Origin of the sequence: Pelobacter seleniigenes DSM 18267 (genome assembly GCF_000711225.1) — a bacterium.
Lineage (GTDB): Bacteria > Desulfobacterota > Desulfuromonadia > Desulfuromonadales > Geopsychrobacteraceae > Seleniibacterium > Seleniibacterium seleniigenes.
Window position 1 is genome coordinate 1 of sequence record NZ_JOMG01000005.1, and the last position, 461,373, is coordinate 461,373.

The following is a 461,373-nucleotide window of genomic DNA, read 5'->3' on the forward strand; positions in this document are numbered from 1 at the left end:
GGATGATGGCTGGACATTACGCTCAGTTGCTTTCAGCTTGGTTCTTTTTCCAATATCTAAATAAGCCTGTAGTTGCAGCCATTCCAGCTTTAACTCTTCAGCGAGGGTTGTTGTTTTATGAAGTTTTTAGTACAGGGTTTAAGGTTGTGGCGTTATGTGCTGGGCTCATTTATTTTAAAAATGATTTGATTGCTTTAGCGCTATTTTCTTCTTTTGGAGTTATCTCTTATGTTTGTTTGATCCTTTGGGTTCTTTCTTGTAGTAAAAAGATTTAATTTTAGTAGCGTGGAACAAAGATATGAAATTTTATAGGCAGGTTGATAAAACTCATTACGAATTTCATGAATATGTTAATAAGCCTCGATGGAATAGTATTTGGCATCAGATTGATGAAGTTATATCTTTAAAACCAAATAAAGTTCTTGAGGTCGGTGTTGGATCTGGAATATTTAAATCTGTTATTTCATTATTTGGTATAGTTATTGAGACTATTGATATAGATAAAGACTTAAATCCTGATTATATTGGATCTGTCATAAGCATGCCTTTTAATGATGATAGTTATGATATTGTTTGTGCATTTCAGGTTCTTGAACATTTGCCTTATGCTGATGCAATCAGAGCATTTCACGAAATTTCAAGAGTTAGTAAAAGGTATATAGTGCTAAGTATTCCAGATTTTAATAAAGTTTGGAGGTATCAACTTTATATTCCCAAGTTAGGTGAAATTGACTTTTTTATTCCGAGGCCTTCTTTTTTTAGAAAAATTCATCGGTTTGATGGCGAACATTACTGGGAAATAGGGAAGAAACAGTTTTCTCTCAGAAGGATTGTCGATGATTTTTCATTTTCTGAATGGAAATTGCTTAAAACGTATCGAGTTAGAGAAAATCCTTATCACCGATTTTTTATTTATGAAAGGATTTAGGGCTGATGTAGGATTATTTCGTCACTCTTAATTTTCTACTTATGAACATATATTTTTCAGTAATCGTTCCCGTCTATAACAAAGTGTCAACTATTTCTCGATGTTTAAAATCTGTACTGGAACAAAGTTATCAAGATTTTGAGTTAATAATAGTCGATGATGCTTCAACTGATGGAAGTAGAGAGAAAATCCAGAGTATAAATGATCAGCGGATACGGCGATTATATCGAGACGTTCCTGGTCCTGGAGGGTATGCAGCGCGTAACTACGGAATCCAGAAAGCACGAGGTTCTTGGATTTGTTTTCTTGATGCAGATGATGAATGGTGTAAAAATCATTTGTATGAAGTTCATGATTTAACGGTTCGTTACTCGACAGATTTGGTTTCGACGAGTTGGTTTGATTCTTGGGGGGCTATTGTAAAAAAATGTGCTTTTGCTGCGAAATATAAAAAAAAGAAAGAGTTGGTCATTAATTTTGATCAATTTCTTTTGCTCTCGTCCCGTGGGCGGTCTCCCGTTCATACAAATGTAATCGCTATTAGGAGAGGTTTTCTGAGTGAAAAGGACGAATTCCCAAGTGGTATCTATAATCGTGGAGGCGATGTTATGACTTGGGCAAAACTTATTTCTAAAGCCGATAAGATTGTTTGTACCTCATTGGTTACTTCTTATTACCATCGTAATGATTCAATGGTCACTAAAATTACTCATCCTCAGGTTGAGAATAACCCAATATTTCATTTTTGTAGGAAAAAGTTGACAAAGGCCTCTGACGTTAAAAAGAAGATTAATCTTAAAAAATTTTCAAATTACCATATTTTTCATGGCTTAATTTACTGTATTTCAATAGGTGAATTAACGGTTGAAAAATGTAATTATTATTATTTTACCGGCAACCCGGTTCGATATCTTCTTTTATTGGTTTATGCTTTTTTCCCGAGCTCTATTCAAAAAAAAATCTGGCATTTTTACCAAAGGATAAAATGAAAATCTTAATTGTTTCTCAGGAATATCCTCCTATGCTTGGAGGAGCTGGTATGGTTGCCAGACAGAATGCAGAGTCTCTAGCGGGCAGAGGTCATCAGGTCACCGTTTTGACCAGGATTGCTGGGAGCTGCTTGGAAAAAAGCCACCAAATAAATATAGTTGGTGTCCCTGGAGGCAGTAAGTTTTGGGTGTTGTTTTTCGCTTTGAAATTACGTTTAATGGATCTTGGAAAGTTTGATACTATCATTATTAATGATGTCGGAGCTGCATTGGTCTTTTCTCTGTCTTTCTTTGGGGAAAATATTCATTCTCGGTGCTTTGTCTATTTTCATGGATCTGAGTGCAATAAGTTCTTTATAAAACCATCTATATTTTTCAAGATTTTCTATCTAAGAAAAAAATACAAAAAATTCCTATCACAGTGTCATAAAATAATTTCTGTTAGTTATTTTTTAAAAAATGAGATAGTTAGATATCTTCCTTCCGATTTTGATATACAGAAAATAAAGGTTGTCTCTAATGGAGTAGATCATTCCATGTTCAGGCCAACACTGTCAGACGTTCGCAGTGACCTGGGAATTCCTCGCTCCACAATTTTACTATTTTCTGTTGGGCGTATTGTTAAAGAAAAAGGCTTTTTCGTCATGCTGGACCTTTTTGAAAAATTGTCTCAAGGTCCCAATCGGTTCTTTTGGATTGTTGCTGGAAATGGCCCAGATCTAGAAACACTGAAAGTTCAAGCAGCACAGGGAAATGTTTCTGATAATATTCGATTTTTAGGACCTGTGGCTCGGGACGAGTTACCTCGTTATTATTCTGCAGCTGATTTGTTTTGGTTACTTTCATCAAGGGAAGCTTTTTCTTTGGTGTCTATAGAGGCTCAAATGTGTGGGTGTCCCGTTTTGTGCCTTGGAGGCCACGGTATGAGCGAGACAATTCTCAGTAGAGATAGTGGTTTTGTTGTCGATAATGCTTCGTTGGCACTCGATGTTCTAGCTCAACTTAGGTTTAAAGAGTTAAATAGAAAGAAAATCAGGACTTCTGCAAAAAGATTTTCTGTAGAGAGACAAATTGATATGCTGGAAAGTGTCCTTTTTTCTTAATTAATCCATGAAAAAGATTTTGTACATAGTGTCAACTCTGCGCAGATCTGGGCCAACTCAACAGCTGTATAACTTATTGCGGTTCAGCGAGAGGGGCTTATTTAGCCCATTAATTTTGACCCTATCTCCAGAACCTGGCGACAGCTTTCAGCAGATGTTTTTGGAGCTAGGTACTCGTATTGAATCATTAGGTTTGAGGAGGGCTGAAGGCCTATTTTTTACTGGGGCACAGTTGCGTAGAAGAATTGATCAATTCAATCCGGATTTAATACACTCTCAAGGATTCAGAGCCGATTTATTGTTAGCACGAGCCAGATTACCTATCCCTTGGCTACTGACTTGTCGCAATGACCCTTATGTAGACTACTCTGGTATGTATGGATTGATTCTTGGGCGACTGATGGCCTTTAGGCATTTGTCTGCTATGAAGAGGTGCTCTCATGTGGTCGCCTGCTCGAAGACAATAGCAAATTGTCTCCATGGTAGAGGAATTAGATCGACAGCTATACCAAATGGAGTTCAATTACTGTCGCCATCCGGACAAATCTTTCTCCGGAATGGGGGATTAAAACCACCTGTGTTTCTCTCAATGGGCTCTCTTATTCCACGAAAAAATATGGAATTGCTCGTTAAGGCATTTGTTCAGTTCTCTAACTTCAATTCTGGAACCTTATTGATTTTAGGAGATGGGCGTAATATGGAAAAGCTCAAATCCATAGCTAGTACTAGTACAAGTGTTATTTTTGCCGGACAGGTCGATAATGTGGTTGAATACCTAAGTAAGGCCGATTATTTTGTTTCGTCTTCTTTTTCAGAAGGTTTGCCAAATAGTGTTCTTGAAGCTCTTTCCGCTGGTCTGCCTGCTATTTTGTCGGATATCCCCTCGCATCGAGAAATCGCACAAGAGTGTCCTGAGGCATGTAAACTTTTTAAATTGAATAATGGAATGGATGAGCTTGTGTCAATTTTTTCTAAAGCTTCAACTATTTTCTCTGGTGTTTCAAGAGTGGGTATATCTCGGTCTGTTGAGAAAACGTTTTCGGCCCAGAGTATGTCTGAAAATTATCAACAAGAATACTTGAGGATCATAAATCTTAGATGAATTCAAATTTTAGCTTATTTGAGAGATTCCTTGCTAGGGGGCTGGGACACTTCCCTTTTCTTAAAAGAATCACTAAGGCTGTCTACTCGAGAGTTATTTATTTATTGTACATGAGTAGTAAATGCAGCTCTTCTTTAGGCCCTGCTTGTCAAGTCTTAAATGATGATCTGGAGAACTTTTTTGGATATTATGATAAATCCCCTGTTAATAGCATTGGCTCCGTGATTTGTTGCCGGTCTCCATATGATACCCGCCAAATTCCATCTAAGAATCAATTAATATTTCTTAGCGTTTATTTAGAAAATGAAATTGCCCCTTGTCTTAATATTCCATTAAATGCTTATAATTGGCAGCAAGGTGCACGCGCTCAATGGATATCAAATGACAACTTCATTTTTAACAAATATGACGATATTGACAACAGGTATATTGCGATTGTTTATTCTGTAAAAACTGGATCTGAGGTTAAAAGATTTGAACTGCCTGTTCAGGATGCTTTTAGGTCTGATTATTTTTTGTCAATAAACTATTCACGTGTCATGAGTGTTCGTCCCGATTACGGTTACCGTAATTTAGAAGGTCTAGCATCAGAACAGCTTCATAATTTAGAAGATGATGGTATCTGGAGAGTTGATTACGATACCGGTCGTATAAAATTAATTAAAACATTAGAGAGTATATGTCAGATAAAAAAACAAAAATTATTTCCCGAGTGCTTTCACGAAATTAATCACATTATGATTTCTCCAAATGGGCAATCCGCCATTTTTATACATCGTTACTATTATAAAAAACGTCGATTTGATAGGCTTTTTCTCTTGGACGTTAAGTCTGAGAAATTGAAGCTGTTAGCAGACAATGAGATGGTTAGTCATTGTTGCTGGGTAGATACTAAAACGATTTTTGGTTATTTACGAGGCCCTGGGGGCTTGGATGGTTATTGGTTAATTGACTGTGTGACTGGCGAATTTAAGCGTTTCTTAAATCATTTTCTGGACAGGTTTGGGGATGGACATCCTCATTGTTGTGGAAATAAATTTGTTACTGATTCCTATCCCGATAAGTCGCGGATGCAACATTTGTTTTTAGGTAATCTGAAAACAGGTGAGGTGACCGAGTTGGGACGCTATAAGCATGGCTTCGACTTTTCAGGGGAGTGCCGTTGCGACCTTCATCCCCGCCTTTCTCCGGATGGGAAAAGAGTGTACTTTGATTCTGTTTTCAGTGGCAAACGGCAATTATACTATCAGGATATCTCAGGATGAAATTTTCTGTATTGATGTCTGTCTACTCAGGAGATTCCCCCTGTTTTTTTGACCTATCAATAGAGAGTATATGGTCCAAGCAGATAGCCACCCCTGAAGAAATTGTTATTGTTAAAGACGGATTCTTGCCCGAAGATCTTGAATCAGTGCTTCTTAAATGGAAATCGATTATTGGTGAAAAGCTCAATTTAGTAAGCATTAGCCGAAATGAGGGGCTGGGAAAAGCTTTGAATATAGGGCTTACTCAATGTAAGCATGAATTAGTCGCCAGAATGGATGCAGATGATGTCGCTGTGGCGGAGCGATTTTTGTTGCAGCTTGAATGGTTTTCTCAAAACAGCTCTCTTGATGTTGTTGGAAGTAATGCGTGGGAAATTGATAATTCTGGGCGAATCCAAAGAATAAGGGAAATGCCAACTGATCACAATGATATCATCAAAACCCTTTGGGCATGCCCCCTTCTGCATCCGACCGTAATGTTTAAAAAGGAAAAAATTATCAGTGCGGGGAATTACAATCCTTCGTTGAGACGAAGGCAGGATTATGAACTTTGGTTTCGTTGTGCTGAAATGGGATATCGTTTTGCCAATATCCCTCAGCCTCTCCTGAAGTATCGGTTTGATAGGGACGGTCATAATAAGCAGACCCCTGGGACAGCTTGGCAGCAAGGGATTATCGGTTATCGTGGTTGTGAATCTGTAGCAAAATCTCTGAATGTGCAAGTGCCTATTCTTAATAAATATGCTTGTTTTGTTCCTTTTTTTAGATCTCTACTCCCCAGGAGACTTCAAAATTTTATGTATGACAAATTGAGCCCATTTGATCCCCGCTCTAGGACCCGTCTGGATTGATGAAAATTTTAGTTACAGCTGGAGGAGGTTTTGTCGGCTCAAGCTTACTTAAGTCTTTGAGGGGTGTTTCCACGCTAGATGTGAAGGGACTCGTTCGCCGTAAAAGTGCTTTTTCTCCACGTCTAATGAATATTACCCAAATTGATGATCTTATAAACGGGCTGTCGCTCTCGTTTTTATCTGGATTTGATCTTGTCATTCACAATGCTGCCTGTGTTCACCAAATGAAGTCAGTTGCGGACTTAGCTAAATATCGTGAAGAAAATACCGTGACAACTCTGAATTTGGCTAGGCAGGCCGCCGCCGCTGGTGTGAAACGGTTTATTTTCCTCAGCACTATCAAAGTCATTGGTGAAGAGTCTCCTACTGGGCGGCCTTATTCTGAGGAAACGGTTGTAAACCCTCAAGATGCTTACGCCATCTCCAAATACGAAGCAGAACAGGGTTTATGGGATATAGCACGTTCAACAGAGTTGGACGTTGTTATTATCCGTCTGCCCCTGGTTTATGGCCCGGGAGTAAAAGCTAACTTTTTACGCATGCTGCAATGGGCCGATAAAGGTGTTCTGCTACCATTTGGGGCTATCCACAATAAGCGCAGCTTGATTGGGCTTGAAAATCTAAATGACTTTATCCTAACCTGCCTGACACATCCTGCTGCAGCAAACCAGCTTTTTCTGGTGTCTGATAACCACGATCTTTCAACATCGGAGTTGGTGGGGTTTTTGGCTGGGTATCTCGGTCGTTCCAGTCGCCAAATTTCCTTGCCTCCTTCGATACTTTCACTGCTTTCCCTTTTATTGGGTAAAAGAGATGAGTTCAGCCGCTTGTGCGGTTCTTTACAGGTCGATATCTCAAAAGCGAAAACATTGCTCGGCTGGGAGCCTCCGCTGACAGTTGCAGCCGGTCTTCAAAAAACAGCAGAGTGGTATATTGAGAACAAGCGCAAAGGGTTTCGCCTGTGATTTTTCTGCTTTGTTTTATGCTAGGTTCTGTTGGTTCCTACTTGGTGAGCCGGTACGCGCATTGTCTGAATTTGATCGATGTCCCTTCTGCACGTAGTTCCCATCACACCCCGATTGCAAAAGGCGGCGGAATCGGTTTGCTTCTTGCTTTTATTCTGGTTTCCATTCTTTACAATGCTCCCGGTTATTTTTGGCTGCCCGCGGCCGGTTTGTCTCTGCTTAGTTTGCAAAATGATCGGTCGGAACTTAGTACCAAGGTGCGATTGTTTGCGCAATTTCTAGCTGGCATGGTTCTGTTGTTTGGTTCTTATGTGAGGGGAGGGGATGGCTTTGGAGAGCTGTTTCTATTGTTGTCCGCAATTTATCTTCCCTACTTGGTTGGTACTGCTAATTTCTATAATTTTATGGATGGCATAAACGGAATCGCTGGCGTTGTTGGCATATCCAGCTTCAGCCTGTTGGGGGTTTATCAATATGAGTCAGTTTTTGGTTGGGTTTCTACTCTCTGCTTCGCCATGGTAGCTGCGTGCGCCGGGTTTTTGCCTTTTAATGTGCCCGCTGCAAAGGTGTTCATGGGAGATGTCGGGAGTATTTTATTGGGGTATTCATTTGCGGCAATTGTTGTGCTAACTACCGCGACGGCTATTGATTTTGTTGTTATGTCTAGCTTCATGTTGTTTTTTTACCTGGATGAGCTGACTTCGATGTGGTTTAGGTTGAAACGTAAACAAAGCCTGCTTCGTCCTCATCGTAGCCATTTTTACCAGGTGCTTGCCAACGAAGCCGGAATTGCTCACTGGAAAATATCCCTTGGCTATGGAATTGCGCAATTCATCGCCGGAGCGGCTATTTTATGGCTGGGGCAGTTTGGATTTGTCTGGCCTTGTGTTGCTATAGCGTGTATTTCTTTCACCTATGTCAAGTGTGACTTGTTGGTCAGGAAAAAATTTCAACGGAGCTGATGAGGCGTAGACGAAGTTGTTTCAGGAGTGGCTGTAAATGAAGGAAAAAGTGCTGCGTTATCGATTTACGCTGATTTTTTTTATGACTGCGTTATTGACCATGGCAGCATTGTTTTTGGCCTATTCTATCCGCTTTGATTTTGATATTCCTCTGCCGTTTTGGTTTCGATTCGAGACCCTTCTTCCTGTGGTCATTCTGATAAAGCTACCTTTGTTCTGGCACTTTGGTTGCTTCAAGGGGTGGTGGCGTTATGTGTCCATGCCCGATCTTGTGCAAATATTCAAAGCCAATGTCATTGGGACCTGTCTTTTTGTTATCTATGCAGTGTTAATGTATCGCCTTGATGGTATTCCACGATCGGTCCTTTTTTTGGATGGATTGATCTGTTTTGTGCTTATCGGCGGTGTGAGGTTCCTGACTCGGGCAGTACGAGAGCAGTATTTTCCCGTTTTGAAATTCAGCGATTTACAGAAAAAAAAGCGTGTTCTTATCTTTGGAGCCGGACATGCCGGGCAAATGATCGCCAGAGAAATTCAATCTAATCCTGAGCTTGGTTTAGGGATCGTTGGTTTTATAGACAATGACCCCTTTAAACAGAAAACAACATTTTTGGGGTGTCCGGTCCTGGGCGGGCATGCTGATGTCGCTACCATTGTACAAGATCGTCAAATCGAGCAAATCATTATCGCAATTCCTTCCGCTAGCGGCAGGACAATTCAAGAAATTGTTAGGTTATGTCGGCAAACTTCGGCAGATTTCAAGATACTGCCAGGAGTTGGTGAACTCATCAATGGTCGGGTTTCGGTGCTTCAGGCGAGGGATGTTGATCTTGAAGATTTGCTTGGGAGGGCGCCTATCAGGCTTGATGAACATGAAATCAGTCATTACTTGCATTCCAAAAGGGTGTTGATTTCAGGTGCGGGAGGAAGCATTGGTAGTGAGATCTGTCGACAGGTTTTGCGTTTTCATCCAGCAGAGCTGGTTTTGGTGGATATTGCAGAAACCGCAACTTTTAACATAGATAGAGAGTTGGCCCAAACCGCGGGCAATGTATCTGTCAGGCCGATTGTCGGTAGTGTTTGTGATCGCAGTTTAATGGAGGAAGTTTTTGCAGATTTAAAGCCCCAGGTTGTTTTTCATGCTGCTGCCTATAAGCATGTGCCGTTGATGGAAAGTAATCCATGCGAGGCTTTGCGTAATAATATCAACGGAACATGTGTTCTTGGTGATATGTCTGATAGGTATGCTGTTGAAAAATTTGTCATGATTTCTACAGACAAGGCCGTTCGTCCCAGCAGTATCATGGGAGTGAGTAAGAGAATTGCGGAGCTTTATGTGCAGGCACTGGATGCCAGAAGTAAAACCAGCTATGTGACTACGCGGTTTGGGAATGTCCTGGGGAGTAACGGTAGCGTTATCCCTATTTTTAAAGAACAGATTGCCAAGGGGGGCGTGGTGACTGTCACCCATCCCGAGGTGTCGCGGTTTTTTATGACGATTCCGGAGGCCTCACAATTGGTTCTGCAGGCGGGGAGCATGGGGCATGGGGGCGAAATATACCTGTTTGATATGGGGGAGCCTATTAAGATTGTAACTCTTGCAGAAGAGTTAATTCGCCTCAGCGGCTTCAAGCCTTATGAAGATATCGAAATTGTGTTTACCGGTCTTAGGCCTGGGGAAAAACTGCATGAAGAATTGCTGCTTGCTGATGAGGGCGTCTTGCCAACCCAGCACGTAAAAATACAAATAGCAAACTCTGTGTCCCGACCTTATGAGGAATTGAAAGACAAGATCGAGTCACTTGTGGATGAATGCTCGGGCCTGCATTTTAGTGCTTTGCAAGATAGATTGTCAGCTATTGTCCCGGAATACGCTGCCCCTGTGGGCCTTCACGTTAGTTGCGGCAATCAAATGAATCGTGCAGGGGCCTGAAAAAAGAATTGGATACTTTCAATAAAAAAGGTTGAAAAAAATTAAGAATTCTGTATATTCTTGAAATGATATTGGAAAATGTCATTCTGACTAAATGAAAAGTTGCGAAAAGAGAGGCTTTTGGTGAGGCTTTTTGATTATTATGTATTTTTTGGAGGAGCCTTTATCTTAGGGGGGGCTATTGGTTCTTTCCTGAATGTCTGTATTTTTCGTATTCCTGAAAAGAAATCCATCATTTACCCGCCGTCGTCCTGTCCTGCCTGTGGGCAGAGGATTTCCTGGTATCAGAATATTCCGATTCTAAGTTATCTTTTTTTGCGTGGTCGGTGTGGTTTTTGCCATAAACCTATTTCGTTACGCTACCCCGCCATTGAGTTTCTGTCGGGCGGGTTGTTTGTGCTGACCCTTTATTATTTTCGTTTGACTCCAGCCACACTTGTTTATTGGTTGTTCGTGTCGGCACTCGTTGTCATCTCATTCATTGATCTCGACCATCAGATCATCCCTGATGTTATCAGCCTGCCTGGAATTGTCGTCGGTTTTATCTGCTCATTCTTTATTCCCTGGGTTTCCTGGCTTGATTCATTGTTGGGGATTGTTCTTGGGGGAGGGGTATTGCTGACGATCGCCTGGTTGTATGAATTGCTGACTAAAAGAGAAGGTATGGGAGGAGGGGATATCAAGCTTCTTGCCATGCTCGGGGCGTTTCTTGGCTGGAAGGCCATTCTGCCGATTGTTTTTGTAGCGTCTTTAATTGGGACATTAGTTGGGGTTCCATTGATGTTGGTACAAAAAGGGAATAGCCGTTTGGCAATTCCTTTCGGACCATTTTTAGCGCTATCGGCGCTGGTTAATTTGTTTTGGGGACCCCGCCTTATTCATTGGTACTTGGGATTGATGGTGCACTGATATTGTTTTCTTTGGTAACGATTTATTGGTTTTAACTTAAAGATCTTGACAATGATGTTCATTGACCTATAATTATGCACAATTTGAATATATGTGCATAATGAGGTCAATTGGATGCAACAAAATCATGTCAGGGAAATTCGTGAATCTTTGCTAATGAGCAAAGCTGAGTTGGCTCGAAAAGCCGATGTTTCGCCATTAACTATCACCAGAATTGAACGCGGCTGTCCCTGTCGTATGGAGACGATGCGCAAAATCATCCTGGCATTGGGGTTTCAGCTGGCTGATAGGGGTAAGGTGTTTCCGGAATAGTTGATTCAAGATGGTTTCTTCAGGATCTTGTTTTGATTGCTACTTTGGGCTCTCTTCGGACTGGATAAGGCATGTTCGCTTCGAAAAAAGAAATTATTGGTATTGATGTAGGCTCCAGCGCGGTCAAGATAGTTCGGCTTCGTCCTTCCCGCGGTTCTTATCACCTTGAGAATATCGGGATCCTACCTCTGAGTCCTGAGGCCATTGTCGATAATACGATCATGGATTCGGCTGCCATCATCGATGCTATCCAGAATTTGTTGACATCGATGAAAATCAAAACCAAGCGGATTGCAACATCAGTGTCCGGTCATTCTGTGATCATCCGTAAGATATCTCTTCCGCTGATGACGGAAGATGAACTGGATGCTTCTATTCAGTGGGAAGCCGAACAGTATATCCCTTTCGATATTTCTGAGGTTAATATCGATTTTCAGATTCTTGGCCCGGATGAGAAGGACCCTTCGCAGATGAACGTTATGCTGGTCGCCGCCAAAAAAGATTTTGTTGACGACTACCTAGCGGTTTTTACGGAGGCTGGTCTTGAACCGATGGTCATGGATATTGACTGTTTCGCGGTCGAAAACATGTTCGATTTTAACTATGGCTTTGTCGAAGGTGAAGTTGTTGCCCTTATTGACCTTGGGGCGGCAGCGACCAGCGTGAATGTTTTGAAAGGGGAGGTTTCCGTTTTTACCCGGGACATCCAGGCAGGCGGAAATTTGCTCAGCCAGGAGCTGCAAAAACGCTTGGGCATTAGTAGTGACGAAGCTGAGCAGGCCAAACTAGGCCGGCGTGACTTCGGAGATGTTGAAGAAGAAACAATTGATGAGATTTTAAATGATGCCATTGAAAACCTCATCCAGGAAGTGCAGCGTTCCCTCGACTTTTTTTCTGCGACCTCGAGCGAAGAAAGAATCTCTAAAGTGTACTTGACCGGTGGAGTTTCCGGATCGAATAAGGTTCTGGAGACTTTGGAGGAGCGCCTTGGCATACCCATCGAAAGGGTGAACCCGTTCCGAAACTTGACGATTAATCAGAAGGAATTTGACGCGGAATACCTCGAAGCTATCGGACCGATGTTTTCGGTTGCAACGGGCCTGGCAATGAGGAAGGTGGGTGACAAATGATTCGTATTAACCTGCTCCCGGTTAGAGCTGCGCAGAAAAAGGAACGACTTCGTATCCAGTTGTCAATCTTCTTTTTGTGTATCCTTTTGGTCTGCATTGGCTGCGGTGCATTGTATGTCCAAAAAATGACGGCGATCAATGGCGTTGAGGCGGATATCGCGAATATTGACAGGCAAAATAAAGACCTTCAGAAGCAGATTGGCCAAGTGAAGGATTATGAACAGAAAAAAGCCGATCTGGAAAAAAAACTGGCAGTACTGAAAAGCCTGAAAGCCGGCAAAACAGGGCCTGTACACTTGCTTGATCAATTAAGTGCGTCATTACCAGATAACCTCTGGCTGACCAAATTTACGGAAAAGGGTGGAAGGATTAATCTTTCCGGTGTCGCAGATAATGAAAAGACCGTTGCGGTCTTTATGAGAAACCTGGAATCTTCACCTTACTATAAAAAGGTTGAATTGTCAGTGACTGAGCAGACTAAAGTTGGTGACGATAAAATGCAAAAGTTTAGTTTGGATAGCGACATTGAAGCACCTCCATCTAAATAATATGGGATGTTAAGCAATGAATGCACGCGTCGAAAAAATATTGAATTTGCCTGCCTACCAGCGGTTTTTATTGCTTTTGGTTGTTATGGCGCTGTTTGCGGCAGTCTTCTACTTTATGTTTTATCAACAGCAGATTGAGCAATATGACCGCTTGCTCCAGAAGCAGCAAGCGGAGCAGGTCAAGCTGGATAAAAATAGGAAAATTGCACGTAACCTGTCGGTGTATCGTGCCGAATACGAAAAAATGCAAGTGAAGCTCGATGAGGCGCTTGGTGAGTTGCCTTTGGAGAAGGAAATACCGAATCTTTTGACTGGAATTGGCAATCTGGCAAAAGAAAAAGGTTTGGAAATCGTCCGATTTAAGCCCGAAAATGAAGTGCCGAAGGATTTCTATGCTGAAGTTCCTGTTGATTTAAAACTAGCAGGTTCATTCCATCAGGCTGCAGCATTTTTTGATGCTGTCAGCAAGATGGAACGAATTGTTAATATTCAAGGTTTAAGCTTAGATAGGCCCAAAGAAGTTGACGGCAGGACTTCATTGGCTATTGATTGTAAGGCCGTCACCTTCCGTTTTGTTGAGCAGGCTCCACCTGCTAAGAATGGCAAAAAGAAAGGCGGTAAAAGGAAATGAAGTCGAGTTTCTTTGGGGTAAGATCGCTTTTTTTAACGCTGACGATTTTATTGGTGTTGTCAGGTCTTCTTTGGGCTCAGGAACCTACTGTTAAGCAAAACGAAACTCAGACGACTGATATCGAAAAAGATGCTCCTGCAGAGCGTCCTTTTGTTTACAGTCCTCAAGGGCGGCGTGACCCGTTTGAGCCGCTACTTCCAAAAGAACCTCTTGTTGGAGAAGTAGTTAAGAAAACTCGACCGGAAAAGGTTAAAGGACCACTTGAAAAATTTGAACTCAAACAATTTCGGCTGATCGCAATTATGATTGTCAAGGGAACGCCTCGGGCCATGGTCAAAGCTCCTGATGGAAAGAGTTACATGGTTAAGGTACACGACTATATTGGGATGAATGGTGGTGTTGTTAAAGATATTCAGACAAAAGTCGTTGATATTGATCAATCGGGAATGCGGATCGAGAAAAGCCCTGACCGGATTGTCGTTGAAGAGGCCGGGGTTGATAGCGTCACCGGTAAGGAAGTTAAGGAAGATAGCTACATCGTGATGTAGATGTTGAGAATGGTCTGTATTGATTCAGGTCGTTATGCGAGTGACTTTTTAGGGGAATGAATATGAGAAGAAGCGTTGTGCTCCTCAGTACATTATTAATGATCTTTTCCGTTGCGCCGACTGCGCAGATTTTTGCGGCCGATTCTTTTTCCATCGCAGCAGTGAGTGAAAAAAGAGTTGTTTTGTCGGCGACAACAGGGATAGAACAAGTACGATATTTTACCCTGGATTCTCCCAAAAGGCTCGTTGTTGACCTTTATGGCGTTACTCCCGGAGAACATGCCGATACGGTAGCCCTGAGCGACGGATTCAAACAACTGCGGGTGGGACCGTTGGATAATAAAACCCGTTTTGTTTTTGATGTGGATGGCTCAGAATTTCCTACCTTTAATGTAAAGGTTGAGCCTGACCATGTTGTCGTGACTTGGGAACCGTCCCAAAAGACAACAGCCGCCGCTCTAGCGGCCCCTGTCATGAAGGGCAGTGCCAAAATAGTTTCTATTGACTTCGACTCTGAAAAAGGGCAGTCAAAATTAAACATTGTTGTTGATGGTACGGCTACTGCGACAGAACTCACCCGAGATGGCGATAAGATTCAGTTTTCTCTGAAAAATACCACATTGCCGAGAGCCCTACGACGCGAATTTGATACCCTTGCTTTCCCTAGTGCCATTTATTCAGCGACCCCTTACCTGGTAAACAATGGCGGAGTGCCGGCTGTCCGTTTTGTAGTCCAGCTGAAAGCTGATCAACCTTATCGTCTGGAAAAAGAAGCGACTGGTTATGCATTCATTGTCGATAATGGTCCCTATGACCAGGCAACTCCCCCTGTTACCGGCATCTTGCCGGTTCCGGCTAAAGGTGAGATAGATACAACAAGTGCTTCCACGCCAACCTCTTCCCCCGCTTATGAGGCTGCCGCTCCGCAACCCTCCCAGCAGGGTGTGATCATTACCAAAGAGCTGGCCGGTAAAGAGAAAAAGACCTACACCGGTGCAAAAACTTCTTTGGTATTCGATAATGCAGATGTCAGGGATATCTTACGGCTGATTGCAGAGATCAGTAATCTTAACATCATCGCTTCTGATGAAGTGAAAGGTAACATCACATTACGCTTAATTGATGTCCCCTGGGACCAGGCTCTGGACTTGATCCTTGACGTGAGCGGTTTGGGAATGATCCGTGAAGGGAATGTTGTTCGGGTTTTGCCCAAAGATACAATTCGTTCCATGAAGGAAGCTGAATTGACCGCTGCCAATTCCCAAGAAAAACTTGAGCCCCTAGCAACTGAGGTGGTGACAGTCAGTTATGCTGATTTAGGCGCTGTTGCCGGGCCGGTCAAAGAAATTTTGAGTGCCCGAGGAAACCTTACCCCCGATAGCCGCAATAAATATTTGATTATCACCGATGTCCCACAGCGTATTGCAAAAGCCAAGGAACTGATTTCCATTCTGGATACTCCTGAGCGGCAAGTCATGATTGAGGCTCGTATTGTCGAAGTCAGTTCATCATATAGCAGAGACCTTGGCATTAACTGGGGGATTGATTACAGTTCCCCCGGTTCAAAAATTGAAAATGCGGGTGTTGGTATTGGTGGTGATTTCCTTATCGATCTTCCCGATGGTGCGGGATCTGTTGGGGAAGATGCAGGTCTTGCTGCAGGAATAACTTTCGGTGAAATTGGAATTAATAAGCTGGTGCTTGATTTGCGGATCTCTGCGTTGGAGGCCAATGGCAAGGCAAAAATTGTCTCATTGCCGAAAGTCACGACATTGAATGGCGAAACTGCTAAAATCAGCCAGGGGACCAGTATCCCTTATCAGACAACGAGTGATGGCGGAACAACAACTGAGTTTGTTAATGCTGAGTTGAAACTTGAAGTGACTCCGGTCATCAATCCTGATGACAGCATCATTATGCAAATTGTCACCACCAATGATTCTCCTTCCATCACCAGTGGAGCAACAGCACCGAGTATTGATACCAAACAGGCAGAAACAAAAGTTCTTGTTCATGATGGGGAAACGACAGTTATCGGCGGTATTTTTGTCGAAAATAATTCTGACAACGAAACCGGCACCCCTTGGTTGATGGAACTGCCCATTTTAGGCCATCTTTTTAAATCAACGAGTAAAAAAAGCAGTAAATCTGAATTGCTGGTATTTATTACTCCCCGGATTTTGAAAGATAAATAGATGTGACTTTCATCTTTTAAAAGGGCAGGGAGACCTGCCCTTTTTTTTTCAGCGAGTTAATGATGGTTGAAATTATCAAAGTCCCTTTGGCTGACAGGACCTATCCTATTCTGATTGGCACCGATATCCTCAGATCTCTTGGCGAAGAGCTGGCTGCAATAGGCTTTCCTCACAAAGTTGCGGTTATCTCAAATCCTACTGTTTCCAGTCTGTATGGTGCTCAGGTTAAGTCCTCACTCGAACACAGTGGCTTTTCGGTTCTGGAATATGATGTTCCTGATGGCGAAGAGTATAAAAATTTCCAAACACTTCAATCCATTTATGATGTGTTGGTTGGCAATGGCTTTGATCGCGGATCTGGCATAATTGCTCTCGGGGGAGGTGTCATCGGGGATATGGCTGGTTTTGCCGCAGCAACGTTTTTGCGTGGAATCCGCTATGCCCAAATTCCAACTACCCTGTTAGCCCAGGTTGACAGCTCAGTCGGTGGAAAAACCGCAGTTAATCATCCTTTGGGGAAAAACTTGATTGGGGCTTTCTTTCAACCGGACTTGGTATTGATTGATGCCGGGACCCTCAATACCCTTGATCCAAGAGACGTTGCGGCAGGTCTGGCTGAGGTTGTGAAGTATGGTGTGATTAGAGACGCTGATTTTTTCAATTGGCTTGAGGATCATGTCGCCGATTTGCTGGATAAAAATCCGAATGCTTTGATCTATGCCGTTAAAAAAGCTTGTCAGATTAAAGCGGATATTGTTGAGGTTGATGAAAAAGAGGGCTCAGTCCGGGCATTTCTGAACTATGGGCACACATTCGGTCATGCGGTGGAAAGTCTTTCCGGATATGGGCAATGGAAACATGGTGAAGCAGTTGCCATCGGGATGATCGTTGCTGCCAGGATTTCCTGCCGGATGGGGCTTTGTCACCAAAATGATGTTGATCGTTTGACGCGATTACTGCAGACTCTAGGTCTCCCTGTTTCCGCACCTGTTTTTTCTCTCGAGGACTACCTTGCAGTGATGCAGAGGGATAAAAAAGTCCGTAATGGGAAATTATCATTGGTTCTCAATTGTGGACTGGGCGACGCCGTGCTTAAACAGGTTTCTGATCTAAAAGAAATATTCTCTGCTGCCTTGTCATCTTGAAGAGGTCATTATGGTCCAAAACAATCAGCAAAGTACAATGTTGGGTAAGATTGCCGCGTATACAGAAATACTCATCAAGGATCCAGGTTCGACTATTTTTGTATCGTTGGCGGAAACCTACAGGAAAATGGGTCTTTTCGACGATGCGTTGCAAATCTTAAGTAGAGGATTTGAAAAACACTCTGACTTTTCCCCCGCTTTTATCGTTTTGGGAAGAATTTACTGTCAGCAAGGAGAATTTGAGAAGTCTGTAGAGGCGTTTGCCAAAGCTCTGGAGTTTGACCCTGATAACCTTTCTGGCCTGGTCGGTTTTGCCAGGGTGCGAATTTTACGTGAGGAGTCTAAGGATGCGCGTCGGTTGCTTTTGCAAGCCAGGGCGTTAAGTCCGGCTGATCCTATCATCAATAAGCTTTTGCTCTCATTGCCACCCGTTTCATCCAACCTGAATGCAGAGATTGAGCAAGAGCCTGCAGAAAAATCGACTTCGGCTGGTTCGTCCCCGTTAATTTCGGCTACTCTTGCGGAATTGTACCTCAAGCAAGGCTTAGCTGACGAAGCGGTCCGTATTTATCGTGAGCTTTCTGCTCTTTCGCCGGAAGATTTATCTTTGCGGCGTAAGATTAAAGAGCTCGAAGCTTTCTCTGTGACGGCCTCCTCGGAAATCGTTGCCGATTCGGAAGTTTCCGATTTGACAGTTACTCATCTTAGCGACGATGCAGGGGAAACTGCTTCTGAGGTGATGAGTGACAGTGAATTTAATCAGTTGAATGATTTTGCATCTGAGCCGACTGATCGGGACTCCTTTGTGCTTGAGACCCTGAACCGGTGGCTTGACAATATCGGGCAAAGGAGAAGGAATGTTTAAAGCTATTTTAAAGGACATTGTGACCGGTTGTTCGGGTGGTGTTGGTGCTATTTTGATGGGTTTTGACGGAATCTCCATTGATCAGTACCTTGGCGAAGATAATTCGGTTGATTTAAACTTGGTTGGGATTGAATATTCCAATATCGCTAAGGAAGTTCGACGGGCGGCAGAGATTCTCAATGTTGGGACTTTGAGCGAAGTTTCAATTAAGACAGAACGGTTCTATATCATCATCCAAGTTGTTACAGACGAATATTTTGTTGGCTTGATTGTGGATCGATCGGGTAATTATGGCCAGGGACGTTACTTGCTGATGCGTGAGGTGCCCCGACTACGGATTGATCTGGAATAGACGGTTTTATTTATCCCACTTTTTCTTGTAATGTTAAAGAGTTGGCGGTTTCTGACAGGGGACTTGAGGCTGCTTTTGCTACGCTGCAGGTCAGTTCTTTCGGTCAGCCAGGCGTGTCACCGCTTTCAGTGATTTTTATTCCGATATAGTATCAAACAGGACGGAGCGTGAACCAAAATCGACTTCTTCTTATCCGGAATCTTCAGCAGTCCGAGAGACTTTCCGCCATAATTATATTTGGGTTAACCAATATACGCTATCTGTCTGGATTCACCGGTACCGATGGCGTTCTTCTTTTTATAGGCGATGAGACGGTTTTTCTGACCGATTCACGTTATATCACCCAGGCCCAGACGCAAGTGACAGCGGATAGGATAATCTGTTACAAAAACAAGCTGCAAGCAATCGCCGATGAATTGGTTTCCTTTGGGGACGTGCGCGTTGGCTTTGATGCTGAAGCGGTCTGTGTAGCCGTTTTTGACGAATTACGAGGTTTGTGCGGTAAGCAAATTCACTGGCTCCCTTTGAAAGAACAGTTACGACCGTTACGAGGAAAAAAAGATAGCCGTGAACTTGCTTGTTTAAGAGCCGCTGCACAAATAAACCACGACGCTTTTCAAAAAATCCTTCCGCTTATAAGACCTGGTGTCAGTGAAAAGCAGCTTGCTCTGGAGCTCGAAATTTCTCTCAAGCGTTTGGGCGGGGAAGCGAATGCATTTGATTTTATTGTTGCTTCAGGAAAGCGGGGAGCCTTACCGCATGGCGTCGCCAGCGATAAATTCCTGACGGCGGGTGAATTGATCACGATCGATTTCGGGACATGTGTAGATGGCTATTATTCAGATGAAACAGTAACCTTGGCTGTTGGGGAGGTTTCAGGAAAGCTTCGACAAATTTTTGATATTGTGTTAGAAGCTCATGACCTTGCTTTGGCTGCTATTCAGCCAGGTCTACAGATGAAAGAGCTGGACGCTGTGGCTCGAGGCTATATTGCCAAAATGGGTTACGGCGACTACTTTGGCCATGGTCTTGGACATGGGGTCGGTTTGGAAATTCACGAATACCCGACCGTTTCGTCTCGATCGGCTGACCTTTTGGCAGAAGGAATGGTTATTACTATTGAGCCGGGAATTTATATTCCTGAGCTTGGTGGAGTTCGAATCGAAGATACTGTTGTGGTCACTGCCAACGGATATCAATCATTGACTTCTATTGCTAAACACTACAGCGTACTGAACGCTGAGTAGGGATATTGAAAGTGAGAATCAATTATTAATTTCAGAATCCCACGTTTTGATTTGTTAACCCTTATACTTAGTTACGATTTGAAAAATTTTTCAGGAGGAAAAAATGGAACTGAAAGATCTTAAAGGCTTAATAAAACTGATTACCGAGACCGATATTACTGAGTTTGATCTTGAGAATGACGAAGAAAAAATTCACATCAAACGGGGCTCCGAAAAAGAGATTATTCAAATGACGGCACCAGCTGCTGTTGTTCAACCCGCTCCCGTTGTTGCGGCCAGTGCTCCTGCCGCGGTTGCTCCAACGACTGTTGATTCAGCTCCCCAACAAAGCAAATATGATGCAATCCCTTCGCCGATTGTCGGGTCTTTTTATCGTAAACCGTCTCCGGACGCAGAACCCTTTTGTAAAGTCGGGGACATCGTTGATGCCGGGCAGGTGCTTTGCTTGGTCGAAGCCATGAAATTGTTCAACGAAATTGAGGCTGAATTTAAATGTAAAATTATTGAGGTTGTTAAGGAAGACGGCGCTCCGGTGGAATATGGCGAAACTTTATTCCTGGTTGAAAAGCTTTGAGGTGAAGCCTCAGCAGCTTCGCTGGTTTGTTGAACAAAGTTTAGATCTTAAAAGATTACTTCCATTGGGAGTTTAAGGACCATGTTTCATAAAATACTGATCGCTAATCGTGGTGAAATCGCACTGCGAGTTATTCGTGCCTGTAAGGAAATGGGAATTAAAACGGTGGCTGTCCATTCCGTCGCCGACTACGAAGCGCTTCACGTTAGTTTGGCTGATGAGAGTATTTGTATTGGGCCGACACCGAGTGCTGACAGTTATCTCAACATGAAAGCGATTATCAGTGCTGCTGAAATTGCCGATGCAGACGCGATTCATCCGGGCTATGGTTTTCTTTCTGAAAATGCAGAATTCGCTGAGATTTGTGAGCAGTGCGGGATTACTTTTATCGGACCTACTGCGGATAATATGCGCCGAATGGGCGACAAGATTACGGCTCGTCAAACAGTCACTGAAGCCGGAGTCCCGATTTTGCCCGGGACTAATGAAAGCATTGAAACCATAGAAGAAGCTCAAAAAATTGCTGAAGAAATCGGTTATCCTGTGATCATAAAAGCCTCGGCTGGCGGCGGCGGACGCGGGATGAAAATCGTCCATTCGCCTGCGTCTCTGGCAAATGCTCTTGCCACTGCGAGAACGGAAGCCCAGTCGGGGTTCGGTCGAGCCGACGTTTATATCGAAAAATTCTGCGAGCATCCAAGACACGTCGAAATTCAGATTCTTGGCGACAAGCACGGCAATGTCATTCATCTGGGGGAACGTGATTGCTCCATTCAGCGGCGGCATCAGAAACTGATTGAAGAAGCGCCGTGCCCGGTCATTACTCAGGAACAGCGCGAGCGGATGGGGGCCTGCGCCGTTGCTGCTGCCAAGGCGGTCAACTACAGCAGTGCCGGGACGGTTGAATATCTGCTCGATTCTGACGGCAGTTTTTATTTCATGGAGATGAACACCCGGGTGCAGGTTGAGCATCCGGTGACCGAAATGATTACCGGCGTTGATATCATTAAAGAGCAGATTCGCTCGGCCGCTGGAATTCCCCTGCGCTATCGTCAGGAAGATATCAAAATCACCGGGCATGCCATTGAATGCAGGATTAATGCAGAAGATCCGGTTAAATTTACTCCCTTCCCGGGTAAAATAACGGGTTACCATACCCCGGGAGGCATGGGTGTCCGGGTCGAAAGTGCAATGTACGATCAATATACCGTACTGCCACACTATGACTCCATGATCGGTAAATTAATTGTCCATGCTGAAACGCGTGATGAAGCGATTCGCAGGATGTCCTGTGCCTTGGACGAGTACATTATCGAAGGGATTAAGACGACCATTCCTTTTCATCAGAAAATGATGAATAACAAGGATTTTATCGATGGTCACTTTGATACCAATTTTCTTGAGCGCGTCAAAGTTTAAGGTCATCCTGTTAAGTTGCTGAGGAGAACGGGTAGGGGATATACCGTTCTCCTCAGTGTTTTATCTAACTTGACAGATGATTCTCAACGATTCTGCAGGAATTGCCTGACCGATTTCTATGAATGATACTTCGGAACTAACCCTGGGATATATCTCCTACCTGAACTGTGTTCCTTTTTTTTATGGATTGAAGGATTGTGGTTTCAAAGGCCGGCTGGTGCCGGGGGTTCCCTCAGAACTTAACCGTATGCTGCAAACTGGCGAGTTGGACATCAGCCCTTCTTCATCGTTTGAATATGCTTTGAACTTTGAAGACTACCTGCTGCTGCCCAATTTCTCCATTTCCTCCTTTGGCCCCGTCGGGAGTGTTTTTCTTTTCAGCCCTTGTCCCCCTGAGCAGTTGTCTGGGAGGACCATTGCCATCACCGGAGAATCAGCCACTTCAATTAATCTGCTGAGGGTTTTGTTGCTGGAATATTACGACCTCCAACAGGTTGACGATTATGTTCCCGTTGAGGATGTCGAAACCGCAATCAGACAAGGTCGCCCTGGGTTGTTGATTGGTGATCGCGCCATGAAACAGGCAAAAAATCTTCCTGCCGGTGTTTTAAGTTATGATCTGGGGGATCTTTGGTACAAGAAGACCGGCTTGCCCTTTGTGTTTGCCCTCTGGATATTGCGGCGGAGCAGTGCCCGGGAAAAAGCATGTTGTTTTACAGCATTGATCAGGCAGCTCGAAACCTCATTAGAACAAGCCTTGAACGATTTGCCTGGGCTGGCCAGAAATATCGGCGGTGAACACTCTGTTGCAGAATATGTTAGCTATTGGCAGGGGATGGATTTTTTCCTGACCTCCAACCACCTGGCTGGTTTATCTCTTTATTTTTCCCTCTGTCACAAACATAACCTACTCGCCAAGCCCCCTGGAATCTCCTTTTTTTCTCCTTCCTGAAAAAATTTACATTAAAATAATCTATTTGTTTTGGATATTATAATTTTTCCTGCTATAAGTATAAAAATTTGTAGATTTGTAAATCTTTATTTATTAGAATGTGTAAAAAAATAATGGGAAATGTAAACCGAAGGGAGGGTTTTTGTGGCTAAAGTCATCAAACTGGTTATCTTTTTATTTGTCCTTGTCCTCAGTGGTTGTGGAACCCAGGGTAGTTCAGACTCAAGTCCGTCTGACACCCCCACTGATCCTGGCACAACGGAGCCATCGGTAGTTAGTGCAATTATAATTTCAACCGACTCTTCTACGATCGGGACTGGAGAGAAAGCTTCGATTGCTGTGAGGCTTTTGGATAGTAGTGGTGAGGTTGTTACTGGTTCCAAGTCTGTTGTGTTTTCATTGGATAATCCGACTCTTGCTTCAATTCCTTCCCCGGCCACGACATCCAGTGGGCTTTTGACCCGGACTTTGACTGCGGGCAGTACCGAAGGGACAGTCAAGGTGACGGCTTCGGTAGATAGTGCCTCCGCTTCAGTTACTATTCAGATTTCTGACCAATTAACGGCGGCATCAATATCTTTAGCTGCGTCGCCAAGTTCTATTACAGTGGGTGGCACATCGGTTGTAAGCGCTACCGTTCTTGATGGTAATGGCGATCCCATGGTTGATGGGACCACGGTTAATTTTTCTGTAAACAATTCCAGCCTTGGTAGCATTGTTCCTTCCGCAGATATTTCCGGTGGAGAGGGTGTGGCCCAGGCTACATTCTCAGCTGGGACAAGTACTGCGGGAACGGCAATAATTACTGCTTCATCCGGTGTTGTCTCAGGACAGGCGGCAATCTCTGTTGCCGGTGCTGCGGCAGGGAGTATTGAGTTTGTCTCTGCTGAGCCTCAGGTTGTGGTTATTAAAGGGTCTGGGGGCACCGAGACTTCAACGATTACCTTCCATGTCAAGGACTCCAACGGGAACCTTGTAGCTAGCAGCGAAAATGTTTTGCTTGAACTATCTGGACCCAATGGCGGTGAATACATTGGCCCGGTTTCTGGTGTCACGTCCCTTGAAGTTGGCACTGAAAGTGGAGTTGTTACAACGACATTGCACAGCGGTACAATTCCTGGGACTGTAACGATTACGGCTACGGTAGAAGGTTCCTCTTTGAAAACATCAAGTGGGGTTATTGCTATCGGTGGTGGCGTTCCTTCAGAAGGACATTTCTCATTATCGACTTCAACACTCAATCTCGAAGGCCTGAACTATGATGGCGTGACAGCAGATATTGATGTCCGACTTGCTGATCGTTACGGCAATTATAATGTTTTAGAAGGAACTTCAGTATCTTTTTACAGCGAGTGTGGTGCCATTGATCGAGCAGTTAATCTTGATGCCGAAGGGCAAGGGACGGTTAGCTTCAGGACACAGCAGCCGTTTCCCCAGAACGTTGCATCTTCCGTGCTTGATAATGCGATTGCAGATGATTATTTTGATCTGCTTGGTATCTTGATTGACGATACCAATAATCCTCGTGATGGTTTATGCACCATTGTGGCAGTGGTCGATGGTGAAGAAGAATTTACTGATGCCAATGCCGATGGCTTGTATAATTCCGGTGAAACTTTTGATGATACTTATGACGACGTTCATTTGGATAAGGATGATGATCCGCTGAATATTCCTTATGGAGGAGTAAGTCCTGGTTATCCCTACGATTCTACCTTTGAGGATCTTATTGTCGATAGGAACCAAAATGGAACTTTTGATGGAATGAATAATGTTTGGGACAGCAATAAGAGAATTTCTCATCAGATTAAATTGCTGTTCACCGGGGTTCCTTCCGTTAGCCTTGGAGATTCTTCCGGTGATCCTATAACTGGCGCCGATACGATTTCAGTGCCGGATGGTGGTAGCCAGCTAATTCACTTCTCGTTGCATGACATTAATTATAACCCACCTATCGCTGGTACTAAAATTACTGTTTCTTCTGAGGTAGGTGTCCTGACCGGGACAAAAAATTACACTTATGTCGATACTAGCGTCCCCGGAGCACCTATTTTTGCGGTTACAATATCCGATTCAAAGCCTGGGGATTCCGATCCTGCTGATGTCGGTGTATTGGAGTTTTCTTGGACCTGGAAAGGGACAGATTATTCTTATTCCGTACTTGTCAGTGTTGACTAATTTGTCTGAATGTCTATAATGTCGCGGTCTGCTAGGAAGCCTTAGCAGACCGCTTTTTGTTTGAAGAGCCCGGGTGGCGGAATTGGTAGACGCAAGGGACTTAAAATCCCTCGGCATTCGTGCTGTACGAGTTCAAGTCTCGTCCCGGGTACCATAATAAAGAACAGGGATTTCAGATGGTTATGTTGCTTATCTGGGGTCCCTGTTTTGTTTTTCCCTTCATGGAGATTTGTCTTTTTAGGAAGCTGGGTGTCCCAGGGTTGTCCCAAAATAGTTCATTATCTTTTAAATTTATTCAGAATTAATCATCATTGTTGTCCCTTCGTCGTCCCTGGATGTTTTGATAGGCACTGAGTGGTTTTTAAAAATGCCTTTTTAGGGGGTCTCCCAGCTCCTGGTTGCTTTCCCCCGTGTGGATGGCTTGCTTTGATAGCTAACCATGCCTCGCAGTTGGTCAAGAATTTTTTTGCATCGCGAGGAATGGCTATCATCGAATTTATCTCCCTTTGAATTGCAATAATTCCCTCCTTGTCCTCAATGGGGGCGCTATCTTCAATTATCCCTTCAATAAGCTGTCGCCAGTGATAAGGATTTTTGTTTTTTTCATCTCGCACGTATTTGAATGTTAAAGGGTATATTTTCTCAAGCGCTTTCATTTGGGAGAGGGAAGGAGGGTTTTTTCTATCATCAAAGATCTTTTTAACGGTCTTAATGCTTGCGCCAGTTGTTTTTGCAATATTTTCAATATCTACAATCTCCTCATTTTTGATATCTAACTCCATAGCAATTTTCATTATGTCTATTTCTTTAATCTCTGAAATTCCAATTAGAACTTTTTGAATATTTGACTGGAAAATTGACTGTAGTTCAGGATTTTTTTTGATTTCTTTATTTGAATTTTGTCTTATGTTTATGTAGGAAGAGGTGAAATATTTTAAATGACGCCTTGATTGTTGATATTCCTTTGTTTGTGGGGTGTGAATATGACACAAATTAGATTTTTTAGATAATGGATATCTATTATCTGTTGGTGTCAATCTCCAACAATATTTACAAAATACCGGGTAGTCCCAAGTTTTATTTTTCGATGATTTTCTTATATAATTATTGCTGTCAGAACTAATAATTCTTTTTATGATAATTTCAGTATTTCGAAGAGCTTCAGCTATAGGGGTACTATTTCTATATTTTTCGACACATGCCTTTGATATTCCGCGAGCTACTTTGTCTAAGTCATATGAACTGGCTACAGCTTTGTATTGATCTGTATATCCATAAATAAAAATCATATTATATGTAAATGGAACTTTTACAGAGAAGCGGGTTGTCTCTATATTCTGATTCGTTCCCCAGATTGCATGACTTGGAGGGAATGTCCTTGTTAGGTCACGGCAAATAGCACGCCACGTAGTGATTCGATTCATGGTTGGATCCTGAATCTGAATTTTTTTACATGTTTTTCTAATAGCTTTTTCTGCTTCTGATATCAATTCTTGGTCCATTTCCTTGCCCCACTTCTTTACCGCTTAAGATGTCCAAATCGACATATTTTAGTACCGAAATATCATTAAGAATAGCTCTAACTGTAAGAAAATAATAAAGAATAATCTAGTGAATAATTTCTTCAATTTTCAAATTTCAGGATGACTCTTAATGTAATGACCTGAACGCAATTGACCTGAAACGGAAAAATATTAATTACGAGGATCGAAATTGTGGAAAAGCTCATTTGGGATATTAAAGAATTGGCCAAGGCGCTAGGCCGGACTCCAAGTAGTATCAGGGCTGATTTAGCACGACGTAATTGGTCTCGGACTCCACCTCCAATAAAGTTAGCAGGGTCTTTAGCTTGGAGGCCTCAGGATGTATTGAACTGGCTTGAAGAGGCGGCAAGGGTGTCTGGTGCGTTGATAGAGCCCTCTGTTGACGCGGAAAAAAGGATGGTTACAAGGCGTCGCCGCGGGCGCCCTACAAAAGCTGAGCAACTTCGACAACAGCAGAGACAGAATTAAAGCTCTTTTATCAATGTTTGACACTGTCCAACATAACTCGACTAAAGAGCTCCTAAGTCCTGCTGTCCTCAAAATTATCCAAGCAGCAGCAGCTTTTGATGTAGAGACAGCAAAAGAAGCAGGTGCCTTAGGTTACATGGCAAAAGCCATGGTACAGGCAACTATCCCGCATAGTAAGCCTAACACGGCCTACTTCGAGCGCGAAAACGGAATTTATACCCTGACAATGAGTGCTCCTAGCAAAATTGGATTGCCCTACGGAACAAAGCCTCGATTGCTTTTATTGTGGCTGACTACTCAAGCAGTAAAAACCAAGAAGCGTACATTGGTGTTGGGGGACTCACTATCGGAATTTATGAACAAACTTGGACTAGCTCCAACAGGCGGTCGCTGTGGAAGTATTACCCATCTTAAAGAACAAATGAAACGTCTCTTTGCTTGTTCGATAACTTGTACGAGAGATGATGGCAGTGGATGGGCTGTAAATAATATCCAGATTGCTTCGGAAGCAAATTTTTGGTGGAACCCTCAAGAGCCAGATCAGGCAGGGGTATGGGACTCGACAATTACTTTAAATGAAGATTTTTTTGAGAGTTTGATAAGTGAAGCGGTGCCAATCGACATGCGTTTAGTTGGGTTGATCCAGGGCTCTCCAATGGCAATAGATGTTTATGTATGGCTAACCTATCGATTAGCCCACTTGAAGAAAACAACTTTTATACCCTGGCCTCTACTCCATGCTCAGTTTGGTAGCCAAATCGTAAGGAGAGACAATTTTCAGCGCAATTTCCGGGAGGCACTTCATCGAGCTTGCGTTCTATATCCGGAGGCAAAAGTTGAACCGACAAAAGCAGGCCTGACGCTTAGACCGTCCCGGCGGCATATAGCTTGTTGATATTAGGTGTTGATGCAGCACGTTATCCACGCATAAACAGTAGGGGCAATTGACGGATTGTTACGCATAAACGGTAGGTAGAAATGGTTTTTTTGCGCATAAACGGTAGGGAGGACTCCCCGCAAAGCCGCACCAGTACTGGGCTAGGCGGGGGGCTCCTGTAGTTATTACCTATAGTTATAATCTATCCTGTAGTAGGAGCACTCTACCTGTGGATATCTCTGATTTTGGTAACGACTGTGATTTCTGCAGGAGTGCAGCTCTTCCTTTTGTAGAATTTGTTGTTTTTGTTGGTAGCGAGCCATGTTTTCCGTCAGACGGAAAACGACTCGCTTCCTAGCGCACTTTGTTTGCTGGAAGAAAAGGCCAGTCATGGGTAGACCCCCTAAAACAGCATCGAAAGTAAAGAAGCACCGAATTACTGTTCGATTAAGTGATACCGAATTAGTTGATCTCTTCAAGAAAGCTGAAAGAGTCAGATTGTCTCCTTCCTCTTTCTTGCGGAATGCCGGTCTGAATCAAAAGCTTCCTTTGCCGATTCCGGAAATCAATCTGAAGACATATCAGGAGTTGAGCCGGATCGGAAATAATCTCAATCAATTTCTTCGGTATTTTCATCGATGGCAAACTGCCGCTGTTCCTTCCGGAACATTGGAGGAGCTTGCTGAATATCTCCTTAAAGTGCGTCAGGAGCTCCGTGGACGATGATTGGCAAGCAGATTAAAGGTAAGGGCTTCCTAGGAGTTTTGAATTACGTTCTAGACCAGGCAAAAGGCTATCGCATCGGCGGCAACATGGACGGGCAAACTCCCAAAGAGCTTTCGAAAGAATTTTCGGAGTCGAAGAAGCTGAATCCGGATCTAGCCAAGCCGGTTTATCACGTGAGTTTGTCGCTATCTCCTGGGGAGAAGTTGAACGATTTTGAGTGGAGCGAAGTCGCGAACCGATACATGGCCGAGATGGGTTTCGAATTTTCGCAATTTGTTGCCGTTCGGCATACCGATAAAGATCATGACCATTTGCACATCGTCGGAAGTCGAATCGGTTTGGATGGGATGACGGTATCTGACAGCCAAAATTATCGTAGAAGTGAAGCGGTCATTCGAGGAATCGAAAAAGATTATGGTCTACAAAGGGTTGCTCCAAGCCGTGAGGTTGGCAGGAAGGGTATTACCTCTGGCGAACTCCGGAAGGCAATAAAGGAGCAGCAGCCAAGCATTAAAATGCGGATGCAAGGCAAGCTTGATGCTTGCATAAAGCGTAGTTTGACAATGAGTGACTTCGCTAAAAATGTCAGGGCTCAGGGAATTGAAGTTATCCCCAATATGGCGAGTACTGGCAGGGTAACAGGCCTGAGTTTTTCGCTCGAAGGCGAAATTATGAAAGGCAGTGACCTCGGGAAATCGTACACGTTTGGAGGCCTCCAAAAACGTGGAATCGATTATCACATAGAGCGCGATCGCGACGTGCTCAGTGGGAAAAATGAAAATGTGAGAGTAAGTCCTGCAAGGGAGCTGCGGATAGGTGAATCCGTCCGTGGGAAAATTAAGGGGGTTGTCTCTGATGGTCAAAGGCAATTTTTACACGTTTCGTCCGGGAAGGAGCAGATATTGGCTCCGGTCCAAGAGCTGAAAATGCCACTGCAGAAACTAAAAAGCTTGGCCGGTAAAGAGATAACGTTGACTAGTGGACGTGTCGGGATACGGCTGCGGCTGAAAGAGCTGGAGCATGACCGCTAGAACTCTCAGGATGAAGTTGGAGGTGGTTTGATGAGTTTGAGGGATAAGGTCGATCAATTAACCAAAAATACAGCACAGGCGGAAATAATCTGCCTAGAAGGCGAGGGGAAGGCTTCCGAGGTGCCTGGCTCTGTGGTGAATCCGGAAGAGGTCGCAGAAATTGTGGCTACAACAAAAAAATTGGAAAATGTTCTCTTTGAATTTTCTGCCTTTTCAGAACAGCTAAAAGCCGAGAAGCAGCAAAATATCGCTCTTCGGAAAGACGTTGAAGCTCAGCGAATGGAGGTCGGCACAATGCTGGCTGGGCTTGATGAACAGATAAAAAAGCTGCCAGGGACAATCAATAAATCTGTGTCGGAGAGTTTGAATCATACGGTTGAGGTAGTAGGGAAAAAAGTGAGTGATCGACTAAATAATTGCTTTGGTCAGTCGCAAACGATTTTCAGGGCCGCAGCAGAGACAGCAATGGAGTCGGCCGAATGGATGTACCACGCCAGAAAATACCTGAACTGGAAGGCGATTTTACTGAACCTCTTGGTTTATCCGTTGTTTGCAATTTCGGTGATTTGCTTGTTTCTGGGCGTTTGGCCATGGCAGCTGCGGAATGTTGCTGATCAAGAACAGCTTGCTAGCTATGGCAGGGTCTACCTGGCAATTTATCCGCGGCTGTCGAATGAAGCCAAAAAGGAATTTAAGTATCACGTCGAAAATTTGAAGAGCAATGCTGAGTTGTCTCCGATTGCTCCCAAAAAGTAGCCATATAGGAGGGCATTAAGATTATGGGCAGTTTACATATTGAAAATATAAATTTGCTGAAATGGGTCATGAATTTGAGGGAGTACGGTTATGCAAATCCTTTGCATACCGTAGATGATGCAATCCATTTTTTGGATGAGGTCTCCAGGAAGCAATGCAGGAAAGGACTTGCCGGCGATATCCTGAATCGAGCGCTTGAACGAGAAGTCAATGGGGGGATTGTAGACGATGCATTGCAGATCGATACTGGGGCATTACTTGACTGGTGCCGAAGACTTGAAGATCGTAATAGCCTGCAAGCATTATCCGAACTTGAAAAAGGAATCGTCTTTTTGGAGGAGATGATTGGCCCCAATGTAAAGGAGACCCTTGTTTACGATATGTTGAATAGGGCTGCTGAGCGGTTGAGTCTTGATGATCTGGGCATTGAGGGGCGGCCTGCTGTAAATGCTGAAGCTGCTTACGATCTTATCAACGTAGCGGGAGGGGTGTCACAATGAAGACTGAGAGAATCATTCAGGTGATCAGAGAAGGGATCTCCTCTTTAAAGAAATTATTTTTTTCCATTTTCCTTCTATTCGCTTTTGCATTGCCGTCGTATTCGTCAGGAATTCCGGTTGTTGATATCGCCGGACTTGCTCAGGCTGTTCTTGGGTATGTTCAGCAGTTTATGAGTTACAGCCAACAGATAACCCAAGTTGCAAACCAAATAAAACAGTTATCAAACGATGCAAAGAACCTTTCATCTATGAATCCGGCTCAGGCCCAATCATTACTATATCAGTTGCAGAATTCTTTGAGACAGCTGGAACAGATCCAGACCGAGACTAGAGGAATCTCGATGGACTACAGCAAAGCCCAAGACGAGTTTGATTTGCTTTATCCAGATTTTGAAGATGCTTCGGGTCAGACTGCGGCGGATTACGCACAAAAGGCCAGGGAGTGGAACCAACAAACAATAAATGCAACTGCTGATGCAGTGAAGGCGCAGGGGTTAATTTCGAATAATGAACAAGACCAAGAATCTTTAGCTGCATTAATTCAAGCGTCCCAGAATGCTTCAGGAGCGTTGCAAGCGGCACAAGCAGGCAATCAAATTGCGTCTATGACAACTCAGCAAATATTACAGCTGCAGCAGACTATGGCAATAAGTCAAAGAGCGCAAACCTCTTATATCGCTGAGCAGGCGGCGAAAGAAGCGGCAAGCGCAAAACAAAGAGATAAATTTTTCAAAAAACCAAAAGATGAACATCAGCCTGATGTCAATCTTCATATCTTTCGGTAGGGGGAAACAATGACACCGGATGTCGGTATTCTTACCAAAATTATGGCAGATTTCGCTGCTGCTATGAGCTTAGGCATTGGTTTTCTCAGTGGCGAAGCTCGTTGGTTGCTCGGTTCCATGATTACAATGGATGTCGTTCTTTTTTTTAGTTTTTATGCGCTGAAAGGTTCATTGGATGTTGAGGGGCCCTTTAAAAGGCTGTTGAAATATGGATTTTTTATCTATGTTATTTCGGAATTTAGGTACTTAACTGACGTTATCCTAAGTTCATTTGTAAAAATTGGTATCATTGGCGGGGGATATAAAATGACTGAAGCCATTATTTCGAATCCATCGAAATTGGTTAGTGTCGGATTCGATGTTGCCGAGCCCATATTTAATAATTTGGCTAATTTTTCTGGGCTTAGCGCTGTCGCTAATGCCGTACCGATTTTTTTCTCTTTAATTGCTGCGTTGATCATCATCATATCTTTCGGTGTGATAGGCATTCAAGTTTTAGTGACTTATGTTGAATTCTATGTTTTTGCAATTCTGGCATTTGTCTTGATCCCATTTGGTGTTTTTAAGAAAACTGCATTTCTCGGTGAAAAGGCATTAGGCGGCGTGGTCAGTTACGGGATAAAGCTGGCAGTTCTGACTTTATTTGCCTCAATTGCTGTTCCAATGGCTTCAAAATGGACCTTGCCTCCAGAACCAACAATGTACGACGGTTTTTATGCAGCGCTTGGGGCCTTAGGCCTAGCTGTTTTGGCATGGCAGGCTCCAAATGGTATATCGTCAATGCTAGGCGGTTCCCCTGTCCTCTCTGCAGGTTCGGTGACTGGTATGGCCGCATCTACAGCAATGGCGGGAGTAGGCGCGGGAATGGGTGCAAAAGCTCTTGCTGGAGGCGCTGTCAAAGGGAGTAGTACTGCTTTGGATATGACGAGAAAGGCCGCAGCGGCGGGAATGAGTGGAGCTGGTGCAGTTGCCACCGCTGCAAGTAGGGGAGGTATGAGTGGCGCTGCAAGCTTTGTAACAAGATCAGCTATGAACTCGGCTGTGGCAGGTCCCTCTAACCGGGGAGCAGCCAAAGTTCATGGTGCTTTTAATTTAGGTGGAGGAACTTCTGGAGCTGGCGGTGGCTCAACTCTTAGGCCTGTTGATAATTCAACGCCGCCGAACCCAGCGGGGAAAGGTTCTACTGTAGAAAGGTCGTCCTCACCACGCCTGAGTGGAGGCGTTAATAGAATGGCCGCTGTCAGTGCTATCAAATCTGCTATCCCGAATGAAGCAGGTGGCGGAGGGGGAACCGGTGTGCCTTTGAGTAGTGACGATTAAGCCAGTTAAAAACGCAAATGTATGGGCAGGGTTGCCCACAGGCTCGACCGGCGACGTGCTCGCGGATCGGCGGCTCTCCGTTCGGCCTATGGACAATCCTGCCGGTTGTAGATTCCATGAATTTTTGAGGTCGTGGGTCAATATTCTCAAGGTTGAATGGTGTTGAGATCCAGGGGATTGGCACTAAAGGGTTCCCCGTTTAGTCTTTTTGTAACTCTCAGTGAGAATAAAAATCTATTCGTCCGGCTTTAGCCGGGGCAAGGCGTAAGCCCTTGTCAAGATTCAAATACAAAGGATAGAGATGAGTGGGGGGATTGACTTAATAGTTCCAATAAAGTAAATTTAAGACTCGTTAGGATGGTATTGCGCTACCAATTTAAAAAGAAAAAGTCCCAGCATACTAACCCCCTCCTGTATGTTCTGGGGCTTTTTCTTTTTCATACATCAATAAAGCAAAGCCGTGTCGGTCCGCAAGGATCGTGACGGTTTTGCTTTATTCAAACATCGCCCAAGGAAACGGATTGAGGATAGCCAGAAATCACCGGCTATGCTGAGTCCGTTTTTGCCTTGTGGCCGGGCCGGTCTTTTCTGCCGGCGCGGCCATGCCCGTTCAAAGCTATCCATAAGGAAATGACCGCGAGGTCATAGGCGCGGCCCTGGTCCTGGAGCAACCAGCGTGAGCGCAGAGGGAAAAGCGCGGCAACGTGAGCCGCTGGCCTTTTCCCGCTTGCTTCAGGTCCAGGAGATGCCGGGCCGTTTCCTTGTGGGTAGCTTTGAGCCTGTTTCTTGGCGGTCCTGGCCGGAAGGCCTGCGCGGATCATCGCGCGGGGTTCCGGACAGAAAAAAGCCCCTGCAGGGGCGGAAGTGATTGAAGGCCTTTGATTGGTCCTGGCCGGGTTGTCGGCGCGATCGGCGCGGTCATGTCCCTGGGGAGAAAACCGCATCCTCGATGCACAGCAAAGAGGATCCCGTTTTCAGGTGGTGGCCGTGGCCGCCGATCCAGCTCTTGACCTGGTTAACGGTTTTCGCCCTGACCGCTTCCCCGCGCGGATTTCTGCCCGGTGAGCGGCCAGCAAAAAAAAGCTCCTGCAGGAGCAGGAGCGGCGGTTTAAGGGGGCGTTATGGTGACTGTCGGTTATTTTGGTTCAAAAAATGTTCAGTGAACCCAGTCCTCCAAATCCAGGCCGCTTACCCTCGAAAACTCTCGTGTATTATTCGTAACCAAACGACACCCCGCAGCGATAGCATGACCGGCTATGGCCGTGTCGTTGTTCCCTATAGGAGTTCCCTTAGCCATGAGTTGCCTTTTGACCTCTGTAGCCGCATCTACAGCCGCCCGATCCCAAGGAAGAATTTCGTCAACTCTCCTAAGAAATTCAGCAACCAAGACAGCGTGTTTTGGAGAGGCTTTTTTACCGAGCACACCAAATTGCATTTCTTGGTAGGTAATCGCAGAAATAACAATTCTGTGCTGTTGCTCAACAACTGATTGAAGCTTTTCAAGCACCGAAATGGGATTTTCTCTCATAATGAAAGAACAGATACAGGTATCCAGCATGTAATCAATTCTCTTCTTCAAAATTGAACCTTCTCTCATCCGTTATGACGTCTTCCCGCTCGACCATAAAATCACTATCAGCCTTTTCAACATTTGCAAAGGACAGCCAATCCGGGCGGACCGGACGCAAGATTATCACGTCACCATCTCTGATGATCTCCAATTCATTGACTCCTTGGTACTCCATATCCTTTGGCAAACGGACGGCCTGATTTTTCCCATTTTTGAATATTGATACCGTTCTCATTGCTACCCCCTTGTCATATGTTTAGCCTATGCAAAGAATACCTTTATTTTTTGCATATGTCAAGCATAGGCAGGGACGCTTCCACGCGCAGATCATCGCGCGGGATTCCGGCCAGAAAAAAGCCCCTGCAGGGGCGGAAATGATTGAAGGCTTTTGATAGATCCTGGCCGGGTTGTCGGCGCGATCGGCGCGGTCATGTCCCTGGGGAGAAAACGGGATCCTCGATGCGCAGCAAAGAGGATCCTGTTTTCAGGTGGTGGCCGTGCCCGCCGATCCATCTCTTGACCTGGTTAATCGCTTTCGCCCTGGATGCTTCCCCGCGCGGATCTCTGCCCGGGGGTCCGAGCGGCCAGCAAAAAAAAGCGCCTGCAGGAGCAGGAGCGGCGGTTTAAGGGGGCGTTGCGGGGGAAAGCCGCAGAGGGGGTAGGGGAGAACGGCGCAGCCGATCCCCTCGCTTTAGTTATTTTTTGTTTTTACCTCTTTGATCTTTTTTTAGGGAATTGTCTGGAAGACAGAGAGCTTTAATATTTTTTATGGTAATTTCATCCATTAACCCTATTTCCTTCAGTCCCTTTGCTGTTTCCATAATGTTATCTGCAATTGATTTTCTCATTTTTTTACCTCTATAAATTCTTTATTTTTAATGGCTTACTGGATTTCTTGATCCGTATAATTGACAATGATTTTAGCACGCTCTTTGAAAGACCTTGGGTCTTTTCTTTCCCCTGGCAGCTCTGCTAGGCTCGGGTTAAAAAAAACAATTGTGGGCTGATATTGAACCGCTTTGACAGTTTTGTGATATGGGCCTTGGTCAAACTCTTTGATCCGCTCAGAATCTGGGAAACAAGTGATTTGCCCCCTATTTCTTCCTTCAGGTCTGAATAGGTTAAACCGTACTGGTCAATCAAAACTCTCAAGGTCGATATGCCAGGATCAATCGCGTCAACTTCCCGCTCAAACCGCTGAATACTTTCGAAGCTGTTTTCATAGCCCTTGATGGCATCGGCTACAATGTCAATGAGATGAAGCAACGGTTCTCCATCCCGATCCTCGGCTTTCATCATGAGCTGCTCAAGCAGATCCAGGGCGAATTTATAATCATCCTCCGTCTTGATTTCGAGGGCATGTTGAGTTTTTTCAAAAAACGACAAAAACGAATCCTCTATTTGCATTACCGATTCAGTGTTCATTTTTAGGCCCTCGTTCTGTTATTTGGGAGCCTTGGCCCCTGGTAAAGTTTGAGCGGCAACATCAAAGGTAAAAGAACCATGAAAAGGCTTTCCTTCTTTGTTGGCAATCAGCTTAGATTTGTTGACGATCAGAGCATCCGCAAAATCAGCTTCTTTTCCCTTAACCGGTTTTGCATTTCGATAGTCAGTCAGGGCCAGCCAAACAGCCTGACCATCTTCAAACCGGATATTCGGTTCCTGGAACAATGATTGAAGAACTGTCACCAGTTCCGTTTTTTTGAGCTGGTATTTTTTCCCGCGTAGTGTCCAGACCGTTTCAACGAGGACAACATCAGTCACTAAAACCGTCTGCTGGCCCGAAATTAAATTGACCGCCTTTTTAAACTGTTCGGCATCATCTTCAAGCAGGTATCGCAACAAGACATTGGTGTCGATGGCGATCATTGCAGGGCGCTCTCCAAGGATTCTTCATCGGTTATAGTGGGGTTTCCGAGGACGTGCTTTAAGAGACCCCTAGCGGCTCCCTGTTTCTTTTTTACAATGGTCAGCTGACCATGCGCTACAAAGCTTTCCACTTCATCCCCTGGCTTAATTCCCAGGGCTTCACACTGACTTACTGGCAAGGTGATTTGTCTTTTTGCGCTGACTCTTGGCATAACAGCTCCTTTACTTTTTTTATATAGTAAGGATATTGAAAACTTTACTTATTGTCAAATAGTAAAGGTTTCCTCGTCCAACCCCTATCTTCTCTTTGCCATCAGTCTCCCCGTGTAGCCGGACAGCAGGCCGATCATACCCCCTGCGGGGATGGAAGCGACGGTTTAAGGGGCGTTGCTGGGTAAAGCCGTGAGGGGCAGGGGAGAACAGCGCTGCCCCTCAGAGCTAAGAAAAATTTTCTTTTCCCTCGCCGGTTTTGCTTGATTTGATATCATGATATGATACAATATCATATCAATGAAACGATACTATATCAAAAGGAGAAATTATGCAGCCGGTGGCAACAATCGAAACAGTAGCTCGGGCCTGTGAACAACTTAAAAGAGACGGCCAGAAAGTCACTGGCCGGGCGGTCCTCGCGATTACCGGGGGAAGTCTAGGCACCGTGCTAACCCTCATCAAAGAATGGCGTGAATCCGGAGAACAAACGTTGGCGCCGCTGCCGGAAGAAATGCCCAATGACCTGCAAACGGCTATCCTTAGAGCTTTAGGGCAGGCTCAAGCTCAAGCAGCCGAAGAATTAAAGCTTGAGGTCGAAGCGGCCAAGGATCGAGAAACGGAAGTCCTGGACCTTTATGCGGATGCTGAAACGACAATCAAGCAATTGACAGAAGAATTGAAAGCCAGCCAGGACCGTGTTTTGGCCCTGGAGCAAGAAGCGGAAAAGACAGCAGGAATAACGACGGAAAAGCTTGACGCTTTAATAAGGCGGGTAGGGGAGCTGGAAATCGAACGGCTGCAACTAATTGCAGCCGGGGAGGCTGCAAGGATCGAAGCAGCAAGGGCTCAGGTCAATATTGAACGAGCCGACCAAGCCACCACAAAATGTGAAGAGAGGGTTATGGTTCTTGAGCAGATGTTAGCCCAGACCGAAGCCGGACGAACAGCAGCAGAAAAATGCGCTGCTCTGGCCGAACAAAAAACTGATAGCCAAGCAGAGACTATTGCAGAACTGAGAAGCGCGATTGCAGAACTGAAAGCGAGGAAAAACAGGCAACCAAGGCATGAATAGGGCAGAAGGGTTCCCCGTTTAGTCTTTTTTCTCTATTGCAAACCAGGGTTGTCAACGCCTTCAGTCCATCACCCTCCTGGGTGTTGGATTCCGCATCCCAAAGTTGTTCAATTTGAGCTAAAGCCGTCTTGTTGTCTTCTGCTGTTTTAGATGGCACATAGATGAACGCCGCTATAGAGGGGCCTGTAAAGAATATTGTGTAAATGGCCCGCCGGTCAGAGTAGCGGCATCCGCTCCCAATTGTTCCGCCAGGATTTGCCGATAGTCGGATGACTGGCGTTCCATTTCTCCTCGAACAGTTCCAAGTGATACTCGGCCTCTTCGATGGTAGGCGCGGTCAGATCTGCAGCGACTTCCTTCCGCTGTTTCCAAGACACGTAGTTCAAACTGTGCCGGACCATGTGGACGATACAGTACTGAACTTGGGTGTCCGGGAAAACAGTTTCAATCACCTCAGGAAAACCTTTGAGCCCATCGACGCAGGCAACAAAGATATCCTTGATGCCACGGTTCTTCAGTTCGGTCACAACCTGCAACCAGAACTTGGCTCCTTCGGTCTCGGTGGTCCACATGCCTAGAAGTTCCTTCAGGCCGTCCAGATTCACGCCGACAGCCAGATAAACTGCCTTGTTGATGACGCGGTTGTCCTGCCGAACTTTGACACGGATAGCATCGAGGTAGGCGATCGGCCAGACTTCATCGAGCGGCCGATTTTGCCAAAGGATGATCTCCTCTTGGACCGCCTTGGTCTCCTGTGAAACCAGCGTCGGTGAAATATCGACACCGTACATCTCTTCCAAGTGAGCCTGAATGTCGCGGGTGGTCATGCCACGGGCGTACAGGGTGATGATCTCATCATCGAACCCGGTGAACCGGCTCTGCCCCTTTGGTAAGATGACTGGCTCAAAGCTGGAATCACGGTCACGAGGCACAGCGATATCAAGTTCGCCAAACTCATCCTTGATCTTTTTCTGGTAGCTGCCATTGCGGCTGTTGCCAGCCGTATTGGTCGATGGAGCGTTTTTCCCGTAGCCGAGATGTTCCGTCCTCTCGGTCTGCATCGCTCGCTCCAGCAGTTGCTTGGTCAGTTGTTTCAGCAGCCCGGTTTCCCCGATGAGGTCTTCAGGATTTTTATAATCCTTCATCAAAGAACCGAGCAGGTCGTCCGGTATGGTCATCAGTGGTTCCTCCACTGGTTACGGGTTGTAACCGACTGAGACCATTTAAACAAAGTTTTTTTCACCCTCCTATAGAGTAGAAAAGCTGCGGTCCCGCTTGGGTCCGTGGCTAGCTGTGGTATTTGGCTTCGTTGACTCCGCCGGGCTTGCCGTTTTAGTTGTTCAGCCATTCTTGCAAGCAATGTATCCCAACTGGATGGATTGGTTTGCTGGTCTAGCTGCATTCGCGTTTATCTCATTCGTGGTTTGGGTTCTGGCTTTGTTTATATCGATCACTCACAAGATACGAGCAGAGTGATCCATTGGTTTCATGGCTTAGTAATGTCTTTGAGTAACGTTTTTGAGTACCGTTTTTGAGTAACGTTTTTGAGTAACGTTTTTGAGTAACGTTTTTGAGTAACGTTTTTGAGTAACGTTTTTGAGTAACGTTTTTGAGTACCGTTTTTGAGTAACGTTTTTGAGTAACGTTTTTGAGTAACGTTTTTGAGTAACGTTTTTGAGTACCGTTTTTGAGTACCGTTTTTGAGTACCGTTTTTGAGTACCGTTTTCGAGTACCGTTTTCGAGTACCGTTTTTGAGTACCGTTTTTGAGTACCGTTTTTGAGTACCGTTTTTGAGTACCGTTTTTGAGTACCGTTTTTGAGTACCGTTTTTGAGTACCGTTTTCGAGTAACGTTTTCGAATACAGTTTTCGAGTAACGTTTTTGAGTAACGTTTTTGAGTAACGTTTTTGAGTAACGTTTTTGAGTGATACGTTTAAAGTTCTATATTGAGTTAAATTAAGATCGAGATGGGATCGATGGGTCCTTGATAAGTAATATTTTAGTTTTCCTTAAAATATTCGTTCCTGTATTTTTTTTCTTGACCTTGTCGTATGGTAGCCGTATTCTCTGACATAGAGAATGAAAGGGTTTACTTTTGTGAGGAGCGAATTATGGCATTCGAAAAATTTACCAAAACTGGACGAGGGGCAAAACCTGTTGTTTCCATTTGGAAAAAAGGTCAACTTGGTTTTAATCAGGGTGCCGTTGAATCATTCGATTTAGAAAATAAAGGATATGTCATTTTATATTTTGACCCTGATGAGAAAAAAATCGGTTTTGAATTTACCAATGACGAAACTGCTGAGGGGGCTTTAAAATTTAAGGTTCGAAAAACTGGCGCGTCGATTGGTGCAAAATATTTTTTAGACTATTACCATGTTGATTATGAAAGGATGTCAGCGGCTGGTACAAAATATGGTTTGAAGTTTGATGAGAAAGCAGGCCTGTATATCGTAGATTTGAATCCAGGAAACGAGGCCAAAGATGATGGTTGATTAGCTAATTAAAAAAGCGGGTGCCCCTCTCAGAAAGCGGCACCCGCTATACAGCTGGCCGGATGGAGTTTCCGACCCTACGTTACCTCTATTCTATATGACTCCCTCCGGCCTTGCAAGATGAAACTATCTTCAAGACTAGAAGGGAGGCGCCTATGCACCCACCATGATGATTCCGTTTGTGACAAATTATAAGATGAAGAAAATACCAATAATTCTTAAACAAACGGAGAAAGTTTATGTCTTACCATTATAACGTAAAAAGAAGTATTGCAAAAACTGGAAGGGGTTTTTCACTTGAAGTTATTGAAGTTGTTTGGCAGAAAGGAAGGATCGTTTCGGGCTACGATGCTAGGTTATATCGGAAGGACTGCTGTGGAGCATGGATGCAACGCAATGAATACGGTAACACAGGCTCACGGTATGGTTGGGAAGTTGACCATATCCTTCCCGTCTCAAAAGGCGGATCTGACGATCTTTCAAATCTACAGCCACTTCAGTGGGAAAATAATAGAGGGAAGGGGGATAATTATCCCAATTGGGCCTGTACGCTTTCGGCGTGATGAGCTCATGTAACTTTTTTGTAAGTATGTATACGCCCGCTCGAACAGGAGCGGGCGTTTTTTTAACTACTTAAATAACTAGTTTTTTGCATTCAGCTTCAAAACCAGTCTCAAGAGGGCTTTTTCCTTCTTAGATTAAATACCCCTCAGTTCTTATTTGATTTTCACTGTGGGTATAAAAGTTATTATCCTTATTGCTAGCTAAGTTTTTTCGCCAGATCGCTAGCCCTCAAATGTGTATATCTTGAAAGCATCGAGAGGCTTTTATGGCCGGTTATGGTGGCAATTTCCATCATGTCTAGGCGACCAGTTTCAAAGAGTCTTGATGTTGCTTCGTGGCGTAAGTCATGGAATCTTAGGTCTTTTAATTCTCCGCGTTTGACAGTCACTCTCATTCGGTCAGTGATCTGGTTTTTGGTCAGGTTGAAAATCGTTCCATCAGGGGTGTGCGGTATGCCCTGTAGTATTGCGATTGCGGCGCGGCTCAATGGAACAGTTCGAGCGCTACCGTTTTTGGTTTTAGGCAGGTGGGCAGTTTTATTTTTAAGGTCGACTTGTTTCCAAGTAAGGCAGGCAATCTCTTCGCGACGCATGGCCGTTTCCAAGGCGAAACAAATAATTGGTTTGAGATCGTCGTGAGCCGCTTTCAAGAGCCTTTCCTCTTCTCCCTCCTCAAGTCGCCTGGCTCTTGCACTTGATGCCGTTGAGGGTCTTTCTACTGCCTTGACTGGATTGCTCAAACTTTCAAGGCTCCATTTCTGGATAGCAAACTTGTAAAGGCGGGAGAGTAGGGCAAGGTCTAGGCGAATTGTGTTGGCGGCAATGCCTTCTTGTTCTCGTTGACGGATGTAGGAATAAATATCTTTTGATCGTAGGTTGGCGAGTGGGGTTTTGCTCCATCTGGAACGCTCCAGAATGGCTTCTAACCGATTTTCTTCTCTTCTAGCATCACTGAGCTTTGGAAGGTAGTCGTAGATTAAGGAATCGGCTGCTTCTCGGATAGTGATTGTCTTGCTGGCAGTAATGTCCTCAAGGAAAACACCGGCTTCAATATCTGCTTCAGTTTTTCTGGCCCAGCGTTCAGCATCCTCTTTTCGATGAAAGGATCGGGAAGCTGATTGGCCGAGTCTCCGAACCTTGGCCTGCCATTTGTCGCCACGTTTGTTGATGGTTGCCATATTCTCTCCATTTGTCCCGTGAGTGTCCCAAATGCAGATATATTTTATTTGATATGTTTGTAAAATCAAGTTAAAATAGTAAGATATGGATTTTTAAACTGAGAAATAATAGGGACTTAAAATCCCTCGGCATTCGTGCTGTACGAGTTCAAGTCTCGTCCCGGGTACCATAATGAAAACGGCTACTTAGCTTTATTGTTGAGTGGCCGTTTTTTGTTGGTTTCTTTGGCTCAGGTAGACTTTCAGGTTACCTGAGTGTGTCAGTTTTCCAGCTTTCAGGCGCTTTCCAGACATTGGGGGCCTTCGTGGCTGGCGTTGTTCACGAAGGGGAAAGTATCGAAATTTCCTATTTCAAATGATAAGAACAGACTATCCAGGCTCCATTAATCTGTGCAACGAGTAATACTTCCGCTGCTTTTTCTTTGTGCTCCATTTTTGTTTCAAAATATACCAACATATATTCACCGTCAGGCAAACCAGGATAGGTGGAGATTGACTTGACAGCTTTAAGTTTGCGTTGCAGGGCTGTTCCCAGAACTTCTCGTGTTCGTTCTGTTTCAGATATCCATTGGTCTTCGGGGGACGTCAAATGCAAAAGTTTGGATCCGCTTTGGTACGCAGCCTGATAGTTTTGGGCATCAATGGTTGTCGAAAAGGTCTCAGCAATGGCAATCGCTTGGGATGAGAAGGTCTCAGCTGAGCATGTAAAGTTAAGCAGACAGGAAAGACATAGTGTAATAATAATAACAATTTTTGATGTGCGTATCATGATACCCCCCAAGGTTCTTTAATATTGATTTGTCTATATTATAGCTATGGCATCTGACAAAAATGTGAATTGATCAAATTGGATACTTTTCCGGTGGGGTATGTGTATCAAATTTGTTGGGTTTGGCTTTCTGGTGGATTATCCCTCAAGCACTAAGTTGGCCGTCAGGGAGAGTAGAGCAGAGTAAAAAGATCAGCGGTTGTGCTCAACTGGTTAAAATCGTCAGCCATAAGGAAAGGGACAATGCTGAAAAAAGGGTTGAGGCGGAAATAGCGGTAACTGCCAGCCCGCTGTCGGCGTTCATCTGGCGGGCTAGGACATAGGCCACTGTTGCTGTCGGCGTCCCCAGAAGGATCATGGCCGGTAAATAGTCTGCCGGAGCGATTCCCAACAGGGTGAAGAGGCCCAGGCCGAGCGCAGGCAGAAATACCAATTTGGTCATGGATGCAACTATGATTGCTGTTTTATGATTCCAGATAGTACGGAATGAAAGGGAGGCGCCGATTAGTAGCAGGGCGGCCGGAGGGGCCAGGTGGCCGAGCATGCTCAATGTTCTGTTGATGACATCAGGGATGGGGATTTGCAGGCCGGAGACAAAAATTGCCAGCATGCTGGTAACAATGACCGGGTTTTGCAGCAGTTTTGCAAAAATCGTCGACTTCTGCACACCTCTAACTGTGGAAAACGATTGCAGGACACTGACGGACATAATGTTTTGCAGAATCATCAGAAATCCTGAGATAATCCCTGCCTGGGCCAGACCGATATCGCCAAGAAAATAGAAAGCGACAGGCAGTCCGATATAGCCAAGGTTGCCGTGACAGGACGATTGCACAATCACCCCTGCTTTAGCAGGGGGCACTCGGCCGGTTTTACAGAGCAACCAGCCTGTTAAATAAAAGGATAAGGCAGACCCTAACGTGATCAGCATGACTGTAACGTTGAATCCCTGTGCCAAGGGGAAGTTGGAAATAGCCCGAAACAGAAAGGCCGGTATGGCGAAATAATAAACCAGGCGATTCAGGTGGGACTGGACCTCTTCAGGTAGAAAACCGGTTCTGGCTGCCACCCAGCCCAAGGCCAGGATAATGAAAATTGGCGCGATTGTTATCAGTGTCTGCATAATAAAGAGATGCCCTGTCTGCTGCTAATGGAGGATAAATATTAAAACGGATATCAAGATCATGCTGATGGCCGTGGTGTACGAGATGATACTGGCAGCAAATTCCTTGTCGAGCCCTTCCATGGATGCGTAGATCAAGGTATTCATCGCCGATGGGCTGACCGCCATGATAAGTGTGATCGTTTTATTAACTCCGCTGAGGCCGAAAACAGAGACCAGAAGGTAGCCGAATATCAGTCCGCCGAGCATGCGGATCAGGATAACCGTCAGCAATGGTCCTGGTTTGACAATCCGCGGGCTAAAATATATTCCCAACGAGAGCATGATTAAGGGAGTCGTCATCCCGCCCATAATTTTTAGCAATTCCTGGCCAGCCGACGGAATTTTCAGCCCACTCAAGTTGATCATTACCGCGACGGACAACGCCAGAAGCGGGGGGGATAAAAGGAACTTTTTATACAGATTGGTCTGTGTTTTTCCTGACGAACCGTAACGGCAGGCCAGATAATATGCAAAGGAAAAAGCGATGATCGCATTTCCAAAATCGAACAGATATGCGATCGCCATGCCTTTTTCACCATACATAACATAGACGAATGGGTAGACGAAAGAACCGTTGAGGATAATTGAACCGATTAGAAAGACCCCCAAAGACGCTGGTTTGAGGCGAAAGAAGCGGCAGGTCAAGCTGGCGCAGGTAAAACTGAGCAAGAACATCCCAATGGCCAACAGAGGGAGCGAAATCAATTCCAGAGTCAGAGGCACTCTGGAAATAGATAGCAAGACCACGGCCGGTAGAACCAGGTAAAAGAACAGCTTCAGGAACAGATCGGCATTTTCCTTGGTCAGGAATCCGAGCCTTTTGCTGGCAAAGCCCATCCCAAAAATTAAAAACAGTGGCAATATGTTATTTGCGATATCCATTTTATTGAGCCAATTTTTCGGGCGGTGACGCTGTCCTGCCCGTATCTATAATTTTAATAAAGGTTTTTGCCAGGTTCGGATCGATGGCATTGGTAAATGAAACCGGCCCTTGTTCTTTGTGTCTTACCTTGATGTTCCCCAACTGCCTACGAGACTATTCGCTGGGACTTTTTGTTTCCGGTTCTGACCGTGGTTACCAGAAACACGCCCAAAAAAATCAGCCCACCGCCAAACAGATGAAACATCTGCAAGCGCTCCCCGAGTAAGGATACCGAGATCAGGGTTGTGAAAACCGGAATCAGGTATTGCGATATGGCGACTTCATTGGCGGAAACATGTGCTAGCGCGCGATTCCAGAAGCTGTAGGCCAGCACCGAAGGAAAGATGTTCAGGGCCAAAATCCCCAGGATGTGGGACGGTTCGATTCTTTGTATCCAGCTGAGCCCGATCAGGCTGTTTTCGATGATGACCAGAGGCAGAGTTAAAATAACGCCGCTGCACATCATTGCCGTGAAGATCACCCTGGCAGGCATCGCCGTGGCTTTTTGTTTGTATAGAACAGTATGAATTGCCCAGAAACAGATGCTTCCCAGCATGAACAGATCACCGATATTGACCTGCAGGCTGAGAATGCTCAACAGTCGGCCTTTAAAAATAATCGTCACCACCCCAATCAAGGAGAGGAAAAAGCCCAAAGCTTGTTTCCTGCTGATGGGGTAGCGATACATCAGATAGCCGGCAAGGGCAATCAGTACCGGGTTGAAGGCATTGATAAACGAGGTATTGATGGTTGAAGTAAAACTGACAGCCTCATATACACAGATCGAATTGATGGCATAGCCGGATAGCCCCAGGCCGATAAGTAACGGTATATTTTTCTTGATCAGCTCGATATTGTTTTTAACCGAACCCCAGTTTAAAGTCAGGAAAACCGCTGCTGGAAGCAGCCATCTGAAAAAACTGATAGTGACCGGCGGCATAACCCCTGACACAAGCTTGCCGATAATGAAATTCAGACTCCAGAACAGATTTGTGAATCCGAGGAGAATATATGGGAGAAGATTGCGCCGTTCGGCGTCGTTAGAATCGGAAGTCATGCTTGTTTACCGTCACTGGTTTTGGCAGTATTTCTGCCTTGGAATTATTCTTGCCGGGATTGATAACGTTTCCAACCTTTATTTTGGCAGGGCTTTAGGAAGAGTGGCATCTTCCCCCTCGGAAAAATATCATTGTCTCGGTTTGGCTGATCTTGCAATTGCCCACCGCCGAGTTGAACAAACCCGAAAGAGAATATTCCGCTTGGTTAGCCTTTCTCTGCTTTAGTCGTCCCCGGAAGCTTTGATTTGTTTACCTGGTAGGGATTATGTGAATTCAGGTCTGATCGGCGTCCAGGTGTCGACCAGTCTGACCTTGGAGGTGAGCAATTGCACGGAATGAGGCAGGCCCCCTGGGACTGCTACGGTATCACCAGTGCTCAGATGACATGATTTTTCACCAATAAAGAAAATGACTTCTCCCTCGGCGACATAGACGATCTGGTCCTGGGGGTGCGAATGGTGGGGCTCGGGGTTATTCCAGGGACCATCGGTAAAATCCCAAACGGCCATCATCAGGTTATCTGTATGGATGATTCGACGCGTTTTGGCCGGTGAGAGCTGAGTCAGTTTGCCATCGGTTATTTTATTTGTATTCATTCTTGGGTTCCCCTTGCGCTGTTGGTATTTGTGGCCTTGTCATGCTTCTGGTAATACGGAATTTGTCATAACCGCTAGCTGAGCAGGATAAATAAGCGGCGGAAATTGTTTTTGTTCTCATTTATAAAAAATTGTTAAATCGGTTACTGGGCTTGAGATTGCAGGTATTTTTATAATGAATTTATATTCTAATATGAAAGATGATGTTAACTATAGTAGGATAGGATTTTCCAGAATTTGTGTCAATTGATATTCTGGGGCCATATCTGGAAGCGGTCCCATTATTACAGGTATATTTATGCAGAGCAGAAAAGAACCGAAATTAGTCAACACTCTGGCGACGGCAATGAGCATTCTTGAATGTTTCAGCACCCGGGAAGCTGAGTTGCCCTTGGCCCGGATATGCGAAAAAACCGGGCTTTATAAAAGCAGAGTGCACAGGTTGTGCAGCACCTTGCTGGCGCTGGGCTATCTGGTCAGGGCTTCCGGTTGCAATTATCGGCTGGGTCCGAAATTGATGGTCCTTGGTAGGGCTTACGAAAAGACCAATACTTTACGCTCTATTACCGTGCCAATCATGCATCAGCTTTCGCAGCAGACGGGATTGTCATCGACCCTGTATGTCATTGACGGCTTCCGCAGTATCTGCCTGGCGCGGGAAATGGGCCCGTCGAGCTTGGTTTATGCGATTAATGAAGGGGACTGTGAAGATCTCTATACCACTGCGGCCGGCAGAATCCTTCTGGCCCATGCCGAGGCCGATTTTGTTGAGGCTGTTCTTGGACGAGCCAGACCGGTTCGCTTTACGCCGTCCACCCTGGTTCAGGTTGAGCAGATCCGAAGAGAGCTTGAAGTGATAAAAGGGCAGGGGTATGCACAAAATCAGCAGGAGCGTGAATTTGGTATTTCCGCGATTGCCGCACCGATCTTTGATCACCAAAATAAGGTGATAGCCTCTTTGGCCGTGGCCGGCTCGGCTCATCGCTTTTCGGAGAATACTTTTGCTGAGTTGGCTCAGCCCTTGTTTGAAGCAACCAAGCAGATATCCTTCAGATTGGGACAGTCGAACAACGTATAAGCCGCTATGTCCCAGGGCGGGTATAAAAAGACGCTGGGCAGGTTTCTGCACAGCGTCTTTTCAGCTGACATCGGGATAGGAATAATACCCGCCCGAAGGTTAATTCAACCGGTTCGCTAGTGAAGCAGGTTGGGCAAGAAGGTGATGATTGCCGGGAAGAAGGTGAAAACCATTAACGTTGCAATCAAGGCAAGCAGGTATGGAAACGATGCCCTCATCACCCGCTCCAGCGGGACTTTGGTGATGGCGCTGGCCACAAACAGGTCAAGTCCAACCGGCGGAGTAATGCAGCCGATGGCCAGGTTGATGACCATTAATACACCGAACCCCAGCGGATCAATCCCCAGTCGGATAGCGACCGGCAGGAAAATCGGCGTCAAAATAACCACCGCTGCAGATGCGTTGATAACCGTGCCGATTGCAAGAAGCAGCACGTTCATCATCAGCAGGAAGACGATCGGTGATGAAGTCAGGGAAACAACCCAGGCGCCGATATGATGGGGAATCTGCAGGCTGGTCATCATCCAACCGAAAACCTTGGCGGCACCGACGATAAACATGATCAGGGTGGTCCCGATGACCGCCTTGAAAATAATCTCCGGGAAATCCTTGATCTTCAATTCCTTGTAGATGAAAAGCCCGACAAAGATCCCATAGACAGCAGCAACTGCAGCGGCTTCGGTGGGAGTGAAAATGCCTCCGTAGATGCCACCAATGATGATCACCGGAGTCATGAGTGCCCAGAATGATTCTTTAAATGTGGTGAAGAACTTTGCGAAGGAAAATTTACCATCAGCAGGAATCTTCTCTTTTTTGGCAATGCCCCAACTGACGATACACATGACCACGCCCATGAGAATCCCGGGAATCAGTCCGCCGATAAACAGATCGCCGATGGAGATTCCAGCAATGACGCCATAAACGACCAGGGTGATAGAGGGGGGGATGACAATCCCGACGGTGCCGCCGGCAGCGACAACCCCAGTGGCAAGGGCTCGGCGGTAGCCTTTCGCTTCCATCTGATCGACCATGGTTGAGCCGAGCGCTGCGGTTGTCGCTGCCGAAGAACCGGAGATTGCGGCAAAAAACATACCCGCCACACAGACTGCCTGGGCCAGGCCACCGGTAAAGGAGCCGACAATCGCCTGAGAAAAGTTGACCAGCCGGGAAGTGACCCCACCTGCGGACATGAACGCGCCAGCCAGCATAAAGAAGGGAACCGCCATGAAAGAGAAGGAGTCAATCCCCGAGTACATGATCTGGGAGACCATGACCAGGGGCATGTGCATTGATGTTATCAGGATAAGGGAGACCGACAACGCCAGAGCAAAAGCGACCGGGACTCCTATCATGGTCATACCGAAAAAAGATCCGAGCAAAGCGAGTTCCATGGCGTTATCCCTTCTGACTTGGTGCGGAGGACGAGGTGAATATTTTCATCGGTTCGTCACTCCGCCAGCGTACGCTGATTGCTTTGAAAATTCTGATCGAGTCCTTAATCAGATAAAGGAGCATCAGAAATCCGCTGAACGGAATGACGGCATAAATCCAGCTCATGGAGATCCCCAGACCAGGCGCTGTCTGAAAGGTCATGGTCGAGGTCATTTTGCCGCCTTGGACAATGAGCAGGAGGATAAACAGATAGCTGCAGATATTGATAAAAATTTCCAGCAAGAACCCGAAGGCGGTGTCTTTAAAATGTTCCGGCAGCATCTGTACGGCCAAATGGCCGCTTTCGCCCATAATCAGGGCCGAGCCAAGGAACACCACCCAGACAAACAGGAAGCGGGCTGTTTCTTCAGACCATTCATAGGAATGGCCGAAAAGATAGCGGGTGATAACCTGAAAAAAAATGATCAAAAGCATGACCATCATTGACGATACTGAAATCCAGTAAAGGACGGATCGCACGCCGTTCAGTAATTTTTCCATTGTTTGTTCTCTTTCCGTCAAGGTGTCTTTATCGCAATATTGCGCCTTGGTTTTAAGCAGCTGCCGTTTGATCGGGTTTGTTGTTCATGGAAGACTGAAATGAGGCGCAGCGGATCTGCTCCACTGCACCCCAACGGATCCGATTCAGTCGGCCAATGCTTCAATTTTGTCAAGATTGTCCTGACCGACCTTGTCGGCAAACATTTTGATGACAGGCTTGGTAGCGGCCTTGAAGGGGGCCCGGTCAACTTCAGTCACTTTGATTTTGCCGGAAGCCTTGATCTTGTCCCAATATTCCTTGTCCTGCTCTGCAGCGATTTTTCGCTGCCAGTCGATGGCTTCTTTTGCTGCAGACCGGATGATCTCACGCTGTTGCTCGTTGAGCCGGTTCCAGGTGATCATGGACATGATCAGCGGCTCGGGAGAGTAGGAATGAGCGGTGAGGGACGCATATTTCTGGACTTCGAAAAACCGTTTGGTCCAGATATGGGCGCTTGGGTTCTCCTGCCCATCCACGGTGCCCTGCTGCATGGCGCTGTACAACTCGCCGAAAGCCATCGGTGTCGGAGATGCTCCCAGGGCTTTCATCATTTCGATATAGACTTTATTGTTCATGACCCGGATTTTGAGGTCGGCCATATCTGCGGGGGTTTTGACTTCACGGACATTGTTGGTCAGGTGGCGGATACCGTTTTCCATATAACCCAGCAATTTAATGCCCTTGGGTTCAAGGCCCTTACCGATGTCCATGCCGACGGTGTCCAGGGATTTATAGGCATGGTTGCGATCTTTAAAGAGGAACGGCAGGTCAAAAATTGAGATCTGCGGTTGGAATTGACCAAGTACGGCCGTGCCGACCAGGGCCATATCGATGCCCCCGTAGACCATGCTTTCCACCAGGTCCTTTTGCCCGCCCAACTGAGAAGATGGGAACACCTGAACTTCAATCGCACCATTGGATTTTTCGGCAACGAGTTTGGCAAAATAATCTGCGCCTTTGCCATAGGGATGAACCGGTTCTGCGATATGCCCCAGTTTAAGGACGACATCCGCGGCGAAGGAAGTGCCGGACAGAGTGAGCACCAGCAGTGCCATGAAGATTAACCTGATCGTTCTTTTCATTACATCTTCTCCCTTTGAAATGATGATATACATATTCACGGCAAGGCCGTGGCAGTGACGGAAAGAAGCTTTGATAAAAAGTGATGCTAAGGTTGAAACAGTGTTAGAAAACTGCTGTTGCGAAGGTTAGGCCCTGGCACACAATCCTGTAAATATTTGAGGGATAAAAAGCTTTTATTCTTTTGTGCTGATTGTGCTCTTTGTGCTCACGCAATAAAATTCGTGCAGATGAGATGGCCCCTGTAGTGTGTTCAGGGAGGAGAAATTGGGGTTTTGGTCAAGTCGAGGCGGGTGATCTAATGGCAGGTACAGATCCGGCTGCCTCCTCAAAAACCGTGGAGGCAGCCGGGCTGGGGCTGGTGGAATACCCTGATCAGTCAGTACTGACGTGGGATACTTTTTTGCCCGGAGAATAGATATCCAAGATGTTCCAGTGTCCGGTGGTCGGAACAGGGTTATTGATCATACGGACATCAATCACTGTCGGCTTGTTGGAGGCGATCGCTTTTTCCAGGGCCGGCTTGAATTCAGCTGCCGACTGGATGCTGATTCCCTCAACACCATAAGCTTTGGCGATTGCTGCGAAATCCGTCGGTTCCGGGAAAATGGTTCCAAAAGTTGTTCCATAATGGGCTTTTTCCAGGCCGGCGATGGTCCCGAAGGCGTTATTGTTCATAACCACCCAAACGACAGGGATTTTTTCATAGGCTGCGGTGGCGAGCACTGCAGGATTCTGGCCGAATCCGCCGTCACCGATCAGGGCAATGACGACTTTATCCGGGCAGGCGAGTTTTGCACCCAGGGCGGCCGGGGCACCGAAACCCATGGTTGCATAGCCACCGGGGATCTGAATGCTACCCGGCGTATAGATGGGGAACTGTTGGCCGACGCCGTTTTTGTTCCAGCCGACGTCAGTGGTAATAATTGCGTCGCGGGGCAGGACCGCCCGCACGTCCGCGAGAATGCGTTCCGGCATCATCGGGTAGGCGTCGCTTTGCTCCATGGTACTGTTACTGCTTTTGAATTCCGCGCGGTAATTAGCGATTTCCTGCTTCAGCTCAGGACGTTGAATCCCTTGCGGGTAGAGCTGCTTGGCGACTTTGGTCAAAACCTTCAGGGCTTGTTTCAGATCTGCAACCGCACCGATTTCAACCGGATAGTTGCGGCCGATCTCGCTACTGTCGATATCGATATGAATCAGTTTTGAAGTCCCGGGAATATCAAATGTGAACTCCGGATACCAAGAGCTGCAGTCCGCCTCTTTAAAGCGGGTTCCCAGGCCCAGGATATAATCGGCGGTACGGCAGGAATCGTTGATATACTGGGTTCCCCAGAAGCCGCTCATGCCGAGGGTGAAAGGATGGTCGTCGGGCAACGCGCCTTTGCCCATCAGGCTGTGGGCCACCGGGATATTGGTATGGTCAACGAAGGCCTGCAGTTCTTCTGCTGCATCAGCCAGAATAATACCGCCGCCGACGTAGAGCAGCGGTTTCTTGGCTTCAACCATTCTGGTCACGATCTCTTTGGCGACATCTTCATCCAACGAAGGTTTGGACAAGTTGCGGGTGTTTTTCTTGACACGAGCAAAACGTTCAACCTCAACTTCTTTGGAAAAAATATCCATCGGCACATCAATAGCGACCGGTCCGGGCTGGCCGCTCTCTGCAAGTTGGAAGGCTTTTTCGAGGATTTCCGGGAACAGTTCCGGGCTTTCCACCCGCCAGACCCGCTTACAGAAGGGGCGGTACATTTCCGATTGGGCGCCATCGGCATGCAGGTTAACTTCCTGGTGGGGGTGCTTCCCATAATAGTGGGATGGAATGTCACCAATGATCACCACCATCGGAATACAGTCGAGAGCTGCGTTGGCAACGCCGGTTGCTGCATTGGACATGCCTGGCCCCAAATGGCTCAGGACCACAGAGGTGGTCTTTTTGGCGCGGGCGTAGCCGTCTGCTGCGTGGGCGGCAATTTGTTCATGTCGGGTATTGACGAAATGGACCGAGCTCTTTTCCAGGGCCGAAAGTAAGGCAATGTTTGTATGTCCGCAGAGCCCGAAGACGTATTCAACGCCTCTGTCTTCAAGGTAGCTGACAACTTGGTGTGCGATAAGATCTTTCACGATAACCTCCTTATGTCGAGCTTGCTGTTTAGTCCTATTTAGAAGGATAGAATTATGATAAATAGGATATTTGTAACTCTTCTTCATGTCAACAGATATTTATAAAAAAAGCCCTTTGAGAAGTGTCAAAGGGCTTGGTGAGCTTTTTCGCGACCGGGGAAGCAGTCCTTGTGGCAGGGATTAAAAGCCGAAAAACCGAGGAATGCCGAGGACGGTCACCGGAATAAAGGTAATAATTATCAATGCGATCAATTCAACTAAAAACAGAGGCAGAATCTGCCGGGTGAGCCTACCCAGGCCGACATTGGCGATGGAATCGGCGACAAACAAGCATAACCCCATAGGAGGGGTAATCAGACCGATCATCAGGTTGAAAACGACCAGAATACCAAAATGGGTCGGGTCGACGCCCATTGAAACCGCAATAGGATGGAGAATAGGTACCAACACCAGCATTGCCGCGATACCTTCGAGAAACAGGCCGACGACCAGGAACAGAATCATGGTGCTGACCAGGAACATCCATTTGGCACTCATGAACTCCATGGCGAAGTCAGTGATCATGTTGGGAATACGATTATAGGTCATTAACCAGTTAGCAGCCGAGACAGCGCCGATAACGACCATGATCACCGAGCTGTCACGCATGGACCGAGCAAAGATCGCCGGCAGGTCTTTTATTTTCAATTCACGGAAGATAAAAATTCCAACCACAAGCGCATAAGCGACGGCAAAGCTCGCTGCTTCGGTCGGAGTGACAACGCCGATCAGGATGCTGCCAACAATAAAGATTGGCATCAGCAGAGGGATGATTCCCTGCAGCAGAATATTGATCTTGGACGCTTTGCTTCTGAATGGTTCGGGTTTTTCAAAGTGTCCAGCAAACACCATAACGTAGATCGACAGGAGGACGGCAAGGAGCAGGCCGGGTCCGATACCCCCAAGAAACAGACCGGGAACCGAAACACCGGTCACCGTCAGGGCGTAGATGATGACCGGAATGCTCGGCGGAATGATTGGACCGATTACGGAAGATGCTGCGGTGATAGCTGCAGCAAAATCTCGCGGATAGCCGCGTTTTTCCATCTCCGGGATAAAGACCCTGCCGAGGGCCGAAGTATCCGCAACCGCGGAACCGGAGAGACCGGCAAACACAACCGAGGCCCAGATATTGACCATGGCCAGCCCGGCGCGGAAGCGTCCGACCAGGACTGTGGTAAAGGCTATAATTCGGCTGGTGATACCTGACTCATTCATCAGTTCACCGGCAAGAATGAAGAGCGGAATAGCCAATAACGGGAAGGACTTCATTCCTCCATACATTTGGGTGGCGACGAGGCGGAGTGCATAAGGAAAATCACCAACCGCCATGAAATAGAACAACGCGGCAAGGATTGCAAAAGCTACGGGTAGGCCGACGATAAGGCCGGCCAAAAGGATGATATAGACCACGTTCTATCCCTCCTCCTGGCGAGGGGACGGCTCTTCAATAATGCGCCCCAACAATTTGAGCGTTGCCGCTATCGTCAACATGATCCCGCCAAGGATCATGGCCGCCTGGTACGGGTAGAAATGCCCAAGCCAGATCATCCAGTCATAGCCGGTCGCCGTTTGCAGATCTTTCGCCAGATTGATCATTCCAGAGGATTCCATGCTGCCACGTTTGAGAACGAATTGCCATCCTGACCAGGCGAGCAGACTGCCGATGACGACCATGGCGGCGTCTACCAAAAGGAAGAGCCATTTGGTCATTAAGGGCGGCAAAAAGCCGACCAGGATCGTGAAGCGGACATGTCGATCCTGCATATAGGCATATGCGGCACCGAACATAAACCCGTAGACAGCAATGTAAATAGGTAATTCTTCGCCCCACTCAACGGATTTGCCGATCATGTAACGGCGCACGGAGTTGATAAAAATAATAATAAAAACCGCAAACATGGAGATTGATGCACCACCGGCAAAAAGGCCGGTGAAAAGATGAGAGATTCGTTGGACGGTTGTCCGGTACATGAGTTCCGCCTTTTTAAAAATGATCGGCATTTCGCCCTGTGCTCCGGGATGCTTTCGTAAACCTGGTCAGGCGAGAACATTATTTGTCCCGGCCTGACCAGCTATGGTAGTCCTGTGCTATTCGGATTCTTGAGCTTCTTTGACCGCTGCATCAAGTTTGTCGATCCACCCAGCTTCAGAACCCAGCTCACCACGCAGCCATTTGACAACCGTTGGTTGCGCCGCGTCTTTGAACTGCTTCAGTTCTGCTGCAGTTGGCGAGTAAACTTGCATTCCTTCTGCGGCAACCTTGGTAACCCCCTCGGCGGTATTAAACTCCTGAATAGCGCGGCCCATGAGACCTGCCATGCGGGCAGCCTTCTTGAGCAGGGCCTGTTCTTTTTTGGTCAGGGATTGGAAGAATTCGTCATTGATCAGGATAAAATCGGCTCCGTAGACATGGCCGTCCAGGGTCATGTACTTCTGCAGTTTGTGCAGGTTGTTGTTGTAGATGACACCGACCGGATTTTCCTGGCCGTCGACAACCCCGGTTGCCAGAGCATTGGGAAGTTCTGACCAGGCGATTGGAGTGGGCTCGCCGCCCAGGCCTTTGACCATTTCGATGTAGAGCGGAATCGGTTGGACCCGGAATTTCAAACCTTTCATGTCTGCGGGCGTTCTGATCTCACGTTTATTATTGGTGAAGTTGCGGAAACCGGTTTCTCCATAAGCTAAGGTGCGCAGTCCTGATTTTTTAAGGCAGTATTCAGCCAATTCTTTGCCGAATGGTCCGTCAAGCACATCCCAGGCGACTGGGGCTGAAGGGAAGGTATAGGGAATGTTGAGAACATCCGCGACTTTGCAAACTTTGGCCATGGCTCCGGAGACCATCACCATTTGTGTTGTTCCCTCTTGAGCCTGTTGAACCAGGGAATTCTCATCACCGAGGGCCTTAGCCGGGAAAAGCTCAACTTTCATGTCGCTTTCACCCTCCACAACGGCTTTGAAAATTGTCGCAGCAGCACCTTTTTTGGATGTTTGCCATTCGGCCGGATCAACGTGGGCAAACTTGATAGTTGGAGCGGCCAATGCAGACATCGAAAAGAAAAACAGTCCGACAAGTGTCAATCCTAGAATTCTTTTGGTCATATTGATCTCCTTTATGCAGTGATTGGGATATCCATGCTTTAATACATGAATATGATTGCATTACGTCGAATTCTAAAGCATTAGGCACCGTTGTCTAGCGGTAAATAAAAAAGTTTTTGGCGAGTGATTTTTATCCTATTAAAAAGGACCTATTGATATTCACTAGGATATTTTGTTGCAGGGCTGTTGTCAAACGTTTTTTTAATGAGGTCGCTTGTTTGTTGGTAAAGGTAGATGATCAAAGTAGTGATTTTTTTTCTTGATTCTCTGACCTCCGCCAGCCTGAACTCAATCGTTTGTGCATTGATCAATAAAACAATATTACTGATAGCTCTTTCAGGAAGAAAAATGGTTGCCTCTGGTTCTGGCAGGGAGAACAAAAATTGACGGTTCTGTTGCTGCGAGACCCACGGTTGCAGAGGCTATTTTGTCTTTGGCAGGTTTAAGGCCAACAATCGAGAGGATAGATCAAGGTTGCGAGCAGTCGGGAACTGCTTATGGGATCAGCTATTCGGCAATGATCTCGGTTGGTTTGATAGCGCAGCCGGGTTTGCTCAATTTAAGAGTGGCCAAGGTTGTTGCCAAGTTCAACAGCCCCTTTTCGGAGTTGATGACGGGTTTTTCTTCCCCCTTGAGCCCTCGGAAGAAATGTTCAAGTTGAACGATAAATGGTGCAGCGTATGGTACGGACTCCGTGGTTTTGAGCAGGGGTTCCCACCGGCCTTTTGTTTGTTCCGTGCGGGTGCGTCCAGAGCTCTCTGCTCGGGAAGGAAGGGGCTGCCCGGGTTCCGAAAAAACGGTAGTAATCCTGGCTGGGCCAGAAGTAATCGGGGTTTCCCTGGATGCCAGTACTTAGGGCCATGGTGATGGGGGCGTATCGGAAAATGATATGATCAAAACCTGTCTGCTGCCCCGTTAAGAGCGCCAGCCCACACTGAAGTAGGAATCCGGCTTCAGCAGTACCCAGAGTATGGGAATGCTAACAGGCTGTCCTAGCGTCCCGCTTTGCACGATCTCGCGAGCTCTCTTGACTAACGGGAAGTGTCGGCGATGGTAACCGACGAGAAGCTTGATGCCATTCATCCTTGACGGGTTTGACCAGTTTTTGGGCCAGCACATGGATACCCCGCTCAGTTGATGCCGATTGACGCATGGAGCCGGTTCGGAGTTGCATCAATAACTCCTGCCGGCTCCGTTTGCTTTATTATCTCTTTGTAGTTGGTAAAAAAGGAAGTCCCCACTATTTGGCCAGGTTTTTTCATAGAGCACCCAGTTTACCGTAGCTGATCTTCTGCTCAGCAACTAACTGGTGGTTGACAAAGTCTATCCCTGGCCTTTTTCAAGCTCGGTGGAGAAAAGTGCTGTTTTCTCCATTGCACAAAATCAATGACTTACAAGGTCGTCATTGATTTTGATCGCCTGTCCGTGGGCTCAATAGGCTGTTTTCCAACCGTCTGTAACGACCATTTCAACAATCCAATTTAAACAGAGGCTGGGGATTTTGCAAAACGGTGATCCTGCAGATACTGTTTGGCACTTTCAATACATCTGCGCGCATGCTCTTCATAGCCGAGTTCTTTGACTCTTTTGCTGTTCGGCAGTTCAATCGAAAAGGGAACCTGTGGAATGGCGCTGAAGATGGAGTCAAAATCGATACATCCTTCGCCGATATACAGGCGTTCATCGCGAGCGATGCGAATCTTTCCTTCTTTGGTTTCAGGGACCGTTGCCACGGAGTCGCACAGATGTAGGAAGTGGAACCATTCGCGGGGTATTTTCGTCAAGTCTTCCGGGGTTAACTCGGAAAAATGAAAATAGAGTGTATCCAATAGCAGCCCGCAGTTTGAACATCCTGCGCTACGAATAATGTCCGTTGCTTCCTGTAGTGAGGTAATGCTGGAGAATGATGGGAACTCCAGTTCGACCGTCAGTCCAAAAGGTTTGGCGAGTTCACAGATCTGGGCATACCGCTCTACCATGAAGTTCCGGCCCTCCGGTGCGATATTCCAGGCACTGGAGATAACATGCCGGGCTCCCAATTCTGCGGCAAGCTCCATGGCCGGGACATACTCCTGAGGATCCTTATCAGGTAAAATGCGCGCCAGTTCAAGATCGAGAAAGCGTACCCCGGTGTCGTGCAGCGCGGTTTTGGTCTCCTTGACCATCTGCTTATCTTGGGGAAGGAATGCGCGTTCTCCCGGTACGCCCATGGGAATCAGCCGTAAGCTGACGTAGTCATAACCGGTTCGGGCCGCTATATAGGTCATTTCAGCCGGTGAGCATTCAATGACGGTTAAATGAGCTAACGAAAATTCTTGTTTCATATTTATTCTCCCGAATTCAGTCGGCATGCAGCAGCATCAGAGGCGCTGATACCGTAAATCCTGCTGGGTTTGTCGGGTAATGTTCTCAAACAAGGTTTTCGCCGGCACCCAAGAGCTCTTGGATGTCGGCGAAGCCTCTATTCGAAGACCAGGGATTGATCATTATAAAATTCGCCGAACAGTTCCTGATCCGAAGGGCGATCCTCGGGAATCGGCCGGCTGACCCAGGTCACGTTCATATAGTGTTTCAAGTGCACGTTCTCGTTGGTGATGTTGCCGCCCCAAACACCACACCCCATGGAAGAAGTCATCGGCATACCGTTGGTCAAGGACCCGGAGTTGGCCTTGGATTGCGGCTGGCGCACCATGATCCGGCTGACCGGCATGGCCAGAGCATGCATGTGAATGTGCTCGTCGTTAAAGCTGTAGATTCCACAAGAGTGGCCGCGCCCACCGACTTTGTAGATTTCCTGAAGACGCTTAATCGCCTTGTCATAGGTTCCGCTATATTTGAAAACACCGATGATCGGCGCCATCTTCTCTTTGCACCAGGGATATTCAGGACCGATGTTGTCCTCTTCGCAAAGCAGCATGCAACGGTCTTCCGGAATCCTGAAGCCGGCTTTCTCGGCAATCGACTGGGCGGAGCAGGCAATGGTGTCGATGGTCCGGTGCAATTCATCATCCCACAACACTTTGGTCAGTTTGGCTTTCTCTTCAGCGCTGCACAGATAACCACCTTCAGCCTGCAGGGCTTCAAGCATAGCGGCGTAGACACTGTCGTGAATCATCAGGTTACCGTCGGCAGAGCAGCCCGAGCCGTAGTCGGCGGTTTTACTCAGCCGTACATTCAGGGCCGCGGTCTTGATGTCCTGCGCCGTGGTTTCATCGAAACACATGGTGGCGTTACCGGCGCCAACCCCGTAGGCAGGTTTGCCGGAGCTGTAGGCGGCCTTGACCATGGCCGGACCGCCAGTGGCGATGGACAGGTCGGCCTGGCTCATCAGGTACTGCGAAGATGGAATGCTCGGCTGGTCGATACACAGGAACAGGTCTTCCGGCAGGCCAACCTTTTTCAGGGCGGCGCGCATCACGGCGATGGTCTCGAAGGTGGTTTGCTTGCTGCGTGGGTGCGGCGCAAAGATCGTGGCATTGCGGGCTTTCAGTGAATAGAGCCCGTTGGTCGGCGGGGTCAGCGCCGGGTTGGTGGTCGGAATCAGGCAAGCGACCACGCCAACCGGCTTGCCATACTTAACGATCCCTTTTTCCGGAATTTCTTCGATAATGCCGACACTCTTCTCCCGCAGGCAGTCGCGCAGGATGCCGATGATTTTGGCCCGTTTGTAGGGGCGCCCGGCACGGTCACCGAGACCGCTTTCATCGACCCCCATTTGGGCCAGACGGGTAAAGGTCTTTTCGTTGGCGGCGGCCCAGGCAACAGCCTGAACGGCACGGTCAACGGTTTCCTGATCAAGGTTTTCAATCTGGGCCTGCGCTGCACGGGCCCGGACGAACAGCTCATCAACTTTTTGCTTTTCTTCTGCGGTAAGAACTTTAGGTGCTTTGGCCATGTTTTTTCTCCTGGTGAGATTTTTGAATGCTCACGCAACGGTCATGAATAAATTCTAGCGCTTGGCGAGAAGGTCGGCAGCAGCGATGATCCCGAGTTTGTAGGTGGTGACGCCGAAGCCGCAGATCTGTCCAGCAACAACGCTGGAAAAGACGGAAATATGGCGAAACGGTTCACGGGCATGCACATTGGACATGTGGGTTTCGATAATGGGACCTTTATCCTTAAAGATGCCCAGAGCATCCAGGATGCCATAGCTGTAATGGGTCCAGGCCCCAGCATTGATCACAATGGCCTCAACGTCACCGGAGTAGGCATCGTGAATTTTTAATGCCATTTCCCCCTCGATGTCGGTCTGGAAACACTCCAGGTCGTGACCAAGTTCCCTGGCCCATGCGGTTGCCTGATCCTCAATTTCTTGCAGGGTCACGGTTCCATAATACTTTGGATCACGCTTGCCGAACATTGCGTGGTTGATCCCATGCATTAACAGGAGTTTCGCCATTATTTCCTCCGTCGGAATATTAAAAAAATAATCCTAATCAATAGAATTGAATTGTGATAAATAGAATAAAATGGTTGTCGATGGGTGTCAACGCTTTTTGTCTTAAATCCTAGCCAGAGTGATGTTTTGCTGCGATAGTTTTATTTGGTAGGTTGTAATACTGCTAAGAGGTCGGCCGAAACCGATTTCCTACACAAGGCTGGTCGATGGCGGTTGTGGGTGATTTGCGCTCGTTGCCATCAGGAAAGGGTTCTTCGCAATTAGTCTATTAGACTGACTTTGTGCGACGTATCGCTGTAAACCTCAGCGCAATAAAACATCGCTCGTTGCCAATCTGAAAACCTGATGAATGCCTCACCAGAGTTTCCGGGTAGCTGCTCTATAGGGGAAATATTACAGTAAAGGCGAACAGTGGGAAAAGTTGCACGATGTATAGGGCGGCTCTGAAAAGCAGGAACTTGATAGACGTCATTTTCTCCTGAGGACAGAAATAGCCGCAGGGCTTATCAGATAAGCCCTGCGGCTATTAGCAGGCTGTTGAAAAATTGCCTGTCGAGCCTATAGCCATGCGATCAAAATCAATGACGGTCCTGTAAGACATTGATTTTGTAAGATGGTGAGAATCGCACTTTTCTCCAACAAGCTTGAAAAAGGCCAGGGAGAGTCTTTTTCAATAACCTTTTAGAATTGAGCTGAAATCAGTTTCTGACTTTAGCAATTGCCGCGTTGAATGCATCAACAACGTCTTGGCCGACTTTCGGCGTATTCTTTTCGTAAACCGGTTTTGCGGCCTCGCGAATTTTTGCCATTTCGGCAGGTGCGATTTCATTGACTTCCATTTTGGTTTTAATGAATGCAAGAGATTTGGCCATTTGCGCACGGTTGACCTGCCGCTGGTAGAGCTTTGCTTCCTTCTCCGCATCAACGATAATTTGCTGTTCGTCAGCTGTCAATTTGTCCCAGGTTTTCTTACTGACCAGAGATGATTGTGGAGAGTAAATGTGCTTCGTGAAAGAAAAGTATTTTTGTACTTCAAAGAGACTTGCAAACTGGACATTCGTCACTGGGTTTTCCTGGCCATCGACAACGTGCTGTTCAAGCGCTGTGTAAACCTCCGGCCAGGGCAGCGGAACCGTGTTGCAGCCCAACTCGTTGAACGTATCGATAAAGACCGGAGATTGAAGAACGCGCAGCTTGATCCCGGAGAAATCTTCAAGTTTGGTGATCGGGCGGACATTGTTGGTCATGTTCCTGAAGCCAAGCTCCCAATAGCCGAGACCGACCAGACCTTTTTCTGGCAGTTTGGCGAACATCATTTTGCCGAAATCGCCATCGACAATGGCGTCCGCTTCTGCTTCGTTGTTGAACATGAAGGGGAAGTCAAAGATACCGAAAGCCGGAACAAGGCCGACCAGAAGACCTGCATTCAGAACCGTGAAATCAATTGTGCCTCCCTGCAGGGCAGATACGGTTTGCAGATCGCCTCCCAACATTCCGCTTGGAAATAACTGCACGGTCATTTTGCCGTTACTCTTCTCTTTGACCAACTCGGCAAATTTGACAGCGCCTTGTCCCTGCGGGTGCTCTTTGGTGTTCTGAAAGGCAAATTTAAATTTGTGTTTGTTGATATCGGCTGCCCATGCTGTTCCGGAAGTGACGGTCCAGGCGACAATGACTGCAAAAACCAAGAGTTTGACCAGTAAATTGTTTTTCATTGACTTCTCCGTGCTGAAATTAGGAACGAAAATGTTGTGTTCATCGATAAACAACTTCTGCTTTTGGTAGTGCGACTGTTTGAATACCTCCTTTAGGCTGTACGATTAACAATTCTGAAAGCTGGTTTCGGCCGGTTTTCTCCGCTTTGCCTTGTGGGACAATAGCTTACATGCCGCCGAACCACTCCGCAGGAACGGTAACGAGACCCGGGAAAATAATGATTAAAAGCAGGGCGAGGAGCTCTGCGAGGATAAAGGGCCAAATCCCCTTGACGAGATCGTCCATGCTAACTTTTCCAACCCCAGCAACGACATTGAGGACAGTGCCAACCGGCGGGGTGATCAGACCGATGGAGGTGTTGATGATAAACAGAACCCCAAAATAAATCGGGTTGATGCCCGCTTTGACGATAATCGGCATCAGCACCGGAGTCAAAATCAGGATGGACGGGGTCATATCCATGCAGGTGCCGACGGCAACGATAAGCAGCATGATGACGGACAACAGCAGGAATTTATGCTCGAGGAATGGACCGAGCATTTTTACGACCTGCCCGGGAACATCACCAACAGTGATCATCCAGGAAGATACCAATGCTGCACCAACCAGGAAAATAACCACTGAGGTGGTTTTGGCGGCGGTGACAAAGACATCGTAAAGCTGATTGAATTTCAGCTCCTTATAAATAAAGAGGGCGACAAAAAGGGCATAGACTGCGACGACAACCGCTGCTTCGGTCGGGGTGAAAATTCCGAATTTAAGACCGAAGATAATGATGAACGGCAGCAGCAGCGCCCAAAAACTATCCAGCACGGCGTGGAGGATTTCCTTACCGGATTTACGCGGTGCCGGCTCCACATTGTCTTTGCGACAGGTCAGCCACCAGGCAATGCAAAGGAACAGCGCCATTAGAATACCGGGAACGATTCCGGCCATAAATAATTTTGAAATGGACAACTCGCTGGCAACACCGAACACGATAAACCCGATACTTGGCGGGATAACCGGCGCGATGATGCCGCCTGAGGCGATCAGGCCGCAGGAACGCTCCTTGCTGTGGCCGGCGCGGACCATCATGGGGACCAGCAGTGAGGCCAGGGCTGCTGCGTCGGCGACTGCGGAACCGGACAGGGCTGCCAGCAGGACCGAAGCAAGGATGGCGACGAAGCCGAGTCCGCCGCGGACATGGCCGACCAGGGTGATGGCAACATTAACGATCCGTTTGGACAGCCCACCGACATTCATGACTTCGCCGGCGAGCAGGAAAAAAGGCACGGCCAACAATGGGAAGCTGTCTGCGCCATGAATCAGATTCTGGGCAACAATCTGGGCATCGAAAAAGTCCAGATGGATCATTAACACGATTCCACAGGCAAGCAGGGCAAATGCGATCGGGGTGCCGATGGCCAGTGTTGAGAAGAGGGTTCCTAAAAATATACCGATAACCACAGCTGATATCCTCCGTGTCTCTGGTTAAAATCTAACTATTGGCCAGTTCTGCATCGAGTTTTTCGCTATCAATGGACTCATCCGATTCAACGACGCCGATCAGTTGGTCATCCCTCAAACGGCCGGAAAGAAGCGCGAAGATATCGTACAGAATGATGGGGATGGCTGTGCCGCCGAAGACAATGCCAACCCCATAGAAAAGGGTTTTGGGTGCTCCAGAGGCAGCCGCTTTGACGCCGATGTTGAGGATGGTCTGCTCCCAACTGCCCGAGAGGATCAGCCAACTGGCATAGAGCATGATCAGCTGGGTGAGCATAAAACAAATTTTGCGGCCGAGAACCGGGAGTCGTTTGACAATTGTATCGACACCGAGGTGGCCATGTTCGCGAAGAGTGACCAGAGCGCCAAGAAAAACCATCCAGACGAAAAACCAGCGGGAGATTTCTTCTGATACCGTGATGCCGGTGTTAAACGCATACCGGAGAAAGACATTTCCGAATACCATCACCAGCATGGCCGCCATGCAGAAAACGATGATGACTTTCAGGAGGCTGAAATAACCTTCGACAATTCGACTGATGACTTTGAATATTCCTGTTTGCATTGTACTGCCTCGCCTGGATATTTTGGGTTTCCTTCAAATTGGCTCGCCCCGGACAAGAGTCAACCAGCGGTTGCGGGAGGTGATCCGGTCAGGTGTTGGATTACTCTGTAACGGAAAAAATGGCGAACATATGTGGGTTGGTTTATTGCTGTCGGGTTCGTCCTTTGGATTGAATTTAGTTAAAGCAGAACTACGTTATATAATTATTTTTATTTTGTCCTATTTGGTGAAATTTGATATCGGAAGCTAGAATATATAGGCACTGGTTCGCTGTCAATCCTCTTTTGAAATTAATTTTAAAAGGGAGAATGATTTGGTTTAGACAGAGATGTGACGGCATGTTGAAAATCGAAGCTATATATACGAAATAACTTTATTTTATTCAAAAAAATAGTTTTCTATTGCATTTGGTTTAAGAGCAGAATAACCTAACAAGCGATAATTATACCTATTAAATAGGATGGAGGCAAAGATGAAAGCAGCTGTTATCAAAAAGGCAGGTCATATTCAGATAGAAAATGTCGCAGCACCGGTTCCGGGGGTTGGAGAGATCCGTGTTGCAGTCCGACTTGGCGGAATTTGCGGGTCGGATAATTCCATGTTTCATGGCAAGTTGCCTGCTCCCTTTCCTTTGATTCCCGGACATGAAGCCATTGGGACAGTGGAGTCCATGGGGGAGCAGGTCAGCGGCTTCAAAGTCGGTCAGCGTGTTACTGTGCACCCGAACTATTTTTGTGGGGAATGTGACCTGTGTAAACAGGGATTGACCAATATCTGCCGTTCAAAAATCAGGTTGGGCGTTGATATTAACGGGGTTTTCGCTGATTTTGTGGTGGTGCCGGCCAAGGCTCTCTATCCTGTCCCGGACGATCTTGCTGATGAGGTCGCGGTGTTGGCAGAGCCGCTGGCGGTTAGCCTGCATGGGGTCAAGCAGGGCAATATTGCCAGTACGGACAACGTTTTGATTTTCGGTGCCGGGGTGGTGGGGCAGCTGGCATTGCAGTTGGCTTTGCAGCACACTGCAAACGTTACCAACTGTGACCTGGTTGCTTCCCGCTTGGAGCTTGCTCGAAAGATGGGAGCCAAAAAGGTCATCAGTGATCCTGAAGAGCTTGCGTCCTGCCAGGGCTCTTTCGATGTGGTTTTTGAAACCAGCGGCGCCCCTTCCGGCCTCGAGCAGTGTATCAATCTGGCTGCACCAGGGGGAAGAATTGTTTTGCTGGGGCTGCCTGGCCAGAGTTACCCGGTCCCGACCGTGTCCATTGTCCGCAAGGAATTGACCATTAAAGGCTCCATGATATACACCACCGAAATTCCCGAAAGTCTTGAGTTGCTCGCCAAGGGTGTCATCAATACTCGGGCGTTGGTTTCCAATGTGATTAAGTTGGAGGACTTGCAGGCAACCCTAGAGGGGTTCTCCGCTCCGGAACGGATGAAAACCCTGGTGAAAATTTCCTAGTTTTTCTTTTAATGTTGTTTCGAGTTTTTTGCTGAAAACAGCTGAATGTCTGAATATAAATAGCTATAGGATGGACTGATGAATGACCAGATGACGGGAATCGAGATACTGTTGGAAGATGAAACGTTGAGGGACGGCCTGCAAGTTGAAAGTCGGATTTTTTCATTAGAGGAAAAGCTGGCTATCTATGATCTGCTTGCACAGGCTGGGATAAAACGCATTCAGGTGGGCTCTTTTGTCCATCCCAAGCGCGTTCCGCAGATGGCTGACACGGACCAATTTATCCGTGAGATTATTCGTCGGAATCCCGACGGCCCGCTCCTGTCGGCACTTATTCTGAATGGTAAAGGGCTGGAGCGTGCTCTCGACTCTGGCGTTAAACATGTCAGCATGTCGGTGTCGGTGAGCAACACCCACAGCCAGAAGAATGCCGGGAAGTCTGCTCCTGAAGCTCTGGAGGCCATGACCGAACTGATTCAGCAGGCCGCGCAGGCAGGGTTGACGGTTCGGGCTGGCCTGCAGTGCGCCTTTGGTTGTGCTTATGAAGGTGCCATTGCAGAAAAAGATGTTTTGGCTGCTGCTGAAAAACTTGCTCATTCCGGCGCTGCCGAACTCAACCTGGCGGATTCTACCGGTATGGCCAGTCCGATGAGTATCCAGAGTTTGGTCTGCCAAGTTCGCGATCTAGTGCCGGATATGAGTTTGTCCCTTCATCTTCATGATACTCGGGGCATGGGCATGGCCAATATGTATGCCGGCTACCGTGCTGGTGTGAAAACGTTTGATGTTTGTACCGGCGGGCTGGGAGGTTGCCCTTTTATTCGTGGTGCGGCCGGTAATGTCCCCACCGAGGATGCCGTTAATATGTTTTCTTCGGTCGGTGCAAGTACTGGTATCGATATGGTAAAACTTTGTGCTATTGTTGGCATTTTAGAGAAAAGCTTGGATAAAAAACTACCGGGGAGAATGGCGACGGTCATTCGCTCAAGTTGTTAAGCTGAATTTTTTCATAAAATGTGAGGGATGATGGCAAAAGTAGCGGAAAAAAAAGCGGCGGCTGTACCTTTGGTTGATGCAGTACTGAAGGCCTTGGAAATTCTGGATTGCTTCAATACCCATGAAACTGAACTGTCGCTAAATCAACTCTGTGAAAAAACAGGTCTTTATAAAAGCCGTGTGCACAGGCTCTGCGGGACGTTGATTACTTCCGGTTACTTGGTGCGTACCTCAAGGACTAATTATCGTTTAGGCCCTAAATTAATGGTGCTGGGTAAGGTTTACGAAAAAAGTAACTCTCTGCGTTCCATTGCCGCGCCTTTTATGAAGAAGCTCACCCAAGATACCGGTGAGTCGACGGCGCTGTTTGTTGTCGACGGCATGAAAAGTATCTGTATGGCTCGGGAAATGGGTTCGTCGCGGCTGGTTTATTCCATCAATGAGGGGGACTATATGGAATTGACCCCCACGGCTGCGGGCAGGGTGTTGCTGGCTTACGCCGATACTAATTTCGTCCAGCGGGTGCTGAGTAAAAATAAGCAGACCCGCTTTACCGAAAACACCAAAGTGGATACCGAGGAAATTCTGGCCGAGCTTGAGCGGATCAGGCGGGAAGGTTACGGGATCAATAATCAGGAACGGGAAGAGGGAATCGCTGCCATAGCTGCCCCGGTTTTTGATTTTGAAAATAATGTGCCTGCCGCTTTGGCGGTTGTGGGTCCGGCTCACCGTTTTAAGGAAAAGCACATCCAGGACCTACTTGATAAATTGCTGATTGCCGCCCGCGAGATGTCCCGTTTGATGGGGGAATCCTGATCTTTCAGCGTTTGGTTCGTGTCTGAACGGCGGACTGTTTCGTACTATCCCTTAACCTTTTGCATGGCGGCGATGACAGCCGAATCTGCGACTTCTTCGGTGCGGAACAGGTCGCCGATTTCTCTGATCAGGATGTAACGGAGGATTCCCGCCTTCTTTTTCTTATCGCTGCGCATGGCCATCAGGATCTGTTCCGCTTCGAGCTGGCGTGGGATCCGGGTCGGTAGCTGCGCAGACGCCAGCACCTTTTCAATCCGCTCTTTGATGTTCGGTGAGCAGTAGCCCAAAGTGGAAGAAAGTTCAGCAGCGATCACCATGCCGATGGCTACGGCTTCGCCGTGGCTGATTTGGTGGCTGCTGAGCCGTTCGATTGCGTTTGCAAAGGTGTGGCCGAAGTTCAGCAGGGCTCTGCGTCCCCGGTCATAGGGGTCTTCCTGGATGATATTGATTTTGACCTGGATCGCCTGCGCAACCAGCGCTTGTAGTTCCGAAGCGTCCTGCAGTCCGCCGTCAGCAGGTTTCCAGTTGCCGGATTCAATCTTTTCCAACAGTTCCTCGTCGGCAATCAGGCTGTGCTTGATCACTTCCGCCATTCCTGAGTTAAAAGCGCGCGGAGAAAGGCTCTGTAGTGTTGCAACATCGGCAATGACGGTTTTCGGCTGTTTGAAGGCCCCGATCAGGTTTTTCCCCTGCGGCAGGTCGACCCCTGTTTTGCCGCCGATGCTGGTATCGACCATGGCCAGCAGGCTGGTCGGGCACTGCACGCAATCAACCCCACGCATAAAGGTCGCAGCGATAAAGCCGCCGAGCTCACTGATCACTGTCCCGCCCAGCGCGATAATCGTACCGCTGCGATCAAAATCCGCATCGAGCAATTGCTCGTAAATGTTTTGTGCCGTGGCCAGGGTTTTGTGTTGGCGACCGGGAGGGACGGTGATGACCGTGTCGATCATGCCGCAGCTGCCGGCGTAGAGGGGCGCTACCGACTGGTCGGTAATAATTGCCGCCGGACCGTTGATTTTAGCCAGGCTGGAAACAAAGGGCAGGATACCGCTGCCGACGATAAATTCGTAGTCCAGGGTCGGCGCTGAAATTTCCAGGCGCAGATCGTGCTTCCCCTGCACAAATTCCGATAGTTCCTCTGCAATTTCAGCAGGATGCTTTTCCGAAGTCGTGAATTGCGAAAAGCGTTTGTAGCCTTTCTCGCGCTGTTGCATCAGTTCGACAATATGCTCAAGCGGGTTTGCTCCTTGCAGCAGCGGCCGGACATTGGAATCATTGGCAACCCGCTGGAGAATCTCCTCAGGGGTGGCGACCAGGCAGAACACTCGTCCGGTTTTACTCAAAGCAGCGGCATTGGCCGGATCGAGCATCATCCGTCCGCCGGTAGAGATGACCAGGCCATCCCGATCTGCCAGCTGCTGGGCGAGTTCGGACTCTTTGCGGCGAAAAGCCGCTTCGCCTTCAACGCGAAAATATTCTGCAATCGAACAGCCGATCTGTTTTTCGATATAATGGTCGGTATCGACAAATTCATAACCCAGCTGTCGGGCCATAAGTCGACCGACGGTGGTTTTGCCGGTTCCCATAAACCCGGTCAGGATAATATTGGGTTTTGCCATGATTTTTCTCTACATGTCGATTGAAAAGAATTTAAGAAATTATTGGTTTGTCGTTGCTTGCCGACAGGAAACGGGTTGACCTGGAAAACATAGGTAAAAGTTACTGACCTGTCAAGAATTTGCCGGTTATTTTGCCATGATATAGCGGGGATATAATATTTCGATCAGTAAAACTAATTCCCTTGGCTTGGCCCCGCCTTTCTGTCATAATCTCGCTCTTTTGGGTAAAACATTTTATTTATAGAAGGTTTAACAGATGTCAGAGAAGTTAAGAAATATAGCAATCATTGCTCACGTTGATCATGGTAAGACCACCTTGGTTGATGCCATGTTAATTCAATCCGGCGTGTATCGGGAAAATCAGGCTATAACCGAGCGGGTAATGGACAGTAACGATCTTGAAAAAGAGCGCGGGATTACCATCCTCTCCAAGAACCTGTCCGTTCAGCACGGTGACCTCAAAATCAATATTGTTGATACCCCCGGCCACGCCGACTTCGGCGGCGAGGTCGAGCGGATTCTCAAGATGGTCGATTCCGTTCTGTTGCTGGTGGATGCTTTTGACGGACCGATGCCGCAGACCCGGTTTGTGCTCAAGAAATCGCTTGACCTCGGTTTGAAACCGATCGTGGTCATTAACAAAATCGACCGGCCGGGAGCGCGTCCGGAAGAAGTGGTCAATATGGTTTTTGACCTCTTCTGCGAACTGAACGCCAACGAAGATCAGCTTGATTTCCCGATCGTCTACGCCAGTGCCAAAAATGGCATCGCCAAGCGGGAGTTGGAGGATGAATCGGATAACCTTGAACCGTTGTTCGAGGTGATTGGCGAGCGTGTCGATCCGCCCAGTGGCGATCCAAACGCGCCGTTCCAACTGCTGGTGACCAGCATCGCCTATAATAAGTTCATCGGTCGGATCTCAACCGGGAAGATTTTCAACGGCACCGTCTCGGCAGGGGAAACCGTTGCCCATATCAATCGTGATGGCACCGTCAAGCACGGCCGGATCACCAAACTGCTCGGTTATCAGGGGCTGCAACAGGTTGAGATCGAATCCGCTTCGGCGGGGGACATTGTCACCATTGCCGGATTTGAGGAGTTGAGCATCGGCGAGACTCTGGCTGACCAGGAGAATCCACAGCCACTGCCTTATGTGGCCATTGATGAACCGACCCTGTCGATGAATTTTGTGGTCAGTAATTCTCCGTTTGCCGGCCGGGAAGGGAAATACGTCACTTCGCGCAACATCCGTGATCGATTGATGAAGGAATTGCGCACCAACGTCTCCTTGCGGGTCGAGGAAACGGACAATACCGACACCTTCAAGGTGTCCGGGCGGGGCGAACTGCATTTGTCCATCCTGATCGAGAATATGCGTCGGGAAGGGTTTGAAATGTCTGTCTCCAAGCCTGAGGTTATCTTTCGCGAAATTGACGGTCAGTTATGTGAGCCGATGGAGTATCTGGCCATTGATGTTCCGGAGGAATATCAGGGCACCGTCATTGAAAAACTCGGTACTCGTAAAGCCGAGATGACCTCCATGCAGACCATGGAAGGGACCAACCGGCTTGAATTTATCATTCCCGCCCGAGGTTTGATCGGTTTCAGGACGGAATTTTTGACCGACACCCGCGGTACCGGCGTCATGAACCACACCTTTCATGAATATGCGCCCTACAAGGGACCGATCAGTGGGCGCAAGAACGGGGTCCTGGTTGCCATGGAATCCGGGGAGACCGTAGCTTACGCGCTGTTCGGACTGCAGGATCGGGGAATTCTCTTCCTGGGGGCAGGGGTCGAAGTCTATGAAGGAATGATTATCGGTCAGCACGCCAAAGAAAATGACCTGGTCGTGAACGCCTGTAAAGGGAAGAAGCTCACCAACGTGCGTGCTTCCGGTAGTGATGAGGCGGTGCGCCTGGTGACTCCGCGCAACCTTTCCCTGGAGCAGGCTCTCGAATATATCAATGATGATGAACTCGTTGAAATTACGCCGAAATCCATCCGCTTGCGGAAACGTTATCTGGATGCCAACGAACGCAAGAAAATGGAAAAGAAAGCCAAGTAAAAAATCCTGGGAGTGGCTGCTAGGCATCTACTCCCAGACGCTTGATTTTTTCCACCAAGGTCGTGCGGTTGATATTGAGTAACTCAGCCGCACGGGCTTTCACCCCGTGCCCTAGATCCAACGCCTGAACAATCAGTTCCCGTTCAATATCCGCGATGACCTGATTCATATCGATGCCATTTGCGGTTATCTTCGGTGTGATCGTCAGCTCCTGACTCTGAAACTTGCCGATATCCGAAGGCAGATCGCTACAACCGATTTCGGTGCTGTCGGTCAGTGCGACTGTCCGTTCGATAATATTTTCCATTTCCCTGACATTGCCGGGCCAATCATAGGCTTCCATGGCCCTAAGCGCATCCACACCGATGCCGATCAGCGGGCGGTTCATTTCTTTGCAGATCTTCTCCATAAAATAACGTGCTAGTTGAGGAATGTCGCCGCGGCGCTCTTTTAAGGGGGGCAGGTGGATGGGAATGACATTGAGACGATAATACAGGTCCTCCCGGAAGCGTCCTTCTTTGACTTTTAACTGCAGGTCGACATTGGTGGCCGAAATCAGGCGAACATCCAGGTGGATTTTGCGACTTGAGCCGATTCGTTCTATCTCATGCTCCTGCAGTACCCGCAGCAGTTTCATCTGCAAATGTAGTGGCATGTCACCGATCTCATCCAAAAAAATCGTACCGCCGTTGGCAACTTCAAATTTGCCCGGTTTGTCGGCGACGGCACTGGTGAAGGCACCCTTGACATGTCCAAACAACTCCGACTCGAGCAGATCTTCAGGAATCGCTCCACAGTTGATGGCAATAAAAGGTTTGTCCTTGCGGGAACTGTTGTAGTGAATCGCTTTGGCGACCAGTTCTTTGCCGGTCCCGGATGCTCCCAGCACCAGGATCGTTGAATCGGTTCCGGCAATTTTTTCCATCCGTTCAAAGACCAGTTGCATGGCCTGACTGGTGCCAATGATATTATCAAAACGGTAGCGCCCGTGAAGTTGCTGACGCAGGTATTGGTTTTCCAGAACCAGCCGGCTCTTTTCCAGTGCTTTGGCGACTTGAATCTTCAAACGCTCAAAGTTAAACGGCTTGGTGATATAGTCGAGCGCTCCTTCCTTCATGGCTTCGACCGCTGTCTCTGCGGAGGCGTTGCCGGTAATAAGGATGACACAGGTTTCGGGAGAATCTTCTTTGACCTGTTTGAGAATATCGATGCCGCTGACCCCGGGGAGCAGCAAGTCGCTGATGATGAGGTCAAAGGGATGTGTTCTCAGGAGGGATAATGCCTTTTCTCCGGAGTGGCAACTTTCAACACTGTAGCCGGCTTTGCTCAACAACAGTGAAAGGGCCTTGCAACTGTCCGGCTCGTCATCAATCAGTAGGATTTGAGATTTGTTCGGCATGGCGGCTCCCTGGCAGGCGTCATTTGTTTGACGTCAGCCTAGCACGGCCATAAAAATGGAACAACAGGAATCGGTGAACCGACTGGAGCTGGCGGCGTTAAAGATATTGAAAAAAATTAAATAAGATTATATTTTAAAGACTTGCTGACCGGATAATGAGTGGGAAATGTTGACTATTTCATCTCAGTTGTATTTGTCGAACTCCTCCCAGCCCCTTTCGCGGAGTGATGATGGTGATCTGAAGGGGACTGATCACACGCAGAACTCTGCGGTCAGCCAGGCTAACGATCCTGCGCTCGCTCATATCGAACCCGGTCAGCAGACCACCCGACCTGATGGCAGCCGTAAAGATTCCCTTGAGCTCAGTGCCGAAGCTGAAGAAATCCGCCAGTTGCAGTTTCGTGACCATGAAGTCCGCGCCCATGAAGCGGCTCATGCGGCTACCGGTGGTGCTTATGCCGGATCCCCGCAATACCAATACCAGCAGGGGCCGGACGGTAAAGCCTATGCTACCGACGGAGAGGTTAGTATCGACATGTCTCCGGTCAGCAGCGATCCTGAGGCGACTTTGGATAAGGCTGAACAGATCCGCGCGGCAGCTCTGGCTCCGGCCCAACCGAGCGGGCAGGACCTCAAAGTGGCCCAGAAGGCCCAGGCCATGGCCAGTAAGGCAAAAATCGAACTGGCCCAACAGCAGTCCGAGGAGTTGTCCGCTGCTGCCAACCAGGACACGGCTTCCACCCCTTTGGCTGCAGACTCCCATTCGCTCGGCAATGACTCGTCACCAACAGTGCCCAACAGTTTCACCGGGATCGCCCGACTCAGTATCTACTCCTGATTTTTTAACCTTTCTTTGCAGGATCGGTCGGCACGTCCGGTTCTGTTTTCTTTCTTACCTGGTTTTCTTTTTGGCCTGGTTTTATGGCATATTGTTGGAAAAATAAAACGTTATTCTATATTGACATTTGTCCTATATTTCTGCTTTTATCGCAATGTGTTTGATGCAAATATATGAAATTTAAGAATAAAATTAAATATCAGTAAAAATATTTAGGCATCTCAAAAAATATCAAATTTGTAATCATTCAGGTCTCTTGGAGGAAAATAAAACATGGCTAAGCGGAATTTTAAAAAAATCATGGCTGCCAATCGCGGCGAGATCGCCATCCGGATCTTTCGCGCCTGTACCGAACTCGGCATTGCGACTGTTGCCATTTATTCGGAGCAGGATCGGCTTTCCCTGCATCGTTATAAGGCTGATGAGGCTTATCAGGTCGGAGCCGGCAAGGGACCCATCGAAGCCTACCTGGGCATCGACGAGATTATTGACCTGGCGCGGAAGAAAAATGTCGATGCCATTCATCCGGGGTATGGCTTTTTATCGGAAAACGCCGATTTTGCAGAGGCCTGCGAACGGGCGGGAATCGCCTTTATCGGGCCGACTCCCGAGGCCCAACGCCAGCTGGGCAATAAACTCTCCGGCCGGGAGGTCGCCATCGCCGCCGGAGTGCCAATTGTTCCCGGTACCGACAGCCCGGTAAGTACCGAGGAGGAAGCGCTGATCTTTGCCAAGGCCACTGGCTATCCCATCATTGTCAAGGCCAGCGCCGGTGGCGGCGGTCGGGGAATGCGGGTGGTCTATAATCAGAAGGAACTGCTGGAAGGTTTGAAGAGCGCAGCGTCGGAAGCCAAAGCTGCGTTCGGCGATGCAACGGTCTTTCTGGAAAAATATATCGAAAATCCGAAGCATGTCGAGGTTCAGGTTCTCGGCGATCAATACGGCAACCTGGTGCATTTCTATGAACGGGACTGCTCCATCCAGCGGCGCCATCAAAAGGTGATCGAAATGGCGCCTTCTCTCTATCTGAGTAAGAAGAAGCGAGAAGAGCTCTGCGCTTATGCCTTGAAAATGGCGGCTGCGGTCAATTACAGCAATGCCGGCACTATCGAATTTCTTATGGACCATGAGCAGAATTTCTATTTTATTGAAGTCAATCCACGGATCCAGGTTGAGCATACCGTGACTGAACTGGTTACCATGCGCAATCTGGTGCAGATGCAGATCAGGGTTGCTGAAGGATATAAATTGACCGATCCGGAGATCGGCATCAAGAGCCAGAAAGAGATTGAGCTGCGCGGCTATGCGATTCAGTCGCGGGTCACCACCGAAGACCCGGCCAATAATTTTGCGCCGGATTTCGGCATCATTAAAGCCTACCGCACCGCTGCCGGCTTCGGCGTGCGGCTGGATGCCGCGGCCGGGTATGCCGGAGCCCAGATTACCCCCTATTACGATTCGTTGCTGGTGAAGATTTCCACCTGGGGATTGACCTTCGCTGATGCTGCGCGAACCATGCATCGTTCGCTGCAGGAATTCCGGATCCGCGGGGTGAAGACCAATATCGGCTTCCTGGAAAAAGTCATGACGCACCCGGTTTTCCTGGCCGGAAACTGTGATACTTCGTTTCTGGAAAAGCACCCGGAGGTGTTTGACCTGCGTGCCAAAAAAGACCGGGCCAACAAAATTCTCAGTTACATCGGCCATATTTCCGTGAACGGCTATCCCGGCATTGCCCCGGCCAAGGCGCTGCGCTATGCCGAACTGCGCGAACCGGAGATTCCGGAAATTGCCTATGGCCGGCAACATCCGCGGGGGACCAGGGATATCCTGCGTGAAAAAGGGCCGGCCGGACTGGCCGCCTGGGCGCGCGCACAGAAGCATCTGCTGATCACCGATACCACCATGCGTGACGCCCATCAGTCGCTGGTGGCGACCCGCTTCCGGACCTTTGACCTGGACCGGATCGCCGAAGCCACCGCCCACCTGGGCGGCGGACTGTTCTCCTTGGAGATGTGGGGAGGCGCGACCTTTGATGTGGCGATGCGTTTTTTGCGGGAAGATCCCTGGGAGCGTCTTGATCGGTTGCGGTCCAAGGTGCCGAACATTCTTTTTCAGATGCTGCTGCGCGGTTCCAATGCGGTCGGTTACACCAATTATCCCGATAATGTCGTCCAGGAGTTTGTCACTCAGGCGGCGCGGAGTGGAATCGATATCTTTCGGGTGTTCGATTCCCTGAACTGGACCAAGGGGATGCAGGTGGCCATGGAAGCGGTTCGTAAAAACGAGGCGATCTGTGAAGCGGCCATCTGCTACACCGGCGATATCCTCGATCCGAAGCGGGACAAATACCCCCTCGCATACTATGTCGGCATGGCCAAGGAGTTGGAGAAGATGGGCGCACATATCCTGGCGATCAAGGATATGGCCGGGCTGGTCAAGCCGTTTGCCGCGGAAAAGCTGGTCAAGGCGCTGAAAAACGAAATCGGTCTGCCGATCCATTTGCACACCCATGATACCTCGAGTAATGGCGGCGCCATGTACTTGCAGGCCGCCCAGGCCGGTTGCGATATCGTGGACGTGGCCCTGTCATCGGTTTCGGGACTGACTGCCCAGCCGAACATGAACGCCCTGCTTGCCGCTCTGCAGGGGACGATCTGGGATCCCAAGATGGATTTGGACGGGCTGCAGAAATTGGCCAATTATTGGGAAACCTGCCGCAGTTATTATGCGCCATTCGAGTCTGAACTGCGTAGCGGGACCGCTCAGGTCTATTTTCATGAGATCCCGGGCGGGCAGTATTCCAACTATAAACCCCAGGTGGAAGGCCTGGGCCTGGGACATCGTTGGGAAGAGTGCAAGCTGATGTATCGCAAGGTCAACGATATGTTCGGGGATCTGGTCAAGGTGACTCCGTCGTCAAAGATTGTCGGCGACATGGCCATGTTTATGGTGCAGAACAACCTGGAACCGGACGATGTTTATCAGCGTGGTCACGAATTGACCTTTCCCCAAGGGGTGATCGACTTTTTCAAGGGAATGATCGGCCAGCCATATGGTGGCTTCCCGGAAGAACTCCAGAAAATCATCCTCAAAGCGGAGCGACCACTGACCTGCCGTCCCGGTGAATTGCTGGAACCTGTTGATTTTGAATTGAAGCAGGTTGAACTGGAGAAAAAGCTCGGTCATCAGGTCTCCCGCAGGGATACTCTGTCCGCGGTGCTGTATCCTGGGGTTTTTGAGGAGTTCGATCGGTTCCGTCAGGATCACAGCGATACCTCGTTTTTGCCGACCCCGGTCTTTTTCTACGGCCTTGATATCGCTGACGAGGTGACCATCGATATTGAAGCGGGCAAAACCCTGATCGTTAAGCTGAATGCTATCGGGCGCGTTCGCGAGGACGGGACCAGACATATCTATTTCGAACTTAACGGAGAACCGCGCAGTGCCACCGTGACGGATCTGGCCGTGGTGGTGGATGAAACCAGCCATGTTAAGGCAGATCCGGCCAATGGACATGAGATAGGGGCGCCCATGCCGGGGAGGATTTTCAAGCTCATGGTTCAGGTCGGCGACCAGGTTTCTGCCGGCGATGTCGTGGTCGTGACCGAAGCGATGAAGATGGAAACCAATGTCAAGGCGACGAAATCAGGTACGGTCAGGGAATTGATGTTCAGCGAAGGAGCCCAGATTGAGCAAGGAGACCTGCTGGCGATTCTGGATTAAACTGCAAAGCGGCTGGGCTGGATGGGGAGAGTGGCTCAGCCGCGGTAGTAGTCTGCGATATAGTTTTCCAGCATTGTCCGGATGGTTTTGCTGTCCGCTTTTTCGAGGATGTCGCCCGCCAGGGTCTCTGCCGCCTTGCTGTCGATCCGGCTGATAAACCTTTTCAGCTGCGGGATATACGGGGCGGACAGGCTGAACTCATGAATGCCGATGCCGATCAGGGCGAGCAGACAGGCGGGGTCGGTTGCCATCTCCCCGCACACACAGATGTCAATGCCATTGTCTCGGGCCGCTTTGGAGATCCCTTCCAGTGACAGGAGTACGGCCGGGTGCAGTGGATCGTAGTAGCTCTCGACCCGCGGATTGGAGCGATCGGCGGCAAGCAGATATTGAATCAGGTCATTGGTACCAAGAGCGAAGAAGTCCATCTCTTTGGCCAGATGGTGGGCCAGGCGGACCGCAGCCGGAACTTCGATCATTGCCCCCAGGGGGACGTGCTCGGGGATACGGATCCCTTCCTGCTGCAACTTGGCCCTGGCTGCGCTGACAATCTCTTTGCAGGCAACGATCTCTTCCATATTTGAAATCATCGGGAAGAGTAATTTAACCGGTCCGTGCATGGCGGCCATGAGAATGGCTTCGATCTGGGTCTGGAAAATTTCTTTATTGTCCAGGCTGACCCGGACGGAGCGCCAGCCCATAAAAGGGTTGTCTTCCCGGGGATGGGTGAAGTAGGGCAACGCCTTATCCCCGCCGATGTCCAGGGTGCGGATGGTGACCGGCAGCCCGTCGAATTCTTCAACCACTTTTTTGTACAATTGGTACTGGGTCTTGCGATTGGGAAAATTGCTGCGTGCCATGTAGGGGAATTCGGTCCGATAGAGACCAACTCCCTCCGCACCGTTCTTTTTAGCGACACCGACATCGCTGACCAGGCCGATATTGGCGCGCAGGTTGATGCGGATGCCATCGCTGGTGGTTGCCAGGACATCGCGCAGTTCACTGAGTTTTTCCTGCTCTTGCAGGCGGTCTTGTTCCAGGCGGAGATATTCATCGACAACCGCAACCGAGGGATTCTGGTAAACATGACCGGTGTTGGCGTCAAGAATCAGGTTGGCGTCGGGTTGAATTCTCGCCACCGCCCCCTTGACACCGATCAAAGCCGGTATCCCCAGTGCTTTAGCCATAATAACTGAGTGGGAGTTGGCTTCGTTGGATTCGATGATCATGCCCTGGATCATGTGATGATCCAGTACGGCCATGTCCGAGGGGAGCAGCTTTTTGGCCACCAGGATCCCGGCATGGTTCAGGTGCAGCCCTTCCGGGTTTCTGCCGATCAGGTTGGCCAGCAGGCGACGGCCGATATCCTCCATGTCCGCAGCGCGCTCGCGCAAATAGGGGTCTTCCATCTGATTGAAAGCCTCAAGGTAGCTGCTGATGACTTTCTTCAGCGCATAGGGTGCGCTGTGGCGTTCCTCAATGAGCTTGTAGAGTTTCTCTATGAAGCCGCGGTCTTCAAGGATCATCAAATGCGTGTGGAAGATTGCAGCATCCTCCTGGGTCAGCTGATCCGCGACTCTTTTTTCCAGATACAGAGTCTGTATCCGGGTTTGGCGTAAAGCCTCGTCGAGGCGCTTCTGTTCGGCCTGAGGATCGATATTGCACTCATCAAAGATGTCGGCAAAGCCGAACTGTTGATCGACGACATTGGCCGGACCGCTGACCACCCCGGGATAGGCGGCCTGTCCTTGGAGGACATCACTTTGCAGCAGGTCTTCTGCTGCCGGGGACTGCTGGAGAGGTTCTGTCGGGAGCGGACGCTTGAACTTATGGATAGCGTCCAGCAGTCGGGCATTGACAACAATGGAGGCAACCTGAAAGGCAATCGTTGTTAACGTGGCGAGTTCTTCCTCGGAAAAAATGTGGGCCTTGCGGGTTTGAATGACCAGCACGCCGATGGAGTAGTTCCGATCAAATAACGGGATGCCGACAAAGGTATGGAATTGCTCCTCGCCGGTTTCAGAAAAATAACGATAATGGGGGTGATTCTGTGGCTCCTGAATAGCAAGGACCCGTTGTTCCTCGGCGGTTTTTCCGGTCAGGCCTTCGCCTATTTTCAGACTGACTTTGCCGATAGCGCCCTGATCAAGGCCGCGGGTTGCACGCAGAGTGAGGGTTTCCTTGTCCTCTTCCAGCAGATAGAGGGAACAGACGTCGGATTGGGCACGCTGGGCGACCAGGTCAACAATGTTGGCAATGGTTTCGTTCAGATCGTGGGATTGCAGGATCAGTGCGCTGATATCCTGCAGGGTACTCAACCCCAGCGTCAAATCTTTGTTCGGAGTGCTGTTTTGGGAATTCATCTAAGTCGGGACCATTTGTTATTCAGTTGATTTCTTGCTTGGGGGGAGCCCCATATTCGGGCATCAAGAACTTATTTTAGCTCAACCGACTTGGCATTGCGAACGAAAACATAAAAAAACACCGCCAAGGGGAGAGAGGAGCCTCGGCGGTGAAATAGGGATGTTTGAGATCCGTTCGGGCGGGAACGGGTACACCCTGTTACATGGGCTCTATATTAAGCAGCTATTGTGCCAAACTTGAGAGGCCTTCCTGTTTATTCTGTAACTGTCCAAAAAATGGAAGAATTATAATGTTTCCGATCTTTTGCTATGGAGACGAGACATATTATGTGAGCCACGAAGTGTGCCGGCTGTGGCACGAATGTGCGGCACATGTGTCGTTTGTGGCTCAGCTCTGGCGGCGAAAAAGGGTCGGATCAATCCCGCTGCGGTCGAGCATCCGATAAAATGTCCGCCGTGGGATGTCCGCCAGTTTTGCGGCCGCCGACACATTGCCTCCGGTTTGTTTTAAAAACTGGATGGCGAGATCCTTTTCCACTTTCTCAAATTGATCATTCCTTTGCTGACGCAGGCTGTTGGAGACCTCTTTGGGCCCTTCCTGCGGGCTGTCCTGAGCCAGGTTGGCAAAGGCCATGGGGAGCTGGTCCAGGTGAATACTGTTGTCGTGGGACAGGACAATGGCCCGCTCAATGATATTCTGCAGCTCGCGGATATTGCCTGGCCAGGGATAGCGTTCAAGGGCTCTCCTGGCGTATTCGTCAATGCTGTGGACATTTTTATTCAGCCGCTTCGCCGAAGTGTTCAGGAAATGATCAACCAGTTGCGGTATTGAGGAACTGCGATTTCGCAACGGTGGCAAGGTGATGGTAAAAACATTGAGGCGATAGAACAGATCTTCCCGGAACCAACCATTGCTGACACCTTCTTCAAGCTGGCGGTTGGTTGCGGCGATGACCCGGACGTCGACCTTGATGATATTGTTGCTGCCGACCGGTTTGATCTCGCCGTTGTCGAGGACCCGTAACAGTTCGGCTTGTAGTTTGGGAGTAATGTCGCCGATTTCATCGAGGAAAATGGTTCCCCCGTCTGCCGTTTCAAAGAGGCCTTTTTTGTCGGTGATGGCTCCGGTAAAGGAGCCTTTCATGTGGCCGAACAGCTCACTCTCCAGCAGATTGTCAGTCAGAGTGGTGCAGTTGACCGTCACCATCGGTTTGTCGGCGCGCTGGCTCGCTTCGTGAATGGCTCGGGCAGTCAACTCCTTGCCAGTACCGCTTTCACCGCGGATCAACACCGTGGTCGGGGTCGGACCGACCTGTTGAATCATGTGCAGGACCCCTTGGGTGTGTTGGTCATTGCCGATGATGCGGGTGTTGCCGTATTCCTGGTCAAGAGCGCGCCGCGCCAGTTCGTACTTCTGTTCCAGCTGTGAGCGGTCCTTTTCCAGACGATGGATAGAGTAGGGCAGGCACATACGGATATCTGCCAGGCCCTGATAGACAGCCACGGCATGTTCCCGACAGGTCGGGTAGCCGCAGCTGCCGCAATTCAGTTCATCCTGCTCTTCAAATTTGTCGGTCTCCAGCAGGATGCGTTTGATGGTCTCCCCGCTGGGGCGCTCCGGCTGGCGTGATTTGTTGGCAAAAACCCGGTCCAGTTTGAGATTTGGAGATTCCTGTAGATAGTGCGGAGCGGTATCGTAACTGATCTCCTGCTGCTGGTATTCGATGATCAGATTTCTTTTGGAGAATGAAGTCAGGCGATTGGTCCGGGCCGGGCCGCAAATGCAGCCCCCTTTGCAGAAGCGGACATCGACATAGCGCGGTGATATCCGCCCGGCAGCCAGGTCGCGAATGATCTCCAGGCTGTTTTCCTCGCCAACCGTTGAAATATAGTGAGGATTAAGGCCGTTGTTTTCGATTCCGAAATTGTTGAACGGGCCGCCGATAATCGAAAAGCTGCGGCCGATACTGGTTGGGCGCCCCGACATCGGGGTCCTTTTGAGCCGCTGCGGGTCAATCTTTTGGCGTTTGAACATGACGTTCAGCTCACTATAGGTCAGCACGGTATCGATGGCTCCGGTAACCGGTTCAGCGGTCACCTCAAATTTGCCACCGATGCACGAACTGATATAGACCACCCGAACCCGGCTGCCGCGGCTGGCTTTGATGAAGCGGCCGATGGCGATCATCGGGGAGACCACCGGAACCAGGTATTTCAACAGTTGGGGGTAGTGGCGTTCGACCAGGTCGACGATGGTTGGGCAATGGCTTGACAGAAGAGGCTGGCCCGGGTTTGCGGCGATAGCTTTGCGGTATTCTCCGGAGATCAACTCGACGCCGGCGGACCCTTCAAGGACTTCGTCGAAGCCGAGCTGTTTTAGCGCCGTGACCATTCTTTCCGGATGGAGGTCGTGGAAAAAAGCCGCAAAAGAACAGCCGAGAACTGCGACGGTCGGATCGTTGCTGTGCAGATGGTCTTCCGTTTCCTTGGTGGCATCAATGATGACCTTGGCCTTTTGCGAACAGCTTTGCACGCATTTGCCACAGCCGATACAGCGATGGGTGATGATCTCGGCGCAATCTTCAAAGATCCCGATGGCCTTGGTCGGGCAGTTGCGGACACAGGCGTAGCAGATTCGGCAGCGTTCACGAATGGTGGAAATCGGGCCGTTGACTTCTTTTAAGGTCATGCTGATTCTCCGGACAGATGAATTCTGTGCCGGATCGTGCCATTTGTGGCACAATGTGTCAAGCTGGCTTTTGCCGAAATCCTCTCAGCTGATTCGAAAGCGGCCGACCTGCTCATGAAAATGGCAGGCGGACAGGTGGTTGGGACCAATCTCGGTCAACGGTGGGGATTGTTGTTGACAGATCATCTGGGCATAGGGGCAGCGCGGGTGAAAATAACAGCCGCTCGGGGGGTGCACCGGAGAGGGGATTTCCCCGCTCAGCGCGGCCGGGCGGGGGTGGCCAGGATCCGGAACCGGTACGGCATTGAGCAGCGCCTCGGTATATGGGTGGCGAGGCTTGAGATACAGCTCGTCTGCATTTGCCAGTTCGACAATCCGCCCCAGATACATGACGGCGATGCGGTCGCTGACATGCTCGATGACCGCCAGGTCATGGGCGATAAACAGGTAGCTCAGGCCGTGTTCGTTCTTAATCTCCTGCAGCAGATTCAGAATCTGCGCCTGCACCGATAAGTCGAGGGCGGAGACCGCTTCGTCGGCAATGATAAGGTCGGGTTCAACGGCCAGGGCTCTGGCGATACCGACCCGTTGGCGCTGGCCACCGGAAAATTCATGGGGATAGCGATGCTCATGCTGGGCGGAAAGGCCGACTTTTTCGAGCAGTTCAATGACTTTTTCCCTGATCTGCCGGGGTGGAGCCAGGCGATGAATCTGCAATGGTTCGCTGAGGATCGCACCGACAGTCATGCGCGGATTCAGAGAAGAGAAGGGATCCTGAAAAATCATCTGCAGTCGTCGCCGGTAAGGGCGCAGTCGTCGTTCCGGAAGCTTGGTTAGATCCTCCCCAGCAAACAGCACCTCGCCCTGATCAGCCCTGAGCAGTTGCAGGATCAGTTTCCCGGTGGTGGATTTGCCGCAGCCCGACTCGCCGACCAAACCCAGGGTTTCACCCTTTTCCAATCCGAAGGAGATATCATCAACGGCTACCAGTTGACCTTTTGTCCTGCCCAGCGGGTCGGAGACGGAGAAGCTTTTGCGCAGATTTTTGACTTCAAGTAAGGGCATGAGCTTAATACCTCCAGCATCTGACCCGGTGGCCCGGTTTGATTTCCTGCAACTGTGGCACCTCGCTACCGCAGGGAGCGCAAGGGCATGGGCAACGTTCGATAAACAGGCAGCCGTCGTGCTGTTTTTTCAGATCTGGAACCTGCCCTTTGATAGTGGGCAGGCTCTGTTTGCGGTCCAGGCGGGGGACACAGTTGAGTAGCCCTTGGGTATACGGATGCAGCGGTTCGGCAAAGATCGTGGCAACGGGGCCGGATTCGACGATTTGCCCGGCATACATGACGGCGATGTTTTCTGCGTTGCCGGCGACCACACCCAGATCATGACTGATCAACAGGGTGGCCATTTGCCGTTGCTGTTTCAAGTCGAGCAAGAGATCCATGATCTGGGCCTGAATGGTGACGTCCAGGGCGGTCGTCGGTTCGTCGGCGATCAGCAGCTTGGGATCGCAGGCCAGGGCCATGGCGATCATGACGCGCTGGCGCTGCCCGCCGGATAACTGATGAGGGTATTCCTGCAGCCGTCGTCCTGTGTCGCTGATGCCAACCTGTTGTAACAGGCTGTCGGCTTCGCAGAGAGCGTCTTTTGCTGGCAGCCCTTTATGCAGAATGAGCACTTCGGCGATCTGGTCGCCGATGCGCAGGACCGGATTGAGGGAGGTCATCGGTTCCTGGAAAATCATGGCGATGTCATTGCCGCGGATGCGGCGCATTTCGACCTCGGGCAGGCGCAGCAGGTTGTGGTTGTCAAGGAGGATCTCCCCACCGACAATTTTGCCGGGCTCGGGCAGCAGGCGCAGCAGTGACAACGCGGTCATCGATTTACCACAGCCTGACTCGCCGACCAGGGCCAGTGTTTCGCCCGGATTGATGCTGAATGACACATCGTCGACAGCTTTGAGTAGTCCGTTGCGAGTGAAAAAATAGCTTTGCAGGTTGTTCACGACCAGACGTGCCGGCATATGGATAAATGTCCTTCCGGAAAAATTGCTATATAGCCAATTGTCTATTCAATTGTGTACACTGTGCTGAATCAATGGTCAAGAGGAGCGCGTTAACTGCTGTTGCCCGAGTGGTTGCCGGTGAATCAGGATGCCGTGCCGGGTGGGCAGGTTTTACAAAAATATCCGAAGAGGTTGAGGTTGCAAAATAGTGAAAGAAAAGATGGTTTCATGAACAGGTCCTATGTCGATCTGCATGTCCATTCGACCTGTTCCGACGGTTATCTGACACCGGAGGAAGTCATTGCGGCGGCGGCCCGTTGCGGTCTGGCCGCTATTGCGCTGGCCGATCATGACAATATCGATGGGGTAGCGCGCGCCATGCAGGCCGGCACTGCGTGCGGGGTTGAAGTTTTAACCGCGGTTGAGCTGTCGACCCAGTGGTTCGAATTCTCCGACATGCATTTGCTGGGGTATGGCTTTGACCTGGAGGACCCTTATCTGGCCAGGGCGCTGGCCGAATTTCAGTCTTTCCGACTGAACCGGAATCTGCAGATTGTCGAACGGGTCAATGAAAAATTACGCGTTGAAAATCGTCAGCCTCTTGATCCGGAGCGGGTCCGTCTTCTTGCCGGCGGGAGCATCGGTCGTCCGCATATCGCCCAAGCCCTGCGCGAAGCAGGGGTTGTTGATGGGAATGAGCAGGCTTTCGAACGTTATCTGGTCCCCTGTAATGTCCCTAAACGGTATTTTCCTGCCGATGAAGCCATCAACCTGATTCATGGTTGCGGCGGGATCGTCGTGCTGGCTCACCCTCCCTATGTGACGCGAGAACGAAGAGGTTTGGAACGGCTGGTGGCTGACCTGGTTCAACAGGGACTTGATGGTATCGAAGCATATAATAACGGTTCCGGTCTGGAAGAGACTGATCATTTGATCAAGCTGGCCCGGCAGCACGGCCTGGTCGTCACCGGCGGCTCGGATTTTCATGGCGACCCGGGTTCTCAGGTACGCATCGGCCGCGGGGTGCGCGGGATTCGCGTCCCTTATTCCTGTGTCACGGAAGTCCGTGCCTGTCTGGACAGTCGCAGTAAGCTGGTCGAGAACAGATAGCGGGCTGACTGCTCAGCTTTCGGTCAGCAGTCCTTCCAGGTCGGGGTCCGTTTTTCAAGAAAAGCCTGCATCCCTTCCTTCTGATCATGAGTGGCAAAGCACAGGGCAAACAGCTCGGCCTCGTAATGAAATGCTTTATCGATGGTCATTTCCATGCCGTTATCGACCGCCTGCTTGATCAGGCGGACGGCGGACTGCGATTTGCCGGCGATCTTCTGCGCCATGGCCCAGGCGCTATCGAGGAGTTGTTCCGCCGGAACCACCTGGTTGACCAGTCCGAGTTCTTTCGCTTCAGTCGCGCAGAGCATGTCTCCAGTCAGCATCAGTTCTTTCGCCTTGCCTTTACCCACCAGCCGCGGCAACCGTTGGGTTCCGCCCCAGCCGGGAATGATTCCCAGCTTGACTTCCGGTTGCCCCAGCTTGGCGCCCTCGGCCGCAATCCTGATGTCGCAGGCCAGGGCGAGTTCGCAACCGGCGCCAAGAGCATAGCCATTGATTGCGGCGATAAAGATTTTTTGGCCGAATTCGATAGCGTTGAAAAGTTGCTGTGCTTTGCGGACGACTTCCCTGGCTTCCAGTGGCCCCAGCGGCTGCATAGCCGCAATATCGCCCCCAGCGACAAAAGCTTTTGCTCCGGCCCCGGTGATAATGACAACTTTTACCGCGGGGTCTGCCTGCAATTCTGCGACCTGTTCGGCTAATTCGCTCAGAATCGCGGGGCTCAGGGAGTTGAGGGTTTGCGGTTGGTTGATGGTAAGAGTGGTGATGCCGTCTTTGCTGCTGACCAGCAGGTGTTGGCTGCTCATCGGGACAAACCTCCGCTTTTTGCCGCGAGCTGCGCCGCGGGCAGTCAGTTCACAGAATTTAATGAGGGTTGAGCCTCAGCTTTCACCTTAAGGGCACGGATGCGCAAAAGGTGCGCATCCGTTACTTGCTGCTGGTCGCATGCGGCCGGCTAGATGGCCTGGAAACGTTTGATGACCTGGGGGATCCGGTCTGTATCGATATTTCCGAAGGCCAGGCGCAAATAACCTTCAAGCCCGGGGCCAAAAGCTTCGCCGGGCAAGCAGATCAGGTGGTGCTGTTCCGCCAGTCGTTTGGTCGCCTGCCGGCCGGTGAGATCTTTCCAGGGGTGTCTGATCCAGGCGAAGAAGGATCCGCTGGCGGCGAGTTCAAACTCAAGGCCGGCGGCCAGGAACTGCTTCTTGAAGCTGTCGTGGCGCGCCTTCATCATCCTGCAGTTGTCCGCGACCCAGGCGTCCAGGTTGCGACAGCCGTACTGGAGGGCCAGCTGGGCCGGCCGGGACTGGCAGACCACCATGCTGTCCTGCAGTTTCAGGGCCTGTTCGACGACCGCTGCAGCGGCAAGCAGCGCCCCGCAGCGCAGACCGGTCAGGGCGAAGGTTTTGCCAAATGAGGCCAGGTGAATGAAGTGCTGCGACCAATCGGCTCTGGTCAACAGGTTGTGGGGCTGCTGGCCGACAAAAGCGTTGTAGGTTTCATCGAGGATCAGGGTGACGTTATGGGCGGCGGCAAGCTCGAACAATTGCTCAATCCCGGCGGCCGGCACCACCGCGCCAGTGGGATTACTCGGCGTGACCAGCAGGATAGCCCTGGTTTTCGAGGTTATCAGGCGGGCGATGGTTGCCAGCTCGGGTTGCCCCTGACTGGCGGGCTGGAACGGGGCGAACACGGCTTTGATGCCGAGGGATTGCAGCGCCATGAGGTGGTCAAAATAAGCGGGCAGCTGGACAATGACCTCATCGCCGGGACGGCACAGGCTGACGATGGCCAGCCAGAAGGCCTGGCTGGCACCGATGGTCAGACAGAGCTGGGCCGGGTCCGGAGTGCTCTGGTAATGCCGTCCATACCAGCGAGCCACCTCGGCACGGACTTCCGGCAGCCCCTCGTCAGGGCTGTATTTGAAGGTTAGCGGATCTTCCAGGCAACCCTGCAGGTATTTGATAAGCTCGGCCGGAGGTGCATAGCTGGGGATCGCCTGGCAAAGATCGAGAAGCGGCTTTTCTGCAGTAAACTGCCTGTTTTCAATCCACTTTTTGACCTCTGTAATCGGTGGCGGCTGGACCTGTATGACTTGCGGCGAGATTTTCATGGCATCAGGCCCGACGAATAATTTCAACCAGAAGTTCGCTGACTTTGACCATGTCGTCAACGGCGACCTGTTCATTGACGGTATGGACTTTGTTCATACCGCAGCCGACGATGACCATTTCGATGCCATGGCTGTTGAAAATGTTGGCGTCGGAGCCACCGCCGGCGGAGTGGATCGCCTGCGGGCGGCCGAGGCTGGTGCCGGCTTCTTTGATCAGCTTGATGATACCGGCGTCCTCAGCAACGCTCATGGAAGGATAATCTTCATGCAGCTCCATGGCCATTGAGGCTTGAATGTCAGCTGCTTCCATCTGGCTGGAGGCCTGCAAGACCTCTTCTTCGACAATGCGAATGATCTGCTCGGTCAGCTCTCGTAATTTTTCAGGATTGTGGCTGCGGACCTCGCCGAGCAGGTTGACGGTCTTGGGGATAATGTTGATGGCCTGCCCGCCGTTGAACAGGCCGATATTGGCGGTGGTCTCCTGATCGATGCGGCCCAGGGGCATTTTGGCGACGGCCCGGGCAGCAATCTGGATAGCAGAAATTCCCTGCTCGGGACAGATTCCGGCGTGCGCCTCACGGCCGAAAATATCGATTTTGAAACGATTGGCGGCCGGAGCCCGATTGATAACGAGATCCGTTCCACTGGTGTCCATGGCGATGCCGCGTTTTCCTTTAAGCTTGCTGAATACCAGGTTCTTGGCACCCAGTAAACCCTGTTCCTCACAGATGGTGATGACCAGCTCAAGGGGGACATGGGGTATCTTCTGCTCGCGAAGAACCTCAATCGCTTCAATGATTTCGGTTAGGCCGGCCTTGTCATCAGAGCCGAGAATGGTATCCCCGGCGCTGGTGAAGATACCGTCTTTAAGCACCGGTTGGACATTTTCCGCCGGAGTCACGGTATCCATATGACCGGACAGGATCAGCGGCTCGCCACTCTTGCTGCCGGGAATCCGGGCGATCAGGTTGTTGGCAGTGCTGCCGATGACAGCACCGGCCTCATCATATTCAATTTCGGCTCCCAGGGCGGTTAAGCGTTGTTCCAGGTATGCAGCGATCTCCGCCTCTGCAAAAGAAGGGCTGTCGATAGCGGCTTGTTTGCTGAATTCATCACATATGCGTTGTCTGTTTATCATTGCTTGGTGTCCTTGTCTTTTTTGGTTGGTTTGCTTATGTTATCCGGCCGTTATTCATCTGGCAAATAAATTGGCTGACAGCCTGAAAAAAACCACCAGCCGATTGACCGAAGGAGTGTTTTTGAGTTGTGTGATCACTGGCGAAGATCGCTACTGGACTCAATCCGGTTCAACTGTTATAATGCTCAAATTAAATAGTTTGACCTAAGTTTATTTTAATAAAAACCTGCTATGGGACAGCTTCATGGGAATTAATCAGGATTTTCATCCGCCGCTTAGCGCAAGTCAACCACACAAGCGCAAGAGCAAGGCCAGGCATCTGTTGTTGCTGGGCGCCCTGATTGTTGTTGCTGCACTGATTATCTTTTTTAACAATGCCACCAATTCCGGCCTGGAAGCTCGGGAAACCCCCTTTGCCGAGACTGTGTCGGTGCCACCCCCGCCGGTGGCCGAACCCGTGAGCCAGCCAGTTGCACCTGAACCGGTCATCGCAGAGATAAGAAGGATTGTGCCTGCGGGATCATCCATCACTGCTCTGCTGGGTGACTATTTCACTCCCCAGGAAATTTATCAGCTCAATCAGCTGAGTCGCGATGTTTTTCCATTTACCCGCATCTGCGCCGGTCAGCCTTACTGCATTACCACCCGAGACGGAGAGTTTCGCAAGTTCGTCTACGAAATCGATGAGAATGAGCAACTGATCATCAGCCGCGATGACGACCAAGTGTCGCTGGAAACCCAGCCGATCGTTTATGACGTCACGACTGAACTGATTGAGGGGACGATCTCTTCCAGCCTGTTTGACGCGGTTGCGGCAATCAACGAAGATCCCAAGCTGGCCTTTATGCTGTCCGATATTTTTCAGTGGGACATCGATTTTATTCTCGATATCCGTGCCGGCGACCGTTTTCAGGCGTTGGTGGAAAAACGTTTCCGGGACGGGCAACCGGCCGGGTATGGCCATATCTTGGCCGCTGAATTTGTTAACCAGGGGCAGGTGTTCAGAGCGGTTCGTTTTAAAAACGGTGAGCAGTCGGCTTCTTATTACAATGAAGATGGTGAAAATGTTCGCAAGGCGTTTCTCCGGGCACCCCTTTCATTTACCCGGATCTCCTCCGGCTATACCATGAAGCGTTTTCATCCCATTACCAAAACCTGGAAAGCCCACCCTGCCATCGACTATGTGGCCCCGGTTGGAACACCGATCAAGACGGTTGGCGAGGGGAGTATTTCCCGGATCGGTTATAACCGCGCCAACGGCAACTTTATCGAGGTGCGGCACAGCAACGGCTATCGTTCGATCTATCTGCATATGAAAGGTTTTGCCCGTGGCATGACCAAGAACAAGCGCGTTGCCCAGGGGCAGGTCATCGGTTACCTCGGCGGTACCGGGATGGCAACGGGGCCCCATCTCTGCTTTCGGATGCGTCACAATGGCGCGCCGGTCAATCCGAGTCGTCTGAAAGTTCCCGCCGCCAAGTCGATCAGCAAGGCAAACCTGGCCGCTTTTCAAGCGGTCGCACAGCCGCTCCTGGCTCAATTGGACACACATCTGCCCCATCACGACCAAGTGGCTAAGCTTGACCTTTCCCCGTCCACCTCAACGACGGGTTCGAGGGAATGACCGGCTGGCATGGCCGGTGACTGCATGATAATCTGAGCAGCGGTCAAATCCGGGCAGAACACATTCTGCCTGAAATTCTTATAAATAATATTGGCGGATGAGAACTGGGCATCAGGCCTATACGGGACGCCTTCTGCGGCAGATTATTTCCTGGCGGTCTGGTCCCAAAAGTACTGCCGGTTATTGATAAAGGGATCGCAGTCGTCTATGGTCAAGATTTTTTTGCCACTGATCAATGTGATTTTCGGGTTCCTTTACAGCGCATGATTGACCTCAAAGACTGGTGTAGGATTCATTTTTTGTTATGCTTTTCTGAACGTTATCGTAAATGAAAAGTTGGGAGTCTATTGTATGAAGACAGTGTATGTTCCACCACGGCAGCCGACCGGTGGAAAAAACTCGGTGATTGATATCTCGAAAAAGGCGCGCCAAAAACTGCGCGCCAGGCGTTATGCCGAAGCCAAGGAGCTGTTCCGAACCGGACTTGATATGGAGCCGGAAAATCCTTACCTGCTCTCGGGAATGGGTGATGCCTGCCGGGAAACCGAGGATTTTGCCGAAGCTGAGCGCTGTTATCAGGCCCTGCTCGAACTGGACGAGAAAAACCTATTTGCCCTGCGCGGCCTTGGTGATGTGTACAAGAAGTTGAATCGTCATCAGGACGCAATCAAGCTGTGGGAGCGTTATCTCGCTCTCCGGCCGCAGGATAAGCACGTCATGACCAGGATCGCGGACAGCTGTAAAGTGCTGGCTCTGTTCGAGCGCGCCGAACAGGCTTATCAGCAGATTCTGAAAATCGCCCCCAGTGATCGCTTTGCCCTGACCGGTCTGGCCGATCTGCTGCACCGGATGGGACAGGATGCTGAGGCCATTGCTACCTACGAAAAGGTTCTTAAATTCGATGAGAATGAGCTGCACATCCTGACGATAATTGGCAAGCTCTGTTGGCGGGTCTCCGATTTTGAAAAGGCGGAAACCTATTTTCGACGGGCACTGGCGGTTGATCCCCAAAATCCTTACGCTTTATATGGGCTTGGTAACTGCTACCGCTGGTACCGTGACTATGAAAAAGCGATTGAGATCTGGGAGAAGATTCTTGCCTGCTCGGAAGGAACCCAAACCCTGCATACCCGGATGGGCGATGCCTTTTTCAATCTCAACAGGCTTGCCGAGGCGGAGGTCTCTTACCGCAAAGCACTTGATTTCGGGCATGATGCCTTTGCGATGGCGGGACTGGTTTGCCTGCTCAGCGTGCGCAGAGAACTGGTCCGGGCAGGTCATTATTTTAATCTGTTGATTGAACAGGCCCATAATCCCGTGGATCAGTTCGATACTCTGATTAAACGATTTATCCGGTCCAGCCAGACCGAAGATATGCTGGTGCTGCTCAATCATCTGCTCGACACCGGTCAGGTCGCCGAGCCCTTGCTGCAGGTGATCAAAAACCAGCTGAATCAATCGATTTGAACACCGGCAGCGGTAGCCCCGGGGTCAATGGTACGGCCTCATGAATTATCTGGCCCATCTTTTTTTTTCCGATGCCAATGGTCTTGCCTGGGCAGGCTCTCTCATGGGTGATTTCCATAAAGGCAGCGACTTCAACGGGCTGCCGGATGAACTGGTTCGGCATCTGAAATTGCATCGATATATTGACGGTCTGACCAGGGTTGACGACGATTTTCAGACCAGCCGGCGGCGTCTTGACCCGGCCTTCCGCTATGCGCGCAGCGTTCTGGTCGATGTTTTTTACGATCATATCCTGGCCTGCCGGTGGGACAGCTATGCGCAACAACCACTGGCTGATTTTGCCAGCCAGGTGTATCGCGGACTTGAGGATTGCTATCATTTGCTCAGCCCCGGTTTGCAGCAACAGCTGCCGCGGATGATCAAGGACGATTGGCTGAGTTCCTATCGGCGGACCGATATCGTTGCCAGGGTGCTTGGCAGACTGGAGCAGCGGCTCGGCGGCAAGATTCCCCTGGCTTCCGGCTATGCCCAGCTTGGGCTCTGGCGACCGCAGTTGGAAGCTGACTTCGAGGCGTTCATGACCACGACCGACCGCCGGGTCAGGCACTGGAAAGATCGTCACTGAACACGCAGGGCTGGTTAAATGTTGATCAGGAGGGACAATGGGGAGAGCTGCCTGGGCCAGGATTATCCCGTTTGCAGTCTTTATGGGGTTTATCGCGGTAGAACAGGGCTGCCGCTGGCTGATCAATCATCAGCTGGTGCGCCTGAGTGAAACCGATCTTCTCTATCTTTATCCATGCAAAGCGCTCTGTGTCGGTGTCCTGCTCTTTTGGTTCCGGCGGGACTATTCTGAATTAAAGCCGGCCGATCTGAAAAAACTGTCTCACACCATGGCCAGTGTCGGTCTGGGACTGCTGGTTTTTGCCCTATGGATTCATATGGATTGGACTTTTGGCCAGGTCGTGCCCGAGACCGGATTCAATCCTGATCGGGTTGATGGACAGCTGCTGAAAAATGTTCTGATTCTGTTTCGGCTTTGCGGTGCGGCCTTGGTGGTTCCGATCATGGAAGAACTGTTCTGGCGCTCGTTCCTGTTGCGCTATATCATCAAGCCTGATTTCATTCAGGTTCCCCTGGGCACCTTCACCTGGGCGTCATTTCTGATTGGCGCTGTTCTTTTCGGTCTGGAGCATCATCTGATCATCGCTGGCATCATGGCCGGAGCGGCTTACAGCCTGCTGCTCTATTGGACGAAAAGCCTCTCTCAATGTATTGTCGCTCATGCGGTGACTAATCTGGCCTTGGGGCTTTATGTTTTGTCAACCAAGGCCTGGCAATTCTGGTAAGCTATCGCGGTTGGGATGCGTGTTAAAAGGAGTTCAGTATGAACATGAAACCAGCGGGAGCGGGGAAGAGCAGTTTTGATCTGCTGGCCGGGAATAAGGCATTTGACTTGATGGCGATCAAGGTTGGTTCCAGTTTTCTTGATCTGGCCTGTGGCTTTGGCCGCTACAGTCTGTTTGCGGCCGATCTGGTCGGGCCGAGCGGGCAGGTCCATGCCCTCGATCTTTGGGAAGAGGGGATTCTGCAATTACAGCAGCAGGCCGCGCAGGAACAGAAGGCGAACATTACGGCCCTGGTTGGTGATATTGCCGGTATCCCGTTGTCAGCGGCTTCCGTCGATTGTGCGCTGCTGGCCACTGCGTTGCATGACGTTGCGCAGCCGCAACGGGCGGCCGTGATTAGGGGGGTGCACCGGGTGTTGAAACCCGGGGCGCACTTCTGTGTGATTGAATTCAAGCGGCGGCAGGACGGCCCCGGACCGCCCTTGGCCATCCGCCTCGCTCCTGCGGATGTGGAAACCCTGGTCCTGCCGGCAGGGTTTGAGACTGTTGCCAGTGAATCAGTGGGGGAGGCCCTGTATCTGCTCAAATTTCGAAAAAAAACCTAATGAGCGTTCGGCTGAGGCACCTCCTGGCAGGGATGCGCCTCAGCCGAACGGCCAAAAGTGCTCTGATCTCTGTTCTGCTCATTTTCAACCTGAGCAGGCGCCATTTACCCGATGGAAGCTGGCAGCGGCCAATCGGTTTCATAGCCGGGCGGGTAGAAATTTTCTTTGCAGCGGTTGAAGTAGCCGTACTGAATCCGGGGGATTTCCCGCTTGATCCGGTCCAGCATGGTTTTCATGCCGATCCCTTGCCCCTCGGCGCCCATGGCGCGCCAGTACATTAACGGATCGATACTCAGATTGCGCATCTGAATCAGATCGATACCGATCTCTTCGATGACTTCCTGCAGGCGCTCAACTTCGTCTTCGCGGTCGCTGATGCCTGGAAAGACCAGGTAGTTCAGCATGGTGAACATGCCGTGCTGCTTGGCACGGCGCGCGGATTCCATGACATCGCTGAAACGGTAGTGGCGGGGGCGGTAGTAGGCGTTGTAAAAGCGCTCCTGGACTGAGTTGAGGGAAATCCGGATCGAATCGACTCCGGCCTTGGCCAGCTTGTCAATAGCATCCGGTATGGAGGCATTGGAGTTGAAGTTGATGGTTCCGCGGGTGGTCTGTCGGCGCATTTCCCGGACCGCGGCGGCAATGGTATCGGTCTGCAGGATCGGATCTCCTTCACAGCCCTGGCCGAAGGAGACAATGGCATTCTCCGCGTGCTGCAAGTGCGGAACTGCAACCTGGCAAATTTCTTCGACCGTCGGTACAAAATCCAGCCGATCCTGGCTGGACTGACAGGCTTTGGGTTCTTCTTGATAGGAAATGCAGCCCAGGCACTGGGCGTTGCAGGCCGGTGAGGTGGGCAGGGGCGCTTCCCAGCGACCGAAAAACAGATTTTTTGCGGCAAAGCAATGGTAATCGAGGGCGCAGCGCGACAGTTGCACCACCAGTCGATTCTCCTGCTGCTCGGCAACCCGGCGGCGTACCAGCGGATCCAGCAACCGATCGTCAAAGTATTGCGGTTCCCATTGACGATTACGGTCGACCCGGACCGCGGCCACGTAAAAGCGCTCTTCTTCGACACACCAGCCGACCGCGGTATAGGACCAGAGGGTGAGTTCAACCTTTTTTTGGGTATAGTCTGCCGCGGGCAGAAGAGTGCGGGTGAAGGCTGGCGTGACAAAGGCTGAAACCGCCTGGACAGGACCGCCGCCCCAGCTTTTCGGTAACGCGGTCAAGGTTTTCCGCTCGCCGCTGCGGCGATCAAAACCGATCGGTGGAGTATCGGGAATGGTGAACAGGCGGCTGCCTTCCGGGAGGGGAATCAGTTCGTCTGCTTGCGGGCGGCAACAACTGGTTCCGTTCATTCCCGCCATTAGCAGTTCGGGGTATTCAAAGACTTCACCGGTGGCGTCAGCGACAACGGTCAGAAATGTTTTTGTTCGGCTCATTGACGTTTATCCTTTCATGTCGGCGGAGAATATCATAACCGCTGCAGCGCGACAATTTCTCATTGACAGCGGCGAAGGGCCGGGTATTCTGCGCACATGAAAATCCTTTTGACGACCCTGCACAGCAAATATGTCCATGCCAGCCTCGCGCTGCCTTATTTAAAGGCCTATTGCCAGGATATCTGTCCGGATATGGCGATCCGCGAATATTCTGTCAACGAGCCAAAAGAGGTGGTTCTGGCACAAATGATGAGCCTTCACCCCGAGGTGATTTGCTTCTCTGTATATCTGTGGAATCGTTGTGCCACCCTGGACCTGGCGGCCTGCGTCCGGCGCATCGACCCCGCTATCAAAATTGTCCTGGGGGGCCCGGAAGTCTCTTTTGAGGAGGATAGCTTTTTCGACCGATTTGAGGTGGATGCCATTATTCGCGGGGAAGGGGAGATCCCGCTGCGCCATCTGCTTGCTGCCTGGCAAAATGATCGGCTACCTGCTGCGTTTCCGGGACTGCAGTTGCCTGCAGTTCAAAATCCTGCCGATACCAGTCTGCTTGCATCCCTGGATGCTATCCCCTCTCCGTTTCAGGCCGGTCTGGTTGATTTGAGCAAAGGGCTGGTCTATTTTGAGAGCAGTCGCGGTTGCCCCTATTCCTGCAGCTTCTGTATGAGTTCACTGGATGAGCGGGTGCGGTCATTTTCTATGGAGCGGATCCAGGTCGATTTGCTGCTGTTGCTGCAGAGCCGGGTCGCCCTGATCAAATTTGTCGACCGGACTTTTAACTATGATCCGGCCCGGGCCTATCAGCTGTTTTCTTTTATCCTGGCCAATAATATCGCCAGCCAATTTCATTTTGAAATCGGTGCCCATCTGCTTGATGAACAAACATTGCGGCTGCTGGAGCAGGTTCCTCAGGGGGTGTTTCAGTTTGAGATCGGTGTCCAATCGACTCTGCCGGAAACCCTGCAGTTGGTCAGACGGCAGGCCTCGCTGGATAAGCTGGAGCAGAACATTCGCCGCCTCAAGCAGCGGACCGCAGTCCATGTGCATCTCGATCTGATTGCGGGGCTGCCAGGTGAAAGCTACCGACAGTTTCTGCACTCGGTCGATCGGACCTGCGCCCTCGGCCCCGATCACCTGCAGTTGGAACCAGTCAAGTTGTTACCGGGAGCACCGCTACGCGCCCAGGCGAAGACCTGGGGCATCCGCTTCGATCCGCAGCCGCCTTATACGATCCTGGCGGCGGACTCCATCTCTTTCGACGAGTTGGAACGGATCCGGGGGATCGGCCGCCTGCTGGATCTGGTCGTGAACAGCGGGCGCTTTCAGCACAGTCTGAACGGTCTGCAGGCTCTGGGTTTGTCGGTTTCAGCGGTTCTTGAAGGGCTTGACCGGTTCTGGCGGGACAATGATCTTTACCGGCAAGGGCGTTCTTTACGGGCGCTCTATTTTGAAATCGATGGTTATCTGAAAAAGAACTTCTCAGGACTGGAACTGATGCGGTTGCGGGAATCCCTGGGGCGGGATTTTGCCAGCCATGAGCGGGTGGTCAGTGGCTCGGCCCCGGATTTTTTCGACGTCAAGCTGACCGCTGCGGAAGCTGCTGCGGTTAAGCAATGTCTCAAAGCAGAGTTGGATCGCCTCGAACGCCAGGGGAAAATCCAATATTTTGCCGCTGCGTTTCAACATCTGCCGGATTATCCCGCCGGCCGGACTCTTCTGCTGTTTCTTTATCACAGCAAAACCGCAAGCGGCCTGGACGTGAAGGAACTTGCGGTGCGCTGATTCCTGAACGGTCTGACCGCCGGACAGGTCCACGACCTGTCCGGCGTCTTTTTTGCTGCTGCTACTTCTTGGCGCCGCAGGCCACTTCCACCCGGCGGTTGAGGGCTCTTCCTGCGGCCGTGTCATTGCTTGCTACCGGTTTGTCTTCGCCGAATCCGCGGGCGGTCATGCGCACGGCGGGGATGGCGAATTTCTCGATCAAGCGGTTTTTGACCGCTGTGGCCCGCTGAACAGACAGTTTCTGGTTGTATTCCGCGGCACCGCTGCTGTCCGTGTGGCCGTCGATATAAACCATATTGCCCGGATATTCGTTGATACACTGGGCGGCTTTGGCAATTTCTCCGTCATATTCAGGTCCGACCTTGCTGCTGTCATGACCGAAGTTGATCCTCAGGGTCAGAGTGGTCGGGCAGCCATGCGTATCGACGGAAACCCCGGCTGGGGTATCGGGGCACTGGTCAAGATAATCGAAAACCCCGTCCTTATCGCTGTCCAGGGGACATCCATCGGCATCGACCGGAGCGCCGGCCGGAGTTCCCGGACATTTATCCAGGTAGTCGTACACGCCGTCCCCATCAGTATCCAGCGGGCATCCGTTGCGATCAACCGCGACCCCGGCGGGAGTTCCCGGGCATTTGTCGAGCTGGTCATAGACCCCGTCCTTATCGCTGTCCAGGGGGCAGCCGTTCATATCAACCGGGGTTCCGGCGGGAGTTCCCGGGCATTTGTCAAGGTAGTCGTAGACCCCGTCTTTATCACTGTCAAGCGGACAGCCGTTATTGTCGACGGCAACGCCGACCGGAGTGTTCGGGCAGCGGTCGATGTTATCAAATACGCCGTCGCCGTCACTGTCGACCGGAACGGCCGCAGGTTTGGGTTCCGGAGCACTGATCGGCTCGGCTTTGGGAGCCGGACGACCAAGCTGAAAGGTGAGCCCCACCGAGTACTGCAAGCTGTTGTCTGGCTCGGGGAAATCCAACAGGTGGCGAACATCGGCGCGCAGGGCGATGAGATCGTCAAGAATAAAATATTTCACCCCGATACCGTAATCGATCAACAGGTGTTCGCGGCTGCTGCCGTTATCCGGATCCGAAGTTATCGCCCCCAGACCGGCTGCCAGATAGGGGACCAGTTTCCCCTTGGGCCAGAGGTGATACAGGCCGTCCAGGCGATAGGTTTCAATAGTCGAGTCCGGTGCCGAGGAAGGATCGCCATCGGCATTTGTACGGGTGTAGACGGCTTCCAGTGACCAATTCTCGGTCAGGTTGTAACCGAGACCAAGCCCCCAGAAGTCGCTGTCATCCAGCGGCAGGTTTCCCTCGAATAAATGGCCGCCATAAAAAGGCGTCAGGGTGAATGCATTGGGCAGGTTTGCCGCCTGGGCGGTTAACCCAAGGCCACAGCACAAAGCGATAAGGAACAGAATTTTTTTTAGCATATTGCAGTCCTCCTTGATGGAATCACGGGATTTTCTCGAAAGGAAATAAAACTCAGGCCGACATTCTCATTAGAATATCAGCCTGAGTCTTATATTCAAGGCCTGCAATCGAATCAGCCTTCTTTATTTTGTTCTTTGCGGATATTGTGGGGTCTCCGGCGACCCGCGCAGCAACTACTTTAGCCAGAGGAAACATTCCGCGGCTTCGACCTGATCAAGGGCATCCGCGTCGCTGAAGAAATCCTGCCATAACTCTAGACAGAACTCGCAGAAAAACAGACATTGAGGGTTAAGCTCGGCAACGGTCGCATGCAGGTTGCGAGCAAAACTTTCCCACCTGGAATCATCAGTGACAGTCATTGCCGCGAGGTCGGCAAGGCAATTTTTATCTAGCGGGTTTGCGGCAAAGGGTTCCCCGAGCAGACGCTGGGCAACGGCGGTCATGAAAATGCCGGACAGGGTCAGTTGCTGAGCCTCTTCGTCTGCAGGGTCGGGGAGAGTGAAGGGGAGGGCTGTCGTGAACAGAAGCTCCAGCGCTTCGACCTGGGTGAGGCGACGGTCCACCAGCTCAAGGTCCTTGATTGAGGTCAGCTTCTGCAGCTGGCTTGGTGTTTCTGCTCCGGGAGCGCGATAAAACAGCGCTGGTTGTTCGAGCAGCGAGTCGATAAACAACAATTCCGGGTAATCCACAAACGGATAGATCGGGCCTTTTGCCAGGGTTTGCGCTCTGGCCTGGCGTTTTTTGATCAGGCTATGGCCTAACTGGAACAGGTGCAGCAGGTAAGTACTGTGGATGATCTGCTCGGCTTTACCGATATCGTTTCCGGCCAGATATTCCAGGGCCAGATTGAGGGTGTCATAGATACCCTGAACCGCTTGTGCTACGTCTTGAGGCGAGGCCAGGTCGGCCCGGTCGGCGCTCATTTTGCGGTTGGTCAGATGCATCAGTTCGCAAGCTGTTTCATGATCAATGCCAGCCGCAAGGATGTCTGCCAGCAGATGCTCGGGTTGGGCCTGGACCAACAAGGCAAGCGGGTTCTGCAGATCCTCCGCTTCCAGGGCAAAGTTGCTTTTTCCTCCCGGAACAAAGCTTTCCGGGTCAAGATAGCCGTAAATACTCCGGGCTTCCTGGTGGGGAATGATACCGAGGTCCAACAGGCGATTGTTGCGGGCCTGATAAATCTCTTCTTCCAGGGCAGTGAGATTTTCGCTACGGATCATTTCCATCAGCAGCAGATAGCTTTCCTGTTCCCGGTCCTGCCAGAGTTTCAGCATGGCACCGATGATTTTTGCGGCATCTTCACTGTGGTAATCAATGTCGTAAAGGGATTCCAGGCGCCTGGCGTTGTCAGCATCATCATCGTCGTAGGCTTCGATGCCGCGAATGATGGTCAAATGTTTTTTCAGGAACAGGGCCAGTACCTCAGGTTCGATTTGGCGGACCAACTGGCAGAGTTTTTCTTCACCGCATTGAGCCAGCAACTCCAGCCAACGGAGGGAGAGGACCGGACTCAACATGTCTCCATCCCAGCAGTCCAGGTCGAGCAGCAGGGTGATCTGTTCTGGACTGCTCAGGGCAAGGAGTTCCAGGGAATCTGTTGCACCAAGCAGATTGACCGTCAGATAGAGTTCCTGGGGATGAAGCAGGGGGACCAGGCGTTCGGCTTTTTGCGAATTGAGCAGCAGGTCGTATTTTTGTTTGCCCTGGGCGTTTCTGATCAGTGCCAATTGTTCCCGCGGTGTCAGGGCAGCGTATTCTGTGGGAGATATTTCCCTTTCTCCCTGGCGTAATACGGTGAGATGTCCCACCCGGCGTTCCGGGGGTAGTATTATCTTTGTCATATCTCGACTCCCTGTCAAAAATTGGTTCAAAAGGCCGCTACTTTAAAGCAGGGGCCGGAATTGTGCAATCATCATTAGCAGGATCAGAGCTCTCCTGATTTCAATGGTGGCACCGGGTGAGCGGTTTTACTTCATTTTCAGCACGGTAGTTGTTAACCTGATGCCGAAGAATTGTCATCCGTTAGCAAATGGTGCCCCTCGATACCATCTGATGATACCAATTGGGGTTGTTGATCGACGATAGAGGCTCCGGTGCGCAAGCTGTTTAACCGTTTTTCCATAAAAACCAAACTCTCACTGCTGGTCCTGACCATCTGTACTGTGCTGCTGGTGGTGATCAGCAGCGTCCTGTTGGTGACTGAATTTTACGCGCGCCAGGTCGCCTTGAAACAGAATATCAGAATCCTGGCAACTTCGTTGACCGAACAGCTCTGGCGACCACTATTACTGGAAAAATATGCTGAGGCCGAAACCTTGCTCGGGTCGTTGAATCGGCAGCGGAATATTCAGGCCGCCTACCTGTTCGACCGTACGGGGATCCCGGTGGCTGAATATCTGTCATACGATCGAAGTCGTATCACCATCCCGGCGCTTGAGAGGGATTTCTCTCAAAAAGGACAAGGTCAAGCAGGGACACTCCCTGTGGTTCAGGAAAAACTGTATTTAAAAGCGCATTACTTCAGTTCTTTTACACCGGTTAATTTCGATGGTCGCCAGATCGGAACCCTCTATCTGTTAAGCGATCTCGACAGCTTTTATGCCGGCCTTGGAGCCATCATCGGTGGGGTCTGCTGCGCTTTTGTGTTGTTGGGCTGTTTCTCCTGGATCTTGGCCGGCCTGCTCCAAAAGCCGGTCTCCGATCCGTTGCTGCGCCTGGCCACGCTGATGAAGCAGATTTCCCAGGAAAAAGATTATTCGGTCAGGGCCTTTGTGACCAGCCAGGATGAAATTGGGGCTCTGGTCAAGGGGTTCAACGGTATGCTGGCGCAGATTGAAAGGCATCAGCGGCAACTGAACCATCATCGGCAGAACCTTGAAAAAACGGTGGCTGCCCGAACTGCTGAGCTGCAGTTCGCCCTGGGCGAACTTGAGATCGCCCGGAACCAGGCTGACGCAGCTAACGCCGCCAAATCGGACTTCCTTTCGCGGATGACTCATGAACTCAGGACTCCATTGATCGGAGTGCTGGGCATGAATGAATTGCTGACCCGGACCAGCCTGACCGAACAGCAGAAGATGCTGGTTGATACAGTGCAAAGCTCCGGCGAGGAGCTGCTACGCTTGATCAGTGATGTTCTCGATTTCTCCCGTATTGAAGCCGGAAAAATGAATCTCCAGCCGGTTCCTGTCGAGCTGTTTCGCATCATTGAGAGCATTGTTGAACTACTCGCCCCTCAGGCGCGGGAAAAAAACATTACTCTGGCTTGCCAGATCCCCCTCGATTCCACCTGGCGGGTCAAAGTCGATGAGGTAAGGATGAGGCAGATCCTCATGAACCTCATCGGCAATGCCCTTAAATTCACTCGGCAAGGTTCCGTCATTGTCACCCTTTCCTGCCGAGAGCTGTCCGGTGGGGAAGGGGTCTTTACGATAGAGGTTGAGGACACTGGCTGCGGCATGGATGAGACCGCCTCCCGGCAGATCTTTGACGTTTTTTATCAGGCTGAAAACTCGGATACGCGGGCCAATAAAGGCGCCGGGCTGGGCCTGGCTATTGTCAAACAGCTGGTTGATTTAATGGCAGGACGCATAGAATTTTCTTCCACACCGGGCAAGGGCACTCTGTTCCGGGTTACTGTGCAATTGCCGTTGTTGGAAAAAGTTGATTTCAGACTGCCGGATGAGGCCATTGCTACGCCGCTCTTGCTCTGTGCCGAACCACGCGCTGACTTTAATATCCTACGCAGCTATCTCGATCAGCTGGGCTGTCGGTCGGTGGTGGCTGAAAATGCCGCTGATGTTTTCTATCAACTCAGTTCAGCCAGGCGTCGTGGCGAGTCTTTCCAACTGCTGTTGGTCGGGCAAATGGTTTGTCTGCCTGATGGCCGGCCGCTGTTTCAGGCCTTGCGGGAGGATGAATACAATCATGATTTGCGGCGTATTGTGATTTGGAACGATCACAGCCGGGTCGTTCCCATGCTCTCGGGCGAGACCCGTTTGAGCGGGCCACTGACATGGTCCGGTCTGGTCGATGCCATCCGGCAGAGTCATCATCAGCTGCATCTTGTAACGGGTAAGAAGCAACCCGAGGTTACGGCGGAGCAGGTGTCGACAGAAAGTGCTCCGCGCATCATGGTCGTCAGTTCCAACATTCCCAGCCGTGAGCTGCTGCGTCTACAGTTGTCCAGGGTCGGTTTTGCGGCGGATGTTGCCGGGAATGTAAATCTTCTGGGCGAACTGCAATCTTATGTCATGGTTATTTACGATCTGCCTCATTTGAACGAAGGTGACCTCCTGCAATTTTTGGCCGACCTTAAGGAACCAAGGCCCCTGACCGTTGTGCTGGCAGAGAAAGGCCTGCCGCCCGCAATGTCTTCCCACGTCGATGAATGCCTGCTTAAGCCGTTTGACATGGCTTCTCTTGAGCGGATCCTGGCGCCGTTGCAAAAGGCCGCTACCGCGGGAGATGACGGAGAAAGGGGCCATTGATGAAAATCAGTAAGCTGGTTGTATTATTTCTGGCCCTGGCCGGGCTGCTGGGGGCGGTGCTGGTTGCTGTCTGGTATTGGCCGACGCGTTTTTCTCAGGAAGAGCTGAGTCTGACCTTTGTTAAGGCCGCACCGATGTCGGGAGGAGGTTCCCAACTGACCCTGGATTTGACTGGCACGGGTTTTGATCGGGAAACCTCTGTTAATCTGTTGGTGAGCATTGATAACAACCAGGCGGTGGTCGGCTCTTTTCCTTTGCCCGGGATTTTTAACGAAAGCCTTGTTTATGGCCACATGCTTTATCTGGGCAGCAATAACGATGGACTCAAAGTTCTTGATTTAAGCAATCCCAGACAACCGCGACTGCTTGGCGACTATTTGGCGGGGCGCCGAGTGGTCCATATCAACCGGTCCGGAGAGCTGATGTTTGTCGCCCATGGCAAGCTCGGTGTATCGGTCATGAAAATCCAGCCGGATGGGTTGCTGACGCATGCAGCGGATATCCCGACCAGGCATATCATTACCAAGACCATCTATCGGGACGGTTTGCTCTATGCAGCTGCCGGAGATGACGGCCTGCTGGTGTTCGATGTGACGCAATTATCCCATATCCATTTGGTTAAACAGATGGCCGCAGGCGAGTTTATTACCGATCTGGCGATGTCCGGGGATTTTCTTTTTCTGGTGTCGCCACACCTGAGCGGGCTGAAAATTATCGATCTCAGGACTCCTGAACGGACGAAAGTCATGCCGACTTTCCCGCTGGCGGAAACCCCCAGGCAGATCACGTTCATGAACGATCTGCTGTATGTTGCGACCTCGCACGGTATTTCGGTTTTTGCTGTCGAGTCAGCAGGGCGATTGGTCTTTAAGCAGCATCTGACGGACTTCGTTTCTGCCGAAAAACTTTTTTTCGGCAACCAGCGGGTCTATATCTCTGATAGCTCTTCAGCTGTACGTATTCTGGATTTGCCACGGGGGCGGTTGTCCGATGGTTATCTGTTTGCAAGCGAGATTCGCTCAATTGCCGAGTCTGGTGACTATTTATATGTGGTCGGATCAAATACCGGCATTCTGATTGTTGAAAGTAAGGCGCTGATTCAAAAAAGCTCTGTCAAGTTGATTGATACTCCAGGCGACGCCCACGATATTCTGGTCCGTGATGGGGTGATGTATGTAGCCGATGGGCGCAGAGGCGTTGCGCTGACCGAACTCGCAGCTGCGGGCAAGGCATTGCATGGGTTCAGCTCCTTCTGGGGGCAGGCGCTGCTTGCCAAAGGTGATCTGCTGTTTGTCGCCCACGGTAAACAGGGGATCGGCGTGTACGATCTTTCCCGGCCCCGCTCGCCTGTTGCCATTGGGCGGTGGCCAACGCTGCCGGCGCGACAACTGGCCATGGTTGGCCGGTATCTGGTGGTTGCCAACGGAATCGATGGTCTGAGCTGTATCGATTATGCAGATATCGAGGCCCTTTTGGTGCGCGATTCTCTCTCCGATCTGCAGCCTCTGCAAATCTATTCGAGCGGCAGTCTGCTTTACGTCACCACCAAAAATAAAGGCTTGGCCATCTTCGAGTTGTCCACGGACGGACATTTCATGCTCCTCAGTACGCTGAATCTGCCGTTTCCAATGAATTATTTCGATCTGCCGGCAGGCATCGAGGTTGCCGCTGGTATCGCCTATATCGCGGACGGCCGTTCCGGGTTACTGGTGGTCGATGTCAGCCAGCCGGGCAAGCCGGAAATTTTGGCCTCGATGGCCCTGCCGGGCGAAAGCAAAGGGCTACTGGTCAGCGGTGGCATGGCCTATGTGATCAGTGGGCAGTACGGCGTGACGGTCGTCGATATTCAACGTCCGGCCAAGCCACGGGTCGTGGGGAGGTATAAAGTAGCGGGACTGTCCCGCAGGCTGGCCCAGGACAATGGTTACCTCTATTTGACGCGCAGTAAGGGCGGAGTTCTGGTGGTTCCTCTACCGGTCCCGGCTGAGAAGATTGAGTTGATCTCAAATGAGCATCTGCGCGCCAGCTTTCCCGCGCCGACGGTCCCGGGCGCATATGATCTGCAGGTCGGTCGCAGAGCCGAGTTGGTTATTGAACAGGGGTATTTGGATTATCCGTGACCTGTCAATTAAAAACGCAGGTCGATTCCAGCCCAGATCTGTCTACCAAGTTCGTATTCGTAGCCGTAACGACCGGATTGATACGATCTTTTTAACTTTTTATCAAACACATTGAAAATATCGAGCGAAAAAACGCATGCGTAGCTTTGGTAGGGAACTTCCCAACTGATCTTCCAGTCGAAGGTCACCGCACTGTGGGTGATTTTTTTTTCATAGATATAAGGGTCGGTCTGATCAGGGTTGACTTCACTCGGCTTGGTTGCTCCGGTATTATTCAACCGCCAGTATCTGCCGCGATATTTCGTCGTGTTTGTCAGTGTGACTCCATAGGGCAAACGGACACTGTAGATTAGATTGGCCACCATCGGACGGTTGAAATCCAGCCGAGGGATTTCATATTTGTAGAGCTCTTTGCCGTCGTACCAGATGGTCTCGGACAATTCCTGGTACGAAAATGAGACGTCATAATCCTCGTTGGTCGTGGTGGTCTGTTGCCAGGTTGCATTGATTTCAAAGAAATGGCGATTCCAGGAGCGCTGCCAGGCAAGCTGATAGCTTTCATGCTCCGATCGTCCGGAATTGATCAGCAGATAAATATCGGGTTCAGCTCCCGGTGTTGAAACTCTTTCCCGAGCAAATTCATGTTTGCTGATTTTTTTTATGTATTGGGCTTTCAGTTCACCACCGAACAGTTTCTGGATGATGCCTGCCGTGGTTTCATCGGTGTAAGGGGTGTCAACATGATCGACGTCATAGGTAAAAGGTGTCGATGAGCTCCAGTCGGAATCACTGTTACCGGCAGTGGTACGGAGCTGGTTTTCGGTAACGATCGCGCCATAAAGAGCCTGGGTCAGCAGGGTTCCACTGTAATAGCGGTTTTGGCCGGCGAACAGGATGGTGTCGCCAGTACCGAAGAGGTTGAGGGCAGTTGACAGCCTGGGCGCAATGTTTAAGTTCTCAGTGAAATTATCGTAGGAGGCCCTGACCCCGGGGAACAGTTCCAGGCGCCGCCAGGCCATTGAATCCTGCAGATAAAGAGCGCCATCAACAACTGTCTGCACACTGTGTGTCTGCTTATAGGCGGTGCGGCGGCTCAAATACTGTTCTCCATCGATACAGGCCGGGTCGTCGGCAGCGCAAACAATGCTGGCGTCGACCACGGGAGAATAGTATGAGTAGCTGGTTTGCCGGCGTTTATAGTATTGCCGAGAATAGGTCGTATCGAAGCCGGTTTTGATCTGGTGACTGATGGAACCGGTATTGATCGTTGCAAAGGCGTAAGAAAGTTTGAGGCTTTGTTCCCTTTGGCCTGATTCGATGTCGCCGAGGCCTCCTTCGCGGCCACCCTCCCAGTCGATGCTCTCAGTTTGGGTACTCCAAAAATATCTGTTTTGCGGTGAGGTTCGTGATAGTTGATGATCGGAATGGCCAATGTTCAAGAGCAATGTGCCGCTGCTGAAATCCTTTTCATATTCCAATCCGAGCAGATAATTATTTGTTTCTAGCGTATATTCGCTGTCTTTCAGTTCGCCCAGAAAATAATCCGCGCTGGTCGGTGAATACAACCCGGTCAGGGTCAGGTGACTGTTGTCGGGAAGGTAATGATCTGCTTTAACCAGGAAATTTTCTCTTTTCCGTGACGTAACAATGGTTTTCCCCAGGTTGGATAAAGGAATCTTTGAATAAATCTGCTGGTAGCTTGAGAGTATCCCGGTATCATTGTTCAGTGGCGTGTTCAGGACCAGGCCAAAGTCCTGCTTGGAAAATTTTGGTTGATAGCGACCGTTATCCGAATGGTAGAATTTATCTTTGTCCAGTGGGTGAATATGGAAATTTGTCCACCGGTCATTGGTGGTTCGATAGCTGATTTGGCCCCAAGAATCAGGTGTGGGGTCAAGGGTTCGAGAATTGACCTGTCCACCGGTAAACCCACCGAATTCAGCTGGAATATTGCTGTTATAGACGGTGACCTGTTCGATAAGCCGGGGGCTGAGAAATTGCATTTGAGGATGGCCGGGCAGTTTGTTGGCATCGGCCATGGCGTCACTGGCCGGATCCAGCGCGCTGTTGTTGTCGATGCCATCGATCGTATAATTATTTTCGTAATAGCGGCTGCCGGAGATAGACACCGGAGGTGGAAAAATTTCACCGCCGGCATAGGATGAATTAACGTCTTCGCTGTACTGAATGCCCGGGACAATGCCGATCAATTCATTGATACTGCCGTTACGCTGCGGCAGGCGTTCGATCAGTTCCTTGTCCAGGATTACCGTTCCGGTCGTCGGAGCCACGCGCTCGGCTTCAACCACAACCTGTGGCATAACGGTGAGTAAATCAGCTTGATTGTTCGATGGTTGTTGATTTGCAGCGAGGGTATTTTGTGATAATAGAAGCACGCCCAGCAGAATGTTGCTGAGGCAAAGAGGCAACGGGCATCTCAAAAATCGCAATCTCATTTGTTGATTAACATGGCATTTAATGATTGAATTTCATCAATTTTGACATTGGAAATAAAGTATCAGCAAAGTTACAAGACAGGCAAGATTTAATTTGTTTGGTTCTGAACTGTTGAATATGCTTGAATAGCCGCTATGGATTTAGCTGGAATTAGACATTTCATTATTTTTATCCTGATTTCGGTGGGGCTGCATTGCAGCGGCCTGTTGCTCAACAGGACTTTTGAGTCACAGCAATTACTGACCCAACAGATTGGCGTGATTCTGTTAAGTGGAACCCGGGAGGGGTTTTACCCGGCTCCGGAAATAAAAGCGCAGGCAGCGTCGGCGAGGCAGAACCCCTTGCCAGCGGTCAGCAAAAAAGACCTGGTCGCGGCAGCCGGCTCGGTAAAAAAACCTCAAAAAAGTTCTCCGCGTGAGGATATGATCACTGCGGCTGTCAAGCCCGCTTTACCGACCGAGGTTGCCCGACCGCTCATGACGCCAGCGCAAAGGTCGCGACCTGAACCTGTTGCGGCACCGATTCAAAACTCCGCCAAGTCGGTTGGCGTGACCAGCGCGGCAGAGGTTACCAAGGTCGTATCCCTGGTTCCGTCCCTAGTTGACAGGGCGGGCAAGACTGACGCAAAACAGTCTGCTGAAGCGCTTTCCCCTGCGGGGGCTACCTTGCGGCAAGAGACCAGGGCAAATGGTTTCGGTGGAAACCAGGCCCTTGCTCAGCTGGCGGTTCCTCTTTATGCCGGCAATCCCAAGCCTGAATACCCTAAAATAGCCCGCTTGAGAGGGTGGGAGGGGACGGTTCGCCTTGATGTCGTAGTCCGCAAAGACGGGCGGGTAGGGAAGGTGGAATTGGCTGATTCGAGCGGGTTTAGAGCTCTTGATCAAGTTGCTCTGAAAACCGTTTACCGCTGGCGGTTCAAGCCCGCAATGAGTTCGGGCGCACCGGTTGAAAGTATGGTGCAGGTTCCGGTGCGATTTGTGCTCAATGCCCAACCCTGATTGCATTGAGGTCTGGGCCGATAGTTTTGCTTCGGCAAAGAATTTGTTCGGGGCGAGCCATTTGAAATGTTAAAGGAATTCGGTATGAATGAGACGACAAGAATAAAAAGTACTTTGCAGGTCATCGAAAGCAGCACTGAAGCGCTTCGATCGTTTGCCGGCAGGACTGAAATTGATCTTGACGAAATTACTGATGCCTATGCCGCTGCGAAACGTCTTGAACAGGCCTGCGCTGAAGTCAAAACCGGTTCATTTCGAGTGATCGGTGAACGCATCAGGGCGTTATTGCGGCATCATATCGAGAGCAGCGGTTATCCCACCAACCTCGAGCGGGAAGTTATTGCCTTGGCTGCCGACTGGCTTGGGCAACTGGCGGTCCTGTGCCGGGAAAACCTGCCGGAGCCGAAAGCTCTGGTTGGGGAGTTGCTCTATACTTTTGACCTTGTTGAAAGTTCTCATGATGCCACTGACCTCGAGCGTTTGTACGCAGCCGGGCGCGCGGCGCAAAACCATGATCCTTTTCAGGATGATCCTGAGTTCAGCTGTGCTGGCACCAGAGCGCATGTGGTAAAGGATATTTTTGCCGATGATCCTGGCTTCGGGATTGAATTTGACTTATTGCAACGCACCATGAACGGGGTGCCGCTTCAGACCTTGTCGGTTGCTGACCCCTTTGCCGAGGACCCGATGCTGGAAGGGAGTGCTGCAGAGCGGCAAATCATGCTTGAGAAAGAGCTGACAAAAAAATTGCCGATTGATATTTTTTCCGAAGATCCGGCACCTGAAATTGACTAAACAGGGTGCCTCGGAATGCCGCCGATTCGGTCCAGATTGCTCACCCTTGAGGGGTTTGTCTTTCGACCGGACTAATTTAGAAAAAAACGGATAAATTTTATTTGCAAATCTCGCAAGCGCATGCTAGAAACGCAGCCTACTTCGGCTGGAAGCTTTTTGTCAAAAAGACGTCTATGCGCCAGTAGCTCAGTTGGATAGAGCAACGGACTTCTAATCCGTAGGCCGAGGGTTCGAATCCTTCCTGGCGCGCCATTTTTTGAATTGACAAGGCGTTTTTGTTTCCGTAACATGGCCGGGTTTTTCTGGTGGGTGTAGCTCAGTTGGTAGAGCACTGGATTGTGGCTCCAGATGTCGAGGGTTCAAGCCCCTTCACTCACCCCATTTAAAATGTACTATGCTCACCTTCCACGCTCAGTTAGCCCGTCAGACCGGGTGGGTATGGGGGGTGAGCATTGTTGCTTGTGGGTCATTTGCGAGAGTGGCGGAATTGGTAGACGCGCTGGTCTTAGGAACCAGTGTCTTTCGACGTGGGGGTTCGAGTCCCCCCTCTCGCACCACCTGAAGAGGCGCAGCACCCATTGGGGTTGTGTCACCAACGCAATCATTTAACCGCAGTTGTTCGATGCTTCCATCGTCAAAAATAGAAATAGGAAGGAAAAATAATGAATGTCAGGGTTGAAGAGCTGAGCTCAATTAAGAAAAAGCTGTTTATCGAAGTTCCGGAAGAGGTTGTTGCGACCGAACTGAACAATGCCTATAAGAAACTTGCCAAGACCGCAAATATCAAAGGGTTTCGTAAGGGCAAGGTGCCAAGGGCAATTCTTGAGCAGCACTATGGGCCAAAGGCTCAGTATGACGCAGTCGGCTCCCTGATAAACAACAGTCTTTATAAAGCGCTGGTTGAAAACAAGATAGAGGCGGTCTCCCAGCCGCAAGTTGTCGAATCCGGACTGATCGAGAAAGGCCAGCCTTTCAGTTACGAGGCTGAAGTTGAAGTTCGCCCTGATGTGGTTGCTAAAGACTATAAGGGGCTTGAGCTGGAAAAAGAGAAATTTTCTTTCGATGAGTCGGTCGTCGATGAGCAACTGCAACGGATGGCTGATTCCCGGGTGCAACTGGAAGTCTCCAGCCGGAAAAAAGCCCGTGAGGGAGATACGGTCATTATCGATTTTGAAGGCTTCATCGATGGGACTGCCTTCGCCAACGGGGCTGCCAAAGACTATCAGCTGGAGTTGGGTTCCAATAGCTTTATCCCCGGCTTCGAAGACCAGGTGGTCGGGATGAAGCGGGAACAGGAAAAAGATATCGAGGTCACATTCCCGGAGAGCTACGGGGCAAAAGATCTTGCTGGAAAACCAGCCGTTTTCAAGGTTGTACTGAAAGAGATCAAGGAAAAGATTGTTCCTAAAATCGATGATGATTTTGCCAAAGAGCTTGATGCGGAAAACCTTGCTGAGCTGAAAGAGCGCATTAAAAGCGACTCCATTGCACAGGAAAAACGCAGAATTGAGGGGCAACTGCAGGAAGATTTTATTACTGCCCTGATCGACAAGAACTCCTTCGATGTTCCGGAAGGGATGATCAGCAATCAGTTGATGTATATGAAGGATGATTTTTCTCAGCGCTTGCGTGCCCAGGGGATGACTCTGGAAATGCTGGGCATGAATGATGAGACTTTTGCTCAGAGCTATCGCGAAACAGCTATTAAACAGATCAAGGCTGAATTGTTGCTGGATGCGATTGCCAAACAGGAAGAGCTGAAAGTTGAAGACGAAGATCTGACCAAAAAAATGCAAGAGTTTGCTGACGAAAGCAATACTCCGCTGGAGCAGATTCAAAAATATTTCGAGAACGAGCAAGCCAAGGCTGGCCTTCGGTCTCAGCTGATGCGGGAAAACGTTTCCGCATTTGTGCTGGGAGAAGCTAAGATTACTGAAGTGGAGCCGAAACAGCCTGAAGCTGAATCGAACGAAGCGGACAATACCGAAGAAGAGGAGTCCTGATCATGAGCCTGGTGCCGATGGTTGTCGAAGATAGTGGTCGCGGGGAACGTGCCTATGATATCTACTCGCGGCTGCTCAAGGATCGGATTATCTTTCTGGGTGGTGCAATCGAAGATCATATGGCCAATCTGATCATTGCACAAATGCTGTTTCTTGAATCAGAGGATCCCGATCGGGATATCCACCTCTATGTCAATTCCCCCGGTGGGGTGGTTACGGCCGGCATGGCGATCTACGATACCATGCAATACCTCAAAGCGCCGGTCTCGACAATTTGTGTCGGCCAGGCCGCCAGCATGGGGGCCGTGCTGCTCGCTGCAGGAGCTCCTGGGAAACGTTACGCATTGCCCAACGCAAGGATCATGATTCATCAACCCCTGGGAGGCTTTCAGGGGCAGGCAACAGATATCAATATCCATGCGCAGGAAATATTGCGCATGCGTGAGACCCTGAATGGGATACTGGCAAAGCACACCGGACAGAAACTTGAAAAGATCGGGACCGATACGGAACGTGATTTTTTCATGGATAGCGCAACCGCATGCAGTTATGGTATCATCGATTCGATCGTAGAAAGAAAAAGCTAGGCTGTGGGTGAGCGGGCAACTGCTGCCCACGAATCGGTCTCCGGATCGGACGCTAGGTTTGCGGAGTCAATCGAATCAAATCAGCAAGTTGTAAGGTTCTGCCCGGAGAAGTTCAGGGGGGACTCGGCAGGTTGGTTTGGTTCTGGTCGAGTTAGCCTCTTGATTCCGGTCAGGGGACGAAATAATTGTATGGCGGAGGTGTTATAGGTGAGTCCCAAGGATGAAAACAGCCAGTTGACTTGTTCATTTTGCGGGAAATCGCAGGATGAGGTTAAAAAGCTGATTGCCGGGCCGACTGTTTATATCTGTGATGAATGTATCGAGCTGTGTAACGATATCATTGATGAAGAAGCGCGCTTGGATCAGGCGTCAGGGTCCGAGTTTAAACAATTGCCCAAACCTGCCGAAATCAAGGATATCCTTGATGAATATGTTGTCGGTCAGGAACGGGCCAAAAAAATTCTTTCCGTTGCCGTCTACAACCACTACAAGCGGGTCGAGTTTTCCGAAAAGAACGACGATATTGAAATACAAAAAAGTAACATCCTGCTGCTGGGGCCAACCGGTAGCGGTAAAACCTTGTTGGCCCAGACTCTGGCCAAGGTTCTTGATGTTCCTTTTACCATCGCTGATGCCACCAATCTGACCGAGGCCGGGTATGTTGGCGAAGATGTCGAGAATATCATCCTGAGCCTGTTGCAGGCTGCTGATTATGATCTCGAAAAGGCGCAAAAAGGGATTATCTACATCGACGAGGTTGATAAAATCGCCCGGAAATCGGAGTCGCCTTCGATTACCCGTGACGTGTCCGGGGAAGGGGTGCAACAGGCTCTGCTGAAAATTATCGAAGGGACAACGGCCAGTGTGCCACCCAAAGGCGGTCGCAAACATCCGCAGCAGGAATTTTTGAAGGTTGATACCACTAATATTCTTTTTATCTGTGGTGGCGCGTTTTCGGGACTGGAGAAAATCATCAGCAAGCGGATCGGTTCCAAGGCCATGGGCTTTGGTGCTGAAGTCCGTTCTCTCAAGGAAGAAGATCTGGGCCAGTTGCTCGGTAAGATCCAGCCGACAGACCTGCTCAAATATGGTCTGATTCCTGAATTTGTCGGACGGATTCCGGTCATTGCCACGTTGAACGAACTGGACGAACAGGCTCTTATTCAAATTCTGCGCGAGCCGAAAAATGCCCTGATGAAACAGTATCAGCGTCTTTTTGAGATGGAAAAGGTGCATCTCAAATTCACAGACGGGGCACTGATCGCCGTTGCCAAAGAGGCCTTGCGGCGTAAAACCGGTGCGCGAGGATTACGCTCCATCCTTGAAAATGCCATGCTTGAGGTTATGTACGATATCCCTTCTCAGGATCGGGTCAAGGAAGTGGTCCTCAACGAAGATGTCATTACCAAAGGGGTCAGGCCGATTGTTCTTTACGATGTTGCTGAAAGTGCCTAATTCCATTTGAATTTATAGGATATAACCAGGAGTACGGTCCTTTGTCTGACTGTACTCCTTTTCAATTTTTCAGGCTTGTTTTATGTCACAACCAGATCAAGAATTGACCGCCCGGGGTAAACGTACCCTGCCGTTGTTGCCTTTGCGGGATATTGTCATCTTTCCGTACATGGTCGCGCCGTTGTTTGTGGGCCGTGCACATTCCATCGGTGCTCTCGAAAAGGCTTCAGAAGATGACAAAATGATCTTTTTGACCAGTCAGAAAGATCCCAAGATCGACGATCCGGAGTTGGATGATCTGTTTCTGGTCGGCACGGTCGGGAAAGTTGTTCAGCTGCTGAAACTCCCCGATGGGACGGTGAAGGTTCTTGTCGAAGGCTGCTGGCGGGGGCGCATCTGTGAATTCAGGCGTACCGAGCAGTTGATTGAGACCGATATCGAGCCGCTTGAGGAAGAGATCTCTGATCCCGTTGAGTTGCCGGCCGTGATGCGCGCCATTGCCACCACCTTTGAAACCTATGTCGGCCTGAGCAAAAAGCTGCCGACTGAAGTCAGCGCAACGATTGCCGGGATTGATGAACCCTCGCGACTGGCGGATACGGTTGCCGGGCATTTGCAGGTTCCACTTTCCGATAAGCAGGATATGCTCGAGCTGGTGGATCCGATGCGGCGGCTGGAGCATATTCTCGCTCTGCTCGAGCAGGAGATCGAAATCCTGCAGGTCGAAAGTCGGATTCGCAGCCGGGTCAAGAGCCAGATGGAGCGCAGTCAGAAAGAATATTACCTGAACGAACAGATGCGGGCTATTCAGAAAGAGCTTGGCGAACAGGACGAGTTCAAACAGGAGATTCTTCAGTTTGAGGAGCAGATCAAGAAGAAGCGCATGTCCCGGGAAGCCACCGAGAAGGCTTATGCTGAGATTCGCAAACTGAAAATGATGTCACCCATGTCGGCGGAAGCCACCGTTGTCCGCAACTATGTCGAATGGTTGCTGTCGTTGCCCTGGCAAAAAGGGACCAAGGATCGCTATGACCTGGTGAAAGCCGAGGAAATTCTCGAAGCAGATCATTACGGGTTGAACAAGGTCAAAGAGCGGGTTCTGGAATACCTTGCCGTGCAGGCCCTGGTCAAGCAGATCAAGGGGCCGATCCTCTGCCTGGTCGGTCCGCCGGGGGTTGGCAAAACCTCTTTGGGACAATCGATTGCCAAAGCACTGCAACGTAAGTTTATCCGCATCTCCCTCGGGGGAGTTCGGGATGAAGCTGAGATCCGCGGGCATCGGCGGACCTATATTGGCGCCATGCCTGGCAAAATCATCCAGAGTCTGAAAAAAGCAGGGGTTAAAAATCCGGTCTTTATGCTCGATGAAATTGATAAGATGAGCACGGATTTCCGTGGTGATCCTTCTTCAGCGTTACTGGAAGTGCTGGATCCGGAGCAGAACAACAGTTTTGCCGATCACTTCCTGGATGTCGATTATGATCTGTCTCAGGTGCTGTTTGTCGCTACGGCAAACGATCTTCATGCCATTCCCAGACCGTTGCATGACCGCCTTGAGGTGATCCGGATCGCCGGTTATTCGGAAGAAGAAAAACTTCATATTGCCCGCCGCTACCTGGTGAAAAAGCAGGTCGATGTTCATGGGCTTACGCTGGAGCAGGTGCAGTTTTCCGATCAGGCGTTGCTGGAGATTATTCGCCGCTATACCCGCGAGGCCGGCGTTCGCGAGCTTGATCGCAATATTGCGGCGGTGCTAAGAAAACTGGCCAAACGGGTTCTGCTGGAAGGGAAGGATAAAACATTCAAAGTTGGTCGATCTCAGGTTCAGAAATTTCTCGGAGTGCCGCTGTTCCAATATGGCATGCGTGAGCAGGAAGATCAGCTCGGGGTGGCAACCGGGCTGGCCTGGACCGAAACTGGCGGCGAATTGCTCTCTATTGAGGTGACCAGTCTGCCCGGGCAAGGCAAGTTGACCATCACCGGTCACCTCGGTGATGTTATGCAGGAATCAGCGCAGGCGGCTCTGAGCTATGTCAGGTCGCGTTGGCAGGAACTCGGTCTGGAGCATGATTTTTACTCCAAACGTGATCTGCATATTCATGTTCCTGAGGGGGCGGTCCCTAAAGACGGGCCCTCGGCCGGGATCACCATGGCCACAGCCCTGGCGTCTGCGCTGACCGGTAAACCGATTCGCAAGGATCTGGCCATGACCGGTGAAGTGACCTTACGGGGAAGGGTCCTGGGGATTGGCGGTCTTAAGGAGAAGCTCCTGGCTGCCCGTAGAGGTGGGATTACCCTGGTTGTTATCCCTGCGGAAAATAAAAAAGATTTGCCGGAACTGTCCGCGGATCTGTTAAAAGCCCTGACGATAAAAACAGTAGACCATATGGATCAAGTCCTTGATATGGCTTTGATCCAGAGTCATGATGCAAAGGGTCGCGCGGAGCAGAAATGACCTCCCTGAGGACTGTCAAAGCCAGGAAAACTGGGAAAATCAGGGAAAAACATCTTGACAGTTTTTTCGGAAACCTGATATATGTTATCGCGTTTTCACATGTCTTAATTACTTAAACAATTCTAGGAGGTATGCTGTGACTAAAGCGGATCTGGTCAATGCAATGGCAGAAAAGGCGGGGCTGAGCAAAACTGATGCAGAAGGTGCATTGAAAGCATTTACCGAAGCAATCACTGATGCACTTAAAGCTGGGGAAAAAGTTGCTCTGGTGGGTTTCGGCACATTCAGTGTTGGCGAGCGCGCTGCTCGTACCGGTAAGAATCCTCAGACTGGTGAGCAGATTCAAATCGCAGCAGCCAAAGTTCCCAAGTTCAAAGCCGGTAAAGCTCTGAAAGACTCCGTTAACTGATTGATCGCAGCATATCGTGAATAAGAAATATCGGAAGTAGGAAGTCTCAAGCTGTCCCTCTTCGTAAGTTTAAGACACTTGGCACTTCCTATTTCTATCTGTGGGGCTGTAGTAGAGTCGGTTACAACGCCGGCCTGTCACGCCGGAGGTCGCGGGTTCAAGTCCCGTCAGCCCCGCCATTTTATATCCAGGGCGAATAGCTCAGCTGGGAGAGCGCCTGCCTTACAAGCAGGATGTCGGGGGTTCGAGCCCCTCTTCGCCCACCAAATTCAGGGGCTGTAGTAGAGTCGGTTACAACGCCGGCCTGTCACGCCGGAGGTCGCGGGTTCAAGTCCCGTCAGCCCCGCCATAAATTCAAAAAAGGCTTACTTCTTCCAGAAGTAAGCCTTTTTTATGGATTTAATTTTAGCGCTATCCAAGCCCCTTCTGAAAGGGGTGGGTCATTGCAGCTGGGCGGACAACTCGCGGTACGCTGCTGCCGGGTCCGCGCTGGCCATGAGTGCGGAAATGACGGCAATCCCGTGTGCCCCGGCTTGTTTGATTGCCGGAATCTTGGAGGCCTTGACTCCGCCCAGAGCATAGGTTGGCAGATTCAAGGTTTGGCAGGTCTCTCGTAGCTTTGCTAGCCCGACGGGAGCACCATAGGCGGCTTTTGATGGCGTGGCATAGACCGGACCGAAGGTGATAAAATCGGCATCGCCTGCAACGGCAGCTGTTATCTCCCGAGTATTGTGGGTGGAGACTCCGATCAGAGCGTTTTGACCCAGAATCTGTCTGGCCACCGCAATCGGTAAGGAATGGCCTCCCAAGTGGACACCGTCCGCCTTCACCGCAAGGGCAAGGTCGATCCGGTCGTTGAGCAACAGCAAACAATCGCGCTTTCGGCAGAGTCCGCTCAGTTCCAGAGCCAGCGGGTAGAGTTCCGCTGCTGTGAGATCTTTCTCCCGGAGCTGGATCATGCCAACCCCGAGCCGCATCAGTTCGTCCAGCACTGCCAAAAAATCATTTCCTGAGCTGAGCTGGTGGCGATCAGTGATCAGGTAGAGAGGGGGAAGCTGCACCTTCTTCATGGTTTATCCTTAACCGACCTGATTGAGGAACGCTGGATCCCAGTCTTTCCACACCGCTTCGTATCCTCTTGCTTTAAGATAGAGCTCCAGTTCTTGCGGGGAGCGTTCGTCATTGATGGAAAATTGCTCGGCTTCGTGATCCTGATCGCCGTACCCGCCTGGAGCGGTGCTGGAACCGGCGCTCATCTGCGTAATGCCGAGGGGGAGCAGGTTGTTCCTCAGTGAGGTGCTTTCGCGGGTTGAGAGCACAAGCCCCGCATCGGGGATGAACAGGCGCATAGCGCAGATAAATTGGGTCAACTGGCGATCGCTGATCACTGTCCTCGGTTGAAAACCACCTTCCGCGGGGCGTAACCGGGGGAAGGAAATTGTGACTTGCGTACGCCAGAATTTGCGGGCCAGGTAAAGGGCATGCAGGCCGGTATAAAACACGTCAGCCAGCCCTTCGCTCAGGCCGAGCAGCGCGCCGACCCCAATTCGCCTGAAACCGGCCCGACCGGCTCTTTCCGGGGCGTCAATACGAAACCTGAAGTCGCTCTTCGGGCCGTAGGGATGTAACTGGCGATAAAGGTCGGCCCGATATGTCTCCTGATACAGGGTCAGTCCGTCCACCCCGACCCTGACCATGCGGCGATAGCCGTTCTCTTCCATGGGGAAGACTTCAATGGACAGGGAGCCGGAATAGGGCTTGATGACTTTGATGGCGCTCTCAAGGTAATCGATGCCGGCGCTTTCCGGGGCTTCGCCGGTTAACAGCAGTAAGTGACGAAAACCTTTTTCGTGCAATAGCTGTGCTTCCCGTTCGATTTCCGGGCGGGACAGAGTTTTACGCAGCAGGTGGTTGTCGGCGCTGAAACCGCAGTATTTGCAGCCATTATGACATTCGTTGGAGAGGTAAATGGGGGCGTACATGAGGATGGTGCGCCCGAACCGCTGTGAAGTGAGTCGATGAGCACGCTGGGCCATGAGTTCCAGTTGTGCATCATTGACCTGTGGAGAGATCAGGCTGCACAAATCCTCCGGGCTGAGCCTTGGTTTGGCGAGGATGCGGTCGATTTCAGCAACCCTGGCCGACTCGATCCGGTTTTTGATGTCTGCTTCAGGGTAATGTTGCAGCTGTTCCAGAAAGCTCATGACTCACTCCTTAAAAAACCGGTCAGCGGACTGGACGCCTGGGCTTTCTGCCTTTGTTGACCAAGTCCGGCCAAGAAACCTTCGCGGCCGGCTTCGACCCCTTTGCGGAAAGCCCGCGCCATGGCTGCCGGGTCCGGAGTGTCGGCCAGAGCGGTGTTGACGAGGACCGCGTCGGCTCCCAGTTCCATGGCGGCTGCGGCGTGGCTGGGGGCACCTAGCCCGGCATCGACAACCACTGGGATATTCGCCTGTTCGATAATAATGGCGATATGATCACGGGTCTGCAGGCCTTTATTGGTGCCGATTGGGGCACCCAGGGGCATGACTGTGGCTGTGCCTGCTTCCTCAAGGCGTTTGGCCAGAACCGGATCGGCGGGCATGTAAGGAAGGACCACAAACCCCTCTTTGACCAGAATTTCAGCCGCTTTCAGAGTCTCCACCGGATCCGGCAGCAGGTAATATGGATCCGGGGTGATTTCCAGTTTGATCCAAGGCTCGCAGCCTGCGGCCCGGGCCAGCCGCGCCAGGCGGATTGCTTCTTCCGCATCGCGCGCGCCACTGGTGTTCGGCAGCAGCAGGTAGCGGCTGCGGTCAATGTGGCTGAGCAATGAATCATCGGGGCGGTCGATATCGACCCGACGTAAAGCGACGGTCACGATTTCGCAACCGGAATTTTCCATGGCATCCACCATGGCTTGATTTGAGGAGAATTTTCCGGTGCCAACCATCAAGCGCGATTGAAACGCGCGTCCGGCAATAATAAGAGAGTCCATCTGGTTTTCCTGTGAGTTAAGGTGGGGTTATCCTCCGCCAACAAACTGAACGATTTCCAGCATGTCGCCGGTCTTCAAAAGGATCCGGCTGAACTGGTCCTGGGCTAGAATGTGACGGTTCAATTCAACGACGACGTGAGCCGGAGCAAGTCCCAGGTCCTCCAATAATTGTTGGATGGTGAGATCTTCCCGGGTGACCCGTTCACGGCCGTTGACGGTAATGGTCATATTGATTACTCCTCGGTTTCCGGGGATTGATTCAGCAGTAAGCGCACGATGGCGTTGGCCTGGTGGTGAGCAACGATGCCGACCCTGGGGGCCATCAATCCGCAGCCTGGTCGGGCTGCGGCACTGCCATCACCGCATAGATAAAAATTATCCGTCATTTTACGGGTTTTTATGTTGTTGGCCGGGCCGAACCCGGCCATCCCCGAAGCAGCAACCAACGGTTTGCCCGGCAGGGTCTGCAGGAAACAGCTGACCAGAAAGGCCTTCTGATCCGCAGCATCAAACGCCTCGGCAAGCACATCGACTGACGCATACACGGTCCTTAGATTTGAGCTGGAAATTTTGACATTGTGGGCAGCAACGCGGGTCCAAGGATTAATTCGTCGCAGGTTGTCGCGCAGCGCTTCGACTTTGGGCATGCCGATCTGATCGATGAAATACTGTTGGCGATTGAGGTTGGAGGGTTCGACTACATCGTAGTCTGCAATGATCAGCTGACCGACTCCGACCCGGGCGAGGGCAACGGCTACCTGGGAGCCAAGACCGCCGACCCCGGCAATGCCGACACAACTGCTTTTCAAGCGCTGGTGGACTCCCGGGGTGTGGCGGGCTGCCAAGAGCTGTTCCAGGTCATCGGCTGATGGCTGTTCGCCCCGGCGGATAAGGCTGATGTGGTCCTCCGCCTGTAACAAACGATCCGCTGAGAGAGGATAGCCGTTTAGAATAACGATATCGGCGTCCGGTTTCAGTTGCCGCTGCAATTGGAAGAGGGTGGTGCCGGGTGGAATCTCCAGGGGGGTTTCGTTATAAAAAATACGCATCTTCGATCAAATAAAAAAGGTCACCGCAAAGCGGCGACCGATGATATAGATCGGATTATTTTGCCGCTTCCCTACGCCGGTATCAACCGGATCAGGTTCCAAGGGTTGTTCTGCCCGTTGCAGAACTCTCAGTTTCGTAACACCCCTAGCGAATATGCTTAGAACCTAGCAGGCTGGTTGAGACAAAGTCAATAAGGATTCGCCATGGGCATAAACTTTAGCGGACATATTGATCTTTTGACTTCGTTTCGCGTAGGATGGCGGATTCCGTAAAGGTATTATCTTGAAGAACGAAAGGAACCGTAGTCATGTCGATTTCTGAACGCTACCGGCAGATTTTTGAAGAAATAGAACGAAAAGCCGATCAGCTTTACAATTCTTTGCCCGAAGACACGGCCAAGGCCCTGAGACAGGTAGATCTTGCCGCCGAGGAGATGCAGGATTGGGTAGAGTCTGTCGGGGAGATTCCCCGCGTGCAGTTGGAAACAAAACTTTCGCCGGTGTTGCTGAAAGCACATGGATGTCTGGACCGGGCTCGGGTTCTGCTGGAAAATGCTGACCATCAGAACGCTGCAGCAGAGGTCTGGGAGCTGGAGCAATTGATTTATCGCTTGCTTAATGATTTATGCTGAAATTGATACATCCTCAGGCTCTGCTGGCTGCTGAAAACAGCTTTCGGAGCATGAAGGAGAAGGCTTTCCCTTTGAAAGGCTGACTTATGGAGAAGAACAAGAAGCAAGAAGTTAAATTGGAAATTCAGATTGAAGACGATGTTGCCAACGGCCAGTATATCAACCTGGCGGTGGTCAATCATAATGACAGCGAGTTTGTCATCGACTGCATCTATGTTCAACCACAGGCACCCAAGGCACGAGTTCAATCGCGACTGATCCTGTCGCCGCGGCATGCCAAGCGCCTGCTGCTGGCCTTACAGAACAACATTGAGACCTATGAAAAACGCTTCGGGCGCATTGAACTGCTCGGCCCCGGGCTTGAAGCCTCCGAGCATAAGCCCATACACTGATGCCGGTAGGGAGGGAGCCATGCGCTGGCGGGGGTTGGTTTTAATTGTAATTGGCTGCTTGGTTTGGAGCCTTCCTCTGCCGGTTTTGTCTGCTGAGCCGCTGGTTGTCGCTGATTTCAGTGCTGATCTCAACTCCTGGGACGCCAAGGTCTTTAAAGCTGGCAATCACTATGAAATACAGACCAACGCGGACGGCAACCGGGTTTTGCACGTGCTCAGTCACAACAGCGCCACGGGACTAATCCGGAAAATTGAGTTCGATCTTCATCAATACCCCGTTCTGAGCTGGCGCTGGAAGATCAGCCATACTCTTGAAAAAGGGGATGCACACCGGAAGGCAGGTGATGATTACGCAGCCCGGATCTATGTCATCTTTCCGCACTGGATCAAGCCGCTGACCAGAACCATCAACTATATTTGGGCAAATCGTTTGCCGGTTAACGAGGCGATCCCGAACCGCTATTTTTCGCGGGCCATGATGCTTGCTGTCGAATCAGGAGATCCCAAGGCCGGGCAGTGGGTTACCGAACAGCGCAACCTGCTTGACGATTATCGTCGGCTATTCGGCGAGGAGCCATCCCTCGCCGGGGGGATTGCCATCATGACCGATACCGACAATACCGGCGAAAGCGTCGAGGCCTGGTACGACGATATCGTTCTTCATCCGGCTGATTGAGCAACGGCATTTAGGCACCCACGGGGATGGATTCTCTCTAGGATCTTGCCGCCAATCTTGAGCAGGCATTGAGCAACATTTCTTCGGTGGTCTCCCAGTCAACGCATTTGTCGGTTACCGATACCCCATACTGCAGTTGCTTCAAGTCCTCAGGTATGCTCTGGTTGCCGGCGTTCAGGTTGCTTTCGATCATGACTCCGGTAATGGAGCCAGGCTTTTCAATCAACTGGCCGATGACATTGTCCAGAACTTCCTTCTGCCGGTTGTGATCTTTACAGGAATTGGCGTGGCTGCAATCGACCATGATTGCTGTCGGCAGTTTGCTCTCCGTCAGCATCGCGCCGGTTTTTTCGATGTCTTCCGGGAAATAGTTGGGTGCATCGTTGCCTCCGCGCAGGACGATATGCACATCCGGATTACCTGAGGTTTGCACGATTGATGAGCGGCCTTCATTGTTGATGCCTAAAAAGCTGTGTGGGCGGCAGGCTGCGGACATGGCATCCATGGCGACTTTGAGGTTGCCGTCAGTGCCGTTTTTGAAACCGACTGGAAAGGACAGACCGCTGGCCATCTCTCGGTGGGTCTGCGACTCGGTGGTTCTGGCGCCGATGGCGCCCCAGCTGATGATATCCGACAGGTACTCGGGCGTGATCGGGTCCAGCATTTCACTGGCGACGGGAAGATCCAGTTCGGTCATGGCGCAGAACAGCTGCCTGGCCACCCCCAGGCCTTTCGATATCTGATGGGTTCCGTCCAGGTCAGGGTCGTTGATCAAACCTTTCCAGCCGATAGTCGTGCGTGGTTTTTCGAAATAAACCCGCATAATAACGAATATTTGCTCCTTCACCTTCTTGGCCAGGCCAGCCAGACGGGTGGCATATTCAAGGGCGGCTTTGGGATCATGAATTGAGCAGGGGCCGACTACGGCCATCAGGCGAGGGTCTTCGCCGCGCAGGATCGCTTTGATCGCGGTGCGGCTGTCGCTGACAAATTTTGCTCCGGCAAGGGATAGCGGAAAGACCTGCTTTAATTCAGCCGGGGCAATGATTGGGCTGATATCGAGAACATTGAGATTGTTGGTCTGAACCATGGCGGATCCTTTTTCTATCGCTAGTTAAGTGGACTCTGTATAATCGGCTTGATCGGTACGGGGAGTCGATTTTCGATGCTGCCAGGTAATAAAATCCCTGCCAGAATTTAGCTGTTTTTCCAGTTTAAGTCAAAGTTCAAGGCAGGTTTTGCCGAATCGTTGACAGTAGGGCCCTATTCGTTATAGAAACGGTCAATTATAGGTCATTTATACAACCAGAAAGGTCATTTTGATTATGAATGTATTGATCGTCGCCATTGCCAGAATCCTGGACCTGGCATTTAATATCTACATCTTTATCGTCATTGCCCGCGCCCTTGTCTCCTGGGTCAATCCCGATCCGTATAACCCGATTGTGCGTTTTTTACATAATGCGACAGATCCGGTGCTTTATCGCATCCGCCGCTTATTGCCATTTTTGCAGGTTGGAGGCATCGACTTGTCGCCCATGGCATTGCTGATTCTGCTATCGGTCTGTCAGCAGGTTCTGGCGACGTTTCTCTATCGGCTGGCAGCATATTAAGCCAAAGCGTTTAAGGATTCAGGCATGCGGATAACTCCGATCGAAGTGCAGCAGCAGCGGTTTAAGTCGCGGCTGTTCGGTTATGATACGGCCGAGGTCGATCATTTTCTGGAATTGCTCGCTGAGGAACTGGAGCGGCTCTATAAACAGAACAATGAGCTCAAGGAAAGCCTGGCCAAAACCGCTGATGCCCTGGAACAGATGCGTGGGCGGGAGCGCTCATTGCAGGAGACTCTGGTAACGGCTCAGCAAATGACCGAGGAGATGAAGAACAATGCGCGCAGAGAAGGGGATATCGTTCTTGCTGAGGCGCATATCGAGGCGGAGAGGATCATTCGCAATGCCAATGAGCAGCGCCTGAATCTGCTGAGTGAGATCCAGGATATCAAACGCCAGAAGGTTTCCTTTGAGGTCGGTTTGAGGGCTTTGATTGAAAACCATCTGCACCTGCTGAATATGGATATGCTGCCGATTGAAGAACAGGAGCAACGCCGTCTGCTGCAGACCCGTTTCAGTCCGGAAGAGATTGACGACTCCATTGATGGTTCTCTGGACCCCTGATGAACGCATCCTGGTTTCAGCCGCATGCCGAAGGGGTTGTGGTCAACATTCTGGTTCAGCCGCGGGCCAGCCGCAATGAGCTGGTCGGACTCCAGGGCGACTGTCTTAAAATCCGCCTGACCTCGCCGCCCGTGGAAGGGGCCGCCAATAAAAGCTGCCGTGATTTCCTGGCCAAACTTCTGGGGGTTGGCAAAGGACGGGTCGCTCTTGTGGCCGGGCAAAAATCGCGGCAAAAGAGGTTTTTAATTCTCGATGTTGATTCAGCACTCGTCCGCGCGGTGATCGAACCGATTCTGGCACATGCTTCTTGACAGAGATTTAGCTATTTTATTAACATAAATGATTGTTCGGGATCATTTTTAGGAGGATTAAGTCATGCCCTTGTACGAATATCAGTGTACTGATTGCGGAGCTCGTTTTGAGGTCCGGCAAAAGTTTTCCGACGCTCCGGTGGAGACCTGTCGGGAGTGTGGTGGAACGGTTAAAAAACAAATTTCGCAAAGTGCCTTTGCCCTGAAGGGCGGCGGTTGGTACGATCAGGGTTATTCCCAGAAGGGTACCTGTCCGTCTGCTGCCGGAGGCGGGGGCGAAGCCTGTGCGTCCTGTCCGAAGGCCGTCAATAGTTAGTCATTCAAGTTCGACCCATTGATTCAATCCCCGCCGGGAGAAAATTCCGGCGGGGATTTTTTTATGCCGCTCCGCGCATTTTGGCGATCTTGGCGACTTTACAAACCCAGGTTGCTTTCGTATAGTCTGAACTTTATGGCCTTTTCTATGGGCCGTGTCGATAGCAATGAACAAACAGCAGGAATTTCAGGAGGATGAAGTGGCAAAAATTATTGACGGCAAAGCGATCGCAGCCGATATGCGACAGGAGATTGCCGATGATACCCGCTCGTTGATTGAGCAGGGCGTGACCCCAGGACTGGCCGTGGTGTTGGTCGGGGAAGATCCCGCCAGCCGTGTCTATGTCTCAATGAAAGAAAAAGCTTGTGCCGCAGCAGGGATTTTTTCTGTTGAGCATAAATTGCCGGCAACGACCAGTGAGGTCGAGCTGCTGAATTTGATCGCACAGTTGAATGGCGACGAGCGGATCGACGGGATCCTGGTTCAGCTGCCTTTACCGGATCATATTGATGAGGGCAAAGTGTTGGAAGCGATCTCACCGGCCAAAGATGTCGACGGATTTCATCCCTATAATGTCGGGCGCTTGGTAACCGGCAACCCGCTCTTTCAGCCTTGTACGCCCTATGGCGTCATGAAAATGCTCGAACGGACCGGTGTCGAACTGAAAGGGAAAGAAGTCGTGGTCGTCGGCCGGTCCAATATTGTCGGAAAACCGGTTGCCCTGATGTGTCTGGCTGAGCATGCGACAGTGACAATCTGCCATTCGCGGACTGTTGACCTGGCGCAAAAAGTCGCTGCTGCCGATGTCGTCATCGCTGCGGTCGGCAGGCCGGAGATGATCAAAGGAGAGTGGATCAAGCCTGGTGCCGTGGTCATCGATGTCGGGGTTAATCGGGTTGGTGACAAAAAACTGGTTGGGGATGTTGAATTTGCCGCCGCTTGTGAGCGGGCCGCAGCGATCACTCCGGTTCCCGGCGGCGTCGGTCCTATGACCATTACCATGTTGCTCTATAACACTGTCGAAAGTGCCAAACGGCGGGTTGCCCGCTAATCAGGTGGGGTAAAAACCGCGGGGTCTCCACCCCTGAAAAGCAACGGTTCAAAGATTCGGTTAATTTTTGCCCCTGCCGCCCTGAACCTTCCTGGCACTTTCGACAGACAGTTGAAAGGACGGGTCTGCATGATTGTCAGCGCTCCCAAAGATCGTCAGCGGTTGAAAGAGTTGCTGCGCCCCGATGACCGGGTTTTTCTGATCGGTTGCGGTTCTTGTGCCACGGTGTGCAAGATCGGAGGAGAGGAAGAGGTCTTCGCCTTTCAGGAATGGTTGGAGACGCAGGGGCATGAGGTGACCGGGAGCATGGTCCTGAACGAAGCCTGCCACATCATGCGGGCGGCGCGTGAGCTGCGTCGTTTTCACGGGCAGGTGGAGGAGGCGGATGTGTTACTGGTGTTAGCTTGCGGCGCCGGTGCTCAATCAATATCGGACTGTACTGATAAAGTCGTCTTAACCGGAGTTGATCCGATGTTTCTCGGCAATGTGCGCCGCTATGGGCAGTTTGAAGAGAAATGTTCTTTGTGCGGGGATTGTCTTCTCAACGAAAGCGCCGGGATCTGCCCGGTGACAACCTGTGCCAAAGGCCTTTTGAACGGCCCCTGTGGGGGCATGGCGGACGGGCAGTGCGAAACCGATCACGATCGGGAGTGCGCTTGGGTGCGTATTTATCAACGTTTGCAAGGCCGTGAGCAAACCATTTTCAGCTTGGTGGTCCCTCCGAAAGACTGGAGCCGAAAGTTTAAACCGGGCCAGCACCAACTGCGCAAAACTCCCTCGGCAGGGGGAGACGAATGAGCCGACTTGGCACAAAATTACAGGTCGGCGAGTTCGTCATTACTGCTGAACTCGCACCGCCGAAAGGGGCGGATCCTGAGGCGATCCTGCGCAAGGCTGAGGCCCTGGAAAGGGTCGATGCAGTCAATCTGACGGACAATCAGGGTGCCCGTATGCGGATGGCTCCTCTGGCGCTGGCGCGAATTCTTCTGGAGCGCGGTCATGAACCGGTGCTGCAGGTGACCTGCCGGGACCGCAATCGCATCGCCTTGCAAGCCGATCTGCTCGGTGCTGCAGCGCTCGGCATTGAAAATCTGCTGGTCCTGTCTGGTGATCATCCCCGTTTCGGCGACCATCCCGGCGCCCGACCGGTGTTTGACCTTGATTCCGTCCAGTTGCTCCGTGGTATTCAGCAGCTGCAGTCCGGAATAGACATGGGCGGCAGCCGTTTGCAATCAGCACCGCACTTTTTTGTCGGTGCCTCTGCGGCGCCTGCTGCACAGCCCATGGAACCGGCCCTGTTGAAAATCGTTAAGAAAATTTCCTGCGGGGCGCAATTTTTTCAGACTCAGGCCGTATTCGAACATAATCAGCTTGAAAAATTTATGGGATTTCTGGCAAATTATCGCGTCCCGGTGATCCTCGGGGTGGTCCTGATTAAGAATGTCAAGGTTGGCGAATTTTTGAACAGGCACATTCCTGGTATACAGGTGCCGCCCGATCTGTTAAAACGCCTTGAGGTGGCATCCGATCCGTTGGCCGAAGGGGTGAGTTTTGCTCGCGAGGCGGTCTTTTGGGCGCGTCAGTTTTGCCAAGGAGTCCATCTGATGACATTCGGTCGCGAGGATTTGATTCCGGCAATATTGGCCGACTAAATGTAGTGCGGCCGAGAGGTTTCCAACGGGTCTTTGACCGTTAGCTGTTTTTGAACTGTTGCGTCGGCATGGCCGCCGGCGGGCGACAACATTGTCCCAGGCCTGACAAAATGACCGACAAGGAGCCTGTGTATGAAAAAAACACCGCTCAACGAGTTGCACCATCACCTTGGTGCCCGTATGGTAGAGTTTGGCGGATGGGAAATGCCGGTACAGTATAGCGGGGTCATTGCCGAACATCTGGCGGTACGCCAGGCCGCAGGACTGTTCGATGTCTCTCATATGGGGGAGATTGAGGTCAGTGGCCCGCAGGCGTTCGAGTTTTTGCAGTATGCCACCACCAATGACCTGAGCAAGCTGGTTGACGGGCAGGTCCAGTATACCGCACTCTGTTACCGGGATGGCGGGGTTGTTGATGATCTGACCCTCTATCGCAAAGGAGCGGAGAGTTTTCTTCTCTGTGTCAATGCCGCCAATACCGATAAGGATTTTTCCTGGCTGCAGAGCTTGCAAGCTGACAGCGGGATAGGGGATGTGGTCTTGGTCGACAATAGCCGGGATTATGCCCAACTGGCACTGCAGGGGCCGGCGGCGGAAAAAATTCTGCAGCAGCTCACAGATATCAAGTTGAGCGCGCTCAAATATTATCATTTTGTGCAGGGGCAGGTCGCGGGTCTGGAGATGCTTGTTTCACGGACCGGCTATACCGGTGAGGATGGCTTTGAGCTGTACTGCGCTGCCGACGATGGGGTGCAGCTATGGCAGGCTTTGAGCGCTGCCGGGCAATCGGCAGGATTGGTACCGGTCGGTTTGGGCGCGCGCGATACCCTACGGCTGGAAAAGGGCTATGCCTTGTATGGCCATGAGATCAACGCGGAGATCCTTCCTCTTGAGGCCCGGCTGGGTTGGATAACCAAACTGGATAAAGGGGATTTCTGCGGTCGAAATGCTTTGCAAAAGGCCAAGGATGTCGGATTGAAGCGGCAACTGGTTGCTTTAGCCCTGACCGAGAATGGGGTGCCGCGGGATGGTTATCCGGTGTTTTGCCGGGATCGTCAGGTTGGCTATGTGACCAGTGGGACTATGTCGCCAAGTTTGAAAAAAGGTATTGCGCTGGCCCTGATTGAGACCGCCGTTGCCGAGTCGACAGAACCTTTGTCCATCGGTATTCGAAAAAAGACAGTCACAACAACGAGGACGGCCTTGCCGTTTGTCTAAACCAAAACAACTGCCCTGAGAGGGCCTCTTTTTACTTTTGAGGAGGATGTGATGGATTTTCCTGATGATTTGAAGTACACGGAAGAACACGAATGGGTCCTGGTCGAAGATGATATCGTAACCATCGGGATAACAGACTTTGCCCAGGAACAGCTTGGTGATGTGGTCTTTGTCGAACTGCCTGAAGTCGGCGATGATCTGGAAGCTGGGAAAAGTTTTGGCGTTGTCGAATCAGTCAAGGCCGTTTCCGATATTTATGCGCCAGTCAGTGGGGAGGTCGTCGAAATTAATGATGAACTCCCTAACGAACCGGAGATCATCAATAGCTCTCCTTACGATGATGGCTGGCTAGTCAGGCTGAAGCTGACCGATCCGGGTGAACTGGACGATCTCATGGACGCCGATGCCTACCAGGAATTTATCGAGCAAGAATAGAGACAAGGCGCCTGTTTAACGGGCGCTTTTTGTTTAATAGTTAATCCATTACCTTAAGGGGTGGCCATGCGTTACCTTCCTCATACCGATGCCGAGATCCAAAATATGCTGGATACTATCGGGGTCGGCTCAATCGATGAACTGTTTTCCGGTATTCCGCAGAACTGTCGACTTCAGCGTGACTTGAATCTGCCGGCCGCAAAATCAGAAGCGGAAGCGATGGCGCTGCTGAGGACGCTGGCTGCCAAAAATGCCTGCTCGGACCAGTGGGATACGTTCCTCGGTGGCGGGGCCTACAATCATTTCAGTCCGGCCGTGGTTGATCATCTGGTGAGCCGGAGTGAGTTCTATACTGCCTATACTCCGTATCAGCCGGAAATAAGCCAAGGCACCTTGCAGGCGATATTCGAATTCCAGACCATGATCTGCCAATTGACCGGGATGGATGTGGCCAATGCCTCTATGTATGACGGCGCTTCGGCTTGTGCTGAGGCCGTGCTGCTGGCTGTCCGGACCGGGCGGAAAAGGCATCGGATCCTGCTTTCCGGGGCGCTTAACCCGCAGTATCGACAAACTGTCGCAACCTATTGCCAGTACCTTGATGTGGAACTGGTCCAGGTTCCGGTGGCCGCTGGTCATACCGATCTGAAAGCACTGGAGTCGATGGTCGATGACAGCGTGGCCGCCGTTGTCGCAGGATATCCTAACTATTTCGGACAGATCGAAGACCTTGCTGCGATCGCGAAGGTGACTGCCGCTGCCGGCGCACGGCTTATCGCCGCCGTCGCGGAACCGCTCGCGTTGGCCCTGTTTAAATCTCCCGGCGAACTTGGTGCCGATGTAGTGGTCGGTGAAGGACAAAGTTTCGGGATACCCCTTTCTTACGGTGGTCCGGGGATTGGTTTTTTTGCCGTTAAAAACAGAGATATGCGAGCTTTGCCCGGCCGGCTGGTTGGCGAGACCGTCGACCTGGATGGCAAGCGCGGTTTTGTTCTGACCCTGGCGACCCGGGAGCAGCATATCCGTCGGGAAAAGGCCACCTCGAATATCTGTTCCAATCAGGGGATGTGCACCCTGATGGTGGGTATTTATCTGGCCCTGCACGGCAAGCAGGGGTTACGCAAGCTGGCTCAGGTGAATTATGCCAAGGCGGCCTATGCCAAGTCCCAGATCGCCGCGCTTGACGGCTTCGAAATCGCTTTTGCTGGGGAGCACTTCAATGAATTTGTCGTGCTCTGCCCGGAACCGGTTGCGGCATTGAAAACTCGCCTGGAGCAGGAACAAATCCTGGCCGGGATTGCCTTGGGCCGGGATTTTCCCGAACTGCCCAACGGATTGCTGGTTTGTGTGACGGAACAGAACAGCCGTGAGCAGATTGATCGTCTGGTCAATGCTCTGGCAGGAGGTCAGGCATGATGAATACTGATGGGCGCGGTCTGGTTCTTGATGAAAAACTGCTCTTTGAGCAGTCCCAGCCCGATCGAATCGGCTACAGCATCTCCGAGCTTGATGTTCCTTCCGCAACTCCGCAGGAAAATTTGCTCAGGGATGAGATTGAGGGTTTCCCGGAGCTGTCGGAAGTCGATGTCGTCCGCCATTATACCCGGCTTTCCAGTTGGAATTACGGCGTTGACAGCGGTTTTTATCCCCTTGGCAGTTGTACCATGAAATACAATCCCAAAGTCAACGAAGCCGCTGCCCGGTTGCCCGGGTTTGCCGGAATCCACCCCCAGACTCCGGAAGCTTTGAATCAGGGGGCCTTGGAGCTGATGTATCAGCTTCAGCAGGCGCTCGGTGAAGTCTCCGGCTTCCCCTGCCTCACCTTGCAACCGGCTGCCGGAGCCCAGGGCGAATTCACCGGTATGCTGATGATTCGAGCCTGGCATGAGGCCAATGGCCAAAAGCGCCATAAGGTCATTATTCCAGACACTGCCCATGGGACCAATCCGGCCTCGGCCGCCTTGTGCGGCTTCGAAGTGGTCACCGTGGCGACCGACGGCATGCTCAGCAAGGAAGCCGTGGCTGCTGTGTTGGATGATGAGGTCGCTGCGCTGATGGTGACCAATCCGAATACGTTGGGGCTGTTTGAAAAGGATATTCGGGAGATTTGCGAACTGGTCCATGCCCATGGCGGTCTGGTCTATTGTGACGGCGCCAACCTCAACGCCTTGATGGGGATCAGCCGCCCCGGGGATATCGGCATCGATGTCATGCATTTCAACCTGCATAAAACCTTTTCCACGCCGCATGGTGGCGGCGGGCCGGGTGCCGGGCCGGTGGGCGTGGTGGAAAAACTGGAACCGTTTTTGCCTTGTCCGGTCATCGTTAAGGATCAGGAACAGTATAAATTCGATTATGAACGGCCGCAGTCCGTTGGCCGGGTGCAGTCGTTCTACGGCCACTTCGGTATTCTGGTCCGGGCCTACAGCTATATCCTGGCCATGGGCGGGGAAGGGCTGAAGCGTGCAACCCAGTTGGCTGTCCTCAATGCCAATTATATTCGTGCCCGCCTCGAAGGTGTCTATGACCTGCCGAACCCGCAGCGGTCATTGCATGAGGTGGTTTTTTCCGAAGCTGCCCTCGGGAATGGCTGTCATACCCTGGATGTTGCCAAACGCCTGATCGATTACGGGTATCATCCACCGACCATTTATTTTCCCCTGGTGGTGCGGGGGGCGCTGATGATTGAGCCGACGGAAACCGAGAGCAAGCAGATCATAGATGAATTCTGTGAGGCCATGCTGGCGATTGCCCGGGAAGCGGAGCAGGAACCGGAAAAACTGCGCAATGCTCCGACCAGGGCCCGGGTCAGGCGGCTTGATGAAGCAGCCGCGGCGCGAAAACCGAAATTACGCTGGATGTAGCAAGTTTGCATTGTTGAAGATTAAAGGCCGGGGACAGTGTAATGTCCCCGGCAGGGTTTGCAAAGTCCTCGGGGATGGGCTTTCCAGCCATTTTAGTCGTGCCCTTCCTCGTTAACCCCTCTCCCGGCGCTTGCCTTTACTGATGCGTGCCGGGAATCCGGTTTCAGCCAAGGGAAAGACCAAAGTTATGTTTCGATATGCGTATACCCTTTGTGGGATCCTGCTTGCGACTCTGCTCACCACCCTGTCTTATTTTTTCAATCTGGACCTGTTTGACCGGTTCGCCCATTTGCTGAAACAGCTGGAACATCTGGAGATCGATGAAATCCTGGTCGCTCTGGTCATCATTCTGCTGTTTTTTCAGATCGATGTGTTCCGCAAACGCCATGAAACCGCAGTGGAAAAGGAAAAGGTGAAGATTTACCGGGCAATGTTGTTCGGGATGCACCATATCCTGAATAATTTTTTACAGCAGATGCAGTTATTTAAATGGACTGCTGAAAAAACGCCCGGTTTTGATCCTGACGTCCTCAAGCTTTATGATCAGGTGATCGCGGAGACCACTCAGCAGATTCAAGCCATTGGTAATGTCGGTAAAATCGATGACGAAGATATTCGGCAATCGGTGTTGCCCAAATAGATTGAGTCACTCGACGGAAGTGGGGAGGAATGGGCGGATTGTTTTGCTCAGCGCCCGTAAATAAAGCGCCCGGTCAGGTTGTAGCTGAAATAGGCCCTGATTTTCAGCTGTTCATGTGGATAATAACGGGATAGCGGTCCAAACGGAGCTGCCCGGTAAATCGCCTGGATTGCCTCGTAATCAAGCAGGTCTGAACCGCTGGTCTGCTTCAGGTCGACATCGAGTAGTTCTCCTTCCTTGTTGACGATAATCAGCAACTCAAGGGTTCCCTGTTCTTCTTTTCTAAGAGCTTCAGCCGGGTAATTCCAGACCCGTTCGACCCGATCATGGAAGCGGCGGAAAAAAGAAACCAGCAGGTCGTTTTGCAGATTCAGCCATACCGTATCGCCGATTTCCACATCATCCCGCTGTTTCATCCGGTTGCGCTGGCCAAGTTTGCCTGCAGCGATTTTCCCAAGGGTATCGGCGTCCGGGAGTAATTGCTCGGGCGATAAGTTCGGGACGGTCGGCGGCAATGGTTTCGGCACGCCGGCTTCTTGAGCAGGTTCATTTTGGGTTGACGGTACGAGCGGCTCAGGGGCAGGGGGCAGCTGCGGCTGAGGTGGTGCCTGGTCCGCTTTCAATCGTGGAATCCCCGAACTGGAGGGGCGGCTTCCGGTCACCGGCGCTGACGGTTTGGCCGGCTGCGGGGGGCGGACGGTATGCCGTTGCGGCAGCGGCGGCTTGACCGTGGTCTCGTCCCGGACATCATCGGCTAACGGAGCCTGCTCTTTGATGACCTGTTGGTCGCGATCTGCCCGCTCCGCCTTTTTAGGCGGAGGCGTCAGTATTGGAGTAGGAGGGCTGAAAGGGACCTGATCAAGTTCGTATCCCTCAAGCTTAGGTTTTTTTTCGTTGCGAGGAATGTCGACCAGGCGCACAATTGTCGGTTGATGCTGCTTGATTTGGACATCGTCGGTTGTTTGAATCAATGGCAGCATCAGGACAACCAGCACATGCAGGACCAGAGAAACCAGCAGACAAATGATAAGCAGGTGAGAGCGTATTGAGCTGCGCGACCTGGAAGAGTTGAAATCGTTCATAGGCAGATGATTATAGCCGGAGTTGTCGGCAACGGCCAGTTCCATTCGCGTTTGCCGGGAAAAATGATTGACCCTTGCTTTTTCAATTGGGTATAACGATACGCTGTGGTTAGTAATATACTCAATAAATTTCAGATAATTCTATAGGAGGAACGTATGCACCTTGTAGAGCAGATTAAAGCAAAAGCCCGCGCCAACAAACAGACGGTCGTGTTGCCGGAAGGCTATGACGACCGGATGATTCAGGCTGCGGCGCTGATTGTCGCTGATAACCTTGCCGATGTCGTATTGCTCGGCAATCAGGATGCCCTTAAAGCCAAGGCCGCTGAGCTGGGCGTGGTTCTGGACGGGGTTACCCTGGTGGATCCCAAGTCTTCTGAACTGCTTGCTGGTTACGCTGATGAACTGGTTGAGATCCGCAAGAAGAAAGGCCTCAGCCGCGAAGAGGCTCTGGCTTTGTTGACGGCTGATGACAACCTCTTTTTCGGCGCCATGATGGTCCGTAAAGGAGCTGCCGGCGGGGCTGTGGCCGGCGCTTTCAATACCACCGGGGATGTTTTGCGGGCCGCTTTTCAGGTGGTTGGCACCGCTCCCGGTATGAAAACGGTCTCTTCGGTCTTCCTGATGGTGACCAATACCCCTGAATTTGGTGAAAACGGGGTCATGTGTTTTGCAGACTGTGCCGTCAATCCCAATCCCGATGCCCAGGCCCTGGCTGAAATCGCCGTCAGCACTGCTGCCAGCTGCAAAAGTTTCCTCGGCGCCGAGGCTCGTGTGGCCATGCTCAGCTTTTCGACCAAGGGCAGCGCCAGCCATGATGATTGCAACAAAGTGATTCAAGCCCTGGACATCGCCCGCAAGCTTGCTCCGGAACTGGCCATCGACGGTGAGCTGCAGGCTGATGCCGCCCTGATTCCGAGTGTTGCCAACAAAAAAGCACCGGGTTCGTCTGTCGCTGGCAAAGCCAACACTTTTGTTTTCCCGGATCTGGATGCCGGTAATATCGGTTACAAACTGGTGCAGCGGTTCGCCGGAGCGGAAGCTGTCGGTCCGATTATTCAGGGGCTTGCAAAACCGGTGAATGACCTGTCCCGCGGGTGCTCGGTTGAGGACATCGTCAGTGTAGCCGCAATCACCGCAGTTCAGGCCCAAGGCTGATTTTTACGGCATACAGCAGAGAGGGTCGACCGCTGAGCAGTCATGATCCAGCTATTTAACGTTACCAAAAGATATTCCAGCGACTCGGTCGCGATCAAGGATCTTTCTTTGCAGATCCCCAAGGGGGATTTTGTCTACGTTACCGGAGCGTCCGGAGCGGGGAAAACAACCTTTCTCCGGATGCTCTACGCTGCTGAAAAACCGACCCGCGGTCAAATTCTCATCGACCGGCAGAACGTCACCCGCATCCGTAGTCATCAGATCCCTTACCTGCGCCGAAAGATAGGCGTGGTCTTTCAGGATTTCAAACTGCTGCAGAGTCGGACCGTGTATGAAAATGTTGCTTTTGCCCTGGAAGCTCAGGGGAAGAAGCGCTTTGAAGTCAGTAAAAAAGTTTATCAGGCTCTCAAAGAAGTCGGTTTGGAACATCGCCTCCAACGCAAACCGCTGGAATTATCCGGCGGTGAACAGCAGCGCATCGCCATTGCCAGGGCGCTGGTCGTCGATCCCCTGATCCTCCTTGCCGACGAACCGAGCGGCAACCTCGATAAAGCGGTCACCCTGGAAATTATGGAACTGTTCAAACGGGCCAACGCCCGCGGAACAACCGTGTTGCTGGCCACTCATGATCATGATCTCAATCGGCGTTTTCCGCGGCGGGTGATTACTCTGGAAGAGGGAAAACTGATTGGCGATCAGCAGCCTCTTCAGATATAATCCGCACTGTCTTATCTCAGTAGCAGCTTGTCATAAACGCGGAGACTGAACAGGCTTCTTTCCGGACGGAACAACTCGGTTGGTGGTTTTGAACCTGGCTCCAGAATATTCATCAAGATTCACCCGGAGGACCCGGTAGTGCTGGAAAGAATACGCTATTTCATATTCAGGGCTCTGCGCAATATGCGGCAGTGGCCCTTTCTGTGCACGGCATCGATCCTGACCATGGCGGTTGCCCTAGCAACGGTCGGTAGTTTTTTCCTGGTTGTTGTTAATGTGGAGCAACTTGCAACCCGCTGGACCAAGGAGATTCAGGTCATCGCTTATCTGAAGGCGCCGCCGGCAACAGCGGAGCTGCCCGAACTCATCAAGAAAATCAAAACCTTTCCTGAAGTCACTACGGTCGCCTATGTCTCTCCCGCGGAGGCCATGACAAGGTTCCGGGAGCGCCTTGGCGACGAATCCGGTTTACTGGACGGCATCAGCGATAATGTCCTGCCGGCATCCTTTGAGATAGGGGTGCAGCAGGAGTATCGCACCCAACAGGGAGTCAGTCAGTTTGTTGAGAAACTCGAGAATACCTTGAATCTCGATGACCTGCGTTATGGTCAGAAATGGCTGGAACGCTTTACCAGTTTTGTGCAGATGTTGCGATTTGTCGGCATTGTGCTGGGTGGATTCCTGCTTCTTGCCGCCCTGTTCATCGTCTCCAATACAATTAAACTGACCCTCTATGCGCGCCGCGACGAACTGGAAATCATGGCCCTGGTCGGCGCCACCATGCGTTTTATCAAGGTGCCCTTCATGCTCGAAGGAGCCATTCAGGGATTTTTGGGTGGCCTGCTGTCCCTGCTTTTTCTGGCGCTCTCTTTCTCCTTTATCATTGCCCGCAGTTTAAATTCCTTTTGGTTGACACCTGCCGATTTCGAGCTACTGTTTCTCAGCTTTAGTCAGCAGTTGACTCTGGTTTTGTCGGGAGTTCTCCTTGGGACCCTGGGCAGCCTGTCATCGTTGCGGCGCTTTGTACGTCTTTGAGCGGATTCAAAATGCGCTGTCTGGTTATCTTTATCTTTCTGTTTTTAGCTGCCGCGGTTATCGTCGACGCTGCGGACCTGGACGAAAATCGTCTCCAGCTTGACAAGATTAAATCCAGAATAGAACAGGCGCAGAAAGCTCTGGACAAAAAGAGCCGCACAGAACTTGATCTTAGTCGCGAACTGGCTTTGCTTAAAAAGAACCTGGATCGTATTGAGCAACGAATTGTCCAGCTGAGAAAAGAACAGGCCGCTCTATCTAAAAAAGCGCAAAACCAGCAAGCCAAGATCAACGCCAGCCAGCAGGTGGTCAGAACCAGCCGGCACAATCTGGAAAAACGATTGGTTGCGCTTTATAAAGAAGGGGATGCCGGGGCATTGAAAATCCTTTTTTCAGCCGATTCGCCGACGGAAATGGTTCAGCAATATCATTATTTGACCCTGGTGTTGCAAGAGGATGTTGCCTTGCTGGATGATTATCGTTCGGCGTTGGAGAATGAACGCCAGCAATTAGCCCACCTCGAAGCTCTTGAAAAGAGTAAGGCCGTGCTGTTGGCCAAAGAACAGGAACAAAAGAAGGTGGCTGATGAGGCCAGGCAGTTGCAGGCGCAGCTGCTCGGGCAGGCCCGCGCCGACAAACAGCAACTCAGCAGTGAACTGGCCGCGCTTAAGGATAGAGAACGGCGACTGAAGCAATTGGTTGAGCAACTTGAGAGCCGTGAGCGGGAAACAGCACCTCCACCATCGGCCGGAGTCGGCGCCGGTAGTTTTGCCGTTGGCCAGGGCAAGCTTGGTTGGCCGGTTAATGGGCGGGTCATCATCGGGTTCGGTACCCAGAAAGACAGCAAGCTTGGGACCTTTTATGAAAGTAACGGTATTGAAATAGCCGTTAGTCCAGGCACACCCATTCATGCAGTGGCGACCGGCAAAGTGGTCTTTGCGGATTATTTCAAAGGCTATGGAAATTTGTATATTCTCAGTCATCCGGGGGGGTATCATACCCTGTATGCTCAGACCGATCGGATGCAGAAGAAGCTTGGGGACCATGTCGCTGCTGGTGACCTCCTTGGCTATAGCGGGTTGGCCGGTCGGGAGAGCATCTATTTCGAAATACGTTCCAAAGGGTCGCCGGTTAATCCGCTGACTTGGTTGAAAAAAAGATAAAGGTCAATAGTTTGCAGTTTGCCACCAATTTATTTTCGACCTTGAAAAGGAAGTGAAGTAAATGAAAAAGAATTTCATGGTGAAGGCCATCCCGGTCCTGCTGTTGCTGTTAGTGCTTGGTTGGGGCAGCAATTCAGCCTGGGCAAATGACCAGGAAGATTATCAGAACCTGGAAATCTTTACCGATGTTCTGTCTTTGATCCGGAACAGTTATGTCGATGAGATCGATACCAAGCAGCTGGTTTATGGCGCGATTCGGGGCATGCTGGAAACCTTGGATCCTCATAGCAGCTTCCTGACGCCGGACATGTTTGAAGAAATGCAGGCCGATACCCATGGCGAATTCGGTGGATTGGGATTGGAGATCACGATCAGAGATCAGCGTTTACAGGTGGTTTCTCCGATTGAGGGGACGCCGGCTTTCGTAGCGGGGATCAAGGCCGGAGACCAGATCATTGCAATTGATGGACAGCCGACCCAGGATATGGAGATCATGGAGGCGGTCGGCCTGCTGCGGGGACCCAGCGGCAGCGCCGTTGAGATTACCATTGCTCGCCCCGGCGAAAAGGAGCCCCTGCATTTTTCCATCAAGCGTGCCATTATCCAGGTGGAAAGTGTCAAAAGCCGTGCGGTTAACGGTCATTACGGCTACGCACGGATCTCGCAATTTCAGGATCGGACGGTGGACGAGCTGAAAACGCAGCTGGAGCAGCTTCGCCAGGACGCCCCGGGTGGCGCCCTGCCGGGTTTGATTCTTGATTTGCGGAATAACCCAGGCGGTCTGCTTGAGCAGGCGGTTGCGGTCAGCGACCTGTTCCTGAACAAGGGGCTGATCGTTTATACGGAAGGCCGGGAGGCCGAATCCCAGTTCGAATTCAGTGCCCATGCCGCTGGAACAGAGCCTGATTATCCCCTCATCGTCCTCATCAATGGCGGTAGCGCCAGTGCCTCCGAGATTGTTGCCGGAGCGTTGCAGGATCATAGCCGTGCGATCATCCTGGGGGAACAGAGCTTTGGTAAAGGATCGGTGCAGACGATTATTCCGCTCAGCGATAAATCCGGTCTACGGCTGACAACGGCCCGCTACTTTACCCCATCCGGAAGGTCGATTCAGGCCTTGGGGATTACTCCGGATATTGTGGTTCCAGACCTGCCTGTAACGCCGCCCGAGCAGAGTGAACCCGGCCTGCGTGAAGCGGATCTGCAGAATCACTTCCAGCCGGCCGTCAAACCGGCTGGGCAACCGGAGAACGATTCTGCCGAGGTAAAGAGTAGCCCGGAAGAAAAAGGTGATTACCAGTTGCAACGGGCTCTTGATCTTCTCAAAGGCCTGGAAATCCTGCAGCGGGGCAAAGCCGCAGCCTGATGATAAAACAGATGATAGTGAATTTGAATCCAGCCTTGGTTTGATGAGATATGGCACCTAAAAAAACAGCAGCACGGAAAAGAAAAACAGCGCGTAAAAAAACACCTAAAAAAGAGTTCAGCCAACCGCTACGGATTCTGTTTGCCAGTGTTTTTCTGCTGGCCTTTGTGGCAATTTGTCTGGCCCTGCTGGTCGGCCTCAGGGAAAAATACCTAGCTAAACCGACCTTGGTCTATGAGGAGCCGGTGCATAAGGTCGAAAGTCAGCAGCCCGCTACTTATCAGGATGTCTACAAATTGGTTGAAAACCAACTTTTGAACGGCCCTCATTCCATGGGCTGGCAGAAACTGCCGGACGAGGCCGGGGTGCAGGTGCGCAAAATATTCGGGGATTTTCCTTCAGCCTTTTTCCTGGCTGAATTGAACTCGCATATCGATCACGCCGGCGGAGCTGCTCGATTGGCGGTTGATCCCGACAACGGTACGATCCGGCTATTCTGGCAGGATATATTGAAGCTGGAATTGCGCTATCGGGTTCCCGCGCCGGTGGCTGTGTCGCAGCGGGGCCGGATCGCGATTATTATGGATGATATGGGCGGCTCTACTGGAAAAGCCAAAAAGCTTCTCGAGATTGATCTGCCGGTCACTCCGGCGATTCTACCCGGATCGAGTCGGGCCGTTTCTACGGCAGCCTTATTGAAAGAAGCGGGGCGCGAATTTATGATCCATATGCCGATGCAGCCACTCAGCTATCCGCAGACCAATCCGGGGAATAATGCCCTGCTAGTTGATCAGTCCCCGGAGCAGATTCGTCGTATTGTCAGATCCTATATCGAGGAACTACCCGGCGCAGTGGGTGGCAACAATCACATGGGATCCCGCTTCACGGAAGAGACCGGACCGATGCGCACCGTTCTGGAGGAGTTGAAACAACACGGGTTTTTCTTCATTGACAGCCGAACCATCGGCAATTCGGTGGCCTTTACGGAGGCGCGTAAGATGGGCCTGAAAACGGCGACACGCAATATTTTTCTGGATAATGAAGAGAATGTTCCTTATATCCGCGAGCAAATCCGCAAAATGGTGAGCCTGGCCGGTAATAATCGTGAAATTATCGCAATTTGCCACCCTTATAAAGAGACCTTTGAAGCTCTACGTCAAGAATTACCCTGGCTGAAACAGCAGGCTATCGAATTTGTTCCCGCATCCCAGCTTGTCCATGCCTATTGAGAGGTAGCGCTTATTGTTCTTCGGAGCGTCGTGCCAGATTGGTTTGAGCCGTTGTGAACATGGCCAACAAGTCGTGATAAGCGGACTGCTCGAGGCATTGCAGCGGCTCAGCTCCGCAGCGATACGCCAAAATAAGCTCTTCCGCCGGATTCTCCAGATCGTTTTGTTCCCCCAGGCTGAAAAGTTGCGACAGCCCGGGTTTCCCGCGGCGCTGAAAGAATCCTGGGTCCTTTAAGGTGATTCTACGTTCCGACAGAATTTTTCCCCGATGATCCAATCGATAGATACTGGCCCGTCTGGTGTCCTCTGGTTGGCGTTGCAGGCGCAGCAACAGGCTCGCTGTCTCATCGGCCCCGACCAGAAGTTCTTTAAGCAGGGGTTGTTGATCTCTGCCGCTTAATTCCGGATAGCAATCCTGAATCAGCAGCTTTATAAAACAGTCATCCTCAATGTAACCGCTGGCCGTTCCGGTGTTGTTTTGGAAATACCAGGCATGGGGCCAAACACTGTCACTGGGCAGGGGGGTGTCGCAGCAGGGGCAGCAGGGATGAAGGTTTTTGAGGCGACGCTGCAATGCTTCCTGCTGTATTTGGGCCTGTTCAAACAGGTTATTCGAGACTTCATTCAGCCGTAACGGACCCTGTTCAAGATAATCCAGATACACCTGGCGGGCCAAGTGAGTCAGTTGCAGGTGCACTTCCGTTGACCGCGCATGGGTCATGACCGGGAATATCTTGCCGGACGGATTGGTGGCCAGGGACTCGACTTTCGGGCTTTTGGCCACATAACCTTCAAAACAACGATAGCCCCGATTGATGGCATAAGCTTTCAACAGTTGATATGAATTGCGAAACGGCCCGTCGAAACGAATCCTGGTGTCGATCAGGCAGGGAAGAATTTTTAAGAGCGCTTTCGGGCGCTTATAGGCGATCAGGAACTCCGCCAGATGGCGGCAGTTTTCCAGGGACGGCGCGTCCTTGATCGGAACAATGATCCGGTCAGCGGCATACAGGGCGTTGCGAGTGAAAATATCCAGGGTCGGACTGGTGTCGATAATCACCAGGCCGCTTAAACTGCTGCGGCTCATGGCCTGAGCCAATTGATCGACGGAATCAACCGCATATTCCGGCTCTTGCAGGTTTTCGCAGGAAGGGATGTAGTAGATTCCGTATTGACCGAGGGAACTGAGCATCCCTGGATCCTGGGCGGAAAAAATTTTGCCGACATGATGAGTGCTGTCCGGCTTGGTGATCCGGAACATGCGATCAATGGTGAAATGATTATCGAAACTGAACAGGGTAATCGGCAGGTCCTCCACCAGTCCCTGCAAATAAATAGCAAGGTTGGTGGCCAGGGTAGTTTTGCCAACACCGCCTTTTTCGCTTGCAATAACAATGATATAGGGTCGCGCCATGAAGTCTCCGCGGTGGATTGGGGAGGTTCTGCCCGGGTGTGTTTGAACAACGGTGGTATGATATCGCCTGACCGGCAGGAAGATTTCGCCACCGCCTGCAAACTTAGTGGTTATAGGAGATTCTTTGTAAGCTGTCAATCCTGAGCCCTGCCGGTTATACTGATGTGTCACGGAGAAGGAAAGGTGAGCATCGCATGGATAAGAGTACAATCGTTCCGGTTTCCGCATTGGTCGAGCTGCTGCGCGAACTGGTTGAAGATAATTTTGTGAACGTCCTGGTCAAAGGGGAGTTGAGCAATTTTTCCCGGCCGTCTTCCGGCCACTGTTATTTCACGCTGAAGGATGACCGAGCCCAGCTACGTTGTGCCATGTTCCGTAGTCATGCGCGAACCCTGGCCTTTCAGCCTGAAGAAGGGATGGCGGTTATCTGCCGGGGGCGTGTATCGGTCTATCCGCAGCGTGGCGATCTGCAGCTGATTATTGAAGAAATGCTGCCGGAAGGGATCGGCAGTCTGCAACTCGCTTTTGAACAGCTTAAGGAAAAACTGCAAAAAGAAGGCCTGTTTGCGACCGAACGTAAAAGACCCTTGCCGGCTTTTCCAGCCAGAATCGGAATTGTCACCTCTCCGACCGGCGCTGCAATTCGTGACATTCTGAATGTCTTGAAGCGCCGGTCGGCCGGCCTTACAGTCCTGTTGCGGCCGGTCAGGGTTCAGGGGGACGGAGCCGCCGCAGAAATCGCGGCAGCAATTGCCGACCTCAATCAGGAGGGCAGCAGTGACGTCCTGATCGTTGGCAGGGGTGGCGGCTCGCGGGAAGATTTGTGGGCTTTTAACGAAGAAGTTGTCGCCCGCGCCTTAGCTGCTTCGAAAATTCCGGTGATCTCTGCGGTCGGTCATGAGGTGGATTTTTCCATCGCCGACATGGTGGCGGACCTGCGTGCACCGACGCCGAGCGCTGCGGCGGAGCTGGTCGTGCAGAATCGACTCGAACTCGAGCGTCATCTCGACCAGTTAACCATGCGCCTGGCAGGGCAGATGAAATCCCGAATCGCTTTGCTGGAGAGCCGCTTGAGCGGTCTCAAAAAACGCTTGCGGGCGCCGCTGGATTTATTGCGTATGCAAGCGCTCAGACAAAAGCAGGCCTCAGAACGCCTGGTTCAGGCCATGGAGCGGAAGCTGCTGCTGCATGATAATGAACTTTCTTCTTTGTGTGCAAAATTGAACGCACTGTCGCCCTTGGCTGTGCTTGGGCGCGGCTATGCCATTGTGCGTCATCCCCGCACCGATTCGATTGTCGTCAATGCCGCTCAGGTTACGGCCGGGGACTCGTTGCAGATCATGCTGGCGCAGGGGCGGATCGAGGCACAGGTCACAGCGACCGCTGACCAGGAGGAAGAATAAATATTATCTTAATGACTTGACGGCGGCGGTAACTGCTGTCGATAATCACATCATTTAAAGTTAAGGATAAAAACAATATGGCGACTACCAAAAGCTTCGAAAGTTCATTGCGTAAGCTTGAAGACTCCGTCGAACAACTGGAATCAGGGGAGCTTTCCCTGGATCAGGCGCTGAAAGTCTTTTCCAACGGTGTCAAGCAGGCCGAATCCTGCCGGCAAGCGCTGCGGGATGTGGAACTCAAAGTTGAAAAACTGCTTAAGCAGGAAGATGGTAGCTGGGACCGGGAAGCCTTTGATGATGCCTGAGACATGGACTCTTAAAACCTATCTTGAAGAGCGCAATCGCCTGATCGAATCGGCGTTGGATCGTTACCTGCCCGGCACCGATATGCTGCCGGCGAGTCTTCATGAAGCCATGCGCTACTCGGTTTTTGCCGGCGGGAAGAGAATTCGACCGGTTTTATTACTGGCCGCCTGCGAAGCGGTCGGAGGGACTATCGAACCGGCCCTGCCGGCGGCCTGTGCCATTGAGATGATCCATTGCTACTCGCTGATCCACGACGACCTGCCTGCCATGGACGACGATGACCTGCGACGCGGCAAACCGACCAACCACAAGGTGTTCGGGGAAGCGAAGGCGATTCTGGCGGGGGACGGACTGTTGACCGAGGCCTTTATCTTGCTCTCCAATCCTGAACTGCAGGTGGGAATCCGATCGGAGGACAGGCTGGAAATTATCCATCTGCTGGCCAAAAGCTCCGGCTCACGTGGCATGGTTGGCGGCCAGGTGGTGGACATGGATTCGGAAAGCAGACAGATTGACCTGCCGACCCTGGAATATATTCACACCCATAAAACAGGAGCGCTGATCCTGGCGGCCATTGACATGGGGGCTGTTCTTGGTGGAGCATCAAAAGAGCAGCGGAATGCACTGAGGGCTTATGGCGAAGCAGCCGGACTGGCCTTCCAGGTGGCAGATGATATTCTTGATATCGTTGCCGACCAGGAATCCCTTGGTAAGGATGTCGGCAGTGATGTCCAGCGCGGAAAAGCCACCTATCCGGCATTACTCGGGTTGACCGGCGCGCGGGAACGGGCGATTGAGTTGCGGGAGATGGCTCTGGCCGCGTTACAGCCCTTTGGAGACAGGGCGCGGCCGTTGCGGGAGATTGCTGCTTATATTGTGGATCGCACCTCCTGAGCCACGGGCTGTTAACCGGCAAAAACGTGGGCGCGGATGTCTTTCGTCGGGTTTTGTGATCAGCCCGGCACTGAGTACGGAACGGACTTGTTCGATGTTGCGTGGTGGCCGCGCCGCTGCAGGATGTCAGGTTCTCCCTGGCGCTTACCCGGATGGCGGGAATGTTATTGATGGTGATTCTTATTTCTGGAGATAAATATTGTGGATAGCCTCCTTGCACAGATCAAATCGCCGGCCGATCTGAAGCGGCTTGAGAAGAAACAACTTCCGCAGCTGGCAGAGGAGCTTCGCGAGCGGATTGTTGCTACTGTTGCGACCAACGGCGGTCATCTGGGCAGCTCTCTCGGTGTTGTTGAACTGACCATCGCATTGCATCGCGTCTTTGATTCACCACAGGATAAAATCGTCTGGGATGTCGGCCATCAGGCTTATGCGCATAAATTATTGACCGGGCGCCAGGAACAATTCCCGACTTTACGGCAGCTTGATGGGCTTAGCGGCTTCCCCAAACGTAATGAAAGCGAACATGACTGCTTCGATGTCGGCCATTCCAGTACTTCGATTTCTGCTGCGCTTGGCATGGCTGCCGCCCGGGATATTCAGGGCCGGGATAATAAGGTCGTCGCCGTCATCGGTGATGGCTCCCTGACTGCGGGCATGGCCTTTGAAGCTCTTAACCATGCAGGGGGACTAAAGGAAAAGCTGGTCGTCATTCTCAATGACAACGAAATGTCCATCTCGCGTAATGTCGGTGCTTTGTCCTCGTTCCTCAGCCGGAAAATGACGTCGGATGCGTTCCTGCGTTTTAAGAAGGAAACGGAGCAACTCCTCGGATATGTCCCGCGGATCGGCCGTGATCTGGTGAATATCGCCAAGCGCGCGGAAGAGTCCCTGAAAGGGTTCATGACCCCGGGGATGCTGTTTGAAGGATTCGGGTTTGATTATTTCGGCCCGCTTGACGGGCACAATATCGAAGAATTGGCAGAAACCTTGCGCAATGTCGCGCAGATCAAAGGGCCGGTGTTATTGCATGTCCTGACCAAAAAAGGCAAAGGCTATCAGCCAGCCGAGCAGAACCCGCGCAAGTTCCATGGCGTTGGACCATTTGATTCTCTGACCGGTGAAGTCTGCGGCAACAAGGGCGTTCCCGCCGCTAAAAGCTATACGGCTGTGTTTGGGGAGACCCTGATCGATCTGGCCGGTGCCGATCAGCGCCTTGTGGCGGTTACCGCGGCCATGGCCGAGGGAACTGGATTAACCAAATTTGCGGAAAAGTTTCCGGACCGCTTTTTCGATGTCGGGATTGCCGAACAACATGCCGTCACTTTTGCTGCCGGTCTGGCCAGCCAGGGACTGCGGCCATTAGTCGCCATTTATTCAACCTTTATGCAGCGCTCCTATGATCAGGTCCTGCATGATGTTTGCCTGCAAAATCTGCCGGTAACCCTGGCCATGGATAGAGGTGGGCTGGTCGGTGCTGACGGGCCGACCCATCATGGCGTTTTTGACCTGTCCTTTCTCCGCCACCTGCCTAACATGACTCTTGCCGTTCCCAGGGATGAGGCTGAGTTGCAGCGAATCATGCTGACCGCGGCAATGGCGCCAGGACCGTTTGCCTACCGATATCCGCGTGGCAGTGGCGTCGGTGTCCCTTTGCTGCAAACCATTGAACCTGTGCCCATAGGGAAGGGGGAGCTGCTCCGGGAAGGGGGGGACGGAGTTCTCATAGCGGTTGGAAGCATGGTGCAGGAAGCCTTGATGGCTGCTGAACGTCTGCGTGCTCAAGGGGTGGAAATTGCCGTTGTTGACGGCCGTTTTGTCAAACCTTTGGATCGCGAGCTGATCATTGCCCAAGCCGAACATGCTCCTTTTGTCATGACCGTTGAAGAGAACGCGTTGCAGGGTGGTTTCGGTTCCGCAGTTCTCGAGTTGTTGGCCGATAGTGGACTGTCTGTCCCGGTGATCAGGGTTGGCATCCCGGATCAGTTTGTGGAACAGGGAACCCAGTCCGAATTGCGGGCGTTGCTGGGGCTGAATGTGGATGGATTGATCGACAAGATTCGTTCGGTTATGCAATGCCAGAGTAAAAAGGTGCTACTCGGTTAGTTGACCGCTTTCAGGCTGATGACTTTCGATACTTCCGCGGGCAGCCTGTGCTGCCCCGGGCAACACTTGGTTGTTTTGAAGAGCCTTCTTTGCAGGTTGTTGGTGAAATCGGTCTTGAGTTTGATTTGATGCCCACAACGATAGGCTTTTTCCCTTTTTTTTACAGATCATCAATTCGCTGCATGAGATTCTCCGGTGCTGTGGGAAGATGATTCCTGCATCCAGCAACCAGTTTTTCTGCTGGCATTCATTTGTCCGCACTTTTCTTTTGGACTCCTTGTTGTCACCTCCCATGCTTTGTTTGGCTGTGCCCCATTTTTCCAGAATAGATTAATTTTTATCCGAATGGCATCTGTGCGTGACATTTTTGTTAAATTATTTTATACGAGTCCGAAGAGTAGTCAGGAAGGAGTTTTTTTATGGCACGAAAGGTTTTTATCGCGGCGACCGGCATGAACTGCGGTAAGACGACAACCAGTTTGTCTCTGATGCACAGAGCTCGGAAAAAGTACCCGCGTGTCGGCTTTGTTAAACCGATCGGGCCGAAGCCCATTGCCTATAACGGCCAGATTGTCGATAAAGATGCCGTGCTGATGGCTCGTTATTTCAATAAATTGGATGATTTGCACCTGATGTCGCCATTGGTGCTGAAGCAGGGCGATACCCGGCGGATTCTGGAAGGCGAGATAGACAGGGAGCTGCTTATCCAGCAGATGTTTGACGCCATAGCGGAGCTTGATGCCAAAAATGATTTTTTGATCATTGAAGGCGCCGGGCATACCGGGGTTGGCTCGGTCCTGGGCTGTAATAACGCCAGGATCGCCAAGGAGACGGATTCGACCGTTCTCATGGTGACCGGTGGCGGTTTGGGCAACGTGGTTGATAACGCTCAGATGAACATGGCCCTGTTTCAGAAGGAAAAGGCCAGAGTCAATGCCATCCTGGTCAACAAAATTATCCCGGCCAAACGTGAACAGACGCTGAAATATCTGGAGATCGCTTTTGCTGCAGAGCGGATCAAAGTCATTGGCGGGTTCAATTATCAGCCGATCCTGGCCAACCCGACCATGCGCAGGATTGCCGATTTGCTGGATGTTGAACTGCGTGCCACGGAGGAAGAAGCGCAGCGGATTGTCCACACGGTCCAGATCGGGGCGGCCTCTGCACAGCGAGTCGTTGAAATTCTTGAAGATTCGACCCTTATCGTGGTCAATGTCAGTCGGGATGAGTTGCTGGTCACTCTGGCCAACTTATATCAATTGGCCGAATATCGTAAGAAGATTGCCGGGATCGTTATCCCCGGGTTGGGGAAAATCAGTACCATTACCCACAAAATTCTGGTGAGCAGTGGGGTACCGTATATGCTTGCGGGACGGACCTCTTCCACGGTTTTTGAAATGATCCGCGATGATGTCTCCAAATTAACGGTTCAGGACACCCATAAAATTGACCTGATTACTGAACTTGCTGACGAGCAGCTTGATTTTGACACTATTGATGCATTGCTTGAATGACCTTTGCCGGAGAAGCCTATGTTGATTAAAGTGCGTTTCAAAGATGGTCGCATCGATCTGGTTCCTTCGCGAAAGCTGGACGAATTGATCGTCATGAGTGAGATCGAAAAATTTGAACGCGCTTCAGGCTGGGTGGTTCTTGGAGAAGATCCGGTTCGCAGTACCCTGCGTGGTGATTATCATGGTCCGGAGCGGCGGCGGACCCTCAAAAGAAAATAACCGATAGCTCAGTGATCGCAGAACTCTGGCTTTAGGCAGGCCTTGCCGTGAATAGATGGGAGTTTCAGGGCACTGGGGAATCGATGTTTCAACTCATTGATTTTTAAATATAAATAGTAGCCCCCCTTTGTTTTTATGGACATGTGCTGTTATTATTGAATAGATAGAAATGGAGGTGCCGACATGAATGAAATATCAGTTGTGTATCAGGATGGTATGATGGATATGGTGACCACCCAAGTCTTGCAAGATTTGATTGAAAACAATGAAATTATAAAATTTCAGCGTGCCGACGGTTGGGTCTATCCTGGCATTGATCCGGTTCGGCGTCAGGCTCATTCCGGCTATAGCGGCCCTGAACGCCGCCAGCCGGTCTTTGCTGATGCCTGAACCCTGGGACCAGTCCTCTGTGGCATTGCTGGACAGCCTGTGTCTGGTTTGGGCTCTGGCAAAGAAAGATTATGTTAGCCGCAGTAGGCGGATGCGGTGGCAGTATTGGCAAACAAAGGCCTGGCTCCTTGGATTCAGGCCTTTGTTTGTATAAAAACAGCGCCCCGGTCATGGATGCAGATTGGTGACCAGGCTCCGATATCTTTTGAGCAGTTGGAGAATTTCGGTTCGATTGTCGTGGCCGATGCGCAACAGCAGCTTCTGTCCGGCCGACCGGTTTTCCAACGCGGGATCTGCATACGTGTAGAGAACAACCGGCTGTTCCAGCAGGATCGGATCCGCAGGATTGGGGATGTCAAGCAGGTGATCAAGAACGAAAACAAGGCGGTCGTTGAAATACGCATTATGATAGCCAAGTTCCTCGTAAGCTTGCTGAAATAACGGGTAAAAATGCACATAGACCCTGACGGCAAGCTCCGGATTTATCGCTTTGAACAGGTCGACATATGGGGTATATCGTCGGTTGTTGCGACTGCTGGTCTGTGGTGCCTCCGGGGTGCCGGCAACAATGAATTTTCCTTTTGGCGGCCGGATCGGCAGATGGATTCTGGGCAGCTTTTTCTCCGGCAGGTTGTCGATGGTGGCGACCAGCTTCTGAATGAAATTATCCATCAGCACCAGTCGCAGGGAACTTTCCTCAGCCACCAGACTATGCATTGCCTGTTCGATGCTTTGATCACTCTCCTGGACCTTGGGCAAGGCCTCCGGCAGAGCCGGTGCGGCTTGGCCGTTCGGCGTCGATGGCACGATTGTCTCAGGGGATGCGGCAGGGTTTACGGCCGATTGCTCGGGGACCGGATAATGAACAATCGGTTTTTTTACCGGTTCCTGAACCGGAGCCGGTTTGGGTGTCGTTATCTGTTCTTCAGGCACGGAGTTGTTACGCAGATAGATAGCAATCCCGAGTGCAACAATAAGAATCAAAAGAACGAGGATCAGCAGGTTAATTCTTTTCATCGAACACACTCCTTATGAAATAATCTGTCCATTATGAACAGTTTGTGCAATGATTTCCAGATTTAAACAAGGTTGCCGCATCTTTCCCGAGTGATTTTTCCATGAAAGCCATTGAGATTGAACTGAACCGTCATCGCCCCCTTGACTCCGCATCGCGGCGCCTGTTTCACGGCAGGGGACATTGCTTTCCCGGGTTTGAAGATCTGGTTATCGATTGGTTTGCTCCGGTCGTTTTGGTGGTTTTATACCAGCCCAGGTCAGAACCGTTCCTGACCGATCTGGTTGATCTGCTCACTGCCCTGAGCCCCACTGTTGCAACGGTGCTGGTGCAGCAGCGCTACCTTCCAGGTGCCCCGAGCCGAGTGCTCTACGGCAGCCTGCCGGAGCAGGTCTGGGCCAGAGAGTGTGAGCTGTCCTTTAAACTTCGCTTGGGATCAGCCCAAAATATAGGTTTTTTTCCTGATATGGCCGTGGGACGGTCCTATGTCCGGGAGTTGGCCCATGGGAAAAAAATCTTAAATCTGTTTGCATATACCTGCAGTTTTTCAGTGGCTGCTATCGCCGGCGCTGCGGATCAGGTCGTTAATCTTGATATGAACCGCGGCGCCCTTGAATTGGGCCGGCAGAATCATTTGGCCAACGGGTTAGATCTGCGCAAGGCGAGTTTTCTGGCCTTGGAACTTTTTCGCAGCTTCAGCCGGCTGAAAAAAAGCGCTCCTTTTGATCTGATCATTTGTGATCCCCCGGCCGCACAAGGCCGGAATTTTCAGGCCCACCGCGATCGGCCGAAATTATTGCGCAAGCTGCCATCATTGCTGGCACCAGGGGGAGAGATGCTGGCTTGTCGGAGCACCCCGGATCTTGGCGCCGGTTATCTGGAAGATTTATTTAACGACCTCTGCCCGACGGCGCAGCTGATCAAAAGATTGTTGCCGGGACCCGATTTCCCCGAGTGTGACAGTGACAAAGGATTGATGCTGCTGCACTACCGGTTCCCTCGCAGTTGACAGAAGCCGTGAATTGGCTATTGATTCTTTTTTTTCACTGGTTATACTGAAGTCTGTTACAGAGTGAATTATCAGCAGAATGCCTGATCAAGGCATCCTGTTAATGATTTTCAACCTGGAGCAAGAGGACATCGCCGATTTAATCAACATCATTTTGAAACAAGGGCGTTTCCGGTTGAAAAATAGAAAGGAGCCAGTTAAATGCCAGTTGTAACTGTTCGGACCGTCGAGGGAATCAGTGCTGAAAAGAAAGAACAACTTATGGATAGAATTACCCTGGCTTTGAAGGAAGTCCTCGGTAAGAACCCAGAAGCAACCCATGTTATCATTGAGGAAATTCCCCCGGAAAACTGGGGTATTCGCGGGAAGACAATCGCGTCCATCCAGTCCGGTAAATAAAGTTAAGCAAGTCACCGAAAACAAAAAAACGGTCGTCACTCATGACGGCCGTTTTTTTTATGTTGGGAGTTGTTTGAGTCGCTATTTGCAGTCTATGTTGTCACCGAAGATGGCCCTGATGATTCTGATGGCTTCTGGACAGGTGACTTGATAAAAAACCTCGACACCTTCACGGCGCCCGGTAATGATATCTTTGTTTTTTAAGAGTGCCAGATGTTGGGATACCGTAGCCTGGGGTAACGCGAGGCATTCCCAGATTTTTTTTACATTACAGGATTGGGACATGAGGCCGGCTACAATTTTCAGGCGAATCGGGTGGCCGAGGACCTTAAGAATTTCCGATTCCCGGTCAAAGTCCATGTCTGTATCAAATGGCAATTTTGCAGTAGACTCTAGCATTTTATTTATCTCCCACGATATTTTGAATATATGGATATTAGTGGCAAGAAATATTTTCGTCAAGAATTAAGATTAACATCTGGTCGTATTTGTTTATTCGATACGCTTTTATTAAAATACAAGGCTTGCTAACAGGGTTTTGATCAGGATTAAATAAATGAAGAGAGTCCTTTGGGTCGTTTTGTTGTTTGTCTGCCTGTCGGGTCATTCGTTGTATGCCAAAGATCTTGCAGTTGCTCCCTTAAGCGATACGAATCATCCGGTGTTGGCCCTGGTTGGAGAACATTTGTCTTACGACATTTCGTTTCTCTGGTTTGACCACCTGGCAGAGGGATCTATCGAACTTTCCAAAGGGGATAAACCAGGAACTTTTCTGGTGGTGATGCAGGCCAGAACTCTCGGCGTCGCGGCTTTTTTTACCCGCGACCGGGTTGAAAGATATGAGACCCTCATGGAGATTTCCCCGCAAGGTTATTTGCGACCGCTATGGCACAGCTCGCATACGATTCGGGGCAGCAAAGACAATCGAAAAGAAAAAACGACCAAGTTGATTTTCGATTATGCTACCGGGAAGGTCCGCTATCAAAAGCAAAAAAACGGTAAGGTTTATGCCGAACAGATATTTGACCTGGAAAAGGGGAAGCCGGAATTTGATATTCTGACAGCCCTTTACAATCTACGCCTTGGCCTTTTCGGTCCGCTCAGCATGAGGCAAATAGCGATTCCAACCTTTCATCGGCAAGGCCCCCAGGATATTATTGTCGAACCATTAACCGGTCTGAACCGGGAGGACGCGCAGTTTTTTTCCAAGGATCCGATTCAATGCAGAATTCTGGTTGATCCGTCGGTTTTTGGAACCAAGGGGCGCGATATCTTTGCCAGTTTCGATGCTGCCATGAGACCCCGCAGGGGGATCATCAAAAATGTTATCGGCCTCGGTGATGTCCGCGGAACGCTCCGCTCTAATTGAGGTTGGGGCAACGGTTCGCTATCCTATTCAATAGCAGCACCAATGAGCCTGCATCGGTCAGGGCTCTTTTGTTTCAGGAGGAATAATTAACATGTCTGCCCAGGAAAAAATATATGTCATCGGCCATCGAAACCCCGATTCCGATTCGATCTGCAGTGCCATTGCCTATGCGGAATTAAGGCGCCGACAGGGGATGGCAGGGGTGCGTGCCGCCCGGGCCGGAAACATCAACCAGCAGACTCAGTTTGTGCTTGATCTTCTGAACAGCGAGGTGCCGGTGCTCCTTTCCGATGTTCACCCCCGAGTGAAGGATGTGGTCACTGAAGCGGTCGTTTCGATTCACGAAGCGGAGCCGATGTCCAGAGCTATTGAACTCTATCATGAAAATCGGATTCGTTTGCTGCCGGTGGTCGATGATGCGGGAGCAGCCAAGGGCTTGTTGTTGCTGAAAAGTATGACTGAATTTTTCCTGGTACCGACCGATCCGGACAAAATGCGCCGTGTCTCCGCCTCGCTGAACTCCATTCAGCGTTGTCTTAATGCCCAGGCCTTGCATTTACAGGATGCTGACCGGGTCGATGATTTCAATCTGTTTGTCGGCGCCAGGCGCGAAACCAGTTTCAGGCGCTGGGTCGCGGAGATCGCTCCGGAAAAAACAATTATTATCACCGGGGATCGGCCGGGGATCCAGCGTTTTGCCGTTGATGCAGGGGTTCGTTTGCTGATTGTCACCGGGAGTGCTACGGTTGATGAAGCGCTATTGGTCAAAGCACAGAAGAAGGGGGTCTCCATCCTGGTCAGTAACTACGATACCGCCAATACGGTTTGGTTGACGCGCATGTCGACCCCGGTCGGTCTGCTTGCCGAAGCGGACTTCATGACAGTCAAGAAAAATGACTTATTGGAGGACTTGCGTCTGAAATTGGTGCATGGCAACCAGACTGGCGCGGTTGTCTGCTCGGCGGGTGGTCGCGTCGAAGGGGTCGCCACCAAAAGTCACTTGATTAAAAATTCGCCGGTCAAGCTGATTCTGGTCGACCATAATGAGCTATCCCAGGCAGTGCCCGGGGCGGACAAAGTTGAAATCATCGAAGTGATCGATCATCATCGCCTCGGCAACTTTCACACCGACATGCCAATCAGATTCATCAATCAGCCACTCGGCAGCACCTGTTCACTGGTGGCGACTCTCTATCGCCAGGCCGGTATCCAACCCGACTCAAAAACCGCCGGCCTGATGCTGGCGGGAATGCTCTCCGATACCGTGATCCTGAAATCTCCAACCACGACAGATGTTGATCGCGAGCTGGTCCCCTGGCTGGAGGAATTGTCCGGGTTGAATCATGAAGAGTTCGGCAATCGGTTGTTTGCTGCCGGAAGTCCGATGGCCAGTGGCGTTTCTGCACGGCAGTTGATTACCACCGACTTCAAGGAATATCAGGTCGGTAATTACCTGCTCGGTCTGGGGCAGGTCGAAGTGGTCAACTTTCATTCCTTTGACCGGCGTCGTCAGGAGCTGATCGAAGAGCTGGCGCGATTACGCGAGGAGAAAGGCTATGAGCTGGCTGCGCTGCTGGTCACGGATATCGTCATGGAAACAAGCTTGCTGCTGACCGCCGGGCCGAGTGAGCTACCTTACATGATCGGTTATCCCCAGGAAGGTGACAACCTCTATCGCCTTAAGGGGGTCCTGTCCCGCAAAAAGCAGCTGGTTCCTCATCTGTTAAAGGTTTTCAAAGGGGCATAGGTCTGCAATGTTTCTGCCAGGAGCTCAGAGTCCGTCACCGGGGGCAAGCAACTGCTGCCTGTACAGAGCCAGGCGGTGATGCTGTGATTCATGAGGTGTTTTCCGGCCGTGGCTGGAACCAGGGTTGACAGTTGCTCTGGAGCAGTAGTGATAATCGTGACCAGCTGCGGGCGGAAACCGTGGACTGCCTTTTGCCAGGGCGCTGGCAAGGAACTGAGTTCAGGCGGCATGACTATCACCAGGGTCAGGGGTTCGCTCAAGGCAAGATCCAAGGCCTGGAGTAAAAAAGCGAAAGCGGTCGGGTATTGATCGGCTTTTGCCAGCAGTTGTGCGAGCAGGGACTTCCCCCGCTGTTCGAAAGCTTTATCGCCGGTCAGTTGCGCCAGACGAAACAGGTTATGGGCGGTCACTGAAGATGCAGCCGGGAGTGCTCCGTCCTGCCTGCTGCGGCCGCGCCCCAGGCCCGGGACAATGGGCTCGGCAGCATCAAAATAGCCCCCCCGGCCGTCACTGAATAATTGCTCGCAGCGTTGCATCAGGCTGATGGCACGTTCCAGGTGGCTGCTGTTGAAATCGGTCAGGAAAAGTTCGATCAGGCCGTAGATGAGATAGGCATAATCTTCCAGGAAGCCGTCAATGCGGGTATCGCCGGCGCGATAACGTCTCTTCAGTCGACCGGACAAAAACAACTCCTTACTGATGAAAGAGCTGGCTTTTTGTGCTGCATGCAGATAGCTGTCATTGTTCAGCAGCCGGCTGGCCCGGGCCAGGGTCGCTATAAGCAGCCCGTTCCAGGCGGTGATTATTTTATCGTCCAGATGCGGGCGAGGTCGGCGGGAGCGCTTTTGCATCAGCTTGTTCTGTGCTGTTTGCAACAGCTGTTCGGCGGCAGTGGTTGACAACTGAAGTTGCTCTGCAACCGCGGTCAGCGTTTGATTGCACGCGAGAATGTTTTTGCCTTCAAAGTTACCCCGTGTCGATATGCTGTAATAATTTTCAAACAGGGTGCGTTCCTGCAATGTCAGCTCTGCTTCAAGGTCCTGTCGGCTCCAGAGGTAGTAGGTCCCTTCGTGTCCCTCGGAATCCGCATCCTCTCCACAATAAAACCCGCCCTGATCCTGCTGTAATTCCCGCAGGCAATAATCCAGTATCTGCTCTGCCGCCTGACGATAATGCCTTTGACCGCTGATTAGCCATGCATCCAGGTAGGCATCGCTGATCAGGGCCTGATCGTAGAGCATCTTTTCAAAATGCGGAACCAACCAGCGCTCGTCCACCGAATAGCGGTGCATCCCACCGCCCAGCTGATCGGTAATTCCGCCGGCGGCGATATTGTCCAGGGTCTGTTGTGCCATCCTGGCAAGTTGGGCATCGTCAAAGCGTTGGGCAAGGCGAAACAGCAGGGTCTGATTGTGCGGTTGGGGGAATTTGGGTGCACTGCCGAAACCGCCATATTGTGGATCAAACAGCTCTTTCAGCTTTGCTGCAGCCCGGCGCAGGATCGCCTCTTCCGGAGGCTGTCGATAATTCTGCGTTTCTAGGTCGAGGAGGGCATTCGCCAAACTCTCTCCGGCGTTGACCAGTTCCTGTGAGCGGGCTTGCCACATATCGGTTACCTTGTCGATGATGTCGATCAACCCGGGCCTGCCACCACGCCCCTGGGGAGGCGCATAGGTGAGGGCGTAAAAAGGTTTGCCGTCCGGGCAGAGGAACAGATTCAGGGGCCAGCCTCCTTGACCGTTCATCATCTGGCAGGCCTGCATGAATCCGGCGTCCAGGTCGGGACGTTCTTCTCGGTCGACTTTAATGGCGATGAAGGATCTGTTCAATTTTTCGGCAACGGCTGGGTCTGTAAAGGATTCATGAGCCATGACATGACACCAGTGACAGGTTGAGTAGCCGATGGAGAGAAAAATCGGCCGGTTTTCCTGGCGAGCCCTGGCCAGAGCCGTTTCACCCCATGGGTACCAGTCGACCGGGTTGTCAGCATGTTGCAGCAGGTACGGGCTTTTTTCGTATTGGAGGTGATTCACGCCAGCTTCTCCTCTCGGTTAATGAACAGTGTAAAGTTCATTATCAGGGAGAAACGACGGGTTGGACAAGGGGGAGACAAAAATAGCCCCGCGCCAGGAGGTGGAACGCGGGGCAGAATATCCTTAAGAGGAGAGGTTTGAACCTGTTAATGATGATAATAGTTAAAAGTAAAATTAGAATCAACTAAAAATTTAAAAAATTCTTATTTTATTTTTAAGAGCAGGGCCCAGCTAAAAAATCGCTGGATCTTCGTGGTGTGTCGGGCAGGGAACGGGATGAATGGGTTATGACAGGGTTGGAAAGCCAGTGTCCCGTACGGTTAGTTCTCTCTCTCAATTCCGGTCCTTTTTGCCGCTGTCTACCTCGACTTCGCGCAGGCTAGACCTGCTGCGGCACGCCTTGACGGCAATAAAAATGACTCAAAGTTAATACCAATAACTCACCGAACGGGACACGAGAGGTTAATCCGGATCAGGCAGGGCGTGTTAAAACATGACCAGGGCGGATCGGTTGAGATCTCCGCCCTGGCTGACCCATCTGGTGGTGGGGCTATTTTATATGACATTCCTTACACTTGGTCGGCCCTTGTTTCAGTTTGCTGTGGCAATCCTTACACAGACTATGGAAGGCATCCTTGGCTTTGGGAGCTTCGGCAACGACGCCATGGCAGCTAAGGCATGAGGCGTACTCGCCGGTGTGATGACAGGTAACGCATTCATTTCGTTGTTGGTGAGCTGCGTGATCGAAGGTGACCTTCCCCATCTTGGGTGTGAACTGAACTTCGGCCGGCGGCTGGACTTCCGCAATGACCATGCCGCTGAGACCAAGAACCAGGGCGAACAGGATGATAAGCATGAGTGACTTTTTCATTGATAAATTCCTCCTTGATGGTGGTAAACGGGTTCAGTGTGGCCAGGTGAGCCGGATCATCTCATGATCGCTGATTCAGCGCAGTCGACATCCACGGATATTCATATCGATGTCGGGTGTAATAGCCCTGTTTTCAATATGTTAAAATGAGTCCTGACAGGTCTTGTCGACCTCTGCTGCAGGAGGGTTTGCAGCATTTTCAAGTCTCTGTTATTCTCGCCTGGTTCAGTCGGTTGTCCAGCGGCGGCAGGGCTGTTGCCGCCACCGGCAAGTCGATGCAACTGTAAGGGGACGGTCGGGATCGCAAAAGGATCTGTATGGATGCAATGAATGAATACCAGAATTCACCATCCGTTGCTATTGACGGTGAGGTTATCCGGCGGATACGGGAAGATAGCCGCCTGACCCAGTTGTACGTGGCCAAAGTTGTCGGAGTGACCACCGATACCGTTTCCCGCTGGGAAAATAACCGCTACCCGACCATTCGCCGGGATAATGCGTTGAAACTTGCGGAAGCGCTGGAGGTCGATCTTGCCGATATTCTAAAACAGGATCCGGGGGGAAGCCCTTCCAGCGTGGCTGATCCGGTTCCTCTTCCCGGCAATTCATTAACGGGGCGCAAGCGTTATGCCTTTATTCTCGGAGCCCTGGTTGTCGTTCTGGTGTTGCTAGCCATCTTTTGGCTGTACCAGCAACAGGGGGTTCCTCTTCATCTGCAGGCTGTCCGGATTTTGCCTCCCTATGCGGCTCCGGGAAGCAAGATTCTGCTGCAGGTCGATGTCGAGGCGGAGCAGCCCCTCAAAATGATCCTTAAGGAAAAGCTCCCCGCCGGTTGGCGATTTGTTGACGCCAAGCCAAAAGCTTCGAATGTTGATGAGAAAAACGGCCTGGTCCGCTGGATTTTCAAAACTCCCCTCCAACAGGCCAAGATATTTTATCTTCTGGACGTCGCCGATACTGTCCGCGTTGGTGAGCATATCGAAGTGAGTGGTGAACTGGTGGCAAATACCGCAACTGGTCCCTATACCGTGGCCATTCCCAGCAGCGGGACGCTGACCGTCGCCCCGCTGCACTGGGCCGACCGTAACGGTAACTCGGTCATTGACGACATGGAGATTCTGGCGGTTTCAGATTTGTCGGCAGAGACCGGAGATGCCTTGGTCAACTGGAACCTCATCGAAGACCTCTGGGAGGCCGGCGGTTATCGCTGGGATCAGCAAGAAAGGCGGTTTGTTCCCGTTCCCAGGCCACCTGAGCAACCTGCTCAACAATGAGAACTGCTGTCAGGGGGATAGACTTGGCCGAGTGGGTATTTTATCCTGCGGCTGGTAAAAAGGTTTTGACATCATTGGTTGCGGTTTTTAGAATGGCCCGTCTACCGGGTTTCCGGCCTTATCGGCAGATCGATTGTGATCTCATTGTCCTGCCCCTTAACCACTGGAAATATAGGATTTATGGAATCTGTTGTTGCACTTCTGAAAGATGAGATGGAGGCCGTTGAAGGCCAATTCAGGAAGAATCTTGCTTCCGACGTCCAACTGATCGGTCAGGTTGGGAATTATGTCCTTTCCAGTGGTGGCAAGCGCTTTCGTCCCATGCTGCTTCTGCTCAGTGCCCGTCTCTGCAATTATCAAGGCGATAAGCATATTGAACTGGCCGCAGTGGTTGAGTTTATCCATACTGCCACCTTGTTGCACGACGATGTGGTGGACAGTGCTAGTTTGCGGCGTGGCAACCGTTCGGCCAATTCTGTCTGGGGGAATCAGGCCTCGGTGCTGGTTGGCGATTTTCTGTTTGCCAAATCTTTTTCGATGATGGTCGGGGCGGAAAGTCTGAAGATCCTGAAAATCCTTTCTGACACGACGACGCAACTGGCTGAAGGCGAAATTCTGCAATTGATCAATACCTGTGACCTGGATGTCGATGAGGAGCGTTATCTGCAGGTGGTCAGGGACAAAACAGCCATTCTGATTGCTGCCGCCTGCCAGGTTGGGGCTGTCCTTTCCGGCGTTGCTTCCGAACAGGAAGCTGCTTTGCGTGAATTCGGGCTGGAGATCGGGACCGCTTTTCAATTGATGGATGATGCTCTGGATTACGTGGCCGAACAAAAGGATTTCGGCAAAGAACTCGGACATGATCTGTTTGAAGGAAAGATGACCTTGCCGCTGATTCACGCCTATAGTGCGGCCAATGCAGAGGAGCGCGCGGAAATTTCCCGGATCATTGAAGCGGAAGAATTGATCTCTCCTGATCTCGAGTATGTCTGCAAGCTGATTGAAGAGAAGGGCGGCATCGAATATACCCGCAGTAAAGCCGTTGAACGTATCGAAAAAGCCAAAAAACTGCTGTCCATTTTCCCTGACAGCGAATCCCGCCAAGCCTTGTTCACACTGGCCGATTATGTGGTCTCAAGGAATAAATAGAGCGAATTGATCCCTGCAGATGGCAAAATATTGCCCGGCCTTGTTCGCGGCTGAACAACGGTTGTCCGGATCGGGGCGAGCAGTTGTTTAGAAGATACCTTAGGATATTGATTTAATTGTTTGAAATATAGTTCTTTATCTGGTTCCTTAAAGCCGGTGCGGGGGCAACGTTTCATGAGGTTCGAGCACTTGGACATGGGTTCAACCAGCTGTTTTTAACAGCTTGCTAGGTTGTTGTACGGTTTTCGTCTATAATCCCTGCCATGTTTCATGTGAATTTACATAAAAAAGTTCTTGGCGCTTTCCTGCTGTTGTCGTTGTTGCCGCTGGGTTTGCTGCTTTTCAATTCCCAGCACAGCCTGCGTCTGGTTGAAGATCTGCTACGGCGCAGGACCACCGAGGCTCTCGACAGTCAGGCCGCGGCAGCTCTGGAAAAAAGAGCCCAGATGGTCGCTGGCCAGGTGACGGCTTTTCTGCACGAGGTTGAAGGTGATCTCCTTGATCTGAGCCTGCTCACCCCATCAGAACAACAGTATCTCGACTTCGATTGGTCCCATCAGCGTGAGATCTGGTATCGCCGGGGGACCAACGGCGCCCCTATTGAAGTTCGGGAAAAAATCCTCCTTTACAGTGAACTCGCTTACATTGATGCCCGCGGACAGGAGCAGGTGCGCATCGTTGACGGTCGTCCGTCCACGAACCTGCGCAACGTTGCCGATCCGGTCCGGACCACGTATAAATCAGAAGATTATTTTCGCCAGGCGTCCCGGTTGACGAGCGGTGAAATCTGGGTTTCGCACCTTAATGGCTGGTATGTCAGCCGGGACGAACAGTTGCAGGGAGCGGAGACTCCTCTGGCTGCCGTACAGGGCGCTCCCTACCGGGGGGTGATCCGGTTTGCCACTCCGATCAGGAAAGACGGTCGTCTGCAAGGGGTTGTTGTGCTGTCCCTTGATCATCGCCACTTGATGGAATTTACCCAGCATATCAACCCGGGTGGAGAGAAGGATGTGGTTTTTCCTTCCTACGCAAGCGGTAACTACGCGTTTATGTTCGATGATTTGGGCTGGACCATCGTTCACCCCAAATATTGGGATATCCGCGGCTTCGATCCCGACGGCAATCTGGTTCCCGCCTACACCAAAAATACCCCCAAGGATGTGGTGAGGGCAGGTCGTATCCCTTTTCATCTGCTTGATGCCGGTTTTATTCATCCCAATTACCCTAAGGCCGCCAGGGCCGTCCAGCAAGGTCACTCTGGGGTGCTGGACACGACCAATATCGGTGGCTCCAACAAAATCATGGCCTTTGCGCCGATTCACTATGCGCGTGGAGACTACAGCAGGTTCGGTATTTTCGGCGGCATTACCATCGGGGCCGAAATTGCCCAGTTTCATCAGCCGGCACTGGCCACCTCCCGGTTGATCAAGCAGCAGATCAATAATTACCTGATGCAATCCTGGCTGGTTATTTCCGTAACGATTATGGTGGTTATCGCGGTGGCCTATTTTCTGTCCAACAGCATTGTTCGGCCGGTGCTTTCGCTGACCGAAGGAACGCGAAAAATGATCAGCGGCAATCCAGCCACCCAGATCAAGGTGGAAGCCAGCTCCAACGATGAGGTCGGTGTCCTGGCGGAATCTTTCAATACCATGGTCGAAGAATTGCACGGCCGCCGGCAACGACTGATGAGCACCTTGCAGGCCCTGCGCAGATCACGCAAAGAGATCATCCGGGAGCGCAATTTCAAGGACACGGTTTTTGAAAATATCGAAACTGGACTGTTGACCTTTGATCGCGATTGCAAAGTGACGTCCGCCAATGGTCCGGCCTGTACGGTTCTGGGTATCGAACGGCCCGGCCCGGACTGTGTATGGCAGGACCTGCTCGGGCAATGGCCCGAACTGGGTGAGATCCTGGAAGGTTGGTTTGTCGCTGGCCGGCAGGGGCAGAGCGGACCGTTTCGCAGTTATGTTGCCATAGATCGGAACGCCCGCAATCTGACCTACCGGATGGCCTTGTTCCCCCTCAGTTTCAGGCAGCAGGCGGGATGGCTGTTGACCATTGAAGATATCACCGAACGGGTCAACATGCGCCAGCAGATGGCCCGCATGGATCGGCTGGCTTCACTGGGGCGGATGTCGGCCGGGATCGCACATGAGGTGCGCAACCCGTTGACCGGGGTCAGCCTGTTGCTGGATGAATTGCATGATCGCCTGCTCGGCCATGAGGCTGATCAGGAACTGATTCGCAAGGCGCTGGGGGAAATTGAACGGCTTGAAACCCTGGTCACTGAAATGCTTCATTTCTCGTCCATGCCCGAGCCTCATCTGGTCTTTGGCAAGATCGATGCGGTGGTGCAAGATTCCCTCTTTTTACTGCGCAAGCAGTGCCAGCGCCAACAGGTCAAGCTGATCGAGGATGTCCCCACCGATTTACCGCAACTGCAGATGGATGCGGATCGGCTCAAGCAGGTGCTGCTCAATCTTTTGAACAATGCCCTCGACTCCATGCCTGGCGGCGGACAGTTGGAGGTGTCGGTCAGACAGCAGGGAGAACAGTTGGTCCTCCGGATTTCGGATAGCGGCTACGGGATTCCGGCTGACCGGTTGCCGTTGGTCTTCGAGCCGTTTTTTACTACCAAAGGGCAGGGGACCGGACTCGGTCTGGCCATCAGCTATAATATCGTCTCCGATCATAACGGGACCATTGATATTGAAAGCAACCCCGGTGAGGGAACGACCGTGCTGGTTGCTCTCCCCCTGACCAAGCCGAATTGATTCTCTGCGGCAGTCCTGGATACCGGGCGATCTCTCAGCACAGCCCATCAAGTGGCGAAAATTGACCATTTTTCTTGTTGAATCCAAGACCAACCGTTATATTAATCTCTTCGCTTGATACTCACGGCAGTGTTTTTAAAGGGTTGGAAACCCGGAGCAGGGATGGATCATGGAAAAGATATTGATTGTTGATGATGAAGCGTTTATCCGCGAGAATCTAGAGCGGATTCTGGCCGAGGATGGCTATCGACCCATTTCGACCGCCTCTCCGGAGGAGGCCATCCAGATTGTTGGGGAAGAAGAAATCAGCCTAGTCCTGCTTGATCTTAATCTTGGCGGGAGCAGTGGCTTGGATGTTCTGCGCACTATGCGCGAGGTCGATCCGGAAATCCTGGTCATCATCATTACCGGCTACGGGACTGTGGAGAGTGCCGTTGAAGCTCTTAAAATAGGGGCCTATGACTATATTAAAAAACCCTTCAAAGCGGATGCGATTCACCTGATTGTCAAGCTGGCGTTGGAAACCCAGAACCTGCGTCGCAAGGTCAGGCACCTCTCCAAAGATGCCGCCGGTATCAATATGGTTGGCACCAGTCCGGCATTGCTGCAAATTTTTCAACAGATCCGCGAAGTTGCCAAACATGAAACCGCCACCGTTCTGGTCACTGGAGACAGTGGCACCGGCAAGGAGTTGGTGGCCAGGGCTATTCATAACCTGTCACCACGTAGTGAGCAGCCCTTTGTAGAAATCAACTGCGGTTCGTTGCCCTTCAACCTGCTGGAGACGGAACTGTTCGGTCATGAACGGGGAGCGTTTACCGATGCTAAAAATCGTAAAATCGGTCTGTTTGAACAGGCCGACAGCGGCACCATCTTTCTTGATGAAATAGGCGAAATGGACCTCAGCCTGCAGGTCAAACTGCTACGGGTCCTTGAAGATCGCAAAATTCGTCGGTTGGGGGGCGCGCGCAATATCGACATTAATGTGCGGATCATCGCCGCAACCAACGCAGAGTTGAAAACTGCCATTGAACACAAAGCGTTTCGGGAAGATCTCTATTATCGACTCAATGTTTTCCCGATCCACATTCCGCCATTGCGCGAACGGCGGGAGGATATTCCGCACCTTCTTGAACACTTCCTGCAGCGCTTCTGCCGCGAATTCAACAAGCCGATGAAGGGGTTTTCCCGTGATGCCCTCGATTTGATGACGCGCTACCATTGGCCGGGGAATGTCCGGGAATTGCGCAATGTGGTGGAGCGGATCTGTATTATGCACAATGTTGGCCAGATTGAGTCGGCCCATCTGCCGCGCGAGATCTGGGGAGAAGCCCCGCAGAGTGAACTGCCCTTTAACTATGAGATTCCCCCGGAAGGGATTGTTCTGGATGATGTGGTCGGCCAGGTTGAGAAAAACCTGGTTGCCAAAGCGTTCCGCATTACAGGTGGTAACGTCGCAAAAACTGCACGTATTCTGAATGTTCCGCGTGGTACCTTGCGCTATAAATTGGAAAAATATCAGCTTGTTTTTGACTGAATGCTTCGAATAGGAAAAGGCGAAAAACCGCCAATTCTGACGGATTTTTTTTCAGCTCTTAGTGTGGCTTTGCGTTTGTTTCAGTCCGGTGTTTGGGCAACTGCACGAAAAACCAACGTAATCTATTATTTATCATAAAATGAGCCACTTGGTACTCGATTTGCTTTATTAACTTTCCAGGATTGTTGGGAATTTACGAAATTTCCCGATCCACTTTCTCCAGTCCATCACCAATGGACATTGGCCCCGTTCCCGCCTCCTCCGGAACGGGGTATTTTTTTTGGGAATTCAGCCGGGGAAGGGACGCAAGCCAGATTATGCCGACCAAGTCCGCAAGACTCTGGTGCGGGCTTGGTCGGCATAAAAACAGGCCTGCGAACAATCAGAGCTGTGCGACTGCTTGTCTGGCGCCGTGCTGGTACAGAGTGGTGAGGGCGGTGGTCAGTTGGTTGCGGAAACCGTCCTGGGCAGGAAGATCGCTACCAAAGACCTCTTTAACGGCAAGAATGGCGTCGATATAGCCGGGAATATCTTGCTGATGACGATCGGCAATGGCGCGCAGCCGTTCGGCAAACGGATCGCTGACTTCAATCGGCTGGCCCTGCTCATCGATTCCCGTGGCGTAGCGTAACCAGCCGGCGAGGGCGAGCATAAGTCGCGGGCTTGGCAGCCCTTGAGCAAACCGGTCGCGCAAGGTATCGAGAATCCGCGGTGGAATCTTCAGCGATCCGTCCATGGCGATCTGCCAGGTCCGGTGGCCGAGGGTGGTGTTGCGGAAGCGTTGAATCAGGGTTGCGCAATAGGCCTGCAAGTCGACATCTTCCGGCATCTGCAGGGTCGGCACGATCTCTTCACGCATCATGCCTTCGATGAAGTTGCGGTAGCTCGGCTCGGCAATGACCTGGTGGATGAAGTCAAAACCGCCCAGATAGCCCAGGTAGGCCATGGCTGAGTGGGAGCAGTTGAGCAGGCGCAGCTTCATTTCCTCGTAAGGAGCGACATTCTCAACAAAGGTTACGCCGAATTTCTCCCAGGCCGGACGCGGCTTTGGCAGGCTGTTTTCGATCACCCATTGGCTGAATGGTTCACAAATGACCGGGGCCTCGTCCTGGTAGCCGAGGGTCCGTGAGAGTCGGTCGATATCTTCCCGGGTTGTTGCCGGCACAATGCGATCGACCATGGTGTTGGGACAGATGACCGCGGCGGCGATCCAGTCAGCAAGTTCACGGTCCCGCAGAGCGGCAAATTCGACAACGACTCGTTGCAAAGCCGAACCATTGGCAGGCAGGTTGTCGCAACTGAGCAGGGTGAACGGGGTGCGCCCGGTTTGGCGGATTCGCGCCAGAGCTTCTACCACATAACCATGCATGGTTTTCGGCTGCTCCGGGTGTGCCAGATCGTGGATCACATCCGGGTGCTCGGCCATTAACGCCCCACTTGCCGGATCACGCAGATAACCTTTTTCCGTGATGGTCATGGAGACGATACGGGTGGCGGGATCCTCCAGCCGTTGCAGAACCTGTTCCGGGTTTTCCGGAGCCACCAGGATGTCCTTGAGGGCGCCGATCACCCGATAGGCCTCTCCTTTTTCGCTCCGTTCCACCAGCGTGTAGAGACCGTTCTGCGGGGTCAGTCGGTCACGGACCCCGGCACTGCGCAGGCTGACCCCGGTAATTCGCCAGGCGCCACCGTCAGCGGCCAGGACGTCGTCGGTGTAGACCGCCATATGGCCGCGGTGGAAAGCACCGATTCCCAGATGGACAATACCGACCCCATGGGACTCCGGGGTGTAGCGGGGTGAATGGACTTCGCCTGTGATCTGAGCGAGGTTATTTAATCGTTTCATGTGATGATGTCCTTAACCTTTGCTGGTGATGCTGGGGTGGGTCAGGGCGGTGATCAGCCCGCGTAATTCTGCCAGCCCCTTGAGTCGGCCAATGGACGGATAGCCCGGTTGCCCCTGTCGGTTCAGGTCATCAAGAATATCCATGCCGTGGTCGGGACGAATCGGAATGCAGCAGTCTTTGCGACCGGCGGCCCGTCTTTTGTCTTCCTGACGCAAAATCGCCTGAACCAGGGCGACCATGTCCGTATCCCCGCGCAGATGTTCGTCCTCATGAAACGACGTCGGTACCCCCTCGGCTTCCCTTTTAACATTGCGCAGATGAACAAAATGAACCCGGTCGCCCAGCCGATCGATCATCCCCGGCAGGTCATTGTCGGCCCGGGCTCCCAGCGAGCCGGCACAGAGCGTGATCCCGTTGGCGGGGACATCCACAGCGGCAAGCAAGGTTGCGTAATCTTCTTCGGTCGAGACGATACGTGGCAAGCCCAGCAGGGGAAAAGGCGGATCATCCGGGTGACAACAAAGCCGCAGGCCGAGTTCCTGGGCGCAGGGCGCAACCTCGGCCAAAAAATCGATAAAGTGCTGGCGCAGCTGTTGTGGACTGATCCGATCATATTCCGCCAAGTGCCGACGAATATCCGGCAAGGTGAGCTGTTCTGTCGATCCCGGCAACCCGCAGGCGACATTTTCGGTGATTTGCTGGCGCAGCTGTTCACTCATGCCGGCGAAACGTTTTTCGGCCTGAGCCACGATTTCCGGCGGAAATTCCTCTGCGGCTCCGGCACGTTGCAACAGGAAGATATCGAAAGCTGCAAAATCGATCAGGTCAAAACGCATGGTCGTGCCGCCGTGAGGCATACGCCATTTCAAATCGGTGCGGGTCCAGTCCAGAACTGGCATAAAATTATAACAAATAACCTCGATACCCTGAGCGGCAAGGTTCCGGAGGCTGGTTTTATAATGTTCAATATGCTCACGCCAAGCACCGGTCTGTTTCTTGATGCCTTCAGACACCGGCAGGCTTTCAACAACTTCCCAGGTCAACCCGGAAGGGGAACCATCCTTTTTGCAGGCGATTTCTTCCTGCCGCTTGGCAATCTCTTCCCGTGTCCAGACAACTCCCGGCGGAATGTGATGCAGCGCCGAGACAACTCCTTCAACTCCAGCCTGTAATATATCATCAATCGATGTCCTGTCCGCCGGCCCGAACCATCTCCATGTTTGTCGCATATTGATCCCCTTTTTAATTAAGTAACTGGTGCGGGAAACGTCTCGCCCAGTGGTAAGTCTGACCGTTTCTGATATTCTGTCAGTATTCCTGAAAACACTTAAATCGTTGAAAAATCGTTTTTAAAACAGCGCCTTCTGGTTGTGGAATCTGCTAATGAAGTCAAGCTGTTATGCGATCCTGTCGGATCCCGTATATCGAGTTTTTGTGTTGACTAGTATGGTAGTATGTTATATAAGCCTTTCAGGAGCCCGTCAAGTGATAATGAATTTACCACAGAGTTCTTCTTTGAAGCAGGGGAAGTCGGTCGGCCCGCAAGTTTACAAGATCTTGCGCGATCAGATTATCCGCGGTCATTTCGCGCCCGGAAAAAGAATTTCCGAGTCGGAAATATCCCGCCAGCTCAATGTCAGTCGGCAGCCTGTCCGCGAAGCCTTTATCAAGCTGCGTAACGATGGGTTGGTTGAGGTTCGCCCGCAACGGGGAACTTTTGTGACCAAGATCTACATCGATGCCGTCAACGATGCCCGTTTCATTCGGGAGGCGATCGAAGTCGAAATCGTTAAATTGCTTGTTCAACTGGGTGACCCGGAACATATCCGGCTGCTCAGGGAGCTCATTGAGCTGCAGAAAAATTCCTGCGTCGCCGATCCTGACGAATTTTATCAGCTCGATGAACAGTTTCATCGATTGCTGGCCGAACTGGCCGGGAAATCCACGGTCTGGAATGTGGTCGCCCGGTTGAAAGCCCATTTTGACCGGGTTCGCTATCTCAGCTCCAGTCAGAAGCCTTTGCAGCGGCTAATCGACCAGCATGAAAATTTGCTTGATGCTATTGCCAGGAGAGACTTGAAAAAAGCAGAAAATGCCATACGCTGCCATATGAAAGAGGTGCTGATCGATCTTCCGAAAGTGGTGGCAAAACAGCCTGAACTATTTGCTGAACAAGGAACAACCCCGCAAAGTTGAGAGGAAGCTGTCTTCAGTGTGGAAGGGGCTTCCTATTTAAAAACCATGTAACGCGTTAGGGAGGTAGTATGACAATGCTCAATCGTTTCGGAAAAGCCTTACTTACAGTTGTTCTGGTCTCACTCTTCGTCATGCCCGCGGCAGCCGCGGATATGACCCTCAAGCTTGGGCACCTGGCCAATGAGGACAACACCTGGCACAAAGCGTCAGTCAAATTCGGTGAAGAACTGGAAGCGCTGACCAACGGGCGGATTAAAGTTCAGGTTTTCCCGAATGAATCGCTGGGTAAGGAGATGGACCTGATCAACGGTATGCAGCTTGGCACGGTTGATATGACCATTACTGGCGAAAGCCTGCAAAACTGGGCCCCGATGGCAGCATTGCTGGCGGTTCCTTATGCTTATAAATCTCTGGAGCACATGGACTCTGTTGCCGGTGGTGAAATCGGTGAAAAAATCAAAGCGCAGATTAGGGAAAAAGCCCGGATTCGTCCGATCGCTTATTTTGCCCGTGGCCCGCGGGACCTGACCAGTAATCGTCCGATCAAAACGCCTGCCGATCTGGATGGTCTGAAAATGAGGGTTCCCAATGTGCCGCTGTTTGTCGATGTCTGGAAAGCGCTGGGCGCAAAACCGACTCCCATGGCTTTCTCCGAAGTTTTCACTTCACTGCAGAATGGTACCATCGGCGCCCAGGAAAATCCCCTTGCCCTGATCAAATCAGCAAGTTTTTATGAAGTTCAGAAATACGTCAATTTGACCGAGCATGTTCGTTCCTGGATCTACCTGACCCTCTCCGAATTGACCTGGAACAAGCTTTCAGCGGAAGACCAGAAAAATGTCATGGAAGCGGCCAAACGTGCCCAGGCTTATGAGCGCGAACTGTTCCTTGCCGACGAGAAGAAACTGGTCGGTGAACTTGAAGCAAAAGGGATGACCTTTGTCCAGGTTGACAAAAAAGCTTTTGCCGAAAAAGCAAAAGGTGCTGTTCTGGCTGCTGTCAAACCTGAAATCCGGCCGATTGTTGAAGATCTGTTCAATCAGTAAGTCGTTGTTCTTAAGCTGCGTGGCCCCAGGTCACGCAGCTTTTCCATGTAAACGCATCATGATGGACTGAAATCCTCGTTCTGTCCGGTTGGAGAGAATTTCCAGCAACATCGAGCGGAGGACTTTCAGGGTAGTAAGGATTGAAATCCATGCAGAAATCGTTGATACGGTCTTTCAATGCCGGCCTGATTCGACTGACCCGGCTGCTGGTCGGTCTCGCTTTTGGGGTTCTTATCGTTTCAGTCACAATCCAGGTTCTTGGCCGTAGCGGAATGTTCGATTCGCCGGTCTGGACTGAGGAACTGACTCGTTTTGCCTTGTTGTATCTGACGTCCTTCGGGGTTGGTCTGTCACTGCTCAGTGGCGACCTGGTGAATGTCGATATTGTTTGCACCACTTTGCCGCCGCGGGTGCAATGGTTTTTAAAACTGGTCTGCTCCGTCATCATGGTTCTGCTCTGTGGCTTTCTGCTCGAGCCGGCTTGGCGCTTTACTGAGATTGGTGCGTTTCAGACGTCCCCGGCCCTCGGCTGGAGGATGACCTATATCCATGCCAGCGTTCTTTTCCTGATGATTTCTTTAGGGGTTTTTGCCCTGGCCAGGGTTGCTTCCCTGCTACTTGAACTGCGGAATAACCGGGAGACGAATCAATGAATCTTGCAATCTTGATAGGCGTATTTGTCGGAGGGCTGGTTATTGGCTTACCGGTTGCCGTAACCCTGGGGGTTTCTTCATTCTGTTATCTGCTGGCAGCAGGGATTCCGCTGGTTGTTATGCCGCAGAAAATGTACGCCGGGATCGATGTTTTTGTCCTGCTCTGTATCCCCGGGTTTATCCTGGCCGGGAACCTGATGAACAATGGCGGTATTACTGAGCGGATCATCCGTTTTGCCAATGGTCTGGTCGGCTGGGTGCGCGGCGGGCTGGGGCTGACCAATGTGGCTGCTTCAATGCTGTTTGGCGGAATTTCCGGGACCGCGGTTGCCGATGCCGCCTCCATCGGCGGGGTCATGATCCCGGGAATGAAGAAAGCCGGTTACCCGGCTGACTTTTCGGCTGCCGTGACCGCTGCCTCATCCACGGTTGGCCCGATTATCCCGCCCAGTGTGCCGATGATTATCGTCGGTGCCCTGTCGGGCATCTCCGTCGGGCAGATGTTCATTGCCGGGGCAATCCCCGGGATTCTGCTTGGCGTCGCCATGCTGATCACCACCTACCTGATCGCTACCAAAAAGAAGTTTCCCCGCCAGAAGTGGGAAGGGTTCCGTGAAGTTGGCCGCTCTTTTCTGAGCGCCTTCTGGGCTCTGGCCATGTCGGCATTGATTATTGTCGGCATGATCAGTGGCTTGATGACCCCCACGGAGACGGCTGTTATTGCTTGTATCTATGCGGTTATTGTTGGGACGGTCTTCTATCGGGAATTGCCCCTCAAGCTGATTCCAAAAATTCTGGTCGACAGCGCTGTATCTTCTGCGGCGATTCTGGTGTTGGTCGGTTTCGCCAATGTTTTCGGCTGGATTCTGGTCTCGGAACAGATTCCCCAGACCATCGCCAAGGCGGTCCTGGCCATTACCGACAACAAGTATATGGTGATTCTTTTGATCAACCTGCTGCTGCTTTTTGTCGGCATGTTCATGGAAACGATCGCCGCTCTGATCATTCTCTTTGTGCCATTGTTGACTCTTGCTCAAGGGGTTGGAATCGATCCGTTGCATTTTGCGACTTTTGCTGTACTTAACCTGATGATCGGGCTGACCACACCACCGGTCGGAGTCTGTCTGTTCGTTTGTGCAAATATCGCCGAATTACCGCTGAGTACTGTGATTAAAGCGATTATGCCGTTTTTGATTACCAATATTATTGTCCTGTTGCTGGTGTCTTATGTACCGGCAATTGCGACCTGGCTGCCGAGCGTGCTGTTCGGTTAGACCATCTGCTGGAGTATGACCATGGAAACACGTGTTTGCCGTTTGTACGGAGAAAAAGATCTGCGGGTTGAAAACGAGGCTGTTGCTATGCCCGGTGCTGGTGAAGTTGTCGTTCGAGTGGGCAGGGGAGGAATCTGCGGCTCAGACCTCCACTATTATCTGCATGGCGGATTCGGTACGGTCAGAGTTCGCGAGCCGATTATTCTCGGCCACGAGTTCGCCGGAACCATTGAGGCACTGGGCGCTCATGTGACCGGCCTGAGTGTTGGTGACAAGGTTGCGGTCAACCCCAGCCAACCCTGTGGGCACTGCCGTTACTGTCAGGAGGGGCTTTACCAGCATTGTCTCGATATGCATTTTATCGGTTCCGCCATGCGATTGCCTCACGAACAGGGCGGTTTTCGCGAGCGGATAGTCATCGCCGCAAAGCAATGTGTTAAAGGGGAGGCCAGCATTGCGGAACTGGCCTGTGCTGAGCCCTTGGCGGTGTGCCTGCACGCGGCCAAAAGTGTGACATCGTTGGCCGGTAAAAAAGCCCTGATCAACGGTGCCGGTCCCATTGGCGCACTGTGCACGGCTGTTGCCAAATATTTCGGTGCCGGTGAAATCGTTGTGGTTGATCTGGCTGCCAAGACGCTTGCTGTTGCGGAGCAGATGGGCGCCCACAAAACCATTAATATTGCTGAACAGGCCGATGCGCTGGATGTTTATTCTCAGGATAAGGGTTATTTTGAAGTGATTTTTGAGTGCTCGGCGGCGCAGAGTGCGATTGAAAATATTCTCAATGTGATCAGACCCCAAGGGACCATTATCCAGGTTGGAGTCAGCGGTGCCCTGAACATTCCCCTCAATATACTGGTCGGCAAAGAAGTCAGATGGATTGGCAGCCAAAGATTTCATCCGGAATACGCCGAGGCAGTGGCTTTGATCAGCCAGGGGAAGATCGATGTCAGTCCTATTGTCACCGATGTCTTCCCTATGGATCAGGTCCATCAGGCCATCGAAGCGGCCACTGACCGGACCCGTTCGGTCAAGGTCCAGGTCGCATTTGACTCCTAGCGGATGAATGAGAGGCTGCTGTGCAATGGTGTGCAGCAGTTCCGCAAGCTTCTTCTTTGTCAGACCGTTGAAAACAGCCTGCCGAGCCCATGGATGGACTGTTTCAACAAACTGTTAATCGTACGGTGCCTGGATAAATCTACTTCCCCTGGGTTTTAGGTGACGTTGTGCTCCGGTACCGGTTGTCTTTCAGATCTTATTGAGTGTTGCTATGAACAGCATAAAAAACCGCACCTATGGACAGGAAAGTAGCTGGCAGCGGGTCGCTGCACCTGAGGTGGACCGTTTTGTGCGCTCCGCCCTGCAGGCCGGAGGCGCTGACGACGCGTCTGCCGATGCGGTGGCCCGTGCCCTGGTTGGCGCATCATTGCGCGGAGTCGATAGTCACGGTCTGCGCTTGTTGCCCCATTACCTGAAAGTTCTCCGTGGCGGGCGAATTAACGGTCGACCTGAGTTGGTTTTCAAACCGCTCAGCAATACGACCGGAACCCTCGATGCCGATAACGGTTTCGGTCATTTGGCCGGTTATCGTGCAATCGAAGAGGGGATCTCCCTGGCCGAAAAAAACGGCATGGGGGCAGTCAGTGTGGTCAATTCATCCCATTTCGGTGCTGCCGGCAGCTTTACCCTGGCTGCGGCTGAGGCCGGTTATCTGGCGCTAGCGTTCAGCAATTCCGATAAACTGGTGCTGGCTCACGATAGCGTGGCCCCTTTTCATGGGACCAATCCCATCAGTTTTGCAGCTCCACTGCAGGGACAACAGCCATACCTCATCGATATGGCCACCAGTTCCATCCCTTATAACCGGGTGCTTCATTACCAAACCATCCAGCGTGAGCTGCCGAGCGATGTGGCGGTTGATAGCGGCGGCCACATGACCACGGATCCTCTCGCGGCTGCGGCCCTGCTGCCGCTGGGCGGTCTTGGCTATGGCTATAAAGGGGCCGCTTTGGCCGGGCTTTGTGAAGTCCTCTGCGCAGCGTTGACTGGCATGGCCTTTAGTCACCAACTGCTCGCGATCAACGGTCCGGATCTTTCAACCAGGCGGCGCCTGGGGCATTTCTTCCTGGTTATGAAGCCTGAGGCCTTTATTGAAAGATCCCTTTATGAAACACAAATGACAGCTTATTTGCAGGACCTGCGTACTCAAAACGCAGTTGCCGGGAGCGAAGTCATGGCCCCGGGGGACCGGGAATGGCGGGTTCAGGAAGAGCGGGAAGCGCAGGGGATTCCGGTTGATCCGGTGCTACTGCAGGTACTGGCGGACCAGGCAGAGGCCCTGAATGTCCTGGGATTGACTGCTTGTTGAAAGATTCCTTTTCCAGCCTGGATAGACTTATCCGTTTATAAAATCACTCCCCCGCCATCGGTTCCGACTATCCATGACGTGGGGAGTAACTTTTTGCTGCGTTTCTAAAATGAAGATCCGGGCTGCTGCAGGAATTCCAGCTCTTCCTGGGTGGAAGCCCGATTAAGAATGTTATTGCGATGGGGGTAGCGGCCAAACTGTTCCAGGATCTTTTTATGGCGAAGTTCAAAGTCCAGGTTCGATTCCAGCCCCGGCTGGCTGAACAGGTCCACGGCCTGGCGATGGATGTGCAGGGATTCGCTATGCATGAACGGCATATAGAAAAAACTTTTTTCATGGGCAGGGAGTTCACTGTCTGCGCCGCGGGAGATGCCTTCCTGGGCCAGGGCCAAGGCTAAGGTATCGGTGGCAAAAGCCTGTGCTGAATCACGATACATATTGCGAGGGAATTGATCCAGAACAATGATTTCCGCGAGTCTCCCTTGAGCTGTCTGTCGCCATTCGGCAAGTTCGCAGCAAGCAGCGCGCCGGTAGACCTGCTCAAAGCGGTCTTTTATAAGCCGGTCAAAATCATGGTCTTTGGCCCACCACCGGGCTTTGTCGATCTCTTCAAACCAAAAATGAATAATCTCCTGATAGTTCAATGTTTTTTGCCCCTTTTTGCGCAGCCCAATGCCCCTCTCCAGAAGGGGTGAAACCGCGGATCTTCTTCAACAATTCAACTGTTTGGCCAGGTAGCCCTGCAGATCAGGATGATCCGGTTTTTTTAAAACTTCCTCGATCCAGGCTTCCCTTTCAAAACAGATCAGCTGTAAATCCCAGACACAGGCGATCAACCCGGTCGGAGTTTTGTATTCAAGGATATCCGGATGCTCTTCCGGGGAGACATAGACATGGTGGTGTAACTCATTTTCGTCAGCCCACCAGTCGACGAAGATGAAATTTGCTGTTTTGCCCTGATGAATCCCGACAAATCCGACTCCATAGCACTGTTTCGTAGTGGCCTGTGCCAGGCGTTCCTGAGTAATCTCTTTCGCTGTAGCAATCAGGCCGGGGCATGGCGCTGGCCTGTCATAGGCGATCCCGTAGGTCTTCATCCGCCAGCCCGGGAAATCCCAGAAACCGAGAAAGCGAATCGTTCGGCCACGATAACCCTCTGTTAACTTCACCATGAACTGCTCCTGTGATCAAAAAGCCCTACTGTCCTGGTTCAGTATAGCAAAGATAACAGCGCCGCGAATATGCCCCTGGTCAGGCTGTTGCTACACAACGTCTTATTGTTCCTGCTCGGCCAGGATTTGGTCTGCACATTGGGCATAGGACCTGTTGAGGGGGCCGTAGTAAGGGGAGAAATCAGGCGGCACAGCTGATGGCATCGAGTTGATAGTTCAGGAATTTGATCAATTCCTGCTGTTTGCCTTCCTGGAGCAGGGTCAGGGCGTGAATGAAGGTTGCCGCATCCCGATCACGGACCAGCAGGGCACGATGGGTGAGGACCTGTTCGACCAGGGTTTGCTGGTCTTCCTGAAAATCTGCAGCCGAAACGCTGGTTGACAGCAGCAAGGTGATGATCAGCAATAGACAAGCTCTGATGTGATTCATTGGCCCCTCCTCCGTGACGGTTCGGGTGGTGCGGCATGACATGCGCCGCTGGTCAGCCTTGCAGATAAATTTCAATCCGTTCTTTGCCTTTGCCGATGTTATTCCTTTTCAAGGCGATGTCGCCTATTTCCCCGGTCTTGCGCAGATGGGTGCCGCCGCACGGGACCCGGGCAAAGCCGTCGACCTCCCAATAGCGCTGTTCTGCAGCCGGGTCACTGAAGGCACTGACAATATCCAGGTTTTGTTGAATGAGGGACTCGGCTGCAGCCTTCAACTTTGGGAGCAGGGGTGAAATATTGTCTTCGTAAAGGAAATCGAGGCGCGCTTTTGCCGGGGAGATATGGGCGCCGATTTTGGTGATGCCGGGCCTTTGCCGATAGGTCAGTTCCAAAATCAGTTCCGCGGCAAAGTGCAGTTGCATCAGGAGGTAGCGCCGCTCCCAATCAATGGCGATGGTAACGAGATCCTCGGCCTGCAGACCATGTCCGGGCGGCAGGGTATAGATAATGTCATGGCCGTCTTTGACCGCCTCCAGAACGGAAATGCCGGCAATGGTTCCATGGTCGCTTTCCTGCCCGCCGGAACAGGCGAAGAAAACAGTTTCTGCAACAGTGACCTGCTCGGCGGCGGCGGTTGCGATAACCGTTTCGTTGCTGGTCTGATAGGGATTTTCCCAGAAGAGTTTTGTCGTCATGGCACGTCGGTCCTAAACTGCCCCGCTTTCAGGGTGATTTTGTTGTTTGATAAAGCGATTTAAATACTGCCCGATTTCAGCCCATTCGGCAATTATTCTCTGCTTGGGTTGCTCTTTCGGTTGAACAGCTCTCGCCAGGAGTTGCTGCTTTCCCGGGCGGGGCAGCGCCTGTTGGAATGGAGGATAGCGTTCGCTGTCGGCTGTATTCTTGAAGGGAAGATCTGGCAGGATCTGCTTAGCTGAAGAGCTCTTTTGCAAGGGTACATAAAAACTCAAAGTCGTTGGATCTATCTCCCCTCTACTCGATGATTCTAATCGGTAGAAGGGAGATTTTTGTAAAGCCGGTCCCCGAGGAAAAGGCGCTGGCGATGTACAGCTCAAACAAGCGGGCCACTACCCGGAATTTTAGTTTGTTGTCAGGTTATCAAGTCCATGTTTCTGAAACTCGTCGGCCCATTTGTCTTCATGCTTTTGAATGGCGATAAATTTTTCTTCCGAAGAAAGCCTCTCCAGGCTGCCTGGTGGCAGCTCTTTGAGAAAATCGCGTTCGGCCATTCTGGAGATCAGCGTTTCCCAGAACGTGAATTCTTCAAAATCCTCCAGAAATTCCATGACTTCAGAGTCTTCGAATTCAGCGGTCTCCAGATATTCATCATGTTCTTCGTCATATTCGATCAGCTGTTCACAGCCAAAATCTTTGGCCAGAGCATAAATTTTTTGCGCGAGCTCATCATAACGATTCACTTTGGTGTAGCGTTCCACCTCATTTGCTGTCAAAACCCAGGTTCCCATGTAGATGAGATCAAGAAGTAGGCGATATTCTTTGTTTGAAAAATTGATGTTCATCTCATGTGCCTCCTGGGAAAATGGGGTTAAGAGTCGGCCGCCGGAACAAAATGGTGTGTTCCCAAAGCTGTTGTTGGCCGGCTGGACATTGTTTTTGAGATCGGGCTGAGCTGTAATGCTAATAGAATACTAGACTGGTTTAAATTGTCATCCTGTAAAGCGATTTTATTATTAGGCGGAATCCGCTCGCCAGTCTTGGTTGCTGCTGGTGTTCCGTTCGCTCCTTTAGTAAATCAATTCCGCCCTTTTGGGGCCGGAAAATTTCCAGAACCGCCTTTCCCAATCATCTGCCAGGTGCCTCAGTGGTTATTGTGCAAGTCCGACTTGTGACCTGTCACAGCGACTGCTATGCTGGGCGGAAGATTTTGCTGTCAGCTGCTTGCAGCAATGGGCCTTGGTGCGGCCCAAGTCTGGTCGCCTGCAAAATGCTGCCTGCCTGTGGAGAATGCCATGTCGGGGAAAAAACTACGCTTTGGAATCATTGGACCGGGGGCAATCGCCAAGGTTCACAGCTATGCTATCCGCTGTGTGGACGGTGCCGAACTGACCGCTGTCTATGGGCGCAACCCGGTCGCTGTGGACAGTTTTGCAACGGCACAGGGGATAGCCGGTTTTTCGGAACTGGACCAATTTCTTAATAGCGGGCTCATCGACGCCGTCTCCATTGCCACTGCCTCCGGAACGCATTTGGAACTGGCTATTCAGGCTGCACAGCGTGGCAAGCATGTTTTGTGTGAAAAACCCTTGGAGGTCACCTCCCAACGAACTGAACAGTTGATCTCGATTTGTGCCCAGCATCAGGTCAAACTCGGGGTCTATTTTCAGGCGCGTTTCGATGAATGCACCCAACTGGCCAAGCAGGCCATCGACCAGGGTCGGCTCGGAAAATTATTGTTTGCCAGCTGTCAGATGCGTTGGTTTCGCAGCCAGGATTATTACGATTCAGCAGCCTGGCGCGGGACCTGGGCATTGGACGGTGGCGGTTGTCTGATGAATCAGGGGATTCACAGTATTGATCTGCTCCTTTACCTCGCCGGGCAGCCGGCCAGTGTTTTTGCCTGGCAAGGGCCGGTCACCCATCAGCGGATTGAAGTTGAAGATAATCTGTGTGCAGCGGTGCGGTTTAAAAACGGGGCCGTCGGGACTGTCGAAGCGTCGACCTCCTGTGCACCGGGATTTCCCCGCCGCATAGAGATTTCCGGGGAAAAGGGGAGTATTGCTATTGAAGGTGATCAAATCGTGCGTTGGGAGTTTGTTGACTCTCGGCCTGAAGACCAGGCAATGCTGGCCGAGACTGCCGGTAGTGTCGGTGGCGCGGCAGACCCGACCGCCATTGACATGGAGGGGCATCGGTTGGTCGTTGCCGACTTTGTCAGCAGTGTTCAAGAAAACCGGGAGCCATTGATCAATGGTTTTGAGGGAAAAAGGTCCGTTGACCTGATTTGTGCTGTCTATGCCTCGCTGCGTAGCGGGACCTCAGTCTGCCTGGCGTAATCATTTTGGAACCATCGTCTAAGTGGACTCCGCCCACGAAAAATCCGCCTGGGTTTTATCCTGAAGTGCCGCTGAGACGATGCGGCTCAATTCCGTGCTGCGGTATGGTTTGCGGATAAAACCGGCTAGGCCGGCGGTACGCAGGTTTGCCAGCTCGGAAGGTTTGGCAAAACCTGAGGATAATACCACCCGGACATCCGCTGAAATTTCTTTCATTTTGAAGAAACAGTCGCGGCCGTTCATCTCCGGCATGACCATATCAAGAAGCACCAGATCAATCTCTTGCCAGTGCTGTCGGAACAGCTCTAACCCGCTGCGGCCGTTTTCTGCCAACATGACATCGTAGCCCAGGTTTTGAAGAATCGCTGTCGCGGTCGCCCGGATGACATCTTCGTCATCTATCACCAGAATCAAGCCGGAACCGTGGGTTGCTTCCTGTACGGTCCTTGTGGTGACCGGGGCGATTTCGGACAAGGGGAGCAGGACATGAAAGGTGGTGCCGACCCCGACTTCACTGGCAACGCTCACCGCTCCGTGGTGAACCTGGACGGTTCCGAATACTGCAGCAAGCCCCAGACCAGTGCCGGCACCATGCTGCTTGGTGGTAAAAAACGGCTCAAAAATTCGCTCCAGGTTGTCCTGTGCAATGCCGCAACCGTTATCACGCAATTCAATGTCGATGAAGCGTCCAGGCTGCAATTGGAAGCCGCTGCCCTGGCACTCTTCCTCGTCCAGCTGCCGCACCTTAGAAGAGATGATGATGTCACCACCCGTAGGCATGGCCTGGGCAGCATTGATGGCCAGATTGAGGAAAATATTTTGTAATTGACCCAGGTCGCCGACCACCATGCTGTTGGGGGCGGCAAGCTCCGTTGTTATTCTGATGCGCCGATCCAGCGTGCTTTCCAGCAAAGCCAGCGCATTGCGTAAGGCCAGGTGAACATCAACTGGTGTGGACATGATCGGTTGTTTGCGGGCGAAGGCCAGCAGCTTTGCCGTCAGGTCCGCAGCTCTCTCCCCGGACTCGATGATCATGGCCAGAAATCTGTGTGCTGCCGGGTCGCTGCCTAATAGAGGTTTTATCAATTCTGCAGCGCCAAGGATTCCTCCGAGCATGTTGTTGAAATCATGGGCAACGCCGCCCGCCAATTGGCCGATGGTCTCCATTTTTCTACTTTGCAGCAGTTGCTCCTGGAGGGCGCGCTCCTCGGTAATATCCCGAAAGACCAAAACCATGCCGCTGAGACGGTTATCAGTATGGAGGATCGGCGCCGCAGAATCCGCCACCAAGTGCTCGGTTCCGTTTTTGGCCAGCAAAATGGTGTCATCCTCCAGGCTTATGGCCTGACGGCTGTCCAGAATTTGCTGAAACTGGCCGACCAACGGTTGGCGGGTTTCAGCATGGATAATTGAGAACACCTCCTGCAAAGGGATCCCGTGTGCTTCCTGGATAGACCAGCCGGTCAGTTTTTCGGCCACCGGATTCATTCTGCTGATCAGACCCTGTTCGTTCGTTGCAATCACAGCATCGCCAATCGAATCAAGGGTAGTGCGCAGCTTTTCCTCACTCAGCCGCAGGGATGCGATGGTATTGGCCATCGTGGTCTGCATGCGGTTGAAATGATTGGCAAGGAGACCGATTTCATCATCGCGTTCCACCTGGATCCGGCGGTCCAGATTTCCTTCGGCCATTTCTGCTGAGATTTCCGTCAACTGCAGGATCGGTTTGAGCTGTCGGCGGACCAGCCACAACAGCAGGATGACAATGGATAGGGTAATGCCGCCGATAACCGCGATCAGTGTACGGTTGAGTTCATAGAGCAGATGGTAGCGGATGGTATGGGGAACCAGATAGCCGATGGTCCAACCCCAGGGAGTGAAATTCCGGTAGGTACACCAGACTTGTTCTTGTGTTTCCAGGGTAAAGGTTAAGCTGTTGGTCTCGCTCTGACGCAATTTGTTGGCCAACTGCGGGGGGAATAATGAATTCGTGGCTGGCGAGACTGCTGGGAGAATAAGGTGCCCCTGAGCGTCCAGGATAAACAACTGGGCGGTATTTTCATCTGCCTGCTCATAGGTCTCAGTCAACTGCCGCAAGGTTAAATGTTGAAAATCATCCTCATAAGTCGCGACCATTCGGGTTTTTTGCAGCCGGTCGAAATTATTCCGGACGGCACGAACAACGGTCTGTAACTTCTCGCCGTATTCCAGGTTTTGGCTCTGGTTGATGACCGCCGCCATTTTCTGTTCAACAATCAGCACAACCAGCAAGGTGGTGAGGGCAAAGGCGAGGGCGATTAATAGCGGCAACCTGACTTGCATTGAATTGAATTTCATCGTTGTTTCACTCTGAGGTAAAAGTTGCTCGTTCAATAAGCTCGATAGGGAATTTGATGCCTAGCTTACGGGCCAGCTCCATATTCAGAAAAATCCGTGCTTTATGATTGGTGACAATCGGGATGTCGGAGGGCGGGGTGCCGGCCAGAATTCTCAATGCGGTCCGGGCCGCCCATTCACCCTGTTCTTCCGGGTTGTTGGCAAAGGTAACCAGACTGAATTTGGCCATCCAGTCGTCCCAGTTTCCGGTCGGGACCCGGGTTTTTTGCAGAATGAAACGATAGGCCTCCTCATCGTTCCAGCCGGTAATGGAGATGTGGTTGCCAATCAGGATCATGTCAGATTCCTGCTGCAAAGCCAGATACTGTTCTTTCCAAGCGGGAAAGTCTTTCACGAAGCGTTGGTCGAGATGGAGTTTAAAGTGTTGCTCAAAAAAAGCTGCTTCTTTGCGGGCGGAGAGATCATCTCCTTTGATAAAGGCGATCCGGTTTCCGGCAGCGTATCTTTTCAGCAGAGCCAGGATTTGATCGATCAGCTGAACTTCAATCATGCCGGTGACATTGGCTGCCGGAAAGCCGTACTCATCAGCGTTCCAGTTAACACCGCAAAAAACAAATGGCAGGGTTCCACCCAGAAAATAGGGAACAATGAGATATTTTGCGGCGTTATCGTCGGATGCAATGACAACTTGCGGCTGCCAGGAATCAATCAACGCTTTCGCCTGGCTGGCGGCGGCGATTTTAAATTCTTCAGAATTGTGGCGTTTGGTATCCATGTGGATGATTTTCAACTGGATATTCGCGTCGTTTTTCAGAACGGATTCAATCCCTCGAGCAATGCCTGCGCTCCAGGGGTAATCCTGGTGATAGGAGTCCACGTAAAGAATTTTGGTCTGTGTGGCTGATGTAGGAAAAGGGGACAGAGCGACTGACAACAGAACAAAAAGCCATAGGGACCAAAACGGATGCAGCCTCATGTCACGTCTCCTGGCAGGGATGGTGATCTAGACCTTTGATTTATCGTTATATTATAAGACTAATAAAGCAATCTTGTTGAGAAAAGTAATTTTTGTTGCAGGTAAGCGGTATTGAAATCGCCAATAAACGTTAAAAAATGGCTGCGGAAATGCTTTGCCAATGGATTTTAACGCTATAAATGGCCAATTCAAGAGGGGGACTATTTTTCATCCAGAACCTGACGGATGATTTTTGTCAAGGCGGATAGTTTCAGCGGTTTAGTGCAGGAGGCCCTTATGTTCAGTTTTGCTAGCTCTGCCTCGGTAATTTTTGAACTGTAGCCGGTGCTGAGAATCGTCGGCAGATCCGGGCGTAAGGCGTTGGCTTCCGCAATGATTTCCAGGCCGGTCACTTCGGGCATGGTTTGATCGGTGATCAACAGATCGAACTGTTGCGGATCTTTCTGTAACAGTTTGAGGGCTGTCCTGGCGTTTGTTTCCACTCTGACCCGGTATCCCAATTCTGCGAGCATCTGCCCGCCGACTTCAGCCAGGGTCTGGTCGTCATCGATCAGCAGAATGCGTTCGGTTCCCGACCATAGAGCCTTGTCATCCGCAATGATCTCGTCCTTGGACGAGGCCTCTTCGATCAGCGGAAAGAACAGGGAAAAGGTCGCACCCGCGCCGATTTGGCTCTGTACTTTGATCAGGCCATGATGCTGTTCAACCACGGCCTGAACGGTGGACAACCCCATTCCGGTCCCCTCATTCACTTTCTTGGTGGTAAAAAACGGATCGAAGATCTTTTCCAGCACCTCCGGAGACATGCCGCAACCATTATCCTGGACCTGAATTCTGGCATAGTGTCCCGGCTGACAATTGAGACGGGCTGGAATATCCGCTTGCTCAAGCGTCATGGTATCCACGCAAACAGTCAGGCGGCCTTTTTCTTCCATGGCGTAAACGGCATTGTTGCATAGGTTGATTAGAATCTCCTGGATCCGTGAAGCATCGCCCTTAATAACCGCCGCTTTGGCAGACTCGACCACTTCATAACGAAGGTTGATGGTGGTCGGTAATGTCGACCGCATGAACTTCATTGTTTCATCGACGATGGCAATGGCCTGGAGTGGTTTCAGTCCGTGCAGATCCTGCCGACTGTAAGTCAGGATCTGCATAACCAGGTCGCGGGCGCGAAGAACCGCTTGAATCGATTCTTCGAGGTGATTCGCAACCTTAGCCGGGTCGGTTTTCCTGATTTTGGCCAACTCAAGATTGCCGAGGATAATGGCCAGATTATTATTGAAGTTGTGGGCGATCCCCCCGGCCAGTAGACCAACCGCCTCCATTTTGTATTTCTGGCGCAATTCATATTCCAGTTTTTGCTGTTGTTCTTCCCGCTGGGCCAGACTCTGGGCCATTTTGTTGAACTTGTTGATAATTGCCTGAATCTCCAGCTTCTGTCCCTTGATGTCCGATTGGATGAACTGCCCGTCAGCAACCCGGTCCATGCTGTTCTGAAGATCCCGCAACGGCTTGACCAGGTGGTGTCTGAGCAGGTTGTGAATCAGCAGGATAGAAAAAAAGACCGTTGCCAGGGCTGTGATCAGGGAGATTTTGAGAATCAGGTTTTCCTGCTTGTGCCAGTTGGTATTGGCGAAAACAATCTCCAGTTTCCCGATTTGAATCTTTGTGTCATGGATCAAGGGGATGCTGATGGTGGAGACTCCTGTGGCAGGGAATTCGCCCTTGTCAACGATGACGTTGTATTCCTGATCGTACAACCGCAGCCCCTTGATCATCCGGTTATTGAAGGCCATGTCGGCCAACTGTTCGGTGGTATTCAGATCAAATAGCCATAGTTGTTGGGTGAACGTATCGGCCAGATGCTTGGCCTCGACTTGAATCTGCGATTGAAAATCCTCAGCTGCCAACCGGACCGAAAAGGTGTAGAAAACCAGAATGATGACGATATTTACGCAGAGAATAAGCAGTGTCAAACGGCTGATCAGGGCCTTGCTGATACTTTGTGACATTTATTTCACCAGGTCTGTGAGGAATAACGGTTGAGGATTTCGGTTTTCAGGCGGTCAAAGCTGCCATCCGCTTTCATCGCGGCAAGGCTGTCAGCCAGTGGTTGTACCAGCTGATGATGCTTTTTCTGAATCAAAACATAGCCGGGAAAGGATGCGAGGGGCGGAACCAGCTTACGAATGTTTGGCAGTCGTAACTTGTACAGGGTGTATTCGGCAACATCGCCATGCTCTACAACTGTATCGAGCCGGTTTTCAGCCAGCATTTTAAACAGCCTGTCGCTGTCGGGTAAAATGGTCCGGTTGCCGGGGATTTTTTGCTCCAGAATTTTAACGCCGACCCGCAGGCCGTTGCGCAAACCGGCCAGGGATTCCCAACCGTTCACCGGAAAAGGCGCGCCGGTCGTATAGACGTTGAATTGAACCTGCAGAATCGACTCAGGTACCAGGAGCAGGTTGTCGGTCGCTTTCGGCTCCATAGTCTTAATGGTTCCGATGCGGAACGCATCGCCGTCTCCCTGGTTCCCCGCTAAGACCAATGCCCGCTGGGATGACCCGGTAAAGCGGACCTCGCAGGTCTGGTCGATGCGGCGACAGGCTTCCCGGAGACGGGCCTGGACAATGTCACGTTGAGGCGACGGGGCGCCGGTGTAGAATATCAAAGGAGGGTGCCGGTTGATCTCTCTGATGGCCTGTTCCAGCCTGGGAATGATCGCGGAATTCTTTTTATTAAGATAATGATAAATCGGCTCGGAAAAGATCAGTGGCGCCAATTTTCTGATCGGGAGGTCGGATGTTGTGTTTTGTTTGATGACGGCATCCGCACTTGCCGTTGTAGCCAGAACGATATCGACACGGTTTTCTTTTAATAGATCGAAAAGACCCTTATAATCACGGGCTTTTGTCGCTTCCCGACCTTTCATCAGATCTTCGGCCCAGCGAACGCCCAGGACGTAACCGATGCGGTAGTGGTCTAGCAGCCCTTTGTCATAGCTGCGGATTTCAGTACGGGTGGTATATGCCGCGCCGTGCAGATCGATCAGTTTGGCATCAACTCGGCGTAAATTGGGAAAGCTGCTTTCAATTGAGGCGATCCTGCCGACATCACCGTCAACATCTCCGTTATCGGCGCTCAAAAGGGATCTTTTATTGGGTAAAGGGATAAATTGGACATCAAGACCCGCGCGTTGATAAGCCTCTTTGACCCGATCCCTGACCAATTCGTGGAAGAGAGAAACCGGGCTGTAGCTGAGGATATAGGTTTTGTCTCCGGCCAAGGCATCCCTGGGATGGCATTGCAGGGCCAGGGTTAAAATGATCAGCATCACTTTCAGGATAGGGGCATTGAATGATGGCAGTAATTTGTTGTTGGCCGTTGCTCGGACGGAAGCGACGGTCTTTTGGCCGGAAGGGAAATAGCGATAGCCTGGATGGCAAAAAGAAGGTGTCGAACGGCTGCTCATAGCGGGCCGCTTTCACGAGTTGTTTGGTATACAATTATAAGAAAACTCGATCTGATCATGATCTGCAATCGGTTATTCCTATTAATATCTTGAAATTACTAAGAAATTTGAATGAATATATTCAAAAGAAATTCTCATGTCAATCATCTATGCCGATTGTTTGTCGGGAAAATCAGCTCGATTTTTAAATGACCATTCCGATTTTTTAACTGAAGTATTATAGGTCGGGCGACCAAAGGTAGTGCCTGGATTCAGATTGTTGCTTTGACGATCCGGGGAAGAAACTGTTTCTGACTCGTCGCAGGTTTATTGCCATCACCTGCGACGTGCCGGTATCATTCGCTTGCTTCGTTTCAGGCTGCGCTTTTTTCCAGGGTCTCAGCGTAAATCACAGGCGCAGCCCATTTCAATCGCCATGTCCTGCCAGTGCGCCATTCTGCGCTGGAGTTCTGTTTTACTCTGGTCGTCTTCTCGAAAAGCGATGGTGGTCCAGTCCATTTGTTCCAAGGCCGTAACGACCTCATCGATCTTGTTAAAAGGGATGGAAATCATCCGCAAACCGGCTTCATAAATTTTCCGGCGTTTCAGGCCATGATAAAGCCCGGTGGTCAGGTGGTTCACTTTCCCGCTAAGCAGCGGATAAGCATACATCCAGGAACAGCTGAGCACCGGTGTCGATTTGGACTCCCAAAAATCACCTGAAATGTAACTCGTGGCACGCATAACAATATCGGCCGCCGGGATATCTGCAAACAGGACAAGCAAATCCGGGTTAAAGTCGCATTGACTGAGCGGGGCAAAGACAACATAGTTGACCGCACCTGAAACCAGAACGGGGAGGTGCTGATACAGTTTTCGACAGGCCGCCGGTGTTTTATAAACACCGAAGTCAAACCCTGCCTGTCCCGAGGCGGTCACCGGTGGTTTGGGGATCATCCCCAAGGCCATTTTGCCATAGCAGACGTCATTTTCTTTGCTGATGAAAAATGTCTTGCCCGTTTCCTGGACTTCTTTAACGTATTGGCAGAAGGCCAGCTTCTTGTCAGATTGCGCAATATCTTTTGGTTTGATTGGAAGATATTGGAGGGCAACAGCGGGATAGGGTAATTTCAGTTTTGCGAACAGCTGTTTGGCTTTTTCACTTAACATTGGCTTCTCCTGGTAAAATGCGGTGTTTATTCTGATAATAAATACCATAAACCGGTGGAGAAGAGGTTTCCAATTGATTTTTGAAACAGGTTGGTAAAGTAGTCAAAGAGTGAACTGAACTGCGCAGAGACTCCCTTGGCGCTGGCAAAGATTACAGCAGGACGATGTTGTTTCGTCCTCTGTTTTTGGCCAGGTAAAGAGCTTTGTCAGCTGTTTTAATGATATCCGGGCGCAGGGTTGCAAAGTTGCCGGCCACAGTCATTCCAATACTGACAGTCAAGCTTATCTGTTTGCCGCAGTCTGTATGAACAGGCGTTTCTGCCAAATAGTTAAGGAGTCTGTTGGCAACGATGGTTGCCTGCCCGGGATCCGTTTCCGGCAGCATGACGATAAATTCTTCGCCACCCCAACGACCGAACATATCCGATGTTCTCAATTTGTTCTGAACCATGACCACATGGCCTTTTAAAACTTCATCGCCAATGTCATGGCCGAATGTATCGTTAATATCCTTGAAATGATCGATATCGATCAACAACAGGGCCAGTTGATGCTGATAGCATGTATTTCTACTCAATTCTTTATTTCTATAAAGACCGGGCTTGTCCAACCTCAGGATAAGATCGCGGCTCGTCCCTCGCGCTATATATCCTTATTCGTTAGATAGGTTTTAAGTTGTCAATGATTAGTTTTTTAAAATCAGTCCAATCTTCATTACTTCTAAACATGTATGGGCCCCAAAATACCCAATTTTTTTTAGCTCTTACTGCTAAAAGATCGTGAGACTGTTTGTAACCTTTAAAAAAGGGCCAAGGGAACTCTTCTTGATTTTTCTCATCGACAATAGTTATTCCATTTTCTGTTATAAAACCACTCAGGAATGGCGGGTTTTTGATATGGTCTTTCTCTGCTTTTTTTCTACCTATTCTGTCCAGTTTGGTTAGAAAAATCACTGCAATGAAAATCGCACCCATGAATAATAACCAATTCAAATTTCCATACTTAGAGAAAAAAGTAATTTTTACGCCGTAAGCTAAAGGAGGAAAAAGAAGTGAGTAAAAAACAATATCAAAGTACCCATACTTTTTAGCTACCACTTTCCAAAGAACTTCTCTGTCTTCAAATTTAATAAATCCATTAAATTCAATACGTTTCATATTCTGACAGTAGCTCCTAAATCTAACGAGGGTGTAGAAAAAACCTCCCCATCAATATTTTTGGGAAATCGGCTTTGCCATTTTCCCTCAGATCGACCTTCTTGGATCGCCGATTGGTTTTGTGGCCCTTGGAATCCAATAATTTTACAACCTCATTCCAAGAGTTTGCGAGCCATGAAACTGTAGCGGTTCGTACCGCAAAGACCTGGGACAGCTTCCGTGAGTGGGCAGTCCCGGTTTGGCTGCTATTGACTCTCAAACGAGCGTCTATGGCATTCAAGAAGCAAATAAAAATGAATACCCAGTTACATAAGCTCCATGAGCTCTTTATGTAATTCCGGTACCGAATCCACCACTTTATAGGCTCCCTGAAAAGTGAAGCCTGCCATAAGTTTGTGGCGCAAAATGATGCAGCGCAGGTTCGCGGCGCGGGCGGAGGCGAGGCCGCGGGGAGAATCTTCGATGACGACGCAATTTTCCGCAGGCACACCCAGGCGATCAAGGCCGCACAGGTACGGAGTGGGGGAGGGTTTGCTGCCCTCGTAATCCTCGTTGGTGAGGACGAAATCGAAATAGTCCCTCAGCGGAAGCCGGGCATGGATGGTGTCGAAGTGCTCGCGGAAGGCGCTGGTGACAATGCCCATGGACACCTTACCGTACAGTGCCTTCACGAGGGGTTCGATTCCTTCTTTGACAAGTTCAGTCGCCTCAACCAGTTTGCTCGTGTATATGGTGTTGCGGCGCTTGCGGATGAGCGGCTGATCTTCTTTGGTCAGGCCGATTCCTTCAAGCAGGTGCCAAGAGCCGATGTTGCGCATCAGGTACCATTCGAAGTAATCGCTCTCCGTCAGGTCAAGGTTGTACTCGTTGAGCAGTTCTTTGTTGCTGAGGTAGTAGAGATGCTCGGTGTCGACCAGCACCCCGTCGTTGTCCCAAAGAATTCCTTTTAACATGATTGTTCCCAATAGTTATTGAATCCCAAAGCTCTCCATATTCATTCTGCCCTAAAAGATCAACTGTTGCCAGAATCGACAAAGCCGCGAAGTGCCCGTAGGCGGCTCGCGGCTTTGTCGGATTCAATTGACCGGTTGAACGGCCTCAGTCGAGGAAATCAACGATTTTTCCTGCCATGCCGGTGTAGCTGCCCGGGGTCATGTCCAACAGCCGTTGCTTGTCTGCATCGGCCAATTCGAGCCCGTTGATGAAGTCGCGGATAGTCTGGCTGTCGATTTTGTGCCCGCGGGTCAGTTCTTTCAGTTTCTCGTAAGGCTTTTCGATTCCGGCTTTCCGCATCACGGTCTGAATCGGCTCGGCAAGCACTTCCCAGGCATGGTCTAGGTCATCAGCTAGGTTCTGCTCATTAAGCTTGAGTTTCCCAATGCCTTTCAGGGTCGACTTGTAAGCGATCATGCTGTAGCCGAATCCAACCCCCATGTTGCGCAGCACGGTGGAATCGGTCAGGTCGCGCTGCAGGCGTGAGATCGGCAGTTTGCTTGAAAGGTGTTGGAAGATGGCGTTGGCCAGTCCACAGTTGCCTTCGGAGTTTTCAAAGTCGATGGGGTTGACCTTGTGAGGCATGGTCGACGAACCGACTTCGCCTTTGATGGTTTGCTGCCCGAAATAGGCCATGGACACGTAGGTCCAGATGTCGCGGTTGAAATCGATGAGGATCGTGTTCCAGCGCGCCATGGCGTCGAACAGTTCTGCCATATAGTCATGCGGTTCGATCTGGGTGGTAAACAAGTTCTGCTTCAGCCCAAGCTCATTTTCGATCACTTGTTTGGCCAAGGCAACCCAATCAACCGCTGGGTAAGCAGAGAGATGGGCGTTGAAGTTGCCGACCGCGCCGTTGAGTTTGCCGAGCAGTTCAACTTCGGCAATTTTTGTACTTTGTTTCTGCAGACGATGGGCAAATACGGCCAGTTCCTTGCCGATGGTGGTCGGCGAAGCGGTCTGGCCATGAGTCCGTGCCAGCATCGGGACATTTTGGAATTCACGAGCTAGTTTGCTGATCCCGGTAATGATTTGTTGCTGCTGGGGAAGCAGGGCTACCAGGCCATCTTTGAGCATCAGGGCATGGGAGAGGTTGTTGATGTCTTCCGAGGTACAGGCGAAATGGATGAACTCGGAGATCTCTTCCAGCGAGGTGCCGGCAATCTGTTCTTTGAGATAATACTCGACAGCCTTGACGTCGTGATTGGTCACGGCTTCAATCTTTTTGATTTTTTCCGCTTCGGCCGGAGTAAAGTCGGTGACGATTTTGCGCAGGGTTTGCTCTTCGGCGGCGTTTAGCGCCCGGCATTCGGGAATACCGGCTTCACCGCAGAGGGTGATTAACCACATGATTTCAACTTTGACGCGGTTTTTCAACAGAGCATATTCGGAAAAGCACTCTTCCAGTTCAGTGACCTTGGAAGCGTAGCGGCCATCAATCGGACTGATTGCAGTAATCATTATTCATATCTCCTTTTACGTTTTTCAAAGACGGCACTATACTCGCCAGAAGGTCCTGGTCGCAACTTTTTTTGTTGCATTTTGAGGATTTACTATTTGGGGCAGGGTGGTAGGGACGATTCGAGGCGCTGCGGCTTTGATTCTGGTTGTCGTTTTTCAACGAGAACAGATGTCGCTCGTTAAGAAACGGGAGAACTCCGCGGGTCTCGTCCGGCCGGTCGAGTTACAGACCACATAAATCCCCCCAAACCCCCTTTTCCAAAGGGGGGAGTGGTTGTCAGTTTGCCATTTCGTCCTCAGTGTCAACGGTTTTTCGGAAATATCCGGATTCCTCTCCATCGCGGAATAACCAGTTGTTCAACAACCCCTCCCATGGCAAAATCGACGCCGAGGATAGGCAGAGGACAAAGGTTTCCAGCAGAGGAATAGTGATGAAAAAGACCCACAAAACAGTTTCTTTGGTACTCGGCAGCGGCGGGGCCCGCGGGCTGGCCCATATAGGTGTGATTCGCGTGCTTGAAGAGCAGGGTTATGAGATTCGTTCCATTTCCGGCTCATCCATGGGGGCGCTGATCGGCGGTATTTATGCCGCGGGAAAACTGGATATCTATGCCAAGTGGGTTAGCGCCCTGGATCGGCTCGATGTCTTGAAGCTGCTCGACTTGTCTTTCAGTGGCACGGCCATTTTTAAGGGAGAGCGGATCATCAACACCCTGCGGGAGCTGATTGGCGACCGCAATATCGAAGATCTGCCGCTCTCCTTTACCGCTGTCGCCACTGATCTGGATGAAAGCAAGGAGGTTTGGCTATCGAGCGGATCTCTGTTCAGTGCCATCCGCGCTTCCATTGCCTTTCCAACGGTATTTTCCGCGTTCAATTACCACGGACGGCACCTGGTTGACGGTGGTTTGCTCAACCCGGTGCCCATTGCACCCACGCTACGCGATATGACCGATCTGACCATCGCTGTCAGCCTGAGCGGCAAGGTGGACAATACTCCCAGCCAGCTCGAAGCACCGGCTCCTGAACCTGAACCACGTAACCGTTATCATCGAAAGATTATCGATTTTATCGATGGTTTACAGGATATGTTTAATGGAGAAGATGAAGAAGAGGATGAGACCGGGATCTTTGACGTGGTCTCTAAAAGCCTTGACGCCATGCAGTCGACCATCGCCAACTTTAAACTGGCTGCCTATACCCCTGATATCCTCATCGAACTGCCGAAAAATATCTGCACTATTTATGAGTTCGAACGGGCCAAGGAACTGATCGAGATTGGTCGCCGTAAGGCCGAGGAGGTCCTTGCGGCCCACGACCATTGATTTTCCGGAGAAGGGCCACAGGACTTAATGGGGGCTCACTCCACGGCTTTTCCATTGCCTGTGTCATGCCCCGCTGTTTTTTTACCAAACTCGGCAGCTGTTTCCACCAACTGCAGCAGCCTTCTGTTGACCCGGTCATTCACCGATCCTTCCGGCCAGGTGCCGTCGTTCTGCAACTCGCCCGCTGCCAGCCCGGTTAAAATGGCGATCCCTTCATCGATGGTTTGCACGCTCCAGATATGAAATTGACCGTTTTTCACGGCACGTTCTACTTCGGCCTTAAGCATCAGGTTCTGGACATTGGCGCGGGGGATGATGACGCCCTGGCTGCCGGTCAGGCCGCTCGCCTTGCAGACCGCGAAAAAACCTTCAACCTTCTGGTTGACCCCGCCGATGGGCTGAACCCGGCCGTGCTGATTGACCGAACCGGTCACGGCGATATCCTGACGAATCGGCAGGCGTGCCAGGCTGGAGAGCAGCGCGTAGAGTTCTGTGCTGGAGGCGCTGTCTCCTTCGATTCCGCCGTAAGATTGTTCGAAACAGATCGAAGCCGACAGGGCCAGCGGTTTGTCACAGCCGTAGCGTTCGCCAAAAAAGCCGCTGAGGATCAGCATCCCTTTGTCATGGATTGGTCCGGACAGTTTGACTTCCCGCTCGATGTTGATCATGTTGCTTTTGCCGAGAAACGTTCGCACCGTAACCCGCGCGGGCATGCCAAAACTGTAATCACCAAGCTGATAGACGGTTAGGCCGTTGACCTGGCCGATGACTTCACCCTGAGTGTCGATAAAAATCGTCCCATCCTCGATCAGGGCGCGGATATGCTCCTCGGTCTTGTTGGCCCGGTAGATCCTTGATTCAAGCGCTTGGTCGACATGAGCGGCCGTAACCAGGCCGGCACCGCTGCGGTTGGCATAGAAGGATGCTTCGTGGATCAGGTCGGTAATTTCGGAAAAGCTTGCCGACAGATGCTTTTGGTCCTCAATCATGCGGGCGGAGAATTCAATGGTATGGGCGACGGCAGACGGGTCGAAGTGGAGCAGTTTTTCCTCCCGACACTTGGTGCCGATGAAGAGTGAAAACAGCTGAATATTGGCGCTGCTGTTGGCCATCCGTTGATCGAAATCGACCTTGACCTTGAAATATTTGCGAAAGTCCGGGTCCAGTTGATAGAGCAGGTAATAGAGCTCCGGGGTGCCGATCAGAACAATCTTGCAGTCCAATGGAATGGGTTGCGGTTTGAGGCTGGCCGTGGCGATCAACCGGTACTGTTCCGCCATGTCCTCAAGCTTGATTTCCTTGTTGCGAATAGAGCGTTTGAGCGCCTCATAGGTGAACAGGTTGAGCAGGACTTCTCGGCAATCCAGAATCAGATAGCCGCCGTTGGCACGGTGCATGGCCCCGGGCTTGATCATCTGAAAGTCGGTCACGGCACTGCCCATCTGGATGACATGTTCAATCCGGCCGAATACGTTGAAATAGGTCGGGTTGGCTTCGTAGATCACCGGTGCGCCGTCCAGTTCACTGTTGTCGATGAGCAGGTTGACGCGGTAATTATCAAAATTCGGCCCCTGCTGCTGCGGAGCCAGCCCCGGCAGATTGAATTGAGGCTTGTTGGCTGAATGCAGGTCCTCAATCTGCTTGAGAATGTCTTTTTTACAATTGGCAAAATGGTCGATAATCGGTTGCAGGTCAGCATATTTGAGTTCCAGGGCCTCAAACAGATGACCGATGGTATAGAGCAGGACCTGTTTGGCGACATCAAGAATCTTTTCACGCAGCTCCTCATCGATTTTCCTGGCTTCGAGCAGTCCCTCGTCGATTTTTTCCTGCAGCATGTTGCCGGTATTCTCCAGGCGTTCCTTGTCTTTGGCCGAGAGTTCTTCAAAGTCCTTTTGTGATAAAGGACTGCCTTCTTTTAAAGGCACCAGAACCAGACCGCTGGCCACCTGCTGAATAGCAAAGCCGTTGTCTGCTGCCAATTGTTCCAGATCCTGGAAAATCTGTTTCTTACGTTCCTGGAAGGACTGGGATATTTTCTTTCGCTGTTCCTGATATTCCTTGCTGTCAAAGGATTTGGGGACATCTTCGGAGAGTCGTTCAACCAGGCGGTCGAGATCTTTTTTGAATTCCTTGCCAGTGCCGTAAGGCAGGCAGATGAACTCGGGGCCGCTGCTGGATTCGAAATCATGAACATAGCACCAGTCAGCAGGCGCCGGCCTTTTGGTGGCATGCGCGGCGAGGATTTTTTTGATGGTTGAAGAGCGCCCGCTGCCGGGTTGTCCCAATACGAACAGATTAAAGCCGTTGTCGGTAATCCCCAGGCCAAAATCGATGGCGGTTAATGCTCTTTCCTGGCCGATGGTGATTTCCAGGGGTGGCAGTTCGGCGGTAGAGCTGAATTGGAATTGAGCGGGATCGCAATGCCAGCGGAGAGATTCGGAGCTAACCAGTAGATCGTTCACAAGAAGACCCCTTTCCACAACAAGCGCCAACAAGGAACCGCGTTGTTGCTTTTACCAAGATTAGCAGGTAGAGGATGGTTCGCAATGGTTGCAGGTGAAAGGAGAGGGGCTGATTTTCAGAGGCTGAGGGGAATGTCCTGGCCGGCAAAACCCGGACACGGTTATGGCCGGCCAGGGTTTAAGGTCAGGCGGAGAGTTGATCGGCCAGCTTTGGAAAGCGTGGATTGATCGGGCGGATCCCAGAAGTGGTCACCTTTTCCAGATCGGTCATGACGACTTCCGATCCGTCGAGGCCGGCCATCGTCCCGGCGTCATTGTTCATCAGGCTTTCAACTGCGGCCTGACCGAAACGAGCCCCGAGCATCCGGTCGAAAACCGTAGGAGAACCGCCGCGTTGATAATGTCCAAGGACGGTGACTCTGGTTTCGAAACCGATCCGATCTTTGATCTGGGTTGCGATATCCTCGGCCTTGCCGGCTCCTTCTGCGACCAGGATGATGGCGTTGGTACGTTTCTCCTGATAGCGTTTGCGTAACTCCTTGCAGATAGCTTCCAGATCGTAAGGTTCTTCCGGGATCAGGCTATATTCGGCGCCGGAGGCAATGGCGGCAACCACCGCCAGATAGCCGCAGTTGCGCCCCATGGTTTCGACGATAAAGGCGCGGTCGTGGGAACTGGCTGTGTCTTTCAGATTGTCGACGGCACGGACGATATTGTTCAGCGCTGTATCCACACCGAGGGATACATCGGTGTAGGGGATATCGTTGTCGATGGAGGCTGGAATGCCGATCACCGGAATACCGTGGGTGTGAATGGCATAGCCACCTTTCAGGGAACCGTCGCCGCCGATCACCACCAATCCTTCAACCCCCATGCCTTTTAGGTTCTGACAGGCAAGGCGCAAGCCTTCTTCGGTGCGCATCTCTTTACAGCGCGCACTCTGCAGGAAGGTTCCGCCGCGTTGCAGGACATTGCTGACGCTCTTGGTGTTCATGGTTTCATAAAGCCGGTCGATCAGCCCCTGAAATCCTTTCTGGATGCCGATCACTTCCAGTCCGGAGGCTAACCCGGCCCGCACCACAGCGCGAACCGTTGCGTTCATACCTGAACAGTCTCCGCCACTGGTGAGAACTGCGATTCGTTTCATAGCGTTTTTACCTTCCTGTGTGGTTTTTTAATTTTGACAAAGCTCGTCCTGGCCTTGGTCAAGCTCGTTTGCAAAAGCGCGGTTTTGCTACACTTACGCAAGTCACGCAAAATGAGGCCTGGCTTGCGGTTCGCCCTCCCGTGGGCTCGGGCAGCTGACTATGGTCAGCTGCTTATTAATTTGACAAAGCTCGTCCTGGCCTTGGTCAAGCTCATTTGTAAAAGCGCAGTTTTGCAGCACTTAAATGTAAGCCGGGCGGAAGATTGTCCGGCTTGCGTTTTGCCTGCCTGAATGCGCTGGCTGATTGTATTATTGGGTGATAATTTACTGAGGTATTCAATTAACATATAAATGTGAGGATATTGTGTAGTGATTTTATCAACAAGATTACGCCGCTCACCGGGAAAGAGCAAGGGGAAGCCCTGATATTCATTGACAACCGGCCCTGATACTGGGATGCTTTTAACGTTTTTCACATCTCTGCTCTTTCCTGTTGGATTCCTTTCCCGGACGGGTAGATTCCCTGCTGCCGATAAGCTAAACTTAGGGCTAACTCCTCGTAACCCATAAATTATATTTAAGGATAGCAAAATGCATCGCAAATTATATGTCATCTTCGCAGTATTTTTGCTGGTACTGCCAGGGCCGTCGTTTGCGCAAACCCTGGTTGAAAAAGTACAGGAACATCACCTTGCAAATGGCGCAACCCTGTTGATGGTCGAGCGCCATAATTCCCCGACGGTGGCGGCCTATATCACCTTCAGGGTCGGGTCGGTCAACGAAACCAGTGAACAGCGCGGGACTGCTCATTTGCTTGAGCATATGTTGTTCAAAGGGACCAAAACCCTTGGCACCCGGGATTATCGGGCGGAGAGCAAGCTGCTCAAGGAGATCGAAGATGTCGGCAGCCGCATTGACAGCCTGAAAAACCTGCCGAATACCGATCCCCAGACTCTGACGGAATTGCGCAGCCGTCTGCACGACTTGCAGAAGCAGCACCGCTCGTTGGTGGTCAAGGACGAATTTGCCAGAATCTACTCGGAAAACGGCGGGGTTGGCTATAATGCTTTCACCGGCAAGGACCAGACCACCTATCTGATCAATCTGCCGTCCAATAAACTGGAACTTTGGGCAGACATTGAGTCGGATCGCCTGCAGAATGCCGTGTTTCGGGAATTCTATACTGAGCGCGATGTGGTCCGCGAGGAACGCAGGCGGTCTTATGAGAGCAATCCCGGCGGGCAGATCTATGAATCGCTGTTGGCGACGGCATTCAAGGTTCACCCTTACCGGGACCCGATTATCGGCTGGTCGTCGGATATCGAAAATTTGAGTCTCAAAAATATCCGCGAGTTTTTTCATAAGTATTATACCCCGGTCAACATGGTCATTACTCTGGTCGGTGATATCGACAGCCGCAAAACCATTGATCTGGTTGAGCGCTATTTCGGTCGCCTGGCTCCCGGCGTTCCGGTGCCACCGGTTATCGAAAAGGAACCCAAGCAGGATGGCGAGCGGCGAGTGCATATCGATTTCGATGCCGAACAGCGGCTGATGATCGCCTATCACAAGCCGACCATGCCGTCCAAGGACGATTATGTCTTTGATATCATTTTGCAGATCCTGACCGGTGGCAGGACCTCCAGGTTGTATCAGTCCTTGGTGGTGGACAAACAGCTGGTCACCGACGTCGATGCTTTTACGGCGCCGGGCTCCCGCTATCCGAACCTGATGATCTTAAGCATGTCCCCGAGCCGGACCTGTACCTGTGTCGACGTCGAACAGGCGGTCTACGACGAGCTTGACCGGCTCAAGACCGAACCTTTGAGCGCTGCCGAACTTAACCAGGCGCGCAAACAGATTACCACTTCGATGCTGCGCAACCTGGAAGGGAACAGCGGGCTGGCGCGCATGTTGTCATCTTACCAGTCTCTGGGTGATTGGCATTACCTGGTCAATTACAATAAAGAGCTGGCCGGGATTACTGCCGAGGATGTCATGGATGTTGCACAACGTTATTTGCAGGCCGATAACCGGACGGTTGCGACCTTGGGCCGGGGAGGCAAAATCTTATGAGATGGTCGATCATTTTTCTACTTGTCACCCTGCTATCCGGTTGCGGACAAACTCTTTTTGTCAGTCAGCAGCGGCCGGATCAGTTAACTTTCCCGCCGCTTAAATTCACCTTCCCCAAGGTGGCCGAGCAGCAATTGAGTAATGGGGCCAGGGTATACATGAAAGAAGATCATGAATTGCCCCTGGTCGACCTGACCTTGATGGTGGAAGGCGGCAGTGTTTATGATCCCCTGGATAAAACTGGGCTATCTCAGCTGTTTGCCGATACCCTGGCCACCGGCGGCGCCGGTGATATGTCTCCGCAACAGCTTGAGTCCGAACTGGAAGCCATGGCAGCGTCCTTCAATGTGAGCAGTTCGGACTATTGCTATCAGATCGATCTGTCCCTGCACAGCTCCGACTTGCAGCGCGGCTTGCAGATTCTGGCCATGGTCCTACGCTCGCCGCGCTTTGATCAGAGCCGCTTTGCTCTGGCCCAGGAACGTCTGCTGGAGAGTATCCACCGCAAAAATGATGAGCCTTCCGCCATTGCCAATCGGTTGTTGAATGCTACCGAAGCCCCGGGGCATCCCTTTGGGGCTTTTCCATCCGATGCTTCGGTGATGGCCGTGACCAGGGAAGATCTGCTCAAATTGCATGAGCGCTATTTTCATCCGGCCAATTTCTGGTTCGGGGTGTCGGGGGATTTTAAACAGGCGGATTTGCTGGCCGACTTCGAACATTTACTCGGTGACTGGCCCGCCGGTGACAGCCTGGTGCGAGATTTTCCTTCGTTGCCGCAACCGCCGGAAGGGGAAATCCTGCTTGCTGATAAGGATGTTCCACAAACGACGATTCTTATGGGCGAAACCGGCATCAGCAAAGACAACCCGGACCAGTATGCTCTGCGGGTGGCCAATTTCATTCTCGGCGGCGGCGGTTTCAATTCCCGGATGATGCGGGAAGTCAGATCCAATCGGGGCCTGGCATATTCGGTCTATTCCTATTTTCAGATCGGCCGGCATCTGCCCGGCATGTTTCTGGCCGGCAGCGAAACCAAATCATCTTCGACGGCTGAGGTGGTGGAGCTGATGCGACAGATTATGCAGGGGATGATTGATAAACCGGTTTCCGAGGCAGAGCTGAAGTTGGCCAAGGAAAGCCTGGTTAACTCCTTTGTTTTTGCGTTCGATGATACGCATTCTGTGGTGACCCAAAAAGTACGCCTGGATTATTACGGGTATCCGCAGGACTATCTGGAGGATTTCCGGAAGAATATCGAGCAGGTCACCGTTGCGGATGTGCAGCGGGTCAGCAAAGAATATTTACATCCGGACCAGTTGCTGATCGTGCTGGTCGGTGAAACTGAAGTGTTTGCAAACCAGGTCAAGGATTTGGGGTTGCCCGTAAAGAAAGTTGACCTGTAACGCGTCTGACTGTACGGGGAGGGAAGATGGCTGCTAAACATCCGACAAACTGGATGGACCGGGCAAAAAGAATCCTCTGGGAACAGAACCCGGCCGAACTGACCCTGCTCCGGCGCACCTTGCTGCGCCAGATGCAGGCCCTGGTGTTGGTTTTTCAGGATTTTTCCGTTAACCAGTCGCTGTTGCGGGCTGCGGCATTGACCTATTACACCATGCTTTCCCTGGTGCCGCTGCTGGCGTTGACCTTTGCCCTGCTCAAGGCGTTTGGAGTGCAAAACCTGCTGCAGCCGCTGATTCTTTCCAAGTTAAACGTTGGTGACGGTCGGATTGCCGAGGCTATTCTCGGTTACATCAACAATACCCAGGTTGCCCAGCTGGGCGCTTTTGGTCTGCTGTTTCTGCTGGTCGCGGTCATTTCTCTGCTCACCAATGTGGAAAAAACCTTCAATTACATCTGGGGAGTCCGGGAACTCCGGCCGATGCTGCGCCGTTTTGCAGATTACCTGTCGGTCATTCTGGTCGGTCCGGTATTGATTATCAGTGCCATTTCCATGACGTCGACACTGACGAGTAATCGCCTGGTCAAAGCGTTGCTGGATATTCAATTGGTCGGCAGCCTGGTTGTCGTGCTGTTTAAAGTCATCCCGTTCCTTTTCATGTGGTTGGCCTTTACTGTTCTCTATATGTTCATGACCAATATCAAGGTGGAGTGGCGAGCCGCTTTTTTCGGCGGAATTGTCGGTGGCAGCCTCTGGCAGCTGGCCCAGGTCGGTTATGTTCATTTTCAGGTCGGGGTAGGGCGCTACAACGCCATTTACGGAACCATGGCGGCGTTGCCGATATTCATGGTCTGGCTTTACGTCTCCTGGGTTATTGTGCTGTTCGGGCTGGGCGTTTGCTATGCCAAGCAAAATTTACGGACCAGCAACCGCGATTTACGCAGTAGCGAAGTGAATCGAGAAAGCTTCGAACAGGTCGCCCTGGCCGTGATGGTGACGTTGGCTGAGCGTTTCTCTTCAGGTGTGGGCCCGATGAGCCCTGAAAAGCTTTCCCATTGTTTGGCGGTTCCGTCACGGCTTTGTCGCAGTGTCCTGGAGACGCTGACCCGGCTTGGTTTGGTTGTTGAAGTGAGCAGTCGTAGCGAACGAAATCAGTATCAGTTGGGGCGTTCCGCGGAAAAACTGGAACTGGCCGATTTTTTTCGGCGGATTCGTTCTTGCGGGGAAGATGTCAGATACTTGCTGTTGGAGCCGCAGGTACGGATTGCCATGCAGATCTATCAGGAGATTGAATCGGTGACCGCGGAAGGTTTGCAGGGGATGTCTCTGCAGGATCTTGCGGATCGCTGCCGCGTCCAGGATACGCTGGATACCCCCTTGCTGGCTGCTGAAAAATGAGTTCTATTGCCCGGCGGAATCGCTGTGTGCGTTCGGTTGGGTTGGACATGTCTGCAGCTTGATAACTCCGTCCTGCAGTTCGGCATAAGAAAACTGATTGATCCAGTCTCCCAATGCGATAATCTTTAAGTGTTCGTGCTGCAGGGTTACGGGATGGTGAAAATGGCCGCAGACCATGATATCGCAGTCCGGTGTTTGCTGCGTGGCATAGGCCTGCAATACCGGACTGGGGTCGCGATGGGTGAAATTCGGGTCGTTTTTGGTGCTTTTGTTGCTCAGCCAGATACCGAATGACCAGACCAGATCCGGATGGACGATGCGGGACAACAGGCGAATCAGGCGACTTCGCCAGAATCCGCGCAACAGCCGGTACGAGCGGTTCGGTCTAATCAGATCTCCATGGCAAAGCAGGATTTTCTGATTGTCCCAGCTAATGATTTGCTGCTCGGTGATGACGGTACAGTGCAGGGTGGCGCTGAAGTAATCTCCCATCAGGAAATCATGATTGCCCTCAACAAAATACAGCTGTGTTCCCGCTTCGGTGAGCCGCCGCAGCTGTTCCAGCAGCGGGACATAGGCGCTGAACACCAGGTGACGGTAACCGAGCCAGAACTCAAAAATATCGCCGAGCAGAAAAAGTGCATCAAGCTGCTTTTGCCGGTTGAGAAATTCAAGTAATAACTGGTAGTTTCTATCCTGCGGTCGGCGCAGGTGGGCATCTGACAGAAATATCGCTCTCATGTCCGCGACTATAATGAGCGGCGCTGCCGTTGTCAATTTACAAACCTTTTTCCAGACAAAGGAGTTCGGTTATGGACTATCCGATGATTCACATCTGCTACCGGGTTATGGACCTGGCCGCATCTGAAAATTTTTATAGGACCGCTTTCGGTTTCGAGATATCCCGTAAAAAAGATTACCCGGAGCATGGTTTTACGCTCAGCTATATGACTTCAGCAGGGCTGCCCTTCGAACTGGAGCTGACCTACAATTACGAACAGGCCGAGCCCTATGTCATCGGCGATGGTTATTCCCACCTGGCAGTTGGGGTTGAGGACCTGGAGGCCTCGCATCAACGTCATAGCGAAATGGGTCTGCAGGTCACACCTATGAAAGGCTTGCCCGGCAGCCCACCCAAGTTTTATTTTGTTACCGATCCTGACGGCTTCCGGATTGAAGTTGTCCGTTATCAGAATGCCTAGAGGTGCCGGTTATGGATACTGAAGATCTTCTGGAACAGGGTAGCCGTGCCCTGGATAACGGCGATTACCGGGCTGCCAACGGCTTCCTGAGCAAAGCTGTCACCCTGCAGCCCTCCGCTGAGGCCTGGCATCTGCTGGCCGAGGCGCAGATTGGGGAAGGTCAGTTGAAGCAGGCCTACAAAAGCCTCTCCGCAGGGCTGGCGTTGGCGGAAGATGATATCGACCTGTTGTTCTCCCTTGGCGACCTGTACCTGGAAGAGAACCGCAATGCCGAAGCCTTGACCACTTATCAGAAGATCATTGACCTTGATCCCGGGGAGATCGATGCCTGGGTGAGCAAAGCCATGGCCTATGTTAATGTCGACGATTTGGAGGCTGCCGAGCAGACCTGCCGTCAGGCTTTGGAGATCGCTCCGGATTCGGCCTTTGCCCTCAACGCCCTTGGCGATATCTGTGTCAATCTAGGGCGCATCGATGAAGCGCTGAGTTGTTTTCAGCAGGCCGGGGAGATCGATCCTGAAGACCCCCAGCCACTGTTGAGCCTGGCCGATCTTTATTACGAACGGGAGGATCTGGAACAGGCGGAACAGTACTGCCTCAAGGGGCTTAAACTTGATGCCGGTCTTCCCGGCGGCTATCTGACTCTCGGTTATATCTGTCTTGACCAGGATCGAACCCAGGAAGCAGTTGATCACTTTCAGCAGTTCCTGCGCTTGGAACAGAGCCCGGCCGCCAAACAGCTGCGCGAGGAGGTCGCCGCTGTGATCGATGGGCTGAAGTAAGAGCTCTTCTGGCTGGTTTGACATGGCCGGCCGGTCAGGGGACCGCCGGCCATGTTGTTTTCTTCCCTCTCTTGCTTTGACGTGCAAATATGAATCTGTCTGCTGAAATTCGCAATACCGCTCTGTTTAGCTGCGGTGCGGCCCTGCTTGCCTTCGGGGTGGTGTTGTTTCTTGCCCCTAATCGGATCGCTACCGGCGGTACTGCGGGGATCGCCATCTTACTCAATTATCTCCTGGCCGTGCCGATCGGGGTGCTGATGCTGGCGGTTAATCTGCCCCTGCTGGCTCTGGGCTGGCGCATGCTCGGCCGGGCTTTTGCCCTCCGTTCCGTGGTTGCTATCTTCCTCTGTTCATTTTTTGTCGATCTGTTTCGTGAATATCTTCAGCTTGCCGCGGTCAGCCACAATACCCTGCTTGCAACAGTTTACGGCGGGATTGCTATCGGGGTAGGGGTCGGTCTGATGCTGCGTGGCAATGCTTCTGCCGGTGGCACGACCATCATTGCCAGACTGGTTGCAGCTAAAGCGAATTTTAAGGCCGGGCAGGTCATCCTGTTTTGTGATTTTCTGATTATCTTTTCTGCCGGGATTGTCTTTCATGATATTGAACGGGCCCTGTGGAGTCTGATCAGTATCTATGTCACGGCGAAATGTATCGACATGATTCTGACCGGGGCCCTGTCGGAGAAAGTGGTTCATATCACCTCCCATCAGGTTGAGCTGCTGGGGCGCAAGATCGTTGATCAGCTGGGCCCCTATGGTACCATCGTCACCGGCACCGGCTTGGCCGAAGGCGAGCATAAAACCATGATCTTTGTGACAGTTGAAGCCCGTCGGATTACGGTGCTGCGCGATATTATCCGTAACCACGACCCAGAGGCTTTTATGGTGGTCATGGATGCGGCGGAGATGCTTGGCCGCGGGCATGGTGCCAGGCCATAACCTGAACTGCTTTTTATTGCTTCCTGCCTGGTCATGCACCACTGGCCAGCAGGGTTGAACGACTGTCGGTCACAAATACGAGGGTTCTTTGATGGGAATTGCTGCTGATATTGTGGTGATTGTCGTGGCGGCGCTGGGCGGAGCCCTGGTGGCTCAAAAGTTGCGTCAGCCGCTGGTGCTCGGTTATATCCTGGCCGGAGTGGTGATTGGACCGTTTACCGGTGGCGTCGTCAGCGATGCCCACATGGTCGAGCAACTGGCTGAGATCGGGGTTGCGCTGTTGTTGTTTGCCCTGGGCTTGGAATTTTCCATCAGGGAACTGAAACCCGTCAAATTTGTTGCCCTGCTCGGGGGCCCGCTGCAGATTCTTCTGACCCTGGCTTACGGTTATTATGTTGGGCGCTACCTGGACTGGGGGGCGGGCGCCTCCCTGTGGCTCGGTGGCCTGGTTTCGCTGTCCAGCACCATGGTCATCCTCAAAACCCTGATGGCGCAGGGGCGGCTTGGTACTTTATCGAGCCGGGTTATGATCGGTATCCTGATTGTCCAGGATCTGGCGGTCGTCCCTTTATTGATTCTTCTTCCCCAGGTGACTAACCCGGCCGCCGGGTTGCCGATGCTTGGTGTCGCGGTCCTCAAATCGATTGTTTTCCTGGCTGTTATGCTGCTGATCGGGACCCGCCTGTTGCCGTGGCTGCTGGCGGTGATCGCGCGTTGGAATTCGCGGGAATTGTTTCTGCTTTCCATTACCACCATTGGCCTGGGGATCGGTTATGCGACCTATCTGGCCGGTCTCTCCTTCGCCTTCGGTGCTTTTGTCGCCGGGATGGTCCTCAGTGAGTCCGATTATGGTAATCAGGCCCTGAGTGACATCATCCCGTTGCGTGACCTGTTCGGACTGCTGTTCTTTACCTCGGTCGGTATGCTGCTCGATCCTTCCTTCCTGATCCAGCATTGGCGTGGGGTCGTCCAACTGGTGGTTCTGGTCGCCCTGGGCAAAGGGTTGATCATGACCACCACGGTGCGGGCCTTCGGTTATGGCAATGTCATCCCCCTGGCGGTTGGCTTGACCATGTTTCAGATCGGTGAATTCTCTTTTGTCCTCGGTCAGGTTGGTTATGATGGCGGATTTTTGAATGCAGACCAGTATTCCTCTATCCTGGCTGCGACCATCCTGAGCATGCTGATGACCCCGTTATTGTCAGGTTTGACAGCTCCCCTGTACGGATTAAAAAAACGTTACCTGGGCGGCGATCAGCTGGAAACTGTTAACCTCCCGGCTGAAGGGCTGCATCGTCACGTGGTTATTGCCGGCGGCGGCCAGGTCGGTCAATATGTGGCACAGATCCTTACCCGCCTTCAGGTGTCTTTTGTGGTGATTGAACTTGGCCATCAGGCAATGGAAGAATGCAAACGGTATGGCTATCCGGCGATCTATGGCGATGCCGCCCAACCGGTGGTTCTTGAGGCCGCCAACCTGGCTGGAGCGCAACAGTTGTTGCTGACCATCCCGGATATCACCACCACCGAAGCTGTGGTCAGACAAGCCCGGATCATGGCTCCGGGGATCAGTATCGTGGCACGCTCGGTCGGTGCCGAGCAGATGAAAGCACTTTATCAGGATGGGGTGTCCATGGTCATCTTGCCGGAGTTGGAAGCAGGGCTGGAAATTGCCCGGCAGGCATTGTTGAATCTCAAGATTCCCCTGCCGGTGATTCAGGAATTTACCGATTCTGCCCGACGGGACAACTACCAGCGAGAGTCATTACTGGAAGCAGATCTGCGCACCATGCAGTTGCTGAAGAATGCCAGAGATCTGCTGGAGTTGACTTGGGAAGAGCTGGCCGAACAGAGTCTGTTGGTCGGTCACAGTATCAGGGATCTTAATATCCGACAAATGACCGGGGCCTCGGTCGTGGGGGTGTTGCGCACGGGACAGTTTATTGCCAACCCGCCTGCTGATTTTATTTTCAGGGCCGGCGATATCGTGGCACTGATGGGGCGGAGTTTGCAGGCCGGACAGGATGCAGGCTCGGACACTGGCGCGTGAACGGATCCGATGATAACGCAAAAAGCCACCGAGACATAACGGTGGCTTTTTGACAGCAGGTATCCGAAGAAATTGCTTACTTTTTCTTTTTCCCGGCGGCGGCGCGTTTTGCTGCTTTCAACGGGTTGACGCGAACGTCGTTCGATTTGAGATCGACTTTTTTGTGCGTTGCAAAATTGCACAGACCGGTCGCCCATTTTGTCGAAGGTTGCGGATACGAGGTACAGACCTCACCGATAGATCCTTTGACAATCCGCTCACAGCCTTGGCATTGTTCAACAACGACTTGACAGCTGCCACCTTCAGCGGAACAACCGCTCTTTTTCCAGAAGGTACACTCGGTACCGGGGAGAACTGTTTCGCACTGCATCTTCTATTCCTCCTAGCTTTATGCTTGGGTCAAATTCAGAACGCCTAGTAATAGCGAATTTGCTTTTTTGAGTCAACGGTTTTTTAATGACTTTTCGCGCCGGTTCTGAACAATAAGTGGTCACCGGCTGGAAAACAACTCCCGGTTGAGCTGGACGATGCCGATTGCGCTCAACATAATCCCGGCCAGGGTCAGTAACGGGATGGTAAAACTCCCGGTTAAATCATAAAAATATCCGGCTAGAAGCGGAGCGACAGCGCCGGGAATATTGGCCGAAAACAGCCAGCCATAAATGGTTCCGACTTTTTCCGCGCCCCAGGTTCTGGCTACCGAGCCGGCATATATGACTAGAACTCCACCATAATTAAACCCGGTCAGTGCCGCAAACAGCTGCAGCCCGCCGGCTGAGGTCAGGATAAACGGGGAGGCGAACAGCAGAACTGCCTGGGCCAGCAGGTTCAGTTGAATCATTGCCGCGCTGCTGAAGCGGTCGAACAGGCTGCCCCAGAGGACGCGACCGACCGCATTGGCTATGGCGAAGAAAGAGACCGCACTGACGCCGCTCAACAGGCTGGCCGATCGGTACAGTTCCTTGATGTTGGCGTTGACGGCAAAGCCGGCGGCCAGCCCGGTGAACATGGCAAAGTAAAGGATGACAAAGCGCCGGTCGGTCAAAACCCGGCTGAATTGAAAGCTGATTTTTGCGGACTGATTGAAATTCGGTGGATTGAGCATGAAAAATCCGGAAAAGATGATCAGTGCCGCAAAGGCAAAGCCCAGGTAGCCGAACAACTGAAACGGAGTGGCGCCGTGCTTGAGAAAGAACCCGCCAGCATAGCTGACCAATGCTGCACCGCCGCCGAAACCGGCCACAGCGACCCCGGTCACCAGCCCCTTGTTATTGGGAAACCATTTGATGCAGGTGGAAATCGGGACAATATAGGCGATTCCAGCGCCGATTCCGGCAATAAGCCCGTTGCCAAGGATGGTCAACAGAAAATTCTGGCCACCGAAGGACGAGAGAATCCAACCGCTGCCGAACAGCAACCCGCCGCTCATGGTGGAGAAGCGGGGGCCGAAGCGATCGACCAAAGCCCCGGAAAAAATCATTGTTGCCGGAAAAACGAAGTAAAAAACCGAAAATGGAATCTGGGCTTGAGCCTGGGATATTTCCGTTAAGAGCCTGATCGGCTGGACATAAACAGACCAGGAATAGGTTGCTCCAAGACAGACCTGCATAAGCAGGGCGGAGACAATGATCATCAGGCGCATGAGAACCTCTCTCGAGTGGCAGGTTGTCGAAAAAATCGATCCTGGAACTTTCCCCGGCACGGTAGGGAAAATGCGCTTTCCCCGCCTCGCAAAAGCAATAAATTTGAGAGTCGCTGTTGATTCGGAGCGCCCATCCATGACCGTGGAGGCTGTTTTTCGGCAGATTGTCAGGAGGTGCTCTTGCTCAAAAACCAATTATCGTGTTGAATAGGTGATTCTGTCATGTTTCATGAGATAGAATGATGATTCTCTGGTCCGACCAGATTAGGGTTGTTTGTTCCCCTTGTCAACTGCTCTTGCACCAATAGTTTGTCGGCGGACTTGGTTTATTGATACGTGTTTTCCTCTTTCCCGGGTTATAAATAATGAAAAGAACAACCGCTAACCAGTTGGAAATATTGGCCGATTGGGAATCCATCTGCGAGCGCTGTGGTCGCTGCTGCTATGAAAAATACGAATCCCGCGGGAAAATTATTTATACGTCCACCCCTTGCCGATATCTAGACAAAAGCAGCGGTTTTTGTAGGATTTACCCGCGCCGCTCCCAGGTCCATCCGGATTGTGCACGGCTGACTCCGGAGTTGGTGGCCGCCGGGATTCTTCCGGCCGACTGTCCGTACGTCAAGGATATTGAAGATTATCCCGCACCGATTCTTAGAACACCGGCTAAGACTACCGGGAAAGCGCCGCGCTGATTTTGGTGCGCGGTTGATTATGCTATGATTGTTTTGTTGCTGATCAGATGACATTTGACGACTTAAAGGAGGTTGAACATGACACATATAAAATTTGGGACCTCAGGCTGGCGCGGGATCTTCTGTGAGGACTTCACTCTCGATAACGTCCGTATCGTCACCCAGGCCATTGCTGATCATCTGCATGATGAAGGGCTGGCTGGCCAAGGGGTGGTGATCGGTTACGACGCGCGTTTCATGGGCGCCGAATTCGCCCGCGAGACAGCGCGGGTTCTGGCAGGTGCTGGGATTAAGAGCTTTTTCTGCAAACGTGATACCCCGACCCCGGTGATTTCATACGAACTGCTTCGCCGCAAAGCCGCCGGGGCTATCAACTTTACCGCCAGCCATAATCCGCATAATTATAACGGGATTAAGTTTTCACCGGCCTGGGGTGGCCCGGCTCTGCCGGAAACCACCAATGATATCGAGAAGCGAGCCAACGCCATGCTGGGGGAAATTGTCTATAAGGATATTTCCCTGGAGCAGGCCACTGAGAAAGGCCTGTTTGAAGAGATTGACCCGCGTGAAGGCTATTTTGCGCGGATCAAGGATTTAGTCGACCTGCCGGCCATTGCCGCCTCCGGAATGAGGCTCGCAGTCAATCCGCTTTACGGAGCGGGGCGCGGCTATCTGGATCGCATTCTCGCCGAGGCTGGTGTAGATATCGTGACTGTCAACGACCATCTTGACCCTTATTTCGGCGGCGAGCCGCCGGAGCCAGCCGAAGCGCATATCAAGGATTTCATTGCCCTGGTTCGTGATGATGATTCCATCGGACTTGGCATCGCCACTGATGGTGATGCGGATCGTTTCGGAATTATTGACAGTGACGGCAGCTTTATTGAGCCGAATTACATTCTGGCCTTGTTGCTCGATTATATGATCCGCCGCAAAGGACTCACAGGCGATGCCGCCCGGAGTGTTGCGACCTCACATCTTATTGATGCCGTGGCCCGGCATCACGGGGTCAAGCTGCTGGAAACGCCGGTCGGTTTCAAATATATCGGTGAATATATCAGTGAAGGGCGCATTCTGATCGGTGGTGAAGAGAGCGCAGGGCTCAGCATCAGAGGGCACGTTCCGGAGAAGGATGGCATCCTCGCCTGTCTGCTGGTGGCGGAAATGGTTGCCGTGGAAAAGAAAACCCTGCAGGAACTCCTTGCCGAGCTGTATTCCCGGGTCGGTGAGTTCTATACCCGGCGGATCAATATTCGCCTGTCGCCGGAACTGGAAGGGAGCCTGCCCGACAAACTGGCCAATCCGCCGCAGCGCATCGGTCAGTGGGCAATCAAGGAGATTATCCGAATCGACGGTAACAAGTTTCTTCTTGAAGACGGTTCCTGGTTGCTGTTCCGCAAGTCTGGAACCGAACCGGTGGTTCGCCTGTATGCCGAGGCCCATAGTGTCGCCACGCTTGATCAGTTGATTGAAGCCGGGCGTGATTTTATCGTTGGCTGATCTTTTTTGGGGTTTAACTCTTCTGTTTTGACCGACCTATGCACCGAAAGTGCATAGGTCTCTTACCCATAAACCCGAGCAGAGAATTGAGCGGTACCTGAAATCATTCTCATATCACACTAAGATACCTCATGGCCCATCAGCACTCCCATAATACCAAAAATTACAATCGTGCATTTGCCATCGGTGTGACTCTTAACCTGATTTTTGTTTTCGTCGAGGGCGGCTTTGGGGTGTTTGCCGACTCTGTGGCACTGATTGCGGATGCCGGACATAACCTGAGCGATGTTCTCAGTCTTCTGCTGGCCTGGGGTGCCACGATCCTGGCGGGCCAGGGAACCAGCCGTCTGCGCACGTATGGTTTGCAAAAAATAACCATAATGGCTTCCCTGGCCAGTGCTGTCCTGCTCTGTGTTACTTTGGGTGGGATTGCCTGGGAAGCTTTTGGCCGTTTGCAGAACCCTCAGCCGGTCGCAGGCACCACCATGATCCTTGTTTCAGGGGTTGGTGTGGTTGTCAACACGTTGACGGCATTGCTGTTTATGTCAGGACAGAAGCATGACCTGAATTTACGGGGGGCCTTTCTCCATATGGCCAGCGATGCGGGGATATCATTGGGAGTGGTTGTCTCCGGCTGTTTGATTCTGGTCACAGGTTGGGTGCTGATAGACCCCTTGGTCAGCCTGTTGATTGTCCTCGTCGTTCTTTACGGGACTTGGGGGTTGCTGCGTGATTCGCTTAACCTGGCTGTTGATTCCGTGCCCCGACATATCGACATCGATGGCATTATTGCTTATTTTGACAGCCTTGAAGATGTTGCCCGCTTCCATGATCTGCATGTCTGGCCTCTTAGCACGACAGAGGTTGCACTGACGGTTCATCTGAGTGTGACCAGTCCGGAACTCAGGCCCGGTTTCTTAAGTGGTATCCAGACTGCTCTGCAGGAGCGTTTCGATATTGCCCACTCCACCATTCAAGTGGAAATTGAGGGGGATGAAAGTTGTTTGTTGACATCTGGGGACTGCTGTTGAATGAACATTAACTTGACGACGGTGACTGCTTTGCAGGGCGAAAGTGAGTCTTTTCTACCGCAGTGACAACCTCACCAGCGAAGGGCCGTTTGGCAGCCCTGTAGCGAGGGTTTTCATCTACCGGTGATGCCGTAGAGATATGGTAACAGCAGCGACAGGGTTGCCCAAAGGATGATGACGAGAGGAACCCCGGTGCGCAGAAAATCCCTGAAATTATAGCGTCCGGCGTTCATCACCAGCAGATTGGTCTTATATGCCATGGGCGTAGCAAAGCTCATATTGGCCCCGAATAACACCGCCAGTACAAAGGGTTCGGCCGGTTGTCCCAGTTGGCTGGCAATGGACACTGCGATCGGCGTGCCGATGACCGCAGTGGCATTGTTGGAGACGGTGTTGGTCAATACCGCCATCAGCAGCATCAGACCGCTGAGCATGACGGGTGGTGAGGCATGCCCGGAGATGCTCAAGAGCACTTCGGCCAGATACCCGGCTCCGTCTGTTTTCAACAAGGCTGATCCCAGCGCCAGGCTGGCGACCACAACCAAGATCACCTGCCTGCTCAGCGCCCGGGTGGCATCGCGCCAAGTCATGCAGCCGCTGACGATCATCAGCAGCACACCACCTGTTGCACTGATGGCGATGGGCAACAGGCCGGTGGCCGCGGTCAGAATGATAGCCAGCATAATGAGCATGGCCAGCGGTGCTTTTTGCGCATATGGCAGATCGATGGTCGCATCGAGAACCAGAAAATCTTTTTCCCTCTTCAGCTGGGCGATTTGATCTCTTGGCCCTTGGACCAGCAGGATATCACCAGCCTGCAAGCGAATGTCTGCGATTGTCTCGATCCTTTTCTGCAACGGTTTTCCAGCCCGATGGATTGCTAGCACGATCAACCCGTAGCGGTCGACAAAACGCAAGCTGCCTAAGGTTCGGCCGTGCAGATAAGTGCCTTGGATAACGGCGATTTCCGCTATCTGTTGATCATCGGCCCGGAGCGGGTGAGTCTCATCGACCGGGCTGCCCTGTCCATCATCCTGATAGAGGGTCCCTTCCAATACAGATTCAAACTCTTTGAGTTTTTCCGGAGTATCCCGAATAATCAGCTGATCGCCGACCTGCAGCCTGATGCTCGGCAGCGGCTTGGCCAAGGGGCTGTCGCCGCGGCGAATACCGTGAATGCGCAGGTTTTGGCCCCCTTTCTTGAGGGCATCGGCCAAGGTTTTGCCAACCAGCGGGCTGTTCTCGAGGAGGGCCAGGTTGGCGGTGAAAATGCGCGGCGACGTGTCGGCCAGGGCAAGCTTACGTTCCGGCATGATCCGGGGAACGACCAACCACAGATAGAGGATCCCGATGCTGCCGGCAATGGCCGCCGGGATGATAAAGTCAAACATTTCGATGCGTCTCAAGCCCATATCCGCGGCCACCGAAACCACCAGTAGATTGGTTGAGGTACCGATGGTTGTGCAGGTTCCACCCAGCAGGGTGGCAAACCCCATGGGCAGCAACATGCCTGACGCGTTGCTTCTGGTCCGTAGCGCAACACTGATGAGCAGGGGCAGGAACAGAACCACGACCGGAACATTGTTGATAAAAGCACTGATCAGGGCGGCCATCAGCAGGGTCGTTAACAGTGAGAGTTGCGGGCTGATCGCCCAGAGTCTGGCCAGTGCTCTGCCAATGGGCTCGAGTGCTCCGGTCCGCACAATGCCATGGCCGACGATCATTAAAGCGCAGACCGCGATCAGCGCTTCATGGCCGAAACCATGAAAAAAATCAAGGGCATGGAGTGAACCTTGTTCGGTCCGGTATGGAAAAAGTTCAAAGCCAATGGCCAGGGTGACAAGAATAATCAGACTCGCCGTTTCCAACGAGAGGTTTTTCCTGGTGAATAGCACCAGGGCCAGCATGGCAAGGGCCAACACCAGGGCGGCATGGATATTGGGGGGCGGAGGAATCATCGTTAACCTCTGCTTTGCATTGTCGGACTGTCCCAATCAATTCTGCAACACCAGGTTTTCTTGATAGGATCACTCGGGTTACAATTAATCATACCGCAATCGTCGTTACGAAAGAGTGCCGAGGATCATTTTATGACTGAGAGACTATTTGGAAACTTGCAGTGGAACCCTGACGCAGGTGTGTGCAACACGTCCACCAGAACAGGATAGGCTTGATGTCACGTCTTATTGCTATTGGAGATATTCACGGGCAAATTCATAAGCTGGAGACGCTGCTTACCGGTCTTCCGCTACAAGAGGAAGATCGCCTGGTCTTCCTGGGTGATTATGTGGATCGTGGGCCGGATGTTCGCGCGGTTATCAACCTGTTAATGGACCTGGCGGAAGAGCGGCCCGAGACGGTGTTCCTGCGTGGCAACCATGAGCAGATGTTACTGGATGCATTAATTGAAACCCATTTTGTTCGAGGAGCCGGGCAGGATCCGGTGGCCTCTGCCGTGCGTGGGAAAAGTCTCCATTCTGCCATTCAGCATCATTTGCAGAATGGTGGCCTGGCTACCCTGAAAAGTTATTCTGTCAACAGTGTTGCAGAGGTGCCTCACGCTCACATCACTTTTTTGCAGCAGACCAGGCTGTATTTCAGGGCGGCGGGCTTTCTGTTTGTCCATGCCGGGGCGCGCAATGATCTCCCTGTTGAAGAGCAGGATGTCCGCACCCTGCTGTGGGACCGCCACTTGGAGCCGGGAACCGCAGAAATCCATGTGGTCGGTCATAAACCGACCACCAACGGACAGCCCTGTTTTGAATCCGGGCGCTATTCCATCGACACCGGTGCCGGGTTCGGTAATCCGTTGACCGCCTGTGATGTCATCACCAGGGAGTTCTGGCAGGCATAAGAGTCCAGCTAAATGAATCCTCCCCAGTGTTCAGATCGCGGCGATGACGTTTTCCAGTTTGCTGCGAATAATCAGAGCGGTGTCCTTCAGGTGCGGGTTTTCGATTGCTTGCATTGAGGCGACCGGATCGATGGCAGAGACCTCAACTCGTCCGTCTTCCCACTGCTGGACGATGACATTACAGGGCAGCATGGTGCCGATATGCGGTTCGGCCGATAGCGCCTGATAGGCGTAAGAGGGATTGCAGGCGCCGAGGATGCGATATTCCCGAAAATCGACACCCAGTTTCTCCTTGAATTTGGCGGTGACGTCAATATCGGAAAGAATTCCGAATCCCGCTTCAGCAAGCCGAGTTTTAACAGTCTCTACAGTCTCTTTAAAACCCCTCGGCGATAAGGTACTGAAACAATAAGCCATAATTGCTCTCCTGATATGAAGACGGTGTTATCGGTCAGCTTCGTCGGCACCGTTTCAGGCTGATTGTGGAAAAGTCCACTCAAGAGTTCGGCTGGCTGGGTTTGCCGCCGATTGACGACTCTGCTTAACCATAGCAATTCTTCAAGCAGCTTCAAGGGAGGGATCCCATTATTCTGCCGGGTACGCGATAACGGTCCTACCGGAAAAACTGTGGGGCAGGACAGCTCAAAAAATCCGGCAACCGTCAAGCGGCTACCGGACCATACTGAACTGAAATTGGAGAGTTGGGACTGGGCCGGAAATTACCGTTTAGCCAGGTCTTCCGCAATGCGTTCGTCAAGTAAATGCAGATTTTGATTTAATCCCTGCACCAGATCCCGGTAACTGTCGCCGACCGGCAGCTGATTGTTGAAATGGCCGCTGGCAATCTCTGTATGACTACTGTCAATAATGGACCAATCGGCTACCAGAGTTGCCATGCGTCCCGGCTGGCCGGAAAATCTTTCGATCACGATATTGAGGCGATATGGCTCAGGTCCGGCAATCTCCCAGGGGCTGATGCTGATGCGGGCGTTGGGGAAACTTAGGGCCAGATCTGCCCGAATCACCAGGCTGATATTGTCGACCAGCGGTCCTGCCCAGCGTTCGCGGTCACTGAATTTGATTATGTTGGCCTGATCGTGGGTGACAATATTCGGCTGGTCCAGATAGGCGGGGAGTTTGACTTGTTGCAGTTCAAGATTGAACTCTGTCTCTCCGACGACCGGGGTGCTGGTGCGGGGTTCCAGCAGGTAATAATTTTGAATGCCGGGTGTGCCGCCAAGCTGGATACATGACGTGCACAGGAGCAGAATTAAGAAGGTGGCATATCTCATGGGTTTTCTCCTTGCCCTGAACGGCCGCGTAAGAGGAGTTGTGGATCGCGTTCCAGTTCGTCGGCCAAGTAGCGCACACTTCGTGCGGTGCGTTGCAGTTCCTGCAGGACCTGATTAAGCTGGGCTAGAACGCGGGAGTCGTCTCCGGTCAGGTTGCTGACTTGCTGCATGGCCTGGTCGGCCCGAAGCGAAGCGCCTTCGAAAGCCTGTAACCCCTTATCAAATTGAGCCGCCGCCGTTTGCACCTGGTTGTCGACATTGGCCAGGGTGCTCCGGGTGGATTGCAGGGTCTGTTCGATATCATGACTGAGAGGTTCAATTTTGCCATCGATCCGCGCAATGGTCGCTTTGGCTTCGGCAATGGTGTCCTGTAGTGAAGTGGTCAATAGGGGCAGCTGCTGATTGAGGTTTTCCAGCAACATATTTAACTGGGTGGTGGTAGTGTCGAACTGGGCCAGGGCATTGTGTAGGTTAGGGGAGGTGAAAATTTTCTCGACCCCCTCCGCAGAGCGGATCAGCTTGTCCGCCAGTTCGCTTAGCGGTAAATCCTCAAAGGCCTTGGTGAGCTCTTCAAGGCTGGAACTGATGGTCGGCAGTTCCGGATATTCACTGTCATCGCCGGTCAGGACGATGGGCGTGTTGGGGAACATGTCCATATTGATAAACAACTGCCCGGTCACCAGGCTGTCCATCTGCAACTGAGCACGCAGGCCGCGCTGGACCAGGGGCATGATCGGGTCTTCGCCCTTGACGGTGGTTTTGAAGGTTTCGAAAAAACTCCCCTTGGCCCCCTCGACGCGGACCCGGGACGGCTGGATCTCAATAACAACCGGGATGTGGAAGACATAATCACTGGCCCGCAGGCGAACGCTGATATCTTTGACCTGGCCGATTTTGACCCCACGAAAACGGACCGGCGAGCCGACATTCAACCCTTTGACGGAACTGTCGAAATGGACCACATAGGTTCTGGTTTCGGAAAACAGTCCGCCGGGACCGAAAAACAGCAGTCCGGCGACACTTAGAATAATGGCCCCAACCACAAAGCTGCCGATGACTCTGGGATCTATTCTTTTACGTCTGTACATAAAAAGCGCATCCTTCTCCAGGCTAGGCGGTATCGCCCTGCGGTTTCTGATTGGAGCGGGTTAAAAAATTGATGACTCGTGGATCGGTAGAGGTTTCCAGCAAAACTTTGGGTGGCCCTGAAGCGATGATGGTTTTGGCATCCGGATCGAGAAAAATGGAATTATCACCGACACTGAAAATACTGGCCAATTCATGGGTGACGATGACAATGGTCGACCCGAGGCTGTCGCGCAGCTCCAAAATCAGATCGTCGAGCAGCCGGGAACTGATCGGGTCTAGTCCGGCCGAGGGCTCATCAAAGAACAGGATGTCAGGATCCAGAGCCATCGCCCTGGCCAAACCCGCCCGCTTGCGCATGCCACCGCTGATTTCGGAAGGGTAATGCCCCTCGAACCCGGCCAGTCCGACCAGGGCCAGTTTGTAGCTGACCAGTTCATCGATCTGTCTGCCCGGCAGCTTGGTATATTCCTGCAAGGGCAGGGCGATATTTTCTCCCAGGGTCAGGGAACTCCAAAGCGCTCCACTCTGGTAAAGAACCCCGTTGTGACTGATGATCTGATTGCGTTCGGCCGGGCTGCACTTCCAGAGATCGACCCCGCCGACCAGAATGTCCCCGCTGGCGGGTTCCATCAGGCCGACCATATGCCTGAGCAAGGTACTCTTGCCGCAACCACTCCCCCCCATGATGACAAAGATTTGGCCTTTTTCCACTGTGAAGTTGAGGTTTTTTTGAATGACCACCTCACCGTAGGCCATGGTCAGGTCGCGTACCAGCAGCTGCTTAGTCTCCTCCATCTCAGACTCCGATGACCTGGCAGATAACCGTAATCAACGCATCGGCAACAATGATCAGCACGATGGATGTAACCACGGCGCTGGTTGCGGCATAGCCGACGGCAGAAGCACTGCGGCCGCACTGCAACCCGCGAAAACAGCCAGCAGTGGCAACCAGAACTCCGAAAATTCCGGATTTGACAATTCCGATGAGAAAATGCTTGAGAGGAACAAACCCTTGGATTTGCTGGAAATACTGGTAAAAAGAGATGTCTAGCATGGTCGCGCTGACAATCGCCCCGCCGAGTATGCCCATAAAATCCGCATAAATACAGAGTAGGGGCATGGTTATGCAGAGTGCCAGCAGCCGTGGCAGAACCAGAAATTCGACCGGCGAGATGGCCATGGTTTTAAATGCATCGATTTCTTCGTTGACCTGCATTGTACCGAGTTGAGCGGCAAATGCGGCACCGGTTCGGCCGGCCATGATAATGGCGGTCATCATCGCCCCCATTTCCCTGGCCATGCCGAGGCCGACCAGGTTGGCGATAAAGATTTCCGCACCGAACAGACGCAATTGGACAGCACCGACAAAGGCGAGGATCATCCCGACCAGGGTGCTGATCAGTGTAACGATGAACAGAGCCGAGGGGCCGGCGGCCTCAAGTTGGTAGAACAGGTCCGAGCCGCGAAAACGCGCCCGGCCGCGGAGAAAGGATCCCATGGCGAGACCGGTTTCGCCGACAAAGCGCAACAGATCGTTCCAGTTACGATGCGCCTCAATGGTGATGTTGCCGATTTTGGTCAGGACCGGTTGGCCAAGGATTGTCCGCCTGGTTCCCTGCCGCTCAGGAACAGCAAAGGCCAGCCGGAGAAGTTTTTGTGCGCCCTCCGGGAGGGTTTCCTGGACGACCTTGATGTCTTTTTCCCGGCAGATTCGGACCAGGTTGACCAGGAAAATCATCAAGCCGCTGTCCCAGCTTTGCAGGTTTGTGCAGTCGAAAGAGAGTTGTTTGGGCGGAGGAGAAAAGAGCGTATCCGGCAGCGAAGCTACATCCGGAATGGCGTGACGGGTACTCCAGTGCCCACTCAGTTGAAGCTCAAGCCCGTCTGTTCCGGTTTTGATATGATATTGGCTGCTGTGATCTGGCATGGTTTCTATTCGGTCTTTCTGGGCATTATACCCGGGTCAGATCCTCATAAAATACCATGCAGTTAGGGGAGTATCCAGCTGAAATCAGTAAAAAAAACAATTATCTGGGAGGTGTTGCGAGTTCCAGCACCGTCACCTGATTGCGACCGTTCTGCTTGGAATGGTAAAGACCGCGGTCTGCGGTTTCGATAAGATCGTCCTTGGATACGCCATAGCAGTCAGCGCCAAAGGTGGTTGCCCCGGCACTGACCGTCACATAGATCAGCTGGCCGTCAACCAGGGTCGCAATCCCTTCAACACAACGTCGCAGCCTGGCAGCGAAGACCTTTGCCCCGGCGGCATTGGTTTCCGGGAGGATCACGGCAAATTCTTCCCCGCCATAGCGGGCGACAATGTCGGTGGGCCGAACCGCACTGCTGACGGCCCTGGCGATATTCATCAGGACCACATCTCCGGCAGGATGACCGTGTGAGTCGTTGACTTTTTTAAAATAATCGATGTCGAAAAGAATCAGTGAAACCGAGGTTTTGTATCTGGCGGCGCGGGATAGTTCATATTTGAGGGCTTCCTGAAAATATCGGTGGTTGTACAGACCGGTGAGGCCGTCCCGATAGACCAATTCACGCAGCCGGTTATTGGCATCCTGCAGTTCTCGGGCCAGCCGTTCAGCCTTGTCCCTGGCCTCCTGCAGCTCCAGAATCATTTGCGCGTTACCCATATTCAAATCAGCCAACTCCTGGTTGGCCTGTTGCAAGAGTATGGAGTAGGGCTGCAGGTCACCGGGGTCCAACTCAAAGGATGCCAGAATATTTCTGCTGTTGGCCGCGGCATCGTCCAGCAGTTGAGCCGTTTGTGCGTGACTCAGGGCAAAGCGGTCGGTCAACTCCTGTTGCAGGTGACGGGCTTTCTCCGCACGGCAACGACTGGTATACAGATCGGCCAGCCGGGCTGCATAGTGGAGGATGTCAACGGCGGTGCTGAGTGCTGAAGGAGCCTGCTCCGGTTCATGGTGGAACAGCAGCGGGCAGCAGATATTTTCCGGCAGCTGCCAGCTTTGCAGCAGTGCATAACCGACCTGCTGATGGTCAAAACCGTAGGAGTCTTTTTCCAGCTCACTCAACGATTGGTCAAAGAGGACCGCTTCCCGGCACAGTTTATTGTAATGATCGCCTTTGGTCTGGGCAATCACCAGCATGCCGATATCCTGCAAAAGGGCGGCGACAAAGATATCATCATCTTTTTGATTCACCAACATGGCGAGAAGGTCGGCGCTGACCGCCGCGGTCACTGAGCGTCGCCACAGGGCATTGACATCGAAACGGCTGGCGCCGGTATCATCCAGTTCGCTGGCGATGATAAAGGAGAGGGCAATGTTTTTGATGAGATTGGTGCCGAGCACGGCCATGGCTCGACTGATGCTGCTGATCTGCCCCTGGCGCGCAAAAAATTCAGAGTTTGCGACGCGCAACATTTTTGCCGTTAAAACCGGGTCGGTGGCAATAATTTCACCCAGCTCGGTAAGGGCCGAATCATCTTTTTGCACCGCGTTGAGGATTCTGACAGCAATCGCTGGTGGCGAAGGCAGGCGCAGCTGTTGGTTGATCAACTGCAAAATTTTAAGATGATTTTCGGTCGTCTGCATAAAATCACTCTATTCCGAAGATGGTGCCGGGACAAATGAAAGAGGAGGTTACCTGCGCGGTAGAGTGATGGACCAGATTTGCTGTTGCCAACTGCTCGGTATGCATAGGCCTCTTTTTATTATATTTTCATTTTAGACGATTAATATTGTTATCCTAACCGAACTGGCGGAAATTACAAGCCCCAAAGTTAGAAGTAGTAAATTTTCCGGATGCCGGATCGCGCTTAAAGAAAAGGGATTGCTATGCAGAAAATTCGCTCCCGGGTTGTCTTATAAAAAGGCGGTTGCAGCTTTGCTCAGGCCAAGCCGCGCTTTTTCTTTTCCTGCTCGAGTAACCTCTTTTTGGCCGGGTTCTGTTTATGACTGAGCAATAGTTGTTGTAGGACCGGGGCTGATACCTGCGGAAGCCAGAGGGTAAACCAGATCTCAGGAGTTTTGCTGTTTTTCAGGATGGCCAAGCGCAGGTTGGGGCGCTGCTTCCAACGTTCGTGACGAGCGATCATGGAAATCGTTTCGGCCCGCGCGGTGGCGCCACGCAAAAATTGAAAAACGGCTGCTTCACGCAGACGTGGGTTGGACAGACAAATCTCAAAGACCTGGGCTTGCCCTTCTTTGAGTAGGGCAGCGACCACAGTGGCGGTCCCACGCCGGGCGAGGGTGATCTTGTGGCCCAGGGGAGCAGTGGGCAAGCGCTGTAAAATTGTTCTTTCCGCCGCCAACTTTTGATCTGGCGTCGCACCGGGGAGGGCGCTGAGACTGGCCAGTTCGAACAGGCGTAAATGGGGGAGCAGGCTGCGGACAAGTGCCCCGCCGGTTGCAGGGTTTCTGACCAGCGCAAGTTTGAGGCGATGGCTTAGGTTATCGCGATGTCGCTGATAAATCGTATTGACGAGGTCTTCGCTCAGGTCCCTGCGTTTCAACAACACCAGCAGGTGGTCCTCATGTAAGTTGGGGTTTTTGAGCAGGGTAAAAAGGATGTCCTGTTGCGGTTCCTGTAACAGGGAATACAGCTCACTACTGTCTGCGGTCAAGCTGAGCAGCAGTTTTTTTGCCTCCTGTGCTGATGGCGATGTCGGTTGGTTCATCTTCCCCTCAACTTTCCAGAATTTTATTTCTGAGGATCAACAACTGCAGTGCCAACTCCATTTTACAGGCTAACCGATGACAGAGGGAAAAGTGCTCCTCAAGCATTTCCAGCGGCGCCTGGATATAGAGGACGGCGACCCGTCTGTCCCTGACTTTGATCGGTAGGACAAGGGCGGTCTGCGGCAGCCTGGAGTGGAAAAAATCGAGCAACTTCAGATCTTCTTCGCTCGCTGTCAGTGGCCCCAGGTAATGGGCTGCGTTCTCAGTCGGATGAGTAAAAATAAAGCTTTTTTGCAGATCGATGCCGAGCTGTTGGAATGGTTGATCCGGATCCTCGACAGCGGCTTTCCAGCCGATCAGTTGATCGTTTTTGATGGTCAGCAGGGCACTGTCAGGGAAGGTCGGTTTAAGAAAGTCCAAGAGCGGGGTAGCGATATCCTCTCGATTCCGCGCTTCGCTCCATGTGGTCAGCAGATCTTTGATGCGGTCGCCGAGGCTCGGTTGCGGCAGGTCGGTCTGGACATGTTCAAGGCTGATCTCTTCCTCTGGTAATTCCACTTCTCCAAGCAATGGCCAAGGCTGATTAAAAATATCCTCCGACCCGGTTGCCACCTGCTCTGCATCGACTTGCTCAATCCTATGTCCAGGTGTTTTTTTGCTGCTTTTATCCCTGAGTTGGGTCAGCAGCGATTCGTAGCGCGGAGTCAGCGGCCTGCCGTAATATTTTTTAAGGGCGAGCAGCATCCTGAATTCGGAGACGATGAGTGGAATAATGGTTCGGCCGAGTTTGTCCGACAGCTGGGCTATGGTCTCTTCGTCCGCCGGCTCGATCATGGCCAGGTACAGCTTGTCTGCTTCTTCCCGTAGCGGCAGAACTTTGTAGTGCAGGGCAATTTTGGGTGGAATCAGTTTGAGCAAGGTTGGGGAAATTTTCATAATCGCGGCAGGTGGCACAAAGGGTCTGTGGTACTGCCGGCAAAGCAGCCTGGCCAAGGTGTTTTCATCAATATAGCCAAGCTCGAGAAGATTCGTTCCCAGCCGACCGCCATGAATGCTTTGATGTTCGATCGCTTCGTCAAGCTGGGCCTGCTCCAGCAGTTTCTCGTGCAGAAGCGTCTCGCCAAGTTTGCGAACCGGTGATTTTATTGCATTTGGAGAATGAGTCTGCTTCAATCCGGGCTCCTGCATTTGCTATTTCTTAAAATGTTATAAATAATACAACAACAGGCTGATACTGCAATGGAGAAACTGGACAGTTATCGCCAGACCCGGTACAGTAACCATCCTGAAACACTTTTGAAATGTATTCCCTGTCAGGTGCGGGGGAAGTGGTTTTTATTAACAGGACATCACGATAGGATATGACAATTAATGAAGTTTGCTGAACAACCTTTGCTTATTTTTGATGGCGCCTGCGGCACCAATCTGCAGCTGATGACGATCAGCGCAGATGATTGGGGTGGTTGCGAGGGCTGCAACGAAATCCTCAATCTTTCTGCACCACACCATATCGAGCAACTGCACCGCAGTATGCTGGATGCCGGGGCCATGGTGGTTGAAACAAATACCTTCGGGGCCTCCCGGGTGGTGCTTGGTGAGTACGGCCTGCAGGACAAAGTCAAGGAAATCAACCTGCGTGCGGTCGAGATTGCGCGTCGTGCCATCGGCAACCGGGGCGACCGTTATGTCGCCGGGTCTATCGGCCCCGGGACCAAGCTGCCGTCCCTGGGACATATCAGTGTTGCCGATCTTGCCGCAGCCACCGCCGAACAGGTTGACGCACTGCTTGAAGCCGGGGTTGACTGCCTGATTATTGAAACCTGCCAAGACCTGCTGCAGACCAAGACCGCCCTGATTGTGGTGTTTGAAAAACTGGCTGCCGCCGGAAGCGACCTGCCGGTGCTGGCCTCGGTGACCATTGAGCAGCAGGGGACCATGCTGGTTGGTACGGACATTGCCGCTGTGGTTGCGACCCTTGAGCCGTTTCCGTTATTTTCACTGGGCCTGAATTGTGCCACCGGGCCGCAGGATATGATGTCTCATGTTACTTATTTGAGCCAGCACTGGCCGCAACGTATTTCGGTGATCCCCAACCAGGGTCTGCCGGAAGTTGTCAATGGGGAAACCTGCTACCCGTTGAGCCCCGGCGACTATGCCGAACAGATGTATCGTTTCGTGACCGAGCAGGGAGTGAGTATCGTTGGTGGCTGTTGCGGAACCAGTCCGCAGCATATTGCGGCGTTAGCGAGCAAGCTTGGCGGTGTGCAACCCAAACAGCGGGAGGTGTCGGCATGAAAGCATCTGTTGCCAGCCTTTACCAGGCGGTTGAACTGCATCAGGAAATCCCGCCGCTGTTGCTCGGTGAACGCTGTAACCCCAATGGGTCTAAAGCTTTTCGTGAAGCCTTGCTGGCGGAAGACTGGGACGCCTGCCTGAAATTGGCCCTGGATCAGGAGGCCCGTGGTGCGCAGGTGCTCGACCTGTGCGTGGCCTACGCCGGTCGCGACGAAGTTGCCGATATGGTCCAGCTGACGACCCTCTTTGCCGGCTCCTGCAAGGCCCCGTTGATGTTCGATTCCACCAGTCCGGACACCCTGGAGCAGGTGCTGCCCCTTTATCCTGGGCGGGCCATTATCAATTCCATCAACCTCGAAGACGGCGGAGCCAATCTCGACCGCATCTGCCGGCTGGCTAAAAAGTATGGTGCCGCCGTGGTCGCCCTGACCATCAACCTGGAAGGGATGGCCCTGACTTGCGAGAAAAAGGTCGCGGTTGCCAAACAGATTTATGACCTGGCGGTCAACAAACACGGGCTGCGGCCGCAGGATCTGCTCTTTGACCTGCTGACCTTTACGGTCGGCTCAGGTGATGAGTCCATGCGCTCTGCAGCGATTGAAACCCTGGCCGCGATTCGCCGGGTCAAGGAAGAACTGCCCGGGGTCGGTTTTACCCTCGGCGTCAGCAATATCAGCTTCGGCCTGCGGCCGGCGGCCCGTAAGGTGCTTAACTCGGTGTTTCTGCACGAAGCGGTTGAGGCCGGTTTGAATACCGCCATTGTTGATGCGGCCAAAGTCCTGCCCTATGCAGCGATCAGTGAGGAAGACCGAAAGATCTGTCTTGATCTGCTCTACAATCGCGACCCGGAAGCACTGATGATCTTTATCGATCACTTTGAGCAGGCCGTTGATAATGACGATGCTGATGACAGTGACAGCTTGCGGATGGAAGAACTGTTGCATCAGAAGCTCCTCAAAGGGGACAAGGATGGCTTGGAAGACCTGCTCAGCGGATTGCGCGGTCGCTGGCAGCCTCTTGATATTATTAATAACCTGCTGGTTCCGGCGATGCGTGAGGTCGGCGATCTGTTCGGGCGCGGAGAACTGCTGCTCCCCTTTGTGCTGCAGTCGGCCGAAGTGATGAAGCAGAGCGTTGCTCTGCTTGAGCCCTATATGGAGAAGCTTGCTGATGAGGGTCGTACCTCCATCCTTTTGGCAACGGTTGCCGGTGACGTGCATGATATTGGTAAAAACCTGGTCGATATTATTCTCACCAACAATGGTTATAAGGTTCATAACATTGGTATCAAGGTGCCGGCGGAAGAAATTATTGCCAAAGCCAGGGAATTGCAGGTCGATGTCATCGGTCTGTCCGGGTTGTTGGTCAAATCTGCCCTGTTGATGAAAGAAAATCTGGCTCAATTTCAGGGTGTTGCACTGCAGCAGCCGATACTGCTCGGTGGTGCTGCGCTGACCCGTAAATTTGTCGCCCAGGATTGTGTGCCTAATTATCAACAGCCGGTCGTCTACTGTGCCGATGCTTTTGCCGGCTTAAAGGCGATGCGTGATTTTGAGGCGGGCAAGCTGGTTGCGACTGACTGGTCCGATAATGCGGTGGTCAGCAACCGGCCTGGGCCGCCGACAGATGTGCTCGATCGGTCATTTATACCACCGGCCGTGCCCTTTACCGGGCGCCGGACCGTGACCGATGTCGACCCGGAAATACTCTTTAAATATCTCAACGAAGCCGCGCTGTTTCGCGGTCGGTGGGGCTATCGGCGCGGCAAAATGGCCAAGGAAGAGTATGAAAAGCTCAATGAACAGACCGTACTGCCGCTGTTTCACCGGCTCAAGGAGCAGGCTTTGAATGAAGGCTGGCTGCAACCCAAGGTGGCCTACGGCTATTTTGATTGCAGCAGTGCCGGAAATGATTTGCTTATTCATAGCGGCGAAGGCGACAAACTGTTTAGTTTCCCACGCCAGGAGCATGCTCCCGGTCTTTGCATCGCCGATTATTTCCGCACCCGGGAAGAGGGTGGGGATGTTGCCGGTTTCTTTGTTGTGACCATCGGTGCCGCTTTAGCGGAAAAGACCCGTGAGTTATATGAGACCGACAGCTATCATGACTACCTGATGCTTCACGGTCTGGGCGTGGAATTGACCGATGCCCTGGCTGAATACTGGCATGAGCAGATGCGGGTTGAAATGGGGATTCAACAGGGCGCCAGCGACATGGCCGCTTATGTTGCCCAGGGCTACCAGGGCTCCCGGTTTGGCTTCGGCTATCCGTCCTGCCCGGATCTGGGGGCTCATCTGCCGCTCTTCGAACTGCTGCGGCCGGAAGAGATCGGTGTGTCGTTAACGGAGTCTTTCGAAATGGTCCCGGAGATGACTACGTCTGCCATTGTCGCTCATCACCCCCAAGCCAAATATTTTGCGGTTTGATTGAACACTCAGGGGCGCCTGGAAGTGTGTCCCGGAGCTTTTAGACTTGACTTTATTCAGTCAGCAAGGAGGATCCATGCGTTATATCTGTACCTGTTGTGGCTATATTTATGACCCCGCCAAGGGGGATGATATGAATCAGATTCCGCCCGGAGTTGCCTTCGAAGACCTGCCGGACAGCTGGGTCTGTCCACTGTGTTATGCTGATCGGGATAAGTTCGATCCGCTGGATTGATAAAAAATGCTCGCTGGAGCCTTCAGCTCCAGCGAGCATTTTTTATTTCAGATCTGCAATTTCTAAATAGTCGGCATCCGGAAACACTGGATGGCAATAATCAAGTTTTCAGATTGGAAACGAGCAGTTTTCCGTTGTGACAAGGAAATCAAGGGGTTGCGCGGAGGCGTACACCGTTACGCCGCACAAGTAAGCCTGCAGATTGACGCTGCTACAACGGAAAAAAGCCGTTTCCAGATGGAAACTAAATAATGCCGTGCAGATATTTGACGATGTCGGTGCGGATCGGCATGAAATAGATGTTACTGTTATTAGCGCGGGCGAACTCAAGGGCTTTTGCTGCGAAATCCCGGTTCCAGGTCAGGTTCGGCGCAAAATCCGGGGGAAAAACGGCATTGTTTTTGTTTTCCCAGTAATTCTGGCTGTTTTCCGTCAGCACCGGGGAGACTCCCCAGTAGACATCGACGTGCTGCAGAAAGCCCTGGTAGATTTCCATCAGCCGCAGATCGAAGAAGGGCTGGGTGAAAAAGGCATCGGCTCCGGCATCATGTTTTGCCTTGACGTAATCGATCTCTTCCTTGATTCCGCTACGATAGGGATCCATGCCGGCATAGACCTTGAGCTGAGGCAGTTCGCGCTTGAGCCGACGGATCATTTCCAGGCAGTTGGTGCGATAACATTTATGCCCCATGTCCTGCGGCAGGTCGCCGGTAATAACCAGCACCGCTTCAATCCCGGCGTTGCTGAGTTTGTCGACAATCTGCAGCGGGGCATCCGGATCAAAGTCGATGGCACGTAAATGAGGGATGGTCTTCGGGAAATAGTCGCCGGCAATAGCGCAGCCATCCCAGCTACGTAAGTCGAAGCGCAGGATATCAGGAATGTTGATGCGCTCAACCTGGGGGAAGTGACTGCGAACCTGGCTCAGTTCACGGCGCAGGGATTCTTCACTTCTTGGAACAAGTTCTATCGATATTTTAACCATTTACAAAGATATTCCTAATAAAATGGATTAATCTTTTTCTGTAATGACTTGGCCGCTGAACAGATAGATATCCGCATCAGGTGACTGCCAGGCCTCCGCCGGCAATCCGGCTTTGCGGCAGGTCTGTTCCAGAAAGGTTTTTCTGTCCCAACCCTGTTCCGTGGCCACTTGAGGCAGAAGAACCCCGCGATTGAGACCCTTTTCGATGTAGATCCCATGTTCGCCGACCTGAATAAGTTCGGTGTCGTCGATTTTCTGGAGCGGTGAGAGCACGGTAATCTCAAGTTTGAAATTTGCCAGATCAACAACAGCCATGGGGGGAAATCTGGGATCCTGGCAGGCTGAGGCTTTTGCCATTTCGGCAACTTCCCGAAATAGCGGTTGGCGGGCCTGAAAGTTGCCGATACAGCCCCGCAGCATATTGTTCTGTTTGATGGTGACAAAGCATCCTGATTTTTGATTCAGAGCTTTTTCTTCGCGGGGAGAAGGGGAATATAATTGTTGTTTGACCCCTTTGATGATTGCTTCGCGGGCAATCTCCAGCAGGGCGGCGGCGTCATGGTCATTCAGCATTGATACTCCAGACCTGTCCAGTCAGTCGTAAGGGTTAAAAAAATCCGCTCAAGCGCGGATGCCGGTTGGTCCAATCCCGATCTATGGTAAAAAAAAGAGCTTAACAGCAAGTGAATCGGTTGCCGGCTGTTTGTTTGTTCATTTATAGTGGCAGGACAGGTTGCTTGCAACAATTTTAAGAAATTTCTCCAGCTGAAACTGGATAAAACTTGGATTTTCAGGGAGGCGGTTTGAAAAAGAGAGCTAATTTCTGGTGGTATCTTTCGTTACTGGCGTTTTTAACCGGCTGCGCAGTCAATCCGGTGACCGGTCGCAACGAGCTGGCGCTGATGAATGTCACCACCCAACAGGAAATCGAGCTGGGAAGCAAGTCGTATTCCCAGGCGTTGCAGCAGATGGGCGGTGTGTATCCTGATCGGCAATTGGCTGCATATGTCGACCAGGTCGGGCAACGACTCGCCCGTAACAGCCATCGGCCGGAATTGGCCTATCATTTCAACGTGGTGAATGATTCCACGCCGAACGCCTTCGCTTTGCCGGGTGGTTTCATCGCCATCACCCGTGGTTTATTGGTGAATATGGATAACGAAGCGCAGCTGGCGGCCGTTCTGGGACATGAGATAGGTCATGTCACTGCCCGCCATAGCGTTCAGGAGCTACAGCGCAGTGCTCTGCTGGGGACCACTGTCGGTCTACTCGGCGGCCTTGCCGGTGACAGTGGTTATGGAAGCATTGTGACCCAGGTCGGTGGGCTGACCGCTAACCTGCTCAGCAAGCGCTACAGTCGCGAGCAGGAATTTGAAGCCGACCGCCTCGGTATTGAGTATATGGCCAAGGCAGATTATGGCCTACAGGGCGCGGTCCAGTTGCAGGACATATTTGTGCAGAAACTGGACAGTGGCGGTTCCAATGACTGGGTGAGCGGACTGTTTCGAACCCACCCGGTCTCCCGTGACCGGCTCCAGGCCAATCGTCAGATCATTGCGACTGAGTTTCCTCAATATCACAGCAGCTATGGACTCAGTGGTGACAACTACCGACGCTACACTGCATCCCTGCAACAAACCCGGGCCGCCTATGCTACATTTGACCAAGCTCGTCAGCAAGAAGCTCAGGGCCAGCTTGAAGCCGCCATTGAAAGTTATCATAAAGCCATCCAACAGGCCCCTGACCAGGGACTGCTGCTGAGTGCTCTGGGGATGGCCTACCTGCGTAAGGAAGATATCATTCCGGCCCGGCGTTACCTGTTGAAGGCTGTCAATGTGCAGGGTGACTATTTTCAGCCCCATCTGGGGCTTGGTTACATTTATCTGCGCAACAAAGAGTTTGATGCTGCCGCAACCCAGTTGGAATCCTCTCTTGATTTGCTCAGCACCCTGCAGGGGACTTTTCTGCTCGCGGAAACCGAAGAAGGGCGGCATAATCCAGCTCGCGCCAGACAGCTGTATCAGGCAGTCCAGCAAGCCGACAGTAACGGCCAGCTTGGCCAGGAAGCAGCGGTCCGGTTGAGGAATTTGTCACGATGAACCGGACCTCCTCCCGATGGCCGTTGGCGGCCGGTGAGTCCTTACGCTGGGAAGGCCGACCGGCCCCGCGCTGCTATGTGTTCCGCCACTGGCTACAGGCCCTGATCGGCCTGGTTCTGTTTCTGGCCTGTAGTTTCTGGTTGATGGTCGGGGTGCAGCTGGTGGGGGGAAAAGGCTATTCGCCCTGGTTGCTGCTGGTGCCGATCTTACTGGTGGTGGTTGCGTTTCTGATCGGCCCCGGTCAGCTGCTGCTGTCCCGGTGGCGCTGGGAGAAGATATTTTATGGTCTTACCGAGGATAGATTGCTGGTCCAAAGCGGATTTTTCAGAGTCCGGACAACGGCTTATCCGCTGACCGAGTTGAAGGGATATCAGCAGAAGACATATGGAAAAAAACAGGTCAGCTTTCGATTGTCTTTCCATGGCCGGCGCCCGGTGGTGCTGGAATGCCTCGAACATGCGGACCTTTTGCGCGACCTGCTGCCGGATGGCTGCGGTCGGGACGGCAGCTGATTCCATTTGACTTGCCCGACGACTGCTCGCTATGATGCGCATTTTTGCTCTGCAAAAGCCCGCCAAGCGGTTTTTCTGCGCAATCCGGCCGGACGGTCCGGTTAATTTTAATAAGTTATCTTTGGTGATATAGATGAAAAATTTTTACCTGGAAACATTCGGGTGTCAGATGAACGTGGTCGATTCCGAGCAGATTGTCGATCTGCTGCAGGGGATCGGCTATGTGCAAGTGGGGTCGGCTGAAGAGGCTGACCTGGTGCTGCTTAATACCTGCTCGGTGCGCGATAAAGCCGAGCGGAAGGTTTATGGCCACCTTGGCCGCTTCAAGCCGGTCAAGGATCAGCGTCCTGAGCTGATTATCGGCGTTGGCGGTTGTGTCGCCCAACAGGAAGGGGAGCGAATGCTGGAAAAGGTTCCCTATCTGGACCTGGTGTTCGGGACCCACAATATCCATAAACTGCCTCAAATGGTCGAACAGGTCGAAGCGAAACGTCAGCGCAGCAGTGCCACCGAATTTCTTGACCGCGATACCCGCCTGCACCTCTTCCCGGAACGGACCCGCAAGGAGAGCGTAACCCGCTTTGTTACCGTCATGCAGGGGTGCGATAATTTCTGTTCCTATTGTATTGTGCCGCATGTTCGAGGCCGGGAAATCAGCCGGCCGAGCAGTGATATCCTGGCGGAAATCACTGCTTTGGTCGCTCAAGGTGTCAAAGAAGTGACCCTGCTCGGACAGAATGTCAACTCCTACGGCATCAATGATCCTGACGAAGTTTCGTTTGCTGAGCTGCTCCGGCGAGTTGATGCCATCGTCGGTCTGGAGCGGCTGCGTTTCGCCACCTCTCACCCTAAGGATCTGACCCCTGAACTGATCGCCTGTTTTGGCGAACTGAGCAAACTTTGCAGACATATCCATTTGCCGGTTCAGTGCGGGTCCGATCGGATTCTGCAACTGATGAACCGGGGGTATACGGCTGCCGATTACCTGGCCAAGGTCGAGCAATTGCGCGCCGTCTGTCCGGACATCCGCCTGACTACCGATATCATCGTCGGCTTCCCACGGGAAACCGAAGCGGATTTTCAGCAGACCCTTGACCTGGTCAAGGCGGTCGGCTATGTGGATGCTTTTACCTTTTTGTATTCCCCTCGGATTGAAACCGCGGCGGCAAAAATGCCCGATATGGTATCCGGGGCGGAAAAGCAGGACCGCTTTGACCGACTGGTTGCGCTGCAGCAGCAGACCAGTGAAGAAATTTGGCAGACTGACGTCGGCACGATTCAGGATATTCTGGTCGAGGGTGAGAGCAAGCAAGGGCAGGGGCAGTTGTTCGGGCGCACCACCTGGAACCGGATTGTCAATTTCAGCGGTCCTGCTGACCTGGTTGGCAGTGTCGTTCCGCTCAAGATTACCCGGTCGTTCAGAAATTCCCACCTTGGTGAGTTGTTAAATCGCCAGGATTAAGGAGCTAGCTCATGATTGATCTGCATACTCATACTTTTTTCAGTGACGGTGAACTGGTTCCTGCCGAGCTGGTGCGGCGGGCAGCGGTCGCCGGCTACCAGGCCCTGGCTATGACCGATCATGCCGACCGGACTAATACTCAGTGGCTGCTTGCCAATATTGTCGATGTAGTCGATGAGCTGGGAGCGGCCAACGGCATGCAGATTCTGGCCGGGGTTGAATTGACCCATGTGCCGCCGGCAACGATCGCCGATGTCGCCAAACTCGCTCGTGATTGCGGTGCTGAACTGGTCGTGGTGCATGGTGAGACCATTGTCGAGCCGGTGATGCCCGGGACCAACCTGGCCGCGATCCAGGCCGGAGTCGATGTTTTGGCTCACCCCGGGCTGATCTCCGCAGATGAAGTCCGGCTGGCCGCGGAAAAAGGTGTTTATCTGGAATTAACCACCCGCAAAGGGCATTCCCTGACCAATGGTCACGTCGCCAAGCTGGCTCTTGAGTACGGGGCGAGCCTGGTCATCAACAACGATGCTCATGCCCCCGGCGATCTGGTGTCCGAGGAATTGGGCCGCAAAATAGCCTATGGCGCAGGTCTTAGCGAAGAACAATATCTCCAGGCCCGTCGCAACTCCGCCGAGCTTGTTGCCAGAATCAAGGGAGATAAATAGTGGAGAAGGATGATTTCAGTTTTCTTAAGGAACTGGTTGAGACTCCCAGCCCATCCGGTTATGAACAACCGGCTCAGCGGGTGATCCGGCGCCATCTTGAAACGGTGGCAGATGAGTTGCAGACTGATGTCATGGGCAACCTCATCGCGTGCCTGAAGGGCCAGGGCGGACCTCGGGTGATGCTGGCCGGGCATTGTGATGAAATTGGCTTCATGGTGCAGTTTGTCGATGACCGTGGGTTTATCTATTTCGGGGCTATTGGAGGCGTTGACCCGCATCTGTCCCCGGGGCAGCGGGTCATGATCCACACGGCCAAGGGGGCGGTTCCCGGGGTTATCGGGAAGAAAGCTATCCATCTCATCGAACCGAAAGAGCGTGATAACGTCATCAAACTCAAGCAGCAGTTTATCGATATCGGTTGCAGCACTCGGGAAGAGGTTGAAGCCCTGGTCGCTATCGGTGATCCGGTGACTTTTGCGGTCGGGGTCGAGCGGCTGCAGGGCGATCGTGCGACGTCCCGTGCCTTCGATGATAAAATGGGTGCTTTTATTGTCACCGAAGTGATGAAAAAAGTGAAGCGCGACGGTCCGATCAGTTCTGATCTGTTTGCCGTGTCCACAGTCCAGGAAGAAATCGGGCTGCGCGGCGCGGCAACCAGCAGTTACGGCGTCAAGCCGGATGTCGGCATTGTGGTTGAAGTCACCCATGCCACCGATTACCCGGATGTGGAGCAGTCTGCCATTGGCCGGGTTGAGCTCGGGCAGGGGCCGGTCATTGCCCGGGGCGCCAATATCAACCCGGTTCTGTTTGACCTGCTGACCAGTACTGCGAAAGCCGAGAATATCCCTTTTCAGGTGATTGGCGTGCCGCGGGCGACTGGTACCGATGCCAATGTGATGCAATTATCACGCGGTGGCGTAGCGACCGCCTTGCTGGGTATTCCCCTGCGCTACATGCATACTCCGGTTGAAACCCTGGCGCTTTCCGATCTCGACAATGCTATTCTGTTGCTGGCTGCCGTGGTCAAACGGATTGGCCCGGAATCATCATTCGTGCCGTGCTGAATTTTTTCAATGAGCCGTTTCTCAAGAATTTTCGGGAAACGGCTCATTGTGGCGACCCGACGACCGATTGCCGCCGCTCGCCGCCTTTTTCGGATGCTCTGACCGGTCAATGAACCGCCCAAAACTTTCCCTCCGCGACTTGACAACGTCCATTCTCTGATCTACCTATTTTTAAAGAGATGGGTTAGTTCGTATCTACCGTCGCAGTTTCATCTTGAGAAATACATCTGTCGTACTAAGTGGGGGAGTTTGTTCATTGACTGCCTCTATCCTCTCCTCCCTTTAGACTGCCAGGTGTCAGCGGTAGATTGTTGAATTCGGGAGGTAAAAATGACTGAGCCAAGTTTAAGAAATCGCATTGAATCGATCCTGCATCATGCCGATGTCATCATCAACGGTCCGCGACCCTGGGATATCCAGGTCAAGAACAATCGCCTCTACCGTAGAATCATGGCGCAAGGGAGTCTCGGGTTCGGCGAAGCCTATATGGACGGTTGGTGGGACGCAAAATCCATTGATCAGTTGATCGCCCGCCTGTTAAAGGCTCATCTGGATGAAAGGTTCAAGACCTTCGTGGTTTATCTGGCTGCTCTGAAAGCCAAGTTGCTTAACTGTCAGTCTCTCAAGCGGGCCTATCAGGTTGGCGAACGTCACTATAATATCGGCAATGATCTCTATCAACGGATGCTTGACAAGCGGATGATCTATAGCTGCGGATACTGGAAAAACGCCCGGACGCTGGATGAGGCCCAGGAGCATAAATTAGACCTGACTTGCCGGAAACTGCATCTTGAAAAAGGTCAAAAAGTGCTCGATATCGGCTGCGGTTGGGGCGGAGCCGCCCGCTATATGGCGGAAAATTACGATGTGGAGGTGGTGGGCATCACCATCTCTACGGCTCAGGCCGAATATGCCAGGGAGAATTGCCGCGGTCTGCCGGTAGAAATCCTGGTCCAGGATTACCGCAAACTGAGCGGATCTTTTGACCGCATCGTCTCTATCGGCATGTTTGAGCATGTCGGCTATAAAAACTATCGCACCTATTTTAAAAAAGTGTCCGAATTGCTCAAGGATGACGGAATTTTCCTGCTCCATACCATCGGTGGAAAAACGCCTTCAGAGCGCACCGATCCCTGGATTGACCGCTACATTTTTCCCAATGGCATGATTCCTTCAGCGCAGCAGATCAGTCGAACCTTCGAGGGATATTTCGTGCTGGAAGACTGGCATAATTTCGGGTTGGATTATGACAAGACGCTGATGGCCTGGCATGAGAATTTTGAAAACTCGTGGGCGGAACTTGACGGCAAATATGACGACACATTTCGGCGGATGTGGAATTATTATCTATTGTCCTGCGCCGGTTCCTTCCGGGCCAGGGAAAATCAACTCTGGCAAATTGCCCTGTCCAAATACGGTCTGCCTGAAGGGTATGAATTTCCACGCTGAGGTGAGAGCTGGAAAGAAAAAGATCGGGCAGCTCTTTGTGAGTTGCCCGATCTTTTTCGCCGAACAGTTTAATCCGGAACCGTCAAGGTTTGGTTTTGCTTCGTTTGGTACGCATAGCGCGTTTTGAGGCTGGCTTTTTGGGCGCGTGCTTGGTAAACCCTCCGCCTGGCCGAGCGGGTTTCTGATTCTTGCGGTTTTTTGCTTCACGAGGCGCTTTCGGCCCCATGTCCGGAATAATTTGCAGCTCCTGCTCACAGATGCGGATTTTTTTCAATTTAAGCAGGGTATTTTGATCCAACTCTGCCGGGAGATCAACCAGGCTGAAGTAGTCGCCGATATTGATCCGCCCGATTTGCCGGCTGTCGATTTTTCCTTCGTTGCTCAATGCCCCGACAATATTCCCCGGCTGGACACCGTGACTGCGGCCAACCTCGATCCGATAACTGCGCATGTTTTCGCTCTGAAAGTCGGCTCGACCCGGGCGTGTGCCAGACCTATCACCGGACCTCTCCGATGTCTCCAGCGGAGCTTCTTCGACAAAATTATCGTTGATCTTCAGTGGGCGATCTTTTTGGAGCAGGTAGGCCAGGGCGGCTGCTGTTCTGCGGTGACCGACTTCATATTCAGACTGAAAATCGTCGATTAATTCTTCAAAAAATTCCAGATCTTCAGCTTCGAGAGTTGCGGCAATCTGTTCTTTGAACAGATCGATACGCCGATCGGTAATATCTTTGCGGCTGGGCAATGCCATGGCCTTGATCGGCTGGCGAGTCGCTCGTTCGATACTGGCGAGCATCCTTTTTTCGCGCGGGGCAACAAACAAGATCGCTTTGCCGGTGCGGCCGGCCCGCCCGGTCCGGCCGATGCGGTGGATATAAGCTTCGACATCGTGGGGGATATCGAAATTGACCACATGGCTGATCCTTTTGACATCAAGGCCGCGAGCGGCAACGTCGGTGGCAACCACGATATCCAGGGAGCCGTCCTTCAGCCGCTCAATGGTTTTTTCCCTGAGCATCTGGGTCATGTCGCCGTTCAGGGCGGCACTGGAGAATCCGCGTGCTTCAAGTTTTTCGGCCAGTTCGACCGTGGCGATTTTGGTGCGGACGAAGATGATCATGCCGTCAATCTCTTCGGCTTCCAGAATGCGAGTCAGGGCGTCAAGCTTGTGCAGTCCCTTGACCTGCCAGTAATGCTGGGAAATTTTTTCTACGGTTGAGGTTTTGCTTTTAATTCTGATTTCAACCGGATCACGTAAGTATTTATGGGCAATATGGAGAATCTCTTTCGGCATGGTGGCTGAAAAGAGAGCGGTTTGCCTGGTTTCCGGAGTGGCGGAAAGAATTTCCTGGACATCATCAATAAAGCCCATTTTAAGCATTTCGTCAGCTTCATCAATAATCAGGGCCTGCAGTTGATCGAGCTTGAGAGTGCCACGGCCGAGGTGATCCTTGATCCGTCCCGGAGTGCCGACGACGACCTGAACCCCACGCTGCAACTGGCGCAGTTGCTGACCCATGTTCTGCCCGCCGTACACGGGCAAGACCTGGAAATTCTTCAAATGGCGGGAATAGGTTTGAATCGCTTCGGAGACCTGCAGAGCCAGTTCCCTGGTCGGAGCCAGGATCAGGATCTGCGGTTTTTTCAGGCTCGGATTCAGCCGGCTAAGCAGGGGAAGAGCAAAGGCCGCTGTTTTTCCGGTTCCGGTCTGAGCCTGACCGAGAAGATCGCGTCCTTCCAATAAAGGAGGAATGCTCTGGGCCTGAATGGCGGTCGGGGACTCATAACCTATTTCATTGATGACTTGAAGAATCGAGGGTGCGAGATTAAGTTCTGCAAAGGTCGAACAGTTTTCAGCGAGCATGTCTTTCCTGTCTTATAGTTATCTGCTTGTTTTTTGGTCAAAAGATATGGAGACTACCGCAATTGGGGTGAGAGTGCCAGTTATTTTTGAAAAATATTTGGAAATTCATTTTATTAAGAGAAAAATCAGCAGGTTTTGACAGTGATCTTGCGGTTTTGTTTTTGATCGCAAAACAAAATTGGGGCAGCCCCGAATGGCACTCGTTTAAGAGTCGCTGGCAGCAAAACCGGGACTGTCCCCGCACGGGGGCTGTCCCGGGTCTTTGCGGTGTTAACCGCGACAGTTTCATGGCTCGCAAACTCTTGGGACAGCCCCCGATGACCCTGGGGACAGTCCCGAGTTTACTGCAAAGTTGCTTAAACTAGCAGCCTACAATAACAAACGGGCCGCTGAATTTTACAGCTGCCCGTTTGTTATTACTCTCTGATTATTAAATGTTCCAACTCTATTTCTGTTGCTTCGGTCGCCAGATCATCAGCAGCAGGGCCAGCAGGGTCAGGTTGGCGACCATGGCCACCAGCATGGCGAGGCCGGTAAACAAGCCGAAGTAGATGGTCGGGATGAAATTGGACAGGGCCAGGATTGAGAACCCGGCGATGATGGTCACCGAGGTGTAGTACATGGCCCGGCCGACCGTGTTGTGGCTGCGCTTCATGGCTGCCAGGTAATCGCCATCCACCATGATTTCCTCGTTAAAGCGGTGAATATAGTGGATGGTGTCATCCACCGCGATACCGATGGTGATGGCTGCAATGGTAATGGTCATGATGTCGAGGGGGATATGCATTAACCCCATCAGCCCCAGCACTGTGCCGGCGGAAATCAGGTTGGGAATGATCGCGATCACCGCCAGTCGCAACGAACGGAACTGGAGCAGGAACATGCCCATGATAACCAGGAAGACCACGCCAATGGTCATGATTTGCGATCTGAACAGGCTCTGCAGGACGTTGTTATAGAGCACGAACATGCCGGTCAGATGTACCTGTTCCGGCTTGAGATTGAATTTGTGGATCAGGTCGGACCGAATCTGTTTCAGCAGCGCGTTACGGCGCAGGCCGGGCTCGGAATCGATAATCCGGACAGAGAAACGCAGCTCGTTGCCGTCTTTGGACATGTAGGGATCAAACAGGGCTTTTTCGATGGACGGCGGCAATTTTTTATGAATGACCGCCAGGGAAATGTTGTCCAGCGGCGTGTCGCCGTTGACCATCTCCATCATTCTGAACGTGGTGGCCATGGACAACACTTTTCCAGTTGCCTTCAAGCTATCGAGATAATCCTGGATTTTCTCGATAGTGTCGATCTGATAGCTGTTGTACCAGTAGCTGCTCCCCGATAAGCCGGCGTCAGCCGTGCCTTCATTAAAGAAGTCATCGGCAAAGGGATCTTTGGTCGTCGCGACTTGATTCTTTTTCTGGGCGGCGAAAAAACCGGGGTCGGCGTCAAGGATGATACTTAACGGTGTGGTGCCGCCCAGTTGACGGTCGATCAACTCCATACCCTGATAGATTTCGGTGGTTGGTTTGAAATAATCGATAAAACGATTCTCCACCGTGAGGCGGCTGATCCCCAGGATCGATATCAGGGTGATCAAGGCGAAAATAAACAGGGTTGGGCCTTTACGGTACTCAACCCAGTGGGCACAGGTTTTGGTGATTGCGCCGGTAATGTCATGGCGGTGTGTGAACTGTTTGGGCATGCCGGTGAGCATTAATCCCGCCGGGAAAATAACAAAGGACAGCACCAACGCGAAGGTGATGCCGATGGCCATCATCCAGCCGAAGTCGATGACTGGCCTGATGTCACTGGTGAGCAGCGAGACAAAGGCGACGATGGTGGTCAGGGCGGTGTAAATGGTCGGTACCGCTTTGGTGCGGATCATTTCCCGGACCATGGTCAGGCGATCGGCGCCGGGGATTTCATCGTACAGTTCGTTGTAGCGGACAATCAGGTGAACGCACAGCGACAGGGTGATAATCAGCAGCAGTGAGGTAAAGTTGGATGAGACCACGGTGACTTTCCAGCCAACCATGCCGAGGTAACCAAACATGAACAGAACCACGGCAAAACAGCAGGCAAGGGGTAACAGCACCCAGAGCATGCGGCGGAAGATCAGCACCAGCATGGCAACCAGGAAAGTCAAGACACCGATCCCGAAGATCGCCAGGTCGCTCTGAATGAAGTCGATCATGTCGGTGACAATCATCGAAACTCCCCCCAAAAACAGTTGGGCATGGGCACGGTGCTCATTCATGATGGCGCGGATAGCGGCAATATCGGCAGCTTCCCGGTCGGCCATTTTGCGGCTGTAGCTGTCAAACTGCTGGCTGACCTGCTCCAACTGTTCTTCCTGAGCGGCAGTCAGTTCACCCTGGCTTTGTTTCTGGCGCAGCTGGCTGCGCTCGTCTAACAGTCGGTGATAGGTCTCATCGCGTTGAAAGGTAATTTGCAGCGCAGTGGTTTTGCCGTCAGGACTGACCAGCATATCCTTGTAAAGGGGGCTGGTGAGAAATTCGTGGCGGGCCAGTTCTCTGTCAACTTTGCCGGAGCCGAGGGTGCGGATGCCGTTGCTCAGTTCACTCAAGGTCACCCGCGGGCTGTCGATGAGTGGAACATCAAGGATGCTGAGGACCGATTCGACCCGGTCAAGTTTCAACAGGCTGTCGCGCAGGCTGCGCAGGTCGTTGAGAGTCTCGTCAGACATCAGGTCGCCATGTGGAGCATAGCTGATAACCAGATAGTCACCGCTGCCGTATTTTTCATCGATGGTGCGGTAATATTTCAGGTCGCTGTCATTTTCCAGTAACAGGGAGTCGGCAGAAGCATCAAGGTGAAAATTGCGGGCAAAGCTGCCGACGATGGCAACGATCATTAAAATCAGGATGATGCTGGCGAGGGGGTGTTTAAGAACGGTCCGTTCGTATGCTTTGAGAATTGATGAGCCCATGAAAATCCTGTTATCACTTAGAGCATTTAAAAGAAAGTCAGTTGTCAGTATAGCGGAAGTGACCGCCTTGCGACAGTCGGCCTCAAGTTTTGAGCCGGACCGTTCCTGGATCTGTGTAAGCAAAAGCCCCGGCCTCGGCCGGGGCTTTTATGTTAATACTGTACAGTGCGAAGGCTAGAGTCCGAGCTTCTTGAAAAAATCATTCCCTTTATCGTCGACCAGAATGAAGGCCGGGAAATCTTCGACTTCGATTTTCCAGACCGCTTCCATGCCGAGTTCGGGGAAATCGATGCATTCGACCTTTTTGATGTTCTCTTCGGCCAGGATGGCAGCCGGGCCACCGATGGAGCCGAGGTAGAAACCGCCATGCTTGGCGCAGGCATCGGTGACTTGCTGGCTGCGGTTGCCTTTGGCGATCATCACCATGGAGCCACCGTGACTTTGCAGCAGATCGACATAACTGTCCATGCGGCCTGCCGTGGTCGGCCCGAACGAGCCGGACGCTTTTCCGGCTGGCGTCTTGGCCGGACCAGCGTAATAAATCGGATGCTTGGTCAGATATTCCGGGATCGGTTGGCCGCTGTCGAGGATCTCCTTGAATTTGGCATGGGCGATATCCCGGCCGACCACAATGGTACCGTCCAGCAGCAGAGGTGCGCCGACTTCAAGCTTGCTCAGATCGGCCAGCACTTCGGTCATCGGTCGGTTGAGGTTGATGCGGGTGCCATTGCTGTGTTTGCCGGTACGATATTTTTCCGGAATCAATCGACCCGGGTTGCGGTCGAGTTCTTCCACGAACAGACCTTCTTTGGTAATTTTGGCCTTGATATTGCGATCGGCGGAACAGGACACTGCCATACCCACCGGACAGGAAGCTCCGTGGCGGGGAAGTCTGATGACCCTGACGTCATGGGCAAAATATTTGCCGCCAAATTGGGCGCCGATGCCCAATTCCTGAGCAGCCTTGAGCAGTTTTTCTTCCAGTTCCAGATCACGGAAGGCCTGCCCGTGTTCATTCCCTTCGGTCGGCAGTTCATCGAGGTAGCGGGCTGTAGCCAGTTTGACCGTCTTCATGCAGGCATCGGCCGAAGTTCCACCGATGACAAAGGCCAGATGGTAGGGCGGACAGGCCGCGGTACCGATAGTCTTCATTTTAGCGATCAGGAAATTTTCCAGCTTTTCCGGATTAAGCAGTGCTTTGGTCTCCTGGAAGAGCATGGTTTTATTGGCAGAGCCGCCACCTTTGGCAATAAACAGGAATTTGTAGGCTGCGCCTTCGGTGGCATAAAGATCGATCTGTGCTGGCAGGTTGGTTCCGGTATTTTTTTCCTTGTACATGTCAAGGGCAACTGTCTGACTGTAACGCAGGTTTTCTTCGGTATAAGTTTTGAATACGCCTTTGGAAATGTATTCAGAATCGTTGTTTCCGGTCCAGACCTGCTGTCCTTTTTTGCCGATGACCGTGGCTGTGCCCGTGTCCTGGCATAAGGGTAATTCAAAGGAAGCGGCGATTTCAGCATTCCTCAAAAAGGCCATGGCAACGCCACGGTCATTGTTGGATGCTTCCGGGTCGGTCAGGATTTTAGCGACCTGCTCATTGTGATCGGTACGCAGCAGAAAGGAGACGTCGCGCATGGCTGTGTTGGCCAGAACTGTCAGCGCTTCGGGGTCGACCTTGAGCATGTCCTGTCCGTCGAAGTTGACAGTGGTGACGTATTTTTCAGAGCCTTCAATTTTGTAATAACTGGTTTTCTCCGGTCCCAATGGTAATGGATCCTGATACTTGAAATCTGGCATTTTTACGCTCCTTGGGTAAGGTCTCCGTCATTGCGGACGGATACGCAATTAAAAATCGAGCCTGAATAAACTTAAGCAGTATAAAAAAAAATACCGGCGATGTCGACTGCTAAGCGCGCTTTGCTGCTAATGCTTCCCTGCCCAAACAAAGGAGCAGCGGTTATGGATTGAGGTTCTGAAATACCTGACTAAAATGTTTTAAAGAAATTGACAGAAATAGTCGGGTATGATAATTCTTGGCTATGTTAGACACTCGTAAATGTAAAAAAATAACATGCCGTTGATTGCTTTTTCTGTTTTGTTTTGCCATGGAATCCAGTGGCCGGGGCCGCACATTAATGACGGGAGGTCAGGGTGTTTGCAACTCTCAAGGAAGATCTGAAGGTGGTATTTGAACGAGATCCTGCGGTGCGCAGCGTTTTCGAAATCATCTTCTGCTATCCCGGTTTCCACGCCCTGGTTTTTTACCGTCTGTCCCATTGGCTCTGGGGGCACGAGTTCAAACTCCTTGGCCGCTTTATTTCCCATGTCGGGCGCTTTTTGACCGGAATTGAAATCCATCCTGGCGCGACCATCGGCAAGGGCTTTTTCATTGATCATGGAATGGGAGTGGTGATCGGTGAAACGGCCGAGATCGGTGACAACTGTACGCTCTATCATGGGGTCACCTTGGGCGGGACCTCCTGGGCCAAGGAAAAGCGTCATCCGACCCTTGGCAATAATGTTATCGTCGGCTCCGGGGCCAAAATTCTGGGTCCGTTCAAGGTCGGTGACGACAGCAAGGTCGGTTCCAACTCCGTGGTTGTCAAGGAAGTCCCGGCTAATGCGACCGTAGTGGGAATCCCCGGGCGAGTGGTCATTTCCGGAGAGCGCCGTATTGGTGTCGATCTGGAACATGATAAGTTGCCGGACCCGGTGGCTAAAGCCGTCAGTTGTGTATTTGACCAGATCCGGCGGCTGGAAGATCAGGTTGAGGCATTGCAGACCGAACAGAAACACTTACAGGCCGAGCTGGAACGCTACCAAAAACTTGAACAGCGTGAGGAAGTTATCTGATGAGAATGTCGACTAAGGCACAATATGCAGTCCGTGCACTCGTAAGTTTGAATCTCACCAGTGATGGGATGCCCGTCTCCATCAAGGAGATATCCGAACGAGAGAATATTTCTCTGAACTACCTGGAGCAGTTGTTCGTCAAACTGAGGCGGGGCAGCATCGTCAAGAGTGTCCGCGGTCCAGGCGGTGGTTATGTGCTGGCGCGGCCAGCCAAAGATATCCGCATTGATGAAGTGATCGATACAGTGGAAGAAACTCTTGTACCGGTGTCATGTATGAATGCCGATGGCAGTTGTGCATGCGATTTTGAATGCACTACGCAGATGGTCTGGCAGGGATTGGGAAATCAGATTCGAGAATTTTTGTCCTCGTTGACCCTTGAGGATTTAACCGATCAAGGTCGGCGGCGCCTGAGTGTCAGAGCGTCGAACAGCTAATACTTTTCATTTCTGTAATACCGGAGGATAGCAGTGGATAAGATCTATATGGACAACAACGCAACGACGCGAGTTAAAGAAGAGGTGTTGGAGGCGATGTTGCCTTATTTTCGTGAACAGTTCGGAAATCCTTCCAGTGTTCACTGGGCCGGACGCATGGTCAGCGGTGCCATTGAGAAAGCCCGCGAGCAGGTTGCGGAATTGCTCAATTGTTCACCTGCGGAAGTCATCTTTCTCTCCTGTGGCAGTGAAGGTGACAACTATGCCATCAAGGGCACAGCCGATGCGTTAAAGGAAAAAGGGAACCATATCATTACCACTTCGGTGGAACATCCTGCTGTCCTGGAAACCTGTCAATACCTCGAAAAGCGTGGCTATGAAGTCACTTACCTCAAGGTCGATCAAAACGGCATGCTCGATCTAGCCGAACTGGAAGCGGCGATTACCGACAAAACCATCCTGATTTCCGTGATGTGGGCCAACAATGAAACCGGCAACCTGTTCCCCATTGAGGAGATCGGTGCGATCGCCAAAAAGTACAAGGTGCGTTTTCACACTGATGCGGTGCAGGCGGTCGGCAAGGTTCCGGTCGATGTCCGCAAAGCCAATGTCGATATGGCGGTGTTGTCCGGCCATAAAATTGGCGCTCCCAAAGGGGTTGGCGCCATGTACCTGCGTCGTGGGACCAAGATCACCCGGTTTATGGACGGTGGTCACCAGGAGCGGAATCGCCGCGCCGGAACCCACAATGTGGCCAGTATCGTCGGCCTCGGGGTCGCTTGCGAACTGGCTCGCAAGAACCTTGAACAGGATTATACATACGTCCGCAAATTGCGCGACAAACTGGAAAAAGGCATCCTCGGCTCTATCCCGGAGGTCAAGCTGAACGGCCATCCGAATGCCGATCTGCGGTTGCCGAACACACTGAATGTCAGCTTTAACTATATTGAAGGCGAGTCGCTGTTGTTGTTCTTCGATATGAAAGGCATTGCCGCCTCATCCGGCTCGGCCTGTACCTCAGGTTCTTTGGAACCGTCCCATGTCATGGGCGCCATGGGAGTCGATATTGTCCTGGCTCACTCCAGCACCAGATTCAGTCTCAGCTCGGATAACACCGAAGCGGAGATCGATTTTGTCCTTCAGGAACTGCCGCCGATTGTGCAGCGCCTGCGCGAGATGAGTCCTTTGTACAATCGGGAAGATCCCACGCCCGTCGAATGTAGCGAATGCCGCATGGTGACGAAGGTTTTCTAAAGAATTCTGTTGGTCAAAAGACTAAATTCAAGGAGCGATGTTATGTATACCGAAAAAGTAATGGATCATTTTTCCAACCCGCGGAACGTGGGTGAAATCGAGAATGCCGACGGGGTCGGCGAAGTCGGCAATGCCTCTTGTGGCGATATCATGAAAATTTACCTGAAAGTCGAAGACGACATTATTAAAGATGTCAAGTTCAAGACCTTCGGTTGTGGCGCTGCCATTGCCACTTCGTCCATGGTGACGGAGATGGCGATCGGCAAGACGATTGATGAAGCCCTCATTCTGACCAATCAGGCTGTGGCCGAGGCCCTCGACGGTCTACCGCCGGCCAAAATGCACTGTTCGAACCTGGCTGCTGATGCTCTCCATGAAGCAATCAAGAACTATCGAGAGCAGCATTCCAAAGTCTGAACAGGAGCGGTTTAACGGTTTTATCCCAGGGCTCCGCAAGCAATTGCCGAGCCCTTTTCTCTGCCTGCGTTCCATGGTCTTGGGCCCGGCATCGGCAGGAATGATTGAGGGTTAAGTGAAAAAAAAGGTTGTTGTCGCCATGAGCGGCGGGGTGGATTCTTCGGTAACAGCAGCAATGTTACTTGAACAAGGGTACGATGTTTCCGGCATGACCATGAAGTTGTGGGATCAGCGGTTTGCCGGGGTTTCCGATCAGGTGATGGAAAACCTGCCGGACGCGGCCGGTGATGCCCGCAAGGTTGCCGATCAATTACAGATAAAACATCATGTCGTTGATTTTATGGCCGACTTCAGGAATCGGGTGGTCACGCCCTTTTGCCAGGAGTATTTTACCGGCCGGACTCCTAATCCCTGTGCCCTGTGCAACAAACAGATAAAATTCGGACTGCTCCTCGACAAGGCCCGTGAACTGGGCGCGGACTATCTGGCGACCGGACATTATGTCCGTCTTGCCGAACGCTCCGGCCGTTATCTGATCCGCAAGGCCGATGACCTCAAAAAAGATCAGAGTTATTTCCTGTTCGGCCTGAATCAGGAACAGCTCCGCTCCTGCCTTTTCCCCCTTGGTGAGTTCAACAAACAACAAGTCCGCGAAAAAGCCGCCGGCCTGCAACTGCCGGTGGCCACCAAGTCGGAAAGCCAGGATATCTGTTTTATCCCGGACGGCGACTATGTCAACTTCCTTGAACGCCAAGCCGGTGGCGGACGCTTGAGTGGGGAGATTGTCCATGTTTCCGGGCGGGTGCTCGGCAGTCACCAGGGGGTGTATCGTTACACCATCGGGCAGCGCAAAGGGTTGGGGATCGGCTGGCATGAGCCGCTGTTTGTGATCGCCATTGATGTGAATGATCGCAAGATCATTGTTGGCGAAAAAAAATATCTCAACAAGCAGGAACTTCTTGCTGTTGATTGCAACTGGAGCATCGCCGCGCCCAATGAACCGATCAGCGCGGCCTGTCGCATCCGCTATCGGCATCAGGAGGTGCCAGCCCGGATTGAGCCGCTGGAGAGCGGTCAGGTGAAGGTTGTTTTCGAGCGGCCGCAGGACGGGATCACTCCCGGCCAGGCCGCCGTGTTCTACGATAATGACCTGGTCCTGGGGGGGGGCTGGATTCAATGAATTCCACCGTTGCCTTTGTTACCCTGGGCTGTAAAACGAATCAGTTTGAATCGGCAGCCATGAGCGAACAGCTGCAGCTGGCCGGTTACAATCAAGTCGACTTCGAAGACGGAGCGGAACTGGTTGTCGTCAATACCTGTACGGTGACCGCGGCGACCGACGCCCAATCGCGCAACCTGATTCGCCGGGCCAGACGCCTCAACCCGGCGGCACGGGTGGTGGTGACCGGCTGCTACGCGCAAATCGACCCGGAACGGCTGCGCCAGCTGCCCGGAGTTTCGCTGGTGCTCGGAAACCAGGAAAAAGCGCATCTGCTGGAATATCTGACCACCACGCCCGACTCCGGTCAGGTTGCGGTTTCCGACATTCGCAATGAGCGTACCATTGAACCGTTGAGTTTGCAGACCTTTGATCAGCGCAGCCGGGCTTTTGTGCAGATTCAGAACGGCTGCAATGCCTTTTGCTCCTACTGCATCATTCCTTATGCCCGGGGCCGCAGCAGGTCTGTGCCCTTGGCCGAAGTGGTCAACCAGGTTGTGCAACTATCCGCCAATGGCTATCCGGAGATTGTCCTGACCGGGATCCATATCGGCTGCTACGGTCAAGATCTGGAGGCAAAGACCGATCTGCTCGGTTTGCTGCGTGCCATTGAAGCCTCTGAGTTTTCCGGGCGGTTGCGGCTCGGCTCCATTGAACCGACTGAATTGCCGATCGAGCTGTATCGTTATATCGCTGATTCCCCCTGGATCTGCCCGCATTTTCATATCCCTCTGCAGGCTGGTGATGACCAGGTGCTGATGCGCATGAACCGGCATTACACCGCTGAGTATTTTCTGGAGCTGATCGAAGATGTGCAGCGACTGCTGCCCGACAGCGCCATCGGCCTGGACGTTATTACTGGTTTCCCCGGTGAAACCAGCGAAGAGTTTGCCAATACCTACCGATTATTGGAGCAGCTGCCTTTTTCCCACCTGCATGTTTTTCCATTCAGTAAACGCGCAGGGACTCCCGCAGCGCAGATGTCCGGGCAGATTCCGGCTCCGGTGGCCAAACAACGGGCGGCCCAATTGCGCCAGCTGGGGGAGGAAAAATATGTCGCCTATTGTCGGCGTTTCATTGGCCGTGAGCTCGAACTGGTCATTGAGGGGGGCGAAGTTGATGGGGTAAGAAGGGGGCTGGCAGAAAATTATCTGCCGGTTCGGGTTGTTGCCGGGAAAGAGTGCCAGGGAACCTTGCAGAAAGCGCTGATCAAGGATTTTCGCGACGATACTCTGTTTGGAGAGCTGCTCTGATGACCGACTGCGGCATTGTGGTCAATCGCGATTCAGGGCCAGGGCGCGGCCGCGAGCAACATTGACCTTGAGGAGCAATAATCCGCCGATAATAAAAAATATCCCCAGAGCCAGGATTGAATCGCGCGAGCTGCCACTGAGGTCCGTAATCAGGGCAAACAGCAAGGGGCCGAAAATCGCGGCAAACCTGGAGCTGATGGTGAAAAAACCGAAAAATTCAGCGGCCTGGGGCAGGGGAACCATGCTCGCATACAGGGAACGGCTGAGGGCTTGGCTACCACCCAGCACCAAGGCGATCACTGCACCCAGAATCCAGAATTCAACCGCTGACTTCATGACGTAGGCATAACAGCAAACCGCAAGAAAAATCACCAGGCTGAGGATGATGCTGGGTAAGGTTCCCAGCCTGGTACTCAACCGACCGAACAAAATGGCTCCGGGCATGGCCATGAACTGGATCATCAGGAAACAACCGATGATGGTCGCCTGTCCCAATTGCAACTCTTCCCGGGCGTAGACTGCCGAGACGCTGATTAACGTCTGAATCCCATCGTTGTAACAAAGAAACGCCAGCAGAAAGAGGCAGAGATCGCGGTAACGCAGCAGTTTGCGGAAGCGCGCCAAGTAGTTTGCCAAAGCAAGGGTCTGCACCGGCTGATTTGATTTTGCGGTTGCCGGTAAAAAAATAAAGGTCGGCAGGGCAAAGGCAAACCACCACAGGGCGGTGAGCAGGAAACCGAACCGGGTCGCAGCGGCAACGCTGGCAAAGCCGAACAGATCATGTTTGAGGATCAGCCCAAAAGCCAGCGCCAGCATCAGGCCACCACCAATGTAACCGTAGGCATAGCCCCGGGCCGAGAGGCGGTCGGCATGTTCCAGCGCTACCAGGTGGGGCAGGTAGGCGTTATAAAAAATATTGCTGCCGGCAAAAGAGAAGTTGGCCAGGATGAACAGCCCTGCCACTAACAGGTAATTGTTGTCACCGGGCAGGGCCAACAGAGCCGTAGCGCAACAGCCTGCCGTACAAAAGACCAGCAATAGCCCTTTATGCCAGCCCCGTCGATCGGCCAGGGCACCAAGTGCCGGAGCGATCAAGGCAATCAGCAGCATGGAGATGGCGACACTGTAACCCCAAAGGCTGGTCGCGGCAAAGGAATGCCCGGGAGCAAAAAACAGTCTGGCACCGTCCACGGGGACCAGGCTGACAAAGTAGACCGGCAGGACCGCGGCCAGAATGACCGTAGCAAAGGCCGAGTTGGCCCAGTCATACATGCACCAGCCGAAATGGGCTTTGCTGGTTTGATTTTTCACGGTGGCTCCAAAGGCAGATCTCTAAAATGTTATTGGGCTGATGTGGCACTGACCATGTAAAGTTGAAAAACAATAGAAGGATATGGTTGTTCTGTAAAGAATTGAATAGGGAGGGCTTGGCGTTCGTGAGCGGTTAGTTTTTTTCACCCCCATCCCGGCCTTCCCCCATTCAAGGGGGAAGGAGAAAAACACATTTATTTACACAACTGTTTTCCCCCATTTCAGTGGGAAGGGGGAAACCACTTGTCAGCAATTTTGAGATCAAAAAAGTCTACTCATGGCGCAGGGCATCAATCGGATTCAGGCTGGCGGCGCGGCGAGCCGGGAAATAGCCGAAGATGACGCCGATAGCGGCGGAAAAGAGAAACGCCACCAGGTTGATGCCGAGGCTGAAAATATAGGGGATTCCCATCAGGCCGGCGAGCGCCACCGAAGCGATAGTGGCCAGGGTCAGACCGATTAGACCGCCGATGCTGGAGAGCACCACGGCTTCGATGAGAAACTGCAATAGGACTTCCCGCTCCAGCGCACCGATGGCCAGACGAATACCAATTTCTCGGGTGCGCTCGGTCACCGAGACCAGCATGATGTTCATGATGCCGATTCCGCCGACCAACAGGCTGACCGCGGCCACGGCGCCGAGCAGCAGGGTGAGGATTTTGGTGGTGCTGGTCAGGGTTTCGGCGATTTGCCGGGTATCCACTACGCGGAAGTCGTCATCTTCGTTCTCCGCTATTTTGCGCCGTTCACGCATCAGCAGGGTAATCTGTTTTTTTACCGGGTCGATGGACTTGGCGTCCTTGACCGAAATCATCAACCGACTGACATCCTGGCTGCCGGTCAGGCGGCGCTGGACCGTGCGGATCGGCATGACCACGACATCATCCTGATCGGAGCCCATAGCGGACTGCCCTTTGGCTTTTAACAGGCCGATGACTTCACAGGAAAAATTGGAAATGCGGATCTGGCTGCCGACCGGGTTCTGCCGGTCAAAGAGCTTTTCGCGGACCGTTTCGCCAATCACACAGACCGCCTTGCCGGCGCGCTGCTCGGTGGTGCTGAAGGTGCGTCCGGCGACCAGAGTCCAGTTGCCCGCCGGGAAATAATCGTCATTACTGCCGTAAACGATGGTCGACCAGTTGTTGGCCAGGTACACGGCGGTGGTGGCCTTGTTGGCCAGCGGGGCAACCCATTCGGCACTGGAGATCTGGTTGCGGATCGCTTCGACATCGCTGTTCTTGAACCTTGGGGCGTCGCCGGAGCCGGGACCGAAGCGTTGACCGGGGAGGACGATGATCAGGTTGCTCCCCATACTGGAAATCTGGCTGGAGATGGATTTGGTTGCGCCGTTGCCCAAAGTGACCATGGTAATGACCGCGGCAACGCCGATAACGATGCCGAGGATGGTCAGGAACGAGCGCATCAGGTTGCGGCGGATAGCGCGAATGGCCAACAGCAGGGTATTCCAGAGCATCAGTGCGGCCCTCCATTGTGCTGATCGTGATCCACCCGACCGTCGACAAAGCGGATCTCCCGGCTGGCGTAGGCCGCCATGTCCGGCTCGTGGGTGACCATGATCACGGTGATGCCGAGGTCGCGGTTTAACGAGGTCAGCAGGCCCATGATCTCTTCGCTGGTCTGGGTGTCGAGGTTGCCGGTCGGCTCGTCAGCCAGCAGGACGGTCGGGCTGGTGACAATGGCTCGGGCGATGGCGACCCGTTGCTGCTGGCCACCGGAGAGTTCGCCTGGATTATGATGCTCCCAGCCGGCCAGGCCGACCTGGGCCAGGGCGGTGCGCGCGGCCTGGTGGCGAATTGACGCCTTTTCCCCTCGATAGATCAGCGGCAGCTCGACGTTTTCCAGTGCGGTGGTGCGGGCCAGCAGGTTGAAGCCCTGAAACACGAAACCGAGGAAATGACGGCGCAGCAGCGCGCGCTGATTACGGCTGAGCTGTTCGATATGCACCCCCTGGAACAGGTAGCTGCCGCTGGTCGGGGTGTCAAGGCAACCGAGGATATTCATGGTTGTCGATTTGCCTGAACCGCTGGCACCCATGACCGCCACAAACTCGCCGGCCGCAATGTTCAGATCGATCCCCTTCAGTGCCTGGAAAGCTGCCTGACCCGTGCCGTAGGTCTTGGTGATGTCGGCAAGTTGAATCAACGGCTGTTCGGTCATGATGCGCTGCCCGACACGTCTTCGGTGATGACTTTCATCCCGACTTTGAGGTCGCCGCCGACAATCTCGGTGACCCGGCCGTTGGTGGCTCCGGTCTTGACCTGGATGGCCACGGGTTGACCGTCCTGCAGTACCCATACCCGTGGGCTGTTCCCGCTCGGTGCTGCGGCGGGCTTGGCGGTCCGGCGCGGTGGTCGGGGAATCAGCATGCGCATGAAATTGACCCCAGAGCGGCCTTTGTTCTGCTGGTTGCTGCTCGGGCTGTAGCGCAACGCCGCATTGGGCACCAGCAGGGCATTGTCATGGACCAGAGTGACGATGTCGGCATTGCCGGTCATGCCCGGACGCAGACTGAGGTCGTCGTTGTTGACGGCCAAAATAGTCAGGTAGGAGATGACGCCGTCCTTCTCCTGAGAACCGTAGCCGACCCGGGTGATCACGGCATTGTAGCTGCGCCCCGGCCAGGCATCGACGGTGAAGGTGGCCTGCTGGCCTTTTTTGACCTGGCCGACATCGGCCTCATCCACATCCACCTGGAGTTCCATCTTGGCCAGATTCTCGGCCAGGGTGAACAACACCGGAGCTTGAAAAGAGGCCGCAACGGTCTGGCCTGGATCGATTTCGCGGGTCAGCACCACGCCGTTGATGGGGGAGCGGATGCTGGCTTTCTTCAGGTTGGTTTCATCCGACTGAAGTTCGGCCTTGGCCTGCAGTACGCTGGCTTTGGCACTGGCCAGACTGGCTTCGGCGCGCTTGAGAGTGGCCACGGCCACATCCATTTCGGTTTTGGCCGGGACCTTACCGCCGGAAATCTGCGCAACCTGGCGATAGCGCTCCAGGGTGGCATTTGATTCTTCGACCGTGGCTTCGGTCTGCATGACCTGGGCCTGGGCAGCGGCCAGATTGGCGCGGGACCTGGTCACCGCATCCTCCAGTTTGGAGCGGTCCAGACGCGCCAGTTCCTGGCCCTTGCTGACATGGTCGTTGACGTCGACAAACACCTGCTCGACGATGCCCGACAGTTCGCTGCCGACATCCACCTGATTGGTCGGCTGCAGGTTGCCGGTCGCTGACACCTTGACCTGCAGGGTGCCCCGACTGACCGCTTCGGTAGCATACTGGGGGCCGGCGGCTTTTTCTTCGGCCCGGAAAAATGGCACCACGGCCGCGCCGATCACGACCAGAATCAGAATCAGCCACCACCAGCGCCAGCGCGATCTTTTCCCGGCCGGGGAGTTGAGCAGCTGTTCCAGGGAGGGTTTGGCGCTGTCCGCTTGTTGTTGGGTTGTCTTCATCGATTATCCTTGTTGATTGAGCTGGTCTTCGGCTGCGTGTTGCCAGCCGCCGCCCAGCGCTTTGTAGAGACGAATGAGAGCCAGGACCCGATCAGCGCGGGCCGTGGCCAGGCTGTCGGCGCTGCTGCGCACGGTCCGTTCGGCGTCGAGGACCGCCTGGAAATCGATCAAGCCGGCGCTGTATCTCTGCTTGGCAAGCTCCGCGGCATTCTGCGCTGCCGTGGTCGCTGCGGCCAGGGCTTCACTTTGCGCGCTGCTGCGGTCCAGGGAGACCAGGGCATTTTCAACTTCACTGAGAGCGGTGAGAACACTTTGTTCATAACTGATCCTGGCCTGCTCCCGGACCGCATCCTGCACTTCGACCTGCTTACGCAGCTTGCCGGCGTTGAAGATCGGTGCGGTGATCCCGCCGAGCAGCGATGCCGTATCCGCACCACTGTTGTGCAGTCCGCCCAGGGTCAGTGCTTCCAGGCCGATGGAGCCGGACAGTTTGAAGGTTGGGTAACGGGCCGCTTCGGCGGCACCCAGGCGGGCGGTCTCTGCGGCCAGATTGCGTTCGGCGACCTGGATGTCCGGGCGTTGCCGGACCGTGTCTGCCGGAATGCCGATGGCCAGACGGTCGGGAATCAGGGGCAGGTTGGTTGCGGTGGACAGCTGTTGCTGCAGCGCGCCGGGAGCTTTGCCGAGGAGGATCTCCAGGGCATGTTCAGCCTGGAATTGGGTTGTCTCCAGACTGGGCAATTGCGCCCTGGTCTGTTCCAGATTGCTGCGCGCCTGCTCGACATCCTGACTGCTGACCAGTCCGGCCTGGGCACGCCATTGGGTCAGTTGCAGGGTTTCCTCCTGACTTGCGAGGTTGGCGCGGATGATTTTCAGGCGCAGCTGCTGAGAGCGAATCTGGATGTAATTGGTGGCGACCTCGGCAGCCAGGGAGACCCGGGTGTTGGCGAAGCTGGCGGTGCTGGCCTGGAGAGCATTCTGGGCGGCTTCGACATTGCGCCGGACCCCGCCGAAGATATCCAGTTCCCAGCTGGCATCGAACCCGACCTGGTAGAGCTCGTGGGTCTTGCCGCTGCCGGTTTCCGCACTTGACTTGCTGCGCGAAGCCGATCCCGAGCCGGTCACCGTCGGGTAATAATCCGCTCCGGCGATGCCCCGGCGCGCGCGTGCCTCGCGCAATTTGGCGCGGGCACTGCGGATATCCGGGCTGGAGCGCAGGGCTTCTTCGATCAACTCGGTCAACAGCGGGTCATGCAGGTTCTGCCACCATTCACCCAAGTCTTCGCGACCTTGCTGGGTTATACCGCCCCCGCTGTTATTCCAGGTTTCCGGTACGGTCATTTTAGGGGGCTGGTAATCAGGGCCGACCGCTGCGCATGAACTCAGGGCCAGGCTGAGCAAGGTGAGGATTAAAAGTCTACATCCTGCTGGAATCATAAAATTCAGGCCTCTTTACGGGCGGACGTGTCCGCATTGATTTCAGTTTTGATAGCGGCAATACCGGCCAAGGAAAATTTCACCACGTGTTCGACAAATGCTTCCAGGTTGAGAATTTCCGGCGGCAGACTGAGATCGTTGGTTTTTTTACGCACCCGCTGGATCATCATTGTGTGCAGACACATGCTGATAACGGACATTGTACAAAAGATTATCTGTTTTTCACTGGCGCCAGGGCCGAGCAGTTCTTTCATCAGTGAGAAGATTTTGCTGCGCAGCTGAATTCGTTCCGTCCTCATAACCTCATCAAGGAGGCCGGTCGGATTGACAAATTCCATCTGCAAGATGAAAAAATCCCGGCTTTCCTCATCGGCAATTCGTTCGACCAGGGCTTGAATCGTGCCCCGAAGGCGTTCTGCGGCTGGCGCATCAGCGTTGACGCCGCCATCCATGGGGTGGGCCTGGAGCGACTTGTTGAAGGAGTAGCGCCAGGTCTCCTGATAGAGCACCTCTTTACTGCCAAAATGATAATTGACTGCCGCGACATTGGCCCGCGCCTGTTTACAGATCTGGGCAATCGTGGCATCACGAAACCCTTTAGACACGAACACTTCAGCTGCAGCTTCAAGCAATTTTTCCTTGGTTATTTCCGAACGTGGCCTCGCCATGGTCATTTCCAAATCGCGGTCTTTAAAAATTAAATATAAAATTCAAATGCTGGTTTCAAACACTTATTTGAATTGAACTGAAAGGTTGAGTCAAGTTAAGTTTTGTAAGGATATGAAACCCAGAGCGCGATGCCCGTTTTGCTCTTTTTGAAAAAAGGTCTTTTGTGTGAGATTGCTGTTTTGATTATTGTTGCAGGTGGTAAAATGGCTGATATCCTGTTGTTTGCCGATCACCTTTAGAAGAACCCAACCCTGGTCCTTTTATAATTGAAAAGTATAGATTTCTGAGAGTTTAGCTATGTTTTTAAATTATCTTGCCCTACTGAAAGAAATTGGCTTTCTGGACATTATCGATATCGCTTTTTCTTCTGCCATCATCTGGTTTTTGCTGTCAGTTTTTCGAGCCCGCCGGACCTGGAAAATCGGCGCCGGCCTGGTCGGTTATGGGCTGATTCTGCTCCTGGCTCACGAACTGGAATTCAACCTGACGGTCAAGATCCTGCAGGGGTTGTCCGCCGTGGTGATCCTGATCGTGGTGGTGATCTATCAGAATGAAATCCGCCGGGTTCTGGACGAGCTGTCTTCTCTGTTGTTTCGGCACAAGAACGAAATTCGGCCGTGGCAGGGGAGTATTCCTGAGCTGTTGGTGCGGATTGCCTACGAGCTCTCGGATCGCCGATGGGGGGCCCTGATGGTCCTGCCCGGACAAATTCCCCTGGACAACCTGATCACTGCCGGCAATGAACTGCATGGTGTGCTCAGCCGCCCTCTGGCTCTGAGCCTGTTTGATCCCACTTCGCCCGGACACGACGGCGCCATGGTGCTGCGTGGCGATAAAATTGAACGTTTCGGAACCCGTTTGCCGCTCACCGAAAGTGATGACCAGGTGCAGGAACGCGGCACCCGCCATGCCGCGGCTATCGGTCTGTCTGAAAAAACTGACGCTCTGATTCTGGTGGTATCGGAAGAGAGCGGGCATATCTCGGTGGCCAAGGACGGGATTCTTGAGCGCATGTCGGACAGCCAGGCGTTGCTGCAGGAAATACTCGAATTCAGTGAGGATCTGGGCTCGCGGGAGAGCGGCCGAAAACGCTATCAATCTTACCTGCGCATGGCTCTGCGCCTGGTTGCGTCGGTGGTGGTCACCTCCGTGGTCTGGCTTGTGCTGGTGCCCGGCTCCGCGGTTGTGACTGAGGTTTATCAGGTTCCCATTGATGTCCAGAATATCCCCGACGGCTTTAAGTTTGAATCGGTTACTCCGCCAAAAGCGGACGTGTCCCTGACCGCCGAACGGCGGGAGCTATTCAAGCTGCGCCCCGATGATCTGCTGATCTCCCTCGACGGCACCCTGACCGCTCTGGGGCGACAGACCTATTCATTGAACAGCTCGGATATGATGCTGCCCGGCAATATCGAGGTCGCCAAAATCAGCCCGGCCACGGTGAAGGTGCAGGTTGATAAGGTCGGGGACGGGGGGAAGTAGAATCACCCGTTGGCGAATCCCAGCCTTCCCTCATTAAGGGGGAAGGAGAACAACCCTGGCCGGTCTTCGCAATTGTCCCATCATCTAACTGTACATCCCTCGGCCTTGTGTTATATAAAATCTCATCCGTATCTTTCACCCAGCGTACTTACCCAACAACGCTATTCACTCTTTACCTCTCGGAAAATCATGTCAAACGCCAGCACCTTTTTTGCTCTTTTCATGGCCATCGCCAAACCTTTGCTGATCCTGCTGCTGGCATTTTTTCTGCTACCGCCGCTATTCAAACGGCTGCGCAAAAAATTGACCGGCGGGGGACAGCGCAGGCTTGATTTTTGCCAGGAACTTGATGCCATTTATCGGCGAGCGGATAATATTCTTGCCGGTGGCCTGGAGCAGGGGAGTGACCATGAGGCGACCGGTTCTGCTGCAGAAAGGATCTGCGCTGCCTGGGCCGGACTGGAACGGACCATGAAAGAACTCGGGCGGAAGTATCTGCAAGTGGCCGCTGACAATACACCCTACCCCTGGGATTATGTCCTGTTCGAATTAGAAATGAAGAAGAAAGTTGCCAACAGCAGCATCGGTATTTACCGGGATTTGCTGCGCTTGAAAGATATTGTTGAACAAAACCCGGCGGTGACTATTCCAGAGGAGGCGGTCAGTAAGTACTGCCGGCTGGCCGCACGGGTGAACACTGAACTTATGCACGAGCCGGAAGCCTCCGGTTTCAGTCTCTTCTGACGGTTTAGACGCCGCTGCTACGACTTCATCCTGGAGAATCGTTATGGCTGTTTTTTTACTTCGCATGTTTATCTGTCACCTGTTGTCCCAGCTCGGGGCGGGAAGTGGAAATGCCTGTGTTTGATTCAGCAATCTACCAGACCAGGCGCCGCCGCCTGCAGGAGTATTTTTCCACCGGGCTGGTGCTACTTTGTGGCAACTTTGAGTCTCCGTTTACTGCCGCGGACAACTGCTACCGCTTCCGTCAGGACAGCAGCTTTTTGTATTTTTGCGGTCTGGAACAGCCGGGACTGGCGCTGCTGTTTGACCTCGATGCAGGGCGCGAGATTCTCTTCGGGAGTGATCCATCTTTGGAGGAACAGGTCTGGAGCGGGCCTATACCGAGCCTGGTCGAACGAGCGGCAGACAGCGGGATCGGGAATGTCGCACCGCTGACCAGATTGGCCGCGCTGCTGCAACAGGCTATCGCCAAGGGACAACCGGTGCGGCTGTTGCCCAGCAGCCGGGCCGAGAATAGATTGTTTCAGGCCGACCTGCTTGGTATTCAGATCGCTGAATTGCCCACTTTTGTTTCCACCGAGCTGATCAAGGCCGTGGTCGCGCTACGCTCCGTCAAAGGGGCAGAGGAGATCGCTGAACTTGATCAGGCCGCAGATCTGGGTTACCGACTGCACTGTGCCGCCATGAAGATGGCGCTGCCCGGTACCTATGAATGGGAGATTGCCGGTGAGCTTGAGGCGCTGGCGGCCCGGGCCGGGCGGATGCTCTCCTTTCCGGCTATTGTCACCACGCATGGCGAAATCCTCCACAATCATCAACAGATCAGGCAGTTGCAGGACGGGGAGCTGTTACTGGTCGATGCCGGTGTGGAAAGCCGCCGACACTATGCCTCTGATCACACCCGGACCTTTCCGGTGGGTGGCACATTCAATCCTGCCCAACAGGAGCTATATCAATTGGTGTTGCAGTGCAGCGACCGCGCCTATGAATTGATTCGACCCGGCATTACCTTTGCCGAGGTCCATCGCGAAGTCTGTCTGGTGCTGGCTCGTGGACTGGCCGCCCTCGGCCTGATGCGCGGCGATCCCCAGGATGCGGTCGCGGCTGGTGCCCATGCCCTGTTTATGCCCCACGGCCTCGGTCATATGCTCGGCCTGGATGTCCACGACATGGAGGATCTGGGTGAGGATTGGGTCGGCTATGATGAACAGGTACACCGCTCCGGCCAGTTCGGGACCCGTTCTTTGCGCCTTGGGCGACGACTGCAGGACGGGTTTGTGCTGACTGTGGAGCCGGGTGTTTATTTCATTCCCGCCCTGATTGAGCGCTGGCGGGCCGAACAGCTGCATGCCGATTTCATCGCTTATGAGCAGCTTGGGAATCATCTGGATTTCGGCGGTATCCGTGTCGAGGATGATGTGCTGGTGACCGCGACAGGCCACCGGCTGCTCGGCCACCGGCGCATTCCGCGTACTGTCGAGGAATTGACCGGTCGACAATAAAGCGGACCAGGTTGGGATGTTGCACAAGTTTGTTAGAGTCAGCCTGTTTATCAAGAGAGGTGTTTTGTTATGAAGATTGCAGTGTTGGGCGCCGGTGCCATGGGCTGTCTGTATGGTGCCTGTCTGTCCCGCCAGCATGAGGTGACTTTGGTCGATGTTTCCGAACCACAGGTCCGAGCCATCAACGAGCGGGGCCTGACCATGCTCGAAAACGGAATGGAAACCAACTTCCGGCCCAAGTCAGTCATGAGCGGGACGGATATCGGCCCGGTCGACCTGCTGATTGTCTTTGTGAAATCGATCCATACCTATGAGGCGGTCAAGGCCAATCAAAGCCTGATCAACGCAGCGACCCTGGTGATGACACTGCAGAACGGGGCGGGGAATGATCGCGATATCCTCAACTTCACGGCCAGGGAGAATATCGTCATCGGAACCTCCAAACATAACAGCGTCAGCCTCGGTTTCGGTCGCTTTCACCATACGGCCAGCGGGGCAACCACCCTCGGCACCATGGACCCGGCGGCGAAGAGTGATGAAAAAGCCGGGGCGATTCTGGCCGGGGCTGGTTTTGAGGTGGTGATTTCCGACGACATCCAGCGGATCATCTGGAGTAAGCTGTTCATCAATATGTCCATCAACACCCTGACCGCCTTACTGGAAACCAAGATCGGCTATATGGTGCGGAACAAATACGCCTGGGACTTTGCCCGTCGGGTGGTCTACGAGGCGGTTGAGGTGGCCGAGGCGGACGGGACCTATTTTGATCGCCGCGATGCGTTGGAGATGGTGCGCAAGGTCTGCGAAGATGTCCCGGACGGGTATTCCTCAATGTATCAGGACCGCCAACGCAAGGTGCGCACCGAGATCGACAAGATTAACGGGGCGGTGGTGGAACAGGCCAAACTCTACGGCGTACCCACACCGTATAATGCCCTGATCGTCGACCTTATTCACGCCATTGAAGGGACTTACCAGGAAGAGGAATAAACGGGAGCTCGAGGGTTGAGTTTACAGAGAGGGCCACGCACCGGGAGAACGCTTCCGGTGCGCGGCCCTTTGTCATGTGAAAAGCAGGTTGTTGAAAAAGTCTATCCTCGGCCTTGGCAACCTGTTCATCAACAGCCTGCTAAAAGGCGAAATCGGTATCGCCGCTATCCGCGCCGCTGAGTACCGTAACCGCAACGGTCAGGGTGGTGCGATTCGGGGTCGAGGCGACCAGCTGATAGGAACCGGCCGGCAGGTCGACCTGATAGGCTCCGCCATTGGCAACCTGCAGAGTTTTCACCGTGACGATGGTCACGGTCCCGCCGCAATTGAGGCTCTGCCGTACCGCGATGGTAACGTGTTGATCCGCATCGGTCAGCGGGTTGGCGATATTGACGACCCCTGAAATGGATCCGGTTGCCGTGGCCACCGGCTGCAGAGCCAGATCGACAGTCGCGGTACTGCCGGCCTGGGGTAGGGTGACCGGCTGACAGACCGGTTGGTAACCGTTCGCGGCCGCGACCAGATCGTAAGTGCCGGGAGCCAGGAACAGGGCATAGTCGCCGCTGTCAGTACTCAGCGTGCCGGCTTCGATTACCACCTGATTTTCCGGCGCAGCTGTCGCAGCAATGGTCTGCGCACTGACAAAGGCAGCGGGAACCGGTACCAGCGGGTTCGAATTGGCTTCGCTGACCGTACCGTAAACATTGCTGTAGCTGGTTTCCTTCAGAATTTTGATCACCGGTTTAAGCAGGTATTGGCCGCTTGTCCCGGCTACGACCACCGAACGAGTGACATCAAAATCGAGCAGCAGATCGGTGGTCTGATCCGTGTTGATGGTGAAGCCGTTGATGACCTTCAAGCCGCTCTGGGTCCCACTGGGAACCTTCAATTTATGAGCGTTGCCATCCATGTCGATGATGTAATTGGCATAAGGGTGGGTCTGATCAAAAATGTTCAGGCTGGTGTCGGCAGTATTACCAAGGACCAAGCGCAGCTGACCGTAACTGCCGCTATCCAGGGGGCCTTCCCCCAGTTGGGCGAAGAGTCCATTGACCAGGTCGAGCAGGTTATAGGTCGTGCCTGGTTCGGCCACGGTGACCCAGCCGCTGGTTGCGTTATCCTGGCTGCTGCGATGGACCTGCACCCGGTCTACGGTGATATAGACCGCTTGATAATCTTCGGCCGCACTGTCGGTCAGGGCAACTGAGAGGGTGCCGCTCCCTCCGCCATCGGAACCACCATTACTGCCGCAGGCGGTCAACAGGGCACTGAGCAACAGGATTGCCAGAAAAGAACAGCCTCTTTGAATGGTTTTCAGCTTCATTGCAGACTCATCTCCTTCTCATTTCAGGTGTTGGAACTATCTGGTTGGTTACACTTTGTTGTTGTAGAGTAAGGTCAAGATTAGCACGGCGTTGAGGGCTGGACAACTGCGATTCCCTAAATTGCAGGAAGCGTTACAAGAGGATTGCCAGGAGCAGCGCAAGCCAAACAGGTTTGCCGTTTCTCCTCTCTGGAACCATCTAAAAGATGTTTGCCATTGCTCATTAGCATGTTGCCGAGCAAGAAAAGTGATATCCTGATCAAAAAAACATTTTCAGCTCTGCTGTAACTTTGTTTTCTTGTTAATATAGTTAATAACTTCATATGGTTGTTGTTCCGCTTCTGAGTAAAATTCATGCCTGTCGTCAAGTAAAAATAAAAAGTGATAATTAAAATAGCTCTCTTGACACAATGCCGCAGCCAATGTACATTTGCGCAGCATAGTAAGATTTGCTGTTACTCATGTGAAATAAATAAAATAACCGAAAAGGCAAACCCGGAGTAATTCGGGGACGCAAAGCCACGGGTCCTGTGCCACCAGGATAGCCGGGCCGCCGAAGCAATGAGACAGGCTTCTTGCCCCGGTCACATCTACCCGCGGAGCACTCATTTTCGGCTGAAAGTGGGTGCTTTTTTTATGCACCTGCTGGACCGGTTCTTCCGGTCAGACACCCCGTAAAGGCGCTGGAAAGCTTTACGGATAAATGAAAAGTAATGGGGTATGATGATTTTGTGCAAGTTGCCGACCGGCCTTGAAACTCAGGGAATGGTGTCCGCGCGATGCTGAGCTGGCGTTTTTTTCGACAGCTGCTGCGCTGGGCATTTTTCTGTTGCCTATTGTTGACGACCCTTGGAACAGGGGAGAGCCTTGGCGCACCCTGTGATACCAAGAGCGGCTATCCTTTTGTCGCCCATGATCTGAGTGTCAGTTACTGTGAACTCTGCGGTTACGGCTATGTCACGGTCGTGATCAACAATCCCTACCGCTACACCCAGATTTCCCCCAGCCCACAGATTCCCGATCTACCCGGCGCGCTGATGAGTAACCTGGTCCTGCAGGAAAACCTCGGGATTTCCGGACTCAGTTACGAACCCAATGCCCCCAATCCAGTCACTTATCGGGTTAATAACGGGGTGACTCTGGCCGGTTCGGCTCCGACCATCAGCGGCAGCGGCGCAATCCTCACTTTTAGCGCGGCCGAAATTCCTGCCCTGGCCAGCCTGGCAGCGAACCCGTCTGCTAATCAGGTCAACCGTATCACCATCCGTTTTGCAGTCAGCCGGACCTCTTCCCCGGAAGCCCTGGTCAGCGCCAGCCGTGGCGTGCAGGCGACTTTACTCTTTACTACCGACTCCGGTTGCGCTGATTCTCCGCAAACCGCTACGGCGACCCTGCCATTGCAGGAACCCTTGCCGCAAATTACCAAAACCGGTTGGAACTACGATGCCGGACAGCGCCAGAACTCTGCCGGGGATCCGGTTTACGGCACCAATAATGACGATATCGTCTGGCGCGTGAGGGTCACCAACAGCGGCTTGGCCGGGCTGCAGGATCTGCGTTTCGATGACCTGATGACAGCGGGCAGTGTCGACATCAATTATGCCTGCGCCAGCGAAGCCGCAGCCAATAGCCTGGCCGCAGCCAACGGCAGCGGGTCGGTGGCCGGTTGTGTGCCAGCGGGCAATAATCTCAACGATTTCATCGTCACCAACCCCTTCGGCAACACGGCCCTGTCCTTTGACAATCAGGAAGTGGATGTCAGCGCTGGCGGGACCACCTCCATTTATCTGGTCGGGAAAATCACCGCTGGCGGTTCCTGTGAAACCAGCAAGGTCAACAGCGTCAGCGATGTTCAGTGGGGCTGTGGCGTGCAGAATCCGGCCGGCGGCATCAGTGCCACCTCGACCGGGATTGTCCCCGCTGATACGGCGACCTTCTATTCCCTGTACAGCGACAACCACGCCGACCTGTCCGTGGAACGGCAACTGACCGGGACCAATACGGCGCAACCGGTCGGCAGCAAGGGGACCATGACCATTACCATCCGCAATTTCAGCGGGGGGAGCGTCAAAAATATTCAGTTGGCCGATGTGCTGCCGCCGGAATATGTGGTGGATGCCACCTTCCTGCCGGAAATCGAGGTGACACCAGCCTATGGCACCGCTTATGCGGGGATGGTCGATACCCTGACCTGGACCAACCGGAACAGTGGCGACCCGCTGGCCAATACCGCTCCGGAATTCGACCTGACCAGTTCGACGACGCACCCGGTTTATGCCGATCAGGTCAATATGCTGCGGCATGGCGATGTAGCAGTGGTGCGCTTTCGGGTCGTGCTGATCGAATCCGCCTATTATGACCGCGCCGCCAATCTCGATGTCTACCCGGAAGAATATCCGCTGACCGGTACCGATCCGACTTTTCAGACTCCGCTGAGCAATACCCTGACCGTTGATTTCGACCTGTTCTGCGGTTCCCAGGGTCACCAGACCCTGACGCTGACCGGCAACGGCAGCGCGGATCCGACCGGTACCGAGATCCCAGCTTTCCCGGAAGACCTTGATATCGCCGTCGGCGGCGATGTCTTTATCTTGACCAACGATCCGAACCAACTGCTGACTCTGCCGATTCTGGTCACCAACAACGGCGGGCATGATGCCACCGATTATCATGTATTCACCAGTTTCGGTGCTACCATGGAGGTGGTCAGTGCGCCGAGCGGCTGCGCGCCGATTACCCTTTCCGGTTCACCCAACCAGCCGGCACCCTGGAAAGTGCTGGTCGATCCAACGGCGATCCCGGCCACGGCTACGGTTTATGAATGCGTCAGCCCGGCAACCATTGCCCCGGGCCGGACCGTGACCTACAACTTCCAGGTCAGAAAAAGCACCAACCCAAGTGACATTGCCCTGGACGATCTCAGCCTACGGGCCGACGTGGTCGGGGAAATCACCCTCAGTGACGGGACACCCCTGACATTTCCCGCTCCCGTCGTCCGGGCCGACGGTGAACTGGATCGGGCCAACAATTATTCCCTGGATGCGGCCTGGGCCAGGGTTATCGGCTTTAACCTGAAGAAGACCCAGCTCGGTACCTGTAACGAAAACAATCCGCCCAGTTACGACGGCAACGGGTTCGAAGAGGTGCAGATCGGCGAGGAATGCGATTTTCATATCGAAACCGGTGGCTGGTTCGGCTTCAAGACCCCGGGCTTCATCTATATCGCGGTACAGAACATCGATGTCGCCGATCAGGTTCCGGACGGCCAGGCCTATCTGTCCAGTAGCAACCCCTATGCTGAATCGACCGCCCTGATTCAGAACGTCAGCCTCAATCCGACCGGACTCGCCCCGCTGGATGAAGGCTGGTTCGACTGGCGTTTCAATGTTCCTGACAGTGAACGGATCGAACAGGCGGATGAATGGTTTGTGGTGAACACCAAAACCCGGCTGCTCAATAAGCCCATCGATGACCGGGCCGTGCCCAATCTGCATGCTGCGGACAGTGATAACGTGCTCAGTTCCACCTTTGATGCCACCTTCAGCAATGTCAACACCGGCCTGGTCGAACAGTACAGCCTCGGTCCCTCCACCGTCGGTTATCCGCGCGAAGCGATCCGCCGGGTTGACCTGACCGTGACCGAGCCCCGCCTGGTGCTGGTCAAGGAGGTCTGTAACGAATCCCTCTACGGCAGCGGCCCGAGCTGTAGCAATTTTGTGCCGGTGGCCGATGACGGCGATGCCTTTGACAGCTATATCTACCGCATCACTGTGACCAATGAAGCGACCGCTGACGGCGTGCAGCGCGCCCCGGCCTATGACGTGACAGTGACCGATCAGCTCGATGCCAGTGACCTGGCCTATGTCTTCCCCTTTGCCGGCGACGGCCTCGACAATGACGGTGACGGCACCAGTGGTGCGGCGGACAGTGACGGCGAAGGGAGCAACAGCGATAACAGCGTCAAGAACGGAATCCCCGCTGAATTGACCTTTTCCTATACCCACAGCAACGCCCTGCAGCGGATCGATCCGGGCCAGTCCGTGGAACTGTACTACCGGGTCGATTACGATGATGATGCCGCGCCGTTGCAGGTTTTTACCAATGCGGTCAGTGCGGTTTATGACAGTTTGAGCGGTCCTTCCGGCAATCAGACCAACCCGACCGGGAATAACAGCGAACTCGGCGGAGCCCGGCTCTATCAATCGGAAACCGCAAACGCCAGTGTGCAGGTGATTCCGGTTGCCACCCAGCCGAAAACCGTGACCGCCACAGCCAACACCCCGTTGTTGAGCGTGCCCGGCACCCAGGATGTAACCATCGGTGAAGAGCTTGAATATCAGCTGGATGTGCTGCTACCGGTGGCCCTGGTGCGTAATTTCGTCATTCGCGACGAACTGCCGGTCGGGCTGCGCTGCAGCGAAGCACCGGCGGTCAACCTGGATGCCGCTCCCTTCAGTGCGGCGGGGTTTGAACCGGGTGGGGTGATCACCCCGACCTGCAACGGCAATCTGGTTGAATGGAACTTTGGCGACCAGCGTCTCACCATCGGTGGCAGCGCAACCCGGTTCGACCTGGCGGTCAACTTTATCGCCCGGCTGGAAAACAGCGACCAGACCAATGACGCCGACCTGATTGCCAACGGCAGCCCGGCCACGGTCACGAAGGCCGAGTACCTGGACGAATCCGGCGCGCTGGTCAGTTATAACATCGATCAGGTGGCCGTTCAGGTGCGCGAGCCACGGATTGAGCTGGCCCAGACTTTCAGCGTGGCCAATGCCGACGCTGCCGATTTGGTGACAGTCACGGTGACCGCGACCAACAGCGGCACCGCCCCGGCCTACAACCTGCGGGTTTATGACGATTTAACCGCGACCCGCTTCAGCTATGCCGGCGGAGTCGGCGGCACGAACCCTCCGGATGCGGTGGATCTCTTGAGTCTGGGGCCGGAGCAGCCGGTGTTTGGCTGGAGTACGCCGGCCGAGATCGCGGTGGGAGCTAGTGTCAGCTTCAGCTATCAGATCCGCGTGGCCGACGATGTCCGGCCCCATGAGGAGCTGAGTAATACAATTGAGGCGGCCTGGACCTCCTTGCCCGCTCAAACCACCGCCCTCAACAGCGGCGGCAGCATCGGCAGCGCCGGAGCCATTGATGGTATGCGTAACGGCAGCATTCCCAACAGCGGTGATCCGGTCAATGATTACGAGACCACCGCCGCTGCGCAGCTGAGCGTTCCTGGGCTGCAACTGACCAAGACCGACCTGAACCCAGCCACTGTGCCCACGATCGGGGTGCGCAAGCAGTTCCAGATCGATCTGCGCCTGCCGGAAGGGGTCACTGAAGGCATCAACATCAGTGACAACCTGGCTGCCGCCGGTCTCAGTTATGTCCTGGCCAACAACAGTAGCTACGATATCTCCTACAGCTTCAGCGGCATCGCCACCATTAACGGTCTGCCGCCGGCAGAAGCCGCGTTGAATGCGTTCCCCGCCGACCAGAGCAGCGGTACCGTGAGCTGGGATGTCGGCACCATCACCACCCTGAGTGAGGATGACAGCAGCTCATCCAGCCTGACCCCGACCCTCAGCCTGAACTATTTTGCCCGGGTCAACAACGACCTTGACACCGATGCCGGCGATCCGCTCCAGAACGGGGCAACGGCCGTTTATCTGAATGGTGCGACGGCCGGCGAGGAAAACCTGAGCGCCGTGGCCCCGGCTGTGGTGGTGTCGGAACCCGATGTCACCCTGGTCAAGACCGTGGCCAATGTTACTGCTGGCAAGGATGCGACAGCCGCGCCGGTAGCCGGGGATATTCTGGAGTATCGCTTGACCCTGGTTAATACCGGCAGCAGCAATTCCACCGCTTTTGATCTGAATATTGTTGATACCCTGCCGGCCGGCGTGGTTCTGGACAGCAGCTTTACCCCGACAGCCAGCCTTGACGGCAGCGCGCTGAGTGGCTTTGTCGGGCTGCCGGCCGGTGCACCGGCCGGACCGTTGACCTGGGGCCGTGGTAATGGTGACGGCAGCCTGGATGTCGGCGTCGGGCAACAGCTGGTCATCATTTATCACTGTATTGTCGAGGTGGTGGCCGATGCTGACGGGATTATCGAAAATGGAGTCTGGACCGATTGGACCTCCCTTGATACGGCCGATGCCTATGAGCGGACCGGAGCCGGTTGCCCAAGCATTGTTGCACCCAATGATTATTGCGTTGGACCGGTCTTTGCCACGACTGTCGGTATCGCCCCGGAACTGGTCTTCCAGAAAACCGTGCTCAACCAGACCAGCGGCGCCGATCCGGGCGTCTCGGCCAGTCCCGGTGACGTGCTCCAATACCATCTGGAAATCAACAATATCAGCGCGGCCCAGGCTCAATTCACCCTGTACGATGAACTTGATCAGCTGAATAGCACTCCCTGGTTCGTGCCCGGCAGCCTGACCCTGCTGGCCGGTCCGGCCGAGGTCGCTGCCGATGTCACCGGCGGCAGCGGCGGGACCGGGTTGTTGAGCAGTTCCAATATCGTTCTCGACGGCAACAGCTCGCTCAGCGTCGACTTTTCGGTGCAACTGGCCGCGGTGATTCCCGGCGGTAGCGAAGTCCTCAACCAGGCCCGCCTGACACTGACCGGCTTCGGCACCTTCACCAGCGACGACCCCAATATTGCCGGGGCCGCCGACCCGACCCGTACTCTTATCGCTTCGGCACCACAGTGGCAGTTTAGCAAAACCTCCGCCGACCTAACCGGAGCAAGTTCAATCCTGCTCCCCGGCGATCAACTGCGCTATACTATCCTGGTGCGCAATATCGGCACCGAGGATGCGGCGAATGTCGTCCTGACCGATGCGATTCCTGCCAACACCAGCTATGTCACAGGTTCGACCACCCTGAACGGGGTCAGCGTCGCTGATGCAGCGGACGGCAGCAGCCCCCTGGTTGCCGGATTGCTCATTAATGCTGCGGGAGCTGCCACAATCGGAGAGTTTCCGGCCGACAGCGCGGCCAGTGATGCTAGCCTGGCGACGGTGACCTTCGTTGTTCAGATCGACAGTGCCGCGAGCGGTGGTACGGAAATCTCCAACCAAGCCGTTCTCAACGGTTCCGGGACTGGCAGCGGGGTGTTCACTGAACAGTTGAGTGATGATCCGGACACCGTTGCCGTGGCCGATCCGACCATTGATGTGGTCAGTTCCATGTCCCTGAGCAAAGCAGTCTTCAACCTGACCAGTGGTGGCAGCGGTGCCACTGCGGTTCCGGGCGACGTGCTGCACTACCGCCTTAAGTTTGTTAATACCGGTACCGCCACCTTGAGCGGGCTCAGTATCCGTGACGAACTGGAAAGCCTGCAGGTGGATTTGCCTCGGTTGTTTGTCCCAGGCACCCTTCAGCTGGAAACCGTTCCCGCCGGAGCGGACGTCAGCGGCAGTGATGCCAATGGCGGCAACAAAGGGAGCGGGTTGCTGGTCGTTGACAATCTGACCGCCGCAGCCGGAGAAACCCTGGTCATTGAATTCAACGTGCAGCTTGCTGCGGTGATCACCAGTGGTAGCGAGGTCCTCAATCAGGCCGAACTGCGTGCCGAAAATGTTGTGCTGAAGCTGAGTGATTCCATTGACAGCGCCTTGGTTGGCGAGACGGACCCGACCGTTACCCTGATTAGTTCCGCGCCCGCGTTCCAGGTGGAAAAAACCGCCAGTTTCCTGGATGGAGATCCCACCGTCCTGCTCGCCGGTGAACGGTTGCGTTATACCGTGACCGTCAAAAATATCGGGTCCGAAGATGCCCATGATGTCATGCTGCAGGATTATACCCCTGCCAACACCAGCTATATTGTCGGCAGCACCACTCTCAACGGTCAGCCGGTCAGCGACAACAATGGCGCAAACCCGCTTCACGCCGGGCTGCTGATCAATGCCGCGGAAGATGCTACGGCCGGTTACCTGCGCGCTGACAGCGCAGCCACAGCCAACAATGTGGCAACGGTAACCTTCGATGTCCTGGTCGACAGCGCAGCCATGGACGGGCTGGTCCTGGAAAATCAGGCCTTCGTCAATGCTACCGGCGCGGGCAGCGGAGAGCAGCCGGAACAGCCTTCCGATGACCCGGCCACGCCCGCGGTGGATGATCCGACCCGGGTCGTGGTTGGCAACGTACCCCTGTTGTACGTGTTGAAGACCGCTGCCTTGGCCGTTGACAATAACGCTGACGGCATTGTCAATCCCGGCGATACCATTGAATACAGTATTGTCATGACCAATAACGGCGCGGCTCCGGCCACGGCCAGCCTGCTTACCGATGCCGTGCCCGCTAATCTGAGCTATGTCGCTGATTCTCTGATTGTCAACGGGGTTGCCCTGGGCAGCGACGGCGGGGTGTTTCCCCTGGCCGCCGGTCTGGGTGTCCAGTCCGCCGACAACCCCGGGAGCGGAATCATTTCCATGGCCGGGCAGGTCACCATCAGCTACCGGATGCGGGTTAATGCCGGGGTTGCTGAAGGGACGCGGATCACCAACCAGGCCATTCTGACCAGCAATGAAGTGAATGACCTGCCGAGCGATGCCGACGGACTGGCCGCCAACGGTTATCAGGAAACCGTCGTTGTCGTCGGCGCGGTCCAACTGCTGGAGATCAGCAAAACCGTGGCTTTGGTCGACGGAATCAGCGCTGAGCCCGGCACTGAACTGGTCTACAGCGTGCGAGTGACCAACATCGGTAGTTTGCCGGCCAGCAATGTCCTGGTGACCGATGACCTGAGCGGGCTGCTGAGTCTGGTCGATTTTGTCAGCGCCAGTGCGGTCATGGACGGTTCGGCCAGCGGCACCAGCTTCCTCGGCGGAGTCCTCAGCGCTGATTATTCGGCCACCTATGGCAATCTGAGTCCAGGGGGTTCCTTTCTGGTCCGTTTCCAGGTGCGCATTAATAGTGCGGTCGCACCGGGTACGACCATTACCAACAGCGCCACGGTCAGCTGGGACACCCCGACCCAGAGCGCCTCCGCATCCGTCTCTCTGGATGTCGGCGGGACCCCCGGCAGTGCCGCCCTGAACGGGTTGATCTGGCACGATTCCAGCCTTGATCGTCACTATGACGAAGGGAGCGAAATTGCTCAGCAGGACTGGGTGGTCGCGCTTTATCTCAACGGCAGCCAGGTGGCGACCACCACCACGGATGCTGACGGCAGCTACGCTTTTAGCGGTCTGCTGCCGACTGCCAGTACTGGTGTTCCCTATGAAATACGCTTTACTGCGCCCGGGGCCGGGATTGCCACGGCCTCCCTCGGTTCGGCCGATTCCATCTTTACCAACGGGCCGCAGCGGATCAGCGCGATCAGTGTCGACTCCGGCAGTAACCTGCAAAATCTGAATATGCCCTTGTGGCCCAACGGTTCGGTTTATAACGCGGTGGCCAGAAGCCCGGTCAGCCAGGCAACTCTGACCCTGCTCAATGCCCTGAGCGGCAATGCTCTGCCCGGGGCCTGTTTTGATGATCCAGTGCAGCAGAACCAGGTCACCGCGGCTAACGGTTTTTACAAGTTCGACCTCAATTTCAGTCAGGCGGCCTGTCCCGCCGGCGGCACCTATCTGTTGCAGGTGACCGCGCCGCCGAGCGGCTATCTGGCCACCCCGTCGGCGTTGATCCCGCCCAGCAGTGATGCGGCCAGCGCTGCGTTCTCGGTGCCGGACTGCCCGGGCAGTGGGGTGGATGCGGTACCGGCTACCAGCACCTACTGTGAAGCGATCGCTGACGCCGGGATTCCCGCGGCCGGCAGTGCGGAAACCACCTATTATCTGCATCTGGCCCTCAGCAACGGCAATATCCCCGGGCAGAGCCAGATCTTCAACAACCAGCTGCCCATTGATCCGGTCTTAAGCGGTGCGGTGGCCCTGAGCAAGGTGGCCGGGCTGCGCAACGTCAGCAAAGGCTCGCTGGTCCCTTATACGATCCGGTTGAGCAATGTGTTCGGCAGTGCCCTCGACCATATCCGCATTGTTGACCGGTTCCCGGCTGGGTTCAAATATGTGGCCGGCAGCGCCACCCTGGACGGGGTTGCCACGGAACCGGACGTGCAAGGGCGGGAATTGTCCTGGGATGGGCTCACATTGGGAGTTAACAGCTCCCATACCATCAAACTGCTGCTGGTGGTCGGCGCGGGGGTTGGCGAAGGTGAATATGTCAACCGGGCTCAGGCTTATAACACCCTGCTCGGAACCAGTATCTCCGGCGAGGCCACGGCCACGGTCATGGTGGTCCCCGACCCGGATTTCGATTGCAGTGATGTGATCGGCAAGGTTTATGACGATCGTAACTTGAATGGGCGTCAGGATGAGGGGGAGGCCGGTTTGGCCGGAGTCCGGGTGGTGACCGCGCGCGGACTGGTCGCCACTACCGATGAGTACGGTCGCTACCACCTGACCTGTGCCGTAGTGCCCGATGAAGACCGGGGGAGTAATTTCATCATGAAACTCGATGACCGCAGCTTGCCCAGCGGCTATCGGGTGCTCAGCGAAAACCCGCGAGTGCAGCGGGCGACCCGCGGGAAAATGCTGCGCTTTAACTTTACCGCAACGCCCCACCGGGTGGTGGGGCTGGATATCGCCGATGCCGCTTTTGAGCCGGGCACCACCCGGATCAGGCCACAATGGCAACAGCGGTTGACGGAATTGCTGAAAATCCTGCAGGACGCCCCCTCCATCCTGCGGCTGTCTTATCTGGGGGATACCGAAACTGCACAGTTGGCGGAACGGCGGCTTGACAGCCTGCAGGAACGCCTCCGCAGCCGCTGGCCGGAAGCTGCCGCCGGTTACCGGCTGACCATTGAAACCCAGGTGTTCTGGCGGCGGGGAGGACCGCCCTGAGCCGCTTTGGACGGATTAGAGCAGGGGTACCAGCGATGGTTTGGAATGAAAAATAAGTTGCCGGGTCAAACGGCGACATTGACCGGTCAACCAGGTTGACCGGCAGGTACAGTATCAGCGGCAACGGTTCAGGGCTGATCTGCTAAATGAAAAGATATTAAATGGAAAAGTGGATAATCCTCATATTCGGTCTGCTGCTGTGTGGAGTTCCCGATGCTGCGGCCTTCAGCCTGTTCGACAGCCGGGACACGGATACCGTGCGTGCTGCGGGGGAGATCGGTTCGGCGACGGAAGCGCATTTGCCGCCCGGCATTTCGCCCACACCCTGGACGCTGGATCAGGAGCTGCTCGCTGAAGAAGCAGGTAAACGGGTTAAAGTGTGCCGCACCGAAACCGTCTGCAAGCTGCGTTATCGCGACGGGTATTCGCAACGGGCGGTGATCAGAAATCTCATCGAGCCATTGTCCTATGCCACAGCCGAATTCCCCGTGCCCAGCGTTTTGCCGACCCGGATTGAGCAAGTGTTGCGCGATCTTGGTGAGCGTAAAAACCTGCGTATTCGGGTGCTTGGCTATACCGACAACGAGCCCCTGAGCGGTCGGGAAAAACGGATTTACGGTAATCTGGACGGGCTCTCCAGGGCCGCCGCAGAACGCCTGGCCAAAACCCTGCGCAGCAGCCTTGACCTGCCTGCAGAAACTGTCGAAAGTCTCGGCCGGGGGCCGGCCCGGCCGGTGGCATCCAATGCGACCACACGCGGCCGGGCGCTTAATCGACGCATCGAAATCGAATTCTGGTACGATGATCCGTTGCAGGAATTGCCGGAGGAACCACAATTGTGCCCGGAAGCGGCCGGCTCGGAAAATCGGACCAAAGTCTATCATTCCGCTAACGGCGACATCGAACCAATCTATTTCAGCAACGGCGCTCCGCTGGTGCCGGCGACCAGCCTCAGCCAGATGCGGCGGCTGCTTGCCGAATTGGCGGATAAAACCAACCCGCGCCTGCGTTTTGTCGGTTATACCAGCAATGAGCGGTTGAGCCGGCGCACCGCCGCTGTATACGGGGACGATATCGGCTGGTCGACCGCCCGGGCCCGCCGGGCCATGGCCCTGGTCAGTAAAGAACTGGGACTGGAGGCCGGCCAGGCCGAATTTCAAGGGCGCGGCTACGTGCAAGCGGAGGATGTGGTCAATGCCGGGTTCGTGGAATCCGACCAGTCCCGGGTCGAGGTACAGGCGGTTTATGACGAGCCGGTGATCCTGGATAATTATGAAGGTGTGGAGATCACCCGCATCGAGCGCGATGTCGAAATCGAGAACCCCTATGCCCTGAACCTGATGCGGATTACCATCGACGGTCAGCCGGTTGCCGACCCGGGCAAAAGCTCGCAGGATATCCAGCGCTGTACCGATGTTGCCCTGGACCGTGCCCATATTCAATTCAAGTATGACAGTCTGACCCTGCAGCCGCGGCTGAATGTCACCGCCTGGCCGCGCTCGGTCCGCTATAGGGACGATGAAAGCACGGAATTTGCGGAAAACCGTGTTGTTTTTCGGCTTTACAGCAATTATAAGCAGTTCTTCGAACGCGCAGAAGTAAGGATCTTCGCCGAAACCCAGAGTAGCGGGGATACTCCACTGGTGACCCTGCCGATCAGCAGCGCCGGTGAGGCTGAATGGTTCGCTGATTACCCCTCTTTCCAGGCTCCGGGGCTGGCCCTTAAATACCTGCTGCGGGTTTATGATGCGGCTGGTCATTTCGACGAGACCCGGCCGCAGCCGCTCTGGGTGGTGGATCAGCTCGACCCGGCCAGCGTCCTTGCCAATCCGGAGCGGGAGCTGCTCGACGGCTACGGAGAAAGTCGCCTGGCGTTGCAGAATATTCCCCTGCATGGCGGCACCATCCAGGTGCTTGGGCAGAATATTCCGGCCGGGCACCGGGTCTGGCTGGCCGGGACCGCGGTGCCGGTGGATGAGCAGGGGCGCTGTGTGGCCGAGCAGATCCTGCCCGAAGGACTGCAGACCGTTGAAGTGGCGGTGCTCGATCAGCACGGCAACGGTGAACTGTTCCTGCGCGATCTGGCTTTGCAAAAGAGCGACTGGTTTGGAGTCGGCCTGGCTGATCTGACCCTGTCCGCCAATGAAACCAACGGACCGGCGCGGCTACTCGATCCGGACAACCCCAAGTACAGCGAAGACTTCAGTGCCAACGGCCGACTGGCCTTTTACACCACCGGCAAGTTCCACAACGGCTGGCACCTGACCGCCAGCGCCGATACCCGGGAAGGGCCCCTTGACGAGATCTTCACTAACTTCATGGAGAAGACCGCGGATGCCCAGTTCCGGCGCATGGATCCGGATCAACATTACCCGACCTTCGGCGACGACAGCAGCGTGGTGGAAACCGCGCCGACCCGCGGCAAGTTTTATGCACGCCTGGAAAAGGACAAGACTTACGGCCTCTGGGGCAATTTCAAGGTTGCTTATACCGATAACGATCTGGCCCATGTCGATCGCGAACTGTACGGGGCCAACCTCCATTATCAACAGCAGCAGACCACCTCATTTGGCGAACCTAGACTGTATGTGGACGGCTTTGCCGCGGATCCGGGGACGGTCTCGGCACGAGACGATTTCCGCGGCACCGGCGGGTCGCTGTTCTATCTGCAGCAGCGCGATATCCTGGAAGGTTCGGAAAGCCTGCGCATCGAAATCCGCGACAAGGATTCCGGGATCGTGCTGGCTTCTAAAACCCTGATCGCAGAACTTGATTACGATATCGACTATATCCAGGGGCGCATCCTGCTCGCCGAGATTCTGCCGACCACCGCCAGCGACAACCTGCTGGTGGCCACCGAATCCTTGAGCGGCAACCCGGTTTATCTGGTCGCGCGCTATGAATATACTCCCGGCGTCGATGATCCGGACACGCTGGTCACCGGCGGGCGGGTTCACTACTGGTTCAACGATCACGTCAAACTCGGTCTGACCGGAAACTGGGATCAGGAAGACGGCATGGACAGCAATCTGGCCGGTGCCGACCTGGTGCTGCGGCGCTCCGCCGCGACCTGGCTGAAACTCGAAGGAGGGCGAACCAATGGCCCGGCCGAAGACACCACCAGCTCGGCCGACGGCGGTTTTACTTTCACCAACAGTGCTCTGCCCCAGGATGAAGAGATCAGCGCCGCTGCCTATCGGGTTGACGGCAGTCTGGCCATGACCGATCTGGTGTCTTCCTGGCGCGGACGAACCAGTTTTTATCTGCAGCAGATCGAAGCCGGTTATGCGGCGCCCGGCCAGTATACGGAAAACGATCTGACCCAATACGGGCTGAGCGGGGATATCCCGTTTGGGGAACGCTGGAACGGGCGGGTAAAATTTGACCATTCCGAAGAGGACTATGGGCTGACCACTGCGGCTGTGGAAGGGAATCTCGACTACCGGCTGAACAGCAACTGGACCCTGAGCAGCGGGGTGCGCAGCGATAAGCGGACTGATCACAGCAAGGTGGTGGCCTCAACCCAGGAAGAAGGGGAGCGGACCGATGCTGTGGTCAAGGTGGCCTACGATTCCGGCACGCGCTGGACGCTGTACAGTTATGTGCAGAACACTCTGCGGGTCAGCGGTGAGCGCGAGCGCAACAATCGCGTCGGCGTCGGCGGCAGCTGGCGGCTGACTGAACGATTTAAAGTTCTGGGGGAAATCTCCGGCGGCGACCTGGGCACCGGGGCCAATCTGGGGACCGAATATCTCTACAGCGATCGGACCACTCTCTACAGCAATTACGGCCTGGAAAACGAACGCAGCGACAACGGTGTGCTGAGTCGCAAGGGGAATATGACCTCCGGTTTCCGCACCCGCTATTCAGACACGGTCAGTATTTATTTTGAAGAACAGTATGCCCATGGCGATGTGCCGACCGGGCTGGTGCATTCGACCGGGGTCGAACTGGCACCCACAGACCGGCTGAACTTCTCGGCCAATGCGGATTTCGGCACCCTGAAAGATCCTGATACCGCAGCGGATCTGGAGCGTAAAGCGGTCGGGTTCAGCGCCGGCTACGGATTCGACAAGCTGGCGCTGGCCAGCGGGCTGGAGTATCGGGTCGACAACAGCGAGCAGAGCGATTCCAGCTATGTCGAACGGACCACCTGGTTGTTCAAGAATAACTTTAAGTTTCAGCTGACCCCGGACTGGCGCCTGCTCGGCAAATTCAATTATTCCAAAAGCAGCAGTTCTCTTGGTTCGGGCTACGCCAGCGACTATACCGAAGCCGTGCTCGGCTATGCCTATCGACCGGTCGATTTCGATCGCCTCAATATGCTCTTTAAATACACCTATTTTTATAACCTGCCGGGCGGCAGCACCAGCACCGATAGTGACGGCAGCTTTATTCAGCGCAGCCACATTGCCGCAATCGACCTGATGTACGACCTGACCGAGCGCTGGACCCTGGGGGGCAAATATGCTTACCGCCTCGGCCAGGTTGCTTTGGATGCGGACGATCCGGTCTATTTTGATAGCCGTGCCCAACTCTGTGTGATCCGGGCCGATTGGCATTTCGTGCATCGCTGGGATGCCCTGCTGGAACTGCGCCGGCTTGACCTGCCGGATGCCGAGGACAGCAAATCCGGCGCACTGCTGGCTCTGTATCGCCACCTTGGCGAACACGCCAAACTGGGGCTTGGCTACAATTTCAGCGATTTTTCCGACGATCTGACCCAGCTCGATTACCGCCATCAAGGGTTGTTCGTTAACCTGGTGGGAAAATTTTAAACCTCTGGTTCATGGATGACATGGCTTAAGCAAAGGTGAGGGACATGAAAACGATAATATGCATGATAACCATCGGGCTGCTGCTTCTGCTGCCGGCTGGCATCTGTTTCAGTCAGCAGGGGGGGCAACCCCAGGCCAAAGGGCTTGACGAACAGGTTCAGGAGATCAAAAGCGACGTCCTGGCCATCGCTGCCGAGCTTGATCAGCTGGAAGAAAAGCTGCTCTTTCCATCGCACACCCAGTGTGCCCTCTTCATCTCTCTGGCTCCTGCCGAAACCTTTCGGCTGGATGCTGTTGATATCAGCCTGGACGAACGGCCGGTGGCTGCCCATATCTACTCCTTCAAGGAACTCGAGGCGTTGCAGAAGGGCGGAGTCCAGCGGATTTTTACCGGTAACATCAGCAGCGGCGAACATCGCCTGCAGGTCCTGTTCCGTGGCCAGGGCGAGTCAGGAAGTCAAGTGGAGCGGCGGCAGGATTTCATGGTCAGCAAGGGGATCGGCCCGGCGTTCTATGAACTGGTGTTGAGCCAACAGGGTTTGACCCTTAAAGACAGGTAATCCATGGATCGGATCGTCATCATCCTGATAGCTGTTCTGTTCATTGCGGCGCCGGCACGGGCCGCGGCAACAGCAGCCCCTGAAAAGCTGGAGGATCTCTATCTCGGCGAGGTCCTTTACTATGCTTTTCAGGAGGACTGGTTTGAGGCCATCGCCCGGCTCGACGGCGAGCTGGCCCAATACCATCACCTCGATGAGCCGCAGCTTGATACCCTCTATCCTCATATCGGGCTGGCGGAATTTGCGGTCGGCGATTTCGAACTGGCCTATCGCATGCACCAACGGGCAGGTCGGGCCATCAATGCGGTCATCAACGGCAATGTCAGTGATCCGGTTCGCAACGAGGCCCTTTACCGGCTGGCGCGGATTTATTTCCAGAAGTCCCAGCCGGTCAATGCCCAGCAAGCCCTGGACCGTATTCGCGGTGAGGTTCCCCAGCGCTTGCAGGCCGACCTTGCTTTCCTGCGGGCCCAGGTGGCCATGGTCAACGGCCGCTTCGATGTGGCGGTGGAGTTGCTGAACAGGCTGCAGAATGAAAAAGGATTGCAGGGTTTTGCCGGCTATAATCTGGGCATTGCCCTGCTCGGTACTGGTAACGAACAGGCCGCCTGGCAGCAGCTCGATCAAACCGGTCAGTTGCAAAGCAGCGAGCGGCTGGCCCTGGCCATGCGCGATAAAACGAACCTGGTGCTCGGTGAAAAGCTGCTGGCCGAAGGGAACCGTGCTGTGGCCAAAGATGTTCTCGACCGGGTGCGACTGACCGGGCCTTTTTCGGATCGGGCGTTGCTCAGTTCCGGCTGGGCGGATGCCGGGCAGGAGCATTTCGAAGCAGCCCTGATCCCCTGGAGCATCCTGGCCAAGCGTGATGTAACCGATAGTGCGGTCCAGGAAGCGCTCCTGGCCGTGCCCTATGCTTATGGAAAACTCGGAGTCTACAGTCGCGCCGCACTCCTTTACGGACACGCCCTGGAGGTTTTCAGTACGGAAATCGATCGGCTCAGTGCATCGATCTCCAGCATTCGTAACGGCTATTTCCTGGACGCTCTGACCAGGCCCGAATTACAGCAGGATGCCGACTGGCTGGTGCGGCTGCGCGCGTTGCCGGAAGCGCCGGAAACCTTTTATCTCGTCGATCTGATGGCATCCAACGATTTTCAGGAAGGGCTGCGCAACTATCTTGACCTGCATCAGCTGCGTTTGCGGCTGGACAGCTGGACCACCGACCTGGCCGCTTTTGAACAATTGATCGACACCCGTCGCCGCTATTATGAACCGTTGCTTCCCGCGATCGACGCGCGGTTTCGCCAGCTTGATTCGCTGATGAGAGTCCGTCTTGACCAACGGCTGCAGATTGAAAAACGGCTGCAGTCATTGCTGGTCGCGCCGCGCCCGGAGCTGCTGATGACGGCCGCCGAACGCACCAACAAAGACCGCTTGAACCAACTGACCCGGCAGCTCAAAGAAGCCGCCCAACCGCTGCCTGCCGCTATGCTCGAACGTATCAACCGTCTGCAAGGGGTGCTCGACTGGACGATCCAAACCGATTTTGACCAGCGCCTGACCGCAACCTATACCCGCCTCGAAACCCTGAACAATGATGTTGCTGCTTTGCAGCAGCAATATGCCGCTTTTGTCCGAGTCAGGCAGGCCGCCACCCAGAGTTATCAGGGGTATCAACAGACAATTCTCAGTCAACGCAACCGGATCGTTGCCGCCCGGGAACGAGTGGACAAACTCCTCGCCCGGCAGGGGCATCAGCTGGAAGAACAAGCGGTCAAGGAACTGCAACAACGGCTGGCACGGCTCGAAGAGTTCCGCATCAAGGCGCGCTTCGCCATGGCTGACAGTTATGATCGGGCTGCACTTGAACAGGGGCAGGAAGGAGCAGGGCAATGAGCAGATTTGTTGCCATTTTTATGCTGAGCCTGTGGTTATGTTCCTGCGCCACTCCGAAAAACCGTGGGACCATCGGCGAGCTGCGTCAGCGCCATATGATCATTGAAAGCGATCAGATCAGCAACGGGCTGGAACAGGCTATGGCCGGCTATCAGCAATTTCTCCGCGAGGGCGAGGATTCGGCCCTGACCCCGGAAGCGATCCGTCGTTTGGCCGATCTCAAGATCGAGCAGGAATACGGCCATCTTGGCCCGCGGGACGGCAAACCTGCCGCAGCAGAGGACATGAGCGCTCCGCAACCCGGGGCAAGCCCGGACCTGACGGCCAGCACCCCAGTTGAGCCCAACCCGGCCGTGTTGCCAACGGAAGAGGACGGCGCCTTTGCTGAGCGGGCAACCCGTTTGAATCCGCCGAAACCGGCTGCCGCGACCGATAATGTCAGCGAACGCGCCCTTGAGGACCTGGAACGTGCCGGACCTCTCGAAGCGATCGAGCTGTATCGTCAGCTGCTTGAAAAATACCCCCTTTATGAGCGAAACGATCAGGTCCTCTACCAGATGTCCCGCGCCTATGAGGAGTTGGGGCGGATCGAAGAGGCGATGACGGTCATGGCGGATCTGGTCAAAACTTATCCGGATTCGCGCTATCTTGACGAAGTTCAGTTCCGCCGGGCGGAGTTCTTCTTTGCCCATCGCCAGTTTCTCAACGCGGAAGAGGCTTATACCGATATCGTCAAGATCGGGCCTGGTTCCTCTTATTATCCCCTGGCCCTGTACAAGCTGGGCTGGACCTATTACAAACAGGAACTCTATGAAGATGCGCTGCAGCGTTTTATCGGCGTGCTCGATTTCAACCTGGCCAACGGCTACGATTTCGATCAGACCGAAGATGAACCGCAGCGCAAACGGATTGAAGATACCTTCCGCGTAATCAGTCTGAGTTTTTCCTACCTGGGCGGGGCGAGTTCTGTCGTCGACTATTTTTCTCAATACGGTCAGCGCGAGTATGAAAACCGCATTTACCGAAACCTGGGCGAATATTACTTTTCCAAGCGGCGCTACAGCGATGCGGTTGAAGCCTATACCGCTTATCTGGAGCGTCATCCGTTCCATTTCGATGCGCCGTTGTTCCACAAACGGATTATCGAAATCAATACCGCCGGCGGTTTCCCCAGCCTGGTGCTGGCCGCCAAAAAGGCCTATGCCAGCAATTACGGCCTGAGCGCTCCATACTGGGAGCACTTCGTTGTCGACGAACGGCCCGAGGTTATCGCCTACCTGAAGGAAAACCTCACCGACCTGGCGCATCATTATCACGCCCTTTATCAGCAGACCGAAAAGGCCGAGGAAAAGCCGCACCACCTGGCCGAAGCCCTGCACTGGTATCGTGATTTCCTGAGTTCTTTTGCGACTGCGCCGGAAGCGCCGGGAATCAACTATCAGCTGGCCGATCTGCTGCTGGAAAACAAATCGTTCCTGGTCGCGGCCGTGGAATATGAAAAGACCGCGTATGGCTATGGTCCCCACGAGCAGGCTGCCAGCGCGGGGTACGCTGCGGTTTACGCCTATCGGCGGCATCAGGAGGGGTTGAAAGAAGCGGATGAAGAGCTGCAATACGAAATTGTCCGTTCCTCGCTGACCTTTGCCGAAACCTTCCCGGATCATGACAAAGCTGCCGTGGTCATGGTTGCCGCACTGGATGACCTGTACAGCCTGCAGGAGTTCGAACGGGCTCAGGCAGCTGGTCGCGAACTGCTCGACATGTTCCCGGCAGCCGCGCCCGAGGTGCGCCGTTCTGCCTGGCTGGTGGTTGCCCATTCGTCCTATGAACTGACCGAATATGCCGCTGCGGAAAGCGCTTATCTGGAGGTGCTGCAGCTGCTGCCCGAGGCCGATTCCAGCCGCGCTTCTCTGGTCGATAACCTGGCCGCCGCCATCTACAAGCAGGGGGAACAGGCCCGCGCCGGTGGCGATAACCCTGCCGCTGCTGAACATTTCCTGCGTGTTGGCATTTTGGCCCCGACCTCAAAAATCAGACCGACAGCTGAATATGACGGCGCAGCCGCGTTGATCCTGAGCGAGGACTGGACCCGGGCCGCCCAGATTCTGCAAAGATTCCGGAGCGATTTCCCCGAGCATGAGTTGCAGCCGGAAGTGACCAAGAAGATGGCCTATGTCTACCAGCAAGATGGCAAACTGTTCCTGGCTGCGGAGGAGTATGAACGGATTGAAACCGAGTCGGACGATACCGCCATTCGCCAGGACGCGCTGCTCACCGCGGCGGAGCTGTACGAGCAGAGCAAGGAGATCGAGCGGGCCCTGCAGGTGTATTTGCGTTATGTCGGCTATTTTCCCGAGCCCTTTGCCGTCAATCTGGAAATGCATCACAAAATCGCCGAAGTCTATAAGGATCGGCAACAACGCCAGGATTATCTCCAGGAGCTGACGGTTATCGTCGCCCTGGATGCCAAAGCCAGTGAGCAGCGAACTGATCGAACCCGGTTTCTGGCCGGAAATGCTGCCCTGGTACTGGCTGAAGTCAAATTTGCCGAGTTCAAGGCGGTCCGCCTGGTCAAGCCGTTCAAAAATAACCTGAAGAAAAAACAGGTGCTCATGAAAGCCGCCACCAGCAGCTTCAATGCCTTGATGGACTATGAGGTCGGTGAGGTGACGGCCGCGGCAACCTATTACCTGGCGGAAATTTACGGGGACTTCAACAAGGCGCTGCTGACCTCCGAACGCCCAGAAGGGCTGAGCGCTCTGGAGCTGGAGGATTACGAACTGGCCCTTGAAGAACAGGCTTACCCCTTTGAGGAACGCGCCATTCAGGTTCACCAAAGCAACCTCGAACTGATCGCCCTGGGGGTCTATAACTCCTGGATTGAAAAGAGTTTGGCTCGGTTGGCCACGCTGCTGCCGGCCCGCTACGACAAAGCGGAAGATGAAGGTCCTCTGCCGACCAGTTTGGAACGCTTCGCTTTTGAAACAGAGCGGCCCTTGCCGGCCATCGTCACCCCGGCGCCCAACCCGGAAAACAGCCCGCTTGCGGATGCCGCCCAGACGGTTGCCCCGGCCGCTGGCGAGGAACCGTTCGCGGCGCCGAAGGTTGAAGAACCGGCCGCAGCCGAACCAACTATGACCCCACCGCAGGCGGCGATAGAGCAGGGTACGCCATCGGTCGATACAGAACCAGCGCCGACTGAAGGAACGAACCCGACAGATCGACAGAGTGGACAAGTAACGGAGGTCCCAAAATGAAAATATTGCTTAGCAGATTATCCTCATTGGCATTGCTCCTGCTGCTTGCGGCTTGTCTGCCGCCCCAGTTCGAGGAAACAGTTCAACAAAACCCTGCACCGCCGGTAGCGGAGTCGTTTCCGCAGGTCACCCACTATGACGGCGGCCGCAGCGGCTTTGAAATCCGTGAAACCAGCGACCTGCCCGAAGCTACCGCAAACCTGTTTGCTGAAGGGGTGGCGGCAATTCAGGATGGCCAGTATGCGCAGGCGGTGACTCTGCTGAAGCAGGTGATTGAAGTAGAACCCGACCTCTCCGCGTCCTATATCGCCATTGCCCGGGCTTATCGCAAACTCGACTCCCCGCAGCAGGCGGAAGAGAATCTGCAAAAGGCCCTGGCCATCATCCCGGGACATCCCCAGGCGAGCAATGAATACGCGCTGTTGTTGCGGGCGCAGGGGCGCTTTGCCGAGGCCAGGGCGATCTACGATCAGGCCCTGGCCGCATATCCGGAATACCTGCCCCTGTATCGAAATCTGGGGATTTTGTGTGATCTCTATCAGAATGATCCATCCTGCGCTCTGCACCAATTTGAACAATATCTGCAGATCGATCCGGTGGCTGATGACATCAGACTCTGGGCGACGGAACTGCGCATGCGCCTGGGAATTCCTGATGAAACCGCAACGGAGGTGCAATGAAATACCTGTTTTTGCTGAGTCTGGCGGTCATCGCCCTGGCCGCGGCAACGGAACTCTGGGCCGCAGGAGACGACAAGGCGCTGGCCAATGATCCGGGCAAAGCCAAGGAACTGAGCGGGATGTCCATCGTCGGCAATGACGAAGCCCCGAAATCCCTCTATATCGTCCCCTGGAAAAGCTCTGAAATCGGTATCGAGACCGGTCTGGATATGCTGCTCGATGAACGAGCCGTACCTGTGGACCGCGACGTATTTAAAAGACAATTGGACTTCTACGAAGTCAGAACAGAAACAACACCTGGAGGTTAAACAAAATGGAAACTATTTATTCGATGGTGGGCTTTTTTCAAAAAGGCGGTTTGTTCATGTATCCGATCCTGCTGGTTTTCGGCGTCGGCATGGCCATTGCCGTGGAACGTTGGATTCAGTTGAGCAGGACCCGCAGCGAAAACCGCAAGGTCTGGAACAAGCTGCACCCGGTGCTGGCCAAAGGCGACTTTGATACCGTCCGCTCCATGGTCGACAAGGACAAGTCGACCATCGCCCAAATGCTCTCCATGGGCTTGGCCCGGCAAGGCGCGGTGCGGCGCCGCGAAGATATCGAAATTGCCATGGAAGAAAGCATGATGGAGATCATTCCCCAGTTGGAAAAGCGCACCCCCTATGTCGGCCTGCTTTCCAATATCGCCACCTTGCTGGGCTTGTTGGGAACCATCATGGGGCTGATCGAAGCCTTTACCGCGGTGGCCAATGCCAATCCAGCGGAAAAGGCCGACCTGCTTTCTGCCAGTATCTCGGTGGCCATGAATACCACGGCTTTTGGATTGATGGCCGCGATTCCGTTGTTGCTGATCCACGCCAAGCTGACGTCGACCACCGGGCAGATCGTCGATAGTCTGGAGATGGCTTCGGTGAAGGCCCTGAACAGCATTTCGACCTTCAGTAAACGCCAGAATCCGTTGGGCTGACCTATGAGTCGCCGCCAACAATATCGAAGGCGTCGGGGCTTCAGGGAAAATCCTGAACTCGATATCACGACGTTCCTGAACCTGATGGTGGTTCTGGTCCCGTTCCTGCTGATCAGTGCCGTATTTTCCCGGGTCACCATCCTTGAACTCAGTGTGCCGACCGGGGCCGGTGGCAGTGGCACCTTAAAACCCAACTTCACGATTGAAGTGGTGGTCCGCAAAGCCGGCCTGGAACTATCCAACGGCGCACAAGTGGTGGCCGCGCTGCCCAAAGTCGATGAGCAGTATGATTTCGACAAACTGTCGCAGATGCTGATCCGCCTGAAGGACGATTACCCGCAGAAGGACGATGCCACCGTGCTGATGGAACCGGATATTGAATATGACACCTTGATCCAGGTCATGGACCGGGTTCGCGAAGTCGAAGTGCCAGCCGAGGAGGGGGCAGAGGTACAGAAGCTGCAGCTGTTCCCCCTCATTTCCATCGGAGACGCGCCATGAGAGAGAGCCGCCGCATAAGACGCATGGAGCGCAACAGGAAGAAGGTGACTGGCCTGAATCTGACCTCGCTGATGGATGTGTTCACCATTCTGGTGTTTTTTCTGCTCGCCAATTCTTCATCGAGTGAGATCCTTTCCACGCCAAAGCAGATCAAACTGCCGGATTCGGTGGTTGAAACGAAGCCGCGCGAGACCGTGGTCATTCTGGTTGGCCCGGAGACCATTCTGGTGCAGGGCGAACCGGCCATCACCACTGCAGATCTGTTGAGTCTGAAATCCGATGCCATTCCGGAAATCACTGAACGGCTCAATCAGCTGGAACGGAACATCATCGGGGTCAGCACCCGCGAAATGGTGGAAAACAAGGAAGTGACCATCCTGGCGGATAAGAGCATTCCGTTTCGGGTGTTGAAGAAAGTTATGTCAACCTGCACGGCTTCTGGGTACGGGAGAATCTCTCTTGCCGTTATCCAGAAAGCTTCGCAAACCTAATTGGGAATTCCGTGGATACGTCAGAATTTTCAGAGGAAATGGAAAGTTTAAACGCGCAGATCGAGCCGCTGCAGGAACAGGTGATTCTGCTTGAGGATGAGTTGCGGGCGGTTGATGACGAACTGGGCGCCTATGCGGTAGAGCATCAGCAGACAGAGTTGCTAAACGAGGCCTGTGCCGCGCTGGAGCGCCTGGCTGCCATTGGGGCCGGCGAGCTGTTCTGGGAAGGGCTGCCGCAGCCGGTTGATGGCCAGGCCCACTGTGCCCGGATCAGAGAGCGGATTGCCGGGGTTGCAGAACAAACCTGCGAGCTGGAAGAACGGAAAAAATCACTCCAGGCCCAGGTTGAACAGCATCTCAGCGTCCTTGACTACCTGTTTGAAGAGGCGAATCAGGCGCGCTTGCGGGAAGAACGGCGTCAGGAAGAATTTTTGGTTGAACGGGAATTTGTGCCGCTGCCGTTTCGCCCCGCGATCATGCCCTGGATGACCCATGAGGAGAGTGAGAATCGTTTCCGACGGGCGGTGTTGATCTCTTTGTTGTTATGCCTGCTGTTTGGCGGGATTATCCCCCTGATTAGTGTGCCGATCCCGGATCGGGCCAACCTTGTGGTTGAGGTGCCGGAGCGCTTGGCCATGCTGCTCAAAGAGGACGTGCCACCACCACCGCCTGCCCAGATTGAAAAGCAGGAGCCGGAAAAAATCGAACCGGAGAAGAAAGAGGCTAAACCTACAGAGAAGAAAACCGAAACCGTGGCAGAGAAAAAGCCGGTTAAGGCGAAAGAACAGGTCGCCCCTGGTAGTGGTGCCCCCAAAGGAGCCCGCAAGAAGACGGAAAATATCGGTGTGCTGGCTTTCAAGAGCAGTTTTTCCGATTTGATGGATGAGGTTCCGGTTGCCAAACTTGGCGCGGAGGCCAAAGTTAAAAATGTCGATCGTAAGATTCCCGGTCAGGCCCGGGTACAGCGCGCCCTGGTCGCGACCCAGGCCAAGGGGGGGAGCGGGCAGGGGATCAGCAACTTTGGAGTGAGCCGTAACCTCGGCAATGGCGGTAGCGGCGGGGGGAGCGGTTACGGCCGGGCTGGACAGATCGGCGAGGTCGGCACCGCGAAAGTTGCCAGCAGTGTGTCCGGTTTGACCGCGGAAGCAGGGCGGCCGTTGAGCGACGGTATCGGCCCGGCCCGGACCGACGAAGAGATCCAAATCGTCTTCGATCGCTATAAGGCCACCCTTTATCGGATTTACAATAAGGAACTGCGCAAAGATCCGACCTTGCGTGGCAAGCTGCTGATCAAGCTGGTCATTGAGCCGGATGGATCGGTCTCCTTGTGCAAAGTCGAGTCGACGGATCTGGCTTCACAGGAGTTGGTCGAGAAAGTTGTCGAACGCATCAAACGATTTAATTTCGGCCCCAAAGAAGGGGTCCCACAGGTGACAATCCTTTATCCCATCGACTTCCTGCCGGCAGGATAAGTCGCTCTTGCGCCCCTGACCGGAACCTTTTGGTTCGGTCAGGGGCGTCATGCCATTACGTGACAGCTGTCGATCCTGCCTCTGGCACAGGAGCCGCTGCTCAGGCCGGTTCTTTCCCTTTTCTCCGTAGATAAATTTTATTATAGTCGGTCATCGAAATTTCCTATCTTCATTCGTGAAATAATCAATATTCTGCTGCTTCTATGCAGCGCGTTTCTGTTTTGGCAGCCATATCATTATGGGGAGTTTCAACTTATTTAACTATTACTTATTTTGTTATTTATCTGTAGATAATGTGACCATGTTTGACCGTTTAGAAAAGGTCGACAGTATGAATAAAGTTGTTATATCAATTATTTGGAGGGCTTTAGTGATGTTGTCTTAGAAACGGAACTACGTGCTGAATCAATTTTAATTTTAAATAAAACATATTTTTAACTTTTTTATTGACCTTACAAACAAACAAAGTTAATTTGTCATACAAATTGACCGGATATGTTGGTCAAAGGAGCGTGAAATGTTTGATTTACCGTCCGAAGTCCTGGTAAGCAAAAAAAATATCCTTGAGCACCTGGCTCGACTGATCATTGAGGGGCGGTTGCGGACCGATGAGATCATGCCGACGGAAATGGCGTTATCGTCACATTTCGGCGTCAGTCGAACTATGGTTAGGGATGTTCTTAAAACCCTTGAGAGTAAAGGATTTATTGAACGTAAAACAAATGTTGGGACGCGAATTCGCAGTATTCATTCCTGGAACCTGCTTGATAAGGAAGTTTTGGACTGGAGTTGCGGAGCTTTAACCCAGAGTCGCTTTTTATTGTCCCTTTTGGAACTGCGCCTGATTATTGAACCGCAGGCCGCTGCCTTGGCAGCGGTTCGGGCCAACGATGTCGATCTGCAGCAGATCAGGGCTCATTATCAGCAAATGAGCGACGGTCTCAAAAAAGAATCTGATCCGCGTGCCATCCTTGATACCGAGGCGGATATCGCCTTTCACAAGGCCATCATGAAGGCCAGCGGGAATCTGTTTGTTTCCCAGTTCGGCGGCGCCATTCGCGCGGCCCTGCATCATACGATCTACCTGTCAAACAAGGCGACTCTCGACGTATTTAAAAGTTTGGAGTGCCACAATAAAGTGCTGGAGGCGATTGAAAACAGACATTCAGAAGCCGCCTATCTGAGCATGGCGAAAGTTTTGAACAATACAATCACGGACCTTGGACTCCAGACCACCGGACTCATTATGTTGGAAGGTAATGCTGTCAATAGGATTGGTAGTTTCCCTGAAGCGCTCCCATGACGGGGGCTAATTTCTAACAGAGAAGGAGCGAAGTATGAAGATTGGGCAAAAGGTTTTGGCAATATTGGCAATGGTGGCGATGTTTGCCGGGACGTCCTTCGCAGCGGATTACAATTGGACGTTCCAGACTTCCGGCGCTGCCGGCGATGATGTCTATCGCTTTCTTCAAACCTGGGCCGGCTGGGTCGCCGAAGACTCCAACGGTCGTATCCAGGTTCAGGTTCTTCCTGCTGATGCTGTTGTTAAATACACCGAGACTCTTGATGCTGTTGGCGCCAACATCATCCAGGGTGATTTTACCGACCCCTCCTATTTCGCAGGTAAAGACCCTGCGTTTTCATTGATCGGTAACATGGTTGGTGCCTGGAGTGATCCGAGCCAACTTTTCGACATGATGAAAAACGGCGGCGGCTTCCAGATTTTCGACAAACTGCTCAACCAGTACAATGTTAAACTGCTTGGCGTGGCCTGTACCGGCGTTGAGGCCTTCGTCTCCAAGATTCCAATTCGCAAAGTGGAAGATCTTAAAGGGGTCAAGCTGCGTGCTCCGCAAGGGATGGTCAACAACGTCTTTACCGCTGTCGGAGCCACCCCGGTCAACCTGCCCGGTTCCGAAGTTTACACGTCCCTTGAAAAAGGCGTTATTGATGCTTCCGACTACACCGTTTTCGCCACTAACCAGGCTCAGGGTATGAATGATATCGCCCGGTTCCCCATTTACCCGGGTTTCCACTCCATGCCGACCATGCAGGTGACCATGAACCTGGATACCTGGAACTCCCTGCCCGATGACCTGAAGCAAGTGATGCGCAGCACCGTTGACCGCTTTGCCACTTACATGGTTGAAGAGCATGCCAAACTGGACAAGGCTGCCGTCAAGGAAGCCAAAGCCAAAGGGATCGAAGTTATCTCCTGGCCGCCGGAAGAAGTCGCCAAATTCCGTGAAATCGCTAAAACTCAATGGCCGAAATGGTCCAATTCCCCGATCGCTAAAGAGTGGGCTGATGCTGTTGCTGCCTACTGGGATTCCAAAAAGTAATAAGCTGCTTGTCTGACTGGAAAGGGCTCCTGATTCAGGGGCCCTTTCGAACCATAGCCTTATCTATGAAATGCGGGATTGATTATGAGTGATCACGAAGAAGAATTCTTGGTGAATGAGTGCGACACCGCTCTGGATCGCTGGATTGTGAAGCTTGGCGATATCGTCACCTGGCTGTACGTTATTGCCGTTCTGATCAGTTTTTACGAAGTCATCATGCGGTATTTCTTTAACTCTCCGACCGTCTGGGTGCATGAGACCACCACCGCTATTGTCGGCATGGCCATGGCCTATGGCGGTATCTACTGCTTCAGTAACGATAGCCACATTTCCGTGACCCTGGTCAGGGACCTGTTCCCGAAAAAATGGCAAAAGCGGATCGCTATCTTTGTCGACTTCCTGGTGCTGGTTTTTTCCGTTGGTGGGGCCTATGCCATGTACTACATGACCTCGCGGGCTCTGATAACCCCGGCCGGGACCTTTTACATGCAGCGGTCGGGATCGGCGATGAACAGCGTCTGGCCGACAATCACTAAAATTTTCATTCTACTGGTGTTCATTCTTTTGATCGCTCAGGCCTGCCTGCATCTGTTGAAGAAGATTAGAGCCTACGGGGAAGGGGAGGAGTAACGCTATGCTTGGATTAAGTGCTCTCGGGATCGGACCCGCCACCTTCCTGATTTTTTTCCTGATGATGGCTTTGCTGCTGATCGGCATGCCGCTGGGTTTTCTGACCGGGCTGGTGGCCCTGTTCTTTACCTTCGGCTGGTTCGGCCCCAACGCCATCGGCATGATCGGCACCCGGGTCTTCTCCTTTGTCACGGAATATTCGTTGGTGGCCATACCGATGTTCGTGTTCATGGCCAGTCTGCTCGATAAAACCGGGGTGGCGCGGGATCTTTACAATGCCATGCGCCTGATCGCCGGCCGTCTGAAAGGCGGCGTCGGGGTTCAGACCGTCGTTGTTGCCGCGCTTCTGGCTGCCATGTCCGGGATCATCGGTGGGGAGACGGTACTTCTCGGCATGCTGGCACTGCCCCAGATGCTGCGCCTTGGCTATGACAAGAACCTTGCCATCGGTACGGTTGTTGCCGGCGGCTCCCTCGGCACCATGATCCCGCCCAGTATCGTGTTGATCATGTACGGCATGACCTCCAACGTTTCCATCGGTGATCTTTTCACCGCGGCGGTGATTCCAGGGCTGATCCTGGTTTCCATGTACATTCTCTATGTATTGATCCGCTGCTATATCAACCCGACCATGGGACCACCGGCTCCGGCCTCGGAAATCGCCATGTCCGCCAAAGAAAAATTGGCGGCAATCGGGCATATCCTGTTGCCTATGACCATTGTGGTCTGGGTCCTTGGCAGTATTTACGGCGGGATTGCCTCGGTCACCGAAGCCGCCTGCATGGGCGTTATCGGGGTCGTGGTGTCGGCTATTGTTCGCCGTGAGCTGACTTATTCTATTGTCCATTCCGCCCTGCAGCAGACCATGCGCACCTGTGGGATGATCATCTGGATCGGGATCGGCGCCAGTGCCGTGGTCGGTATTTATAACCTGATGGGTGGCAAGCGCTTTGTCGAAACCGCCATCCTTGGGCTTGATGTGCCGCCGATGCTGATTGTCCTGCTGATGATGGCGATTTTGCTGATGCTGGGAATGTTCCTCGACTGGATCGGCATCGTCATGCTGACCATGCCGATTTTCGTGCCGATCATCAAGGCCCTCGGCTACGACCCCATCTGGTTCGGGGTGGTCTTCTGTATCAATATGCAGGTCTCGTTCCTGTCGCCGCCATTCGGTCCTGCTGCTTTTTACCTGAAGAGCGTGGCCCCGCCGAGCATATCGCTGGTGGACATCTACCGATCGGTCTGGCCCTTCATCATTATGCAGCTGATTGCCCTTGGACTCGTACTGGCTTTTCCTGAGGTTGCACTGTGGCTCGGCAATTGAGCTGACAGGTCTGCTTAGGCGGCTTGCCCATGGCCTCAGGTGACTTAAATTGTGGAATGTTGAGGCAATGAATTTTAACCGGCACTCATCTCAGGCAGCTATTTGTTGCCTGGGATGACGCTCACGCATTTCTCCAGAGGGGTTTTGAGTGATGGAAAACGACAATTTTTCAGAATTGACAATTCAGGAGGATTTCAATCCTTATCGCGAATGCATCCAGGGCTTGGCTAATGAACCGATTTGCGTTCAGCACACCATCAATAAGGCCTGGGATTTTGTTCGCAACCTAGCCCCCGAGCTTGATCCAGGCGAGATAACCCTTGATGAGATCGTCAAGCGGCTGGTTAACAACAAGCCTCGTATCGCGGTCATTACCGGTTCTATCGACCATCCGGCCCATTTGCGTGACGATGCCCATATCAGTCTGGCGGTGTTGCGGATCTGGGAAAACGGCGGTGTGCCGTTCGTCTTCGGCATTCCGGTCATCTGTGACGGGACCGCGCAGAACAATATTGGCCAGAGCTATTCCCTGGCTTCCCGCAACAACACGGCTGCGGCCGTGAATATCACTTTTGAGGGGCATTCCTACCACGCGGCTTATGTCCTGTCCAGTTGTGACAAGTTCCCGTCCGCTGTGATGAGCGGCCTGGCTTCCGCCGATGTTGCCCGCAACCACCCGGAAAGAGGGCAGGCGCCGGTCTGGGCCATGTTCATTCCGTCCCATGTGCTGCGCGGCGGGACCATTCGCCCGGCCACGGTTGACAAGCTGAAATCCCTTATCGCCAAGGCACGGAGCGAGGGGATGGCCGACCTGGCTGACGATATTGCCGAAAATATGCGTTATATCCTCCAATGCTCCTCCGATGAGGCCTTCTTCGGGCAAATGAAACGTGCGGTGGGGCAGGGGCTGATCAGTGCTGATGAATGTCGCGCCATCATGGATGATCTGGCCGCGGCGACCTGTCACCATAAGGGCGGGGTCTGCGCTTTCAACGGTACCGGCAACTCATCGCGCACCCTGGTCAGCGCCCTGGGGCTGACGCCGCCTAAATCCGAGCTGCTGATGGATGCTCCGCCGGCCGATGTGGTTGCTGAATGCGTCGATATGCTTTATCGCTGCCTCAACAAACCGGAACTGAGGATTACCAATATTCTGCAACAGAACTTCGCCAATGCGGTGCGGATTCATAATGCCACCGGTAGCTCTTCCAATATCCTGCTGCACCTTCCGGCGGTTATGCGCTATGCGGGGTTTGATGTTTCGATCATGGATTACGAGCGGATTCGCGCAGAAACCCCGGTGCCGGAAATTTTTGCCCACAGCCTGACTGAGCAGCGCGACACTTTTGTCCTGGCTCAACAGTTTGCTGCGGGCAAACATCGCGGTATGGAGAGTCTTTACCGGGTTCTGGTCGACCTCGGTTGTCACATGGATCTGGCTGCACCGACTGTGACCGGTCAGACCTGGGGCGAACGGATCAAGGATTTGACAGTCCCGGTCGCTTCGGACCTTGCCGAAAAAGCGGTGATCCGGACTCAACCGGTGCGAACAGCTTCCGGCGTCGAGATCCTGCGGGGCAATTTCATGTCCTCCTGTGTGGTCAAGCTGGCCGGGATGAGCGATCGACAACTGACTCATTTCGATGATCACCTGTTTATTGTCAGTTATTTCGAGAATGAGCGGGCCTGTATCGCAGAAATGACTTCGGTCAAGATGTTCGACAATCTCCTGGAAATAGTTAAGGGACTACCTGCTGAAGTTAGTAATAACCTTTTGAAATACAACTCAAAAGGAGCCGTTTCTGAATTTAACGAAGCAGACTTCCGCAGTCTTCTTAAACAGGGCTTTTTGTCCTATGCCTTCGTCATTGCCGGGCAAGGGCCGAAGGCTTTCGGCATGCCGGAAATGTTCGCTCCCGGGCAGAACCTCAAGCATCATCAGCTGCTGGAAGCGTCTTCGCTGCTGATCACTGACGGACGTTATTCGGGTGTGACCAAAGGGGCTTGTATCGGCCATGTCACTCCTGAAGCGATCGACGGTGGCGGTATTGGCCAGTTGGTTAATGGTGATCTGATGTGGTTGCGGATCGCTGCCAAGCAACTCGATATTGTCGATCCTGCTGCGCTTGGCGAAGGACGGACCGTGGCTTTCGAACAGTTGCCTGAACGCAAGGACCTGGTCGCCCGGCGTGGTGCGATGATGGCTGACCGGCTGCTCCAGGTGGCGGCCAGTAATTCCATGTATGACGTCTCCAGCGCGGAGAAGGGGTGTGTGCCTTATCCGGTCGATCAGCGTGCGGTGAAAGCCGTGTAGGTTGAATGATGATTGTCGTCGATTGGGGGACAACCAACTTAAGAGCCTACCGGTGCAGCGCTGACGGCGCGATTCTGGAGCGAAGGTCGAGTCCCCGCGGGGTAAAATCCTTATCCCGCGGGGACTACCCCGAGGTTTTGCAGGAACTGCTCGACTCGTTTGCTCCCGAGTCGGGCCAGCAAGTCTTTATCAGCGGGATGGCCGGGTCACGCAATGGCTGGGTGGAAGTTCCTTATTGCTCACTGCCGGCTGATCTCGACGCGTTAAAAGCCAATCTTCATCCCTTGCCGCCACCCTTCAACGGTTATCTGATTCCCGGGGTCCGGGTGGTCAAGGACGACGGGACCAGCGATGTCATGCGTGGCGAAGAAATTCAGGTTTTCGGTGCGCTACACTCTTTGGACCTATCCTCTGCACTGCTCTGTTTGCCCGGCACTCATAGTAAATGGGTCCGGGCTCAAGACCGACAGTTGTGCGATTTTTCCACCTTTATGACCGGTGACCTGTTTCAGGGGTTGGGGCAGACCATTCTCGGCTGTGACAGCGAGACCGCCTTCAGCAGCGAGGCCTTTGCCAAAGGGCTGGACGCGGTTAACTTGGTCGCCGGCGGCCTGCTGCATCAGCTTTTCACCGGTCGGACGCTGATGCTGGATGGAAAAATCACTGTCGAAGAGGTTTCTTCCTTTGTCTCCGGATTGCTGCTCGGCCATGAACTGAAACAGGCCCTGACCATGCGGGATGAGAAGGAGAGGGTCGTGCTGATCGGCGCAGAGGCTCTCTGTGCCCGGTATCGAAGCGCCCTTAACCGACAAGGTGTAGAAGCGACGATTCTCAGCAGCGATCTGGCGACTTGCGCCGGAGTTGCTGCCTTACCACAGTCAAGCTGAGGTGCAGTTATGGCATACCGCTTTAATTCACTGTTTGCAGAGCTACCGTTGATCGGGATTTTTCGGGGTATCAAGCCGGATGAGGCCGTCAGCGTGATTGGTGCCGCCATCGACAAAGGTTTGCGCATTGTTGAGGTGCCCCTTAACTCACCGGATCCCCTCGATTCCATTGCCCGACTCGTCGAACGTTTCGGTGAGCAGGCGCTGGTCGGCGCTGGAACGGTTACGACAGTCGCTGAAGTCGAGGCGGTCGCTCGGGCCGGCGGACGGCTTATCGTGACTCCCTACGCTCGGCGGGCGGTGGTAGAGCGAGCCAAGGAACTGGGGCTGGCAGCGACCCCTGGTGCCTTGACCCCGACGGAAATTGCCGACATGCACGCCGCCGGCGCTGACGCCGTAAAAATTTTTCCGGCCGAAATGATGCCGCCGCGGATTCTTAAAGGACTGGGGGCAGTTCTGCCTGCTGACCTGTTGTTGGTCCCGGTGGGTGGAGTCTCCCTTGAGAATATGGCCGACTATGTTGCCGCCGGTGCGGCCGGGTTCGGACTCGGCTCGGCCTTGTATCGAGCGGGAGACCGGGCGGAAACAGTTGCTGCCCGGGCCGCAGCCTTTGTTGTTCATCTGCAGTGTTTGCTGGCAGGTCCAATCGATCCTATTTCCGGCTGAAAATTACCGGAGTTATCTGAAAGGGGTTTGCAATGCGTTTAGTTCAATTTTACCAGGGAGATGATTCATCAGCCTGGCGGGTTGCGGTCGTGGCCGCTGACCAAGAGAAACTGCAAGTGGTTGCTGACTGTCGCGGAACCTACGACTTGGCCATGACCGCGGTTCGTGCCGGTAAGTCGTTGACCGAAGTCATTGCCGAGAAGGGTTTTGCGGAGGATCTGTCTTACCCTGACGTGCTGGCCGAAGGTCGCCTGCTGGCACCGCTGACCCACCCGGATCCGGCGCATATGCTATTGACCGGCACCGGTTTGACCCATTTGGGAAGTGCCAGCACGCGCAGTGCCATGCACGCCAAGGCTGATGATCAGTTGACCGACTCCATGAAAATGTTCAAGTGGGGCGTCGAAGGCGGCAAGCCGGCCCCCGGTGAAATCGGCGTCGAGCCGGAATGGTTTTATAAAGGGGACGGCAGCTGGCTGGTTGCTCCCGGCCAGGCTTTGAGCTTACCGGCCTATGCTCATGATGGCGGCGAAGAGCCTGAAATTGTCGGGCTCTATATCATCGGTGACGACGGGACTCCGTTCCGGGTCGGCTTTGCTATTGCCAACGAATATTCCGACCATGCCCTGGAACGGCAGAACTACCTCTGGCTGGCACACTCCAAGCTGCGGCAGTCCTCCTTTGGTCCGGAACTGCTTATCGGCGACCTGCCGGCAGATGTCCAGGGCACCAGCCGGATTCTGCGCGATGGTGCGGTGCTCTGGGAAAAGGACTTTGTCAGCGGTGAACAGAATATGAGCCACTCCATTGCCAACCTGGAGTACCACCATTTCAAGTATCCGGGGTTTAAACGGCCGGGAGATGTCCATGTGCATTTTTTCGGCACCGCGACTCTGAGTTTTGCTGATCAGGTCAAAACGCAGCCCGGAGATGTCTTTGAAATTGCCGCCGACGGTTTTGGCCGGCCTCTGCGCAATCCGCTGGTCGCCGCGGAGAGCTGCAAACCGGAAATCAAGGCGCTGTAAATAGACCGTTATGGGCTCGGCAGGCTGCTGACTGCCTGCCGGACATGAGCTGCGGAGGTAACCAATGAAAATTGTCAAAGCTGATATTGTCGTGGTCGGTGCCCCCTGGCGGGAACTGACCATTGTCGAGTTAACCACTGATACCGGTCTGACCGGGCTCGGTGAGGTGCGGATGGTCAATAAAACCGACACCTTGATTGCCGCCATTGAAGAGCTGGCGGCCCGCTATGTCATCGGGATGGATCCGGCCAACCTGACCCGGCTGGCCTGGCAGATCCAGGTCGGCGAATACGGACTGCCGGGTGAAGTCGGTCAGAGCGCTCTGGCGGCCTTTGATATGGCGTGCTGGGACATCCTTGGCAAAGAGCTGAACGTACCGGTCTGGAAATTGCTGGGTGGCAAGTTTCGCGAGCGGGTGCCGGCCTATGCCAATGGCTGGTATCAGGGAGGACGTGATCCGCAGGTCATTCGCGAACTGGCCAAAGGGGTGGTTGCCAAAGGCTATCGGGGGTTGAAGATCGACCCCTTTGGTGCCGCTTCCGCGGAGATCTCCCGCAGCGAGCGCATGCGCGCGGTCGCGATCCTGGAGGCCGTGCGGGATGCGGTCGGACCTGATGTGCAGATTTTCCTGGAGATGCACGGTCGTTTTACCGGGGCTGCCGCCCGGGCGGTTGCTCGCGATGTGCTCGACATCGAACCCGGTTGGCTCGAAGAACCGGTCACGCCGACCGATGTGACCAGTTTGCGCTCGGTCCGGCAGAGCACTCATCTGCCCATCGCCTCGGGTGAGCGCATGCACGAGGCCCACGACCTGCGCCCCTTTATCGAGGAAGGACTGGTCGATATCTATCAGATTGACCTGACCCATGCCGGCGGCATCACCGGTTTACAACAACTGGTCGGCTGGACCAACGCCTATAACGTCATGCTTGCGCCCCATAACGTCTGTGGACCCATTGGTACGGCGGCCGCGCTGCATTTCTCCGTGGCCTGCCCGAACTTTAAGATCCTGGAACATTTCAATGACTTTGCCGATCCCTGGGTGTTTGACATCGTCACTGGAGCGCCCCGGGTCGATCCGGCTGACGGCTGCTTCCCGGTCCCGGACGGTGCCGGGCTCGGGGTGACTCTCAACCGGGAAGAATGTGCCAAACACCCCCGCACCGGAGGTCGGCTGGCCCTGTTCAGCGAGGGGTGGGAGCAGCGGACCAAGGTAGAGAACTATATTGAGCCGCAATAGTCGTAAAAGCGCTGGCGGGCGACAAGAGGAGGCCTGATGGTGGAGAAACTGCCGGTCAAGCACATGATAAACCTGGCTGCAGCACGTTGTATTGCCGCGGCCGCTGAGGCGGAAGCCAGCGTCAACGAGTGGGCGGTGGTCATTGTCATCATCGATGATGGCGGGCACCTGGTGCTGCTGCAGCGGATGGACGGGACCCAACTGGCCAGTATTGATCTTGCCACCCAAAAGGCTCTCAGCGCCCTGATTTACCGGCGCCCGACCAAGGCATTTGAAGATTCCCTGCTCGGTGGACGTCAGGCCGTTCTCGCATTGCCCGGAGCTTTGCCGGTAAACGGCGGTTTGCCGCTCAGCTATGGGGGAGATCTGATCGGAGCCATCGGAATCAGCGGCGTCACTGCCGAGCAGGATGCGCAAATTGCTGCCGCCGGGGCCGCTGCTCTCAAAGCGTTGCGTGAGTAAATCGCCATGGTTTGAATGGCCTGCTCAATGAACAAGACTCCTTTCGGCAAGGCATTGCCGTGGTGAAGAAAGTCGAGGCGCGGAATGAAGATCACTGCTGTCAAACCGTTAGTGGTTAATGCCGACATGCGCAACTGGGTTTTTGTTAAAGTTGAAACCGACCAGCCAGGCTTGTATGGTTGGGGGGAGTCGACCCTCGAATGGAAAACCCGGGCGGTGGTCGGCGCGCTGGAAGATCTGGCCCCGTTGGTGGTCGGCCAGGACCCGGCGCAGATCAATCAACTGGTCCGGATCATGAAAAAACAGAGCTTCTGGCGCTTGGGCGCCATCGGCTCCAGCGCTGCCTCCGGCATCGAACTTGCTCTTTGGGATATCCTTGGTAAAACTTTACAGTGCCCGGTCTGGCAGTTGTTGGGTGGCCGGGTGCGGGAGCGGGTGAAGGTCTATACCCATCTTGGCATGGGGCAGATGGAAGCGGTTTACGAAAGCCTGGACGAGGAACCGCTTCTCGCTCGCGCGGAAGCGGTGCGCAGCCATGGTTATAACGCCATCAAGATTGTCAATATTCCCTATACCCATTACACGGTCAGCCTGCCGGATCTGGACAAACTGCACCGGATGACCCTCAGACTGCGGGAAATTCTTGGCCCTGAGTGCGAAATCATGATCGATTTCCATGGTCGGCCGGGATCGGCCCGCAGCGCGCTACAGTATGTCGAGGCGGTGGCGGCGGCCCGCCCGCTGTTTATTGAAGAACCGGTTCAGCCCGGCGATGGCAAAGGGTTGCAATTTGTCCGTGAACGTTCTGCGGTACCGGTGGCCGCCGGTGAACGGCTGATCGACTTGGCTGATTTTGCCGCATTGTTCGACAATCGGGCGGTTGATATCGCGCAGCCGGACCTGTGTCACTGTGGCGGGTTTACCGAGGCCAGGAAAATTGCCGCCATGGCCGAGGCGGTCGGGATCGGTATTGCTCCCCATAATCCCTGCGGACCCATCGCCGGAGCAGCGGCGCTGCATTTTGCCGCGGCGACCCCGAACCATATTATTCAGGAAGAGATGGTCGGCGCAGTGCCCTGGTATCGGGAGGTGTTGTCGAAAAGCCCGATCCAGATGGTCGACGGCTGCTGGCAAATCCCTGACGAACCAGGCCTCGGGGTGGAGATCGACGAAGCGGCCGCGGCCCGTCATCCGTTTAAACAGGAACCGATTCACCCGATCCACGCCCGCCTGGCCGATGGTACGGTTGTCGACTGGTAGCGGATTGGCTTTGCTCCGCTGATCTGAATCAGGGCATTTGCCGTAATAAAACAGGCTGGCGAGTCCATTGATGGACTTTTTCAATAGTTTGATAGAGGAGGACATATGCAGAATTCAGGCGGTATTGTGACCATTGTTCATACCAGTTTTGTCTCGGTCGACGATCTGACCGCCCTGTTCAAGGAACTGGGTCCGGAGATTCAGCTGCGCCATATCGTTGATGACAGCCTGCTGCCGGAGGTCCTGGCCAACGGCGGAGTGACCTCGGCGGTGCGCAGTCGGATCTGTGCTTATTATCGCGCGGCCGAAGATGCCGGCTCTGACCTGATTTTTAACCAGTGCTCATCGGTGGGCGAAGCTGCCGATATCGCTGCGCAACTGATAACCACACCGGTGGTCAAGGTGGATGAAGAGATGGCGCGTATCGCTTGCCGGACCAGCCGGAAGATTGCCGTAGCAGCGACCCTCGAAACCACTTTGGGGCCGACCTGCCGGTTGCTGGAAAAAACCGCTCTCGCCATGCAGAAAGAGATTGCCGTTGAACCGTTACTGGTCAATGGAGCGTTTGCCGAGCTTGTTTCCGGAAACCGGCAGAAACACAACGATATGGTCCTGACCGCGATCAGGGGCGCGCTGGAACAGGTTGATGCCGTGGTTTGTGCTCAGGGCAGCATGGTGGCAATTTTACCGGAACTGGGTCAAACCAAAGTCCCGGTGCTGACCAGTCCCAGAACCGGCGTCGCTTACGCCGTTGCCGAATTGCGCAAGATCATGGCGCAGAAAAATCATTGATTCACACACAATCACCACGCAGTAAAGGAGTCGTTCATGTCTATTACAGGAAAATTGTTAATCAACGGAGAATGGGTGACAGGCCAATCTGGAACCTACCAGGCTGTCAACCCGGCGAGCGGTGCCAAGCTCGAACCGATTCTGAGTAAAGCCTCTTCCGCCCAGGTTGACGCCGCTGTTGCCGCGGCCGCGGCCTGCGCTGCCGAATTTCGTCGCTGCTCATTGGCCAAACGAGCTGAATTTCTGCGCGCTTGCGCAACGGAAATCATGGCGCTTGGTGATGAACTGGTGCAACGGGCCATTGCCGAAACCGGGCTGCCGCAGGGGCGTATCGAAGGGGAGCGGGGTCGGACCTGTTTCCAGCTGAACATGTTCGCCGATGTTGTTGAAGCCGGGGATTTTCTTGATGTCCGTATCGACACGGCCCTGCCGGACCGGCAGCCTCTGCCGCGGCCGGATCTGCGCTACATGAATCAAGCCATCGGTCCGGTGGTGGTGTTTGGCGCCAGTAACTTTCCGCTGGCTTTTTCGGTGGCTGGCGGTGATACCGCTTCAGCTTTTGCCGCTGGTTGCCCGGTTTTGGTTAAGGGGCATTCCTCCCACCCCGGCACCAGCGAGCTGATGGCTCAGGCCATTGACAAAGCGATTAAACAGACCGGGCTGCCGGCGGGCGTCTTCTCCCTGCTGATGGGTGCCGGTCGTGAAGTCGGCAGCGCCCTGGTGGTGGCGCCGGAGGTCAAGGCGGTCGGATTTACCGGTTCCTTCAGTGGTGGCATGACTCTGGTCAAGTTGGCCAATGATCGCCCGGAGCCGATTCCGGTCTTCACCGAGATGGGCAGTCAGAATCCGGTTATTCTGCTCCCCAAAAAGCTCGCCAGCGAAGCCGAACAGGTCGCCGAAGGATTTGTCACCTCGCTGAATATGGGAGTCGGTCAGTTCTGTACCAATCCCGGACTGGTGCTGGGGATTGCCGGACCAGAGCTGGATCGGTTCATCAAGGCCGCCGAAGAATGTCTGGCCAAACAACCGGCCGGCGTCATGCTTAACCAGGGCATTCAGGAAGCATATAACGAAGGGGTGGCGACCATCTCCAGTCAACCCGGCGTGACCTGCAATGCCGTCGGCGAAAGTCATCAGGGAAAGACCGGTTTTTGCGGCCAGCCAACCTTGCTGACGGTTTCTGCGAGCGATTTCATTGCCAATACGGCCCTGACCGAAGAGATGTTCGGGCCGGCCTCTCTGCTGGTCACCTGTAAAGACCTGGCAGAACTGGAAGCCGTCGTGACCAGCCTTAAGGGGCAGCTGACCGGCACGATTCAGACCGCGCCTGGAGAAATGAGTGAATACCCGGAACTGATCGACCTGCTCAATACCAGGGTCGGCCGGTTGCTGGTCAACGGGTACCCCACCGGTGTGGAAGTTTGTCATGCCATGGTTCACGGCGGTCCGTTCCCGGCCGCCAGCGACGTGCGCTTTACCTCGGTGGGTTCCGCGGCCATCTATCGCTTCCTGCGGCCGATCTGCCTGCAGAACTATCCGCCGGAACTGTTTCCTGAGCCGCTCCAGAACAGCAATCCCCTCAATATCTGGCGGTTGGTGAACGGCAGCCGGACCAGGGATGCCATCTGATCGGTGGCTGGTTGAAGGCGTTTTTCGGAACGGTTGTTCGGCAGGCAACCGTTCCGAAAAATATGATTTTTAATCCCGTTTACAACCCGACAGGATCACCATGAAGTTATTACGCTATGGAGGAAAAGGGCAGGAAAAACCCGCCATCCTGGACCGGGAAGGGCGGATTCGTGATTTGTCCGGCCAGGTGAAAGACATTGCGGCGGCTGTGCTCTCGCCTGACGGATTGGCCCGCATTGCCGCGCTGGATCTTGAGCGTCTTCCCCTTGTAACCGGCACCCCGCGGCTCGGTCCCTGTGTCGGCCAGGTCGGTAAATTCCTTTGCATCGGGCTGAACTATTCCGATCATGCCGCCGAATCCGGCATGGCCATTCCGGCTGAACCCGTGCTGTTCATGAAAGCAACCAGCGCCATTGCCGGACCGGCAGACGATGTGGTGATCCCGCGCGGAGCGCAGAAGACCGATTGGGAAGTCGAACTCGGGGTGGTCATCGGCACACGGGCCTCCTATGTCAGTGAAAAAGACGCCCTGCAACATGTCGCCGGTTACTGTGTGGTCAATGACCTCAGTGAACGGGCCTATCAGCTGGAAGGAACCGGGCAGTGGGTCAAAGGCAAGTCCTGCGATGGTTTCGGCCCCTTGGGACCCTGGCTGGTGACCCGGGATGAAGTTCCGGATCCCCAGAATCTGCAGCTGTGGCTTGACCTTAACGAGCAGCGTTATCAGGAGGGCTCGACCGCCAGGATGATCTTCGGGGTCGCGGAGATCATCAGTTATCTAAGTCGCTATATGACCCTGTATCCGGGCGATGTCATCTCCACCGGAACGCCCCCCGGAGTCGGCATGGGCCTGCGACCGCCGCGCTATCTTCGCCCTGGTGATCGGCTGCGGCTCGGCATTGTCGGGCTGGGCGAGCAGAATCAGGTTTGTGTTGAACATTCATTTTAAACGAGTACCTTGAACACTTAGCAGGCATTTGAAAAACACCCTGCGTGCCCATGGAAGGGCGGTCAAAATCGATGACCATTTTCTGAGGCATTGATTTTGTAAACAAGTTTTCTCAACCGAGTTTGAAAAGACCAGGGATAGACCTTTTTTAGTATCGGTTGTCACGATTGCCCAGAGGAGAGTTGCTCATGCCCTTAGAATTACATCCTGAAGCTATCCTTCCCGTCGATGCTCACCAAGCTACCTTGATCGGTCGCGCCTGGCTTCCCGAACCTGCTGCCGGCCCGGCTGTTGTCCTGGTTCGTGGTGATGATGTTATCGATATCTCCGCTTTCGCGCCGACGGTTTCCGCTCTGCTGGAGAAGCCCGGGCTGGTGCAGGAACTGGCGACTCTTGAAGGTCCGCTGATCGGTTCCGTCAGTGCGCTGCTGGCCAATAGTTCGGCTGATCGCCGGGATCCCGGCCAACCCTATTTTCTGACTCCCATCGATCTGCAGGCGATCAAGGCCTGTGGGGTGACCTTTGTGGTCAGCATGCTGGAGCGGGTCATTGAAGAACAAGCCAAGGGCGATCCCCAAGCCGCTGCAAGTATCCGCGAGACCATCAACGCCGAAATCGGCAGCGATCTGGCTGCCGTTGTGCCCGGCTCGGCCGCAGCTGACAGGCTTAAACAGGCCCTGCAGCAACGCGGGGTCTGGTCCCAGTATCTGGAAGTGGGGATCGGCCCCTATGCCGAGGTTTTCACCAAAGCCCAGCCCATGTCAGCGGTCGGTATCGGCGCTGAGATCGGCATTCATCCGGAATCGACCTGGAACAATCCCGAACCCGAGGTGGTCCTGGTGGTCAATTCCAGCGGCGTTATTGTTGGAGTGACCCTGGGTAACGATGTCAACCTGCGTGATTTTGAGGGGCGTAGCGCCTTGTTGCTGGGGCGAGCCAAGGACAATAACGCCTCCACCGCGCTGGGACCCTTCATCCGAATCCTGGATGACAACTTTTCCCTGGACGATGTGCGCAACCTTGAGCTGGCCATGAAAGTGGCCGGGGACGATGGCTTTGTCCTGAGCGACGGCAGCAATATGAGCAAAATCAGCCGCGACCCGGCGGACCTGGTGAAACAGACCATCAGTCGTAATCATCAATATCCGGACGGTCTGGTCCTGTTCACCGGGACCCTGTTTGCCCCGACCTATGACCGGGATGCGGCCGGCATGGGCTTCACCCATAAGATTGGTGATATTGTCACGATCTCAACCCCTCGCCTGGGGGCGTTGATCAATCGCGTGAATGTGACTGTCGCCGCGCCGCCCTGGACCTTTGGGACCGGGCAGCTGATGAAAAATCTGGCGCAGCGCGGTTTGTTATAAACCAGAGGTGAGGAGATAGACACGATGTTCAGAGAAAATCAGCTGAAAAGGAAACTTCAGCTCGGCCAACCCGCTTTTTCTTTCTGGCTGCACACCGCCAGTCCGATTGTTGCTGAAATTCTGGCGCTGACCGGCTATGACGGCGCCATTATCGACCTGGAACATGGTCCCGACAATTACCTGAGCGCCACCAGCCACATGCAGGCCATGAGCGCGACTTCGACCTGCCCGATTATCCGGGTGCCCTGGAACGATCCGGTGGAAATCAAGCGGGCCCTCGATACCGGGGTTGAAGGCATCATGATTCCGGAAGTCAACAGCGTTGCCGAAGCCGAGGCGGCGGTCAGTGCCTGCCACTATCCGCCGCGCGGCAAGCGTGGGGTGGCCAGCGTCCTTAACCGGGCGTCATCCTACGGGTTGCAGGTCAGCCACTACGAGAAAACCTGTGGTCAGGAGCTGCTGGTTATAGCGCAGATCGAAAGCCTCAAAGCGGTGGCCAATCTTGAACAGATCGCCGCGGTCGACGGCATCGATGTGCTCTTCATTGGACCCAGCGATCTTTCCGGTGATTGCGGTAAAGTGGGCGATTTCAACAACCCGGTCTTTGTCGATGCCCTGGCCCGGGCCGAACAAATCATCAAAAAGAGTGACAAGTTCCTCGGCGGCCTGCCGCGCGGTTGCGACCCGGCCACGGCGATGCTGGAACGGGGCTACGATTTTATCGTTTCCGCGTCCGATGTCCTGCTGTTGCGGGACGCTGCGTTACATGATCTACAGACGGTCCGCGGTTTCATGCCCTAAGCGAATACATCCAATCCGGAGGTTTTGATTATGGAAAATCCTGCCCAGCAGCAAACAGTCGGTGTCATTGGCCTCGGTTCCATGGGAATGGGCAGTGCCCTGGCTCTGCATGACGCCGGGTTTGACGTCATCGGTTATGACGTCAGCGCTGCCGCCCGCGAGAAGTTCAGCGCCGCAGGTGCGCGAGTCGCTGAAAATCCTGCCGCAGTCGCCGCCGCCACCGACATCATCTTTGTGGTGGTGGTGAACTCGGACCAGGTCGATGCGGTTTTGTTCGGTGCGGATTCGATCTCGACAACCATGGCCGCAGGCGGACTGGTTATCCAATGCGCAACGGTGGCGCCAAGCTACGCCCGTTCGTTGGGAAAACGGCTGGCGGAAAAGCAGCTCGAACTGCTCGATGCACCGATCAGCGGAGGCTCGGTGAAAGCCCGCCAGGGGAAACTGTCGGTGATGGCTTCTGGAGCGCCGAAAAATTTTGCCCGCGCCGCGGCTGTTTTGGAGGCGGTGGCTGAAAAGGTCTATCGGCTCGGGGATACCCCCGGCGCCGGTTCCAGCGTCAAACTGGTCAATCAGCATCTGGCCGGGGTTCATATCGCCGCAGCGGCTGAAGCCATGGCCCTGGGGATCAGCATGGGGCTTGATCCCGCCACGCTCTACGAGGTGATTACCCACAGCGCCGGGAATTCCTGGATGTTTGAAAACCGGGTGCCGCATATTCTGGCCGGTGACTACACCCCGCACAGTGCCGTCGATATTTTTGTCAAGGACCTCGGCATTGTCCACACCACCGGGCGGGAGCAGACCCTGCCGTTGCCGCTGGCCGCCACGGCGTTGCTGCAGTTTACCGCTGCAAGTTCTGCCGGTCACGGCCGGGAAGATGACAGTGCGGTCATCAAGGTTTATGAGCATTTGAGCAACCTCAAATTGCCGGCTAAAAAAGACTGATTTTTTACCGTTTAGTAGCGGAGAGTTTTCCATGAGCACAGTTGTATCAAAAGCAGAGTTGCTGGCCAGCCTGCCGGCCCTTGCCGATACCAGGGCTATCCGGCAGCAGATTCTTGATATGGTCGCGGCCGGAGGCCGAAAAGTCGTGGTGCTGGACGATGATCCGACCGGTTCGCAGACCGTGCACGGCATCAAGGTCTTGACCGGCTGGGATGTGCCGAATCTAGAAGCGGCCCTGACCAGCCCGGAGCAGGTGTTTTATATTTTGACCAACAGTCGAGCCCTCGATGCGGACCAGGCCCGGGTGCTGAACAGGGAGATTGCCGTCAATCTGTGTCAGGCTTCGCGGAACAGCGGGGTCGACTTCGATATTGTCAGCCGGAGTGATTCGACCCTGCGTGGCCATTATCCCCTTGAACTGGATGCGTTGGAAGAGACTCTCAGTGCCGAATTGGGGACCAGCTTTGCCGGGCATTTGCTGGTTCCAGCCTTCTTCGAAGGGGGGCGCTATACCATCGGCAACATTCATTATGTGCAGAACGGGGCAGAGCTGATCCCGGCAGCGGAAACCGAGTTCGCCAAAGATGCTGTGTTCGGCTATAGCCACTCTGATATGGCTTACTATATCGAAGAAAAGACCGCCGGGCGCTATCCGGCTGCGGCGGTCGTCGCTATCGGTATTGATGACCTGAGAACCGGTGGAGCTGAGCGCGTGGCCGAAATCCTGTTGCAGGCCGATGCGGGCAGCCGGATCTTTGTCAATGCCGCGGATTATGCTGATCTGGAAGTTTTTGTCCTCGGGCTGCTCCAGGCGGAACAGTCCGGCCGCCGTTACCTGGTTCGCTCAAGCGCCTCCTTTGTCAAGGTGCGTGGCGCCGTGGCTGACAAAGCTTATTTGAGCAGGGCTGAAGTCGCCCCGGCAGAAGAACTGAACAATGGCGGTCTGGTGGTGGTCGGCTCTTATGTCGGCAAGACCGGTCGGCAAATTGATTGTGCTAAAACGATCGAAAATCTGGATAGTTTGGAAGTTGAAGTTGATAAATTGCTTGAGGAAGATTCTCGGCGTAACGAGATTGCCCGGGTGCTTGGCAAGGTTGAAACCGCTTTGGTCGGGGGCACGGATATTATGATTTACACCAGCAGAACGCTGGTCAAGACCGAGGACAAGCGGGCCAACCTCGATATCGGCCAGAAAGTGTCTTCCGCGCTGGTCGAGATCGTGCAGCGGCTGACCGTTAAACCGCGTTTTTTGATCGCTAAAGGGGGGATTACTTCGAGTGATCTTGCCACCGCCGCCCTGGGGGTCAAATCGGCTCTGGTCATCGGCCAGGTCGCGCCGGGCATATCCGCCTGGCGCTTGCAGGCAGAAGCCAAATTCCCGGGCATGGCCTACATTGTTTTCCCCGGTAATGTTGGCACAGACCAGACCTTGGCGGAAGTGATCCGTCTCCTCTCCGGAGAGCTTTCGGCCATCGCCTGATTGACAATTGCCAACTTTGCGAAAGAGGTTTATGGTTTCGCCGTAGAGAAACCCTTTCCTTTGTCAGCGGGTCGGATTTTCGACCCGCTGTTTATTTTTGGATTGTGCATGAAATTAATCGATCTGTTGGCAGCGATTGCGGTTCCCATCATCTGGGGCAGCAATATCTCCATTATCAAGACTGCGGTTGCTGAATTTCCCCCGATTTTTTTAATCGGACTGCGCTTTCTCCTGGTTGCGGCGCTGCTGATCTGGTGGGTGCCGCTGCCGCGGAAACAGCTGCCCATGCTTGCGCTGCTTTCCTGCGCCTTCGGCAGTCTGCATTTCGGTTGCATCTTTTTCGGACTGAGGGAGGTCGATGCCTCTACGGTGGCAATTTTGAGCATGGCCGGGGTGCCTTTCTCAGTGCTGTTCGCCCGTATGATTCTGCAGGAGCGGTTCGGCTTGCGGAAAGTCGTCGGCATGGTCATCGCTTTCGGTGGGGTAGTGCTGCTATTCGGGGAACCCTCCATTATGGCCAGCCCCATGCATCTTACCGTTGTGATCATTGGAGTTATCGCCTGGGGACTCGGCAACACCCTGGTCAAGCTGGTCGGCCCGATCAGCCCCTTTACCATGAACGCCTGGATGGGGTTGTTTGCCTCTGTTCAGCTGCTGGCGCTCTCCGCGGTCGTGGAAACGGGTCAGGTTGCCGCGCTGACCAATGCCAGTGGTAAAGCCTGGCTGTGTCTTCTTTTTCTGGTGGTGGTCACGACCATCGGCGCCTACGGGCTCTGGTATTATCTGATCGGCAAATATGATGTCAACAAAGTGGTTCCGTTTAACCTGCTGACGCCGATCTTCGGGGTCGGGGCAGGGGCCTTTTTCCTTGGCGAACCCTTGACCTGGCTGAAGCTGGTCGGCGGGGTGATCACCCTGGCTGGTGTTGCCATCATCCAGTTGCGTTGGCGTAAACCCTATGGCAGGCCGGTTCTGCCCGCCGATCCACGACTTTAAATCCAGTTTTCCTAAAAAAGCCTGTTTTATCCGTCATGATCAATATTTTCGAAATTGCCTTTTTCGTCATTCTGGGGTTGCTGCTACGCCGGCTCCGGCTTAATTCCACAAACCTCGCCGCAACCTTGAACCGGGCCGCAGTCTATCTTGCCTTGCCCGCACTTATCCTGCTTAAGGTTCCAGAACTTGATTTCTCCGTCGAGACCCTGATCATAGCCCTGTTTGCCTGGGGCATGGTTCTGATGTCGGTGCTGGTGATTCTTATTGCTGCCCGCAAACTGGCCTGGTCCAGGGCGGTCACCGGGACCTTGCTGATGGTTGTTCCCCTGGGCAATACCGGTTTTATGGGAGTCCCGATGATCAAGGCTTTTTTCGGTGACGCCGGTCTGCCCCATCTGATTATCTACGATCAGCTGGGAACCTTGCTGATCCTGGTCAGTTACGGTTCTTTTATTGCGGCGCGCTATGGTGACGGCCGGCAGGGGATCGAGATCGGCACGCTGTTGCGCAGGATCTTCCTGTTTCCGCCGATGATTTCCTTTCTTGCCGCGCTGGTCCTGCGCGGGGTAGCTTACCCTCACGGGCTGTCGGTGGTTTTTCAAGCCGGGGCGCTGGCATTGACTCCCCTGGTCATGACCGCCATTGGTCTGCAATTGAAGATCCGCATGAATATGAATATCCTGATTCCATTCAGCTATGGCATGACGGTCAAGCTACTGCTGGCTCCGCTGCTGGTGTTCCTGGTCTGTCGGCTGTTCGGGTTGTCCGGGCTGGCTTACGATGTGACTATTCTGGAAGCCGGGATGCCGCCGATGATCACCGCCGGAGCCATGGCGATTGCCGCGAAGATGGATGCCGACCTGGCTGTGGCCATGTCCGGACTCGGCATCATCATCGCCTTTCTCAGCTTGCCTCTGATCTATCTTGTGCTAATTTAGCGCTGGAGAGGATCTTTGTTTTAATGGGTAGGTTGGTGGGGTGCTTTGCCCACCGGATTTGGAGAACGGTCAATGATTGAAGCGATTGCTGCCAGAAGAAGTGTTCGCAAATACCTTGCGCAAGCGGTACCCGATGAGCTTATCCAGACGGTACTGGAGAGTGCGCGAATGGCTCCTTCGGGCCACAACAGCCAACCCTGGCATTTTATAATTATTAAAGAGCAGGAGCACAAAGAGAGGCTGGTTGCGGCCTGCGGAAATCAACCCTGGATGCTCAGCGCACCGATTTTTATCGCCTGCGTGGCCGACCCGCGGACCCGTGTTGCGGCAGATGTTCCGCTGAGCGTCGACGAGCAGAGTCCGGAGAAGGAACTTAAACTGGTGCTACGCGATACCGCTATCGGTGTTGAGCATCTGGTTCTGGAGGCTGTTGCCCAGGGGCTTGGAACCTGCTGGGTTGCCCAGTTTACCCAGGAGCGGATCCGGCCGTTACTCGGCGTTCCCAATGACCGCTATGTACTCAGTATTATCACCCTCGGCTATCCAGCGGAAACACCGGTCGTGAAACGGCGTAAAAATCTCGCTGAGATTGTGCATTATGAGCACTGGTGAGCAGGGCTGAAGTGCCCCGAGCTGTGCTGCACCAAGACTGTTGTTCAAAATCCTCGTCACGACAAGGGGTTGAAATCCCTGCTCTTTGTGTCAGACTTCTGTCATTAAGCCGGTATTTTCACCTTTAACTGTTGCGGCAGCTTAAAAGCCCCCAAATTTATCCTGACAGGAGCTGTGCATGGAATCAGCTTTGGTATCGGCCTATTTACTCCTTGGCAACGGCTATGGGAAGGCGCTTGACGCCACCGCAGCTCAGGCCTGGGCAGCTGAACAAGGAGCGCTTTGGCTCCATCTGGATTATACCGCTGTCGAGTCCCACAGTTGGCTGCGGCAGCAGAGCGGAATCGATCCGCTGGTTCTGGAAGCGTTTCTGGCTGAAGACACCCGGCCGCGCTGTTTTTCTCATCCTGCCGGGTTGCTGGTCATTCTGCGCGGAGTGAATCTCAATCCGGGGGCTGAACCTGATGATATGGTCTCGATCCGGCTCTGGATCGAAGCGAATCGGGTTATCTCTATCCGCCACCGTAAACTTATGGCCATCGAAGACATTCGCTCCCGGCTTGAGCAGGGTAACGGCCCTGAGAACTGCGGCGATTTCCTGGTTCAACTCAGTAATGGACTGGCTTGGCGCATGGCTGATGTCCTCGAGACCATGGAAGATGCCGTTGACGAGTTGGAAGATGAGGTGCTGGAACGCGGGACCTACGAGTTACGCGGCAAATTGAGCGCGATCCGCCGGCAGATCATTCGTTTAAGGCGCTATCTCGCTCCGCAGCGGGAGGTGATGAATCGACTGCAGACGGAAAAAAACGTTATCCTTGACGAGTTTGACAAGGCGAAGCTCAGGGAAACCGCCGATCAGATCACCCGCTATGTGGAGGATCTCGACTCAGCCAAGGATCGCGCTGCGGTCTGCCAGGAGGAACTGGAAAGCCGGATGGGGGCGCAGATGAATAAAACCCTCTATATCCTCTCCATCATTACCGCTGTTTTCCTGCCTTTGGGACTGTTGACCGGGCTGCTGGGAATCAATGTCGGTGGAATCCCTGGCAGCGACAACCCCCTTGCGTTTCTGCTCGTCTGTCTGCTCCTGCTGGTGATTGTGGTTATCCAGCTGCTGATTTTCAGGAGAATCCGCTGGGTCTGAGAGGTGTCAGCTCTGTTGCAAAGCAGGACAGGAGTGCCGCTGCTCAGTCGATGACCCGAACAATCTCCTTGCCTGCCAGGTAAACCACCCGGTCGTCCTGCAGGAAGAGCAGGAACTTGCGGCCCTGATTGAGAAAGTCCTTAATCCGGTTGTGCTCGTCGGGCAGGCTGACAAAGGTCGCCAGCTGCAGCGCCGGACCGGCAGTCATGTGCACTTCGACCCGATACTCTTTGCCCAGCCGCAACAGTTCGTCGAATTCATCACTTGCTGGGGTTTCAACGGCGATGACCTGGTGAAGATTGAGTAAGTCGATTTTCCCCTCATGGCGCAATGGGATGAACGGTTCGGCGCCGTTGAGAACTTCTCCGACCCGCTGTGGGCCGAATTGATGCGCACCATGCATCTGCAGGAACAATTCTCCTTCCAGCTGCACTCCGGTGCGGAGGGTTATGCGGACGGCTCTGGTTTCAACGGAAATGCGTTGGTTTTCCATGTTATTCACCTGTGGCCTGGGTTGAGGTGGCAAATAGGTTTTTATTGACGGCAAAGCGGGACGCTTCTTCCGGCGTCACGCGCTTCTCTTTGACCAGTTCCTGCAGGGCTTGATCCATGAGCTGCATGCCGTCGCGCCGACCGGTCTGGATAACCGACGGCAGTTGGAAGGTTTTCCCTTCCCGGATCAGATTAGCCGAAGCGGCGTTCACTTTTAAAATTTCCAGGGCCGCACAACGCTTGCCATCGACGGTGCGCAGCAGCTGCTGGGCGACCACTCCGCGCAGGGATTCAGCGAGCATGGTGCGGATCTGCTCTTGTTGGGTGGTTGGGAAGACATTGACCAGCCGGTCTACGGTTTTTGCTGCGCTGCTGGTATGCAGGGTGCCGAAAACCAGGTGCCCGGTCTCCGCCGCGGTAATGGCCAGCTCAATGGTCTCCAGATCGCGCATTTCACCGACCAGGATGATGTCCGGATCCTCGCGCAGGGCCGCCTTCAAGGCCGAGGCGAAGCTGACGGTGTGGACGCCGACTTCACGCTGATTGATCAGGCTTTTCTTGGCCTGATGAACGAATTCAATGGGATCTTCAACGGTCAGAATGTGTTCGTTTCTGGTGGCGTTGATATGGTCGATCATGGCGGCCAGGGTGGTCGATTTACCGCTGCCGGTCGGACCGGTGACCAGGATCAGGCCTTTTTTATATTCGGTCAGGCTGAGCACTGCTTCGGGCAGGCCCAGTTGTTCCACACTGAGGATCTCAGCCGGAATAATTCTGAAAACCGCACTGATGCCGAGCCGCCCCATAAAGATGTTGGCGCGGAAGCGGGCATTTAATGCCCCAACCTCATAGGCAAAATCAAGGTCATGACGGTCTTCGAACTCACTCCGCTGGGCTTCGCTCATGATTTCATAGAGCAAGGCCTGATACTGGCCGCTATTAAGCACCTGGTTCAAGGCGGGTTTTAACTGCCCGGAAGCGCGAATCATCGGTGGGTTCCCCGGCGAAAGATGTAGGTCCGAACCGCCCTGCTGCTGTAAAATTTGAAAAAGTTTGTCAATCTTCGCCATAATGAGTCCTTATTCTTGATCTACAGAGAAAATTAATGGATTGTAACATTAAACTTTTGGAAAGGCATGGATTTTAATACAATGCGGCAAATTCTCTGTTGGACAGTCATTTTCAGCTGTGCCAACACTTTCAACCTAGCGGATTATTTGACCGATGAAATATAAATCTTGGCTGGTGCTGTGCGCCTTGCTCAGTCTGTTTGCTGTCAACAGCGCAGCAGGGCAGGAGGTGCTGACCTTAGACCAGAAAATCGGCCAGATGCTGATGGTTGGGTTTCGCGGAACCGATCTGGTCCGGGTCGGCTTCATTAGCGATGCGATCAAAACCCGGCTGCTGGGCGGGGTCATCCTGTTCGATTACGACGTTGTGACCGGGCGGCGAGGGCGGAATATTACCTCCGTCACCCAGTTGCAGCAGCTGACCGCAGAATTGCAGGGTCTGTCAAAAAGTCCGCTGTTGATCGCCGTGGATCAGGAGGGCGGCCGTGTTGCGCGGCTGAACCCACGAAACGGATTTACTGCGACCTTATCTCATCGGCAACTGGGGCAGCAGAACGATGCCCAGCAAACTCTGGCCGAAGCCGGCAAGATCGCTGCTCAGTTGCAAACGACCGGGATCAACCTGAACTTTGCGCCGGTTGTCGATTTGTGCAGCAACCCGGACAACCCGATTATCGCCCGCCTGGAGCGCTGCTTCTCCAACGATCCTCAACAGGTGGCAGAGCAGGCCCGGTTGTATATGACCGCCCATCAACTGGCCGGGGTGCTGACCGTTTTGAAACATTTTCCTGGTCATGGCAGTTCAAGGAGCGATTCCCACCAGGGCTTCACCGATGTCAGTCAGACCTGGACCCCAGCGGAACTGATTCCGTATCGCACCCTGATTCCCACGGGACAGGTCGATGCGATTATGGTCGCCCATGTCTTCAATAGGGGGATCGATTCGCAATATCCGGCTTCTTTGTCCGCAAAAACGATTGACGGGTTATTGCGGGACCAACTCGGTTTCAAGGGCGTGGTGATTTCAGATGATCTGCAGATGGCTGCGTTAAGTAAATATTATTCCCTGGACGAGATCCTCTATCGGGCGATTCAGGCCGGGACGGATATCCTGGTTTTTGGCAACAACCTTGCCTATGACGAGACCATTGTCAGCAAAGCGATTACCGCAATCAAGCAACAGGTCCGGCAAGGACGATTAAGTGAGGCGCGAATTGAACAGTCTTACCGAAGGATTATCCAGTTGAAAGCGAAGCTTGGAGGCTGACGTTTGCTCGCCAGGTAAAAAAAGGCTCCAAGGCAGCGGAGGGGGGATACCACCTTGGAACCTTATTGAGTGAATCGATAGCCTCACTCTTCATTAAGTGGAAATATAAATGAACGCTGTTTGGTTTGTCAACCGCTGCAATGACTCCAATAGCTGTTTTTCAACCGCCCCGGCAAAGTTTATGCTATAAAAGTTCAGGTTTTTTCGACCTGCAGCCGTTCCTCGGCAGATGAACTGATTCAGACTGATTTCGATCTTTTGTTCAAGGCTCGTTCCGCAGCCGAGAAGACATATCTTTTCGTACAGCAGATTCACCATCAGGTCGGCGGTCTTTCTGACCGGGAGCGAATTGGTCAGCTCATGCGTGAGAGCCAGCCTGGGGCCCGCGATCAAACGAGTCTGAATCCGGCTAATCCGCCAGCGGGGAAATTGGCTGGACCACCAACAACGGATCTTGACATGGGCAATAATCTACTTTTTCTACTGACATTTTGCGGAACCCTGTTCACCATTGTACTGCTTGCCTGGGGTGGAAAAACCAAGGCTCATGACAGCAGCGATTTTTCTCTCGGCGGGCGCAGGGCAGGCAGCTGGGATGTCTATGGAGCCATTACCGGCACCCTGGTCGGCGGTGCGTCCACCATCGGAACATCGCAGTTGGCCTTTATCTGGGGGCTATCTGCCTGGTGGTTTACCCTTGGTGCTGGGCTGGCTTGTCTTTTTCTCGGGGTCTTTCTGGCCGTCCCGTTGCGGCAAAGTCAGGTCGAGACCATTCCCCAATATATTTCCCGCTATCACGGTGAACGGGCCAGAGTGGTGGCCAGTCTGTTCTCAGTCCTCGGCATGTTTATTCAGATCGTCGCCCAACTGCTGGCCTGCGGCGCTATCCTGGCGGTGCTTTTCGACCTGCCCCTGCTCTGGAGTGCCAGCATCTCAACCCTGTTGGTGATCCTCTTCACCCTGGGAGGCGGTATGAAAGCCGCCGGCCTGACCGGGATGATCAAGATGTTTCTCATCTACCTGACCATGATTGCAGCCGGCGGTCTGGCTTTCTACAAACTCGGCGGTTGGCAGGGGCTGCAGAGTACCTTCCCGCGCTTTCCCTGGTTCAGTTTGTTCGGTTATGGTGTTTCCGAAGGGGTGTCTGATCTGTTGTCGATGCTGGTCGGGGTTATCTCCACCCAGACATATCTGCAGGCTGTGTTTTCCGCGCGCGACACGGGGACAGCACGGCGCGGGGCGCTGCTGAGCGCGGCCTTGATTCCGCCCCTGGGGCTGTTAGGGGTGCTGGTCGGGCTGTTTATGAGACACTCGGCTCCTGAGTTGCAAAGCGCTCTGGCGTTACCGACTTTTATCCTCGACTATTTGCCAACCGCCGTGGCCGGGGTTTCTTTTGCAGCGCTGCTGATTGCGGCCGTAGGCACCGCCTCCGGCTTGGCCCTCGGGGTGGCCACAACTCTCAAAGTCGATGTCCTGCCGCGCTGGTTTTCCGGGAGCGACCGGGAACTTCCACTGTTCAGGACTTTGACCGCAGGCGTGGTGCTGTCTGCTTTTGTTCTGTTGTTGTTCAACCTCGGCTCGGCGATCATGGATTGGAGCTTTCTCTCCATGGGGTTGCGCGGAGCAACCCTGTGCTTTCCGTTGTTGTTTGCCGTATTCCTGCCAGGTACGGACCTGCGACGGGCCGGGGCGCTTTCCATCTTTATCGCCCCGACCTGTGTCATTGCCGCCGGGATCTTCAAGCTGCCGCTGGTTCAGCCTCTATACCTGGGGCTGGGGATTTCGTTGTTGATTTTCCTGACCGCTAAATTCAGTCGACGGGCGTAGCTGGATCAGCAGCATTCGACCTCGATTTTTTTCAGTAAGCGCAGGGCTTCCTGATCCGCCACGTCTTCAAAAAATTCTTCAAGATTGTTGATGTAACTATGGATCAGAAAAAGATAATCCTTGCCTGAGACACCGCTTTCGACATCCTTCAGCAGCTGTTCGAATTTTTCCCAGAACGGGTTGGATTTTTCCGGGTCTGTAAGATGCTGACGCAACATGGCGATCAGCTGGTTAGTGTTTTTTTCACACTCGATCCCTTTGAAAGAGACATAACGATCCGGTTTTTCCTGGGCTTGCATGTGTTCTTACCTCCTGATGAGAAGTGATGACCTGCAAACCCCGTTGTTCACATTCAGAACCAAGCTTCTTCGCTTAAAAAACAATCCGCGTCACACGCAGAATGACTGTGGAGGAAGAAAATACCACAAGATCAGTTGCAGAGCAAAACCGATCCATACCGCCTAGCTCTGCCGTTGGCTGCCGCCGGTCGACCTTTCGTTATGTTTAGCAAAGTGCGATTTTCTCCACCTTACAAAATCAATGATTTACAAGGCCGCTATTGTTTCCGCACGCCCGTCCATGTGCTCATCAGGCTGTTTTTCAACAGTCTGCTGATATGGCTGACAATTACAAGAGTAAACGCACTGCTCCTTGAAAACTGTGGTTAAATCTCTGTCACGAAAAAACGGGGCCGCTTTTTACGACGGTAGATCACGCTGATATTCGCGGGTTGGTTACCGCCTGTCTTGGCTACGTCGTGGAGCTGCCTCTCGCTAGAGCCGGGAGTTCGGCAAATGCCTGATCCCATAACAGGCCCGAGGATTCTCCGTTACCGGGGCCGCGCTTTTTCGCGACAGAAGCTGGTTCCGTTGTTCCTTGACTCCTTCGCTATGCCGGGCGTGGCACCGTTTGGGCGATGGCCCAGATAAATGCTGATAACTCACGGGCGATGGCCGCAATGACCACCTGACTGCGTTTCCCCTTGGCGGTCAGCAGTCGATAGCGGGAGCAGAGCCTCAATTGTGCTTTCCAGGCGATCTCCCAAACAGCCTGCGGTAGGTGCCTCTGCCGTTCAAGCAGCCGACGACTGACCCGAGCCGGAAGTCGATACGACCAAGCCGCTTCGACCAGCATGCGCCGGGCATGTCCGTTCCCGGTTTTGGTGATCCCGCCACGCTTGACCGTCTCGCCGCTGGAGTGTTCCGAGGGAACCAACCCCAGGTACGCCATGAGCTGTCGAGGATGATCAAAGCGGGTCAGGTCTCCCAATTCGGCAACCGTTGTTGTCGCAACAATCAGGGAGACGCCTCGCAGGGCCTGAATCGCCTCGACGACAGGATTCATGCGCCACGGCTCGGCAAGTTGGCGAATCTGTTCAGTCATGCGTTCAACTCGTTCTGTGCAGGAACGTACGGCATCAATATATTCCTGCAAGGTGATCTGCTGGGCCGGATGCGGCATCTTGATGCAAGAGATCCAGTTCCAGTGAGCCTTGCTCCAGGGTGTTTTCCCGCTGTAGCGGAACCCGCTGCGCAGGAGAAAGGCCCCCAGTTGTTGGCGCGCTTTGCGTTCAGCACTTTTGCTGTCGATGCGGGCTCTGCACAAGTCGCGCATCGCCTCATCTTCGAGACAAGGGACATAGACCGGAGTCAGTTCTCCAGCACGATGCAGCCGCGCCAGCATCTCAGCGTCGCGGCGATCATTCTTGATGCGGTCGCCGCTTTTTCGCGGAATCAGCGATGGGGCAACCACCTTGCAATCGTATCCTTGCTGTGTCAGATGCCGATAGATTTCATAGCCACAGGGTCCGGCCTCGTAAACAAAGGAGGGTCTGGTTCCCCGTGAGACCAGTTTACGGATCACCTTGTCCAGTGAGGCAAGATCTCCGTTAATGGTGCCGTAATAGCGGATCTCACTCTCGCGGCCAGCATCGGCTAACGCGACATCGATCGAGTTTTTATGAACATCGAAACCAACATAAGTGATAGACTTTGTCATGACCTGTCTCCTTGGTTATGGCTCTGTGCCGGTTGTTTCAACGACTCCAGCATAACCCATGTTTGCAAGGGGCAGGTCTTCTCTTTTTTAACTGTCAGCCATGATGGCTAGTGCGTTTCCGCAGCCAGATTCCTGAACATAAGACCATGGAACATTTCCAGATAGCGCCTGGTCTCTTCCCGCTCCAGATTGGATACATATTTCCAGAAGCCGTACACACGTGATAGGGTCAGCAGCCGCTTCGCGTAAAGTGACCAGGTGTATTTTTCCTGAACCCGATCAATGGCGGCACGAGAAAGCTTGTCCCAGTATTGCGGTTCTTTATGTACCCGTTCGAAAAAATCCGCCAGTTTGTCGGCCAGTTCGGCATTGTTGTTGGGGTCGATATGAAAGCCGTTCTTGCCGTTCTGGATGATTTCCAGCGGCCCGCCGTACATGGTGGCAAAAATCGGCAGACCGGTCACCATGGCCTCGATAACGGTCAGTCCGAACGCTTCGAACAACGCCGGTTGAACGAACACGCCCCGGTGGTCGGCGACATAACGGTACAGCTCCCCGGCCTTGTTCTTTTGCAGATGTTTTCCCAGCCAGCGGACCTGTTGGTCAAGGCCGTACTGCTCGAACAGTCGATGCATGGTTTCGATTTGGTAACGCTCTTCCGCGTCGGCAGAGTCATTCTGATCGACACTGCCGGCTACCACCAGCAGATTGGCTTGCTCCCTGAGGCGTGGCGATTGGGCGTAGGCGGCAACCAGGCCGGTAATGTTTTTCACTTTGTCGAGCCGGGCCATGGTGAAGATCAGGGGCTTTTCCCGGTCGTGCAGAACCCCGCGCGAGAACTCGGTCGCAGTGCCGAAGATCAACTCATTGAGCTCATCATGGGTCTCGGTGAGGCGTCTTTCCTTCTCGTAATAGGGGAAATAGACCCGCTCGTCTGCGCCCGGTGAAACAATGTTGAATTTTGGATCATAGATATTGATGCCGTTGATCACCCGATACAGGGCCGGCATGGTAAAGGAACTGTAACTTTCATACTGGCCAATGGAATCTTCGGTACCGGCGATTTCCTGGTAGGTGCTCGAAATAATAAAGTCGGCTGCGTTCATACTGACCAGGTCGGCGGTAAACTGGGTCTGGAAATTATATTCCGGGTTTTCTTTCCAATACAATCCGCTGAACAGGTACTTGGCCTTTTCCAGGGCGTGAGCGATGATACATTGGGTCACTTTCATCCGCCGCGACAGTAAGAAGGACACCAGATTCCCGTCCGAATAGTTGCCAATGATCAGATCCGGCCTGGCCCCGAGGTAAGACAGCAGCTTACGTTCGGATTCACGACTGAAGCGTTCCAGATAGGGCCAGATTTTAAATCGGGAAATCCATTGATTGAGCACTTCGCCGCCTTCGTTGCGAAATGGCACCCGTAGAATGACCGAACCGGAGGTCCCGGCGATCTGTTCTTCGCGCTGGTTGCATGAAGTTCCATGGCTGTCGGGGATGAGGCGGGTGAGAACGACGATATTCGGTTCAATATCCAGCCCCTGGTGATAGATTTGCTCCTTCATCTCTTTTTCCAGGGCTCTGACCTGGTCGAGGATATAGACGACCTGACCGCCGGTGTCGGGCAGCCCGAGAACATTTTCCTGGCCGAAAAAACCGTGGGGGGAAACAATGACAATACTGAAAATCATCGGAATGCGGCCAAGGAACTGCTCAAGAATGGTCGGATCTGGTGCTTCCAGGATATCCATCAGCATATGGAACATGGCCAGGATGTCCTCGACTTTGCGGCCCCAGCCGGGCTGGAAACCGTAGCTGGCCAAGGTGGCATGGACGTCCTCCCATTCGGCGTCGGCATCAACCTGATTGAGATAACGCACCCCTTTGCGCAAAGCCGTCTGCAGGCTGTCGACGTCATCGACCATGCCGTTAAGCATCAGCTGTGTCCCACGGTGCTGGTGAACGCGCAGAAAATTAAGCATCATCCGGTCGCCGTCACTGGCTTCGACAAACAATTTGCTGGACAGCTGGCGGTTGAGAAACTCAACCCCTTTGCCGATAGAGCGGGGTTCCTGCAGCTTGGGAAAATCACGATTGAAGGGGGTCATATCCAACTCGAGGAGGAATTCATCAGTAGGAGGAGTATAGCCGACCAGGCGTTCCTTGAATTCCAGGTAATCGGTCACATCGATCTCGTCGATTTCGACTTCTTCGCTATGAATACGGAAGTAGCGGAATTTGCCGATGGCGACACGCGCGGCCAGGTAAATCCATGGTTCGCTCCGAGAAATTTCCTGCGCGCTGGAAAACAGTTCGCTCATGATCGACTTATTCAGCTGAGCCCCTTGTTCGGAGTCCAGGAAATCGTTGTAGAGTTTCTGAATATCGCTCCTTAACAGAAATGGAGATCCTTCGCTTTCTTTCTGCAGCAGCTGTTGGAACAGGGAATAGATAGCGCTGCGGTGATTATTGTGAAATTCCTTGAGTTTGTTCAGCATGGTTAGCGTCCTTTCTCAGCGGGTTGTTGAAAAAATCACAGTGCAGATTTTTTCAGGGAGGCTCGATAAATGCGTTTTCCCCGCTCTTCTGAAATCAAGAATCGAACCGGCTGGCATTGTTCATGAGGCACCACTCCATGGGCAGGGCAGGCGGTTTTTCAACCCTCTGGCAAATTGTCGAGAAAATCATAGTGCCGCATGCCTTCGAGCACGCCATCAGCGTAGGTGGCGGTCGCGAAATAGATGGCATGCTTCCCTCTCAGCCGTCCGAGTTCCTTGCTGTAGTTGCCGACCACAACCCCGAGGGTGTTGCCGTTGAGCATTTCTTCATCGTTGCCGGAATCGCCGGCAACCAGGATGTCTTCATATTCATACCCCCAACTCATCGCCAGATACCTGACCGCATGTCCCTTGGAGGCCCTGATCGGCAGGACATCAAGATACTGGCCATGGGACATGATGAGCTTGGCGTGAACGTTGTTGTTGCGCAGAATTCGCCGCATCTCTCCAGCTTTAGGTGCTTTGTCCGGATCATAGAAATAACTGATTTTAAACTGCCGCTGTTCCCGCTTTTCCTGCAGCACCAGGCCCGGCAAGTTGTCCAGCAGACTGCGGACTTTGTCCGGTTCCCATTGATAAGAGATGTGGTTGGCCCAGTTTCGGTCCAGCCGCGGTTCCTTGCCTTTGTAATGAATTTCGGTCCCTACGGCAGAAATATAGATGTCCGGCTCCGGGATATTCCATTCCTTGAGGATTGCCCTGGCGCTTTCAACCCGCCTGCCGGTTGCGACGGCAAAACCGAGCTGACCCTGACTGGCGCGCAGCACCTCGGCTATCCTGGCCGCGGCAGCCCGATCCCCAAGCAAGGTATTGTCGATATCGCTGACCAAGAGCTTCCTGGCCGCAGGAATCACAGTTTTTCTGGCTGCGAACAGCTTGTTGACTTTGCGTTGCCGGAGTTTTTTATTCAGGTTGCTGAGGTATTTGCGAACATGACCGTCCCAGGAATAGTGCTTTTTGACCCCTTTCAGACCGTTGGCCGCAGATGTCCGCCAAGTGTCCCGGGTGCCGAGGATTTCAGTCAGTGCCGTGGAAATTTGCTCTTCATCCAACGGGTCAATCAGAATCCCGTTATGACAATTATCGATGATGTCCCGGGGACCGCCGTCGTTGGTGGCGACAATGGGCAAACCGCTGGCGGCCGCTTCTATCAGGGTCAATCCGAAAGGTTCGGTCAGCGCTGGATTGATAAAGACCCCGTGAAACCTGGCTGCGAGTCGATACAACTCGGGAATGTCGTCGGGATTGTGCTGCTTTGGGTAACAGACCTTGCCGTACAGGTCGAATTTATCAATCCCCAGCAGCAGGCCTTCGAGAACCTGCCTGGTCCCTTTATCCATGTGGCGGATATCGTCCCGATTCCCGGCGATAATGATCAAGTTGGCCAGCTCCTGCAGTTGCTGACTGGTGCCGTAAGCGTTGAGCAGGGAGATAATGTTTTTGCGCTCATCGGCTCGGGAGATGGCGAGGATACAGGGCTTGGTCGGTTCGCTCAGAAATCTTTTCAAGTAACTGATCGCGGCCGGATAACGGCCTCTGCGACTGGGCGGATAGAACCTGTCCAGATCGACACCAGGCGGAATAACCCGCATCTGATCGGGCCGATAATTTTCATAGTCGGCATACTGCTGGCTGGTTTCCTGCTGAGTGCTGGCAATGACCATGATGGCGTTATCGAGAGCGACTTCCTCGGCCTCGATGCGTCTGGCCATATTGTAGCGTTTTTCGATGGTCTCCTCGGTCAACCCGTTCTCAAGCAGGCGGCGCTTTTTTTCGCGGCCGAGGGAGTGCCCGGTAAAGATAAGGGGGACTCCGAGGATATTGGACAGATTGGCACCAACCAGGCCGGCGTCTGCATAGTGAGCATGGACCAAATCCGGAACGGCCCGCATTTTCCTGAAATGCTTGATGGCGTTATCGGAAAAAATATCCAGATACGGCCACAGACTTTCTTTTTTAATATAGCGACGTGGTCCGCACGCTAAGCGGATGATATGCACGTTGTCGCCGAGAGGTTCAGCATCAACGGAATAATCTTCCGCAACCCGCTCGTCGACAATCTTACGGGTGAACAGCTCCACCCGTTCGACGTCCTTATGCTGGCCCAGGGCTCTGGCCAATTCGACTACATATTTGGTTTGCCCTCCGGTGTCCGCATCGCGCCCCAGTTCCAGGTCCTTCCCGCGGATCAGGCCGTGAATACTGATTAATACGATGTATAGTCCCTTATCTTTCTGCACCTGCTTCCCATCCTGCGGAGATCGTTCGGTAGAGAGCTTCATCGCTGGGCAATGCGCCGCGCTCTCCGCAAATCGCGGCAGCAAAGGCCGCTGCCCTTGCCAGGCTCAATTTCGTCGGCCAGCCATTCAGTAAGCCGAGGATACAAACGGCGGTAAAGGCATCTCCGGCCCCGACACTGTCCTTGAAGGAGTGGTGTTCCAGCGCCGCTTGATAGTCCATAGCACCATCTTGCCAGCAGTAGCTGCCGTTTTCGCCGTCGGTTATAAAGAGTGTTTTCAGCCGGTAGCGCGCGGTGACTGTTTTGGCGGCAGCGGCGAGTGAGGACATGTCAATACCGGAAAAGGCGGTCACCTCTCTTAGTTCATCAAGGCTCATTTTTGCCCAGGTTGCGTTCTGCAGTGCTGTCTGAACGATTTCCGGCTGCCACCAGGGTTGACGCAAATTCAGGTCGACAAAGATTGGGCTTTGCAACTCGGCAGTGATTTTTGCAAGGGTGTTGCGGTTGTTCTCTTCGCGCAGGGCCAGGGTTCCATGGTAGATCAGGTTGAACACAGTGTCCTGGTCTCCTTTGCATGAGACCGGCTGGATATGGTCGTAGGCCTGATTTTCCCTGATGGTATAGCTCGGCTGCCCAGCCTGTTCCGCGACCCACACTTGACCGGTTTCATGGTCCGGGTCAAGCTGGATCGCGGAGGTATCGAGCTGCCAGTGTCTCATCCGTGCCAGGATCTGCTGACCAAGTTCGTCCATGCCGATGCGGCTGATGAACAGAGGTTCTAATCCGAAACCTTTGAGATGGCGGACGACGTTGAACGGAGCCCCGCCGATGACGGATTTATCGGCAAAAATATCAAAAAGAACCTCCCCGAAAAGGAGAGGGCGGTTTAGACGTTGCATAAGTAAAATTCTATAGTTTTTATCATTCGGTTGGGAAAAGTATAACAGGCTAGGTGGGCTTTTCAAATTTCACGACTCTGTTACCGGTCGCAGGCTGTTTGAACGGGCCGTTTTTTGAAGAACTGGCAAAGATGCTTTACAATGGACTGTGGACAGAGCCCTTGTATTGAGCGAAAGTGTTGGTTTGTTACCGTCGGCTGACAAATGATCCTTTCGGCTTACTGATATCCTGCTGAAATGAGTCCTCATGACCCGTTTTCTTCTCTTCTTACTGTTTTTCCAGATGGCGGCTTCCGTGGGCTGCGCCGAGAGTCTGCGCATGGACATCGACGGGGTCGACAAGGAGCTCAAAAGCATTCTTGCCACGGGACTGGACCTGCCGCCGGGGATTGTAAAGAACGACCAGATCAACCAGAATTGGCTGAACCGTTATCAACAACGCCTGCCGCAAAAAGTGAAAGATATTCTTGAGCCTTACGGGTATTTTTATCCGCAGATCAACACTTCCGTCAGCCGGCATGCCGACGAGTTTGTCTTAACCGTAACCGTAGCTGCCGGGGAGCCATTGCGCGTGACCAGTTTGGATGTCAAGCTGCGCGGCCCCGGAGAAACCGATACCGGTCTGCAGCAGGCTGTGGCCGCGTTTCCACTGCGGGTTGGCGATATTCTGCTGCAACGCAGTTACGAGCAGGGCAAGAGCACCCTTCAGCAGGAGGCCTTAGACAGTGGATTTCTTGATGCCGATTACAGTGCACACGAAATCCGTGTCAGCCTAGAAAAAAGGACTGCCGCCATTGTTTTAACCTTGAATACGGGGGCCAGATACCGTTTTGGGGAAACCCGGTTTTCCGGTGAGGAGAGTTACCCGGACAAATTTCTACGCCGCTTTCTCAGCTACAACCAAGGGGAAAAGTTCAGTTATCGGCTGTTGAATCAGAGTCAGTTGAATTTTATCAATGCGGATCTTTTTAAAACAGCTGCGGTCAGGCCCCTGCTGGGAGAAAAAAAGGATCAGGTCGTCCCGGTTCTGGTCGAACTGGATCCGATGCCCAGGCATCAACTACGTCCCGGAATCGGTTATGGCACAGATACCGGAGGGCGGCTTTCGCTCCGCTATCGGAATTTAAACCTGCTGCAGCGGGGGCACGAATTCAAGGGAAATATCCTTCTTGCCGAACGCCAGCAGTCTCTGCTGTCGACCTATATTATCCCCGATTCCAGACGCATCGACAGCCAGCTTTTGCTCCATGCCGGTATCAACCGGGAAGATACCGACAGCTATCTCAGCCGGGAACTGTTTGGCGAAATCGAATACCAGAGAGCCTTGTCGAAACGTCTGAGCGGATCGCTGTTTATTCGTTACAGCTCCGAATTTTCCCGCATTGCCGACGAAGAGGACGCCTCCGAACTGTTGCTGCCGGGGATCAGGCTGGCCTGGACCGCGGTGGATGATCCACTGCAGGGCCGGCGGGGATTTCAGGCCAAGCTGACCCTGCAGGGGAGCCAACAGAGTGTGGTGTCTGATACCAGTCTGGTTCAGCTCATCGGCCAGGTGACCGGATTGCAACCGCTTTCCGAAAACTTCAGTTTACTGGTGCGCTTGCAAGGGGGAACCACCTGGCTCGACGATCCCTTCGATACCTTACCGGCCTCACTACGGTTTTTTGCTGGTGGCGACAAAACCGTGCGCGGTTATGCCTATCAATCTTTGGGTCCGGAGGATGAGGATGGCAATGTGGTTGGCGGCCAGCATATGCTGGCCGCATCAATGGAATTGGAACGGCGCTTTTTCAAAGATTACGGAGTGGCCATGTTCTATGATATCGGCAATGCCTTTAATTCCTTCAATGATTATGAATTGAAGCAGGGGGCCGGGATCGGGCTGCGCTATTATACCCGGATCGGTGCGCTACGGCTTGATCTTGCGCGCCAGGTCGGGGAACCAAAGAATAAATATCGGGTTCATTTCAGTGTGGGGATCGGATGGTAAGGCTCAGTGTCATTCTGGCAGGCCTGATCCTGGTGACCACGGCAATGCTTGCTGGCTGCGGTTGGCTTTTCAATACCGCTGCCGGCACCCGTTGGCTGGTTGAACATGCCCTGGTCTGGAGCGGACAGGACATCACTGTCGGCCAGATTGACGGAACATTGCTGGACTCGCTGGAGCTCGGTGAGGTGAGGGTCAATTCTGGTACGGAGCGGATTTTGATTGATCGGCTGAGCGCTGACAGCCGTTTGATCAAGCTCTGGCCGCTACATATTCGGATTGCGACCCTGGAGCTTGGTGAAGTCCGGCTGGTGGCGACGGAGGCCGCTCCGGACACTGATGCGAGCCCGGATATCAACCTGCCGAGCTGGCCATTAGCTCCCGGATTTGTCGATTTTTTTGATGTGGAGATCGACCGGCTGACGGTTCACAAGGTCGTACGCGTGCAAAGCGGTGGGACGGACCTGCTCTGTGAAAATCTTCAGACCCGGCTCCGTCTGCAAAATGCTCAATTGCGGATTGATCAACTCAGCCTGCAAACACCGCCAGCGACTCTGACCGGTTCTGCGCAGCTCAATCTGGCGCAACCCGACCTGAAAACAGAGCTTTCCGCCGTGGCCCGCCAGCCATCATCAGCCTGGCAGCAGGTCCATGTGGATGGGAGCCTGAACGCAGCAAAAAACGGCGCGGAGTTGAGTGGACCGGTAATGGTGCGTTTGACGGAGCAGGACGGTGTCGAGACCCGGGCCAATGGAACCCTGACCCTGGCCCCGCAAACCTTGATTCTTAATGATATGGCCGTTCACCGTTCCGATCGACAGGGGACGCTCGGCGGCTCGATTCGCCTGTCGACAAATGGTCCGGCTCCGCAGATTCAAGGGCATTTGCTGGTTGATCAGGTTGATCTCGAACCTGAAGCCGGACGCCCCCTAAAATTGTCCGGAGACGTGCTGGCCGTGGGGAATCTCGATTCCTATAGTGGTCACTTTACCCTGAATAGCGCAGGTCCGGAACTTTATTCCACCAAGCTGAAGGGGCGTTTCCAGGGATCCTGGTACGCTGTGACTGTGTCCCAGCTGGACGGCTCGGTACTGAACGGGCAGGTTACCGGGACGCTGCGCGCTGCCTGGAATAATGGTTTGCAACTGCAGACCACCCTGACCGGAACGGCACTTGATCCTGAACTGCTGTGGGAGCAATTAAGTGGACAACTTAATGTCACAGCCAGCGCCGAGTATACGCACAGCCCCGGTCAACAACAGCAGGGACAACTCGAGATCAAGCTGGCAGAATCGACCTTGCAGCAAAAGACCCTGCAAGGTCAGGCCAAGGTTTCCCTGCACAACGAGAAAATCATGCTGGAGATTTTGCAACTGCATGGCGAGGGCGTTTCCATTTCCGCCACGGGTAACCCGGCCGAACGTCTGCAGGTCACGGCCAAGGTCGCGGACCTGTCCGCAATCAGCAAAGATGCCGGCGGGCGGTTGACCGCTGCGGGCTGGGTTCAGCTCCAGGCACACCCCGCCGCCGACCTGACCGTGCAGGGGGAAAACCTCTTTTTTCAGGACTGGGCGCTCAAAAAACTGGCTTTGTCAGGAAAAATCACAGAACCGAGCGGCGCGCTTAAGATTTCCGCCGAATTGACCTCGCTGTCAGCACAGGGGGGAGCGCAAAATCTATTCGATGAGGCTCAGGTTCAGGTCAGCGGTGCGCTGAACGATCATTCCATTGCCGTGCGGGCGCGGCAGCAGGATAGCCTTCTGGCACTCACGGCCGGTGGAAGCTGGGATAACCAGCAATGGCTTGGAACACTGCACACTTTACACATGTCCGAACCGCATCTGGGCGAGTGGGATCTGCGCAGCCCCGCCTCTGTAACCGTCTCGCCGCAGCAGGTGCAGGTTGACGCCATTTCTTTGCAAGGAGGCGGCAACCAACGGGTAAAGGCCGAGGGGAACTATTCCATACCGGATCACGATTACGCAGTGACCCTGTCCTGGCAAGATCTCAATCTTACTCCACTGGAGTTCTGGTTGCCCGAATGGACTATTTCCGGTTCCAGCAGTGGTCAGTTCCAGGGGCAGCAGGGGGCACGCAACAGCCTGCAAGGTGAGTTCACTTTAATGGCTGAAGTGGAACGGGAGCACTTGAAGTTAACGGTCCATAAAGGGGAAGGGGAGGTCCTTTGGAACGGAACCGATATCAGCGGCCGCATCAATTTGAATCTGGCTGAGATGGGGTCTGTGCAGGGGCGGGTCAACGGTAAGCTGAAGGACTTGAAGAGCCTGCCCAGCCAGTTGCAGGCTACCCTGAGCGCTCAGCATATGCCGCTTGCTGCGGCTGATCCCTGGTTGCCGCCTCACACCACCCTGACCGGAAGCTTCGGCTGGGATCTGGAGACCGCCTGGACTCCGGCTGCAGGGCTGACCGGAAGTGGCACCTTCCATGCCGAGGATGGACAATTGAGCTGGCCGGTGCTGGATGAAACCATCAACATCAGGCTGAACTCTATTGCCGTAAACTGCGCACTGAGTGATGTTTTTTCCCTGAACCTTACTGCCGATCTTGGCGAAACCGGACAGCTGTCCGCCCAGGCCCGGCTCCCTCTCAAAATGACCATGCCACCGGCTTTCGATCGCAGCGCCGCCTGGAATATCGCCATAAAAGGGGAATTTCGAGACCAGGGGCTGGTTGAAATGCTCGCCGGAGACTGGGTACAGGACACCGCCGGGATCATTTCCCTCGATTATCAAATGAGCGGAAGCTATATGAAACCACTGATGAAGGGCAGTTTTCAACTCAGTCAGGGGGCCGCATTCATCCCACGGCTCGGGATAAAGGTCAATCGCATCGAACTTGCCGGACTGTTCGATGCTGAACGGATTTCCGTCACCGGTTTGTCGGCTGAGGCAGGGGAGGGGAAGCTGACCGGGGATGGTTATTTAACCTTGAAAAACTGGCGACCCAAGACTTATCATTTCAACTTAACAGGGGAACGGTTCCAGTTGTTCAATCTTCCCGAACTGCAGGTCGCCATTAATCCGGATCTTGAAATTTCCGGAACCGAACGACAGCTTAAAGTCCGGGGAGAGGTTCTTTTCCCGGATGTTCTGGTGCGTGAAAGTGGCAACAAGGAGCTGGCCCGGAACAGCCCGGATCTGGTCATTGTTGACCGGCAACAGAAACCTTCCACAACGCTGCCACTGACTCAGGATATCGACATCAAACTGGTGGTCGGCGAGCGAGTCCTGGTCGATTTCGGCGGGATCGAAGCCAAACTCGACGGTCAAATTCGGCTGACTTCCACTGCTGACAACGATTATGCGGCGACAGGAAAAATCGCTATCAGCAAAGGTAAATTCTCCAGCTACGGGGTAAGCCTGGATATCACCCGCGGGGACCTGTATTTTGCCGGAGGCCCTCTGCAACGGCCGATTCTGGATATCCTGGCATTGCGCACTGTCGGTGAAGTGAAAGCCGGGGTTAAGGTGAGCGGCACTGCCCAGAATCCGGTTGTCACCCTCTATTCTGAACCTTCCATGGCGGATACGGATATCCTTTCCTATATGGTTCTCGGGCGACCACTGGATTCGAGCAGCGGCGGCGATTCCAACTTGCTGATGAGTGCTGCCGGCGCACTGTTGTCGCAAGGTGAATCCGTGGTCCTGCAGGAGAAGCTGAAAGGGGTGCTCGGCCTTGATGTCCTGACCTTCAGTGCCGGTAACGGCAACCTGAAGGATTCCGTTCTGACCACCGGCAAATACCTGAGTCCGGATCTCTATGTGAGCCTCGGCTACTCAGTTTTCAAAAATACCAATGAATTTACTCTCCGTTATCATTTAACGCCCAAGTGGGAAGTTGAATCGAATATCGGCGAACAAAGCGGGGTTGATCTCTTCTATCGAATCGAGATCGAATAATCCCGCATCTCCAAACCCACGCTCTGACCCGAAGGAGAATCCGTCATGAAAAAACCACCCCTCACCCCTGAGCATTGTGCTGAGCTCTTGCATGGAGCCAAAGCCATTGTCGCCCTGACCGGCGCAGGCATCTCCACTGCCGCCGGAATACCTGATTTCCGTGGCCCCAAAGGGCTTTATGTTACCCGCCGCTACGATCCAATGAAGGTTTTCGAAATCGATTCTTTTCAACGCCAACCGGAATATTTTTATGAATTTTCCCGTGACTTCGTTGCGACGGCCAATACCATTAAACCGACCTTTACCCATAATTTCCTGGCCCGGCTGGAGCAGGGGCAGCGCCTTGCCAGTGTCGTTACCCAGAATATCGACCTGCTCCATCATCAGGCTGGCAACAAGAAGATCATCGAACTGCACGGTTCCTACAGCAGTGCGACCTGTCAGGCTTGCGGGCAACATTTTCACAATCTCAGCTATGCCTGGTGGGAAAGACTAATGGCTGAGAGCCCAACTCCGCCGGTCGCCCGCTGCCCTGACTGTCACGGTGTTCTGAAACCGGATATCGTATTTTTCGGGGAGATGGTTCATCAGTTTGCTGCTGCTGAGGAGCTGGTGGCCGAATGCGATCTGCTGTTGGTGCTCGGTTCCTCCCTGCAGGTGTCGCCGGCCTCCCATTTGCCATACCTGACAACCGCGCCGACGATTATTGTCAGCCAGGGGGAAGTGATGTTGCCGGCCGCAGAGCAGCGTTTTTTTGTCGATACCGATCTGGATGGCTATTTCATGGACGTGGCGAAATACCTGCCGGAGGTTGTGGATTGTTAAACCGGTCCTGGCCTGTTTAAGCGAATTTGTTTAGGATAAATAGTGAAAGGCCCGCTGAGCATGTTGTCTGCGGGCCTTCTGTTTGTATGTTAATCCTTACACGGGATGATCCGCCATTTTGACATGCCGGATGGGTGGAAAACCTTCTCAACTGCTCTGTCTCGTCTTCGATAGGCATCACTCCTTTCCTGTACCTGTAAGTATATCGCTATCCGGGGCGGAACGGAAGCCTTGCCCTTGATTTTTGTGCTATGGTAAGGCAACGTTTGGGAATTGGTCCACTGCGCCTGTAACAGACTGTCTGGCCTTAAGCTTTGTTGTCAGGAAGAAGGTAACCCATATGGAATACTTGCTGATCTGGATACTGTTCGCCTGCGCTGCATACGCTGTCGCCGGCAGCCGTGGCCGAAATAAATACCTCTGGTTTGTCATTGCCCTGTTTATTGGACCTTTTGCGGTTCTGGTTGTCGCCTTGATCCCCCTTGGGAAAGATCCAGAGCAGGGCTATAAATAAGTTGGCTCGGTTAAATCAATCTGGGCAACCAACCAAAAAGTTTTGAATTCTGGTACTATTTGATGAGCAGGATGCAAACATGAATTCCCTGGTTGAACAACAATTTGTTTGATCTTAAGGAGCTTGCCCATGCCAGAAGACGATCAGGTTAAAAACGGGAAAAAAGATGTCAGCCTGTATGAAAAACTGCTTGCCAGGACGGAAAAACTGCTTGAAAGCGGTCGCAAAAACCTCGACGAAGCCTTAAAAAAGGCGGGGGACGAACTGGAAGCGGCCGGAGAGTTTACCCGAGAGCAGGCAGACAAGATCTCTCAGTTTGTACGCCGGGATCTTGAACATACGGTCAAAGATGCCAATAAGGCGAAAGAATCCCTCAAGGAAGCGGTCGATCCCAGCCGCATTGCCGCCGGGGCCCAAAGCATCTTTGCCAGAATCCTGTCGGCTTCGGCAGACACGCTGAACGAGTGGGCTCAAAAATCTCAGCAGAATATCGAGTTCAAAACCGGGGAAGTGACCAGCCCGGGGACTTTGACTTGCAAAAACTGCGGTGAGCAGATTCATATGAAAAAAACCGCACGGATTCCGCCGTGTCCGAAGTGCTTTCACCCGCACTTTCGTAAATCGTATTGATTTTGAAGAACAAATGAAAGGCCGGGATACGGTTCTGTCACACCAAATAAAGTGATTGGCCAAGTTGTCTAATTATCAACCCAGGCAATATCGAAATTTTAAGAATTTGTGATCGCTTTTTGCCTTTCGGGCTTGAGGCTTGCGGGTTTCCCTTGTCTGCCTGCCAATGGCATTGAAAAATGCCTGCATAAAGTGCACAATACGTCTTTCGCGGACCAGCCGTTATCCGGTCATCGTCTCTTCTGACGTATCCCGAGAACCCACCTGGGTTCTTAGGCGCTGTCGAGAGCAGTGGTGTGCCTCAAAATGTTTATGTTTGAGACGACTCTGCCCGAGATTTGGTAATTTTCAATGATTCAAGATTGTAACTGATGGCTTTAGGCTATTTTTTCCTTTCCAGATGGATTTTCCCAGGTTGTTAATATGTCGTTAGTGGTTCCTGCTCTTGTTCTTCTTGCCGGACTGGTCGTGCTGGTCTGGAGTGCCGATAAATTTGTCGAAGGCGCAGCGGCAACAGCACGTCATGCCGGGATGCCATCATTGCTGATCGGGATGGTGATCATCGGGTTTGGTACCTCCGCTCCTGAGATGGTTGTTTCCGCTATTTCCGCGGCCCAGGGGAACCCGGGTTTGGCACTCGGAAATGCTTATGGCTCAAATATTTCGAACATTGCGTTGATTCTTGGTGTGACCGCGGTTATCAGTCCGATATCGATACAATCAGGCATATTGCGCAAGGAATTGCCCATCTTACTCCTGACCACTTTGTTGGCTGCCGGCCAACTCTTTGACCTGTATCTGAGCCGCCTTGATGCCGTAGTTCTGCTGGTCGTGTTCTTCGCGGTTATGGGCTGGTGGATCTGGCTGGGGCTTCATCAAAGGCGGGACAGTCTGGAAGTTGATCTGGATGTTGAACTGGAAATGAACCCGATCCCCCTGAAAACGGCTCTGTTCTGGCTGATCATGGGAATGATCCTGTTGATTCTCAGTTCCCGCGCCCTGGTCTGGGGAGCTGTCGAAATCGCCCAGGCTTTCGGCGTCAGCGATCTGATCATCGGCCTGACCGTTGTTGCTATCGGGACTTCATTGCCTGAGCTTGCTTCCGCCATTGCCGCGACCCGCAAAGGCGAACACGACCTGGCTCTTGGTAATGTTCTTGGCTCCAACCTGTTCAACACTCTTGCCGTTGTCGGGATTGCCGGACTTATCCACCCGCTGACCGTCGGACCTGAAATCCTCTATCGGGACTGTTCGGTCATGGGCGGATTGACCCTTGCTCTGTTTTTTGTTGGCAGGGGTCGCAAAGGGCAGCGACGGATCACCCGCCCCATGGGTGCTCTGCTGATCCTCGTTTATCTCTGTTATTCCGGATATCTGCTGGGTAAAGTTGTCGGTATCGTTTAGCCTGGACTTGACCGCCAATCTTTTTTGACTGTTCTGTTTTTGTCATTTCATTACATTCACTTTTGTGAGCGCCTCCCGGATTCACTGCCTGCCTGTACGGTTGAAGCTTGTCCATTAGTCATTTCAGTGAAAATCATTTTCAAAATACAATGAACACCTCTAACCTACGGACATTTTTTAAGTCTGAATTGATTCGACACGAACTGAACGATGGAGTTGACTTTCTTTTTCAAAAAGAATAATATTCTATGGAAATGGAGAATTAGAGAATGATCGACGAAATTGACCACAAAATACTGGCGATCCTTCAGGAGAAAGCCCGTATCCCGAATGCCGAAGTTGCCCGTCAAGTTAATATGGCACCTTCCGCCGTGCTGGAAAGAATTCGCAAGCTCGAAGAACGGGGCATTATTGAAGGGTACGAGGTCCGCCTCAATCCGGCCGCCTTCAACCAGGGCCTGACCGCTTTTGTGCAGGTTTATGCGATCTCTTCGGATCGAGCCGACCTTGCGGGCCGATTAGCTCAGGTGACCGGGGTGCAGGATGTGCATCAGGTCGCTGGAGAAGATGGCCACCTGCTCAAGCTCCGGGTTGCTGACAATACCGAACTTGGTAGAATTCTGGCCGAAGAGATCGGGACCATTCCAGGGGTTCAGCAAACCAAAACCAGTATCGTTTTAAATACCATCAAAGAAACCCGAAAAATTGACCTAACCCGGCTAGTAGCGGAATAAAAGGAGTCTGTTCATGCCCATGTCACAGAGTTTTAAAGAGCGTTTGTTTCCCATTGCCCAGCAGTTGGTTGATCATTATGGTACGCCTTTTCATATTTACGATGAAGTCGGTATCCGCGAGACCGGTGAAGCACTGAAAAAAGCTTTCGCAGGGATTGACGGATTTCGTGAATACTATGCGGTTAAGGCATTGCCCAACCCTCGTATTCTCAAACTGATGCACGACATGGGTTTTGGGTTTGACTGCAGTTCCATCGCCGAATTGGTGCTGAGCCGGCAGATTGGTGCACGTGCCGAAGACCTCATGTTCACCTCAAACAATACCACTGCAGCCGAGTTTGCCGCAGCCGCAGCCGACGGGGGGAGCATCCTGAACCTGGACGATATGTCCCTGATTGAAAAAGTTCCCGAATTCCCTGAGCTGGTCTGCTTCCGTTACAATCCGGGTCCGCGCCGGACCGGTAATGTGATTATCGGCAATCCGGTTGAGGCAAAATACGGGGTCAGCCATGAGCAGGTCGTCGAGGCCTACCGACTGGCTCGGGCCAGAGGCGCCAAGCGCTTCGGACTGCACACCATGGTCGCCTCCAACGAACTGGATTACACCTATATGGTTGAAACGGCCCGGATGGTCCTGGAGATTGTTGAGACGGTCTCCGCCGAGTTGGATATCCGCTTTGAATTCGTCAATATCGGTGGTGGGTTCGGAATTCCTTATCGACCCGAGCAGGAAGCCCTGAATATCTCTGCCCTGGCCGCCGAGGTTACCGGGTTGTTCAACGCGTTTAAAGAGCAACATGGCTATGCACCGCGCATGTACATGGAGAGCGGTCGGTTCATGACCGGGCCGCATGGTTGCCTGGTGACCACGGCCATTAATCATAAGCAGATTTATCGCAACTATATCGGCCTTGATGCCTGCATGTCCTCGTTGATGCGTCCGGCCCTTTACGGCGCCTATCATCACATCGACATCCTTGGCAAAGAGGCGGCACCAAAGGATCATGTTTATGATCTGGTCGGTTCACTGTGCGAAAATAATGACAAGTTTGCCGTTCAGCGGGAACTTCCGCAAATTGTTGATGGTGACATCGTGGTGATCCATGATACCGGTGCTCACGGTCATGCCATGGGATTCCAATACAATGCACGCCTGCGGCCGAAGGAACTGCTCATGCGTGCTGACGGCAGTGTTGAATTGATCCGACGGGAAGAGACGTTAGAGGATTACTTCGCTACCCTGAATTTCGACGCCGACAGTTTCAAGCCGACTGCGAACTGATAACGACCGTGTCCAGATCTGTAACAAGCACCACTCCTGAAATCCTGCCGCCGTTGTCCGTTGAAGCACTGGTCAATGGCGGGGCAGGGCTGGTTCGCCATGAGGGGCAGGTCGTTTTCGTCCCGCATACCGCTGTCGGCGATGTCATTACCTGTGCGATTAGCAAGCGTAAAAAAACCTATGCCGAGGCTCGGCTGGTCGATCTGGTCGAACCCGGCCCGGGGCGCTGTCAACCGATTTGCCCGGTCGCCGGAGAGTGCGGTGGCTGTCAATGGCAGCATCTTGCCTATCCGGAACAGGCCTTCTGGAAAGATTATCTATTTCGGCAGACACTTATTCGCCGTTGCAGCATCAGTGAAGAGCGGATTCTGCCATTGCTGGTGGCTCCGGAACCATTTGCCTACCGCAGCCGTGTGCAGATCAAATGTCACAATACCGGGGCCGGTTTCATTACCGGATTTTACCGGCCCCAAAGCCGCTATGTTGTTGGCGTGGAGCACTGTCCGCTGATTCCTGATAAGCTGAACGGATTACTAGGTGAATTGCGTATCCGTATCAATGGTTCATTTTTTGCGGGGGAGATTCCCCAGATCGATCTGGCCATTGACGACCACGACAAATGCACTGCGGTGGTCCACTACCTTGGCCATCACAGCTCGGACCTTGCTGACCGGCTTGGGGCTTTGCAGGGGCTGGCTGATATTTTTCTGCAGCAGGGCACCAAGAAAAAGATTCAGACGGTCTGTGGCGATGGCCGACTGGGTATTCTCGTCGACGAACCTCCATTGGAATTGAAGTATTTGGTTGGCGGATTTGCCCAAATCAATCTGGCCCAGAATCGGGTGATGGTGGCAAAGGTTCTCGATTTGCTGAACTGGTCCAAAAATGACCGGGTTGTTGACCTGTATTGCGGGATGGGCAATTTTTCTCTGCCGCTGGCCCGACGGGTTGATCGGGTGCTAGGCGTTGAAGAGTCGCCGTTGTCGATCGCGATGGCAAAACAGAACGCTGTCGATAACGGACTTTTGAATGCACATTTTCAGTGCCATTCGGCCGAACAGGACCTGAGCGGATTGCTCGCCTCGTTTCCGGTTGACATCCTGATCCTTGATCCGCCCCGAAGCGGCGCATACGAGGTAATGAAACAGATTGCCGAGAAAATGGTCAGTCATGTTATATATATATCCTGCGACCCGCAGACTTTTGCCCGCGATCTGTGCCGGCTCATCCATTGTGGCTACGAGGTGGTTTCAAGTCAGCCATTGGACATGTTTCCACAGACATATCATTGTGAAAGTATCACTTATCTGAGGAGACGGCCCTAGGCATCTGCCTTAATCTTATGCAGACCAGGATCGCTTTGGCTATTTATTAGGCAGGCATTGCAATAGATCCGGAACGCCCCAGATGTAATTTTTTTTGAGGTGGCTATCTGTTTGAAATTTTAACAATTTTATTTTATTGTCGGATAGATAATTGCTGGCAGGATCTTTGCTTGTATCCTGTCCAGTTTAAACGTCAGATTTTTTTGACAGAATATTAAACAGCAAAAGGAGGCAGGTCCTATGCGTAAGGTTGAAGCGATAATTAAGCCCTTCAAACTCGACGAAGTTAAAGAGGCTCTGAACGAAATAGGCATTCAGGGAATTACCGTCAGCGAGGTCAAGGGCTTCGGGCGGCAAAAAGGCCATACCGAGCTTTATCGTGGGGCCGAGTATGTTGTCGACTTTATTCCGAAAATCAAAATGGAAATCATTGTTTCCGACGATCTGGTCGCCCAAGTCGTGGATACAATTGCCGAATCAGCTAAAACCGGTCGGATCGGTGACGGCAAAATTTTCGTCACTTCCATTGAGGATGTTGTGCGGATTCGTACCGGTGAACGGGGCGAAGACGCATTATAGTTCTAAATTGTTCTTCATTTAGAATTGAATAGGTGGTCTTTAAGAGGAAATCATCAATCAAAAGGAGAAATCAACGATGACCCCAAGTGAAGTAGTTAAGTTTGCAGAAGAAAATGATGTGCAGTTTGTTGATTACAAGTTTCTCGACTTCGTCGGTATCTGGCAGCATTTTACCACTCCGATTTGTGAGTTCAGCGAAGAAACCTTCGAAGAAGGCATCGGTTTTGATGGTTCCTCGATCCGTGGCTGGCAGCCGATTCACAATTCCGACATGCTGATCATGCCCGACCCGAAAACCGCCAAGATCGACCCCTTTGTGGAAATGACCACCCTGAGCCTGATCTGCAACATCATCGACCCGATTACCCGTGAAGGTTACTCCCGCGACCCACGCTACATCGCTCAGAAAGCAGAAGCTTACCTTAAATCGACCGGCATTGCCGACACCGCTTATTTCGGTCCGGAACCGGAGTGCTTCGTTTTTGACGATGTTCGCTATGCTTCCAGCTCCAATGAATCTTTCTACAGCGTCGATTCCGTTGAAGGGATCTGGAACACCGGCCGCGAAGAGTTCCCCAACCTTGGCTACAAGCCGCGTCACAAAGAAGGCTACTTCCCCTGCGCACCGACTGACAGCATGATCGATCTGCGGAATGAAATGGTTGCTGTCCTGCAACAAGTCGGTCTGCACATTGAATGTGCTCACCACGAAGTTGCGACTGGCGGTCAGATTGAAATCGATATGCGCTTCGACTCCCTGCTCAGCATGGGCGATAATCTACAGTGGTTTAAATACGTCATCAAAAACGTTGCCGTCCGCAACGGTAAAACCGTCACCTTCATGCCGAAGCCGATCTACAATGATAACGGCTCCGGTATGCACTGCCACCAGTCCCTGTGGAAAGACGGCAAAAACCTGTTTGCCGGCGACGGCTACGGCGGCCTTTCCAAAATCGCCATGTACTATATCGGCGGCATTATGAAACATGCCAAGGCGCTGTGTGCTTTCACCAACCCCAGCACCAACTCTTACAAGCGTTTGGTTCCTGGTTTCGAAGCCCCTGTCAATCTGGCTTACTCCAACCGGAACCGCTCAGCTTCGTTGCGTATTCCGGTCACCAACAACGAAAAAGCCAAGCGGGTCGAGTACCGGACTCCCGATGCTGCTGCCAACGGTTACCTCGCTTTTGCAGCGATGGTCATGGCCGGTCTGGATGGCATCGAAAACAAAATCGATCCGGGTCAACCGCTGGATAAAGACATCTACGGTTTGTCTCCTGAAGAACTTAAAGACATCCCAAGTGTTGCCACTTCACTTGAAGATGCTCTCAAAAACCTCAAAGAAGATCATGAGTTCCTGCTCAAAGGCGATGTCTTCACCGAGGATGTCATTGACATGTGGATCAGCTACAAAACTGCCGCTGAAGTTGACGCTGTTCGTATGCGTCCCTGCCCGGAAGAATTCGCTCTCTACTTCGATTGCTAATTCTTACTCCGCACAGCAAAAAAGCCCCCGGAATTATCCGGGGGCTTTTCTTATGTGGCCCCTTGTCAAGACATAACTTTCCTGTTGTTAAAAACCGAGGGTGTTTGAGCACTATCCTTTTCTTATTCGCGTCTCATATCGCCAAGTACCAATTCGGTACGCTCAAAGAACCTCGCCATTTTATTTCCGCCACCCGAAGTGGCCAAAAGCCCGTCGCGTCAGACCTGTTTATACTGAAGGTCGGTAGGCCCTTTGTTCGATGCTCAAGCGCCAGAGAATAATCGCCAGTTTTCTTGCCAATGCTGTAATCGCTTTTTGCGGAATACCGGTTTTACTGAGCAGTTTGTTGTACATTTCGCTAGCTTTTGCATCTTTTGCTCGCCATATCCAGGCCGCTTCAATCAACAAGGATCGTAAGCGTTTTTGCCCAACCGGCATCAAGTACCCGCGAGGTGTCTTTTCGCCACTGTGCCGAACGGTTGGTGCGAGCCCAAGATAGCTGGTGACCTCTTCTGAACGATGAAAACGTTCAGGACGAAATAGTTCCAGATGAAAAGTTGTGGCAACCACTTTGCCAACACCAGGAACACTTGTCAGCGCTCGAATCACAGGCCGGTGTTTGGGATGCCGGTTGAGTTGCTCCAGTTGACCTGCCACTTCACTTAGCTCCTGTTGAAGAAATTCCAGCTCTCGCAAGTGGCTGTCAATAGTTAAGCGGCCCTCGGGCAAAAGAGGAAGTGCTGCGATATTCTCTCTAGAGTCCGATCGCCAGTTTCTGACGGCCTCCGTTTCCTCGAAACCATGGTAAAGCAGAAACCCCTTAATCCTCTGCTTGCATTGACGAACTCGATCTATCAATTGATGTCGACGACGCAGCAAAGAACGCTGAGCCTCTTCTGCGGCTGACGGCACAGCAATCGGTCGAATCAATCCTTTTGAGCAATAGTGCGCTAGCTTCAAACAGTCGAGTCGATCTGTTTTCGATCCAGGACTGACGCTTCTCGGGATTTTACTCGGGGCGGCAACGGTCACAGGGAATCCTGTTGCCTGGAGGGCGCGAGCAAGAGAGAATCCTGTTGGCCCTGCTTCGTAGGCAACTCCTGCAACCTGAATATTGAGCTGGGATAATTGCTTTACAAACACTTCTGGATTAGCAACTGTTGTAAATGCAAACGCCTTGTCGTCTGCCCTGAGTAAGGCGACATGATAGCTGCGCTTGTGAACATCCAGGCCGATCCAGAAAGGCTCATCTTGATATATTGAGAGAAAAGACTGCAGAGCTGATAAACTGTACTTTGCCATGTTGGCCTCCTGACTTGTTCAGAAATGGGGATTTCCTTCAAGTCTACCGCAGAGGCCAACATGGTATTTTATTTAAAGGGCGGTGCCTGGATTTGTCAGTTTTGAATCAAGGCGCCGATACGACACCACAAGCTCAGGCGACAGCATCCTCTTTGACGATATGGATATCGCGCTGCGGGAAGGGGATGGAAATCCCTTCGGCATCGAAGCGCAGTTTGACATTCTCATGGAAGTCGAACAGCACCGGCCAGTAGTCACCGCTTTTGACCCACGGACGGACGGCAAAATTAATGCTGCTGTCACCCAGTTCCAGAACCCCGATGGTGGGGGCAGGGTCAGCCAGAATTCGTGCGTCCTGATTCAGCAGATCCTCGATAACGGAGCGCACTTTTTTTAGATCATCACTGTAGCTGACCCCGACGACCATATCCACCCGCCGGGTTTCCTTGGCGGAGTAATTGGTAATGGTCGTGCCAATAATTTGCCCGTTGGGAACAATGATTTCCTTGTTGTCCGGAGAGCGCATTTTGGTGCTGAAAATCTGAATTTCTTCAATGATTCCAGAAACTCCTCCCGCATCGACAAAATCTCCGACCTTGAAAGGCCGAAACAGGATCAGCATCACCCCGGAAGAAAAATTCCCCAGAGTTCCCTGCAGGGACAAGCCGATAGCAAGACCGGCGGCAGCAATGACCGCTGCAAATGATGTGGTCTGAATGCCCAGTTTACTAAGGGCCGCCAAGACGACAAAGGTCATCAGCGCGATATAGGTCAGGCTTCTGGCAAATTTGACGAGGGTTTCATCGACCCGGCTTTTATGCATCATTTTTGCCACGCCGTTCGCAAGCACACCGGAGACGATGCGCCCGATGACAAAAATGATAATCGCCCAGATCAAAGGTAGACCATAGGTTTGAACTAATTCAATGACTTTATCCGCTGAAATGGCATCCATTCCGACCTCCCTGGCTCATTTTTTAACAGGTTATTTTTCAGATGGCTACTGAGAGTTGTTATCCGGCAAGCACCGGATAACAACTTTAATGAGAAAATTTAGCATGAGTCGGCAGGTTTGCAAGTGGAGAGAAGGGGATTCTCAACCGGCTTTTTGAGAAATATAGTTTTTGATAACTTCAACCTTAGCTTCAAGAACTTCGACCCTGCGTTCACGACGCTCCAGGTCGGCAAAAGCCTCCGGCAGCGCTGGAGTCTCACCGGTAGCCTGTTCGACGGTGTCGCCGAATTTGGCCGGGTGGGCCGTGGCAAGGCAGAGCAGGGGAGAATCGGGGCTGCGGAGCTGGCGGCCGACCGCAACGCCCACGGCAGTGTGAGGATCGAGGGTATAGCCGGTTTTTGCCTTGAACTCGCGGATCGTTGCAACGGTCTCTTCATCATCAATGGAAGCTGCGGCGAAGATTTCAGTCACCTGCTTTCGTTGCTCTTCATTAACGGAAATCGCGCCTGTTTCCTTGAACCGATCCATGGCCGCGCAGACCTTGTCAGCCTGGCCGTCATAAAGATAAAACAGGTAGCGTTCAAAGTTGCTGGCCACTTGAATGTCCATTGACGGGGACAGTGAATGGTGAACTGTCGCCTTGGAATAATCGCCGTGGTTGATAAAACGGCTGAGGATATTGTTCGAATTGGTGGCCAGGATCAGGCGCTTGATCGGGACACCCATGGCTTTGGCCACATATCCGGCGAAAATATCACCGAAATTGCCGGTCGGCACGGCGACATCCATCTCCGTGGCAGAGGTTTTGGCCTGGACCTGGAACCAGGCATAAAAATAGTAAACCACCTGCGCCAGAACCCGGGCCCAGTTAATGGAGTTAACCGCGCCCAGGGCAAAGTTCTGTTTGAAATCAAGGTCACCGAAGATATCTTTGACGATGGCCTGGGCATCGTCAAAGGTTCCCGTTACGGCGATGTTGAAAACATTCTTATCCAGCACCGTGGTCATCTGCATCTCCTGAACAGGAGAAACCTTCCCCTGCGGGTGGAGGATGAAGATATTGATCTTATCCTTGCCGCGGACACCGTAAATTGCTGCACTGCCGGTATCTCCGCTGGTGGCGCCAATAATATTCATATGGCGGTCCTGCTTGGCGAGGACATATTCAAACAGGTTGCCGAGGAACTGCAAGGCGACATCCTTGAACGCCAGGGTCGGGCCATGGAACAATTCAAGAATAAACAGGTCATCCTGATGTACAACCGGGGTGACGTCCGGGTGGTTGAAGCTGGCGTATGATCGCTCAATGATCTTTCGCAAATCCGCTGCCGGGATATCGGTAGCAAATTTAGAAATGATATTGAAAGCAAGCTCCGGGTAGGGGAGCTTGGCGAGTTGCTGCAGTTCATCCTTGCTCAGAGTCGGGATCTGTTCGGGGAGAAGCAGGCCGCCGTCATCTGCTAGGCCCATCATAATCGTTTCAGTGAAACTTAAACCGCTCACTTTTCCGCGTGTGCTGCAATATTTCATTGAGGGACTCTTTCTGTTTCAGTTGGAAATTTAAAGGCTTGGGTCTCTTTAAGAACGAAGCAACCGGTCTGCCTGGTTCCCTGGGAACATTCTTTGGGCATTGCTCATCCGGCTATTGCAGTGGCATCCTAGCAGGAAACCGTCAGGAAGGAAAGTTGCTATTGAAAACAGCTGGTTGAATAAAAACGGGAGCTTCCCATAGGAAAGCTCCCGGCTGTTATCGGCTTACTTTGTCTCTGCTTCGCAGCGGGTGGTGGGTTAACGGGAATCCTCCTGCGCATCCACCACGGCAACGGCGGCCATGTTGATAATGTCGGTAACGTCGTCACCACGCTGCAGCACATGAACCGGTTTCTGCATCCCCATCAGGATCGGTCCGACCGCTTCGGCGCCGCCCAGCTTATTGAGCAGCTTATAGCTGATATTGCCGGATTGCAGGTCCGGGAAGATAAACACATTGGCATTCCCTTTGAGTACTGAAAACGGGTATTGCTCTTCCATCAATTCGGGGTCGAGGGCAACATTAGCCTGCATCTCTCCTTCGACGATGAGATCCGGAGCTTGCTGTTTGACCAGGGCTGTGGCTTTTTTAACTTTCAGCGCGGACGGATGGCTGGAACTGCCGAAGTTGGAAAAAGACAGCATGGCGACACGCGGCTCGATATCGAACTGGCGGACCTTCTCCGCGGTCAGGATTGCGGTCTCGGCAAGTTCTTCGGGAGTTGGATCGATATCCACGGTTGCGTCCGAAAAGAACACCACCTTTTTCTTGAAGACCATCATGTACATGCCATGGACTTTTGACAGCTTGTCCTGCTTGCCGATGACTTCAAGGGCGGGGCGGATGGTTTCTGGATAGTGCTGGTTAATGCCCGACAACATGGTATCGGCATCCCCTTTGTTGACCATCATCGCGCCAAAGTAGTTGTTGTTGGTCATAATGCGACGTTTGGCTCCGGACTTGGTGACCCCTTTGCGTTGCCGCTTGATGAGCATACTGTCGATATATTCACTGCACTTGTCGCAGGTCATGGGATCGACAATCTCCACATCATCAAGGTCCAGGAACAATTCCTTGGCCCGTTTACGGATGGTGTCCTCAACCCCGAGCAGGATCGGTATAGCAATTTTCTCATTGATCAGGATCTGGGCCGCACGCAGGATCTTGTCCTCTTCACCTTCCGGGAAGACGACCCGTTTCGGATTGGCTTTTGCCTTGTTGATCAGGCCGCGCATGATTTCTTTGGAACGTCCCTGCATTGCTTCGAGGGATTCAAGATATTTTTCCATGTTTTCGATGGGCCGTCTGGCCACACCGCTGTCCATGGCGGCCTGCGCGACGGCAGGAGCGACATAGAGCAGGACCCGTGGGTCAAACGGTTTGGGAATAATGTATTCACGACCGAATTGAATGCTCTCGCCGGCATATGCTTTACGTACCGAATCCGGGACATCCAACTTGGCCAAGTCGGCCAGGGCCTTGACGGCGGCCAGTTTCATTTCATCGTTGATGGCGGTGGCATGGGTGTCCAAAGCGCCGCGGAACAGGAACGGAAAGCAGAGCACGTTATTAACCTGATTGGCATAGTCGGAACGGCCGGTGCCGATAATGACATCGCCGCGCACCGATTTTGCATCCGGCGGGGTAATCTCCGGGTCCGGGTTGGCCATGGCAAAAACGATCGGGTCTTTGGCCATCGATTTCAGCATGTCTGTGGTCAAAGCCCCTTTGGCGGAGACACCAAAGAAGATATCGGCATCAACCATGGCATCGGCCAGGGTTCTGGCCTCGGTTTCGGCAGCCAGGCGTTCCTTGTAGGGGTTCATCCCTTCCGTCCGGCCTTTATAGATAACCCCCTTGGTGTCGCAGAGGATGACGTTGTTTTTATCGATCCCCATGCTGATGGCCAAGTTTGCGCAAGCGATACCGGCGGCCCCGGCCCCGTTAACAACAATGCGAACATCTTCGATCTTCTTGCCGACGATCTCCAGCGCGTTGACCATGCCGGCCGCGGCAATAATGGCGGTGCCGTGCTGGTCATCATGAAACACCGGGATGTCCATGATCTCCTTGAGCTTTTCCTCGATATAGAAGCACTCCGGCCCCTTGATATCTTCCAGATTGATCCCGCCGAAGGTCGGTTCCAGCAGTTTCACCGTCCGAATGATTTCATCCGGGTCCTGGGTGTCGAGCTCAATATCGAAGACATCGACATCGGCAAAGCTTTTGAAGAGGACGCCTTTTCCTTCCATGACCGGTTTGCCGGCCAACGCGCCGATGTTGCCAAGGCCGAGAACTGCCGAGCCGTTGGAGACGACAGCGACCAGATTCCCTTTCGCGGTATACTTGTAGGCGTCATCAGGGTTTTTCTCGATTTCAAGACAGGGCTCGGCAACTCCTGGGCTATAGGCCAGTGACAGGTCGCGGCTGGTTGCGCAAGGCTTGGTGGTGATAACTTCAATTTTGCCCTTTCGTCCGGAACTGTGGTAGTTGAGTGCATCTTCGCGCATTGACATGTGGGTCTCTCCTCCCGTAAATAATGTGCGGTCGTCAATCAAGTGGTCAAATATCGTTGTAAAACGACGGAATGTTGGACCACATACAAAATTAATGAAGCTGAAAAATTATAGGCGCACTAAATGAAAGTCAAGCTCAATTGGTCTATCATATTGAATATAAACTTTTTTTTCTACATCGCAATGCTAATGCCAAGAATGGCAATAAATAAAAAAACCGTTAAAACAGAGTGTTGCAAAGACCTCTGCGGTATATGGGAAATTTTGAGATCAAAAAATGGCGAAAAACTAAAAAACATGGCGGGATCTGACCACCTTGAAAAGGCCAAACAGATATGAACTCAAGAATCGGTGTCCTGTCTGACACCCATGTCAACTCATTGGCGGATGCCGCCAATCTTGCAGAGCTGCTATTGAACGGACCCTTCCGGGGGGTAGATGCAATCCTGCATGCCGGGGACCAGGTCTGCCCGGAGCTGGAAAGCTGTTTTTATCCGCTCCCGTGGTATGGGGTCCGCGGTAATATGGACATGGGGCGCAGTGATTTACCCGACTGGCGAATTATCGACTTTGCTCCCTGGCGGATCGGTCTGATTCACGGCTGGGGAGCAGCGGCGGGGATTGAAAAACGGGTCTTGACAGTGTTCACCGACCGGGATATCGATATCCTGGTATTCGGCCACAGTCATCAGCCGCTCTCTCAGCGCCAGGGTAAACTCCTCCTCTTCAACCCAGGGAGCCCGACCCAACGACGAGGGGCGCCTTTTCACAGTGTCGGAGTTCTGCATCTTGGGGATGTCGTCCACGCTGAAATCATTCGGCTGGACTGAGCTGACATCAATTCATAACGAAATTCAAATTTCATTTGTTCCGGTTCGGTGTTACCGTTAGCCTTTGTAACGCAGACCGCTGCCTTATTGGCAGGGAATTGATTGCACGTTCAAGTCTATGGAAATGTTTTTTAAAAAGGTTATTGGGAATGATTGAAATCTTTAAACATGGCGGACCGTTGATGTATCCGATCCTGCTTTGCTCCATCATCGGCTGGGCCATCTTCATGGAGCGGGTCTTTGCCTTTTTCAAGGTCCGTCGGCAGCTCATCGGCTTACGCAAGAACATCCTCAAGTTACTGCAGACCGATAACAAAGAACAGGCGCTTGGCTTGTGCAGCGAGCAAGGTTCGCCGCTGGCCAGAATCCTTTATGTGGTCCTTAAGCATCACGGGCGTCAACGTAGCGAGCTCAAAAGCCTCGCCGAGGAAGTTGGAGAGCGGGAAGCCGTGGCTTTGCAACGTTATCTGGGACTGCTGGGAACCATTGCCAACATCACCCCGCTGCTCGGATTGTTGGGGACTGTCGTCGGGATGATCGAGGCCTTCAATATTATTGCCAGCCAGGGGGTCGGTTCCCCGTCTACTCTTGGTGGAGGGATTTCCCAGGCCCTGATTACCACCGCCGCTGGATTGACGGTTGCGGTCCCCATGATTCTGCTGCACCGTTACCTGCTGAGCCGGTCTGACCGACTGGTCCTTGAACTTGAGGAAGTCACCATGCAGGTTATCGATCTTATTGAGGAATAGCGTTATGGGTTTTCGCCGCCGCATTCCTGAATCACCCAAGGTTGATCTGACACCGATGATCGATGTGGTTTTCTTGCTGCTGATCTTTTTTATGATTTCCACAACCTTTATCGAAAAACCCGGCTTGACCATTGATCTGCCGCAAACCGGATCCGATTCGATCATCAAGGAAAATAAAGAGGTTCATGTGTATCTGACCGATAAGGGCGAGGTCTTTCTGCAGCGCCGGAAAGTGACTCTGGACGAACTGACTGCCCAGTTGCGCTCCTATAAGCCCGATCAGGCCAGGCAGACGACTTTCTTGTTGATGGCTGATCGCAATGCCCTGCATGGCCAGGTCATCCGCTTGATGGATATCGCCAAGCAGGCCGGGTTCAGCCAGTTGGCCATCGCCACTGATCCTGACCGAAATACGACTTCAGGCCAGGAAGCAAAGGAGAAGTAGCCGATATGTCCAAAACCTTGGCAATATTGACTGGTGGTGGCGACTGCCCGGGGTTGAATGCCGTTATCCGGGCGGTTGTCAAGACCGCTGTCAATCAGCATGGCTGGCGGGTTCTTGGTATCGAAGATGGCTTTGACGGTCTGGTCGGCAAGCTGCGCTGGCGTGAACTGGGGCTGGCTGATGTGCGCGGCATCCTGCCCCGTGGTGGAACGATTCTTGGGACAAGTAATCACGGTAATCCATTTAGTTATCCTGTAGAAGTTGATGGTAAACTTGAACTTCATGATGCCTCTGATCGGGTCGTGGAAACTTTTAAAAATCTTGGTGCTGATGTCCTCATTGCCGTGGGCGGTGACGGTACCTTGAAGATTGCCCTTGGTCTTGCTGAGAAGGGGCTTCCGGTTGTTGGCGTGCCGAAGACCATCGACAACGATCTGAAAGCGACCGATGTCACCTTTGGCTACCGCACCGCGGTCGGCATTGTGACCGAGGCGCTTGATCGCCTCCACACCACTGCGGAGAGCCATCATCGGGCTATGGTGGTTGAGGTGATGGGCCGGGATGCCGGTTGGATCGCCCTGGAAGCCGGGATCGCCGGCTCAGCCGATGCTATTCTGATTCCGGAGATTCCTTACTCTGTCAATAAGTTATGTCACGCTATTGAAAAACGCCGTGAGCACGGCAGCCGGTTTTCGATTATTGTGGTTGCGGAAGGGGCTTTCCCGGTTTCCGGTGAGAAAATCGTCCAAAAATCAGCTGCGCAAAATCTCGGAGTTGCCCAACTCGGTGGAGTCGGTTACCAAGTGGCACGGCAAATCGAGCAGTGTAACGACATCGAAACCCGGGTTGTTACTCTCGGCCATTTGCAGCGGGGCGGGACCCCGACCCCATACGACAGGATTCTGGCTTCCCGGTTCGGGGTCAAGGCGGTGGAACTGATCGCGCAGGGCGAATACGGGAAAATGGTTGCCCTAAAAGGGACTCAGGTCATCGGAGTTGAAATTGCCAGTGCCGTTGCCCACTTAAATCTGGTCGATCCGGACGGTGAATTGGTCGCAACGGCCGAAGCCCTGGGGATTATGGTCGGCCGCTAACGTTTTGCCGAGCCGTCGAGATCCTGAGCAAAGCCGGTCATTGCCGGATTGCCCGGTCTTCTGCCGCAGGTCGCTTGACCCGGACATTGGCGAACGGAGCAGGGATCGATGTGGATAATCACATCGGCGCCGGGGATCTCCCTGACGATCTCCTCCTGCAGCCGATCGGCCAGATCATGTGCTTCGGACACGCTCATGTCTTTGCAAACCTCGAGATGAAAATCCATGATTTTCAGGGATCCGGCGCGGCGGGTCCGCAGGCCGTGATAACCGCACAGCGGGCCGTTGTGGTTGGTGATAACGCGATGGATGGTCTGCTGAATCGACTCGGGGAGTTCCTGATCGAGCATATCGTTCAGGCTCCTTTTGATCAACTGGACGGCCTCATGAAGAATGTAAGAGGCCACCAGAATTGACAGGGCCGGATCGAGCCAGCCAACATGGAAGAAGCGAATGAACAGCAAGCCGGCCATCAGGCCAAGGTTGCTGTAAATATCCATACGAAAATGCAGAGAGTCCGCCTCCAGTGCGGAGGAATCGGTTTGTTTGGCAATCCTGCGCAGGTAACGTGCAATAAACCAAGAGACCACAGAACTGAAAGCCAGAACCCCGATCCCCTGATCCAATTGGGCCAATTGGATGCCTTGACTCAGCCGCATCACCGACTCGTAGATGATCCAGGCTCCGGAACCGAAAATGACCAGTGCCTGAAACAGGGTCGCCAGGGTTTCGAATTTGCCGTGCCCGAAGGGATGGCGCTGATCCGGCGGCTGCTCAGCGTGGCGGATGGCCATGAAATTGACCCCTGACATGAGGATGTCGAGGAGCGAATCGATGGCTGAAGCCATCACGGCCATGGAACCGCTGAAAAACGCGACAATGAGTTTGATAACGGCCAGGCTGAACGCGCAGGAAATGGAGAAGGTTGCGGCGCGCACCTTCAAGTTGTCGGATAATATCACAGGCGTACCTTTTACTTAGTTATCACCCGGAAGCGGCCCTTTTCCGCCGTGTCGGTGTCTATCTGCGGGCTTATTTGCGCGGCGTAAAGAACTACGCCTCCGCATCAGCCCTTGATTTCCTAGCCACAACGAAAAATTGCTCGTTTCCAATCTGAAAACTTATGCGTTGGCATCCGGAGTTTCCGGCTGCCAACTACTTATCAGGGCACAGGCGATTCCAGTTGCTAAAACCATCACCGCTCAAGGCGTGAAAGTCATCGATTCGTTGACGGTAATAGCTCAGGTCTGAGCAAGCCTGTTCAATATCGTCGTGCTGCTCTGGTGCTGAAAGTTTACGGGCGCTGCAGAACAGATAGAAATCCCTTATCCCCAGCAGGATATTTTCAAGTTCTACCAGATTCGGTTCCAAAGTCGAGATAATATACCAGTTACCGGCAAAACCCTTAACCTGTGCTGCGGAAAAATGGAAAATATTCATCCGGCAATGATCGATCAGGTAATCACGCAGAAAATAATCAGCGCCGGCGGCACGCAATCCGGCCTCCAGTGGGGGGAGCCGTTTTTCGCTCAACAGGTCTTGATGAAAGTGTTTCAGCAACTCTTTACAGGCCAGATCGGCACGAATCTCATCGGCCAGGGTTTGAACCTCATAGGTTGATGAGGCAAAGATTTCAGTGGTGGAAAATGAATACTGTTCCATGCAGGATCCTCGTCAGCAGGCGATAACTCGCTAAAGTTTGGGACTTCTTAGCATTTCCGGGCCAGCAGGGTCAAGCAATGAGAGGGCCGTGGAGAAAACGGATCAAGTACAGGACCACGGGCAAGCCGTTTGGGGACGAAAGATTTATTAAGTGGTTCCAGTTTACTTGTCTTAAGGCCTTTGCTACCATACCGCCTTCATTTCGATGCTATTGCTGAACATGCTGCTCAGCCGACAACGAATTCTCTCATCCATGATGAGTCAAGCAGGAACAGAAAAATGTCTACAACAACACCGTTGATGCGCCAATACCTCGAAATCAAGGCTGATTACGAGGATGCCATTTTGTTTTTCAGGCTTGGTGACTTCTATGAAATGTTCATGGACGATGCCGTCCTCGCCTCCCGGGTGCTCGGCATCACCCTGACCTCCAGGAATAAAGGAGACGCCGACGCAATTCCGCTTTGCGGCGTGCCTTACCACAGCAGCCAGGGGTATATCGCTAAATTGATCGCGGAAGGGCATAAAGTCGCGATCTGCGAACAGGTTGAGGATCCCAAGGCCGCCAAGGGGATCGTTAAGCGCGAGGTGGTCAAGGTTGTTACGCCCGGCCTGGTGACCGACACCGACACCCTTGAGCCTAAAGAGAATAACTATCTGCTCGCCATTGCCGGGCAGGACAGCGGTTACGGGATTTCCCATATCGACATCACCACCGGGGAGTTTCGCGTTACCCAGGTTGAAACTCTCGCCCAGGTTGAAAGCGAACTTGGGTCGTTACGACCGCGGGAAGTCCTGCTCAATGAAAATGAATCGGGCCGGGCAATAAAAAAACAGATTGATTCCTTGCTTGACGGATTGATGTGCAGTTTTCTCCCGGAGTGGTCCTTTGAACCGGATTATGTCCGCGAGCAACTCTGTTCGTTCTTTGGCGTCTCCGGGCTCGAATCTTTCGGCTGTCAGGAGCTGCCTGCCGCGCTACAAGCGGCGTCCGGCGTGCTCTTCTATCTGCAACAGACCCAGAAAGGCGAGTTGCGCCATATCAGGCCGCTGCAGACTTATCATACCCGCAGCTTTATGGTCCTTGATGAATCTACCCGGCGTAACCTGGAGTTGACCGCCACTTTGCTGGATGGCAAAAAAAGAGGTTCGCTGCTGGGGGTTCTGGATCGTACCGTGACCGCCATGGGCGGTCGAACCTTGCGCCACTGGATCCACTATCCGTTGATCGACCGTGACCAGATTCTGGCCCGTCAGGCTGCGGTTGCCGAACTGGTTGATGAAAGCCTGCAGCGGATTGAACTGATTGAAGCCCTGGATGGCGTCTATGACCTGGAACGGCTGAACAGTAAGATAGCCATGGCCAGCGCCAACGCTAAAGACCTGAGTGCATTGCGATCTTCCCTGGAAAAACTTCCCAAACTCGATGACCTGCTGATGCCTTTTGGTTCGACCTGTCTCAAAGAAATTCGCTCCCGGATTGATCTGCTGCCGGAGTTGGTTGAACTGCTGGATCGCGCCATTGTTGATGATCCGCCCTTTGTCTTGCGTGACGGCGGTATCATCAAAGACGGTTATAATGAAGAACTGGACGAACTGCGAACCATCAGTCGCGAAGGGAAGGGCTGGATCGCCGGGCTTGAACAGGAGGAGAAGGAGCGTTCCGGGATATCTTCCCTGAAGGTTAAATACAATAAGGTTTTCGGTTATTTTATCGAGATCACCCGGCGCCATCTGGACCGGATACCGGAAGACTATCAGCGTAAGCAGACTCTCAGCAATGCGGAGCGATTCATTACCCCGCGACTGAAGGAATATGAGGCCAAGGTCCTTGGTGCGGAAGAGCGGATGATCGATCTGGAGTTCAATCTGTTCCAGGAGATTCGTCTGACTGCTGCTACGGAAAGTCGACGTATTCAGCAAAGTGCGGAAGCGCTTGCCGAGCTCGATGCCCTGCTGTCTCTTGCCGATCTTGCCCATGAACGCAACTATGTTGCTCCGCAGATCGACGATTCCGGGATCATCCGGATCGAAGCCGGCCGCCATCCCGTTGTCGAGGGCATGCCTTTGAAAGAGGCCTTTGTTCCCAATGACGTCCACCTCGACCTGGAGAAAAACCAGCTGCTGATCATCACCGGTCCGAACATGGCCGGTAAGTCGACTTTTATGCGTCAGGTGGCCCTGATTACCCTGATGGCTCAGCTGGGTAGCTTCGTTCCTGCAGAAAGTGCCCGTATCGGCGTGGTCGACCGCATCTTTACTCGCGTCGGAGCTAGTGATAATCTGGCCAGAGGGCAATCGACGTTCATGGTCGAAATGAATGAAACTGCCAACATTCTGCGTCACGCGACCTCACGCAGTCTGATTATTCTGGACGAAATCGGTCGCGGCACTTCGACCTTTGACGGCATTAGCATTGCCTGGGCGGTTGCGGAATATCTCCATGATAATGCCCAGGTTGCCGCCAAGACCCTGTTTGCAACCCATTATCACGAGTTGACCGATCTGGCCCTGACTCGCGGTCGGATTAAAAACTACAACGTAGCGGTCAAAGAGTGGAATGACCAGATTATCTTTTTGCGAAAGATTGTCTCCGGAGGAGCCAGCAGGTCGTACGGAATTCAAGTCGGCAGACTGGCCGGGTTGCCGGACACGGTCATCAGCCGCGCCAAGGAGATCTTGCGCAACCTGGAGGCCGGGGAATTCATCCGGGCAGGCGAACCGCGCCTGGGCGGCAGTGAAAAGAGCCCGAAAAAACCGGAAAACACCCAGCTGTCCCTGTTTAATACCGGGCTAGAGGACGCTTTTCGTGCCCGCCTGGAAAGCATCGATCTGAGCAACACGACGCCGTTGGAAGCAATGAATATTCTGGACGATCTGAAAAAGTTACTGTGAGAATGAAGACAAAATATATTCTGCCCTTGATCGTGACGATTTTACTCCTCGCAGGCCTGGTAACAACAGGTTTAGCCGAGAGCTATGCCGCCATCAGGGAAGATTATCTGCAATTAAGTCAGTCGTCCCAACTGCAGCGGCAGCGCAGCAATTGGGACAATCTCATTCAGCGGTTTGAGCGCTTTATCAAAAACAACCCGCAAGATTCTGAGGTTGATAAGGCTTGCTTCCTGCTGGGGAAAACCTGGGATGGTTTATCCAAAGCTTCGGGCAGTTCACGTGATGCCCGGGAGGCGGTCAATGCTTATCTGACCATGGCAGATCGCTTTCCGACCAATGCCTTGGCGGATGACGCCCTGTTTCTGGCCGGGCAGGCTGCCGAATATCGGCTCGACGATAAAACCCGTGCTTTTCAAATATACCGCAAGTTGATCACGGATCTGCCTGAGGGTGATATGGTTGGGGCTGCCAGGGAACGCTTGGCAAAGTTGCGACCCGGACAGGGTAATTCCACCCAAGAGGAGGAGGACGACTATCAGGCGGTCGGCGAAGCCCCGCGCCTGGAGCGCATCCGTTTCTGGAGCGGCCCGGAATATACCCGGGTGGTTCTGGATCTGACCGCGCCGGTGGTTGCCCGCCCGAATTATCTCAAAGGTGATAATCCGCGCCTGTATTTTGATCTTTTGTATACCGATTTAGAGGCGGGGTTACCAGCGAGTTTGCCGATCAACAACGGCCTTATCCAACGGATCCGCACCAGCCGCTTTGATGAACAACGCTCGCGCGTGGTTCTAGACCTCGATCATGTCGCGGATTATGAATTGATTACCCTGAACAATCCGAATCGATTGGTTATCGATGTCAAAGGACAGCCGACCAAGGCCGCATTTACCGCTCCTCCGGGCAGCACCGGAGCCGGCGCTAGTGCCCTTGATGATTCCATCAGCTCAATCCTTGATCAATCAAAGGATGTCAGCCCGGTTTTGCATATTCCCCAGGAAACCCGCGATGAAGGGATCCGCCTGATTGTGGTCGATGCCGGCCACGGCGGCAAGGACCCGGGGGCCATTGGGCCGAACAACATCATGGAGAAAGATGTCACGCTTGCAATGGCCAAGTCCCTGGCCGAAGTGCTCCGTCAGCAGCTGGGGGTCAAGGTCATGTTGACCCGATCGGATGACCGTTTCCTGGAACTGCGGGAAAGAACCGATTTCGCAAACCGGGTCGGGGCGGATCTGTTTATCTCCTTGCATGCCAATGCCAGTCACAGTCACGGCGCTTATGGTGTCGAGACCTATTTTCTCAACCTCTCCAAAAACAATCAAGCCGCAGAGGTCGCCGCTCGTGAGAACGGCACCTCGTTACAGGAGGTCGGCAACCTTGAGGCGATCCTCTTCGATCTGATGGCCAACGCCAAGATCAACGAATCCAGCCGGCTTGCCGCTGAAGTACAGCAGGCACTGATGTCCGGCTTGAAACCTCACTACAGTAAAATCAGGGACCTTGGCGTCAAGCAGGGGCCTTTTCATGTTCTGCTTGGGGCAACCATGCCTTCCGTACTGGTTGAGGCTGCTTTTATCAGTAATCCCCGCGAAGAAAAACGACTCGTCTCCAGTGGCTACCAGAATCGCGTTGCTGCGGCCATTGTCAAAGGCGTTAAACATTATTCCGCAGCAATGGACCAGGTTGCCAAACGATGAGCATACATATCGAAGCTTCAGTCGATTCGGTTTTTGAAAACTTCCCGACCGATATCAAAAATGGTGTTGTCTCCTTTGCAAACAGCCGGGATGAGTTGCTCAAGGTTGCAACTGCGTTCCTGCAAAAACACCTCGCCCGGATCAACGAGATGAACGCCGAAGGGGCTTCGGGGCGACTGGTCGTGCAGGAGTTGACGGCTGTCTTTGATCAGCTGATCACCGTACTTTTCAAGGCCGTTTGTGCCGATCTGGATCCGCAGGGAGTTGACGGGTGCAGCCTTATCGCTCTGGGCGGCTATGGCCGCGCCGAAATGAATCCGCGCTCGGATCTGGACCTGATGTTTTTTTATGTCCCGGCGGGGGCCGATACGGCGAAAGCCCTGTCCGATCGTATGCTCTATCTGCTTTGGGATATGAATCTCGACATCGGTTACAGCGTTCGTAACAGCAGCAGCTGTATCGAAGAGTCGCGAGACAGTACGGTGAGAACCTCCTTGCTTGACGCGCGCTTTCTTGCCGGCAACCTGGAGGTTTATGAACACTTCAAGACCACTGTGACACCCCATGTCCTCAATCACGATACCCAGAATTTCATCAACTGCAAACTGGAGGAGCGGGAAGAACGGCAAAAAAAATACGGCTCATCTGTCTATTTGCTCGAGCCGAACCTGAAAGAGGGGGAGGGGGGCTTAAGAGAACTGCAGGATGCGCTCTGGATCGCCAGGGTCAAGTACAAGGCCGGCAGCCTTCGGGAATTGCTCATCAAAGGGGTTTTGACAGAAGAGGAAATCGACCAATACCTCAAAGCCCAGGATTACCTCTGGAAAATCCGCAATTTTCTGCATTTTAACAGTCAGCGCAAAAGTGATCAGCTGACCTTTGACCTGCAGGAGCAGATCGCCACCTTTCTTGGTTTCAGCAGCAAAAGCAACGGATCGGCGGTTGAACAGTTCATGCAGGCATACTACGCCCAGGCCATCAGCATCGAGCACCTTTCTTCCAGAATCATTCTTAACGCGACCCTGCGTCCACAAGGGCAGAAAAGTGTCTTCAGTTTTCTGGGCCGGCGTAACCTTGAAGATGGTTTTTATGTGATCCGAGGGGAACTGCGTCTTAAGGATGACAACCTGCTTCTGCAGGAGCCTGCGTTGATGATGGTCGCTTTCGAATTGGCTCAGAAGCACGAAATCAACCTGTGCATTGAGCTGAAGCAGCTGATCCGTGAGAACCTCCATCTGATCAATGACCGGGTACGCCGTTCGCGGCGGATGAACGATTCGTTCATGGCGATCCTGCGTCATACCAAGGGGGTCGGTGAGATTCTGCGCAAGATGCACCATCTGCAGCTCCTTAACGCCTATATCCCTGAATTCAAGAATATTTACTGCAAAGTTCAGTTCGATCTCTACCATATTTATACGGTGGATATTCATTCCCTCTTTGCTATGGAGGAGATCGAAAAGTTATGGCTTGGCGAATATGCCGAAACCCAGCCGCTGCTGACCGAGGTCGCTAACAATATCGAAAAAAGAGAATTGTTGCTGCTGGCCATCATGTTCCATGATATCGGCAAAGGCAGCGGGAAAGACCACAGTATTCGCGGCGCCGAAATGATTCCGACCATTGCTCGGCGCATGCGTTTGAATCGGGAAGACGCCCAAAGACTGGAATTTCTGGTCATGCATCATCTGAAAATGGCGCATATCTCCCAACGTCGTGATCTTCAGGACATGAAAATGATCGCCCAGTTTGCCGAGCTGATGGGGATGAGCGAGAATCTGCGGATGCTGTTTCTGCTTACTTTTGCCGATATCAAAGCGGTCGGCCCCGAGGTTTGGTCCGACTGGAAAGGGACCTTGCTGCGGGAACTTTATGAAAAGACTTACGATATCATTGAAAAGAAGGATTTTTACCAGGAGCAACGTTCCGAAAAAGCCCGTAATCGAAAACGGAAAATCCGCCAGGCGCTGCTCGGCGAATTTCCCGAGCACCGGGTCAACAAGGCTCTCAACAGTCTCAATAACCGCTACCTGATGAGCTATCGTTCCAAAGAGATCATCCCCCATTTACGGTTGGCCCTGGGGCGGGACAAACAGACCCTGGCCATGCAAATCGAGCACAACGTAGCCGCAAGTTATACCGAGATGACCTTGGCCACCATCGACAGCCCCGGGCTGTTTTCCTATATCGCCGGCGTTCTGGCCGCTAACTCCATCAATATCCTCGGTGCCCAGATTCATACCCGGAAAACTGGAGCGGTTCTCGATATCCTGCAGGTGAATAGCCCGGTAGGTGGAATTGTCGATAAGCCGCAGAAGTGGAAGCGGGTCGAGGAAGAACTCAGCGCGGTCATTGAAGGGCGCCTGACAATTGAGAAGCTGATGGCAAAATGTCATCAGCCGGAATATCTGAAAAAGAAACGCGATAGACCCAAACGTCCCAATAAGGTCGAGTTCGACAACGAAGTCTCGGATAAGTATACGGTTATCGATATTTTTGCGACGGATAAGGTGGGGTTGCTCTACCAAATCACTCGAACCCTCAATGAGCTGGGACTGTATATTGCCGTGTCCAAGATCGCCACCAAGGTCGATCAGGCTGCCGACGTATTTTATGTGCAGGATATCTTCGGGCAAAAAATCGTTGATCCGAAGAAAATTGAGGAGATCAAAGAGGTCATGCTGAGCCGGCTTGATTAGTGTCGCACCAGCCAGCATAGCCTATGGGCTTGAGAACCAAGGGGAGCGGATTCAGGAGATTATGACGGACGCACTGCTCGATAGCTATCTGGATTATCTGACGATAGAGAAGGGGCTGTCGAATAACACGGTCAGTGCTTATTATCGTGACCTCAGCGGATATTTCGCGTTTCTGAAGAAACAGCCGGGGATCGCTTCAGCGGCAGATATCAGCCGTAGCGACCTGCTGGCCTATCTGACCGGGTTACGTCACCAGGGACTGGCGCCGCGGACCCGGGCCAGGGTGCTCAGCACCTTGCGTAGCTTTCACCGTTTTCTGGTTCGGGAAAATCATGTCAGTCATGATCCTTCCGCCCTGATCGAATCTCCCAAGATCCTGCGGGCACTGCCGAAACTGCTCTCTGCGCAAGAGGTTGAACAACTTCTTGCCGCACCGCAGGGCGATGGCAAGATCGCTTTGCGGGATCGGGCCATGCTTGAAGTGCTCTATGCGACCGGAATCAGGGTCTCCGAGTTAATTGACCTGAGATCTGCAGATTTGAAGCTCGATATCGGTTGCCTGACTGTATTTGGGAAAGGCTCGAAGCAGCGCCTGGTGCCACTGGGGGAAGTGGCACTTGAAATTGTTCAGGAATATCTGCAGAATGGGCGGCCGAAATTATTGAAGGAGGGGCCGATTGAGGCCGTTTTCCCAAACAGCCGCGGTCGTCACATGAGCCGCCAGGGATTCTGGAAAATTCTCCGGAATCATGCTCTGGCGGCAGGGATCAACCGGCCTGTCCATCCGCATATGCTGCGGCATTCTTTCGCAACCCACTTGCTTGAAAACGGTGCGGATTTAAGAGCAGTGCAAAGCATGCTGGGGCATGCTGATATTTCAACGACTCAAATATACACCCACGTTTTGCAGGAACGTTTGAAACAAATCCACCAGCAGTATCATCCACGCGGATGAGCAATGAGGGCGAAGCAATCATGAAATATATTATTTTACTCGGTGACGGCATGGCCGACGAACCGATGGCTGAATTAAACGGGAAAACACCGCTGCAGGCGGCGCATACACCCAATATGGATCGCTTGTGTCAAGCCGGCAGCAGCGGCCTGGCGGCAACCGTCCCGGCAGGCTTCCCGCCCGGCAGTGATGTTGCCAACCTGTCGGTGTTCGGCTACAATCCGGGCGACTGCTATACCGGACGCTCTCCGCTGGAAGCTGCCAGCATGGGGGTCGAACTGACACCGACGGATGTTGCCTTCCGATTGAATCTGGTCTGGCTGGAAGCCCATTTTGGAAAACTGTATATGGGCGATTTTTCCGCCGGGCATATCAGCACCGCTGAAGCTGACCAATTAATCCGGACCTTGCAGCAGGAGCTTGGTGGTGGCGAATTCAACTTTTATACCGGGGTCTCGTACCGACATCTGCTGGTCTGGAAAAACGGTAAAGATCGGCTCAGTTTTACCCCGCCCCATGATATCTCCACTCTCAGCATCGAAGATTATCTGCCCCAGGGGGATGGCGCTGCCAAGTTGCTCGATCTGACCAATTCGGCCCAGATGCTGCTTAATGACCATCCGATCAATAATCGCCGCGTCCAGGAGCAAAAGGTACCGGCAAATTCGATCTGGCTGTGGGGGCATGGTCGCCGGCCGGCGATGCAGACCTTCCAGGAGCTGCATGGCTTGACGGGCTCGGTCATTTCCGCTGTTGATCTGATCAAAGGGATCGGAATCAACGCTGGGCTGAACGTTATCGATGTCCCCGGTGCCACCGGTTATCTTGATACCAACTATCGAGGCAAAGCCGAGTATGCCGTGAATTCCCTGCGCGACAATGATTTTGTCTATGTTCATGTCGAGGCTCCGGACGAAGCGGCCCACGGCGGCTTGCTACAGGAAAAGATCGAGGCGATCGAAAGCTTTGATCGTGAGGTCGTCGGCACCATTCTGGAGAATCTGGCCACGATCGGCGATTGCCGGATTCTGGTCACCCCGGATCATCCGACCCCGGTTAATAAACGTACGCATACGTCTGACCCGGTTCCCTATATCCTGTTTGATTCACGTCAATCCGAAGGTTCTGGGCCCAGCGGATATTCAGAGGAAAACGCTGCCCGTTGCGGCACCATCGTACCCGGTCATCAGCTGTTGTCGCTGCTGCTGGACCGGAACCCGAGCCGTTCATGACCACGACCCGGGTTCTGTTTGCCCGCCAGGAGAGGCCGGAAAAGGCCCGCCTGCTTTGCAGCCTGGTCGATGATTGCTTTCGCGACCGGGCACGGATTCTGGTTTTTTTACAGGATGATCAGCAGGCCATGGCCATGGACCGCTTCCTCTGGACCTGGGATAAGGGATCCTTCCTTCCCCATGCTTACGACAGCGGTGCGGTCGAGTGTGTCGACGAGCCGATTGTCATCACCTGCAAGGAAGAAAACCCGAACGGGGCCAGCGTGTTGATTATGGGAGGGGCATGTTCTCTTGGTTTCATGGGGCGTTTTGAGTTGGCCATCGATCTGGCGGAGGTCTATGATGAGACTCTACTGCAGAAGTCACGACAGCGGTTCAAAAATTACCGCGACCACGGTTTCCAACCGGCCATGTACCCGCCACCGCAATCGTAATTTCAAAGGAGTTTTCGTTGTTTGATAATAAACTTGCGATCGTCCTGGTCGAGCCTCAGGGCGCTCGTAATATCGGTTCCGTTTGCCGGGCCATGCTTAATTTCGGCTTTACCGACCTGCGGCTGGTTAACCCGCAGGTGGATCATCTGTCTTTTGATGCCAGACAGATGGCGGTTAAAGCTGCTTGGTTGCTGGAGCAGGCGAAGGTCTTTCCGTCATTGCAGGAAGCTCTGGCGGATTGTCGGCTCAGCTTCGGTACGACCCGGCGCTTCGGCCGTTATCGGGAAGGGCTGCTGCACCCTGAAGAAGCGGCTGAAAAACTTATTCCAGTGGTTGCCGAAGATCCGGCCGCGCTGGTCTTCGGGAGGGAAGACAAAGGGCTGTTCACTAGCGAGTTGGACCTTTGTCAACATTTCATAACCATTCCCACCAACGATGAGCTGCCTTCCATGAACCTGGCACAGGCAGTCGGGGTGTGCCTTTATGAGACGGTCAGGGTCGAGGGACAGATGGCCGGACGCACCCATGGCCCGCAAAAACTGGCTGGCAACCAACAGCTTGAAAGCATGTTCCAGCACATGAAGCAGTCGTTGGTCAATATCGGCTATCTCAACCCGCAGAATCCCGACCATATCTTGCGCAGCTTCAGGCGGATTTTCGGGCGCGCGGAATTGAGTGAACGCGAAGTGAGAATTTTGCGGGGACTGTTCAATCAGATCGATCTTTTTTCCGGACAGAAAATGACCAGAAAGCAAGAACAGGGTCATGGCTGATCCTTTTTTAATCCTCCCGCTGGAAAATGGCGGTCAGTTGCATTTCATTGATTTGAGCAATCGTTACTTCGGCGATTTTCACAAAGTCAGAGTGCAGATTGTCGGTGACCTGCCGGTGGGTGAAGATTGTGGCGCCGGTGCCAACTTTATCCGTTATGAAACCGAACTGACCCAGATGGCGGTCAGGTCGGCGGAGATAGTGACTGTTCGCAGTCGGCTGGTGGATAACTTTATCGCGACCAGTGTACCGTATCTGATCAAAAAGGGTTTTGGTCTCCAGCTGCAACGCAAGATCCAAGAGGGAGGACGGAGAGCTAAAAAAGGATCTTCAGTCATCGATAGATAAAAATAATGGCTCTGATTGGACATCTGACCAGGATTTTTCTTGCCAGTTGCTGTTTGAGATGTTATATAAGCGTGGTTTTAGTGTTTAAGGAAAGTGAGCCCGGTGGCTCGCTTTTTTTATTACCTGGAGATAGATTGTTTCAATGTCAGTCACAGAACAAATAGCTGCACTGGTTCAACCCCTGCTGGAAGATGCCGGGCTTGAGCTGGTTGATCTTGAATACAAGCGGGAACAGAATGGTTGGACGCTGAGATTTTTCCTTGATAAGGAAGGTGGCATCAGTCTTGACGACTGCGCCGATGCGAGCCGTGAAATCAGTTCCTTGCTGGATGTTGAAGATATTATCCAGACCGCTTACAATCTGGAGGTATCATCCCCGGGAATTGAACGACCGCTGAAAAAAATGGCCGATTTTGAGCGCTTCTCCGGAAAGCTGGCTAAAATCAAGACTTCTGAGGCACTGGATCCAAGCGGCACAGGCAAACCCCAGAAAACTTTTACCGGGGTGCTGGCCGGAGTCGAGGGTGACGATATACTCATGAATTTGTCCGGCCAAGGGGAATCTTTGGTCAGGATTTCTTTTCAACAGATAGAGAAGGCGAACCTGCAGTACGAATTTTAGAACTCCGCAGGTTCAACAGATTTTCACGTCTGGTCGAAGGGCCGGCAAAGCTTTTTAAAGGGGATTAGCAGGATGGTGGGTAATCTCAATCACATCATCGATCAGGTTGTAAAGGACAAGGGGATCAATCGCGATATCCTTATCGATGCTCTTGAGTCGGCAGTGCTCTCTGCGGCCAATAAAAAATTCAGAAATACCCGTGACCTCGAAGCTCATTTTAATGATGAGATCGGCGAGGTTGAGGTTTTTGAATTTGTGACCGTCGTTGAAGAAGTTGTTGACTCCTATAAAGAGATTGATATCGATGAAGCACGCGAGGTCGACCCGGATGTTGAGGTCGGCGATTCCCTCGGGATGATGCTTGAGGCAGGCAGCTTCAGCCGGATTGCCGCCCAGACCGCTAAGCAGGTCATCATTCAGAAGGTCCGTGAAGCTGAGCGTGAAGGTGTGTATACTGAATTCAAGGACCGCGTCGGTGAGGTTGTCAATGGTATTGTCCGTCGTTACGAGCGCGGTGATCTGATTGTCGATCTTGGCCGGGCTGAAGCCCTCCTGCCGAACCGTGAACAGGTCCCGCGGGAGAACTACCGCCAGTCCGATCGGGTTAGAGCTTATATTTCCGAAGTCAAAATGTCTGCCAAGGGTCCGCAGATTATCCTTTCCCGTACTCATCCGGGCTTGCTGATTTCGCTGTTTTCCTCTGAGGTTCCCGAAATCGCCGAAGGTATCGTTGAAATCAAGGGTGCTGCCCGCGAGCCTGGCAGCCGTGCCAAGATTGCAGTCGTCTCCCATGACGTCGATGTCGATCCGGTTGGTGCCTGTGTCGGGATGCGCGGTTCGCGGGTGCAGAATGTCGTGACCGAGTTGCGTGGCGAGCGGATCGATATTATTCCTTGGACGCCAGATCCGGCCCGTTTTGCCTGCGCAGCTCTTGCTCCGGCGGAAGTTTCCCGGGTTTATATCGATGATGAAGAACAGGCGATGGAGATCATCGTTCCTGACGACCAGCTCTCTTTGGCTATTGGCAAAAAAGGGCAGAATGTTCGCCTTGCCGCCAAACTGATCGGTTGGAAAATCGATATTAAGAGCGAGACCCGAGCTCAGGAAGAAGAGCAGGAAGAAGCTGCTCCGCAGCCCCCTGCCCAGGAAGAAGAGAAGGAACTGGGCAAGCCCGAACTGCAGGTAGCAGAACCAGCCGTTGAGCTGGAAGAGGAACAACCTGACCAAGAGCAGGAATGACGACGGCGATAATGGCTGACGAAAAAAAAGGCCCGCAACGTTCCTGTGTCGCTTGCCGTTCAATTAACAACAAGGATCAATTGATTCGTTATGTTATTGACCCTGGCGGCCGGGTTCTGGTTGACTACCGCCAAAAACTGCCCGGACGGGGAGCCTATACATGCTTCTCTTTGCAGTGCATAGCAGCTGCAGTGAAAAGAAAAGCATTTCAACGCAGTTTCAGTGGACTTGCTCACCCGGTCGATGAGAGTTCGCTGGTGCTTGATCTGCGCGGCATGGTTGAACAGAAAATCGTTAGCCTGCTAGGTATGGCACGAAAATCGGGACAGACGGTCAGTGGAACCAATATGGTAACCGACCAACTTCGAAAAAAAGGATGCGCTCTGGCGCTGGTTCTGGTTGCGAAGGACATCTCATCCGCAATCGGCACCAAGCTGGAGAATCTGGCCCAACGCCAGAACGTAGAGTGCATCCATATGTTTGATAAAGAAAAAATCGGGCAGATACTCGGCAAAGAAGAAATCAGCGCTCTGGCGCTGGCATCCGGGGCATTGGCCGAGGCATTGCTGACTGAATTATCTAGATACAGGCAACTGGTAAGGGAGAATTGATGGGTAAGGTAAGAGTCTACGAACTCGCAAAAAAAATGGGTCTTGAAAATAAAGATTTAATGACAAAACTCACCGAAGCCGGTGTGGAAGTTGCGTCGCATACAAGTTCCCTGAGTGAGGAAGATCTCAAGAAACTCGAGGCCTTAAATACCCCGCAGCAGGAAAAGATCGAGGAGGCGAGGATTAAGCCGGGTCTCATCAGAAGACGCAAAACTGTCGTGCGTACACCTGCGGAAGATGAGCCTGCTGACGAGGATGACACTGCAACCGCTGAGGTTGAAGAAGCCCCCGTTGCTGAGGAACCAGCCCCTCAGGAGTCGAAACCGGCGGTCGAAGCCCCGGTGACGGCCGCTGAGCCTGACCATGCGGCAGCAGAACCGATCCGGGAATCCGCTTCGGAACCGGTCGCTGAAAAAGAAATGAGCGCAGAGCAGCCAGTGGCTCAGGTGGAAGAAACGGTGCAAACAGTTGAAAAGCAGTCGGAGCCTGCCCCGGCAGAAGTTCCGGTGGTCGAAAGTAAAACTCCCGAGGTCGTTGCCGAGAAACCCGTTGAAAAGCGTCCTGCTGTAGAATCAAAACAACAGCCGGTTGTTAAGAAAGCCGTCAAACCCAATATCGATCGCCCCACCGGTGACCGGGCCAAAATTCTTGGGCGGGTTGAACTGCCGCAGCGGCCTGCGCCCGGACAGCACCGCCAGAATCGCAACTCTGAGCGGCCGGCCCGGCCGCAACAGCGTCCGGCTCGACCTGAACCAGCCGGGGATGCCAATAAACCGCGTAAAAGGGTGGATGTTGCCCCAGTTGCGCCTATTGAACAGCCGGTTCCGGAAAAAGAAGGGCGTAACAACAAAAAACGCAAAAAAAGCCGGCGGAGCGATGGTGCTTTTGAAGAGCAGGATGGGCGCGTTTCACGGCGCGGCCGCCGCGTTGAGGTGTTTGAACCAGGCCGGCTTGGCGCTAAGAAGAAGCGGGGCGGCAAACAGGGCAAGCAAATCAAACAGACCGAAGTCACCATCAGTAAGGCCATTAAACGGATTATTCGGATCAGCGATTCTATTACCGTTGGTGAATTGGCAAAAAGGATGGGGGTTAAAGCCAATGAGCTGATCGCCGAATTGATGCGCCAGGGTTCTATGGTGACCATTAACCATCCTCTTGATTATGAATCTGCTGCAATCCTTGCGGCTGAATTCAACTATGAAGTTGAAAACGTCGCTTTTGACGAAGAGACCATTCTCGAAGTCGAAACCAACAAAGAGAGCGAAGACAAAGCAGAGGATCTGGTGTCCCGGCCCCCGGTTGTGACCATCATGGGCCACGTTGACCATGGTAAAACCAGTTTGCTGGATGCCATTCGTGAAGCCAACGTGACCGCTGGTGAGGCTGGTGGGATCACTCAGCATATCGGTGCTTATGACGTCGACCTGGATGGCCGGAAAATAACCTTCCTTGACACCCCGGGACACGAGGCTTTTACTGCCATGCGGGCGCGTGGTGCAGGCGTTACCGACATCGTTATCTTGGTGGTCGCTGCCGATGACGGCGTCATGCCGCAGACCAAGGAAGCGATCAATCACTCCAAAGCTGCCGGGGTGCCGATTATTGTCGCTGTCAATAAAATGGATAAGCCCGATGCCAATGCCGAACGGGTTAAGCAGGAATTGACTGAATTCGAACTGGTTCCGGAAGAGTGGGGCGGGGAGACTATCTTCGTTGAGGTTTCCGCTAAGAAACACACCAATCTTGATACGTTGCTGGAAATGGTTCTGCTCCAGGCCGAAGTGCTTGAGCTTAAGGCCAACCCTGATAAACGTGCAAAAGGTTCCATTGTAGAGGCCCGCCTTGATAAAGGCCGGGGTCCGGTGGCAACTGTCTTGGTTCAGGACGGCACCTTGAAAATCGGTGATTCCATTGTGGCCGGACTGCATTTTGGTCGGGTTCGCTCCATGACTACGGCCAACGGTGCGCAGGTCAAAGAAGCCGGTCCGTCCTTCCCGGTTGAGGTCACTGGTCTCGGCGGGGTTCCTGATGCCGGCGATATGTTCCATTCGGTTGAGAATGAAAAAGCCGCTAAGGAAGTGTCACATCACCGGCAGTCCAAACAGCGGGAAATTGATCTGGCCAAGAGCAGTAAGGTTTCTCTGGATCAGCTGTTCGCGCGGATGCAGGAAGGGGCGGTCGAAGAGCTGGCGGTTATTATCAAGGCGGACGTTCAGGGCTCGGTTGAAGCTGTTCGTGATGCACTCGAGAAACTGTCGACTGATGCCTGCCGACTCAATGTTATTCATACCGGTGTCGGTGGTGTTTCTGAAAGCGATGTGACTCTGGCCACCGCCTCCAATGCGATTGTGCTCGGTTTCAACGTCAGACCGGAGACCAAGGCCAAAGCGCTTGCAGAAGCTGAAAAAGTCGATATCCGCCTTTACAGCGTCATTTACGATGCCGTCAACGATATTCGTGACGCCATGGAAGGGCTTCTGGCTCCGACCTTTAAGGAAAAAGAACTCGGTCGGGTGGAAGTTCGCGAAACTTTCCATGTTTCCCGCGTCGGAACCATTGCCGGTTGCTATGTGCTGGAAGGCAAAATCGTCAGGAACGCACAGACCCGTCTCGTTCGCGACAATGTGGTCATTTGGGAAGGCAAGCTGAGTTCCCTTAAGCGCTTTAAAGATGACGTCAAAGAAGTGAACAGCGGCTATGAGTGTGGTATCGGCCTCGAAAACTATAATGACATCAAATCTGGTGACATCATTGAAGTTTTCGAAATGGAAGAGGTTAAGACTTCACTTTAAAAGGTGATTTTAACGTATGGTTGTCGGTGTCATTCGACTCGACCTGCGCTTGTTCGGTATCCAATCGCTGAAGCAGAAGCGGTCCGTCGTAAGCCGTCTGCTGAATCGCCTACGGTCAAGGTTTCCGGTTTCCATTGCGGAAGTCGGACACCTCGACCTGCTCCAGAGAGCACTCTTAGGTGGGTCTATGAGTGCTGCGGACACCAAGAGTATTCAAGCTGTTTTCAAAAAACTTGAAAACGATGTTTATGCATCCGGTAGCGTGGAAATTATCGCTCTGGATTGCGAATATATTCATGTTGGAGAAGATTTTCATTGAGTCGTTACCGTCCCGAACGAATGGCTGAGCAGATTCATAAAGAAATTACCCGCTTGCTGATGTTCAGTATCAAAGATCCACGGGTTGCTCCGGTGACCATTACCGGGGTGAAGGTCTCCCGGGACCTGGGTTCCGCCCGGGTTTATTTTACCGTCTCTGGAGATGCTGCCGAAAGAAAAGAAGCCGTCCGCGGCCTGAAAAGTTCAGCTCCATTTATTCGGCGTGAACTTGGTCAGGTTATGCAGGTCCGTTTTATCCCGGAACTGCATTTTCAGTACGATGAGTCAATCGGCTACGGCCAAAAGATAGATGCGCTATTGCGACAGGTACAGGACGATTTGAATGATTCTTCAACAGATCCATCAGCAGATCAAAACTAAGCAACGCTTCCTGGTCGTCGCTCACGAAAATCCCGACGGTGACGCCATTGGCTCAACTCTGGGACTGGCCCTGGCCCTGCGCGATATGGGCAAAGATGTTGTGGCCTTTAATATTGACGGGGTGCCGGATATCATGGGGTTTATTCCTGATCATGATTTCCTGGCCAGCCAGTTGCCAGAAAATGTTCATTTTGATGTGGCTTTTGTTCTTGATTCAGGAGAGTTGAGACGGGCCGGGATTGACGTAGCCGCGATCAGCGACTGCATTATCAATATCGATCATCATCCCCACTCCGATTTCGGAGATATCTGCTATCTCGATACATCCGCGAGTGCAACAGCGGCATTGATCTTTCGGCTGTTGCAGGAGTGCAAGTACCAGCTGACCCCGTCGGTGGCCAAAAACCTTTACCTGGGAATCCTTTCGGATACCGGGTCATTCCGTTATTCCAGCGCCAATCGGGAAGCTTTTGAGATCGCTGGTTGTCTTATTGGCCACGGCGTTGATCCCTGGGAAATGGCGAGCAGCATTTACGAAAGCTATCCGCCTCAGCGCATGCGGTTGTTAGCCATGGTTCTGCCGACCCTGGAACTGTCAGCCTGTGGGCGCTATGCTTCGGTCAGCATGTTGCGTGAGGATCTGACCCGATCCGGGGCGACTGAAGAGCATGCCGACGGGTTCGTTAATTACCCACGTGCTGTTCGAGGCGTTGAAGTCGCGTTGTTTTTCAGCCAGGTTGAGTCCGAACTCTTCAAAGTCAGTTTCCGCTCCAGAGGCAAAATCGATGTGGGTAGCCTTGCCCGGCATCTGGGTGGCGGTGGCCATCACAATGCCGCCGGAGCTAAAGTCGCCGGAACTCTCGATGCTGCCAAAGCCAATGTTTACAACCACCTTGACCGCCTGCTTGCCTGATTCTCGTGCACGGACTTCTCCTTTTAGATAAACCCGCTGGGTTGACCTCGCATGATTGTGTGCGCCAGGTCAGAAGATTATTCAAAACCCGCAAAGTCGGCCATGCCGGAACCCTTGATCCACTGGCTACTGGGGTATTACCGATTGCCATTGGCAACGCAACCAAGATTTTGCAATTCCTGCTTGCTGAGGATAAAAGTTATCGCGCCACTTTTAAACTTGGCATAACCACGGATACGCTTGACAGTGACGGTCAGATTGTTCTGCAGCGTCCGGTCCCCTCAATATCGAGTCAGAGCCTTGCCGACATCTGTGCCCGCTTTACTGGTGAAATCGATCAGCAGCCACCGATGTATTCAGCTTTAAAAAAAGACGGGGTGCCACTCTATAAGTTGGCCCGGCAGGGGAAGGAGATCGAACGGCCGACCCGTCGAATCAAAATCTTTCGCCTGGATATCATTGAATCAGTTGCAGATCAGGTCACGATAGAAGTAGACTGTTCGAAAGGGACTTATATCCGTTCCCTGGCTCATGATATAGGTGAAGTGCTGGGGTGCGGTGCGCATATCACCTCGTTACGTCGGTTGTGGACGGGTCCTTTCTCCATCGACGAATGTACCACGCTGGAAGAATTAGGGAATACCGCTGATAAGCAACAGTTTCTAATATCAGCTGATTCGGCTCTACGCAACCTGCCGGCTGTCGTTTTGAACGATTCAGGTTTGGCCCGGTTGAAATTCGGCATCCCGCCCCAGGTTGAGGAGGTTGCTTTGGATCAGACGCCTGAACCTGGAGTTGTGGTGCGTTTGCAGGCCGCAGGAGAGTTGGTCGCTATGGCGCGCTACGCACCTTTACGTGAAAATGAAAAACGCGGCGATTTCGAACTTATTCGCGTCTTTGTAAGTCATTAGAAAAAGATAGTTTAATCTTTACAGATACGCTTTAACTATGGTAGAAATCGCAGCCTGAAGATATTGAAAAACAGCCACGCCACTGGCTTTATCGAAAACAAAAAAAGGAGACAACAGTGCTCGGCACAGAACGCAAACAAGAAATCATCGAAAAATTTAAGCGGCATGAAGGTGATACCGGTTCGCCGGAAGTCCAGATTGCTCTTCTGACAGAGAGAATCACCTATCTGACAGATCACTTCAAAACCCACAAAAAAGACCATCATTCCCGCCGGGGACTGTTGAAAATGGTCGGTCAGCGTCGCCGTTTGCTTGATTACCTGATCAAGCAGGATGTTGAGCGTTACAGAACGGTCATCAAGGCTCTCGGTATCCGCCGTTAAAAAGAGCAGCATGTCCGTCAGGGACATGCTGCTTTTGTCTTTTGGTCTGGTAGAGGAGGCTGTCCGGAGAGAATGTCCGGCTTTACGGCGGGTGTTGTCTCGGGCCATCCTCCTTACTGGAAATCATCACTGGAGTCCGGAAGGCCGGATTCCCTGTTTCAAGGAGTAAATATTTTATGGCCTATCAAAAGGTTGAAGTAGAATTCAATGGTCAGCCCCTGACTATTGAAACTGGAAAAGTTGCCCGTCAAGCTGACGGTGCTGTCATTGTTACCTATGGCGAAACCAAAGTTCTCTGTACGGTCGTTTCCGCCAAAACCATGCGTGAAGGTCAGGATTTCTTTCCGCTGACCGTTAATTATTCTGAAAAATTCTATGCCAGCGGTAAAATTCCAGGTTCGTTCTTCCGCCGCGAGCGCGGAGCGACCGAGCGAGAAACCCTGATCTGCCGCCTCATCGACCGTCCCATGCGGCCGTTGTTCCCAAAAGGGTATATGTTTGAAACCCAATTGATGCCGACGGTTATTTCTGCCGACCTGGTCAATGATCCCGATACCCTCTCCATGGTCGCTGCTTCAGCTGCCGTCAGTGTTTCGGACATTCCTTTTGATGGCCCCATTGCCGCAGTTCGGGTTGGTCGGGTCGAAGGACAGCTTATTGCCAATCCGACCCTTGAGCAAATGGAACAAAGCGATGTCGAAATCGTTATCGCCGGTTCTCGTGATGCGGTCATGATGGTTGAAGGTGAAGCTAAATTCCTCACCGAAACCGAAATGCTGGATGCAATTTTCTTCGGTCATGAAGCACTGCAGCCGCTGATCACCATTCAGGAAGAGCTAGCCAAGCTGGTCGGCAAGGAAAAACGCGCTTTCCAACCGCCGCAGAAGGATGAGGAGCTGGTCGCCAAGGTTACCGAACTGGCCGAAGCCAAAGTCGTTGAAGCGGTCAAAATCCGGAGCAAACAGGAGCGTTATGCCGCCCTGGCCGATAATCGTGCTGCCATTCAGGAACAACTGGCTGAACAGTATGAAGGACGCGCTGATGAAATCGCCGCCGCCCTCGGCGCGGTTGAAAAAATGGTGGTCAGGAGAATGGTAACCCGTGACCGGATCCGCATTGACGGCCGGGACATGGAAACCATCCGCCCGATCACCTGCGAAGTCGGTGTTCTGCCGCGGGCCCATGGCAGCGCTCTGTTTACCCGTGGCGAAACCCAGGCCCTGGTAACCACCACTCTGGGAACCGCCGTTGATGAGCAACGGATGGACAACATCCAGGGCATGGAATTCAAAAAATTCATGCTGCACTATAACTTTCCGCCGTTCTGTGTCGGTGAAACCAGCATGCGGTTGTTCCCCGGCCGTCGTGAAATCGGCCACGGTATGCTCGCCGAACGTAGTGCCGCCCAGGTGCTTCCCAAACATGAAGACTTTCCCTACACCATCCGGATCGTCTCCGATATTCTCGAGTCTAATGGATCTTCGTCCATGGCTTCCGTTTGCGGCGCTTCGTTGTCTTTGATGGATGCCGGGGTTCCGATCAAGGAGCCTCTCGCAGGTATCGCTATGGGACTGATTAAAGAAGGTGATGATATCGCTGTTCTTTCCGATATCCTTGGTGATGAAGATCATCTTGGGGATATGGATTTCAAAGTCACCGGTTCCGCAAACGGCGTGACCGCACTGCAGATGGATATCAAGATTTCCGGCGTAACCAAGGAAATCATGCAAAAAGCTTTGGAGCAGGCTCGGGCCGGCCGGATTCACATCCTCGGTGAAATGGCCAAAGCTCTGGCAACTCCGCGTGGCGAATTGTCCAAATATGCACCGCAGATTACCAGTATCAAGGTCAAGCCCGACCAGGTCAGGACTGTTATCGGTTCCGGCGGGAAGAATGTGCGCGGCATCATCGATGCGACTGGTTGCGCCATCGATATCCAGGATGACGGCACCATCAATATTGCCTCTGCTGATGGCCTTGCTGCCAAGAAAGCCATCAAGATGATTCGTGACCTGACTCAGGAAGCTGAAGTCGACAAACTCTACATGGGTACCGTCAAAAAGATCATGGAGTTTGGTGCCTTTGTGGAAATTTTCCCGGGCACCGATGGTCTGGTCCATGTCTCTGAGCTGGCCAACGAGCGGGTGAGAAATGTCACCGACGTGCTCAATGAAGGGGATCAGGTCCTGGTCAAATGTATCGGTGTTGATCGGCAAGGTAAAATCAAGCTGTCCCGCAAGGCAGCGCTAGGCCTGGAACTGCCCGAAGAATAATCCTCAGCAGTTACAGCTACGAAATCAATCAGCCGGTGAAATTTTTTTCACCGGCTTTTGTATCAACGGGATGAACAAAATGGACAAACCCTGCATTCAGGTTAAAAAGCTGCATGAAGATGCCGTGTTACCACGCTATATGACGGATCTCGCCGCCGGGATGGATGTCTGTGCCATGGTCAATGAAGAGCTGCGGCTGCAGCCGGGAGAACGTTGTCTGGTCCCAACCGGGCTGGCCTTTTCGATTCCGGTCGGTTTTGAAATCCAGGTCCGGCCTCGTTCCGGACTGGCGATCAAGCACGGGATTGCCCTGGTCAATTCACCGGGGACCATTGATGCCGATTATCGTGGCGAGGTGCGGATCATTATGATCAATCATGGTCATGAAGAATTTGTCATTCAAAGTGGTGATCGCATTGCCCAACTTATTGTTGCGCCGGTGTGTCAGGCGGTTTTAAAAGAAGTGGACGAATTGGACGACACAGCCAGAGGGGCAGGAGGATTCGGCCATACCGGTAAAAACGGAGAACAGCGTGAAACAAACCAACCCTGAAGAGTTGCTCGATTTTCCCTGCCATTTTCAATTTAAGGCGGTCGGCCTGGCCGGCGATATTTTTCAGGAAGGAATTATCGAAGCGGTGAAAAAGCATGCCATGGTGTCACAGGATGCAGTTCGCTGCCGCCCCAGCGGCCAAGGTAACTATCAGGCCGTATCAATTCTGGTCATGCTTCACAGTTATCAACAACTGACTGATATTTATGCAGAAATGCGCCAGGTTCCCAACCTGAAAATGTTGCTTTAATGGGTTTCTCCGGCTACTATGGTAGGCGACACTGGACTCTACCGGGAGACTCGATATGCTTATTTCAATCAACCCTATTAATCCTCAACCGCGCCTGATTCGGCAGATTGTTGAATGCCTTAAACAGGGCGGGGTCATCATTTACCCCACGGACACAACCTATGGGATCGGCTGCGACATTTTCAACCGCAAAGGTGTAAAAAAGATTTTTCAGATTAAACAACGGGACAGTCATAAACCGTTTTCCTTTATTTGCACCGACCTCGCTGAAATTTCCAGCTATGCCCAGGTCAGTAATTTTGCCTTTAAAATTATGAAGCGCCATCTGCCGGGTCCGTATACTTTTGTTCTGGACGCTACCAAGGTGGTTCCAGACTCCTTGAGCACCAAACAAAAAACCGTCGGCATCAGAATCCCCGACAGCCCCATCTGCCAGGCTATTGTTAAGGAACTCGGCCATCCGTTGGTGACCACTTCCGCCAATATTTCCGGAGAACAGACCCCGGCTGACCCCTATGAAATCAATGAACACCTGGGACACCTGGTTGATATGGTTGTTGACGGCGGCATTTCCATGAATGAGGCTTCGACCGTCATTAGTCTGCTTAATGATAGTATCGAAGTTTTGCGACAGGGAAGCGGGGATACCGGTTGGATAGAGTAGCCGCAAGGTTGCGATAACTTCAGCAACAAAACAAGGAAAAATAGTCACTATCCGGAAACGGCCATCAAAGACAGTTGATGGCCGTTTCCTATTGAAAACAGCAGAGCTGAGCTTAAGTAAAGGTGAGTTTTCGCTCCAGGTCCATTGAGGTCGAAACCCGTTTGGCTTCCCGAACCGTAATCAGGCCTTTCTTACACAATTGAATCAAATGCTGATCCATTGACTGCATCTGGTACTGGGCACTGCCTTTTTCAATATGACTGCCGATTTCGTCGAGGTTACCTTCACGGATACAGGCCTGAATGGTGGTGGTGGTTCGCATGACTTCCACCACGGGCAGAACCGCTTCCCCACTTTTGTCTTCAATTAACCGGAGAGAGACCGTTGCGACAAGAATGTCCGCCAGTCGCTGCCGGATGATCCCCTGAGTGTCCGGTGGAAAATGGCCGACAATCCGGTTGATAGTCGAAACCGCACTTTGGGTGTGCAAAGTTGAAAATACCAGGTGTCCGGTTTCCGATGCCTTGATACAGGCATCAATAGTTTCAAGGTCCCGCAGCTCACCAACCATGATTACGTCCGGGTCCATGCGCAGCGACGCTTTCAGGGCCGAACTGAAGTTCTGGGTGTCAATGCCGACTTCTCGCTGAATTATGCAGCTTTTTTGCGATTTGAAAAGAAATTCAATCGGGTCTTCGATGGTGATGATGTTATAGGCATATTTTTCGTTAATATGATTGATCATCGATGCCAAGGTCGTGGATTTACCGTTGCCGGTTGGTCCGGTTACCAGCACCAGTCCGTTGGGAGCCTTGACGATCTCGGCCAGGACCCCAGGCAGTTTCAGATCCTGAAACGTGCCTATTTCAGGGGGGATAACCCGCATGACAATGCCGATATTCCCTCTTTGTCGAAAGATACTGACCCGAAACCGTCCACCACTGTTAGCCAAGGCATAAGAGGCATCAAACTCGGAAAAATCTTCGGGCAACTTGCGTTTATTTTTCGCCATGATGGTGGCCGCGATGAACTCAGTGTCCTGCGGCTTCAGATCGGGCAGTTTGGAGCGCAAAAGCTGGCCATGGGCGCGAAAGAAAGGCGGATTGTCAACCTCAAAGTGGATGTCGGAGACGCGTTTTGCAAACGCGATTTCCAGAATCTGGTTGAGGGTTTTGATATCCATGCGGACTCCTTAATGAACAACATCAGGCAATGCAGAATTCTTTAGCTGCTTTCTGAATAATGCGTTTTCCATCGAGATTCCCGCCTGACCGGCAAAGAATTCCAGAAAATCCAGCGAAATATCTTTGGCTTTCTGATGGCCAAAATCTGCATAGGTAACTGTAATGATTCGATCATTGCTTTTCAATGGCAAAAGCAGAATAGTCGGGTCGGCAGGGACGCCGATCTCAGGATAAAGCAGATCCCCCAGCATGTCGTCATCCGAACTGCCAAAAAAACTCTCCCCGCTGCTGATGACCTGTTGAAAAAGCGATTTTTTCCGAATCGGAATCCTGGTTTTCATGGGCGGGGCAGGGCCCGTAGCAAGATCACTGATAATCCCGATACTGCGTTCAGCAATCAGCGCATCACGATCAACAATCAGCGTCAGGCTGCGGGCAAAGAATTCGCCGACAAACTGCAACAGCAACAAGGAAATATCCGGTGCTTTTTTAAGCAGGCGCAGGCTGGACAGGCAGTTGCGCAACTTGGAGAATTGCAGACGCCGTTCTTCATTGAAGCAGCTGCGGATATAGGTGCTGAACGAATTGAGAAATTGGATGGTATCCACTACCGGTGCATCATTTTGCTGTGAAGGGTCTGGGTAAGGGAAAACCGCCCTCATTCCATCATTCAATGATTCCAGTGAAAAAGAATAATCGCCCGGACTAGCCAGTTGAATCAATGAGATATCCGGATGCTGCAGCATCATGCGCGAGCGCAGTTCCATCAGCCCCTGCTTGGTAAAATGTTCTGCCGCCGGGTTAGGGCAGCCGAACACCACAATCGGTTCAAGGATTTTTTTCAGGGTTCGGTCAACAACCCGCTCCAAATCTTCCTCGTCCTCGGGGGCAAAGGCCAGGATACCTTCGCGTTTGCAAACCGTCATAATCGCATGGCGCAAGAACTCGTCATCGCTGTAAAGAATGACCGCCTGCGATCTGACCGCCGGATGAAGGGCCAGTGGTTCGTCCGGCAGGGGCAAGGAGACGCGGGTCAGAAAGTCGACCATGGCATCAGAAAAACTTTCCGAAACAGTTGGCAGGGTGCGGGCAATGACCTGACGGTGAATATCCGCCGGATCGAACGCTTCCAGAACCTGAAATGTGGATGGTTTTTTCCGTTCGATTTTATCGAGATCGGCAAGACCCAGAATATCCTCGGAAACGACAACGTCCTCGCTGGTATACTCTGGCTGTTCTTCCTCAACAACCCCAATTGGAGTAGACCCCTCCAGGTCTTCGCCTTCGTCTATTAATTTGATCTCCCCGGCATGAACCTTCTCATCAAAAATCCGCAGAGCGTCCATCAGCACCATTTGAGTGTCCAGGCTGACGTCCTGCAGGTGAGTGGGGAGATATTGATACTCATCGTTGATGAGAACCGTCTCCGTATCCAGTGTAAAAACCCCACGACTCCAGCTGACCATTTCCACGACAGTCATTTCAATCAGGGTCTCAAGGGCCTTGTAAGCCGAATCCTTGGACAGGCCGCAATGATCGTGCAGGGTCGCAATCAGCGGCTTACGATATTCGCCGGCCAGTTTTTGACTGATCAGAGCTCTTTTAAGGTCGCTCTCGTTGATGATCTTACTTTCGACGAGGATTTTACCGATTTTCAGATCATCACTTGAATGGGTTGCACAAATGATATAACCATCACGAAAAACCAGTTGCCCTTCGCCCTTGCGGCTATAAACATTCAGAGTCCCCGATTTTCTGGTGGAGTGGATCAATTGAATAACATCAACTATCGGCAGTTGTTCCAGTTCACCGGTCAGTGGCATACGATACCTCTTTAATTAGCTAGTTGGCGTCCGGAAACTCCGGATGGCAACGGCTATGTTTTCAGATTGGAAACAAGCAAATTTTCGTTGTGGCAAGGAAATCAAGGGGTTGCGCGGAGGCGTAGTCCTTTACGCCGCACAAGAAAACCCGTAGATTGACACCGCCACAACGAAAAGGGCCGTTTCCGGATGAAAACTAGCTAGCGATTCATGAACTGTCGACATCCCCCCGTAACTACACTTCAATAAAGTTAAAATATATTAAACTCAAAATAGTTAAAAGTTTCAAGTATTATCTAAAAATGTTCCCAATTGTTAATTAAAACAATCAACATAACAGTTGTGTAAAGAAGTACGTTGATCACTCAATAGGGACAGAATATGGATGAAATGTCCACGGTGGGCGCCCGGGAATGGATGGGATGTTTAAGCATCAGGGATAGGGGGGGCAGCAGAGGCTGAATACAAAAAATCCCTGCAGAAGATAAATTCTGCAGGGATTTTTGAGGGCTAACTTTGGTGCCGAAGGCGAGACTCGAACTCGCACGACCAATTGGTCACCACCCCCTCAAGATGGCGTGTCTACCAGTTCCACCACTTCGGCAAGCGGGAAGTATATATACTGAACGTCCTTCCAACTGTCAATAGAGAATTTAATTATTTTTTTTCCGGGGCAACCGGGGTCGGCGCAACCGGAGTTGCAGGAGCTGCCGGAGTCTGTACTGGTGCGGCAACCGAGCTCGGCATAACCGTCTGAGAGGATGCGGAGCCATAAAAATAGGCCAGCGACAGACTGGTCAGCATAAAGATAATGGCAGCACCGGCAGTGATTTTACTCATGAAGTTCCCGCTTGTGGAACCGAACATGGCTTGGCTTCCACCTGCGCCGAACGAAGCGCCTGCCTGCGCTCCTTTACCCATTTGCAGTAGCACGATAACGATCAAGGCAATTGATACGATAATATGCAGGCCAATCAAAACTGTTGTCATGCAATGTCTCCTTGTTGTTTTATTTTGAACCGCCGAAAATTATCACAGTTGTAGTGCTATGAAAAGTTAATTTTCTTCAAACTTTTGTCTTTTTGGCTTCCGTTAGTGAATATAGGCCTCGGTGACATAGCGACGCATCATGACGTGGGTGTTGAAGTAGTAAGCATTTTTACTGATTGCGTTTTTCATTACCGCAATCCAGCCCGCCCGATCCTGGTAAAAAAGCGGGATGATTTTTTGCTCGAGTTTGGAATACATGTCTTCCAGGTCTTCATCCACTCGATTATCTTCAACCCCGACCGTTTCCGGCGGCGGCCCGATGGCCCAACCGGTGATTCCTTCCATATGTCCTTCGATCCACCAACCGTCCAGGACACTGAAGTTGGGCACGCCATTAAGTGCCGCCTTCATGCCGCTGGTTCCTGATGCCTCAAGGGGACGCATGGGGTTGTTGAGCCAGAGATCCACGCCGGGGATGAACTGCCCGGCAATTTCCATATTGTAGTTTTCCAGATAAACCAGGGTCATCTTACCGCGCATTTTTTCGGCGTGCTGAATAATATTGCGAATGACCTGCTTCCCTTCGTTATCCCGGGGATGGGCTTTGCCGCCAAAAACCAGTTGCAATTTACCTGTGCCGATGTCTAGCAACCGGTCCAGGTTTTTAAAAATCAGGTCGCCGCGTTTATAGGTTGCAGCCCGTCTGGCAAAGCCTATGGTCAATTGATCCAGATTGAGGTCAATTCCGGTTTTTTCACGGATATACTGAAAGAATAGCGCCTTTGAGCCACAGTGGGCGTCCCAGATTTCATGGTCTGGGATATGGTCGACCCGGACCAATAATTCTGGTTCGTTAGCCCAGCCCGGCAGATACTCATCGAACAGGTTGACGAAAAAAGGGGAGCACCAGGTAAAAGGATGAATGCCGTTGGTGATCGCATGAATTTTGAACCCTGGAAACAGGCGTTGAGAAATCTCGCCGTGGCGTTTGGCGACACCATTGATGAATTTACTCAGATTCATGGCCAGTAGCGTCATATTCAATTCATTATCGTCTGAATGCTCTTTCAACATCTCGAGGCTGAATTCCGGCGGCATGAGTTTTTCGACCAGTGCGTAATCAAACCGATCATGCCCGGCCGGAACCGGAGTGTGGGTGGTAAAGACGCATTGATTGATAATCTGTTGGACCGCTACAGGGCTCCCGTTTTCGAGAAAAGATTGATCCAGGGGCATTCTGGCGCTATTTAGCAGCTCCACTGTGAGCAGACTCGCATGCCCTTCGTTCATATGATATTTTTTGATGGAAAAATTGAGGGTTCTCAAGATCCGCGCGCCACCGATTCCGAGCACGATCTCCTGTTTTAAGCGCATGGTTTTATCACCGCCGTAGAGATGATCGGTAATGGCCCGATCCCGGTCGTCGTTCCCGGGAATATCGGTATCCAGAAACAGCACCGGAACTTCGCCGCCGGTAGGACTTTTCACGCGATACAGCCAAGCCTGTAATTTAACATCGCGATTTTCGATCGTAATCATGGCTTTTTGTGGCAATAGTTCCATGTGATTTTCAGGAAACCATTCGATATCCGACTCTTGCTGCCAGCCAGTGGTGTCGAATTGCTGCAGGAAATAGCCTTTTCGATACAGCAGGGTTACCGCGACCATGGGTATCTTCAGATCGGCTGCGCTCTTGATCGTATCCCCGGCCAGCACGCCAAGCCCACCGCTATAGGTTGGAATTTCAGCGCTCAGGCCGATCTCCATGGAAAAATAAGCGATACGCTGATCCTGAATATAAAATTTACATGCATCCATGACAGGTTCTCCCGGGCAGCAGTGCATTGATCTATAAAGTTTAACAAATGTGTTTGCATCTACAGGCAGATGTATTAATTTGATAGGCGGTCAGCTTCGAAAATACTCAAATACTTCCCTTCTTTTTTTCGGACTGGATTCAATGGCAATCAATGACAACGAGCAACAATATTATCAATTGTTCCAGGAATTATCCGACCTGGTTTTGATTTGCGAATGTCTGCCGGATGGAACCCCGGGCAGGTATCTCGAAATGAATCGGTCGGCACGCAGCATTCTTGGCTATGACGAGGAGGAGCTGTGTCGTCTCAGCCCATTTGATATCGACAGAACTGCTCTTGAAGACGGCAATGCTTTTGTGCAGATTCTAAATGAACTACAGGCCGCAGGAGAGGCAATTTTCCGAACCGACCTGCTAGGCAAAGACGGATCCTGGGCTCATGTGGAGATCAGTTGTCGCCAAGCCAGTCTGCATGGCAAAATGGTTTATTTGGCTGTTGCTCGCGATGTCAGTCTGAGGAACAAATACGAAGATTCCATTAAAGCCCTGGTGCGGAGTACGGTCGGCCTGACCGGGCAGGAATGCCTTGAGGAAATTGTTAAAAATCTCTGCCTTTGGCTCAATGTCGATGGCGCCTGTATCGGCGTTTTCAATGATAATCAATTACAGATCAGGGCGAGTTATTTTGCCGGGACATGGCAGACTCCTTCCCAGCTGTCGATTTTCGATTCACCATTTTCGGAGCTTCTCCAAGGGCAATTCTGTTTTTATCCGCGGGACGCCGGACTGCTTTTTCCCTCGTTAGACGCTTCTCAGCTGTGCGGGAATGCCTGTTTCATCGGATTTCCTATGCGGGCACACGATGGACGGATTCTGGGCGCTGTCTGCGCATATTCCAAAGAACCATTGCAGCAGGTCGCCCATGTCGAGGAGTTACTGTCAATTATTGCCTCACGGGCCGCGTCGGAATGTGAACGCCTCCACTATGTCCGGGAATTGTCCCATAGTGAAGAAATGCTGCGGACCCTGTTCAATTCCACAGCGGAAGCGATCGTTGGGATAGACCTGGAAGGGAAGGTGGCCTTTTGCAACCCGTCAACGCTACTGTTACTTGGCCATAATGAAGAGGCCGATCTCGTCGGCCAATGTTTCTGGAAACTGATTCAGCCCCCGGGCAAAAGAGATTCATTGGCTGAGCAGCCGGTCCAATGTCCGTTTATTGCGGCCATCGTCAAAGGCAAGAAAATCAGTAGCGAGGATGGCTTTTTTTACCGTAACGACGGGTCCAGGATTCCGGTCGAATATTGGGGACACCCGATGTTCCATGAGCAGCAGCTGGTCGGCGGCGTGGTCACCTTTATTGACATCTCCCGCAGGAAAACCTTGGAAAAGCAGCTGCAGCAGTCGCAACGCATGGAAGCGATCGGCACTCTCACCGGCGGTATTGCCCATGATTTCAACAATATTCTGACCGTTATTTCGGGTTACGTTGGGTTGCTCAAAGCACAGTATGCGGATCATGACAAGCTGCTCTCAAAAATCAGCAAAATTGGCCAGGCCGCAGAGCGCGGTTCCAAGTTAACCCATGGTCTGCTGGCATACAGCCGTAAAAAATCCGAACCATCCACCCCGGTCGATCTTAATCAACTGATTCTCAAAGTGCATGATCTTTTTGGTCAGGTCATTGGAGAAAGAATTCAACATGTTCTGACTCTTGGACAAGACAGAATGGTTGTCCTGGCGGACGCTTCTCAACTCGAGCAGGTGTTGCTGAACCTGGCGACCAATGCTCGTGACGCAATGCCGGACGGCGGGATACTGACTATCAAGACCGAAATTGCTGAAATTGATTCCGCCTTCTGCGATGTCTACGGCTATGGCGAGCCGGGACTCTACGCCCTGGTCAGCGTCATGGACAACGGCATTGGAATTCCTAAAGATTTACAGCAGAAAATTTTTGATCCGTTTTTTACGACCAAGGATACAGGCAAGGGGACTGGGCTTGGACTGGCCATGGCCTGGGGCATTGTCAAACAGCACAAAGGTTATATCCTGGCTGAAAGCAGCAAAGATGAGGGAACCTGCTTCAAGATTTATCTGCCCTTGACCGACCGGGAGGTTTATCTGCAACCGGTTCATCAGCATGGCCAATTACCGGGTGGAAAGGAAACCATCCTGCTGGTTGAGGATGATCCGTTGGTGCGCGAATCGACCCACAGCATCCTGTCCGCAGTGGGGTATGAGGTTATCGACAGTGATTGCGCCGAATCAGCCCTGGCAATTCTCGATAAAGAGAGAGAAAGGCTCGCCCTGGTTCTGTCCGATGTTGTTATGCCCGGCATCAAAGGCCCGGAATTTTTTCAGGAAATTCGGAAAAAATCCGCTATCCCGGTCGTTTTTATGAGTGGTTATACGTTCGACTCACTGCGTGAGCAAGGGCTCGTCCGGGAAGGGGTCCCACTCTTGAACAAACCTATTCAGCCGATGGAACTGCTCACCCTCATTCGCGATCTGCTTGATCTGCTGCCGCAAACCGCTCTATAAGAAGACATTTCGCAGTGATAAATTTGCCCCTTTATCAGACCTCGACAGGTCCTCGTCGCGTCTTTAGCTCATTTCGGAGAAAATTTATAACTCATTGAATTTACTGGTCAGGATAGAGTATTTAGATACTCAATGGCACTGCCCTCATCAAATGATTATTTCGATTCCAATGCGTTTTCGAAACCTGTAATGTCGTTTGATATCTTGCTATGGTGGCTCGCTTAGTTTGTTCATCAGGGCCGGTTGCCGCGACTGGGAACGGATGATCAAAAGTAAGTCAACTCCTTTAATTTCAGTCGAAAAGCCTTATCATTGAATCAAGTTACCATTTGGTGCTCTGTTTATCTCATATAGAGTTGACAGTTTTTAGCCTGAGTGGTAAAACGACATTCTAAAATTACTATGGAGTGTTGTGAAATGGTCAAAAAACTTATCGGGCGGAAACTCAAGACATCCAGGCTAAAAAGAGACAAAACAATTCAAGAACTCGCTGAGATGTCACACGTCTCATCCAACATGATTTCGCGTATCGAGCGAGGTCTGACCATCCCCTCTGTCGAAATACTAATGAAACTCGCCGATGCTCTAGGCCTGAGCCTGAGCTATTTTGTCGAGGAGGCGGAAAAGGGGAGTACGATCATTCACACTCCTTCCGGCGGTGGCGATCCGATTTTCTTTTTTGAAGACAAGCATCAGATCACCAGCCTACTGAAGGGATTGCGGGATCCGGGCTTCTCGGTTTTTATTGACACCCTGGAACCTTACTGCGACAGCGGCGAAGGTGGCATGGTGCATACCGGCGAAGAGTTTGCCATGGTTCTCGATGGGAGCATTGACTTCAAGATCGAGGGGCGTGAATATCACCTTGAAAAAGGGGACTCCCTCGGCTTTAAAGCAACCCTTCCGCACAGTTGGAAAAATAACAGTCCGCAGCAATCCCGGATACTCTGGATCGTATCACCACCACCAAATGTCTGATCAACATCTCTTTTAGGGAGCTTGAACAATATGCAAGTCAAAAAGATTGTCGGAAAAAAGCTGAAGGAAATCAGGCTGAAGCAAGATATGACCATTCAGATCCTGGCTGAAAAGTCACAAGTCTCATCCAATATGATATCCAGAATTGAACGCGGTTTAACCATCCCTTCCGTTGAAATTCTCATGCGTCTGGCAACAGTATTCGATAAAAGCATCAATTATTTTGTCGAAGATGTCGCCAGTTCCCATGAGGTGGTTCACAGCCGACCTGGGCAAAGAGACAAGACTGTCTACGATGATGAGCACAACATGCATACTGAATCATTCACTTCCGGACTTCGGGATCCGCAATTCATGTCATTTTATTGCACGGTACAGAAGGGCGGGAAAAGCGGCCTGAAAAACATGTATCATCCGGGTGACGAGCTTATTTACATGCTGGAAGGGCGACTGAAAATGACGATTGTCGATGAGGAATATATTCTGGAAAAAGGGGATAGTATCAGCTTTAAGTCGCATCTGCCCCATCGCTGGGAAAATATCGGCAGCGAAGAGGCGAAAGTCATCTGGACTCTGTCACCGTTTACAATTATCTGACGCTCAGACTTGCGAGCCAACTTATTGAAATGTATGTTACTCTTGTTGACATGACAAGAGTATGTTGTATAGTCTCTAAAATATCCTAAAATTGCGAACTCATTTACGGCTCAAGCCTCAGGGGGCAATATGAACAAGTCTGAATTGGTAGAGGCATTATCAATCAAAAAAAACTTGACCTACAAAAAGTCAGAGCAGATTGTCAATCTGATTTTTGATGCAATGTCGCAGGCCCTTATCGACAATGATCGTATTGAAATTAGAGGTTTCGGCAGTTTTATGGTCAAGGACTATAAAGCCTATATGGGACGCAATCCAAAAACCGGAGAAATCATCAAGGTTGATGAAAAAAAATTGCCTTTCTTCAAGGTTGGAAAAGAATTGCGCGAGCGTGTTGACAGCTGATCCGATTCGGGTATGCTCTACAACGGCTTTTTGAAGGACCCGTTCACGAACACGTGAGGGGGTCTTTTTATTGTGTTTTTTAAAGGTGGACAAATGCTGCATATTTTCAAAGGAATAACCCCCAAACTCGATGACACTGTTTTTCGGACCGGATCTGCTGAAATTATCGGCTCCGTTGAAATCGGCGCCGGCTCAAGCATCTGGTTCAACGTGGTCATTCGAGGAGATGTTAATTATATAAAAATAGGTGCTCGGACCAACGTTCAGGATGGCACCGTGATTCATGTGACCTATGACACCCATCCGACCATCGTTGGTGACGACGTCACAATCGGTCACAATGTCACTCTGCACGGTTGCCGGATCGGCAACCGTTGTCTGATCGGTATGGGTGCCATTGTGATGGACGATGCGCTCATTGAGGACGACGCCATGATTGCTGCCGGGGCTTTGGTTGTCCCCGGAACCCATGTTCCGTCCGGCACCCTGTTTGCGGGAGCACCGGCGAAATACAAACGGCATCTGTCGGAACAGGAGATTGCCGGATTGAAGCAGTCCGCCGCAAATTATCTCGATTACGTCGAACGTTATAAAGACTGAAGCGGACATCGATTGACTGAAAGGAAGTTCTCGTGAGTGTTGTAGATTTTTCCGACCTGACGGATAGTCCGCTGTTTAATGGTCTGGCAGCAAAGGAAATAGAGTTCCTCAGTGGCATTTTTGCCGTTCGACAAGTGCCTGAAGGGAAAACGGTCTTTGTTGAAAACATGCCCGGGGAATCCCTTTATATGATTAAGGCGGGAACTGTTCAGATTTCCCAGATGCTGGCCGAAACCGACGAACAGATTATGATTGTACTCGGAGCCGGTGATATTTTTGGTGAGCTCGCCGTCATCGATGGTGGCGAACGTGCCTCAACCGCCCGGATTGCTGAAGATTCCCTGCTCTATGTGCTCAATCGGAAACATTTCAATGCCCTGGCAGGAGAAAAACCGCGTCTGGCATTGCAGCTTGGCCTCAATATCATGCGGATTTTTACCGCTAAAATGCGACAGGCAAAAAAAGATTACCGAACCATGCTGATGGCGTGTTCCGGGCGAAGAAAATAGCCCGTTGCCATGCGGAAACTCCGAAGGCAACGGCTCAGTTTTCAGATTGGAAACGAGCAATTTTTCTTTGTGGCAGGGAAATCAAGAAGTTGCGTGGAGGCGTAGTCCTTTACGTCGCACGAGAAACTCGCAGATTGACACCGCCACAGCGGAAAAGGGCCGTTCCCAGATAAAAACTAGCTCGGCGACTCGCTGTCTTCAGTTGCGCGAGTTAGCAACTTTTATCAAATCTGTTTCCTGGAGGGCCGGTTTCATTCCTGAGTGACTGAATAATTCCCGCCCTGACCAAGGTCGTCGATCTGTTTTCGGCGGCCTTTTTTAGTTGAGAAAAATAGCCCTGCATTATAGTATTCGCGCGGAAAACAGAAGATTATATATGACGATCTTCTGTTTTTTTATGAGCAGAATGTTATTTTTTTAATGGACGAACGGAGAGATCATGTCGGTATTGTTCAGTCAACAATTGATTTTTGGATTGTTGGGCGGCCTCGGAATGTTCCTGTTCGGCATGAAAACCATGTCGGAAGGATTGCAGAAAATCGCCGGCGACAAAATGCGCAAAATTTTGTCTGCTCTGACCAGCAATCGGTTGATCGGAGCCCTGGTCGGCATCGCCGTGACTGCAATTATCCAGTCTTCAAGTGCAACAACGGTCATGGTGGTCGGTTTTGTCAACGCCGGACTGCTGTCGCTGGTCCAGTCCATCGGGGTTGTCCTCGGTGCCAATATCGGCACGACCATAACCGCTCAATTGATCGCCTTCAAGATTACCAAGTTTGCTCTTCCCGCTATTGGCCTGGGTGCTGGGCTTAAATTATTCAGTCGCAACAAGCAGTATAGCTACATCGGTGAAATTATTCTTGGTTTCGGTCTACTGTTTTTTGGCCTGTCCACCATGAAAATGGCTTTTGACCCGCTTAAGGCCAGCGATGATTTTCGGCAGCTGTTCCTTTATGTCGGCGATCATAAACTGCTGGGTGTGCTGATTGGTGCGCTATTGACTGTGGTTGTCCAGAGCAGCAGCGCCACGATTGGGATTACCCTTGCCTTGGCCAGTTCCGGATTAATTTCATTCGAAGCCAGCGTCGCCTTGATCCTCGGAGAAAACATCGGCACCACAATTACTGCCAACCTGGCTGCTATCGGCACCAACCTGGCCGCCAAAAGAACCGCCTTTTCCCACTTTCTGTTCAATGCCCTCGGTGTTTTGTATATCCTCATTCTGTTTCCGGTGTTTCTTAAAGTCGTCATGGCAATCACCCCGGGCAACCCTGATTTTATCATTCAGACTCAGGCCCAGGCCCAGAGCTTTGCCGGAGCAATTGGAGACAAGCCATATATCGCCCGTCATATTGCCAACGCCCATACCCTGTTTAACGTAATCAATACCCTGATTTTCCTGCCCTTGATCGGGCTACTTGCCAAACTGTCCACTTTGACGATTCGCGGTGAGGAAGACTTGGAAACGTTTCAGGTCAAATTCATTGATGATCGCGTACTGAACACACCGCCGGTCGCAATCGGGCAAGCCCGCCGCGAAACCAAAAGGATGGCCCAGATTGTTCAGGAGATGGTTGACGAGACCATTCAGTTTCTGGAAGATGGTGATTACAAACATATCCGCAATTTGGAGAAGAAAGAGGACCTGGTTGATATCCTGCAGAAAGAGGTCATGGCGTTCTTGGTCAAATTGTCTCAAAAATCCATTTCAAGCGACACTTCGGAAGCGATCGGTTCATTGATGAACATGGTCAACGATCTTGAACGGATCGGCGATCATTGTGAGAATCTCTGGGAACTCGGCACCCGTAAAATCGAAGAGAAAATCAATTTTTCCCACCTTGGCGAAACTGAAATGGCCGTTCTGTCAGAGAAAGCCCTTGAATTTCTTGCCTTTATCATTGCTGCCATGGATAAGGTAGAAAAAAATATCGCCGAGAAATCGATTGAATACGAGGATGCCATCGATGAGCTGGAGGAACGGTTGCGGATGAATCACATCGCTCGCCTCAATACCGGTGAATGTGCCGTCCAACCCGGACTTGTCTATATCGATATGTTGCACAGTTTTGAAAAGATCGGTGACCATACGTTTAATGTCTCCGAAGCGATCCAGGGGAAAAAATAGATGCAGGCAGCCATCGATGTCGGCAGCAATACGGTCAGGTTGCTGATTAGCTCAGGCGCTCAGGGACAGTGCACTACAGACCTCTATTTACGCCGTGTCACCAGGCTTTCCGGAGGGCTGACCGACACCGCCGGATTGACCGTTGCCAGCATGCAACGGACCTTGGAAGCTTTAAAATATTTTCAATCAACCCTGGAAGAGCGGCAGGTCAAAAATTACCGGGCGGTGGCTACCGAAGCCCTCCGGAGAGCAATGAACCGTCAGCAGTTCCTTGATCTGGTGTCAGCAGAAGCCGGGCTTAACCTGGAAATAATTTCCGGAGAAGAGGAAGCCCAACTGACCACGGCCGGCGTCCTGTCGGTTATTTCGCCACTGCCGCAGGCTGCCATCATTATTGATATCGGTGGTGGCAGCACCGAACTTATCTGTGTCATCGACGGCCGTACAGTTTGCCAGAAAAGTTATCCACTAGGTGTGGTGCGGCTTTGTGAAGAGAGTGCCTCCGCTGCAGCTCGGCAAGAGCTGATTGCAAAGGCTTTTGATGATTTTTACTGTCTTCTCAAAGCACAACAACTGTTGTCCTATTCATTCCAGCTGATCGGTACCGCAGGGACTGTGACCACCCTGGCGGCAATCCATCTAGAGCTTGAAGTCTATGCTGTTGATAAAATCAACAATCATTCAATCTCAGCGAATTGGCTAAAAGATCTTAAGATAAAACTTGAATCATTGAGTATTGCTGAACGGGAAGCGCTCCAGGGCATGGAAGCCGGCCGCGGCGACCTGATCATTCCCGGCATCGAAATTCTGCTCTGTCTGAGCCAAAAATTTTCTCAGAACGACCTGAAAATATCCGATTCCGGACTGCTGGAGGGGATCCTGCTCAACCTCTGAATATCCTGGTCCTTCTTCTCTCCGTAAACCTTTTTCCCTGCCCACCGAATGCAGGTTCAAGCAACCTGTACGATTGACACAATCAAAACGATTTTCTATTATTCCGGGGGCTTTCCTTTCTTGCCGCTCTGTTAACTTTTGCTTTTTTAAGGAATGACATGGACGCTAAAGTTCTGCTTTCTGGTAACGAGGCCATAGCGCGTGCTTCTTATGAAGCTGGGGTGCTGGTGGCTTGTGCTTACCCAGGCACCCCTAGTACGGAAATACTTGAAAATATAACCCGTTACAAAGAGATAGACGCTTCTTGGGCTCCCAATGAGAAGGTCGCCCTCGAAGTCGGTATCGGTGCAAGTTTCGGTGGCGCTCGCGCGATTGTGACCATGAAGCATGTCGGGGTCAATGTCGCAGCCGACCCTCTGTTCACCCTGTCCTATACCGGGGTCAGAGGAGGATTGGTTCTGGTGACTGCTGATGACCCTGAGCTGCACTCCTCTCAGAACGAACAGGACAACCGCAATTTCGCCAAATTTGCCAAGGTGCCGATGTTCGAACCGAGTGATAGCCAGGAGGCACTCGACTATACCAAGCTGGCGTTTGCGGTTAGTGAGCAGTTCGACACCCCGGTTTTTTTACGCAGTACCACACGGATTTCCCATTCGAAATCAGTGGTCAACATTGCTGAACGGCCAAAGGAGATTCCCCAGCCAAAATTGAGTCGCGACCCCGCCAAGCTGGTCATGTTGCCGGGGAATGCCCGGAAAAGGCATGTGGTGGTGGAACAGCGCATCAAGGACCTGGAAGAATGGTCCTGCAGCCAACCGTTCAACCGCATCGAAGACGGGGCAGGGGAGGTCGGTGTCATCACCTCCGGAGTTTCCTATCAATATGTGAAAGAGATCCTGCCCGAAGCGGATGTTCTTAAAATCGGTATGGTTTACCCGCTGCCAAAACAGCTGATCAGAGACTTTGCGGCCAGAAACCACCAGACTCTTTATGTCATCGAAGAGTTGGACCCGTTTATCGAAGAGCAGGTCAGGGCCATGGGAATTAAGGTGGTCGGCAAGGAGAAACTCTCCCTGTGCGGAGAATTGACGCCTGGTCGTCTGCAACAGGGACTTTTCGGCGGTTCGGTGCCGACCGAAGACACCTCTGCCGAATTACCCCAGCGGCCGCCGAACATGTGCCCGGGGTGCCCACACCGTGGCATCTTCATGGAATTGAACCGGGCCAAAGCTTATGTTACCGGGGATATCGGTTGTTACACCCTCGGTTTCATGCCGCCCCTCTCAGCCATGGATACCTGTGTCTGCATGGGCGCCAGCATCGGCAATGCCACGGGTATCAGCAAGGTTCTGTCCGCCGAAGAGCAGCGTAAGGTCGTTGCGGTGATCGGCGATTCGACCTTCCTTCACACCGGCATCAACGGTCTGATGGATATGGTGTACAACCAGTCGACCGCCACGGTGATCATCCTTGATAACCGGATCACGGCCATGACCGGTCGCCAGGAAAATCCGGCGTCCGGCTACACTTTGAGCGAGCAGCCGACCTACCAGGTCGACCTGGAGCAGTTGTGCCGTGCCGTGGGTGTCAAAAATATCCGCATTATCGATCCTTACAATATTTCCCTGACCCGGAAAACGATCCGCGAGGAGATGGCTCGCCCCGAAGTTTCGGTCATTATCTCGTCACGTCCGTGCGTATTGGTCCCCCGCGACAATCTGGAGCGCCGCTCTCCGCTGTATGTGGATCATGATAAATGCACAGGCTGCCAAGCCTGCCTGCGGTTGGGCTGTCCGGCCATCACCTGGGATAGCGATAAGAAAAAATCGAATATCGACAAAATCATTTGCGTCGGCTGCAAGGTTTGCCAGCAGACCTGCGGCTTTGGCGCTTTCCAGGAATATGGTGACCAATCATGAGTAAAACCACTAACATTTTACTGGCCGGCGTCGGCGGACAGGGTATTCTTCTGGCCAGTGAAGTTCTTTCCGAAGTCGTGCTGCTCGCCGGGCTTGACGTTAAGAAGAATGAGATTCATGGCATGTCCCAACGCGGTGGGAGCGTTGTTTCCCATGTCCGTTATGGCGAAAAGGTGTATTCCTCGATCATTCCCGAAGGGGAGGTCGACATTCTGTTCAGTTTTGAGATGCTGGAGACCTGCCGCTACCTGCCACTGTTGAGGCCAAACGGACGGGTGGTCATGAATGACTGGAAAATTGCCCCTCCCTCCGTTGCCCTGGGTAAACAGCCGTATCCGGCCGATTTGGCGGAAACCATCCGTCGTCAGCATCCCGCCACAACAGTCGTCAACGGACTTGAACTCGCCCTGGCGGCCGGTAATTCGAAAACGGTCAATACCGTTTTGTTGGGAGCCCTGTCGCAAACTCTCGATTTCGATCCGCAGCTTTGGCAGACTGCGCTGCGGAAAATGATTCCGGAACGCCTGCTCGAAGTTAACCTGAAAGCATTCGCTCTGGGCTGTGGCGAGCATTAAATTTTCCCCGGGAGGTATGAGCCATGATCTGGAATGATGAATTCGAAACACTGCCACGCGAAGCCATTGAATCGTTGCAGCTGAAACGCCTGCAACAGACCGTGGCCCGTGTTTATGCGACTGTTCCCTTTTATAAAAATGCTTTAGACAAGCTTGGCATCAAACCTGCCGATATCAAGAAGCTTGATGATTTGCAACGGCTGCCCTTTACCCTCAAACAGGATATGCGGGACAACTACCCATATGGGCTGTTTGCCGTGCCTCTTGAACAGATTGTGCGCATTCACGCCTCGTCCGGAACCACCGGCAAGCCTACGGTGGTCGGCTATACCCGCCGAGACATCGAGACCTGGACCGAACTGATGGCCCGGTCCTTTGTGGCTGCCGGGGCCCACAAGGGTGATGTGATTCACAATGCTTACGGTTACGGGCTGTTTACCGGCGGCCTCGGTGCCCATTATGGTGCAGAGCGGGTCGGAGCCTCGGTCATTCCCATGTCCGGCGGCAACACCAAAAAACAGTTGATGATCATGCAGGATTTCGGCTCCACTGTGCTGACCTGTACCCCGTCCTACAGCCTGTTTCTGGCCGAAGTTGCGGCAGAGGAGGGGATCGACATTCGCAATTTGAGCCTGAAGGTCGGCATTTTCGGTGCCGAACCCTGGAGCGAAAAGATGCGCCTGGAGATTGAAGCCAAACTGAACATCAAGGCCATCGACATATACGGCCTCTCGGAAATTCTCGGACCTGGCGTCGGTATTGAATGTGTTGAAGCCCAACACGGTCTGCATATCTGGGAGGATCATTTCATCCCGGAAATTATCAATCCAGAGACCGGCGAAGTGCTTCCCGAGGGTGAAAAGGGGGAGCTCGTTATCACCACCATTACCAAGGAGGGGATTCCGCTGATTCGTTATCGCACCAGGGATATTACCCGGCTCAGCAAAGAACCTTGCATCTGCGGGCGGACTCACAGTCGGATCGAGCGGCTCAGCGGCCGCAGCGACGACATGCTGATTATCCGCGGAGTCAATGTTTTCCCGAGCCAGATCGAATCAGTGCTGTTTAACATCAAAGAGGTCGAGCCTCACTATCAGCTGATTGTCGACCGCGATGGCACCCTGGATACCCTTGAGGTTCAGGTGGAAGTCAATGAGCAGAGTTTCTCTGACGAAATCAAGGAGCTCCAGGGGTTGTCCCAGCGAATCCGTAAAGAGATCAAAGACCTGCTCGGCGTGACTTGCAATGTCCGGCTGGTTGAACCGAAAACTATCGCCCGGAGCGAAGGAAAAGCCGTTCGGGTCATCGATAACCGCCAGAAAGAATCCTGACCAGCTGCTCAGCAAAGGAGTTTTCAATGAAAGTTGAACAAATTTCGATCTTTATCGAAAACAAATCGGGGCGACTCGCCGAAGTATCAGGCATTCTTGGTGATTCCGGGGTCAATATCCGCGCCTTGTCGCTGGCGGACACCTCTGATTTCGGTATTCTGCGGCTGATCGTCGACGACAGTGAGAAGGCCCTGCAGGTTTTGCGCGAACACAAATTTACGGTCAGCAAGACCGAAGTCATCGGAGTGGCGGTGCCGGATAGTCCCGGTGGGCTGTCCTCTATTCTGCATATCCTTGATCAAAATAATGTCAATGTCGAATATATGTATGCGTTTGTCGAACGGTCTGGCGACAACGCAGTGATTATCTTCCGTTTCGATGATACAGATGAAGCGATTCGGGTTCTTGCTGAGAACGGGATCACCATTCTCAAGGGGAGCACAATCACTTCAATCTAGTTGTTATTTCAGAGTATTGGAATATTTTCTAAGGTATTACTTCAACCATGAATCGCGACCCAAAAATCTGGAATCCCAGCGCAGAATGCCAGCCCAGGGAGCAGCTCCTGGCGCTGCAGCTGCAACGCCTGCAAACCACTTTGCATCTGGTCAGTGAAAATGTTCCCTGCTATCAGGGCAAATTCAGGGAGGTTGGTTTCGCTCCCCAGGATCTCAAAACTCTGGAGGATTTGCACCAATTGCCGTTCACGACCAAGGACGACCTGCGACTGAACTATCCTTACGGTATGTTTGCTGTGCCCATGCGCAATGTTGTGAGGATTCATTCCTCCTCCGGCACAACCGGCAAGCCCACCGTAGTCGGCTACACCAAGCAGGACATCCAGACCTGGACCGAACTGGTGGCCCGGTTCATGACTGCTGCCGGGGTTACCGACGAGGATATTGTCCATATCGCTTTTGGCTATGGGCTGTTCACCGGCGCTTTTGGTCTGCACTACGGTTCGGAAGCTATCGGCGCATCGGTTATTCCCATGTCCGGCGGCAATACCGACAAACAATTGATGATCATGCAGGATTATCGATCGTCAGCGTTGGTCTGTACGCCATCTTACGGGCTGACCCTGGCCGACCGGATGGAAAAGCAGGGGATAGACCCGCATTCCCTGGCTCTGCGGGTGGGCCTTTTCGGGGCCGAACCCTGGAGTGAACAAATGCGCAACGAGCTTGAAAACCGGCTCGGCATTATTGCGACAGACAATTATGGATTGTCGGAGATTATGGGACCGGGAGTTGCCGGGGAGTGTCTGCATAAATCCGGAATGCACCTGGCTGAGGATCATTTCCTGGCCGAGATCATCGATCCGGACACCGGTGAGGTGCTTCCGGAAGGCTCCGTCGGCGAACTGGTCATTACCAGCCTGACCAAACAAGCCTTTCCGATGATCCGCTATCGCACCCGGGATATCACCCGACTCAACTATGAAACATGCTCCTGCGGCCGAACTATGGCGCGCATGGAAAAGACTCGCGGACGTAGCGACGATATGTTAATTATCAAAGGAGTCAACGTTTTCCCGACCCAGATCGAAGAGATTCTATTCCAGATCGAAGGATGCGAACCCCATTATCAGCTGATTATCGACCGGGTCAACAACGTGGATTCCCTGGAAGTGCAGGTTGAAGTCAACGAGAAGATCTTTTTTGATGAGATGAAACAGCAGCGTTCCTTCATCGAACAGGCGGAAAAAAAACTGGCGTCGGTGCTGGGTGTCAGCGCCAAGGTCAAACTGGTGGAACCCGCTAAGATCAAACGCCATGAAGGAAAAGCCTGCCGGGTTTTTGATCGGCGAAAATAATCAAGGATTTATCCTTGACAACTGAGGTTGAATAAAACATAATTCGCGGCGCTGTCAAATTTGACGGGATGTGGCGCAGTCTGGTAGCGCACTTGACTGGGGGTCAAGGGGCCGGAGGTTCAAATCCTCTCATCCCGACCATAAAAAAGAAAAACGGCGAGTTTCCGCAAAAGGAGATTCGCCGTTTTTTTTATTCCTTTGGATATTTGCTAGACACCGACTGTTCTTTGACTTAGCTTTGCGGCTGAGCTACATTGGTAACGTCTTATTTGTATCGCCTTCCAGGAGGCGTGCATGAATAGAAGAAACCGCTGCTGATGGTCTCGTGGTAACCGGGTGATTCCTAGACCAGTCTCAAGTTTTCAACTGTTTGTTGGCAAGGGAGTTCACGATTCAAAGATGGCCGACCTACTTAATCACGACAGCCTGTTTCGGGCTATGATCAATAACCATAGTGCCGTAATGATGATTATTACTCCCGATAGCGGAGAAATCGTGTATGCCAACAAGGCCGCAGAAGCCTTTTATGGTTACCCTGACGGCGCGCTGACACGTATGAATATCAGCGAGATCAACCAGCTTTCCTCTGAAGAAATCAAGCATGAAATGAATCATGCGCTCGAAACCAGAAAAAATAGTTTCATATTTCCCCACAAGCTTGCAAACGGTGATTTACGAAAAGTAGAAGTCCATTCATCGAAGATTGTTTTTGAATCAAGGGAATATCTGTACTCGGTCGTTCATGATGTCACCGAACTCAAGCACTCTCAGGATTTGATAAAGCATGAGCGTGAGCTTTACCGCGATCTTATAGATTCTCAGCCAATTGGCATATACCGCGTCCGTATATTCCCACTGGCAACCTGGACGAATGAAGCCTGGCTCAGTTCAAAGAATGCACCCTATGAAATTGAAGTATTAAATGATCGTTTTTGCGAGATACTCGGTGTCAGTAAAGAAATATGCCTCAACAATTCAGGCCTCCTGAACGACTTAATACATCCAGAGGATAAAGCAGATTTTGCCGAAGGGAATGAGGTCGCCAATACCAACCTTAACAAATTCTACTGGGAAGGTCGCCTCATCATAAATGGAAATATCCGTTGGGTACGATTTGAGTCACTGCCGAGGGTCCTCCCAAGCGGCGACGTGATCTGGACCGGATCTCTGCAGGACATCACAGCACGCAAGCAAGCAGAAGAGAGCCTGAGGAAGGCAGAGCTAAAGCTACGGCTCACTGTCGAAAATAGTACAAATCTCTTTTACATGCATACTGCGGATCATGTTCTCACTTATGTAAGCCCACAATCACGTGAATTTTTTGATTGTGAACCCGAAGATGCGATGATTCGATGGCCGGAATTTTTGACGGACCACCCCGCGAATCAGGAAGGTTTTTTAACGACCCAGAGAGCCATCGATACTGGCAAACGACAGCCGCCTTACCAACTTGAGTGCATTGGGAAAAAGGGCCGCAAGATATGGGTTGAAGTTAACGAAGCACCAATCATCGAAAATGGTCGGACCGTTGCTATCTCCGGCACACTCACTGATATCACCAAACACAAACAAGCTGAGAAGGAACGAGAGCAATTCTTTAAATTCTTTCAGACGTCAACCGACCTGATGTGTATGGCTAATCCTAACGGTAGGTTCATGAAGATAAACCCCGCTTTTACAGAGGTGCTTGGCTATTCAGAATCGGAACTGCTGTCAAAAGATATTATTGAATTTATTCATCCCGACGATAAACAATCAACTCTTGACGAAATTGAAGAGCAAAAACGAATTGGCTATTCCGCGAATTTCGAGAACCGCTATCTCTGTAAAGATGATTCGGTAAAGTGGCTCTCCTGGCGAGTTTCCTTCAGCAAGGAAGACGGCATTGCTTATGCTGCCGCCCGGGACATATCTGAGAAGAAGCAGGCAGAAGAAGCACTGCGCGAATCGAGGAGCCTGTTACAGAGTGTTCTGGAAAATATCCCCATCCGAGTTTTCTGGAAGAATAGGGATTCGAATTATCTCGGTTGCAACACGGCTTTTGCGCATTCTTCGGGCTTTTCGAAACCCGAAGATTTACTGGGGAAAAATGATTTCCAGATGTGCTGGAAAAATCAAGCTGAGGCCTTCCGTGCCGATGACAAAGTGATCATGGATAGCGAGGCGACAAAGCTTGGTATTGAACAATCATTAGCAACCCCTGAAGGACAAATGACCTGGGTCCGGACTTCCAAGGTTCCATTATACGATAAGGATAAAAAGGTCATCGGTATGCTGGGCATCGATGAAGACATCAGCAGTCAGAAGAAAAAAGAGGAAGAGAAGGCAAGGCTTGAAGAACAACTACAACAGGCTCAGAAAATTGAATCGATAGGTCAACTTGCAGGTGGCATTGCCCACGATTTTAACAACATGCTGGGAGTCATTTTAGGCCATACGGAACTGGCCATTAAAAAGTTAAACTCTTCCAAACCATGCTTAGCTGACTTGGAGGCAATTCGTGATGCCGCCAAACGTTCCGCCGATCTAACCCGGCAGTTACTGACTTTTGCCCGTAAACAGGTTATTTCGCCCAAAATCCTTGATCTGAATGAGATTGTCGGGACAATGTTCAAGATGCTTCAGCGACTCATCGGCGAAGAGATAGACCTATTCTGGAGCCCGGCGCAGGATCTCTGGCCGGTCGAGGTCGATCCATCGCAGATTGATCAAATTCTCGCAAATCTCTGTGTCAATGCCCGTGATGCGATCTCCGATACAGGCAAGATAACCATCAAGACGAGGAACATTCCATTCGACGATAAATTTTGTACTTCTCAACCATTCGAAGTCCTGCCCGGCGATTATGTCTGTCTTTCTGTTAGCGATGACGGATGCGGAATAGACAAAAATGTTCAGGCCCATATCTTTGAGCCATTCTATACGACCAAAGACATTGGTTCCGGAACCGGTCTGGGATTGGCAACGGTTTATGGAGCCGTCAAGCAGAACAATGGCTTTATTACATTCACAAGCGAACCTGGAATGGGGACGATCTTTAATATCTATCTGCCTCGGGTGGACTTAACCCCACAAGCTGCTAGGGAGCTGGAAGATAAAGCTATCCACCACGGCAATGAATCAATTCTACTTGTTGAAGACGATCTTATGCTCCTGCCGCTTCAGAAGGCCATGCTTGAAGAAAGTGGCTACACGGTTTTGGAAGCTGCAACGCCAAGTCTTGCTCTCACTATCGCAGAAGAACATTCTGGTCCGATTCAGCTGCTGATTACCGATATGATAATGCCATCAATGAATGGTAAGCAATTGTCTGAAAAGTTGAAAGATCTTCAACCTGGGATCAAGACTCTATTTATGTCCGGCTATACGGCAGACATGATCTCCACGAAAGGCGTTATTGAAGAAGGGGTTCAATTTCTCCAGAAACCTTTTTCACTTGACACACTGATGGCTAAAGTGCGGGAGGTGCTTGATCACTCCTAATTAACGCTTCGCTGAATCGATCGTAGAAAGTGAACACGGTGACTGCTTTCATAGAACCGATTGTCATAATGTTTGTTGCTGCAGAAGGGACGCCTTCAAGTTTTTTTCTATTTAGTCATAAAGTTCCTTTCTTCGGCCGCGAGCAGACCCCACCGGGAAGCGACTCTTAGCTAACGTCCTCTGACTCGCAGGGGCGAGTACAGCCGGCCAGGTCGGATAGTTCGACCGAATCAACTTTCAGGCCGCTCATAATCACGGCTGCACCCGTTGCCGACCCGGTCGACCAGCAGCATTCAAGGCTGTACGAACCAAATCAACAGAGGCCCAGGGATGATTCACGACACGGAGTTCAGCAGAGATTCGTTTAATTGCGGCGGTACGTTTTAAGCCCTGAACCAGGTAGAGGTCATACAGAGTGACCACGCGCTCATAGAAGCGATCGCGGGCTTGTGTTGAGAAGGAGTCGGCAGAGGAATCGCTGTACTTGGCATGCCTGACTTTGCTACGAACGGTTTTGACGAGACCGGTTAAGGAGTCGAGGACTTGGAGATAGTCGAACAGCAGATCAGACGGCAGGACAAAGCTAACTTGAACCTGATCGTCATTGAGAGGGGTTATTTGAAGGTGTTCACGGAGATTGGAGAGCAGCGAGGTCATCGGCCAACGAATTAAAAATTATGACAAATTGAGGCCGATAAATAGCTAAGATTTCACAATTGTCGCTATAACTGTCAAAAGGGTTGATTCCAAGAATGATGAATTAACCCTTTTGACAGAGTAGCCAATTGAAATAACAAATATGACAAGACATACAGTTAAAGTTGACAGCCTGAGACTTATTTGTAAAAAATTAGATCTGAACAAACAGACATTGGCAATTTTTATTAAGATCAAAAGTAGCTGATACTCGTTTCAGATTTCCTTAGATGTTTCGAGAGCGGGGATTTGATAGGACATTTGAAACTGATGGCACCTGAGTTCCTGATCCCTTGTCAGAATCTCATAAATCCTAAGTTTTGAAATGTGCCTCCTCATGGGAACTTAAAGCCCATTTAGGCAGATCCGTCTATTATTGATAGAAAATTTTCAATAAACTGAATAGTATTTGATATACTAGCCACTTATCCAAATTGAATAAAGATTCAATATTGATATAGGCAGACAGTTTTGTGTCTTTATTTACTGTTTTATACAAATCTGCCCATTTACCGTTGGCAGGTGATGAGATGAGAAAGGCATGGGCAATCGTGGGATGAGCGAGAAACTTGTCATCTCGAACGTGCGGGTCTTCCGGCAGATTGCCACCGAAGCTTTTCAACTCATGCAGGGTCAAATGAGTTCTGGCAGACGACCGCAGCCAGATGGGCCCCCGGGTTGGATTCTGACATTTGACCCGGAGCAAAAAAGTTTTAAGAACGCCCTTGTCGTCCTCGCCTTTGTCGGCGTCTGTCTCGAAGCAGTGTTGCACCTTCTTATTGTGGAGCAACAAGGCATAAAGGCATACAAAACCCACGACAGGAAGACCTACGAAGACAAGTTGCGCCTCCTGGGCTGCGACGATGAGGAAATCTTGGAACTGTGTACCCACTTTAGGAAGGTGAGACGCGAGGTGGTGCATGAGAAGGCGCACATTGACAACGGAGAAATCCGGAAAGCACAGAGCGAGGCCAAGGCTGCCATTTCGTTACTAGATAAGGTCTTTGCCTACTTCAAATTGTGAACTGCCAACCAGAGCGTCCAGCGGATTTGCTACACGCTTCGCGTTCTGCAAACGCGCTGACGTCAGCCGTTAGCCCTTAGGCATAATATGCTTACATTTCGAATCCATGGAGAAAACGCTGTCGCCTCACTGTACCTGTGGGAATTGGTAATTCAATGTCAGGTTGCAGAATATGCCTATAAACGCCTTAAAGAACAATCTCGTATCGATATTGAACGAGACTTCAACTCGACCTGGCCGCACTCTCAAACTGCCGTTGAAATATTTGCTGATTGTTCAGCATTCCTTAGTGCAACAAGTATTGTATCCAAAATAATATTTTCAGGAATCGACACAAATAAACCAAAGGGAACAAATGGCTCAACGGAAAATTTTCATTCAAAAAGAAGTTGCGCACTACGGAAACTATTGAAAATTGATAATCTTCCAACTTTACATTCATTAGGTGTAAGAAATTCATTTGAACATATAGATGAAAGACTTGATCGTTTGTTTAGAGAACAACCATCAGGTGATTTTACTTGGATACATCTCACACGCCATGAGCCGCCTACTGGACTCGTATTGAAGCGCTTCGACCCAAATCAAATGAAAATATGCTACCTAGATCAAGAACTTGATATAGCCACTTGCTTTAAAGAACTTGAAATAGTCAAATCAAAAGCCAATGCATCTCATCGTTTGATTAGAAAATATGAGCCCTTAATCGACCTTCTGTCTTGCTCCAGCAAGGGTTAACAAAATGAGGCGCTGTGCCGGGAAAATGTTCTTTTCATGGCACTCTCCGCGGATTTCCGTACCGACTTCACCACGATCGCCGATTTCATCTCCGGTTCCAGTGACGAGATCGCCAAGCTGTTTCATCAGGTGCTGATGATCTACGATGACCTGGGTTTGATCGCCAAGGCGGTGCGCCATATGCTGACGGTTCATCGTGAGGAAGATCGCAAGGGAGAGAACGATCGTAAGCGTTCCACAGCGCACCTCTTGCAAGGGCAGCAAATTGTAGCCGTCGTAGGCTTAGACCTACAACGTTTACGACGCACGTTTGATTGATTTGGCTTTGCTCCAGGCGGCGGGTGTGACTTGGCCTATCTCCTGGATTTTCATGTGGGGAAGGCGTTCGAGGACGTCTTTGAGGTAGCTATAGGGATCGATGCCGTGTGTCTTGCAGCTCTGCAGGATGGTGTAAATGACGGCACTTCGCCATCCGGCGTCTTCGTCGCCGATGAACAGCCAGTTCTTGCGTCCGAGTGCTGCGGGACGAATCGCGTTCTCGATCAGGTTGTTGTCGATTTCGACCTGGCCGTGTTTAACATAGACCTGCAGGCCATCGCGTTGACGCAGGGCGTAGGCGATGGCGGTGCCGGTCAGTGACTTCGGCTTGTATCTGCCGCTTTCGAGCATCTGCTCAAGGGCGGTAAAGAGGCGATCAAGAATCGGGCGACTCTGCCATGAGCGTACGGCGGCGCGCAGCACAGGTGTGGTTTCTTGTTCGCGCAGCTTCTTTTCGATCAGATAAAGCAGGCCGATCTGATGCAGAATCCAGCGGTTGCGTACAAGATGCTCTCCCGCTTCGAGCGCCTGATAGAAACGGCGGCGGACGTGTGCCCAGCAGTGCGCGTGAGCTTTACACCCGAAGTCGCTTGCGAGCTTGTTGTAAGGCTTGTATTCGTCGGTCTGGATGATGCAGTTGAAGTCGGCGGGCAACCAGCGCTGCAGCTGTGCGTAGCCGCGTCCGGCCGCCCAGTGAAAGACCGTGTCTCCACGCGGGGCGTTGCTCACCCACAGGTAGCCTTTAGGGGTTCTGCCTTGCCCCGGAGCAAGGTAGCGTACTGGTGTTTCGTCAAGCTGAACGTAGCCGCCAGCCAGCTGATCTTCAAACATGCGCCTGGTAACAGGTTGCAACCAGTTGGCGACAAGTTCAACGGCGCGGCACAGGGTATTGCGCCCCAGATGGACATCGTAGCGCTGCTTGAAGATCTGCTCCTGTCGGTAGAGCGGCAGATGATCGGCGTATTTGCCGACGACGATATGAGCCAGCAGACCCGGAGCCAGAAGGCCGCGGTCAAGAAGTTTCGGCGGCAGCACAGCTGTAATCGGTGCGGCATCGGGAGCGTTGCGTTTCACCCAGGTGCGACGAATTTGTCTGCGCAGAAGGAAACGCCCCGGTTCATAATCGAGCTGCTCGCTGACTTCTTCGCCGATATGGCGGTAGAGCGAAGGATTGGCTTTGACGGGCTCAGGATCGAGGATGTCTTCAATGACGGGAAGATCTTCTGGGTAGCGTGGCCGACGGGGTTGGCGCTTACGCGCTTTTTTTAAGGCTTGCGTTTCTGTCGGCAGTTCAACGCAAGCCTCAGACTGCCCCGGCGTTTGATCCTCAAACATGCTCAGCTGATCGCCGAACAGTTTTTCACTCTGTCCGCCGCCGAACACTCGGCGGACAAGGGCATCGACCTTTAAGCGCAGCAGCCGATTCTCTTCGCGCAGCTGCTCAAGCTCTCTATCTTTACGGGCTATGATTTCTGATTTAGTGTGAAGTAGAAACCCCCGTCCTTTGGGCGGGGTCAGAGTCCTTCGGCTTTGCCAGAAGGGCTCATGGCAGTCCATATTCAGAAGTTGTTCCCGCAACTAACTGAACAGAAAGGAAAGCCATGAGCCGTTTTCGAAAATTAACACATGCCATCTGGCACTGTCAGTACCACATTGTCTGGGTCCCGAAATATCGCTTCCGAATATTGGAAGGCGAACTGGCTCAGGAAGTACGAGCATGTATACGGATCTTCAGTGGGCAAAGTCACTGTGAGATCGTCGAGCTGAATATCCAGAAAGACCACGTCCATCTGATCATCATGGTGCCGCCGAAGGTAGCCATTTCAGAGTTGATGGGGCGCCTGAAAGGACGATCAGCGATACGAATTTTAAAGAACCATCCCAAATTGCGAAAGAATCGCTACTGGGGGAATCATTTCTGGGCGCCCGGCTACTGCGTTGATACCGTCGGTTTGGATACTGAGATGATCAGACGCTACGTGCGGTATCAAGAGGCGCACGAAAAGAAGATAGAACAGCAACAACTTAAATTTTAACCCAACAGGACAAGGGAACGACGCTCCGGCTGCCCTCTTTGGGGGCTGCCGGCAACGCCCCCTCAGGGGGCGCCTTTAAAGCCCCGTCCTTTGGGCGGGGTTTTTTACTCATGGCCTAAAGATACATGATTTCAGAGGGTTACGGAAGAAAAAAGTCGACACATGACGACTTATTCGCGTTCATACCAGGGGCGCATTCTGGCTCCCTTGAGATCGATGCCGTCTGTCAGTAACGTCAATGCTTCCGGCGTGAGAGACAGCCGTTTTTGACCGGCCTGCGATGATCGTGGCCAACTGAAACGTCCCTGTTCAAGGCGTTTGGCCGCAACCCATAATCCGGTGCCATCCCAGAACAGGAGCTTGAGGCGATCATGCCGTTTGTTGGTGAAGAGATAAAGGGCCCCTTGGTAAGGATCGCTACCGAGATGTTCCTGAACAACAGCGGCCAGCCCGTTAAAACTTTTGCGCATGTCTTGCGGTTCAAGGGCCACAAAAACCTTAAGGGCGCCGGCAAAGCTTAGCATGTGCAGTCCAGGTATTTCAGCAGGGCTGCAACCAGGGGGAATTGCTCCGGCCGGGTGACTGTGACGCTGGCACCACCTGGCAGAGAGATGCTCAACCCGACAGGATCGGAATCAGGACAGCGAACCTCAACCTCCTCGAAAAAGGTCGCGGACTTATTTTCGGTAGCTTGTCGTTGGCGCCGACGCATCTGTCGCCAATGGGCGAAGGTGGTGTAGCGAATGCCATGGAGCCGAGCAAAAGCGGCTCCGCTCATACTGGTTTGTTCAAAAGCATCCAGCCACGCATCACGTTGTTCCGGGCTGGTCGGCTCACGGCGACCGAGGGTATCGGTTTTGAGAATTGTCAGGTCATTAGGTGTCATAGGCACAAGCCTACGACATTTACGATATTTTCAACAGGTGGGGCTTGGTGGGACGCTTACGAACGATCACCAGATCCGTAAGAAACAACAGCAGCAGATCGATACCCTGCTCAAAGCCAGTGACAAGATTGACCGTTTTCTCAAAGAGAACGAACCGCGCCTGGGACATGGCGGCAAGGAAGTGCAGAGCAACATCACCGATCCCGACAGTGCCAAGATGAAAACCAGTCATGGTGTCATTCAGGGCTATGTTGGTGTCGCTGCCGTTGACAGCAAGCACCAGGTTGTTGTCAACGGCAGCGTTTGGGCAGGGACAGGAACACGGACTGCTGGAACCCATAATCGAACAGATTGACCAGGCCTTTCAGGCGGATGACAGGCCTCTCTCCAAGGAGACAAAAGTTCTGGCTGACAGCGGTTTTTGCAACAAAGACACCCTTCACTATCTGGAACACTATAAGATCGACGGCTATCTCGCCGATCACGGGTTCCGTTCCCGCGATCCCCGCTTTGCGGATGCGGACAAATACAAACCAAAGAGTCCGCAAAAAATCACGGCCAAAATGCGCTTTACCGCGGCCGATTTTCAGGTTGACCTGGAACAGCAGACCTGCATCTGTCCGGCCGGAAAAAGCCTGTGGCTCAAGTGCACCAGAGCCAAGATTCAGAACCATATTTTTATGGGACATCGAGATGACTGCGACACCTGTTCGTTGCGGTTCCAATGCCTGCGCAGCGTCAAACAAAAAGGAGCCCGTCAGGTCAACATCCTGCTGGAGCATATTGCCAGCGAGAAAACCGGTCCGTTGCAGCGGATGAAGCAGAAGATTGACAGCAAACTTGGCCGCCATATCTACAGCCAACGTCTGGGCATCGTCGAGCCGGTCTTCGGACATATTTGTGAAGCCATCGGGATCAGACGCTTCACCCTGCGTAGCAAGGCCAAGGTCAACGGACAGTGGCAGCTGATGGCCATGCTACACAATCTGACCAAGATTCACCGATTTGGAGCAATCGCGTAGAGAAAGTCCCATGAAATCAGAGATAAATCAGAAAGATGGAGTATAAAAAACTCAACAAGACCATTTCTTCTGAAGGAACCAGACTTGTGGCTGAAAAGCCCATCGGCCGATAATCGGCTATAACAACATTCAGGATCTGAGCTGTAGGGTGTTGGTGCTTAGGTTTTCCTACAGGCTCGTTGCTTCAGCTATCGGAACTATGGAGGCTCTTGCTATGCCAGCCAGCTCTTCACTTGTCGAGCTTACCAAAGACGAACATCCGACGGTAAGACGTGAAGCAATCAACGTATTACCTAAAATTAAATACGAAGGTCCAGATTATATAGTGCAACTTGAGACTATAGCTGCTTCTGATAGTAATATTTTCAACCAAAAGGCTGCAAAAGAAATATTGCAAAGCATTCAAAATGGCCATTAAGTATATTCCGTAACTATCGCATCAACCGGTGGGAACAGTGTTAGGCTAAAGTCGCAAGAAGTATAGAGATGCGAAACGCCCTACCTCCACCCGGACGGCTTTCAAAAACGGAGGTGAAAATGAAAGAAGAACATTGGGTGCTACGTGATGAGATTGTAAATATTCACGCAATGGCCAAGGGAGGTCTTCCCCAGAATCATTCTCACCAAATTTTTGTGTGCAAGAAAAAGCCATTTAAAAAGAAGAAAGGCGCACCATTCCTCTTAGATAAAAAAGAAACACCACCAAAATACAACCTTTCTAAGCTTGGAATGTGGTACGAGGACAAAATAAAAGCTGAAGATTTTTCACTTAATTACGTTGGGTTTATCGATTTTCAAATTGAAATAAGTGTTAATTTTGAAACATTTAAAGAACTAACAGAAAAGAATTTTTTCAGTATTTGGACTCCAACGTCCCCATTGGACTATTTTGAAAAAAACAAAACAGGTTACTTGGTAGTATTTAAAGTTTTCAAAACAAAGACCAAAATAAATGAACGACTTCTTGAAAAAGGGCGAAAGGGCAGAAATTCATTTTTCAGACTCACTGAATACCCAATTTATGACCTTTGTGAGCCAGTAATCGAAACTGAAAAATACGAAAGTATGAAATCTGAGCTTTTGTCCATATTGAAGGCCAACAATTCATTTGTCAGCATCTACAAAGAAAATCAACCCTGAACTGTGAATCAGAATAACCGAGAAGGAGAGATTCGTGCAAAGACGACCAGCAATATATCGTTGTGACTTTTGCAGAGGAACAGGCAAGTTAGAAAAATTCAGTGAACCGTGCAACTGTAATGGTGGCTGGATAAAAGGGAGTGGAAATATCGAAATTCGCTGCGAAAAGTGCGAAGGGAGGGGATGGAAGCCCGATCCTTGCCCAATATGTGATGGGACAGGAGAAAAAAAAGGGTATGAATATCGTCATGTCTGTCCTGAATGTAAAGGTAATGGAACAATCTCAGAGTACGAACCACGTGGGTCTCTTTCAGGAGATGGAACCAAATGGTTTGAAGAAGCTCCAGAGCGTGTAACGCGAAAGTGTCAATGTGAAAACGGCTATATTTGGAACTCAATTGATTACGATTAAGTATCCGCAATGTAGAAACCACGGAATCTTTCATTAGTGAAATTATTTGGTTATCAATTCGAATCACTATGATGATCGGCCAATTGAAGGATATCGCTTATAAATTTGAAGAGATGCCTACAACAGTAAAGAAAGACACGGCGGGAGAAGCTATGGAGATTTTAAACCACTATGAAAAAAAACTAACCGGCTTGCTGCGGATCTGGCGCAATCGGAATCAAAATAACCGAGGAATATATGTTTCGTTGTCTTCCAAATAAAAGTAAGTGTGAGTGGCAGAATTTGTCGGGTTTTGTTGAAGCATATAACCGTACCAATGCCACAAACTACGTATGGTCAGAATGCTTGGATAATATACCAGATGACAGGCCAAATCCTGAGTGCAGGCTTACTTCACCTGACAATAAAGATATAGTTCTTGAACATAAACTTATCACTTGGCCCCCAGATCACTTACGTCAACACAGAACACATCATGATTTTATGGAAGCAATTGTTAGCAATCTAAACCATCAATTTCATGACGCGTTTTACATTCTAGAAGCAAATGCTTCGGATTTGGTCCTGGTCAAACGCAAAGTGGAAGGCTGGGCCCTGAGCATATCCCAACAAATAATTGCAAATCAAAATATGGTTAGAAGTAACGGTTACATAAATGGGTCACAACCTTTCAAATGGAATTTTCGTCTAATTTCAAAAATAGAAAGGGATGACGACATGCCGGAAAAAGGTGTGGGGGTAACCCTTAATGTTCCAGATACCGCTATGTCTTTCTCGAATGAAGATGAAATAGAAATGAATAACGGAGTTAAGGAAATTTTCTTAAAACACCTTGAAAGAGCCGATAAAAAGTTTGTTGGCTATGACGAATGTATAAAATTATTCATAACGGAAATCTATGGTGACAATTACCTGCTCGACCATAAATTAATTGAAATCATTGCTAACGAGGTCGTACTTCCGAAAAGCATTGACCAGATCTGGGTTGGACACCCTGTTTGGTTGAACGAGACAGAATTCAAGACTGGTTACAAACAAGTTAACCTAAAAAAGACATAACAGTTGTCAGGTCCCCGACCGTTAAGAGGCTCAATAACTAGGTAGCCGTAAAATTTGGCCAACTTTGGACAGCCACGAGAGTTTTCATGGGGAAGTGTCCTGCATCTGGAAGGCTGGGGGCGCAGATCTTTTTTTTGAATCAGAATAACCGATTGAGGTCGGCCATAGATCTACGAATCAGTTGCAGTGGGCCTGCTCATTGCAACTGATAGCACCATCTGCTGAGTAGCATAACTGTTCAAAAATCAAAAAATTTCTTTTGAAAATCAGATAACTATTCTCCGGCATCCTCACCTTGAGACTTATGACAGGATATTTCACAGGTACTTCCTGATGAAGCTCACCTGCCATAAGTCAGTAAAACAATTTTAGGTATCCGGATTTTATGATTGAGATCAGATAATAAATTGACCTTTTGTTGGCGATGATTTCCCGTGTGCAGCTTGTCAAACTCCGGTAAACAGAAAATCGAGTGAAGCTATTATTTCGTCGCGTTGCAAAACTGCTGAGTTGATTTTATTTTTCAAAGTCGATGCCGGAATAGCCGCCAGCAAGTGCGTCATGAGGATATAGTCAACTCCTTCAATACGAATTACAGGATTGAGAATTTTCATTCTTTTCGAAACTTCTTCAACGGCAACCAACGGCGCAACGACTCTCGTAGAAAGTATGTCTATAATTTCATCCTGAAGATCCATCAAGTATGGAACACTGCTAGATGGTGAGCCGTAAATGTCAAATTTCGCCATCAGAATTGCCTTAGTCCCTCGCTCCAAATGCCCTTGCGATCCACATATTTATTGGCCGCCTCAATCGCTTCTTGATTGGTTTTCAGCCACTCTTCCCGATCACGGTTTCCTAGTATCTGTTCCAAACTTTGTTCCAGGGTTTTTGACAGATTGATTTTGTTTTGTTTGGCCCGTTGTAGAAGATCGCTTCTAATGCTGAGATTTGCCGATTGTTTGCGGGCTGTGTTCCCCATAAATACCTCCTGCGCATTTGTATGCGCATAATAACTTTTCACTCAAAGACTGTCAAATAATTCAATCATAAAATCCGGAAACCCACAATTTTGAAGTCGACAATTCTTGGAATGCCTCAATTCTTCTAAGATTTAAGAAAAATTTCCTCACAGGACTGATGTTTAAGATAAAATACCATGTGAGAACAAGATCTTCTGATGGCGAATCCACCTGAGGTATTTTATGAGCACTAAAGAATCAATTTTTTACAGGGAGATTTTCCACCTATACAAAGAATGCTTCGACGAGGCCGCTATTTACCTGGAGGGGCGTGTTCTGAACGCATGCCTGGAGACATCTGATGGGCAATCAAGACTTATGGTACGAATTCCCACACAGGTTTGGGAGATAATTCGACGGCATTCTGAGATGGACAATCTGGTTAAAGAGGCTGGGCGAAGTGATGGCGAACTCCATGATTTAGCTGAGAACTTCGTCAAGACCCGTTTAGAAATGTCAAAGGATAGTATGAATCGGGTTTCTGGAATAGCTGTATATGGCTCGCCAGATGATCCTTTCGAAAATCAGATAGAAAAGGGAGTTGCACATCTGTTGGAAAAGCGTCAACGAGCTCGAAACTTGCTTCAGGCTATTGAAAAGTTTCCTGGTATCAATCAGTAGACATAAAGGAAACCCGTGCCGTTGGAGAGGGTCATGAACACAGAAACAGCCAAACAAATAGAAGCTTCCTTCTTGGAATTTTTCGAGAAAACCCAGCGGGCCCTTGAAATCAAAACGGAGGATGATTATCAGTTTGCACTGGATCTCCTGGAATACGTTATGAATAAGGCCGAGGATCGGGAAGGGGAACCGCGACTTCACTTAATCAACCTGCTTTTTGATACAATCGAAGAATATGAGAGCAACCTTGAAAGTACTCAGCTTTTTGATAAAGAGATTGAAGCAATGGATCCGCATGCATCGATGCTGAGGGTACTGATTGACCAGTACGATCTCGATATAAAGCCGGGGGCTGCCGGGGGCATCCTAAAGCACATTCAGGGGAAATCCTCAATGACCGACGAAGAATCGTTATTAAATGGAATTCAGAAATCCTCTGAAACCGGTTCTTGGCCATCGTTAATTCTCTCTTTGAGAAAAAACTGGATAAACTCCATATCTCCAGGCGCAATAGAAAAGGTCAAATCCATTTTCGAAGATGAGGACTCAGCCGTGAAATGGCTGACTGAAGAAAATAGAGCGCTGGGCCGAATCCCAATCGAACTTATTTCAGAAGGACGCGAACAGGAGGTCTTGGATGTTTTGGGAAGAATTGAGTGGGGCGTGTTCTCTTGAAAATCTACCTCGAAACTGAATTCACAAGCCTCGGAAATCCGAAACTTATCAGTATTGCCTTGGCTCTCAGATGGCAAAGTCGGAAATCGTCTCTATTTTAAACTCGGATCTCATCTGGACCTTGTCCAATATGGAGGGTGTAAAGATCTTTGTGTATCTGCTCCTCTTGATATCCGGTTGTTCAAATATCAGCCAATTAATTTTGGAAAAAGATTTCTGATACTATTAGATAATTCGCAAAAATAGGCACATATAAAAAATGCCTTTGGTGACTGTTCAGTGTATATGCTTTTAAATATGGAATGGTATATTCTGAAAAGTAAAGCAATGCTTCCATATCTTGGACTGGTTGTAGTGCTAAAATCTAAAAATTTTAACTAAAAGAGCCTCTGTATGAAAATTTTTGGGGAAAAGGTCATTAAAACGGTTGTCGATTGTGCCTGTGATGTTTGTGGGAAAAGTCTCTTTATAGATGTTGATGGTGAAAAATTCGAAGAAGCAGGAGAACTTAAGGCGCAATGGGGATATGGTTCCAAAGAAGATGGAATCGCTTATCATTTAGATTTATGTGAAGACTGCTTTAAAGTTGCTTTACTAGCATTAAAAGATCATCGAAGGAATCTGGTTATGTTTGATGAAATCCAAGAACTTCCAGACGAGAATTTTGGGATTGATGAATTTCGTACCCTTTAAATTGAATCTGGATTGCAAAAGAAGGGAGCGGCTAAAAGCATCTTAAAACATGTTCAGGGGAATTCCTCCGTGACCGATGAGGAATCACGGGACAGAGGGCTGTGAGGAATCCAATCCCTTTCTGCCGGGGGTAACTGGGGCGGTCTTCTATATGTCAAAAATCGAAAACCGAATTTTGACAATTAATTTTCGATCAAATCCCAACCCATTCCGCAAGTTGGCTTATTTTAAGAAAGGCGTCGGAACATTTCCGGCGTTTTTTTACTTAAGATATGACATCCTCTCTCATATCGCTTAGCCCCTACCGGGGAGTACAAAATTGATCGTAGATCTAATTAGGACGATATTTGGTCCTATGGAGGATTTTTCATGAAGCTATCCAGTCAAAATACACCAATCAGTTATCTGAAGGCGGCTATTGGAAAAAATGAACGTAACCAGGCCAAGCAAGGAGCCCCCCTAGTTATCGCCCAGAATGGAGAAGCTAAGGTCGTATTGCAAACTATGGAAAGTTGTGAGCAAACACAGGGGAATATGGTTCTTATGAAAATTCTTGCTCTTGGTATGCGACAAATTAAGGAAGGTAAATATCAACCTGCTGGAGATGTTGTTATGAAGCTCCGTGCCCGGAGCACAAATATCTGATGATTTTGCAGGGGCTTCAAATCTAGTCGGTTTATTATGGTCTACATATCAGGATGGGCGGCATGTTCAAACTGAAGGGTTCAAGTTTAAAAAGAGCATTTAGACTTTCCCCAACTTTCGGATTAAAGATGGGTTCGATTTGTTATGATGATTAAGACTGGTTTTTTATTGATATTGGCGTTCATTTAACGTACCTTCTAAGGGCTTAAATTCCCTTGTGATTTTCTCTTGGGGGGATGGGATTCACGGCCGGATATTTGTCTCAAGGATCGTAACTTACTATATCTTGCGGGCTTTTTTATTGGAGTGATCAACTTGGGCCGTGCTGGAGGGATTCGGCTAGATGAAAAGGTCTTTGTCCGAACGCGACATCTGCACTAGGTACATTACACCCGCAGTTAAATCAGCTGGATGGGATCTTCATTTCCAGATTCGCGAAGAAGTCTGCTTCACGGCCGGCCGAATCATCGTCCGCGGCAAGCTCCATTCTCGCGGCAAGGCCAAGCGCGCAGATTACGTCCTTTATCACATGCCCAACCAGCCCATTGCCGTTATCGAGGCGAAAGACAATAACCACAGCATCGGCCATGGCATGCAACAGGCGCTTGATTATGCCGAAGCGCTCGATGTACCGTTTGCGTTCAGCTCCAATGGCGACGGCTTTCTCTTCCATGACCGGACAGGTCAGTCGACCCCGGTCGAGCAGCAACTGACCCTCAAAAACTTTCCCTCACCTAGTGATCTGTGGCAGCGCTACAAGCAGTGGAAGGGGTTCGATATCTCGACCGAGGGAATTGTCGAGCAGCCTTATTACTCCGACGGCAGCGGCCGGGAGCCGAGATACTACCAGCGAGTCGCGATTAACCGTACCGTGGAGGCTATCGCCAAGGGGCAGAATCGCCTTCTGCTTGTCATGGCCACCGGCACCGGCAAGACCTACACCGCCTTCCAGATCATCTGGCGCCTATGGAAGTCTCGCACCAAGAAGCGCATCCTCTTCCTGGCCGATCGTAACATCCTGGTTGACCAGACCAAGACCAACGACTTCAAGCCGTTCGGCCAGACGATGACCAAGATCGAAAAACGCCAGGCGAACAAAGCCTATGAGATCTACCTCTCCCTCTATCAGGCAGTCACCGGTAATGAAGAGGAGAAGAACATCTACAAGCAGTTCTCGCCCGACTTCTTCGACCTGGTGGTGATCGACGAATGTCATCGCGGCAGCGCCGCCGAGGATTCGGCCTGGCGGGAGATTCTCGATTACTTTTCCAGCGCCACCCACATCGGCCTGACCGCCACGCCCAAGGAAACCAAGGACGTCTCCAATATCACCTACTTTGGCGAGCCGGTTTACACCTACTCGCTGCGGCAGGGGATCGACGACGGATTTCTCGCGCCTTACAAGGTTGTGCGTATCGATCTCGACAAGGATTTGCAGGGCTGGCGGCCCGAGAAGGGCCAGACCGACAAGAACGGCAACCTGATCGAGGACCGCATCTATAACCTCAGGGATATGGACCGCAACCTGGTGATGGAGCTGCGCACCCGGTTGGTCGCGAAAAAGGTCACCGAGTTTCTCAAGGCGAGCAACCGCTTCGACAAGACCATCGTCTTCTGCGAAGACATCGACCACGCCGATAGGATGCGGCAGGAGTTAGTCAACCAGAACGCCGACCTCGCCGCCGAAAACAACAAGTACGTCATGAAGATCACCGGCGACGATAATCTCGGCAAGATGGAGTTGGACAACTTCATCGATCCCGAAAGCCGCTACCCGGTTATCGCGACCACCTCGCGGCTGATGAACACCGGCGTCGATGCCCAGACCTGCAAGCTGATCGTCCTCGACCAGACCATCAATTCGATGACGATCTTCAAGCAGGTTATCGGACGCGGTACGCGCATCAATGAGGACTTCGACAAGTATTACTTCACCATCATTGACTTCAAGAAGGCAACAGAGCTGTTCGCCGATCCCGATTTCGATGGCGATCCCGTTGTCATTTATGAACCGGGTCCCGACGATCCTCCTTTGCCGCCGGATGGCCCCGAAGGCGATGAGCCACCGGTGCCTCTCGAGCCTCCTGTTCCGCCGGGAGGAGAGGACGATCCTGAACCTCGCGTCAAATACGTGGTCGGTGATGTGCCATTCTTCGTTGTTGCCGAGCGGGTTCAATACTACGGACCAGACGGCAAGCTGATTACTGAATCGTTGAAGGATTACACCCGCAAAACCGTTCAGAAAGAATTCGCTACGCTGGATGACTTTTTACGTCGCTGGACCAGTGTAGATAAAAAGCAGGCTCTGGTAGACGAACTGGCTGAACAGGGTGTGCTCTGGGAGGCATTGGCCGAGGATGTCGGCAAGGACTTCGGCCCCTTCGACCTGATCTGCCACGTTGCCTTCGATCAGCCCGCTTTGACGCGTCGAGAGCGTGCGGAGAACGTGCGCAAGCGCAACTATTTCACGAAGTACGGCGATCAGGCGCGGCAGGTTCTGGAAGCATTGCTGGACAAATATGCTGACGAGGGGGTTGAGAATATCGAAGACCCAAGAGTCCTGAGGATTAATCCTTTTGACCAGTTCGGCACGCCGATAGAGATCGTCAACCAGATATTCGGCGGTCGCAAAAAGTACGAAGAAGCTCTGCGGGAGATGGAAGAGCAGTTGTACTCAAGGGAGGGGTAGATGCCACTGGAAAAATTCAAGGAACTCTATGCTCTCGCGGAGAAGGGTGATTCCTCAGCGCAATACAATTTAGGGGTCTTGTTTGCCAAGTCAGACGATGGCGCCAGTAGATCGAGGACAGCAAAGCAGGCGATTGATTGGTGGAAGAAGGCCGCTGCCCAGGGACATTCGCTGGCGAAATACAATCTGGGCCATTGTTACTCCTCCGGTGATCTGGTCGCTACAAACGGGAAAGAGGCCGTGAGGTGGTTTAAGTTGGCTGCTGAGGACGCAATGCCTCAGGCGCAATTTGCGCTCGGACTCCTTTATCAGCAGGGGCGACTCGTAGAACGCGACATGGAGCAAGCTCTGCACTGGTATCTGGAAGCGTCCAGGCAAGGCTTTCCTCAAGCCATCTTCAACCTTGCGGATATCTACTCTCAAAAGGGCGAGTATTACGATCTGGCGAAGGCTTTCAAGTTCTTTTATATCGCCCTGGCGTTTGGTGACGAAAATGCCGCTCCGCGTTTGAAGGCACTGGGCCTGGAGATGACAGAAGAGCAGATCCGGCAGGCGCAACAGGAAGCGCAAGCTGTTCTGGCATCGGCGAAGCGAGATTCCTGAAGTGAAGATTTATTGCCGCCCGCATCGGAACCGCCACGCGGAAAATGAATTCTTTGACTTTCTGCTCGAAAGCTTCCCGGGCGCAGAGCATCTCAATGAGCGCTTTCCCCTGAAGGGTAGTCTGTTGTCGCGACCAGTCTTCCGCGATGCACTTGTACAGTGCCTGAAAGCAGATGCTCTTTTGCCGTCGAATGCTAAGGCTAGTTGCCTGGAGGCCTTGAAACTGAGCCCTGAGCAAATTTATGTCACCACGAATCCCGATCGAATTTCAGTGGATATGGTTCTTGTGCAGTCGAGCACACCGGTGTATGTCGAGTTCCACGAAAAGCAGCACCGCCTCCTGAGTGATAACCGACCCAAGAATGTATATGACATCAAAGGGAATACATACCCTGTCCCCCGGGGACTTCAAAGGCTCGTGAGGGATGTCTGGCGGTGTTTGTATCTCAAGCCGTTCTGCATCGTCTGGAAGGATTGGTTTGAGACGGGTGGCGAAGTTTTTATTTTGCCTAGCGCCAACAGTTTTGAAGAATTTGTGACGCCCGATAAATTCAGTTTTCAGGACTTTTTGCAGCCGTATCTGAACTCTTGAGCTGAAGTACCAAGGCTGAAGCATAGGAGACCTTATGGCCAACCTTCCAGGACCACAACCCGATATCAAGTTTTGCCCGATCTGCAAGGCAAATATGCGTAACGTACCGCGTAACGAAATGAAGTCCCGCGCTTATCGGCGCAAGGACGGAACCGTTTCAGAGCATACCCACACCTATGAGTGTCTCGACTGCAAGACCAGGTTTGAGATCAACCAGGATCAATAAGAAGGAGCAATAAGCAGCATGTCAGTATCCACCACCATCAAATCCATCCAGGACATCATGCGCAAGGACGCCGGGGTCGACGGCGACGCGCAGCGCATCGGGCAACTTGTCTGGATGTTCTTCCTGAAAATCTTCGACGATCAGGAGCAGGAACTGGAACTCCTCTCCGACGACTACACCTCGCCGATTCCTGAAAAGTTGCGCTGGCGCAACTGGGCGGCTGACGCCGAGGGGATTACCGGCGACGAGCTGCTTGACTTCATCAATAACGAGTTGTTCAAGACTCTCAAAGAGATGGAGTTGAACGCCGGAACCAACGGGCGCGGTTTGGTGGTGCGCTCGGTGTTCGAGGATGCCTACAACTACATGAAAAACGGCACCCTCATCCGCCAGGTGGTCAACAAGATCAACGAGATCGACTTCAACCGCTCCTCCGACCGTCACACCTTCGGCGACATCTACGAGCAGATCCTCAAGGACTTGCAGAGCGCGGGCAACGCCGGGGAGTTCTACACCCCACGTGCCGTCACCCAGTTCATGGTCGATATGGTCGATCCCAAGCTCGGCGAGAAGCTCCTCGACCCGGCCTGCGGCACCGGCGGCTTTCTCTCCTGTTCCATCGAGCATGTGCGCGACCGCTACGTGAAGACCGCCGAGGACGAGCAGTTGTTGCAGAAGTCGGTCTTCGGCGTCGAGAAGAAGGCGCTGCCGCATCTGCTCTGCACCACCAACATGCTGCTGCACGGAGTTGAGGTGCCGTCCAACATCCGCCACGACAACACCCTGTCGCGCCCCTTGCGCGATTACGGCCCCAAGGACCGGGTCGAGGTGGTGGTCACCAACCCGCCGTTCGGCGGCACCGAGGAGGACGGCATCGAGGCCAACTTCCCGGCCAGCTTCCGCACCCGCGAGACCGCCGACCTGTTCCTGGTGCTGATCATGCATCTTCTCAAGGACGGCGGCCGCGCCGCCATCGTCCTGCCCGACGGCACCCTGTTCGGCGAGGGCGTCAAGACCCGCATCAAGGAGAAGCTGCTCGACGAGTGCAACCTACACACCGTGGTGCGCCTCCCCAACGGCGTCTTCAACCCCTACACCGGCATCAAGACCAACCTGCTGTTCTTCACCAAGGGGGAGCCGACCAAGGAGGTCTGGTACTACGAGCACCCCTATCCCGAAGGATACAAGAGCTACTCCAAGACCAAACCGATGCGCATCGAGGAGTTCGCGTCCGAGAAGGCCTGGTGGGAGAACCGAGTTGAAAGCGAGCAGGCGTGGAAAGTTTCGGTCGAGCAGATCAAGGCCAACGGCTACAACCTAGACATCAAGAACCCCAACACCGTCGAGGATGACCACGGCGATCCCGAGGAGCTGCTGGCCGAGTACAAGACGCTGCTTGCCAGCGTTGCCGAGACGCGGGAGAAGCTGAAGCAGGAATTGATGGATGCCCTGGAGCGAGATGCCGATACCTCGAAGGAGTCGGCATGACGGTTGAGACGTTCTTCGCCAATTTCAGGCACCTGGCAAATGCGCCCAACGGTGTGCAGAAGCTGCGGGAATTAATTCTTCAGCTTGCTGTGCAGGGGAAGCTGGTGCCACAGGACCCCAATGCCGAGCCTGCTTCGGTTTTGCTGGAAAGGATTAAGACTGAGAAGGAGAGGTTGGTTAAGGTAGGGAGGATCAAAAAGAGCAAGCCGAATAAACCTATCAGTTCCGAGGATGAACCGTTTGGATTGCCGTCAAATTGGGCATGGGATTCTTTGGGGAATATTTCAAACCTCATCCACTACGGTTATACAGCATCTGCCGATCACTGCCTCAAGGACGTGAGGTTGCTGCGCATTACCGACATCCAAAACAATAAGGTGAATTGGGACTCGGTGCCAGGGTGTCAGATTGACCCGAAGTTTGTTGCCGCCTACGAACTTAACGATGGTGATTTGTTGATTGCTCGAACTGGTGGAACTATCGGTAAGACCTATTTGGTTGAAAACGTAGATGTCTGCTCGGTTTTCGCTTCATATCTGATTCGGGTTGTTCCGAACCAATATTCCTCTCCGAGATATTTGAAGGTCTTTGCGGAATCTCCTCTTTACTGGGAGCAATTGGTTGCAATGAGTATGGGGACTGGGCAACCAAATGTTAACGGGACCTCCTTGGGGCAACTCAAGTTGCCTCTTCCCCCCCTCGAAGAACAAAAACGCATCGTCGCCAAGGTCGACCAACTCATGGCCCTGTGCGACGAACTCGAAGCCCGCCAGCAAAAGCAGCAGCAGGGGCGGGTGCGCCTCAACAACGCCGCCCTCGACGCACTGCTCACCGCCCGCGAACCCGACGAATTCGCCGACCACTGGCAGCGTATCAGTACCAACTTCGACCTGCTCTACGACCACCCCGAAACCATCACCAAACTCCGCGCCGCCATCCTCCAACTCGCCGTCCAGGGTAAGCTCGTCCCCCAAGTTCCCAACGACGAGCCTGCTTTGGTTTTGCTGGAGAGGATAAAGGCCAGAAAAGACCAGTTAGCAAAGGAAAAGGTAATCAAAAAGGAAAAGCCTCTTCCCCAAATTACCCCTGATGTTTTTTTGCATTCCGTGCCAAGCAGTTGGGGCTGGGCACATTTCCAAGATGTGACTTTACTTGTCACTGATGGAGAACATTCTACCCCCCCAAGAGTTCCTTCGGGGGTGCCAATGGCTACGGCGAAAAACATCCGCGATGGCCATATAGATCTCCGCGCTACAGATTTTGTTTCAGAAGAAACAGCAGAAAAATGTTGGAAGCGTTGCCATCCAAGGCATGATGACATTTTGATGGTGTGCGTTGGTGCCACTACTGGCCGTTTGAGTGTAATCAAAGAGCCTAAAAATTTCGTATTGGTGAGGAGCGTGGCTTTAATTCGCCCATTTACTCCTGATGTATTGCCAGAATATCTGGCAATAGTTCTCCGAAGTCCCGTAGGTCAGCGTCAAATCTGGGGCAACGTAAAGCAGTCGGCACAGCCGTGTCTATACATAGGGAAAATCAAAGAGATTGAAGTGCCTGTGCCACCAAAACAGGAACAAAAACGTATCGTCGCCAAGGTCGAGCAACTCATGGACCTGTGCGATGAACTCGAAGTCAAGCTCAATCAGGCCCAGAAGCACAGCGCCAAACTGATGGAAGCTACTGTTCGCCAGCTTTTGGTGGTGTGATGATTGAGTCAGTAGCAACTGTCATTTCAATTATCAAGGATGTTTACAAGGGCATCGTATTTATTTGGAATAAGCTTCGTGGGAAGGATTCCGCTGGTTCAGTAAACAAGCCTGAAGTAAAAGTGCCGAACGAGGTTTTTGGTCTAGTTCAGCGATTCGTTGACATTTACAAGGCTCACGGTATCGAGCGAACCCAGATCCCTCGTTTTCTTGGCGAGGATGGTGGGCTGACCTTGGTTGATGTCAGCACTGACGAAAAGCTTCTGTACGCTCTCAACGAGAAGCTACTTCAGGCCACATGTGATCAATTCGGTGTCCAGAGAGAATGGCTCGACGGCAAGGACGTCCCTATTTACCCCTACTTGTGGCACGGCCATGATCTTCCTGCGTATATCGATTTTCTCTTGGAGTTGAAAAAGACAGGCTGCGCAATACAGGGATTTGGGATCAAACGTCAGGAGGACAAGCTTCGCAAAAGCTCTGGTAAGTACGGAGAAGACTACGATCCATTTTTTATCGCACTCCTGTTTCGGGTAAAACTTGACCATTGGGGCGACCACAGTCAGGACTCCATATGGAGATACTACCCCCTCTGCGATCAGATTTACTGGGGTTATGAAAAGACTCGGATGCAGCTAAAGGCAAAAATTCTTATTGCTGATATCTTGGGGGTTTACTTCAAGGGTTGCGTAATGGAGGAGCATGAAATTGAGGGGATTATGGAAGGGAGAATCTTCCCCGGCCCATTGATGGAGCACCGGTCTCATGTCGGCTGGCATCCGGAAGACTACATCTACACCGAAGAGGAGAGCCGTGCGGTCGCTGATAGCGAAGAGGCTCTCAAGGTGCGTGAGTGGATGCTCCATAACGGATGGCGGAAAAAACTGGAAGAGATAGTCGGACCAATTGAAGAAAATACGCCCTTCAGAGCAGGTGAAGGGAATTTGAAATGGCGTGAGTCTAGGAAGCAGATGAATTTCTGATAGACAAAAATTTTGTTGTGTTCGGAGAGTAGATCAGCAAACGAGATAGATAGATCGGGGAAGTTGAGGTCCTATTAACTTGGAGGAGTTGAAAATGTTCAAAGAAAAAAAAGTTATGTTTTGGCCTGTTGGTACCGGTGATTGCACATCCATAGTGCTTGCTGAAGATGTTGTGTTGCAGGTGGACATGCGCTGCAAAGAAGAAAACGGTGATCAGGAAGGTGACGGGGAATCTCTAGTCGATATTTTTGAAGAAAATTTGCCTGAAGTTGGTGGCAAACCTTATCTGGCGGGTTTCGCGTTGACCCACCCAGATAAGGACCACGTGGAGGGGTTTGCCGATCTCTTAAGTCGTGTAGATATCGGAGAAATCTGGTTTACCCCACGTGTTTTTGCTGAGAATGACACTGACCTCTGCGACGATGCAGTGGCTTTCAAAGAAGAGGCCGAGCGGAGAGTAAATGCAACTATCAAATGTGGGGGGGATGTCGCTTCTGGCGATCGCGTTAGATTGATTGGCTATGATCAACTTCTGGAGGAGGACACATATAAGGGTTTTCCTCGGGAGAGGCTCACAATTCCTGGCAACTCCATTAACGAGCTTGATGGAGAAGATTATACCGGTGAATTTAATGCGTTTATCCATGCCCCATTTGCGGAACAAATCGAAGGGGATCGGAATAATACAAGCCTTTGCATGCAGGTGACATTCAGTGAATCCCCTGATATGGGTGGAGTTTTGCTTTTCGGTGACATTGCATACCCTCGAATCAGAAAAATCTTCGACACCACCAAGAATGCGAAAAATGAAGAATACCTCGCTTGGAAGGTCTTTCTTGCTCCCCATCATTGCAGTAAATCCGCAATGTATCAGAAAGATGGCGATCGAGAGGTACTTAAGCAAGACATGCTCGATGATTTAGACTCTTATCAAGTTTTGGGGGGAGTAATTGTAGCCAGTTGCGATGAAATCCCAGCACGAAATCAGAGTGGAGATAATCCTCCTCACGCAAAGGCTAAACAAAGGTATGAAGAAATTGCCGAAGGTGGATTCCTCTGTACTCAAGAGGACACAGATGGTGCTGAACCTATAGTATTTTTGATTCAGGATGATGGCAGTTTGGAGCGAGACTCGGGTTCAGATAGTTCAGAAGGTCGAAGCTCTGGAAACCTTTCTGCTGCAGTAAAGCAAGCCCGGGGCTCAGATGCTCCGCCCTCAGAAAAGGTTGGCTATGGAGGCTGATAACCTCACCGAGGGGCAGAGATTAGCCTTTGATCAGCTGCAAGAAATTTGCTCGGCTGCATGTGGTGCCCTCCAGATTGTTGATGTTGGAGAACCGGAAGAAAAAGGCGACCCTCTTCGATTACGACTATCAATTGACACTCAACCTTATGAACGTGTCGAAGGAGGTTTTTCTTTCAGAAGCCGTGAACCGATAAATATTGCCATCCCATCACGATTTCCTATTGAGCATCCAAAGGCTGAATTTGTTCATAAAAGATTCAAGGGGTATCCGCATGTTCAGTGGGGTAACTCTATGTGCCTTTATGTCGCTCCTGATGTTGAGTGGTCGGCCAAAGATGGGATGTTTGGTTTTGTAGAACGGCTGAATCATTGGCTACAAGATGCTGCTTTGAATAAGCTTGACCCTGACAATGCCCCCTTACACCCTCCCGCTATTTATTCTCGATCGGATATCGGTTTTGTATTTGAGTTGGATGCTCCGGAGATTGCAGCGGACCGTAATTTTTGGTTGGGGACTGCGCAGATAAGTCAAAGAAATAAAGTTTGTTTTGATGTTGTGGATTGGGGAGGAATACCGAAGACTTTACCGGACGATAAAAAATACGCGGCGTGTCTCCTGCTCAATACTCCGCTTCCAATGGAGTATCCTGACACTGTATTGAAGCTTATCTGCGAACTTGTCAATCGTCAGATCCCCTTCGATTTCCTGTTTCAAATATTAAAATTATTCGCTCTTTATCAAAAAGATAAAGAGCCGCTGTACTTAGTGCTTGGCGCGCCAATGAGACGACGAATGGCGGGAGAGGCAATCCGTCAACATCTGGCGGTGTGGCGTGTCGATCCGGAGTCAGTTGCGGTACTTAAAGCTATTGTTGTGGCGGGCGAAGATGAAGAGATAGAAGGGAAGAAAGGTGAATTTTTCAAATGGGCACTTACAGCTAAAACAGACTGGTGCTCAGTTTATGATAATAGAAAAGAGGTCACCTACAGAAGAGACCAAGATACTAACGCTAGTTGGTTGCTTGAGAAGAGGGTTGCTATCCTTGGATGTGGTGCTTTGGGGTCCCACATCGCCGAGTATGTTGTGCGTGCAGGTGCTGCCAAAATTAGATTGCTAGACCGCGCAGCCGTCAAGCCTGGTGTTTTGGTTCGGCAACAGTTTGAGGCATATCAGGTTGGCTTCACAAAAGAGAGTGCGTTGAAAGTTCACCTTTCGATGATCAATCCTAACGCAGATGTTGCGCATTTGCGAAGGGACTTGAGAAAGGGACTGCCTGATGATTTTAAAGTAAATGATTTTGATCTGATTATTGACGCGACTGCTTCTCGACATGTAGAGGCTGCTTTACAATTACAATTTGAGAATGAAGACATTTGGCCCCCAATGATGACCTGCTCGATTGATGGCACCGCATCTAAGGGGATTGCCATAATGCGGATGCAGAAGAACCAAAATGGACCGTGTGATTTAAGTCGACTGACAAAAGAGGTCGCATTTTCTCATGTTGACCTTACCCCTTTTGTAGAGGCTTTCTGGCCAGCTGAACAAACCTCTCCAATATTCCAGCCCGAACCAGGGTGCTCCGAGCCCACTTTTGTAGGCTCTGCCTCAGATGTCGCTTTCTTTGCATCCTCATTTTTCGATTTCGCTTTGCGCGTTTCGCAAAACGCCAAAGAGGATGCCTCATACTCCATTTTCGTTTCAAAAGCTCAAAGAGGCACGCTAGGGGGTAGCATATCGTCCAAAGAGATTCCTCATTCAAAGCCCCTTGTGACAAAAGAAGTTATCAATGGCTATAAAGTTGTAGTCTCGGAGAGAGCAAAAAGCGCTATTGAGGCAGAGATCACCAGAAACACAAGGGAGGGGAGCAGCAAAAATGAGACCGGTGGATTATTGCTCGGAGAAATAGATGACAGTCTTTCAACCATCTACCTGGATGTTGCCACAGGGGCACCGCCGGACAGTTTTAAGTCAACCTCTCGATTTGAATGCGGGATAGAAGGCACTGCTCAAGTTTGTTCATTTCATCAAAGAAAGAGTGAGGGTTCGACCCGTTTTATAGGGGTTTGGCACACTCATCCGACTAGCCTCCCAGAGCCTAGTTCCATTGATTTGAATGCGATGTTGAAAATACTTCATTTTCAAGAGAATCCTCCAAGGCATGTAGTGATGTTGATTGTTGGTAAGACTCTGACTAATCCAATTTGGCAATTCCACTTTTTTCGGCGTAACCAATTTGTCTTTATGGAGTCATCTGGGAATGAATGACATGGAAATGCCAAAATTAAATCGTAAATTTGGGTTAGCATTGTCCGGGGGAGGATCTAGGGCTATCGCTTTTCACCTTGGTTGCATGCGAGCTTTACATGATCGTGGTTTGCTAGATCGGATTAGTGTCCTTTCAACGGTGTCAGGGGGAAGCGTAATAGGGGCTCTTTGGGCTTATTCGAATGACAGTTTCGAGGTTTTTGATGCTCGGATTCAGACCCTCCTTAGGGGGGGCTTGAGAAGAGGGATTCTGGGAGCTACTTTGTTTTCATCAGAAGCTCCATTGATTGTTGGGACAATATTAATTTCTGGTGTCCTTGCGACACTTGGAATTGTGACTAAGGTGATTTGCTCGATCTTAAGTCTGGCTGGGATTTGTCCTGAACCACTGAAGAAGATCTCCAACTTTTTGCAAGCACCTCTCCCTAGATATGCTAGCCGCACAACAGCATTTATCAGATGTTTAAATGCAAAATATTTTAAAGGACTTGCTCTTGATGATGTTAGACGCAAGAACTTGCAAGTGGTAATAAATGCGACAGAACTGAGTACGCAGACAGCCTATAGATATGGTTCTAAGGAAACGGGTTCGTGGCGTTTTGGTCTGCAACTCAAAAAGACATCAGTGGCTCATGCAGTCGCCGCATCAGCTGCGTTTCCCGGGTTTCTGCCTGCAATAGACGAATGGCTGAAATTTGAAAAAAATGGAAAAGTAGCAAGAGCAAGAACCTTTATTTCTGATGGTGGGGTTTATGACAATATAGGCACCAGTTGCCTTTTGCCAGGAAGAGACTCTTCTTTCAGTACGAATGTTCACGACGTGAATTTCATTATTGCATGCGTAGCAGGCCAGGGATTGCCAAATGCTTCCTCTCGCCCATATTTTTGGGGGACTCGTATGCTTGCAACTGTAGAGACGATCCATCGTCGCACACATTCGATGACTTTTGATCTGCTTCACAAGCTAAAAGAAAAAGGGGATATTGAAGGATTCTTACTGCCTTATCTTGGTCAAAATGACAAAAGCTTACCTTGCCCTCCAGTAGACCTTGTCCCTCGCGAAGAAACGTTCGATTATCCGACCAATTTTGACCCAATGCCTGAAAAGGACATAGTCGCAATATCACGGCGGGGTGAACAGCTTACACGCAATTTAATAGAAACATATCATCCAGACCTTTAAGCTTGGTTTGTTGCTTAGTGGAAGACCCATCCATCTATCTCGCTGTTCAAAATCCTGGAGCTGTCTCTCTGGAGCCTACGCACCGAAAACTCGGCGCCCTGGGTCCCGGTGCTTCTGCACCCAGCCTTTCAGAACCCCGTGAGTGATCCCGAGGTTACGCTCAACCTCGCGCACGCCGAGGCATTCTTCGACAACAATGCGAACGGCCTTGCGCTTAAAATCTGGATCGTAACTTCGCTTGCCCATGAACACACCTCCTGTTCCCATTAGGGTAATTGGTGTGTCCGTTAAAGTGAAGATAGCTCACTGTTTCTCGGAGCTTTTTATCATTGCCATGTAGCTAAAAAAAGTTCTTCTCCCCACCCCAATTGCGGAACAAACTTCGGCAGCTGTCTGACTAGAATTCTCGTAAATAATACGTGCCTGCTCGAGTTTTTTAGGATCAGTTCTTGGTCTACCACCACTTTTTCCTCTTGCCTTGGCTGCGGCTCTTCCTGCTGCCGTTCTTTCGGCTTTCAGCTCCCTTTCCATCTGATTAATAGCTCCCATGATGGAGATGAAAGCTCTTCCTGTAGCAGTTGTCGTATTAATTTCTTCTCTTAAAGATTGAATGTTAATCTCCCGATCTTCCAATATTTTTATTATTTCCAAAAGGTGTATAAGCGATCGAGACATTCGGCTCAGCTCTGTAATGACCAAGATATCCCCAGGGCGAATATATTCCAAAAGCTTTCCCCATTCCGGGCGAATCTCCTTGACCCCACTGATTTGATCACAAAATATTTTTTGGCACCCAGCCTCTCTTAGTTCATCCAACTGAGCATCAAGGTTCTGGCCGGTTGTACTTACCCTGGCATACCCGACTTTGTAATTGCGATTCATCGTGGTTCTCCATTTATCAGCCCTCCCGCTCATATCATATAAAAATAGTGCCATAACTTATGAATTTGTCGATTAATTGCATTTACATTTTTGCATAAGTTTTTGCACTAATTTTTCCAAAAAACTGAATCACACTGAAAAGACTAGGGCCAAATGCAAAAAGTATACTTTTCGCACCAAAAAAAAATATTATTTTTTTTATACAACTTCAATTTTGCAAATATTTAAGTATTTATAAATATTTAGATTGTTTTGATAAAGATAATTAAAGAATTGAAGAATTAAAGAAAAAGAATTTATAACTATAGCTTATTAAATAACAATTTAAGAAAAAAAGTAAACGCTTTAAGAATTACTATATTTAATTATTGCAATATTTATTCCCTTGAAAAAAAAATTTGAAGTGATAATAAGTTCATTATGAAGATAGATACATGTATAGATGAGGTGTTATGTCTGATAGGGAGAAATATAACCATGAATAAAAATATTGAATCAAATAATTGTTCTTCAAAATCTTCTTTTTCCTTAATTGTCGATGGCAAATTTCCTAAACCGATCTGGATTCCAAAGTGGCGATACGGCGGTGATAGGTATGATTTTGACAGCCCCAAGTTACATATGCCAGTTGTCACCACCACTCCACATGAACATTATCATTGTCTAGTACTTGAATGTGATCCATTGGTGATCAGCTATTGTGTTTACCCACTTCATATATCAATTCGAGATATGGAAGGAAATGAAATAAGCTCCATGCCTGATGCCTGGGTTTTCATTGCGCCATCATTTGAACAGATTCGTGAGGTTAAGAAACAGAAAGAGGTCGAGAAGGCCAAAAAACAAATCGAGTCACAAAAATCCTGGTGCGATCGAGCCTTCATTGAACACAAAGTGATCGAAGTAGAAAGAGACCTTCCTGAATTACTTGTTAGCAATTGTGAACTAATTGTCCCTTATCTCAGTAACCCTTATCGGCCTGATATCCAGAAACAAGTAGTTGATTTAATAGACAAACATTTTGAAATCTCCCTTAGAGAGCTTCGATGTAATAGCAACATAAAAACACAGCAGCTTTACGATGCTGCATTGCAGTTACTGTGCTCTGGTCGTCTTATAGCTGATTTACACCACCAACCATTTCCAGACCTGATACTTAGGAGGTGGACAAATGCCGAACCGCGCCAACCTCTCTGCTGAGCAGAAGAACCATAGACTATGGCCTAACTTTGACCCAACTGAGCTTCCTGTAGCCAAGAGAGATAAATTTATTTGCAATAAAGCTAACATTGCCGCCTATTTGGATGAGACGGACCTTCCTGAAAATATCCGAAAGCTTCCACGTCAAGAAATTCATTCTCGGTTGAAGCGTTGCCTGACTTTACACTCGGATGGAAATATTTGGGGTTGGCGGGCCCTTGAACCTGGGATACGGATAAAACCCTATTGTCGTAAAAAGATAGTTGCCCCCATGGGTATTGGTAAGAAAGGGGGAAGGGCAGGGGCGCTCACTGCTTTATTCGAACGCTTTCCGGATATCTGGGAAACTGCGAAAAGTTCTTTTCTTGGCAAACTGGAGAAGGATAAAAAACTCAAGGTGAGAGAGGCAATTAGTGATATCCATCAGACAATGTTGCGCCTCTGCAAACAAAAGTTGATTGATGAACGCATTGCCCGAGGAGAATCGACGGAAGAAGCCACGCAGAATTATGTCCTAGAGTATCCCTTTAATACCGAAACCCGTGGATTGCGTTCGCTGCAGAAACGTCTGAACTGCTTGTATGACAGCCATCCCCAATCAGCAATACGAGCCCGCCATGGAGCTGATGCAGCCAGGAAATATTCAGCAGAGCAGCCGAAAGAAAGGGATGATGAAAGCATATTGCGGCCTTATCAGCGGGTTGAGCTTGATGCGCATTCTATCGATGCCAACTTTTGGCTCCCAGAGGATCCTGATTTGCGGTTCGGAGGGCGAGAGAATTTCATTGTAAGGCCATGGCTATTGGCCCTGATAGAAGCTATGAGTCAAGCAGTACTGGCATATTTGATCGTGATTTCTAGGGAGGTCAATCATTGGGATGTGCTACGAGTCCTTAAACGTGCATTAGTTCCATGGCAACCAATGCAGTTGACTGTTCCGGGGTTGAGGTATGATGCTGGTTCAGGTCTGCCGTCCGGTGTGATAAAAGGGTGTGAATACGCCGTTTGGGACAGTCTGTTGCTTGACAATGCCCTGGCCCATTTAGCATTCGATGTAAGAAATGCTGTAAAAAAGGTCATGAATGGTACAATTAATGACGGCCCGGGACGCAGTCCCTATCGTCGACCTCATGTCGAAGGTTTTTTTGATAATTTAGAAGAACATGGATTCCACCGTCTTCCAAACACAGTTGGAAGTGGCCCGAACGACCCCCGTCGCGAAAATGCTGCTGAGGCTGCAAAGACTTACCAAATTGGTCACCAGGATCTCGTTGAACTAACAGATGTACTTATCGCCAATTACAACGCAAATTCTCACCGAAAGCCCGGCGGCAAGTCACCATTAGACATACTACGTCTTTATACGCAGACTGAACACATCCGCATTTTAGAAGATCAACGGAAACTTATTGAATTCAACCCTAGATTTGAAGTGACGATTCGTTCAAATCGAAAAGAAGGACGACGTCCATACGTAAACCTTTTATATTTACGGTACTCTAGTCATGCGTTGATCTACTCACTATCTGGAAAAAAAGCTGTAATGAGGCCAGATCCAGATGGTATGCATACTAGTGAAATTTTTCTAAAGGATTCGGGAAGGAACCTTGGAATAGTCAGAGTAAAAGATGCTCGCTGGAATTATCCACATACTATTGAGCAACGAAAATTATACTTCAACAAGGGACTTGTTGACATAAAAAACACTAGTATCTCGGACTTTTGTGAAGGAGTAAAGGGAAGATTAACTCAAAAATCCTCGAATCGAAGAATTGATACAACAATCAAGACTCCGAATCACAATGACAACTTAAAGCGTTCACCAGATCGGAGGACTTTCGAACTATGAACGCAGGTATTTCAATTCCACACATCCCGCCTGGGACTCATCCCGTTGAACGGAATCAAGTTTTACTTTTAACACCTGCAATCAATGGGTTACTGAACACCCTTAAAATTTGGCTTGAGGGGCGTCTTCCAGGCGGTTTGATTTACGGAGTGCCTAGGGTTGGCAAGACCAGAGCCATAAGGTATCTCATCAGGGAAAACGAACTGTACTCCGAGTTCGTTCCTTATATCAGCGTCACAATGAGGAAAATTGAACCATCTACACCAAGGGCCTTCTGGGCTCACCTAGCAAGTCAACTTAAATATCCCATTGAGAAAGGGACAACCCAAAATTTGTGGGAACGTGTTTATCTTAAATTGACTGAAACAGCTCTAAACGATAATAAAGATGGACTTGTCTTGTTTATCAATGATGCCCAAAAATTAACTGAGCATCAGTATGAATTACTTCATGACCTACATAATATTTTAGATGATCAAAATATTTATGCCTGCTTTGTCCTAGTTGGTCAGACCCAACTATTAAATATTCGTAACGGATTTAAAGCTGTTGGCATGTCTGAAATAGTTGGGCGCTTTATGTCTGTAGATTATTGCATGCGCGGGATTACGAATCTTGAGGAATTAAGTTTTGTACTAGAAGGTTATGACGAGAACTCTGAGTTTCCGAAAGAGAGTAAATGCTCATATTCACAGTATTTCTTTCCTGAAATCTACCAATGTGGATGGAGACTGGCCAATGAAGCATCAATCCTTTGGCAAGCATTCGAAAGAGTTCACCAAGAAAGTCGCATGGCTTGCAAACTGGAAATTCCACTACAATATGTTGTTCATGCCATAAATTATGGGTTGTGCCGTAATTCTTGCAGGGATTCTTCCTTTCCAGGGTTTTCCCTGGCATTGTGGAAACAGGCCATCCTTAATGCAGGATATGCGAGTGCCGGAAGCTTTTTAATTGCCCCTGAAGAAGTAGGGTAGGTGGTAATGATAAAAGGATACAACTGGTTTTCAGAATTGGTATATCCTTTCGAGTCTCAGTGGTCACTCCTGCATAAGTTTGCCGGCTGGAATGCATTAAATTTGGCCCAATTAAACGTTGCCATCGGGAAAACAAAGTACCCCAATCATAATAAAAACTTGTCAACAAGCTATTTCTTAGATCCTAAATCATTTTCAGAAAAGACAAACCTACATATTAAATATACAGAGGACAGTATATGTAATAAATATGTGCCATGGAATTGTGAAAAATTATTAATTTCCTCGGATTTTCGTTATTGTCAATCTTGCATTTCGTTAGGGTATCATAGTGTTTTCCACCAGTTAAAAATTTTGAAAAAATGCCCGATTCATGGAAACGATTTAATGGAACACTGCCACTATTGTGGTGTTAAAATTCCAATTACAATAAGTAGTAAGGCTATTAAATATCCTTATTCATGCCCATCATGTCAAAAACCTTTTTTTAATTTAAGTATGCCAGGAATCGTTAATCCCTTAACTTGTAATGACCTTAAAAAAATCGAATCATTATCAAAAATAATTATAAACACTCTAGATTATTTAGAAAATTCTACATTGATATGGAAAACAAGACCCAACTTTGAACAAATTGCCGGCTTGTTATATTTATTCTTTAAATCAAAAGATCATAATACATATAAATTCTATGTCCATAATTTTAGAAAACCTATATACGTTGAAGTTTATGATGTTTTTAAAGAAACAGAAAATATTTTTGACAACGTTGATATTTATGTGTATTTAAATAAAATCTTAGAAGAGTTTTTATTAAAAAAACATAAACCTTGTCTTGATTATTGCATCAAAGTTTTGGGAAGTCTGTATGTTGATGAAAATTTCAATATCCAGCTTGGGTGCATTATTGCGCATTCATTTTTGATGTGGGAAGTATATTGGGAGAAAGTTCAGTCTATTTCGGGGCTGTGCAGATCACCTGAAGACATAAATTGGGATAAATCTAAATCGATTAGTCGAATCGCTACAAGGAGCATATTCGCTGCCGAATGTCTTGATAGTTTTTGGTTTTTTTTAAATGAAGCGGACAAAATGAATCGCGAAAAAGTATTTTTTTTACAAACAACTTATGGAGAAGGGTCGGATCCAGGTCTATTGAATTGGGTTGTTATTAAAAATCATCATCAGGAATCTGTGACAGAGGAATTATTCTTTTGGCGTAGGAAGCCCTACCCAAATAAAGAATTCAAGTTTTCCCAGAAGCACTTGGATAACGTGTTTCAATCCTGCAACCGAATCGCCATGGAGAAATATGAAAAGAGGTGGCACAAGGAGTAATCGTCATAACCATTCTTTCAATTTCTAATCCTGTCATAATATTTTCTTACAATTTGTAATAAACTTTATTTCGTCGGCCGGTCATGAGCAGACCCCACCGGGAAGCGACCGATATCTAACGTCGCATAATATATATTATGTAAACTAAAATATATTTCCCTACTGAGTTGAATAAAGAACAACATCCCTGGGCGGCTGTTGATCTGGTTCGCTCTGCTCTGTCCGCTGCCGGACGGCCATGGAAAATCAGGCGACCTCGATCACAGAACAACGATTAATTTATCAGCTTCAGTCGCAGCAAACTTTCTGCGCTGGCGATAATTGCTTCTCTGGCCGGCCTTGGTTCCCATCCTAGGAGCTGTTGGGCCTTGTCATGATTGGTATGCCGGATAATGCCCACTTGCGGCGCTGTTCCGCGCAAGGCCGGGACAACCCGGGCCAATGCTCGGTACAGCCAATCCGGAAGCGTCACGCGCGGCACCTTACCGGCCACTGAACCAAAGTGTTCACGCAGAACTTTCGCCACTTCGGCCATTGAGGTGATCGGCTCGGCAACGGCAATGAAGCGCTCGCCAATGGCGGTTGGGCTGGTCAGCGCCAACAGATGCAAAGCCGCAACATCGCGAACGTCAACAGCGCCAAAATAAATGCGCGCAAGCGCAGGCATCGAGCCTTCCAGCAGAGCTTTAACCAGGCCGATGGAGGCAGCGTAGTGAGGTCCTAGCACCGGCCCGAAAATACCCACCGGGTTAATCACCGAAAGCTCCAGGGTACTGCCCTCATTGCTGATAAAGTCCCAGGCTGCCCGCTCTGCCAGTGTCTTTGATTTGATATAGGGTGTGACATCGGCGCCGGCGGGATCGGTCCAGTCCCCTTCGTTGTAATGCCGTTCCCCTGCCCCGTGACCATACCCCACAGCGGCAAAGGACGAGGTTAAGACCACCCGCTTGACCCCGGCCGCATGTGCAGCTTTGAGCACCCGCAGTGTGCCGCCGACAGCCGGTGCGACCAACTCGTCTTCATTCTTCGGTTGAACCGGTGGAAAAGGCGAAGCGACATGCAGGACAGCATCGCAACCGGAGACAGCCTCAATCCAGCCTTCATCCTGCAACAGATCGCCGGTTAAAAATTGCAACCCGCTATCCTGAACAATACCACCTTGGTGCAAACTGGCTTGAACTGCAGCAACCCGCTGCAAAGAGCGCACAGTTGTGCGAACATCATAACCTGTGTTCAGAAGCTGAATAATGATGTGCTCAGCAAGGAAGCCGGTGCCGCCGGTCACCAGAACTGTACTCATGTAAACCTGCTACGGGATAAGGATAATTTTGCCGTTTCCACCAGGCTCCATGACTAATTTATGGGCCTCCGGGGCGCTTCGTAACGGGAGCTCCGTGCGGATGGTGGGTTTAAACCGCCCGTCCTGCAGACCGGCATGAATCACCGCATGGATTTGGCGAAACTCTGTGGGGGAAGCATTGAATGCAGCCATCCCCAGAATGGAGGCATTTTTCCCCATGGTGTCACGTGGGTTGATTTCGATGGTGCCACGGTTGCCGATCACCACAATCCGACCATACTTGGCAACAACCTTCAGGTCTTTGTCGAGATTGACATTCGCCAGCATCTCCAGAATCACGTCGACCCCCATGCCGCAAGTCAGCTCAGCCACGGCATCGAGATAATTATCGTCATGGTGGTTCAATGCTGCGACAACCCCCTGCTCCTGCAACAGTTTAATCCCGGCAGTGGTCCCGGCAGTGCCGATGACTCTCAGTCCGTAAGAATGGGCGATCTGGACCGCGGCCTGACCAACCGCACCACTGGCGCCATGAATCAAGACCGTTTCTCCGGGTAACGCATGGGCTCGATAGAGTAAACCGTAAAAGGCTGTTGTATAAGGGACTCCGATGGCCGCGCCAACGGAAAAATCGCTCTTGTCAGGGAGCGTAAAGACTTGATTTTCCGAGCAAACCAATTGTTCGGCATAGCTACCCACCAGGCTACCGAAAACATAGACCCGCTCTCCCACCTGGCGATGTTTGACGTCAGCGCCGACGGCGGAGATGATACCGGCCGCATCATTTCCAGGAATATAAGGTAGTTCGGGTTTTAGCGGATAGATTCCTGCGCGGATATAGGTATCAACGGGATTCACGCCAATGGCTTTCACGTCGACTTTGACCTGACCTCTGGCCGGTACCGGAGCGGCAATTTCTTGAATCTGCATCACTTCCGGGGCGCCAAATTCTTTGACCTGAATAGCTTGCATCATGATCGCTCCTGAACTGTTGATGATAGAAGTCGTCTTTCTGAAACAAAAATCGCGCTTGATGTTGACTGATTTACTGAATGAAAGTCTATCACCCGATCGCGGCAAGTTCCAGTCGACCACCCCAACGTCTTTGCAGTTCCTGACTGACCGGTAAAGCGTCCGCAGTGGTAAGCATTTTGGTCTGCTCGATATAGTTAAAAGCTTCTTGGCGGGCTGCTTCAAGAATGCGAATATCCTTGACCAGATTGGCGACCCGGAATTCAGGCAGTCCGGCCTGGCGAGTGCCGAGGAAATCCCCGGGTCCGCGAATTTCCAGGTCGGCTTCGGCCACCAGGAAACCATCATTGGTATCGACCATGACCTTGAGTCTGCGCGCCGCATCGGCACTATAATTTTCTGACGGGACCAGGAAGCAGAAACTCTGTTCAGCCCCCCGCCCTACCCGGCCGCGCAACTGGTGCAATTGCGACAACCCGAAACGATCGGCATGTTCGATGACCATGACCGTGGCGTTCGGGACATCGACACCAACCTCAATAACCGTAGTCGCCACCAACAGCTGCAGCTCGCCGCTGCGGAAGGCGTCCATCACTGCATCTTTTTCGGCGGTTTTCATGCGCCCGTGGAGCAGGCCGACCCGGTAGTCCGGAAAGATCTCTGTCGCCAGGGTCTCAGCTGCCACAGTCGCGGCCTGTAGATCACTTTTTTCCGATTCTTCAACCAGAGGATAAACGATATAAATCTGCCGCCCCTGTTCAAGTTGTTTGCGGAGCTGAGGGTATAACTGGCGGTGGCGATTCTGGCCGCAGAGACGGGTTGTCACCGGTTTTCGCCCCGGTGGAAGCTGGTCGATAACAGATACGGCAAGATCGCCGTAAAGGGTCATCGACAACGTGCGGGGAATCGGCGTCGCGGTCATGACCAGTATGTCGGGATTGGTTCCTTTATGTCTGAGAACACTGCGTTGCCTGACTCCGAAACGATGCTGTTCGTCAATAATACCAAGACCCAGTTTTTTAAATTCGACAGCATCCTGCAACACGGCATGGGTACCGACAATCAGGTCGACTTCTCCACGAGCAATCTGCTCCACCACGTCCCGCTTGGCTGCGGCGGTCATGCTCCCCTGCAGCAGACAGGTACTGAGTCCGAGCTGGTCGAGCCAGGTTTTAAAGGTCCTATAATGCTGCTCCGCAAGGATCTCGGTCGGCGCCACCACTGCTACCTGAGCTTCATTTTCAATAGCGATCAGTGCAGACATCAGGGCAACCAGGGTCTTACCGCTGCCCACATCCCCCTGCAGCAGGCGATGCATCGGCTGGGGCGACATCATGTCGCGCTTGATCTCTCCAAGCACTCGACGCTGGGCGTCAGTCAATTTGAAGGGGAGTAATTTATTTAATGGAATCGTATATTTATGGGTAAATTTAAAGGCAATCCCTGCTTCCAGTTCAACCCCTGCCCGTTTCAATGCCAAACCAAGTTCCAGAAAAAAGAATTCGTCAAAAACCAGGGAATGACGCGGCCGATCCTGCCCTTTGGCCAGCCGTTCCAGGTTGGTATCATTACTTGGCCAATGAATCTGCTGTAGCGCTTCAGCCAGATCGAGGAGACGATATTTCCGCCGGATTGAAACAGGCAGAGGACTGGTGGCATAACCGGCATAATCGTTGATCAGCTGGAACCAGATTTTCCTGCTCTGTTTTTGGGAAAGCCCCTCGGTCAGAGGGTAGACGGGAAGAATCCTACCGAAATTAAGCGGGTCGTTGCGCAGGAGCTGGTCAAGGTCGCCATCCGAATTGATCAGGTCGGCGTCGGGGTGATGGACCTCGCGGGTGGCGCCGAAGCGTTTCACCTCGCCGATGAAAACGGCTTTCTGCCCAACCGGGAAACGTTTTTCCAACCAAGGCTTTCGATAGCGGAACCATTTCAGAGACAATTTTCCGGAGTTGTCACCGACAATAACTTCGAAAATCCGTCGCCTGCTCCGTGCGGTAGTGATTTCACCGGAAGCAAGCACCGTTGCAACGAAAATCTCCTGACAGCCATCGGTCAGCTGGCTGATTGTTTTGAGCTGACGACGGTCCTCGTAACGCAAAGGCAAATGATAAAGACCGTCTTCAACAGTTTCCAGACCGAGTTTTTGTAATTTGGCGTAAACACGGGGCCCGACTCCTTGAACGGAGACCAGGCTTTTATCCAGTTCCGGCGGACGAATTCCGGGAGCCGAAGATGACATCTTTGCTAGGAATCTTCAAGCAAAGCATTCAGATCAGCAAGAACATCGTCAAGATTGAGGCCATGAGCACGAATGCCCTGGGCCAAGGATTCGGTGGAGGCTCCAAGACAGCCGACGCAGCCGAGATTATACTTGTCGAAAACCTTGCCAACTTCAGGATTAAGCTGGATAACTTGCTGAAAGGTCATATCCTTGGTGATTTTTGGGGCCATAAACACCTCCGAAATACGGGAAAAGCACAGCTGCGAAACACCAGAATTGTCACAAAAGTTTGGCAAAATTGCAAGAAAAACGGGGCATTGTATGAACAAGACCCCGTTTTTCAAATATCCGATTTGTGATGATCAGCTGTATTCGATATTGGTCACTTCATAAACTTTGACCCCGGACGGAACGGCGATGCGGACTTCTTCATCCACCGTGTGGCCGATCAAGGTCTTCCCCACCGGCGAATTGATAGATATTTTACCGATTTTGATATCCGCCTCATCTTCACCGACAATCTGATAAGTCACTTCTTTTTCTGTATCGATATCAAACAATGTGACCTTGGCACCGAAGACGATTTTGTCGCTTTTAATCGTTTTCGGATCAATGACCTGGGCCAGTGCGATTTTACTGTTGAGTTCCTGGATCCGCCCTTCAATGAAACCCTGCCGATCTTTGGCTGCATCGTATTCGGCATTTTCAGACAAGTCACCATGGCTGCGTGCTTCGGCGATATCCTGGACGACTTTCGGGCGTTCGACCCGAGTAAGGTGTTTGAGTTCATCCTGTAGCCGCTGATATCCTTCAGCAGTCATGGGAACCGATTTGCTCATACCTCTCGCTCCTTAAAAAAACAGCGGGCGGGAAAACCCGCCCACTGGCTCGTTACGTTTTTAAGTTTAATCAGGAGCGCTCATAATACTCTTGCAGCGGTTTAACGTCAAGGTTTTCTCTCAACATCGCCAGGATACCGTCGGTCACCGCCTTGATTCCGGCCACCGTGGTAAAGTAAGCCACCTCCTGCATCAGTGCGGAACGGCGGATGGAATAGGAATCGGAGACCGATTGCGCACCCAGCGTTGTATTGAAGACCATGCAGATCTCCCGGCTTTTGATCGCGTCAACACAGTGGGGCCGCCCCTCTTTAACCTTATTGATCGGCTCGGCGGCAATCCCGTGTTCGTTGAGGAATGCGGCGGTGCCGCTGGTGGCAACCACACTGAACCCGACATTCACCAGTTTCCGGGTTGGCTCGACGATATGAGCCTTGTCCGCATCCTTGATACTGATAAAGATTTTCCCGCTGCGCGGCAACTTGACTCCAGCGCCGAGTTGGGCTTTGGCAAAAGCCTTGCCAAAATTGTAATCGATTCCCATGACCTCCCCGGTCGACTTCATCTCCGGGCCCAGCAAGGTATCGACACCCGGGAATTTGACAAACGGGAAAACCGCTTCTTTGACGGCGATATAAGGCGGGACGATGTCGCCGGTCACGCCCAACTCCGCCAAACTTTTGCCGGCCATGACCTTGGCGGCGATCTGTGCCAGCGGGCGATTGGTCGCTTTGGAAACGAAGGGCACTGTCCGACTGGCGCGGGGATTGACTTCGAGCAGGTAAATGATGCCCCCCTGGATGGCGTATTGAATATTCATCAAGCCAACCACCTGGAGCTCCAGAGCCAACTCAATGGTCTGCCGGCGGATTTCGGCAATGATCTCCGCAGGGAGGGAATAAGGCGGCAACGAGCAGGCCGAGTCGCCCGAGTGGATTCCGGCTTCCTCGATATGCTGCATGATCCCACCAATGACCACGTCTTTACCGTCAGCCAGGGCATCGACATCGACTTCAATGGCGTCCTGGAGGAACTTATCTACCAGTACCGGATGCTCGGGTGAGGCATCGACGGCATATTTCATATAATCACGCAGCCGTTCGACATCATAAACGATCTCCATGGCCCGGCCTCCGAGAACGTAAGACGGGCGTACGACCACCGGATAACCGATCCGTTCGGCGATTTTTTCAGCCTCGTCATAGGCGCGGGCAATCCCGTTGTCCGGCTGGCGCAGGTTGAGCTTGTTCAGGAGTGCTTGAAAACGCTCGCGATCCTCGGCCCGGTCAATGGCGTCCGGGGACGTACCGATAATGGGAACCCCGGCCTTCTCAAGGGCCACCGCAAGTTTCAGCGGGGTTTGCCCGCCGTATTGAACAATGACTCCGACCGGTTTTTCCTTCTCGACGATCGCCAGCACATCCTCAAAGGTCAACGGTTCGAAATAAAGCCGATCCGAGGTGTCGTAATCGGTTGAAACCGTCTCCGGGTTACAGTTGACCATGATTGTTTCATAGCCCGATTCGGCCAGCGAGAAGGCGCCGTGGACGCAGCAGTAGTCGAATTCGATCCCCTGCCCGATCCGGTTCGGTCCGCCGCCCAGGATCATGATCTTATCCCGGTCGGTCGGTGCAGCCTCGCATTCACTTTCATAGGTTGAGTACAGATACGGGGTATAGGCCTCGAACTCGGCGCCGCAGGTATCAACGCGTTTGTAAACCGGCAGAATATTCAGCTGGTGGCGCAGGTTACGGACATCATCCTCGGTCACCTGCCACAGAGTCGCCAAACGGCGATCCGCAAAGCCGTACTGCTTGGCCTGGCGCAACAGTTCGGCAAATGCATCGTCAGCGGCCGCAAACTGATCCTTGTGGGCCAGCAGCACAGTTTCCAGTTCGACGATCTGGGCGATGTTGGACAAGAACCAGGGATCGATGCCGCTGAGGCTGTAAATCCGTTCGATACTGAGACCGGCACGAAGTGCATCGGCCAGATACCACATCCGCTCCCAATTGGGCACCTGCAGCTTGTGGGTCAGATCGTCCTGCTCTTTATCGCTCAGCTCACGGGCATAATCGCCCGGGGTTTCAAAGATCCGACTTTCAAAACCGTAAGAACCGATTTCCAGGGAGCGCAGGGCTTTTTGCAAACTCTCCTTGAAGGTCCGACCGATGGCCATGGCCTCACCGACCGATTTCATCTGAGTGGTCAAGGTCGCATCGGCTTGGGGGAATTTTTCGAAGGTGAACCTGGGGACTTTGGTGACCACATAATCAATGGTCGGTTCAAAGGAGGCCAGGGTTTCCCGGGTGATGTCATTGGAGATCTCGTCAAGACGGTAACCCACGGACAGCTTTGCGGCAATCTTGGCGATGGGAAAACCGGTTGCCTTGGAGGCCAGAGCCGACGACCGGGACACCCGTGGGTTCATTTCGATGACCACCAGGCGGCCGTCCTTGGGATTGACCCCGAACTGGATATTCGAGCCACCGGTATCAACCCCGATTTCCCGAATGATCTTCAGTGAGGCGTCACGCAGGATCTGATATTCCTTATCTGTCAGGGTCTGGGCCGGGGCAACGGTAATGGAATCGCCGGTATGAACGCCCATGGCATCGAAATTCTCGATGGAACAGATAATGACGACATTATCCGCTGTATCGCGCATGACTTCCAGTTCATATTCTTTCCAACCGATAACCGACTCCTCAACCAGGATCTCATTGGTCGGGGATGCATCGATCCCGGCAATCGCCATCTGCTCATACTCTTCGCGGTTGTAAGCGATGCCACCGCCGGTGCCGCCGAGCGTAAAAGAGGGTCTGATAATCGCTGGAAAACCAATGGATTCAATAATTTCCATGGCTTCCCTGTGGCTATGGGCCAGCCCGGAGCGCGGCACTTCGACCCCAATCTTTTCCATCGCCTGCTTGAACAGGGTCCGATCTTCGGCTTTTTTGATCGGTTCGAGCTTGGCTCCGATCAGTTCGACCGAATATTGCTCGAGAACTCCTGCTTCGGCCACGGCCACGGCTGTATTCAGTGCGGTCTGCCCGCCCAGAGTCGGCAACAGCGCATCAGGGCGTTCCTTTTCAATAATTTTAGCCAGGACCTCCGGAGTCACCGGTTCGATATAGGTCCGGTCGGCGAAATCCGGGTCGGTCATAATGGTTGCCGGATTCGAATTAAGGAGAACGACCTCGTACCCCTCTTCTTTCAAGGCTTTACAGGCCTGGGTTCCGGAATAGTCGAATTCGCAGGCCTGGCCGATTACAATCGGACCGGCTCCGATAATCAGAATTTTCTTTATATCATCACGCTTAGGCATGGTTGTTCCTCTATTTTAAGCTATTGAATATCAATTGAGTGCTTTGTTTTTATGATCTTTCATCATGCTGATGAAACGGTCGAAAAGGTATTTTGCATCATGCGGTCCGGGCGAAGCTTCGGGGTGATACTGAACCGAAAAAGCCGGCATGGCCAGGTGCTGAATCCCTTCAACGGTATTATCGTTCAGGTTCATATGAGTGACCTTGACCTGACTGTTGTCGAGACTGTCCGCATCCACGGCAAAGCCGTGATTCTGGGAGGTGATTTCAACCTGCTGCCGTTGGTCATCGAGAACCGGCTGATTACCGCCCCGATGGCCGAATTTCAGCTTATAGGTCTTCCCGCCCAGAGCAATTGACAACAACTGGTGACCGAGGCAGATACCGAAAATAGGAACCTTGCCGAGCAATTGACGGATATTCTCCTGGGCATAATGAAGAGGCTCGGGATCGCCCGGGCCATTGCTGAGGAAAACCCCATCCGGATTCAGCTTGAGAACCTCTTCCGGGGCGGTATCGGCCGGCACCACCGTCACATCGCAACCGGCCGAGGTCAGGTTACGGAGGATATTGCGTTTGATGCCGTAATCGTAGGCGACCACCTTGAAGCTTTTGGGCTTAGCGGTACTGTCTCCATACCCCTGCCCCAGCTGCCAGACCTCTTCGCAGGCCTGATAGGGCTCGGCACAGGTCACTTCCCTGACCAGGTCGCGGCCGACGATGGAAGGCGCCTGGCGGGCTTTTTCCACCAGACTGGCCGGATCGGTGTCAATCGAGGACAAGATGCCGGTCTGCGCGCCAGCGGTGCGAATGTGTCGCACCAGCGCCCGGGTATCGATCCCTTCGATACCGACAATATTGTTTTCTTTCAAGTAATCATCCAGGCTCATTTGCGACCGGAAATTGCTGGGAAAGGGGCAGGATTCCTTGACCACGAACCCGGCGAGAAAAGGTTTGCGCGACTCGACATCCTCAGGATTGATGCCGTAATTCCCGATCTGCGGGTAAGTCATCGTGACGATTTCACCATGATAGGACGGATCAGTGAGAATTTCCTGGTAGCCGGTCATGCTGGTGTTGAACACCACTTCTCCGGTGACTTCCCCGACGGCGCCGAGTGCTTTACCAATAAAATACTTGCCGTCGGCAAGTGCAAGAACTGCTTTCATTGCAACCTCTATAGAGAATTTACTTTAAGTCTTTCTAGATAACCAACTAACAACTAAAATCTATCTTGAGAACACAACGCGTCCGGCCAGGATCGTCTTCAAGGCCGCTCCACGTACGGACATCCCGCCGAAGGGGGTATTTCGACCCTTCGAATAAAACTTCTCCGGCGCAACTGTCCATTCCAGGTCGGGGTCAATAACGGTGATATCCGCAACAGCTCCGACACTCAGCGTACCCCGATTGATGCCGATGATTGATGCCGGCCGACAAGTCATTAACGCCACGGCCCGGGACAGATCAAGGACCCCGTCCCTGACCAACTGCAAGGTTAACGGCAGCAGAGTTTCCAGCCCGACTATACCATTGAGAGCCAGATTAAACTCAACATTCTTTTCATCGTAATGATGGGGAGCATGATCTGTGGCAATGGCATCAATGGTACCATCTGCCAACCCGGCTCTGACCGCAGCCAGATCAACGTTATTGCGTAGCGGCGGATTCATCTTGGTGTTGGTGTCGTAGCCGCGCACTGCCTCTTCGGTCAGCATAAAGTGATGCGGGGTGGCTTCGCAAGTGACGCGCACGCCCCGAGCTTTGGCCTGTCGAACCAGCTCGACACTCCCCTTGGTGGAGACATGGGCGACATGCAGGCGGCCACCGGTAAATTCGGCAAGCATGATATCCCGGGCGGTCGCGGCATCCTCCGCGACCCAGGGAATCCCCTTGAGTCCGAGTTCCGTTGCAACCGGCCCTTCGTTCATGCAGCCTTCTCCGACCAGGCTCTTGTCTTCGGCATGAGAAATAAGCGGCGCATCGAAGGTGTCCGCATATTCAAATGCCCGGCGCATCAATTCGCTACTAACCACCGGCTTGCCGTCATCGGAAAAAGCCACACAGCCGCCAGCTTTAAGTTCGCCCATTTCGGCCAGAACTTCACCCTGCATCCCATGACTGATACAACCGACCGGAAAGACGTTGGCGCTCCCCTCGGCCCGCGCCTTGTCGATAATATAGCGGGTGACGGCCAACGTGTCATTGACCGGCGCGGTGTTCGGCATACAGGCCAACGAGGTGACGCCCCCGGCGGCAGCAGCGCGGGTTCCGCTGATAATGTCTTCTTTATACTCAAGTCCCGGATCGCGCAGATGGGTATGAATATCGATAAGCCCCGGAACGACCAGTTTGCCGGAAGCATCGACAGACTCTGCATCGCCTGCAACGATGGTCTCAGCAACTTGTACGATGACGCCGTCCTCAACCAGGATATCCCGTACTGCGTCAAGACCGTTGGCCGGGTCGATAACCCGCCCTGCTTTAATAATCAGTTTCATGATATGACCTCTCGCCTGATCAATTTTCCTGAAGTTTATCGCCACCAGCGACCAGATAAAGCAGCGCCATCCGCACCGCAACCCCGTTTTCGACCTGATCCAGAATAACGTTCTGGGCTCCGTCGGCAACAGCAGAGGAAATCTCCACGCCCCTGTTCATGGGTCCCGGGTGCATGACGATGGCATCAGGCTTGGCCAATTTAAGCCGCTGCTCGTTGAGACCAAAGAACCGGGAATACTCCCGCAACGACGGGATCAGTGTTTTGCCCTGGCGCTCCCGCTGGATGCGCAGCATCATGATCACATCGGCATCCTTGATCGCTTCTTCCAGGTTGTAAAAGACTTCGCAGCCGAGCTGTTCGATGCCGGGGGGAACCATGGTCCGCGGCCCGACGATCCGGACCTTGGCACCTAGTTTGGTCAGACAGTAAATGTTGGAGCGCACCACGCGACTGTGCGTGATATCCCCGGCGATGGTCACGGTCAGTCCGGCGCAACTGCCTTTATGTTGACGAATGGTAAAGGCGTCGAGCAGGGCTTGGCTGGGATGTTCATGGGTGCCGTCACCGGCATTGACCACCGAACAAGCGAGGCGCTGAGCAAGATAGTCGCAGGCCCCAGAAGCGCTGTGGCGCATGACGATGATATCGGGATGCATGGCTTCGATATTCTGTGCCGTGTCTTCCAGGGTCTCCCCTTTGACCACGGATGACGACGAAGCGCTGATATTAACGGTATCTGCGGAGAGGCGCTTACCGGCGATTTCAAAAGAAGTCCGGGTCCGGGTGCTGGCCTCAAAAAACAGATTGACGATAGTTTTGCCGCGTAGCGTCGGCACCTTTTTGATCTGCCGGGTATTGATTTCCTTGAAACTGTCGGCAGTTTCAAGAATGAACATGATATCGTCCGCGCTCAGATCTTTAATCCCGAGAATATGCTTTGGGTTGAATGACATTGACCTACCTCCCGAGTTAACGTCTGAGCAGATGCACCGCTTGCGGCACATTCTGCTCATCAAAATCGACTTCAATCTGTTCGTTCCGAGCCGTCGGCAGATTGCGACCGATATAATCGGGGCGAATCGGCAGCTCTCGGTGGCCCCGGTCGACCAGAATCGCCAGTTGAATACTTTGCGGGCGCCCCAGGTCCATCACCGCGTCCATTGCCGCACGGATGGTTCGGCCGGTAAACAGAACATCGTCCACCAGAATCACCTTGCGGTTATCCAGGGAAAAACGGATGTCCGTCTGACCGACCGCCAGGTTGTTGCGGGAAGAGATGTCGTCGCGATACATGGTGACATCGATCAGCCCCAACGGGATCTCACTGCTCTCAATTTCCGCCAGCTTCTCCTGCAGGACGACCGCAAGATGGGCTCCACCGGTTCTGATGCCGATCAGGACAAGATCCTCAACACCTTTGTTTTTCTCAAGGATTTCATGGGCAATCCGGGTGACCGCCCGGCTGATTCCCTGAGAGTCCAGAATTTCTATTGTTTCTGCAGCCACAACAACCTCCCTGGGTGAAAAGTAGACACAAAAAAACACCTGTACACGGGTGTACAGGTGTCTCGGTTATATTTAAAGATGAGGTTTAACACGTTCAAGCTCCCTTGCTGACCTCTCGGATCAGATTAAAGGGTAAATGTAAATTTTGTTGAATCTATCAACACCGCTCAGCAAATGTCAACAGCAGAATTATTAAAGCAGACCTAAGCCGGATTCAATTGATCGGTCGGCCGATCCGATCAAAGCGGATTTTGTGCAGCAAGTCACCCTGGGCGTTCCAGGACCAGTATTTGATGAAGGCCAGGCCTTTGATCTTCGACTGATCGACAAACCCCCAGAAGCGGCTGTCATAGGAATAGTCCCGATTATCGCCCATGACAAAATAACTGTGCTCCGGGACCCGGATCGGCCTCATGAAATCCCGCGGACTGGCGACGGCAGGAATAACTTCAGGATCCTTATGCCGTTCCTGGGGGATATGGTAAAGTTCACCGTTGACATAGACCTGCTTGTTTTTGATTTCCACCAGATCCCCGGGCTGGCCGACTACCCGTTTGATAAAATCACGCCGCTGAAAATAAGATTTGTTGGCGTCTTCCGGAAATTCGAAGACAATAACGTCGCCTCGTTTCGGTTCACGCAAAACCAGGTAACGGTTATCACTGAAGGGCAGACTGGTTCCGTAAATGAATTTATTCACCAGCAGATGGTCACCGATCAGCAGCGTATCAAGCATTGACCCGGAAGGGATCTTGAACGCCTGAAAGAGAAAGGTACGAATAATCAGCGCCAGAACAACGGCAACGATCAGGGCCTCGGACCATTCACGATACCAAGGTTTCGCAGGTCCCTTAACAGTCTTCTTTTTACTGAATAATCCCATTATCTACTCTTTTACTTTGAGGATGGCGAGGAAGGCGTCCTGAGGTAGCTCGACACTCCCGACCTGTTTCATCCGCTTTTTCCCGGCCTTCTGTTTTTCTAGTAATTTGCGCTTACGGGTAATATCGCCGCCGTAGCATTTTGCCGTGACATCTTTCCGTAAGGCCTTGACCGTAGAGCGGGCAATAACCTTGTTACCGATGGCCGCCTGGATGGCGACTTCATATTGCTGGCGAGGAATGAATTCTTTCATCTTCGACACCAGCTCACGCCCCCGGAACTGCGCTTTATCCTGATGCACGATCAGTGACAAAGCATCGACCACATCGCCGTTGATCAGGACATTGAGTCGGACCAGGCGGCTGAAGCGAAAATCGAGATGCTCGTAGTCGAGCGAGGCATAACCGCGGGTAATGGATTTCAGCCGGTCGAAAAAGTCCAGAACGATTTCGTTGAGCGGCAATTCATAAACCACCATGACCCGATTGGCGGTCAGGTATTTCAATTCACGCTGCACACCCCGTTTTTCGATACACAAACTGAGCACTGCCCCCACATATTCGTTCGGTACATGGATCGAGGCCAGCACAAAGGGCTCTTCAATCTTTTCAATATACTGCATATCCGGCAGCATATTGGCACTCTCAACCTGCAGCAGGTCACCTTTGGTGGTGGTAACTTTATAAACAACGGTGGGCGCCGTTGTAATCAGATCGACGTCAAATTCCCGTTCCAGCCGCTCCTGAATGATTTCCATATGCAGCAGGCCAAGAAAACCGCAACGAAAACCGAATCCAAGGGCGAGGGAATTCTCCGGCTCAAAGGAAAACGCGGCATCGTTCAGGCGGAGCTTTTCAAGGGCGTCGCGCAACGCATCGTAGTCCCCGGAATCAATGGGATAAAGTCCGGAGAAAACCATTGGCTTGACTTCCTGGTAGCCAGGCAAGGCTTGTTCGGCCGGCCGGTGCAGGTGAGTTATGGTGTCGCCGACCTTGGCGTCTTCCACCACTTTGATTCCGGCAATCAAAAACCCGACCTCCCCTGCGGCAAGCTGGGGCAATTCAAGGGGATGCGGACAAAAAGCCCCGACCTTCTGGACCTCATAAACCCCTTTGGTCGCCATCAATTTAATTTTTTCGCCTTTTCGGACGGTTCCTTCGACGACCCGGATCAGCACAATAACCCCCTGGTAGGAATCGTACCAGGAGTCAAAGGTCAACGCCTGAAGCGGTGCATCCGGATCACCTTTGGGGGCGGGAACCTTATGGACGATCGCTTCCAGGATCTCGTCGATGCCCCGGCCTTCTTTGGCGCTGGCCAGGATCGCCTCGCTCGCGTCAATACCGATAATTTCCTCAATTTCGGCCCTGATCCGCTCGGGCTCGGCACTGGGCAGGTCGATTTTATTAATGACCGGAAAGATATCCAGATCCTGATCGATAGCCATATACACATTCGCCAGGGTCTGTGCTTCAACCCCCTGCGCCGCATCAACCACCAGCATGGCACCTTCGCAGGCGGACAGTGATCGGCTGACCTCATAGGAAAAGTCGACATGGCCGGGAGTATCAATCAGATTCAAGATATACTGTTTCCCGTCCCGGGCTTTATAAGGCAAACGGACCGCCTGCGCTTTGATGGTGATACCACGTTCGCGCTCCAGGTCCATTTTATCGAGATACTGATCCGACCGCTCCCGTTCTGTTAACGCCCCGGTTGCTTCAAGAAGACGGTCTGCAAGAGTGGACTTACCGTGGTCGATATGGGCGATGATGGAAAAATTTCGTATATTGCTTTGATTCATACAGTCTCGTTGAATGGCCTGGTCAGCCGGCATTGAAAGCGCAGGTTCGGTTAAAATTAACCGCTAATATTAGGCCGGATCCAACCGGTTTGTAAAGTGGAAAGGCCGCTGATTGTCGGCAGAAAACGGAAACGACGCTTACCCGGTTCTTGGAAAAGCTCATCCCCTGACTGCTTCAGGCCCTGTTGAGCACAAGAAAGGCTGCTAGCGTTTTTAATTCCCCCGCCATGGGCCCGGCAGACAAGCCACTCCAGATGCTATTGGGCCAATGGCTGAGCTTGAAAAAGGCTCAGGGATGGACTTTTTAAAGGCCGGCTAAAAGCCAACAAACCCATGTTTCTGTCGGAATTCAATGTCCCCGCTATTCAAATAGCCACTGTAGAACGTTTTTAATGAGTGTTTGTATCAATGACCTCTTGTTTGCGATAATCCCTCTGTGCTATAAGAAGAATTTAGTGATTACAACATGTTCCTGACAGTGGAGTTTTCCCATGGATCGTTCAGATCGTTCCCGGCCGGAACCTGTCGAAGTTGTCTGCCCGAAGTGCCGTTACACGGAGATCATCTATCTCCCCAAAGACGATCTCCCCCAATGCCCTGACTGTCATATCCAGATGATGATTTCGGAACTTTTGGATGAAGGAAAATCATACTGAACCCAATCCGCCGATCTGGTTCGGCTCAGCATTCCTTTTTATTGAACAAGGAGGATTATCGATGAAATCTGTCAAACTTATCGTTACGTTGTTGTTGGCTCTTTTCGTCATCCTGCCGGGCGTTGCCAGCGCCGACACTCTGGATGACATTCTCGACCGCGGCGCCCTGCGGGTCGGCCTCGAACCCGGCTACATGCCCTTTGAAATGACCAACCAGCGCGGCGAAATTATCGGCTTTGACGTCGATATGGCCAAACGGATGGCCAAAGCGATGAATGTCAAACTCGAACTGGTCAGTACGGCATGGGATGGCATCATTCCGGGCCTGATCACCAAAAAATACGACATCATCATGAGTGGGATGACCCTGACTCAGGAAAGAAACCTCAAAGTTAACTTCGCCAGCCCCTATATTGTTGTCGGACAGACCATCCTGATCAAAAAAGAGTATCAGGACCAAGTGAAATCCTATAAAGATTTGAACGATCCCAAATACAAAGTTGCTTCCAAACTCGGCACCACCGGTGAGCAGGCTGTAAAACGGATGATCCCGAAAGCAACCTATGTCTCCTTCGATACCGAGCAGGAAGGGGTTATGGACCTGATTAACGGCAAGGTCGACGCCTTTGTTTACGACCTCCCCTTCATGGCCATCGCCAATGCCCAGAAAAACAATGGCAAACTGGTTTTCCTGGACAAGCCTTTCACCTATGAGCCGCTGGCATGGGCCATTAACCGCGGCAACTCCGACCTGCTCAACTGGCTCAACAATTTCATGAATCAGATCAAGAGCGACGGAACCTACGACAAAATTTACGAAAAATGGTTCCTCAGCAACGACTGGTTGAAACAAGTTCAAAACTGATCGGCTCAAACCGGCGGGGACAAGACCGAACAAACGGCTTGCCCCCGCTTCCATTTCGTACTGTTTGAGTCCTGTTTCCATACCCGCCTGCTGATGGCCGGACAGGCACTGCTCACCAGCAGCGGATCTTTAAACCGATACATTGTTTATTTATTATCAGGAAACCTGACAGGTGAAAAAACAACAAAACAATTGGCTATGGAGAGTTCTGACCCTCCTGATTATTTTCAGTCTCGGGGCCGGTCTCTGGGCGGCGACCAAAAAAATCGACTATACCTGGCGCTGGAATCGGGTCCCGCAATACTTCCTCTATCATCAGGAAATGATCAAAACGGTTCCTTTTGATGGGCGGGTCGAAAAAATTGCCGACGCCGGCGATAAATCGACGGTGACCGTGCGCAGTGAAAACGATGAGGTTCAGACCTTTACCGTTGCCACAAAAAGCCTCAAGGTCAGTCCGAACGAAGATCTTTTTGCAGGGGATTCCATCGGCTCCACTTTCAAATGGCGGCCCGGTCCTTTAATCATCGGGCTCTGGGTCACTCTCTATATGTCTGCTGCAGCCAGTATTTTCGGCTTGATTATCGGGTTGGTGACCGGGCTGTGCCGTATTTCCAAAAACATTACCCTCAAACAACTGGCCATCATCTATATCGAAATAATCCGCGGCACCCCGCTGCTGGTGCAGATTTTCATTTTCTATTTTTTCCTGGGGACTGTTCTTGACCTCAGCCGGATAGTGGCCGGCATCGGGGCCTTGGCGGTTTTTGCCGGAGCCTATGTTGCCGAGATCATCCGTGCCGGGATTCAGTCAATTCCCAAGGGGCAGATGGAGGCAGCGCGTTCGCTGGGTATGACCAATGCCCAGGCCATGATCTACATTATTCTGCCCCAGGCTTTCAAACGCACCCTTCCCCCTCTTGCCGGTCAGTTTATCAGCCTGATTAAAGATTCATCGCTGGTATCGGTTGTGGGCATTACCGAACTGACCAAGAGCGGTCGCGAAGTCATCACTTCAACCTTTGCGACTTTCGAGATCTGGTTTGTGGTTGCACTTCTTTACTTATTTTTGACCTTGACCCTGTCGCAGGTGATTGCATGGGTTGAACGGAGGCTGGCAGTCAGTGATTAAGACAGTTGATTTAAAAAAGATTTTCATCGGACGGGGCCAGACCGTCAACGCGGTGGACGGAGTGACCGCCCATATCAAATCCGGCGAGGTTGTGGTTATTATCGGACCTTCCGGCTCCGGGAAATCGACCTACCTGCGTTGCCTCAACGGGCTGGAGACCCTTTCATCCGGGCACATCCATGTTGACGGCGTGGATCTGGCCGACCGCCGGACCGACCTGAACAAGGTTCGCCGGGAAGTCGGCATGGTTTTTCAGCAGTTCAATCTGTTTCCGCATAAAACCGTCCTGGAAAACCTGGTTCTCGCGCAAACCGTTGTGCGTAAGCGCAGTCGCGCCGAAGCCGAAAAAAAAGGGCGTGAGCTGCTGCAAAAGGTCGGGATTGCCGAAAAAGAAAGCGAGTATCCGATTCGCCTCTCCGGTGGCCAGCAACAGCGGGTTGCGATCGCCAGAGCCCTGGCCATGGATCCCAAGGTGATGCTGTTTGACGAACCGACCAGCGCCCTCGACCCGGAAATGGTCGGCGAAGTGCTGGAGGTCATGAAGCAGCTTGCCCGTGAAGGGATGACCATGGTTGTGGTGACTCATGAAATGGGTTTCGCCCGGGAAGTTGCCGATCGGGTCCTGTTTATGGATCATGGCAAACTGGTGGAAGAAGGAACCCCTGAACACTTCTTCACCAATCCGCAGGAAGAACGCGCCAAGCTGTTCCTCAAACAGGTTCTTTAACCCCCTTTTGTATCTGCTCAGAAGGATGGCGCTATTTTAAGCAACTTTGCAGTAAACTCGGGACTGTCCCCAGGGTCATCGGGGGCGGTCCCAAGAGTTTGCGAGCCATGAAACTGTAGCGGTTAGCACCGCAAAGACCTGGGACAGCCCCCGTACGGGGACAGTCCCGGTTTTGCTGCCATCGCCCCTCCAACGAGCGCCATTCAGGGCACAGAGCGTTTTTGTTTTCATCCGCAAATGTGTCTTGTTTTTTGCTTCTGAAACTCGCTATCTTTCCAGCTTATGAAAAATCCATGCAAACAACAGGATATTCTTAGGACCGGCGCCGTGGCCGCCTGGCCGATCTGTCTGGGCTATTTTCCCATCGGCCTGGCTCTGGGTGTACTGGCCCAGCAGGCCGGACTGAATTGGTGGGCCGTGGCTATGATGTCCGTCATTGTCTTTGCCGGCAGCGCCCAGTTCATCTGCGTCGCCATGCTGGCGGCAGGCTCCTCGCCATGGGCCATCGTCCTGACCACCTTTGTCGTTAATTTCCGGCACACCCTGATGAGCTCTGCCCTGGCGGTCTATCTGGCGGGAGTCAATCGCAAATTTCTGACGCTGTTTTCCTACGGCATTACCGATGAAAGCTTTGCCGTCAATATGACCCGCTTCAAGGAGGGCAACTGGTCCCGCTACCAGGCCCTGGTGGTGAATCATCTCGCCAATTTTGCCTGGCTGATTGCAACAGTGGCTGGCACGCTGGTCGGCCAGTTCATTCCCCAGGGTGCTTTGGGTATCGATTACGCTCTGACCGGCATGTTTATCTGCCTGCTGGTCTTCCAACTGCAAGGTCGAATCTACATCCTCACCGGCTTATTAAGCAGCGCAATTTCTGTTACTTGGTACTTGCTGATTCCCGGAGATTCCTATATTGTCGGCGCTGCGATCAGTGCAGCAACCCTCGGCTATTTTCTGAAACGCCGCTATCGGAGGAGCAAATGACCTTCTCCGAGTATTTTTTCCTGTTTGCCGGCATGGGCATGGTGACCTATTTACCCCGGGCTCTTCCGCTTCTTTACCTCGCCCACAAGCAATTACCACAATGGCTGGTCGACTGGTTAAGCCTGATCCCGGTTGCGGTATTGAGCGCCCTGCTGGCTCCATCCCTGTTTGCGGATCATGCCAGCCGCACTTTTGAACTGGGTAAACCAGAGCTGCTGGTCGCGGTCCCTACTTTCTTGTTTGCCCTGAAAACCCGCAGCCTGGGGGGAACGGTGCTGATCGGAATGTTGCTGTACTGGTTAGCAGGATTGTTACTTTGAAACTTACTTTATCTTATTCACAAATGGAGCATGAATGAAATTAACGGGAAAACAGATCCGTTTCCTCAGAGGCCTGGGTCATCATCTTAATCCGGTGGTCATGGTCGGCAAAGAAGAGGTCAATCCTGCGGTGACTTCAGCCGTTGAGGAAGCTTTGCAGAGCCATGAGCTGATAAAAATCAAACTGCAGGAAGGTTGCCTTGGTGATCGCAAGGAGGTCGCCGCAGAATTGGCGACTGCTACGGCTGCAGAAGTCGTCCAGATCCTGGGCCGGACTATTTTGCTTTTCCGGCCTTCGGATGAAGTGAAAATCGCTCTGCCGAAGAGCTGAGAAGGCGCGCTTCCATTGCCGAGACACCCACCTTAACTACTTGAAAAAAATGAGGAATTTTTTCACAAAAAATTTCCTCATTTTTTTTATTGACAGCTTTTTTTCATAAGCGTATACGCTTGCTCATTAGCATTCAATTTCGGGCATGCGTAACGACCACAGCATAAAAAGTAACCCCTTTTTATAGCCAGCCGCCAGGCTCCCGAAGGCATGAATGCGGTTCCATTGGAACGATTTTCAATCAAGGCTTAGTAAAAAACCCCGCCCAAAGGACGGGGCTTTAAAGGCGCCCCCTGAGGGGGCGTTGCCGGCAGCCCCCAAAGAGGGCAGCCGGAGCGTCGTTCCCTTGTCCTGTTGGGTTAAAATTTAAGTTGTTGCTGTTCTATCTTCTTTTCGTGCGCCTCTTGATACCGCACGTAGCGTCTGATCATCTCAGTATCCAAACCGACGGTATCAACGCAGTAGCCGGGCGCCCAGAAATGATTCCCCCAGTAGCGATTCTTTCGCAATTTGGGATGGTTCTTTAAAATTCGTATCGCTGATCGTCCTTTCAGGCGCCCCATCAACTCTGAAATGGCTACCTTCGGCGGCACCATGATGATCAGATGGACGTGGTCTTTCTGGATATTCAGCTCGACGATCTCACAGTGACTTTGCCCACTGAAGATCCGTATACATGCTCGTACTTCCTGAGCCAGTTCGCCTTCCAATATTCGGAAGCGATATTTCGGGACCCAGACAATGTGGTACTGACAGTGCCAGATGGCATGTGTTAATTTTCGAAAACGGCTCATGGCTTTCCTTTCTGTTCAGTTAGTTGCGGGAACAACTTCTGAATATGGACTGCCATGAGCCCTTCTGGCAAAGCCGAAGGACTCTGACCCCGCCCAAAGGACGGGGGTTTCTACTTCACACTAAAAGGGGTTATAACAATGCACATCGCGTTTGCATTCAATATGCGTGAGGTCGGCCCGACCGAAGACGAACCTCCCTCGTGTTCCGACACAGATCTTCCCGATGACCTTTATGCCGAGTGGGACGACAGTGAAACCATCAATGCTGTCGCCGCAGCCTTGGCAACCGAGCACCAGGTATCCCTGGTCCAGGCTGATCTTGATGCCTTTGAAAAGTTTCGCCACCTGAAACCCGACCTGGTTTTCAACATGGCGGAAGGTCTTCATGGCATCAGTCGCGAAGCCCAGATTCCCGCGCTGCTGGAAATGCTGAACATTCCCTACACCGGGAGCGATCCGACCACCCTCGGCATCTGTCTCGATAAAGGCAGGACCAAAGAGATCCTGTCCTGGAATCGGATTCCGACACCTGGCTTCTGGATCGTTTCTTCGCTGGCTGAACTGCCGGAGCAACTCACTTACCCGCTGATCGTCAAACCCTGCCTGGAAGGTTCCAGCAAAGGGGTGACCGACAAGGCCCTGGTTTACGACCGGCAGCAGCTGGCCGCACAGGTGGAGTGGGTCAATACCACCTATCAGCAAAGCGCTCTGGTCGAGGAATTCCTTCCCGGCCGCGAGTTTACCGTAGCCATGATCGGCAACGGTCAGGATATTCAGATCCTGCCGATTGTCGAAATTGATTTCACCTCTCTGCCCGGCGGTGTCAACCCGATCTATTCCTATGAAGCCAAATGGATTTGGGATACCGAAGCAAAACCGCTGGAGATTTTCACCTGCCCCGCAAAGCTTGAACCCTTGCTGCAAGCCCAGATCGAAGATATCTGCCGGCGCGCCTTCCAGGCATTGAAATGCCGTGACTGGTGCCGGATAGATGTTCGACTGGATGCTCATGGGCATCCCTCTGTTATCGAATTGAACCCGCTTCCCGGCATTCTGCCGCGACCCGAACAGAATAGCTGTTTTCCCAAAGCCGCCCGCGCCGCCGGGCTGTCTTATGAACAGCTGATTCTAAAAGTCGTCGACACTGCCGCAGCACGTTTATTCAATCAGGACAGAGGAACCGATGAGAATTGCTGTCTGTTATAACCAAGTTGCTGAGCAACCCTTATCCGGGATAGCTGAAGACCTGCTTTCCGAAGCCGGTGCCGCAGAAGAAGCTGACGCCGTTGCTGACGCTCTGCGCCTGCTCGGACATGAACCGATCCTGGTCCCCCTTCATCTGGAACTGGGTTCGTTCATTGCCGCTCTGCAGAGGTTGCAGCCGGATCTGGTGTTTAATCTCTGCGAAGGTTTTCGTGGCGACAGCCGCTATGAAATGCATGTGGCCGCCGTCTTTGAAATGCTTGGACTCACCTATACCGGATCATCCCCTTTTGTGCTCGGGCTGACCCGGGACAAGGGGTTGACCAAAGACCTGCTGCGCCGCCACGGCCTGCCGACACCGGACTATCACCTGGTCGCTCCGGGGGCGCCCTTACCCGGACTCGTGTTCGATCGCCCGTTTATTGTCAAACCCTGTAGTGAAGACGCCTCGCTAAGCATCAGCCGCGCCAGTGTTGTTAACGACAACGCCGGTCTGCAGCGGCAGGTCGCCTACATTCATCACCACTATCGGCAAGCGGCCCTGGTGGAAGAGTTTATCGACGGCCGTGAATTCAATGTCGCCCTGCTCGGAGATCGCTCCGTGCGGCTGCTGCCCATTGCCGAGATCTGCTTTTCTGAACAACTTGACTGCCGACTGGTCAGCTATGCCGGCAAATGGCATGAGGAGTCAATCGACTACAGCGGTTCGATACCGGTCTGCCCCGCCCTGATTACCGATATCGAACAGCAGAAGCTTGCCGACATTGCCCTGAAAGCCTGGCAGCTGCTTGGCGCACGTGATTACGCGCGTATCGACATCCGTTGGCGCGATAACATTCCTTATATTCTTGAGCTGAATGCCAATCCCGATATCTCGCCTGCGGCCGGCCTGGCTCGGGCAGCCCGCTGTGGCGGACTGGAATATCCGGAGTTGGTGGAAAGCATTGTCGAAAATGCACTCCTCAGGAAGGAATCAATCCATGCGTGAACTGGTCCCGACAGATATTGAACCCCTGCAGCGGATTCTGACAAGTTGCGGCGTATTTTCAGTGGCCGAGATCGACTGCGCCCTGGAACTGCTGGATACCGTTCTGAACAACCCGCAACAGGAAGATTACGAAGTCCTGATCAGCGAGGCCGACGGTCAGGTCACCGGCTACGCCATGTTCGGTCCGGTACCGCTCACCAGTGGCAGCTACGATCTGTACTGGATTGCAACCGCGCCACACCTGCACGGTCAGGGCATCGGCCGCACTTTGCTGACTGAAGTCGAAGATCGGCTGCAAGCCCGCGGAGCCCGGATGCTTTGCCTGGAGACGTCCTCGCAGGACTCTTATGTGAAAACCAGGGCATTCTATCTGCGGGCCGGCTACCAGGAAGAAGCCCGCATCAAAGATTTTTACCGGCCTCAAGATGACCGGATAACCTACGTCAAACGTTTTACATCGTGTTGAGGAGAACAATGGAAACCTGGCAAAGACACCTGCAGGCGAGTATTACCAATCCAGAGAAACTGCCCCGCTCTTTCGGGGTTGACTGGCGCCCTCTGAAAGAGGTTGCCGAGCGTTATCCGATGCGTATTACCCCCTATTACCTGAGTCTGATCAAGTCCGCCGGTGATCCGATCTGGAAACAGGCCGTGCCTGATCAGCAAGAGCTGAACGACCATGTTTGCATGGCTGATCCGCTGGAAGAAGAGAATCAAAGCCCGGTGCCGAATATCATCCACCGTTATCCGGATCGGGTCCTGTTCCTGGTTTCGTCCGAATGTGCCATGTACTGCCGCTTTTGTACCCGTAAACGTAAAGTCGGCGGAGAACAGATGCGCATTACTGCAGAAACCATTGCGGCCGGCATCGACTACATTAGTCGCAACCCGCAAATCCGCGACGTCATTGTCTCCGGGGGCGATCCGCTGCTGCTCAGCGACGACAAACTCGATTCGATCCTCAGCCGGCTCAGAGCGATCCCGCATGTGGAAATGATCCGCATCGGCAGTCGGGTTCCGGTCGTACTGCCCATGCGGATCACCTCGGGACTGATTCGGGTGCTGCGCAAGTATCATCCGCTGTACCTGAACACTCATTTCAATCACCCGGATGAGATCACCGCACAATCGGCAAAAGCCTGCGAACGTCTGGCCAACGCAGGCATCCCGCTGGGCAACCAGACGGTGATGCTGCGCGGGATCAATGATGATCCGCAAGTGATGAAACGGTTGATGCAGAAACTGCTAGCAATCCGGGTGCGCCCTTATTACATCTATCAGGCCGACATGGTCCAGGGCACCGATCACTTCCGGACCACGGTCGAAGAAGGGCTTGACGTGATTCGCGCCCTGCGCGGCCACACTTCGGGAATGGCGGTTCCGGCGTATGTTATCGATGCCCCTGGTGGTGGCGGTAAGATCCCCCTGTTACCCGACTATCTGCAGTCCCTGGGCGAAGATGTCGTCCTGAAAAATTACCAGGGGCAGACCTTTCACTATCGCAATGCCGAGCCGGCTGAAGTGGAAAGCGAATTGTCTCTCATTGTGAACAATAAAAGCTGAATCGCTGGCTGACCAATGGTGATGACAGGCCTTCACGGTCACGTTGACTGTGAAGGCCTTGCATTTTTCTACAGAAAGAGGAATCATAAAGGATCTCTTTGAATTCTCTCCGATAGTTGTGAAAAATGTTTCAATTCGACATCAGCAATGACCCTCCGACAGCTGTGGAGTTAAAGCAAATCCACGCTGACCTGAAGCATAAACGCCACCAGCAGATCAAATTATCCTGTCTCTCCGATCTGGCCCATACCGCTGTTTTTCTGGCCCTGTATTTTTTTGATCTGCTCAGCGGGTTTGGCACTCTGACCGCAATCGTCCTGGGAACTTTATGCGCGCTCCTGCTGGCCACGACCATGCCGGATGAACTCGGCCCGGCGCAACGCAGCACCGTTGCCCTGGTTGCCCTCGGCAACTCCATCGCAGTCGGAAGCATTCTGTTCTGGATGATGAGGCAGCCCTTAAGTGGCAGCATTGCAGCTGCGGTGACCTGCGCATCCATCGTTTTTCTTGGCGCGACTCTGGGCCGCCGCATTAAGCAGGTGATGCTCGCCCTTGAAAACCTCAAACCGCTGACCGATGACGACCAGGCTCAACATGAACTCATCGGTTTATGCCGCAGCTTTCCCCAGCTGGCCCAATACCGTGAACAGGCCGGCCGCTTGCTGCGGCCCAATCTGACCTATGGGGAATTGGCCGCAATGCGGCAGTGGGTCCGGGATAACGGTCGTTGATCCCCAACCCGGCCAGCCAAAGACAAGACCAACAGGCCCTTTTTTATTCCCACCGGTTGAGCCGGAACAGCGCTTAAGGTTAAATTGATTTTAGCGAGGTCCGGAAAAGCTCCTTTTTCGACTTTGCTGGAAAAGATCCGGATGGGCTTTTCCAACAATTTATTAAGGCGGCCTATGCGATCTGCGCTGTTTCTTTTTGTTTTTTTGGCGACTTTTACTTCCTCACCCGACTCGTTTGCTGCCATCGATTACCACCTTGAGATCAAAATCCTGCCTGCCGAGCAACGCCTTGAAGGAAAGGTTGTCCTCCAATTCAAGGCTGAACACCCTGCTCCGTTGACCATGCAGTTGTCTCAACACTGTCGAATTTCTTCGGTCAACCAGGCCGGGCAGCCCATTCCATGGACGTTTGCTGACGGTCTGCTGAAGGTGGCCCCGACCTCGGCAGCAGACCTTGAAATAACCTATCAAGGCCGCTTTACCGACCCGGTTCCGACAGCTCCGGGGCATAATGAAGATCCCGGCTACGGGGTCTCTGCAGTGATTTCTCCGCGCGGCAGCTACCTTTCCGGTGCAGTCGCCTGGCATCCTCTGCTCTCCTCTCCACCCGCCCGTTATCTGGTCGATATCCGCCTGCCAGCCCCTGGGGAAGCCATCCTGGCCGGACAACGTTTGACCCGGGACAGCGCCGCCGGCTGGAACCGCTCAAGCTGGTCCATTGATTACCCGCTGGCTGCGTTGACCCTGGCCGCTGGAGACTATCAGGTTTTCGAAGACCACAGCGGAGCCATTCCGATTTATGCTTATTTCTATCCCGAATCAGCAGAACTGGCGCAAACCTATCTGCAGCAGAGTCGTGAATATCTCAACCTTTATCAGCAACTTTTCGGGCCTTACCCGTTTCACAAGTTTGCGGTAGTGGAGAATTTTTTCCCGACCGGCTACGGCTTGTCGTCCTGGACCCTCCTCGGCAGCAGCGTGATCAAGCTACCGTTTATCGTCAAAACCAGCCTGGGACATGAAATCGCTCACTCCTGGTGGGGAAACGGGATCAGGGTTGATTATGCTCAGGGGAATTGGGCTGAAGGTTTGACCACCTATGTCGCCGATTATCTCTATCAGGAACAGCAATCAGCTGCGGCAGCCCGGCAATACCGGATGAATATCCTCAGTGACTATGCCAGCCTGGTCACCCCGGCCAACCGTATTCCGGTGGCAGAGTTCAGCTCACGGAACAGCAAAGCGAGTCAGGCGGTCGGCTATGGCAAGGCGATGATGATCTTCCACATGTTGCGCCTAAAAGTCGGCGATCAGTTGTTCTGGCAAGGCTTAAAGGAGATTGCCGCGACCAGGATGTTCACGGCCATCGGCTGGGACGACTTCAGGGATTATTATTCACGACGTTCCGGAGAGGATTTGCGGCCATTCTTCCAGCAATGGCTGAACCGCGCTCAGGGGCCACAACTGGCACTGGCCAAGGTTCGGGCAGCAGCGACGGAAAGCGGCTGGGTCGTCAGTGGCGAGCTGCGTCAGCAAGCCCCCTATTACCGCCTGGACGTCCCGCTTCAGGTTGCAACGGCAGATGGTGCGAAGACCTCGATTTTAACCCTCAGAGGTGCGCAGCAGAGCTTTGCCCTGCAGGTCAGAGAAAAACCCGCCTCGCTGAGAGTGGATCCGGATATGGATCTGTTTCGAGTTTTGACACCGACAGAGATTCCGGCCACGGTTAACAGTATCCGCGGCAGTGAACACCTGCTGGTTTTGCGGGGTGATACCGCCCTGCCTTCAGTAACGGCCCGGCAAACTTTGCTGGCCGGGCTGCGCAAGCCGCAACATCCTCTTACGGCAACTGCAGACGCTGATCAGCAAAGCCTGGTCGACCATGACCTGCTCATTTTCGGCAGCAGTACCAAACTGGAACCCCCAACAGCATCTGAGTTCCAGGGCAGTGCCCCGCAGAAGATCGCGGTAACAGACAACGAGGTACTCTTTATCGTCACCCGTAACCCATTTAACCAAGCTCATTACGCCGCCTGGTTTCTGGCTGATTCTGCTGCGGACAGTGCTGTGGCCCGTAAAATTCCCCATTATGGGAAATACAGCTACCTGCACTTTGCCGGAGCGACCAACACCGACAAACAGATCATCAGCCCGGCCGACAGCCCGCTGCAGGTGACCTTTCCGAAATAATCGCCAGGACCGGCGCTCAGCAGGTCAGATCCCGGTAGGACAGGTCGACGATTTCCAGTTCGTTCTCGCCCTGCGGGGCTTTCACCACCACCACATCGCCCAGCCGATGACCGAGAACGGCGCGAGCCAGGGGGGAAACCCAGCTGATATGCCCTCTTTCAAGATCAATTTCATCGACCCCGACAATACTGAAGGTCTTTTCTTCCCCCTCCTCGTTTTCAACCGTGACTGTACAGCCGAACAGCACCCGGTCGCCGGCCCGTTGTCCCTGCGCAACGGGATCGACAATCTCCGCTGTCTCCAGCCGCTGCTGCAGAAACCTGATCCGTCCATCGATCTGGCGCAGACGGCGTTTTCCGTAATGATAATCGGCGTTTTCCGAGCGGTCGCCGTTGGATGCGGCCCAGGCCACGGTTTCAACCATCTGGGGGCGATCCTTGTAAAGCAGATCTTTCAATTCGGCGCGGAAGCGGTCCGCGCAGGCCGGGGTCATGTAGATTTTCTTATCACTCATATCCGAAATATTCGCTATTTGATGTTTTGAACAAAAGATGCCAGAATCGTGCGGTATCTTTTCAGAAAGAAACGCATCCGGCAACCTTGAAATAACATTTCATCATAACAATCAAACCGTCGTCCCGTCCCGGCTTGCTGATTCTGAATTTTTCATGGAGCAAACATGTGCCCTTATAAATTAATCATTTTCGATTGCGATGGAGTGCTGGTGGACAGCGAACCCCTGGCCGCCGCGGTTATCAGCGAAATGGCCGCAGAACTGGGACTGAACATTCCGCAGGAAGAGGCAGAGCAGCGTTTTAACGGACGTAAGGTAGGTGAATGGATCAAGGAGCTGGAAGCCGCAGCAGGCAGACCGCTGGCAGACAGTTTCATCCCGGAATTCCGCCACCGTTCCGCGCTCAAGTTTGCTACTGAATTGGAAGCCGTGCCCGGGGTAAAACCTTTGCTTGAACAGCTGCCGATCCCCTTTTGCCTGGCATCGAGCGGCCCCCTCAGCAAAATCAATCAGACCCTGACCAAGACCGAACTGCTTCCCTATTTTGCCGGGCGTATTTTCAGCGGTTACGAAGTCGGAGCCTGGAAGCCGGACCCGGCGTTGTTCCTGCACGCGGCCGCGGCCTGCAACACCCCGGCCCAGGACTGTGCGGTGGTTGAAGACAGCCGGGTCGGGGTAGAAGCCGGCCTGGCCGCCGGGATGACGGTTTTCCATTACCAGCCCCGCGATCAGGTGCAACTGCCCGCCCATGAACGGCTGATCAAATTCACCTCCATGCAGGCATTACCCACCCTGCTGAATCTTTAAGCTCAAGCCCTTTCAAAGGGTTCGTAAAGCCGTTTGTATTCATCCTGGGCGTAGCGGTCGGTCATGCTGGCAATATAGTCGCAGATCACCCGTTCGGTCCCGAATCGTTCAAAGCGGGCCTGGTGCCGCTCCGGCAGTAAGGTCGGATGTTCCAGGTAGTTCTCAAACAACAGGGTTAGAAAGCGTTCCGCCTTCACTCGCATCCGCTCCACCTTGGAATGGCGGTACAGCCGGCGGTAGAGAAATTTCTTCAACTGGCGATTCAGTTCCAGCATCTCCGAGCTGAAACTAACCAGGTTACACGGCTGGGCTCTGACTTCGGCCAGGGACGTGATGCCCTGTGTTTCGATATTGGTCAAAGTGGTGAATACCAGGTCGTGGATCAGGTCGCCGATCAGGTAGCTGATGGTCTGCAGGATTTGCCGTTTTTCATCCAGCTGGGGAAACCGGTTGCCGACCTTGCAAAAGGTGCGCTGCCAGAGTTCGACTTCGCTCAGGTCGGCCAGCCTGATATACCCGGCCTTGAGCCCGTCATCGATATCATGGTTGTTATAGGCAATTTCATCGGCCAGGTCGATAAGCTGCCCTTCCAAGGTCGCGCGCTCACCGGGAGCATAGGGAGCAATCGCTCCGGAAGCCGCTTTATCATAGTCCGAAGAATGCTTAATGATCCCTTCCCGGGTTTCCCAGCTCAGGTTGAGGCCGTCAAAATCAGGGTAGCGGTGTTCCAACAGCTCGACAATCCGCAGCGATTGCTGATTATGTTCAAACCCTCCGTAGTTTTTCATCAACCGGTTCAGCACCTGCTCTCCGGTGTGGCCAAACGGCGTATGCCCGAGGTCATGGGCCAGGGCGAGGGCTTCCACCAGGTCCTCATTGAGGCGCAGCTTACGCGCGATCCCTCTGGCAATCTGCGCCACTTCCAGGGAATGGGTCAGGCGGGTCCGATAATAATCCCCTTCATGATTGACAAAAACCTGGGTCTTGTATTCCAGACGACGGAAAGCCGCACAGTGGATCACCCGATCCCGATCCCGCTCAAAAGCCGGTCGATCATCTTTATAGGGTTCATGATGCTTCCGCCCGCGACTCTGTTCACTGCTACTGGCATAGGGTGCGAGATAATATTCATGCATGGGCCGCTCCTTCTTTGGTTCGATTAAACTTGGATGCTGCCTTCACTGAGTTTTCCGTTAAGTAAAGAGTAACGCAGCATTGCGACAGAATATGTCATAGGTTTGTAGGAATCCCCCCCAGCCCCCCTTTTTTCAAAGGGGGGAGGTTTTTGTCAGTTTTTTTACTCACTCTATTCAAAGGGAAAATGCTTGCCTGTTTCTTTTCCCCCTTTACTAAAGGGGGATTAAGGGGGATTTTGACTTTGCTCCCCAGCAATTCCAGTTGCCCAAACAGCATTCACTGCTAAGATTTTCCCATACCTCCCTGCCGTTACTGGCAGAATCCTTCCGGACACGGAAAAATTTCTTGCCCCGAACGCTGTCAACTGATAATTAGTTTGTTCTTTTTGAAGGGAAAGAACCACACCGATGCGGATCATCAGCGGCACAGCCAGAGGGCGCAAACTGGCGCTCTTCTCGGGTAAAGATATCAGACCGACCCCGGACCGGGTTCGGGAAGCGCTGTTCAGCATGCTGGCCAGTCGCTTCGGCTCATTCGACAGGCTCAAAGTTCTGGAGCTGTTTGCCGGCAGTGGGGCTCTCTCCCTGGAAGCCCTCAGCCGCGGTGCCGAATCCGCGCTGCTGGTCGACTCCGGGGCTGTCGCCGCCGAGCTGATCAGAGACAATATTCAGCGCTGCGGCTTTCAATCGCAAGCCAGCTTTATCCAGCAGGATATCTTTAGAGCTCTGCCCCTGCTCCGCAATTCGGCACCTTATGACCTGATCCTCCTTGATCCCCCTTATCAGAAAAACCTGGTTCCCCGGGCTCTTGAGCAGATCGCTGCCTTGAATCTGCTCTCCGAACATGGAATAATTTGCGCCGAATCGTCCAGCAAGGAACAATGGGAAGATTTCGGGCCATTGCAATTACTTGAAAGCCGGACCTATGGAACCTCACGTATCCATCTATACGGCCTGACTGGAGAATGAAATGAATCGCCACATCGCTATCTATCCCGGTTCTTTTGACCCTTTTACCAACGGTCACCTCGACATTGTCCGGCGGGGTCTGGAGATTTTCGATACCATCATTATTGCCGTTGCCAGGAACTCCGAAAAGAACAGCCTGTTTTCCATTGCCGAGCGCATCGATATGATTTCCAGGCTGATCGAACATGATCCGCGCCTCAAGGTCGAAACCTTTGACGGGTTGCTGGTCGATTATGCCGTATCCAAAGGTGCACGGGTGATTTTGCGGGGATTACGGGCGGTCACTGACTTTGAGTTCGAATTCCAGATGGCGCAGATGAATCACACGGTTTGCGAACAGGTCGAAACCCTGTTCATGATGACCGCCCCGGAATGCGCTTACCTGAGTTCGTCCATTGTTAAAGAAGTCGGTCGCCTCAACGGCGACATCAGCCAGTTCGTGCCGCCCCTGGTCAGGGATGAGCTGCTGAAGAAATTCGGCCACAACTGATCAGCTGTCCTGCCAGGCTTCCAGCTGTTCAACCAGGGTGCGCAATTCCCTGACCACCAGGGCTTCGATGCGCGCCCCTTTTTCAGCTGAAGCCTTCCCCGGATCACCCCAGACGCCGCCAGGCCAGAAGCGACGTTTGTCACGCACCAGCAGCCCCTTTGGAAATGCCGGATATTCGGCCGGAGCGGTTCCTTTGACCAACTCCGGCCGAGCATGCATGATCCGCGAGGTTTCGATCTCGCCGGCATGGGAATCACCGGCCGTTTCGATCAGCTCCCGGCCACTCTCCGCCGCCAATTGATATTCACTGACCACGGCGATCCGCAGTTCCGGATAGCGTTGCAACAGAACTTCCCCGGCATCGGTCAAGGTCGCCATATGGGTTCCGCCGGCGTGTCCGCTTAACAGGATGAAATAGCGCAGCCCCTGGCGATAGAGTGCGGCGACAATATCGATGGTCAGCGCCTTGAGGGTTTCCGTGCTGATGCTCAGGGTTCCCGGATGATCGAAAGTGGAGCGACAGACTCCGTAATGAACCGGTGGAGCGATAAAGATCGGCCGTTGCCGCGCCAGGGCGCGACCAACATCAATGGCCTGCATGGTATCGGTGTCCAGGGGGAGATGGCTGCCATGCTCTTCGGTTGAGCCGAACGGGACCAAAACGGTTCTGGTCCGCTCCAGACCGGCAGCAAATTCCTCCATGGTCAGGTGCTCAATCAGCATGGCTCATTCCTTAAAGTTTTTCATGAAGAAGCAGATCAGAGTGCACCCAAAAAGCGGTGAGTTTGCGGGATAACCCGGACATCGGCATAGATATCGGCAATAACCGCGTGCATCTGCATCAGCCGGTCGATGGAAACATCGATACGGCCGTCCCGAGTCACCGGTTGCAGGACAATCGGGATTGCACTGCCAAACCCGGCGACCAGGTCCGCGGTCAACTGCAGCTCAAGATCGGTCGTCCCCTCACCCACCACCAGTTTGACATAACAGGAGCGGCGACAGGCGATCTTCAAAAAATCCCGGTGGACATCCCACTCGGTGCGCGCCCCGGTCTGGGAGTGCAGCTTGATGTCCATCGCTACCCAGTCGATATGGTCAATCAGGCTGTCCAGCTCTGCCACCAGCGTACCGTTGGTTTCCAGATAAATGGGCAGCTGCTTGCGCAGAACCGGCAGCAGAACCACCAACGCTTCATGATGAAGCAATGGCTCACCGCCGGTAATGCTGATGGAATGATGAGCGCCGGGCAAAACATTGCACCAGCTGTTGACCAGGTTGCTCACCGTTGCGTGGGAGACTGGATTAGGAACCTTTTGCAGAACCCCGGAGCCGGGGGCCGACTCGATAAGGCAGGCATCCTTTTTCTCGAAATCTGTGTCGCAGTAGCGGCAGCTCAGGTTACAGTCGGGAAAACGGATGAAGATCTGCCGATAGCCGACCAGAGTCCCTTCCCCCTGCAGGGAGGAAAATATTTCGATCAGATCAGTCGCAGGTATAGCTTGCGTAGGCATTATCAGATTCCCAGACAGTCACTTTAGCCACGACAACGTTATAGTCTTTGAGCTGTTCAACCAACCGGTCGAAAATAAATTTGGCAATATGCTCAGACGACGGACTTTTTCCTTTAAAAGCCTCAAGATCATTCAAATATTTATGATCGAGATAATTCATGATCTCCTTGGTCTGCTTTTTCAGGATTTTGAAGTCGATCCCAAGACCGGCTTTGTCGAGCTCACGAGTGGTGACCGTGACTTCGACTTTCCAGTTATGACCATGAAGATTTTCACAATCGCCCTGATAATTCAGCAGATTGTGAGCCGCAGCAAAATGCGTCAGTATAGTCAGATGATACATCGCTTTCCTCAATTTACAATGCGCAACAGCATCGCCACCTGCGCGGGTTAAAAGGAGCTCTCTTCTTCTTTACGGGGCGCCTGCCCCCCGTCAACTCGGTACTCTTCATCAACCCAGCTACCAAGATCGATCAGTCGGCATTTCTCACTGCAGAAAGGTTTGAACGGGTTGTCATGCCAAAAGGTTTGGTTCCCGCAATGCGGGCATTTGATCGTTATCTTTTTCATGCTTCTACTATAAATGGGATCGAATCGGAAATAAACGTACGAGATAAAAAAACCCGGATCACTGATCCGGGATACCTTGTCGCCTAGAATAGTACCGTGAATCAGCAATCAAACCAAACAAAAAATGGAGAATTTTCAGCTTTCGCAGCCTAAAGGATGAGTTCCTGGGGGGCAGCTGCTAAACTTCATATAACGGATGATAGTTCAAGCCCAGCTGCAAAGGGAGTATCTTATCGATCCGGCTGAATCGGCCATCTACCAGAAGAGGTACCCATGACCCCTGAATCCTCGTTTTACACGTTGCCGTTGCTGCCCCTCAAAGAGGCCGTGGTCTACCCAAACCTTGCCCTGCCGTTAGCCCTGCAGGGGACCGCCGCGGTGCAGGCCGTGGAATCTGCCTTGGCAACCGCTGATAAAAGGGTGGCGCTGTTCACGCGCAGAGGGCTGCTGGACGGAAACTCCATCGAACAGGACCTGTTTCCGCTGGGGACCGCCGCCAATGTGCAAATCATGACCAAAACCGAAACCACTATGCAGATTATCGCCTACGGCTTGGAGCGGATTGAATTCATCAAGCTTATGCAGAGCCGACCGTTTCCCAAAGCGCAGGTCAGAAGCGCTCCGCAGGTCACCGGATACGGTTTGGAAAAAGAAGCGCTGCTACGCGAATTTCTTGAGCTGACCGGACAATATTTCACCCTTTACCATCCGGAAAAGAAAATCAACTTCCCGGCCACGGTCAAACCCGGGGAAGATATCATGCAGCTGGTCTACCCGGTTGCCAAACTGCTGCAGCTCAACCCCAGACAGGAGCAACAACTGCTGGAAACCGATCAGGACTTAGAGGCGATAAAGATCGTCATCGGCTATCTCAATCGGGAAATCCAGGTTCAGGAAATCAGGAAAAAAGTCTCGGATAAGGCCAAGGACAAACTCAACGAAGAAAATCGCAAATATCTTCTACGCGAGCAGATCCGCGCCCTGCAACAGGAACTGGGAGAAGAAGCCCCGGATCAGCAGGCTGCGGAGCTGAATAAGAAGCTCGCCCGCTGTAAACTGCCGGATACTGTGCGCCCCGAGGTAGAAAAGGAGATGGCTCGCCTCAATCAGATTCCGACCATCTCTCCGGAATACCAGGTGGCCCTGTCCCACATGGAACTGATCCTGGATCTGCCCTGGGACAAAACTTCGCCGGACAACCTGAACCTGGCGCATGCCCGGCAGGTGCTGGATGAGGATCACTACAGTCTCCAGGAAGTCAAAGAGCGCATCCTGGAACATCTCGCCGTAATGATCCTCAACCCCCGGGCGAAATCGCCAATTCTTTGCTTTGTGGGGCCTCCCGGCGTCGGCAAGACCTCCCTGGGGCAATCCATAGCGCGCGCCCTGGGCAGACAGTTCGAACGCTTCAGCCTTGGTGCCCTGCACGACGAGGCAGAGCTGCGCGGTCACCGGCGGACCTATATCGGCGCTATGCCCGGCCGGCTGATCCAGGCGATTCGCCGCGCCGAGGTGAAAAATCCGCTGATCATGCTTGATGAAATCGACAAACTCGGCCGCGATGTCCGCGGCGACCCGGCAGCAGCCCTGATGGAAATTCTCGATCCGGCCCAGAACAACAGTTTTCACGACAACTATCTGGATCTGCCCTTTGATCTGTCCAAGGTTTTCTTTGTCACCACGGCCAATACCCTTGACCAGATCCCCCGCCCGCTCCTCGACCGGATGGAAACATTGCGCCTGCCCGGCTACAGCGATGAAGAGAAAGCGGAGATCGCCCGGCGCTACCTGTTCCCCCGGCTGCGGGAGGATGCCGGCCTGCGCCCGGAACAGCTCGGAATCACGGCTGCGGCCCTCAAGGAGATCATCCATCGCTATACCCGGGAAGCCGGTGTTCGTGAGCTCGAACGGATGCTGGGACGATTGGCGCGCAAGACCGCGGTCCGCTTCGCTCAAGGCGAAACGACTCCGGTCATGGTCGATGTTCCCGAGTTGCTGGAGCTACTGGGGCCGGAGCGTTTTTTTGCGGAACAGCTGCGCCAGACCCTGGCGCCGGGCGTCGCCATCGGCATGGCCTGGACGGAAGCGGGGGGAGATATTCTTTACATTGAAGCGATCAAGCTCAACAAAGGCGAAAGAATCACCCTGACCGGGCAGCTTGGCGAGGTCATGAAGGAGTCGGCCATGACCGCGGCCAGTTACATCTCATCCCGCTACCGGGAGCGGGCCGGCCAAGAAAGCATCGACGCCCCCCTGCACATACACATCCCCGCAGGAGCCATTCCCAAGGATGGCCCTTCGGCCGGAGTGACCATGGCCGCAGCCCTGGCATCCCTCTATCTGGAACAACCGGTTCGCAGCGACAGTGCCATGACCGGGGAAATAACCCTGAGTGGGTTGGTTCTGCCGGTTGGTGGCATCAAGGAGAAAATTCTCGCCGCGCGCAGAGCGGGCATCTATCGCATTATCCTGCCCAGCGAAAACCAGAAGGATCTCCACGACCTGCCGGCGCATGTCCTGGCAGAGATGGAATTCATCTATGTCGCACGGATTGAGGACGCCCTGGAAGCCGTTATCCCAGCCCTGCAGGCAACCGCACCGAGTCATTAGGCAACCCGGCTGGGACCGGTTCAGTACCAGTGTTCGCGTGAAAATTTACCGTGATAACGGCGATCTTCGCCGGTCATCTTCTTGTTGCCGGCACGCATTTGATCGCGACCGACCACCACCCAGCCGGCGGAACGCTTGAAAGAGAACACCTGACGGGTTAAAAACAGAAACTGCAGTTCGTCTTTATCAACAAAGCGTTCCTGTCCACCGTTAAGAATCACCTGAATCTTCATCAGTATTCCTTCCTTACCGAACGCCTCAGTAGCCACGTTCTTCATTTCGTCTGCATCTCAAGTTATTTTAGCAAGGCCTCGGCAACAGCATCAACTCCGGTCCCGGCAGCCACCTTGATGGCCAACTCTTCTTCCGCGGCGCTTAACGGCTCCGCATGGGCCAGCTGAAATTCAAGCACTGCTTCATCCGCTTCCGACAGTTCGCCGGGGACTGCCGCCCTGGCCCGCAGCCGCTCGCGCAAGAGCGCAACCGGCACGGTAAAATCCAGAATCCGTACCGGTACCCGGCAGGTCACCGCCAGGTCCAACAGCAGCTGACGGTCTGCCCGCTGCAAAAAGGTTGCATCGACTATCACCTTGAAGCCGGCGGTGAGGATCTCCCCGGCCTGGCGATGCAGGTGCTGATAAACCTGCTGTCGGGCAGCGGGCGTATAGCGGCCGCCGCCCGGTGGAGAGGAACTGGCCGCTGCCGGTTCAAGCCATCGCAAGCGCTTGCGTTCCACATCCGAATGCAGCACCACCGCTTTTATTTTGGGGGCCAGCTGATTGACGAAAAAAGTTTTTCCGGACCCGCTCAGGCCGTGGGCCAGAATCAGCTCCGGCCGCGGTGACGCAATATAGGTTTCCGCCAGATCGACATAGCTGGCAAAACGGGCCAACCCCTCCCCTTGCTCCTCGGCCAGTGTCGTGGCCTGGGCCAGTTGCAGACCACTGACCTTGGCCCGCACCATGGCCCGATAAACCAGGTAATAACGCAACAACGACAACCCGCCGAAGTCTCCAGAGTTCTGCAGGTAACTATCGAAAAATCGCCAGCCAAGTTCTTCTTCATGTCGATCATCAAGGTCCATGACCAGGAAAGCGATGTCGCTAATGGTATCGATCCAGCGCAATTCCTCACTGAATTCGATGCAGTCGAACAGGATCGGCTCCCCATGCAGCCAGGCCATGTTGCGCAAATGCAGGTCCCCGTGGCATTCGCGGACATAGCCAGCGGCCCGCCGTGCAACAAACCGGGACTGGAGCTGTGCGCCAGTCTGCCGGGTCCAGGCCTCAATCCGGTCGATCTGGCCTGCCAGCTGCCGGGCCGCCGGAACGGTCTGAAGCTGGGCGAAATTCTCCAGGGCCGGACCGATCACTGCCGCGACAGTGGCCTGCGGGTCGGTTGCGGCAGCAACCTCGGCAGTACGATGGACCGCGGCGATCTTTTCAGCAAAGGACTGCAGCTGGGAAGCGTTCAGCAGGCCGTCGGCCAACATGCGATCCAGCTGTTGCCGCTGATCGAAACGTTTCATTTTCACCAGGTAATCGAGCACCGGTTCGCCCCGCAGCCGTGGGTTCGCCGGGTCACCACCGACAGTGATCACCTCAAGATATAAATCAGCGGCAAAGCGCCGGTTCAGCCGCAACTCTTCCGCGCAGAAAAATTTTCGCCGGGCCAGGGTGGAAAAATCGAGAAAACCGAGGTCGAGGGCTTTTTTCAATTTGTAGGCAAAGTCTCCGGCCAGGAA

399 protein-coding genes, 9 tRNA genes, 4 pseudogenes and 2 riboswitches (1 of these 414 only partly in view) are annotated in these 461,373 nt (G+C 52.2%); of the genes and pseudogenes, 269 read left to right on the forward strand and 143 right to left on the reverse strand.

The features are described from left to right. From N909_RS25915 to N909_RS0121395, 26 genes and pseudogenes are all read left to right on the forward strand, one after another. Positions 1-275 (forward strand): annotated as a pseudogene (locus N909_RS25915) (lipopolysaccharide biosynthesis protein); the annotation flags it as partial. A gap of 23 nt (positions 276-298) precedes the next feature. After that, positions 299-928, forward strand: coding sequence for a class I SAM-dependent methyltransferase (locus tag N909_RS0121270; protein ID WP_029918126.1), 630 nt, complete (start codon positions 299-301; stop codon positions 926-928). Positions 929-969: 41 nt separating this feature from the next. Continuing rightward, on the forward strand, positions 970-1,917 hold the full coding sequence (locus N909_RS25435; protein WP_084167865.1) for a glycosyltransferase family 2 protein: 948 nt from the start codon (positions 970-972) through the stop codon (positions 1,915-1,917). After that, positions 1,914-3,020, forward strand: coding sequence for a glycosyltransferase family 4 protein (locus N909_RS0121285; RefSeq protein ID WP_029918128.1), 1,107 nt, complete (start codon positions 1,914-1,916; stop codon positions 3,018-3,020). The genes N909_RS25435 and N909_RS0121285 overlap by 4 nt, the downstream gene beginning before the upstream one ends. 7 nt (positions 3,021-3,027) lie before the next feature. After that, positions 3,028-4,122 (forward strand): glycosyltransferase, encoded by a 1,095-nt coding sequence (locus tag N909_RS26605; protein WP_029918129.1) that lies wholly within the window; start codon positions 3,028-3,030, stop codon positions 4,120-4,122. Then, positions 4,119-5,387: a TolB family protein gene (locus N909_RS24130; protein WP_029918130.1), complete on the forward strand. Its 1,269-nt coding sequence runs from the start codon at positions 4,119-4,121 to the stop codon at positions 5,385-5,387. The genes N909_RS26605 and N909_RS24130 overlap by 4 nt, the downstream gene beginning before the upstream one ends. Further along, the gene (locus tag N909_RS0121300; RefSeq protein WP_051690026.1) at positions 5,384-6,238 is read left to right on the forward strand and encodes a glycosyltransferase; all 855 of its coding nucleotides are present in this window, start codon (positions 5,384-5,386) and stop codon (positions 6,236-6,238) included. Before N909_RS24130 ends, N909_RS0121300 begins: the two co-directional genes overlap by 4 nt. Further along, positions 6,238-7,203, forward strand: a complete 966-nt coding sequence (locus N909_RS0121305; protein WP_029918132.1) for an NAD-dependent epimerase/dehydratase family protein — start codon at positions 6,238-6,240, stop codon at positions 7,201-7,203. The genes N909_RS0121300 and N909_RS0121305 overlap by 1 nt, the downstream gene beginning before the upstream one ends. After that, a complete protein-coding gene (locus tag N909_RS0121310) occupies positions 7,200-8,165 on the forward strand; it encodes an MraY family glycosyltransferase (RefSeq protein WP_051690027.1) in 966 nt (321 codons plus the stop codon). Before N909_RS0121305 ends, N909_RS0121310 begins: the two co-directional genes overlap by 4 nt. Positions 8,166-8,202: 37 nt before the next feature. Beyond that, complete coding sequence (locus N909_RS0121315; protein ID WP_051690028.1) at positions 8,203-10,098, forward strand: polysaccharide biosynthesis protein; 1,896 nt, start codon at positions 8,203-8,205, stop codon at positions 10,096-10,098. A 120-nt stretch (positions 10,099-10,218) separates the two neighbouring features. After that, the gene (locus N909_RS0121320; RefSeq protein WP_029918135.1) at positions 10,219-11,007 is read left to right on the forward strand and encodes a prepilin peptidase; all 789 of its coding nucleotides are present in this window, start codon (positions 10,219-10,221) and stop codon (positions 11,005-11,007) included. A gap of 114 nt (positions 11,008-11,121) precedes the next feature. Continuing rightward, a complete protein-coding gene (locus N909_RS0121325) occupies positions 11,122-11,319 on the forward strand; it encodes a helix-turn-helix transcriptional regulator (RefSeq protein WP_029918136.1) in 198 nt (65 codons plus the stop codon). Positions 11,320-11,390: 71 nt separating this feature from the next. After that, positions 11,391-12,449 (forward strand): type IV pilus biogenesis protein PilM, encoded by a 1,059-nt coding sequence (gene pilM, locus N909_RS0121330; RefSeq protein ID WP_029918137.1) that lies wholly within the window; start codon positions 11,391-11,393, stop codon positions 12,447-12,449. Beyond that, a complete protein-coding gene (locus N909_RS0121335; RefSeq protein ID WP_029918138.1) occupies positions 12,446-12,997 on the forward strand; it encodes a PilN domain-containing protein in 552 nt (183 codons plus the stop codon). The genes pilM and N909_RS0121335 overlap by 4 nt, the downstream gene beginning before the upstream one ends. Positions 12,998-13,013: 16 nt before the next feature. Next, positions 13,014-13,628, forward strand: coding sequence for a type IV pilus inner membrane component PilO (locus tag N909_RS0121340; RefSeq protein ID WP_029918139.1), 615 nt, complete (start codon positions 13,014-13,016; stop codon positions 13,626-13,628). Beyond that, positions 13,625-14,176, forward strand: a complete 552-nt coding sequence (locus tag N909_RS0121345; RefSeq protein WP_029918140.1) for a pilus assembly protein PilP — start codon at positions 13,625-13,627, stop codon at positions 14,174-14,176. Before N909_RS0121340 ends, N909_RS0121345 begins: the two co-directional genes overlap by 4 nt. 62 nt (positions 14,177-14,238) lie before the next feature. Beyond that, the gene (locus tag N909_RS0121350) at positions 14,239-16,371 is read left to right on the forward strand and encodes a type IV pilus secretin PilQ (protein WP_162179147.1); all 2,133 of its coding nucleotides are present in this window, start codon (positions 14,239-14,241) and stop codon (positions 16,369-16,371) included. Between the two features lie 62 nt (positions 16,372-16,433). Further along, entirely contained in the window at positions 16,434-17,516 is a 1,083-nt protein-coding gene (gene aroB, locus N909_RS0121355) for a 3-dehydroquinate synthase (RefSeq protein WP_281174878.1), read from the forward strand. Positions 17,517-17,526: 10 nt separating this feature from the next. After that, on the forward strand, positions 17,527-18,381 hold the full coding sequence (locus N909_RS0121360) for a tetratricopeptide repeat protein (protein WP_029918143.1): 855 nt from the start codon (positions 17,527-17,529) through the stop codon (positions 18,379-18,381). After that, a complete protein-coding gene (locus N909_RS0121365) occupies positions 18,374-18,733 on the forward strand; it encodes a roadblock/LC7 domain-containing protein (protein WP_029918144.1) in 360 nt (119 codons plus the stop codon). The genes N909_RS0121360 and N909_RS0121365 overlap by 8 nt, the downstream gene beginning before the upstream one ends. A gap of 167 nt (positions 18,734-18,900) precedes the next feature. After that, positions 18,901-19,980, forward strand: coding sequence for an aminopeptidase P family protein (locus N909_RS0121370; RefSeq protein ID WP_029918145.1), 1,080 nt, complete (start codon positions 18,901-18,903; stop codon positions 19,978-19,980). 103 nt (positions 19,981-20,083) lie between these two features. Continuing rightward, positions 20,084-20,554, forward strand: a complete 471-nt coding sequence (accB, locus tag N909_RS0121375) for an acetyl-CoA carboxylase biotin carboxyl carrier protein (RefSeq protein WP_029918146.1) — start codon at positions 20,084-20,086, stop codon at positions 20,552-20,554. An 81-nt stretch (positions 20,555-20,635) separates the two neighbouring features. Further along, positions 20,636-21,973, forward strand: a complete 1,338-nt coding sequence (gene accC, locus N909_RS0121380) for an acetyl-CoA carboxylase biotin carboxylase subunit (RefSeq protein ID WP_029918147.1) — start codon at positions 20,636-20,638, stop codon at positions 21,971-21,973. Positions 21,974-22,091: 118 nt separating this feature from the next. Then, a complete protein-coding gene (locus tag N909_RS0121385) occupies positions 22,092-22,925 on the forward strand; it encodes a menaquinone biosynthetic enzyme MqnA/MqnD family protein (RefSeq protein WP_029918148.1) in 834 nt (277 codons plus the stop codon). Between the two features lie 144 nt (positions 22,926-23,069). Next, on the forward strand, positions 23,070-25,103 hold the full coding sequence (locus N909_RS0121390) for a hypothetical protein (protein ID WP_155006040.1): 2,034 nt from the start codon (positions 23,070-23,072) through the stop codon (positions 25,101-25,103). A 67-nt stretch (positions 25,104-25,170) separates the two neighbouring features. Further along, positions 25,171-25,257: transfer RNA gene (locus tag N909_RS0121395), tRNA-Leu, on the forward strand. A gap of 154 nt (positions 25,258-25,411) precedes the next feature. Here N909_RS0121395 and N909_RS25840 read toward each other — a convergent pair. After that, a complete protein-coding gene (locus N909_RS25840) occupies positions 25,412-26,605 on the reverse strand; it encodes a hypothetical protein (protein ID WP_155006041.1) in 1,194 nt (397 codons plus the stop codon). Positions 26,606-27,026: 421 nt separating this feature from the next. Between N909_RS25840 and N909_RS0121405 the strand changes: the two genes are divergently transcribed. The 7 genes from N909_RS0121405 to N909_RS0121435 all read left to right on the forward strand — a co-directional run bounded on the left by N909_RS0121405 (position 27,027) and on the right by N909_RS0121435 (position 33,110). Beyond that, entirely contained in the window at positions 27,027-28,010 is a 984-nt protein-coding gene (locus N909_RS0121405) for a replication protein RepA (protein ID WP_211254011.1), read from the forward strand. A 372-nt stretch (positions 28,011-28,382) separates the two neighbouring features. Next, entirely contained in the window at positions 28,383-28,718 is a 336-nt protein-coding gene (locus tag N909_RS26610; RefSeq protein ID WP_162179148.1) for a plasmid mobilization protein, read from the forward strand. Beyond that, complete coding sequence (locus N909_RS0121415; RefSeq protein WP_051690030.1) at positions 28,715-29,749, forward strand: relaxase/mobilization nuclease domain-containing protein; 1,035 nt, start codon at positions 28,715-28,717, stop codon at positions 29,747-29,749. Before N909_RS26610 ends, N909_RS0121415 begins: the two co-directional genes overlap by 4 nt. Before the next feature lie 30 nt (positions 29,750-29,779). Continuing rightward, the gene (locus N909_RS0121420) at positions 29,780-30,505 is read left to right on the forward strand and encodes a hypothetical protein (RefSeq protein WP_029918153.1); all 726 of its coding nucleotides are present in this window, start codon (positions 29,780-29,782) and stop codon (positions 30,503-30,505) included. Positions 30,506-30,528: 23 nt separating this feature from the next. Next, positions 30,529-31,005, forward strand: a complete 477-nt coding sequence (locus N909_RS0121425) for a hypothetical protein (RefSeq protein WP_029918154.1) — start codon at positions 30,529-30,531, stop codon at positions 31,003-31,005. Next, positions 31,002-31,790, forward strand: coding sequence for a P-type conjugative transfer protein TrbJ (gene trbJ / locus N909_RS0121430; RefSeq protein ID WP_051690031.1), 789 nt, complete (start codon positions 31,002-31,004; stop codon positions 31,788-31,790). The genes N909_RS0121425 and trbJ overlap by 4 nt, the downstream gene beginning before the upstream one ends. Positions 31,791-31,799: 9 nt before the next feature. Continuing rightward, positions 31,800-33,110 (forward strand): type IV secretion system protein, encoded by a 1,311-nt coding sequence (locus N909_RS0121435; protein WP_029918156.1) that lies wholly within the window; start codon positions 31,800-31,802, stop codon positions 33,108-33,110. A gap of 1,156 nt (positions 33,111-34,266) precedes the next feature. On the opposite strand, the gene N909_RS0121445 is transcribed toward N909_RS0121435, so the two are convergent. The 6 genes from N909_RS0121445 to N909_RS0121470 all read right to left on the reverse strand — a co-directional run bounded on the left by N909_RS0121445 (position 34,267) and on the right by N909_RS0121470 (position 36,761). Beyond that, positions 34,267-34,668 carry a PIN domain-containing protein gene (locus N909_RS0121445; protein ID WP_029918158.1) on the reverse strand — a complete coding sequence of 134 codons (402 nt, stop codon included), beginning with the start codon at positions 34,666-34,668 and terminating at the stop codon, positions 34,267-34,269. Positions 34,669-34,672: 4 nt separating this feature from the next. Continuing rightward, a complete protein-coding gene (vapB, locus tag N909_RS0121450) occupies positions 34,673-34,915 on the reverse strand; it encodes a type II toxin-antitoxin system VapB family antitoxin (RefSeq protein WP_029918159.1) in 243 nt (80 codons plus the stop codon). Between the two features lie 460 nt (positions 34,916-35,375). After that, on the reverse strand, positions 35,376-35,528 hold the full coding sequence (locus N909_RS25845; RefSeq protein WP_155006042.1) for a hypothetical protein: 153 nt from the start codon (positions 35,526-35,528) through the stop codon (positions 35,376-35,378). Positions 35,529-35,652: 124 nt separating this feature from the next. Next, positions 35,653-36,105: a helix-turn-helix domain-containing protein gene (locus N909_RS0121460; protein ID WP_029918161.1), complete on the reverse strand. Its 453-nt coding sequence runs from the start codon at positions 36,103-36,105 to the stop codon at positions 35,653-35,655. An 18-nt stretch (positions 36,106-36,123) separates the two neighbouring features. Beyond that, the gene (locus N909_RS0121465) at positions 36,124-36,549 is read right to left on the reverse strand and encodes a type II toxin-antitoxin system VapC family toxin (protein ID WP_029918162.1); all 426 of its coding nucleotides are present in this window, start codon (positions 36,547-36,549) and stop codon (positions 36,124-36,126) included. Next, on the reverse strand, positions 36,546-36,761 hold the full coding sequence (locus N909_RS0121470) for an AbrB/MazE/SpoVT family DNA-binding domain-containing protein (protein WP_029918163.1): 216 nt from the start codon (positions 36,759-36,761) through the stop codon (positions 36,546-36,548). The genes N909_RS0121465 and N909_RS0121470 overlap by 4 nt, the downstream gene beginning before the upstream one ends. 329 nt (positions 36,762-37,090) lie before the next feature. Here N909_RS0121470 and N909_RS0121475 point away from each other — a divergent pair, with 329 nt between their 5' ends. Next, positions 37,091-37,834: a DNA-binding protein gene (locus N909_RS0121475; RefSeq protein ID WP_029918164.1), complete on the forward strand. Its 744-nt coding sequence runs from the start codon at positions 37,091-37,093 to the stop codon at positions 37,832-37,834. Between the two features lie 227 nt (positions 37,835-38,061). Here N909_RS0121475 and N909_RS0121480 read toward each other — a convergent pair. Beyond that, positions 38,062-39,012, reverse strand: a pseudogene (locus N909_RS0121480) (IS256 family transposase); the annotation flags it as partial. Positions 39,013-39,946: 934 nt separating this feature from the next. On the opposite strand from N909_RS0121480, the gene N909_RS0121485 reads away from it, so the two are divergent. Continuing rightward, positions 39,947-40,330 carry a hypothetical protein gene (locus N909_RS0121485; protein WP_029918166.1) on the forward strand — a complete coding sequence of 128 codons (384 nt, stop codon included), beginning with the start codon at positions 39,947-39,949 and terminating at the stop codon, positions 40,328-40,330. 239 nt (positions 40,331-40,569) lie between these two features. Then, a complete protein-coding gene (locus tag N909_RS0121490; protein WP_029918167.1) occupies positions 40,570-40,893 on the forward strand; it encodes an HNH endonuclease signature motif containing protein in 324 nt (107 codons plus the stop codon). 197 nt (positions 40,894-41,090) lie between these two features. On the opposite strand, the gene N909_RS0121495 is transcribed toward N909_RS0121490, so the two are convergent. The 6 genes from N909_RS0121495 to N909_RS0121520 all read right to left on the reverse strand — a co-directional run bounded on the left by N909_RS0121495 (position 41,091) and on the right by N909_RS0121520 (position 46,581). Further along, entirely contained in the window at positions 41,091-42,071 is a 981-nt protein-coding gene (locus tag N909_RS0121495; RefSeq protein ID WP_029918168.1) for an integrase, read from the reverse strand. A 346-nt stretch (positions 42,072-42,417) separates the two neighbouring features. Further along, complete coding sequence (locus tag N909_RS0121500; RefSeq protein ID WP_029918169.1) at positions 42,418-42,840, reverse strand: DUF4019 domain-containing protein; 423 nt, start codon at positions 42,838-42,840, stop codon at positions 42,418-42,420. Between the two features lie 205 nt (positions 42,841-43,045). Then, positions 43,046-43,963: an AEC family transporter gene (locus N909_RS0121505; protein WP_029918170.1), complete on the reverse strand. Its 918-nt coding sequence runs from the start codon at positions 43,961-43,963 to the stop codon at positions 43,046-43,048. 24 nt (positions 43,964-43,987) lie between these two features. Next, complete coding sequence (locus N909_RS0121510; RefSeq protein ID WP_029918171.1) at positions 43,988-44,887, reverse strand: AEC family transporter; 900 nt, start codon at positions 44,885-44,887, stop codon at positions 43,988-43,990. A 146-nt stretch (positions 44,888-45,033) separates the two neighbouring features. Further along, on the reverse strand, positions 45,034-45,984 hold the full coding sequence (locus N909_RS0121515; RefSeq protein WP_029918172.1) for a DMT family transporter: 951 nt from the start codon (positions 45,982-45,984) through the stop codon (positions 45,034-45,036). Positions 45,985-46,248: 264 nt separating this feature from the next. Then, the gene (locus N909_RS0121520) at positions 46,249-46,581 is read right to left on the reverse strand and encodes a cupin domain-containing protein (RefSeq protein ID WP_051690034.1); all 333 of its coding nucleotides are present in this window, start codon (positions 46,579-46,581) and stop codon (positions 46,249-46,251) included. A 298-nt stretch (positions 46,582-46,879) separates the two neighbouring features. Here N909_RS0121520 and N909_RS0121525 point away from each other — a divergent pair, with 298 nt between their 5' ends. After that, positions 46,880-47,659: an IclR family transcriptional regulator gene (locus tag N909_RS0121525; protein WP_029918174.1), complete on the forward strand. Its 780-nt coding sequence runs from the start codon at positions 46,880-46,882 to the stop codon at positions 47,657-47,659. A 116-nt stretch (positions 47,660-47,775) separates the two neighbouring features. On the opposite strand, the gene N909_RS0121530 is transcribed toward N909_RS0121525, so the two are convergent. The 7 genes from N909_RS0121530 to N909_RS0121560 all read right to left on the reverse strand — a co-directional run bounded on the left by N909_RS0121530 (position 47,776) and on the right by N909_RS0121560 (position 55,976). Next, entirely contained in the window at positions 47,776-49,050 is a 1,275-nt protein-coding gene (locus tag N909_RS0121530) for a TRAP transporter large permease (RefSeq protein WP_029918175.1), read from the reverse strand. 4 nt (positions 49,051-49,054) lie between these two features. Beyond that, a complete protein-coding gene (locus tag N909_RS0121535; RefSeq protein ID WP_051690035.1) occupies positions 49,055-49,591 on the reverse strand; it encodes a TRAP transporter small permease in 537 nt (178 codons plus the stop codon). Positions 49,592-49,735: 144 nt separating this feature from the next. Continuing rightward, positions 49,736-50,713, reverse strand: coding sequence for a TRAP transporter substrate-binding protein (locus tag N909_RS0121540; RefSeq protein ID WP_029918177.1), 978 nt, complete (start codon positions 50,711-50,713; stop codon positions 49,736-49,738). 373 nt (positions 50,714-51,086) lie between these two features. After that, positions 51,087-52,835 (reverse strand): thiamine pyrophosphate-binding protein, encoded by a 1,749-nt coding sequence (locus N909_RS0121545; RefSeq protein WP_029918178.1) that lies wholly within the window; start codon positions 52,833-52,835, stop codon positions 51,087-51,089. Between the two features lie 180 nt (positions 52,836-53,015). Continuing rightward, positions 53,016-54,287, reverse strand: a complete 1,272-nt coding sequence (locus tag N909_RS0121550; protein WP_029918179.1) for a TRAP transporter large permease — start codon at positions 54,285-54,287, stop codon at positions 53,016-53,018. A gap of 3 nt (positions 54,288-54,290) precedes the next feature. Next, complete coding sequence (locus N909_RS0121555; protein ID WP_051690036.1) at positions 54,291-54,878, reverse strand: TRAP transporter small permease; 588 nt, start codon at positions 54,876-54,878, stop codon at positions 54,291-54,293. Positions 54,879-54,965: 87 nt separating this feature from the next. Beyond that, positions 54,966-55,976, reverse strand: coding sequence for a DctP family TRAP transporter solute-binding subunit (locus N909_RS0121560; RefSeq protein WP_029918181.1), 1,011 nt, complete (start codon positions 55,974-55,976; stop codon positions 54,966-54,968). A 352-nt stretch (positions 55,977-56,328) separates the two neighbouring features. On the opposite strand from N909_RS0121560, the gene N909_RS25850 reads away from it, so the two are divergent. Continuing rightward, entirely contained in the window at positions 56,329-56,637 is a 309-nt protein-coding gene (locus N909_RS25850) for a hypothetical protein (RefSeq protein WP_155006043.1), read from the forward strand. A gap of 820 nt (positions 56,638-57,457) precedes the next feature. Here N909_RS25850 and N909_RS0121565 read toward each other — a convergent pair. The 6 genes from N909_RS0121565 to N909_RS0121595 all read right to left on the reverse strand — a co-directional run bounded on the left by N909_RS0121565 (position 57,458) and on the right by N909_RS0121595 (position 64,120). Continuing rightward, positions 57,458-58,300 (reverse strand): sugar phosphate isomerase/epimerase family protein, encoded by an 843-nt coding sequence (locus tag N909_RS0121565; RefSeq protein ID WP_029918182.1) that lies wholly within the window; start codon positions 58,298-58,300, stop codon positions 57,458-57,460. Positions 58,301-58,437: 137 nt separating this feature from the next. Beyond that, a complete protein-coding gene (locus tag N909_RS0121570; protein ID WP_029918183.1) occupies positions 58,438-59,871 on the reverse strand; it encodes an aldehyde dehydrogenase family protein in 1,434 nt (477 codons plus the stop codon). Between the two features lie 54 nt (positions 59,872-59,925). Next, positions 59,926-60,375 carry a type II 3-dehydroquinate dehydratase gene (locus N909_RS0121575; RefSeq protein ID WP_029918184.1) on the reverse strand — a complete coding sequence of 150 codons (450 nt, stop codon included), beginning with the start codon at positions 60,373-60,375 and terminating at the stop codon, positions 59,926-59,928. A 698-nt stretch (positions 60,376-61,073) separates the two neighbouring features. Next, a complete protein-coding gene (locus N909_RS0121585; RefSeq protein WP_029918185.1) occupies positions 61,074-62,090 on the reverse strand; it encodes a TRAP transporter substrate-binding protein in 1,017 nt (338 codons plus the stop codon). Positions 62,091-62,256: 166 nt separating this feature from the next. Continuing rightward, positions 62,257-63,540: a TRAP transporter large permease subunit gene (locus tag N909_RS0121590; RefSeq protein ID WP_029918186.1), complete on the reverse strand. Its 1,284-nt coding sequence runs from the start codon at positions 63,538-63,540 to the stop codon at positions 62,257-62,259. Positions 63,541-63,571: 31 nt separating this feature from the next. Further along, complete coding sequence (locus tag N909_RS0121595; protein WP_029918187.1) at positions 63,572-64,120, reverse strand: TRAP transporter small permease subunit; 549 nt, start codon at positions 64,118-64,120, stop codon at positions 63,572-63,574. A 496-nt stretch (positions 64,121-64,616) separates the two neighbouring features. Between N909_RS0121595 and N909_RS0121600 the strand changes: the two genes are divergently transcribed. From N909_RS0121600 to N909_RS26615, 3 genes are all read left to right on the forward strand, one after another. Next, positions 64,617-65,603 carry a zinc-dependent alcohol dehydrogenase gene (locus N909_RS0121600; protein WP_051690037.1) on the forward strand — a complete coding sequence of 329 codons (987 nt, stop codon included), beginning with the start codon at positions 64,617-64,619 and terminating at the stop codon, positions 65,601-65,603. Positions 65,604-65,681: 78 nt separating this feature from the next. After that, positions 65,682-66,599: a hydroxymethylglutaryl-CoA lyase gene (locus N909_RS0121605; RefSeq protein ID WP_084167870.1), complete on the forward strand. Its 918-nt coding sequence runs from the start codon at positions 65,682-65,684 to the stop codon at positions 66,597-66,599. A gap of 30 nt (positions 66,600-66,629) precedes the next feature. Beyond that, positions 66,630-67,415, forward strand: coding sequence for an IclR family transcriptional regulator (locus N909_RS26615; protein WP_425415862.1), 786 nt, complete (start codon positions 66,630-66,632; stop codon positions 67,413-67,415). A 44-nt stretch (positions 67,416-67,459) separates the two neighbouring features. On the opposite strand, the gene aroB (N909_RS0121615) is transcribed toward N909_RS26615, so the two are convergent. Then, positions 67,460-69,037: a 3-dehydroquinate synthase gene (gene aroB / locus N909_RS0121615; protein WP_051690038.1), complete on the reverse strand. Its 1,578-nt coding sequence runs from the start codon at positions 69,035-69,037 to the stop codon at positions 67,460-67,462. A gap of 256 nt (positions 69,038-69,293) precedes the next feature. Here aroB (N909_RS0121615) and typA point away from each other — a divergent pair, with 256 nt between their 5' ends. Then, a complete protein-coding gene (gene typA / locus N909_RS0121620) occupies positions 69,294-71,105 on the forward strand; it encodes a translational GTPase TypA (RefSeq protein ID WP_029918192.1) in 1,812 nt (603 codons plus the stop codon). Between the two features lie 19 nt (positions 71,106-71,124). On the opposite strand, the gene N909_RS0121625 is transcribed toward typA, so the two are convergent. Continuing rightward, a complete protein-coding gene (locus N909_RS0121625; RefSeq protein ID WP_029918193.1) occupies positions 71,125-72,504 on the reverse strand; it encodes a sigma-54-dependent transcriptional regulator in 1,380 nt (459 codons plus the stop codon). Between the two features lie 166 nt (positions 72,505-72,670). Between N909_RS0121625 and N909_RS24950 the strand changes: the two genes are divergently transcribed. Both N909_RS24950 and N909_RS0121635 read left to right on the forward strand, forming a co-directional pair. Continuing rightward, positions 72,671-73,342 (forward strand): putative metalloprotease CJM1_0395 family protein, encoded by a 672-nt coding sequence (locus N909_RS24950; RefSeq protein WP_051690039.1) that lies wholly within the window; start codon positions 72,671-72,673, stop codon positions 73,340-73,342. 273 nt (positions 73,343-73,615) lie between these two features. Further along, positions 73,616-77,068: a pyruvate carboxylase gene (locus N909_RS0121635; protein ID WP_029918195.1), complete on the forward strand. Its 3,453-nt coding sequence runs from the start codon at positions 73,616-73,618 to the stop codon at positions 77,066-77,068. Positions 77,069-77,103: 35 nt separating this feature from the next. Here N909_RS0121635 and ptsP read toward each other — a convergent pair whose 3' ends face one another. The 4 genes from ptsP to N909_RS0121655 form a co-directional block, all read right to left on the reverse strand. Further along, positions 77,104-79,431, reverse strand: a complete 2,328-nt coding sequence (gene ptsP / locus N909_RS0121640) for a phosphoenolpyruvate--protein phosphotransferase (protein ID WP_051690040.1) — start codon at positions 79,429-79,431, stop codon at positions 77,104-77,106. A 388-nt stretch (positions 79,432-79,819) separates the two neighbouring features. Beyond that, positions 79,820-82,120, reverse strand: a complete 2,301-nt coding sequence (locus N909_RS0121645) for a sigma 54-interacting transcriptional regulator (RefSeq protein ID WP_029918197.1) — start codon at positions 82,118-82,120, stop codon at positions 79,820-79,822. Positions 82,121-82,204: 84 nt separating this feature from the next. After that, positions 82,205-83,185 carry an ABC transporter ATP-binding protein gene (locus N909_RS0121650; protein WP_029918198.1) on the reverse strand — a complete coding sequence of 327 codons (981 nt, stop codon included), beginning with the start codon at positions 83,183-83,185 and terminating at the stop codon, positions 82,205-82,207. Between the two features lie 4 nt (positions 83,186-83,189). Further along, positions 83,190-84,146, reverse strand: coding sequence for an ABC transporter ATP-binding protein (locus tag N909_RS0121655; RefSeq protein ID WP_029918199.1), 957 nt, complete (start codon positions 84,144-84,146; stop codon positions 83,190-83,192). A gap of 210 nt (positions 84,147-84,356) precedes the next feature. Here N909_RS0121655 and N909_RS0121660 point away from each other — a divergent pair, with 210 nt between their 5' ends. Further along, positions 84,357-85,238, forward strand: a complete 882-nt coding sequence (locus N909_RS0121660; protein ID WP_029918200.1) for a PHP domain-containing protein — start codon at positions 84,357-84,359, stop codon at positions 85,236-85,238. Positions 85,239-85,261: 23 nt separating this feature from the next. Here the strand turns inward: N909_RS0121660 and N909_RS0121665 are convergent, their stop codons facing one another. From N909_RS0121665 to N909_RS0121675, 3 genes are all read right to left on the reverse strand, one after another. Then, entirely contained in the window at positions 85,262-86,044 is a 783-nt protein-coding gene (locus N909_RS0121665) for an enoyl-CoA hydratase/isomerase family protein (protein WP_029918201.1), read from the reverse strand. 149 nt (positions 86,045-86,193) lie between these two features. Beyond that, positions 86,194-87,351, reverse strand: coding sequence for an aminotransferase (locus tag N909_RS0121670; protein ID WP_029918202.1), 1,158 nt, complete (start codon positions 87,349-87,351; stop codon positions 86,194-86,196). 4 nt (positions 87,352-87,355) lie between these two features. After that, entirely contained in the window at positions 87,356-88,489 is a 1,134-nt protein-coding gene (locus N909_RS0121675) for a M20/M25/M40 family metallo-hydrolase (RefSeq protein WP_029918203.1), read from the reverse strand. Between the two features lie 244 nt (positions 88,490-88,733). Here N909_RS0121675 and N909_RS0121680 point away from each other — a divergent pair, with 244 nt between their 5' ends. The 5 genes from N909_RS0121680 to N909_RS0121700 all read left to right on the forward strand — a co-directional run bounded on the left by N909_RS0121680 (position 88,734) and on the right by N909_RS0121700 (position 93,534). Then, on the forward strand, positions 88,734-90,113 hold the full coding sequence (locus N909_RS0121680) for a M23 family metallopeptidase (protein WP_051690041.1): 1,380 nt from the start codon (positions 88,734-88,736) through the stop codon (positions 90,111-90,113). Between the two features lie 351 nt (positions 90,114-90,464). Then, a complete protein-coding gene (locus tag N909_RS0121685) occupies positions 90,465-91,580 on the forward strand; it encodes a tetratricopeptide repeat protein (RefSeq protein ID WP_029918205.1) in 1,116 nt (371 codons plus the stop codon). A 40-nt stretch (positions 91,581-91,620) separates the two neighbouring features. Further along, positions 91,621-92,205 carry an acyl carrier protein phosphodiesterase gene (locus N909_RS0121690; RefSeq protein WP_051690042.1) on the forward strand — a complete coding sequence of 195 codons (585 nt, stop codon included), beginning with the start codon at positions 91,621-91,623 and terminating at the stop codon, positions 92,203-92,205. Positions 92,206-92,242: 37 nt separating this feature from the next. Next, entirely contained in the window at positions 92,243-92,929 is a 687-nt protein-coding gene (locus N909_RS0121695) for a CAAX prenyl protease-related protein (RefSeq protein ID WP_029918207.1), read from the forward strand. A gap of 38 nt (positions 92,930-92,967) precedes the next feature. After that, positions 92,968-93,534, forward strand: a complete 567-nt coding sequence (locus N909_RS0121700) for a class I SAM-dependent methyltransferase (protein ID WP_029918208.1) — start codon at positions 92,968-92,970, stop codon at positions 93,532-93,534. A 104-nt stretch (positions 93,535-93,638) separates the two neighbouring features. On the opposite strand, the gene N909_RS0121705 is transcribed toward N909_RS0121700, so the two are convergent. Next, entirely contained in the window at positions 93,639-94,979 is a 1,341-nt protein-coding gene (locus N909_RS0121705; protein ID WP_029918209.1) for a radical SAM family protein, read from the reverse strand. Positions 94,980-95,075: 96 nt separating this feature from the next. Here N909_RS0121705 and N909_RS0121710 point away from each other — a divergent pair, with 96 nt between their 5' ends. Then, positions 95,076-96,761, forward strand: coding sequence for a B12-binding domain-containing radical SAM protein (locus tag N909_RS0121710; protein ID WP_029918210.1), 1,686 nt, complete (start codon positions 95,076-95,078; stop codon positions 96,759-96,761). A gap of 61 nt (positions 96,762-96,822) precedes the next feature. Here the strand turns inward: N909_RS0121710 and N909_RS26405 are convergent, their stop codons facing one another. Beyond that, complete coding sequence (locus tag N909_RS26405) at positions 96,823-98,199, reverse strand: OmpA family protein (protein ID WP_029918211.1); 1,377 nt, start codon at positions 98,197-98,199, stop codon at positions 96,823-96,825. Between the two features lie 174 nt (positions 98,200-98,373). Beyond that, positions 98,374-100,041, reverse strand: coding sequence for a DUF6178 family protein (locus tag N909_RS0121720; RefSeq protein WP_155006044.1), 1,668 nt, complete (start codon positions 100,039-100,041; stop codon positions 98,374-98,376). A 252-nt stretch (positions 100,042-100,293) separates the two neighbouring features. Here N909_RS0121720 and N909_RS0121725 point away from each other — a divergent pair, with 252 nt between their 5' ends. Both N909_RS0121725 and N909_RS0121730 read left to right on the forward strand, forming a co-directional pair. Then, positions 100,294-102,690 (forward strand): HAMP domain-containing histidine kinase, encoded by a 2,397-nt coding sequence (locus N909_RS0121725; RefSeq protein ID WP_029918213.1) that lies wholly within the window; start codon positions 100,294-100,296, stop codon positions 102,688-102,690. Next, positions 102,690-104,810, forward strand: a complete 2,121-nt coding sequence (locus N909_RS0121730; RefSeq protein ID WP_029918214.1) for an LVIVD repeat-containing protein — start codon at positions 102,690-102,692, stop codon at positions 104,808-104,810. The genes N909_RS0121725 and N909_RS0121730 overlap by 1 nt, the downstream gene beginning before the upstream one ends. Positions 104,811-104,818: 8 nt before the next feature. Here N909_RS0121730 and N909_RS0121735 read toward each other — a convergent pair whose 3' ends face one another. Beyond that, positions 104,819-107,131 (reverse strand): TonB-dependent receptor plug domain-containing protein, encoded by a 2,313-nt coding sequence (locus tag N909_RS0121735; protein ID WP_029918215.1) that lies wholly within the window; start codon positions 107,129-107,131, stop codon positions 104,819-104,821. Positions 107,132-107,401: 270 nt separating this feature from the next. Between N909_RS0121735 and N909_RS24955 the strand changes: the two genes are divergently transcribed. The 13 genes from N909_RS24955 (at position 107,402) to N909_RS0121805 (ending at position 116,318) form a co-directional block, all read left to right on the forward strand. Further along, complete coding sequence (locus tag N909_RS24955) at positions 107,402-108,265, forward strand: energy transducer TonB (RefSeq protein WP_051690043.1); 864 nt, start codon at positions 107,402-107,404, stop codon at positions 108,263-108,265. Between the two features lie 84 nt (positions 108,266-108,349). Next, positions 108,350-109,060: a hypothetical protein gene (locus N909_RS0121745; RefSeq protein WP_029918217.1), complete on the forward strand. Its 711-nt coding sequence runs from the start codon at positions 108,350-108,352 to the stop codon at positions 109,058-109,060. Between the two features lie 175 nt (positions 109,061-109,235). Further along, positions 109,236-109,312: transfer RNA gene (locus N909_RS0121750), tRNA-Arg, on the forward strand. Positions 109,313-109,365: 53 nt separating this feature from the next. Then, positions 109,366-109,441, forward strand: a tRNA-His gene (locus N909_RS0121755). Between the two features lie 91 nt (positions 109,442-109,532). Next, a tRNA-Leu gene (locus N909_RS0121760) sits at positions 109,533-109,617 on the forward strand. Positions 109,618-109,722: 105 nt separating this feature from the next. Then, positions 109,723-111,063 (forward strand): trigger factor, encoded by a 1,341-nt coding sequence (tig, locus tag N909_RS0121765; RefSeq protein WP_029918218.1) that lies wholly within the window; start codon positions 109,723-109,725, stop codon positions 111,061-111,063. Positions 111,064-111,065: 2 nt separating this feature from the next. Next, a complete protein-coding gene (clpP, locus tag N909_RS0121770; protein ID WP_029918219.1) occupies positions 111,066-111,650 on the forward strand; it encodes an ATP-dependent Clp endopeptidase proteolytic subunit ClpP in 585 nt (194 codons plus the stop codon). A 207-nt stretch (positions 111,651-111,857) separates the two neighbouring features. Beyond that, positions 111,858-113,105 carry an ATP-dependent Clp protease ATP-binding subunit ClpX gene (clpX, locus tag N909_RS0121775; RefSeq protein ID WP_029918220.1) on the forward strand — a complete coding sequence of 416 codons (1,248 nt, stop codon included), beginning with the start codon at positions 111,858-111,860 and terminating at the stop codon, positions 113,103-113,105. An 82-nt stretch (positions 113,106-113,187) separates the two neighbouring features. Beyond that, positions 113,188-115,560, forward strand: a complete 2,373-nt coding sequence (gene lon / locus N909_RS0121780; protein ID WP_051690044.1) for an endopeptidase La — start codon at positions 113,188-113,190, stop codon at positions 115,558-115,560. 136 nt (positions 115,561-115,696) lie between these two features. Beyond that, positions 115,697-115,969 carry an HU family DNA-binding protein gene (locus tag N909_RS0121790; RefSeq protein ID WP_029918222.1) on the forward strand — a complete coding sequence of 91 codons (273 nt, stop codon included), beginning with the start codon at positions 115,697-115,699 and terminating at the stop codon, positions 115,967-115,969. Between the two features lie 102 nt (positions 115,970-116,071). Continuing rightward, a tRNA-Asp gene (locus N909_RS0121795) sits at positions 116,072-116,148 on the forward strand. A gap of 11 nt (positions 116,149-116,159) precedes the next feature. Then, positions 116,160-116,235 (forward strand) — tRNA-Val (locus tag N909_RS0121800). Between the two features lie 6 nt (positions 116,236-116,241). Then, positions 116,242-116,318 (forward strand) — tRNA-Asp (locus N909_RS0121805). Positions 116,319-116,409: 91 nt separating this feature from the next. On the opposite strand, the gene thiE is transcribed toward N909_RS0121805, so the two are convergent. The 5 genes from thiE to thiF are packed head-to-tail and all read right to left on the reverse strand — an operon-like array spanning position 116,410 to position 119,995. Then, entirely contained in the window at positions 116,410-117,039 is a 630-nt protein-coding gene (gene thiE / locus N909_RS0121810) for a thiamine phosphate synthase (RefSeq protein ID WP_029918223.1), read from the reverse strand. A 9-nt stretch (positions 117,040-117,048) separates the two neighbouring features. After that, positions 117,049-118,173 carry a 2-iminoacetate synthase ThiH gene (thiH, locus tag N909_RS0121815; RefSeq protein ID WP_029918224.1) on the reverse strand — a complete coding sequence of 375 codons (1,125 nt, stop codon included), beginning with the start codon at positions 118,171-118,173 and terminating at the stop codon, positions 117,049-117,051. Further along, on the reverse strand, positions 118,170-118,946 hold the full coding sequence (locus N909_RS0121820) for a thiazole synthase (protein ID WP_029918225.1): 777 nt from the start codon (positions 118,944-118,946) through the stop codon (positions 118,170-118,172). The genes thiH and N909_RS0121820 overlap by 4 nt, the downstream gene beginning before the upstream one ends. Positions 118,947-118,973: 27 nt before the next feature. Continuing rightward, positions 118,974-119,174 (reverse strand): sulfur carrier protein ThiS, encoded by a 201-nt coding sequence (gene thiS / locus N909_RS0121825; protein WP_029918226.1) that lies wholly within the window; start codon positions 119,172-119,174, stop codon positions 118,974-118,976. A gap of 5 nt (positions 119,175-119,179) precedes the next feature. Continuing rightward, positions 119,180-119,995 (reverse strand): sulfur carrier protein ThiS adenylyltransferase ThiF, encoded by an 816-nt coding sequence (gene thiF, locus N909_RS0121830; protein ID WP_029918227.1) that lies wholly within the window; start codon positions 119,993-119,995, stop codon positions 119,180-119,182. 51 nt (positions 119,996-120,046) lie between these two features. After that, a riboswitch (TPP riboswitch) is annotated at positions 120,047-120,152 on the reverse strand. A gap of 151 nt (positions 120,153-120,303) precedes the next feature. Between thiF and N909_RS0121835 the strand changes: the two genes are divergently transcribed. The 3 genes from N909_RS0121835 (at position 120,304) to N909_RS0121850 (ending at position 121,695) form a co-directional block, all read left to right on the forward strand. Further along, entirely contained in the window at positions 120,304-120,627 is a 324-nt protein-coding gene (locus N909_RS0121835) for a hypothetical protein (protein WP_029918228.1), read from the forward strand. Between the two features lie 86 nt (positions 120,628-120,713). Then, positions 120,714-121,019, forward strand: coding sequence for a DUF3467 domain-containing protein (locus N909_RS0121845; RefSeq protein ID WP_029918229.1), 306 nt, complete (start codon positions 120,714-120,716; stop codon positions 121,017-121,019). A gap of 85 nt (positions 121,020-121,104) precedes the next feature. Beyond that, entirely contained in the window at positions 121,105-121,695 is a 591-nt protein-coding gene (locus N909_RS0121850) for a DUF3047 domain-containing protein (protein ID WP_162179149.1), read from the forward strand. Between the two features lie 37 nt (positions 121,696-121,732). Here N909_RS0121850 and N909_RS0121855 read toward each other — a convergent pair whose 3' ends face one another. Then, complete coding sequence (locus tag N909_RS0121855; protein ID WP_029918231.1) at positions 121,733-122,785, reverse strand: 3-deoxy-7-phosphoheptulonate synthase; 1,053 nt, start codon at positions 122,783-122,785, stop codon at positions 121,733-121,735. 235 nt (positions 122,786-123,020) lie between these two features. Here N909_RS0121855 and N909_RS0121860 point away from each other — a divergent pair, with 235 nt between their 5' ends. The 12 genes from N909_RS0121860 to N909_RS0121915 all read left to right on the forward strand — a co-directional run bounded on the left by N909_RS0121860 (position 123,021) and on the right by N909_RS0121915 (position 132,356). Continuing rightward, on the forward strand, positions 123,021-123,308 hold the full coding sequence (locus tag N909_RS0121860; protein WP_029918232.1) for a YggT family protein: 288 nt from the start codon (positions 123,021-123,023) through the stop codon (positions 123,306-123,308). A gap of 24 nt (positions 123,309-123,332) precedes the next feature. Continuing rightward, positions 123,333-123,869: a DivIVA domain-containing protein gene (locus tag N909_RS0121865; protein ID WP_029918233.1), complete on the forward strand. Its 537-nt coding sequence runs from the start codon at positions 123,333-123,335 to the stop codon at positions 123,867-123,869. Continuing rightward, positions 123,869-124,180, forward strand: coding sequence for a DUF167 domain-containing protein (locus N909_RS0121870; RefSeq protein WP_029918234.1), 312 nt, complete (start codon positions 123,869-123,871; stop codon positions 124,178-124,180). Before N909_RS0121865 ends, N909_RS0121870 begins: the two co-directional genes overlap by 1 nt. A 64-nt stretch (positions 124,181-124,244) precedes the next feature. Next, on the forward strand, positions 124,245-124,496 hold the full coding sequence (locus tag N909_RS0121875; RefSeq protein ID WP_029918235.1) for an FmdB family zinc ribbon protein: 252 nt from the start codon (positions 124,245-124,247) through the stop codon (positions 124,494-124,496). Between the two features lie 199 nt (positions 124,497-124,695). After that, on the forward strand, positions 124,696-125,547 hold the full coding sequence (gene folD, locus N909_RS0121880) for a bifunctional methylenetetrahydrofolate dehydrogenase/methenyltetrahydrofolate cyclohydrolase FolD (protein ID WP_029918236.1): 852 nt from the start codon (positions 124,696-124,698) through the stop codon (positions 125,545-125,547). A gap of 129 nt (positions 125,548-125,676) precedes the next feature. Then, positions 125,677-126,345, forward strand: coding sequence for a methylenetetrahydrofolate reductase C-terminal domain-containing protein (locus N909_RS0121885; protein WP_029918237.1), 669 nt, complete (start codon positions 125,677-125,679; stop codon positions 126,343-126,345). Next, positions 126,342-127,199 carry a methylenetetrahydrofolate reductase gene (locus N909_RS0121890; RefSeq protein ID WP_029918238.1) on the forward strand — a complete coding sequence of 286 codons (858 nt, stop codon included), beginning with the start codon at positions 126,342-126,344 and terminating at the stop codon, positions 127,197-127,199. The genes N909_RS0121885 and N909_RS0121890 overlap by 4 nt, the downstream gene beginning before the upstream one ends. Before the next feature lie 132 nt (positions 127,200-127,331). Continuing rightward, a complete protein-coding gene (gene gcvT / locus N909_RS0121895; protein ID WP_029918239.1) occupies positions 127,332-128,417 on the forward strand; it encodes a glycine cleavage system aminomethyltransferase GcvT in 1,086 nt (361 codons plus the stop codon). Between the two features lie 51 nt (positions 128,418-128,468). After that, a complete protein-coding gene (gene gcvH / locus N909_RS0121900) occupies positions 128,469-128,852 on the forward strand; it encodes a glycine cleavage system protein GcvH (RefSeq protein ID WP_029918240.1) in 384 nt (127 codons plus the stop codon). Positions 128,853-128,912: 60 nt separating this feature from the next. Further along, positions 128,913-130,268, forward strand: a complete 1,356-nt coding sequence (gcvPA, locus tag N909_RS0121905; protein ID WP_155006046.1) for an aminomethyl-transferring glycine dehydrogenase subunit GcvPA — start codon at positions 128,913-128,915, stop codon at positions 130,266-130,268. Further along, the gene (gcvPB, locus tag N909_RS0121910) at positions 130,265-131,716 is read left to right on the forward strand and encodes an aminomethyl-transferring glycine dehydrogenase subunit GcvPB (RefSeq protein WP_029918242.1); all 1,452 of its coding nucleotides are present in this window, start codon (positions 130,265-130,267) and stop codon (positions 131,714-131,716) included. Before gcvPA ends, gcvPB begins: the two co-directional genes overlap by 4 nt. A gap of 187 nt (positions 131,717-131,903) precedes the next feature. Further along, positions 131,904-132,356 carry a hypothetical protein gene (locus N909_RS0121915; RefSeq protein ID WP_155006047.1) on the forward strand — a complete coding sequence of 151 codons (453 nt, stop codon included), beginning with the start codon at positions 131,904-131,906 and terminating at the stop codon, positions 132,354-132,356. Positions 132,357-132,403: 47 nt separating this feature from the next. Here N909_RS0121915 and N909_RS24960 read toward each other — a convergent pair whose 3' ends face one another. Further along, the gene (locus N909_RS24960) at positions 132,404-133,483 is read right to left on the reverse strand and encodes an energy transducer TonB (RefSeq protein ID WP_029918244.1); all 1,080 of its coding nucleotides are present in this window, start codon (positions 133,481-133,483) and stop codon (positions 132,404-132,406) included. A 111-nt stretch (positions 133,484-133,594) separates the two neighbouring features. On the opposite strand from N909_RS24960, the gene pta reads away from it, so the two are divergent. The 6 genes from pta (at position 133,595) to N909_RS24965 (ending at position 140,106) form a co-directional block, all read left to right on the forward strand. Then, on the forward strand, positions 133,595-134,596 hold the full coding sequence (gene pta, locus N909_RS0121925; RefSeq protein ID WP_029918245.1) for a phosphate acetyltransferase: 1,002 nt from the start codon (positions 133,595-133,597) through the stop codon (positions 134,594-134,596). 42 nt (positions 134,597-134,638) lie between these two features. Continuing rightward, entirely contained in the window at positions 134,639-135,313 is a 675-nt protein-coding gene (gene ftsE, locus N909_RS0121930; protein ID WP_029918246.1) for a cell division ATP-binding protein FtsE, read from the forward strand. Between the two features lie 138 nt (positions 135,314-135,451). Continuing rightward, complete coding sequence (gene ftsX, locus N909_RS0121935) at positions 135,452-136,348, forward strand: permease-like cell division protein FtsX (protein WP_084167873.1); 897 nt, start codon at positions 135,452-135,454, stop codon at positions 136,346-136,348. Positions 136,349-136,359: 11 nt separating this feature from the next. Beyond that, complete coding sequence (locus N909_RS0121940) at positions 136,360-137,511, forward strand: murein hydrolase activator EnvC family protein (protein WP_029918248.1); 1,152 nt, start codon at positions 136,360-136,362, stop codon at positions 137,509-137,511. A 61-nt stretch (positions 137,512-137,572) separates the two neighbouring features. After that, a complete protein-coding gene (locus N909_RS0121945) occupies positions 137,573-138,877 on the forward strand; it encodes a S41 family peptidase (RefSeq protein ID WP_029918249.1) in 1,305 nt (434 codons plus the stop codon). Between the two features lie 50 nt (positions 138,878-138,927). Beyond that, complete coding sequence (locus N909_RS24965) at positions 138,928-140,106, forward strand: divergent polysaccharide deacetylase family protein (protein WP_051690046.1); 1,179 nt, start codon at positions 138,928-138,930, stop codon at positions 140,104-140,106. Positions 140,107-140,116: 10 nt separating this feature from the next. On the opposite strand, the gene N909_RS0121955 is transcribed toward N909_RS24965, so the two are convergent. Then, on the reverse strand, positions 140,117-141,520 hold the full coding sequence (locus tag N909_RS0121955) for a ParA family protein (protein ID WP_051690047.1): 1,404 nt from the start codon (positions 141,518-141,520) through the stop codon (positions 140,117-140,119). Between the two features lie 194 nt (positions 141,521-141,714). On the opposite strand from N909_RS0121955, the gene xseA reads away from it, so the two are divergent. From xseA to N909_RS24145, 7 genes are all read left to right on the forward strand, one after another. Next, positions 141,715-142,923, forward strand: a complete 1,209-nt coding sequence (xseA, locus tag N909_RS0121960) for an exodeoxyribonuclease VII large subunit (RefSeq protein WP_029918252.1) — start codon at positions 141,715-141,717, stop codon at positions 142,921-142,923. Positions 142,924-143,000: 77 nt separating this feature from the next. Then, on the forward strand, positions 143,001-143,228 hold the full coding sequence (gene xseB, locus N909_RS0121965) for an exodeoxyribonuclease VII small subunit (protein WP_029918253.1): 228 nt from the start codon (positions 143,001-143,003) through the stop codon (positions 143,226-143,228). Then, positions 143,221-144,123: a farnesyl diphosphate synthase gene (locus N909_RS0121970; protein WP_029918254.1), complete on the forward strand. Its 903-nt coding sequence runs from the start codon at positions 143,221-143,223 to the stop codon at positions 144,121-144,123. The genes xseB and N909_RS0121970 overlap by 8 nt, the downstream gene beginning before the upstream one ends. A 201-nt stretch (positions 144,124-144,324) precedes the next feature. After that, positions 144,325-146,229 (forward strand): 1-deoxy-D-xylulose-5-phosphate synthase, encoded by a 1,905-nt coding sequence (gene dxs / locus N909_RS0121975; RefSeq protein ID WP_029918255.1) that lies wholly within the window; start codon positions 144,325-144,327, stop codon positions 146,227-146,229. Between the two features lie 419 nt (positions 146,230-146,648). After that, positions 146,649-147,743 (forward strand): AAA family ATPase, encoded by a 1,095-nt coding sequence (locus N909_RS0121985; protein ID WP_029918257.1) that lies wholly within the window; start codon positions 146,649-146,651, stop codon positions 147,741-147,743. A gap of 18 nt (positions 147,744-147,761) precedes the next feature. Continuing rightward, positions 147,762-147,962 (forward strand): GSU3473 family protein, encoded by a 201-nt coding sequence (locus N909_RS0121990; protein WP_029918258.1) that lies wholly within the window; start codon positions 147,762-147,764, stop codon positions 147,960-147,962. 183 nt (positions 147,963-148,145) lie between these two features. Next, positions 148,146-148,352, forward strand: a complete 207-nt coding sequence (locus N909_RS24145) for a GSU3473 family protein (protein WP_036684500.1) — start codon at positions 148,146-148,148, stop codon at positions 148,350-148,352. Positions 148,353-148,520: 168 nt separating this feature from the next. Here N909_RS24145 and N909_RS24970 read toward each other — a convergent pair whose 3' ends face one another. Continuing rightward, positions 148,521-149,369, reverse strand: a complete 849-nt coding sequence (locus N909_RS24970) for a DUF3014 domain-containing protein (protein WP_051690048.1) — start codon at positions 149,367-149,369, stop codon at positions 148,521-148,523. 101 nt (positions 149,370-149,470) lie between these two features. Here N909_RS24970 and N909_RS0122005 point away from each other — a divergent pair, with 101 nt between their 5' ends. Then, positions 149,471-150,376 carry a class I SAM-dependent methyltransferase gene (locus N909_RS0122005; RefSeq protein WP_029918260.1) on the forward strand — a complete coding sequence of 302 codons (906 nt, stop codon included), beginning with the start codon at positions 149,471-149,473 and terminating at the stop codon, positions 150,374-150,376. A 201-nt stretch (positions 150,377-150,577) separates the two neighbouring features. Then, positions 150,578-150,775, forward strand: coding sequence for a tautomerase family protein (locus N909_RS0122015; protein WP_029918261.1), 198 nt, complete (start codon positions 150,578-150,580; stop codon positions 150,773-150,775). A gap of 81 nt (positions 150,776-150,856) precedes the next feature. Here N909_RS0122015 and N909_RS0122020 read toward each other — a convergent pair whose 3' ends face one another. Further along, on the reverse strand, positions 150,857-151,174 hold the full coding sequence (locus N909_RS0122020; RefSeq protein WP_245613658.1) for an ArsR/SmtB family transcription factor: 318 nt from the start codon (positions 151,172-151,174) through the stop codon (positions 150,857-150,859). 157 nt (positions 151,175-151,331) lie between these two features. Here N909_RS0122020 and N909_RS0122025 point away from each other — a divergent pair, with 157 nt between their 5' ends. Continuing rightward, positions 151,332-152,144, forward strand: a complete 813-nt coding sequence (locus N909_RS0122025) for a DUF3108 domain-containing protein (protein WP_029918263.1) — start codon at positions 151,332-151,334, stop codon at positions 152,142-152,144. Between the two features lie 91 nt (positions 152,145-152,235). Continuing rightward, positions 152,236-153,891: a putative manganese-dependent inorganic diphosphatase gene (locus tag N909_RS0122030; RefSeq protein WP_029918264.1), complete on the forward strand. Its 1,656-nt coding sequence runs from the start codon at positions 152,236-152,238 to the stop codon at positions 153,889-153,891. On the opposite strand, the gene N909_RS0122035 is transcribed toward N909_RS0122030, so the two are convergent. Then, the gene (locus N909_RS0122035; RefSeq protein ID WP_029918265.1) at positions 153,861-155,924 is read right to left on the reverse strand and encodes a thioredoxin domain-containing protein; all 2,064 of its coding nucleotides are present in this window, start codon (positions 155,922-155,924) and stop codon (positions 153,861-153,863) included. The genes N909_RS0122030 and N909_RS0122035 overlap by 31 nt on opposite strands. A 550-nt stretch (positions 155,925-156,474) precedes the next feature. Then, positions 156,475-156,795: a cytochrome c3 family protein gene (locus N909_RS0122040; RefSeq protein ID WP_051690049.1), complete on the reverse strand. Its 321-nt coding sequence runs from the start codon at positions 156,793-156,795 to the stop codon at positions 156,475-156,477. A gap of 317 nt (positions 156,796-157,112) precedes the next feature. On the opposite strand from N909_RS0122040, the gene N909_RS0122050 reads away from it, so the two are divergent. From N909_RS0122050 to N909_RS0122065, 4 genes are all read left to right on the forward strand, one after another. Further along, positions 157,113-158,069, forward strand: a complete 957-nt coding sequence (locus N909_RS0122050) for a helix-turn-helix transcriptional regulator (protein ID WP_036684502.1) — start codon at positions 157,113-157,115, stop codon at positions 158,067-158,069. Positions 158,070-158,249: 180 nt separating this feature from the next. Continuing rightward, positions 158,250-159,218: a polyprenyl synthetase family protein gene (locus tag N909_RS0122055; RefSeq protein ID WP_029918268.1), complete on the forward strand. Its 969-nt coding sequence runs from the start codon at positions 158,250-158,252 to the stop codon at positions 159,216-159,218. A gap of 272 nt (positions 159,219-159,490) precedes the next feature. Beyond that, positions 159,491-161,998 (forward strand): PAS domain-containing sensor histidine kinase, encoded by a 2,508-nt coding sequence (locus N909_RS0122060; RefSeq protein ID WP_162179150.1) that lies wholly within the window; start codon positions 159,491-159,493, stop codon positions 161,996-161,998. A 169-nt stretch (positions 161,999-162,167) separates the two neighbouring features. After that, positions 162,168-163,535, forward strand: coding sequence for a sigma-54-dependent transcriptional regulator (locus tag N909_RS0122065; RefSeq protein WP_029918270.1), 1,368 nt, complete (start codon positions 162,168-162,170; stop codon positions 163,533-163,535). Positions 163,536-163,917: 382 nt separating this feature from the next. Here N909_RS0122065 and N909_RS0122070 read toward each other — a convergent pair whose 3' ends face one another. Together N909_RS0122070 and uxuA are read right to left on the reverse strand one after the other, a co-directional pair. Next, positions 163,918-165,381, reverse strand: a complete 1,464-nt coding sequence (locus tag N909_RS0122070) for a mannitol dehydrogenase family protein (protein ID WP_029918271.1) — start codon at positions 165,379-165,381, stop codon at positions 163,918-163,920. Between the two features lie 12 nt (positions 165,382-165,393). After that, entirely contained in the window at positions 165,394-166,611 is a 1,218-nt protein-coding gene (gene uxuA / locus N909_RS0122075; protein WP_029918272.1) for a mannonate dehydratase, read from the reverse strand. 262 nt (positions 166,612-166,873) lie between these two features. On the opposite strand from uxuA, the gene N909_RS0122080 reads away from it, so the two are divergent. The 6 genes from N909_RS0122080 to N909_RS0122105 all read left to right on the forward strand — a co-directional run bounded on the left by N909_RS0122080 (position 166,874) and on the right by N909_RS0122105 (position 172,919). Continuing rightward, a complete protein-coding gene (locus tag N909_RS0122080; RefSeq protein WP_029918273.1) occupies positions 166,874-167,578 on the forward strand; it encodes a GntR family transcriptional regulator in 705 nt (234 codons plus the stop codon). Between the two features lie 131 nt (positions 167,579-167,709). After that, a complete protein-coding gene (locus N909_RS0122085; RefSeq protein ID WP_342672716.1) occupies positions 167,710-168,624 on the forward strand; it encodes a TRAP transporter substrate-binding protein in 915 nt (304 codons plus the stop codon). A gap of 149 nt (positions 168,625-168,773) precedes the next feature. Next, entirely contained in the window at positions 168,774-169,277 is a 504-nt protein-coding gene (locus tag N909_RS0122090) for a TRAP transporter small permease (RefSeq protein ID WP_211254016.1), read from the forward strand. Next, on the forward strand, positions 169,274-170,551 hold the full coding sequence (locus tag N909_RS0122095) for a TRAP transporter large permease (protein ID WP_029918276.1): 1,278 nt from the start codon (positions 169,274-169,276) through the stop codon (positions 170,549-170,551). The genes N909_RS0122090 and N909_RS0122095 overlap by 4 nt, the downstream gene beginning before the upstream one ends. Positions 170,552-170,572: 21 nt before the next feature. Continuing rightward, the gene (locus N909_RS0122100) at positions 170,573-171,610 is read left to right on the forward strand and encodes an L-idonate 5-dehydrogenase (RefSeq protein WP_029918277.1); all 1,038 of its coding nucleotides are present in this window, start codon (positions 170,573-170,575) and stop codon (positions 171,608-171,610) included. A 211-nt stretch (positions 171,611-171,821) separates the two neighbouring features. Then, on the forward strand, positions 171,822-172,919 hold the full coding sequence (locus tag N909_RS0122105; RefSeq protein ID WP_029918278.1) for an Ldh family oxidoreductase: 1,098 nt from the start codon (positions 171,822-171,824) through the stop codon (positions 172,917-172,919). 104 nt (positions 172,920-173,023) lie between these two features. Here N909_RS0122105 and N909_RS0122110 read toward each other — a convergent pair whose 3' ends face one another. The 6 genes from N909_RS0122110 to N909_RS0122135 all read right to left on the reverse strand — a co-directional run bounded on the left by N909_RS0122110 (position 173,024) and on the right by N909_RS0122135 (position 176,061). Next, positions 173,024-173,563 (reverse strand): DUF924 family protein, encoded by a 540-nt coding sequence (locus N909_RS0122110; RefSeq protein WP_029918279.1) that lies wholly within the window; start codon positions 173,561-173,563, stop codon positions 173,024-173,026. 66 nt (positions 173,564-173,629) lie between these two features. Then, positions 173,630-174,091, reverse strand: coding sequence for a hypothetical protein (locus tag N909_RS0122115; protein ID WP_029918280.1), 462 nt, complete (start codon positions 174,089-174,091; stop codon positions 173,630-173,632). 181 nt (positions 174,092-174,272) lie between these two features. Continuing rightward, a complete protein-coding gene (locus N909_RS0122120; protein ID WP_029918281.1) occupies positions 174,273-174,521 on the reverse strand; it encodes a hypothetical protein in 249 nt (82 codons plus the stop codon). A gap of 52 nt (positions 174,522-174,573) precedes the next feature. Continuing rightward, the gene (locus N909_RS0122125; RefSeq protein ID WP_029918282.1) at positions 174,574-175,215 is read right to left on the reverse strand and encodes an alanyl-tRNA editing protein; all 642 of its coding nucleotides are present in this window, start codon (positions 175,213-175,215) and stop codon (positions 174,574-174,576) included. A gap of 12 nt (positions 175,216-175,227) precedes the next feature. Continuing rightward, positions 175,228-175,491 carry a hypothetical protein gene (locus N909_RS0122130; RefSeq protein ID WP_155006048.1) on the reverse strand — a complete coding sequence of 88 codons (264 nt, stop codon included), beginning with the start codon at positions 175,489-175,491 and terminating at the stop codon, positions 175,228-175,230. Positions 175,492-175,620: 129 nt separating this feature from the next. Further along, positions 175,621-176,061 (reverse strand): hypothetical protein, encoded by a 441-nt coding sequence (locus N909_RS0122135; RefSeq protein WP_029918284.1) that lies wholly within the window; start codon positions 176,059-176,061, stop codon positions 175,621-175,623. Positions 176,062-176,511: 450 nt separating this feature from the next. Here N909_RS0122135 and N909_RS0122140 point away from each other — a divergent pair, with 450 nt between their 5' ends. Continuing rightward, the gene (locus tag N909_RS0122140; RefSeq protein ID WP_029918285.1) at positions 176,512-177,555 is read left to right on the forward strand and encodes a Gfo/Idh/MocA family protein; all 1,044 of its coding nucleotides are present in this window, start codon (positions 176,512-176,514) and stop codon (positions 177,553-177,555) included. Between the two features lie 18 nt (positions 177,556-177,573). On the opposite strand, the gene N909_RS0122145 is transcribed toward N909_RS0122140, so the two are convergent. The 9 genes from N909_RS0122145 to purB all read right to left on the reverse strand — a co-directional run bounded on the left by N909_RS0122145 (position 177,574) and on the right by purB (position 189,103). Further along, on the reverse strand, positions 177,574-179,892 hold the full coding sequence (locus N909_RS0122145; protein WP_051690050.1) for a hybrid sensor histidine kinase/response regulator: 2,319 nt from the start codon (positions 179,890-179,892) through the stop codon (positions 177,574-177,576). A gap of 7 nt (positions 179,893-179,899) precedes the next feature. After that, positions 179,900-180,769: an ABC transporter substrate-binding protein gene (locus N909_RS0122150; RefSeq protein ID WP_162179151.1), complete on the reverse strand. Its 870-nt coding sequence runs from the start codon at positions 180,767-180,769 to the stop codon at positions 179,900-179,902. A gap of 299 nt (positions 180,770-181,068) precedes the next feature. Beyond that, positions 181,069-182,883 (reverse strand): ATP-binding protein, encoded by a 1,815-nt coding sequence (locus N909_RS24975; RefSeq protein ID WP_051690051.1) that lies wholly within the window; start codon positions 182,881-182,883, stop codon positions 181,069-181,071. A gap of 5 nt (positions 182,884-182,888) precedes the next feature. Beyond that, entirely contained in the window at positions 182,889-184,343 is a 1,455-nt protein-coding gene (locus tag N909_RS0122160; protein ID WP_029918289.1) for a substrate-binding periplasmic protein, read from the reverse strand. Positions 184,344-184,721: 378 nt separating this feature from the next. Next, entirely contained in the window at positions 184,722-185,492 is a 771-nt protein-coding gene (locus N909_RS0122165; RefSeq protein WP_029918290.1) for a DUF169 domain-containing protein, read from the reverse strand. Between the two features lie 151 nt (positions 185,493-185,643). Continuing rightward, positions 185,644-186,102: a GGDEF domain-containing protein gene (locus N909_RS0122170; protein WP_342672715.1), complete on the reverse strand. Its 459-nt coding sequence runs from the start codon at positions 186,100-186,102 to the stop codon at positions 185,644-185,646. 49 nt (positions 186,103-186,151) lie between these two features. Then, a complete protein-coding gene (locus tag N909_RS0122175) occupies positions 186,152-186,649 on the reverse strand; it encodes a hypothetical protein (RefSeq protein WP_029918292.1) in 498 nt (165 codons plus the stop codon). 305 nt (positions 186,650-186,954) lie between these two features. Continuing rightward, positions 186,955-187,602 carry an HAD family hydrolase gene (locus N909_RS0122180; RefSeq protein ID WP_029918293.1) on the reverse strand — a complete coding sequence of 216 codons (648 nt, stop codon included), beginning with the start codon at positions 187,600-187,602 and terminating at the stop codon, positions 186,955-186,957. Between the two features lie 145 nt (positions 187,603-187,747). Further along, the gene (gene purB, locus N909_RS0122185) at positions 187,748-189,103 is read right to left on the reverse strand and encodes an adenylosuccinate lyase (RefSeq protein ID WP_029918294.1); all 1,356 of its coding nucleotides are present in this window, start codon (positions 189,101-189,103) and stop codon (positions 187,748-187,750) included. 431 nt (positions 189,104-189,534) lie between these two features. Between purB and N909_RS0122190 the strand changes: the two genes are divergently transcribed. Next, entirely contained in the window at positions 189,535-190,428 is an 894-nt protein-coding gene (locus N909_RS0122190) for a patatin-like phospholipase family protein (RefSeq protein ID WP_029918295.1), read from the forward strand. A 35-nt stretch (positions 190,429-190,463) separates the two neighbouring features. Here the strand turns inward: N909_RS0122190 and N909_RS0122195 are convergent, their stop codons facing one another. The 3 genes from N909_RS0122195 to N909_RS25855 form a co-directional block, all read right to left on the reverse strand. Next, on the reverse strand, positions 190,464-192,893 hold the full coding sequence (locus N909_RS0122195) for a Lon protease family protein (RefSeq protein ID WP_029918296.1): 2,430 nt from the start codon (positions 192,891-192,893) through the stop codon (positions 190,464-190,466). Between the two features lie 184 nt (positions 192,894-193,077). After that, positions 193,078-194,040: a 6-phosphofructokinase gene (gene pfkA / locus N909_RS0122200; RefSeq protein ID WP_029918297.1), complete on the reverse strand. Its 963-nt coding sequence runs from the start codon at positions 194,038-194,040 to the stop codon at positions 193,078-193,080. A 164-nt stretch (positions 194,041-194,204) separates the two neighbouring features. Next, positions 194,205-194,516, reverse strand: coding sequence for a hypothetical protein (locus N909_RS25855; RefSeq protein WP_155006049.1), 312 nt, complete (start codon positions 194,514-194,516; stop codon positions 194,205-194,207). Between the two features lie 115 nt (positions 194,517-194,631). Here N909_RS25855 and N909_RS0122205 point away from each other — a divergent pair, with 115 nt between their 5' ends. The 3 genes from N909_RS0122205 to N909_RS24150 are packed head-to-tail and all read left to right on the forward strand — an operon-like array spanning position 194,632 to position 198,919. Further along, entirely contained in the window at positions 194,632-196,116 is a 1,485-nt protein-coding gene (locus N909_RS0122205) for a M16 family metallopeptidase (protein ID WP_029918298.1), read from the forward strand. Continuing rightward, on the forward strand, positions 196,113-197,522 hold the full coding sequence (locus N909_RS0122210; RefSeq protein WP_036684508.1) for a M16 family metallopeptidase: 1,410 nt from the start codon (positions 196,113-196,115) through the stop codon (positions 197,520-197,522). The genes N909_RS0122205 and N909_RS0122210 overlap by 4 nt, the downstream gene beginning before the upstream one ends. A gap of 26 nt (positions 197,523-197,548) precedes the next feature. Continuing rightward, on the forward strand, positions 197,549-198,919 hold the full coding sequence (locus tag N909_RS24150) for a YihY/virulence factor BrkB family protein (protein WP_051690053.1): 1,371 nt from the start codon (positions 197,549-197,551) through the stop codon (positions 198,917-198,919). 3 nt (positions 198,920-198,922) lie between these two features. On the opposite strand, the gene N909_RS0122220 is transcribed toward N909_RS24150, so the two are convergent. Continuing rightward, complete coding sequence (locus N909_RS0122220; RefSeq protein ID WP_051690054.1) at positions 198,923-199,660, reverse strand: UDP-2,3-diacylglucosamine diphosphatase; 738 nt, start codon at positions 199,658-199,660, stop codon at positions 198,923-198,925. Between the two features lie 71 nt (positions 199,661-199,731). On the opposite strand from N909_RS0122220, the gene gloA reads away from it, so the two are divergent. The 4 genes from gloA to N909_RS0122240 all read left to right on the forward strand — a co-directional run bounded on the left by gloA (position 199,732) and on the right by N909_RS0122240 (position 203,894). Further along, the gene (gene gloA / locus N909_RS0122225) at positions 199,732-200,121 is read left to right on the forward strand and encodes a lactoylglutathione lyase (protein WP_029918302.1); all 390 of its coding nucleotides are present in this window, start codon (positions 199,732-199,734) and stop codon (positions 200,119-200,121) included. An 11-nt stretch (positions 200,122-200,132) separates the two neighbouring features. Continuing rightward, the gene (locus tag N909_RS0122230; protein ID WP_029918303.1) at positions 200,133-200,903 is read left to right on the forward strand and encodes a tetratricopeptide repeat protein; all 771 of its coding nucleotides are present in this window, start codon (positions 200,133-200,135) and stop codon (positions 200,901-200,903) included. An 89-nt stretch (positions 200,904-200,992) separates the two neighbouring features. After that, complete coding sequence (locus N909_RS0122235; protein WP_029918304.1) at positions 200,993-201,844, forward strand: YitT family protein; 852 nt, start codon at positions 200,993-200,995, stop codon at positions 201,842-201,844. Positions 201,845-201,935: 91 nt separating this feature from the next. Then, positions 201,936-203,894 carry a monovalent cation:proton antiporter family protein gene (locus N909_RS0122240; protein WP_029918305.1) on the forward strand — a complete coding sequence of 653 codons (1,959 nt, stop codon included), beginning with the start codon at positions 201,936-201,938 and terminating at the stop codon, positions 203,892-203,894. Between the two features lie 76 nt (positions 203,895-203,970). Here N909_RS0122240 and N909_RS0122245 read toward each other — a convergent pair whose 3' ends face one another. Both N909_RS0122245 and N909_RS0122250 read right to left on the reverse strand, forming a co-directional pair. Next, positions 203,971-204,264, reverse strand: coding sequence for a PxxKW family cysteine-rich protein (locus tag N909_RS0122245; protein WP_029918306.1), 294 nt, complete (start codon positions 204,262-204,264; stop codon positions 203,971-203,973). Positions 204,265-204,384: 120 nt separating this feature from the next. Then, complete coding sequence (locus tag N909_RS0122250) at positions 204,385-205,536, reverse strand: MFS transporter (protein ID WP_036684510.1); 1,152 nt, start codon at positions 205,534-205,536, stop codon at positions 204,385-204,387. A 365-nt stretch (positions 205,537-205,901) separates the two neighbouring features. Here N909_RS0122250 and N909_RS24155 point away from each other — a divergent pair, with 365 nt between their 5' ends. From N909_RS24155 to N909_RS0122265, 3 genes are all read left to right on the forward strand, one after another. After that, positions 205,902-206,231, forward strand: a complete 330-nt coding sequence (locus tag N909_RS24155) for a CxxCxxCC domain-containing protein (RefSeq protein WP_036684513.1) — start codon at positions 205,902-205,904, stop codon at positions 206,229-206,231. 78 nt (positions 206,232-206,309) lie between these two features. Continuing rightward, positions 206,310-207,731 (forward strand): phosphoglucomutase/phosphomannomutase family protein, encoded by a 1,422-nt coding sequence (locus N909_RS0122260; protein ID WP_029918309.1) that lies wholly within the window; start codon positions 206,310-206,312, stop codon positions 207,729-207,731. A gap of 131 nt (positions 207,732-207,862) precedes the next feature. After that, on the forward strand, positions 207,863-208,762 hold the full coding sequence (locus tag N909_RS0122265; protein ID WP_029918310.1) for a cation diffusion facilitator family transporter: 900 nt from the start codon (positions 207,863-207,865) through the stop codon (positions 208,760-208,762). A 113-nt stretch (positions 208,763-208,875) separates the two neighbouring features. On the opposite strand, the gene N909_RS0122270 is transcribed toward N909_RS0122265, so the two are convergent. Further along, positions 208,876-210,720: an SLC13 family permease gene (locus N909_RS0122270; RefSeq protein WP_029918311.1), complete on the reverse strand. Its 1,845-nt coding sequence runs from the start codon at positions 210,718-210,720 to the stop codon at positions 208,876-208,878. A 215-nt stretch (positions 210,721-210,935) separates the two neighbouring features. On the opposite strand from N909_RS0122270, the gene N909_RS0122275 reads away from it, so the two are divergent. After that, complete coding sequence (locus N909_RS0122275; RefSeq protein ID WP_051690055.1) at positions 210,936-211,616, forward strand: metallophosphoesterase family protein; 681 nt, start codon at positions 210,936-210,938, stop codon at positions 211,614-211,616. 30 nt (positions 211,617-211,646) lie between these two features. Here N909_RS0122275 and N909_RS0122280 read toward each other — a convergent pair whose 3' ends face one another. The 8 genes from N909_RS0122280 to N909_RS0122315 form a co-directional block, all read right to left on the reverse strand. Continuing rightward, positions 211,647-212,033 carry a DUF302 domain-containing protein gene (locus tag N909_RS0122280; protein ID WP_029918313.1) on the reverse strand — a complete coding sequence of 129 codons (387 nt, stop codon included), beginning with the start codon at positions 212,031-212,033 and terminating at the stop codon, positions 211,647-211,649. 302 nt (positions 212,034-212,335) lie between these two features. Then, positions 212,336-212,908, reverse strand: a complete 573-nt coding sequence (locus tag N909_RS0122285; protein WP_029918314.1) for a PqiC family protein — start codon at positions 212,906-212,908, stop codon at positions 212,336-212,338. Then, complete coding sequence (locus N909_RS0122290) at positions 212,905-213,996, reverse strand: MlaD family protein (RefSeq protein WP_029918315.1); 1,092 nt, start codon at positions 213,994-213,996, stop codon at positions 212,905-212,907. The genes N909_RS0122285 and N909_RS0122290 overlap by 4 nt, the downstream gene beginning before the upstream one ends. 22 nt (positions 213,997-214,018) lie before the next feature. Next, positions 214,019-214,792 (reverse strand): ABC transporter ATP-binding protein, encoded by a 774-nt coding sequence (locus N909_RS0122295; RefSeq protein ID WP_029918316.1) that lies wholly within the window; start codon positions 214,790-214,792, stop codon positions 214,019-214,021. Between the two features lies 1 nt (position 214,793). Next, positions 214,794-215,924 (reverse strand): ABC transporter permease, encoded by a 1,131-nt coding sequence (locus tag N909_RS0122300; RefSeq protein WP_029918317.1) that lies wholly within the window; start codon positions 215,922-215,924, stop codon positions 214,794-214,796. Between the two features lie 100 nt (positions 215,925-216,024). Beyond that, positions 216,025-217,566 carry a sensor domain-containing diguanylate cyclase gene (locus tag N909_RS0122305; protein ID WP_029918318.1) on the reverse strand — a complete coding sequence of 514 codons (1,542 nt, stop codon included), beginning with the start codon at positions 217,564-217,566 and terminating at the stop codon, positions 216,025-216,027. A gap of 296 nt (positions 217,567-217,862) precedes the next feature. Next, positions 217,863-218,651 carry a hypothetical protein gene (locus N909_RS0122310; RefSeq protein WP_029918319.1) on the reverse strand — a complete coding sequence of 263 codons (789 nt, stop codon included), beginning with the start codon at positions 218,649-218,651 and terminating at the stop codon, positions 217,863-217,865. A 7-nt stretch (positions 218,652-218,658) separates the two neighbouring features. After that, complete coding sequence (locus N909_RS0122315) at positions 218,659-219,825, reverse strand: GspE/PulE/PilB domain-containing protein (protein ID WP_029918320.1); 1,167 nt, start codon at positions 219,823-219,825, stop codon at positions 218,659-218,661. A 198-nt stretch (positions 219,826-220,023) separates the two neighbouring features. Here N909_RS0122315 and N909_RS0122320 point away from each other — a divergent pair, with 198 nt between their 5' ends. The 3 genes from N909_RS0122320 to N909_RS25115 all read left to right on the forward strand — a co-directional run bounded on the left by N909_RS0122320 (position 220,024) and on the right by N909_RS25115 (position 223,608). Then, entirely contained in the window at positions 220,024-220,947 is a 924-nt protein-coding gene (locus tag N909_RS0122320; RefSeq protein ID WP_029918321.1) for a homocysteine S-methyltransferase family protein, read from the forward strand. Continuing rightward, the gene (locus tag N909_RS0122325) at positions 220,944-223,373 is read left to right on the forward strand and encodes a methionine synthase (protein ID WP_029918322.1); all 2,430 of its coding nucleotides are present in this window, start codon (positions 220,944-220,946) and stop codon (positions 223,371-223,373) included. The genes N909_RS0122320 and N909_RS0122325 overlap by 4 nt, the downstream gene beginning before the upstream one ends. Before the next feature lie 76 nt (positions 223,374-223,449). Next, positions 223,450-223,608: a rubredoxin gene (locus N909_RS25115; protein ID WP_063336463.1), complete on the forward strand. Its 159-nt coding sequence runs from the start codon at positions 223,450-223,452 to the stop codon at positions 223,606-223,608. A gap of 244 nt (positions 223,609-223,852) precedes the next feature. On the opposite strand, the gene N909_RS0122340 is transcribed toward N909_RS25115, so the two are convergent. Both N909_RS0122340 and amrA read right to left on the reverse strand, forming a co-directional pair. Continuing rightward, on the reverse strand, positions 223,853-224,593 hold the full coding sequence (locus tag N909_RS0122340; protein WP_029918323.1) for a methylenetetrahydrofolate reductase: 741 nt from the start codon (positions 224,591-224,593) through the stop codon (positions 223,853-223,855). A gap of 27 nt (positions 224,594-224,620) precedes the next feature. Beyond that, positions 224,621-225,166, reverse strand: coding sequence for an AmmeMemoRadiSam system protein A (amrA, locus tag N909_RS0122345; protein WP_029918324.1), 546 nt, complete (start codon positions 225,164-225,166; stop codon positions 224,621-224,623). A gap of 230 nt (positions 225,167-225,396) precedes the next feature. On the opposite strand from amrA, the gene N909_RS0122350 reads away from it, so the two are divergent. The 6 genes from N909_RS0122350 (at position 225,397) to cfa (ending at position 231,847) form a co-directional block, all read left to right on the forward strand. Next, positions 225,397-226,692: a M48 family metallopeptidase gene (locus N909_RS0122350; protein WP_155006050.1), complete on the forward strand. Its 1,296-nt coding sequence runs from the start codon at positions 225,397-225,399 to the stop codon at positions 226,690-226,692. Then, complete coding sequence (locus N909_RS0122355) at positions 226,689-227,204, forward strand: hypothetical protein (protein ID WP_029918326.1); 516 nt, start codon at positions 226,689-226,691, stop codon at positions 227,202-227,204. The genes N909_RS0122350 and N909_RS0122355 overlap by 4 nt, the downstream gene beginning before the upstream one ends. A gap of 133 nt (positions 227,205-227,337) precedes the next feature. Next, entirely contained in the window at positions 227,338-228,666 is a 1,329-nt protein-coding gene (gene miaB, locus N909_RS0122360) for a tRNA (N6-isopentenyl adenosine(37)-C2)-methylthiotransferase MiaB (protein ID WP_029918327.1), read from the forward strand. 11 nt (positions 228,667-228,677) lie between these two features. After that, positions 228,678-229,334, forward strand: coding sequence for a histidinol phosphate phosphatase domain-containing protein (locus N909_RS0122365; RefSeq protein ID WP_029918328.1), 657 nt, complete (start codon positions 228,678-228,680; stop codon positions 229,332-229,334). After that, positions 229,334-230,398, forward strand: coding sequence for a M42 family metallopeptidase (locus N909_RS0122370; protein WP_029918329.1), 1,065 nt, complete (start codon positions 229,334-229,336; stop codon positions 230,396-230,398). Before N909_RS0122365 ends, N909_RS0122370 begins: the two co-directional genes overlap by 1 nt. A gap of 330 nt (positions 230,399-230,728) precedes the next feature. After that, a complete protein-coding gene (cfa, locus tag N909_RS0122375) occupies positions 230,729-231,847 on the forward strand; it encodes a cyclopropane fatty acyl phospholipid synthase (protein WP_029918330.1) in 1,119 nt (372 codons plus the stop codon). 82 nt (positions 231,848-231,929) lie between these two features. Here cfa and N909_RS0122380 read toward each other — a convergent pair whose 3' ends face one another. The 3 genes from N909_RS0122380 to N909_RS0122390 all read right to left on the reverse strand — a co-directional run bounded on the left by N909_RS0122380 (position 231,930) and on the right by N909_RS0122390 (position 238,458). After that, positions 231,930-233,711: a DEAD/DEAH box helicase gene (locus N909_RS0122380; RefSeq protein WP_029918331.1), complete on the reverse strand. Its 1,782-nt coding sequence runs from the start codon at positions 233,709-233,711 to the stop codon at positions 231,930-231,932. A gap of 445 nt (positions 233,712-234,156) precedes the next feature. Next, the gene (locus N909_RS0122385; protein WP_029918332.1) at positions 234,157-236,661 is read right to left on the reverse strand and encodes an efflux RND transporter permease subunit; all 2,505 of its coding nucleotides are present in this window, start codon (positions 236,659-236,661) and stop codon (positions 234,157-234,159) included. Between the two features lie 174 nt (positions 236,662-236,835). Further along, positions 236,836-238,458 (reverse strand): fumarate hydratase, encoded by a 1,623-nt coding sequence (locus tag N909_RS0122390; protein WP_029918333.1) that lies wholly within the window; start codon positions 238,456-238,458, stop codon positions 236,836-236,838. Positions 238,459-238,812: 354 nt separating this feature from the next. Between N909_RS0122390 and cysE the strand changes: the two genes are divergently transcribed. The 6 genes from cysE to mtaB all read left to right on the forward strand — a co-directional run bounded on the left by cysE (position 238,813) and on the right by mtaB (position 244,094). Further along, complete coding sequence (gene cysE / locus N909_RS0122395; protein ID WP_029918334.1) at positions 238,813-239,514, forward strand: serine O-acetyltransferase; 702 nt, start codon at positions 238,813-238,815, stop codon at positions 239,512-239,514. Further along, positions 239,514-239,951, forward strand: coding sequence for an Rrf2 family transcriptional regulator (locus tag N909_RS0122400; protein ID WP_029918335.1), 438 nt, complete (start codon positions 239,514-239,516; stop codon positions 239,949-239,951). Before cysE ends, N909_RS0122400 begins: the two co-directional genes overlap by 1 nt. Positions 239,952-239,984: 33 nt before the next feature. Continuing rightward, a complete protein-coding gene (gene nifS, locus N909_RS0122405; protein ID WP_155006052.1) occupies positions 239,985-241,205 on the forward strand; it encodes a cysteine desulfurase NifS in 1,221 nt (406 codons plus the stop codon). Between the two features lie 42 nt (positions 241,206-241,247). Next, positions 241,248-241,622 (forward strand): Fe-S cluster assembly scaffold protein NifU, encoded by a 375-nt coding sequence (gene nifU / locus N909_RS0122410; RefSeq protein WP_029918337.1) that lies wholly within the window; start codon positions 241,248-241,250, stop codon positions 241,620-241,622. A gap of 115 nt (positions 241,623-241,737) precedes the next feature. Beyond that, the gene (gene mnmA, locus N909_RS0122415; RefSeq protein ID WP_155006053.1) at positions 241,738-242,802 is read left to right on the forward strand and encodes a tRNA 2-thiouridine(34) synthase MnmA; all 1,065 of its coding nucleotides are present in this window, start codon (positions 241,738-241,740) and stop codon (positions 242,800-242,802) included. Next, positions 242,799-244,094 (forward strand): tRNA (N(6)-L-threonylcarbamoyladenosine(37)-C(2))-methylthiotransferase MtaB, encoded by a 1,296-nt coding sequence (gene mtaB / locus N909_RS0122420; RefSeq protein ID WP_036684519.1) that lies wholly within the window; start codon positions 242,799-242,801, stop codon positions 244,092-244,094. Before mnmA ends, mtaB begins: the two co-directional genes overlap by 4 nt. Before the next feature lie 21 nt (positions 244,095-244,115). Here mtaB and N909_RS0122425 read toward each other — a convergent pair whose 3' ends face one another. From N909_RS0122425 to N909_RS0122450, 6 genes are all read right to left on the reverse strand, one after another. Then, positions 244,116-245,405, reverse strand: a complete 1,290-nt coding sequence (locus tag N909_RS0122425; protein WP_029918340.1) for an MFS transporter — start codon at positions 245,403-245,405, stop codon at positions 244,116-244,118. Positions 245,406-245,676: 271 nt separating this feature from the next. Next, positions 245,677-246,879: an ABC transporter permease gene (locus N909_RS0122430; RefSeq protein ID WP_029918341.1), complete on the reverse strand. Its 1,203-nt coding sequence runs from the start codon at positions 246,877-246,879 to the stop codon at positions 245,677-245,679. After that, the gene (locus N909_RS0122435) at positions 246,879-247,583 is read right to left on the reverse strand and encodes an ABC transporter ATP-binding protein (protein WP_029918342.1); all 705 of its coding nucleotides are present in this window, start codon (positions 247,581-247,583) and stop codon (positions 246,879-246,881) included. Before N909_RS0122435 ends, N909_RS0122430 begins: the two co-directional genes overlap by 1 nt. Next, entirely contained in the window at positions 247,580-248,878 is a 1,299-nt protein-coding gene (locus N909_RS0122440) for an efflux RND transporter periplasmic adaptor subunit (protein ID WP_029918343.1), read from the reverse strand. Before N909_RS0122440 ends, N909_RS0122435 begins: the two co-directional genes overlap by 4 nt. 3 nt (positions 248,879-248,881) lie before the next feature. Continuing rightward, on the reverse strand, positions 248,882-250,315 hold the full coding sequence (locus tag N909_RS0122445) for an efflux transporter outer membrane subunit (RefSeq protein WP_029918344.1): 1,434 nt from the start codon (positions 250,313-250,315) through the stop codon (positions 248,882-248,884). A 5-nt stretch (positions 250,316-250,320) separates the two neighbouring features. Next, positions 250,321-250,983: a CerR family C-terminal domain-containing protein gene (locus N909_RS0122450; RefSeq protein ID WP_029918345.1), complete on the reverse strand. Its 663-nt coding sequence runs from the start codon at positions 250,981-250,983 to the stop codon at positions 250,321-250,323. A 298-nt stretch (positions 250,984-251,281) separates the two neighbouring features. Between N909_RS0122450 and N909_RS0122460 the strand changes: the two genes are divergently transcribed. The 4 genes from N909_RS0122460 (at position 251,282) to N909_RS0122475 (ending at position 255,702) form a co-directional block, all read left to right on the forward strand. After that, a complete protein-coding gene (locus N909_RS0122460; protein ID WP_029918346.1) occupies positions 251,282-252,466 on the forward strand; it encodes a diadenylate cyclase in 1,185 nt (394 codons plus the stop codon). Between the two features lie 189 nt (positions 252,467-252,655). Next, positions 252,656-253,210, forward strand: a complete 555-nt coding sequence (locus N909_RS0122465; RefSeq protein ID WP_029918347.1) for a hypothetical protein — start codon at positions 252,656-252,658, stop codon at positions 253,208-253,210. 116 nt (positions 253,211-253,326) lie between these two features. Next, positions 253,327-254,712, forward strand: coding sequence for an aminopeptidase P N-terminal domain-containing protein (locus N909_RS0122470; RefSeq protein ID WP_029918348.1), 1,386 nt, complete (start codon positions 253,327-253,329; stop codon positions 254,710-254,712). Positions 254,713-254,781: 69 nt separating this feature from the next. Further along, on the forward strand, positions 254,782-255,702 hold the full coding sequence (locus N909_RS0122475) for a 2-dehydropantoate 2-reductase (RefSeq protein WP_029918349.1): 921 nt from the start codon (positions 254,782-254,784) through the stop codon (positions 255,700-255,702). 139 nt (positions 255,703-255,841) lie between these two features. On the opposite strand, the gene N909_RS24980 is transcribed toward N909_RS0122475, so the two are convergent. Continuing rightward, the gene (locus tag N909_RS24980; RefSeq protein ID WP_051690057.1) at positions 255,842-257,026 is read right to left on the reverse strand and encodes a DUF4382 domain-containing protein; all 1,185 of its coding nucleotides are present in this window, start codon (positions 257,024-257,026) and stop codon (positions 255,842-255,844) included. 478 nt (positions 257,027-257,504) lie between these two features. Then, positions 257,505-257,584, forward strand: a riboswitch (cyclic di-GMP riboswitch). 221 nt (positions 257,585-257,805) lie between these two features. Here N909_RS24980 and N909_RS24985 point away from each other — a divergent pair. The 33 genes from N909_RS24985 to N909_RS0122645 all read left to right on the forward strand — a co-directional run bounded on the left by N909_RS24985 (position 257,806) and on the right by N909_RS0122645 (position 306,296). After that, positions 257,806-267,882, forward strand: coding sequence for an SdrD B-like domain-containing protein (locus tag N909_RS24985; protein ID WP_051690058.1), 10,077 nt, complete (start codon positions 257,806-257,808; stop codon positions 267,880-267,882). 161 nt (positions 267,883-268,043) lie between these two features. Further along, positions 268,044-272,660: a flagellar motor protein MotB gene (locus N909_RS0122490; protein ID WP_051690059.1), complete on the forward strand. Its 4,617-nt coding sequence runs from the start codon at positions 268,044-268,046 to the stop codon at positions 272,658-272,660. Between the two features lie 44 nt (positions 272,661-272,704). Then, positions 272,705-273,220: a hypothetical protein gene (locus N909_RS0122495; RefSeq protein ID WP_036684522.1), complete on the forward strand. Its 516-nt coding sequence runs from the start codon at positions 272,705-272,707 to the stop codon at positions 273,218-273,220. Between the two features lie 3 nt (positions 273,221-273,223). Next, on the forward strand, positions 273,224-275,116 hold the full coding sequence (locus tag N909_RS0122500) for a hypothetical protein (protein ID WP_029918354.1): 1,893 nt from the start codon (positions 273,224-273,226) through the stop codon (positions 275,114-275,116). Beyond that, the gene (locus tag N909_RS0122505; RefSeq protein ID WP_051690060.1) at positions 275,113-278,373 is read left to right on the forward strand and encodes a tetratricopeptide repeat protein; all 3,261 of its coding nucleotides are present in this window, start codon (positions 275,113-275,115) and stop codon (positions 278,371-278,373) included. The genes N909_RS0122500 and N909_RS0122505 overlap by 4 nt, the downstream gene beginning before the upstream one ends. Then, positions 278,370-279,053, forward strand: coding sequence for a tetratricopeptide repeat protein (locus tag N909_RS0122510; protein WP_051690061.1), 684 nt, complete (start codon positions 278,370-278,372; stop codon positions 279,051-279,053). Before N909_RS0122505 ends, N909_RS0122510 begins: the two co-directional genes overlap by 4 nt. Further along, entirely contained in the window at positions 279,050-279,361 is a 312-nt protein-coding gene (locus tag N909_RS0122515) for a hypothetical protein (protein WP_029918357.1), read from the forward strand. Before N909_RS0122510 ends, N909_RS0122515 begins: the two co-directional genes overlap by 4 nt. A gap of 5 nt (positions 279,362-279,366) precedes the next feature. Beyond that, positions 279,367-280,020, forward strand: coding sequence for a MotA/TolQ/ExbB proton channel family protein (locus N909_RS0122520; RefSeq protein ID WP_029918358.1), 654 nt, complete (start codon positions 279,367-279,369; stop codon positions 280,018-280,020). Between the two features lie 3 nt (positions 280,021-280,023). Next, the gene (locus tag N909_RS0122525; protein WP_029918359.1) at positions 280,024-280,521 is read left to right on the forward strand and encodes an ExbD/TolR family protein; all 498 of its coding nucleotides are present in this window, start codon (positions 280,024-280,026) and stop codon (positions 280,519-280,521) included. Continuing rightward, the gene (locus tag N909_RS0122530; protein WP_029918360.1) at positions 280,518-281,012 is read left to right on the forward strand and encodes an ExbD/TolR family protein; all 495 of its coding nucleotides are present in this window, start codon (positions 280,518-280,520) and stop codon (positions 281,010-281,012) included. The genes N909_RS0122525 and N909_RS0122530 overlap by 4 nt, the downstream gene beginning before the upstream one ends. A gap of 38 nt (positions 281,013-281,050) precedes the next feature. Continuing rightward, positions 281,051-282,484: an AgmX/PglI C-terminal domain-containing protein gene (locus N909_RS0122535; RefSeq protein WP_051690062.1), complete on the forward strand. Its 1,434-nt coding sequence runs from the start codon at positions 281,051-281,053 to the stop codon at positions 282,482-282,484. Between the two features lie 517 nt (positions 282,485-283,001). Further along, positions 283,002-283,787, forward strand: a complete 786-nt coding sequence (locus N909_RS0122540; protein WP_051690063.1) for a FadR/GntR family transcriptional regulator — start codon at positions 283,002-283,004, stop codon at positions 283,785-283,787. A gap of 34 nt (positions 283,788-283,821) precedes the next feature. Continuing rightward, on the forward strand, positions 283,822-284,826 hold the full coding sequence (gene dctP / locus N909_RS0122545; RefSeq protein WP_029918363.1) for a TRAP transporter substrate-binding protein DctP: 1,005 nt from the start codon (positions 283,822-283,824) through the stop codon (positions 284,824-284,826). An 84-nt stretch (positions 284,827-284,910) separates the two neighbouring features. Continuing rightward, entirely contained in the window at positions 284,911-285,456 is a 546-nt protein-coding gene (locus N909_RS0122550) for a TRAP transporter small permease subunit (RefSeq protein WP_051690064.1), read from the forward strand. 4 nt (positions 285,457-285,460) lie between these two features. Then, the gene (locus N909_RS0122555; protein WP_029918365.1) at positions 285,461-286,783 is read left to right on the forward strand and encodes a TRAP transporter large permease; all 1,323 of its coding nucleotides are present in this window, start codon (positions 285,461-285,463) and stop codon (positions 286,781-286,783) included. Between the two features lie 151 nt (positions 286,784-286,934). Next, positions 286,935-289,097, forward strand: a complete 2,163-nt coding sequence (locus tag N909_RS0122560) for a dihydroxy-acid dehydratase domain-containing protein (RefSeq protein ID WP_029918366.1) — start codon at positions 286,935-286,937, stop codon at positions 289,095-289,097. Between the two features lie 5 nt (positions 289,098-289,102). Next, positions 289,103-289,984 carry a 2-dehydro-3-deoxygalactonokinase gene (locus N909_RS0122565; RefSeq protein ID WP_029918367.1) on the forward strand — a complete coding sequence of 294 codons (882 nt, stop codon included), beginning with the start codon at positions 289,103-289,105 and terminating at the stop codon, positions 289,982-289,984. Between the two features lie 9 nt (positions 289,985-289,993). Next, positions 289,994-290,650, forward strand: a complete 657-nt coding sequence (locus N909_RS0122570) for a 2-dehydro-3-deoxy-6-phosphogalactonate aldolase (protein WP_051690065.1) — start codon at positions 289,994-289,996, stop codon at positions 290,648-290,650. Between the two features lie 32 nt (positions 290,651-290,682). Beyond that, positions 290,683-291,675 (forward strand): AraD1 family protein, encoded by a 993-nt coding sequence (gene araD1 / locus N909_RS0122575; protein WP_029918369.1) that lies wholly within the window; start codon positions 290,683-290,685, stop codon positions 291,673-291,675. Positions 291,676-291,739: 64 nt separating this feature from the next. Continuing rightward, entirely contained in the window at positions 291,740-292,915 is a 1,176-nt protein-coding gene (locus N909_RS0122580; protein ID WP_029918370.1) for a mandelate racemase/muconate lactonizing enzyme family protein, read from the forward strand. Between the two features lie 36 nt (positions 292,916-292,951). Then, positions 292,952-293,377 (forward strand): GlcG/HbpS family heme-binding protein, encoded by a 426-nt coding sequence (locus N909_RS0122585; protein WP_051690066.1) that lies wholly within the window; start codon positions 292,952-292,954, stop codon positions 293,375-293,377. Between the two features lie 84 nt (positions 293,378-293,461). Next, positions 293,462-294,637: a galactonate dehydratase gene (gene dgoD, locus N909_RS0122590; RefSeq protein WP_029918372.1), complete on the forward strand. Its 1,176-nt coding sequence runs from the start codon at positions 293,462-293,464 to the stop codon at positions 294,635-294,637. Between the two features lie 105 nt (positions 294,638-294,742). Then, positions 294,743-295,429, forward strand: a complete 687-nt coding sequence (locus N909_RS0122595) for an aspartate/glutamate racemase family protein (RefSeq protein WP_029918373.1) — start codon at positions 294,743-294,745, stop codon at positions 295,427-295,429. 36 nt (positions 295,430-295,465) lie between these two features. Then, positions 295,466-297,058, forward strand: a complete 1,593-nt coding sequence (locus N909_RS0122600; protein WP_029918374.1) for an aldehyde dehydrogenase (NADP(+)) — start codon at positions 295,466-295,468, stop codon at positions 297,056-297,058. A gap of 100 nt (positions 297,059-297,158) precedes the next feature. Further along, complete coding sequence (locus tag N909_RS0122605) at positions 297,159-298,007, forward strand: fumarylacetoacetate hydrolase family protein (RefSeq protein ID WP_029918375.1); 849 nt, start codon at positions 297,159-297,161, stop codon at positions 298,005-298,007. Between the two features lie 188 nt (positions 298,008-298,195). Further along, positions 298,196-299,374 (forward strand): fumarylacetoacetate hydrolase family protein, encoded by a 1,179-nt coding sequence (locus N909_RS0122610; RefSeq protein WP_029918376.1) that lies wholly within the window; start codon positions 298,196-298,198, stop codon positions 299,372-299,374. 24 nt (positions 299,375-299,398) lie between these two features. Next, positions 299,399-300,175 carry an HpcH/HpaI aldolase family protein gene (locus tag N909_RS0122615; protein WP_051690067.1) on the forward strand — a complete coding sequence of 259 codons (777 nt, stop codon included), beginning with the start codon at positions 299,399-299,401 and terminating at the stop codon, positions 300,173-300,175. Positions 300,176-300,205: 30 nt separating this feature from the next. After that, complete coding sequence (gene ltnD, locus N909_RS0122620) at positions 300,206-301,123, forward strand: L-threonate dehydrogenase (RefSeq protein WP_029918378.1); 918 nt, start codon at positions 300,206-300,208, stop codon at positions 301,121-301,123. Positions 301,124-301,154: 31 nt separating this feature from the next. After that, on the forward strand, positions 301,155-302,603 hold the full coding sequence (locus N909_RS0122625; protein ID WP_029918379.1) for a four-carbon acid sugar kinase family protein: 1,449 nt from the start codon (positions 301,155-301,157) through the stop codon (positions 302,601-302,603). A gap of 108 nt (positions 302,604-302,711) precedes the next feature. Then, the gene (locus N909_RS0122630) at positions 302,712-303,599 is read left to right on the forward strand and encodes a DMT family transporter (RefSeq protein WP_029918380.1); all 888 of its coding nucleotides are present in this window, start codon (positions 302,712-302,714) and stop codon (positions 303,597-303,599) included. A gap of 35 nt (positions 303,600-303,634) precedes the next feature. Further along, entirely contained in the window at positions 303,635-304,537 is a 903-nt protein-coding gene (locus tag N909_RS0122635; protein WP_029918381.1) for an AEC family transporter, read from the forward strand. A gap of 72 nt (positions 304,538-304,609) precedes the next feature. Next, positions 304,610-305,149 (forward strand): nitroreductase family protein, encoded by a 540-nt coding sequence (locus N909_RS0122640; RefSeq protein WP_029918382.1) that lies wholly within the window; start codon positions 304,610-304,612, stop codon positions 305,147-305,149. A gap of 178 nt (positions 305,150-305,327) precedes the next feature. Continuing rightward, positions 305,328-306,296, forward strand: a complete 969-nt coding sequence (locus N909_RS0122645; protein WP_029918383.1) for a zinc transporter ZntB — start codon at positions 305,328-305,330, stop codon at positions 306,294-306,296. 43 nt (positions 306,297-306,339) lie between these two features. On the opposite strand, the gene N909_RS0122650 is transcribed toward N909_RS0122645, so the two are convergent. Then, positions 306,340-306,789, reverse strand: a complete 450-nt coding sequence (locus N909_RS0122650) for a hypothetical protein (RefSeq protein ID WP_029918384.1) — start codon at positions 306,787-306,789, stop codon at positions 306,340-306,342. A gap of 1 nt (position 306,790) precedes the next feature. Further along, positions 306,791-307,858 carry a type IV pilus twitching motility protein PilT gene (locus N909_RS0122655; RefSeq protein ID WP_029918385.1) on the reverse strand — a complete coding sequence of 356 codons (1,068 nt, stop codon included), beginning with the start codon at positions 307,856-307,858 and terminating at the stop codon, positions 306,791-306,793. 154 nt (positions 307,859-308,012) lie between these two features. Between N909_RS0122655 and N909_RS0122660 the strand changes: the two genes are divergently transcribed. Together N909_RS0122660 and N909_RS0122670 are read left to right on the forward strand one after the other, a co-directional pair. Continuing rightward, positions 308,013-309,125 (forward strand): glycoside hydrolase family 3 protein, encoded by a 1,113-nt coding sequence (locus N909_RS0122660; RefSeq protein ID WP_029918386.1) that lies wholly within the window; start codon positions 308,013-308,015, stop codon positions 309,123-309,125. Between the two features lie 459 nt (positions 309,126-309,584). Continuing rightward, the gene (locus N909_RS0122670) at positions 309,585-310,952 is read left to right on the forward strand and encodes a sodium:solute symporter family protein (RefSeq protein ID WP_029918388.1); all 1,368 of its coding nucleotides are present in this window, start codon (positions 309,585-309,587) and stop codon (positions 310,950-310,952) included. A 5-nt stretch (positions 310,953-310,957) separates the two neighbouring features. Here the strand turns inward: N909_RS0122670 and cowN are convergent, their stop codons facing one another. The 5 genes from cowN to N909_RS0122695 form a co-directional block, all read right to left on the reverse strand. Continuing rightward, a complete protein-coding gene (cowN, locus tag N909_RS0122675; RefSeq protein WP_029918389.1) occupies positions 310,958-311,251 on the reverse strand; it encodes a N(2)-fixation sustaining protein CowN in 294 nt (97 codons plus the stop codon). Positions 311,252-311,840: 589 nt separating this feature from the next. Further along, positions 311,841-312,950 (reverse strand): IS110 family RNA-guided transposase, encoded by a 1,110-nt coding sequence (locus N909_RS0122680; RefSeq protein ID WP_029913085.1) that lies wholly within the window; start codon positions 312,948-312,950, stop codon positions 311,841-311,843. Positions 312,951-313,057: 107 nt separating this feature from the next. Next, entirely contained in the window at positions 313,058-315,448 is a 2,391-nt protein-coding gene (locus N909_RS0122685) for a sucrose synthase (protein ID WP_029918390.1), read from the reverse strand. Positions 315,449-315,606: 158 nt separating this feature from the next. Further along, positions 315,607-317,790 (reverse strand): HAD-IIB family hydrolase, encoded by a 2,184-nt coding sequence (locus tag N909_RS0122690; RefSeq protein ID WP_029918391.1) that lies wholly within the window; start codon positions 317,788-317,790, stop codon positions 315,607-315,609. Next, complete coding sequence (locus N909_RS0122695; RefSeq protein ID WP_029918392.1) at positions 317,735-318,646, reverse strand: PfkB family carbohydrate kinase; 912 nt, start codon at positions 318,644-318,646, stop codon at positions 317,735-317,737. Before N909_RS0122695 ends, N909_RS0122690 begins: the two co-directional genes overlap by 56 nt. Positions 318,647-318,893: 247 nt before the next feature. Between N909_RS0122695 and N909_RS0122700 the strand changes: the two genes are divergently transcribed. The 11 genes from N909_RS0122700 (at position 318,894) to glnA (ending at position 333,332) form a co-directional block, all read left to right on the forward strand. Continuing rightward, complete coding sequence (locus N909_RS0122700; protein WP_051690069.1) at positions 318,894-320,636, forward strand: autotransporter assembly complex protein TamA; 1,743 nt, start codon at positions 318,894-318,896, stop codon at positions 320,634-320,636. Next, positions 320,630-324,553, forward strand: a complete 3,924-nt coding sequence (locus tag N909_RS0122705; RefSeq protein WP_029918394.1) for a translocation/assembly module TamB domain-containing protein — start codon at positions 320,630-320,632, stop codon at positions 324,551-324,553. The genes N909_RS0122700 and N909_RS0122705 overlap by 7 nt, the downstream gene beginning before the upstream one ends. 45 nt (positions 324,554-324,598) lie before the next feature. Beyond that, a complete protein-coding gene (locus tag N909_RS0122710; protein WP_036684533.1) occupies positions 324,599-325,378 on the forward strand; it encodes an SIR2 family NAD-dependent protein deacylase in 780 nt (259 codons plus the stop codon). A gap of 340 nt (positions 325,379-325,718) precedes the next feature. Next, entirely contained in the window at positions 325,719-325,892 is a 174-nt protein-coding gene (locus N909_RS25860) for a hypothetical protein (protein WP_155006055.1), read from the forward strand. Between the two features lie 129 nt (positions 325,893-326,021). Further along, positions 326,022-326,522 (forward strand): zinc ribbon-containing protein, encoded by a 501-nt coding sequence (locus N909_RS0122720; RefSeq protein ID WP_029918396.1) that lies wholly within the window; start codon positions 326,022-326,024, stop codon positions 326,520-326,522. A 423-nt stretch (positions 326,523-326,945) separates the two neighbouring features. Beyond that, positions 326,946-327,926, forward strand: coding sequence for a calcium/sodium antiporter (locus N909_RS0122725; RefSeq protein WP_029918397.1), 981 nt, complete (start codon positions 326,946-326,948; stop codon positions 327,924-327,926). A 269-nt stretch (positions 327,927-328,195) separates the two neighbouring features. Further along, positions 328,196-328,660 carry an Lrp/AsnC family transcriptional regulator gene (locus N909_RS0122730; RefSeq protein WP_029918398.1) on the forward strand — a complete coding sequence of 155 codons (465 nt, stop codon included), beginning with the start codon at positions 328,196-328,198 and terminating at the stop codon, positions 328,658-328,660. 13 nt (positions 328,661-328,673) lie between these two features. Next, complete coding sequence (locus N909_RS0122735; RefSeq protein ID WP_029918399.1) at positions 328,674-329,942, forward strand: diaminopimelate decarboxylase; 1,269 nt, start codon at positions 328,674-328,676, stop codon at positions 329,940-329,942. A gap of 8 nt (positions 329,943-329,950) precedes the next feature. Continuing rightward, on the forward strand, positions 329,951-331,267 hold the full coding sequence (locus N909_RS0122740) for a class I SAM-dependent RNA methyltransferase (RefSeq protein ID WP_155006056.1): 1,317 nt from the start codon (positions 329,951-329,953) through the stop codon (positions 331,265-331,267). A 240-nt stretch (positions 331,268-331,507) separates the two neighbouring features. Then, entirely contained in the window at positions 331,508-331,846 is a 339-nt protein-coding gene (locus tag N909_RS0122745; protein WP_029918401.1) for a P-II family nitrogen regulator, read from the forward strand. Between the two features lie 76 nt (positions 331,847-331,922). Continuing rightward, entirely contained in the window at positions 331,923-333,332 is a 1,410-nt protein-coding gene (gene glnA / locus N909_RS0122750; protein ID WP_029918402.1) for a type I glutamate--ammonia ligase, read from the forward strand. A 228-nt stretch (positions 333,333-333,560) separates the two neighbouring features. On the opposite strand, the gene N909_RS0122755 is transcribed toward glnA, so the two are convergent. The 4 genes from N909_RS0122755 to N909_RS0122770 all read right to left on the reverse strand — a co-directional run bounded on the left by N909_RS0122755 (position 333,561) and on the right by N909_RS0122770 (position 339,636). After that, entirely contained in the window at positions 333,561-334,634 is a 1,074-nt protein-coding gene (locus N909_RS0122755; protein ID WP_029918403.1) for an IS110 family RNA-guided transposase, read from the reverse strand. A 133-nt stretch (positions 334,635-334,767) separates the two neighbouring features. Continuing rightward, positions 334,768-335,589 (reverse strand): mechanosensitive ion channel family protein, encoded by an 822-nt coding sequence (locus tag N909_RS0122760; protein WP_029918404.1) that lies wholly within the window; start codon positions 335,587-335,589, stop codon positions 334,768-334,770. 141 nt (positions 335,590-335,730) lie between these two features. After that, positions 335,731-337,119 (reverse strand): threonine synthase, encoded by a 1,389-nt coding sequence (gene thrC / locus N909_RS0122765; protein ID WP_029918405.1) that lies wholly within the window; start codon positions 337,117-337,119, stop codon positions 335,731-335,733. 258 nt (positions 337,120-337,377) lie between these two features. Further along, positions 337,378-339,636 carry an NADP-dependent malic enzyme gene (locus tag N909_RS0122770; protein WP_029918406.1) on the reverse strand — a complete coding sequence of 753 codons (2,259 nt, stop codon included), beginning with the start codon at positions 339,634-339,636 and terminating at the stop codon, positions 337,378-337,380. Between the two features lie 335 nt (positions 339,637-339,971). Here N909_RS0122770 and N909_RS0122780 point away from each other — a divergent pair, with 335 nt between their 5' ends. The 4 genes from N909_RS0122780 (at position 339,972) to N909_RS0122795 (ending at position 342,754) form a co-directional block, all read left to right on the forward strand. Further along, complete coding sequence (locus tag N909_RS0122780) at positions 339,972-340,466, forward strand: metallophosphoesterase family protein (protein ID WP_029918408.1); 495 nt, start codon at positions 339,972-339,974, stop codon at positions 340,464-340,466. A gap of 149 nt (positions 340,467-340,615) precedes the next feature. Then, complete coding sequence (locus N909_RS0122785; protein ID WP_029918409.1) at positions 340,616-341,215, forward strand: MotA/TolQ/ExbB proton channel family protein; 600 nt, start codon at positions 340,616-340,618, stop codon at positions 341,213-341,215. 4 nt (positions 341,216-341,219) lie between these two features. Beyond that, positions 341,220-341,660: an ExbD/TolR family protein gene (locus N909_RS0122790; protein ID WP_029918410.1), complete on the forward strand. Its 441-nt coding sequence runs from the start codon at positions 341,220-341,222 to the stop codon at positions 341,658-341,660. 5 nt (positions 341,661-341,665) lie between these two features. Next, positions 341,666-342,754: a 6-phosphofructokinase gene (locus tag N909_RS0122795; protein WP_029918411.1), complete on the forward strand. Its 1,089-nt coding sequence runs from the start codon at positions 341,666-341,668 to the stop codon at positions 342,752-342,754. On the opposite strand, the gene N909_RS0122800 is transcribed toward N909_RS0122795, so the two are convergent. Together N909_RS0122800 and N909_RS0122805 are read right to left on the reverse strand one after the other, a co-directional pair. Further along, positions 342,751-343,716: a cation diffusion facilitator family transporter gene (locus tag N909_RS0122800; RefSeq protein WP_245613660.1), complete on the reverse strand. Its 966-nt coding sequence runs from the start codon at positions 343,714-343,716 to the stop codon at positions 342,751-342,753. The two genes, N909_RS0122795 and N909_RS0122800, sit on opposite strands and share 4 nt — an antisense overlap. 193 nt (positions 343,717-343,909) lie before the next feature. Continuing rightward, a complete protein-coding gene (locus N909_RS0122805) occupies positions 343,910-344,416 on the reverse strand; it encodes a hypothetical protein (RefSeq protein WP_051690071.1) in 507 nt (168 codons plus the stop codon). A 279-nt stretch (positions 344,417-344,695) separates the two neighbouring features. Between N909_RS0122805 and mutS the strand changes: the two genes are divergently transcribed. The 21 genes from mutS to N909_RS0122910 all read left to right on the forward strand — a co-directional run bounded on the left by mutS (position 344,696) and on the right by N909_RS0122910 (position 367,360). Beyond that, positions 344,696-347,311: a DNA mismatch repair protein MutS gene (gene mutS / locus N909_RS0122810; RefSeq protein WP_029918414.1), complete on the forward strand. Its 2,616-nt coding sequence runs from the start codon at positions 344,696-344,698 to the stop codon at positions 347,309-347,311. Between the two features lie 2 nt (positions 347,312-347,313). Further along, on the forward strand, positions 347,314-349,011 hold the full coding sequence (locus tag N909_RS24160) for an N-acetylmuramoyl-L-alanine amidase (protein WP_051690072.1): 1,698 nt from the start codon (positions 347,314-347,316) through the stop codon (positions 349,009-349,011). Continuing rightward, on the forward strand, positions 349,008-351,710 hold the full coding sequence (gene glnD / locus N909_RS0122820; protein WP_155006057.1) for a [protein-PII] uridylyltransferase: 2,703 nt from the start codon (positions 349,008-349,010) through the stop codon (positions 351,708-351,710). The genes N909_RS24160 and glnD overlap by 4 nt, the downstream gene beginning before the upstream one ends. A 61-nt stretch (positions 351,711-351,771) precedes the next feature. After that, a complete protein-coding gene (gene xerD / locus N909_RS0122825; RefSeq protein ID WP_029918417.1) occupies positions 351,772-352,665 on the forward strand; it encodes a site-specific tyrosine recombinase XerD in 894 nt (297 codons plus the stop codon). A gap of 20 nt (positions 352,666-352,685) precedes the next feature. Then, complete coding sequence (locus N909_RS0122830; protein WP_029918418.1) at positions 352,686-353,897, forward strand: cofactor-independent phosphoglycerate mutase; 1,212 nt, start codon at positions 352,686-352,688, stop codon at positions 353,895-353,897. Beyond that, positions 353,894-354,331 carry a DNA polymerase III subunit chi gene (locus tag N909_RS0122835; RefSeq protein ID WP_029918419.1) on the forward strand — a complete coding sequence of 146 codons (438 nt, stop codon included), beginning with the start codon at positions 353,894-353,896 and terminating at the stop codon, positions 354,329-354,331. The genes N909_RS0122830 and N909_RS0122835 overlap by 4 nt, the downstream gene beginning before the upstream one ends. Positions 354,332-354,348: 17 nt before the next feature. Further along, on the forward strand, positions 354,349-355,104 hold the full coding sequence (locus tag N909_RS0122840; RefSeq protein WP_036684538.1) for an RNA methyltransferase: 756 nt from the start codon (positions 354,349-354,351) through the stop codon (positions 355,102-355,104). Next, positions 355,097-355,450, forward strand: a complete 354-nt coding sequence (locus tag N909_RS0122845) for a hypothetical protein (RefSeq protein ID WP_029918421.1) — start codon at positions 355,097-355,099, stop codon at positions 355,448-355,450. Before N909_RS0122840 ends, N909_RS0122845 begins: the two co-directional genes overlap by 8 nt. Positions 355,451-355,592: 142 nt before the next feature. After that, entirely contained in the window at positions 355,593-356,072 is a 480-nt protein-coding gene (locus N909_RS0122850) for a ribosome maturation factor RimP (RefSeq protein WP_029918422.1), read from the forward strand. 72 nt (positions 356,073-356,144) lie between these two features. Beyond that, complete coding sequence (nusA, locus tag N909_RS0122855; protein WP_029918423.1) at positions 356,145-357,311, forward strand: transcription termination factor NusA; 1,167 nt, start codon at positions 356,145-356,147, stop codon at positions 357,309-357,311. Then, positions 357,308-357,922, forward strand: a complete 615-nt coding sequence (locus tag N909_RS0122860) for a DUF448 domain-containing protein (RefSeq protein WP_084167879.1) — start codon at positions 357,308-357,310, stop codon at positions 357,920-357,922. The genes nusA and N909_RS0122860 overlap by 4 nt, the downstream gene beginning before the upstream one ends. Next, positions 357,922-360,714 carry a translation initiation factor IF-2 gene (gene infB / locus N909_RS0122865; RefSeq protein WP_029918425.1) on the forward strand — a complete coding sequence of 931 codons (2,793 nt, stop codon included), beginning with the start codon at positions 357,922-357,924 and terminating at the stop codon, positions 360,712-360,714. The genes N909_RS0122860 and infB overlap by 1 nt, the downstream gene beginning before the upstream one ends. A 16-nt stretch (positions 360,715-360,730) precedes the next feature. Continuing rightward, entirely contained in the window at positions 360,731-361,033 is a 303-nt protein-coding gene (locus N909_RS0122870) for a DUF503 domain-containing protein (RefSeq protein ID WP_029918426.1), read from the forward strand. Then, positions 361,030-361,413, forward strand: a complete 384-nt coding sequence (gene rbfA, locus N909_RS0122875; protein ID WP_155006058.1) for a 30S ribosome-binding factor RbfA — start codon at positions 361,030-361,032, stop codon at positions 361,411-361,413. The genes N909_RS0122870 and rbfA overlap by 4 nt, the downstream gene beginning before the upstream one ends. Beyond that, positions 361,376-362,326, forward strand: a complete 951-nt coding sequence (locus tag N909_RS0122880; RefSeq protein WP_029918428.1) for a DHH family phosphoesterase — start codon at positions 361,376-361,378, stop codon at positions 362,324-362,326. Before rbfA ends, N909_RS0122880 begins: the two co-directional genes overlap by 38 nt. A 5-nt stretch (positions 362,327-362,331) precedes the next feature. Next, positions 362,332-363,237 carry a tRNA pseudouridine(55) synthase TruB gene (gene truB / locus N909_RS0122885; RefSeq protein ID WP_029918429.1) on the forward strand — a complete coding sequence of 302 codons (906 nt, stop codon included), beginning with the start codon at positions 362,332-362,334 and terminating at the stop codon, positions 363,235-363,237. A gap of 116 nt (positions 363,238-363,353) precedes the next feature. Next, positions 363,354-363,620 (forward strand): 30S ribosomal protein S15, encoded by a 267-nt coding sequence (gene rpsO, locus N909_RS0122890; RefSeq protein ID WP_029918430.1) that lies wholly within the window; start codon positions 363,354-363,356, stop codon positions 363,618-363,620. A gap of 176 nt (positions 363,621-363,796) precedes the next feature. After that, positions 363,797-365,893 carry a polyribonucleotide nucleotidyltransferase gene (gene pnp / locus N909_RS0122895; protein WP_029918431.1) on the forward strand — a complete coding sequence of 699 codons (2,097 nt, stop codon included), beginning with the start codon at positions 363,797-363,799 and terminating at the stop codon, positions 365,891-365,893. A 79-nt stretch (positions 365,894-365,972) separates the two neighbouring features. Next, positions 365,973-366,446: a dUTP diphosphatase gene (gene dut / locus N909_RS0122900; protein ID WP_029918432.1), complete on the forward strand. Its 474-nt coding sequence runs from the start codon at positions 365,973-365,975 to the stop codon at positions 366,444-366,446. Beyond that, the gene (locus N909_RS0122905; protein WP_029918433.1) at positions 366,427-366,696 is read left to right on the forward strand and encodes a YbeD family protein; all 270 of its coding nucleotides are present in this window, start codon (positions 366,427-366,429) and stop codon (positions 366,694-366,696) included. The genes dut and N909_RS0122905 overlap by 20 nt, the downstream gene beginning before the upstream one ends. 55 nt (positions 366,697-366,751) lie before the next feature. Next, on the forward strand, positions 366,752-367,360 hold the full coding sequence (locus N909_RS0122910; protein ID WP_029918434.1) for an L-threonylcarbamoyladenylate synthase: 609 nt from the start codon (positions 366,752-366,754) through the stop codon (positions 367,358-367,360). A gap of 112 nt (positions 367,361-367,472) precedes the next feature. Here N909_RS0122910 and N909_RS0122915 read toward each other — a convergent pair whose 3' ends face one another. The 5 genes from N909_RS0122915 to glgP form a co-directional block, all read right to left on the reverse strand. Further along, on the reverse strand, positions 367,473-368,543 hold the full coding sequence (locus N909_RS0122915; RefSeq protein ID WP_029918435.1) for a type IV pilus twitching motility protein PilT: 1,071 nt from the start codon (positions 368,541-368,543) through the stop codon (positions 367,473-367,475). 9 nt (positions 368,544-368,552) lie between these two features. Next, positions 368,553-370,367: a DUF4388 domain-containing protein gene (locus N909_RS0122920; protein WP_029918436.1), complete on the reverse strand. Its 1,815-nt coding sequence runs from the start codon at positions 370,365-370,367 to the stop codon at positions 368,553-368,555. A 517-nt stretch (positions 370,368-370,884) separates the two neighbouring features. Further along, positions 370,885-370,971: transfer RNA gene (locus N909_RS0122925), tRNA-Leu, on the reverse strand. A gap of 53 nt (positions 370,972-371,024) precedes the next feature. Beyond that, positions 371,025-371,357 carry a preprotein translocase subunit SecG gene (gene secG, locus N909_RS0122930; RefSeq protein WP_029918437.1) on the reverse strand — a complete coding sequence of 111 codons (333 nt, stop codon included), beginning with the start codon at positions 371,355-371,357 and terminating at the stop codon, positions 371,025-371,027. A gap of 102 nt (positions 371,358-371,459) precedes the next feature. Further along, the gene (gene glgP / locus N909_RS0122935; protein ID WP_029918438.1) at positions 371,460-373,175 is read right to left on the reverse strand and encodes an alpha-glucan family phosphorylase; all 1,716 of its coding nucleotides are present in this window, start codon (positions 373,173-373,175) and stop codon (positions 371,460-371,462) included. A gap of 142 nt (positions 373,176-373,317) precedes the next feature. Between glgP and N909_RS24990 the strand changes: the two genes are divergently transcribed. The 15 genes from N909_RS24990 (at position 373,318) to N909_RS24995 (ending at position 390,958) form a co-directional block, all read left to right on the forward strand. Further along, a complete protein-coding gene (locus tag N909_RS24990; protein ID WP_051690074.1) occupies positions 373,318-375,720 on the forward strand; it encodes a PAS domain S-box protein in 2,403 nt (800 codons plus the stop codon). A gap of 417 nt (positions 375,721-376,137) precedes the next feature. After that, on the forward strand, positions 376,138-376,698 hold the full coding sequence (locus N909_RS0122945; protein WP_029918440.1) for a helix-turn-helix domain-containing protein: 561 nt from the start codon (positions 376,138-376,140) through the stop codon (positions 376,696-376,698). Positions 376,699-376,728: 30 nt separating this feature from the next. Further along, positions 376,729-377,295, forward strand: coding sequence for a helix-turn-helix domain-containing protein (locus N909_RS0122950; protein ID WP_029918441.1), 567 nt, complete (start codon positions 376,729-376,731; stop codon positions 377,293-377,295). A 129-nt stretch (positions 377,296-377,424) separates the two neighbouring features. Next, on the forward strand, positions 377,425-377,700 hold the full coding sequence (locus N909_RS0122955) for an HU family DNA-binding protein (protein ID WP_029918442.1): 276 nt from the start codon (positions 377,425-377,427) through the stop codon (positions 377,698-377,700). A gap of 93 nt (positions 377,701-377,793) precedes the next feature. Next, entirely contained in the window at positions 377,794-378,300 is a 507-nt protein-coding gene (locus N909_RS0122960; protein WP_029918443.1) for a gamma carbonic anhydrase family protein, read from the forward strand. A 32-nt stretch (positions 378,301-378,332) separates the two neighbouring features. Then, positions 378,333-378,809, forward strand: a complete 477-nt coding sequence (locus tag N909_RS0122965; RefSeq protein WP_029918444.1) for a cyclic nucleotide-binding domain-containing protein — start codon at positions 378,333-378,335, stop codon at positions 378,807-378,809. A gap of 439 nt (positions 378,810-379,248) precedes the next feature. Continuing rightward, complete coding sequence (locus N909_RS0122970) at positions 379,249-380,937, forward strand: Na/Pi cotransporter family protein (protein WP_029918445.1); 1,689 nt, start codon at positions 379,249-379,251, stop codon at positions 380,935-380,937. Next, the gene (locus N909_RS0122975) at positions 380,938-381,831 is read left to right on the forward strand and encodes a Ppx/GppA phosphatase family protein (protein ID WP_029918446.1); all 894 of its coding nucleotides are present in this window, start codon (positions 380,938-380,940) and stop codon (positions 381,829-381,831) included. A 158-nt stretch (positions 381,832-381,989) separates the two neighbouring features. Then, positions 381,990-383,753, forward strand: a complete 1,764-nt coding sequence (iorA, locus tag N909_RS0122980) for an indolepyruvate ferredoxin oxidoreductase subunit alpha (protein WP_029918447.1) — start codon at positions 381,990-381,992, stop codon at positions 383,751-383,753. Beyond that, positions 383,750-384,328, forward strand: coding sequence for an indolepyruvate oxidoreductase subunit beta (locus N909_RS0122985; protein ID WP_029918448.1), 579 nt, complete (start codon positions 383,750-383,752; stop codon positions 384,326-384,328). Before iorA ends, N909_RS0122985 begins: the two co-directional genes overlap by 4 nt. Before the next feature lie 23 nt (positions 384,329-384,351). Further along, the gene (locus N909_RS0122990) at positions 384,352-385,659 is read left to right on the forward strand and encodes a phenylacetate--CoA ligase family protein (protein WP_029918449.1); all 1,308 of its coding nucleotides are present in this window, start codon (positions 384,352-384,354) and stop codon (positions 385,657-385,659) included. Between the two features lie 26 nt (positions 385,660-385,685). Continuing rightward, on the forward strand, positions 385,686-386,117 hold the full coding sequence (locus N909_RS0122995) for an ACT domain-containing protein (protein WP_029918450.1): 432 nt from the start codon (positions 385,686-385,688) through the stop codon (positions 386,115-386,117). A gap of 47 nt (positions 386,118-386,164) precedes the next feature. After that, positions 386,165-387,475: a phenylacetate--CoA ligase family protein gene (locus tag N909_RS0123000; protein ID WP_029918451.1), complete on the forward strand. Its 1,311-nt coding sequence runs from the start codon at positions 386,165-386,167 to the stop codon at positions 387,473-387,475. 64 nt (positions 387,476-387,539) lie between these two features. After that, positions 387,540-387,616, forward strand: a tRNA-Pro gene (locus N909_RS0123005). Between the two features lie 258 nt (positions 387,617-387,874). Beyond that, on the forward strand, positions 387,875-390,958 hold the full coding sequence (locus tag N909_RS24995; protein ID WP_051690075.1) for a PAS domain S-box protein: 3,084 nt from the start codon (positions 387,875-387,877) through the stop codon (positions 390,956-390,958). A gap of 252 nt (positions 390,959-391,210) precedes the next feature. Here the strand turns inward: N909_RS24995 and N909_RS25865 are convergent, their stop codons facing one another. Further along, a complete protein-coding gene (locus N909_RS25865) occupies positions 391,211-391,615 on the reverse strand; it encodes a hypothetical protein (RefSeq protein WP_155006059.1) in 405 nt (134 codons plus the stop codon). 580 nt (positions 391,616-392,195) lie between these two features. Here N909_RS25865 and N909_RS0123020 point away from each other — a divergent pair. The 3 genes and pseudogenes from N909_RS0123020 to N909_RS26265 form a co-directional block, all read left to right on the forward strand. Then, positions 392,196-392,678 carry a hypothetical protein gene (locus tag N909_RS0123020; RefSeq protein ID WP_029918453.1) on the forward strand — a complete coding sequence of 161 codons (483 nt, stop codon included), beginning with the start codon at positions 392,196-392,198 and terminating at the stop codon, positions 392,676-392,678. Between the two features lie 87 nt (positions 392,679-392,765). Continuing rightward, complete coding sequence (locus tag N909_RS25870; protein ID WP_155006060.1) at positions 392,766-393,416, forward strand: hypothetical protein; 651 nt, start codon at positions 392,766-392,768, stop codon at positions 393,414-393,416. A 6-nt stretch (positions 393,417-393,422) separates the two neighbouring features. Then, positions 393,423-393,641 (forward strand): annotated as a pseudogene (locus N909_RS26265) (IS1182 family transposase); the annotation flags it as partial. Positions 393,642-393,713: 72 nt separating this feature from the next. Here N909_RS26265 and tnpC read toward each other — a convergent pair. Continuing rightward, positions 393,714-395,291: an IS66 family transposase gene (gene tnpC / locus N909_RS0123030; RefSeq protein WP_051690076.1), complete on the reverse strand. Its 1,578-nt coding sequence runs from the start codon at positions 395,289-395,291 to the stop codon at positions 393,714-393,716. 44 nt (positions 395,292-395,335) lie between these two features. Here tnpC and tnpA (N909_RS0123035) point away from each other — a divergent pair, with 44 nt between their 5' ends. Then, positions 395,336-395,770, forward strand: coding sequence for an IS200/IS605 family transposase (tnpA, locus tag N909_RS0123035; RefSeq protein ID WP_029918456.1), 435 nt, complete (start codon positions 395,336-395,338; stop codon positions 395,768-395,770). 170 nt (positions 395,771-395,940) lie between these two features. Here the strand turns inward: tnpA (N909_RS0123035) and tnpB are convergent, their stop codons facing one another. Together tnpB and tnpA (N909_RS0123045) are read right to left on the reverse strand one after the other, a co-directional pair. Further along, positions 395,941-396,294, reverse strand: a complete 354-nt coding sequence (gene tnpB, locus N909_RS0123040) for an IS66 family insertion sequence element accessory protein TnpB (RefSeq protein WP_029918457.1) — start codon at positions 396,292-396,294, stop codon at positions 395,941-395,943. Beyond that, the gene (gene tnpA / locus N909_RS0123045; protein ID WP_029918458.1) at positions 396,288-396,656 is read right to left on the reverse strand and encodes an IS66 family insertion sequence element accessory protein TnpA; all 369 of its coding nucleotides are present in this window, start codon (positions 396,654-396,656) and stop codon (positions 396,288-396,290) included. Before tnpA (N909_RS0123045) ends, tnpB begins: the two co-directional genes overlap by 7 nt. Before the next feature lie 64 nt (positions 396,657-396,720). Between tnpA (N909_RS0123045) and N909_RS24170 the strand changes: the two are divergent. From N909_RS24170 to N909_RS0123075, 4 genes and pseudogenes are all read left to right on the forward strand, one after another. Further along, positions 396,721-397,678: pseudogene (locus N909_RS24170) on the forward strand (transposase); the annotation flags it as partial. Positions 397,679-397,892: 214 nt separating this feature from the next. Continuing rightward, positions 397,893-398,096: a HEAT repeat domain-containing protein gene (locus N909_RS0123055; protein ID WP_029918459.1), complete on the forward strand. Its 204-nt coding sequence runs from the start codon at positions 397,893-397,895 to the stop codon at positions 398,094-398,096. Positions 398,097-398,215: 119 nt separating this feature from the next. After that, the gene (locus N909_RS0123060) at positions 398,216-398,818 is read left to right on the forward strand and encodes a hypothetical protein (protein ID WP_029918460.1); all 603 of its coding nucleotides are present in this window, start codon (positions 398,216-398,218) and stop codon (positions 398,816-398,818) included. A gap of 649 nt (positions 398,819-399,467) precedes the next feature. Beyond that, on the forward strand, positions 399,468-400,289 hold the full coding sequence (locus N909_RS0123075) for a hypothetical protein (protein WP_155006061.1): 822 nt from the start codon (positions 399,468-399,470) through the stop codon (positions 400,287-400,289). A 446-nt stretch (positions 400,290-400,735) separates the two neighbouring features. On the opposite strand, the gene N909_RS0123085 is transcribed toward N909_RS0123075, so the two are convergent. Together N909_RS0123085 and N909_RS0123090 are read right to left on the reverse strand one after the other, a co-directional pair. Continuing rightward, a complete protein-coding gene (locus N909_RS0123085) occupies positions 400,736-401,038 on the reverse strand; it encodes a CcdB family protein (RefSeq protein ID WP_029916998.1) in 303 nt (100 codons plus the stop codon). After that, a complete protein-coding gene (locus N909_RS0123090) occupies positions 401,038-401,271 on the reverse strand; it encodes a type II toxin-antitoxin system CcdA family antitoxin (protein WP_029918463.1) in 234 nt (77 codons plus the stop codon). The genes N909_RS0123085 and N909_RS0123090 overlap by 1 nt, the downstream gene beginning before the upstream one ends. A 409-nt stretch (positions 401,272-401,680) precedes the next feature. On the opposite strand from N909_RS0123090, the gene N909_RS25920 reads away from it, so the two are divergent. The 14 genes from N909_RS25920 (at position 401,681) to N909_RS0123160 (ending at position 416,930) form a co-directional block, all read left to right on the forward strand. After that, positions 401,681-401,932, forward strand: coding sequence for a hypothetical protein (locus N909_RS25920; RefSeq protein ID WP_162179153.1), 252 nt, complete (start codon positions 401,681-401,683; stop codon positions 401,930-401,932). A gap of 33 nt (positions 401,933-401,965) precedes the next feature. Then, complete coding sequence (locus N909_RS0123100; RefSeq protein ID WP_155006062.1) at positions 401,966-402,607, forward strand: MbcA/ParS/Xre antitoxin family protein; 642 nt, start codon at positions 401,966-401,968, stop codon at positions 402,605-402,607. 393 nt (positions 402,608-403,000) lie between these two features. After that, positions 403,001-403,300, forward strand: coding sequence for a hypothetical protein (locus tag N909_RS0123105; RefSeq protein WP_029918466.1), 300 nt, complete (start codon positions 403,001-403,003; stop codon positions 403,298-403,300). A gap of 369 nt (positions 403,301-403,669) precedes the next feature. Further along, complete coding sequence (locus N909_RS0123110; protein ID WP_029918467.1) at positions 403,670-403,945, forward strand: antitoxin Phd family protein; 276 nt, start codon at positions 403,670-403,672, stop codon at positions 403,943-403,945. Between the two features lie 343 nt (positions 403,946-404,288). After that, positions 404,289-406,634, forward strand: coding sequence for an EcoAI/FtnUII family type I restriction enzme subunit R (gene hsdR / locus N909_RS0123115; protein WP_029918468.1), 2,346 nt, complete (start codon positions 404,289-404,291; stop codon positions 406,632-406,634). Then, positions 406,635-407,237, forward strand: a complete 603-nt coding sequence (locus N909_RS24175) for a tetratricopeptide repeat protein (protein ID WP_051690079.1) — start codon at positions 406,635-406,637, stop codon at positions 407,235-407,237. 1 nt (position 407,238) lies between these two features. Continuing rightward, entirely contained in the window at positions 407,239-407,829 is a 591-nt protein-coding gene (locus N909_RS0123125) for a hypothetical protein (protein WP_029918470.1), read from the forward strand. A gap of 34 nt (positions 407,830-407,863) precedes the next feature. Next, positions 407,864-408,055, forward strand: a complete 192-nt coding sequence (locus N909_RS0123130) for a hypothetical protein (RefSeq protein ID WP_029918471.1) — start codon at positions 407,864-407,866, stop codon at positions 408,053-408,055. Positions 408,056-408,073: 18 nt separating this feature from the next. Beyond that, entirely contained in the window at positions 408,074-409,543 is a 1,470-nt protein-coding gene (locus N909_RS0123135; RefSeq protein ID WP_029918472.1) for a type I restriction-modification system subunit M, read from the forward strand. Then, a complete protein-coding gene (locus tag N909_RS0123140; RefSeq protein WP_051690080.1) occupies positions 409,540-411,249 on the forward strand; it encodes a restriction endonuclease subunit S in 1,710 nt (569 codons plus the stop codon). The genes N909_RS0123135 and N909_RS0123140 overlap by 4 nt, the downstream gene beginning before the upstream one ends. Beyond that, entirely contained in the window at positions 411,249-412,232 is a 984-nt protein-coding gene (locus N909_RS0123145) for a hypothetical protein (RefSeq protein ID WP_029918474.1), read from the forward strand. Before N909_RS0123140 ends, N909_RS0123145 begins: the two co-directional genes overlap by 1 nt. 94 nt (positions 412,233-412,326) lie before the next feature. Next, complete coding sequence (locus N909_RS0123150; protein ID WP_029918475.1) at positions 412,327-413,475, forward strand: anti-phage 6A-MBL system MBL-fold protein; 1,149 nt, start codon at positions 412,327-412,329, stop codon at positions 413,473-413,475. Next, positions 413,465-415,747: an anti-phage 6A-MBL system cap2_3 protein gene (locus N909_RS0123155; RefSeq protein ID WP_029918476.1), complete on the forward strand. Its 2,283-nt coding sequence runs from the start codon at positions 413,465-413,467 to the stop codon at positions 415,745-415,747. The genes N909_RS0123150 and N909_RS0123155 overlap by 11 nt, the downstream gene beginning before the upstream one ends. Next, positions 415,740-416,930, forward strand: coding sequence for a patatin-like phospholipase family protein (locus N909_RS0123160; protein ID WP_211254019.1), 1,191 nt, complete (start codon positions 415,740-415,742; stop codon positions 416,928-416,930). The genes N909_RS0123155 and N909_RS0123160 overlap by 8 nt, the downstream gene beginning before the upstream one ends. 75 nt (positions 416,931-417,005) lie before the next feature. Here N909_RS0123160 and N909_RS25445 read toward each other — a convergent pair whose 3' ends face one another. Next, on the reverse strand, positions 417,006-417,176 hold the full coding sequence (locus N909_RS25445) for a transposase (protein ID WP_162179154.1): 171 nt from the start codon (positions 417,174-417,176) through the stop codon (positions 417,006-417,008). A gap of 57 nt (positions 417,177-417,233) precedes the next feature. Further along, on the reverse strand, positions 417,234-417,812 hold the full coding sequence (locus N909_RS0123170; protein ID WP_029918478.1) for a recombinase family protein: 579 nt from the start codon (positions 417,810-417,812) through the stop codon (positions 417,234-417,236). 477 nt (positions 417,813-418,289) lie between these two features. On the opposite strand from N909_RS0123170, the gene N909_RS25880 reads away from it, so the two are divergent. From N909_RS25880 to N909_RS25885, 4 genes are read left to right on the forward strand one after another with little or no spacing between them, the layout of a single operon-like run. Beyond that, positions 418,290-419,012 carry a hypothetical protein gene (locus N909_RS25880; protein ID WP_155006063.1) on the forward strand — a complete coding sequence of 241 codons (723 nt, stop codon included), beginning with the start codon at positions 418,290-418,292 and terminating at the stop codon, positions 419,010-419,012. Beyond that, positions 418,984-420,861 (forward strand): hypothetical protein, encoded by a 1,878-nt coding sequence (locus tag N909_RS0123180; RefSeq protein ID WP_029918480.1) that lies wholly within the window; start codon positions 418,984-418,986, stop codon positions 420,859-420,861. Before N909_RS25880 ends, N909_RS0123180 begins: the two co-directional genes overlap by 29 nt. Further along, positions 420,858-421,838, forward strand: a complete 981-nt coding sequence (locus tag N909_RS0123185) for an ATP-binding protein (protein WP_029918481.1) — start codon at positions 420,858-420,860, stop codon at positions 421,836-421,838. Before N909_RS0123180 ends, N909_RS0123185 begins: the two co-directional genes overlap by 4 nt. Continuing rightward, complete coding sequence (locus tag N909_RS25885; protein ID WP_155006064.1) at positions 421,839-423,176, forward strand: hypothetical protein; 1,338 nt, start codon at positions 421,839-421,841, stop codon at positions 423,174-423,176. It begins immediately after the preceding gene. Positions 423,177-423,450: 274 nt separating this feature from the next. On the opposite strand, the gene N909_RS0123195 is transcribed toward N909_RS25885, so the two are convergent. The 12 genes from N909_RS0123195 to lepA form a co-directional block, all read right to left on the reverse strand. Then, positions 423,451-424,476: an SDR family oxidoreductase gene (locus N909_RS0123195; RefSeq protein ID WP_029918483.1), complete on the reverse strand. Its 1,026-nt coding sequence runs from the start codon at positions 424,474-424,476 to the stop codon at positions 423,451-423,453. A 9-nt stretch (positions 424,477-424,485) separates the two neighbouring features. Further along, on the reverse strand, positions 424,486-425,451 hold the full coding sequence (locus N909_RS0123200) for an NADPH:quinone reductase (protein ID WP_245613661.1): 966 nt from the start codon (positions 425,449-425,451) through the stop codon (positions 424,486-424,488). An 88-nt stretch (positions 425,452-425,539) separates the two neighbouring features. Then, positions 425,540-427,690, reverse strand: coding sequence for an ATP-dependent DNA helicase RecG (recG, locus tag N909_RS0123205; RefSeq protein ID WP_029918485.1), 2,151 nt, complete (start codon positions 427,688-427,690; stop codon positions 425,540-425,542). A gap of 5 nt (positions 427,691-427,695) precedes the next feature. Further along, a complete protein-coding gene (locus N909_RS25450; RefSeq protein ID WP_084167885.1) occupies positions 427,696-427,902 on the reverse strand; it encodes a DUF1858 domain-containing protein in 207 nt (68 codons plus the stop codon). 132 nt (positions 427,903-428,034) lie between these two features. Beyond that, on the reverse strand, positions 428,035-428,511 hold the full coding sequence (greA, locus tag N909_RS0123215) for a transcription elongation factor GreA (RefSeq protein WP_029918487.1): 477 nt from the start codon (positions 428,509-428,511) through the stop codon (positions 428,035-428,037). A gap of 70 nt (positions 428,512-428,581) precedes the next feature. Then, positions 428,582-431,839 (reverse strand): carbamoyl-phosphate synthase large subunit, encoded by a 3,258-nt coding sequence (gene carB / locus N909_RS0123220; protein WP_029918488.1) that lies wholly within the window; start codon positions 431,837-431,839, stop codon positions 428,582-428,584. Between the two features lie 30 nt (positions 431,840-431,869). Continuing rightward, positions 431,870-433,009: a glutamine-hydrolyzing carbamoyl-phosphate synthase small subunit gene (gene carA, locus N909_RS0123225; protein WP_029918489.1), complete on the reverse strand. Its 1,140-nt coding sequence runs from the start codon at positions 433,007-433,009 to the stop codon at positions 431,870-431,872. Positions 433,010-433,069: 60 nt separating this feature from the next. Then, positions 433,070-434,341 (reverse strand): dihydroorotase, encoded by a 1,272-nt coding sequence (locus N909_RS0123230; protein ID WP_029918490.1) that lies wholly within the window; start codon positions 434,339-434,341, stop codon positions 433,070-433,072. A gap of 19 nt (positions 434,342-434,360) precedes the next feature. Continuing rightward, positions 434,361-435,296 carry an aspartate carbamoyltransferase catalytic subunit gene (locus N909_RS0123235; RefSeq protein WP_029918491.1) on the reverse strand — a complete coding sequence of 312 codons (936 nt, stop codon included), beginning with the start codon at positions 435,294-435,296 and terminating at the stop codon, positions 434,361-434,363. A gap of 16 nt (positions 435,297-435,312) precedes the next feature. Continuing rightward, on the reverse strand, positions 435,313-435,849 hold the full coding sequence (gene pyrR / locus N909_RS0123240) for a bifunctional pyr operon transcriptional regulator/uracil phosphoribosyltransferase PyrR (protein ID WP_029918492.1): 537 nt from the start codon (positions 435,847-435,849) through the stop codon (positions 435,313-435,315). A 214-nt stretch (positions 435,850-436,063) separates the two neighbouring features. Then, the gene (gene lepB, locus N909_RS0123245) at positions 436,064-436,732 is read right to left on the reverse strand and encodes a signal peptidase I (protein ID WP_029918493.1); all 669 of its coding nucleotides are present in this window, start codon (positions 436,730-436,732) and stop codon (positions 436,064-436,066) included. Between the two features lie 3 nt (positions 436,733-436,735). Next, positions 436,736-438,535 (reverse strand): translation elongation factor 4, encoded by a 1,800-nt coding sequence (gene lepA / locus N909_RS0123250; protein ID WP_029918494.1) that lies wholly within the window; start codon positions 438,533-438,535, stop codon positions 436,736-436,738. 491 nt (positions 438,536-439,026) lie between these two features. On the opposite strand from lepA, the gene N909_RS25960 reads away from it, so the two are divergent. The 7 genes from N909_RS25960 to yhbY all read left to right on the forward strand — a co-directional run bounded on the left by N909_RS25960 (position 439,027) and on the right by yhbY (position 443,550). Further along, complete coding sequence (locus tag N909_RS25960) at positions 439,027-439,191, forward strand: hypothetical protein (RefSeq protein WP_169739568.1); 165 nt, start codon at positions 439,027-439,029, stop codon at positions 439,189-439,191. A gap of 61 nt (positions 439,192-439,252) precedes the next feature. Next, on the forward strand, positions 439,253-440,056 hold the full coding sequence (locus tag N909_RS0123260) for a transporter substrate-binding domain-containing protein (RefSeq protein WP_029918495.1): 804 nt from the start codon (positions 439,253-439,255) through the stop codon (positions 440,054-440,056). 172 nt (positions 440,057-440,228) lie between these two features. Further along, positions 440,229-441,188 carry an amino acid ABC transporter permease gene (locus N909_RS0123265; RefSeq protein WP_029918496.1) on the forward strand — a complete coding sequence of 320 codons (960 nt, stop codon included), beginning with the start codon at positions 440,229-440,231 and terminating at the stop codon, positions 441,186-441,188. Beyond that, positions 441,181-441,915: an ATP-binding cassette domain-containing protein gene (locus N909_RS0123270; protein ID WP_029918497.1), complete on the forward strand. Its 735-nt coding sequence runs from the start codon at positions 441,181-441,183 to the stop codon at positions 441,913-441,915. Before N909_RS0123265 ends, N909_RS0123270 begins: the two co-directional genes overlap by 8 nt. Before the next feature lie 327 nt (positions 441,916-442,242). Further along, a complete protein-coding gene (locus N909_RS0123275) occupies positions 442,243-442,899 on the forward strand; it encodes an AzlC family ABC transporter permease (protein WP_245613662.1) in 657 nt (218 codons plus the stop codon). Beyond that, the gene (locus tag N909_RS0123280; RefSeq protein WP_029918499.1) at positions 442,896-443,219 is read left to right on the forward strand and encodes an AzlD domain-containing protein; all 324 of its coding nucleotides are present in this window, start codon (positions 442,896-442,898) and stop codon (positions 443,217-443,219) included. The genes N909_RS0123275 and N909_RS0123280 overlap by 4 nt, the downstream gene beginning before the upstream one ends. A 34-nt stretch (positions 443,220-443,253) precedes the next feature. Continuing rightward, positions 443,254-443,550, forward strand: a complete 297-nt coding sequence (gene yhbY / locus N909_RS0123285) for a ribosome assembly RNA-binding protein YhbY (protein ID WP_029918500.1) — start codon at positions 443,254-443,256, stop codon at positions 443,548-443,550. A 359-nt stretch (positions 443,551-443,909) separates the two neighbouring features. On the opposite strand, the gene tnpA (N909_RS0123290) is transcribed toward yhbY, so the two are convergent. After that, positions 443,910-444,344 (reverse strand): IS200/IS605 family transposase, encoded by a 435-nt coding sequence (gene tnpA / locus N909_RS0123290; protein WP_029918456.1) that lies wholly within the window; start codon positions 444,342-444,344, stop codon positions 443,910-443,912. Between the two features lie 138 nt (positions 444,345-444,482). On the opposite strand from tnpA (N909_RS0123290), the gene N909_RS0123295 reads away from it, so the two are divergent. From N909_RS0123295 to N909_RS0123320, 6 genes are all read left to right on the forward strand, one after another. Next, positions 444,483-445,550: a D-alanine--D-alanine ligase family protein gene (locus N909_RS0123295; RefSeq protein ID WP_029918501.1), complete on the forward strand. Its 1,068-nt coding sequence runs from the start codon at positions 444,483-444,485 to the stop codon at positions 445,548-445,550. Continuing rightward, positions 445,528-446,535: a D-alanine--D-alanine ligase family protein gene (locus tag N909_RS24180; RefSeq protein WP_051690081.1), complete on the forward strand. Its 1,008-nt coding sequence runs from the start codon at positions 445,528-445,530 to the stop codon at positions 446,533-446,535. The genes N909_RS0123295 and N909_RS24180 overlap by 23 nt, the downstream gene beginning before the upstream one ends. Beyond that, the gene (locus N909_RS0123305; protein ID WP_029918503.1) at positions 446,528-447,001 is read left to right on the forward strand and encodes a GNAT family N-acetyltransferase; all 474 of its coding nucleotides are present in this window, start codon (positions 446,528-446,530) and stop codon (positions 446,999-447,001) included. Before N909_RS24180 ends, N909_RS0123305 begins: the two co-directional genes overlap by 8 nt. Before the next feature lie 8 nt (positions 447,002-447,009). Next, positions 447,010-448,098 carry a KamA family radical SAM protein gene (locus tag N909_RS0123310; RefSeq protein WP_029918504.1) on the forward strand — a complete coding sequence of 363 codons (1,089 nt, stop codon included), beginning with the start codon at positions 447,010-447,012 and terminating at the stop codon, positions 448,096-448,098. 164 nt (positions 448,099-448,262) lie between these two features. Beyond that, a complete protein-coding gene (locus tag N909_RS0123315; RefSeq protein ID WP_155006065.1) occupies positions 448,263-448,829 on the forward strand; it encodes a hypothetical protein in 567 nt (188 codons plus the stop codon). Between the two features lie 174 nt (positions 448,830-449,003). Then, complete coding sequence (locus tag N909_RS0123320) at positions 449,004-451,019, forward strand: M1 family metallopeptidase (protein WP_051690082.1); 2,016 nt, start codon at positions 449,004-449,006, stop codon at positions 451,017-451,019. A 16-nt stretch (positions 451,020-451,035) separates the two neighbouring features. Here N909_RS0123320 and greB read toward each other — a convergent pair whose 3' ends face one another. Continuing rightward, entirely contained in the window at positions 451,036-451,533 is a 498-nt protein-coding gene (greB, locus tag N909_RS0123325; protein ID WP_029918507.1) for a transcription elongation factor GreB, read from the reverse strand. A gap of 165 nt (positions 451,534-451,698) precedes the next feature. On the opposite strand from greB, the gene N909_RS0123335 reads away from it, so the two are divergent. After that, positions 451,699-452,340 (forward strand): HAD-IA family hydrolase, encoded by a 642-nt coding sequence (locus tag N909_RS0123335; protein ID WP_036684549.1) that lies wholly within the window; start codon positions 451,699-451,701, stop codon positions 452,338-452,340. 2 nt (positions 452,341-452,342) lie between these two features. Here the strand turns inward: N909_RS0123335 and N909_RS0123340 are convergent, their stop codons facing one another. Then, entirely contained in the window at positions 452,343-453,476 is a 1,134-nt protein-coding gene (locus N909_RS0123340; RefSeq protein ID WP_029918509.1) for a deoxyguanosinetriphosphate triphosphohydrolase, read from the reverse strand. 408 nt (positions 453,477-453,884) lie between these two features. On the opposite strand from N909_RS0123340, the gene rsmD reads away from it, so the two are divergent. Then, the gene (gene rsmD, locus N909_RS0123350; protein ID WP_029918511.1) at positions 453,885-454,445 is read left to right on the forward strand and encodes a 16S rRNA (guanine(966)-N(2))-methyltransferase RsmD; all 561 of its coding nucleotides are present in this window, start codon (positions 453,885-453,887) and stop codon (positions 454,443-454,445) included. Position 454,446: 1 nt separating this feature from the next. Beyond that, the gene (coaD, locus tag N909_RS0123355) at positions 454,447-454,935 is read left to right on the forward strand and encodes a pantetheine-phosphate adenylyltransferase (protein ID WP_029918512.1); all 489 of its coding nucleotides are present in this window, start codon (positions 454,447-454,449) and stop codon (positions 454,933-454,935) included. On the opposite strand, the gene N909_RS0123360 is transcribed toward coaD, so the two are convergent. Genes N909_RS0123360 through N909_RS25455 form a run of 4 tightly spaced genes read right to left on the reverse strand, consistent with a single transcriptional unit; the run spans position 454,936 to position 457,019 of the window. Next, positions 454,936-455,658: a creatininase family protein gene (locus N909_RS0123360; protein ID WP_029918513.1), complete on the reverse strand. Its 723-nt coding sequence runs from the start codon at positions 455,656-455,658 to the stop codon at positions 454,936-454,938. It lies immediately after the preceding gene. 35 nt (positions 455,659-455,693) lie between these two features. Further along, complete coding sequence (locus N909_RS0123365) at positions 455,694-456,449, reverse strand: 7-carboxy-7-deazaguanine synthase QueE (protein ID WP_029918514.1); 756 nt, start codon at positions 456,447-456,449, stop codon at positions 455,694-455,696. Further along, positions 456,421-456,792, reverse strand: coding sequence for a 6-carboxytetrahydropterin synthase QueD (queD, locus tag N909_RS0123370; protein ID WP_029918515.1), 372 nt, complete (start codon positions 456,790-456,792; stop codon positions 456,421-456,423). The genes N909_RS0123365 and queD overlap by 29 nt, the downstream gene beginning before the upstream one ends. 47 nt (positions 456,793-456,839) lie before the next feature. Beyond that, positions 456,840-457,019 (reverse strand): DNA gyrase inhibitor YacG, encoded by a 180-nt coding sequence (locus N909_RS25455; protein ID WP_084167890.1) that lies wholly within the window; start codon positions 457,017-457,019, stop codon positions 456,840-456,842. Between the two features lie 273 nt (positions 457,020-457,292). On the opposite strand from N909_RS25455, the gene lon (N909_RS0123375) reads away from it, so the two are divergent. After that, entirely contained in the window at positions 457,293-459,629 is a 2,337-nt protein-coding gene (gene lon / locus N909_RS0123375; RefSeq protein WP_029918516.1) for an endopeptidase La, read from the forward strand. A gap of 20 nt (positions 459,630-459,649) precedes the next feature. On the opposite strand, the gene N909_RS0123380 is transcribed toward lon (N909_RS0123375), so the two are convergent. Next, a complete protein-coding gene (locus N909_RS0123380) occupies positions 459,650-459,907 on the reverse strand; it encodes a GSU3473 family protein (protein ID WP_155006067.1) in 258 nt (85 codons plus the stop codon). 17 nt (positions 459,908-459,924) lie between these two features. After that, positions 459,925-461,373, reverse strand: the 3' portion of a protein-coding gene (locus tag N909_RS0123385; RefSeq protein WP_029918518.1) for a bifunctional aminoglycoside phosphotransferase/ATP-binding protein. It continues 96 nt past the right edge of the window; 1,449 of the gene's 1,545 nt are visible here — the last part of the coding sequence; its start codon lies off the right edge, out of view; the stop codon is at positions 459,925-459,927.

Coding starts and splice junctions, on each gene's coding strand:
- N909_RS0121270 (WP_029918126.1), top strand. CDS start 299: ATGAAATTTTATAGGCAGGTTGATAAAACTCATTACGAATTTCATGAA.
- N909_RS25435 (WP_084167865.1), top strand. CDS start 970: ATGAACATATATTTTTCAGTAATCGTTCCCGTCTATAACAAAGTGTCA.
- N909_RS0121285 (WP_029918128.1), top strand. CDS start 1,914: ATGAAAATCTTAATTGTTTCTCAGGAATATCCTCCTATGCTTGGAGGA.
- N909_RS26605 (WP_029918129.1), top strand. CDS start 3,028: ATGAAAAAGATTTTGTACATAGTGTCAACTCTGCGCAGATCTGGGCCA.
- N909_RS24130 (WP_029918130.1), top strand. CDS start 4,119: ATGAATTCAAATTTTAGCTTATTTGAGAGATTCCTTGCTAGGGGGCTG.
- N909_RS0121300 (WP_051690026.1), top strand. CDS start 5,384: ATGAAATTTTCTGTATTGATGTCTGTCTACTCAGGAGATTCCCCCTGT.
- N909_RS0121305 (WP_029918132.1), top strand. CDS start 6,238: ATGAAAATTTTAGTTACAGCTGGAGGAGGTTTTGTCGGCTCAAGCTTA.
- N909_RS0121315 (WP_051690028.1), top strand. CDS start 8,203: ATGAAGGAAAAAGTGCTGCGTTATCGATTTACGCTGATTTTTTTTATG.
- N909_RS0121325 (WP_029918136.1), top strand. CDS start 11,122: ATGCAACAAAATCATGTCAGGGAAATTCGTGAATCTTTGCTAATGAGC.
- pilM (WP_029918137.1), top strand. CDS start 11,391: ATGTTCGCTTCGAAAAAAGAAATTATTGGTATTGATGTAGGCTCCAGC.
- N909_RS0121335 (WP_029918138.1), top strand. CDS start 12,446: ATGATTCGTATTAACCTGCTCCCGGTTAGAGCTGCGCAGAAAAAGGAA.
- N909_RS0121340 (WP_029918139.1), top strand. CDS start 13,014: ATGAATGCACGCGTCGAAAAAATATTGAATTTGCCTGCCTACCAGCGG.
- N909_RS0121345 (WP_029918140.1), top strand. CDS start 13,625: ATGAAGTCGAGTTTCTTTGGGGTAAGATCGCTTTTTTTAACGCTGACG.
- N909_RS0121350 (WP_162179147.1), top strand. CDS start 14,239: ATGAGAAGAAGCGTTGTGCTCCTCAGTACATTATTAATGATCTTTTCC.
- aroB (WP_281174878.1), top strand. CDS start 16,434: ATGGTTGAAATTATCAAAGTCCCTTTGGCTGACAGGACCTATCCTATT.
- N909_RS0121360 (WP_029918143.1), top strand. CDS start 17,527: ATGGTCCAAAACAATCAGCAAAGTACAATGTTGGGTAAGATTGCCGCG.
- N909_RS0121365 (WP_029918144.1), top strand. CDS start 18,374: ATGTTTAAAGCTATTTTAAAGGACATTGTGACCGGTTGTTCGGGTGGT.
- accB (WP_029918146.1), top strand. CDS start 20,084: ATGGAACTGAAAGATCTTAAAGGCTTAATAAAACTGATTACCGAGACC.
- accC (WP_029918147.1), top strand. CDS start 20,636: ATGTTTCATAAAATACTGATCGCTAATCGTGGTGAAATCGCACTGCGA.
- N909_RS0121385 (WP_029918148.1), top strand. CDS start 22,092: ATGAATGATACTTCGGAACTAACCCTGGGATATATCTCCTACCTGAAC.
- N909_RS25840 (WP_155006041.1), bottom strand. CDS start 26,605: ATGGACCAAGAATTGATATCAGAAGCAGAAAAAGCTATTAGAAAAACA.
- N909_RS26610 (WP_162179148.1), top strand. CDS start 28,383: ATGGGTAGACCCCCTAAAACAGCATCGAAAGTAAAGAAGCACCGAATT.
- N909_RS0121415 (WP_051690030.1), top strand. CDS start 28,715: ATGATTGGCAAGCAGATTAAAGGTAAGGGCTTCCTAGGAGTTTTGAAT.
- N909_RS0121420 (WP_029918153.1), top strand. CDS start 29,780: ATGAGTTTGAGGGATAAGGTCGATCAATTAACCAAAAATACAGCACAG.
- N909_RS0121425 (WP_029918154.1), top strand. CDS start 30,529: ATGGGCAGTTTACATATTGAAAATATAAATTTGCTGAAATGGGTCATG.
- trbJ (WP_051690031.1), top strand. CDS start 31,002: ATGAAGACTGAGAGAATCATTCAGGTGATCAGAGAAGGGATCTCCTCT.
- N909_RS0121435 (WP_029918156.1), top strand. CDS start 31,800: ATGACACCGGATGTCGGTATTCTTACCAAAATTATGGCAGATTTCGCT.
- N909_RS0121445 (WP_029918158.1), bottom strand. CDS start 34,668: ATGCTGGATACCTGTATCTGTTCTTTCATTATGAGAGAAAATCCCATT.
- vapB (WP_029918159.1), bottom strand. CDS start 34,915: ATGAGAACGGTATCAATATTCAAAAATGGGAAAAATCAGGCCGTCCGT.
- N909_RS25845 (WP_155006042.1), bottom strand. CDS start 35,528: ATGAGAAAATCAATTGCAGATAACATTATGGAAACAGCAAAGGGACTG.
- N909_RS0121460 (WP_029918161.1), bottom strand. CDS start 36,105: ATGAACACTGAATCGGTAATGCAAATAGAGGATTCGTTTTTGTCGTTT.
- N909_RS0121465 (WP_029918162.1), bottom strand. CDS start 36,549: ATGATCGCCATCGACACCAATGTCTTGTTGCGATACCTGCTTGAAGAT.
- N909_RS0121470 (WP_029918163.1), bottom strand. CDS start 36,761: ATGCCAAGAGTCAGCGCAAAAAGACAAATCACCTTGCCAGTAAGTCAG.
- N909_RS0121475 (WP_029918164.1), top strand. CDS start 37,091: ATGCAGCCGGTGGCAACAATCGAAACAGTAGCTCGGGCCTGTGAACAA.
- N909_RS0121485 (WP_029918166.1), top strand. CDS start 39,947: ATGGCATTCGAAAAATTTACCAAAACTGGACGAGGGGCAAAACCTGTT.
- N909_RS0121490 (WP_029918167.1), top strand. CDS start 40,570: ATGTCTTACCATTATAACGTAAAAAGAAGTATTGCAAAAACTGGAAGG.
- N909_RS0121495 (WP_029918168.1), bottom strand. CDS start 42,071: ATGGCAACCATCAACAAACGTGGCGACAAATGGCAGGCCAAGGTTCGG.
- N909_RS0121500 (WP_029918169.1), bottom strand. CDS start 42,840: ATGATACGCACATCAAAAATTGTTATTATTATTACACTATGTCTTTCC.
- N909_RS0121505 (WP_029918170.1), bottom strand. CDS start 43,963: ATGCAGACACTGATAACAATCGCGCCAATTTTCATTATCCTGGCCTTG.
- N909_RS0121510 (WP_029918171.1), bottom strand. CDS start 44,887: ATGGATATCGCAAATAACATATTGCCACTGTTTTTAATTTTTGGGATG.
- N909_RS0121515 (WP_029918172.1), bottom strand. CDS start 45,984: ATGACTTCCGATTCTAACGACGCCGAACGGCGCAATCTTCTCCCATAT.
- N909_RS0121520 (WP_051690034.1), bottom strand. CDS start 46,581: ATGAATACAAATAAAATAACCGATGGCAAACTGACTCAGCTCTCACCG.
- N909_RS0121525 (WP_029918174.1), top strand. CDS start 46,880: ATGCAGAGCAGAAAAGAACCGAAATTAGTCAACACTCTGGCGACGGCA.
- N909_RS0121530 (WP_029918175.1), bottom strand. CDS start 49,050: ATGGAACTCGCTTTGCTCGGATCTTTTTTCGGTATGACCATGATAGGA.
- N909_RS0121535 (WP_051690035.1), bottom strand. CDS start 49,591: ATGGAAAAATTACTGAACGGCGTGCGATCCGTCCTTTACTGGATTTCA.
- N909_RS0121540 (WP_029918177.1), bottom strand. CDS start 50,713: ATGAAAAGAACGATCAGGTTAATCTTCATGGCACTGCTGGTGCTCACT.
- N909_RS0121555 (WP_051690036.1), bottom strand. CDS start 54,878: ATGCCGATCATTTTTAAAAAGGCGGAACTCATGTACCGGACAACCGTC.
- N909_RS0121560 (WP_029918181.1), bottom strand. CDS start 55,976: ATGACCAAAAGAATTCTAGGATTGACACTTGTCGGACTGTTTTTCTTT.
- N909_RS0121565 (WP_029918182.1), bottom strand. CDS start 58,300: ATGAAACAAGAATTTTCGTTAGCTCATTTAACCGTCATTGAATGCTCA.
- N909_RS0121570 (WP_029918183.1), bottom strand. CDS start 59,871: ATGGCCAAAGCACCTAAAGTTCTTACCGCAGAAGAAAAGCAAAAAGTT.
- N909_RS0121575 (WP_029918184.1), bottom strand. CDS start 60,375: ATGGCGAAACTCCTGTTAATGCATGGGATCAACCACGCAATGTTCGGC.
- N909_RS0121585 (WP_029918185.1), bottom strand. CDS start 62,090: ATGAAAAACAATTTACTGGTCAAACTCTTGGTTTTTGCAGTCATTGTC.
- N909_RS0121600 (WP_051690037.1), top strand. CDS start 64,617: ATGAAAGCAGCTGTTATCAAAAAGGCAGGTCATATTCAGATAGAAAAT.
- N909_RS0121605 (WP_084167870.1), top strand. CDS start 65,682: ATGAATGACCAGATGACGGGAATCGAGATACTGTTGGAAGATGAAACG.
- N909_RS26615 (WP_425415862.1), top strand. CDS start 66,630: ATGGCAAAAGTAGCGGAAAAAAAAGCGGCGGCTGTACCTTTGGTTGAT.
- aroB (WP_051690038.1), bottom strand. CDS start 69,037: ATGGCAAAACCCAATATTATCCTGACCGGGTTTATGGGAACCGGCAAA.
- typA (WP_029918192.1), top strand. CDS start 69,294: ATGTCAGAGAAGTTAAGAAATATAGCAATCATTGCTCACGTTGATCAT.
- N909_RS0121625 (WP_029918193.1), bottom strand. CDS start 72,504: ATGCCGAACAAATCTCAAATCCTACTGATTGATGACGAGCCGGACAGT.
- N909_RS24950 (WP_051690039.1), top strand. CDS start 72,671: ATGTTGACTATTTCATCTCAGTTGTATTTGTCGAACTCCTCCCAGCCC.
- N909_RS0121635 (WP_029918195.1), top strand. CDS start 73,616: ATGGCTAAGCGGAATTTTAAAAAAATCATGGCTGCCAATCGCGGCGAG.
- ptsP (WP_051690040.1), bottom strand. CDS start 79,431: ATGAATTCCCAAAACAGCACTCCGAACAAAGATTTGACGCTGGGGTTG.
- N909_RS0121645 (WP_029918197.1), bottom strand. CDS start 82,120: ATGACCTTAAAAGAAGTCAACGGCCCGATTTCCACCATTCGTGAACGC.
- N909_RS0121650 (WP_029918198.1), bottom strand. CDS start 83,185: ATGCCCTTACTTGAAGTCAAAAATCTGCGCAAAAGCTTCTCCGTCTCC.
- N909_RS0121655 (WP_029918199.1), bottom strand. CDS start 84,146: ATGCCGGCACGTCTGGTCGTGAACAACCTGCAAAGCTATTTTTTCACT.
- N909_RS0121660 (WP_029918200.1), top strand. CDS start 84,357: ATGAACAGGTCCTATGTCGATCTGCATGTCCATTCGACCTGTTCCGAC.
- N909_RS0121665 (WP_029918201.1), bottom strand. CDS start 86,044: ATGAGCAGCCAACACCTGCTGGTCAGCAGCAAAGACGGCATCACCACT.
- N909_RS0121670 (WP_029918202.1), bottom strand. CDS start 87,351: ATGAAAATCTCGCCGCAAGTCATACAGGTCCAGCCGCCACCGATTACA.
- N909_RS0121675 (WP_029918203.1), bottom strand. CDS start 88,489: ATGATAAACAGACAACGCATATGTGATGAATTCAGCAAACAAGCCGCT.
- N909_RS0121680 (WP_051690041.1), top strand. CDS start 88,734: ATGGGAATTAATCAGGATTTTCATCCGCCGCTTAGCGCAAGTCAACCA.
- N909_RS0121685 (WP_029918205.1), top strand. CDS start 90,465: ATGAAGACAGTGTATGTTCCACCACGGCAGCCGACCGGTGGAAAAAAC.
- N909_RS0121690 (WP_051690042.1), top strand. CDS start 91,621: ATGAATTATCTGGCCCATCTTTTTTTTTCCGATGCCAATGGTCTTGCC.
- N909_RS0121695 (WP_029918207.1), top strand. CDS start 92,243: ATGGGGAGAGCTGCCTGGGCCAGGATTATCCCGTTTGCAGTCTTTATG.
- N909_RS0121700 (WP_029918208.1), top strand. CDS start 92,968: ATGAACATGAAACCAGCGGGAGCGGGGAAGAGCAGTTTTGATCTGCTG.
- N909_RS0121705 (WP_029918209.1), bottom strand. CDS start 94,979: ATGAGCCGAACAAAAACATTTCTGACCGTTGTCGCTGACGCCACCGGT.
- N909_RS0121710 (WP_029918210.1), top strand. CDS start 95,076: ATGAAAATCCTTTTGACGACCCTGCACAGCAAATATGTCCATGCCAGC.
- N909_RS26405 (WP_029918211.1), bottom strand. CDS start 98,199: ATGCTAAAAAAAATTCTGTTCCTTATCGCTTTGTGCTGTGGCCTTGGG.
- N909_RS0121720 (WP_155006044.1), bottom strand. CDS start 100,041: ATGACAAAGATAATACTACCCCCGGAACGCCGGGTGGGACATCTCACC.
- N909_RS0121730 (WP_029918214.1), top strand. CDS start 102,690: ATGAAAATCAGTAAGCTGGTTGTATTATTTCTGGCCCTGGCCGGGCTG.
- N909_RS0121735 (WP_029918215.1), bottom strand. CDS start 107,131: ATGCCACAGGTTGTGGTTGAAGCCGAGCGCGTGGCTCCGACGACCGGA.
- N909_RS24955 (WP_051690043.1), top strand. CDS start 107,402: ATGGATTTAGCTGGAATTAGACATTTCATTATTTTTATCCTGATTTCG.
- N909_RS0121745 (WP_029918217.1), top strand. CDS start 108,350: ATGAATGAGACGACAAGAATAAAAAGTACTTTGCAGGTCATCGAAAGC.
- tig (WP_029918218.1), top strand. CDS start 109,723: ATGAATGTCAGGGTTGAAGAGCTGAGCTCAATTAAGAAAAAGCTGTTT.
- clpP (WP_029918219.1), top strand. CDS start 111,066: ATGAGCCTGGTGCCGATGGTTGTCGAAGATAGTGGTCGCGGGGAACGT.
- lon (WP_051690044.1), top strand. CDS start 113,188: ATGTCACAACCAGATCAAGAATTGACCGCCCGGGGTAAACGTACCCTG.
- thiE (WP_029918223.1), bottom strand. CDS start 117,039: ATGAAGAAGGTGCAGCTTCCCCCTCTCTACCTGATCACTGATCGCCAC.
- thiH (WP_029918224.1), bottom strand. CDS start 118,173: ATGAGCTTTCTGGAACAGCTGCAACATTACCCTGAAGCAGACATCAAA.
- N909_RS0121820 (WP_029918225.1), bottom strand. CDS start 118,946: ATGGACTCTCTTATTATTGCCGGACGCGCGTTTCAATCGCGCTTGATG.
- thiS (WP_029918226.1), bottom strand. CDS start 119,174: ATGACCATTACCGTCAACGGCCGTGAACGGGTCACCCGGGAAGATCTC.
- thiF (WP_029918227.1), bottom strand. CDS start 119,995: ATGCGTATTTTTTATAACGAAACCCCCCTGGAGATTCCACCCGGCACC.
- N909_RS0121835 (WP_029918228.1), top strand. CDS start 120,304: ATGTCGATTTCTGAACGCTACCGGCAGATTTTTGAAGAAATAGAACGA.
- N909_RS0121845 (WP_029918229.1), top strand. CDS start 120,714: ATGGAGAAGAACAAGAAGCAAGAAGTTAAATTGGAAATTCAGATTGAA.
- N909_RS0121855 (WP_029918231.1), bottom strand. CDS start 122,785: ATGGTTCAGACCAACAATCTCAATGTTCTCGATATCAGCCCAATCATT.
- N909_RS0121860 (WP_029918232.1), top strand. CDS start 123,021: ATGAATGTATTGATCGTCGCCATTGCCAGAATCCTGGACCTGGCATTT.
- N909_RS0121865 (WP_029918233.1), top strand. CDS start 123,333: ATGCGGATAACTCCGATCGAAGTGCAGCAGCAGCGGTTTAAGTCGCGG.
- N909_RS0121870 (WP_029918234.1), top strand. CDS start 123,869: ATGAACGCATCCTGGTTTCAGCCGCATGCCGAAGGGGTTGTGGTCAAC.
- N909_RS0121875 (WP_029918235.1), top strand. CDS start 124,245: ATGCCCTTGTACGAATATCAGTGTACTGATTGCGGAGCTCGTTTTGAG.
- N909_RS0121885 (WP_029918237.1), top strand. CDS start 125,677: ATGATTGTCAGCGCTCCCAAAGATCGTCAGCGGTTGAAAGAGTTGCTG.
- N909_RS0121890 (WP_029918238.1), top strand. CDS start 126,342: ATGAGCCGACTTGGCACAAAATTACAGGTCGGCGAGTTCGTCATTACT.
- gcvT (WP_029918239.1), top strand. CDS start 127,332: ATGAAAAAAACACCGCTCAACGAGTTGCACCATCACCTTGGTGCCCGT.
- gcvH (WP_029918240.1), top strand. CDS start 128,469: ATGGATTTTCCTGATGATTTGAAGTACACGGAAGAACACGAATGGGTC.
- gcvPB (WP_029918242.1), top strand. CDS start 130,265: ATGATGAATACTGATGGGCGCGGTCTGGTTCTTGATGAAAAACTGCTC.
- N909_RS0121915 (WP_155006047.1), top strand. CDS start 131,904: ATGTTTCGATATGCGTATACCCTTTGTGGGATCCTGCTTGCGACTCTG.
- N909_RS24960 (WP_029918244.1), bottom strand. CDS start 133,483: ATGGAACTGGCCGTTGCCGACAACTCCGGCTATAATCATCTGCCTATG.
- pta (WP_029918245.1), top strand. CDS start 133,595: ATGCACCTTGTAGAGCAGATTAAAGCAAAAGCCCGCGCCAACAAACAG.
- ftsE (WP_029918246.1), top strand. CDS start 134,639: ATGATCCAGCTATTTAACGTTACCAAAAGATATTCCAGCGACTCGGTC.
- N909_RS0121940 (WP_029918248.1), top strand. CDS start 136,360: ATGCGCTGTCTGGTTATCTTTATCTTTCTGTTTTTAGCTGCCGCGGTT.
- N909_RS0121945 (WP_029918249.1), top strand. CDS start 137,573: ATGAAAAAGAATTTCATGGTGAAGGCCATCCCGGTCCTGCTGTTGCTG.
- N909_RS24965 (WP_051690046.1), top strand. CDS start 138,928: ATGGCACCTAAAAAAACAGCAGCACGGAAAAGAAAAACAGCGCGTAAA.
- N909_RS0121955 (WP_051690047.1), bottom strand. CDS start 141,520: ATGGCGCGACCCTATATCATTGTTATTGCAAGCGAAAAAGGCGGTGTT.
- xseA (WP_029918252.1), top strand. CDS start 141,715: ATGGATAAGAGTACAATCGTTCCGGTTTCCGCATTGGTCGAGCTGCTG.
- xseB (WP_029918253.1), top strand. CDS start 143,001: ATGGCGACTACCAAAAGCTTCGAAAGTTCATTGCGTAAGCTTGAAGAC.
- N909_RS0121970 (WP_029918254.1), top strand. CDS start 143,221: ATGCCTGAGACATGGACTCTTAAAACCTATCTTGAAGAGCGCAATCGC.
- N909_RS0121985 (WP_029918257.1), top strand. CDS start 146,649: ATGGCACGAAAGGTTTTTATCGCGGCGACCGGCATGAACTGCGGTAAG.
- N909_RS0121990 (WP_029918258.1), top strand. CDS start 147,762: ATGTTGATTAAAGTGCGTTTCAAAGATGGTCGCATCGATCTGGTTCCT.
- N909_RS24145 (WP_036684500.1), top strand. CDS start 148,146: ATGAATGAAATATCAGTTGTGTATCAGGATGGTATGATGGATATGGTG.
- N909_RS24970 (WP_051690048.1), bottom strand. CDS start 149,369: ATGAAAAGAATTAACCTGCTGATCCTCGTTCTTTTGATTCTTATTGTT.
- N909_RS0122005 (WP_029918260.1), top strand. CDS start 149,471: ATGAAAGCCATTGAGATTGAACTGAACCGTCATCGCCCCCTTGACTCC.
- N909_RS0122015 (WP_029918261.1), top strand. CDS start 150,578: ATGCCAGTTGTAACTGTTCGGACCGTCGAGGGAATCAGTGCTGAAAAG.
- N909_RS0122020 (WP_245613658.1), bottom strand. CDS start 151,174: ATGCTAGAGTCTACTGCAAAATTGCCATTTGATACAGACATGGACTTT.
- N909_RS0122025 (WP_029918263.1), top strand. CDS start 151,332: ATGAAGAGAGTCCTTTGGGTCGTTTTGTTGTTTGTCTGCCTGTCGGGT.
- N909_RS0122030 (WP_029918264.1), top strand. CDS start 152,236: ATGTCTGCCCAGGAAAAAATATATGTCATCGGCCATCGAAACCCCGAT.
- N909_RS0122040 (WP_051690049.1), bottom strand. CDS start 156,795: ATGAAAAAGTCACTCATGCTTATCATCCTGTTCGCCCTGGTTCTTGGT.
- N909_RS0122050 (WP_036684502.1), top strand. CDS start 157,113: ATGGATGCAATGAATGAATACCAGAATTCACCATCCGTTGCTATTGAC.
- N909_RS0122055 (WP_029918268.1), top strand. CDS start 158,250: ATGGAATCTGTTGTTGCACTTCTGAAAGATGAGATGGAGGCCGTTGAA.
- N909_RS0122065 (WP_029918270.1), top strand. CDS start 162,168: ATGGAAAAGATATTGATTGTTGATGATGAAGCGTTTATCCGCGAGAAT.
- N909_RS0122070 (WP_029918271.1), bottom strand. CDS start 165,381: ATGAAACGATTAAATAACCTCGCTCAGATCACAGGCGAAGTCCATTCA.
- uxuA (WP_029918272.1), bottom strand. CDS start 166,611: ATGCGACAAACATGGAGATGGTTCGGGCCGGCGGACAGGACATCGATT.
- N909_RS0122080 (WP_029918273.1), top strand. CDS start 166,874: ATGAATTTACCACAGAGTTCTTCTTTGAAGCAGGGGAAGTCGGTCGGC.
- N909_RS0122085 (WP_342672716.1), top strand. CDS start 167,710: ATGCCCGCGGCAGCCGCGGATATGACCCTCAAGCTTGGGCACCTGGCC.
- N909_RS0122090 (WP_211254016.1), top strand. CDS start 168,774: ATGCAGAAATCGTTGATACGGTCTTTCAATGCCGGCCTGATTCGACTG.
- N909_RS0122095 (WP_029918276.1), top strand. CDS start 169,274: ATGAATCTTGCAATCTTGATAGGCGTATTTGTCGGAGGGCTGGTTATT.
- N909_RS0122100 (WP_029918277.1), top strand. CDS start 170,573: ATGGAAACACGTGTTTGCCGTTTGTACGGAGAAAAAGATCTGCGGGTT.
- N909_RS0122105 (WP_029918278.1), top strand. CDS start 171,822: ATGAACAGCATAAAAAACCGCACCTATGGACAGGAAAGTAGCTGGCAG.
- N909_RS0122115 (WP_029918280.1), bottom strand. CDS start 174,091: ATGGTGAAGTTAACAGAGGGTTATCGTGGCCGAACGATTCGCTTTCTC.
- N909_RS0122120 (WP_029918281.1), bottom strand. CDS start 174,521: ATGAATCACATCAGAGCTTGTCTATTGCTGATCATCACCTTGCTGCTG.
- N909_RS0122125 (WP_029918282.1), bottom strand. CDS start 175,215: ATGACGACAAAACTCTTCTGGGAAAATCCCTATCAGACCAGCAACGAA.
- N909_RS0122135 (WP_029918284.1), bottom strand. CDS start 176,061: ATGAACATCAATTTTTCAAACAAAGAATATCGCCTACTTCTTGATCTC.
- N909_RS0122140 (WP_029918285.1), top strand. CDS start 176,512: ATGTCGGGGAAAAAACTACGCTTTGGAATCATTGGACCGGGGGCAATC.
- N909_RS0122145 (WP_051690050.1), bottom strand. CDS start 179,892: ATGAAATTCAATTCAATGCAAGTCAGGTTGCCGCTATTAATCGCCCTC.
- N909_RS24975 (WP_051690051.1), bottom strand. CDS start 182,883: ATGTCACAAAGTATCAGCAAGGCCCTGATCAGCCGTTTGACACTGCTT.
- N909_RS0122160 (WP_029918289.1), bottom strand. CDS start 184,343: ATGAGCAGCCGTTCGACACCTTCTTTTTGCCATCCAGGCTATCGCTAT.
- N909_RS0122165 (WP_029918290.1), bottom strand. CDS start 185,492: ATGTTAAGTGAAAAAGCCAAACAGCTGTTCGCAAAACTGAAATTACCC.
- N909_RS0122175 (WP_029918292.1), bottom strand. CDS start 186,649: ATGAAACGTATTGAATTTAATGGATTTATTAAATTTGAAGACAGAGAA.
- N909_RS0122180 (WP_029918293.1), bottom strand. CDS start 187,602: ATGTTAAAAGGAATTCTTTGGGACAACGACGGGGTGCTGGTCGACACC.
- purB (WP_029918294.1), bottom strand. CDS start 189,103: ATGATTACTGCAATCAGTCCGATTGATGGCCGCTACGCTTCCAAGGTC.
- N909_RS0122190 (WP_029918295.1), top strand. CDS start 189,535: ATGAAAAAGACCCACAAAACAGTTTCTTTGGTACTCGGCAGCGGCGGG.
- pfkA (WP_029918297.1), bottom strand. CDS start 194,040: ATGAAACGAATCGCAGTTCTCACCAGTGGCGGAGACTGTTCAGGTATG.
- N909_RS0122205 (WP_029918298.1), top strand. CDS start 194,632: ATGCATCGCAAATTATATGTCATCTTCGCAGTATTTTTGCTGGTACTG.
- N909_RS0122210 (WP_036684508.1), top strand. CDS start 196,113: ATGAGATGGTCGATCATTTTTCTACTTGTCACCCTGCTATCCGGTTGC.
- N909_RS24150 (WP_051690053.1), top strand. CDS start 197,549: ATGGCTGCTAAACATCCGACAAACTGGATGGACCGGGCAAAAAGAATC.
- N909_RS0122220 (WP_051690054.1), bottom strand. CDS start 199,660: ATGAGAGCGATATTTCTGTCAGATGCCCACCTGCGCCGACCGCAGGAT.
- gloA (WP_029918302.1), top strand. CDS start 199,732: ATGGACTATCCGATGATTCACATCTGCTACCGGGTTATGGACCTGGCC.
- N909_RS0122230 (WP_029918303.1), top strand. CDS start 200,133: ATGGATACTGAAGATCTTCTGGAACAGGGTAGCCGTGCCCTGGATAAC.
- N909_RS0122235 (WP_029918304.1), top strand. CDS start 200,993: ATGAATCTGTCTGCTGAAATTCGCAATACCGCTCTGTTTAGCTGCGGT.
- N909_RS0122240 (WP_029918305.1), top strand. CDS start 201,936: ATGGGAATTGCTGCTGATATTGTGGTGATTGTCGTGGCGGCGCTGGGC.
- N909_RS0122245 (WP_029918306.1), bottom strand. CDS start 204,264: ATGCAGTGCGAAACAGTTCTCCCCGGTACCGAGTGTACCTTCTGGAAA.
- N909_RS0122250 (WP_036684510.1), bottom strand. CDS start 205,536: ATGCGCCTGATGATCATTGTCTCCGCCCTGCTTATGCAGGTCTGTCTT.
- N909_RS24155 (WP_036684513.1), top strand. CDS start 205,902: ATGAAAAGAACAACCGCTAACCAGTTGGAAATATTGGCCGATTGGGAA.
- N909_RS0122260 (WP_029918309.1), top strand. CDS start 206,310: ATGACACATATAAAATTTGGGACCTCAGGCTGGCGCGGGATCTTCTGT.
- N909_RS0122265 (WP_029918310.1), top strand. CDS start 207,863: ATGGCCCATCAGCACTCCCATAATACCAAAAATTACAATCGTGCATTT.
- N909_RS0122270 (WP_029918311.1), bottom strand. CDS start 210,720: ATGATTCCTCCGCCCCCCAATATCCATGCCGCCCTGGTGTTGGCCCTT.
- N909_RS0122275 (WP_051690055.1), top strand. CDS start 210,936: ATGTCACGTCTTATTGCTATTGGAGATATTCACGGGCAAATTCATAAG.
- N909_RS0122280 (WP_029918313.1), bottom strand. CDS start 212,033: ATGGCTTATTGTTTCAGTACCTTATCGCCGAGGGGTTTTAAAGAGACT.
- N909_RS0122285 (WP_029918314.1), bottom strand. CDS start 212,908: ATGAGATATGCCACCTTCTTAATTCTGCTCCTGTGCACGTCATGTATC.
- N909_RS0122290 (WP_029918315.1), bottom strand. CDS start 213,996: ATGTACAGACGTAAAAGAATAGATCCCAGAGTCATCGGCAGCTTTGTG.
- N909_RS0122295 (WP_029918316.1), bottom strand. CDS start 214,792: ATGGAGGAGACTAAGCAGCTGCTGGTACGCGACCTGACCATGGCCTAC.
- N909_RS0122300 (WP_029918317.1), bottom strand. CDS start 215,924: ATGCCAGATCACAGCAGCCAATATCATATCAAAACCGGAACAGACGGG.
- N909_RS0122305 (WP_029918318.1), bottom strand. CDS start 217,566: ATGCAGACGACCGAAAATCATCTTAAAATTTTGCAGTTGATCAACCAA.
- N909_RS0122310 (WP_029918319.1), bottom strand. CDS start 218,651: ATGAACCAACCGACATCGCCATCAGCACAGGAGGCAAAAAAACTGCTG.
- N909_RS0122320 (WP_029918321.1), top strand. CDS start 220,024: ATGAAGTTTGCTGAACAACCTTTGCTTATTTTTGATGGCGCCTGCGGC.
- N909_RS0122325 (WP_029918322.1), top strand. CDS start 220,944: ATGAAAGCATCTGTTGCCAGCCTTTACCAGGCGGTTGAACTGCATCAG.
- N909_RS25115 (WP_063336463.1), top strand. CDS start 223,450: ATGCGTTATATCTGTACCTGTTGTGGCTATATTTATGACCCCGCCAAG.
- N909_RS0122340 (WP_029918323.1), bottom strand. CDS start 224,593: ATGGTTAAAATATCGATAGAACTTGTTCCAAGAAGTGAAGAATCCCTG.
- amrA (WP_029918324.1), bottom strand. CDS start 225,166: ATGCTGAATGACCATGACGCCGCCGCCCTGCTGGAGATTGCCCGCGAA.
- N909_RS0122355 (WP_029918326.1), top strand. CDS start 226,689: ATGAACCGGACCTCCTCCCGATGGCCGTTGGCGGCCGGTGAGTCCTTA.
- miaB (WP_029918327.1), top strand. CDS start 227,338: ATGAAAAATTTTTACCTGGAAACATTCGGGTGTCAGATGAACGTGGTC.
- N909_RS0122365 (WP_029918328.1), top strand. CDS start 228,678: ATGATTGATCTGCATACTCATACTTTTTTCAGTGACGGTGAACTGGTT.
- cfa (WP_029918330.1), top strand. CDS start 230,729: ATGACTGAGCCAAGTTTAAGAAATCGCATTGAATCGATCCTGCATCAT.
- N909_RS0122380 (WP_029918331.1), bottom strand. CDS start 233,711: ATGCTCGCTGAAAACTGTTCGACCTTTGCAGAACTTAATCTCGCACCC.
- N909_RS0122385 (WP_029918332.1), bottom strand. CDS start 236,661: ATGGGCTCATCAATTCTCAAAGCATACGAACGGACCGTTCTTAAACAC.
- N909_RS0122390 (WP_029918333.1), bottom strand. CDS start 238,458: ATGCCAGATTTCAAGTATCAGGATCCATTACCATTGGGACCGGAGAAA.
- N909_RS0122400 (WP_029918335.1), top strand. CDS start 239,514: ATGAGAATGTCGACTAAGGCACAATATGCAGTCCGTGCACTCGTAAGT.
- nifU (WP_029918337.1), top strand. CDS start 241,248: ATGTATACCGAAAAAGTAATGGATCATTTTTCCAACCCGCGGAACGTG.
- mtaB (WP_036684519.1), top strand. CDS start 242,799: ATGAATTCCACCGTTGCCTTTGTTACCCTGGGCTGTAAAACGAATCAG.
- N909_RS0122430 (WP_029918341.1), bottom strand. CDS start 246,879: ATGCTCTGGAATACCCTGCTGTTGGCCATTCGCGCTATCCGCCGCAAC.
- N909_RS0122435 (WP_029918342.1), bottom strand. CDS start 247,583: ATGACCGAACAGCCGTTGATTCAACTTGCCGACATCACCAAGACCTAC.
- N909_RS0122440 (WP_029918343.1), bottom strand. CDS start 248,878: ATGAAGACAACCCAACAACAAGCGGACAGCGCCAAACCCTCCCTGGAA.
- N909_RS0122445 (WP_029918344.1), bottom strand. CDS start 250,315: ATGATTCCAGCAGGATGTAGACTTTTAATCCTCACCTTGCTCAGCCTG.
- N909_RS0122450 (WP_029918345.1), bottom strand. CDS start 250,983: ATGGCGAGGCCACGTTCGGAAATAACCAAGGAAAAATTGCTTGAAGCT.
- N909_RS0122460 (WP_029918346.1), top strand. CDS start 251,282: ATGTTTTTAAATTATCTTGCCCTACTGAAAGAAATTGGCTTTCTGGAC.
- N909_RS0122465 (WP_029918347.1), top strand. CDS start 252,656: ATGTCAAACGCCAGCACCTTTTTTGCTCTTTTCATGGCCATCGCCAAA.
- N909_RS0122475 (WP_029918349.1), top strand. CDS start 254,782: ATGAAGATTGCAGTGTTGGGCGCCGGTGCCATGGGCTGTCTGTATGGT.
- N909_RS24980 (WP_051690057.1), bottom strand. CDS start 257,026: ATGAAGCTGAAAACCATTCAAAGAGGCTGTTCTTTTCTGGCAATCCTG.
- N909_RS24985 (WP_051690058.1), top strand. CDS start 257,806: ATGCTGAGCTGGCGTTTTTTTCGACAGCTGCTGCGCTGGGCATTTTTC.
- N909_RS0122490 (WP_051690059.1), top strand. CDS start 268,044: ATGGAAAAGTGGATAATCCTCATATTCGGTCTGCTGCTGTGTGGAGTT.
- N909_RS0122495 (WP_036684522.1), top strand. CDS start 272,705: ATGAAAACGATAATATGCATGATAACCATCGGGCTGCTGCTTCTGCTG.
- N909_RS0122500 (WP_029918354.1), top strand. CDS start 273,224: ATGGATCGGATCGTCATCATCCTGATAGCTGTTCTGTTCATTGCGGCG.
- N909_RS0122505 (WP_051690060.1), top strand. CDS start 275,113: ATGAGCAGATTTGTTGCCATTTTTATGCTGAGCCTGTGGTTATGTTCC.
- N909_RS0122510 (WP_051690061.1), top strand. CDS start 278,370: ATGAAAATATTGCTTAGCAGATTATCCTCATTGGCATTGCTCCTGCTG.
- N909_RS0122515 (WP_029918357.1), top strand. CDS start 279,050: ATGAAATACCTGTTTTTGCTGAGTCTGGCGGTCATCGCCCTGGCCGCG.
- N909_RS0122520 (WP_029918358.1), top strand. CDS start 279,367: ATGGAAACTATTTATTCGATGGTGGGCTTTTTTCAAAAAGGCGGTTTG.
- N909_RS0122525 (WP_029918359.1), top strand. CDS start 280,024: ATGAGTCGCCGCCAACAATATCGAAGGCGTCGGGGCTTCAGGGAAAAT.
- N909_RS0122530 (WP_029918360.1), top strand. CDS start 280,518: ATGAGAGAGAGCCGCCGCATAAGACGCATGGAGCGCAACAGGAAGAAG.
- N909_RS0122535 (WP_051690062.1), top strand. CDS start 281,051: ATGGAAAGTTTAAACGCGCAGATCGAGCCGCTGCAGGAACAGGTGATT.
- N909_RS0122540 (WP_051690063.1), top strand. CDS start 283,002: ATGTTTGATTTACCGTCCGAAGTCCTGGTAAGCAAAAAAAATATCCTT.
- dctP (WP_029918363.1), top strand. CDS start 283,822: ATGAAGATTGGGCAAAAGGTTTTGGCAATATTGGCAATGGTGGCGATG.
- N909_RS0122550 (WP_051690064.1), top strand. CDS start 284,911: ATGAGTGATCACGAAGAAGAATTCTTGGTGAATGAGTGCGACACCGCT.
- N909_RS0122555 (WP_029918365.1), top strand. CDS start 285,461: ATGCTTGGATTAAGTGCTCTCGGGATCGGACCCGCCACCTTCCTGATT.
- N909_RS0122560 (WP_029918366.1), top strand. CDS start 286,935: ATGGAAAACGACAATTTTTCAGAATTGACAATTCAGGAGGATTTCAAT.
- N909_RS0122565 (WP_029918367.1), top strand. CDS start 289,103: ATGATGATTGTCGTCGATTGGGGGACAACCAACTTAAGAGCCTACCGG.
- N909_RS0122570 (WP_051690065.1), top strand. CDS start 289,994: ATGGCATACCGCTTTAATTCACTGTTTGCAGAGCTACCGTTGATCGGG.
- araD1 (WP_029918369.1), top strand. CDS start 290,683: ATGCGTTTAGTTCAATTTTACCAGGGAGATGATTCATCAGCCTGGCGG.
- N909_RS0122580 (WP_029918370.1), top strand. CDS start 291,740: ATGAAAATTGTCAAAGCTGATATTGTCGTGGTCGGTGCCCCCTGGCGG.
- N909_RS0122585 (WP_051690066.1), top strand. CDS start 292,952: ATGGTGGAGAAACTGCCGGTCAAGCACATGATAAACCTGGCTGCAGCA.
- dgoD (WP_029918372.1), top strand. CDS start 293,462: ATGAAGATCACTGCTGTCAAACCGTTAGTGGTTAATGCCGACATGCGC.
- N909_RS0122595 (WP_029918373.1), top strand. CDS start 294,743: ATGCAGAATTCAGGCGGTATTGTGACCATTGTTCATACCAGTTTTGTC.
- N909_RS0122600 (WP_029918374.1), top strand. CDS start 295,466: ATGTCTATTACAGGAAAATTGTTAATCAACGGAGAATGGGTGACAGGC.
- N909_RS0122605 (WP_029918375.1), top strand. CDS start 297,159: ATGAAGTTATTACGCTATGGAGGAAAAGGGCAGGAAAAACCCGCCATC.
- N909_RS0122610 (WP_029918376.1), top strand. CDS start 298,196: ATGCCCTTAGAATTACATCCTGAAGCTATCCTTCCCGTCGATGCTCAC.
- N909_RS0122615 (WP_051690067.1), top strand. CDS start 299,399: ATGTTCAGAGAAAATCAGCTGAAAAGGAAACTTCAGCTCGGCCAACCC.
- ltnD (WP_029918378.1), top strand. CDS start 300,206: ATGGAAAATCCTGCCCAGCAGCAAACAGTCGGTGTCATTGGCCTCGGT.
- N909_RS0122625 (WP_029918379.1), top strand. CDS start 301,155: ATGAGCACAGTTGTATCAAAAGCAGAGTTGCTGGCCAGCCTGCCGGCC.
- N909_RS0122630 (WP_029918380.1), top strand. CDS start 302,712: ATGAAATTAATCGATCTGTTGGCAGCGATTGCGGTTCCCATCATCTGG.
- N909_RS0122635 (WP_029918381.1), top strand. CDS start 303,635: ATGATCAATATTTTCGAAATTGCCTTTTTCGTCATTCTGGGGTTGCTG.
- N909_RS0122640 (WP_029918382.1), top strand. CDS start 304,610: ATGATTGAAGCGATTGCTGCCAGAAGAAGTGTTCGCAAATACCTTGCG.
- N909_RS0122645 (WP_029918383.1), top strand. CDS start 305,328: ATGGAATCAGCTTTGGTATCGGCCTATTTACTCCTTGGCAACGGCTAT.
- N909_RS0122650 (WP_029918384.1), bottom strand. CDS start 306,789: ATGGAAAACCAACGCATTTCCGTTGAAACCAGAGCCGTCCGCATAACC.
- N909_RS0122655 (WP_029918385.1), bottom strand. CDS start 307,858: ATGGCGAAGATTGACAAACTTTTTCAAATTTTACAGCAGCAGGGCGGT.
- N909_RS0122660 (WP_029918386.1), top strand. CDS start 308,013: ATGAAATATAAATCTTGGCTGGTGCTGTGCGCCTTGCTCAGTCTGTTT.
- N909_RS0122670 (WP_029918388.1), top strand. CDS start 309,585: ATGGGCAATAATCTACTTTTTCTACTGACATTTTGCGGAACCCTGTTC.
- cowN (WP_029918389.1), bottom strand. CDS start 311,251: ATGCAAGCCCAGGAAAAACCGGATCGTTATGTCTCTTTCAAAGGGATC.
- N909_RS0122680 (WP_029913085.1), bottom strand. CDS start 312,950: ATGACAAAGTCTATCACTTATGTTGGTTTCGATGTTCATAAAAACTCG.
- N909_RS0122685 (WP_029918390.1), bottom strand. CDS start 315,448: ATGCTGAACAAACTCAAGGAATTTCACAATAATCACCGCAGCGCTATC.
- N909_RS0122690 (WP_029918391.1), bottom strand. CDS start 317,790: ATGAAGCTCTCTACCGAACGATCTCCGCAGGATGGGAAGCAGGTGCAG.
- N909_RS0122695 (WP_029918392.1), bottom strand. CDS start 318,646: ATGCAACGTCTAAACCGCCCTCTCCTTTTCGGGGAGGTTCTTTTTGAT.
- N909_RS0122700 (WP_051690069.1), top strand. CDS start 318,894: ATGACCCGTTTTCTTCTCTTCTTACTGTTTTTCCAGATGGCGGCTTCC.
- N909_RS0122705 (WP_029918394.1), top strand. CDS start 320,630: ATGGTAAGGCTCAGTGTCATTCTGGCAGGCCTGATCCTGGTGACCACG.
- N909_RS0122710 (WP_036684533.1), top strand. CDS start 324,599: ATGAAAAAACCACCCCTCACCCCTGAGCATTGTGCTGAGCTCTTGCAT.
- N909_RS25860 (WP_155006055.1), top strand. CDS start 325,719: ATGGAATACTTGCTGATCTGGATACTGTTCGCCTGCGCTGCATACGCT.
- N909_RS0122720 (WP_029918396.1), top strand. CDS start 326,022: ATGCCAGAAGACGATCAGGTTAAAAACGGGAAAAAAGATGTCAGCCTG.
- N909_RS0122725 (WP_029918397.1), top strand. CDS start 326,946: ATGTCGTTAGTGGTTCCTGCTCTTGTTCTTCTTGCCGGACTGGTCGTG.
- N909_RS0122730 (WP_029918398.1), top strand. CDS start 328,196: ATGATCGACGAAATTGACCACAAAATACTGGCGATCCTTCAGGAGAAA.
- N909_RS0122735 (WP_029918399.1), top strand. CDS start 328,674: ATGCCCATGTCACAGAGTTTTAAAGAGCGTTTGTTTCCCATTGCCCAG.
- N909_RS0122745 (WP_029918401.1), top strand. CDS start 331,508: ATGCGTAAGGTTGAAGCGATAATTAAGCCCTTCAAACTCGACGAAGTT.
- glnA (WP_029918402.1), top strand. CDS start 331,923: ATGACCCCAAGTGAAGTAGTTAAGTTTGCAGAAGAAAATGATGTGCAG.
- N909_RS0122755 (WP_029918403.1), bottom strand. CDS start 334,634: ATGGCAAAGTACAGTTTATCAGCTCTGCAGTCTTTTCTCTCAATATAT.
- N909_RS0122760 (WP_029918404.1), bottom strand. CDS start 335,589: ATGGATGCCATTTCAGCGGATAAAGTCATTGAATTAGTTCAAACCTAT.
- thrC (WP_029918405.1), bottom strand. CDS start 337,119: ATGAAATATTGCAGCACACGCGGAAAAGTGAGCGGTTTAAGTTTCACT.
- N909_RS0122770 (WP_029918406.1), bottom strand. CDS start 339,636: ATGTCAATGCGCGAAGATGCACTCAACTACCACAGTTCCGGACGAAAG.
- N909_RS0122780 (WP_029918408.1), top strand. CDS start 339,972: ATGAACTCAAGAATCGGTGTCCTGTCTGACACCCATGTCAACTCATTG.
- N909_RS0122785 (WP_029918409.1), top strand. CDS start 340,616: ATGATTGAAATCTTTAAACATGGCGGACCGTTGATGTATCCGATCCTG.
- N909_RS0122790 (WP_029918410.1), top strand. CDS start 341,220: ATGGGTTTTCGCCGCCGCATTCCTGAATCACCCAAGGTTGATCTGACA.
- N909_RS0122795 (WP_029918411.1), top strand. CDS start 341,666: ATGTCCAAAACCTTGGCAATATTGACTGGTGGTGGCGACTGCCCGGGG.
- N909_RS0122805 (WP_051690071.1), bottom strand. CDS start 344,416: ATGGAACAGTATTCATTTTCCACCACTGAAATCTTTGCCTCATCAACC.
- mutS (WP_029918414.1), top strand. CDS start 344,696: ATGTCTACAACAACACCGTTGATGCGCCAATACCTCGAAATCAAGGCT.
- N909_RS24160 (WP_051690072.1), top strand. CDS start 347,314: ATGAAGACAAAATATATTCTGCCCTTGATCGTGACGATTTTACTCCTC.
- glnD (WP_155006057.1), top strand. CDS start 349,008: ATGAGCATACATATCGAAGCTTCAGTCGATTCGGTTTTTGAAAACTTC.
- xerD (WP_029918417.1), top strand. CDS start 351,772: ATGACGGACGCACTGCTCGATAGCTATCTGGATTATCTGACGATAGAG.
- N909_RS0122830 (WP_029918418.1), top strand. CDS start 352,686: ATGAAATATATTATTTTACTCGGTGACGGCATGGCCGACGAACCGATG.
- N909_RS0122835 (WP_029918419.1), top strand. CDS start 353,894: ATGACCACGACCCGGGTTCTGTTTGCCCGCCAGGAGAGGCCGGAAAAG.
- N909_RS0122845 (WP_029918421.1), top strand. CDS start 355,097: ATGGCTGATCCTTTTTTAATCCTCCCGCTGGAAAATGGCGGTCAGTTG.
- N909_RS0122850 (WP_029918422.1), top strand. CDS start 355,593: ATGTCAGTCACAGAACAAATAGCTGCACTGGTTCAACCCCTGCTGGAA.
- nusA (WP_029918423.1), top strand. CDS start 356,145: ATGGTGGGTAATCTCAATCACATCATCGATCAGGTTGTAAAGGACAAG.
- N909_RS0122860 (WP_084167879.1), top strand. CDS start 357,308: ATGACGACGGCGATAATGGCTGACGAAAAAAAAGGCCCGCAACGTTCC.
- infB (WP_029918425.1), top strand. CDS start 357,922: ATGGGTAAGGTAAGAGTCTACGAACTCGCAAAAAAAATGGGTCTTGAA.
- N909_RS0122870 (WP_029918426.1), top strand. CDS start 360,731: ATGGTTGTCGGTGTCATTCGACTCGACCTGCGCTTGTTCGGTATCCAA.
- N909_RS0122880 (WP_029918428.1), top strand. CDS start 361,376: ATGATTCTTCAACAGATCCATCAGCAGATCAAAACTAAGCAACGCTTC.
- pnp (WP_029918431.1), top strand. CDS start 363,797: ATGGCCTATCAAAAGGTTGAAGTAGAATTCAATGGTCAGCCCCTGACT.
- dut (WP_029918432.1), top strand. CDS start 365,973: ATGGACAAACCCTGCATTCAGGTTAAAAAGCTGCATGAAGATGCCGTG.
- N909_RS0122910 (WP_029918434.1), top strand. CDS start 366,752: ATGCTTATTTCAATCAACCCTATTAATCCTCAACCGCGCCTGATTCGG.
- N909_RS0122915 (WP_029918435.1), bottom strand. CDS start 368,543: ATGGATATCAAAACCCTCAACCAGATTCTGGAAATCGCGTTTGCAAAA.
- N909_RS0122920 (WP_029918436.1), bottom strand. CDS start 370,367: ATGCCACTGACCGGTGAACTGGAACAACTGCCGATAGTTGATGTTATT.
- secG (WP_029918437.1), bottom strand. CDS start 371,357: ATGACAACAGTTTTGATTGGCCTGCATATTATCGTATCAATTGCCTTG.
- glgP (WP_029918438.1), bottom strand. CDS start 373,175: ATGGATGCATGTAAATTTTATATTCAGGATCAGCGTATCGCTTATTTT.
- N909_RS24990 (WP_051690074.1), top strand. CDS start 373,318: ATGGCAATCAATGACAACGAGCAACAATATTATCAATTGTTCCAGGAA.
- N909_RS0122945 (WP_029918440.1), top strand. CDS start 376,138: ATGGTCAAAAAACTTATCGGGCGGAAACTCAAGACATCCAGGCTAAAA.
- N909_RS0122950 (WP_029918441.1), top strand. CDS start 376,729: ATGCAAGTCAAAAAGATTGTCGGAAAAAAGCTGAAGGAAATCAGGCTG.
- N909_RS0122955 (WP_029918442.1), top strand. CDS start 377,425: ATGAACAAGTCTGAATTGGTAGAGGCATTATCAATCAAAAAAAACTTG.
- N909_RS0122960 (WP_029918443.1), top strand. CDS start 377,794: ATGCTGCATATTTTCAAAGGAATAACCCCCAAACTCGATGACACTGTT.
- N909_RS0122970 (WP_029918445.1), top strand. CDS start 379,249: ATGTCGGTATTGTTCAGTCAACAATTGATTTTTGGATTGTTGGGCGGC.
- N909_RS0122975 (WP_029918446.1), top strand. CDS start 380,938: ATGCAGGCAGCCATCGATGTCGGCAGCAATACGGTCAGGTTGCTGATT.
- iorA (WP_029918447.1), top strand. CDS start 381,990: ATGGACGCTAAAGTTCTGCTTTCTGGTAACGAGGCCATAGCGCGTGCT.
- N909_RS0122985 (WP_029918448.1), top strand. CDS start 383,750: ATGAGTAAAACCACTAACATTTTACTGGCCGGCGTCGGCGGACAGGGT.
- N909_RS0122990 (WP_029918449.1), top strand. CDS start 384,352: ATGATCTGGAATGATGAATTCGAAACACTGCCACGCGAAGCCATTGAA.
- N909_RS0122995 (WP_029918450.1), top strand. CDS start 385,686: ATGAAAGTTGAACAAATTTCGATCTTTATCGAAAACAAATCGGGGCGA.
- N909_RS0123000 (WP_029918451.1), top strand. CDS start 386,165: ATGAATCGCGACCCAAAAATCTGGAATCCCAGCGCAGAATGCCAGCCC.
- N909_RS24995 (WP_051690075.1), top strand. CDS start 387,875: ATGGCCGACCTACTTAATCACGACAGCCTGTTTCGGGCTATGATCAAT.
- N909_RS25865 (WP_155006059.1), bottom strand. CDS start 391,615: ATGACCTCGCTGCTCTCCAATCTCCGTGAACACCTTCAAATAACCCCT.
- N909_RS0123020 (WP_029918453.1), top strand. CDS start 392,196: ATGGGCAATCGTGGGATGAGCGAGAAACTTGTCATCTCGAACGTGCGG.
- N909_RS25870 (WP_155006060.1), top strand. CDS start 392,766: ATGCTTACATTTCGAATCCATGGAGAAAACGCTGTCGCCTCACTGTAC.
- tnpC (WP_051690076.1), bottom strand. CDS start 395,291: ATGGACTGCCATGAGCCCTTCTGGCAAAGCCGAAGGACTCTGACCCCG.
- tnpA (WP_029918456.1), top strand. CDS start 395,336: ATGAGCCGTTTTCGAAAATTAACACATGCCATCTGGCACTGTCAGTAC.
- tnpB (WP_029918457.1), bottom strand. CDS start 396,294: ATGCTAAGCTTTGCCGGCGCCCTTAAGGTTTTTGTGGCCCTTGAACCG.
- tnpA (WP_029918458.1), bottom strand. CDS start 396,656: ATGACACCTAATGACCTGACAATTCTCAAAACCGATACCCTCGGTCGC.
- N909_RS0123055 (WP_029918459.1), top strand. CDS start 397,893: ATGCCAGCCAGCTCTTCACTTGTCGAGCTTACCAAAGACGAACATCCG.
- N909_RS0123060 (WP_029918460.1), top strand. CDS start 398,216: ATGAAAGAAGAACATTGGGTGCTACGTGATGAGATTGTAAATATTCAC.
- N909_RS0123075 (WP_155006061.1), top strand. CDS start 399,468: ATGTTTCGTTGTCTTCCAAATAAAAGTAAGTGTGAGTGGCAGAATTTG.
- N909_RS0123085 (WP_029916998.1), bottom strand. CDS start 401,038: ATGGCGAAATTTGACATTTACGGCTCACCATCTAGCAGTGTTCCATAC.
- N909_RS0123090 (WP_029918463.1), bottom strand. CDS start 401,271: ATGGGGAACACAGCCCGCAAACAATCGGCAAATCTCAGCATTAGAAGC.
- N909_RS25920 (WP_162179153.1), top strand. CDS start 401,681: ATGGACAATCTGGTTAAAGAGGCTGGGCGAAGTGATGGCGAACTCCAT.
- N909_RS0123100 (WP_155006062.1), top strand. CDS start 401,966: ATGAACACAGAAACAGCCAAACAAATAGAAGCTTCCTTCTTGGAATTT.
- N909_RS0123105 (WP_029918466.1), top strand. CDS start 403,001: ATGAAAATTTTTGGGGAAAAGGTCATTAAAACGGTTGTCGATTGTGCC.
- N909_RS0123110 (WP_029918467.1), top strand. CDS start 403,670: ATGAAGCTATCCAGTCAAAATACACCAATCAGTTATCTGAAGGCGGCT.
- hsdR (WP_029918468.1), top strand. CDS start 404,289: ATGAAAAGGTCTTTGTCCGAACGCGACATCTGCACTAGGTACATTACA.
- N909_RS24175 (WP_051690079.1), top strand. CDS start 406,635: ATGCCACTGGAAAAATTCAAGGAACTCTATGCTCTCGCGGAGAAGGGT.
- N909_RS0123130 (WP_029918471.1), top strand. CDS start 407,864: ATGGCCAACCTTCCAGGACCACAACCCGATATCAAGTTTTGCCCGATC.
- N909_RS0123135 (WP_029918472.1), top strand. CDS start 408,074: ATGTCAGTATCCACCACCATCAAATCCATCCAGGACATCATGCGCAAG.
- N909_RS0123140 (WP_051690080.1), top strand. CDS start 409,540: ATGACGGTTGAGACGTTCTTCGCCAATTTCAGGCACCTGGCAAATGCG.
- N909_RS0123145 (WP_029918474.1), top strand. CDS start 411,249: ATGATTGAGTCAGTAGCAACTGTCATTTCAATTATCAAGGATGTTTAC.
- N909_RS0123150 (WP_029918475.1), top strand. CDS start 412,327: ATGTTCAAAGAAAAAAAAGTTATGTTTTGGCCTGTTGGTACCGGTGAT.
- N909_RS0123155 (WP_029918476.1), top strand. CDS start 413,465: ATGGAGGCTGATAACCTCACCGAGGGGCAGAGATTAGCCTTTGATCAG.
- N909_RS0123160 (WP_211254019.1), top strand. CDS start 415,740: ATGAATGACATGGAAATGCCAAAATTAAATCGTAAATTTGGGTTAGCA.
- N909_RS25445 (WP_162179154.1), bottom strand. CDS start 417,176: ATGGGCAAGCGAAGTTACGATCCAGATTTTAAGCGCAAGGCCGTTCGC.
- N909_RS0123170 (WP_029918478.1), bottom strand. CDS start 417,812: ATGAATCGCAATTACAAAGTCGGGTATGCCAGGGTAAGTACAACCGGC.
- N909_RS25880 (WP_155006063.1), top strand. CDS start 418,290: ATGAATAAAAATATTGAATCAAATAATTGTTCTTCAAAATCTTCTTTT.
- N909_RS0123180 (WP_029918480.1), top strand. CDS start 418,984: ATGCCGAACCGCGCCAACCTCTCTGCTGAGCAGAAGAACCATAGACTA.
- N909_RS0123185 (WP_029918481.1), top strand. CDS start 420,858: ATGAACGCAGGTATTTCAATTCCACACATCCCGCCTGGGACTCATCCC.
- N909_RS0123195 (WP_029918483.1), bottom strand. CDS start 424,476: ATGAGTACAGTTCTGGTGACCGGCGGCACCGGCTTCCTTGCTGAGCAC.
- N909_RS0123200 (WP_245613661.1), bottom strand. CDS start 425,451: ATGATGCAAGCTATTCAGGTCAAAGAATTTGGCGCCCCGGAAGTGATG.
- recG (WP_029918485.1), bottom strand. CDS start 427,690: ATGTCATCTTCGGCTCCCGGAATTCGTCCGCCGGAACTGGATAAAAGC.
- N909_RS25450 (WP_084167885.1), bottom strand. CDS start 427,902: ATGGCCCCAAAAATCACCAAGGATATGACCTTTCAGCAAGTTATCCAG.
- greA (WP_029918487.1), bottom strand. CDS start 428,511: ATGAGCAAATCGGTTCCCATGACTGCTGAAGGATATCAGCGGCTACAG.
- carB (WP_029918488.1), bottom strand. CDS start 431,839: ATGCCTAAGCGTGATGATATAAAGAAAATTCTGATTATCGGAGCCGGT.
- carA (WP_029918489.1), bottom strand. CDS start 433,009: ATGAAAGCAGTTCTTGCACTTGCCGACGGCAAGTATTTTATTGGTAAA.
- N909_RS0123230 (WP_029918490.1), bottom strand. CDS start 434,341: ATGAAACTGATTATTAAAGCAGGGCGGGTTATCGACCCGGCCAACGGT.
- N909_RS0123235 (WP_029918491.1), bottom strand. CDS start 435,296: ATGTCATTCAACCCAAAGCATATTCTCGGGATTAAAGATCTGAGCGCG.
- lepB (WP_029918493.1), bottom strand. CDS start 436,732: ATGGGATTATTCAGTAAAAAGAAGACTGTTAAGGGACCTGCGAAACCT.
- lepA (WP_029918494.1), bottom strand. CDS start 438,535: ATGAATCAAAGCAATATACGAAATTTTTCCATCATCGCCCATATCGAC.
- N909_RS25960 (WP_169739568.1), top strand. CDS start 439,027: ATGGATCGTTCAGATCGTTCCCGGCCGGAACCTGTCGAAGTTGTCTGC.
- N909_RS0123260 (WP_029918495.1), top strand. CDS start 439,253: ATGAAATCTGTCAAACTTATCGTTACGTTGTTGTTGGCTCTTTTCGTC.
- N909_RS0123280 (WP_029918499.1), top strand. CDS start 442,896: ATGACCTTCTCCGAGTATTTTTTCCTGTTTGCCGGCATGGGCATGGTG.
- yhbY (WP_029918500.1), top strand. CDS start 443,254: ATGAAATTAACGGGAAAACAGATCCGTTTCCTCAGAGGCCTGGGTCAT.
- tnpA (WP_029918456.1), bottom strand. CDS start 444,344: ATGAGCCGTTTTCGAAAATTAACACATGCCATCTGGCACTGTCAGTAC.
- N909_RS0123295 (WP_029918501.1), top strand. CDS start 444,483: ATGCACATCGCGTTTGCATTCAATATGCGTGAGGTCGGCCCGACCGAA.
- N909_RS24180 (WP_051690081.1), top strand. CDS start 445,528: ATGAGAATTGCTGTCTGTTATAACCAAGTTGCTGAGCAACCCTTATCC.
- N909_RS0123305 (WP_029918503.1), top strand. CDS start 446,528: ATGCGTGAACTGGTCCCGACAGATATTGAACCCCTGCAGCGGATTCTG.
- N909_RS0123310 (WP_029918504.1), top strand. CDS start 447,010: ATGGAAACCTGGCAAAGACACCTGCAGGCGAGTATTACCAATCCAGAG.
- N909_RS0123320 (WP_051690082.1), top strand. CDS start 449,004: ATGCGATCTGCGCTGTTTCTTTTTGTTTTTTTGGCGACTTTTACTTCC.
- greB (WP_029918507.1), bottom strand. CDS start 451,533: ATGAGTGATAAGAAAATCTACATGACCCCGGCCTGCGCGGACCGCTTC.
- N909_RS0123335 (WP_036684549.1), top strand. CDS start 451,699: ATGTGCCCTTATAAATTAATCATTTTCGATTGCGATGGAGTGCTGGTG.
- N909_RS0123340 (WP_029918509.1), bottom strand. CDS start 453,476: ATGCATGAATATTATCTCGCACCCTATGCCAGTAGCAGTGAACAGAGT.
- rsmD (WP_029918511.1), top strand. CDS start 453,885: ATGCGGATCATCAGCGGCACAGCCAGAGGGCGCAAACTGGCGCTCTTC.
- coaD (WP_029918512.1), top strand. CDS start 454,447: ATGAATCGCCACATCGCTATCTATCCCGGTTCTTTTGACCCTTTTACC.
- N909_RS0123360 (WP_029918513.1), bottom strand. CDS start 455,658: ATGCTGATTGAGCACCTGACCATGGAGGAATTTGCTGCCGGTCTGGAG.
- N909_RS0123365 (WP_029918514.1), bottom strand. CDS start 456,449: ATGCCTACGCAAGCTATACCTGCGACTGATCTGATCGAAATATTTTCC.
- queD (WP_029918515.1), bottom strand. CDS start 456,792: ATGTATCATCTGACTATACTGACGCATTTTGCTGCGGCTCACAATCTG.
- N909_RS25455 (WP_084167890.1), bottom strand. CDS start 457,019: ATGAAAAAGATAACGATCAAATGCCCGCATTGCGGGAACCAAACCTTT.
- lon (WP_029918516.1), top strand. CDS start 457,293: ATGACCCCTGAATCCTCGTTTTACACGTTGCCGTTGCTGCCCCTCAAA.
- N909_RS0123380 (WP_155006067.1), bottom strand. CDS start 459,907: ATGAAGAACGTGGCTACTGAGGCGTTCGGTAAGGAAGGAATACTGATG.